The sequence below is a fragment of the Arcticibacter pallidicorallinus genome (assembly GCF_003002875.1).
Lineage (GTDB): Bacteria > Bacteroidota > Bacteroidia > Sphingobacteriales > Sphingobacteriaceae > Arcticibacter > Arcticibacter pallidicorallinus.
The window spans coordinates 115,344-536,544 of sequence record NZ_PVTH01000002.1 but is presented as its reverse complement, the minus strand read 5'-3'; the positions used below and the strand labels follow the sequence as shown (position 1 = coordinate 536,544).

Below are 421,201 nucleotides of genomic sequence, written 5' to 3'. Positions count from 1 at the left end.
CTCATCGGGATGGACTTCAATATGAAGAGCCGGCTGAGCGAAGTACTGCAGGTCAGTCAGCGGGTAGAGCGGGATGAAGAGGGTCGCCTAAGCGTTTTCATGGGAGCTTTGAACGCCAAAACCGACCTGAGGGTACCGCTAAGCATCAGTAAACCGGTGAGTAAGTACAAGATCCGTTTCAGCCTGATCGGCTTCAATTTCAGGAAGGAGTACTATGAATATCTGGAAGTGAAAGATGTGGAGTTTCGCTGGCAGGCTCAGCTGGAGGCCCGGGAGATCCGCTTTGAAGCCCTGCCGGAACCCGATCAATTGCTGATGCTCAGCGTATCCTTGCTGGCTTATAGCGAAACCCGGATGGAAGAAGGCTATGTATTGCTAAACAGCAAGGAGTTCAGTCCATGTTCGATCATTGCCGCGTTTCATGCTGAAGAACCGGGAGAATACCCTACGGGTCCGGTGAATATGAAACTCAATGAGGCGCAGCAAACACGGGGAGCGTCTATTAATAACATGTGTTACGAAGGCAACAGACTGCTGCGGGAGCAGGAACGAAGGAACGAGAAAATTACAAAGACGACGGCAATAACTACGAAGCAACGAGCAAAAGAGCTTGGAGAAAAACTGCCATTTCCGGTAGGAACACGGGTGTCGTTCTCTCCCAAACCTTAAACTATCCTATTAAAGAAAAAGAGGCTGCTCATTTTCATGATACAGCCCCTTGGAATAGATAGATGAATTAGAAATTTTAGTTATGAGAGATCACTCTTGCGTTTACTTCAGTGCTTCCGTAGATCAATATAGTGTAAATCTTACCTGCATCCAGATTTTGAATACTTAAAGACTTAATAGCATTCAAATCCGTGCTTCCAGCTGTTAAAACACCGATGGCTTTTAAACCGGCATCAATCTGTTGAAATCTGGATACATCGCCTCGCTCTATGCCTGCGGCTATCTTGTTATTTCCGCTGTAAATGTCTACTTTTTCAGGAACATCACTCTTGCTGCTTACGTGTACAAAGCGGACCTTAACTTTACCTGATGCTGGTGCAGTCAAATCATCTTCCGTAACCTCAATATCGGCTGAAGAACCCGTTCCGGTTAAAAAGAATGTGTAATTCCTGTTCGACTTAAGATCCTCTTTTTCTGTAGCGAATATATCTGCAGAGCCTGAGGTACGAGATTCGATCTTCCTGTCATTGCCTGAGTTGGTAGTGGTAATATATCCGGTATAATCCAGATACCCCAGGGCTGAACTGTTAACCTTCACATCCTCAATAAATACATCTTGCGCCGAAGACGACTCAGCTGCGTTTACAATTTTCACATTTACTGATTCTCCTGTTGAGATATCATCATCTGAACATGAGCTTAAACCCAATGTAACTCCTGCTGCTGCGAATAATAAGAATTTGCCTAGTGTGTTTTGTTTTTTCATAGTTGTACATTTTGTGCTCAGGAACTTCTGTGCGTCTTGACTTTCCCGCCATATAGTTCCTTTGCAGGTTATCAATTACTGCGCAACCTCCAATTATCAGACCACAACACCTAAGCGCTCAGATAGGCGGAGGCTATTAACACTGATAATCAGAACCATAAAAAAAACGGAAATAGTTGCCTATTTCCGTTCTCTATATTAAAACGCTTTGTTATTCAACAATTTCCGTTGATAATCTCAACAACCGTCAGCAGTTGTCCTTGGCAGTTTGACTCAGCGCAACTGAATGTCTAAAAAACTAGGCATAAGTGTTCAGCATTACAGGCATCACCAGCATCAAAACGTTCTCATTCTCGTCATTTGTCTGCGGAACAAGCAGTCCGGCACGGTTAGGCGTGCTCATTTCAAGCGTTACTTCTTCTCCGCTCAAATTATTCAGCATCTCAATCAGGAAACGCGCATTGAAGCCAATTTCCAGGTCCTCACCCTCATACTGACAGCTCAAACGCTCGTGTGCCTCGTTTGAGAAGTCGATATCCTCAGAAGAAATATTCAGCTCACTTCCGGTAATCTTCAGTCGCACCTGGTGGGTAGTCTTGTTCGCAAAGATCACAACGCGACGCAGAGAGCTCAGGAACAGAGCCCGGTCGATGGTCATACGGTTGTTATTGCTCTGTGGGATAACCGCTTCGTAATCCGGATAGCGTTCGTCTATTAACCGGCAGATCAGGTTAATATTTCCAAAACGGAAGAAAGCACTGGTATTGTTGTATTCTATTGACACTGCGACATCTTCAGTCGGCAAAGAAGACTTTAACAAAGTAAGTGCCTTCTTCGGTAAAATAAAGGATGCAGCCTGCTCTGCTTTTGCATCGAAACGGCGGTATCTTACCAGTTTATGTGCGTCAGTAGAAACAAATGTGAAGTTGGTCGAGGTCAGTTGGCAATACACACCAGTCATAGCCGGACGTAATTCGTCGTTGCTCACCGCGAAGATGGTTTTATTAATTGCTTCTGACAGAACCGAAGCCGAAAGGCTCACTGCAGAGGCGTTTTCCACGCTCGGTATTTTCGGGAAATCATCACCGTTTTCACCGCTAAGCTTGTATTTTCCGTCGCCTGCGTTAATTTCAATAGCGAAGGTAGAGTCGTCAATATTAAAAGCGATAGGCTGATCTGGTAAAGTCTTGAGTGTTTCCAACAAAATCTTTGAAGGAATGGCAATTTTGCCTTCCTCTTTTGACTCCACGGAAAGAGAAGTGGTCATACTCGTTTGCAGATCAGTCGCGGAGATTGTTAAAATTCCGTCTTTTATCTCAAAAAGAAAATTCTCCAGAATCGGAAGAACAGTACTGCTGCTTGACGCGCCGTTGACTGCCTGTAATTGCTTTAATAAGGTCGAAGTCGAAACTATAAATCTCATATATAAATTGGATATTTTTAATTTTTATAGCCGGACAATCGGGTACAAAGAAGCCACGCCAGCATTCATCAAAAATAGGAAAGAATTTCCATGAAACAAGAAATTAAACCTTAAACCGCACCTTCGGATCAGGAATATTTTCGTTTGCGATAGATGTGCACGATTAGTCCCGTACCGGCCAGCAGCATCAGCGGCAATCCAACATTTAAAGCCTGCCATTTACTCTTTTCAGACTTCACTTTCGCCCGATCCAAAAGATAGCTTTTCAGCTCTCTGCTTCGGAGGGCGATAATGGCAGGATCATCTGTAAGGTAATCAACCATATTCATTAAAAAGGTCTTGTTCCCAAACTGTTGCTGAGTAAAACGATCAAAACCCAGCGGGAACGGCGACTGATCTTGAGCGCTAATCTGATTTTTAAGGATATCTCCGTCGGAGAGCACGATCATCTTTGCGGCCAAAGCTTTATCCGCAGATATTTTTCCCGTAACTCCCTCCGGCATCGCCCTGTTTTCGAACACCCTCGGAAATACGCCTTCCATAGCGACACCCGTGATCAGTGGCTGACCCCTGAACTGCTCAGGATCAGGCTCCTGCTCCACCTGCTGCAGTGATATCAGCGCGGGTACCTGTAGCACCTTGCTGAACGGAGAGGAGCTTAACAATACCTCTTTTTTCACGCCCCGAAGAGCTAAAGTGTCAATCGTACCGGCAAATTCAGATCGCACAGCCTCTATATTCTTCACCACCGGATGCTGACTAACAGCAACAAACAAGGGATAATAGGTCCAGGGCACCATTTGCATCTGCGCCTGTCCCCTGCTGTCGCCGCCGACCTTCAGGGGAATCTGCGCACAGTTCATATCGGCCAGCAAATCATAATTCAATTTCAGTCCATACCGGAAAAGCATGTCATCAAGGTTCAGCGACTTGACAAACGCCAGCTGGGTCCCCTGCCCCCTCAGACTGTCAAGCTCCGCGTTTACCTGGTCTATTGCCCATAAGACACTTCCGCCGCGACCAACGAAATAATCGATCTTAAACTTCTCAGCCTCCGTAAAGGCAGTTTGAGGCTTGGGGATGATCAACAGCGAAAGCTTCTCGATCCCCTGCAAACTGATATCCCGGAGGTCTACCCGTCCAACCTGATAGGCATTTTGCAGTGTGCCCATCGCATCTGCCAACTGCAGATCACTTAGTTCGCCATGACCTTCGGTAAAACCAATATTTTGCTGTCCGCCCTTTTTTAACTTTCGAATAGCGCTGGTGAAGGCGTACTCGAGATTCTGTATGGAATTATTTAGCACCTCTTCGGGCGATGCGCCCATGCGGGACTGCAGAAAATTAACAGCTATCTCTCTTCCCTTGTAACGTATCAGGGCGGAGGGAAAGATAATCTTTTGCGAAAACCCCTCTTCTGTCTTCACACTCAGATTGGTAGCCATTAAACCACGGGCGCTCAAATCCTGCATCAGACTAGCCTGCTGCTCCTCTCCTCCTTCCGCGGGGTTAATGAACGCATAGTTCAGTTTCATACCTGAAAACGAACGATAATCGATCATCAGATCGCTGACCGCATTCCGTAGCCGCTTAAAGCCACCGGGAAAATCGCCCTCCAGATAAACAAACACCTGCATTTGATCATCAAGTTGAACAAGTTCCTGTTTAGTAATATCGGAAAGAGTAAAACGCTTGTCGGAGGTAAGATCCAGCCGCAGAAAATATCGAGAGGAAATAACCGATAAAATCAGGATGACAGCGATCAGTCCCAGGAGATTACGTATATCTTTTTGACGTTTCTTCACCATTTTCTGCCCCCCAAAACCGTTTTGGTAAGCGTCAGAAAGAGGGCGCTAAAAGACAAGAAATAGAGCACATCCCTCGAATCGATCACTCCCCTGCCTAAAGACTGGTAATGCTCAGAGATTCCCAGCGAGCTTACGAAGGCATCCACCGCCTGCAGTGAAATTAACGTACTGAGCGAATCAAAGCCGCTGAAAGAAAAGAAACAAAGAAAGACGGCCAGGGAAAAAGAAACTATCTGATTTTTGCTGACCGACGATGCAAAAATCCCGATTGATATGAACGATGCTCCCAGAAGGACAAGCCCGATATAGGAACCCGCAATAGCTCCCGAATCGACCTCTCCCGAGGGCACGCTGAGCGTCCTCACCGTAAAATAATAAATGATTGTAAGCATGAGCGTAAAGACAATAACACTCAGACAAGCCACAAATTTTCCTCCTATAATTTGAAAATCGCTTAATGGCCGGGTGGCCAATAGCTCAAAGGTTCCATCCTTTCTTTCCTCTGCAAGCGAACGCATGGTAATGGCAGGAATCAAAAACATAAAAAGATAAGGAACAACGGCAAAAAGACTGTCCAGCGTTGCATAGCCGTTATCCAGAATAGAAGACTCGGGGAAAACCCAGAGGAATAAACCCGTCATTACAAGAAAAACACCTATAGCGATATAGGCAACCAAAGAACTGAAAAAAGAGGAAAATTCCTTGATAAATACAGCGAGCATCGGTTAGAACTGGTAGCCAACTTTGAGAGCCAGCTGCTCAATATTTCCTCCGTCACGAGACCACGATTCATACCTCAGTCCCAAATTAACAGAGCTCCGCTCCGTAACCGGGTAGGATATTCCGGCCCCGGGTGCAAAAACAAATGCAGTTCCCGCGCCCTGTTGTATACCGACGCTCGTACCAATTTCAGCCTGAGCGTAAATCATCCTTGAAAAGTAGTACTTAGCGCCGACCTTCATCGGGACGTACGTCCGCGTTTCAGAATCCTTTCTATAGAAAGATGTAACCCCGGCGGTACCAGTAGCATACAGAGCCCTGGTTACAGGGATATCAAGTCCGCCAGCTCCTCCGAAACCTACATCGAACAGATCACCATAATCCCCGCGCGGAAAAGATACTTCCAGATCAAGATTAAGGCGCGGCCTGACAGGATAAGGAGTATTCGAAGTTTGCTGGGCATTGGAAGCCTGAGCTATAAATCCAAACAACAAGCCAATGATTATTCTTTTCATATCTGTAGTACAAAGTAAATCAATCTTATCTGAAACGCCGATAAAATTTAAAATTGACACCGCGGCGATTAGTCCGCATCTCATAACTTCCACAATGCGCTGCCGGATCAAAGCAGTGATGGCAAACGTGATCCGTGACAAGCACAGCATGATGCGAGATGTTACAGATTCAGATAAATCGCAATCAAAATAAAAATGGACTTTGAAAATTTCCAAGAGTCCATTTTTAGTAAATCTTCTTTCACATGAAAATCAATGATGAAAACTGGCTTTCATGAAAGATTAATCATGGCGATTATCGCCCTTGTCCGGGAAGGTAAATATTAAAACCAAGCGTTAAGCCAAGTCCAGACATTCCCGAATCAGCGCCTACGTCTGACTTGTTATACGTATAACCCAGAGCAGCTTCTAATGCAACTGTACGGCTCACAAAATGTGCATACCCACCGCTAATACCTACAAGCAGCGAAACCGGCTCATCGGCATTACTGTCTTTCATATGGCTGCCACCGATACCTACGGTACCTTCAGCGAACCATCTGCTTGTTGGCGTTGCGCCTTCAGGGAAATAATACCTTATCAATGGTGCCACACCATACTCAAAGGTTGAACCACCATCATAAGCCGTTAGACCCAATTTAACCTGAGCACCGACTGCTACATTATCGGAAATGAAATAGGCTGCCCTTGGACTGACCTGAATATTAAAAGTCTCCGTATCAAAGTTGTAATTAGTGGATCCGAGACCGGCACCTATCATCCAGTTTCCTTGAGAAATTGCCGCTTCCTGAGAAGCTGATGATGTTTGAGGTGCTGTGATTTGTGCGGTTGCCAAACTGGTAACCAATGCTAAGGTGATAGATAGAAATAGAATTTTCATAGTTTAGCTGTTTAAGTGAATATATAGATGTCTCACTAGTAACACAACTACTACTGATTTGTTGGCTCTTTTAAACGCCTGATGAAATCAGTTTTAAAAACACCTCTTCTAATCTGAGTCCGGGATGGTCCGTCAATAAATCAGAAAGGACGGAATCACAAACGATCTTACCCTCATGGATGATCACCGCACGGTCACATAAAACCTCCGCTTCCTGCATGATATGGGTCGAAAAAATGATCGTTTTCGTTTTTCCGAGCTCACGTATCAAAGCGCGCAGCCCGACAAGTTGCGCAGGATCCAAGCCAGATGTAGGCTCATCCAATATCAGTACCGCAGGGTCATGAATTAAAGCCTGTGCAATCCCTAAGCGCTGGCGATAACCTTTAGAGAGCTGTCCGACTTTCTTATTCTGCTCACGGCCCAGTCCAACCATCTCAATAATCTCCGCAATACGGCTCTGCTTGCGTTCAACCTTATGAATGTCGGCAATAAAGCCCAGCGACTCCTTAACATACATATCAAGATAGAGCGGATTATGTTCGGGAAGGTAGCCCAGATGACGACGTACCTCCATGGGCTGGCTAGCGACATTAAACCCGTTAACTTCCGCAACACCGGAGGTCTGCGGAATAAAGCAGGAAAGTATCTTCATAGTAGTAGACTTACCCGCTCCATTAGGTCCCAGAAAGCCCAGAATCTCTCCTTTATTAGCCGAGAATGAAATGCTATCTATGGCCTTCTGCTCGCCGTAAACTTTCGTGAGGTCCTTAACTATAATACTCATATATATAGGAAAATCATATACCGTCGATCCGAGATCTACCGATAATCGCGCTAAATTAGTAAACCCGGCGGGTTTTACGACTAAACAAACATTTGTCTCCGTATACGATAATCGTATAAATAAATTAAGTTTGTAGCATCATGAGTAAAAATAACGACGAGATCTTTAAAAATGTGATCTCCCATGCCAAAGAATATGGCTTCGTATTTCAATCCAGCGAAATTTATGATGGCTTAAGTGCTGTTTACGATTATGGGCAACTGGGCGCTGAGTTAAAAAACAATATCAAAACCTACTGGTGGAAAGCCATGGTGCAAATGCACGAGAACATTGTGGGCATTGACTCCGCAATATTCATGCATCCGAAGGTATGGAAGGCTAGCGGACACGTGGATGGCTTTAACGATCCGATGATCGATAACAAAGATTCCAAAAAGCGTTACCGTGCCGATCAGCTATTAGAAGACAAAATTGCCCGTTACGAAAAAGACGGCAAACAAGATAAGGCCGATCAGCTGCAGGCTGATATGGACACCGCGCTGAAATCAGAAAATCTGAGCGAGCTGCGCGACCTGATCATCAATCATGAGATCGCTTGTCCGGTTTCAGGAACCCGCAACTGGACTGAAGTACGCCAGTTCAACCTGATGTTCAGCACTCAGTTTGGTGCTATGGCAGAAGGAAGTGAAGAAGTTTACCTTCGTCCGGAAACGGCTCAGGGGATATTTGTGAACTTCCTGAACGTGCAGAAATCAGGCCGTATGAAAATCCCTTTTGGCATCGCACAGATAGGAAAAGCATTCCGTAACGAGGTAATCGCCCGCCAGTTCATCATGCGTATGCGTGAATTTGAACAAATGGAAATGCAATTCTTCGTACGTCCGGGAGAAGACAAAAAATGGTTTGAATACTGGAAAACAGCGAGACTGAAATGGCACCAGGCACTGGGCACTTCAGCCGAGAAATACCGTTTCCACGACCATACCAAGCTGGCACATTATGCCAACGCTGCTACCGACATTGAATTCGAATTCCCTTTTGGATTCAAAGAAGTGGAAGGTATCCATAGCCGTACTGATTTCGATCTTAGCCAGCACCAGGAGTTCTCGGGTAAGAAGATGCAGTACTTTGATAATGATCTGAACGAAGAGGGCAAACCTTATGGAAACTACGTTCCTTATGTAATTGAAACCTCCATTGGTCTTGACCGTATGTTCTTACTAACGATGATCAATGCGTTTGAAGAACAGGATATCAGCACGGAAGACAAAAAAGACAGCCGTACGCTTCTAAGACTGCACCCTGCCCTTGCGCCGGTTAAAGCCGCTATATTCCCTCTTACGAAGAAAGACGGATTGCCTGAGAAAGCCCGGGAAATTATGAACCTGCTTAAGCTGGAGCATAACGTGACCTACGAAGAAAAGGACGCTATCGGAAAACGCTACCGCCGTCAGGATGCCATCGGTACTCCTTTCTGTATCACCGTTGATCACCAATCTCTCGAGGATAACACGGTAACCATCCGTCACCGCGACTCTATGGAGCAGGAACGGGTTCCTGCGGATCAACTCGAAAGAATCATTGCAGAGCGCGTTAGCTGGAAGAATCTACTTTCCTGATTAAGCTAAATGATACTTTAACAAGGCCTGGATCTTATGATTCGGGCCTTTTTCGTGAGCAATAATGTAAGTTTGTGCATTATCAGGAAAGAAAACGCATAAACTTGCATTGCTTACTGCATTTTTGTAGCTTAGATAAACAAAATCAGTCGCTTCACTAATAAAACACCTCCCAGATGGCAAAATTCATTTTATTCCTACTCTCTTTCGGCCTTCTCTTCAATTTTAGTCCGGCGTTGCTTGCGCAAACAAAAGCTATTGCAAAGAAAGAAACCACGAATATCATTACCGGCGCAGACCAAACTGAAAAGTACCTCTCATACCTAAAAGGTAAAAGAATAGCGATGGTTGCCAATCAAACTTCCATCATCGGTGACAAGCTCAGTGTCGACAGCCTTTTGAGCCTGGGCATCAAAATCGTTAAAGTCTTTGGGCCAGAACACGGCTTCAGGGGAAACGCCAGCAATGGAGATCATGTTGATGACGAAGTAGACGCAAAAACCGGCATCCCCATCTTTTCGCTATACGGAAAAGCGAGGAAACCCTCCAAAGAGCAATTAAAAGATGTCGACCTGGTCATCTTCGACATTCAGGACGTAGGCTGCAGATTCTATACCAACCTCAATACATTAGAAGACGTCATGGAAGCCTGTGCGGAGAACGGCAAAGAACTGATGATCTTTGACCGACCGAATCCAAACGGTTACTTTATCGATGGTCCTATTCTCGAGGACAAATTCAAATCAGGCATTGGGCAACATAAGATCCCAATCACTCATGCCATGACTATCGGAGAGTTCGCGCTGATGCTAAACGGTGAAGGATATATGGACAAGCACCCCAAGTGCAAGCTGAATATCATCAAGGTAGCAAACTATAATCATAGCATGCCTTACGATCTTCCGGTTAACCCTTCACCTAATCTTAACACACAGCAATCCATTCTCCTTTATCCCTCTCTTTGCCTCTTTGAAGGCACAATGATTAACTACGGAAGAGGAACACACATGCCGTTCACGGTTCTGGGCGCACCGGAGCTAAAAGGTAGATATACTTTCTCATTTAAACCCGTTGGCATAAAAGGCATGAGCGAAAATCCACTGTACAAGGATAGTGTCTGCTACGGAATAGATCTTAGAACCTACGATACCAACATCCTGCGGAAGACCGGGCAAATCAATTTGTCCTGGCTGATCGAAATGTACAATGCCTTTCCTGATAAAGAAAAATTCTTCGATCACACCCTCCATCCGGCCGTTGGGAGTTTCGACTTCAGATCTGGCAACGCCAGCCTGAGAGAAGACATTATTGCCGGCAAATCAGAAAAGGAGATTCGTAAAAGATGGGAACCAGGTCTGAAAGCATTCAAACAGATGAGAAAAAAATACCTGCTCTACGCAGACAAGTAATGAGCAAATGATCTGAAGATCCTGCTGTTTACACTCACAAAGCCAAAAAGGGCTGACATCAAATGTCAGCCCTTTTTTATGATAGCTGTTAAAGCTTTGTGTTCTCACGTGTATTACGGCCTTGACACGATTTTGCTTTCCGGAGCACCCATATACGATGGTTTCAATCCTCCAAGATCCAGCATTATTTTTTGAAATACTATTCCCGGCTCCAGAGGGCGGATCCGAATAGTATGTAAGCCAGCGCGTTCAATCTCATGAGTGGTACTCGATTCGATGATTCTCCTTGCCTGCCAGACACCCAGCTCTCCCTTGTAATGACCGTTGATATTAATGATCTGTTCCTTGCCTCCGTTAACCGAAACCGCGTAACGCAAGCCCCTGTTTGCATTGAAATTCAAGGTCGGCGATGTTAGAACTACCAACTTAGCCTTTCCGACCGTCTTAAGATCCATTTCGTATTCCACGTACACACTGTTATCAGGCACTTCGGTCACAGGCATCGTGGTTAATCCCGAAAGGGTTTTTCCCAGATCCGGTATTACCGTCCACGTTACCTTTTTACTATTGCTTGAATTTTTAAAGTTCTCCGCTTCGATAGATACGACACCGTCTTCTTCGGCGAATATTTTCTTAGCGGGAGCCTTAGGCGACACATACTCAACTTTCGGCATGATACTCTTCCGCGGGTCATTCCAGCTTCGGTAGCCTATACGAACCTGATCCATCATATGAGGCCATTTTCCGTTAGAAATATCCTGGTTATAGTGATCGGTCAAAACGGAGTCCTGAAGGAAGTGCTCCTTTGCTTTATCCGCCCAATAGTTTGCTTGCTCGTCCCCTTTTGCAGCATAAAGCTTATTTTTTGCTACAGCATAGTACATTTCATATACATTGGAACAAGCGTTGATTGGGAAAACCACCAGCTGATCAAAAGCATCTTTGTACTGGTTCGGGATGAGATAGTATAAACGCATCGCATCAATCACCAGTTTACGATAGTCGTTCACCACTGTTTCAAACTCGTTATAGTTTTCGAGACTGAAGGTCCTATCGTTCAGCAATTCAGGTGTGACGCGGTGATTATACTTCGTATACATATTAATCAGTCTTGCTGCTTCCTTCGCATATTTATCACCGAATTGCTGGGCACTCCATTCTTCGGTATGCTGCAGAAGATTGTTGGCATTAAAACGGTTTGGATTCCAGGCCATATCCAGGAAAAAGGATATCGGGTATTCCATAGGTTTCAGATCTCCGACATTAACTACCCAGATACGGTCAACTCCATATTGATAGGTCAGGTTCATCTGCTCCCACACGCGTTGTACCTGACTGACGTTTATCCATTTCGAATTTCTCGGCGCCCCAACGTAATCGAAATGGTAATACATTCCATAGCCGCCCTTCCGCTTCTTAGCATTCAACTCAGGCAACTTCCTGACGTTACCCCAATTATCATCACAAAATAGAAGGGTTACATCATCCGGAACGCGCATACCTGAGTCGTAGTAATCCTGTACCTCCTTGTATAGGGCCCATACCTGAGGAGTCATTTCCGCTTTCTTTCCGGTCACTTCTTCTATAACCTGACGCTGGTCTCTGACAATCTTTTCCAACAAGTCTTTGTTTTGATCCTCGCTCATCGGTTCATCTCCGTCGCCTCTCATGGCAATAGTGATCAGGCTTTCCCAGTTCTTTGCGCGTTCCATTCCGCCTTTCCAGAATTCCCTCAGTCCGGCTGAGTTACTGCTGTAGTCCCAGGCTCCTCCGTTTCCATGTCGCTTCCATTCCTGCTGAGCCCTGGCCATCGGCTCATGATGAGAGGTACCCATTACGATTCCAAGATCGTCGGCAAGCTGGCCGTTCAGCGGATCATCATCATAAAAAGCGTTCCCCCACATAGCCGGCCAAAGGAAATTTCCCTTAAGCCTTAAGATGAGTTCGAATACTTTCTCATAAAATTTGCTATTGTAACCTCCAAATGTAGCCTTACTCCAGCCGCTTAAGGCTGGTGCTTCATCATTAAGAAATATCCCTCTGTATTTCACAGCCGGTTCCCCCTGTGTGTACTTCCCTGGCTTAACGTAAAGCTCGGTATGTTTCTTAACAGGTACGTCCGCCCAATAATACCATGGAGAAACGCCGATCTGAGTGGAAAGCTCATAAGTTCCATATATCGTTCCTCTTTTATCGCTACCTGCAATAACCAAAGCAGCCTCAACGCCAGGTAGAGGATTTTTAACTACTTCGATGACGAACTTTTCATTTTTTCCGATCAGATCCTTCCCGGCGATTTTTTTCTCTTTGATCAGCCGGTCTATGGTACCTGACTTACCGACAGTACCAATGATTATCCGATATTTTCCACCTGTTTGCTCAGGAGCACTTCCGGTAACCTGTTGAAAGTCATTCTTTAGGTTGCCCACAGCATGATGAACCCCTTTGAAGTCCTGATCATCAACCATTACAGGTATGGGCACGCCCCCTCTTGTCAGAGAAAAATAATTTCCCTGATCCTGAAAATAAACGAAAGTAGAATTTTCTTTATCAGCTCCTGCAGCAACAAGCTGAGCTAAAATAAAAAGAAACGAGAGTAGAAATTTGTACTTCAAAACGTATAGATTTTAAATGGTCAAAAATGGTTATTGAGTTCCTTTAAGATAACTACAGACAAGCTCTCTTGCCGGCAATATATCCGAGTTAGTTTTCAACACGCAAAAACGTCATTAGAGAAGATTTCTTTGGCCTGTTAAAGTTATAATCGTGGAACAAATGTTAAACGTAGCCAGAATTTTGTATTTTACAAGGTGTTTCCACCTACATAGCGGCTCTTCAATTTTAAAACGCAGTTCTAACTACTCCGCAAACCGCCGATCAAAGCAATTCGACTTTATAAACATTTATATCACCTTAGCCCCCAAAATTAGCCTGAGATCACCAACCGCTTATCTAAATTTGTTCGTGATATAACTGCAAGAATCTCAATTATAAACCCCAGAACTAAGTACACAAAAAACCAGGATATGAATATGCAAAACACAAAGCTTGGAATAATAATAGGCGCTCTCCTACTGACAAACTTTTCCGTATCGATGGCGCAAAATCCTATCATACAGACACTGTTCACAGCCGATCCTGCTCCCATTGTTCTAAATGACACCCTCTTTCTGTATACCGGTCATGACGAAGACGAAGCACCTGCTAAAAGCTATCTCATGCGGGAATATCGCCTTTTCACCACGACAGATATGGTTAACTGGACAGACCATGGTGCTCCGTTGAAAATAAGCCAGATAAGTTGGTCTGTAAATGACGCGAGTGCCGCCCAGGTTATCGAAAGAAACGGCAAATACTATTGGTACTTCTCCACCCTGAACAAAGATTCCCCTGGAGTATCTGTCGGGGTTGCGGTTGCCGACTCACCATACGGGCCATTTAAAGACGCATTAGGCAAAGCACTAATTACCAATAATATGACCCGGTATGCCCCACATTCATGGGATGACCTCGATCCAACTGTGTTTATTGATGATGACGGACAGGCCTACCTTTTCTGGGGGAACGGCGCGTGTTACTGGGTAAAACTAAATAACGACATGATTTCCCTCAAGGGAACTATCCAACATCTGGATATAAAAGACAAAAAGGCCTTTTCAGGAAAATTTACCGAAGCACCGTGGGTGTACAAACGGAATGGCTTGTATTACCTCATCTATGCGGCCGAGTTCCCTGAAAACATCAGTTACTCAACTGCCAAAAAGATAACGGGCCCCTGGAAAGCACAAGGGATCCTTATGCCGACGGAGAAAACCAGCAATACAAATCATCCCGGAATCATCGACTACAAAGGAAACTCCTACTTCTTTTATCACAACGATGCCTTACCGGGCGGACACAGTTACGACCGCTCAGTTGCGGTTGAGCAATTCAAATACAAAGCTGACGGTACCATCCCCCAATTACATATGACAGACACAGGGATCCTAAAAGGGGTGGGAACTTTAAACCCCTACAAAAGAACAGAAGCAGAAACCATTGCCTTTTCGAAAGGGGTAAAAGCGCTGGAAGACAAAGACCGGGGTGTAGTCATCACCTCTATTCATCACGGAGACTATATTAAGGTTCGGGATGTGAATTTCGGCAGTACAGGCCCGTCCTCATTTAAGGCCAGTGCATCCAGTCGGTACGACGGAGGAACTATCGAGATCCGCATTGACGGCTTAGAAGGACGACTTATAGGAACCTTGAATATTGCTTATACCGGGGAGTGGGAGAACTGGAAAGAATTCACTACCCAGACAGAGAATGTAAAAGATGTACACGATGTATACTTCGTTTTCAAAGGAAAGGAACCGCACGCATTGTTCAATTTTGATTATTGGCAGTTCAGGTAAGAAAGAGACAGTTTAGCGCTACTCGAAGAATCTAGGTAATGTAATAAAGGCTTTATTTTAGAGTCTTTATTACATTACCATGCATGCTAGTGATGACCGTCCGATGACCATAACTATTTGACATCCAATTTTATTTCCTTACATTTGTACTATTAACCGCTACACACACAACCTAATTCAACTGCTTATAGAAAGAAACCTTACTTTTAAAAACAACGGGGGGAATTTATGAAGAACAGGATTTTAAGAGGGGCAACTTACATCATTCTAGCACTAAGCATTCCGGCAATCGGGTGGGGATTAAAGTCAGACAATGACATCAGCAATCATCCCGAAATCAAGAAAGAAATCAGTCAATCTACCGTAAAAGAGGAAAAAGTAATCTCTGCTGCCAGTCTATTCGACCAGTACATTTCTGGAATTTATACTGCTGCTGGTCTTGCTGACGCATCTCTGGACTACGCTGTGTTCGCGAAGGCGATCACGGGATATTATAATCTGAAAGATGCAGGCCGCTTATCTAAGGAAAAACAGATACTTTCCATCGTAGATTTCAACAAGCCCAGTTCCGAAAAAAGAATGTGGATCATTGACCTGGATGCCAAAAAGCTACTTTTCAATACACTAGTGGCTCATGGCAGGGGAAGCGGCGATAATTACGCGACCAAATTTTCTAATATTCCCGAGTCAAATCAAAGCAGTCTGGGTTTCTACGTAACGGCTAATACTTACCACGGCAAACATGGTTTGTCTCTTAAGATAAACGGGATGGATCAGTCTTACAATTCAAACGCGTTAAACCGTGCGGTAGTTATACACGGAGCGTCTTATGTAAGTGATGACTTTGTTAAACAGAACGGCCGTTTAGGACGTAGCTTAGGTTGTCCGGCTTTACCCGAGGAACTAACACCTCAAATCATTAGCACGATCAAGAACCAGACGACCTTATTTATCCATGGCCCGGTGAAGGTTGAATACGCGTCAGACTACCTGAACCTTGAATCAGCACTGAACAAATTTATATCCTCCGACCAGCAGATACTGGCTGCAGGAGCTTAAGATCCTATCACGGTCTTTTAGCTCTTTCATATTGCAGGGGCCACTTTATATCCACGCCAAGCTGCTGCGCAGCGTGCATAGGAAAGTAAGGGTCCCTTAACATCTCACGGGCAAGCAAGACAAAATCTGCTTGCCCGTTTTGTAATATATCTTCTGCTTGCTGGGCACTTGTTATTATACCTACAGCACCGGTCATCATACCGGATTCCCGCTTTACGTTTTCAGCGAATGGCACCTGATAATTAGGGCCTGCCGGAATCTCCGCATTGGGGACGTTACCTCCCGTAGAGCAGTCGATCACATCTACCCCCTTCTCCTTCAAGACAGATGCCAGCCGAACGGAGTCTTCAGAAGTCCAGCCCCCTTCAACCCAGTCGGTTGCCGAGATGCGCACGAATAGCGGAAGCTCGTCCGGCCATACCTTGCGCACAGCTTCAATAACTTCTACCAGCAAGCGTATGCGGTTTTCAAATGAACCGCCATACTCATCTGAGCGAAAATTAGACAAGGGTGAAAGAAATTCATGAAGCAGATAGCCATGCGCTGCATGTATCTCCAGGACTTTGAACCCAGCCTCCAGCGCTCGCTTGGCGGCGGCATGGAAGTCAATAATGACATTTTCCAAACCTTCTGGCGTTAGCGAATGAGGCAGCGAGTCGCCCGCAGCAAATGGAATTGCTGAAGGACCTACGGTCTTCCATCCCCCTTCATGCTCGGAAAGGAATGCCCCGCCGTTCCAAGGTGCGTCATGACTGGCTTTCCTGCCCGCGTGTGCGATCTGAATGCCTGCCACGGAACCTTGTTCGTGTATAAATGTTGCAATCCTGCTCAGGGCAGGAATATGATCATCAAGCCAGATTCCAAGATCACCGGGAGAAATCCTGCCTTCCGGAGACACCGCTGTTGCTTCAGCTATGACTAGCCCTGCACCACCCACTGCCCTGCTTCCCAGATGTACCATATGCCAATCATTTGCGAAGCCTTCTTCTGCTGAATATTGACACATTGGAGATACGACAATACGGTTTCTGAACTCGATGCTTCTTACCCGGATAGGTTCAAATAAAATCGCCATGAGTGTTTCTTCTATCAACAGCGCGGCAGTATATCTGTTTTTAGATGCTGAACTTTGTCCAGCACTCGCCTTCATATCCGAACGCAAATTGCTTCGGGTTAAGGATCTCGGCGACCATCTCAATCGTATCCACAATGCTCTCCGGCGAGTCATTAAAATGCGTATCGCCGTTAGCCAGATAGATCCGGCCATTCTTCACTGCATCCAAAGATTCCCATCCGGGCAAAGCCATCAGGATATCTACCTGACTCATAGCCGTACTGATGGGAGAGCCTTCGAGCGCAACGATTATATATTGTGGATCCAATAAGGCAAGATCATCACCCTCAACCGGGGTTCCGCCGGCTAACCTGATTATCTCCGGGACCAGCCCTGCGGCCAACTTGAGTGGTGAGAGGCTGCTTATACAAGCGACAGTCGGAATAAGCTCAACAAACTTCAGCTTATGTCTGACAAGTTCAACCCTTTCCTGAAGCTGCTCCAACTCATCTGCGTTTTCCCCTGGTAGATATGATAAAATGCTTAGCTCAGACATGAAAATTAATTTTGCGCGAAGTTACGAAAAATCAATTCGCCATTCCACCCTGGCCAGTCTGTCCGCCGTCCTGCTTCAGGTCATCATTGGTAACTCCCCTTTTCTTGCGTGGCTGCGGATTGAAGTTCGTTTTACCAAATGAATAGCTGAAGTTAATGCCAACAGAACGGAAAGGAATACCGAAATCCTGTACTTGTACCAGCTCCGGACTATTGATATTTGTTTTGAAATGCTTCGTTTCGTTGAACGGATCGATCACGTTTACACCGATTTTCGCTTTCTTATTCAAGATTTGCTTACTGAAGGATACTTGCCACATGCTGAAAGACGGGCTTTCCCCCTGAAAGGTTCTTCTCGGAGAATTCAATATGTAGAACGTTTCTGCAATCAAATCTTTCGGCAAGGTAACCGAACCACTTATATACGCTTTGTACAATGCGTAGGTTTTGGACTCTCCGGCAAGCCCAGAAAAAGAGCGATTGGTACTTGGCTTATACGAGTAAATATCAAAGTTCCCTCTGAAGGTAGTTCCTTTAACCGGACTTACAGACCCGAAAAAGCTGGCTCCCACCGAGTTGTTGCTTCCGATATTGTCGTAAGAAGTTAAGTTAACAGTACGACCTTCATATACCTCCGGACGAATGATACTTTCGATAATGTCTGCAGTGTGTCTGAAATATACGGAGGTATTGATCATCGATGTCTTGATCATCTTGGAGAAACCCAGTTCTATCGTCTGTGACACTTCAGGCGAGAGAGCCGGATTACCTTGCCGCTGAAATTGGTCGTTGCTAATATCGCGGAAAGGATTCAGGTATTGCAAACTTGGACGCTGAATTCGCTTGCTGTAGCTTAAGCGAAGTGTCTGCAGATTGCTAAAAGTCTTGGAAATGGCAAAACTAGGGATGAAGTTCGTATAGCTATTTGAAACGGAAAGTTGAGTCGAATTTCCACCATCCGACTGTCCCTCGATCTTGGTATTTTCCACACGTCCACCCACCTGGATTCCTACACTCTTACTCGCTTGTACGCTCAATACCGAATATCCAGAAACAACGTCCTGATTATAATCATAAATATTAGAAAGAAGAGGATTGTACTGAAACGTTCCGCCATTCACCGCCGTGTTGAATAACGAGTTACTGGTAATCTCGCGAATAATGGTCTTTCCCCCTAACTCAAGCTTAAAGACTTTATTTAGTGGAAGACTGTAATCTGCCTGAATAGTGTATTCATCATTTGAAGCATCATTATTACCCACTTGATCAGGACGGGATAATATCGAATAAAGCGATGAAAAATCCGTCTCATTCTTGCTATGACTCCATTGTCCGGCGATGCTAAATTCATGACCCTGCGTCTTAAATTTATGTGTATAGTCTGCATTCCAATCGAAGCCACTGAAAGTTGTTTCGTTCTTATTTGCAAAGTCATACTCCTCTCCGAGCATTACACCTTCTTGCAAGAAAGTTCTGCTGTTAAAGGATGATCCATCCGTTTTAAAACGCCCCTTATTTACACGAATGCCGGTGGAAACACTATTATTGTCATCGAAATCGTAGCTTACATTACCCGATCCCATACCCCCAAAACGGTTCGTTTCACTTTCCCCCTGCTGCATGGATCTTGTATCAGTTATGGGTGAAAAGCTGTTATTCATGGTACGGGTTGTCTGCGGCCATGATGCGTTTCCTCCAAAGTTTGCGGTTATGCTTAACCGGTTCTTATTGATATTCAGGTTGGCGTTACCATTGTTCTGACGGGTTCCCACACCACCACTGATCGATCCGCTGACTCCTGATATTTCTCTTTTTTTGGTGATGATATTAATGATACCTCCTGTACCTTCAGCATCATATTTAGCAGAAGGACTGGTGATTACCTCTACATTCTTGATCTGATCTGCAGGCAGCATCCGCATGGCGTCAGCCGTGCTTGCAGCAACAGCACCCGAAGGCTTTCCGTTGATCAGTATCCGCACGTTCTGGCTACCCCGCAACGATACGTTACCGTCCTGATCGACCGATAACATCGGCACCTTACGAAGCACATCTCCGGCGTTTCCACCAGAAACAGTCGCATCCTTTTCGGCGTTATACACCACCTTGTCCACACGATTTTCAATCATCGGCACTTCACCGGTGACCGCAACCTCCTTCAACAGATTGGCTGAAGGCGCCAAAATAATCCTCCCGACGTTCTTATCCGGCTTGGCTCCCGTGATAACAACGTCGTTTACTTCTTGAAGCTTGTAACCCATGAAGCTCACGCTGACCTTGTAATTCCCCGGAGCAACCTTGTCCATTACGAAGGCTCCTTTTGCGTCGGTAAGCGCACCGTTGACGCTCTTTGTACCCCCAACAGCAGTCAATGCTACAGATGCGTATTCGACCGGCTTCTTTGTTAAAGAATCGATGACCGTACCGGAAATCCGACCTTGCCCCGCCGGCACCTGCGGCATTTGGCTAAAGACATTTACAGAAATGAGGAATGCACATAGGAGAGGTAAGAGTTTCATTTGATTGCGTTAAGTTTTTTGTAATTAGTAGCAGAAAAGGCCATTTTGTTACAAAAAAGATAACGTTATCATCTCTTCGCAAGCCGAGGCCCTTTTCAGCCGGGCGCAAACTTACACTTTTCTAGAAACTAATATGCATCCCTTTTATAATGAGAGGATCATCTTTTCGATTCTTCAGATACTTAAAGAGGACAAAAATCATTTCACATATTCCAGAACGTTAACAGCAGTTAACAAACTGCTTGCTAATTGCAGGTTAACAAGGTGTAACGACGGAAACAATTTGGATATATCAGGAAAACATTCTAGTCATTTACCTGCGAAAACAGCAATAAACCACAAGCAAGACGGGGTCCAGGTTCAATTGGCAAACGGGAACTCAGAATGGGTGAACATCTATTGGTCGGGAAAAATAACGGCAGGAGGCCGATTTTAAAAAGCCGCCTGTCTGATGCGAAGGCGGCAGGGTTAAAGCCAGAGTTTCCCTACTAAGACGCGTAGGTATTCATCTTACGGATCTGCTGCAGGTGTTCGCTGAGCATTTTGTACATAGAGGCATCTGTGGTGAGCGCATTTTTCAATGCATCCTCATAGAGCGTGACGGTCGTATCAGCTGCTTGTCCCGTTATGCGGGCTATCGCATCATAGTCAGATCGCTCAAGAGCTGCTTTTAGCTCCTTCCAGGAGTGCCCATTCTGTTTCGTCAGTCCCTCTGATACTTTTTTCAGACACAAACCTCTCGAACGGAGGTAAAATTTGATACTCATTGCATGCTGTTCCCTCAGAAACGAGTACCTGGCGAATGTCGAGCGGAACTTTCCGCTGGTTTTATCCTCGGCAAGCTTATCGAAAATGCTTACTTCCTCAAGAGAATAAGAAAGTAACTTTTCAATTGCTGAGAGTTCTTTCGAGGTTTCATCATTGTTCATTTGTAGAATCATATAGGAGGAACACTTTTGAAGCGAAAAGGTTGGTCTAAACACCGAAATCAGGTAGTATGAAAGCATTTTTGGGGATATCCACCTGTATGTCAAGGAAATTTTCTGGAAGGTTTTGCGTGTACTACCCGCTCAAACAATGCCGTATTTTATTTGTCGGTACTACTTACATACACCGGATCAAAATGTATAAATCTCTATACCTGCTGCTCTTTTTCTTTATTCAAAGTTCGGCCCTGGCGCAGTTCAGCGACTCTACGCAAAATCATGCGCTATTCAACTCAACAGGGTCGGTCAACCACGCAAAAGACGGAAGTTCATACCTGCTGAATAACCAGCTACGTTTTGAAATAAAAAAGAAGAACATACTTCTTAATTTTGGGAACACCTGGACTTACGGTAAATCGAACAGCACGCTTACCAATAACGACTTCTCATCATCACTCGACTTTAATCTTTACGGAAAAAGCCGCAACTTCTATTATTGGGGCCTCGCTACCTATAACACCAGTTATTCATTGCGGATCAACAACCAGCTGCTTGCGGGGGCGGGCGTGGCGTACAGCATTATTGACCGCCCGAACGCTTACTTAAATATCAGCGACGGAATTCTCTATGACCTGAGTGATCTGCATCTTAATGATACCACGCAGGTGAACTATCATACTTACCGGAACTCGCTCCGGCTTCAATTTAGATTTATTTTCAAAGAGTTGATTACGTTTGATGGGGGAACATTCTGGCAGCCGTCGCTTACCCGAAAGCATGACTACAACATCCGGTCAACCTTCGGTCTCGGTTTCAAACTTAATTCCTGGCTTAGCTTAAGCAGTTCTCTGGCTTACAATAAGATTGCGGTGACCGACAGTGAAAACTTGTTATTAACCTATGGACTTAAGCTTGAAAAGTGGTTCTGAGTTTGCGTTTGCTGAAACTGGCATAATATGTGGATTTATCTAAAAAACACTGATATGAACGTCTTCAAAACAATATTGTCTGGAATTGTCGCCACCTCGGCGATGACACTATACAGCTATGCTGTCTCCAGAAAAAAAGGTGAAAATTTCAGGGAACCGGAGTTGCTTGCCGAACTTGCCGATGATTTTTTGCCAGCTTCAACCCAACATTTGGCTATCCCGGTGGGTTGGATAGCTCACTATAAGGTGGGTATCGGACTCGCGCTTGCTTTGGAAGCATACTGGAAGAAAAAAGGAAGGAAGCGGTCTATTGGGAATGACATCCTTGCCGGCACTGTGGCTGGACTGGGAGGAATCATGGTTTGGGAGCTAACGTTCAGGTTACACCCACGCGAGCCTGTGATTCCGTATAAAAGGTTTTATGGACAGCTGCTGCTGGCGCACATCATATTTGCTGTGACGCAGGCAAAAATGCAAAAAACGCTGGAAGCCTGATTGAGCTTCCAGCGTTTTAAAGGAATTAATATTTTGGATGCTGTTGACCCTGAAGTCCCGAGTTTACATCGATTATCGATATAGCTAAAGGAAGAAGCTCTACCTTATTCTTTTCAAGACCGCGGAACAAATTGGTCACTAACGCAGCGTTAGGTGTAAGTGCGCCCTGTGATCCAAGAGGCGAAACTCCGTGCATCCGTAGTACAACTTTCCCATCCTTCACTAGTTGAGTGGAGTCAGCGCTGCTGATCTGTTTGTATCCTGTGTACGGAATTGCAACTACCGGATCCTGGAAAGAAGTAGCCACAGACTTTTGGTATACGCGATATCCGTCTATATCTGCGAACTCAGCAGACCTTCCTGCCATCTTGATAAGTTTCTGCTTTGTCTCAACAAGGGTTTCATAAAGAATGCCCCAGCGAGCCAGGTCCGTTCTCCTCCAGGATTCAAATCCCAGCTCAAGCTTACGCTCATGGATAATCGCCTTTTTAAAACCTTCATAATCAACGGGGGTTTCACCAATCGCAGCGGCATTTCCTGCGTATCCGCGGGTACGTACCTTTTCAAATGCAGATATAGCTTCAGCAGTAGGCCCGTTATTGTATTCATTAAGAGCTTCCGCATACATCAACAGTACATCAGAATAGCGCAAGACAGGCCAGTTAATGTCACGTTTGTTAATGGCGGTACCTACCTGGCTTGCCCAGTTCACCCTGAATTTTCCGATCGTATTGCTGGTATAGGAATTCATCTGACGGCTGTTGTCACCTCCAATTCCATAGTTGCAAATGGTAACATCGCGGCGGGTATCTCCTGCACCGAAGTCAAACCAATAGGTAGGTGTAACAGCCATAGCGGGCTGACTCTTACCAAACATAGCAGTCGTATGCGAAAAAATACCGTTTGTATATCCCGCTGAGGATCCGTTAACGTCTGCACCGTACTGTCCATATTCAAGGATGGATTCTGAGTTATACCGACCATTGATAAGATCCCTAAAGACAGCCTCGTAACTTGGAACAAGAGCATTTTCTCCCCGGTCGATGACTGCCTTGGCAGCGTCTGCAGCGATCTTAAAAAGCTCCTTAACACGTGCCGCATCTGAGCGTCTGGCAATAGTTACAGAGCCGGGCGCGTAGCTGTTCAGATCCCAGCGCAGGGAGTATCCTGCAGCATAAAGTGCTACCCTCGAGAGCATACCATAAGCAGCGTTTTTAGTGAACCGCTCAGGGGTGGATACTGCTCCCTCGCTCTTCCATGGTAATAACTCCACAGCTTTTTGCAAGTCGGCCACACAGCCATCATAGATCGTATCACGACTTACCCGTGAAGAGGTAAAAATACCGCTCTCGGCGACAGGCTCAGTAGAATATGGCGCGTCACCGAAGAAACGAACGACATTGAGGTAATTCATTGCACGAATAGCATAAACCTCACCAAGCAACATGTTGACCTTCCGCTTTTCCGCATCGGAGGAGACGTTCATCTCCTGAAGGCCTTTGATGGCCACGTTTGCATATTCAATGCCGGTATACATGGATGTATAGGTTGATGTCGGTGCATTCGATGTAGTGTAAACATAGTTTGCCACCTGATTTTTGCTATTTGTTTCACCTTCGGTAGAGAAGCATTCATCTGTGCCCATACCAAGCTGGTAATAAAACTCACGATTAAAAGTCTGCGAATAAGCTCCGACAACAACCATTTCTGCTCTATCTACAGATTCAAAAATAGTTTCACTATCGAATTTCGTTTCTGAAGGCATCTCAAGAAAATCCTTACAAGATGACAATAGGAATGCCGCAGCGGCTATGCAGGTAATATTAAATATCTTTTTCATAATCGGCGTGATTAAAATGTTAAGTTGAGACCAAATACAACACTTTTCGCACGTGGGAAAGCTGAATTATCAACTCCCGCTGTAAGCGGATTTGATGTTGCAGAAACTTCAGGATCATAACCACTATAGTTCGTAAAAGTATGTAGGTTGTTTACTGTACAGTAAACCCTTGCGTTCTTAATTTGCACCTTTTTGAGAGCCAGTTTCGGCAAGGTGTAACCAAGAGTTAATGTACTGATCCGCAAGAAAGAGCCATCTTCGACGTAGTAGTCCAGCGCATCGGTGATAGCGATCTTATTACTGGAATTCAGACTCCACATCGCGTCTGCATCATACTGCTGAGGGTTTATCGCCGCCAGTCTAGCCAGATCTTTTGTCTCACGTCCGGTTTGAGGGTCGATCAGTGTGAATCTGTTGTTCATTACTTCCAGGGTATTCTGATTTGGAAGATATGGACCGATAAAGCGCTGAGAGCTCATATTGAAAATGTCGTTACCTACAGTAAAGTTCATGAACACTGTCATGTCGAAGCCTTTGTAAGCGAAGGTATTGGACATCCCGCCCTGAAACTTCGGCTGGGCATTACCAATGATGGTACGATCGTCTGTAGACCATATTGGGTTTCCGTCAGGGCCAATGGTAGATGTTTTATATTTTACATCCCCTGGTTTAATATTGGCAACGTTTCCACCCTTCAATCGGGCTACTCCATCTTTTAGCGTATACGTTCCATTTGCATTCTGAATAAAGTCATCTGTGGTGTAGACTCCGTCATACTTATAGCCAAACATCTGTCCTAGTGGCTTTCCGGCCTCAAGCTTGAAGTCGATGCGGCTATCATAGTTTTGATAGAAATAATCGTTTTCTTCTTTACCATAAATAGAAAGGACTTTTGAACGGTTCATACCTATGTTGAAATTGGTATTCCATTTAAAGTTTTTCGACCGAACGTTTGCAGTATTTAATACTATTTCAAGACCACGGTTCCTTACGGCACCTATATTTTGGAACTGATAACGATAACCCGTTGATGTAGGGATACTATTTTTGATCAGCAGGTCGTTTGACTCATTGTTATAAACGTCAATCCCCATACTGATACGACTTTTAAACAAATCGATATCCAGACCTAAGTTGGTGGAAACTGTCTTTTCCCAAACCAACTTTGGATTTCCCACTATTTCACCCGGAACGAGAGTTGGAAACCGGCTATTGCCGACCGCATAAGAACCAGATCCATAGTCTGTAGCGTACATATTATTATTGATCGAGTTATTTCCTGACGTACCGAAACCTACACGAAGTTTCAAGTTATTGATTACGGTTTTTCCGGCCATGAAATCTTCGTCAGAGATACGCCAAGCGGCAGAGGCTGATGGGAAGTAGCCCCATTTATTGCCTGTTAAAAATTTGGAGGATCCGTCGGCCCGAAGCGTAAAATTCGCTATGTATTTTCCTTTATAACTGTATGAACCGCGACCAAAGAATGACAAGAGACCATCGGAGCTAAGTCCAGATCCATACGCATTTTTGTTTTTGGTTGCCATACCCACATCATTTAAGCCAAAGTTGTTCAGCGGAAATTCATAGTAGGTATTGTCCAGATTCATACCTTCATTATAATAGGTTTCCTGACCCACTAGCGCATTAACCTGATGGCCATTAAAATCATGTCCCCAGTTTAATGTATTGGTGATCTGCCAGGTAAATCGCTCACTGTTATCTCTTGAACCATACGGACCACCGTTATTCTGAGCGCTTCTGGTTCTTCCGTCGTCCCATACGTCACCTCGCACCTGTCTCCAAAGATAACTACCCGCTGTGCGGAAGGTAAGATCCTTCGCCAGGTCGAATTCAAGTCCCGCATTACCAGTGAACTGCCGGTTCTTGTTAATATTTGTCACCGCATCATTCGTAATGATCGGATTGTAAACATCATATTGGGAATCATAGCTAAGCATATCCTCACTGATATCAGTTCCTATCAGCTGTTCATTGGTATACATGCTTCCGCCGGTGGCCGGTTGCAGAATGGTCATCTTGAGGGCACCGCCTAACGAGCCGCCGCCATCAATACGTGTATCCTGGAAGTTCAGACTGAAATCTGACCTCACCCCTTTGAAAAGTTCGTGATTCAGCTTAAGGCGCACACCATTTTTGTTATAACCATATTTCTTCATAATACCATCCTGACCGGTATTATTATAGCTCAACATAAACCTTGTTTTTTCATTTCCACCGTTTATGTTAATATTGTGATTCTGGTTCATTGCAGAGCCCCCAAACACAACATCTTGCCAATCTATACCCTCTCTCGTGCCATACTCGCCGGCTATACGGCTATAGGCGCCCGTATAAAAGTCTGGAGAAGCAAGATCTCCACCAAAGTAACTCGCCCAGCTTGACTCTCTTCCGGCCAGAGACTGAAATTCATACTGATACTTTGCATAATCTTCTGGCTGCAAAACGTTGAGCTTCTTGCCCAGCTTTTCAACACCCATGTACGCGTTATAATTAACCTCACTTTTGCCTGACTTTCCGGATTTCGTGGTAATTAATACAACACCGTTTGATCCTCTCGCCCCGTAAATAGCGGTTGACGATGCATCTTTCATGACATCGATACTTTCAATATCATTGATATCGACGTTACGTAGCGCGTTGTCCATCTGGAAGCCATCTACGATGTACAATGGCTCAGTGCTCTGAGTAATGGAAGTACCACCTCGGATGGTAATGTTGATATCAGCACCGGGTGCACCGCTTTGTGTAACGACGTTCACGCCTGCTGCTTTTCCGGTGAGCGCCTGAGCTGCAGTGGTCACCGGGGCAATAGTAAGTTCGTCGGCTCCTACTGAAACTGAAGCGCCAGTGAGATCTTTACGCTTAACGTTGGCGTAGCCGATCACGACAACCTGCTCCAGGCTGCTTATATCTTCTTCAAGAGTAACGTTTATGGCCTGTGGAGAGGCAACAGATCTTTCGATGGTTTTGAATCCAAGCGAGCTGAATACAAGGGTTACGGGAAACTGGCCGGCTACCGGGATTCTGTATCTGCCCTGTACATCAGTCTGACTTCCTTGTTTGGTGCCCTTAATCATGACGGTTACACCCACCATGGGCATCCCGTTACTTTTTTCTTTTACAACTCCGGTTACCTCCTTGACTTGAGCAATCGAGGAGTTGAGCAAACAAAAAAGCAGACAACAGATTAGTAAATTAATTTTTACCATAATGAAATTTGTTAGTTAATAATTGCATAGTCGGAAGCAAAGTTGCTCCGGGTTTGACCCCTTGTTCCGGGAACTTAATCATTGCCCCAGGAGTCTGATTAGCGATCATAATTGGGGAGTATTCCAAAATATGACAGGTGGTTTATAACAGCAGCTTAGCGCTACGATAGCGTTCTTCTAGTATTTTTTCTCTCCATTGAAAATTGTTTAAATAATTGGGTTTATTATGCACAAATGTATCTGTAGGGAGTGCCTCTGCATTTCCAATAATTGACGGAAATGTTCTAAAAATTAGCGCCAGTGTACATTAAGGGCTATTTGATAGTTTTTAGAAGATTGATTTCGCTGCCGTTGTGCATACGCAGCTGTCTAATCAATAGATCCGCCCTTCACACTCTTCATATAGGCTGAGGGAGATTGCTTATATCTCTCCTTGAAGCAGGTGCTGAAGTATCCGGCACTTTTGAAGCCAGTCATATAGGCGACCTCAGATATGGTATATCCCCCTGTGTCCAGAAGTTGTTTACATCGTTTTAATCTCATTTCACGAACAAATTCGACCGGCGCCAGTCCGGTCAAACTCTTAATCTTTTTATAGAAGGTGGTCCTTCCAAAACCAACAGACTCTGCAATCAGTTCAATATTGAACTCACTATCTTCCATGGATGATTCCACTATGCTAATAACCTGTTTCACGAACTCTTCATCCCGGGAGGTGATCAGGATCTCATCCGGTTTCAAAGCGACTATCTTCATATCATCATCCTGCAGCAATTCTACTTGTTTCGACCTGCGCCTTAAGAAATTTTCAAGCAGGGCCGTCAGGTACTGCATATTAAAAGGTTTCGTGATATAAAAATCGGCACCATACCTCAGCCCTTCAATCTGATTCTCTACTGAAGATTTAGCTGTCAGAAGAATTATAGGAATATGGCTTGTCGATTCGTTGTTTTTTAGCTGATCAAGCATTTGGATCCCATCCATTTCAGGCATCATGACATCACTAATAATGAGCTCAGGCATACATTGCTGGGCCTTCCGAAGCCCTTCACTGCCGTCTCCCGCCTCTTCTACGCGATAGAAAGACGAAAGCTGCCCAGCCATGAACTTTCTAAGTTCAGCATTGTCCTCTACCAGCAATACCAACGGCATTTCTACATCATGATTGGAATTAGTTAAGGTATTTTCCGTGTCGGTGTTGTAGACGGGGTGATCCGTCTCGATATACGTATCGGTTGATGATATGAAGTTGACTTCATCTTCGGCGAAATGACTTCTTCCACTCTTCAGCCTTAAGGTAAAGCACATTCCACCTTTCGGATTATTTTCCGCGAATATTTGACCCTTGTGCGCACGGATGAGCTCGTAAGACAGTGCCAGTCCGATCCCCGTGCCTTTAAGCTTATTGTTTGATTGCTCAGCTTCATAGTAAAGATCGAATATCTCACGAAGCTGCTCATCAGGAACACCCGGTCCTTGATCGATTATCAGGATATCGAAACTCTCATCCTCAGGCATGCTGATGAGCTGAACGTTAATCGTTGCGTCACTGGGACTAAACTTGAAAGCATTAGACAAGAGGTTGTATATGACGATGTCAATCTTTTCGGGATCAACCCAGGCAGGCAACTCGTTCACATTGGATTCAATCTTAAGACCGATCCGCTTCTCTTCTGCTACTGCGTCGAAATATCCGGCCGCATGTCTTATTAAACCAAGAATTTCCGTTTCAGAAACATTCAGAGTCATTTTACCACTTTGCAGCTTTCTGAAGTCCAGTAACTGGTTAACGAAACGGACCATCCGCTTAGCGTTTCTGCTGACGGTATGAAGGTGTCTTTTACCAAGTTCTGAAAGAGGCTCGGTTCTGCTCAGTTCATCGAGCGGACTGACGATAAGAGTAAGCGGTGTTCTGAGCTCATGAGAAATATTGGTAAAAAACTGGAGTTTTAGCTCCGTTAGTTTTTGTTCGATAGTAACCTTGTTACGCAGCTTCATCATTGTAACAACAATCCTCCGTACGATCGCCAGCAGCGCTGCGAATAACAAAAAGTAACCCAGGTATGCCCACCAGCTAAGCCAGGGTGGTGGGAGTATGGTTATTTTAACACCTTTCTCAGGTGTATTACTGAAGATTTCTTTGTTCAGGCTACGAACGATAAATTCATACTCCCCCGGCGGCAGCTTGGTGTAAGTCGCCTTTCTCTGATTGCGGACGTAATGCCAGCTCTTATCATATCCCTTAAGGATGTAGGCATAATTTACTTTCTGACCGGCCCGGTAGTCGAGGACTGTATAGTCAATACTGATCACGTTTTGATCATGATCCAGTACCAGATGCGAGGTATTGTTAAGCGAGGTTGTTAGAGGAGAGCCTGGTAGACCCGGGATGATGTCATTGTTGTAAAGCTGGATATTGGTCAGGGCCATATTCGCAGATATCTTCCGGTTCTTGATCTTAGAAGGGTCAAAAGAGATAAAGCCTTCCATACATCCAAAGTACATATCGCCGTTATAGGACCTAAAAACGGTAGCCTCGGAGAATTGTGCCCGGGTAAGGCCATCAAAGGCATCGTAGTTTCTGAACTGTGCAGTCTTGGTATCAAACCTCGCGAGCCCCTTCCCTGTAGCGATCCAGAGATGTCCCGCATGATCTTCTGCCAGGCTCAGAATAATGTCGTTCGGAAGGCCATTCTGCTGAGTGTAGGCGCGAAACTTCTTGTTATCGGATCTGACATCTGACACCAGCCTGTTCAATCCACCACCGAATGTGCCGAGCCACATGCCGTTTTTCCTGTCTTTGTAGATAAACTGAACTTCATTGTTACCCAGGCTCGAAGAGTCGCCGGGGATCTTTTGGAATAGTCTGAATGTAACGGATCTGCCTTCGGCCTTATCCGGGTCTGCAATGATAAGTCCGTTGGTGGTTGCAATCCATATTTTGCCTGAAGGATCCTCACACAGATGCCTGATATAGCTGGATGCAGGAGGATAAGCCCTGAACGCACTTTTATGATTAGTAAAATAGATTTCCGATGCTTTTACAACGGCCTGGTTTAAGCCACCGCCAAACGTACCTATCCATATACGGCCCTTCTTATCCTGGAGAATGGAATATACTGTATTGTGACTGAGACTATTCGAATTAGCGGGGTCGTGAAGATAGCGTTTCAGCTTATATCGTGTACGGGAAGCGTCGAGTGGGGTGGCAGTCAATAGTCCCGAGCCCTTGGTGCCCAACCAGACTACGCCTTGTCTGTCTTCCATAATGGCATATACCATTCCGATCTCCGATTCTTTGATACCATCAAAAAGATTTTCCTGTTTTTTGCCGTCTTTAAAGACGGTAAGTTCACCGGCCTTTGTTCCCACCCAAAGCCGCTGCCGGCTATCTTCGAATAAAAGCCGTACTTCGTTCTGAGATTTGGTAACAGGACGGCTTACCATCAGCTTCTGGGCGAAGTTATTGCCGGGAAAAGTAATTTTATTGATCCCTCCATCTATAGTTGCCAACCAAAGGATACCCGTTTTGTCGGGATAGAGGGCAGTGACGATATTAGAAAGCCGATGCTCTGCAGAACCAGGCTCATTATAGAAGTAATCCAGCTTATCTCCCGCGCTGTTATAGTAACCGAAGCCGCCCCCCTTTAACCGCGTCCATACTCTTCCGTTGGGATCTTCAAAGACAAGAAAATTACTGCCGGGACTGGTCGCATGAGAGTCTTTTTTCTGCCTGAATAACTTCAAGCTACCTGTATTCGGCTCGTATTTGGCAACCCCGTCACCTTTGGGTTCCATCCAAAGACGCCCTCCTCTGTCTTCGTAAATAGAGTGGAAGGTGTCTAATCCCTCTAAATGGTGCACAACGGACGTTTGACCTGCTAAAGGCAGGCTTATGAGGCCTTCTCCTGTTGTTGCTGCATATAGTGTGCGTTTTTTAGAGATATGCAGCGCATTTATCCTCGTTCCTTTACAAAGATCGAGGCTAGAGAACCTGCCGGATCTGATATTAAACAATACCAGTTTACCCTGACTGGTTCCAAAATAAATACTGTCTCCGGTTTGTACTGCGCTCGTAAATGAAAGTGTCGGTGCGAATGCTTTATTTTTCAACCCCACAGAGCCAGCCTTTCCCTTTTGTTCCGGGTCTATTCTAACTAGGCCAGCTGATGTACCTACCCAAACAACCTTTCGGCTATCTTCAAAAAAGAGCTTTACTGAGTCCGAAGGGAGCTTATAGCCTTCTTTCGAAGCACGCGCATAACGGTGAATAAGGGGCTGGTTTGAAGACTCCGCGAATTTGACATGGAGCAGGCCCTCGCCCGCGGTCGTGAGCCATGTGCTACCGTCAGCTAAAGGAAAGATGCGATCTATTCTTACATTCCTTTTACCGCTCCGATGATTGATCGCCAGAAATTTGCCGGTGTTCTTGTCAAAACGATAAACATTATGATCATAGGTCTTAACCCAAAGATAGCCGTGTTTGTCTTCGATAATGTTCCTGAACTTATTACTTGTGAGACTGGAACTATCGCCGGGAAAGCTTTTGTAGACACTAAAGGTATGACCGTCAAATTTGTTAAGGCCGTCCCAGGTGCCGAACCACATGAAGCCGTCCCTGTCGCGGGTGATACATAATACGCCGTCATGCGACAAGCCCTGCCCGGTGGAGTAGTGTTTAAAGATTTCGCGCATCTGGGACGAAGCGGGCAAACCAAACAGTAACAGAATGAAGGTGAAGAGCCTAAGTATCCTGTCTCTACTACGGGGATTAAAAGTGGCAAACAGTACGCAGCAGGTAATCACACAGGTGATTGGTATAATCATGTTCAGACGGACTTTCGAAAGCCCAGACTCCAACTTGCCCGGTTAAGATCTGGCCTCGCTAATGGGTTATTAGGCGCAAAATTACGAAATTTGGCCGGTAATAAGAACCGGGGGACCAGAATCATTCCCCCGATAATGCCTTTAAAACCTAGAAATGTCCCCGTATGATCGGACGGATCTCTGTTTGATACAGTTCCCTTAGCTGTTGGTGAGTTGCCTGAGGCAGGCTCTCCATGTCGGAGGCCAACACGTTAGCCTGAACCTGCTCTGGCGAGGAAGCTCCCGGAATAACAGTGGATATTTCAGGATGATCGAGGATCCAGCGTATGGCCCATTGAGCCGTACGATCATCAGGAAGCAAGCCTGCAATTTGCTTTGCAAGATCTACGCCCTTATTAAATTCAATACCCGAAAATGTCTCTCCTGCATTAAATGACTCCCCATTTGCATTATAGTGGCGATGATCACCGGGAAGGAAATGAGTATCTTTTTTGTATTTACCGCTAAGAAGTCCGCTAGCCAGAGGAACACGTGCTATGAGCGCCACTTCCTTCTCCCCCGCCTCAGCAAAAAACTCCTCCGAATAATGCTGCCTGAAGATGTTGAAGATAATTTGAAGGGACGCGATTCCCTCTTGCTGAAGACAGATCTTAGCTTCTTCGGCCGTCTCAACGCTTACTCCCCAATGACGAATCAAACCGTCCTGCTGAAGTCTGCGAAGATGGTCAAACACCTTTCCTGCCTGAAGCTCATCCGTGGGGATACAGTGCAGCTGCTCCAGGAAGAGCGAGTCGAGCTGCAGGTGCTGAAGGGAGCTTTCGACGTGGCTTCGCATCTTTTCATAAGTGAAATTTTGCGGCCAGGCATTATCACCGTCATGTCGCCTGCCCAGTTTTGAAGCAACCAGAAAGCTCTTCCGAGAGGATCTAAGGAACTTACCGATCACTTTTTCGCTGACACCCATACCATAAACATCAGCAGTGTCAATAAAGTTACCGCCAGCGTCGGCAAATGCTGTCAGAACATCCATCGCATGCTCTTCGTTTAGAGGCCCCCAGTCTGAGCCACCCAGCTGCCAGGTTCCCAGACCAATTTCAGATACCTGTTGGTCTTTAAATTTTCTATATTTCATTCCTTATTGTTCTAGTACTTTGCGCTAATCTATCGAAAAGGATGATTGGGATGCTCGTTTCCGGGTTATCATGATCTTATCAATACGCTGACCATCCATATCTACCACTTCCAATTCAAAATCAAGCCATTCTGTTTTCTCTCCTTCGACAGGTATAGAGCGAAGCCGATGTAAGATTAACCCGCCTACTGTTGTAAAGTTTACTTCAGTATCATCCTCAATGTTCAGAAACTCAAGCAGCTCGTAGTAGGGATACTGACCATCGACCAGCCAGGAATTTTCGTCGCGGACGATGATCTTTAATTCGTCGTCCTGATATTCCGTCTGGTCTCCTACGAGTTCATCAACGATATCATCCATGGTCACCATTCCTTCAACCGAACCGTACTCATCCACTACAATGGCGTGGTGAATTCTAGAACTCTTAAACTGCTCCAGTACCTGATAAGCCGGCAGCTTCTCGTGCACAAAAAGAGGCTTGCGCAGGTAATTTGTCAGGTCGAACGGTTTGCCGTCGAGATCTCGCGGAAAAAGCTCCTTAACGTAGAGCACGCCTACGATCTTATCCAGGCCTTTATTTGCTACGGGATATGCCGAGTGTACCTCCGGCTGCATTTTGCGGCGTATGGTTTCAAGGTCCTCATTCACATCAAACCATACGAGGTCGCTTTTATGGGTCATAAGCTCAGAAACTTTACGGTTTCCGAGAGCGAAAACTCTTTTCACTATGTCTTGCTCAATCTGCTCTATCTCTCCATATAAGGTACTTTCATGTATAATAGAAGCGATCTCCTCCTCAGAAGCAGGCCCTTCTCTTTTTTCCGTGATACCCAGAATTTTAAGGCATGCGTCGTTCGACTTCGCCAACAGCCAGATAAAGGGCTTCGTTATCTGAGATACCAAATGCATGGGTGCTGCAACGAAAGAAGCGACGCGCTCTGGAAAGGCCAAGCCGATCCTTTTGGGTAGCAACTCGCCGAATACGATGGAAAAGTAGGTCAATATAACGACCACGAGGCCAACGGAAATCGTATTGGAATAGGGTGCCATAAAACTAACCTGACTAACAAACCTGTCCAGGTCATCGGTTATCTTATCCCCACTATAGATACCTGTCAGAATTCCGATAAGCGTAATACCAATTTGAACGGTAGACAAGAATGTATTGGGACTTTCAGCAAGTGCCAAAGCTTTTCTGGCTCCGCTATGCCCTTTCTTGGCAGTTCTTGCCAGCTTAAATTTACTCGATGATATCAAGGCGATCTCGCTCATAGAGAATACTCCGTTTAGCAAAATCAGGATACCAATTATCAATATTTCCATTATTCGTTCTCAGTATTTAACTGCTGTAAAGCTAAGCAAACGAAGTGTTCATTCTTTTATTTCGTGCATTTAGGTATCTTTAGGCGTTTCTCCAGATAATAACACCAACTGTTTTACACAGGCCCCTGTTAGGAAATTCACATCAAACGCCCCTATAAATTTCCGTATCCGGAAACACTGCCGCCGGGAAGTGATACCCAACTTAAATGCGCTTATCCAGGCCTGAGCAAACGCATTCAGGATAATAGCGGTGCTATTCGTCCGTTTATTAATATTTTTGTTGGTAAAGATGATATTCTAACCCTATGTTTTCAAAAGAAGAACTCTTACGATATAACCGCCATATCATCATGCCGGACTTCGGCATCGCTGCGCAAGAAAAGCTGAAGAAGGCGCGGGTGCTGGTTATCGGCGCAGGTGGCCTGGGCAGTCCGCTACTGCTTTATCTGGCTGCGGCGGGTGTTGGACATATCGGGATAGTAGACGGGGATGTTGTGGAAGATAGCAATCTACACAGGCAGGTGTTGTTTGGGGTGGATGAAATGGGTACGCCGAAGGTAGAAGCCGCCCGAAAACGGCTGCTTTCACTGAATCCCTATATCGAAATAGTCGTCCATCAGACCTTTTTTACGTCGGCTAACGCGATGGACCTCGCAAGAGATTATGATGTAGTGGCTGATGGGACAGACAACTTTCCGACCAGGTACCTGGTAAATGACGTATGTGTACTGCTCGACAAACCGAATGTGTATGCTTCTATTTATCAATTTGAAGGACATGTATCTGTTTTCAACTACGTGAACGAACATGGTGAGCGGGGCCCCAATTACCGGGATCTTTATCCGACTCCGCCCGAAGCTGGTGCCGTTCCCAATTGTGCGGAAGCGGGTGTACTTGGTGTTCTGCCCGGAATAATCGGCAGCTTACAAGCACTGGAGGTCATTAAGGTGCTTACCCAGATAGGGGAGCCGTTGAGCGGCAGGTTTTATACATTTGATGCGCTTAGTTTTGAGTCGCGGACGTTTAAACTGAAGCGAGATCCTGCTAATCCGCTTAATGGAGACAATCCGTCGATCAGCAAACTGATTGACTACGAACAGTTCTGCGGTATGAAAAAAGCTTCAGCACAAATAAAAGAGATCACGGCAGACGAATTTCAGGAATGGCAGGAAGAGGGCACGGACATGCAGCTCATCGACGTAAGAGAACCTTCAGAGTTTGAGCTGGTGAATATCGGTGGTAGTCTGATTCCGTTATCGCAAATTCCAGACAATAATGATAAAATAGACCGGCACCGCAAGGTTGTATTTATTTGCAAATCGGGCGTACGAAGCCATAGAGCGATCGAGATACTGGAAGAAAAGTATGGTTTTGACAACCTTTACAATCTTAAAGGGGGCCTGATCAATCTAATACTGGAGGCTGATCTGGATCTACCGACTTATTAGATCTTTTCTGTGCCTGTGTGTAGTTGATGTATAACTGAATACATTCGGCCAGACCAACGCAGGCAATTCCTCCCCAGGCCGCGCTGATAATATCCTTGTATAATGCCGGGTCGCCATCGTTATGCTTCAGAATAATACCATAAAATGCCCATATAACTACCGGTCCAAAAAACACATTCTTTTTCAGAATGATGACTGCCGTGGAAACAAGGGCTGCGCCGGCGATCAGGATAATGGTCCAATAATTTGCGGAAACTCCACCCCCATCCCATCCAAGGCCTACCAGAGCAGAACTGATATTCGCAATGGTAGCAATGCAGATCCAAGCGAAGTAGATACCCAGGGGAAAGTGAGTAAAGATTTTAGAGTAAACCGAGCGATGAGGATTAAAGATCTTCAACCGGACGTTGATGACAATCAGTGTGACCAGCTGGGTGAGCATAAGGAGTACCGATAGAATAAACTGTTCGTTTACCCAGGCGAAGACCCAGGCGGCTGTGGCGATATTGTTCACAATAAATAAAACCCCCATCCGGCTAATATCCTTATTCGCTTCTGAGAGCACATCTTCCCGAAATGCCCGGTATATATGATATATTGAAAATGCAAAAAGCGCAATGTAAATCACCCCCCAGATAGAGAAGGTAACACCTGCAGGAGTGAACAGGGTATCGTATTTATCGGAGACGTCTCCTATATTCTTGCTACTAATTGCGTCCACCTGGCTTAGCGTTGATACTGCGAAGGCGATCAGAAAGCATACAGCATTTAAGATGGCAAGAGATTTGATCCGGTTCATGATAATTTTTCTTTGTTAACAGCCAAATGCCCGCTTTGTTGACATCGATGTGGCTCAAGTCATAAAATCGATGCTCCCCTTATTTTTATGCACTGGAACATACCGGAGCCTGAGCTTCGAAATCCGCTATATTTGGCTTATACCGTTTTTGTATGAAGCGCTAAACAACTCGACTTACACCCGTAATAAGTCCGACTTTAAGCTCCTCAGGTCGGACTTATCACGGGAGAATAAGGGTCTGTTATCGGCTGCATATAACAGCGTTCTTAGATAAGACTAAGAGATGTACAACAGCGAGAGCTGATAACACCGTTCTATTAAACGCCTGTTATAAACTTAAAAAATCAGAAATAGCCTAAACGAAAAAGAGGCTGATCATTTCTTCAATGATACAGCCTCTGCTTAATTTTTGTTATCGTTTAGACTACGATGTTAACAATACGTCCTTTAACAACAATTACTTTTTTCGGCGTCTTGCCATCCAGATACTTCTGAACGTCGGGATTCTCGAGAACTACCTTTTCCACATCCGCAGGCTCAAGTGACAAAGAAACAGTGAGGTTCATTCTCATCTTACCGTTTATGGATATCGGATATGCGAATTCATCTTCGACCAGATATTCGGGCACAAACGTTGGAAACTGAGCATAGCTCAATGATCCTTCAGCATGTCCGAGTAACTGCCACAACTCTTCGGTGATATGGGGGGCGTAAGGGGCCAGAACGACAACCAGTTCCTCCAGGATAGCGCGCTTATTACATTTAAGATCAGTCAGCTCGTTCACACAAATCATAAAGCTGGAAACGGAGGTATTGAAAGAGAATCGCTCAATATCTTCCTCCACCTTGCGGATAATTTTGTGCAGGGATTTCAACTCGGCCTTTGTTGGCTCTGCATCTGTTACGCGGAAATTGAACTGATCATCGTGGAACAGTTTCCAGAACTTTCTTAAGAACTTAAATACCCCTTCGATTCCGTTGGTATTCCAGGGCTTACTTTGTTCAAGCGGCCCAAGGAACATTTCATAGAGACGAAGCGTATCTGCTCCGTAGCGTTCCACAATATCATCAGGATTGACGACGTTGAATTTGGATTTCGACATCTTCTCCACTTCAACTCCGCAAAGGTATTTTCCGCTTTCGAGGATAAACTCAGCGTTTGCGAATTCAGGTCTGAAGCTTTTAAACTTCTCCAGATCAAGAACTTCGTTTTCGACAATGTTTACATCTACGTGTAATGCGGTGGTTTTATACTCGTCTTTTAGTCCATGAGAAACAAAGGTATTGGTTCCCCTTCCCTCTTCATCTGAGATACGATAGACGAAGTTGGATCTTCCCTGGATCATTCCCTGGTTGATGAGCTTTTTGAAAGGCTCTTCTTCGTTAACATGACCGAGGTCTTTCAGGAATTTATTCCAGAAGCGGCTGTATAGTAAATGTCCGGTTGCATGTTCAGAGCCGCCGATATACAGATCAACATCTTTCCAGTAATCAATCGCTTGCTTTGGAGCGAATACATCTTCTTTACGCTCATCCGGCGAAGCCATATAACGATACCAATACCAGCTTGAACCTGCCCATCCTGGCATTGTACTCAGCTCATAGGCATATTCGCCTTTATATTTCCAGCCGAGAGCACGGCCAAGTGGCGGGTCTCCTGCTTCTGTTGGCAGATATTTGTCCACTTCAGGCAGCAGCAACGGAAGTTCGCTTTCATCTATAAGATAAGGCAAGCCGTCTTTGAAATAAACAGGAACAGGTTCGCCCCAGTATCTCTGGCGACCGAAGATGGCATCGCGCATGCGGTACTGCACTTTCGCCTTGCCTGCACCAAGCTCTTCAAGCTTCTGGATCAGGACAGGGAGAGCCTCATCATACGCTAAACCGTTGATGATTCCGGAGTTGATATATTTCCCCTCTTTCGTTGCATCAGCAGTTTCTTCTATATCTTTCTGAGCATCCAGGATCTGGATAACCGGAAGATTGAACTGTTTTGCGAAAAGCCAGTCGCGCTGATCACCCGAAGGCACTGCCATAACTGCTCCGGTTCCGTATCCGGCAAGCACATAGTCTGCTATCCAAACAGGAATTTTCTCACCATTCAGCGGATTCAGGGCGTAGGTACCGGTGAACGCTCCCGATACCGTCTTGGTATCAGCCATCCGGTCAAGTTCAGACTTCTTCTTAGTCTTGATTATATAGTCCTCAATCTCGTTCTTCTGCTCCGCAGTGGTGAGTGAAGTAACAAATTCATGCTCAGGAGCGATAACGAGGAAACTTACCCCGTAGATGGTATCTACACGAGTGGTGAAAACTTCGATTATCTTATCGCTGTTCTCCACCTGGAATTTAACAGATGCTCCGATGCTCTTACCGATCCAGTTCCGCTGCATCTCTTTGAGAGGCTCTGGCCAATCTATGGTGTCAAGACCTTTCAGCAGACGATCTGCATAGGCGGTGATGCGCATGCTCCACTGCCACATTTTCTTTTGCTCGACAGGGTGACCGCCACGCTCGGAGAAGCCTTCTTTGACTTCGTCATTTGCCAGTACCGTTCCTAATGCGGCACACCAGTTGACCGTGCTCTCCTTCAGAAAGGTCAGTCGGTATTTCAGAAGCTCTTCCTGCTGATCTGGCTCAGACATCGCATTCCACTCCTCTGCGGTGAAGGATTGGGTATCTTCGTCAGATACGGCGCTGATACCCGTGCTGCCATTTGTCTGGAAATGAGAAACAAGCAGATCAATAGGTTGCGCCTTATCGGCTTCCATATCGTACCAGGAGTTGAAGAGCTGCATAAAAATCCACTGCGTCCATTTGTAATATTCCGGATCGCTGGTGCGTACTTCGCGACCCCAGTCAAAGGAAAACCCTAATTGATCAAGCTGACGACGGTAAGTTGCGATATTGTCAACGGTGGTTATAGCAGGATGCTGTCCGGTTTGGATAGCATATTGCTCTGCAGGCAGACCGAAGGAGTCATATCCCATGGGATGAAGCACATTGAAGCCGCGCAGTCTTTTAAACCTTGCAAAGATATCAGATGCAATATAGCCAAGAGGATGCCCTACGTGGAGTCCTGCTCCCGACGGATAGGGGAACATATCCAATACGTAATACTTAGGCTTTTCTGATGTATTGTCTACTTTGTACGTTTGCTTTTCGGCCCAGAACTGCTGCCACTTGTTTTCAATGTCTCTAAACTGGTAATCCATGTGATTCAAATTCGTTGGATTGCGAAAATAGTAAAATTGATTTAGAGTGGCGGGAGCCAACTTCCATACTTCCAAACTATTTCCTATTTTCGCATATCTTAAAAAAGCACTATGGAAGAATTCGAGAGGAGCGCTTACTCAAAAAAGACCAAGCCGGTTTATATATCAACAGTAATCAGTATTGCGCTGGTTTTGTTAATGATAGGCCTTCTGGGACTTATCCTTGTTCATGCCCGGAATTTATCTAACTATGTAAAGGAGAACATCGTTCTTAACATCATCGTTAGCGACGGCGCGAAAGAGGTTGACGTACTTGCTCTTCAGAAGCAGCTGGACACAAACCCTTACATTCTTCAGACTCAGTATGTAAGTAAAGAACTGGCTGCAAGAAACTTACAAAAAGATCTGGGGGAAGAGTTTGTCGAGTTTCTTGGTTACAATCCGCTTCTATCGTCCATTGACGTTTACATGAAGGCCGATTATGCCAATAATGCGAGTATTGAGAAATTAAGCGGACAGCTTACTAAAAATCCTTTGGTAAAAGAGGTGATCTATCAAAAATCACTGATTGATATGGTAAACCAGAACCTCAAAATCATAGGCCTGGTTATATTGGCATTTGCCGGTATCCTGATGATTATCGCTGTTGCACTGATCAATAATACTATACGTCTGGCTATCTATTCGCAGCGATTCCTGATCAAAAGCATGCAGCTCGTCGGCGCTACCAAAGGTTTTATTCGCGCACCTTTCATCGGATATGGCATATTGCATGGCTTCCTGGGCGGACTAATAGCCATCATTCTTTTGTTGCTGACACTTTATCTCGCGCAGCAACAGATTCCGGAACTGGTGATCCTGAGGAACTGGTTTGAATTTGGTGTGGTGTTCCTTATCGTTCTTGGAACTGGTATTCTGATCTCCACCATGAGCACCTGGTTCGCAGTGAGCAAATATTTACGTTTAAAAATTTACGATCTCTATAAATAATGGCAAAGAAACCCCTTCTGGAGACTACTGAGCAAAAGCAAGCTCAGTTTGTTTTCGACAAAAGCAATTACCGTCTTTTTCTCCTGAGCATAGCCGTGGTCATGATTGGTTTTTTTCTCATGAGCGGCTCGACAGACATTTACGAATTCCGTAAAATTGTACTGGCTCCTATCGTCGTCGTTATTGGCTTCACCATCGGCTTTTTCGCCATTTTGAAAAAGCGTAAATAAGAAGCATGAATTTTATTGAAGCAATTATCCTGGCCATCATTGAAGGCCTGACTGAGTTTTTGCCTGTTTCCTCCACGGGACACATGATCATTGGTTCCTCTCTAATGGGTATAGAAAACGATGAGTTCGTTAAGCTATTCACCATTGTTATACAGCTGGGAACTATTCTTTCTGTTGTAGTACTATACTTCAAGCGTTTCTTTCAAAGCTTTGACTTCTACTTCAAATTGTTGGTAGCATTTATTCCTGCTGCCGTTTTTGGGTTGTTGCTAAGCGATATGATCGACCAGTTGTTGGAAAGCCCGCTTGCGGTTGCTATTTCTCTTGTTGTGGGTGGTGTAATTCTTCTATTCGCTGATAAATGGTTCAACAAACCAACTATCGACTCTACGGATGAAATCAGTTATCCAACGGCGTTTAAAATTGGCTTGATGCAATGCCTGGCAATGATTCCCGGGGTCTCCCGATCAGGAGCCACTATTGTTGGGGGAATGTCTCAAAAACTGTCACGTAAGGCAGCGGCTGAGTTTTCGTTCTTCCTGGCTGTACCAACGATGTTTGGTGCGACAAGCAAGAAGCTGTACGATTTTTACAAAGGCGGCTATGAGCTGAGTGGTGAGCAAATAAACCTGTTATTAATAGGAAATGTTGTTGGTTTTGTTGTGGCAATCATTGCCATCAAGAGCTTTATTGGCTTTGTAACCAAGTATGGATTCAGGGCGTTTGGCTGGTATCGGATTGTTGTTGGTGGGATTATTGTAATTTTGCTCCTGGCAGGCATTGACCTGCAGGTTATGTGATGGATATAGAAGAAAAGAAGACTGAGTTTCCGGCATTCAACTTTGTTGATGGCGAGCTCCTGTTAGTAAATAAGCCTTACCGCTGGACCAGCTTTGATGTGGTAAGCAAAATAAGAAATGCCTTTAAACCCTTAAAGCTGAAAGTTGGCCATGCAGGCACACTTGATCCTTTAGCTACAGGTTTGTTAATTATTTGCACCGGTAAGCTCACCAAGAAAATCGATGAGTACCAGGCTCAGGAGAAAGAGTATACAGGCACCATGATACTTGGAGCCACTACCCCTTCTTATGATATGGAGACGGAAGTGGATGAAACTTATCCCATAGACACCCTTACGGAGGCTTCAATACGGTCCGCCTGTGATGCTTTTGTAGGTGAAATAACACAATTCCCTCCCGCCTTTTCAGCACTTAAAATTAATGGAGAAAGGGTCTACGAAAAAGCAAGAAGAGGAGAAGCTGTGGAAATGAAGTCGCGGCAGGTGACCATTTCCGCATTTGAAATAACGCGGATCGAGCTTCCTGAAGTCGATTTCCGCGTGGTATGCAGCAAAGGAACTTACATCAGGTCGTTGGTGTTTGACTTCGGCAGAATCCTCGGAAACGGAGCCTACCTATCCAAGCTGAGAAGAACAAGAAGCGGTGATTTTCGACTTGAAAAGGCGTTTGAAGTGATGGAGCTTTCCGGACATATTAAAAGTCTGAAAGAAAATGAAAGTCTATAAGCATATTGACGAGTTTCAAAAGCTGGAAACTGCTGTCGTAACGATAGGCACATTTGACGGCGTACATCTGGGTCATCGCAAGATTATCAGCAGGCTCGTAGAAGAAGCCAGGCGCGTAAACGGTGAGAGCGTGATCCTGACGTTCTTCCCTCACCCCAGAATGATTCTTCATCCCGAGGACCAGAGTCTGAAACTGATTTCTACCATTGAAGAAAAGCGTGAGTTAATCGAACAGTTAGGTGTAGACCATCTTATCGTCACTCCTTTTACGAGGGATTTTTCGAACTTATCTCCTGATAATTATATCAAGCAGATTTTGGTTGACAAAATCGGCACTAAGAAGATTATTATCGGCTACGATCATCACTTTGGAAAGGACAGAGCGGGTGATTTCGCCAAACTGCAGGAATGCGCTCCCTTATTCGGCTTTAGCGTCGAAGAAATTACGGAGGAAGACATACATGATGTAGCGGTGAGCTCGACGAAAGTTCGGCAAGCGCTGACGATGGGCGATGTGACTACTGCCCAGGATTTTCTGGGATATCCGTTTCATCTGACAGGTCTGGTGATCAGGGGTGACCAAATAGGAAGAACCATAGGTTTTCCGACAGCGAACTTGTTTTTGGAGGAAACCTATAAACTGATTCCCGCTGATGGAATTTACGCCGTTATGGTGGAAGAATATCCGGTAAGCAAAGGTTTGCTGAAGGGAATGGGATATATTGGCACCAGGCCAACGCTGAATGGAATGAGCCGCAATATCGAAATCAATATTTTTGACTTCGATAAAGACATCTACGGCCAAAACATACGGGTACACTTTTTGTATTTCTTAAGAGGCGACATGAAATTCCATTCGCTGCAAAAATTAACAGATCAGATTAGTCAGGATAAATTAGCCGTAATGGATTTGCTACGCTGATTTTGATTATCCCATGAAAAACCTAAACATCGATAAGCCCGAGGCTGAGTTTCTTGACACGACGATCAAATACTGGGAGGAGGAAGGATTGATTGATGCTTCTAAAGCCGAGCAGCTGCGTGCTTCTTATGCAGTAAAGCAATTCGACTGGCGTAGATTAGCGCAATACTCTTTCTGGATTGCCCTGGCATGTGGCTTAATCGCCGTGGCTTCTCTGGTCATCAATGATGCCATCATTAATTTACTGCAAAGTCTGTATAACACTCCAGACATTCTGATCAGCGTGGTTGCTGCGGGTATTGCTGCCTGGATGTATTATTACGGACAGCGACAGAAACGCAAGTTTCCCGAACGGCAGTTCAGTAATGAAGCAACGCTCTTCTCGGGAGTGTTGTTTACCGCAATCAGTATAGCTTTTTTAGGCAAGGCCCTTGATAACGGCTCAGGGCATTATTCCACACTTTTCTTGCTTTCTGTTTTCATTTACGGCGCACTTGCTTTGAAGTTCCAGTCTAAGCTAATCTGGGCCTTTGCGCTTATCTCCTTAGGAAGCTGGTTTGGCACGGAGACGGGCTATCAAACGAACTGGGGTAATTATTTTTTCGGATTAAACTACCCCCTGCGATTTGTGGTCTTTGGTGCTTTGCTTACTGCTGCCGGGCTGGTTCTTGAGCATTACAGGAAGCTGCCCGGATTCAATACCCTCACCTACATCATAGGCTTGTTCTATTTCTTCATATCCCTGTGGATTCTATCCATATTTGGTAACCTGGCAACCATTGAAGACTGGCTGAAGACGGATCAGGTGGAATTAGTGTCCTGGGGGATTATATCCTCGGTCGCATCACTGGCCGTGATGCTTTATGGATTGAAGCAGAAAGATGAAATCGCCCGCGAGTTTGGAATCACCTTTCTGCTGATAAATATCTATACACGATATTTTGAGTATATGTGGGACAGAACCGATAAAGCCATATTTTTTGGCATACTGGCTGTATCCTTCTGGCTCATCGGCCGTAAGGCTGAAAAGATCTGGAATCTTAAATAGCCGGTTCTATAGTGATGGTGTAATCGATGTTTACTCCTCCTGCCGCCAGCATATCGTGCACTGAACAGTATTTTTTTACCGCAAGCTCCGCAGCTTTTTCTGCCTTTGCCTGGTCGATATTGCCTTGCAGTTTAAAGTTCATTCTGATGTTCGTAAACACAGCGGGAACGGCGTCTGCCCTGTCTGCTTCTACAGATACGGAAATATCCTGTATTTCCTGGCGCTGCTTTTTCAAGATGGATATGAGATCGAAAGAACTGCATGAGCCAAGAGCCATCAGTACTAGCTCCATTGGTCTTACGCCCAGTCCCTCGCCTCCGATCTCCGGAGAGCCATCAATATGAACTTTTACAGTGGATGACGGAGCTGCTGCCTCGAGGTGTACAGCATCGTTTAACCGGTTTAACTCTATTTTCATCTGATATAATTTAATTCGTTAACAGCAACGAAGCTATCATGATCATTCCACCCTGCTTAGGCGTTTAACTCATGATAGCATCATTCTTGCTTTATTTAGACCGTTCTATTGCTTGTTTAACATCGTTGATAATGTCTTCTGGGTCTTCAAGACCTACAGAAACGCGTATTGAACCTGGATAAATACCGATAGCTTGCCTTTCTTCCTCCGTTAGCTTGGAATGTGTGGTGGATGCAGGATGCGTTCCGATACTACGGGAGTCTCCGAGGTTTGAGGTAATCAAGACCATCTCCAGTGCGTCAAGGAACTTCTTCGCGCGGTCAAATCCTCCTTTTACGATGAAAGTTACGATACCACCGCCCTGCTTCATTTGCTTTTTCGCAAGATCGTACTGAGGGTGAGAGGGCAGATGAGGATATCTGACCACTTCGATTTCCGGATGCTCGTCCAGCATCTGTGCGAGCTTAAGCGCTGAGCTACAGTGTCTGTCCATCCGCACAGGCAAAGTTTCCAGACTCTTTGAAAATATCCAGGCATTGAAAGCGGACATTGCCGGACCGGTATGCCTGATAAAGAACATCAGTTCTTTAATCAAATCGGCTCTTCCGGCAATAAGGCCTCCGAGTACTCTCCCCTGACCATCCATGTACTTCGTGGCGGAGTGAGAAACGAGGTCTATACCGTATTGTAGGGGTTTTTGCAGATAGGGCGTTGCGAAACAGTTGTCAACGTTCAGAATGATATGAGGGTATTTCTTCTTCAAAGAGCCCAGCCATTCTAAATCCACGAGCTCTAAGCCAGGGTTGGATGGCGTTTCTAAGAAGATCATCTTCGTTTCAGGACGTATAGCTGCTTCCCAGGTCTCTGGTGCAAGCGCATCTACGTAGGAACTGGTGATACCCCATCTCGGTAAAAGCTGCGTTAACAGCTGATGCGTAGACCCAAAGATAGACCTGCAGGCGAGTACATGATCGCCACTCTTAAGGAGTCCGGCCAGCGACGCAAAAACAGCCGCCATGCCTGATGAAAACGCCAGCCCGGCTTCTGCACCTTCCAGCATACATACCTTATCGATTAGTTCAGTGGTGTTGGGATTGGAGTATCGGGAGTAGATAATACCCGGCTCTTCATCAGCAAATACTGCTCTGCCTTGCTCCGCATCATCGAAAACAAAGCTTGAAGTGAGATACAGAGGCACAGAGTGTTCGCGGTTCGGACTTCGTTCTGCCTGTATACGAATTAGCTTGGATTGTTCGTTCATTTTGAGTTATTGCATCTAAAAAGGGACTTGATCATAGAAACAATCAGGATCCCTGAATCATTTGAGGATAGCCAATATACTAATAATCCTGCTCCCTGAGGGCAGATTTTGATAAATGGCTATCCTCCCCTTATGTGTTATTTCAAGACACCTTTAAGAAAGGCACCGGTATAGGAGTCTTTAACCTTAGCCAGATCTTCAGGTACACCTTCAAACACCAGATTTCCTCCGCGATCGCCTCCTTCAGGACCTATGTCGATGACCCAGTCGGCACATTTGATCACGTCGACGTTATGCTCGATGACCAGAATAGTATTCCCCTGATCGAGAAGAGCATTTAGCGACTTTAGTAATTTCTTGATATCGTGAAAATGCAGACCCGTTGTAGGTTCGTCAAAGATGAAAAGCGTCTTGCTTCGGTTGTTCCCCTTGATCAAAAAGGATGCGAGCTTAATTCTTTGAGCCTCTCCACCCGACAGGGTATTTGAAGATTGCCCGAGATGTACATATCCCAGGCCTACGTCAAGCAAAGGTTGTATTTTGCTGATGATCTTGGGTTCATCTTTGAAAAAGCTTAATGCTTCTTCAATAGTCATGTCCAGTACTGCAGAAATATTTTTCTCTTTATACTCAACGTCGAGAACGTGCTGCTTGAAACGCTGCCCCCGGCAAGCCTCGCATGGCAAGAAAAGGTCAGCCATGAACTGCATCTCTATTTTCACTTCGCCTTCTCCCTGGCAGACATCACAGCGCCCCCCTTCCACATTGAAAGAGAATGCAGCCGGCTTCAGTCCGGCAGCCTTCGCAGATGCCTGTGAAGCAAAAAGATTCCGGATATCATCATAGGCTTTTACATAAGTGACCGGATTTGAGCGGGACGAGCGACCAATGGGATTCTGGTCTACAAGCTCAACATGATCGATCTCTCCGAAGCTGCCTTCCAGACTATCGTAAGCTCCGGTCTGCTCGCCTGAATAGTTACCGATAACCTTCTGCAAGGCTGGCTGTAATATCCTTTTAACGAGAGACGTCTTTCCGGAACCGGAAACACCTGTAACGCAGGTAAAAACATTTAGCGGAAACTTGACGTCGATACTTTTAAGGTTATTCTCCCGGGCACCTTTCAGTTCGATAAAGTCGGACCAGCTGCGTCGCCTGACGGGCACCTCGATCTTTTCCCTTCCACTAAGATAGTTTCCGGTCAGGCTCCCTTCGTCCTTTAAAATCTGCTCATAGTTACCAGAAAAGACCAGGTTTCCACCGTTAGTACCAGCTTCGGGGCCGATATCTATCAGGTGATCTGCCGCTTTCATCATTTCTTCTTCATGCTCAACAACCAACACGGTGTTACCCACATCGCGAAGTGATTTGAGCACGCCTATCAATCTATGGGTATCCCGGGGATGAAGACCGATACTCGGCTCGTCGAGCACATAGACTGAACCGACCAGCGAGCTGCCGAGCGAGGTTGCCAGATTGATACGTTGTGACTCACCGCCTGAAAGGCTATTTGAAAGCCGATTCAGCGTCAGGTATCCCAAACCCACGTCATTAAGGAAACTAATGCGACTGGTTATTTCGGCCAATAAGCGCTTTGCTATCTTCGTTTCATTAGATGTTAAGTCCAGCGAATTAAAGAAGCTAATAGACGAATCCAAAGGCATGAGCACAAGGTCTGTGATGGACCTTCCGGCTATCTTCACATAGGAGGCATCCTTCCTCAGGCGACTGCCTTTGCAATCCGGACAATTCGTTTTACCGCGATATCGCGATAACATCACCCGGTATTGAATTTTATAGGTTTGCGCTTCCAGCTCTGAAAAGAACTCGTTCAATCCGCGGAAGTACTTGTTACCGTCCCAGAGAAGCTGGCGCTGATCGTCTGTCAACTGGTTAAAGGAGCGATGAACAGGGAAATTAAACTTCAGGGCGTTCTTCAGAAACTCCTGTAGCCATACGCCCATTTTTTCGCCTCTCCAAGGTGCTATCGCGCCATCATAGACGGATTTGCTCTTGTCAGGAACCACCAAATCTTCGTCGATGCCAATCACCCTTCCGAATCCTTCACACCGCTTACAAGCTCCGTACGGATTATTAAAGCTGAAGAAATTTGGAGTAGGTTCTTCGAAACGCATGCCATCCAGTTCAAAACGATCGCAGAAGAATTTCATTTCACCGTTATACTCTACGAAACAATCACCTTTCCCTTCAAAAAATGCAGTTTGAATGGAATCGCCCATGCGACTTATAGTATCATCGTCTGAACTGATAGTGATGCGGTCAATTACAATCTTTACAATATCGCTTGCTATTAGCTTTTCATTTTTTACTTTCTCATCCTCAAGCAATTCCTCGATCCTAACCATTTTACCTGCATGGTAAACGCGCACGAACCCTTTCTGAAGTAATACTGCAAGTTCTTCCTTCAGACTGCGATTGTTATGAGGATGCAAAGGGCACAGAATGGTAACAGCGTCACCGTCGGGCAATGACGTGATATAGTTCGTAACAGTGGTTACAGAATCACGCATTACCTCTTGTCCGGAGACTGGCGAGATCGTTTTCCCGATACGGGAGAACAGGAGTTTAAGATAATCATAGATCTCGGTAGAGGTTCCCACCGTCGAACGGGGATTACTCGTGATCACCTTTTGTTCGATGGCTATCGCAGGAGCAATCCCTTTGATATAATCAACGTCTGGCTTATTCATTCGACCCATGAACTGCCTGGCGTAAGAAGATAGGCTTTCAACGTAACGACGCTGCCCTTCGGCGTACAAAGTATCAAACGCCAGGGAAGATTTGCCAGATCCGGACAAGCCAGTGATTACTACGAGCTTATTTTTCGGTATATTGACATCTATGTTTTTGAGATTATGGACGCGAGCCCCTTTTATTAATATGGTATTTTTTGGATCTTGTTCTGATTCAATATTCATGCAATGATATCGTTTAATGCAAAGGTAAGGGTTAATCTAGCAACCGGAGGTCAAGACTTTAACATATCTTAACACTTTTTGGCGAACCATACGTTACCTTTTTCGTAGATTTATAAACCTGGGGATTATATTATGGATTACCGCTTAATGTAATATAAACCAAGGTGTAACAAAAATATTGTACCGTAGTAGGTTATATTTTTATTATATTTGATATATAATCTCCACACACACAACTTATAGCTTAAATCGACAATTTGGATAAAACTCTACTCTATACTTTTTAGTAATTATTTTAAGCAAAAACAAAGAGAGGAGTCCTATGAAACTTCAAGGGAAAAGCGACCAGGAGCTTATACATATTTATATAGCTGGTCAGGAGACGGGTTTGGAAGAGTTGGTCAGCAGACACAAATCCAAAATATATACATCGATTTATATGCTGGTTAAAGATCAATATCTGGCAGAAGACATTTTTCAGGATACCTTCATCAAGGTCATCAATACGCTAAAAACCGGTAAATACAACGAGGAAGGCAAGTTTCTTCCATGGGTATTGCGAATTGCGCACAACCTGGTAATTGATTATTTCCGGAAAGAAAAGCGTACTCCTGTAATCACGAGCGGCGATGGTTTCGACATATTCGATGTCTTAGGGTTCTGCGATGAGAGTATTGAGGAGCAAATGGTTAGAAACCAAACTCATCAAGACCTCAGAAAGATGATTCAATTACTACCGGATGAACAGAAGGAGGTTTTGATTATGAGGCACTACGGAGAGATGAGCTTCAAAGAGATCGCCGACATCACCAACGTGAGCATTAATACAGCTCTGGGGCGAATGAGATACGCTCTGAACAACCTCCGCAAAATGTTCGATGCTAAGGAGCTGAGTATCAAATTAATTTAACAATAACATTATTTTAAATTTCTTAAAATATTCACCAAGCAAAGCCGTTAGTTAGATATAACAACGGCTTTGCTTATGATACAATTTTCTACACTCTCCTCCGGCCTCTATCCGGCTGACGACTTTCCAAGTGAAACACTTGAAACATTGGGTGCCAACGACCTGTCATTTTACACGAAGCTCAAAGAATATCTGGATAAGGAACTGAAAGATCCATCACCCGAATCAATAAATTTCATAAAAGCATATTCGCTATCTAAAAAATCATAGCCGGTATTCGTTACTTTGCTTATGCAAAAAAAAGATCGGGTAAAAGCTTTTGTGGAGTACTTTTCTACGCATCAGCCAGACGCCCAGACAGAGCTTAATTATTCCAATTCTTACGAATTGCTTGTAGCGGTTATCCTTTCAGCGCAATGTACCGACAAACGGATTAACCAGATAACTCCGGCCTTATTTGACAAATTTCCAGATGCCTATTCACTTGCGGCCTCAAGTCCCGAAGAAGTTTTTACATACATACGGTCTGTAAGCTATCCAAATAATAAAGCGAAGCATCTGGTCGGAATGGCCAGATTACTAATTTCCGATTTCCAGGGTGTTATTCCTTCGAGCATCGACGATTTACAAAAGCTGCCAGGTGTAGGCAGGAAGACCGCTAACGTGATCGCATCTGTCATCTATGACGCCCCCGCGATTGCTGTTGACACCCATGTATTCAGGGTCGCCAACAGATTAGGACTTACGACTCGTGCTACTACTCCATTCGCCGTCGAAAAACAGCTTGTAAAGTACTTGCCCAAAGAAACTTTGGGAGTAGCTCACCATTGGCTTATTCTACATGGAAGGTATATATGTGTCGCCAGAAGCCCCAAATGCAACATATGTCCGATTACATCCTTTTGCAAGTATTTTGAAAAGCAAGTCGTTCCAAGCCTGAAAATCATAAATGTTCCTTAGCTATTTGTTTTTCTTTTTCCTTTGCAGATACTTGTAATTAAATATATCTCCCTCCAATATAAAATAATGTTAAATAATTTAGCATTAGAAAATATTATTTATATTTGACACTTATAATACTAAATATATGAGCAACGTGGATAAATTGAAGGCCCTGCAATTGACCTTAGATAAATTAGAGAAGTCTTACGGTAAGGGGACAATAATGAAGCTAGGAGATAAAGCTGTAGAAGCTGTAGAAGCCATATCGACAGGTTCTATTGGTCTGGATATCGCTTTAGGCATTGGAGGATTACCTAAAGGGCGTATAATCGAGATTTACGGCCCTGAGTCTTCAGGTAAAACAACTCTGGCCATACACGCAATTGCCGAAAGCCAAAAGAAGGGTGGAATAGCAGCCTTCATAGATGCTGAACATGCATTTGACAAGTTTTACGCTCAAAAACTCGGAGTAGATGTTGAAAATTTGTTAATCTCACAGCCAGACAATGGTGAGCAAGCACTTGAGATTGCTGATAATCTTATCCGGTCAGGCGCTATAGACATCATCGTAATAGACTCTGTAGCCGCTTTGGTACCAAAGGGAGAAATAGAAGGGGAAATGGGTGAGTCCAAGATGGGATTACAAGCAAGGTTAATGTCTCAAGCCTTGCGAAAGTTGACAGGAACCATTTCTAAAACAGGATGCTGCTGTATATTTATCAATCAGCTTCGCGAAAAGATAGGTGTTATGTTCGGAAACCCGGAAACTACCACTGGGGGTAATGCATTAAAGTTTTATTCATCAATCAGACTGGATGTGCGCCGTACATCACAAATCAAAGATTCTGATGAAGTTTCCGGTAATCGCACCAAAGTGAAGATTGTAAAAAACAAGGTGGCTCCACCATTCCGGATTGCAGAGTTCGACATCATGTTTGGGCAGGGAATATCTAAAGTTGGTGAGATAATTGATCTGGGAGTTGAGTACGAAGTTGTTAAAAAGTCGGGATCTTGGTTTAGCTATAATGAAACCAAATTAGGCCAGGGACGTGACGCTGTTAAGCAACTGCTAATGGACAATGTTGAGCTTGCTGACGAACTTGAGTCAAAAATCCGTGCAGCAGTAGCGGGCACAGAGGATATTTAAAAAACTCGAGGGACATCTTGCGCGATGTCCCTCAAGTTTTTTTAAAAACGAACAACGATAGTATCTAACCAAGCACTATTATAACCTATTGTGAAGCCTGCTGATGCAAATTCTGATAACTTTCCCTCTGCGGAAACCCAATGACCTCGGATATTGGTAATCGCTGGTAATCGCTTCGCCACTATCAGCTTATTTGAAGCGTCCAAAAACCTTAAGTTCGCTATGATCGGAATTTGATTATTGATCAGTAACAAGCCTAAATCAAATGAATCACGGTTGGAAGCTGTTACGATCTCAGCTACTAACCTTTCTTCTTTTGTAATCAGATCAACTTCAGCTGTATTTATATTAAAATAAGGCGTCTCATTTTCAACCTGCAGCTCTACCTTTTTGATATTATCAGTAATCCTATCTTCTATTTTGACCACTACGCAACCCGTCATCCTGTCTAAAAACAATGATTCTTTAACACCTTGAGAAGTTACATTAATTGATATTTTCTTATAGAAAATATCGCCTGAAGCAGCTAAGGACGATATCTTGGTAACTGCCAGGGTAGTAAGATTTGTTCCGACAGAAATTTCTCCCGTTGAAGCTAACAGCACGACTGTATATTGTCCGACCTTAAGTTCATCGGAAATCTCGCCGAACGGTTTATCTTCTTTAACTTGCTTTTTGTGGCGCACAAACTTTCCTGTTGCGTCGAAAACCAGGAAGTTTATTACACCAAATTTGTTCAGCAGAGAGTCGACCGAATTGAAAGTTAAAGCGCTTTTTGACCCTGGCAATATGCCGCTTAAGTTTTTGACAGATATTACGACAGGATAGGTGGCTTCTATCACATCCTCAGATGAATCCTTACACGAGAACAATAGCAGGATCAAGAATAAAAAGACAGAATACTTTTTCATTTTGGTTAATTTTTTATCAAATTTTACAACATATTGTGAGAATAAGTGTGAAAACGCCAGAATGTGACGAGAATCATTTTTTTTGAAAGTCACTACTCGACGTATTAACCTGTACCAGCAGGCTAGATTAGAATATTTCGGTTGCCCGGTCTGGGAAGAGTATAGCAGCTGATAAAATAAAAAACGTCAGAGCCAACCGCGTTCCAAAACCTGATTTACATCCAACCAAAATACAAACTGATAGAAAGCTGGTCGCTGTAGCCAATTTCGCCATATCGGTATCAATGTCACATGATCTACTAACATGCCCCGGGGCGACCCGAGGAAGACATAAAACTTTAGGAAACTTTTAAAAGGTCATCAAACGAAAAAGAGGGTGATCATATTTCTATGATACACCCTCTTTCTAATAAATATTCCTTGCGGAATATTATGGAATCTTTATTGTCCGATCTCTGCACACGCTTCAGTAAGCATCTGCAAATTATTTTCAGGAGCTACTTCTCCCAGGATATAACCTGGTCCTACAGTCCCTTCGTTATTGGCAACAATTGCTCTATTACCTACAGTCTTAATTTTGTCGTTCCAAACGCCCCTGAAGTCATATCTCTTGGTTACATCTAAACTCGTAGTCGAAATAAAACCATTCACAACTTCTCCCAAAGGTAAGAAAGAGGCATTTGATCCGGCCAGTCTATAGTATAATTGGAATGTCGGCAGTGCTTCCACGTTGGCAGTCTTACCCGGACATCTAACAAATAACTGCATAGTCACAACAGGTTGTTGAGGAATATTAGCCAAAGTCACACTGACAGCACTTCCACAGTTGATGTCTATTGCACCATCAAAATATACCTGGCCTGTAGAAGGATGCGTGATAACCAATCTTGATCCTGATGGAATAGCAGGAACCGCAAGAGGCGCATTGTTAGTAGACACGGAGATTACTTGCTCCAAAATTGTCTGTTGTGCACTGTTAACGAACTTAATATTTAGTGGGTAAGTTACACCTTCGGTCATCCAATCAGCAACTAAGGTTAGATTCGCCTGAGGACAAGCACCTTCCAGATATCCAGCAATATAGATCGTCAAGTGATCAATAGGATAAGACACCGATAATTTGCCCGATTGAACAACCACCTCGGCAGTTCTCTCGTACTTAAATGTACCAGTTTCAACTTCGTAGCTATAGATTTCAAGTAAGTCGCCAGCTTTAACCAATGCATTTGTGTTTGGATTGATGTAAGTTGGATCGATGTTTTGATAAACTGTAACTGGCTTGTTGAAAGACTTTACACCTTGATCGTTTACAAAGAACTCAATGCTTGTGACAGCAGCAGGATTGAAGGCTCCTTCAATAGTCTGACCCGCGGCATTCACAATTGAGCTGCTTGATAACGACCCACCCGGGAATAAAGCAATACCAGCCGACGTTCTTGGATCCAGATTAACAAGTATAGTAGACAGATTGGTACCTGATAAAACTTGTCCTGCGGCATTTAGGAACTGCGTACCAGCCTCTAACTCTAACCGAGTAATTAAGGATGCAGCTGTATTAGTCGATATAATCTGGTCCTGAGCAGCTAATGTAGCCAGAGTAACGCTAGGCTTTGAAACCGCAGCACCAACCGGTGGGTTGTTCAGGTTCAAAATTTTGATAGGTTTCATTTGGAAACTTTGTCCAGAAACCACTTCAAAAGGAATATTCACGTCCAAAATCGCATCACCACTAACCTTTACATTAAATTCTATCGAATTGTTAAATGTCGGATCTCTATGGGGATCAACGTTCGTGTAAATATACCCGTCCTGAACTTTGAAGTCTTTTGTACCAGACGGGGTGTAAATAGCATCTGCATCTGGACCTGAGATTTCAACTTTCAATCCATTAGGTAACGCATTCCCAGCAACGTCATCCACCTTAATGGCAGTAGAATAATTAAATGGATTCGGTTCGATGATAATCGTGATATCATCTGTAGGATTTTTACAAGCAGCGAAGATGCTTATAAAAGTTATAAGTGAGAGGTAAAATATCTTTTTCATAACCGTTCAGGTGTTAGTAGTTGTAAGCAAACTTAATTTCAAACTTAGGTAGCCATTTGTAATCCTTAAGGTTTCTTCTAAGGATTGGCTCATTAACTGCAGGATTTGATGACAACCAGTTAGTAGCAGTCATATTGATATCCGGTGAACCTAAGTAGTAAGCACCCAGGTTTAGACCCAGATTGAAGTTATCAGCGATGGTGATGTTATGCCATCCCAGACCTGCATAAGGCGCCCAGCCCTTCCAATCAACTACTGTGTTAATTTCTCCAACTTCTTCAGGAGTGAACGGAATGTCACCGTAGTAGTAGTCATCCTTCAGCATAACTTTCGCACTTCCACCAGCTTTGTAGAAATATGCACCTCCGGCAGTAAGAGCGAACTTACGGAAGAAAGATCCTGCAGTCGGAAAAGGCTGCCAATCTAGAAACGCACTAAGATTCATGAATTCCACCTTAAAATCGGTGTTGTAATCGAAAGTGCTATTGAATTTTTTCACCACGTCTCCTTCATAAGGAAGCAAACTGGTAGCAAGGCGTAGGTTGAACCTTGTTGAGAGAGGAATGCCGACTTCAGCGCCGATTCCTTGAGTTCCGACAGTAATACCTACTGAGTTTTTAAATGCCGGCTGTCCAACGGCACCATCCGGTAGCCATTCCTGTTGAGCGAACGTAAGAGTGCTGACCAGCATGCAGCATCCTGTCATAAGCATTAAGAGCGATGATTTCATATTTATTTGTTTACAGTTTGAGCGATGTACATATAGATTGTTGTCTATAAGATATTATTTTAAGTTTGGTGCAAAGATATTATATTAATAACAAAAACAATAAATTGTTTTTCAATACGTTACAAAAAAATGGAGATATAATATGAAAGTCGCAATCTAGAAGGCGTTATCCTCGCCCTTAAAAATATTAATGACAGTCATGAAAATGATCTTCACATCTAGCATGGCACTCCAGTTTTCCATGTACCAAATGTCGTGTTCAACACGTTTTTCCATCAGCTTCGGATCTTCAGTTTCGCCTCTATAACCATTGACCTGCGCCCAGCCGCTTATGCCGGGTTTTAGAAATTGTCTTACCATATAGCGGTCTATTATCGCACTATACTGTTCAGTATGTTTTAACATATGAGGACGGGGACCAATGATACTCATATTACCTTTCAGAACATTAAAGAACTGGGGAAACTCATCAAGGCTACTCTTCCTCAAAAAACGTCCGATAGGCGTTATCCTATTATCGCCCCTCCTTGCTTGCCTGTGATCGCTGTCATTGTTCATTCTCATGCTTCTGAACTTATAACACCAAAACGGCTCATTATTGCGGCCACTTCGCAGCTGCTTAAAAAATATAGGTCCCCGACTTTGGGCTTTAATAATAATACCTATAACAGGAACCAGCCAACTCATAATAAACACAATTACCAATGAACTAACGACGACATCGAAAACACGTTTTTTAAACCTGTTCTGCATATTTTCGAGAGGTTCGTGTCGCATACTTATTACAGGAAACTCTCCCAAATAACTCACAGTAAATGGAGCAGCAAGCGATCCACTCAGGTCGGGTACGAACTTCAGTCTGACACATTGCTTCTCCGCTTCCTCGAGAAGATACTTTGCATCAACCATTCTATCGGGTGTCAAAGACACATACACGTCCTTGATCCCTCGTCTTGCCGCATCGGCAATATGCTCACAAGTAGAAGGCATTAAAGATCCATCTTCCTGCACAAATAAGGTATCTTCCTCATTATGAAGAAAACCCTCGAACTTGAAGTTTTGGCTTTTTTCAAGGTATCCAGCCAAGCGAAGACCTGTATGGTTTTTACCTAATACTGCGACGGGCCTGCTGACCTTGAAATGTCTATATAAAACAAACTCGAAAAAAGTACCTGCAAAACGGCTGAATAAGAAGCCAATACCCATGGCAACGTATAGGGAAATTATGAAAGGCTTTGAGATGGTGTAATTATCAGAGAAGGTCAGATAAAAAACGAAAATCACCGCGTGCAGGGCTACCGCTCTCCAGGTTGCACGATAAATACTCACGATCTGACTCAGAGATTCGTTGCGGTACAGTCCGCATAAATTGGAGGTAAAAAACCAGATAAGATTGCAAACGAGCAGATAATTCTTATAAGAACCATCGAGAGGCGACGCATTTACACCGAAGATCGCATAGAAGGAAAAAAAGAAGGAAACATTTATTAGAATGATATCTGTCGCCAGAAGCACGAAACGCAGTAAGTATAAGTATCGTGTTTGCATATTCATAGATTAATATGGATCAAAGATAACGGTTTTTTACAAATTTCAATGAAGGAAGAAATACATTGAAAATAATCGATCATTAATGGGCTTTTTTTACAAAAAAGTTAATAACTACACACATATTTCGCAATAGATCCCAGAATTGCGTGCTCTGGATGATAGTCTCTTGCCGCGCATTGCCATTTTACTAAAAATTCACATTCCCTTGCTTCAAGAAACATCTGTTACGACATTTACATAAAAGTTAAACGCCATGGTTAAAATATTTTCGTCCGATAAGAAATGCCCCAAATGTAAATCCTCAGATGTTGTCCGTATCAAAAGGTCATTTGCAGGCAAACTTTTGTGTATGGGACAAGATATTAGGAAGTATAAATGCGAAAAATGCTTCCATACATTCCACTTTCGTCAACCTCAGACGTAGAAGTATATCCTCCATTAATTCTTTAGTGTGCAAACTCGTACGGAATGACCAATCATCAAAGCTCCTCCTTTTACACGAAACGTTTCATATAGTAGATACTAGATTAGAAAACTATACTTTTACGGAAAAATGGAAATTTAACTTAATACTCATACACCAATGAATCAAGAACTCAATTCCAATTACTATGCGGTGATCATGGCCGGCGGAATAGGAAGCAGATTTTGGCCAGTTAGCCGCACGGCGATGCCTAAGCAGTTTATAGATATTGCTGGTACAGGCATGAGCTTGATCCAAGCTACCTATGAACGTTTCAAGTCGATCGTTCCGGCGCAGAACATCTATATCCTTACCAATGACAAGTACAAAGACCTCGTTGGGGAGCAGTTAAAAGGAATTCAGGAACACCAGATTTTGTGTGAGCCGGTTATGCGTAACACGGCCCCCTGCATAGCTTATGCTTGTCACAAAATCAGCGAGTTGAATCCCAGCGCTTCGATAGTGGTAGCTCCTTCCGACCATCTGATACTCAACTCTGTTCAGTTTAGCAAAGATGTTACTAATGCACTGCAAACCGCGGAGACGAATCCATGCCTTATCACCCTTGGCATCCAACCTTCCAGACCTGACACAGGATACGGATACATCCGATTTAATGAGCAAAATCTTGGAGAAGGCTTTAAGAAAGTGGCACAATTCACAGAAAAGCCCGATAAAGAAAGAGCTCAAAGCTTCATCAACAGCGGAGACTACTTGTGGAACGCAGGCATCTTTATCTGGAGCGCCGCCGAAGTGCTCAAAGCATTTGAATCGCAATTGCCTGAAATGAACGAACTGTTTCTTCAGGGAAGAAATGTCTATAACACAGATGGAGAAGCTGCTTTTCTTAAAGACAATTATCCAAATTGTGAAAACATCTCCATCGACTACGGAATCATGGAAAAGGCGCAAAACGTTTATGTGTTGCCAGTAGAGTTCGGGTGGTCTGATCTGGGTACCTGGGCATCCCTGTATTCACTTGCGTCTAAAGATGAAGATCAGAATGTCGTTATCCCCTCCGGTGGTACCATTCTGACAGAAACTACAGGCTGCATGATCAACATTCCGGAAGGAAAAAAACTGATTGTTAAGGGATTAAATGACTACATTATTGCTGAGTCAAACGACACCATCATGATCATTCCAAGAGAAAGCGAGCAAGAGGTAAAGCAGATCGTCGCCGAGGTGAAGACAAAATTCGGAGACAAGTATATTTAGCCTCCGTTTGGATCTTCGAGATTAATCATCTACTTTTATAAAACTTTAGGGGTGCCTGTAGGCTGAGATAAAACCCTTTGAACCTGATGCAGCTAGTACTGCCGAAGGGAAAAGTTTAATGACATACGTATACAAGATTCCCTTGTATATGTTCCTATAGTCATTCCTAAAGTCTAATCTATTTAGGAATGAAAATCACTATCAATCAACAAGTTTTCGAGGTTTCCGAGCGGATCAGCCTCCAGAGTATTATTTCCGAAAAGCTGGGCGGAAATACAAAAGGCAAGGCTATTGCAGTCAATGACAGCGTGATAGCAAAAGAAGCACACCAAAGCTATCTTCTCCAGCCTAACGATTCTATTATCATTATTCAAGCAACGCAAGGAGGATAAGAATATGATCAAAGAATCACTACCAGGCTCACGTAAAGTCTATGTCCCGGGTACCCTCCATCCTATTCGAGTTGCAATGAGAGAAATTACGCTTTCGCCAACCTTTCTTAGCAACGGCGAGAAAGAGGAAAATCCGCCCCTCACCGTTTATGACGCTAGCGGCCCGTTTACTGATGAGAATATTGATGTTGACATCCGAAAAGGAATTCCAAGACTTAGAGAAGCATGGATACTGGGCCGAAACGATGTGCGGCAATTGCCAGGAGTCAGTTCTTCTTACGGGAAGTTAAGGCACTCGGATACGACCCTTGATCCACTGCGTTTTGAACACATCCGGCCGCCTTTATGTGCTAAGGAGGGGGCAATCGTAACTCAACTACATTACGCAAAAAAGGGCATTATTACCGCTGAAATGGAATATGTGGCCATCAGAGAGAACCAACGTTTTCAGGAAGCCGGCACGCAAGCATTCCATGCAAACAGTGCATTAAATCATCAACACCCCGGAGCGAGCTTTGGTGCCAATACACCCAAAGGCATAATTACCCCCGAGTTTGTCAGGGACGAAATTGCCGCCGGGCGTGCCATCATACCCAACAACATTAATCATCCGGAAAGTGAACCAATGATCATTGGTCGGAATTTCCTTGTTAAGATTAATGCCAATATCGGCAATAGCGCGGTCACCTCGAGCATAGATGAGGAAGTGGAGAAAGCAGTGTGGGCGTGCCGATGGGGGGCAGATACGATAATGGACCTTTCAACAGGTAAAAACATTCACGAAACCCGGGAGTGGATTATCCGTAATTCGCCTGTTCCCATTGGCACCGTCCCCATTTACCAGGCCCTGGAAAAAGTTAATGGAAAAGCGGAAGACCTTACCTGGGAGCTGTTCAGAGACACCCTTATCGAACAAGCAGAGCAAGGTGTATCGTACTTCACTATCCATGCCGGCGTGCTGCTCAGGTACATCCCTTTAACAGCAAAAAGGCTGACAGGCATTGTATCCCGGGGTGGTAGCATCATGGCCAAATGGTGTCTGGCCCATCACAAAGAAAATTTCCTTTATACTCATTTCGAGGATATTTGTGGAATTATGAAACGTTACGATGTCGCCTTTTCATTAGGAGACGGACTACGACCCGGATCAATTGCCGATGCCAATGATGAAGCACAGTTCGCTGAACTGGAGACACTTGGAGAACTCACAAAGATCGCATGGAAGCACGATGTGCAGACCATGATCGAAGGGCCCGGACACGTCCCCATGCACCTTATCAAAGAGAACATGGATAAGCAACTACGGGAATGCCATGAAGCCCCATTTTACACCCTCGGCCCCCTCACTACGGATATAGCCCCCGGATATGACCACATTACTTCGGCCATTGGAGCGGCAATGATCGGGTGGTTTGGAACGGCGATGCTATGCTATGTAACCCCCAAGGAGCACCTCGGATTGCCTAACAAAAAAGACGTAAAGGATGGTGTGATCACATATAAGCTTGCCGCTCACGCTGCAGATCTGGCTAAGGGGCATCCCGGAGCTCAGTATCGCGACAATGCACTAAGCAAGGCCCGATTCGAATTCCGTTGGGAAGATCAGTTCAATCTGTCCCTTGACCCCGACACTGCCCGTGAATTTCATGACGAAACACTGCCAGCGGAGGGGGCAAAAATCGCACATTTCTGTTCTATGTGCGGACCGAAATTCTGTTCCATGAAGATTACACATGAAATCAGAGAATCGGCAGCCAACGGGATGTTTGAAAAATCCGAAGAATTCAAAACCAAAGGAAGCTCAATTTATTCCTAATGTTGATTTTAATATCTAACCCAACTTCCTTAGCTGAAGAAACCGCCCTCATCAAACAACTTTTTGATGAGGGCTTGGACCTCTTTCATATTCGAAGACCGCAAGACAGCGAGCAAGATGTGATGAAATTGATAGAAGCGCTCGACAGCAGATATTACCCTAAAATCAGCCTTCACCAGCATCACCACCTGGCGGATCGATATGGAATCAGACGATTACATTTCGGCGAACCCCACCGGCGGAGGCAAGGGTATAATATGCCGCAACTACTAAGAAACAAGGGCTATCAACTATCCACATCAGTACATAACACTGAAGACTTCGAGCGACTTAACCCCTCATTTGGTTACTCTTTTCTAGGACCTGTCTTCGACAGTATCTCCAAACCTGGTTATACCGCATCTCTTGAGGGTGCGATACCAAGCTTGAGAAAAAGCACCAGAGCTATTGCTATAGGGGGCATAGAGGCGTCAAACGTCCATCTGTTAAGAGGACATTTCGACGGAGTTGCGCTGCTGGGAACCATCTGGTGCTCGCACACACCGCTGAGAAACTTTCTTCAGATAAAAAAAATATGGAATACACAAGGGCCATAACACTTAGCATTGCCGGCTTAGACCCATGTGGTGGGGCGGGGCTCCTGGCAGATGTCAAGACATTTGAACAGCATAAATGCCTTGGCTTTGGCGTCACCACCGCTATTACCTGCCAAACGGAGGATCGGTTTGACAGTGTAAGATGGATCGACGACGACGAAATCATTTGTCAGATCAAACCATTACTGCACCGATATAAGATTGCGGCAGTCAAGATAGGCCTGGTTCCGAGCGCCCAGAGCCTTGACCGGATTCTGGACATACTGATCGCTAGCGGTATTCCAAACATCGTCTGGGATCCTGTACTAACGGCATCGTCAGGTTTCGACTTCAATAACTTTAGCGACACCTCCAGCCTTCAGAAGCTGCTGGGAAAAATCACATTGATCACTCCTAACCTGCGGGAGGCTGTCGATCTCTCAAAAAAAAGCGATCCGGTTACTGCAGCCCGTACACTTTCGCATCATACAAATGTGCTCCTGAAAGGAGGACATCATCCAACAGCGTTAGGCACTGACCAGCTTTTCATTCGTTCGCAACAGATCAGCCTCGCTCCGGTCACCCAACAACTCCTTCCCAAGCATGGGTCGGGCTGTATTCTTTCCTCCTCAATTACTGCTTTTCTTGCAAAGCGAGAAAGCCTTGAAAACGCCTGCACAAACGCAAAACGTTATATCGAGAAGGCGTTGGGAAGCAATTCAAATCTCTTAGCATATCATCATGTATAGCAAACTCCAATACATATCACAAGGCCTGAACTCAGAAGAGCAGTTGGCAAACATCGAAAGGGTACTCGATAATGGGTGTACCTGGATACAACTTAGATTTAAAAACCAACCCCATGAACAAGTTTTGACCTTAGCTGAACAGGTTAGAACCCTTACAGAAAAATACCGCTCTACCCTCATCATTAACGATTCAATCGATATAGCAAAGCATGTTGACGCTGAGGGGGTACATTTGGGACTACAGGACGCAGATATTCTGCTTGCCCGATCTGTCATGGGAAGCAACAAAATAATTGGTGGAACCGCCAATACAATTCAGCACGTCCAGCAGCGGCTAACTCAAAAGTGCGATTACATCGGGCTAGGTCCATTCAGATACACGGAAACTAAACAGAATTTAAGTCCCATTCTCGGCTTACCTGGCTATAAGAGCATTCTGGATCAAATTAGCAAAGAAGAGATTACTATCCCTATTTACGCAATTGGAGGAATTCAGTTAAACGATATTGACGCCATACTCAATACTGGCATATACGGAGTCGCCATTTCTGGAGCCTTAACCCATTCTAGTCAGTCTGATATCATTCAAAAAATCTTAGTTCAAAGTGATGAAAAATTTAATTATAGCAGGTCAGGAGTTTAAATCCCGTCTTTTTCTTGGCACAGGAAAATTCGGCAGCCCGGATCTTATGAGTAAAGCCGTTTTGGCGTCATCCACCAACATGGTTACGGTTGCGCTGAAGCGAATAGACTTTCATACCGACACCGACTCCCTTATCAGTCATTTACAATTCCCGGAAGTGCAACTCTTGCCGAATACATCCGGTGCCCGTAACGCTAAGGAAGCGATCTTTGCAGCTCAGTTAGCCCGCGAAGCACTCGAAACCGATTGGTTAAAATTAGAGATTCATCCTGACCCCAGATATCTCATGCCGGATGCTATTGAAACGCTCAAAGCAACTGAGGAACTGGCAAAGCTGGGCTTCATTATTCTTCCTTATATACATGCGGACCCCGTCCTCTGTAAACAGCTGGAAAATGCGGGCACATCTGCCGTGATGCCCCTGGGAGCACCTATCGGCACCAACAAAGGCCTTCGCACGATAGACTTCCTCGAAATAATCATCGAACAAAGCAACGTGCCGGTAGTAGTAGATGCAGGTCTGGGGGCGCCATCAGATGCTGCTAAAGCAATGGAGATTGGTGCGGATGCTATCTTGGTCAACACCGCTATAGCGATCTCCGACGACCCTCAAAACATGGCTCTTGCATTCAAACTAGCAACGGAAGCGGGTAGACTGGCATTTGAATCCAAACTCGCCGGCGTCAGACACTTTGCCGAAGCAAGCAGTCCCTTAACCTCATTCTTAAACACCTAGACCATGTTCAAAGAGATCTTCGAAAACTACCACTGGGATCAGGAGAAAGCAAGCATTCTTAATAAGACGGCGTCAGACGTGGAGCGGGTCCTGAGCAAAGACAAATTAAATCTTGATGATTTCAAAACGCTTATCTCACCAGCAGCACTGCCGTTTCTGGAACGTATGGCTAAAAAGAGCCAGCTACAGACTCAAAAACGGTTCGGCAAAACCATTCAGATGTATATCCCACTGTATCTGAGCAATGAGTGTCAAAATATCTGCACCTATTGCGCCTTTAGTCTCGACAATAAGATTAAACGTAAAACCCTAAGTCCCGCTGAGATACTGCATGAGGCCAGCATAATCAAGAGTATGGGATATGATCACATCCTCCTCGTAACAGGAGAGGCCAACCAGACGGTCGGTGTCCCCTATCTGAGGAGTACTCTCCGATTATTAAAGCCGTTTTTCGCCAGTATCTCTATGGAAGTACAGCCGCTTGACGAAGCCGACTACAGCGAGCTCATCAGGGAAGGCCTGAACACCGTCCTGGTTTATCAGGAAACCTATCACCGGGAACGCTACAAAGTACATCACCCCAAGGGCAAAAAGTCAAACTTCGATTACAGACTGGATACTCCCGACAGGCTCGGAAGGGCGGAAATACATAAAATAGGTTTAGGAACGCTTATCGGTCTGGAAGATTGGCGAACAGATTGTTTCTTTACGGCCCTGCATCTGCAGTATCTCGAAAGAACCTATTGGAAAACGAAGTACTCTGTGTCTTTTCCAAGACTGAGGCCTATCCAAACGCACCATGAAGATCAGCCAACAGCAATAAGTTCGGTCGAGTACATGAGCGACAAAGAGCTGGTTCAACTCATCTGCGCCTGGCGGCTTTTTAATGAAAACCTGGAGATTTCCATTTCAACCCGCGAAGAACCTGCCTTTCGCGACAATGTTATCGGCCTTGGCATTACAAGCCTCAGTGCAGGTTCAAAGACCAACCCCGGCGGTTACTCTTCGGCTCCCGGCTCTCTGGAACAATTCGAAATATCAGACGAACGAAGCGCCAACGAAATTTCCCAAGTCATCAGACAACGGGGATACGAACCCGTATGGAAAGATTGGGACAAAAGTTATAGTTAGTTTTTTTACATTTAAACATGAACGCAAATATGTCATGGCAGGTACTTGAAGAGAAAGATGTCTCGCCGAGCAGATGGTTTCCGATATTGCAACACAAAGTAAAACTACCCGACGGCACTGTCATCGATGACTACTTCTTCTCACCGATTGGAAATGTGGCCATGGTATTACCTCTCACCGCAGATGGAAATTTTATACTCGTTAAGCAATATAAACATGGTCTCCAGGACGTCTTTGTTGAGCTTCCCGGCGGGATGCAACAAAAAGGAAAGAGTATTGAGGCATCGGCAATCGCAGAACTTGAAGAAGAAACCGGAATCAAGGTTACATTAGACAAACTAATTCCCTTGGGGCAAATAGCCAATAACCCAACAAAGACCAACCAAATCACCTTCGGCTTTCTGGTGAAAGATGCTGAATTCAATTCAATTCAGCGTCTTGATGCAACCGAGCAGATTGAAGTGATAAACGTTTCGCCTTTAGAAACCCTCGAATTGATAAGAACCGGCAACATACGAACCTCTGACACTGTCGCCCTCATTTTTAAAGCTTATCTCGATCATCCTGAGATCTTCGTACAGAGCTCCCGGCGGAGCGGGCGGTAACAAAAACCCAGTTCTTCTGTAAGGTATAGTTAAACCCTAAGGAAACAACAATATCCGTCAGTATTCTGCTCAGACGATAGTCCATGCCCAGCGATTCCGTCAGTACGAATGTCCCTGCTGACTTAAGCAAAATACTGCCAGCCACCACGATACAAAAGCGGAGGAGCTGCGTGTCAATAGGGCCGTTGTTCGGACTCTTCGACCTAAACGTCCAGCTTCTGTTGATTGAGAAATTCACTAAAGCTCCTATAATTCCTCCAAAAGCGATAGAAAGGGTATAATGGATCCCAACCACTTCAGTAAAGAAGATCATCGCGAGGATATCGACTATGCCCCCCGTAAACGCCGAGAACTGGGCTTTAAGAAAAGTCACCACGCCTTTCTTACCCGTCATTTTGAATTTAACAGAGCAGCCTTCTCTGCCAAATCCCGTTTATCGCCCAACTTTAATAAAGCACGGGTATCAATTAAATTAATGACGAAAAGAGCCGCACACATCACCACGCCAAACCACTTCATTGATCCAACAAAAAGCACTTCTGAGATTAGCACCGCACAAATGATGAATCTTACTTCGGTAGGTCCAAACAATCCGGAGTCGATGGTATATTTATCAGTAATCTTATATCGAACTTGAGATATAATCATTGCCCAGCCATAAAAAGCAACGAAGAGAAACGCAACGATCTCAAACTCGTTTTTGATGTAGACCAAAAAGCCAAATCCCATCAGAATGGTGCTTATCCAATCCATTATGATGTCGAGTGAAAAACCATACCATTTCCTGGGGATATTTCGGTAATAGGCAATTCTGCCGTCGAGAGAATCTCCAAACCAATTGATGAAGAGACCGGCGATACCTACAAGAAGATAGGTCACATTAACGTAGGTCGCCATTAAAAATCCGCCCAGTACGAGCAGGCTCCCCACTAATCCAACTCCAGTCAAAATATCGGGCGTAACAAATTTCGGCATTCTTGCAACAAGCCAGCTGATCGCTTTCTGTTCAGCGCTTTTTAAAATATTTGTTCTTTTTCTGTCCTTAAATGTTCTTTTTCTATCCTCACTCTGCTTATCCAACGTCGCCATGGATAGTTGTTTTTCGTTCATAATGTAACCTTATATAATAAAAGGTGTGCAAAAGTAATAATAATAGACTCAATCTCAAGACATAGAGTAACTGATTAACCGAATGTCTGACTGAGAGCGAAGCCATGCGGTTTACAAAAGCATTTTTCCACACAGAGTGCTAGTTAAAGGCAAATAAAAATTCAGTAAACAATTTCATCAAGGGAGGGTTAATTAAGAACATTTAAATAACCTAATAAAAAAACATAAATCATGGCAACTACCTCTAAGTCAAAGAAAAAAAAACCAACAGGCGTAACAGGAAAAATGAAAGACTCTGAATTTCACAAATTCTTTATTGACGGTCTGAAGGATATTTACTGGGCAGAAAAACATCTTGTGAAAGCTCTTCCCAAAATGCAAAAAGCATCGACAAGCCCTGAACTGGCAGCAGCATTTGAAAAACACACTGCAGAAACAGAAGAGCATATTACCAAGGTAGAAGAAGTATTCGCTCTTCTTGAAGAAAAAGCATCTGCTAAAAAGTGTGATGCTATGGAAGGTCTTCTCGAAGAAGCGACCAGCATGATCGAAGATACCGAGGAAGGAACAATGGTGAGAGACGCCGGGTTAATCCTTGCAGCTCAAAAAGTTGAGCATTATGAAATTGCGACTTACGGCTCATTGAGAACCTTTGCAGAAAACATGGGACATACCGATGTTGTTAATTTGCTTTCAGAAATTCTTGAAAACGAAAAAGCTACTGACGTTGCTCTCACAGAGGTCGCAGAAGGATTCGTTAACGAGCAGGCAGCCGAAGAGTAATAAAAAAAACTACCACATATAACAAACGGGATATTTAATCCTGTTTGTTATATAATATAATCATTCAGAATCCTTTTTGCACTGTCCCCCCACCGTTTAACCAAGTCATTTAGACGTACCATCAGATCTTTATTATTCATCTGCTTCCCTTTTACCGGAGCCTTCAACGAATTTTTATCTACAATCTTGTCTGATACCAGCGTAGCAAACCAAGTCACATTCTCGTAAGGCAGAGCCACTCCCAGTATCATTCCAGGAAGCCCGCTAAATGATTCGGGTCCTCCGGAAACCGTAATCTCATCCGTATAAAACGCTACCACATAAATAGAATCAAGCATCAACCCATTAGCTCTGCGACATTGATAACCGGCAATCTCACGCGTTTCACCTGTTAATTTCCAGGTAATGGGTCTAATACTATCCCTTATCAGGAAGGTCTCCTCAAATACCTGCTTTTGAACAGCAGAGAATCCTGTTTTGAAATCAGTGAAAACCACATTAGGCTGGTTAGCGTTCGGGTCCCCATACATACTGTTTTGCGATGTAACCGTAATCGGGATTGGCGTATACAAGCTTCTATCAGCCGCAAAGATAAGATTACTCTTAACCGTCAGGAACTGCGGCTGAGTCTTCACGAACTGCTCGTAGTACTTAGACATATATGACTCATTCTCTTTGTCGATGCTTTTTTTGACCTTGGCATGCATGTTTATTTTTTTCTCGAACTCAATAACACCCTCACCAACAAACCTTGCATGTTGAGCTATACCAGAGACACAAGGCGCAAGAAACAGTACCAGTATTAAAATAAACCTATTCATCATTTCTTTACCCCTCCTCCCATTTTGTTAAAATCCCAGATAGCTGATATCATAAAATTGCGTTTAATGGTGTTAAACCTGTTTTCAATTACCATATTGTTGTTTGCGCTCCTATCAATCCCTTGATTTTGATTCAGCAGATCATTCCCGCGGAAGGCAAGGCGTAAAGCTTCCGATTTAAAGAACTTTTTCTCAATCCTCGCATCGATAATCATTCGCTCGAAGTCTTCGTTAAAAGATTGCGTTTTTTCTCTGAATTCATATCGTGAGCTGGAGCTTATCTGGAACTTCCCGGGAAGATATACGGCAAAGTCTGCAAACGAATTGAAGAGAAATCCGTTGTTGTCAACATCTGGCTGAAGCGACGATTCGTTCGTACTGTAGCCTGGCCTGAAAGACAACGAAAACTCATATTTCTTTTGCTTAAAGTGAGAGATGCGTAGGCCTCCCGAATAGTTATATGATTTCGTTTTATTTAAAATCGCGTTTACGTAATTGTAATACGTATTTCCAGAAACCCCAAGCTCTAAGCCAACATTCACATTCCCGATAACTTTCTGACCGTAATATGCACTTAGATTCATATTCGAAGGCTGCTTATCACTTAGATTGACCGCCTGATACACACTCTTTCCGGCAGAGTCTGTCGTGGTGTTTTGCACAATCTGGTTTGAAGTGAAAGAATAAGAGCTATAAAGATAAATGTACTGCTCGCTCATCACCTTATAGGAATTGTATGACAAATCAAACCTGCTCCGGTACGAAGGTTTTAAGTTGGGGTTTCCCACCACAATATTCAGGGGATCGTCATTCACTCGTATCGGCTGTATCTGACTAAGCGAAGGCTGTGAAGTGTTTCCGGAATAATTAAGCCTTAATGACCGCTGCTGAGAAAAACGATATTGATAAGTCGCCTGAGGGTTCCAGTTGATAAAGTTACGCGAATAGGTTTGTCCATCATAGATATCTTTCTGTCTAAAATCCACGGTACTTACTTTTGACCCGAAATTAAAAGTGGCTTTATCCTTTTTATAGTTAAGAATCGCCCCTCCCTGATGGTGTGTTTCGTCGACCTCAAAGTTGTTGCTGAAAACCGTATCAAGAAGATTGTATTGTCCTCCTGCAGACATATTATAGGATCTTCGGTCAGCTGAGCTAGCGCTTAAGGTGAGGCCATAATTCATTACCAGCGAAAAGACGGTACTGAGTGGCTCGGTGTAGGTTAGATTCGTCCGAAAAGACGAGTTCTTGCTATCATTCTGTTTAAGCTGATCAATGTTCTGGACGCTATCCTGACTCCCGTTCCTGTTAAAAAACTCATTCACCGAATTAAGGTATCCCGATGTTTCATTTTGGCGCAGATTCTGACTGGCAAGAACGGAAATAGTACGCCCTGCTTTCTTTAACTTTTTGGTATAAAGCGCACTGGCGAAAAACTGCTCTTCTTTACCCTCATTACTATTGCGCCGCACTCCCGTGTTCAGCAACGTATCAACTCCCCGATAACTTTCCGTTACATTAGCCTCCCGATTCTCCATCTCAGAAACTCCTCCATCCACAATCAATTTCAACGTGGTAGACGAATCAAGCTTAACCTCATAAGTGGCATCCACCTTCTGCCGGAAAGTGACGTTGGTGTAATCCCTCGCCGCGTTACTATTAATTATACCCGTTGGAAGGTTATTCTGCGTAATCGTACTTGAATTACCATCCACTTCAAGATGAGATATTTTGTAATTAGTATTAACCGAATGCTTGTCGCTGTTCCATTTGGTATCGTAATGCAGTCCCCCGTTCCTCGAAATAGGTATTCCCTGACCATTATAGTCTGACCTCTCACCCGATATATATATCCCACCATCTGCGCTCACCTGTGTACCGCTTCCATACTTACTGGCATCCTCCCAGCCCAAACTAACAGTCCCGTCGTTTCCTCCCAGACCGTAGGCAGCAAACTTTTTCTTTCCCTTAAATACGTTGATCATTGCCTGGCCACGATAGAAGTCGTCGTTGCCGCCCCCAGTCTCCACCTTTCCGAAATAGCCGCTTTTCTTATCCTCTTTCAATTTGATGTTGAGAGTTTTCGTCTTCTCACCATCATCTATACCCGTAAAAGTTGCCTGGTCGCTCTTCTTATCATACAGCTGTACTTTGTCGACCATGTCCGCACGGATATTTTTGGTAACCAGCGTCGGGTCATCTCCAAAGAACTCTTCTCCATCAACGAGCACTTTGTTAACCGTTTCACCTTGTGCTGTAATTTTCCCATCCTTATCAACCTGAATTCCGGGAAACTGCTTAAGCAAATCTTCCACCCGCGAATTAGGTTGAATCTCAAAGCTCCCTGCGTTAAATTCAGTGGTATCGCCTTTTATCTTTACCGCAGCCGCTTTCGCCTTTACGATCACCTCGGCCAGTAAATTAGCTTTTAAGATCATTTTCAAGGAACCTAAATCCTTCATCTCTTTTAGCGAATCGATCTGGATCTGCTCTACATAATCGGCATATCCCGGGTAAGTCAACAACAGAATAGCCTTCCCCGGTTTCAGTTTGTTCAGCTGAAACTCCCCACTGGCATTCGTACGACCGAAATCGATAAGAATAGAGTCCCTGGCAGCTATGACGCTTACCGAAACATTAACCATTTTGACATTAGAGGCGGTATCAATCACTGAGCCTTTCAGTGTGTGCCGCTGCTGACCGAAGAGAGATGTCGAAACAAATACACAAAAGATGATAAGGTAGGTTAATTTCATATAGGTTTAAAAGGTTAACAATGATAAAAATAAATATTGGTGTTCTTACACCATCTATTGTTAAATTTTGTTAACCTATAACCTACATTCTAACTTGATATCGAAAGACTTGGCGGAAAATATTCCACAAAACAATCAGCTAAAATGATCATCTATCTTGATTCCAATTTCATCAGCTAAAGCTTGTTCAACTTTACCTTCTTCCCAGATCCACCGCTTGATGGTATGCCGTTTGAGCTTACCAAGATCTTTCCCATCGAGGGAGACACTGAAAGAAGCTTCTGTATGCATTTTATGGTATACAGGGCTGATGAGATAGCGGCGTACCTCATCAGCCCTGATAATCTGTACCTCAAATGGTTCGTCAAAGTGCGAAATCATATCTTTATTCCTTAATATCAAGTTTTTGCAAGTCCTTTCTTGGAGGACCTGTCAGTACCTTGCCGTCTATATCAAAACGTCCGCCGTGGCAGGGGCAGTCCCAGCTTTTCTCCGTACCGTTCCATTTTACAATACAACCGGCATGCGTACACACCGGATCTAAAGCATGTATTCCCCCCCCACTGTCCTTGTAAACGGCGACCTTCTTGTCTTCATATTTTACAACCGTTCCTGAATCGGAAGCCAGCGAACTGACGGAGTCCAGCTTGGAAATCTTGACACGGTCGGCAATATAGCGATAGGCAACATCAGCGTTCTCTCTCACAAACTCCTTGAAACCGGCCACCGGCTTCAGCCGTGCAGGAGCAAACAAGTTACTGAAGGGGCTGTCGTTTTCCAGCAGGATATCTTTCAACAATAAACCTGAAAAGCTCCCCCAGGTAATGCCATTGCCACTAAAACCGGTCGCCGTATAAATGCCTTTGTCCGCAGAAGGCAATTCTCCAATATAGGGCAGTCCATCCGCAGATTCATAAAACTGGGCAGACCATCGATAATCTATAGATCTTACCCGGAAGTGTTTCTGGAGATACTGCTCCAACGCCGCAAATGATTCCGCCGGCTCGGAGTGTCCGGTTTTATGGTCTTCCCCTCCAAGGATAAGATATTTCTTCCCGCCCATCTCATGAGATCTGAAATAATGATAGGGGTCTTTCATGTCGTAAACCAGCTCGTCGGGGCAACCTTCTTCCAACTGGACAGCGAGCACATAACTCCGATAAGGAGCGCACCTCAGATGCAGGATGTTTATTCCGGGTGGGATATGAGTGGCATACACGATTTTCCTGGCACGTAAATTCAATCGTGTACATCGAAGCGTGTGGACCCCATCCTCAAGCTTAGTCTCTTCAACTTTATTATTCGCAATAAACAAACCTCCAGCAGCAATGAACGCATTGAAAAGACCATTAATATATTTTATCGGATCTATCTGAGCCTGATTCTTAAAAACAATGACAGACTGGTAACTCAAGGGTATTGGCAAATGATCTGCTTCCTCCACATCAACTCCGACGCGCTTCGAGGCGGCAAAAATTTCCTTCAAGCTCTGCGCTTCTGCCTCATCCTCCGCAAAAAGATATCCATCCCGGAAACTGAAATCGCAGTCTATCTTGTATTTCTTTACATTGTTATAGATCAATGCTATAGACTCCATTGTCGCTGCAGCGACAAGCCTGGCATTATCCAAACCAAAGTCCCTTTCGATAATATCATATGACGTATCCAGCATCGTATTTATATGCGATGTCGTGCCTCCTGTTGCACCGAATCCCGGATTCTTCGCCTCCGTAATAACGCAACGTAAACCAGCTTCCTGCAACAGCAGGGCGGTTGTCAATCCGGTGATACCTGCGCCTACAACAACGACATCAAAGAGTTCTGAGGTAACGCTTTCTTCTGAACTGGCAGTCGCTATGCGCTGAGCATTTTCCTGCCATAGGCTCCTTGTTTTAGCATCCCGCTGGTTGCTATTTTCTGGTGTCTTGTCTGATGTTATCATATCAATAGGGTTGTTTTCTATAAACACATAAGCCTCAATAAGTTTTTGAACAAATTACATCTTGTCCATCACTGCTTCGCAAAACGCTGCTCACTATAAACAAAGCGGCAGGTTCGTTTGTCTGTAGTCTACCTATAAACCACTTAATGAATAACATCAGACCTAAGATTTTTACCTGGCACATTCATGGCAGCTATCTTTTTTACCTCTCTCAGGGGAACTATGACATCTATATTCCTGTCAAGGAGGGAAAAACAGAAGGATATTATGGAAGAGGCGAAACGTTCCCCTTCGGAAACAATGTCCACGAAGTACACGTCGACGATATTCCTAAACTGGCCTTCGACTGTATTATCTTTCAGACCAATAAAAACTATCTCGAAGATCAGTACGAAGTCCTGACGCCTGAGCAGCGTGCGCTTCCGAAAATATACATTGAACACGACCCTCCCCGGCAGCATCCTACCGACACCAGGCACGTCGTCAACGATCCGGATATCCTGCTCGTGCATGTTACGCACTTCAATCGCCTGATGTGGGACAATAACAATACGAGAACCCGGGTGATTGAACATGGAGTAACCGTTCCCGACATTCCCTACACCGGAGAAATTAACAAAGGAATCGTTGTTATAAACAACTTGCCAAGCAGGGGTCGTCTCCTTGGACTCGATATTTTCCTTGAAGTCCGCAAGCATGTTCCTCTTGACCTGATCGGGATGAACACAGGGGAACTGGGTCTGGGCGAAGTACTTCACCCCCAATTACCCGAATTCATCAGCAGATACAGATTCTTCTTCAATCCGATACGCTACACCAGCCACGGTCTGGCGGTCTGCGAAGCCATGATGCTGGGCCTTCCGATAGTTGGCATGGCGACTACTGAACTCCCGACTGTAATCACCAATAACGTCAACGGCTTTATTCACACCGATATTGACAAATTGGTCGAGAAGATGCAGCAGCTCCTTCAGAATAGAGAACACGCTGCAAGTCTTGGCGTTGAAGGTAGAAAAACGGCCCTGAGCCGCTATAATATCGAAAGGTTCACACAAGATTGGGAGCAAACGATACGGGATGTTATACAAACGAAAACGGTATAACCGACATGCGAAATAAGGCTGTATTTATGGATAAAGACGGCACCCTCATTGTCGACGTGCCATTCAATGTTAATCCGGATCTCATTCGTCTCCAGGATCACGCTATAGAGGGTCTGAAGCGAATGAAGCAACTTGGCTACGAGCTGATCCTGATATCCAATCAATCCGGTGTTGCCCGCGGGTATTTTGAAGAATCAGCCCTCAGACAAGTGGAGCAAAAGATCAGGGAACTTTTAGCCGAACATGATTTTACGCTAGACGCATTCTACTATTGCCCGCATCACCCCCAGGGTAGTGTAGAGCGCTATGCAATAGACTGCCCTTCAAGAAAGCCACAGCCGGGAATGATCTTAAAGGCTGCTCAAGACCGTGAAATAGATCTCGCCAAATCGTGGATGATCGGTGATATCCTGCACGACATTGAGGCCGGGAACCGTGCGGGCTGTCGCACCATTTTAATTGATAATGGAAACGAAACCGAATGGATGATGAATGACTTTAACCATGCCGATTTTACCGTCAGAACGATCAATGATGCCGCAACTAAAATATAACAACATACTCTGTATTCGCCCCGATAACCTTGGCGATCTGCTGATGAGCTCTCCCGCTATCAGGGCGCTTAAAGAAACCTTCCAGGCAAAGATCACAGTATTAACCTCCTCAATGGCCGCTGGAGCTGCTCATTTGATCCCGGAAATAGACGATGTTATGGTGTGCGACTTTCCCTGGGTGAAAACCAGCACCCCGGATGAGAGTGGCTTCCTGAACCTCATTCCCCTTCTCCGGGAACGCAATTTCGATCTCGCTGTAGTATTCACGGTCTATAGTCAAAACCCTCTTCCGGCAGTAATGCTCGCCTACCTTTCAGGCATCCCCGCGAGGCTGGCCTACTGCAGGGAAAATCCCTATGAGTTACTTACGCACTGGGTGCCCGACGAGGAACCTTATACCCGCATAAAGCACCAGGTCAGGCGAGATCTCGATCTGGTTGCTGAACTAGGAGCATCTTCCGAAAATGAACTGCTCACTATCAGGGAAGACCAGTACGCTCAAAAAGAAGCGCTAAAAAAGACACATCAGGCAGGGGTTGATACAAAGCGACCCTGGCTAATATTGCATGCAGGTGTGAGCGAGCAAAAAAGAGCTTATCCCCATAACTTATGGATAGAGACTGCAAAAACCCTTATCAACAAGCTGAACTATCAGGTCCTTTTTACTGGAAGTGCCGGTGAGAAAGCGCTGACAGATCAGCTGGCAGCCGAGACCGGCAAAAGTTCTTTTTCCCTGGGCGGATGCTTCACTCTCAACGAGTTCGGCGAACTGATACGGAAGTCCCGCCTGGTAATATCTGTAAATACAGGTACCGTTCACCTTGCAGCAGCAGCAAACACCCCCGTGATTGTACTTTATGCCTTGACTAACCCTCAGCATGCTCCCTGGAAAGCCCTGGGACAAATCCTGCCGTTTAGTCCGCCCGCTAATCTCGAAAGCAAAAATGAGATAGTAAAATATGTTTGTTCGGAATTACTTCCCAGGAACAAGATCGTTTCACCTGCTGACATTATTGAAGTCACTGAACTTATTCTGAACGGAGGTGCTCAGATTATCAAAGAAATTCCCGATCAACTGATCCTCTAACCCCCCGAACGATTCGATCGGAGAATACCACTAGAAGTCCGTATCCTGACGAATAGCTTTCTTTAAAAACTTCTTCAAATAAAACTGTGCGAGACCAAAATCCGGGTTTGCTGTCCAATCAATCACATAGTGGATTTCTCTGTTCAGAGGAGCCCAACGGTCCGGTTCACCGTCCATGCTAATAACTATACTTGGAGTTTTCATAGCCGATGCTATATGCGAAACGCCGGTACAGTTCGATATCAGCAAATAGGTTTCCCTGATTAGCAGCGCTACAGCCCCCAGGCTAGTTTTACCCGCAGCAATAAGAGGCGTATACTTCATTTGTCGCCTTACGTCTTCCACGATCTCAAGCTCGTCTTTCGTACCTGTAAGCACCACATCAAGGCCCTGCTCCGCACAATAATCAGCCATTTCCGCGAAATAGGCAGTCGGCCATTGTCGCCATGATCCGCGTGATCCGGGATGAATGCACACATAAGTTCCCGGCTCCAGATCACCCAGACCTGCCGCAAGCAGGTCCTCGCCGTCCTTTGGCCTTAACGGAAATTCCAGATCCGTTCCTTTGGAAGGTATCCCAAGATATTCCATCAAAGCGATATGCCTTTCAATCTCCGAGCCGAAGTTAGGGTATGGTAAAAACAGACCGTTATCCGGATAATAATGACCATCCATATAAAAGCCGGCTGTATACTTCGCGTTAAAAAGCTCGACCATGGGATTGACTACAGAGCCATTGCCCTGCATCTGAAGGGCAAGATCGAAGTTGGCAGACTGTACAGTGCTCAGAAAAGCAGTGAAGGCCTCCGCGTCAAGCCCTTGCTCAGGCAATCCGTGGTATCCCGGAAAGTGAATAAAATCATCAAAATACTGAGGGAAGCGATCTACCAGAGAAGCCGCCCATGGCAAACCGGCGAGGGTGATTTCAGCATCGGGGTAGGCAGACCTCAATGCCCTGATCGCAGGTATCGCACACAGCATATCCCCTAACTGCAGGGCCCTGAATACAATGATCTTCTTAATATCTTCTGTTGGTTTAAACATATCTATATAAATAATACCCGATATTTCCAGGCGCCGTAGAGCTGCCAATAAACAGAAAGAAATGGGATAAGTGCTGAAGTTGCCAGCATCTCGCTGACGTGTTTTAAGGAGCGCGAGGTATTTCGAAGCCGACGGACGCTAAACTCAGCTACGAGCAGCAGCCAGCAACCAAAGCCAGCGGCTACCGAAAAGGCACTTCCTGCAAGCAGCCCATAAATTCCCGCAATAAAGAAAAGTATCATCGCATAATAATTCCATGGCGCCCGCGACCCTATCCGTTTGTCATAAAAATCAGGGAACTTCTTATACAATAAAGCGTCGTACATTCCCTTACGTTGCTCATATATGCTGACACCCCACTGCGCGGACCTGACGGGATGCACAACTATGGCGGTATCCAACTTCCGCAAAGGAATCGCCTCCCGAATCACCCGGAACTGGAAATCGCTGTCCTCCCTCCAGGCCTGAGCAAAACGTTCGTCAAAGCCGCCTGTCTGCAACAAAACAGCCCTGCTGCAGGCACAGTTCGCCGTTATAAACTCTGCTGTCTCCAAATGAGAAGTGTTAAGCTCGAAATCTGTAGGAACCTCCGGTAAAGGAACAATTACCTTACCGCTTAGTACCAATTGATCTTCGTATCTGTATGCCTCAGCAAAAGATTCAAGCCAACGGGCATCAGGAATACAATCGTCGTCAGTAAAGGCTATCAGCCTTCCCTTCGCATGTTGCCATCCTCTGTTTCTAGCCGCCGCCGGGCCTTTCCTTTCTTCAAGATGATGGAACGATACGTTCTGTCCCGAGGTTTCTTTCCAGATTTGCACGGCCTCCCGGGTTTTCATGTCCGGACCGTCGCTCACTACGATGACTTCATAGTTCGCCTCTTCGAGTGTCTGATCGGTCAACGCTTGCAGACACCTCATCAGTAACTCAGTCCGCTTATAGGTCGGAATCACAACAGAGATGTCAGGTTTCATTTCTTTTCAATTAAATATGACCCAATAATCAATGCATCGAATGGAGAAGTCCAGAAACACTCCACAGCATCCCTTGGGGATGAAACGATCGGTTTCCCCAATGTATTGAAGGAAGTATTTACCAGTATCGGCACGCCGGTCTTCCTTTTAAAGGCCTTTAGAAGCCTATAGTATTCCGGATGTTGCTCCGCATTGATCGTCTGTATCCTTGCAGTACCGTCGGTATGACGGACCGCGGGAATTTTGTCTGCCTTATCTGCCTTAACATCATAGATGAACAGCATAAACGGAGAATATTCAGCGCCTTCGAACCATTCTCCTGCATCTTCCTCCAGCACGACCGGTGCAACGGGACGGAAATCTTCCCGGTCCTTGACTTCATTGAGGCGCGACTGCATAGTTGGGCTGATTGGTGAAGCTAGGATCGAACGACTACCCAAAGCACGCGGACCAAATTCCATTCTTCCCTGATACCATCCGATGATCTTATCCTGCGCAAGTATCTCCGCGGTTTCTTCAGCGATATCGGCCATCTTCCGGTAAGGCACCTTTGCCCATTTAAGAAAATGCTCAATTTCCGCATCCGAATAACCGGGGCCCCAATACACATGGTTCATTACAAAATCTTTTTGCTGGCTGTTTCGCTCTCTCACGTCAACCCATTCCGCAGCGCCTAAGGCCGTTCCAGAATCGCCGGCTGCCGGTTGCACCCAGACATTTCTGAAGGGACCTTTATCCCGAATTCTGGCGTTTAATACGCAATTTAGGGCAACTCCACCCGCCAGGCAAAGGTTCTCTTCTTTCGTTTCACGATACAACCAATCCGTTAGTTCGAGTACGGTCTCTTCCAATACATACTGGAGTGAGTGGGCTATATTGAAATGATGAGAAGTGAATTCTTCGTGTCTTAATCGTGTCGGACCAAAGCGCTCCTCCAGACGCTCGTTCTGTATGATATACTGTCCTCCATCACTTATACTGATCATTTCCCTGAAGTCCTTTACAAATTCAGGCTTCCCATAAGAGGCAAGTGCCATCACTTTGTACTCGTCGGATGAATGTAAGAAGCCCAGATAAGTAGTAAGCCGCTCATAAAGAAGGCCAAGGGAGTGCGGCATCTTCACCTCGCCAATGCGATGTATACGATTGCCGGCACCTATATTATAGGTTGTAGTCGCAAGCTCTCCTCTGCCATCGAGTGTCATGACCGCAGCATTGGTAAATGGCGAAGGCAGAAAGGCACTTGCAGCATGCGACACGTGATGCTCCACAAAATGCCACTTAAAATCATTTAATGTCGTCCCTTTAAACCTTTTCTGCAGATGATGCGGATAACCATCTATCAGCTGGGAGGGTGCATTCAAAATCGACGTGATAAGCAAGGGATCCCATGGATTCAGCCAATCAGAATGATATTGCACCGCCGGATCAAAAGGAATTTCTATAGTAGGTTTTTTTGCATAGTGTTCAGGTACCAATAGATTTGGATCAAAGGAGTAAGCAATATGGTCGACCTCACTCAAATGAATATCTGCTACCTTCAAACAGTAATCAATGGCATGGAAAGGAAGTTCCCAGGTTGAAAACGGCACCGGTCTCTTACCATGTTTAATATGTGTGAAACGCTCATCTTCTGCCGCAGCCAACAACTGGCCATCTTTGATAATGCAGGCCGCGGAGTCGTGAAATACGGCGTTAATACCTAATACATACATAGATTTATAAAAGCAAAGCGTTGGTTTGATGCACGAATGCAAGGAGGATGATAAGGCTTAAACAAGCCGGAGCCTGTCAATGACTAACAGGCTCTGGCTAATTACAATTAGTCGTGTCCTTCAGTCTTTACAATCTTGTTGTAAATTCCCAATAAGAGAAAAGGCGCAGCCCATTGGCCTACAAATAATGCTGTATGCTTCTTGTTCAAGCATTTTAGTGTCAGGGATACTCCCATAGAAGCAAGGGCAGCCCACAAAAACACGTCTGACGGAATCTTCGCTGTCTGTTCCTCGATTACCCTAGCTACGGGTCCTTCTTTGTGTGTTGGATTTACGTTTTCTAACATGGCATGTTTTATTTAGATGTAAAGAACTAACAGTAGATCAGACCTTTTGTTGAAATTTTATTTACTTTCCTGTTTCGCTATGCGGAGCATCTACAGGCTTCGACTCCGGGGAACCCTTCTGCCGCAGATATATGGTAAATATCACGATCGACGCCACAGATAAAAACTCACTCTGCCAGTTCTGAAAGGTCTCGAACCAAAAAACAGGTTCCGAGAGATACGAAATCATGTCAATTTTTTCCCTGCCATCCAGGGCTTGTTCAACATTGAATTCCTGCCAGCTACCATAAAAGTGTAAAGCCCAGCTTACAAAAAACAAAGCAGAGAAAGTGATCGATAATGAATTACTGTAAAGCTTTAATATCCAGCCTCCTCTTCTTACGGGCCAGGGGGCATCAGCAGATGGCATGGGTTCCCTGTCGACCTCTTCCTTTCCTTCTAGCCGCTTTGACTCTGCAGAGCCCTGCTGCCGCAAACCTACTGTCAGGACAACGTAGAGCGCCATCTGCAGAAACTCACTTTGAAAGTTTTCAAAGGTTGCCGAAAAAAAGTGCCCCGATCTGACGTACGCGGATAGCAAGATCGTCCTGGCACCCGCGTTCGCGAGATCTTCGTTGTGCTGGTTCCAGCCTGTCCAGATCTGTGCTAGCCAGGTAACAACAAACAACGACAGGAAAACTATCGATAAGCTGTTCCTGTATAGGAAAGTGGTTTGTTCCATAGCAAACTTCTATTGCAGCAAGTACCTAAAAGATATAATCGGGGTTCTCCCGGGAGAACTTAAGAACGCTAATTCCTAAAGGAGGTACCGAGATAGATAGTGAATGCGTAAACCCACTTACTGACACCGGAAACGCTTCCAGCTCACCCTCATTAAGCACATCACTGCCCCCATATTTCAGATTGTCTGAATTCAATATCTCTTCATAAAATCCAGGAACATGCACCCCCAGCCTATAATTATGACGCACCTCCGGAGTGAAATTGGCAACAAACAAAAGCTCATCACCAGCCCTCTCCCCTTTTCGTATCCAGCTCAGAATGCTGCGGTCTGCATCACAACAGTCGATCCAGCAAAAACCGTCCGAACTAAAATCCAACTGATGCATCGCCGGGGTTTTATACAGTTCGTTAAGATCTTTAAGCAAAAGCTGGATCCCCCTATTCAGGGGTTGATGATTTTCATGCCAGTCCAGGCTGTAATCATGCTGCCACTCATGCGCCTGCGCGAACTCGCCTCCCATGAAGATCAGCTTCGCGCCCGGATGTCCGTACATATAAGCATATAACAGCCGGAGATTAGCCGCCTTCTGCCAGGCATCCCCTGGCATCTTATTGATCAACGAAGCTTTACCATGAACTACCTCATCGTGAGACAGGGGTAAACAAAACTTTTCAGAAAAGGCATACACCAGGCTAAAAGTCAGCTGGCCATGATGGTATCGGCGATAAACCGGCTCCTTCTGAAAATAATTCAAAGAATCGTGCATCCAGCCCATCATCCACTTCATGTCGAAACCCAAACCGCCTTGCTGTACCGGCTGAGTCACCCCCGGCCAGGAGGTAGACTCTTCAGCAATGGTAAGCACGTCAGGAAAGAAACTATGCACAGCCTCATTAAACTCCTGAAGGAAACTAATCGCCTCCAGGTTCTCTCTTCCCCCGTAAATATTGGGTATCCATTCCCCCTCATTCCTGGAATAGTCAAGATACAGCATAGAGGCCACAGCATCCACACGCAGTCCGTCAATATGAAACTTATCCAGCCAGTAGAAGGCGTTGGATATTAAAAATTCCCTTACTTCATTGCGCTCCAGATTGAATATATTACTCTTCCAATCCGGATGGAAGCCTTTTCGCGGATCAGCATATTCATACAGAGGCGTTCCGTCAAAGTACCCCAGACCGTGTTCATCCACCGGAAAGTGAGACGGTACCCAATCCAGGATTACACCGATACCCGCAAGATGCAATTGATCAACCAGATACATGAAGTCTTCCGGCGTCCCGAACCGGCTTGAGGGGGCAAAATAACCCGTAAGCTGGTATCCCCAGGAGCCAAAGAAGGGATGTTCCATCACGGGCATAAACTCGACGTGAGTGAAACCCATATATACGCAATACTCGGGAAGCTGCCCGGCAATTTCCCGGTAGGTAAGAAAGCTTCCATCCTCCCCGTTCTTTCTCCAGGAACCTATATGCAACTCATACACCGAGATTGGCTTCTTCAAAGGATTCTCCCGTTGTCTCGATTGCATCCATTCAGTATCATTCCAGCTATATTTACAATCCCAAACCACAGAAGCAGTCTGAGGTGGTGTTTCCCAATGAAAGGCATACGGATCGCCCTTTTCTACACTATAGCCGTTAGGTCCTTCTATGTAATACTTGAAATATTCGGCATGTCCCACATCAGGAATAAACACCTCCCAAATGCCTGATTCATCCCATCGCACCTGCATAGGATGATCCCCGCTGTTCCAGGAATTAAAGTTTCCTACTACTGAAACATAACGCGCATTAGGCGCCCACACAGCGAAATATGCCCCCCATCTCCCCTGATGATTCACACGGTGTGCTCCAAGCTTATTGTACAGATGGTAGTGCTTACCTGCCTTGAAGAGCGCTATATCGAAATCGGTAAACAAAGAAAATTCTTGGTTCGCGAGATTACCTGACATGTTCATTCTGATTAATTTTAGGTTGGTGAGCACGGTAACTATTCATAATTGACTTTATAGCGCGCATCGGTACCAGCACCCACTCCGGCCGGTTATTTAGTTCGTAATTCAGTTCATAAATGGCTTTTTGCAGAAGGAAGGTTTGCAATAGTATCCCCAGATCCTCTTTTTCCTTAGGAATAAACCGGGCACCTTTCACGCGCTCCAGGTAAGCCTGCATAAAGAAGCCGCTCATATAATGATACCATTGCTCGGCATAAGGAAGCAGTTTATTGATATCTTCCTCCCTGATCAGATTGTCCAGGAACAAACTTCCATAAGCGGCGTAGCGAAGTGACTCGATCATGCCCGCAACATCTCTGAGCGGTGAGTATTTCAGCCGACGTTCACTGTAGCTTTTTGCAGGTTCGCCTTCAAAGTCGAGAATGATAAAGTCCTTGCCGGTGAACAGCACCTGGCCCAGGTGGTAATCGCCGTGGATTCTGATCTTGGTCACGTCAATCTTCCTGCTGTATATCAGTTTAAGAACCGAAAGGATTTCTTCTTTCATTCCAAGCAGCTCAGAAGCCTCCTGCCTGTATTTCTCAGGCAGTTTTTTCAAGTTCTTCTGCAAGCTCTGGAAGGTTACTCTCACCAGCGATTGCAGCGACGAGAAGAGCGACCGCTGGTAATGCAGTGAATAGTCCTCGGACTTAAAGGCCTCCAGTTTTTCGCCTGACGCAAGCGAAAGGTGCATTTCAGCCGTACGAATGCCTAGCAAACGTACGTTATCAGATACAAGTCCATCTAATAACGCTTTGATATCCTCAGGAACCTCTTCGTAGACCGCCGGATTCAGTAAATTACCTTTTACTTCTTTGGTAAGGGTTCCAAGATTCTGGTTAGACAGAATATTGTCATTAAAGTCGTTTAGTCTGTCAAGCATATAAGCCCATCCATCACTGTTGCTTTGTACCATTTCCTGCATCATGGCCAAAACCATATTACCTTTTTTGAACTTCCATTCTACCGAACCGATAAAGGCAGGAATATGCTTGAATTTGGCATGTTTGGTGAGATAGTGCGTCACCTCCATATCGGCATTTATGGCCAGGTCCACCTTTCGGTAAAACTTCAGGAAATAACAATTGTCGTATGTCAGTGAGGTGTTACTTTGTTCCGCCGATAACACTCGGGGCTTTATTTTATCGTGTTCTGATACGTACTTCTTCAAATCGCGGTTGCTGCTAAAAGTAAGTTCTCCATTTTTGAGCGTAACGTCCTGATTGTTAGCCATGCGCCTGATCAGGGCATCCTGAAGATCGAAACCGTACAATGCATCGTACAAAACGGCATCTTCAGCACCTACACGAATAGCGGAAATCACCGACTGAGGACAGCTTTCCTGGATCTTGTAAGAGAACTGTCCCTTACCTAAAGTAACCGGCAGTTGGTACAAATCCGGCAGACCGTTCTGATAAGAAACTTCTATGAGCAGGAAAATCGCCGAGTTCTCCGCCAGCGGAACTGTCGCATGGTCGATGATCTCGATCCGCTCAACTCCCCGACCCTTGCCCCCGAACCAACGCATGCGCATCATATAGTCGGGCAAAACCTTCGACTCAAGAAACTCCAGGTTCTGCTGCTCTGTAAGCTCTTTCCACTTTCCAATTTGCAGCATTTCAGACGGCCTGGTATTGACTAACTCGACGCGCTCATCCTGTAAAACAAAGCATTGACAAGAATGCGGACTGAGCATAAAAACGTAAGGCTGTTCCAGCTTCACGACCGGAAAACGGTTGTGGCTAAACACTTCCATAGGCACATACCCTGCATAGTCATCGAGGTCAAGTTCGGCAGACTGGATAAAACGAGACAAGTTTGCCACCACCAGTATCTTCTGATCTTCGTAACAACGCGTGAAAGCCAGTACCTTCGAGTTTTCAGAATGGATGAACTTCATATCCCCCCGGCTCAGCGCTTTATACTTCTTTCGCATACTGATCACGCGCTTTGTCCACCATAACAGGGAGGATGTGTTGGTGCGCTGAAGCTCTACATTCACAGATGAATAGTGATATTGCGGATCCAGGATCATCGGCAGGTAAAGCTGCTGTGGATTAGCTTTGGAGAAGCCACCATTCCTGTCAGCATCCCATTGCATAGGAGTGCGCACACCGTCACGATCGCCCAGGTAAAAATTATCACCCATCCCGATCTCATCACCATAATACAGCACCGGTGTTCCTGGAAGCGTAAACAGCAGTGAATTTAGCAGCTCTATCTTGTTACGGTTATTCTCTAGCAAGGGTGCCAAACGATGCCGGATACCCAGGTTGATCCGTGCCTTTGGATCCTTAACATAGGTTTTATACATATAATCCCTTTCTTCATCCGTAACCATTTCCAGCGTGAGCTCATCGTGGTTTCTCAGAAAAATAGCCCATTGACACGTTTCCGGAATCTCGGGGGTCTGATCAAAAATATCCGTTATGGGGTAGCGGTCTTCCATCTGTACCGACATGAACATACGCGGCATTACAGGGAAGTGGTAGTTCATCTGACATTCATCGCCATCTCCGAAATAAGAGGCCGAATCCTCCGGCCACATATTCGCTTCCGCAAGCAACAGCGTACCCGGATAACGCTCATCCACGTAACTTCGCAGCTTCTTAAGAAAAACGTGGGTCTCGGGAAGATTTTCACAGTTCGTTCCGTCCCGCTCGAAAAGGTAAGGCACCGCATCTAGCCTGAAACCATCCACCCCCATTTTACACCAATAATCCATCATCTTGAACACCTCTTCCTGCACGGCCGGATTATCATAGTTTAGATCCGGCTGATGGAAGAAAAAGCGATGCCAGTAATATTGCTTTGCTACCGGATCCCATGACCAGTTGGAGGCCTCAAAATCCTGAAATATAATCCTGGCGTCTTTGTATTGGGTCGGATCGTCTGTCCACACATAATAGTCTCTGTGTGCAGAGCCTTTCGGAGCCTTACGAGCCCGCTTAAACCAGGGATGCTGGTCAGATGTATGATTGATAACCAATTCGGTTATCACTTTCAGATCACGCTTATGAGCCTCTTTCAAGAACAACTTGAACTCCTTTATCGTGCCGTAAGACGGATTAATATTATAATAATCAGCAATATCATAACCATCGTCACGGAGCGGCGATGGATAGAATGGCAGGAGCCAGATAGCGGTCACTCCGAGATCCTGAAGATAATCGAGCTTCTGCATTAGCCCCTGAAAATCTCCTATCCCGTCAGAATTGCCGTCGGCGAAAGCTTTAATGTGTAGTTCGTATATCACTGCGTCCTTGTACCAATGCAGCTTATCATCCAGTTTTGTTGTCTTGTCGGGCATGTTTTTAAGGTTAGATGTTAGGTTCGATAGTGAAGATGTGTGCAGGCATTTCAAAAGGATTCAGCTGAACATAGTTCCATTCATCCTGCCATATATAGGTACTTCCACTCAGGAGGTCTTTCAGTTTGTATGACTGACCTGGTTCTATTCCCAGCTCCCCCAGCGGCAAGCGGACGTGGGCACCCTGGAGATGATGAACGTCGAGGTTTACCACCACCGCGATCCGGTTGTTTGTATCCGGGTCATTCTTGACGTAACACAGGATCTGATCGCTGGTGGTTTCTGCAAAGGTGACATTCCAGGTAGTATGTAAAGCCTTGTTCTGTTGCCTGATTCTGTTAACCCGGACAATGATCTCTTTGATGCGGGTATATTTACTCCAATCCCAATGCTTCAGCTCGTACTTCTCATTGTTGGTATATTCTTCCTTTCCGGGATGCGGATCGTTGATGCCGAACTCATAAACCGGACCGTATATTCCATAACTGGAAGACAAGGTCGCCGCCAGTATAAGACGCATGATGTGCGCGTTTTCCCCTCCCGATGAGAGCGCCGGCGGAAGGATATCCGGAGTATTGGGCCAAAAATTCGGACGGAAGAAATAGCGCATGGGTGATCTTGTAAGCTCGTTCATGTATTCCTCAATCTCTGCCTTCGTGTTTCTCCACGTGAAATAGGTGTACGACTGGTTGAAACCAACCTTACCGAGCCGCTCCATCAGGCGCGGACGCGTAAAGGCTTCGGCGAGGAAGATGATCTCCGGATGCGCCAATCGAACCTCCCGGATCATCCATTCCCAGAACGGAAAGGCCTTGGTATGCGGATTGTCGATCCTGAAGATCGTAACACCCTTATCTATCCAGTAGTCGATAACGCTTTTCAACTCCAGCCACAGGTTCTCCCAATCTTCCGTTTCGAAATTAATCGGCAATATATCTTCGTACTTCTTAGGCGGGTTCTCCGCATATTGAACGGAACCATCAGGCCGCCATTTAAACCATTGAGGGTGCTCCTGGACGTAGGGGTGGTCGGGCGCACATTGGTAGGCGATATCCATAGCGATCTCAATGTTCTGGCCTTTCGCCTCCTGAATAAGTTCTTTGAAATCCTCCAGCGTACCCAGCTCCGGATGGATATCCTTATGTCCTCCGGTCCGGTTGCCTATCGCCCAGGGGGAACCCGGGTCTCCTTCAACAGGCGAGAGTGAATTGTTCTTCCCCTTACGGTTCTTCTCCCCAATAGGATGTATCGGCGGGAAATATAACACGTCGAATCCCATCCGGGCTACGCGCGGAAGCAGGCGCTTTACATCGCTGAATGTTCCGTGCGCATTTTCAGCCGTCGCTGCAGAACGCGGAAACAACTCATACCATGTGCTGTACGCTGCCCTCTTCCGCTCTGTTTCAATTATAAGCTCAGAAGATACAGTTATAAGATCCTTGTCTTTATACTGCCGTATCGTTTGATAGACGTCGTCCCGCAGGGCAAGCATAACCGCCTCCTCTGTATTGTCCGTTTTTTTAAGTGTCGAAATCCATGAGTTTAGAAGCTTTTTATGGCCTGATGTTGATTTACTCAGCGCCTGTGCCAGCAAATCTGCACCAATGAGAAGTTCGACTTTAAGGTCCTGACCGGCTTCGTACTTCTTTTTCAAGCCCTTTCGCCACGTAGCATAATGATCCACCCACCCCTGAACGACGAAACTGTATTTTCCGATCTTTTCAGTTTTTATCCGGTAACTCCAGCGATCATTAAAAGAAGGATCCATATCATGCTCCCGCCATTCTCCGGTATCCGGGTACTGAACGAGAACGCTAGCATCGATTTCATCATGCCCATCACTAAATACGTCAGCAGAGATTATCACAAATTCACCTTCTGCTGATTTCGCCGGGTAACGCCCCTCTTCAACCATCGGAGATACGTTACTGATGACAACCCTATTTCTACCATTCAAATCAATCATGCAATTTGTTGTTACGTTAAATCATTACAAAACAGTTTAATCTTGAGCAATGGAAAACGTCCCGAATGAAACTGAATCTTCGCAGTAACAGTTAAGAATATGTCTTCATTTAGGCGTGTTGACTACAACAACGTATTTAAATTGAATGTTTGACGTGAGTGGGAATTGTTCGGGGATTACAGGAGGTCTCAGAAGGGCGTGACCGATAATCCCAGGAGCATTACCGCTGGCCATCGGAATGGATAACTACACCTGCCTCAACAGCAAGTTAATTATTTATGAGTCAATTGCTAAGAAAACTGAAAAGTTCAATATGGCACAGTTTTAGATACAATTCTATCATCTACTCATGCTAAAATCTACTGCTATGAAACAATTTCTCGTTCCAATCTCAGCAATCGTATTCGTCGCACTCATTTCTTTGAGCGCTTCAGGAAGTCGCGTATTGGTTAGTCAATCCAATGTGGCTCTCGACACCATAGACACGATGGTCAATCCTGTCCCCACACCGGCTCCGCAACCCCTTCCAAGCGATTCGACACCGAGTCCGCAGCCGGCTCCAACTCCGTTAGACCCGAGACCGGCTGAACCGGTTCCGCAACCCAGTCCACCCGCAACTCCAAAAACCCCGGCTGATCCGAGACCGTAGCCTTAATAGCCTGATAACAGATCTGAATTAAGGTAAAATGCTGCTAGACAGCTGGTAGTTGACTTAACGTTTAGAAGAAAACAACACCCGCTTCCCTGGTTGGCAATGCACTTTACTTTCATCTTCTTTCGGCCGTTGCTTTGTGGTTATCTTCGTTGTCATTGTTATTTTCTCTTTCCTTCGTTCCTGATCCCGCAGCAGCCTGTTGCCTTCGTAACACATGTTATTAATGGACGATCCCCTTGTTTGCTGCGCCTCATTGAGTGCCATATTCACAGGACTCGCAGGGTATTCTCCCGGTTCTTCCGCGTGGAAAGCAGCAATGATAGCGCAGGGACTGAACTCCTTGCTATTCAGCAATACATAGCCCTCTTCCATCCGGGTTTCGCTATAGGCCATCAGCGATACGCTGAGCATCAGCAGCTGATCGGCTTCCGGCCGGGTTTCAAAGCGGATCTCCCGGGCTTCCAGCTTGGCCTGCCAGCGGAACTCCAGATCTTTCACTTCCAGATATTCATAGTACTCCTTCCGGAAATTAAAGCCAATCAGGCTGAAACGGAGCCTGTACTTAGTCGCTGGTTTGCTGATGCTGAGCGGCACCTTCAGGTCTTTTTTCGCATCCAATGCCCCCATGAACACGCTGAGGCGACCCTCTTCATCCCGCTCCACCCTCTGACTGACCTGCAGCACATCGCTCAGCCGGCTCTTCATATTGAAGTCCATCCCGATGAGGCTCTCCAGATCCGCATCATGCAGGTCGCGCTGACCGACGCTTCCTGTGAGGCTGCCCCGAATCCCCCGGTACACCAGCTGTGTGCTGCGGCTCACTGCCTCGCCGTCCCGGTGCACATAGGCCGGCTCGAAGGCCTGACGGATCACTGCCGCCGTGGTACTGGAAAGACCGAACTCGGTGGAGGCCCGGATGCTTGCACTGGTCTGCTCGAATTTGCGGGGTTTCCCCTGGATGATGTTCATATCGCGGTAACCGCGATATATAACGGAACCTGCTGTTCCGCGTATGATTCCTTTCTTGTCTACTTTTGCCATGACCTTATTTGATTTTTAGAACAAGGTAATCCGGCGGAAAGCAGGTGACGATTTTTTCGCCAAAATCGACAAAATTTTATGGATTTTTTAAAATAACGTACCTCAAAAGCAGTCAAGCCTCGCTTCTACGGAGCTTAGTACTTCTTTATATGGGAAGCTGGATATCAAGATAAAAAACAGTGATAAGTCCGACTTCGAGCTTCTCAGGTCGGACTTATCGCGGTACGATGAGTGCTGATTATCGGCTGCATATAACAGCGACTTTATAGGACCCGGAGAAGTGCTGTACCGAAGACTGACGACAGCACTCTATTAAAACGAAAAAGAGGCCAATCATTTCTTCAATGATGTAGCCTCTTTTTCGTTTTATAGAACCAGAACAAACGCTAGTTATATCCTGGATTTTGTCCGAACTCTGCTCCGTTCAGCAGTGTATTCAGCTCCTCTTGTCTGATTGGACGCAGGATATGGAAATTTTGGACCTGTGTGATATCCGGATTTTTAGCTTTGATATAAGCTGCAAACGCTGACCCATCAGTGCCGCTTCCAAGCATACGCTTTAAATCGAACCATCTGAGGTGTTCGCCACTCAACTCGCGAGCCCTTTCATCAAGGATAAACTCTTTGTTTATCTGTGATGCCGTTACCAGCATCTGACTGGTCATATCTGTCGGTGTTTTCTGTGCGGCACGTCTGCGAAGTACATTTATCATGTCTGCTGCCTCAGCGTTGCGACCCAACTGCATCTCAGCTTCAGCTGAAATTAAATACATTTCAGCCAAACGCATCACAATAACATCCTTGTAGCCGGGCTGCGCATTCGCATCTGTCCGGTCTGGGTCCATAAACTTCTTCATGTTTACATAAAACCTGCCATTTACGATTGTACCGTTTGCATTGTAAATGTCATTTCTATCGTATACAACATAAGGCTTCTGAGACTTGTTGGCGATCACGCTCTTCGTAGCGACCATGGCAGTATCGCCTATATTGATCTTTTTGCCAACCAGGCTTGGATCTTTTCCGTAAGTAGCCACATCGTTCGCTGTCCAGGTGTACGCTGTATTAGCAATCCACACTTCCTGGAATGTTGCGTTGTACCGCGCATCTTTGCTTGCGTCGAATAAATCTAACAGGTGCAAAGAAGACATTAAACGGCGGCTGCTTTCGTAACCGTTTGCAAGATCTCTCACCAGACCAGGTCTGCCGTTGTATGGCGCCTGAAATACCTGATAAAGACGGTTACCGTTGTTGTCATAATTCAGTCCGAAGTCGGTTGCATTGCTGATAATATAAAGCGCTTCCTTATTGTTTTTATTATTAGAAGGCTTCCAAAGGTCAGCGTAGCTGGACCATAAATCCACCCCAAATTCACCCTTTCTGCTAATTACTTCATTTGCTACATCACGCGCTTTGGTGAAGTACTGCTCGCGTTCTGCACCCTGAGCGTAGTAAGCTCTGGACAGGTACGCACGAGCCAGAAAGCCTAAGGCAGACTTTTTACTTGCACGGCTATACTCATTTCCCCATGCCTGTTGCAGCGGAAGGTTCTCAGCCGCAAACTGAAGATCAGATATAATAAGATCATAGAATTCTTCAACAGAACTACGGGTTGCTGTTAAAGACTCTTTGGGATCTGTAGTTTCTACCGTTTTCAACATCACTCCTCCCCAGGTTTCCACAACATGCCAATAATAGAAGGCACGCATAAATCTTAGCTCGGCGAGACGTTTGTTTTTTTCAGCCTCATTGGTAAATCCGGCCTGATCAATGCGGTTTATACCTGCATTACATTGGTTGATACCTTTCCAAAGACGTGTCCAGGCAGCTCTGTTTGGGTTACCGGTAGACGGACCCAGTCCGGAATAATAGGTAAGTTGATTGGCGTAGCTATCCTTATCTCTGTTATACCAAAGATCCGAACCGGCTTCCGACATAAAAATTCCGTCTTCTTTACCATACCAGGCGCGCTGCTCGGCATAGGCCGAATTAACAACAGTAACAAACCCTTCAGGAGTTGACCATACCGCTTCAGCCGTAGCTCCGGATGGATTATATTCTTCAAGATCGTTGCAGGAAAATAGTGTTACACTTACCAGCCCCGCTATCGCTATATTTCTCAGTTTCATATCTATCTTATAAATCTAGGTTAATACCAAAAACAAACTGTCTTCCCAGAGGATTGGATTCACTTCCGCCTCTTTCAGGATCATAATCTTTCACCATGTCACTCTTCGCTATAGTTAATACGTTAGAAGCTGTAGCATATACGCGTAGCTTATTCAGCATTAACCTTTTAGCTACGTTTGCTGGAAACGTGTAACCGAGAGTGACATTTCTCAATTTGAAATAAGACCCATCGATGAATGTAAGACTTTGGTAGCCTGCATAGTTGCTAAGAGTCGAACCTTTTTTCGGACGTGGGAAATCGTTTGTTGGATTTTCAGGTGTCCAGTAGTCGATAATGTCCGGTCCGTTTGCTGTTCCGGCAGGATTAAAGCGACCCAGGAATTGTGCGTCCATCATTTGGCCATATCTGGCAACCGCAAACACATTCAAATCAAAAGCTTTATAGCTGAACGTATTCTGTAAACCAGCAACCCATTTTGGCACGGTTGATCCGATGTACTCGCGGTCAGCATCAGCCGTGATTACTCCGTCTCCATTCAAATCAGCCAGTTTAATATCTCCAGGCTGGAAAGCGACATTATTGAACTTAAGCTTAGCAGCTTCTTCAGCTTCATCTGTTTGCCAGATGCCTAACTTCCTGTATGTGTAGAAAGATTTGATCGGTCTTCCTAATAAAAGTGAATTACGCTCAGGATCCCTCGCATCGATGATATCCTTACCGTCGATTAACTTGGAAATCTCTTCCTTGTTTTTGGAGAAGGTCAATGTCGAAGACCACCGGAAGTCGTTGGTTTTCACGTTTTGAGACGTAATCCCTAACTCAATACCTTTATTCATGGTTTCTCCGATATTTTCGTACACATCGGTAACTCCTGATGATAGAGGAAGTGTGCGCAGAAGTAGAATGTCAGACGTTACGGTTTTGTAGTAGTCAGCTGTTACTGAAACCCTACCATTCCATAAGCCCAGATCAAATCCTATATCTGTCGTTGCCGACTTCTCCCAACCTAAAGTGGTATTCCCTGCGGTCGCAGCAAAAGTATATATTGGAGCTCCTACGTTTCCAAAGCTCATTCGTGTACTTGGATCTACCACACTCTGCGTTCCATAAGGTTCAATAGAGTAATTTCCGGATACACCATAGCTTGCACGCAACTTCAAATTAGTGATAGCACGGACATCTTTCAAGAATGCTTCGTCACTGATATTCCAGCCCAAGGCTACAGAAGGGAAAAAATCCCATTGATTACCTTTAGTCAATCGTGAAGATCCGTCATAACGACCGGAAGCCGCTAACAAATATTTCCCTTTGTAACTGTAGTTTAACCTACCGGCGTAAGCCATATTCTTGCTACCGGTAAAAGGCGACCTGATGTTTCTTACAACGGATGTTGATGTTGAGTTCAGACCATAAAACAACTGAGAAGCCAATAACTGGCCAACACCATCTGCATAAGTGTATTCGGTATCATCCTGGATGTAACTGGTTATACCCGTTAAAGTAAAAGAATGATCGTTTACTTCCTTTGCATAAGTCACAATATTATCCCAGTTCAGGTAACGGCTTAAGCCAGTCTGTGATGATGCGAACGAGGTTCTGATATCAGCACGTTGAAGTGATTGAGCGTCATTATAAACTCCTATACGGGAAGAGGTAATATTGGTTCCCAGGTTCGTACGCAATGACAGACCCTTTATCGGAGTTAACTCCAAAAATCCATTGATCATGGTGTTCATCCGCAGCGTATTGTTACGTGCAATATGTTCGTTCTTTTCGTCTGCCAATGGGCTTATACGCGTTTGGTCGGAAATAATAGGGAAAGTAACTACATTTCCATTCTCATCAAAGGGAACACCAAGCGGACTGGTAGTCAGCGCACGGCCCATTGGGTCAACACGATTGTTCGTTTTGGAATAGGTAGCTTGTGTTAAGAAACCGGCTTTAGCCCAGTCGTTGATCTTCTGATCAATATTAAACCTGCCGCTATAACGGATATAATTGTCGTTCTTCAGCATTCCGTCTTCCTGGAAAATACTTCCCGAAGCAAAAACCTTGGTCTTATCCGTTCCTCCGTTAAGAGAAAGTGCGTGGCTTTGCTGATTACCTGTTTGCATAAGCAAATCGGTCCAGTTTACCCATTGACCTGCCTGAACAGCATCCCACTCTCCATTTTGCTCAGAAAAGATAAATGCATCGTCAGCCGGGCTGCTCCACTCTCCTGTGGTTCTGTAAGCTTCTCTCCTGAGCTTGATATAATCATCCTGAGTTCTGGCATTGGGGTACATATAGTTATTTACACCGTAGTAGCCATCGTAAGCTACTTTAGTTTTGCCCTCAACTCCTTTTTTGGTAGTAACGATGATAACACCATTTGCTCCCTGCGCTCCGTAAATCGCGGTTGAAGACGCATCCTTCAACACTTCGATCGATTCAATATCATTGGGGTTCAGATCAGAAATATTACCTCCCTGGTATCCATCAATAATCGTTAAGGGATTATTATTGGCACCTTTAATTGTTCTGGTACCACGGATAACGATATTGGTACCGCCACCTGCTGCTCCGGAACTCCGGGTAATGTCGGCTCCTGCAATTTTTCCCTGAATAGCTTCAGCTGCATTGTGAGTAGGAACGCGGGTGATATCTTCGGACTTAACTGAAGCCACAGAACCGGTCAAATCTCTCTTTTTAATCGTTCCGTAACCGATAACAACAACTTCGTCGAGCACAGAGTCATCACTATCAAGAGTGATCGTAATGTTCTTTTGTCCGCTGTTTACAACAACTTCCTTGGTTTTAAAACCGATGTATTTCACGACAAGAGTTGCAGATGCTCCGTCTGCGACGTTTATTGTGAATTTACCGTTGATATCTGTCGAAGCACCCTGAGTAGTACCTTTTATCAAGACGGAGGCACCCGGTAATGGCTCACCATCAGCGGCTATAACGGTTCCTGTCACAGGTGCTGCTGATAAAGACCTCAATTCGGTAGAAATAAATGAACGATCTACTGCACTTGCCTGAGTCGCCCCCGCGAACATCAGTACAGTGACCATCTTCAACGTCTTGAAGACGTTCCGACAAGTAAACCTGCCAGATACTACACTTTCGAATAAATAAATCATAAATGTGGTTAATATAGTACAACAAAGCCCACAAACCCCTGAATGCATATTGGTCTCTGCATTAGCAAAATGGTCAAAGTGCTATCTAATGAGATTGAAGGTATTATAATAGAGCAAAGATACAATGCTCTTAATAAATCCCATTGTAGGATCTATCCATAAGTATGTATCATTTTAGCTAAAAAACAAGGCAGATAGAAGAACTCCATCTGCCTTTTGCTGTGATTATTTGGAAGCCTGCACTTCCACGCTCATCCTATCAAAAACGACGTTACTGGAGGCGTCAATCCTGATTTCTGAGTCTTTAGCATTCACGCTAGTATTTTTTATGAGAATATTCTTAGCGTCATTGATGGTAATCAGCTTGTCTGAATTCACCGATATATTTTCGAGGGTTACGTTGCTTAGCGGCGATTCAGGAATACTATTGATCTTGATGAACTGAGAGGACCTTTCTACGATGATATCCTTGATTGAAATATTTCTGAATGCAGGAGTAAGCTCATTTACCTCCCTCAGGGGGAACCTGCTGGCCAGTTCTCCCATATGCATGGCGTTCCCGAGCATGTCCCAGTTGAAAGCAGTATGCTCGAGATTCATTCTTATTCGTTCATAGAATATATTTTCACCTCCGCCCCCACGATTTCGGCGTGTCTTAAACCGTATACCGACGCCGGTCTCGTCAAATACACAATCATGTACATACAGATTTCGTATCATTCCTGCGGTTTCGCTGCCGCAGGTTATTCCCCCATGTCCTTTTTGAGCCAGACTATATCGTATCACTACATTTTCTGTAGGCTTGTTAACACGAAGGCCGTCTTTACTTCTACCAGCCTTAATAGTAAAACAGTCGTCTCCGGAGGCCAGAGTACAGTACTCGATCAGCACGTTTCTGGAAGATTCTACGTCAATTCCGTCCCCTCTCGGAATACCTACCGAATTAACGATGACCCCACGAATGACCACCCCATCACAGTAGACAGGTACGATATTCCAGAACGCCGTATTTTCGAGAGAAACTCCTTCAATAAATACATCTTTACAATTGATTGGAGAGATAAACATCGGAAGAAAAATAAATTCTCCATTGTAACCTTCGTATACTCGTTCGGATACCGGCTTATCCCAGGGAACTACATTTTCGATCACATCAACTTCCATCACTTGCTTTCTTACGGAGCCTTGTCCCGGACCTACGAGTTTTCCTTTACCGGTAACGGCGATATTAGTCTGCCCGTTAGCATAAATGCAGGCCCCTAAGGACATCAGTTCAATTCCCTCGTTACGTGTAAAGACAGCAGGTCGGTAATCTTCGATCTCTGAACTAAAATGCAGCTCTGCGCCCTCCTCCAGGTGAAGGTTGACATTACTCTTCAAAGATATCCTTCCGGTTTTCCAAATTCCTTTAGGGACGATGGCCACACCGCCGCCTTTCTTATTAAGCTGGTCAATGGCAGACTGAATGGCCTTGGTCGACATCTTATTACGTTTTGCACCTGTACGGGTGATAGATAAAGTACGCGACGGAAAAACCGGCCTTTGGAATTGCCGCATCGGGAAAGGTGCCGTTACAGGGGCGATTTCGTGAGGCATATTTAACGCGCCGACCTGCGACTTATAAGGTATTGATGTTAACCTTTCCGGAATTGCTTGCGCAAAGGCGAAACAGCTGAACGCCGTTAGTAGAACTAAAAAAAAGTAACGCTTCATTAATAATCTTGTGTGGTTCGCTCCAAAAGTACCCATTCAATATAACATTCATCAAATGATTTGATGAATGTTACTTTCCCGGGAACTAAACAAGAAGAGCCGCCCGGTACTACCGAACGGCTCTTTCCTGAAAAACTACTAATTACTACTTGATTTGAATTTGTCTCGCAATTGGCTTAGCCTGCTCCTTCTTCGCTACGCGAATGGAAAGAACCCCCTGCGTATATTCTGCCTCAATCGCAGAATTGTCTGCACTTTCCGGTAACACAAACGCCCGTGAAAACGAATGGTAACTGAACTCGCGCTTGGTATAACGCCTACCTTCCGTTTTATCTTCCGGAGTACGAGCTACAGAAACAGTCAATATATTTTTGTCAAGCTGGATCTTAAAATCCTCTTTATTCAATCCAGGTGCGGCAAGGTCAATACTGTAATGACTTTTATCTTCACTGATATTTACCGCAGGAACTTTAGAGACTGAACGGTCTGAAATAAGCGAATCGTTTAACACTGATTCAAAAACGCCGTTAAATGCCGGTGATAAACGCTGGTTCCGAGTGTTGCTGAATGTTATTAGTGACATTTTATTTCTCCTTGTATTTGTTACTATGATATACAAGGGTTGATTCAAAGTAAATGCCAACTCAATATAGCGTTCCTCAAACCAATATAAACCGCCAAAATTGCAGCAAACCGAGAAAACACACGTCAAAACGGCACTAATATGCCTTTTCCTCTTTTTTAAAGGTATTTATGATAGTGAGCAAAACAAGCTTTACATCTAACGACAGGCGCCAGCTCTCCATATACATCAGATCATATTCTACACGCTTTCGCATCAGTTCCGGATCTTCTGTTTCCCCGCGGAAGCCATTTACCTGCGCAAGGCCACTAATACCGGGCTTTAAGAATTGTCGTACCATGTACTGGTCGATAATCGCGCTGTACTGTTCGGTATGCTTCAGCATATGCGGACGAGGGCCTATAACACTCATATTGCCGATTAACACATTAAAAAACTGTGGGAGCTCATCAACGCTTGTCCTCCTCATAAACCTGCCGATAGGTGTGATACGATCGTCGTTTTTTGTCGCCTGCCTTACATGGCTATCGTCGTTCATTCGCATGCTCCTGAATTTATAGCAATAAAAAGGCTCATTATTCCGTCCGCTTCTTAACTGCTTAAAAAACACGGGCCCTCTGCTCTGAACTTTGATGATAATTGCCAGTATAGGCACCAGCCAGCTTAATAAGAATACGATAACCAGACTGCTGAAGATGAGATCAAATACTCGCTTCTTAAACCGGTTTTGTATACTCTCCAGGGGCTCGTGCCGTAAACTGATGACAGTGAACTGACCCATGTGTTCTGTGCTGTAAGGCATGGACAAATCTCCAACAAGATCGGGCACAATATTCAAACGAACACAGGCACGTTCTGCTTCTTCATCCAGAGCCTGTCCGTATTTAAGGTTCTCATAATTAAGGATAACATAGATATCGTTTATCCCTTTATTTGAACACTCGTTGAATACTTTTGATACCTCAGGAACCAGGCGGCCGCTTGCGCGGTCGAACAAATCTGTATCACTCGTAAACTTAAAGCCTCGGAAATGATAGTTCTGGTTCATCTCCAGGTTAGACGCCAGGCGTAACCCCATGCTGTTCTGGGGGATGATCAAAACGGGACGCCTTACGTTAAGATAGCGGAATAACCCGAGCTCAATAAAGGCCGCAGCGATCCGGCTGATAAAGAACATCAGTCCCAGGCTCACATAATAAATAATAATGAAATCATCGGAAACAAAGGGCTTTAGGCCCGAGAAGAACAAATAAAAGCCCATCAGGATGATATGTCCGAAGTACGCTTTACCACAGGATTTAAAGACCGCACGAAGGGTTCCGAGTCTGTCTCTGCGATACATTCCGATAAAACTCGACAGAGAGAGCCACACCAGGTTGTTCACAAGGATGATATTCCGGGACGAGGATTGAAATGTAGGAGCCTCCATCCCAAAAACCAGATACCATGCAATAAAAAAAGCAAGATTGATAACAAGGAGGTCTGTTACAATCAGAATATAATGAAAAAGATACGAATAGCGAGTTTTCATTTAGCACTAGGGATGGAAAAAAACAAAAACAGCTTTTCCTAAGCCAAATATATCAATGTTAAGTTAAAATCTGGATAAAAACAGAGCGGCACAAGACAGAAACACCCTGCACTATCTTCAACGCTTATTGGTATTTTCAGGTAAGATGCACTTTCATTATCTGTCAGGGCTGGTTTTGATAAGATCGGGGCGGCAAGGACATATATAACCGCCCCAAATTTTTATTTGAATCAGCTCTTCAGATCAGCTGGGCTATCAAGCATTGCTTAATAAAAGTTCGGTATTCCGCATCATTGCGAAATATTCAGTTTGTTCGGTCCTTAGCTGATCGATCAGTCGTCCTTCGGGGAGAATAACATCGTCATAGGTAATGACCTGGTCCTTTGGTATGTTATTTTTAAGGACACACCCCTCAGCTACTCCCAATGGTAGCAGGTTGCCGTTTTCTGTTATATCTGCGTTCTCACACAAGCCATACGTCATATAATGTCCGATGCCGTCTATCACATCGCCAGCCTTAAGATCTATCTTAGCGGTAGCAACCACCTCAACACAGGGAGCACCTATTGGTGCGAGTGCCGCGTCATCGAATAAAACCGCACGAGCAACCGTCAACGGCACTTCAAAATGACACAAATGATAGGGTGTGTAAAAAAGATAAAGTGGTCCTTCACCCAGCTTGTACAGATTGAGATAATGTTGCTGTGCAGGATGATCATGAGTTCCTAACACAAAAACTCCGGGACCCGGCTCTGCGCCTACCACATAATCTACTATACCTGGTCCTTCCAACAGATCTTCGAGTGGGTAAGCGCTGAGCACCTCCTTCAACGGCGTTCCGGAAGGCAGGGCCGGACCGTGCATGCCTCTTTTAGCAACGCGCATACCTGTTCCGTTCGCTACGATAGCTTGTTCAAACGAGATTTTACTTCCATCGGCAAAAGACGCAACCATAGCGGGTTTTTGTCCCCACTTCTTTGCAAAACCCTCCTGGGTGGTTGGGTTTCTGTAGGGGTCATGAAGACCTTTGATATTTCCGCACAAAACCGGTTTAACTCCCAGCGACTTAACGAAGCGGTAAAGATTCATCTCCACCCCCGGTTGGTCGCCGTCAACGTTCGTAAAGACCACACCCTCCTGATCTGCATAAACTTTGAGGATCGGCCCCACCGTGCCGTCCACCTCAGCGTCCATAAGAATGATGTGTTTCTTATTTCTGATCGCTGTTAAAGCAACCTTAGCTCCGAACTCTACAGCTCCCGTCACCTCGATTACCGCGTCTATACCTTCTGCCTGGCAGATCAACATGGCATCATCCGTAATACTTACAACCGAGTTCCGGATATTGGCCTCCAGCTCTTCTCTTGTCGATACCGTATCTATATCAGATATTCCGGCTTCTACATACGCTCTCCGGGCGTTATCAACTGTTCTGTTTGCGATAGCTACAAGAACCATTCCCGGTACAAACTGCGAGATCTGAAGCGCTATCCCTCTGCCCATAAATCCCGCGCCTACCATACCAACCCTTACCGGTCTATTTTCATCCTGCCGTTTTGCCAGGGCTTTATCTACTATTATCATTGAGCTTAAATTTGAAAGTGAAGAAAAGATCTGAGCTCTTTTACGACATGTTTCCCGAAGGAATACTTGAGAAAGGCCACAGAATGGTTTAGCCGCAGGTAAACGTTCATGTTTTTGTTCGATGATCTTTTAAGTCCGAGCAGGCTATTAATGGAATAATGAAAAAGTGTATCCGAAGCGAAGTTCTCCTCCCAAATACGCCGGGATAGTTTAGCCTTAGCTTCCCATGAAGCTTCCTCTTTTTCGAGTATTGAGGGAATTTCATCCACCCTGTTTTCGGGTATGAAGACCGAAAAGTCTGACCATGGCAGACCGGGAGGACCTACCCACTCATCTGAGATGATCACAGGAACTCTTCCCGCCTTCATGGTTTCAAAAATCCGAATAGAAGAAGGGCCAAAGCCTTTAGGACAAAGGACGAATTTACTCTCGGAAAGCAGATTCGCATAATGCATTTTAGATGAAAGCGGGTGCCTTCCGAACGACTCTCCTTTACAATCATCCAGATATCCGCGGGAGTGAGTCAGACTCATGATCTTTTTCCTGATGCCGGAGCTAATGCTTCCCATAAAAGAAAACAGGTATTTAGGATCAACTTCATTGTCACAGCGGATAAAAGAGTTGGTCGTTTCAATATAGGGCGTTGCGGCCATCAGATTGCTGTTGTAAAGCCTACGTGGTACGCAGGCGTACAGTCCTTTAAGAATAAACCATGGCCTGTCGTGCGGATTGTACATATATACTTTATCGGGGTACATCCTTACGAGGTAATTCCTTTTCAGCGCTCTGAAAAAAGGATCAAAATGGTATCTTGAATTTTCTATAAATAAAATAATATCCGCCCTCTCCGGGTCATCAACTAGTGTATGCCTTTTGATCTTGTCTAGTTTCGCGATCTCCAGGAAAGAGGATATCGGCTCGGGGTCGTTATAAGCGGATGTTATAAAAACCTTAGCGGCCGGGTACTGACGAATGTGTGCATCGTAGCTCATGGTGGCAATTATGTTTTAAAGAACTCCAGCACCAGCATCCCTCAGGACGCCAGCACAGAGTTGAGTAATGAATGGCTTAGGTCTTTTTGAGACACCACCATAGGGTCGATCGGCCAAACAATGCCGATTTCAGGATCATCAAACCTGTATCCTCTTTCAGAGCCGGCTGTATAAAACTGAGTCACCTGATAAGTCACATCTGTATTATCCGCCAATGTGATAAAACCGTGGGCGAAGCCCTCCGGAACATACAGCATCCGATAACTGTCGGCGGTAAGTTCTACACCTATCCATTGCTTAAAGGTCTCAGACCCTTCACGCATGTCGACAATGACATCATAGATAGCACCCCTTGTGCAACGCACCAGTTTCGTTTCTTCGTAGGGGGCTACTTGCATATGCATACCCCGTAAGGTGCCTTTCTTTGCATTATAGCTTACGTTTGTCTGTACCATAGCCGTATTCAATCCGTATTGTTCGAACTCTTTCTGACAATAAGATCGTCCGAAGAAACCGCGCTCGTCTTCCAGTCTTTTAACATCGATAATGTATGCGCCTTTCAGCTTTGTCTCTGTAAAAATCATCTCTTTCTATTTTGCTGTTTCAAGTGAAGGCTGGGCCTCTGCTCTTAGGTTAGGCTTATGGTTCCATTCAAGTTCTTCATTTATATATTCGCGCTCTTGCAGGCTTGTCAATAGCTTCAGCCTCATAAGGAGGGAATCGCGAAACTCTACATTAGAGAACTTCATGGCTACCAAACTTTCATACAGCTCTGTAATGGTCTGATTTAAGGTATATACCGGCTGGTGATTGGGGGCAAGTTGCCTGAATAACTCGAAGTCAACCCTATAAGACCGCTTGTCGGGCACCGCCTCTGTATTTAAATGGACAGTCGTTCCCGGGATTACAGCAACAACCGCTTCGGCGAGATCTTTAACCTGGTAGTTCCATTCATCCGAACCTGCGTTGACAGAAACAAATTCACCACCGTTAGCAATGTCGCGCAGAACGCCCCATTCGATAGCCCTGGCCATATCTTTGACGTGAATCAAAGGCCTCCAGGGACTTCCGTCACTTAAAATACTGATGCGTCCGGAAACAACAGCTGCCGCAACAAAATCATTTAAAACAAGATCGAGCCGCAAACGATCGCTCATGCCGCAGGCTGTAGCGAACCGCAGGCAAGTAATTTTGAAGTCCGCATCTGCAAGATGCTCCAGATCAAGTTCTGTAAAGACCTTTGACTTCGCATACGCCGTTAATGGGTTCAAGGCTGAGCTTTCATTTTTTGCCTGATCTCCGGCTGCACCATATACACTGCAGCTGGAAGCGAAGATAAATGAGCCTACTCCCGCCGCTTTCGCCATCTTGGCGATGGCCACTGATGAACGGTAATTAACGTCCAGCGTTATCTGCTCATACTTGTTACCCATTGGGTCATTGGAAATTGCTGCCAGATGTACAACTGCCGTCACACCTTCAAGGACGTCTGCAGACATGTTCCTGACATCCCCAAACAACTGAACGTCTAGACTATGCTCGGGAAGCAAAGACGCATTGGTTAGGGAAGAAGCAAAGTACGCCATGTCGTAACCAACGAGCGTGGCCTCAGGGAAGGTTTTACGTAAGTGGCTTACAACACCTGGCCCTACGTAACCCATGTTACCGGTAATTAAAATTTTCATATTGAGCGTTTGTACTATTTAGTAACTTACTTGATTGCTGGAAACGATTTTGTTATACCAGGGTGCTTTACCTTTATTCCACATGTCTTCCAGAAGGGTTTTGTCCCTCAGTGTGTCCATTGGCTGCCAAAAACCATTATGGCGGTAGGCAGAAAGTTCCCCTTCCTTGGATAGCATTTCCAGAGGCTCCCGTTCCCAAACGGTTTCATTTGCTTCTATGTAGTCGAGCACCTCGGGTTCCAGCACAAAGAAGCCACCGTTTATCCAGGGCATTTCTTCTCCGTTAGGCTTCTCTTGAAACCTGCTTACTTTGGTATCATCTGATCCGAGGTTAAAAGCCCCGAAACGTCCGGGCTGTTGTACTGCTGTAAGAGTTGCCAGCGTACCCTGCAAACGGTGGAAGGATATTACTGCGCCTATATCCAGGTCACTCAATCCGTCGCCATATGTCATACAAAATGTCTCATTACCCAGATATTCCCTCACGCGCTTAAGGCGCCCGCCCGTCATAGTATTATATCCAGTGTTAACCAATGTTACTTTCCAGGGTTCTGAATGCACCTGATGGACTTCCATACTATTATTGGACATATCAAACGTTACATCAGAGTTATACAGAAAATAATTGGCGAAGTACTCTTTGATGATATGACCTTTATACCCGCAACAGATAACAAAATCATTGATGCCATAATGAGAATAAATTTTCATTATGTGCCAGAGAACCGGCCTGCCTCCGATTTCCACCATTGGCTTTGGCCTGATTCCGCTTTCTTCACTAATACGGGTACCGTAACCGCCTGCGAGTATAACTGCTTTCATATCTTATTTTCGTTAATGAGCCAGAGAATTTCGTCCTGATTTGAAGCTAAAGTAAAGTGACTTGAGCAGAAAAAAGCAACACAACATGGTTATGAGTACAATAATGTAAAGTTGTGTAAAGCAGCGGGAACCGCGTTCTGCCTCTCTCCCAGATAACAAGTTCATAATTAGCGTAACCGCACTTAAACTGAACTTCGAAATCTTGTCAGATCACTCCTAAATCTCTGCCGATCGCGAATAGATTCGATACGGTTCATCTTAAATGCAGGCTTGCGACAAGCTTATTTTAAACGGACAGTGATAATCTGAGCAAAAGGTGTTCACAGCCCGCCATTTATTTACTCATATTTTACAGAACGTTCTACAAACTAAGCACATCCCATTTTGAAACGTCATTTTCAGCTACTTTTGAGTTGTTTAACGCTAGTTCCAACTGAATCCTCATGATGATAACAGATCCATGTAACTGGAGTGGCGAAGCTATGCTACCTTAAAAAATTTCGAATATGTATAAACACCTATTTTTCTTGTCAGCTCTTTTAGTGTGCCTCCTTCCCGCCTGCAGCTACAAAGGCGTGCCTTATTTCCAGGATCTGAATCAAAACACTCCTTCCAAAGAAACTATCGCTAATTTCCGACCGGTTACCATACAGCCGGAAGATGTATTAGGAATAAATGTAAGCAGCCTTAACACCGAGGCTTCATCGGTCTTTAATTACAATCTGAATACGATAACTGGAACGACCCAAAACGCCAATAATCCGGTCGTCGGATATCTGGTTGATGAGAAGGGAAACATTCAGCTGCCCCTGGTAGGAAGCGTGAAAGTTTCAGGCCTTACCATTTCCGGAGTCAGAGAGAAAATACAACAGCAACTTACAGAATACCTGAAACAGCCCGTAGTCAACGTCAGGCTACTCAACTTTAAGGTATCCGTCATGGGCGACGTTCTCCGGCCAGGCGTCTATCCGGTACAGAATCAGCGTATAAGTATTGCAGAGGCAATAACAATGGCCGGTGACCTGAACATAACGGCGCTCCGTACAAACGTCATGCTCATACGGGAAAACGAAGGAGTAAGAGAGTACATCCCTATTGATCTTACATCCAAAAAACTCTTTAACTCTCCTTATTTCTACCTGAAGACCAATGACATTTTGTATATCCAACCAGGTAAGAACAAATTTGCAAGCGTAGACAACAGTTACAGGAACATCAGCATCCTGCTTTCAGCGCTGTCAATCGTGGTTATCTTATTAACCCGCTAACACAAGAAAACCCCACCCTATGAACACTGAAAACACTCCTCTAACGCGCTTTATAGAGAAAGACGAAGAGAATGGATCGAGTAACTTCGGAGAGACTCTTTCCCGATATCTTTATTATTGGCCCTTGTTTCTCGTTTGCATAATAAGCTCGCTGGCTGTCGCCTACGTGTACCTTCACTATGCTAAGCCTGAGTACATCGTAAAAGCCAAATTGCTGATCAAGGCCGAAAAAAGCAGCACGAATTCTGAGTCTTCCCTCAACGAAATAATCAAACCTTACCAGACAGGGAAGAGTGTGGAAGACGAAATCGAAATCTTAAAGTCGAGATCCGTTATCCAGCAAGTCGTAAAAGACCTGGAACTGTGGGCACATTACGAAGAAAAAGGGAGTATAATAAGTGAAGATCTATATGGCCAATCCCCACTTAGGTTCAGGATCATTAAAAAAGATCAGGACTTCGAGTCGAAGGATTTCCTTATCACGATACTGGACGCCGAAACTTTCTCTCTGGAAGATGCAGATGGGAACGTTAAGCAATTCCGCTTTTCAGACAGACTTCGAAATAATTTCGGGTCCTGGAAGCTGGAGAAGACCGCAAATTTTGACAACTTCATAGGAAAATCGATAAACATCAAAGTAAAGGATCCGGAGCTCGCCACAGACCAGTTGCTCGGACGGATAGAAGCGACAGAAGTAAATAAGAATGCATCTGTAGTTGAACTCAGTATTCAGGAAAATGTACTTAAACGCGGAAAGGATATACTGAATCAGCTCATCGTTCAATATAACATCGCTTCTGAGAGGGAAAAAGAAAGAGTTGCGGGTACTGCCCTGAAATTTATTGACGAGCGTCTCTCTTCTCTAACCGGCGAACTCAACTCGGTTGAAAAGGACGTCGAGGGCTTCAGAAGCAGCCGCGGACTAACAGATATCTCCTCAGAATCCAAAGTCTACCTGGATAACGTAAGAGTAAATGATGCACACCTGAACGAAGTCGATGTCCAGCTAAACGTCATCAGGGGAATTGAGCGTTACGTAAACTCGCCTGATAATACCTCCACATCTGCGCCCTCGACTATCGGAATTGATGACCCTGCACTCACATCATGGGTAAGCAAACTCATCGATCTGCAGCTTCAATATCAACAGCTAATGGGTACACTTCCCGAGAAGAACCCGGCGTTTGACCCCATCAGACAACAGATTTCCAGCACAAAAAACGCGATCAAACAGAACATCGGTAACATCAAAAACTCCCTGGTTTCCACACGCCGGCAGCTGGAATCTTTTAATTCCAACTTTCAGGGCTCGATCAGAAATCTGCCAAGTGATGAAAGGCAGTTGGTTAGCATTAAGCGTCAGCAAAGTATTAAGGAAAACCTGTACCTCTATCTCTTGCAAAAGAGAGAAGAAGCGGCTTTAAGCCATGCCTCGACCCTGGCATTTAGCCAAACGGTTGACAGTGCGTACCTCGATACCTATAAGAAGCCACTAACGTACTCGCTAGCTTTATTCATCGGAATTCTCCTCCCCGCTACAATACTTTTCGGCAGACAGCTTTTTAACAATAAGATCCAGTCTACCGAACAAATTGAACGCACGGGAGTACCTGTAACTGCAGAGCTGGTTTACGAGTATTCGAAATCTCCGATTGTTGTTCACAATAAAAGCCGCTTCGCCATCGGAGAACAGTTTCGTTCTCTGCGTACCAACCTCCTGTACCTGCATGAAAAGAAAAAAAGCGGTCGCGTCACCCTCGTTACCTCCAGTATTGCGGGCGAAGGCAAAAGCTTTGTTGCGAGTAACCTGGGTGTAGCATTGGCGGCATCGGGAAGAAGAACGATTATTCTGGAACTGGACCTCCGCAAACCCAAGATCGCATCCAATTTTAATATCAGCAAGGAAGGGCTGGGATTGAGTGACTTTCTGTATGGCCGGGCTTCTGTCGATCAAATCACTAAAACCTCTGCATTGCACCCTAATCTTTCCATTATCGGAACGGGCGCGCTCCCGGAGAATCCATCGGAATTATTGGAACATATCGAAATCGATGATCTCATCCAACTGTTGCGATCCGAATATGATGACATTATACTCGATACGCCACCGATATTCCTGGTAACAGATGCCATGATCATATCGCGTGTGGCAGATGCCTCACTGTATGTTGTACGGCAGAACTTCTCGTATCGTAAACATCTCGGCTTTATTAAAAAAATCTTCAGGGAACATAAATTACCCAAAATGCAAGTCGTCTTTAATGCAATACAGAAACGCGGGGAATACAAGTATGGTTATGAATACTATACCGCCATCAATACGCAGAAAAAACACTCCCTGCATTCTTTTGTGAGAGAGGTATCAAATCGCCTTTTATTAAGTAATTCCTAACGTTGGACACGAACAAACAGCTCAGCTCCGGAAAAAAGCTGGTTAGAAATTTCTTTTCTTTAAGTCTCGTTCAGTTTGCCAACAACGTTTTACCGTTGCTGACAGTACCTGTTATCGTCAGGATTATAGGTCCTGATAAATTTGGTGCTATTAATTTCGCGGCAGCCATAGTTACCTATTTTTCACTGCTTATCAACTATGGTTTCGACTTAACAGCAACGCGGGCAATCGCCCGGGCACCCCATGACAAGGAGGAACGAAACAGGGTGTTCAGCAATATCTTGTTCGCTAAGATCTTGCTGCTTTCACTATCCCTGCTCGTCTTCGTTCCGTCACTATTCCTGGTGCCCGCGATGGCGGCAGACAAAGACTTGTTCATTTTTACCTACATTGCCTGCTTTTCTCTGGTTATCACACCGAATTGGCTTTATCAGGGCTTGCAGGAGCTGCATCAGGTTGCTATTTTTAATTTCATAGCAAAGCTGCTGTTCACCATCTCTATTTTATTCATTGTCAGAAAAGAGGAGGATTATGCGCTTCAACCTTTGATCCTCAGCTTGTCGCAAATAGCAGTTGGACTATGCTCCTTTGTATGGGCGGTCAGAAAATACAATATCACCATTATACCTGTTGGTGTAAAAAATATATTTACGTTGCTGTGGACCGAGAAGATGATCTTCTTCTCCATGATTGTAGTAACACTTTATACCACGACAAACACCATTATTCTAGGAGTTGTGCAAACAAATAAAGATGTGGCTTTCTACACCGCAGGCTGGAAACTCATCATGATTATGCAAACATTTGTTTCACTACCCTTGCGGCTATCCCTCTTTCCTTTTATTGGCGAGAGCTTTGGAAGAAGCAAAGCAGATGGGATCGCCAAGGTCAGTCAGCTGATACCCTTCATCACCATATTCACCGCGGTATCAGGCGCTGTTATTTGGGTACTTGCTCCCTGGATGATTCAAATGTTCTACGGAAGCCAGTTCGGAGAAGCTGTAACGGTATTACGAATCTTATGTTTCGTCCCCCTTATACTGGCCCTGGGCGATCTGTTCGGTATCCAAACGATGATCAATCTGAAGATGGATAAGCAGTTCTTCAATATCACGTTGCTCGGAGCCGGCGTTGGGTTAATACTAAATTATTTTCTCTCCAAACAGTCCGGTGCTGCAGGCACCGCATGGGCCTGGCTCCTGACAGAGGTATTCATCACTTCCTCCATGTGGATCTTCCTCTGCTCCAGAAAAATTCAGCTTTTAAAAATAAGCTACTTCCGGCTTAGCCACCTGTCGCAGCTGGTAAGACCCTTCGTTTTCACACTTAAAAAAAAGGTTTATAAAAATATCTGATGAATACATACGCAGCAGTAGTCGTTACCTTCAACAGGCTTGCCCTCCTCCAAAAATGTATCGATTCTTTGAGGAATCAGACAAAGCCTCTGGACGCAATCATTGTCATTAACAACAGCAGTACAGACGGTACGCAGCAATGGCTTGATACACAGGCTGACCTTATCGTGTTCCATCAGGAAAATGGCGGCGGAGCAGCCGGCTTTTACAGGGGAATGAAAGAAGCCTATGTAAGAAATTATGACTGGATATGGATGATGGACGATGACGTCGACCCTCTGCTGAACTGCCTCGAAGAGATGATCTCATCAAACGCCTATTACCAAAATCAGTTTGATGTATTGCAACCCGACAGAAAGTTCTTCAATTCCGAATCAGAATGGCAATACGGGTCTAAATTCAACTTCAGGAACCCCTTTATGCCTGAAGCCACTACTCCCGTTAAGTCTTCGGATTTTCAGGACAAGGAGAAAATCAAAACCATCGTCTCCTTTCCTTTTGAAGGACCCATGTTTTCCCGGAAAGTTATAGAAAAAGTGGGTTGGGTGGACAAGCGCTATTTCATCTTTTATGATGATACTGATTATTCGGCCAGAGTCTTTAACGCCGGGTTCAAAGTTGGCCTCGTTCGCGACGCCATCATGACGAAGATGATTAACCCTCCTGTGAATGGGATCTCTGTCGATTGGAAGCTCTATTACCGTATCAGAAACCAGATCATCATCGACAGAAAGTTTGGAAATCCTTATATAGCGGTCAGCCGTGCAGCTTACACAAACATACATCGTGTCCTGGCGATCGGTAAACTTTCGCTTCGGAAGAAAACGTTCTCTGCTTTCCCTGAACACGTTTCAACAGTTGCCAGGGCAATGCGGGATGGCTTTACCTTCAAGTTGGTTGAGTAGTTGAGACGGTCTATGAAGAAGAGTACGATTCAATGCTTAAAGTTGGCCAGAAAGATCTATATGAAGGCGTTTCTAGACCGGGAACATCTTTATGGGTCGCATCCTGTCGTCAGAAATCAGCAAGCAAACCAATTGATCGCCAATGCGATCAATACGCATGCACCTGTTATGGTTGCCAGATTGGGAGCAGTAGAGGCATCCTGCATCGGGATTTATAAGAGCATACATAGCTCGGGAAACCAGACACTAAACTACATTCGCGGAAAGGCTGAAGCGTTTTGGTGGGAAGAAAACTCCATGTCCCTCATGGCGAACAATGCGGGATTCTTTCCCGCAGAACCTGCCATGCTGGAAAGGTTTTCGTCGCTGATGCTGGAAGATATGGCGGAGGTGGATATTCTCGGTTCCTGGCTGTGGCAGGAAAAACTCTTTGCAGGGGAACTGCACAATGCAACCCGAATTGGCCTCACTGACCTGGAACCCTACAACCATGACGATCCCTGGTCTCTTTCGCTTGAGGGCAAACGGGTGCTGGTCATTCACCCTTTTACTGAAAGTATCAGTCAGCAGTATTCAAAGCGGCATTTAATTTTCAAAGATTCACCGGTATTACCCGAGTTTGATCTCGTCACTTTAAGGGCGGTGCAATCCATCGCGAATACTCAGACGGGGTACAGGAATTGGTTCGACGCTCTGGAGCATATGAAAGACCAAATAGCTTCCATCGATTTTGACGTCGCTATCATAGGTTGCGGAGCTTACGGATTCCCATTAGCTGCCCACGTCAAAAGAATTGAAAAAAAAGGAATTCATCTGGGAGGCGCCACACAGACTCTTTTTGGCATCAAGGGAAAGCGATGGGAAACAAAAAAAATACACGGCCGCGTGGCTGATATGATGAACGAACATTGGGTGAGGCCACAGGTAAGTGAAACTCCTCAGGGAATAAAAAGCATAGAGGATGGATGTTACTGGTAAACGATGATAGCTTCAGTTAAACTTTTCAACTACCGGATCTATTTGCCGGAGCTGCTTATAATTCTATTCTGCTACCTGATCGTGGAAAAGTGCTTTGCATGGTTTTTCACGCAAAACGCTTATATCAACGTCGTTGCCGTCAAGGCTTTAAGCCTTTTGATTTACGGCTATATCCTGGTGGATTTCAACAGCCTTAAATTAAAGGAAAAGATATATGTAGGCCTTTTCTCCGTCTTCATTGTCAAGCTGATTTTGCAGTCATTGATTGAGTATCAGGTTCCTTTCCGCAATTTCGAGATCTACACCGTTCTTTTCCCCATCATCTATACCGTTTTTATTAAATCGGTTATGAGGAAAATGAATGCAGATCTCCTGGGCTTTATTGCAGGCTTTTATCTCGTAACCTATCTGGCCTTTATGGCTCTTTTCGGACACCAGTTTTCCTTCAGTCTCGAACACATAGAACCCAACAGCGGCCCTTTTTCCGGAGATACGAGGATCATACATGCACATTCAATATTCATGATGATCATCCCGTTCTTATGGTATCTCAACAAGTTTATCACCAGGCAGACGTTACAATCGTTTTTGCTTTTTGCGCTGTGTTTCACCATCATTCTGATACATCAGCACCGGTCTGTATGGAGTAGTGCGATATTCGCCACGCTCATCTATTTTGTGATGGTCTTACGAACCAACAGGAAGGCACTCACGGGTATCGCCAGTTTTACAGTGACGAGCTTCCTCGTCTGCATCATCGCTTTGTATTATGTATCGAGTATATCTCCGGGACTACTTGACTTCTTCTCTGACCGTTTTGCTGAAATACTGAACCCCTCCACAGAGAGCGGCACCGGGGGATTCCGCATCCAGCAACGGGAGATGTATATGAATTTCATCAGAGAGAAACCCTTGCTAGGCTGGTCATTTGAAGGATATAGCCTTCCAAACCCCCTGGTAGACTGGTGGGATGCGGGAACAGGTCACCATTTCCATGAGGGCTTTATTGAGATACTGTTTTATCACGGCATCGTGGGCTTCCTTTTCAAATTCTCTTTTCTCGTCTATATCGTATACAAAGCTTTTAGCTCTAAGATTTCAAACAGGGCTGTAGTCCTGATTCCCTTTTGTCTGAGTGGTCTTATTTTTTCTCTGAGCTACGTCGCCCCGCTCATCTATTGGGGACATGTAGGCATGTGTCTTTATTATCTCGAAACGAATAAAAATTTTAAAGAATAACTATGAACCATATCTGTACTTGGCTATGTGCTGACGAAAAAGGAGAGGAAAGCGACTTTCCTCAGTCCGGAATGAAGTCTTCCAGCCAGAGCCATCAGAACATTTACTGGAGATGTCTTATTGTGTTTTTCGTCAGCAGCACCCGATTTAACAAGGAAGAGAAACACCTGCTGTTTACTAACCTCAAAACGCTTCCGGTAGTAGATGACAAGTCCGTTTCAGACATTTTGAAAGACCTTGGTGTCGAAGTAATACATGTAGATTTCAAGTATAAAACGCCTAAAGGCTACTTCGGATCCTTTCAGAATCAGTTCTTTGAGTTTTCCATACTTGAATATATCGCACAGAATAAGCATAATGACCACGACCTGTATCTGATCGCAGACTCTGATTGCATCTTTATTAAACCGGCCAAACGACTTTTCAGAGAAGCAGCTCCCAATGGATTTATATCTTTCGAGATAGACAGTCCCGTACATCACAAAATTAACGGCTTAAGCAGGCTGGATATGCAAGTGCTTTTTGCCGAAATGCTAAATAAAGAAGTCAAGGAAATACCTTCGTATCACCTGGGTGAATTTCTGCTCTGCAGTAATGCTCATATTAAAAAACTTTACGCAGACTTCCTCGAGCTCTGGCCTGTGTTACTCGAACGTAATGACAAGGGACTTGAAAAGCTCAACGAAGAGGCTCATACCCTGAGCTTTCTGTACTATAAAAACGGTTGGGAAGCTGCTAAGCAGAATCTATTCATGAAGAGGATCTGGACCAATCCTGTTTTTTACAGGAATGTTGCACCTTCAGACTTGAAGCTCACGTTATGGCATCTTCCAGCAGAAAAAACCTTTGGTATCGCGCGTCTATACGACTATCTGATCTTTCGCCTGGACGAATATGGAAGAAATATATCTGACAGAAGCTTCCTTGGTCTGGTCAGAAAGGCTACAGGAATCCCCCGGTTAAAAACCTCCCGAAAGATCGGATACTATTCAATCAGCTATTATAAAGCAATCGCGAAAAGGGTCCGCAAGTATGCGGGCGCGCACTGATAACTTCTCTAGTGAACAAAGCGATCACGACCATTTGATCGCATCCCGCTCAAGGCGGTACATCCTTGAAATAAATATTTTCTGATGAAAATTGCCATTCTATTGACCACATTCAACAGGAAACAGAAAACCCTGTCGTGCTTACGCAACCTCAACAGACAAAAGCTTGCTCAGGATACTCAGACTGATATTTTCATTACCGATGATAATTCATCCGACGGTACCGCCGAAGCTGTTGCTTTTCATTTTCCTGAAGTCCATTTATTAAAAGGTACAGGCTCGCTGTTCTGGGCGGGAGGTATGCGTAGCTCCTGGAATGCAGCGCTTTCCGGAGACTACGATTATTACCTGCTATTAAACGACGACACGCTACTAAAAGATGATGCTCTCAATACGATGCTTCAATACAATATGCGTGCGATCGCAGACGACCGCTTACCTGCAATCTGCATCGGAAGTACCTGTGATCATGAGGGCAATATAACCTACGGAGGAAAGGCACTGACATCCAAGTATTCTCTTCAAGGCAAGTTTATTTTCAGCGAAGAAGAATTTATGCCTTGTGATCTTGGAAATGCAAATATAATGCTGGTACCCGCTATTGCAGTAAAACGCATCGGTATCCTGTCGAGCGCCTTTACTCACGGGATCGCCGATTACGATTACACACTAAAGGCTAAAAAGGCCGGCATTGATGTATTGGTAGCTCCGGGTTTTCTCGGTACATGTATTCATGATCATGACAAGAATTGGAAAAGCACTAAAGTTCGTTTAAAGGAGCGAATAGCCTTTCTTAAAAGCCCCAAAGGGCTGGCATATTCTGAATACCTTAGTTTTATTCGTTATCATTTTCCGTTCTCGTATCCCGCAGCTTTTTCCAAGCTCTGGCTCAAGACGCTCTTCCCTGTTCTTTGGGACACATTCAAAAAGTAATCAATATGCCAAGTCCCGTAATTATATTCTGTTATAACAGACTTGATAATCTTAGACGCACGGTCGAGAATCTTCAGAAGAACATCCAGGCCGGACTTACCGATCTATATATATTCTCTGATGGACCCTCAAAAGAATCAGATGAAGATAAGGTAGCCGCCATCCGCGAGTATCTTCCGACGATAACCGGGTTCAGAGAGCTTAACATTATCAACTCGCAGGATAATAAAGGTCTCGCTACATCCATCATAGAAGGAGTGACAGAAGTTTTGAAAAAGCACGAAACCGTTATCGTACTGGAGGATGACCTGCTCACGAGCATAAACTTCCTGAGCTATATGAACGAAAGTCTCGAATTCTATAAGGATAACAGAAAGGTACTTTCGATCTCAGGATACAGTTTTCAACTCGCCTTTCCGCAAGTCTACGTATACGACAATTACTTTACTAAGCGTAGTTCCTCATGGGGATGGGGAACCTGGCGCAACAGGTGGAACGCGGTAGACTGGGAAGTTAGAGATTATGACAGTTTCGCCCGCAATCCTGCCGCACGGAGAAAATTCAACCTGATGGGAAGTGATATGGCCGGCATGCTTGATAAACAAATGAAAGGTAAGATTAGCTCCTGGGCCATCCGGTGGTGTTACCATCAGTTTAAAACAGATACCTACACGGCATTCCCTTCATTGTCCAAGGTCCAGAACGTTGGCTTTGGAGATGCGGCAACTCATACATCATCCATTCAACGGTCCAGATTTGCTACATCACTCGATACGACAGGTACACACGTATTTAAGCTAAATCCTTTCGTGAGTTTGAACAACTTGCTGATAAGGCAATTCGTAAAAAAATACAGCATCGTAACGAGGCTTAAGTATAAAGCGCTTTCGCTCATCCCGATATAGCGCGTCCACAACACTCTGCCCATTCCTGCTTAGTCCCGGTATGATTAAGAGCAACATGCTCCTGATGATTCATACCTATGAAAAACAAACTTACATCCTAATGAAAAAAATTGCAGTCATAGCTCTGTGGTTTGGTCCCTTGCATGACTATTTCCGACTATGGACGCGTTCGCTACGTGCAAACGAGGATTATGATTTCCTCCTTTTTACCGATCAGGATATTGACCGATCGGAAATTCCGGACAATCTCAAAGTAACAACGCTGACTTTGGAAGATTTAAAAGATCTCATCAGACAACGTCTTCACATCAAGCCGACCTTTGAGTTCTCTTATAAACTGTGCGATTTCAGACCGGCATTTGGAGAACTTTTCGCTCCTCTTCTTACTAATTACGATTTCTGGGGGTACTGTGATATGGATCTGATGTTCGGTAAAGTGTCACACTTCCTTACTGATGATATCTTGTCCTCCTACAAGAAAATCTTCAACAGGGGGCACCTCACATTATATAAGAATGAGGAGTATATAAATACGCTTTACCGCTCCTCAAAGTCGATCGACGCACAGGCCATAATGGAATCAAATGCCTGTTTCATCTTTGACGAATGGCACGGCATCCATCAGATATTCAAGGAATTCAACATCCCTCAATACCATGATGAGTGCATAGCGGATATTAACCCGAACAAGGCAAGATACACATGCAGCAATATTCAAAATTATAAAAAGCAACTCTTCGTGTGGGAAAACGGACTCGTGAAGCAGTACTTCTTACACGAAGGTAGCATGCAGCATCGGGAGCTTGCCTATATCCATTTTCAAAAGAGGAAGATTTGTATCAACGATGTAAGCGTATATAGCAGCTCATCTATTGCGCTAACCTCCTTGTCCTTCATTCCATTAAATCAAAAAGTCAGCCCAGGTCTGATTAGCAAATACGATCAGCCTAACTACCTACATTTTCTGCAGCGACATTCAAAGAGGCTACTTAATGCTCTTTCTAACTATACTAAAAAGTCGACACCTATCGACAAGTCTTTGATCAGCAAAACAATAGAAGCTTAATCCATTAAAATATCAACCTGTGAAAATATTACTCATCCATACATTTTATGGGCAAAGTGGCGGCGAAGACCAAGTGTTTAGAAATGAATGTGATCTTCTTTCCGGTGCTGCCGAAGCCAGACAGCTGTGTTTCGATAATGGAGGAAAAAAGATACAAGTTCTATTTAAGTTTATACTAGGGCCCTTCAACCTCTTTTCTTTGTCGAAATTCAGGTCCGCAATCAAGGCAGACAGACCAGATGTGATACATATTCATAACTGGCATTTCGCCGCCTCGCCGATATTGATAAGAGCTGCAAAAAAACTGCAGATCCCGGTTGTCGTAACTTTGCATAACTACCGTTTGTTATGCCCCTCAGCCACTTTGTTTCATAATGGCAAGCTTTTTACCGAAAGCCTTAGGGAACCATTTCCCTGGAAGGCCATCATGAGCAAAGTTTACCGGAATTCACGGATTCAGACCTTTTGGCTTGCAGCCATCACGCACTGGCATAAAAGACTTAAAACCTGGCAGGGAGTAGATCGTTACATCGCCCTCAATGAATTCTCAAAAGACCTCTTCCTGAAGTCTGACTTGAATCTCAGCGAAAATCAGATTGATGTGAAGGCAAATTTCGTAACCGACGGTGGATGGAGTGTTAAGGGCCAAGAAAAATATTACCTCTTTGTAGGCAGGCTAAGTCCTGAAAAGGGAATACCCACTCTCCTGGCGGCCTTTTCAAACACGGAATATGAACTTCGGATTGTCGGTGACGGTCCTCTCCGAAAAGATGTTGAGCGGTTTGCTGATGAATACAAGAACATAAGCTACCTGGGATCACGCTCCAATGAAGAAATAAGAAGCCTCATGAAAAGTTCTATGGCGCTTGTCTTTCCTTCGATATGGTATGAGGGTATGCCCATGACAATCCTCGAGGCATTTTCTACAGGAACCTGCGTTATCGGCAGCAGGCTGGGTGCTATGGAAAGCCTCATCACGCATGACCATAATGGCTACCTGTTCACGCCCGGTGATATTAGGGGCCTGCGTTCCAGTATAGCGGAGTGGGAAGCACTGGATCAGCTCAGCAGAACAATAAGAAGCATCAACGCAAGAAAAACTTACGAAACGCACTATACCCCGGAAGAGAATCTGGATAAATTGTTAAGCATCTACCGTTCAGCCATTGGTACGCAAGCCAGCCCCGTTGCGGAGAAAGGCGCGAGCCTGAAAACTATAGTAATGGATTTTCCGGTTTTTAATGCGGCCCTGGACAAGATGCAGCTAAACCAGAAAACAGTCATCAACACGATCAACCAGTATTCTTATGTAATGACTACCAAGGATCCCGTATTTAAAGAAGCGCTTATGTCATCCGATGTTCTGCTACCCGACGGTGTTGGGATAACCATTGCGTCAAGTTTACTCAACGGGATAAAGATGAATAAGATTGCGGGCGCAGAACTTCACGAATTCCTTCTGACAAAGCTTCAGAAGGAAGGGGGCAGCTGCTTTTATCTTGGATCATCCGAAACTACCCTCCTCAAGATCCGGCTACATGTCAATCAGGAGTTCCCGTCCATAACCGTTCATACGTTCTCTCCACCCTTTAAAAAGGAGTTTTCCGAGGAAGACAACCGCTTGATGATCGAGGAAATTAACAGAGTAAGACCCGATGTATTGTTTATAGGAATGACCGCTCCCAAACAGGAAAAATGGGCCTATCAACATTATAAAAGTGTGGATGCGAGAGTAATATGCGCCATCGGTGCTGTATTCGACTTTTATGCCGGAACAGTTAGCAGACCTTCGCAATTCTGGATAGATATGCGGATGGAGTGGCTCGTCAGATTGGTAAATGAGCCAGGACGTATGTGGAAACGATATCTTTATTACGGCCCCTATTTTGTTTACATCCTTATTAGTAAAAAATTAAAGAAAAGTTTAATAGTTCAACCCGATCTCGTCAAACAAACTAAGTCAATCGAGGTTTCCAATTACACGCTCAACTCTAAGAAAGCACGCGTGCACTAGACAAACCCGGGTTTTTGTAGCACTACATCTTACATACTTAACTAACGAATGAAAGAATACGATTATCTGATTATAGGAGCAGGTTTATACGGAGCCATATTTGCTCATGAAGCGAAGAAAAAAGGGAAGAAATGCCTGGTTATTGACAAGAGGCCGCACATTGGCGGTAACATTTATTGCGAAGACGTTAATGGAATAAACGTACACAAGTACGGAGCACATATCTTCCATACCAGCAACAAGAAAATCTGGGATTATGTCAATTCTTTCGTAGAGTTCAACCGCTATACAAACAGTCCGGTAGCTAACCATAACGGTAATCTCTACAACCTACCTTTTAACATGAACACCTTCTATCAGCTTTGGAAGGTCAAGACCCCTGCTGAGGCAAAGGCGATCATCGATAAGCAGGTTAAAGAGGCAGGAGTTGAAGACCCTCAGAATCTGGAAGAGCAGGCTCTCTCTCTCGTGGGTGCAGATATTTATAATACACTTATTAAGGAGTACACGGAAAAGCAATGGGGAAGAAAAGCAACCGAGCTTCCCGCATTTATTATCAAGCGCCTGCCAGTAAGATTTACGTTCGACAATAACTATTTTAACGACTTATATCAGGGAATTCCTATTGGGGGATATACCAAACTCATCGACGCATTACTTGAAGGAACGGAAGTTAGACTGGGTATTAACTACTTCGATTCACGTCAGGAAATGGACGAACTGGCGGAGACGAAAGTTTACACCGGTATGATCGACGAATACTTCGACTATCAGCATGGTGTCCTCGAATACCGAAGCCTCCGGTTTGAGCACGAAAAGCTGGATATACCCAACTACCAGGGAAATGCGGTGGTTAATTACATCAACTCGGAAATTCCTTACACCCGTATCATCGAACATAAACACTTTGAGTTCGGCGAACAGGAGCACACAGTGATTACGAAAGAATATCCGATGGAATGGACAAAAAAAGACGAGCCTTACTATCCCGTTAACGACGAAAAGAACAACGAGATGTTCAAGAAATATAAGGAAATGGCCCGTCAGGAAGAGAACACGATCTTCGGAGGAAGGCTCGCAGACTACAAATATTATGATATGCATCACGTTGTAGGACTGGCACTTAAAAAAACTGAAGAAACTTTTATTGATTAGTAACTAAAATTAGTGGATTTCGTATGCGTAGGAAATCCACTAATATGAAAAACCAATTTATGATCTTAATTCTCCTTCTTGCAACGCTCAGTTTCGCCTGCAAAAAGGAGTCGTCTGACGTAATTATTCCGGACAAAGCTGTTATTCAGGATAACGCAATTTCAAAAAAGTCCGGCAACACACTCATCATTTCTAACGGAAAAGATCAGCGTAAGGAACTTCAGGATCTGATCAATACCTGGGCTGCCAAGAAAGAAAAACTTATTCTTCCAGCAGGGAAGTTTACGATTTCAGATGAACTCATTCTTCCTTCAAACGCATCCATCGAAGGTGCAGGCAATTCCACCGAGATCAAGCTTACTCCCGGAAGCAGAAAAGGACGCAATGTCTTTAAGATTCCGACCCGCACGTCCAACATCCGTTTGAAAAACATCCGGATCGATGCCAATCAGGCTGCCAATACCGGTGCAGATCTGGTGGCATTGTATGTAACCGACAACGTCAGCGACCTCCACTTTGAAAACGTAAATTTTGCAGGAGGAAGAGACCGCGGCGCTGTTCAGATCAAAGGACTCAACGACTATCAGGTAAAGAATGTTACATTTCTGAACTGCAATTTTTCCGAGGCAGGGCGCACGAGCCTGGAGATGAGAGGAACACGCGACGTATCCATAACAAACTGCGTGTTTGCCAACTGGGGATCGCAAAACCCTAACTCCCCGGCCATCCAGCTGCAAAGCCAGCATAACTACAACACCAGGATTACAAAAAACACGTTTAACAACACTTTCGGGAAACAATTCGCAATAGAGTGTGCGGCTGCCTATGTGATCGACGCTGTAATTACAGATAATAAGCTTAATGACCCTAAACACCTGGGAGGGAACGGAATATCCGGGTACTACAAAAACACCCTGATTTCCAAAAACGTATTTAGTGGTGGAAACGGAAACCACAGGAGCGGTCTGGAGATATTCGGACAAAAAAACACGTTGAGCTATAACACCATTCCTGCAGGAAGCATAGCAATCGCACCTGGCTTAAAGGAGGACGGTTTTGGAATCATGATCAATAACAACACGGTTAAAACCAAGGGTGACAATGTTGGCGGCATCCAGATGGGTAATGGTGGAAACAACCTCAGCGATATTACTGTAAAAAATAACATCGTCGACACTCGTCTATCCAAAGGCAACTCTTCCGGTATAGTGGTAGGAACTTACGGTATACCAAGAGTGGTTAGCAAAATTACTGTAGAAGGAAATACGATTTACACAAATGCACACTGTATCCGTCTGCAGGCGCTTCCAGGAAGCAGAGACATCTCTCTCATCCGAAACATTTGTCAGCAGGGATACAGCTGGCTTGGTGTGATAACCAATACTTTTGCTAATGTAAAGGCTGTCGGCAACGTAAAGAATCTGGCAAATAAGGCAATCAGTTACGCCGTAATCATGCCTCCTATCATCGAACAATAAATAGTTTTTACATAAAAAAGCTGCTTATCTGCAATCATGCAGATAAGCAGCTTTTTTTGTTTAAAAGTGTCGCATATACACCTCTGCGACGCTGTCTAGTCGCTCTTTCTTCTCCCTGTTCCATCCCGGCTGTAGACATGCCTCCACAACATCACCCTCACATGTCACCCGGTAAGCTCCAAAAGCGGCCTGGAGATTATGCCCCTTATCGGTTGGGTCTTCTCCGGATACCAGGATCGGGATCCCCCGTTCAATCCATGCTGCAGCTCCGCCACTTTTGTTTATTCCGTCAACGGGCGTAGTGACTACTCCAAAATCAACCAGATCCATTGCGCGGTTAATGATACCCGCCGACTGCATGCCAAGCTCAAAAACCCGCATAGGCAAGCTGCAGCCTGAGAGTCTTGCCAGATCCTCTTTAGAACTATTGCCTATCAAAACAACGCAGCATTCGCGGCCGAGCACACCTGCAGCTTCATAAGCATTTTTTATTAACGCCTTAAAACCAGCGATGGGATAGATACTTCCGAAAAAGCCAAGTACCAGCCTATTTTCACTACCTCTTAACAAAGGCTGCAGGCCAGATTTCGCGATTACTGCGTCCCAGGATTCCTCTGAAACCCGCGAGGCCAGAGGAATGTTGCTAAATACCGGAACGAGCAGAGGTTGCACTCCCAGCTGCTGAAGACGGTCCTGGTACCGCTCAATATTGGTGAACACCTCCCGGGGCTTGAGCGAAGCGAGCATTAGCCTCAGAAACCAATATTGCAGTTTTCCAAGGACGACTTCCTTTGGAGGTGCAGACGCTGACATGCCACACCACAGCTCATGAAACATAATATGCAGATATCGGCTATCCGAGAGCTTCTTCACCAGAGAGATCATGCCTAGCGGCAAGCCATAGCGATGATAAGCAAAACCCACAAACTGCAGACTTATCCATACCGGATCGACCTCCTTAATTAAATCAGCTGACAGGGTACCCCGTCTTTTCCAGGACAGACGCGTTGACAACCTCAACGTCCTAAAAGATGAATCGCCTTCTTCTTCCCAGAGCTTAGTGTCCAAATGCTTGTCATGCAATGCAATAATTCCTACAGAATAGCCGTTTTCGACTAGTTTCTTACCCAGTCGTCTGGTGTAATCCCCCACCCCATCTTTGCCGTCCTCCAAAGAACCACAGATAAAAATAATCTTCATAACAACAATCCTGATTAACTAACAAACTGAAATGAGGCTATGCTACTTAGTGCTGAAATTACAAAGATTACTCCGCAGCTAAGAAAAAGTCTGGAAAGTGTACTTCATTCACATTATTTCTCGGATCTGTGTTTTACGGGGCGACTGGAAAAAATCATCGAAGCTATATCTTATATTTGATAGTAAACGAACCCGGTGCAAACAATTAAAACCATAACCCTCTTGATTTCGCTTATGCTTTTAACAAGCGGTGGCAGAGCGGCACCCTACTACTTCAGCCGCTACCAAGTGGAAAGCGGACTGTCGAACAATACGGTAATCTGCAGTATGCAGGACCAAAAAGGGTTTCTATGGTTCGGTACCAAGGACGGCTTAAACCGCTTCGATGGTTATACCTTCAAGATCTTTAGAGAAGATGCTCTCAATTCAAACAGCCTCAAAAGCAACTTCATTCATGCCCTTGCCGAAGATAAAAAAGGCCGTATGTGGGTAGGAACAGACAGAGGGCTTTTTATATACAGTCCGCTAACCGAAAGTTTCACCCCCCTCAGCGGTTGTCCGACAGAAGACGTCAGGGAAATTCAGATCGATAAGAAAGGCAATATCTGGTTCGTTGCAGGCTTTACTCTTTTTACATACAACGAAAGCAGGAAGAAGCTCACTGAGTTTACCCCCTCAAACTATTTCGAAGCAACCTCCATCAGTATTCTGAAAGATGGACAGATATGGGTATCCTCCCGATACGGAACTCTCGAACATTACCAGGCTTCCAGTCAGACTTTCAACAGTTATGAGGTGTCATCAGCCTTACAACCCGAATCGTCCAAATGGATAGAAAAAATTTCAGACACCGGAAAGGGTTCTCTGTTTATCGGAACCTCAAATCAAGGTGTCAAGCTATTCGACATCAAGACCAGGACATACAAAAACATCCTTACCAGAAATCCTGATAACACAGAAATTTTTGCACGCAATTTTTTGTATGAATCAGGAGACCAGTATTGGATCGCTACCGAATCAGGAATATTTCTTTATAACATCCGCACGGGAGCTGCTACTAATATTAAAAAACAATATAACAACCCTTACTCCTTATCAGACAACGCTGTCTACACGCTTTGCAAGGACTGGGAAGGCGGTATCTGGGCTGGCACCTATTTTGGCGGGCTGAACTACTATCCAAAGCAGTACAATTCTTTTGAAAAGTTTTTTCCTATGGTAGGGGAAAACTCACTCGGGGGAAATGTCGTGAGAGAAATCGTTCAGGACAAATACTCGAATCTCTGGATCGGTACGGAAGATGCGGGCCTCAACAAGCTCGAAGCAGGAACAATGAGGTTTGAGCATTTCAAGCCTTCGGGCAAGCAACAGGATATTGCCTCCACAAACATCCACGGTCTGCTTCTCGAGGGCGACTCACTTTGGATCGGGACATTCGAAAACGGACTGGATCTTATGAATATCAGGACCGGAAAGATCATTAAACACTACTCGGCAGGAGCGGACAAAAACTCCCTAAAAAGCAATTTCATTTATAGTATTCACCGAAGCCGCTCGGGAGAGCTCTTCTTCTGCACATCCGGGGGCTTTTTTAAGTATAATCGAAAAGACGATAATTTTATTCACATTACCGGAGTGCCCGAGCGGATGTTCTACAGCACCATGCTGCAGGATAGTAAGGGCATATTCTGGCTCGGCTCATACAGGGAGGGATTATATTATTACAACCCTCAAACCGGAAAGCGGGGTTCGTACACGTATCAGAGTAATGACCCGCATAGCCTGAGCAACAACCGTATAAACCGGATATTTGAAGACCGAAAAGGGTACATATGGGTTGCTACCGAGGGAGGATTGTGCAAGATGAACCCGCAGACCGGTAAATTCAAGCGCTTCACCGTAGCAAATGGTCTACCAAGCAACTTGATATTATCGATACTGGAAGACGAAGAAAGTCAGCTCTGGGTTAGCACTTCTCGTGGATTAGCTGTCATTAACCCTCAAACCGGAAAAATAAAAACCTATACAAAAGCCCATGGGCTATTGAGCGACCAGCTGAATTACAATTCCGCGTTTAAGGACGAGTCCGGACAAATGTATTTCGGAAGCGTTAACGGCCTGGTACGGTTTCGACCCTCCTCATTTACCAGAAACACCTATAAACCACCAGTCTACATCACCGGTTTCCAAATATTTGGTCAGGAGATAAACGTCCAGAATACAAATTCGCCTCTCAGGAAGTCTATAACGTTCACTAAAAAAATAAGGCTGAGTCATGAGCAGTCTTCTTTCAGTATCGACTTTTCAGCTTTAAGTTATACTTCGTTGAATACCACCGAATACGCCTACAAAATGGAGGGACTTGACAACGACTGGACGTATCTCAAAACAAACCGTAAGGCGTACTTCACCTCCCTCCCACCGGGAAATTACACCTTCAAAGTAAAAGCAGCCAACAACAGCGGCGTATGGAACAACGAGGAAACACATCTTCAAATTGAAATCGTACCCCCTCTCTGGAAAAGCAGGTGGGCGTTGATCTTCTACGTCTTGCTCTCATGTGCCCTCGTTTATCTCGCTGTCCGGAATTACCACCAGCGCATAAAGACAAAAAACAAGCGAAGGCTTGAAATATTCGAACACAAGAAGGAGAAGGAAGTCTATCAGGCAAAAATTGAATTCTTCACGAATGTGGCTCATGAAATACGCACCCCGCTCACCCTGATCAAAGGGCCTATGGAAAAGATCATCAAACGTGCTGAAGAGGTACCTCAGATTAAGAACAATCTGCTGATTATGCAGAAGAACACAGAGCGTCTGCTTAACCTTACGAACCAGCTGCTTGACTTCAGAAAGACAGAAACCAGAGAATTCAGCCTTAATTTCGTCAAAGCCGATATCTGCGAACTGGTCAGAGATAACTATATCCGTTTTAAGCCAGCGGCCGAACAAAAAAACATACGTTTTACTCTGGAGCTGCCTGCCAGTAAATTCTTCGCCTATATCGATGTCGGAGCATTTGACAAAATCATGAGTAATCTGATCAACAACGCTATTAAATATGGTGCCCAGACCGCCACAATCCAAATACTACCCGTCTTTGAAGGCGACCTTACGTTTACCATTCTAATCAAGAACGACGGCTATATCATTCCCTGGAATATGAAGGAAAAAATCTTCGACACATTCTATCGGATGAAGCTCACAGAAAATCAACCGGGCAGCGGACTCGGTCTTTCCATTTCACGCTCTCTCACAGAATTACATAAAGGCAATCTGGAGTTGAGAGAGGTGCAAGCCAACTGCAACGTTTTTGCGGTTACACTTCCGCTGCATCAACAAATTGAATTTAACCCCATAATGAGCAAATAGCCCCTAACGCTAATCTAATGAAAGAAGAAATAGCAAACCGGCCAACTATATTGTTGGTAGACGATAATGAAGAAATTCTGGACTTTATCTCAGATGACCTGAGCGAAAGATACTCCGTCATTACCGCCCGAAACGGCAGGGAGGCACTCGACTCACTAAACGTTCACTCCGTTCAGCTCGTTATCAGCGATATCATGATGCCCGAAATTGACGGCTTCGAACTTTGTCGCCGAATCAAGTCAGATTTTGAGTACAGCCACATTCCGGTAGTTTTATTGACGGCTAAGAACACGCTGCAATCGAAGATCGAGGGACTCGAACTGGGCGCAGATGCGTATATCGAAAAACCCTTTTCCCCCGAACATCTTCAGGTCCAGATCGCGAATCTCCTTCTGAACAGAAGCAAGATTAAAGACTACTTCGCCAATTCGCCCCTGGTGCATATCAAGACGATGGCCTATTCCAAGGCTGATGAGAACTTTCTCGAAAAGCTCAATGAAGCCGTGAACCGGAATATTGCAAACATCGACCTCGACGTAGAACACCTCGCCGACTCCATGAATATGAGCAAACCCACCCTGTACCGGAAAATAAAAGCCATTTCTAATCTGACACCTCATGAACTGATCAACATCGCCCGACTGAAAAAAGCTGCCCAGCTTCTTGCCGAGAACGAATTCAAAATCTACGAGATTGCGGAAATGGTAGGATATAGCTCTCAAACGCACTTCGGCCGCTGCTTCGCCAAGCAATTTGGAATGCCCCCGACAGAATACATGCAAATAAAAATGGCTGAAAGGAAAACGAGTAACAGTGCTATCTAACTGTATACGATTCCTTTCAGCTCCATTTACCTATTTAGTTTGATAAAGAGGCTCATGCAAACTTTTGAGTTTCGCTGCGGGAACCTTAATAACCTTTCGATCATAGGTCATCAAGCCGTTCGTTTCAATTTCCACGTCGGTCGTCTGCGTATAAACTGCAGCAGACAGGCCATTGCGGATAAGGTTCTGCATGGTTACCATAAAGGACGAGTAGCGCTTTATCAAATCATCCGCGGTCTTGAAGCTCTGATACCCCCAGTTATCCTTCTGCTGCCATACATGTCCGTTAACCGGCAAACCCAAACCGCCAAACTCACCTAAAACCAGCGCCTGCTTAGCCCCGAAGAGGTCGGGACGCGGCATTACGGGATCAGGGTAGTTGTGCAGATCAATGATATGCCCAACCGGGAAAAAGTTACCTCCACTCGCGCTGTTAACCAAACGCGAAGGGTCTTTCTGCATGGTCCAGTTTGTTATTTCAGTGGTTTTAAACTGTCCCCATGCCTCGTTAAAAGGCACCCATACCACAATCGATGGGAAGTTATGAAGAGCATCCATAATAGCATTCCATTCTTTGCGGTAATACCCCTCCGACTCCTTGGAGCGCTCCTTCTCGGTACCCTTTCCGGCGACACCCGGCCGAGATTCCCATTGATTTCCGAGGTCTCCGCTCGGCATATCCTGCCATACCAACAGACCAATGGAATCACAGTAGTAGTACCACCGCGCCGGCTCCACTTTAATATGTTTTCTGATCATATTGAAGCCCATTTCTTTGGTCTTCTCGATATCGAACTTCAAAGCCTCATCAGTAGGTGCAGTATACAGCCCGTCGGGCCACCATCCCTGATCCAACGGACCGTACTGAAAAACAAACTTATTGTTGAGCAACATCCGCTGGATGCCTTTGCTATCTGCCGCCATGGAAGATTTACGCATAGCAAAATAGCTCTTCGCTTCATCGATTGCTTTCCCGCCCCTGACAACGGAGATCTGCATCTTATATAAGAAAGGGTTTTCCGGCGACCAAAGTTTGGCATTTGGAATAGTCAAATTGACAGCAGTGCCGTTGCTTACCTCCTGTTCTGCCACTTTAACTACTCCATCCCAGGCAGATACCCTCAGCCGGTCGCCCGAACGAAGATTTTTAACCTGAGCGCTTACCATCACCAAACCCTTGTCAATATCAGGTGTCTGCCTGGTTGTCTGAATATATGTTTCAGGTACAGCCTCCAGCCAAACCGTTTGCCAGATACCCGTTACGGGTGTGTACCATATTCCCTCTGGCTTGCGTACCTGCTTTCCGCGTGGCTGAGGACCTTCGTCTGTTGGATCCCAGACGCGTATGGATAAATCCTGTTCCCCCCCGCCTTTAAGCAATGATGTAATATCAAAAGAAAAAGGATCATTTCCTCCCTGGTGTACGCCGGCCTCCTTACCGTTTACAGAAACTCTTGCCTCCCAGTCTACACCCCCAAGATGCAGAATCATCCGCTTACCTTTCATGGAGGACGGAACGGAAAAACGTGTATGGTACCAAAGTACGCTGTCTTTCCCTACATTTCGGCCCACACCCGAAAGCGAAGATTCTACGGCAAAGGGAACAAGTATCCTTCCTTCGTAAGACTTTGGCTTACTCTCCGCTTTGGGTCTGATAGCATAATTCCATAGCCCATTTAAGCTCTTCCAGTCAGCGCGCACCAGCTGCGGCCGGGGATATTGGGGATGCGGGTTGGATACGTCTATTTTTTCTGCCCATGGCGTCTGAATTTTGCCCGGAACGGATTTCCATCCCGAGTCCTGCCCGGAACTGGTAACTGCAAAAGCAAACGTGAATAAGAATACAGCGCAAAGAGTTTTCATAAAGGTAACTGGTTAGTTAGTATACGTTTGGAGTCTGCTTCCAAGCACTGAGCAAAGCCGCGTACGGCGTATCAAGCTGATCTAAGAACACTTAGCTTGAAATGACTCTTTTTTTACTCTTCTCAAAGGACTGATTTTTTCTTTACACTTACCAGTAAAATACTTTCAAAGTTTATACAAATCGTATCATTCAATGAGGGACTAAACTCCGATCTGACAGGCCACCGCCAGCTACCTCGTTCGGCATTCGTTCTGATTCAGCGCATCAAGAATCCCTGTTGAGTCCATGTTAAGTCCCACTTTCCAGGGTTAAAGTCGGACTTAACATGGACTCAACAGGGGTTTAATAGGGATGCATTCAGACTCAGGTATCTATCAGGCCCAGGTAAGACCCCAAACAAACCACAGGAAATAACTCAGGAGAAAATCCTCTATAAAAACAAACGGCGCACAGAAGGTTGTTCCTGCACGCCGCCTGCAACAAAAGAAAACTAAACTAAAATCTAAGACCTTCGTCGAATTTAAAAAGAGGATAATCCGGACCCTCAAGGTATCCAGGTACGTCAGAACGTTGCTTTAGTACTGCCTCTTCGGAAATAGGTGTGGTAAACGGCATTTTTCCCGAAGGGTTGAACTTTCCTGTTAAGACGTCGAGTAAAGCATCTGTTGAGGTGCCAAAAGTAGCCACAACACCCTTTATGTTTTTCTTGTTCTTATCGTCGTATATTTCATCAATGACCCATGGATTGGTGTAATTCATGACCAGAATGGTCGGCTTTTTTGCCGTTAATTTGTTCACATAATCCACATCTACCGCATTTTTGGATAAAGAAAGATGCAGTGCAGAGCCGTCTGAATCAAACAGGGTCTTAGAACCAGGTGTTATCCATAAAACGATTTGATCAGCCTCTTCCGGAGTGTTTACGAACTCAATGTCGTAGTTATGATTCGTGCTTGTATAGACATTGCTGGGAGATGGTGTGCCTTTTTTCTGAAAGTACGATTCGAAATAAACCTTGGTTTTCTTTTTCAAGGGAAGCGCCGAGGATTCGTTTCGTAGCAATACGATGGATTTGCGGTAAGCAAGATCAGCTTTGTCCTGGAACGCCTTGCTGCCGACGATCTTTTCTGCATAAGCGACATCGACATACGGGTTTTCAAAAAGACCAAGCTCGAATTTCTCCAGTAATAGTCTGTGTACCGAATTATCGACCAGTTTCATATCTACCATTCCGCTTTTAACTGTTTCCAGTAATTTTGTCGGATCTGCAGAGCCTGAATAAAGGTTGATTCCGGCTTCCATTGTTTTCTTGTAGCGTTCAGTGAGACTCAAGTGCTCAGCACCCCAGGGCATCATGTAGATCGGGCCTGTATCCGAGTTGATTATCCCCTTGAATCCCAGCTGGTCGCGGAGGAGATCCTGCAATACGCCCTTGTTATAGGCGAATGCCACTTTTTCGTATTTAGTATCTAAAGGAATGGAGTAGTAAGGCATGATTGCAGAAGTTCCGGCGTCAATTGCGGCCTTAAATGGCTTCAGATGAAACTCCAGCATTCCACCGGGGTAATGCTGGTTCTTTCCCCAATCAAAGTGTGGATCCTGTCCGTCGACTACTGGTCCGCCGCCAGGAAAGTGCTTCGTGGTAACAGCGACTGAACCCGCTCCGAGCTTCTGTCCCTGAAAACCCAGCGTAACCGCTTTGATCATTTCTGATGCAAGGTCGGCGTCTTCACCGAAGGTACCTTCAATGCGCTGCCATCTGGGTTCTGTGGCCAGATCGGCCATGTACATATATCCCTTTCTTATACCTACTGCAGCCCACTCCTGCCGGGCGATGTCGGCAAATTCGCTGACAAGTTTGACGTCGCGCATGGCGGCCAGGCCAAGCTCTCCCGGCCAGGTTGAAAAGCCTGTTTTACCGACACTGAGTCCGATAGAAGCATCTTTGGTGATATGGTTACGCGGATTGGATGCCACGATTGCCGGAATTCCGAGGCCGTTGCTTTCGCAAAGTGCCTGTAGATTGTTTGACCATTCTGCAATGATCTTATTGGTGGTATTCGCCCGGATGATGAAGTGCCTGAGGTGAAACTGGGTTACCCCCTTTGTAGTTCCTGCCGCATAGATCATCGGGTAATCCAGCGGTTTATGTGTAAACATATTGATCTTGCGTACGATATCTACTTCATTGAAACCACTGCCGATGACATCCTTTCTGGGATTCTCATCGAACGACCAGTCGCCCTGTAAACGCGTGGTGCTGATGAGCATAAATCCGACTTTTTCTTCTACAGACATCTTCGAAACCAGATCATTCGCTCTTACGTCGTTAGGCAATCTCCAGTCTTCGTATTTATCGAGTTTACCGTTCTTATTCAAATCCTTGAATTCCAGCGCGCCAACTTTAAGAATCTTTGCTGATCGGTGTCCGAGCACAGGTTGTCTGGTTGCTTTGCTGCGGGAGTTCTGAGCCTGAACAGGAGTGTCCATCCCTGCCAGCATAATCGATGCAACAAACAGCGCGAGGCCGGCATGTTTCATTCCCTTTCTAAGGGTAGAGTTCCCCTGGAGGGGAGCTGCGTTTTGAATTTCTACTTTCATTTAATTTTAGTTTATTTTTCAATGGTGACGAAGCCGTTCGAGGAGCGTGTACCGCTGACTTTAAGCGGTATGCTCATGATGGCCCTCATCTATCTGACATTTTAATTGGGTGTATCTTTTGGATTTGTCTAGAACTTAATTCCCACGCTCAACTCGGTTGTGAATGGGCGGATGTAACTTCCGGCCATCAGATAATCCTGGTAGTTGGAAGCGTCGGTTATTAGCTCCGCGCCCGAAATCGTACCCCGTGCACCGGTCTGGTTCAGGAAGTTGACCACTGTAAGGCCCAAGTTAAATTTCTTATTCACGTTCCAGTTAAGGCCCCCGAAAGTTTCCCAACGACCGTTGAAATAGAGTGCGTTACTTAGGTTGGCTGTTTGCTTACCGAAGTAGCGGAAGCTCGACCATATCCTCAGATCTTTGGTAAAATTGTAGGAAGGGTCGATTTCCATCAGGATCTTGGATTGGCTGGTTACAATCTTGTCGTTAAAGCTGTAGTCGCTTCCGAAAGCGCTTACATTGAAGTTTTTATACTTCGGCTCCTGGTAGGTGAACAGGAAGTGAAGATTGAAATTTTTGAAAGGTTTCGCCACGATATCGGTGGTCCAGCCCATGGTCTGCACGTCATACGCATTACCAATGGTCTGTACCTGACCGCTTCCGCTTGGATCTGTCAGGTTAAAGCGCGTAAAGTAATTCGTCTTTTTGATGACAGAAAAAGCAGATACCAGGCTGAAGTTATCGCTCGTGTAGTAGACACCGACGCGGCCAAGAGGCACCACGCTGTTTTTGGTAATGGGCACCTGAGAACCTGCGTAGTTTACCAGGGTAGGGTTTTGAACATTGTAAGTAAACTCTGCTGTGATACCATATTTCTTCGCCAGCTTATAGACCAGGGCAGCGGTTCCTATAGGATTAATGCGAGTGGTCTTATAATTTTCGATGCTGGACACCTCCCCTGTGTTCGGGTTTGTTGCGCCGACGGATACACCGTCAAAACGAGCGTGCGGCATGTAGTCGACGTTCAGGTTCATCAATTCAACACGGGCACCATAGTATAGGTTCAGGCGATCTGTGATATCCCAATCGTCTGTGAAGAACAGTGCGGTTTTACTTTCTGAACCTTTATAATATTCACCGTTGGTGTTAAAATTACGGAAAGGAACGCCGTCTCTGTCGAGACGCTGAGGGTCTGCTTTCACTTCCTGGCTATATTGAAGGCTGTTAGCATGATGATCTACATGCGAATACATTTCGTTTATACCCAGGCGCCAGTTATGGTTGCCTGATCTTTTGCTTACCTGAGCAATCATAAACGCGTCGTTGATATTGGCTCGGTTAAGGATCATCAAACGGTTGAGGACGTTGCCTGTGTAGGCCTGATCAGTACCGGTAATGGTATATCGGTTAGCTGAATTTTGAATTGTTGCTGAAGGGATGATTCCGGTAGGGCTGGCTACGATAAAACCAGCATCCGAATTGGAATACATCGCGTTTACCTTTAGATTCAATCCGCTGTCATATTTATAACTATACAGAAACATGGCCTGGTTGACCTTCGTTTTAGCGGCATCTTTCAGGCTGGTATTTTTCTCTTCTCCGGTAAGGATATCGCGGTAGGTCAAGTTTCCATCTATCGGAAATGCGTTTGTAGTACCAAGCGGCATACCCTCAAGTTCGGTAATGCTTCCGTCGCCGTTATAGATAAACGGTGAGTTACCCACGACATTGGTTAGACTATGGGCATCTGCATATCTGTACATCAGGCTGACTTCACCTTTCCTGTTATTGAAATATTTCGTCAGCATTCCCTGGTAGATGGACGTTCTGTCGACATAGTCGGCGTAGGGTACGTCGAAACTTCCCGGGTCGAACATGTGGTAGGTTCCTGCTGAATAGTACAAGTCTTTACCGAGTTTCCCTGAGAGGTTCATATCGTAACGCTGCATTCCGAAATGGTTCATGCCCGTATTTAGGATACCGGTGAAATTATCATCCCCTTTGCGGGTATAGGAATTTACGCCATATCCAACGCGTCCGGTGGTTATAGCTACTTCGGAGATTTTGAGTACGCCGATATTTGACAGGCCCGATCCGGCACGCCAGAAGGTGTTTGGGTTACGCGGAAAGAAGTAGTAGACCGCCGGCATGTCATTCTCCAGAATGGTGGGCACGTCAACCGCTGATCCCGTAGGAATACCGATCTGAATAAAGCGGGGACCAGCGTTGTTCTCGGCGTTAAGCATGACGTTTCTGTTCGCTTCTTCTTTTTTTGAGGCGGGAGCCTGCTTCAGCAGCAATGAGTCTTTGGGACTTAGCTTCTGAGAATCAACAACCTGAGCGTATGCTGGCGACATAAATAATGTCAAGATGATTATGTAGCTCGCTACCGAGAGCTTGCAAATCGGGTTCCTTTTGTTTTTCATCAAACTTAGATTATTATATTATTGGTTCTATTGCTTTACTCAATGCTCGCCTAAGACTGTGGCAGAAAATTATATTTTTTTATAACCTATCTAAAAAACAGTCAATTATGATTATGTTAACGTACACACAAACATATGAAACAGGTAGTTAAAAGAGCTATACCCGTTGGAAGCAAATTCGTACGGCTTGTGTTAACGTACACATAATGATCAAATGTAGGATTATGCCTTAATTTTTCCAAAAAAACTTTCATCTATTTTAAAAATATACTTCGGATCCAGAGAGGATCGTCCTTCTGGCTGCTGTAAAGCCTTAATCCAAAAACTAAATCTATTGAATGCTGGAGACAGCCGTATTCTAAAATTCTGCCATTATCACTGAATAACAATATGTTATAAATATTTAATTAAAACTTTGGCTCTTCATTCTAGGATCACTTAACAACAAAATTTTAAGTGTGTTATCGAACACACTATTTTTATTTATATTTGAATACTGAATAAGCAGCATGGATTCTAAAAAGGACATACGAATAGTAGATATAGCCAGAATGGCCGGGGTTTCCATTGGCACGGTAGACCGGGTAATACATAAACGGGGCCGCGTTTCTGAAGAAAGCCTGAAGAAAGTAAACGCTGTGTTAAGCATGGTGAACTACAGTCCGAATATCTTCGCCAGATCTCTTGTATCGAAAAAGAATTATAAAGTTGTGGCTCTGATTCCTCAGCACTCGACAGATGATTATTGGATGTATATCTCGGAGGGGCTCGAAAGAGCATCAGAAGAAGCTAAGTCATCTGGTATTGCATTTGAACGGTTATACTTCAATCAATATGATCGGGCGAGTTTCGAGAAATCGATCGAAAGGCTTCTCACCCTCGATGTCGACGGCGTGATTATCGCTAATTTTTTCAGTAGTGAGGTTGTTCGAATATCGAAAGCGCTTGATGTCCGTAATATTCCCTATGTGTATATCGACGCCAATATCGAGGATCAGAATCCCCTCGCCTACTTCGGCACGCATTCTTACGATAGTGGCGCAGTAGCCGCCCGTATTATCAGCGGAAGGATTGGGCAAAAGGAAGATATTCTTATTGCGAAGATGTTCCACAATAGCAAAGAGCTCTCTAATCAGGTATTAAGCCGTCAGAAGGGATTCCTGGATTATATAGAGCGATCGGCTTTTGCCGGAAAGATTTATTATGCTGATCTGAAAATCGATGCGCACATTAGAAACTTTGAAGCACTTGATAAGATTTTTGATGAGCAAACAGGTCATTCTATACGAGCCGCTATTACTTTCAACTCGACCTGCCACGTTCTGGCGAATTACCTCAAAGTGAGGGACAGGAAACTAACCTATTTGGTGGGTTATGATTTGATCGAGAAGAACAAAGTATTACTGAAAGAAGGATATATCGATTTGCTGATCGGACAGCGTCCGGAATTGCAGGGGTACAGGGCATTGAAGGTAATCACTGACAAGCTGCTGCTAAACCTGCAGTCAGAGAAGATCAATTATATGCCTATTGATCTGTTGATCAAGGAGAATATAGACTATTATCAGAATCTGTAAAATCAAGGAGGGTCCGGATGATAGACCCTCCTGTCTTATAAACAGATAACCTACTAATTTATTTAATCTTATTTTTGCAGGAGCCCGTCTAAGGTAATGGCCACATAATATAATCCACCAAGGGTCGGGCCACCGGCATATTGCACATAATTATTATTAAAGATGTTGGTGCCGCCGACTTTAAACGTGGCTTTATGTCGCGGTATTTTATAGGTAGCCTGAGCATCAAATGTCCCGAAAGAAGGAACTGTACCGTTTACAAGCGGACTCTCCCATAAAAATTCCTGCTGCCAGCGGTAAACAATATTGAAACCGATATTTTTTACAATTTCGCGGTTTCCGAAAGACACGTTGGTTGACCATTTCGGAGTATTGAAGCCGGTAACAAACACATCGGGCTGTGTATTCTCCGAAATATTATTGTAGTTGGCATTACCTGATATGGTGTATTTCTGGTAGAAGTTATAGGTTAGTCCCAATGCAGCACCGTAATTATTATACTTATTCTTAGCATTGGTGTACACCCTGTAGCGCGTTTGCTGTGCGTCTCTGTTCGCTCTGAGCATCGCGAAAATTGCGTCATCACTTCCGACAGGTGCCTGTTCAACGAAATTAGCACCAGGGGTTAGCGATCTCTTATATGGCACGGAAACTTCTACCTGCCCCAGGAAACCGTCGTATTGATTGATGTATGCGTCTACATCAACAACCAACTTATTCTCCAGCAGTACGCTTTTGTATCCCACTTCAAAAGAGTTGATACGTTCGGGACGAGTGGGCGACAAGGAGGTTGCTGCCAGTAGTGCTTTATTTTTAAGCGCAGCGTCATTTGCAGACAATCCCGCAGCCACATCTGCATTTACAGCCGCATTGAAGACGTCACTTGATGCAAGAGTATAAGAGTTATCCAGATAATTGAGTCCCTCGTTGATATAAGAAAGACCACCTACACGTCGGATATTGCCGTTATTAACAAAGGAAATCGCTTCAAAAAGAGCAGGGAAACGGTATCCGTTCTGAAGTGATGCTCTGAAGTTGTGCTTCTCGGCCAGGGTGTATACAGCCGCAACTCTCGGGTTGAACTTCGCGTCAAACTCAGGATTGTAGTCAAGCCTCAAGGATCCGAAGAGCTTCAGTTTCTCTTCAAACAACGTTTTCGTTATCTGGGCAAAACCGCCAAACTTCTTGTAGTAAACGTTGTCGCCGAAGCTTCCGTCCGAAAGCGGATTATTCCTTTCTGCGAGAGGGCGGGTAAAGTCCACGAAGTTATTACCGTCGGGTACGACTTCGTAAATGCGGAGATCACCACCTACCAGCAAGTCAAAAACTTTAACCTTTTCGGACAGATCCCACTGTGCGTCAGTATGATAGGTGCGGCTCTTCTGGTTGAGCCAGGCACCGCCCGTTGCGGGGGCATCACCGCCTACGACTTCCTGGTGATCCCAGTTATTAATGCCGACGATGGTATTTTTCAAGTCGTTAAACTGGGCAGTTCCCGGTTCTGCGCGGCCGGCATCGGCAGCAGCACGTCCTAGCTTTAGAGCCTCGGCCAAGGACGTTCCTGCATTCAGTGCGTTCTGGAGCGCGGTCTTATATTTAGCTTGCCAAACGGAGTTCTTACCTCCGCTGGTGATATCGAGATTATCTACCAGTGGCTTGATGTTATAAGAGTCGCCGGTATTTTCGATAGATATGTATGACTTAACGAAGTAGCTAGAGCCTTTGAGTTCCAGTTTGTGGTTCTGGACGGTTACATTATCCATCTGGATCTTGTTTCCTCTCTGGAAAAGTCCGTCAAGCTTACCGAAACGATAACCGTAAGATAGCTCTGCGTTATCCGACAAACGGTAGTGTAGGGCAGCATCGAATTTGAGGTTATCCACAATTGGATTAACTACGTCTTTCTCCCAGTATCCCGTACGGCGTACTACAATACTCTGAGCCCCCGTTTGTCCGGGAATAGTAAGTCCGCTGATCGTTACCGCATTACTCCCATTATCGTCACCGTACTTATTCCAGGCATCATAAGCCGGATTATCAGCATCGGCATTCAGCTCCGAAAAGCGCGGATTGGCGGTATTGAGCGTATTAGGGTTTTGGTTGGTGCGGGTATCCGACAGCCAGTCCTTTCCCCTCATATAACTTACATTTACTTTAAAAGCGAATTTATTGTTGAAAGCCTGTGCGTACCGCAACGCGCTTTCAGTAAGAATACCGGCATCGCGACCTGTACCACCCACGTGATTGACTCCGTTGCGCGTGTAAAGGCTCAAGCCCTGGTATAGGAAAGGACTCTTGGTGATGAGGTTGGCCATACCGTTGATGGCACTCATACCGTAAAGAGCTGAGGCGGCACCGGGGGTGATCTCCACACTGGCGATGTCCAGCTCGGTTGGTCCGATAGCATTACCCAGTGGAACGCCAAGCGTACCAGCCTGCATATCGACGCCGTCTACCAGCTGTACGAAACGAAAGTTATTTGGGATGTTAAATCCTCTGGTGTTGGGAACTTTGAACGTTAAGCTCGAGGTGGTCATCTGAACACCTTTTACATTTTCCAATGCGTCGTAGAATCCGGGAGCCGGACTCTCTCTTATAGCACGTATGTCGAGCTTTTCAATAGCCACAGGAGATTTAAGTATGCTCTCTTCCACTCTTGAAGCGGTGACCACCACCTCTTTACCCAAAACGGTTTGGGTGAGGAGCTCGATGTTCAGCTTTGATTCCGGGCTTGTTATTTCAAATTCCTGAGTTTCAAAGCCAATACTCGAAAACACCAGGGTAAAAGGATATTTTGCGCGAGTTCGAAGGCTAAAATCGCCTTTCGAGTCTGTCAAGGTACCGGTTACCGTACCTTTAAGGAGTACGCTGACACCCTGAAGAGGAGTTTTTGTTTCTTGCTGTACGATAGTACCGCTTACGATGATAAAATTATTCCCTTGCGCAAAGATTGCGGCTGAGAAGATCGATAATAATAAGAATAAGGCAATATGGATAAGTTTCATTTGTTACGTCGTCGTTGAATAGGAATTTAGTTTTATAGCGGATCAATTTTCAGGACGACGACAACATGTTTTACTATTGCGCCAGAGTAGCGCGGGGAACCGAGATAGTAGATAAATACTCATAGTCTATAGTTTTGATAGACAAATATAGAAATAAATCAGAGCTGTCAAGCGTTGAGTAAAAATAATTGTAACAAACCTGTTCTTCAACGACTGGATGAGACTGAATTTTACGAAGGTCTCTACTCAGCGGCCCATCAGAAGAAAGCCATTTTTTCCGTTATCAACTCTCCATACGAAACATAATGTGGTGAATATTGGTAGTTTTACTATTTATCCGAACTAACGCATGAGAGCAAGCTTCCAAACCGGAACCATTTTCTTTATATTCTTTTCACTTATCAGCGTGCAGGTTCTCGGACAGAGAACAGGTTTAGTAACTGGCGCCATTGTTGACAGATATACTAATGAATCGATCCTGGGGGCGACAGTGACGGTGAAGGGTACCGGTGTTAGCACCGCGACGGACAGCACCGGAAGGTTCAGAATCAGTGTTCCTGTTGGAACTTACACCCTGAGTGCCGGATATGTAGGATACTTGGGTGAAGAAAAATTTAATGTGGTAGTATCAAGCGGGAATGCTCAGATTGTCAACTTCCGGCTTGAGCCCGCTGTAAATAGTTTAAACGAAGTGCAAGTGACCTTTAACAAAGGACAATCTGCGATTGCAACCGACATGGTTACCCCTCTCTCCGTTCAGCAACTCACAACTGAGGAAATCAAAAGCAATCCCGGAGGAAACTTTGATGTCTCTAAAGTTGTGCAGACGCTTCCCGGAGTCGGGATCAGCAATGGTGTAGGAGAGCGGAACGATATTATTGTACGCGGTGGCGCACCAAACGAAAACGTCTATTACCTGGATGGAATAGAGATTCCTGTCCTGAATCATTTTCAAACGCAGGGAAGTTCAGGTGGAGCCCAGGGAATTTTAAATGTTTCTTTTATTGAGAGTCTGAAGCTGTCTTCTTCCGCTTTTGACGCGCGTTATGACAACCCACTTGCCTCAACCTTCGTGATCACCCAGAGAGACGGAAACGCTGAGCGCCTATCAGGAAACGCCAGGATAAGCTTTACGGAATCGGTATTAACCCTAGAGGGACCGTTATCGGAAAAAACCACGTTCCTTGCATCAGCCAGGAAGTCTTACCTGAGCTTGTTGTTTAAGCTGATCGACCTTCCGATACGTCCGGATTTTGAAGACTTTCAGTACAAGGTAACGCATAAATTTAACGCAAAGACGACACTGACAGCAATCGGGTTAGGTGCAATGGATCATTTCAACTTTGCTCCGACAAGAGAATCGACACCCGAAAACACGTATATCCTCCGATCAACCCCCTATATCAACCAATGGAATTATACCATTGGTTTCAACTTAAACCATAAGATCAGAAACGGCTATATGAACGTGTCGCTTAGCCGCAACATGTTCGAAAATAATCTGGACAAGTTTGAGGATGAGCAAAAAATTGAGTCTACAAGAACCCTCCTGGTTGAATCGCAGGAAATGGAAAACAAACTGCGGTTTGATATTAACAAATTCGTTAACGGATGGAAGCTTTCGGGCGGTCTGATGACGCAGTATGTAGGATATAACGGAGACATTTTTAACAAACTGTCGAACACGGTAAGTGACGAACAGGGTAACATCATTTCGCCCGGACGGGTGCTGATCTTTGATAATGCGATTAATTTCTGGAAATACGGGCTTTTCGCACAAGCGTCGAAGAATATATTTAATGATAAACTTTTAGTCTCGGGGGGTATACGCACGGATATGAATACGTTTACCGATAACGGTACCAATCCACTCAAGACACTATCGCCAAGACTTTCGTTTGCCTATCATCTTGATTCGCGCTGGGACATCAACGCTTCAGTGGGTACATACTTCAAGATCCCCCCTTATACCGCTCTCGGATATGCGAATAACAGTGGTGTAAATGCAAACAAGGACCTTGATTACATACAGTCTACCCATTATGTTTTAGGGACCCAGTTCCTGCCAAAGAACTCTTTGCGATTTACCTTCGAAACATTTTTTAAGAGATACAACGATTACCCCGTTTCAGAAGCGACAGGAATATCACTAGCTAATCAAGGTTCTGAATACACATCTGTTGGAAGTGAAAAGCTGTTGAGTATTGGCAAGGGAGAGACATATGGATTCGAAGTCTACGCGCAGCAGAAGCTGGAGAACAAGATTTTTTATGTCGCCAGTTACACTTATGTACGAAGTAAATTTTCTGGTCTGAATAGGAGACTGCTGCCATCTTCATGGGACAACGAACATCTTTTCTCTGCTACCCTGGGTTACAAGTTCAAGAATAACTGGGATTTGGGTCTTAAATACCGCTTTGCAGGCGGATCTCCTTATACACCATTCGACATGCTTCGCTCTCAATTGAATTATCTGGCTATTGGCACCGGAACATTTGATTATAGCCGCCTTAATTCGGAAAGACTCCGTTCGTTTAGTCAAACGGATCTTCGTGTAGATAAACGAGTAAACTTGAAAAAAACGTCGTTAAACTTCTACATCGACATTCAAAACATCCTTAAAACGCAGAATGCTTCTTTCCCGAAGTACACATTTAAGCGAAGTGATGATAACAGCAGTTTTGTTACCAGTGACGGAGCGCCGCTGCAGCCGAACGGAAGTAATGGAATTCCGGTCATTCTGAATGATTCATCAGGGAACCTCATCCCCTCTTTAGGGATAAACTATGAATTTTAGCACGCAGGGAAGTGGATCGGGTGGAAATAAAAAAGCCTTCCGGTTTGATACCGGAAGGCTTTTGCTCCTGAGGCTGGGCTCGAACCAGCGACCCTCTGATTAACAGTCAGATGCTCTAACCGGCTGAGCTACTCAGGAGTACTAAACCCGGTTAATGTTTGCTCCACTTTCTAAGAAAGCTTCGCTGTGTTTGGGATTGCAATATTCGGGATTTAAATCTGATTTTAAAAGTGTGTTTGCATAAAAACCGTGCTTTAAACTGCTAAAGCTTCATAATAAGGACATTAATTTTCTCAGAAGGGAAGTAAGGAAAGAGCACTTTGGGATCTTGAGATGTTGTGGGGCTGCGATTAACGAAAACCAGAAAGTCAGGATTGTGTTAAAAAAGAAAAGGGTAAGCAAATTTACCTTGCTTACCCTTTTGCTCCTGAGGCTGGGCTCGAACCAGCGACCCTCTGATTAACAGTCAGATGCTCTAACCGGCTGAGCTACTCAGGAGTATTAAACGCGGTTATTTGTGCTTTGCTGCCTATAATAGCGGACAGCACTGCTGTGTTTTGGGACTGCAATATTCGGGATTTAAATTTATTTATGCAAATTTGCCTAAAGTTTTTTAAAAATAATTTATGAGCTTAGTTATTATAGGAACGGTGGCCTTCGATGCCATCGAAACCCCTTTTGGAAAGACAGACAAAATCGTCGGAGGAGCAGCAACATACGCTAGTCTCGCCGCATCATATTTTTATGATAAAGTAAAGATTGTTGGGGTGGTTGGTGACGACTTTCACAAAGAAGATATTGACACTTTTTCCACTCATGGGATTGACGTAGAGGGCTTGCAGGTGAAGGAAGGCGAAAAATCTTTCTTCTGGGCTGGAAAGTATCATAACGACATGAACAGTCGCGATACACTTGCTACAGAGCTGAACGTACTGGCCGACTTCGACCCTATCATTCCGGAATCATACCAAACTTGTGAGTACCTTCTATTGGGTAACCTTACCCCTCAAATACAAAAGGCCACTATTGAAAGGCTACGGAACCGTCCGAAGCTGATCGTTCTTGACACGATGAACTTCTGGATGGATGTGGCGCTGGAAGACTTAAAGGAAACACTAAAGCTGGTCGATGTGCTGACTATTAACGATGCGGAGGCTCGCCAGCTATCGGGAGAGTACTCGCTGGTAAAAGCTGCCAGAAAGATCATCGCGATGGGACCGCGATACCTGATTATTAAGAAAGGCGAGCATGGCGCACTTCTGTTTGATTCAGAGCGGGTATTTTCTGCTCCAGCCCTCCCTTTAGCTGAGGTTTTTGATCCAACAGGTGCGGGGGATACTTTCGCGGGCGGATTTATAGGCTATCTGGCTAAAGTTGGCACTATTAACTTCAACAATATGAAAAACGCGGTCATCTACGGATCGGCTTTGGCGTCTTTCTGTGTGGAAAAATTCGGAACAGAAAGGATTAAAGATCTTACTCAGCAAGAGGTTGAGAGCCGCATAAAGGAGTTTGTTACGCTCAGCAGCTTTGTTATAGAACCATAATATTTGAAGTGATAGTCCCCTGGTGGGACTATCGCTTAATCTTCCCCACCTTTTCGAACCGAGCGAATACGCTCTTTGAATGAGGGGCATCTTCCAGCTCATCGCTTAAATCCTGCCCTGCCCAGTGCTCATAATGCTTACCATCTCGCCAAAGCCGACTCTCCGTGACGTCGTAGATGACGCCATCTACTGCAACCCAGATCTGCGGCTTGTCTTGCCCATTTCGGAGGGCTAATTGAGCGATCGTATATTGCGGCAGTTCGCTATTCATCATACGCGTTTACCCCTTCTGCGGAAGTATTCGAATAGCAGGATATTAATGAGCAGCATCGAAAGGGAGTAAAAATGATCTTCAAAGGGCACTGTTGATATCCTGACACCCATGTTCTGAGCATCATTATACATTACGATCGGCAATGAGGTCAATATTCCGTTCACGATATAGAACGGGAACATGGACACCAAAAATGCGAGGTAAAAACGACCCATATTGTCCGGTTTCCTCAGATACACATAGACGCAGTTCGCCAGAAGCAAACCAAACGTAATCAGGGTATAGACGCGGTCGTGGTAAAACACAAGAAGAATGACCGAAAGCGCTGTCAATCCGTGCGTGATCGGCAGACTGGCTTTCGCCAAAACATCTTTCCTGACATAAAAGTTCAGGCATTCATAGATAAATATACAAGAGAAAGGTACCGTGACGAAGAACAGGATTTCTTCAATGGGTAGATTGAGAAAATAGATCCCTGTTACATACCGGCTATTGAAAGACCATACATCATATAAAGTGAAGATATAATCCCAAAGCAGAAAGCACAAACCGCTGATTACCTGCGCAGGAAAGATGTATTTCCAGTTCTTATAAAAATGCACATTTTTATCAAAGGACAACAGAACCGGAAATATTACCGTGAGGAAATTGATTAACAGGTAAGTATATTTTTCGTTCATTTCATAAATTGGTTTAAGATATCCAGCTCTTCCCCCTTTGCTCTGCCGCTTTTGATAACAAAGGTGACCATGTCTTTTAGAACAGCCTTAGGGAGCGATCCGAACTGGCGCTTTTGAACCAGGCTGACAATCTTTTTCCGATCTTCATCAAGATGCTTGCTCATGCCTAGAAATCCAGGCAGATAGTGTTCAATACTGAACCTTAGAAATCGGATTTCAAGATTCTCGGGAACTTTCTTCGAAGCGGTAGAGAGCACCTCCATACCACTTTTAAGATATGTGAGCTTCTGGTAAGGATTCCAGGCATGCTTCCCCATTAGTGTTTGGGCGGAACCATAATAGGCTAGATGAACCGGACTGATTCCCTGCTCAAGCTTCATACGCTCAAAGAATTTGCCTGCAACTTCCTTATTCTCAACAGCCTGATAGAACTGCACCCGGACTTTATCGAGCTCTGTTGAAGAGACCGACAGGGGAAACAGCAGAAACAATAAAAAAAACTTGATCATAAACCTATTATCTTCTCTTTAAACAGAGCCTGTCCGAGCAACCATATTTTCCTCTTGTCGGACACCCGGATTCGCTCGGCTGCCAGAGTACCGGCCGACTTTGATTTTATCTTATAGAAAAGCTCCAGATAGTAAAGATAGGCAACATAGACACCTGCACGAGATTTCCGGGGCAGCTTACGTATTCCGGCAAGGCCTTCATCAAAGTCTATCCGAATGTCTTCCTCGATAAGCTTTTTGTCGGCCTCACTGAACCTTAGAAAGTCAACATCCGGAAAGTACACCCTTCCCCGCTCCTCATAATCGGCTTGTATATCCCTGAGGAAATTAATCTTCTGGAATGCAGAACCCAGTCGTCTGGCCGAGGGCAAAAGCGTTGCATACAGACCTTCCTGACCGTGGCAGAAAACCTTCAGACACATAAGTCCTACTACTTCGGCTGAACCATAAATGTATTCTTTGAACAGCTCGTCGGTATAAGCAACTTTTTGCAGATCCATCTCCATGGAGTGCAGAAAGGCTTGAATGAGTTGCTTGTCTATCTGATATTGGTTTACGACCAGCTGAAACGACTGCAGCACCGGATTGATGCTGACCCCCCTTTCAATAGCCTGATAGGTATCCAGGCCAAACTGGCGGATCATTTCCACTTTATCGTATTCATGAAAGGTATCCACTATCTCATCTGCGTACCTGACGAATCCGTAGATGGCGTAAATTGGGTTACGGAGATCTTTGTGAAAGGTGCGAATACCAAGACTAAAAGAGGTACTGTAGGTTTTTGTGATGAGCTTACTGCACTCAAAACACGAGTAATTATACAAATCCATCATAAAATGTAGTGCCTCATTTACCAATAATACGAAATTTTGCTTTAAAAGTTTTTGAGGTTACATTTACCGTTATATGAATACATCTTCAGTAGCTATTATTGGTTCCGGCTTTGCGGGCCTGTCAGCAGCGTCTATTCTCGCTAAAGCGGGGTATGATGTAACTGTTTATGAGAAAAATGACCAGGCTGGTGGCAGAGCAAGAGTATGGTCGAAAGATGGTTTCCGCTTCGACATGGGGCCAAGCTGGTACTGGATGCCTGATGTATTTGAGAACTTCTTCCACTTATTCGGCAAGAAAAGTTCAGACTTTTATGAGCTGAAAAGGCTTGACCCCTCGTATCGTGTTTACTGGGGGGCGAATGACTTTACCGACGTTCCCGCCCATATGTCAAAGCTGAAGCAACTGTTTGAAGAGCTTGAGCCTGGTGCTTCTGAGGGCTTGGATAACTTTCTTAAGCAGGCCGAATACAAGTACCAAACAGGCATGGGTGATTTTGTATTTCGACCATCTCACTCCATAACAGAGTATATCGATCTTAAGCTCATCAGTGCAAGCTTCCGCCTGCAGCTCTTTACGAGTCTGCGGAACCATGCCAGATCGTATTTCAAGCACCCCAAAATCATCGAGATCCTCGAATTTCCGGTGCTATTTCTGGGAGGGACTGCCGCGACCACTCCGGCACTCTACAGCCTTATGAATTATGCAGATCTGGCACTCGGAACATGGTATCCGATGGGCGGAATGAATGAAATTGTGAAGGCTATGGTTTCGATTGCCCATGAACAGGGGGTGAAGTTCCGCCTGAACACGGAGGTTAGGAAGATTAGGGTATCGAATGGAATAGCCAGTGGACTGGAAACAGATTCTGGTTTTATCCCTGCTGATCTAATCATCTCCAACGCTGACTATCATCATACCGATCAGGTTTTGCTTGAAAGCCAATATCGCGGTTATAGCTCTGCCTACTGGAACACTCGAACACTCTCCCCCTCTTCGTTATTGTTTTACATCGGAATCAATAAGAAACTGAAAGACATTCCACATCACAGTCTTTTCTTTGACGAGGATTTCAATAAACACTCCGATGAGATCTATAACAGACCTCAATGGCCTGAAAAACCCCTCTTTTACGTATGCTGTGCATCGAAAACAGATCCCTCGGTTGCTCCTGAAGGCGGAGAGAACCTGTTCTTCCTGATTCCGGTAGCTCCCGGACTGGAAGACACAGAGGAAATCAGAGAGCGCTATTTTAAACTTCTTGTCGACAGGTTTGAAACGGTGACCGGCGAAACAATCAAAGACGCGGTCGTTGTGAAGAGAAGCTATGCTATAAAGGACTTCGTCGAGGACTATCATTCTTTTAAAGGCAATGCCTACGGACTGGCAAACACGCTCTTGCAGACGGCTTTTCTTAAGCCGAAGCTACGCTCCAGAAAGGTTAAGAACTTGTTTTACGCCGGCCAGCTAACTATCCCCGGACCGGGCGTCCCTCCAGCCATTATATCGGGGCAAGTAGCTGCAGAGGAAGCAATGAAGGTTTTGCGATTATAGGAATAATCTATTTAGCGCAATTTCAACAACCAAACAACCAAACTGTATCCCAGTAAAAAAGAATCGTTAGAATGTAACAAAGAAGTATACCTGCCGATCTAAACCATGGTTAACCATTGTCTCTCATGCCAATAAGTAATAATTATAAAGAGAACGTTAGAGTTGCGCTTCAGTCTGTAAAAAGCAACAAGTTGCGGACACTGCTGACTGCAGCCATAATTGCCATTGGACTGATGGCTTTGGTTGGCATTCTTACGTCTATAGACGCCATTAAGAGCTCATTAAACAGCACTTTCTCAAGGATGGGAGCCAACTCCTTCACCATAAGGAACCGAGGCGGTGGTATCCGGTTTGGAGGTCCCGGCGAACAGCCTAAGAGACATCCCTCCATCACGTTCAGGGAAGCCGTTGCTTTTAAAGAGCGGTTTGATTATCCTGCAATAGTGTCGGTAAACACGTTTGCGTCTCAGGGAGCCACAGCAAAATACGCAAGTGAAAAAACGAATCCCAACATCAATATACTCGGCGGTGACCGCGAATACATTACTACCGGAGGATATTCACTGTCGGACGGAAGGAACTTCTCCAAATCGGAAGTTGACTATGGTGCCAATGTCGTCATCATTGGAGAAGAGATTAAGACGCGGTTGTTCGCTAACCTGAATCCTATCGACAAGTTTATCCTTTTGGGGAACAACAAATACAAGATTATCGGCATATTCGAGAAGAAAGGATCAGGCGCAAGCTTTGGAGGGGATAAAATTTGCGTAGTGCCTCTGCTCAAAGCACGGCAAATCTCTACGAGTGCACGACCTAGTTATACCATCACCGTAATGAGTCTTGACTCCAGGCAAACTGAATCGACTATTGGGGAGGCGACGGCGCTTTTTAGAAACATACGGGGACTAAGCGCAGGAAAGGACGACAACTTTGAGATCACGAAGAGTGATGCTATCGTACAAACGCTTCTCCAAAACATCAAATGGGTAACAATAGGAGCTATAGTAATCGCCTTTGTGACTCTTGTCGGAGCCTCGATAGGGCTGATGAATATCATGCTCGTCTCTGTGACCGAGCGGACCAGAGAGATCGGCATACGCAAAGCGATTGGCGCAAATCCTACGTTGATCAGGCAGCAATTCCTCTATGAAGCAATCGTTATCTGTCTGATTGGTGGTGTAGCAGGCATTGTCCTGGGAATACTGATCGGAAATGTGGTGGCAATGGCTCTTGAAGCAAGCTTCATCATCCCCTGGCTCTGGATGGCTGTGGGAGTGGTTCTTTGTATTGTTGTGGGGATTATTTCGGGTATATACCCAGCTTCCAAGGCTTCCAGGCTCGACCCTGTTGAAGCGTTAAGGTATGAATAAAAAAAGGGGCCGCCCGCGGCAGCCCCTTTCTGGCATTTAATATATTCTGGCAGGCTGCTATTTTAAAAGAATTTAGCCGGGCCTCCGGAATTATTGAATTGGATTTTCTTTAATGTAGTTCTCCCAGGCCCATGCGGACCTCATCATTTCTTCCAGATTCAGTTCAGCTGACCAGTTCAGCTCGCTCTCTGCCTTGCTAACATCGCCCCAAACCTTCTCGATATCGCCTTCACGTCTTGGACCTATTTGGTAATTAAGCTTTACGCCGGTACTCTTCTCGAAAGCATCGATAACCTGAAGCACAGAACTTCCTTTGCCCGTGCCAACATTATAAACTTCATAGTCTGCACCCATTCTCTTCTCTTCCTGTCTTTTCAGTGCGGCAATATGCGCCTTGGCAAGGTCTACGACATGGATATAGTCTCTGATGCAGCTGCCATCTTCAGTATCGTAGTCATCGCCGTATACGGTTATCGGACCACGCTTTCCTATGGCACTCTGGGTTATGAAAGGAACAAGGTTTTGAGGAACGCCTATCGGAAGTTCTCCAATAAGGGCAGTTTCATGAGCACCAACGGGGTTGAAATACCGAAGGGAGATCATGTGATAATTGGTATTAACTTTAGCAATATCTAAAAGGATCTCCTCAGCTATCTGCTTGGTATTTCCATAAGGAGATTCGGCTTTTTTCACTGGCGCATCTTCTGTAACAGGGAGAATATCAGGCTGCCCGTACACAGTACAAGATGAAGAAAAAACGAAGTTTACTTCTCTTCCTTCGAAAGCTTTCAACAAGTTGATAAGTGACGAAAAGTTATTCCTGTAATACTTCAAAGGTTGAGCTACCGATTCGCCAACAGCTTTATGAGCAGCGAAATGAATAACCCCCGTGATATCCTGGTTTGCTGATATGAACTCGATGACTTTCTTCTCTTCGCAGAGATCCAGATTATGAAACTCCGGTTTTATACCCGTGATTTGGGTAATCTGATCGAGAATACCAATGCTTGAGTTGTCTAGATTATCAACTATTACCACTTCATAACCGGCTTCCTGAAGCGTGACCACAGTATGGGAACCGATATATCCGGTTCCCCCTGTTACTAATATTTTACCCATGGCTATTTATTATAATTAGCAAAGTCTTTATGTTCAATTTTTTCTATAATATCCTTTGGAAGAGATTTGAAGTATTCATATGTAATCTTCAGACCTTCTGCACGGGACACCTTGGGCTCCCAACCGAGGATTTCCCTAGCTTTAGTGATATCCGGACGACGTTGCTTCGGATCATCTGTAGGCAGAGGTCTCGTTACGAGCTTCTGATCGGTTCCGGTCAGCTTAATGATCTCCTCTCCAAACTCCAGAATGGTGATTTCGTCGGGATTCCCGATATTAACAGGGTAAGGGTAATCGGAAAACAAAAGGCGGTAAATTCCTTCAATCAGATCGTCGACGTAGCAAAACGAGCGCGTCTGAGATCCATCTCCGAATACGGTGAGATCCTCACCTCTAATCGCCTGACCAATGAATGCCGGCAGTACACGACCATCATTCAGCCGCATACGCGGTCCATATGTATTGAAAATCCGAACAATTCTTGTTTCTACCCCATGGAAGGTATGGTATGCCATCGTTATAGCCTCCTGGAAGCGCTTTGCCTCATCGTAGACGCCACGCGGACCCACAGGATTTACGTTGCCCCAGTACTCTTCCGGTTGTGGGTTACAATTCGGATCACCATAGACTTCCGACGTAGAAGCGATAAGCATCCGCGCATGCTTCGCACGCGCTAAACCGAGAAGATTATGAGTCCCCAAAGAACCAACTTTCAGTGTCTGGATGGGGATCTTCAGGTAATCAATAGGGCTGGCGGGTGATGCAAAATGCAGGATATAGTCAAGCTCTCCCGGCACATGGACGAAAGTAGATACATCATGATTGTAGAACTCAAAGTTCTCCAGCTTAAACAGGTGTTCAATATTCCGAAGATCTCCGGTGATCAGGTTATCCATAGCGATGACATGAAAGTCCTCACTAATAAACCTGTCGCATAAATGTGACCCAAGGAAGCCGGCAGCTCCCGTAATTAAAATTCTTTTTCTTGCCATTATGACTGTACTGATTATCTGTATTCTTTATGCGGCAATGTCCGCGGTTTATCTATTTGGGTCCTGAGCTTTAGGCCTTCCAAATTTAGCTTTTAACTCAGGCACTTCGCTATTTTTTAAACGCACCTTAAAAACAATTCATGCGTGTGAGAATAGATCTGCTCAAGTTTTGGTACACATTCAATGTGAATCAGCAAGTCTAACTACAGCAATTTCCATGTAATGAACAAATTAATTTATTATTTAACAGTATTTTCGATCCATATTAATCATAGAAATATAAATGTTATTTATCTATAATCTTGGGATTCAATTCTATTGGATAATAATTACAATATCCCAGGCATTCAATATAAAAGCTAAAACCTGGCTTAAAGGTAGAAAAAACCTGTTCCAAAAAATAAAACAGGATGTAAATTCTGAAAAGGAACACATCTGGTTTCACTTTGCGTCTTTAGGTGAGTTTGAGCAGGGCCGGCCCGTAATTGAAAAAATAAAGAGTGACTATCCGGATTATCCTGTTGTGATCACCTTTTTCTCACCCTCAGGGTATGAACTCAGAAAGAACTATTCCCTTGCTGATCATGTATTCTACCTCCCACTAGACACAAAACGAAATGCGAGGCAGTTTGTGGAGATCATCAATCCTAAGCTGGCCATTTTTACGAAATACGAATATTGGTACCACTTTTTTACTGAACTCGACCGACGCAATATACCCCTGATCGTCATATCAGCCATTTTCAGGAAGGAACAGCTATTTTTTAAATGGTATGGAAGTTTGCACCGTTCTATGCTTAGAAAAGTAAGCAGGCTATTTGTGCAGGATGCTGCGAGCATTTCAATGCTCGAAAATATTGGCATTATGCACGCAACTATTGGTGGAGATACTCGCTTTGACCGCGTTGCCGCAAATGCTGAGCAGCCGAAAGATTTTCAGTTGGTACGGAGTTTTTGCGATTCGGCAAATATATTTGTTGGCGGAAGCACATGGCCCGACGACGAAAACCTGATTTCGAAAGTTATTGCCCAATTTGAGAACTGGAAGTTTATCATTGCTCCACATGAAATAAAACCTGACAAACTAAAAGCATTTGAAAGCCTTCTTCCCGACAAAAGCTATGTGAGATATTCTGATTTAAAGAACGACGGATTATCTTCAGCTAACAAAATGCTTAGGGTTTTAATAATCGACAATATCGGCATGCTCTCCTCACTATACCAGTATGGTCAGATCGCTTATATTGGAGGTGGTTTCGGAGTAGGTATTCACAATACACTTGAAGCTGCTGCATTCGGACTTCCGGTAATATTCGGACCCAATTACAAGCGCTTCCTGGAAGCAAAAATGCTTATATCCGAAAAGGCAGCCTTCAGCATTAAAAATGAGGAAGAACTGCTGGAAGTAATGACGAAGCTTCAAGACAGCGAATTTCGTAAGGGAAGGGGCAGCGCAGCTAAACGGCTGGTTTCAGAAAATACAGGTGCTACCGAAGCTATCTTTACCTATCTCAACGAGCGCGTGTTCAATTAATTTGATGGGTTTTAAACCGTCTGCGTCGCCAGCTTTTCAAGAACTCCGATCCAAACAGGATGAGTATTCAAACTCTCGACAAGCTGAACTTTCTCTCCACCAAGCTCCTTAAATTCAAGGTCATATTCTTCTGCAATCTCGTAGATGGTTTCCAGACAGTCTGCTACAAACGCCGGACTGAAGACCAATAGACGCTTGGTCCCATTTTTGGCAAGATTATGAACAACTTCACTAGTGTAAGGTTGCGCCCAAGGCTCCTTGCCTAACCGCGACTGGAAAGTCACCGTGTACTTATCTCTGGGGATGTTTAGACTCTCAGCTATAAGGCGTGCAGTATCATGACACTGTGCTGAGTAACAAAATTTATTTGTATCGGTAAGAACTGAACAGCAATCGGAAGACTGCAAACAGTGTTTTTTGGAGTCATCACCTTTAATCAGCTGGCGTTGTGGTAAACCGTGAAAACTGAAAAGGTAATGATCATATGTTTCCAGATCATGTTTCCTGCCATTTTCAGCAAAAACACTGATCATATCCGGATCGTTATGAAAGGAATTAATAAATGAGATATCAGGAATCGCCTGCCACTTACTTACGATCTCCATCACTTTTTGGTGAACGGAGCCCGTGGTTGCTGAGGCATACTGAGGAAACAATGCGATTACCCGAATATTTTTTACCCCGCCTTCTTTAAGCTTATTAAGAGCCGACTCAATAGAAGGGTTTTGATAGCGCATGCCGAGCTCCACCTGATAACCGCCACCAAGTCGGTTCTGCAGTTCGTCTCGCATGATTTCACTGTAATACATCAGTGGCGATCCTTTATCTGTCCATATCTTTTGATACGTCTTAGCTGATTTAGGTCCCCTGAATGGCACGATTATTCCTTTAACTAACAGTGTCCGTCCAAGCTGACTGATATCAATCACCCGTTCATCCATCAGAAATTCGTCCAGATACCGTCTCACATCCTTAACAGAGGGACTGTCCGGCGTCCCGAGGTTTACTAATAAAACACCTTGCTTGCTCATAAATTGATTGCAAATATAGCCGATTTAGCTTAGCTATTTCATTCGCCAGAGCTTCCACCAGGGAGTCCCCGGAAACTCATGATGCTCATAATGATATCCAAAGAAATAGCATGAAAAGAATCCAACAAGATGATTTTTCTTCAGACTTCGTGAGTGATGAACATTCTGATGCTCTCCGTGGTGGGGAAGCCATGTACCAAAAAAGAAGAGCTGAAGGGTGCTGAGCAAAGCAGGAACGACCCAAAACAGCAGAATATTGCCTTCTGAAAACCAAAGGGTTAACACGTTAAACAATACTGCCATCAGCACTAACTGAAGGACAGACATATACTCCTTCATAAAGTGAAAATACCAGACTATAAAAGGACCTTCATGATAATCCGGATCAAGATCTGAGTGTACATGCCGATGATGTTGATGGTGTTTGACCATCAGCTTTTTGAAAGAAAAAGCGGCATACAGGGCCGTGCAAACTTGCCCTATTATGAGATTAAATTTACTTGAGGAAGACACAGTACCGTGCATAGCATCATGCGCCGTAATAAAAAGACCTGTATATAGATGCGTCTGCACCAGAATCATAATATACACGAGGGGGTTGTTCCACTGGAAATCCCAACGAAGCAGCCAGACAAGACTGAATGCCCAGCAAGAGATGACAACTAAAGCAACCAGTATACCGATATTAGATGCCTTTCTCATGGAAATTGACAATTAGAAATTTTCGAGCACAGCTTTGACCTTTTCCATTAGCCACATCGGCGTAGAGGTAGCACCACAGATTCCGACCCGGTCATTCGGACTAAAAAGGTTAATATCAAGCTCATCTGCCTGAGATATAAAATAGGTATTGGGGTTGTATTTCTTACAAACTTCGTAGAGAACTTTGCCGTTTGACGATTTTCTACCAGAAACGAAAACGATCTTGTCAAAGTTCGTAACAAAGCTTTCGAGATCCTCATTCCTGTTAGAGACCTGCCGGCATATAGTATCGTTGGCCTTTACCTCGTAACCCCGTTGAATCAGTTCATCTTTAATTTGATAAAACTTCTCAGTGCTTTTTGTCGTCTGGCTATAGAGTGTAAACTTCGAGGGAAGATCGACATGATCAAGTTCGCTAAGGTCCTGAAAAACCAGGGCCTCATTATTGGTCTGGCCCTGAAGACCGATGACTTCCGCATGCCCGTGCTTACCAAAAATAAGGATAGGTTCTTCGTCTTCATGAGACACTTTAATTCTATTCTGAAGCTTGAGAACGACAGGACATGAAGCATCTATCAGGGTAATGTTGTTTTTTAAGGCAATTCGATAAGTTTCAGGGGCCTCTCCATGTGCCCGTATGAGCACTTTCTCACCATGAAGATCCGGAAGCTCGTCGTGGCTGATAATCCTTAAGCCACGTGCTTTTAAGCGCTCAACCTCTTCATCATTATGCACTATATCTCCAAGGCAGTACAGATATCCGTCCTCCTCCAATATTTCCTCCGCCATATCAATGGCGTAAACCACTCCAAAGCAGAACCCCGAATTTCCGTCTATTGTCACCTGTAGATTGTAGCTCATAATAACTTAACGCAAAAATAGCAAAATGTTTCCGTTTGAAACTGCATAATTATCAGCTCCTAAACAGACAGCTATACATTCAAATAAAGAATAAGGAAGAACAAAAACTGTACGACGAACAAAACCGCAGCAGAACTACTGATTTTGGGGAAATAAGATTTATAAAATACCAACAGCAACAGCGCAGAAAAAATGAACCATACGACATAGTTCTGCACGGGTACTACCCCACCTGCCCAGTCCCAATAGTCAAATTTCATAGCGACAGGCTCAATAAAAAAATCCAGTAAGGTAACAGATGATGCACCCAAAAGAATAAATGCGTAGACATTCTCCACCTTCAGTTCTGACAAGGCCATCCCAACAGAATAGATAACCAGGAACCAGTTTACTCCTATCATAAGCGGCGTATTGAAAATCTTATAACCAAGAGTTTCTCCATAAAAATAGCTCCCAAAGACCATTCCGGTTTGTGTACCCACCATTTCAATCAGGAAGCCAGCCACATAAGCTACGCCAAGGAACAACCAGAATGACTGATTTCTGACGTGCTGATTGGCTATCAGCAAACCGGTCATCAGCAAGAGGTGAAACGGCACGAGCTGCTTAAATAAGGGCACCGCAGGTGGATACAAAAAGCCAAGCAGCCCAACACTGTAGAAAAGCACAATAAGCGAAGAACAAGTTTTATATCTTATGATCATGATTTTATAGCACGCCCTTTCCACGTGGTCTTTTGAGTTAAATGTCTGACTATTGAAACAACTGAAATTAAAGCTAAAGTGACCATTTGAACGGGATGCAAAATAAGATTCCAAATAACGTTTTGTCCGCTCATCAGAGATATCATCACTCTGCTTAAAAGAATCAGGGTCAGTGCAAACATCATCAAAGGAATGCTCAGGTAATAGGCTATAAATAACGGCCCGATCATTACCAGCAGTAAGTAGCAGATCAAGCCGGCAACGTTCATATTGAAGCCCGCTAGTATGTTCTTACTAAAGCCGTTTACAGCTTCATCAAACCCACTGTACATACGACACTTGATAAACCCGTTTGCCAGCAATGTCTCCATCGGCAATTGGTACGTTTTTATCAGCTTTGCGATCTCCATATCGTCGAGCACCTTATCTCTTATCTGCGCATGCCAGTGATAGATCTGATACATTGGTCCATCGAACATCATAAACTGACCACTCGCAGCGGAAAACGAGGGATTTCGCGACAATCTCACCAGCCTCAACGGCAACAGGTTAAGAAGAACAAAATGCATCAGAGGAACAACCACCCTTTCGCCTATGGTTTGCATAATTTGAGTGGCGAACAGGCTTAACAAGACCAGCTTGCCCCGTTTAACCCTATACACAGCACTATCAAACAATCCTTCCTCTACCCTCGTATCAGCGTCGATAAAAACGAAATAACGGCCTTTCGCTATCTGTCCCAGCTGGTGACAAGCGAAGTTCTTGCCAAGCCATCCATCTGGCAACTCCTTTCCGCTTATCACCTGTATCCGTTTATCTTGATTGGCGTATGAATTGCAAACTTGGAGAGTCTCGTCTGTGGACTGATCATCGAGGATCAGGATCTCCAGGTTTTGATACGACTGTCCCATCACAGATTCAAGCAATGCCCCAATTCTACCTGCCTCGTTTCGCGCGGGAATTAAAACGGACACCAGATCAGTATACGTCCGGGGTGAACCAGGAAGCTTAGGATTAGAAATGAAGTTAAAAAGACTAATCGCAAACCTCAGTATGAGAAAAAAGAAAACTACATAAAAGACAAGCATTTATTATATAATTCTTTGGCACTGTTGCTGCCGTGAATGTTCATAGTGTTTATTATAGGCACTCTTAATTAACTGTAAACTCGCAAACTCAGCACCCTCCCAGCTTCGCAGATAGGTTACAACAGCAGGCTTACGTGTTTCAAAATAGTCAACGAAGGAAGCAGAGAAAACGTACTGAAAATGCTTAGCTGAGGAGTTAATGAGGTTTATTAGCCCTTTTTCAAAGGCGATCTCTTTGATATGATTAGAATGCAATTTACCCTGTGGAAAGATAAGCACCAGGTTCCGCGAATCATCCAGCAGACGGCCGGCATGTTCCAGCGACCACATCATCTTCTTAGGCTGCCGGCTAACTGGAAATGCCCCCAGATACCTTAGAAACCAAACCTTATTGTAGTTTTCTTCGGTAACCATCACATGAAATTCCTTTTTGAAATGAAGGCGGTTGATCCAAAAGATCATAAAACCATCCCACCAGGAAAAATGATTGGCCAGCAACAGTATGGATCGCTGCTCATCAAAAGGTATCTTATTGAAAGAAAATTTAGAAAAGTCCTTTCTTAAAATAAACCCGATATACCAGGTAAAAAAAGATTTTACTGCCGACTTGTACATCCAATCAAGTTAGAGGCGTAATATAGTGGTTTCGCAGGCTTTATCCTAACAATCAGATCAGGTGTTCGAACTTTTCCCAGAAGCCATCGTGAGGCAAAGGGGCAACAATATCAACCGGTTCGTTTTTTACCGGATGCACAAACTGCAGCCGTCGCGCATGAAGAGCAATCGTCTTCTTCAGACTGCCACGGGGATATCCATATTTATTATCGCCAACGATAGGACAATCTAATGTCGACAACTGTACTCTGATCTGATGAGGCCTCCCCGTAATTGGGTCTACCTCGATTAGATAATATCCACCAAGTTCGGCAATGAGCTTATAGTTAAGTTCAGAACGCAGACTTCCCGGTACTTCCTGATCATGCGCCTTGGTTACATTCTTCTGGGGATTCTTTACCAGCCAGTGCACAAGATTACCTGATTCAGGAACTGGCCGGTTTCTCACCACCGCCAGATAGGTTTTATGCATCTGCCTGGACTTGAAAAGTTTGTTGACCCGATCTAGCGACTTACTTGTACGGGCAAATAGGATTACCCCACTTACCGGCCGGTCCAGCCTGTGTACTACGCCTAAAAATGCGCCATTCGGCTTATTGTATTTTTTGGCAATATATTTTTTAACTTTCTCATCCAAAGATTCATCGCCGGTATCATCAACCTGGACGATATCCCCGCCACGCTTATTAACTGCGATAAGATGGTTATCTTCAAATAAGACATCTTTCTCTGTTACATCGAAGCTTATATATTCCCTGTCTATCTTAGCCATTAGAATTAATACTGTTCCTTTTCATTTGGAAAGTCGCTTGATTTCACATCATTGACATACGACTTTACCGCTTCGTTCATCATTCCATACATATCCAGATACTGACGCAGAAACCGGGGTTTGAAGCCTTTATTCAAGCCAATCATGTCGTGTACAACCAGCACCTGCCCGTCGCAATGACGACCTGCACCGATTCCAATTGTAGGTATCTTCAAACTGGCAGTTGCCTCCCTGGCGAGTTCCGCGGGGATTTTTTCAAGCACTACAGCAAAACAACCGGCCTCCTGTAAAACAAGCACATCCTGCTTCAGCTTGCTTGCTTCCGCTTCTTCCTTAGCCCTTACTGTGTAAGTACCAAACTTATGAATAGATTGAGGCGTCAAACCGAGATGACCCATCACAGGGATCCCCGCAGTAATTATCCTCTCAACAGACTCACGAATCTCCTCGCCTCCTTCCAGCTTTACCGCATGAGCACCAGACTCTTTCATAATCCGGATAGCACTGTGCAGTGCTTCCTTAGAATTACCTTGGTAAGTTCCGAACGGAAGGTCAACAACCACTAAACAACGTGCCGCCGCCCTCACCACTGATGCTGCGTGGTAGATCATTTGATCTAGCGTAATGGGTAATGTGGTCTCATGTCCGGCCATCACATTTGACGCGGAGTCGCCTACCAAAATAACATCTATCCCTGCATCGTCAACAACCCTGGCCATTGAATAATCATAGGCCGTTAACATAGCGATCTTTTCACCTCTCGCTTTCATATCATGAAGAGTGTTGGTGGTGATACGTTTGATCTGTGTATTTACTGACATATCTCGTCTCGATTGGTATTCGGGCAAATGTAGAAAAACTATACTCATCCGATTCTATAATTCACAATAATTTTATACCTTTGTCCCCTGTGAAAATTGAAGTGAACTGCTTCAGTATGTTGTACTCTGAATCCGGAAAATCTTTCGGGAACTTTAACCTGTTTCATTTATTTACAAACATCAAAAATAAGGGATACGCTGAGAATGAATTCATTCTGGCTTATGGCCCCGGTGCAGAATACCTGTACTATGAATGGATAAATGAGACATTAAACGAACACAAGAATTCAAATCTATACGACATAAACTGAAATGATTAATTATATCAAACTACCTGCTGTGCTCCTTCTTGAGGACGGAACTGTGTACCACGGAAAGGCTGCCGGAAAGATTGGCACTACAACCGGGGAAATTTGCTTTAATACCGGAATGACCGGTTACCAGGAAATCTTTACCGATCCGTCATATTTTGGACAGATCATGGTTACCACCAATGCCCACATCGGCAATTATGGCGTTAATTCAGAGGAGATCGAATCATCTGATATTAAAATTGCTGGCCTCGTCTGTAAAAACTTTAACATCGCCTACAGCCGTAAGCAATCTGACAAATCTATCCAGGACTATTTCCAGGAAGAAAATGTCGTAGGCATTTCAGATGTTGACACCCGCTCGCTCGTCCGCCATATTCGCGACAAGGGCGCTATGAACGCTATTATTTCATCGGAGGTACTCGACATTGAAGAGTTGAAAAAGATGCTGGCTGCAGTTCCTTCAATGGACGGGCTGGAACTCTCTTCACAGGTTAGTACAAAAGAGCCTTATTACTACGGAAACGAGAACGCTAAACATCGCGTGGCAGTCCTGGATCTCGGAGTGAAGAAAAACATCCTTCGTAACTTTGATCACAGAGATGTATTTGCTAAAGTATTCCCGGCAAAAACTCCTTTCGAAGAAATGGAGAAATGGGGCGCCGACGGATACTTTATCTCCAATGGTCCTGGCGATCCAGCTTCTATGCCTTATGCATTAGAAACTGTTAAGAAAGCTTTAGCTGTCGACAAGCCTTTATTCGGAATTTGCCTGGGACATCAACTACTTGCCCTGGCGAACGACATCAGGACTATGAAAATGAAGAATGGTCACCGCGGATTGAATCATCCCGTTAAAAACATCATTTTAGACCATTGTGAGGTTACCTCTCAAAACCATGGCTTCGGCGTCGTTTCAGAAGATGTTCGCAGTTCGGACAAAGTGGAGATCACCCATCTTAACCTTAATGACAACTCTATTGAAGGAATTCGTGTAAAGGGAAAGAAAGCATTCTCGGTACAATATCACCCTGAATCTTCTCCCGGACCTCATGATTCTCGTTATTTATTCGACCAGTTTGTCGACATGATGATCCCTGAAACAACAAATTAGAAATACCACCCCGTTAATAGTTTACATTAACGGGTTTTTTGTTTCTAATCATAAATAATTGTAAGATAAGTTATTTTTCATGGTCTAAAAAACACTACTTTTGGCCTAATCCTGCATAGTTTTTTAGCTGTAGAAGAAGAAAGTAACCCAATAAGATAATAAACTAATACAAAACAAATGAGCTTAATTTTAGACGTACATGCCCGCCAAATCCTTGACTCAAGGGGCAATCCTACTGTTGAAGTAGACGTAGTAACGGAGAACGGAACCCTTGGGCGCGCTGCGGTACCATCAGGAGCATCTACCGGTCAGTTCGAAGCGGTTGAACTGCGTGATAACGATAAAAGCAAATACATGGGTAAAGGCGTTCTTAACGCTGTTAACAATGTAAATGAGAAATTAGCTAAAGAACTTCAGGGTATCGATGTGTTCGATCAGAATACTATCGACAAACTGATGAACGATATTGACGGAACACATAATAAAGGTTCTATCGGAGCAAACGCAATCCTGGGTGTATCTCTGGCAGTAGCAAAAGCTGCAGCACAGGAAAGCCGTCAGCCATTATACCGTTATATTGGTGGTGTTAATGCAAACACACTTCCTATTCCAATGATGAACATCATGAACGGTGGTGCTCATGCTGATAACAAGATCGATTTTCAGGAATTCATGATCATGCCTGTAGGCGCTGATACTTTCTCTGAAGCTTTGAGAATGGGTACGGAGATCTTCCACACCCTAAAATCAGTTCTAAAGAAAAAAGGATATTCTACTAACGTAGGAGACGAAGGCGGATTTGCTCCAGAGATCCAGAGCAACGAAGAAGCTATCGAGACAGTACTTCAGGCAATTGAGGCTGCTGGTTACAAACCAGGTCAGGACATCTACATCGCAATGGATGCTGCCAGCTCTGAGATGTATAACGAAGAAACCAAGACTTACAGCTTTTACAAATCAAACCCTGGTAAGACCTTCAGCAGTGATGATATGGTTGCATATTGGGCTGAATGGGCTGCTAAATATCCAATTCTTTCTATCGAAGATGGTCTTGCTGAAACTGACTGGGACGGTTGGAAAAAACTGACTGACGTTTTAGGTAAGAAAATCCAGCTTGTAGGTGACGATTTGTTCGTTACTAACGTGAAGTTCCTTCAAAGAGGAATCGAAACAGGAGTTGCAAACTCTATCCTTGTAAAGGTTAACCAGATCGGTTCATTATCTGAAACAATCAATGCAGTAACTCTTGCTCAAAACAATGGTTATACCTCAGTGATGAGCCATCGTTCAGGCGAAACAGAAGATTACACTATCGCTGACCTTGCTGTAGCGCTTAACTGTGGACAAATCAAGACAGGTTCTGCATCTCGTTCAGACAGGATCGCTAAATACAATCAACTGATCCGTATCGAAGAAGAGCTTGGTGCTTCTGCCCGCTTCATCGGAAGAGACTTCAAATTTTTGAAGTAGTCACACCGGCAGCTTTCGTAAAATACCGGTATTAAAGTTTAAATACCTATAATGCACATCCCGTATGAAAACCATACGGGATGTTTTATATTTGTACCACTATGAAACGCATTATCAACCTATTCAGCAATAAGTACTTCCTTTCCGCTTCGATCTTTCTAGCATGGATGTTGTTCTTTGACAGGAATGATCTGATGTCTCAATATGACTACCGGACAGAGTTGAAAAAACTCCAGGAAGAGAAAGATTTCTACACAAAAGAAACGGAATTGGTAAAAAAAACGCTCAGCGAGCTAACTACCGACCAAACCAAACTTGAAAAGTTTGCCAGAGAAAAATACCTCATGAAGAAGGAAAATGAGGATGTATATGTAATAATTCCGGAGAAAGAGATAGAGAAATAAAAGAATTATAACCTGTCGAAATTGAACCTATTGACAAAAATATTTTCTTCCCTGCTAGTTACCCTGATCATCCCGGGAGTTTCGCTGGCAGTGGCTCAGCAACCTGAGCCTCAGAGAGAGGTAATTGTTCTTGACAAAAACACACCCCTAAAACGAATCACCACCCTTACCTATATCGGTGAGATTAAAGGTCGATCTTATATCAAAATCGTACTGGAGCCTGTTCAAACGACTGCCGGTTCGGAAACAACGTCCGTCCGGGGAACCTGCTATGAAGCAGCAACGGGCAAGACCCTCCCTGTCGCAGGCACTATTGACCGCGAAACAGGCAGTTGGAATCTCAGATGCCTCAATAATAAAAAACAAACGATCTATACCTTCAAAGGACGTGAAAACTTCGAAGGAACCATCGAAGGGGATTGGAAAAGCAAACATGCAGGTTTGTCTTTCTATCTTTTTAAGAAAGAAGACCAGCTACCGGGGCTATAAATCACCACCTCTTTTCCGCAAAAACCATTCACAAAACATTAATCCGCATATAAAACCCAAAATCCATTTCATGCTCATCAGGTCGCTCATAGTCGTATTTTCATAAGATACGGTTCTCAGGGTTTCATTCATGCCGATGGAGTTTGCCATATCATCAAGCTGACGGGGATAAAACAACTCTCCACCGCTCTGCCTGGCGAGCTGATAAAGCAGCTGATGGTTTGCTCTCACTTCCTGGTATTCAAGCTGGTCTGCACTTATCAGAAGCTTCCCTTCTGCCTTATAGCTCGTATTTCCCAGCTTTGTAGATGCTTTGTAAGTGTATTCCCCTGCTGTTAGCGCACCAAGGTTCATGATATAAGAATTGTTCATTCTCGAGAATTGATAGGAAAAAATGCTGCCCGCCGCGCTATGCAAGGTCAACGATACGTCCGGTTTATTCACCAGCTCAAGCGACTCATCATACAATTCCGCATTGAATATAACCGGCTCACTACTTGTATAAATTTGCTGGGAGGAATAAACCCTGAACCTCCGTTTATCTGCATCTGCTAACAGAAATTGCACTGCCTTATTCAAAAGCTGATCAACCAAATGGTGACTTCCTGAAGTCTGGAAAGCCTGAAGGCGCCATCGCCAAATACCTTCACCGCCCAGGAAGCCGAACCTTGGTTCTGCATCTGCGGAAAAACTAAAAAGCGGCTTTCCTGTATTAAATTGTCCTACTTTCTGATGAAGAAGATCGTAATGATTTCCTTTGTAATGAACATCTGCGAAAGGTACCAGCAAAGGACCGTAGCCTGATATTGCAGCACTCAGGCTGTCGGGAAGAGAAAATGCCTGAAAAGAGGGGTTTATCGTTGCCGAAGATTCAAGCCCTGAGGGTGAGGCTTTGAGATCGAGCATGCTCTGCATGGAAGAAAATGCAGGAAGATCACTCTGGGCGCCGAGAACATACCATACAGGCTTAGACTTTATCGAGCTTAAAAAGCCCCCCAGAGAAGTCCTCTGAGATGGCAACTGATACAAGATGAGCAAATCCGCATTGGTGACATCGACCGGTTTAAGATCCTGCACGTACAAAAACCTCACTTCGTAACTACCCGCGGTTTGAAGTGACTGCCGGATAGCGCTTATATCCGGATGGGGAGCATCGGAAACGATCAGGATATTTTTCTTCAAATCCTGGGCCTGCAAGTAAAAGTCGCGAATATTATTTTCAAAAGATCTCTCATTCGGTAGCGTGTCTACCCGAACAGTGTATCGCGATGTTCCGGCGCGTTGCGCAGGCAAAACTATGGGTAGATTATAGCGAAAATCATCCGTATGAATGTTCAGGATCTTAGAGAACAACAGCTCCTTTCCTCTGTAAACTCTGATCCTCGGTTGATTGCCTTTACTCTGGTATGCCTCAATCTGCAGGCTTATTTCGAAATCATTCCCAGCCTGAATGAGCTCATTATAATGGATATTGGAGATCCGGAGATCCTTGCTTTCATTGGAATCTCCAAGCGCAACAGAATAAACCGGAGCCCTTAGAGACAGAGCCGCTGCGAGGGGATCACCTCCCCGATTATACAGTCCGTCGGATGCTAAAATTATTGCCCCTACATTTCTCCCAGCATATAGACTTCTTATCTTCTGAAAAAGCGAGTTGATATTAGTGCTTCTATCTTTCAGGTCCATCCGGAATCCCGCGCGCACACTATCGCCAAGTAGAAGTGTGTCTACCTGGTATTTCCTGGAAAGTGCTTCATATAATTTTTTAACAGATGCAGAATATCGTGTTCTTTCCGAGGAATCGGACGAACCAATGATCAAAGAGGCTGAGTTATCCTGAGCCAGAATAATGACCGGCTTTTCAAGCGTCTTCTCCACAGACCTGATGTGTGGAGCAAATAGAAGAAAAGTTATTGAGGCAACAGCGAGAAGCCTCAGTGCAAATAACACAAAATGTGGCATGCCCCTTCCCCGTATTCCCGGGGAGTACAGGAATAACGCATAACCCACTCCAAGAAGAAGGCTGAATGCTAACCAAAAAAAATGACTTATCTGAAATTCCAAGGCAAAAAAATTGGCATACTACCAAATGTAAATATGCCAATTTTCATCAAAATATGCTTGAATATTCTCCTACAACATACCGCCATCCACGGCAACAACTTGTCCGGTCACATACGCACTCAAGTCCGATGCAAGGAACACACAAACATTAGCCACATCGTCTGTCTCACCTGCACGCTTCATCGGGATGCTTTGCTCCCAACCAGCTACAACCTTTGGGTCAAGCACTTCCGTCATCTCAGTCTTGATAAATCCCGGAGCAACCACATTCGTACGAATATTCCTTGAACCAAGCTCCTTTGCCATCGATTTGGAGAAACCAATGATACCTGCCTTAGAAGCAGCGTAGTTTCCTTGTCCGGCATTTCCCTGAACGCCGACTACAGAGCTCATATTGATAAAAACACCCTTACGGTTCTTCATCATGATCTTAGATGCAGCTTTAGTAACATTAAAGATCGACTTTAAGTTCACTTCGAGCACATCATCCCACTGCTGCTCCGTCATGCGCATCAACAGTCCGTCTTTGGTTATACCAGCGTTATTAACTACAATGTCCAATGCACCAAAATCAGCAACAACATCAGTGATCAGCTGTTCAGCCTGATCAAACTTGGAAGCATCAGAGCGATATCCCTTAACCTTTGTTCCTGCCTGTTGCAATTCCTGCTCCAGAGCCAGGCCCTTCTCTACGGAAGACAAATAAGTAAACGCAACATTCGCACCATGTTCGGCAAACTTTTCAGCGATCTTACGGCCAATTCCTTTTGAAGCGCCAGTAATCAGCGCAGTTTTTCCTTCGAGTAACTTCATAATACTAAATTATCGGCTGTGAAGTTAGAGATTTTTTTGAATCTACTTGGAATCCGCGATAAAATCCATGGACACAGAATTTACACAATGACGTGTATTCTTCGCCGTGAAACCCTCGTTCAGAAACACATGCCCCAAATGTCCGTCGCAGTTCGCACAGACGATCTCCGTACGCTGACCATCCAGATCCGGCACTCTCTTCACCGCGCCTTTTATCTCATCGTCAAAGCTCGGCCATCCACAGTGCGAATCAAACTTGGAATCAGAACGATAAAGCGGTGCATTACACCTGCGGCAGACATAAGTCCCCTTTTCTGTGTTATGCAGAAACTTCCCTGTACCCGGGTATTCGGTTCCTTTATGCACAATGATGCGTTCCTCTTCAGCGGTTAATCTATTATAATCCATATTATTTGTCATTATTTTCCTCATAGTCGTATCCCGCGCTCCCTCTTCGTGCGATGAAACTTTGTCCTGGGCGCAGGCGCTAAGACCAACAATTAAAAAACAGTACATTACAAAGATAGTTTTCATGGTAGTATAGTAACGACTAAATCCTACGGCTGATATATAGTGACCAAGCCACTTCCATTTATGATGAAAGAATGACTTTATCAAATTTCATTACTTTTGACCGGAAACGAAAAATAGCCATTATACGCTGATGAAAATAACTTTTTTGGTATTAGGTAAAACCGACGACAAATACATAATTGAAGGGATCACAAAATACCTTGGCCGACTCAAGCATTACATCAAATTCGACCTGATAGAAATACCCGACCTGAAAAACACCAAGAACCTCAGGGAAGATCAGCAAAAAGCAAAAGAAGCAGAGCTCCTGCAAAAAGCTTTGAACCCTACCGATCATATCATCCTGCTCGATGAAAAAGGAACCGAATTTACTTCCCGGCAGTTTTCGGAGTTCTTAAACAAGAAAATGGTCAGCGGAATCCAGAACCTCGTTTTCATCGTGGGCGGACCCTATGGTTTCGATGAAAGCATTTATAAGTTAGCCCAGGGCAAAATATCTCTCTCTAAATTGACGTTCTCTCATCAGATGGTTAGACTGTTCTTTATTGAGCAGGTCTACCGCGGATTTACTATCTTGAAAGGCGAACCATACCACCATGACTAACAGTAACAAAAAATAAGATGCAGTTTAAACCAAGAAAATATCGCTATAAGGGGGCAGATCCCGACAAGGAGCAGAAGAATTTCTGGATCCTTATACTAGTCGGCATCGCAATCAGCGCTGCCATCATGTATTTCTTTTAGATAGAGAAACAAAAAAACCCGGAGTAAATCCGGGTTCTCATTTATTTTTCTTCTGTAGATTCCTCCGCTTCTGCTGAGGCTGGAAGTGCTGCGGGCTCCTCGTCAAACAGAGGAAGCTCTTTAATAATGGAATACCACACCAAAATTTTCTTCATATCTGAGGCATAAACCTTTTCCTCATCATGATCCGGAGCAACTTCTCTAAAATAGGCTCTTAAGGTCTTACCGTCTGATTTTGCATCAGGAACCGACTCACTTGCTTTTATCTTCTCAAAGATATCAATGAGCTTCAGATCGCCATTCTCACCGAATACAGTGATGTCTTCCAATGAAGCTAACTTCGACGTGGAAATATTCACTACAAGCTTCACCTTTTGCTCATCCAGACTTTCAAGAACGAATCCCGACTTATTCTGACCAATAACTTTGTATAGTCCCGGCTTTCCCGAAACAGATACCAGACCTCTTAAATTCATGCGCTTAGTTTTCTTCGATTACTTCAACACTTAAAATCTTATCGCCCGCACGGATCGCGTCAACCACGTCAACATTTTCCACAACCTTACCGAAGCAAGTATGGTTTCTGTCCAGATGCGCTGTGTTATTACGACTATGGCAGATAAAGAACTGAGAGCTTCCTGTATCACGTCCTGCGTGGGCCATAGACAACACGCCACGATCGTGATATTGATTTTCGCCGGTAAGTTCACACTTGATACGTGTACCTGATCCACCCGCGCCTGTGCCCGTAGGATCGCCACCCTGAATAACAAAATCAGGAATAACACGGTGGAAAGTAACACCATTGTAGAATCCTTCTTTAGATAACTTCAAGAAGTTAGCCACGGTATTAGGAGCGTCTTTATCGTAGAACTCTACGGTCATATCGCCTTTTTCTGTCTTTATTATTGCTTTACTCATGATTTGCTGATTTAAACCTCAAAGTTAATTATTTCATTTAGATTTAAGGGACTAAAGGTTTTTCCAGTAATCTATTTACACCATGCCAAGAATTCTGATGATCGTTTTCTTTCTCCTGTTCTCTTTCGGAGCAAGAGCCGCATCCCTTCTGGTCGCGATGGATGAAGATCAGAAAAACCACCTTAAAGCATACGGATTGACATTCTGGGCATTAAAAAACGGTGTCGAAGCCAACTGGTTGCTCAACTACAGAGGCGGAAGCTTTCTCTTCGCCTATTCCGAAACGGTTGAAAAAGAATGCAAAATAAGAAATGTATCCTATCAGGTTATTACCGAGGCCGCCACCAATAATATCCTGAGTACCATAGCCGACAACCAGGTAAATATGGATATTATTAAACTGGAGAAAGCACCTACAATAGCTGTTTATTCGCCAAAAAACAAGCTTCCCTGGGACGATGCCGTAACCTTAGTGCTAACTTATGCAGAAATACCCTACGACATTGTTTATGACGAAGAAGTGTTAAAAGGCGGTCTCAGCAACTACGACTGGCTGCACCTCCACCATGAAGACTTCACAGGCCAATACGGTCGCTTCTGGTCCACCTTTCGCCTAGCTGAGTGGTATACCGAAGATGTGAAGCTCCAGGAAATAACCGCAAAGAAACTGGGCTATAAAAAGGTATCGCAAATGAAGCTCGACGTCGCACTGGCTATTCGAAACTTCTGTGCCGGTGGCGGCTTCCTCTTTGCCATGTGCTCAGGCACGGAAAGCTTTGATATCGCTCTAGCCGCCGAAGGTATCGACATCTGCGAAACCATGTTTGACGGCGACCCGGCAGATAGTGACGCTCAAAAGAAGCTGGACTACACCAAAACCTTCGCTTTCCAGAATTTCAAGCTGGATATGAACCCCTACAATTACGAATTTTCTGACATTGATGCCACCGCAACCCGGAATGTAGAGCGTACAGACGATTTTTTCACTCTATTTGACTTTTCCGCCAAATGGGATGTAATCCCCACCATGCTCACACAAAACCACGACCAGGTTATCAAAGGCTTTATGGGGCAGACCACGGCCTTTCGTAAAGCGCTTCTGAAACCTAACGTACTCGTTTTAGGCGAGTCGAAGGCTGCAGATGAAGCACGCTACATTCACGGAGAGTTCGGAAAAGGTCAGTGGACCTTCTATGGCGGGCATGACCCCGAAGATTATCAGCACGCGATCGGCGACCCGCCTACCGATCTGCATCTGCATCCCAATTCAACCGGGTACAGACTCATACTCAACAACGTGCTGTTCCCCGCTGCAAAAAAGAAAAAGCAAAAAACCTGAGCGTTCAAGGCAGAGAGACCCAATCGAAGAAATCCGGTTAGCCCCCTAAAATCCCTAACCAGGAATTCTACTAGTCGTAAAAACTCCAGCTCACGCCAAACTTAAAAAGTGCGCTCGGCATCGGGTACCGGTTTACGGTATAATACCCCTTTGAAAACAGCCCCTGGTTGGCGTAATCATAGCGCACAAAAAGATTTGCTCTCCGCAATGCAAAACGCGCCCAGAGATCCACAATTGGATAAGATGAATACTTCACCGCATACCCGTTATAGAACTGGCTTACGTTTATTGCATAAGATGAGGCCGTGTACGGCGTATTCAGGCGCACGTCAAAACCGATATCTGCGAACAGCGCCTTTTTAAAATAGCTATTCGAAAAATAAACACTGTTATACGTATAAAACTCCGGAATCCGCAATAGATCCTGATAATCCGTTTTCTGATAAACCAGGAAGTTCTCCATATTAAACTTCCCCACCTTAAACCTTTTACTCAAAGTCACCTTCAGCAAGTTGATGCTACTTCCTTCCTGGGCCGGCTCAATCTCGTTTACAAAGGGAGTCTCCCTCAAATACAGATAATTATCAACGAGGAAATACTCTGCCTTAGCCAGTATGTTGAACTTCGGATTAACATACGCAAAAGACAGGTTATTGATCTTGGTATTGTCAAAATTCCTGTTCCAGTTATGGTAGGTGTACGCCAGATTTTCATAGATCATTTCCGGCGCCTTGTTTTGCGTATATGCGCCCAAAACAATACGTCCCACAGACCTGCTCAACATAACCTGGGCTTTCGCATCATAAAGATAGTCTCCCGCATTTCTTCCCTGCACGATCTGCTGCAGATCTGCATTCAGATTCACCCGGTCACTGAAACGATATCCCGCATTCGCCTTTAAAGTAATATTCTGAAACGATGTATTGTAATCCATCTGATCGTACCAGTACAGATCGTGGCGCATCCCCACATCCAGCTTGATCTCGTTCTTCAAGAAGCTCACCGAGCGACCCCTCAGGTAAAAACTATACATGAATTCGTTTCGCAGGTTTTTGATATGTGTGGAGTCTACAACGAGCTTACCCGCTCCGGCAACGTCCGGAAATACATTATTCAGATCATCATCATTCTTATAAAACCGGTAGGCCTCATTCGAGTACAGCAATGAATGCGAAACCCGCTGAGTAGGCAATATACTCGAAGCACCTTCAGCACCCGCGGTATCAATCCGCCCCAGATAGTAAAATTGCTTCAGAAAAAAAGACTTCGACTTGTATGACTGACGCGTTGGGTCACGTGTATCGTTCAAATTCACCGATTCCTCCTGGGCGCCTAAGGTATTCGTAGAATTAAAGATGTCGTTATTCACCACCGACCCGTTTTCTTCCGTCTTCAGCGTATTGAACAGCCCGTTAACAAGCAAATTATAACGCTTCGTCGGCGATTCATACCAGCTGAATACGGCTGCGTTCAGGTGGTCAGAGTTCTGATTTCTGTAAATCCCCCTCGCTCCCACACGAAAATAATTTCCGCCAACATTCCAGTTTGGCTTAACATTCTGCGAATGCGTCACCCGGAAAACCTGCTCGGTTCTGCTGCCGTTTACATAGTAAAGTGACGTATATGGAGTACGTGCCCTGTAATACTTAATAGAATCCTGGGTCAGCTTGAAACGATCCATCGAATGAAATCCTGCATCGAAGCCAATAGATTTTGTCGGAGTAAAAAGAAGATCCCGGTAAGGCAGCCCCAGGTTACCCAAATTAGCACTTGGATTTTCCGGCGTAATCAACGGGTTATAGTTCTGAAAACGATGAAGAGTGGTATCCAAAGGTTCTGTCTGCGTACTGTCTTTAAGCAAACTCAAATTGGTATAACGGATATACGTTGAATTAAATATCACCGTATCTCGTCCCTCCTCCTCCAGCTTACGCAAAGAATCCAGCTCCGCACCCGCCGACCTCACCTCAGGTGTTCCCTGGATCTGTGCAGCAAGCGGATTAAGACCCGCAAAAAAAACGGCTAACAGGGCAACAAAAAAATATCTCATCAACATTCAAACGTTAAAAAGAGCCAAGCAACTCTTTCAATACCAAAGTCATTTTAGGCTCTGCCTCCTGAGCTACACGTACAATCTCATCCAGAGAAACGGGTTCCAATGCATCCAGAAAGCCTTCATCCGTGATCACAGAAACGGCAAACACAGGCAAACCCATGTGTTTAGCCACAATCACCTCCGGCACCGTGCTCATCCCCACTGCATCGCCTCCTATAATCCTTAAGTAATTATACTCCGCCTTGGTTTCCAGATTAGGGCCTGGTACCGACACGTAAACGCCCTTATGGCAGCTGATGTTATGTGCAGCTGCAATTTCCATCCCCTTCGCAACCATTTCGCGGTCGTAAGGCTCATTCATATCCGGAAAACGCGGACCCAGATCATCCCAGTTTCTTCCACGAAGAGGATTATCAGGAAGCAGGTTGATATGGTCTTCAATGATCATGATGTCACCTTTCTTAATATCTTTATTCAGAGAGCCACTCGCGTTTGATACAAACAGACGCTTAATACCAAGCATTCTCATCACCCTCACCGGGAACGTAATTTGCTTCATATCATAACCCTCATAATAATGCAGCCTGCCCTGCATCGCCACAACCTTCTTTCCATTCAGCATTCCAAATATCAGCCGGCCTGAATGAAATTCAACCGTGGAGATCGGAAAATCCGGAATATTGGAATACATCAGCTTATGAAGCACCTCAATTTCGCTCACAAGGCCACCAAGACCAGTCCCGAGAATAATCCCTATTTCCGGTTCAAAATCGCCGATACGTTTTTTAATATATTCAGTGGTATTATAGATATTAGCTAACATAGTTTTTAATTAACAGGTCAAACCTCTCTTTATCAGACTCATGAAATTCTGCCTCGACAGGCAGATAAAAAACAGGCAAATCTTCCAGGATAACGCGAAGAGCCTCTGTCGTCAAACGCTGGGTGTCCTTTTCGGTAGTAATAATGATTTTATTCAGCGCCTCATCCTGTCTGAAATCTTCCGCAAGTTTACTAATATTTTTTGGGCTGAAAGGATGATGGTCGGGGTAATCATAGTGCTTTACGGCAAAGCCCGACGAACTGATTTTCCGATACAGAGGTTTGGGATTAGCGATTCCACTGAGCAGGTAAACTTTCGTGCCCGATATCAAATCGGCCAGCGCAACAGTTTCTTCAGCAAACAGCGCACGCAGTTTTCCGTATTTGAGGTAAGAGAAAAACACCTGTTGTCCGGCAAGCGGCTTCACCCGCGCTATCGCCGATTCCCGCTCCCTGTGGCTAAGCTCTTCATCCGTCTTGGTTAAGATAATAGCATCCGCCCTGGCCCGTCCAGAAAACGGTTCGCGCAGATTGCCCGCCGGCAAAACCAGAAGCGGTTCGTTCAGGCGCGTATAATCAAACAGCAAAAGCTGAAGACCTGCCTCTACCGCCCGGTGTTGATAAGCATCATCCAATATCACCAGATCATGCTCCTTTTGCAACCTTTCAATCCCCACTGCCCTTTTCTCACAAACAGCCACACTGAGTCCAGGAAACTTCTTTTTAAACTGAAGGGGCTCATCTCCACTCTCGGCAGACGAGTCGTCGGTTCTCACCATCCTGAATCCCTTGGTCTGCCTGCCATAGCCTCTGCTTAGAACGGCAACTCCGGAGTCTCCGCTTAACAGCCGGATCAGGTATTCTGCCATGGGACTCTTACCCGCTCCCCCGAGGGCCAGGTTGCCGATGCAGATCACAGGAATATCAAATTTCCGCGACTTGAACACCCCCGCGGAGTATAAGTAATTGCGTAACCACAAGACAGAGCCGTACAAGAGAGAAAACGGATATAAAATCAGACGTAGATAGATCATGTCCTTACTTTAGAAAACAAACATCAGTTGTCCAGGATCCTGCGTGCCGCTTCCCTGCCCGAAATAAGAGCAGCCTCAACCGTCCCTCCATGAGGCCCGTTATATATCGCTTCACCGGCAAAATAAATCGTATCCTGCACACCGGAACGAAGCAGCTCCACCGCTTCCCTTCCTTCCAGCGTCATAAAGGTATATCCTCCTTTAGAAAACGGGTTCGTATTCCAGTTAAAAAGGGAGAAATCCTCGATTTGTCCATATAAAAAATTTTCCGATAAACCGAAGGTCAGCGCCAACGACCTGACGGCTTTTTGCATTATCTGTTTATCCGTGAAAGAGTCCATCCTCGCAGACCGGGGACCAGCAATCCAACCATATAAGATGGGCAGAGTGTTAGTAGAATGCAGCCACCACGTCGGTATCTCCCCGTTTGAAAGCAAAAAAGTGACATCCTTACTTACAGTATCAACCCAGAAAGCAGACTTGAACACGATGACTATTTTAATGACAGCGCCGAAGCCGATCTCGCCAAAAGCACGCGTTTGTTCAGGCAACGCAGGCTCAAACGAAAGTGACCCCGCATTCCCTGATGGGATACGAAGGACTCCAGGGGGCACCGTCACAATCAGTTTATCAGCAGTAAACGATTCTCCGTTTGACGTTAGAATCTCCACAAATCCTTCCCGCCAGCAGATACGCGTCACCACTTTATGAAGATGAATATTACACCCCACCCTCTGACACTTATCAACAAGAAAATCGATAAGACGCCCGTAACCCTCATCTACCCGATACTGCAGGCCCTGATAAGACCATTCATCACGCAGCGAAAATACGCTTACCCTATCGGGATCCGCCGCATCATAACCCTCTGCAAAACGCAAAACATCCGCCCGCAATACAGCGTAGCGGTCATCATTAAAAAACGAAAAAAGAAAGTCGCTTAACGTCGTATCTGCCTCTAAGGTGTTTAAACGATCCATAAATTCTTTCCACTGCCCGCTCCTCTCTTCCGAAACTTCCTTACCCGCCTCCATTCTGACTCCCTTTTGATCCACAAGAGTATATGTCAGACCTGCCTCGTTCAAAAGATCAAAACTGAGCTGAAGGTCACCATGTATAAACTCAGCACCGAGCGCAACAGGGAACGGACATCCGGGATTTTCGATATCCAGCACCCGTCCACCCGTACGGGCACCTCCCTCCAATACCACTACCTTTCGTCCCGACGCCGAAAGTTCACGTGCAGCGAGAAGACCGGCTGCGCCTGCTCCTATAATAAGAATTTGGGAATGAGACATAAAATTTCTTAAAGTTACAGAAAGTTTCATCTTCCATAAAAAACTTCAGAAAGAACTTACGTTTTTATAGCATAAATATCCAGCGATTATTTTGGAGATAGTTTGCATCCAGGCCGATCGTCGTCGGAAATCCATCCTCTGCAAATGGGAAACCGACGACTGTTAAAGTAGATTTTTGTAAATATGCGCCAGAACGGTTCCTACATCAGCTATTTTCTCCTTGGGGATGTCTTTACTCAATGCTTCATAAAACTCGTTAAAGATTGGTTGAAAGCGTTGCTGATACGCTACTCCCTTTGATGTCAGCGAAATTATCTTGTTTCGCCTGTCAGACGGATCTTCAGATCGGACAGCAAGCCCTCTTTTCTCCAGGTTATCCAGAAGCGACGTCAGGCTCGCCTTATTTTTCTGAATATTGTCGGCGATATCCTGCTGATTCATCTTACCCTTTCTCCATAACACAGCCAATACCTGCAACATTTCATAAGTCAGGTCTATTCCATGCTCCCTTATCTTACGCTGAATAAACTGCTTCATCCCTAACCTTACGTTTAGGATAGAGTCAATTAACGTTTTGATTTCCGGTGAAGATTTTACCTTGTCCATAGATAACACTAAAAAGCCAGTACCTCTTAGTTAAATATTAAACTGTCTAATCGCTACATTGTTTACTGCCAGTAAACGTTTGGCTGTATTTTTGCAGCTACATATTAATTATTCCATATTTGGGCTAATTACAGTTGATTTGACATGAAATATATTGCTATTATATTACTATTCCTCTTTTCCAAACCTGCTATCAGTCAGACTCCAGAAGACCAATACTACGATTTTAGTCTCCATCTTTCGGAAGGTAATGCGGAGAAGGCAATGAGTATTGCAGAAAAACTGATTCCCTCTGCAAGCGTACTTAAAAAGAAACAGCAGGCCATATTCTATTTTAAACTCGCAAGGCTCTACGAGGACAGTAAAAATGGACAGAAAGCGATTATCTACTACCAAAAATCGTTAACGCTTGAGCCCGATTACTATGTGCCACACCTTGCCCTCGGTTATCTCTACCTGGGTAATGCTAATGCCGTAGCCACTAAGGCCAAAGCCGAAAAAAATAACGCAAGTGTTCGCCAGCGGTACATGACCGAGTATAAAGGAATCCTTAGGCAGGCAGTCCCCCACCTCGAAAAGGCAATGGCTTGTGACCCGAACGACCAGGTGCTCACATCTATTAAGAACATTTATCTTGGTCTGGAAGATCCAGCTGGCTTTAGATCCCTCGACTCAAGGATCGATGAGTTGAATAAAAACTGCGTCACTGTGCTGACGGAAGACTTTTAGCGCGCCAACCACTCTCGGCTTTACCTAATTCCTTTTCTTCCTTCCTGACTTCTCAGCAGTCTGTTACGACCTTGTACTCAACTTGTAACTCCTCTATATGAAGGCGTATTCATCTCGACATAAACCCGTGTTGAGTCCGACCTAAGGAGCTTAACGTCGGACTCAACACGGGAGAACAAGGGCATATTATGGGCTGCATAGAAACGCAGGCCAAGCTGAAATTAATGACCGTTGAAAAACCAATAAAGCCCTACCATGACAACGGTAAGTGAACCCCATGCGATCCAGACTTTGAAGCTCGGCTTTTCAACCTTTACTCCCGAAGTCAGATCCTTTTCATACACATGCGGATTGCTTTCAAACAAAGAGATTGCTACTGCCATAACCGCTAAACCTGCAAATGTGTAAAATGACACCATGAGATAGTGCGGCCAAAACGCATACTGATCAGAAGGGAAAATCCATAGATAGGCGATTCCAACTCCAAGACTAAGTACAGAACCTACAGACAGCGTAAAGTTTACTGCGGTGCGGGTAGTGCGCTTCCAGAAAACGGTCAGCAAGAATACAACAGACAGTGGCGGAGCGATAAAACCAAGAATAGACTGAAAGACGTCAAAAAGGTTCAGACCTTTAATATTGTCAATTGCCAGCACCACGATCACGGCTAGTACGCATCCTGCAACAACAGAGATTCTGCCCATCCGTACAATCTCCCGGTTAGTTGCTCCGGGATTAATCTTTTTCACATAGACATCCATGGTAAAAACGGTGCTCAGTGAATTCAGTGAAGAACCAATGGTGCCCACTAAAACGGCGACGAGTACAACAATCACCAGTCCGTTCATCCCGGGAGGGAAGAGATTGGTTACCATCGTCATGTAAGCCTCGTTCGGATCACTCAATCCCGGATAGAGCACATAGCAAAGTACGCCTGTCAGGATAAAAAGAGGAAGCGACAGAATCTTGAGCCAGGCGATAAAGTTGACACCTAACTGTCCCTGTTCCAAATTCTTAGCACCGAGAACCGACTGAACCATGGCCTGGTCAGTACAGAAGAATGCGATAGCGGCGACAGGATATCCTAACAGAATAGCGTACCAGGGATATTTTGGATCGCTGGCCGGCTGGATCAGGTTCCAGAAATGAGGCGGCGTTTGTTCGTAGAGGGCACTGATTCCACCAACCTTTTGCAAACCGAGCACGGTTAGAACCACCGATACGAATATCAGCAGGAGCATTTGAAAAACGTTCACCCTGGCTATCGCTTTAAGCCCTCCGGCAAAAGTAAAAAGGCCTGCGAAAGCAACGAGAACAGTAACCGACTGCCACATAGGAATCCCCAGGATCTGCCTGACGAGGAAGCCTCCGGCAAAAAGCCCGAGAGACAGCCAGGATATCAATATTTTAATCAGGGCGTACCAGGCCAGAATATTTTGTGTCGAGTCGCCATACCGCTTACCCATGAACTCGGGCATGGTACTGACTTTTGCCGCGAGATATTTGGGCGCGAAGACGATGGCCAGCAGGAAGAGGAACACGAAAGCATACCAGTCAAAATTGACAGCTACTATACCGGTGCTGTAGCCGATGCTGGCAAAGGCCAGCAGCATAGAGGGTCCTACGTTGGTACCCCACATATTGAAGCCAATGCTTGGCCAGCCAAGTGACTTATTGGCAAGGAACAGACTTTCGTCTGCCCCTGTTTTCTTCGAAAAGCTGGCTCTGTAACCAATGACCATTAAGATTACCAGATAGGCAACAACAATGGCATAGTCGAGAATCGTTAAACGATCTACGATATTTCCCATGAATAGATGTATAAGTGGTTAGCGCCCCAGTTTATCCGGCAGACGAGAGATCTTCTTTGGATATTTGATATTCTTCCAGTATGGCATCGATCTTAACAGGCAAGCCTGTCGATAAAGACCTGTCCATTGCCTGCAGCAATGCTATGGTACCTATACCTTCTTTCAGGTCAGGATAGGCCACAGTCCCCTCATTGATGCTGTCAGCGAAATATTCCAGGTAATTCTGATACTCACCGGCATGGTGGCTCTTCCCTTCGAAACGGAAATAATGTTTCAGTTTATGCTCCCAGGTGATCATCTGTTCTTCACCTGTATTGGTGGTTACAGCATAGCGCAGGTCCATATAATCGGCCTGACTACATCCCTCGGTACCTCTCAATATGCAGCTCATCTCGCTATCACGCGTAACCGGTTGCACCGGACCGGTATAGGCTCCGCTAACTCTCGCGATCCTGCCGTCTGTAGCTTTAAAAATGAAGTGCATCGTGTCCTGATTCTTCAATCCTGCCTTCGCACCGTTCGCGCTAAGCATGCCGTAACCCATCACCTCTTCAATGTTAGGAAGGTACCAGCGGATAAAATCTGTAGGGTGACTAAGTCCTCCGTAGAGCCATTTGAAAGATTGCTTAAGCGACCAGCCCTTTTCCAGGAACCAGCGGTGGTCGGCGTGGTAATAACCTTCAATAGTGATCAGGTCGCCTATCAGGCCGGCTTCAAAGTCTTTGCGCTGCCGTTTGACGGGTTCGAAAAAGCGGGAGCTCTGGCCAACAAATACTTTCTTGCCTGATTGCTTGCTGATCTGCAAGAGCTCGTTGGCTTTGGAAAGATCGTCGATAAAGGGTTTTGTGCATACCACGTGCTTTCCATGTTGCAAAGCGAGCTTAACATGCTCGGCATGAAGATGGTCGGGGGTGTAGATCGCGATGACGTCTATTTCCGGATCATCCAGCATATCCTGATACTTTGTGGTGTACTGGTGAAAGTCAAACTCCTTTGCTCTCTGGCGGCACATGTCTTCGTTTGCGTCGCATATCGTTTTCAACGTGTACTTGCTGCTGGCTAGCGCAGCGGAAATGGTACTGCGTCCTTCCCCAAGGCCTAAAATTCCTAACTTTAACATTATAGATGATATTAATTGTTATTTCACTTGCTTAAACAGCGACCAGGTTTCGCCGGGCTTTGTGCCACTTAAACCTTCCTGGTATTTTTTCATGATGTTATTCCACTGATCTACTTTCGGGTTGTTCTCTACCGTCTTAGGATTCAGCTCATCGAGCGTCTTTCCTTTCGGAATGCTGATGATGAGCATAAGCTGACGCTCATCCCTAAACATGGTGAGGCTCTGGAATTCCGCGTTACAGAATCCTTTAGATACTTCGGGCCATTTCTCAAACTGGGTAGCGTGATAGTCAAGGTATTCCTTCTGCAGCGCAGGGCTCTTGACGAGGTTTGCTGTCAAGATTATATGCTCCTGATCTTTGACCTGCTCTTCTGAGCAATGCTTCTCTCTGTTGAAATTGTAAAAATTGTCTGTGTAGAGCTTTACACTAGCATACGGAAAGTTAGCAGCTAAATTCGCTTTCAGACTGCGAGGATCTTTGAGTTTAGCATAAATGACCGCATGATTATTCCATTGATATACGGAGCCCTCGGGCAGCTTGAACTCTGCAGCAATCTTTCTCAGCAGATCCATATCCGGTGTTTCACCATTCGATGAGATAATCTCCATAAGGGAGTGCTTATCATCCTCCGGAACGTAGGTATTGATAGAACGGTAGGATACAGCCGGACTGCGATCCTTCAGTAGGTAGTGATATCTTGGCTGTATTCCGGCTTTAGCTTTTATGCTATCGGCTACAGAAGGATTGTTATTTTCCCACGTATTACCCGGACCGTTGGCATTCTGAAGGAACTTTTCTGCGGGAACCCAGTTGTCGCGCACAGTAAAGAAAGAAGATCCTTCGTCGGTGTAGAGGTAGAACCAATGGTGAGGGTCATGCGCATAAGGCGCTTTGTAAATGCTGTCGATAACATTCTCAGCGATAACCGAACCAGGCTGGGCAGAAAGCGTGTATACCGCTGCGACATCATAAAGATGCATGCCGTAATGATGGATCTTATTGGCACGAATCGTATTGTTCCGCATGGCGTTGATGGTGCGTGTCCAGCCCCAACCCATACTAATTCCCGAATAGGAAACGTTGGATATCTCATTATTCAGGATATTGATACCCCTGACATGTCCGGCGCCAATTCCTACACAGCCCCAGTCTTCATTGGTCACATCCGTGATCAGGTTATTTGCGATGGTTTCATTCGTGCTGATTTCACGTGCATCTGCAGGATTATATGGCAGGTGCGCTTCTATGGCTTCGTCTGAAAATGTTCCAACCAGGATACCTGTGCCTCCTATGTCTTTAAAGAGGTTTCCGATGATTTGATTATTGCTGGTTCCCTTCCTATAGTCCAATCCTGTTGAAGCATGATGCTCAAAACGGCATGCTTCAAAGCCCGTGTGATGAGCATAAGTGACCTCAACGGCCGCCGCAGGACGCCCTACCCAAGCCTGGTTTTCTAATCCTCTTTTATCCGGGGTACCGGGAATCTGTAGTTTATACGCGTCAAGCATGTACATGCCCGCCTGATGAGGCACATGACCATGTTTTGATGGCCTGAGCCAGGAAGCATGCTGAAAAGAGATCCCCTTGAAATAAACATGTGAAACGGGGTTATCGATGGTTCCCTCCATCTTAACAAGCGTCTCGAGATAAGGCGCTACAACAGAGGCAGCGCGCATATTTTCTGAGGGCAGTGGCCAGTAATAGACCTTACCCGCCTTCTTATCGAGGTACCATTCTCCCGGCTGGTCAAGAAACTGCTTGGAGTTGGTCAGGTAAAAAGCAGAATTTCCTGTTTCCTTCGAAATCCAGGGAGCGGGCCAGGGGTGCTCAGACTGCACCCGACTTTCCGGCTCGAAAAAGCTCAGACGAGCACTGTCACCCATGACTTTCACATCCTTTATTCTGAGGTTAGCTATGGCCCACCATTGCAGGATCACCATTTCTGCACCGACCAGCTGCTCCGACTTCCACTTGCGGGGGAAGGGAATCATACAGGTTTGTGAAACATGGTCCCATGACAGGATCCTGCCCATCTTATTGTCATTATAATCACGAGCCCGGGTAGCTTTTCTATTGTTTACCCAAAGCTGTCTGAAGTCTAAGATATCGGCCCCTACCTCCGGAGCATCCGCTTGCCAAATGTTACCTTTTTTTACCCATCCTTTGATCGTCTTGCCGCCGCTTAAGATGGAGCTGCCGGTTGTAGCCGAGCGGATAACGGTGGGGCTTTGCTGAGTTCCGGAGTCTTCAGGGCGAATGCGTACCGGTTCGTCGAGCACATACGTACCCTCCTGAACGATGATGTGGATCCCATCTTTAATAGCAGGATCAGCCAAACGGCGCATTTCTCTGGCCTGGCGCAAGGCCATATCGAGTGAGCGGAAGGGACTTTTCGCAGTACCATCAGCGATATTGCTTCCCTTCGACGAAACCCATATCTCCGCAGGACTCCCTGCCAAAAGAGTGGTCCCGATTACGAATAAAACCAGTGTTAAAAATATTCTCACAAGCTGCGTCAATCTTCCTTTCATATACGTAACATTTTAGCTCGTCCCATCCTTCCATGAAAAAGCTATTATAATTGGGCGGCAAAATAACACCTTTTATTTACTGGTGAAAACCTTATTTACGACAAGGCGTTTAGTTATACAAATGTTACGCTTCTTTAGAGTCTGGTTCCGGAGTCATCCATAGCGCTAAACAGCAGTAATCAACTGACTTTCAGGATTTTTTTAATAATACACAATATTTTGCCGCTTATTTCATTATTAGATAGAATATTCGCGCTACATCCACTCGTAAAAAACATACATGATATCTCATAAAGTTGGGCAGGCATCTCCTACCCTGTTGCTTCTGGTTCTTTTTAGCCTGTTCCTATCTTGTAAAAAAGACGTTCAGGAGCCAAGTCCTGAGCCAGCTTCAAGTCGTACTGAGTTAACGGCCGACTCTATTTTCTATTTCGCAAAAGAAGTGTATTTATGGAACGAATCGTTGCCCAACTACAACACATTCAAGCCGAGGCAGTATGCAGAGGCTGATGAAGAAAGCGGCTTTGAACGAGAGCTGTTTGCTATTTCCAGATATGCCATCAATCCGGTGACGGGAAAACCCTATGAATATTCTGCCAGTGAAGAGAACGGAACCAAATACAGCTATATTTCAAACACAAAAGACGCGAACCCTGTCGCTGTGCTTGCATCCAGAAGAAGTGCCGTAGACCTGGAGGGGAACGGTTATGATTTGGGCTTGAGCGTCGGTTTCTATGGGTCGGACGATAACTACAAGATTTACGTACTGGAAGTCAGCCCGAATTCTCCGGCGGCCAAAAAAGGTATGAGCCGGGGCGATCTTATTAAGACCGTCAACGGTCGAAGTCTAGGTACAAATTTCGACAGCGAATACACGATCCTGGATGATACCTTCTTCTCCAGCACGGTTAGTCGGGCGGTATTAACCGGCGCTAAGAACGATGGAACGCCGCTTAACATAACGCTTGAACGGAGCTCTTACAGAAGTTCTCCGGTGAATATGGATACAGTCTATACGGTTGGCGCGAAAAAAATCGGATACTTTGTTTTTTCAGAATTCTCGACGAAGTCCAATTCTGAAGCAGCGCTTAACGATGTCTTCAGCGACTTTGCATCAGCAGGGGTTACAGATCTGATCGTCGACCTCCGTTATAACGGCGGAGGATATGTTTCGACTGCAGAGCATCTTACGAATCTGATTGCTCCGTCGTCTGTGGGTACAGGAACCATGTTTACCGAGCGCTTCAATACCTTGATGCAAAACGGAAAAGCAGAGATCTTGAAAAAATTGCCTCTTCTGGACGACAATGACAAGATTCAATACTCCAACGGAAAGATGTTAACCTATGCGGACGCAGACTATTCGTTAAACGGCAATACCTACAAATTTGCTAAAAAAGGTCCTTTAAGAAACCTGAGCAACGTCGTTTTCATCACCACGGACGGTACTGCCTCTGCCAGCGAACTGGTAATTAACAACCTGAAGCCTCATATGAATGTGAAGACGGTTGGTGAAAAGAGTTACGGTAAACCTGTAGGCTTTTTTCCCTTGAGGATAGATAAGTACGATGTGTATATGAGCATGTTTGAATCACGCAACTCAGAGGGAAAAGGAGAGTACTATGAGGGAATTGACCCGAATGCTGAGGCTTTTGATGATCCGCGTTATGCTTTTGGAGACCTTAGGGAGGAATGCCTCTCAGTGGCCTATTCCTATCTCACTCAGGGTTCGTTTTCTGCCAGGTCCAATACCATTGCGGCAAGCTCCGCATCCCGGGGTGCGAAGCTGCGCGCACTTCAAAGCTCCAGGAAGACCCTTTCAAGAAGCTTTAAAGGCATGATTGAAGACAGGATCAGGTAAGAATCCTTCCTGATCTTCTTCTTTAATTCTTCACTCTGCCTGCCTCTGAGTCAAGACCTGTTGATCTTTTACGGCTTTCTTTTAGCTCATTATTGCCAAATTTATATGACAGAGTCAGGCGGACTGCCCTGCTATCAAATCTTTGGTTCACTTTATAGTCGAGCCCCGGGTAAGCGCTGCTTATTTTACCGCGGCGGGTTTTGAATATATCACTGACTGCCAGCTTTAGATTGACCTTTTTAGCCATTAGTGACTTATTCATCCCGAAGTCAACAGCATATTGCGGTTGCACTAGAAATGTACCATAAATCAGTTTAGATTGATAGTTCCCACTGAGTTCCACAGATGTAGAGCTGTTCAGAGTAAAGTTTTCACTATGATGAACCTGAAAAGCGGTTTGCTTATTGTCGAGAACCTGACCGTTTAAATCCGGAGATGTGAAATGGTTGTTGAAAACTGTAAGATTGGTATTGCTGTTCCACCATTTGGTAAAGGTAACAGGCGCACTTACATTGAGTGCGTAAGACAGTTGCTCGGCCAGATTAGCATTTGTCTGGTATAAGGCACTCTTTTCCGGATCAGGCAGCAGGACTTGCGTCATCACATCGGTAGTTTTGGTATAGCTCAGTGACGCATTGTACTTTTTGAGAAGTGTGTAAGACAATTCAAACGTATTGGTGTATTCAGGATTCAAAAAAGGATTCCCCTGGTTATAGGTATAGCGGTCCAGAAAATACTCAAAGGGATTCAGATCACTGTAAGCTGGACGGGTGATGCGTCGGCTGTAGGTAATACCGATGGAATTATTATCATTCAGGGTATGATTGATCGCCGCACTTGGAAAGAAATCGAGGTAATCGCGCTCCACAACCTGACCAGTTGTGATTAGGTTACCCTTTGATTTTGTGTGCTCTGTACGCACTCCTATCTGAATATTGGTATTTTTGAACTCCTTTCTTACATTCACATAGCCTGCCCTGACGCTTTCGTTATAAACAAAATGATTACTCCTCAGCGGATCATTCTCCCAGAGCTGATTCTCAAAGCGGTTGGCTTGATAGTCGTTATCTGTCTTTACCCAGCTTAATTTGAATCCTGCTTCCAGCTTGAAAGACTTAGCGAGCGGATGTGTATAATCGGCTTTCATGGCGTAAATGTCAATCTCAGAGGGTGTAAGGTTTCTTAATACCTCCGTTACACTTTGACCACCGGATGAGTAGGCGTAAACATTGTCATACAACATCTTGCTTTTACTGTTGTTATTTGCATGATCCAGGTCGATGGTTAATTCCCTACCGGCAGTGTCAAGCACCGATTTAAAGTTGAAATTATAGCTCAGGTTATTGTAGTTAGACCTGGAATCGTTCTTTGAAAGCAGGGAAGAATCAAGACTCCCTTGCATGGAGCGAATAAGTGTACCGTTACTTTGCGCCTCGCTCCATTGATTGATATAGCCAGTCATCAGCGCGCCTATCGTATTATTTTTATTTAAGAATACGTCTGCGCCGACCTTAAAGTTGTTATTATACCATGAGCGCTCTGAATTAGCGGTCTGGTTGAAGATGGCACTTGACGCTTGACCCGCGTTAACCCGGTCAATAGTCATATTATGCTCACCCCTGTTATTGTTGTAGTTGTAATTTCCAAAAACGTTCAACTTCTCGTTCCTGTTGTTCATCGTGATACCGGTATTTGATTTCCTTTTGCTGGAATACCCCGAACCCAGTGTAAAAGTGCCGTTTGTGCCGTAATTTTTGTTTTTCTTCAGCTTAATATTGATGATACCGGATTTGCCTTCAGCTTCATATCTGGCTGAGGGGTTATTAATTATTTCGATGGATTCGATTTCATTGCTCTGCATATTACGAAGCATATTAGCCAGATCGGCGCTACTTAAATAAGTAGGCTTGCCATCAATCATAATCAATACGCCCTGTCGGCCTTTAAGAGCGACATTGTCATCCTTATCGAGGCTTACACCCGGAGCTCTTTGCAAGACCTCAAGAGCTGTCGATCCGGCGGAAACACTGCTATTCTCGACATTCAGAATCAGCTTATCACCTTTGCGCTCAATAGCAGGCTTCTGAACAGTTACGTTAACCTGTTTCAGCTGCTTACTATCGGGAGATAGCGTTACAGACCTGAGCTGCTGCACAGGCACCTTTTCGTCGATCTTTAATTTTTCACTTAGATATTTGCTATGACCAATCTGGTTTACCGACACCTGGTATTCTGAACCAGGGATATTCTTAAAGCTAAATTTGCCGTTTTCGTCGGTCATCATCGTTTTTACCGCGACAGAGTCGGCTACACGAATAAGCGAGACAGTAGCATAATCTACGGGTTTCTGATTTCCGTCTTTCACTGATCCGTTGATTTCACTTCCCGGGATGGAAGTTTGCGCGGCCAAAATTCCGGATACGGCTAATAAGAAGGCGGAGAGGAGTGATTTGAGAGGTTTCATGGGGGTCTTCTTTGTTCTAAACTTTAGTCAAAACTATCCCACGAAACGCTCCTGGCAAAGAGCCAATAGGTGTGTAAAAGAAACTATTCGGTAAAGGGCCGATTTTTGTCGGTGAAAGGCTCTATTCTACTTAATCTGGTGGCAACCAGATAACACAAATAGGTCAGCGGCGGAGCAAAAACCACGTCAACAGTATAATGGACATGCTGCACCATAACCAACAGACCCATAAGGATAGTTGAAATAAGGGCAAGCGCTTTGTCTGATTTCTTTTTAAGAAAAAGAAAGAAAAGGAACTGGGTTGCCGTATGTCCAGAGTAGAACAGGTCTTTCGTCACATAGGTTTCACCGTAAAACATATCTGTTATGGGATCCCAAATATCGATCAGGCCTGCTGGAGGATCAAGGGGAACAAGGGATATCGATATGAATCTGGATATATTCAAAACGATGATGCCATATAACAAGCTCAAGAAGATCCCGGGCACTTTGATTACTCTGGAAAGCGTAAACAACGCCATTCCCCAAGTAATCATAAAAATAGGAATAGAGACATCGATGGAAGGAATAATCTGAAGCAGAATATCGTCATAGACCTGACCCTCCCTCTTTTCGATATATTGATAAAATAACGGAAAGATGGGTGTGAGACAGAGCAAGATGCCAATCGCTACCAACAGCCGCTGTCTGAACAGCGCACTTTGCCATGCTAATGCCCATTGGCCTGACAAAGTTAGGGTTTCTTCTTTTACGTCGTGACGGATCATTATCGGGATAAAGTTCTCGTGGTGAAAGGGGGCGAATTTACGATAATGAAGCGGGATGTATTAAAACCTCGTATAAACTGCCAGTTGAACAGCGTTATTTATAACGCTTCTATGTCTGCCTTTGCTTCCTTGATTTAGATAACCAGCTTCGAGGTCAACAGCCGGGCTGAATCTGTAACCCGCTGCAACATACGCACGGTTCTGGTCAAATAGATATCCGTTAAGTTTATCCCTATTTTGTAAATGAAGGAATACTTCGTTCTGCAACGCTACGAACGCTCCCCTGGAGAACGGAGCGTTGTCGGTATTTTTCAGAGGAATCTGCGCTCTTAAGAAATATCTAAGACGCTGTGAGAAGATATCCTCGCTGAGCTGGCCTATAAATCGCTGCTCGAGTCGGAAGCGGTGCGTAAGGCTTGCACGGCTTACTTTCTGATGGTATATAAACTGCTGCCATATACGGTGCTCGGTCAGGTCTGCATCTGAAATGCCGTCCAATTTCTGGTAAGTCCGGATAAGGGCATAGCCGGCCGTAGCATTCTTTGTATCATCAAAGAACCAGGTGACGCCGGGTCTGATCAGGACGTTTTTAATGGATTCAAAATCATCAGAGGTTCTTAACTGGCCGTCAAAATGGATACCCACTTTATCAGACACCCTGTAACTATTGAACCAGGCAGCCCAGCCTGAGTTCTCCTGCATTTGGGCAATCGAAATCAGGGGAATCATCAAAAAAGTCAGAGCGAGCGTAATGAGTTTGAAATTCATGCCGTGAAATTAGATATTTCATATTTTATACTCTATTTTCGGCAAGCTATTGAAAGTAAAAATAATGTTAATATGGATGAACCTTTTTTAATCCCTGTCTCTTATCTGGGTAAGGATCTTGAGTATGAAGGTCGACTGCACATTATGGGATACCTCCATAAGATAGAAATTAACATTGATGGTATACCAGTTATTTTTGAACCTGATGAGGAACGCAACTACAGGGCACTTGTAAGCCATGAACAGATAAACAAGAGCAAACAGCTGAGCGCCGGCCTTCTGCAAGCAATAGCCATGCGACTAAATTCTCTGCTAGGTCATTAAGCGTATCAGTGGGCTTGCACGAAGCCCCTCAGTTCACTGGTTTCTGTTTCAACTTCGGGAATATTGAACAGCGATTTATAAAAGCTCTTCAGGAAGATAAGGGGAACATTAGTAGCTTTAAACTCCTCACTTTTTAAGATGTGCGAATCGAGTTGAAAAAACTCTTGCAACCTACGGTCTTTATCAAGATCCAGTATTTCAAAACCCAGGCTCCACGCTCTGAACTCGCGTCTTTTGATAGCCTGTTCCTTCAATACAACAATCTGGTGATGCCTGCAATCTTCTTTTATCTTTGAGAACACCCTCTGAACCATAAATCGAGAGCCTTCCAGAATCTGCATAAACCGTCCTTCAGTATACTTGACGGATCGTCCTTCGACATAAACCAGCATTCCGGTGAGATCGTTTTCCGTATTGAACCTGGCCGATTGCTTTGACAGCAGCTTCAGATCCTCTGGTCTCATGAGACTGGTACATGTACTGAAATAAATGAGTGAGTATAGCATAAACGGCAGTATTTCGACGAAATAAAACTAAGCGTATTTATCTAAGATGGCTTTCACAATTTAAGTCCAAATAAATAGCCGATTTGTAAAGTTTTATTTCACTGGCAGAAATGCTGTTTTAATGTACCGGGATACGCTATTTCAGGTTTATCGAAATGTCTCTTACCGATTGTCCGTTAATAACTACATCGTTTATCACTGCCTTTCCGTCCCGGACATAGATCTCCGCAAAAACATTACTTCGAGGGCTCCGTAGCGATTCAAGAAACATCTTTTCAGCCTTCATAGCCTTGGTTTCCTCCATGTAGAAACGGTTGAACGGATAAGTTATATGCAGCGTATTTTTATCCTCTAGGTTCATTACGGTGACGAAAGCTTCCACGTAGTCTAACTGATCATCAGGCCGGCTGGCCGATATGCCCCTTACGAAAGCGTAGCCCTGTAAATCAGTATCAAGCAAAGCATATATCTTTGAATTTCTCACCCATTCATTCACATTTTTGACTTTTACACTATCTGCTTCGTATCGAAGTGTGATATATTTTCCGCGAAACGGGTCGTTTGGATCAAGAGGCGCAACTTTAAAGCGAAAAGCCTTTCCTTTTAACACTACCGCTTCACGATCAGCCACCATCTTTATCGGAAGAACGAGTTGAGCCAGACAAAGCAGGATAAAGGCCGGAATAACCCACTTCTTTATATTCTTTTTTTGAGCATCCATGTATTTAAAATAAATATTGCTGCACCAACTACTATAAAAAGCATTCCCCTGATAACAAAACTGAGGTCTGTATCGAAGAATCTGCATAAGGTAAGCGCGGCGATGATTAACACGCCATAATTAAGTATGCCCAAATGATCGGAACGGACGCCCTCCCAGATCGTCATCATACCAATGAGCAAGAGTATGATATTGATAAGGATCATGGATATCATGGAGTATGCCCCTATCATAAACACCACAATGAAGACCAAAAAGATACCATCGAGAGGCTTGATGCGCTGTATTTTTAGCCTGTTGGACTGGTACAAAAACAGGAGAGCCACGCACGAAAGAACCAGTGCGAATAAGAACTCCTGGCTAATCAATAAGGAAGATAAATCAAAATCTTTGGCAGGTAGCTTTTTCCAAAACCATTCAAAGCTGAGCGATAAGAGCAACGATACCGTGCCGAGGGCTCCCAATATGAGGTAGCCGTTATTTCGTCGCTTAGAGGAAGAGAAAAATGACGATTGTCCGCCAAGATAAAACACCCCAAAAAGGCTCATATAAGCGACGTACATCAGCTCGGGAAAGGAAGCAGACAAAGTTCCTAAAACAGCTGTGACAGAAAGCGGAACCACCCAGTTGTGGTAAATAGTAAAATTGCTTTCTGGGTGTTTATGGAGCAAAAGGTAATAATGAGGAATAGCGAGTATTAGTAATAGCCAATACCATAGTGCAGATCCTGAAGTACTGGACCAATAGCCGGTTTCGGCAGCGTACCAGGTAATGCCGGCAAGGTACAATATCGACAAAACCGAAGAATTCATGATATAAATCGCGGGGAGACAAAAGATCATCCACGTAAAAACAAACTCTGCCAGATCGCCCGGAATATGGTAGATCTGACTGATCAAGGCCATGCAGGCACCAAGGGAAAAGAAGAGAAAGGTGGCGCTACCTTCTTTCCAGGCAATACTGTCACGGTTTCGAATTAAAGTATAGAGACACAAGGACTGGGCAGTCAGGAGGGGTACGAAAGCGAATACGATCTTCAGTAATTTGGGTAGTTCATCCCAGTTATGGGCGATGATCAGAATAATGCCCATGCTGACGAATACGGAAGCAAAGATGGCAAAAACAGCCGATAGGGTAAATCTTGATTGCCTTTTATTGTCGCGGTAGTATTCTCTGATCCTTTCAGCGGTATCCTCCGTGATAATATTGGCCTGCAAGAGGCGTTTGAGTTCATTATTGTTCATACCTGTTTTTTTCTCCCGCTACATTTGATTGCTATGGGAAGGGTTTTTAATTCTCACTATAGCTGCTTTTATGCACTCCCAAGATAGTCAATTCAGGAAACTTATTCCTGAACGTATGCACTCGCCCAACAGACGATGCGATTCCATGGGTAGAGAATATCAGAGATCTGGCGGGATCCGAGGAGGGATTCTGATTCTTATGTTTTGATTTGGCGGGTAAACAGAACCTTAATATCTTTGCTGTTTCAATGATGATGGCTCGGCTTTACTACCCTGGTTATTATTCCACTCGTTAACTATTCTCTAAGGATGAAGCCTTATCTACGTCTCTTCGACTTTTCACAAAAGGTTGATTATAAGATTGAAATTCTTGCCGGACTAACTGTTGCGATGACTATGATTCCAGAATCACTGTCTTTTGCGATCCTTGCCGGCTTTCCACCCTTAAGCGGTTTGTATGCTGCCTTTATCATGGGATTGGTGGCCTCTGTATTGGGGGGGCGTCCGGGTCTGATTTCGGGAGGAGCCGGAGCGACAGTAATCGTGCTCATTGCACTGATGCAATCGCATGGCATTGAATATGTATTCGCTGCAGTTGCACTGGCGGGGGTACTGCAAATACTGGTCGGACTTTTTAAGCTGGGAAAATTTATACGGTTGGTACCCCAGCCGGTGATGTTCGGGTTCGTAAATGGACTTGCCGTTGTTATATTCATGGCGCAGCTGGAGCAATTTCAGACCGTTACAAACGGAGAGGCAGCATGGCTAAGCGGCAATCCCCTTTATATCATGGCCGGCCTCGTAGCTCTAACGATAGGGATAGTTTTTCTTTGGCCCAGACTTTCTAAAACGATCCCTCCTTCTCTGGTGGCGATCGTCATTGTATCCCTGTTTGTCTTCATGCTGAATATTGACACAAAGACAGTGAAGGATATTGCTTCGGTTAGCGGGGGATTTCCTCCTTTTCATATTCCTAACATCCCTGTTTCCTGGGATGCCTTACAGGTCGTATTTCCCTATGCGCTGATTATGGCCGGGGTCGGCCTGACAGAAGGGTTACTTACTTTGAATCTCGTTGATGAGATTACGGGCACCAAAGGGAGTGGAAACAGGGAGTGTATAGCTCAGGGAGGCGCCAATATATTGAACGGATTTTTTACGGGGATGGGGGGCTGTCCAATGATTGCACAGACGTTGGTTAACCTGTCTGCAGGAGCACGTGCGAGACTTTCGGGCATTATTGCTGCGTTTACTATTCTGATCATTATTCTGGTGGGAGCACCGGTTATAGAGCGGGTGCCGATGGCGGCTCTTACAGGTGTAATGATTATGGTAGCAATAGGTACCTTTGAGTGGACCAGCTTTAAAATCCTTAACAAAATGCCCAGGCAGGATGTGTTGGTAATGGCCCTGGTAGCGATTATTACTGTCTGGCTTCATAATCTTGCACTTGCTGTATTGATTGGAGTTATCATATCAGCACTCGTTTTCGCCTGGGACAGCGCGATCCGTATCAGGGCGAGGAAATATATTGACGAAAAAGGTGTCAAACATTATGAAATATATGGCCCCCTTTTCTTTGGATCGGCGACAACTTTCACTGAAAAATTTGACGTTTTGAACGACCCCTCTGAAGTCGTTATTGATTTTAGAGACAGCCGGGTCGCTGATATGTCGGGAATCGAAGCGCTTAATAAGTTAACGGAACGTTATCAGAAAGTAAATAAAAAACTCCATCTCAGGCATCTTAGTGAGGATTGCCGTCTACTCCTCAAGAATGCTGAAGGTGTAATCGTGGTTAATATTTTGGAAGACCCGACGTATCATGTAGCGTCGGACAAGTAGACCCTCATACTAACCTTCATGCCTCCGCTTATTCGGCGGCGGCATGAAGGTTAGTATGAGGGGTTCTCGGTACATTAAGATATTGGGCGAGATTGACCTTGTTGGCAAAAAACCTGGCGCCGGAACGTGTGAAGTGACGGGTGTCCTGACTTATAAACTCGCAATTTTGAGTGAATACAGGCACTTTATTGGCTGTGTCTACGACATAAGACAGCAAGTCTATATAGCGGTCTCCCCACTCTTCTATGAGCTCCCGGTTTTCATTAAGTGCATAGTCGCTTACATTTGCTCTTAGGTCGCAATTACCTTGACTCCTCTTCTGGTTATATAAAAGCCCGTTATTGGGGCCGAAATTCTTTGTTCCTACTATCCACAGCTTTTTCTCATCTATCTTAAATTTCGTGGCGACCGGGATATATTCGGCTTTATAAAAAGGGGAGAAAAAGATGACATCCGCCATATCGAGGTTATGCTGCAAATTTTTCGTTTCAAAAGGAAATTCACTGTAAAAGATGTTGATCTGATCCCTAAACTCTGATTCCAGCAATACATTTGCCCAGTCACGAGCAAAGCTGTTGCCTATTAGAAGCACATTAATTTTTTCCGATGCAGTAAAGTCGCCCGTCAGTTCCCTGATTTTCGAGTTGTATTTTGCGTGCATCCCTCTTTCAACGTGTGCAGCGGAAATTTTCAGTTCCGGAACATCTCTTATTACTCCAGCTTTAAAGTAGATATAAAAAGAGGCCGCATTTAGACCCAGGAACAAGAATGAACATATCATAAGAAGCTTCTTTGTAGATATATTCTGAGGTCTTCGAAAATAGTCTTCGATGAAATGATAAGATAGAATCGCCACAGCAAGCATAGTTAGACCTAGCAGTAATGAGGTGTACAGACTGAATTCCTGCGATATCGCATAACGGTAAAATGCGAGTATCACCTGATGCCACATATAGAGACTGAAGCTAATTGTTCCGATGTATACGGCGATGCGGTTCTCCAGCAACTGATTTATCTTGAAGCTTGATTTGTTAGTTGCGATGAGCAGCACGGTAGCGATAACAGCGATGATTGTTTCCAGTTCGCCCGTTAATCCAAAATCAAAGAAGAGGAGCACTATCAAAACCAGAAATGAAATGCCCGACAGGTAGGCATTACTCTTGATCTCGCGTATTTTTAATGCGGCGAGTCCCCCTATTGAGATCTCGAAAAATCGCATAGGAAGCATATAAAATTTGACGGACTCGTCATTGTAGAAAATGTAGGTCAGCGCGGAGGCTAACGTGGCGATCATAATGATTGCAAAAATCTTATTGTTTTTCTTATTTGAAAATAGAAACAGGAAAGGGATGACTATATAAAACTGTTCTTCAACTCCCAGGCTCCATGTATGCATCAGTGGTTTATATTCATTCATGACATCCCAATAATTTCGCACAGTTATGAGCTGGAGAACATTGTTACTGAAGAAGTTAGTTGCAATTATAGACTGACTTAGGTTTTCGAGGTCGTCCGGAAGCATAAAATAGCTGCCCAGGACCAATGCCACGAGAGCTGTTATTAAAACCAGCGGGATAATTCGCCTGAATCTCCTGACATAAAAATCTTTGATAGAATAAGTATCGTTAATGAAGTCCTTGTTGATAATCCCTATAATCAGAAAACCACTGATAACAAAAAATACATCGACGCCGAGATATCCATTGGGCAGAAATCCGAGATGAAAGATAATTACGACGATGACAGCTAATGCACGAAGGCCCTGGATATCTTTTCTGAAGTGCATGGGGTTGTTCATAATTAGAGTGATTTTAAGGTGAAGTAGGGATTATTCCAGGCGACATCAAATAGGTTTTATAATACATAGCCCGGCAGGGATACTAAATAGTATCTGCTTAAATGCTAAAAGAAGATGATTATTGGATAGATCGCGGTAAGAGATCTTATATGATGATAAAACGCCGGATCAGACTGTATCCAGCGTTTTCGTTAGTGTCTATATTTTACTCAGAAAATCCTGGTAAGCAAGTTTTATGCCTTCAGGCAGCTCGATGGTGTGTTTCCATCCGTAACCATGAAGCTTGGATACATCCATCAGCTTACGGGGCGTACCATCAGGTTTGCTGGTATCAAAAGAGATTGCTCCCTGATAACCCACCGTTTCTTTCACCAGTTCTGCCAGTTCTTTGATGGTGACATCTTCTCCGGTGCCGATGTTGACCAGTCCCGGTTCATTATAATGCTGCATCAGGTAATAGCAGGCTTCTGCCAGATCATCTGCATACAGGAACTCCCGCATGGGTGTTCCTGTTCCCCAGATCACGACTTCTTCAAGGCCATTTTGCTTGGCTTCATGGAAGCGGCGGATCAGGGCTGGCAGTACGTGTGAGTTCTGCGGGTGGTAGTTGTCATTCAACCCGTACAGGTTGGTTGGCATCACCGAGATGTAGTTGCAGCCGTACTGCGCCCGGTAGGCATCACACATCTTGATACCGGCGATCTTGGCAATGGCGTAGGGCTCGTTGGTTTCTTCAAGTAAACCGGTCAGCAGATATTCTTCCTTCAGTGGCTGAGGCGCCATCTTGGGGTAAATGCAGGACGATCCCAGGAACATCAGCTTCTTTACTCCATGCAGATACGATTGGTGGATCACGTTGTTCTGGATGCAAAGATTCTCGTAGATAAAGTCTGCCCGGTAGGTGTTGTTGGCCACAATGCCGCCCACTTTGGCAGCAGCAAGGAAAACGTATTCAGGCTTTTCAGCCTCAAAGAAGGCAGCTACTGCTGCCAGGTCGCGCAGGTCCAGCTCGGCGGAGCTTCGGGTGACGATATGCTCATAACCTTCTGCCTGCAGCTTGCGCAGGATGGCAGAGCCGACCATTCCTTTATGGCCGGCTACATATATTTTGTTTGTCTTTTCCAATATGGGGTATTATTCGAATTGATTTTTAACCGCATAGCCCAGTTCCTTCAGCGTCTTTTCTTTACGGAATAGCTCTACGTCTGCACTCATCATGTCTTTTACCAAAGCCGGCAAGTCGTACTTAGGTGTCCAGCCTAGCTTGGTCTTGGACTTGGTAGGATCGCCGATCAACAGCTCCACTTCGGTAGGGCGGAAATAACGCGGATCTACAGCCACTACCTGTGTGCCTGCCGGCACCTGGTGGTCTGCATGGGCGCAGGATACCACATATGCTTTTTCATCTACACCTTCGCCCTTAAACTCGATGGTGATGCCTACTTCAGAGAAGGCCATCCGGATGAAATCACGAACGGTAGTGGTTACTCCGGTAGCAATAACGAAATCTTCTGCTTTCTCCTGTTGCAGGATCAGCCACATCGCCTCAACGTAGTCTTTGGCATGTCCCCAGTCGCGTTTGGCATCCAGGTTACCCAGGTACAGGCAGCTTTGCATACCCAGGGCAATCTTGGAAACACCACGGGTGATCTTACGGGTTACGAAGGTCTCTCCGCGCAGCGGGCTCTCATGGTTGAACAGGATACCGTTGCAGGCATACATACCATAAGCTTCACGGTAATTGACCGTGATCCAGTAAGCGTACATCTTGGCTACCGCATACGGTGAACGGGGATAGAAAGGAGTGGTTTCGGACTGCGGAACAGCCTGTACCAATCCGTACAGCTCGGAGGTAGATGCCTGATAGATACGGGTCTTCTCCGTTAATCCCAGGATGCGGATCGCTTCCAGCAAACGCAGGGTTCCGATACCATCGGCATTGGCGGTATACTCGGGTGTGTCAAAACTTACTTTCACGTGGCTCATGGCCCCCAGGTTGTAGATCTCGTCGGGCTGCACCTGCTGAATGATGCGGATCAGGTTGGTTGAATCGGAAAGATCGCCGTAATGCATGATGAAACGAACGTCTTCTTCATGCGGATCCTGGTACAGGTGATCGATACGATCGGTATTGAACAGGGAACTTCTGCGTTTGATACCGTGTACTTCATATCCTTTGGATAATAATAATTCTGCCAGATATGCACCATCCTGACCAGTGATGCCTGTTACGAGAGCCTTTTTCTTCATTATGATTGTATAATTATATTAAATTACGTTTCTGACTTTACGTCCAAATTTACATAGATTTTGCACATTGCAAGATCACGCTGCGATTATGTATAAAGTTCTGAGAAAGATTATATAAAACTGCGCGAATATTTGCCATTTTTTTGGATTATTTGCAGTAAATCAGCTGGTTTTATATCATTTTCAACAAATACTGCCCGTACCCACTTTTTACAAGCGGTTCAGCAACAGCTTTAAGCTCTTCCTTGTTGATGAAGCCCATTCGGTAGGCTACTTCCTCAATACAACCGATCTTCAGTCCCTGGCGTTCTTCAATCACCTGTACAAACTGCCCAGCCTGCATCAGGGAGTTGAAGGTTCCGGTGTCCAGCCAGGCCGTGCCACGGCTTAACACGCCTACCTTCAGTTTACCTTGTTCTAGGTACACTTTGTTTACGTCCGTGATCTCATACTCTCCTCTTGGGGAGGGCTTGATGTTCCTGGCAATTTCAATCACCGAGTTATCATAGAAATACAGTCCCGGTACCGCATAGTTGGATTTAGGCGCCGCAGGCTTCTCTTCAATGGAGATGGCTTTCTTGTTGGCGTCAAACTCCACTACACCATAGCGCTCCGGATCGGATACCTGGTAGGCAAATACAACGCCACCCTGTGGCTCATTGAGCTCCTGCAGCAGGCTCGACAGGCCGTCTCCGTAGAAGATGTTGTCGCCCAGGATCAGCGCCACGCTGTCGCTGCCTACGAATTCCTCGCCGATCACAAAAGCCTGAGCCAGTCCGTTGGGTTCTTCCTGTACGGCATAGGAAAACTTACAGCCTAATTTGGAACCGTCGCCCAGCAGCTTCTCAAAGCCCGGAAGGTCATGCGGCGTGGAGATGATCAGGATCTCCCTGATCCCGGCCAGCATCAGTATCGACAGGGGGTAATAGATCATCGGTTTGTCGTAAACCGGCATCATCTGCTTGCTGGTAGCCAGCGTCAGGGGATGCAAGCGGGTGCCGGAGCCTCCGGCCAATATAATTCCTTTCATGATTATGCTTTTAATACATTCATACACCGCACCAGGCTGTCTCTCCAGTAGGGGATTTCCAGCGCAAAGGTGTTTCTTATTTTGCTCTTGTTCATCGCCGAGAAAGCCGGCCGCATCGCTTTGGTGGGGTACTGGGCCGTGGTAATGGGCTGTACCTTTACCAGCGTGCCGCTGATATCGAAGATCGCCCGGGCGAAGTCGTACCAGGATATTGTTCCTTCGTTGCTGTAATGGTAGATACCGTACGCGCTTTTGCCTGATTCGATAATGCTCAGGATGGCATCTGCCAGGTCGATGGCATACGTGGGTGCCCCTACCTGATCGGCAATGATACTGAGCTCATCGCGCTCGGCTCCCAGCTTCAGCATGGTCTTGACAAAGTTGTTGCCGTACTCGGAGTACAGCCAGCTGGTACGCAGGATGTAATGGGCTTCCAGCTCATCCGTGATGGCCTGCTCGCCTTCGAGCTTGGTCAGTCCGTATACGCTGATGGGCAGGGCCTCATCTTCTTCGGTAAGCAGCTTTGGGGTATCGCCCTGAAAGACGAAGTCGGTGGAGATATGCACCAGCACTGCTCCATGGCTCTTGCACAGGCGGGCCAGGTTCTCTGCCCCGTCGCGGTTTACCCGGCGGGCCAGGGCCAGCTCTTCTTCGGCCTTGTCTACTGCGGTATAGGCCGCGCAGTTGATCACATATTGTGGAGCGTGCTCATTGAACAGGATTTCCAGTGCGGCTTCGTCCAGGATATTCCCCTGCTCTTCGGAGGGAAACGCGATATCCTGGATGCCCCGGCGGGTGGATACCATCTTCAGACAGGTGCCCAGCTGGCCTGAGGCGCCCAGTACGATTATTTTGCTCATAGCTTGTCCAGATTGGGCAGTACCTGGTCTTTCTCGCTCACCAGGAGCTGATCGGCGGGTACCTGCCAGTCAATATTCAGTGCCGGATCTGCATAATGCAGCCCTCCTTCGGAGGCTTTGTTATAGTAGTTGTCGCATTTGTAGAAGAACTCGGCGGTTTCACTCAGTACGACAAAGCCGTGGGCGAAGCCCCGAGGCACGAAGAACTGCAGTTTGTTTGCGGCGCTCAGCAGCACGCTGTAGTGTTGCCCGTAGGTGGCCGAGCCTGCCCGCAGGTCGACGGCTACGTCCAGCACTTCTCCGCTGATGACCCGTACCAGCTTGGCCTGAGCATGCTCACCCTGCTGATAGTGCAGGCCGCGCAACACGCCATAGCCGGAGGCCGACTGGTTGTCTTGTACGAAGTGTACCTTCAGGCCTGTCTGTTCGTTAAAGCGCTCCTCATTGAAGCTTTCAAAAAAGTATCCCCTGGCGTCGGGAAACACGGCTGGCTTGATGATCAGGCAGCCTTCCAGTGGGGTGGTAATGATTTCCATGTATGGATTTATCGTTGATGTATATCTTTTGCTCTTATCTGTCGCTGTATTGTCCCTGATAATAAGACTGGTAGTTGCCCGAGGTGACGTTTTCCAGCCACTCCTGGTTCTCCAGGTACCAGTCGACGGTCTTCTCCAGTCCTTCTTCAAACTGAAGGCTTGGCGTCCAGCCCAGCTCCCTTTGCAGTTTGCTCGAGTCGATCGCGTAACGCAGGTCATGACCGGCACGGTCGGTTACAAAGGTGATCAGCTTAGCCGACTCCCCTTCTGCCCTGCCCAGCTTGCGGTCCATTACCGCGCAGAGCGTACGGATCAGATCGATGTTCGTCCATTCGTTATGGCCCCCGATGTTGTAGGTCTGGCCGCTCGCGGACTGATGGAAGATCACATCGATGGCACGGGCATGGTCTTCTACCCACAGCCAGTCGCGGATGTTCTCCCCCTTACCGTAGACCGGTACGGGTTTGTTATTCTTGATATTATTGATGGCCAGAGGGATTAGCTTTTCCGGAAAATGGAAAGAACCGTAGTTATTGGAGCAGTTGGAGATGACCGTATCCATACCGTAGGTATCGGCGTAGGCACGAACGAAATGGTCGGAGCTGGCCTTGGATGCCGAATATGGGCTATGCGGATCATAGGCTGTCTCTTCGGTGAAGAGGCCCGTTTCTCCCAGGGTTCCGTAGACTTCATCGGTAGAGACATGGTAGAAACGGCGGCTGCTATAGTCATCCTTCCAGCACTGGCGGGCAGCGTTCAGCAGGTTGACCGTACCTACTACATTGGTCAGTACGAAATCCAGCGGACTGCTGATCGAGCGGTCTACATGACTCTCGGCTGCCAGGTGGATCACGGCGTCAAAACTTTCCGCCTCAAACAGGGACTGTATGAAAGCTCCCTCCACAATATCGCCCTTTACAAAGCGGTAGTTGGGCTTATTCTCTATATCCCGAAGATTTTCCAGATTCCCGGCATAAGTCAGCTTATCCAGGTTGACAATTTGATAATCAGGGTAGGTGTTTACAAAGCGTCTGACTACGTGGGAGCCGATGAAACCGGCGCCGCCAGTGATGAGTATTTTTTTCATATTAACTCTGCATTATTCTTAAAGTCCGCAAGATATTTCAATTTTTTATTTTTCGCGTTTATAACCCGAAATAAACAGACAATAATCTTTGCGGGGAAAAGCGGAAGCATTGAGAATTGGCGGAGGAAACCCATTTAAGAGATATTGTAGTGAATACAAACAGCGTCGGCTTACCCGTAACCAAGGACATTATTCAGACTAAGCACCGGAAAAAGTACATAATCCGCAGCTATGTGAAAAAACGAGAAGCCTTTTATACGGTATGGATATTGAACTTTTTGTATAGGAAAGAGATGTGGAGATAGGATTAAGAAATATGACGGCGATCATTTCTGAGAAAAAAGGAGCAGCAACGCCTATTATTTGTGTAATTAAATCCCCATGTGTAGATTTTAATACACGAAGTACATATAGACAAGGTGTATAATTAAGCGACATATCATCACATAAAGCAACAATATCAAATTAACAAAACTCTCAATTATGCAACATCACGGACAAATCATCGAAAAAGTAGTAAGAAGGAATGGACACTCAATTAGCGACGTAGCCCGCCTGACAAATGTCAACCGCAGATCCGTTTACAATTGGTTTAATCAACAACAACTAAAACCTGAAATCATTTTCAGGATCGGCTGTGTCATCAACCATGATTTTTCTGTCGAGCTTCCGCAGCTATTTACATCAGAAGATTTTGAAAGGGGATTTAAGAAAAGATCGTTTTTAGGAAACGAATTGACCGAACCTGATGACCTTTATAACAAGTATTACTGGAAAGACAAATACATCGACTTACTTGAACGCTACAATACCTTGCTCTCAAACAAGGTATCTGTAGCGATTTAACCAGCATTAGTCAGATCAAGATACTTCAGTGTATTTTGATCAACGGTGCTCGGTTCAGTTACATAAGACATCACATTACTTAAAATTTGATGTTTATTAAGATACTTTTCGGCATACCAGCGACCCTTCAGGGTTTCGTTGGTATAGTCGGAGATACAACAGTCCAGGATAGCATCTCTTAGTGCAGCATCATCTTCACTAGGTATTACCACGCCCATTTCGTGGTCAACTACAGCTTTGTAAAGGGAGGTCCCAGGGTCTGCCGTCACCAGAGCCAGCCCCCCAGATGATAATATTCCGGTAAGTTTTGAAGGCAGCATCAGATCAGCTGCATTCTTTTTTTGCAGGACAAGATGGACATCAGCCAGGTTCAGCAAGTTATTAAACTGATCCAGTGGCTGTAAAGGAAGAAAAGTCATATTGCTTAGATTTGCATCTGAGGCAAGCTTCATAAGCTGCTCTTTATAAGGTCCTATTCCGCAGATTACAAACTTAATGAAATGATGTTTTTCCATGCTTTTTGCAATGGGAATAAGGCTTTGCAAACCTTGTTTTTCTCCAATACTTCCTGAATAAAGGATGATCTTATCATCTTCGTTATATCCCCAGGTTTGTTTCAAGCCTTTTCTATTATTCAGCGGAAACAACTTCTGAGTATCCACCCAATTAGGGAACATGATGATATCCCGCTTAACCTTCTTCTGGACCTTCGCTTTCATCCCCCCGGAAATAGTACTTACATAGTCTACACGGTTTAATATATACTTTTCAAACTTCAGAAGGACTTTAAATGCGATATCAGCCTTAATTACCTTCAATTGTCTTGCCGCCTCAATTTGCATGTCGTGGATATGATAATCGATCTTTCCTCCTTTGAAAAAACGGTAAAACAATCCTAAGAAGCCGAGATGAAATGGAGGTGCCATTATAAAAATTTGCTGATGCCCTCTTTTAAACAGCAAATAAAAAATGACAAAAAACGAGCTTAGCAGGAAAGTCAGCTCCTGCAACACTCTTTTTGCTCCCGAGGGAACAGCAGGGACATACATAGGACATCTGTAAATACGAAGCTTAGCATCTTTTTCAGTTTCCATTTTATATGTCTTTCCAGAATACGGCTTTTGTACGCTCCAGTTTGGATAATATGGAAATGACGTTACCATGGTGACATCATAGTCTTTTTCGACCAGCCAGTCGACCATTTCGCCTGTATATTTGCCTATCCCGGTGAGTTCAGGAGCAAAATTAATTCCTAATATGAGTACTTTCTTTTTAGCGGTGATGTCTTTTTTCATGAGAGCAAGATTGTAACGTGTATGGGGAGGGTTAGATGAAGAGCGTTTTTTCTCCAGTGGATGAATAGGACTGCGTAACGCTTTCCTGGATTTCGGGACTGCCCGCTTCTAAAAAATTATGTCGCAACCGAATCGCCCTGGCCGGATTTCCAGCGTACACAGTCCATGCCTCCAGCTTCTTGCTGCTTAAGGAACCTGCGCCGAGAACACTTCCCTCCCGGCAATAGGCCCCCGGTAACAAGGTAGCTTTTGCACAAATCCATACATACGGTTCTAACCTGAGCTCCTTGGTGATATAGGTGAAGTCCTGAGAGTTGTAATCGTGAGTCGCTCCGCAGATATAGGCTGACTGAGAGATCGTCACGTGATGCGAAAGATATACACCACCTGGATTATAAATCTCAGCTCCCGGTCCGATGCGCACGACGTCTTCGGTCTGCAATAACCATGGAGCCCATATCGTCACATTCGGATAGATCGCATTTGCGCGTCCAATCCTGGCTCCGAACATACGCAGGACCAAAGCTCTCCACGCATGCAGAGGTCTTGGCGTCCATCTGCACAGCAAGGCCCAGGACACGATCCACAGCAAGCGCCTGAGACGGTTCGCAAGAGTGAATGTTGGTTGTAAATAAGGATCAACATCTTGATTACGCTGTAACAGGTCCATGTTCTTTATTTTTTAATTTCAATGCTTTGACTATTCGCTGCATAGCAGGCTCAACGGCGAAATGCTTTTCATATACACACCTCGCATTTTCTGCCATGCCCTCTTTCGCTTCAGCAGACATTTCAATCCAGTGTTTCAGTAACTTATAAGTACCTTGAGGAGTGTCATCTGCAACCACTGCAGCCTGCCCCCCGGAAATTTCTTTATAGATATTCACCTGGTTTGAGATCAGCACGGGTTTGCTGCAGGCAAGAGCTTCAGCGACCGCGATTCCAAAATTTTCCTGGTGGCTGGGAAGGATAAATGCTTCGGCACCGTGATAAGCAGCCCACTTCATGTTGCCCGACAGCATACCCGGGAATATGACGCGCTCTTTCAAGCCGGGATAACTATCCACCTGCTTGAGTATTTGCCTCCCATAAGGGGTTTCGATGCCGGGACCGGCAACCAAAAGCCTGGGCATCTCAGTTCGCGGATCAGTCTCCTTCAACCGGGTTAGCATTTCCCGATAACTATCCACCAGCATATCAACTCCCTTTTTTTCATGTATTCTACTGAGGAATAGAATATACGTCCTGTCACGAAGCTCAGGGTAGCAGGCATAAAAAAGGTCCATCATCTCGAGGCTCTTTCGAGGTGGTTCCTCCACGCCCAATCCTACCACCATTTCACTCTTTGGCTTGTAAGGACCGAAAGGCTCATATGCAAGCCTCTTCTCTTCTTCGCAAGTAAACATCAAGCCATTGGCAGAATTGACTACATGTCTTTCAAGCAATCTCCAGTATATTCTATTGCGAAGAGCCTTCCAACGGCGGCCCTTTGCCCTTTGAAAATAGGGATCAAGCATTCCGTGAGGCATCACATAATATTCAACTTTCACTTTTTTGATGGCTTTTAACAACGCAAACCCCGGATATTGCCATAGACCATGAACAATCACCTTATCATAACTTGACAAATTGTTAACGAGCCAGGGGTATAAGGCTTTATTGTAGCACCATGGTCCGGATCCCTTACCTAACGCGTGTATTATCATCGCGCTTTCTTTTATGTAAGCAGCGGCTGGCTCATCAAGGGTAACTATTTCATTATAAACCCCCTGCGGTTGCAGACCGGCGACTAATGTCCTTACCGCTTGTGACATTCCACCGAACCTCGGATCAAGTGATGGTATTACATGTAAAACTTTCATGTTTGAAATCGATTAGGTTAGGAAATATGTTTCAATGAGCTTGCAAGCTGGTTTCGTTAGAGCGAGTCTCGAGACTCTCCGGACTGCATAGTTCGACTCTTTTTAAAATTCTCCACAACGTTTTTTGCGGTTTCAAAGCGGCCAGGGTTAAACCTGCCATAAGCACATTAAATCCAAGGTTTGTCGGTTGTGCCCACTGCCCTTGTACTATTCCGACGAAGCTCGATGTAAACAACATCCAAGGGAGAATATCACCTTTAGAAACTTTTTTTATACTTTGTAAACCGATTTTTACAGCTAATGTCGTACGGATCAATATGGCTGTAATGCCGAAGAGGAGCCCCATTTCACCTATTAACCTACCCCATTCACCTTCAGATATTAAAAAGTCGGTCGAGTCACCGGTTAACAGCTGGGTACCGGCATTAGTACCCATTCCAATCCCCTGTCCAAAGAACGGAGCATTTGGAGACGCTAGCACCGCGTCATACATACCACCAAGAAACCTATCGATAAATGTTCCTTGCATCCCCCCCTCAACCTCTGAAGCTGAAGTAAATCTGGCCAGAAAGGCATCAATGGCCGGACCGAGTAATTCGGTTTTGCTCAACAATAGGACAAGTAGGGTCAATGAAGCCCCTGTTATCAGCATTTTCTTGACATATCTGGGATTCTGCCAGACTGCGACGAAAGCTGCCAATACCGTAAGACCCAGCATAAATGTCAAGGTTCTGCTAATGGAAAAAGGAATGGCTATTAAAACTCCAACAGAAGCCATTATCAGAAGCAGTTTGTTAATCTTCTCTGTCTTCAACCAATGATAGATACAAAAGATCCCGGCAAAGCCGAAGAAGTGAGCGGTACCATTAGTAAATGAGAAAGTTGCAGGCGGCCTCATAAAACCGTTCGCTCCCGAAAATCCCGCACCCTCTTCGCTTCCTCCAACACCCCAGTTCACGAATGCGGATTGCGGACTATAGAACTGGAATACTATCAAGATAGCCATAGGCAAAGTAATCCACAGCGTTACCTCCCCGATTTCAAGCACATCTTCGCGCCTAAAAATTGTCCCTATGACGAAAATGAGGGGGAAATGAAGAAGGAATATTCGTGCTCCATATACTGCGACAGTTAAATTTCCGTGACCTAAAGTCAGGCCGGCAACTGTAGCTGCAACAGTTAGCGCCATCATACCATACATCATCAAGCTGTTTGGTAAAACCCCCTTGTACCAGGAATATCCAATTAGAAAAATGGCTATTGGATCACGAACGACCAAAAGTGGGTCGGCGAGTTGTGGAAGTACCCATTTTCTTAATGCGCCTTCAAACAAAATAAGTAAAAAGTACACCCATATTGCCTGTTTTAGGACCTTAGGGGGGTCATTAGCAGTTTTATACATGATTGTAAAGCATTGGTGTTTGTTTTTCGCTAATCTGTTTAACGATAGTTGAACCGTAGTTTTCCCAGGTGTAGTTAGCTGCATGTTGTATCGCTAAATTACCCATCGATGGTATCGCTGACCGGTTGGCGAGGAACCAGCTGATCCTCTCTGCTATCGCTTCCGGCGAGCGGATCGGCACAAGAAAGCCTGTACAACCTTCCCTCACAAGGTCAGCACCGCCCGTATTTTCTGTAATAATAATCGGCAACCCCTGACTCATAGCCTCCTGCATCACCAATGCCCGTCCCTCGACTATCGACGGCAGGCAGAACACGTCACATGATCTCATCAATTCCAGGACCTGCTGATGCGGTCTGGCCGGCTCATATGTAAATGCCGCTAATTGCCGCCTATAGAATTCCATTGAAGTAAGCGGGAGCCCGAGAATTACCAGTTCGACTTCATCCGGACTAAACATTTTCATAGCATTAAATAGATCGCCGAGTCCTTTTCGCTGCCCCATGCTCCCAACAAAAAGCACACGCAAGGGCCGATCTGCATTTTTTTTCACCTTTAAGGGGCTTATCACCGCCTCGGGTGATCCAAAAGGAGACATGATTATTTTCTTATCGGCACACCACTCAGGCAGGGATTTTTTCACAAAGCTTCCCGGGCCAACAACGATGTCTGCCAGTTCCAGTTCTTTGGTCTTTCTTATCAGCTTCTCAGGCGAATCTTCAATGCCTCCCCCAAGAGTCACCGACCACGCCGGAAGTCTCTCAGACTCCTCGAGCAATAAACGCCTGCTAGTTTCCCAGTACGCAATAGGAAGATCGTAGATACATTTCAACCCCAGGTGTTTTGCCATCTTGAACGTTTCATACGCTCCATCCTCATAGGCGTATACCGCTTCAAAAGCTTGTGATTGTAATATGTCGGGAAGGCTGCTGGCGAAATTCCGGTCAAGATCTCTATAGACAGCATCAATGCTAGCTAAGCCATACTCTTTTCTTGTGAAAGCAGCAAGACCAAACTTAGGCAATAACAGCCTGGAAAGTTCCAGAAATGGCCTGGTCTTAACTCTTGCAGATAATCCAGGGTAGGACCTGCGTAACCATTCTTGCCTCAGACTCTTCGGTAGAAATTTCAACCAGGAAGAATCAGCAGTAGCAGCAACAGTTGTATTGAACCCTGCTAGCATTCCGACCTTGTCGAGAGTTTCAAGAACCGCCCTAACATTACGATTACCTGTGGGATGTGATAGAAAAATTTTCATCTACTTGATAGGTTTATTTTAGCCCTCTTTCAGCCAACTTTTCATATTAAGCTCAACTATCTTCCAGTTCCGCGTTCTCCAGAACCAATGATGCAGCTGCTTTTTACGTTTCTCATATTCTGGTGATCTTAATATCTCTGGCTTATTCATTAATTCTGCAGGTTTAAACAGAGCCTTCGCCGGGGGATCTGACAAGTTCGATGGCACGTCACAAATTACTGGAACTGCATGTGCGGCCAGAGCCGCAAACAATCCGGACTTTTTCAAAGCTTCCGGACTAGACGCAATCAGCGCAACTTCCGCTCGAAGCAATTCCTCCGAAACCTGCTCTGCTGGCAGGGCTCCTAGCTGGATCAATACATTTTCGCCCAAGTGATCTTTAGCAAACTGATATTCCTGATTGGAATAACTGTTATTAACCGGGCCAATTGCCAGAATACGCTTCAGGAGCCCCCTTGACTTCATTGTTTTTATAAAGAGTATATAGGTCTTTAAAGTCCAAAGACGTGTATGGGCGAGTCCGAATATTATCCAGTCTCCCTGCTGCCGTTCGCTTCTAATTCCATCAAATTCATGGGCCGGCAGTATATTGGCGCCAACGCGGCGTTTATGAACGTCTTTATTCATCGTGCTGTAAGTGTATATTTTAATAAATAGTTACCGTGTATGCGGCATTTTAATAATCAACCAACAAGTCAGCCCTCAAAACTCAGGGGAAGATGTCGGAAGTACATCGCTCAATGCTTCCGAAGTATCTTTTCTGCATTTTAAAACTCTGACTTACGTCCTTGCTGTCCTCCAGTTCCTATGAAGGCAATAAGCAGGACAAAGCTTAAAGCAACATCCTGTGGGCTTTAGTTGTAGGGTACGGATAGTCGCTCACTAGCATACATACAACCACGGCTTCAAGAATATTAAACCGACCTGTCAGTTGACTTTATCTTCTGCTAAGCAAAGCTTAGCTCCCAATCTTTTTAATTCTAAAAACACAATATCCGCCGTGCATAATAGCCTCAGAGCTCACGATAAAAAGCTGGAGGTTTATCATGCCCCTGATTGTGGAGATATCAATAAGTAATACTCCGAGGCCTATAGTGCATAGGCTTAACGTTATTAGCAAAGCGGGATTTATTGTCCAACCTCTGTTTGAATAGAGATTAAAAGCACTGCCCGCAATCAACCCAATACAGCTGGCTAGAACACTGAGGATCACCTCATCATTGAGGTTCGCGTACTGGGGGCCTAACACCCATAATATCTGAACTGAGAACGCCCAGGCGCCAACCATAATGACAACACATAGTACGAAGAGCAATAACACCACCTGAAAAAAGCGCCTTAGTAGCATATCCCTCTGTAAAGGCAGTCTCGCAAAGCGAGGCATTATAAGCGCTCCGAACAACACTGAAAAGAGATTAAATAGCATGGCTATCCTTCCAAGAGCTCCGAGTTGAGCTACTACCGATGTTGAGCCGTATACTGAACTAAGCCAAATAGTAATTTGACCAGACAAACAATAGTAAATTGAAGCCGGCATTATCCGATAGACAATCTTCAAAATGGAGGCTTTTATCTGTTTGTCGGCTTTAGTACTAAAGTCGGCATGTCGAGAGGCAAGAAGCCTCAGTTTAAAATTCATCCAAATCTGTGGGATCCCAGACACCAGAATAGCTATAAAAGCCCAAGGCATAGCAAAAAGACAAACACACAGCAATGCTAACCTGCCCACGTTATTCTGTACCTGCAACTTCTGCAATGGCGCTATTTCCTGACTCAGCTTCGGTACAATCTCTAGTAAAGACCCTGAAATTGTCGCCAGGAAAGCTGGAATTAGCGATAGGGAAATTAGGCAACACAACATCCAACTTGCATCGTGACTCCTCAACATATAAAAGAGAATAGGAAGCACGACGATTAAACTAGCAATTGCGAATTTCTTGCGAAGTAGAAGCGATGTATTGAGAACGCTTCCTAACCTCCCTTTATCTGGCCAGGATTTTGCACCTTCAGACATTGCTCCAGTTGTCACACCTCCATCATTCAGAACAGCCATTGTGCCTAGTACAGCGTTAGCGATGGTATACAAAGCATACTCCTGAGTAGACAGCATTCTTATAACCAGAATACCACAGGCGAAACTAGTAGCCTGAACAATTAGTTGAGCCGATCCCGCCAGGGAGATTACTCTAACCCAGTGCTTGAGCCTTGAAGTCTTTCCGTTTAAATAGAGCTGTTGAGTCGACACTTGTATATTAAAATCTGCTGGCTAAATCTTTTAAAAGCTTACGGGAGTTGAGAGACCTCGATTTTGAGTAGTTATAATAACTATAGTCGTAATTATAACCATAACCTGTACGATTTCTTTGTATCCCATTAAATACCATATGCATTGCAGGTATCATCTTTTCTTTCTTGAGCTGTTTGATAAACTGCACTTCGGCTTTACTTGTAACACCCTGACGTACCATGTAAACTGTCAGGTCACTTACCCTTCCGAGAATCATTGCATCAGTTACAAGATGCAATGGGGGAGTATCTAATAAGATATCATCATAGCGCTCTCTAAGCACTGCGATCAACTCAACCAACTTTTCCGATTCCAAAAGTTCTGCTGGATCGTCGACAAAAGGTCCTGCTGCTATGATAGAAAGATTTGACCTGACTTGAGATGGCTGAATAATCTGGTCAATCGTTGCGTCCCCCCGCAGATAATCCGTGATCCCGGGATTCTCTTTATCGAACTTAAAATACTTGGCCATCTGCGGTCTTCTTAAGTCAAGTTCAAGAATCACAGTACGTTTTCCTGACGCCGCAATCGACACAGCAAGATTATTCGAGATAAAGCTCTTTCCCTCGCCCGATATACTAGAGGTGAAGAGTGTTACCCGACTCTCTTCCCTCTTTCCATATACATGAAACAGGTTACTCCGGAGAGAGCGGAATTGCTCGGCAAGGGCGAATGTATTCCGATCCAATACAACTATGGATGAATCACCCTCTTCTTGAATCAATTCTGCCAGGACAGGTACCTCTGTCAACTTGAGTTCTTCTGTATCGTATATCTTGTTTTTCCATGTCTCCCGAAAGCTTATCAGTCCGACCGGTAACAAAAAGCCAAACATTATAGCGATCGACAAGGGAACTTCTTTTTGAGACTTCGGTCCTTCGTAATACGCCGACTCAATAGTGTTTATATCACTTATGGTTGATGCATACTGCAAACCTATTTCTTCTCGTTTTTGTAACAGGTACACATAGAGGTTCTCCTTGATGGCTTGTTGGCGCTTGATACTTAAATACTGCCTCTCCTGACCTGGAATGTTCTTAATTGATGACTCTGCTTTGAAACTAAATCCCTGCAGCTGCTTGCGGGTTGCCAGTAACGATGCTTTTATCGCTCCGATGTTTCCTTTAATAGCATTTTTAGTACTTTGAATTTGACTATTGAGAGGAGCAAATAGCGGATTGTCTTCGGGTGTAGTCGCTAACAACTTATTGCGTTCGAGATTAAGAATTGCCAACTGACTGACTAGATTGTTTAAGCCCGGATCCTCAATCCCCAGTGTAGCTGGTGCGTTTCCATTACTTCCAGCTGAGTTGATATAGTTTTCGATACCATCTATTACGTTTAGCTGAACGTTTACCTTATTCAATTCACTGTCGCTTTCCTGAACGCTTTGTAAGTATGCTTGTGACTGAGAGGAGATATCGGTAAGTCCCTGGCTACTTTTATAGCCCTCTACATCTTTCTCTACACTCGTCAATTCTCCCGTTACATCTTTCAAACGATCGTCAATAAAACTCAAAGTACTTTCAGTGACCTTGTTCTTTTCTTCGATATCGAGCATCTTGTAACTCTTTATGAGATGATTTACTACCATGACTCCGCGTTCCGGATCTGTATCTATTACATCGATATCAACTATCGGAGCTGATTTATTGAGTGCAACATTTAATTTTTCAATCCAGGCGTTCGTAGCCTCTTCAGGGCTACTTAGTCTTACAATCACATTTTTACCAACATAATCGACAAGGTGAGCCGTTGTATCGAGCTTCCAGGTACCGAAAGCATTATTACTAGTACTATTAAAGGGAATTCGTATTTCGTTTCCGCCGGGTTGAGTGAGTATATAATAGTCCAAACTCTCGATATAAATATTGAAGTCGCGTTCGACAATTGGTCGCTTCTGACTTAACAATTTAAAACGTACAGGAGACGTGGTATTCACTTCTTCTTCGCCATATGTACTTTCGACATAATAGGTAGACCAAAGTTGAAGTTCTTCTACGACTCTACCGACCAATGCACGGGTTTTAAGTTTCTGAACTTCACTTTCCATTGCTTTAGGAGATTGGATTACTGTAATTTCCTGAAGGGCGGTCTTCATGTCACCAGCTTTGGTATCGTCTTTAATAGTAACTTTTGCCCGAATGCTATAAGATGGAGGTTGCGAGGCAACATACCACAATGCCAGACCAACGCAAAGGGCCGTTATTAGCAGGAAAAGCGGCCAATGATAGAGATATTTTCCAAATATTGATCGTAGGTCCTTTGTAGATCTCCGCTTGTCCTCTTCCTCAGTTACGGGAGCCAGATATATTTGTTCGGTTTTCATAAATCTTATAAAATTTGAGTAGCGATAAGGGTAAGTATTGAAATTGCAGAAAGAACAAAGCCAATATTACGTGCTGACTGATCCACCGCAGCGGCTTTATTTTTATCGGGAGTAACGTATATGATATCGTTATTTCTGAGATAATAATATTCCGATTGAAATAGACCTGCGCTGGTTAAATCGACAGGTATGTACTTACGAACTCCGTCCTGCTCCCGGATCAAAAGAATATTTTGGCGCATACCTGTGATCTGAAGGTCCCCAGCAAGACTTAGGGCTTCTGTAATTGTTACCTGTTCACTTGGTATTGGATAAACGTTCGGACGGTTAACATCTCCTAAAACGGAAATTTTAAAGTTCAGGACTGACAAATTCACCGCCGGTGATTTTAAATACTTCGTCAGTCGTGACTCGATCAGTTCTCGCGCCTGGGCTGTAGTAAGGTTTCCAACTTTTACTAAGCCGATAAGCGGAAGACTAATATTGCCAGCTTCGTCAACTTTATATCCCAAAGCAGTTTCACCATTTTTATTACCATCGGTCCAGGCATCGGGATTCAAACTGCCCACGACTATTCCGAGGATATCTCCAGACTGGATCTTAAGCGGAGAGTTATTCTTGATCTCTTGCTGAGTTATCTTCGTTTTGTCAAGATCCTGGAAATACGGAATAGTTTTGTAGGTCGAACATGATGATAGCATGATAACCGAAAGAAAGAAGAGAGTGTGAAAGTAGGATTTGCTCATAGGTACTTTTTTTTATGTTTGATAAAGCCTCGCCAGCTCAGTTACATACTGATAATTCGACTTGACTGTATTTTTGAATGGGTTAAAAACATTGAGGCATGGATAATAAAGCCGCTGTTTTTTTTCATAAAAGTAAGCCTGTTCTTCACAATTTTGAAATAATTCTCCATTATGTACCAAGTCTTGGGAACTTTTGAGAAACTCTGTATCTCAAGGCCTTAACGAAGAAAAAATGTGAGCTTGTGGCATTTTTTGTTTGTCACAGCCGCTTTTTTCGGAGTTTTTCTCATAACTCCACAATGTGTTATACATGGTGAGAAGGGCCCTATCTGAAGGACGTATTTTAGCTAATTTCGTAACAACTCCTCTCTGGGCGAGAATACAAATACTCTATAAATAAAATCATGGTTAATCCGTTCCTTAGCAAAAAAAAAGAAGCGTCTCAAAAGGCGTGGATGGTAATTTACACTCGCTCCAAATGGGAGAAGAAGGTAGACCGTCTGCTTAAAGAGAAGGGAGTGGACAGCTTTTGTCCACTAGTGAAAACGAACCGAAGATGGGCAGACAGAAATATGCTAGTTGAACTACCTTTATTTACGTCTTATCTATTTGTCTATATCTCTCCGTCTGAACAATCCATAGTAAGGGAAACAATGGGTGTTATTAACTTCATTTACTATAGTGGTAAGCCGGCGATAGTGGACAAGGACGACATCGAGAGAATCAAGGCTATCGTTGGAAAATATAAAGATGTTGAAACTATCAGCATCAGAGAATTAAGTACTGGAGATCGTATCAAGATCACGCAAGGAGCGTTAGCGAATCTAGAAGGAGAGGTAATTGAAGTAAAAGGCAAATCTGTATTGATCAGTATCCGACAGCTCGACTGCATATTAATTGCCAAGGTCGCTGTTAACCAAAATATCATAATTACAAATCCAGGTATTGGAGCTGCTTTGGCCGTTCGGGCATAAACTTAAATGAGATGAATGAAAACTTTAAAGATCAGCACTATGGTCAGATTATCGAAAAAGTTATTCGAAGAAATGGCTATAGCATCAGCGAACTCGCACGTTTGACTGACGTAAATCGGAGATCTGTGTATAATTGGTTTAACCAAAAGTATCTAAAGCCGGCAATCATTCACAAGATTGGAATGGCACTGAAACACGATTTTTCGAACGAATTTCCTGAACTATTTATGAAAGCAGAGCAACGGGGAGTAGCTCATTTGCCAGACGACGCGGTTTATGCCGAAGAGGAAGCTGATGGCCGCGCAAGGACAGAACAGTATTGGAAGGACAAATACATAGACTTACTTGAAAAACACAATCAACTTCTTCTGGCTTACGTTGAAAAAAGTTCTCTTTATTCGTAGCACATGACTCTATAAGGAAGCACGAACCTAGCTCGTGCCAGTGATTTTACTGGCGCTAGTTTTCCTCTACCCGAGTTAGCAAACTTTTAAGTAAAAATCCTACTTCGCGCAGAAAAAGCAATTGTGGTCTGATTTGGTCCATTGTTACATCTCCTTTGGAGAATTCAACTAATGAATCAGATATCTCTTGAGTCATCAGCTCAAAGTCGCTATTACTATTTAGTGACATAAAACTTTTGCAATGGCTTATGAAAGCCTCAACTTCTTCAATGTTGACAGCATATTTGGTGTCGTCAATTGTTAGCACTGCTTGTTCGACGTTTTCCTCAAGCCTTTCTAATTCCATCTCTCTGCGATTCATTCTTATAATCTTAATATTTAGCATTTTACGCAAAAAACGAAAAAGAGTTCTATAATCCTACATTTTATTTTAAATATGTTGAGATTATTGAGAACACAGATACTTTGTTAAAGAACCTATCGGCAATTGCCCCTAGCGTTTACAGTCTCGCATCTACGATCTCACGCTCCAGGCATGCCTTGGTATCGAAAACAACTCCGTTTTCAGCCTTTAAACAGCTATAATCGAGTTCTAAGAATTCGTCATGAGCGACCGCAACGATTATGGCATTGTATTTTGTATCCGGCGACAGCTGGTTCTGGATTGTTAACCCATACTCCTTCTTGACTTCCTCTGCATCGGCCCATGGATCAAAGACATCAACGGCGACACCGAAGTCGACCAGCTCATGATAGATATCTACCACGCGGGTGTTCCGAACATCAGGACAGTTTTCTTTGAAAGTTATCCCTAATATAAGCGCCTTTGAGCCTTTAATCCGCTGATCTTTATGAATCATTAACTTTACAACTTTATCAGCAACGAATGCCCCCATAGCGTCATTGACTCTCCTTCCCGATAATATCACTTGAGGGTGGTATCCAAGGGATTGAGCCTTATGTGCCAAATAATACGGATCAACGCCAATACAGTGCCCTCCGACTAAGCCGGGTTTATATTTCAGAAAATTCCATTTCGTGCCCGCTGCCTCAATTACGTCGTTTGTATCTATTCCAATTTTGTCGAAAATAAGTGAAAGTTCGTTTACAAAAGAAATGTTAACATCCCGTTGAGCGTTTTCGATAGCCTTGGACGCTTCAGCGACTTTTATACTTGGAGCTTTATGAGTTCCGGCAGTAATAATTGACCGATACAATCTGTCAACCTCATCCGCTATTTCCGGTGTCGAGCCGCTTGTTACTTTCCTTATTTTAGTCAATGTATTAACTTTATCACCCGGATTTATTCGTTCAGGCGAGTAACCGGCAAAAAAATCTTTGTTAAAACACAGACCTGACGCCCGTTCCAAAACAGGAATACAGTCTTCCTCTGTACATCCGGGATAAACGGTTGATTCATATATGACAACATCTCCTGTCTTTAGGATGGTTCCAAGCATATGAGACGCCTTCAAAAGAGGGCGAAGATCTGGTGACTTAAATTCATCAATCGGAGTAGGTACAGTTACTATAAATGTATTATAAGACCGTAGATCTTCCTTGTCCCAGGAAAATTGCAGGCTATTATCGCTAATAACTTTAACAAGGCTATCAATATCCGCTTCTTGAGTCCGATCTGTTGCTTTGGCGAGCTCCATTACTCGCTCTTGATTGATATCAAACCCAAGTACCTGATACTTCTTTGCGAATTCAATGGCTAAAGGGAGGCCTACATACCCCAAACCGATTACAGCGATGCGTGCATTATCGGCACGATATGTGAGTACAGTAGAATCCATCGGGTAAAGTTAATATATTTGTCAAATAATGACAATCACTTACCTCCTGGAACTTTTGGGTTGTGTGTCTTTTGCTATATCCGGCGCCTTTGCGGGAATTCAGAAAAGATTAGATGTTTTTGGAGTGCTAACTATTGCGTTCGTTACTTCTATTGGAGGAGGGACCGTCCGGGATATCCTGATTGGAGAGTTACCTGTCAGCTGGATGATGGATAAATACTATTCGGCCGTAATTTTCTTTTCCACTATAGCGACAATGCTATTCTGGAAGCAATTGAAGTCATTTAAACTGCCATTATTTATATTTGACACTATCGGTCTCGGATTATTCACCATAGTAGGCGTTCAAAAAGCCTTAGCTGCCGGCTTGAAACCCGAGATATGCGTTGCTTTAGGAACAATTACTGGCTGTTTCGGTGGCATCACCAGAGACATCTTGCTTAATAATATACCACTTATTTTTAGAAAAGAGATATACGCTACTGCCTGCATTGCAGGAGGTCTTGTCTATATCACATCGCTTCAAATGGGTGTAGATATAAATATCACCAGACTCTGCGCAGTATCGACTATTTGTTTTATACGCATCGTAGCAGTCAGATACAAACTTACGCTTCCTCGTATGTATTAACTATGATTAAATTACTCAAAATTATTTCTATTCTGGCATGCATAGCGCTGTTGCTCTCTATACTCGGTGCCTATGTTGATCCAAGAAGTTTCTGGCCATTGGCGTTCATGAGCTTGGCCTATGTCCCTCTTCTGGCAGGTAATCTCTTATTATTGACGTATTGGCTAATCAAATGGTCACGTTTTGCGCTAATACCCCTTTGCTGCATTTTATTGAGCTGGCCGATTTTGGCCGGTTCATTTAGCTTGAGCAAGAGAGCCTCTCTCTCGTCAAAACAAGAAGCAAATGATTCGCTAATACGGATTATGACATATAATGTGCATGCCTTTGATGAAGCGTTCCGGGAGACTTCGCAGAGCAAAAAAGTTCTTGATCTAATTGAACGAATCCAACCAGACATCGCCTGTTTACAAGAATATCATGGCGTGCCAGATCATTTTAACCCAACAGATTCTTTGAAGAGAATTCTCAACACACCACATTTCCATCATGCAAAGTTCAACGGCGGCGGACTGGGCCTCGCAATATTTTCAAAATATCCTATCGTGGGCACAGGGCTTATCAAGTTCTCAGAGGATGGTGATGGTAATCACGGAGTTTATATTGACGTGATAAAAAACGATAAAACTTTTCGAATCTACACTGTTCATTTGGAATCGATCCGGTTGAGGCAAGATCAACTTAACTATATGAGCCAAGTTATAAAGGGAAAGACGAAGCAGTTACGTCCATCTAAAAAAATTGGAGGCCAGTTGAGGAGGGCCTTTTTTGAGCGTGCCGGCCAAGTTGATATTGTAAAACAGCATATCGCCACGTGTCCATATCCATATATCGTTTGCGGCGATTTTAATGATCCGCCTTCCTCGTACGCTTTTAATGAAATGGCCGAAGGAATGCAAAGTACTTATAGAAAAAAGGGAAGCGGCTTATATGCAGTGACTTTACATAAAGGCTTTCTTCGATATCAAATTGATCACATACTTGTATCTAAGAACTTTGATGTCTATTCCCATGTAATCATTCCCGAGCAAGCATCTGATCACTATCCTGTATATGCAGACTTAGCGCTGAAATAATCTAAGCGTATTCAAATATATTCTTGATGAAACAAAAAAGTTAACTTTGCCGTAATCAACTATTATGTCCGAAAAAAAGATAACCATTCTCTACGTGGACGACGAAGAGAACAACTTATACTCGTTCAAGGCTACTTTCCGCATGAAATACAAAGTACTTATCGCCCTTAGTGGTGATGAAGCGCTCGAAATCATGAAGTCGAAGCCTGTCCACATTATCATTACGGATCAGAGAATGCCAAATATGACGGGAGTGGAATTTCTTGAGAAAGTGATTGAAAAATTTCCTGATCCAATCCGTATACTTTTGACGGGTTATGCCGACATGGGTGCAGTTGTCGACGCCGTTAATAAAGGAAAGATATTCCATTATCTGGCCAAGCCCTGGAACGAGGAGGAGCTTGATATGACGATAACACGCGCATTTGCAAAGTATGAAGAAAAGGCAGAGATAACATCTATGAACGCCAAGCTGGCGACTTCCAATGACCAGCTTGAATTCCTATTAAGACAGAAACTGCTTGATTAAGATTTATTTTCCTGGAATTATTACCCTGAATGTAGTTCCTTGATGCAATACAGAGCTTACTTCGATATGCCCATTAAGCTTGAGAATAGCACTTTTTACATTGTAAAGTCCAAATCCTGAGCCTGATGACTGAGACGTCGCCCGATAGAAAAGATTAAAAATCTCGTTAATGTGATTTCGGAGAATTCCGATGCCGTTATCACTGATCTCAAATGTCGCCGACCCGTTTTTTACCTCTATTTTTAACTTAACTATTTTATCTGCATTTCCTTCCTCCTGATATTTGAAAGCATTCGAGATTAGGTTATTCAAGACCAGCATTATTGGAGCTTCATCGTTAAAAAAAGGTTCATTCTGATCTATATCAACTTGAAAAGAGATATTATTAACTTCAGCTGTCATTCCGAAGATATCCTTCAGCGTGTCCGCGATAGTCATGAAATCAATCTTTTTAATCTTCAGCTCGCCTCGTTGAAGACTGTAATATTCATGCATATTCACGATATACATATCGAGCGTTTTTAAAGATTTCTTCATCATCGACAGGACTTCTTTCATCTCTACCGGATCATCAGTATCCTGAGCAAGGTTGATAGCCCCCATTATTCCAGATAAAGGTCCTCGAATATCATGACTGACGCTATAAGCAAATTTGTCAAGCTCGCTATAGGCTCTTTGTAATTCATGATGCTTTACGGCCAACATAGAGTTGCTAATATGGAATTTATTTGCTTCCTCAATCGCGGAGATTATGTCGATTTCCGTCCATGGTTTTTTGACGAATCTAAATATATGCCCCCTGTTGATCGCATCAATTACTGCTTCCACGTCGGTGTACGCTGTAAGAAGTATCCTAACTGCCGATGGATATAAGGATCGAACTTCATCAAAAAATTCAACACCTGTTTGCTTGGGCATTCGTTGATCACAGAATATAATCCGCATGTCGGGATGCTTCTCCAGATGAGCATAAGCGGCCGGGACATCCTGTGCAATGAAAATTTGATAATCGAACCGAAAGGACGCCTTGAACCCTACCAGATTATCAGCTTCATCATCAATATACAGAATCTTAAGTTTTTCTGTCATAGGATTAATTGGTACCAAATTGATTTTCGGAAAGGATATCAGTCATTGCTAAAAGATATTGGAATGCGTAAGTTGAATACAGAACCCTCACCTGGTGAAGAATAAACACTTATATCCCCCTTATGTTTTTTGATTGTATTATAGGCTATTGACATTCCTAATCCCGTTCCCTCGCCAACATCCTTTGTAGTAAAAAATGGCTCAAAAATTTTCCTTTGAGTGTCTACGCTCATTCCTATGCCGTTATCTTTAATGGACAAATATACATTTTCTTGATCAGCATAAGTTTTGATATTAAGCTCTCCACCGGGCTTTTCGCCGAATTTCTCATTAATTGCGTGGATGCCGTTACTTATGATATTGAGAAATACCTGATTTAGCTTGCCAGCGTAGCACTCCACCTTCGGCAGCGAGCCCTGGCTCATAACCACGCGAATATTATTATTCAATAGATTATTCGCTATTATCATCGTAGAATTAAGTCCTTCATTTATATCTGCCTTCTTCAGGTCATCCTCATCAACTCTAGAAAAGATTCTTAATCCCTTGACTATTTCTGCAGTACGGGAGGCACCCTCATTTATCCCTTTCATAAGTTGATCAATCTCAATCTTCAGGTAGTCAAAATCCAAATCTTCTTTATAATCCTCAATAAGCTGCTTCTTTTCATGAACAGGACGATCTGATAAGCCAACATTTTCTATCTCGTCTAAAGCTTCAAGCAACATATCGACATCCCTTTTAAGCGGATTGATATTGGATGTTACAAAGTTGATCGGATTGTTGATTTCATGTGCGATACCGGCAGTTAATTGACCAAGTGATGCCATCTTTTCCGATTCTACCAATTGACTCTGTGTTTGCTTAAGGTCTTCTAATGTGTTATTTAACTCCGCGGTGCGCTCCGTTACTCTCGCCTCAAGGACAACATTCTGCTCTTTTATAATACGCTCATTCTCACGTAAAACCTGCATAGTCTCCATTTGCGACTGTTCCTTTTCGGATTTAAGTATATTGATTTTATCAGCCAAGGCAAACGATAGTAACACAGCTTCGAAAGCGGAGCCGATAAGTAGCGCAAAGTTCGTAATGTTGTTGTATGGGAATATGATGTTCAGATCTTTTAGAACATAGACCACCACACATAAAATAAAGCCACCCCACGCAATTAGAAAGAATTTCGCTGACCGCAGACCCTTGATTTGAATAACCACCGCCATGTACAACACATAGATTGCACTAAACATAGCCAGCATTAGCATCAAGGTATAACTCGAATTGAAATACCCCAGTAGGGCCAACAAAATCTGGACTCCATACAGGGTGTAGAATACATATGAAAAACGGTGAAGTTTCGGGGTATAACTTTTAGTTGAAAGAAAATGCTTTGAAAATTCAATTGCAGCGATCCCAATTAATGCAGTGCTGAAATATATGAACATGTCAGCAATCTCAGGATGTCCAGGTAGGATCAGGCGAAAGACGTAACCTTGCATTGATGCCTGCGTCAGTAAAACCACAACCAGATAGATCACATAATACAGGTAGTTTCGATCCCTGACTGTGCTATACACGAATAGATTATATAGGATCATTACCATGATGATCCCCACATATACACCGAATAGCATATCAATAACGAGACTGTTCTCGAGAACCCTTTCGATGGTACCTACATATACCGGGAGAATCAGTTGCTTTCCACTTTGAACCTTCAAATAAATGGTGCGTATTTCTCCCGCCTGAAAAGGTATTTGATAAATAAATGTCTGATTCTTTAAGTATCGATTGCCGAATGGCCGTTTATGTCCTGTGAAATTCACGCGCTTGACAGTATCGCCATGGAGCTCGTAGAAATCCAAATAGTCCATCATTGCCTGGGTTAACTGAATTCCGGCCGTTTTGCCATCAGTTGCGTTCTTTAAGGAGAAGCGCACCCAATAAGAATACGGTTTAGTTCCAAGATTAGGAAAATCTTCGGTTGACTTCCTGTAGCCGGCAGACTTCATCGCTTTCTCGAGCGAAATATTGGAGTTTGAGTCGGTAAGGATTTCCAGCTTGTCCCCTATAGGTCCAAAACCACCATCAAATGGGATGACCTGTTGAGTAAACGCCTTCTCTGCTACTAAGCAGATTAAAAGGAAAAGAACCTGTCTGATATAATACATATTTCTTTCGTGCAGACCTTAATCGCGATCAAACAATTCAGCTTTATGCTTTCTCAAAGATCTACTTCCTGCATCGGGAGCAATACTAACCTTCATGACAAACACTTCATACTCTTTCGTCCCATCATATCCCCGGCTGGCCGACATAATTTTGAGAAAGCGCTGTCTTAGTAGACTCAGCTTGTCGGCCACATGTTGAGGAAGATCTTCGGCTTTACCATGAGTCAAACGGCTAAAGAAAAAAGCCGTTGATAGCAGCGGATGCACAGCCACCTGTTGTTGGTTTGCAAATATCCAGGCTCGCTCAGCTGCCTTTCCAGCTTGTATTAAAGTAGAGTGATTAAACACCGGTATCGTAAGAATGACTATTCCGGATGCGCACCTGATTCCATCCAGCGACATTTTCTTAAACGCATCTCCTTTATCCCACTGAGCAAGTAACTTCACAGCCTTCCAGTCCTGAGCTACCTTGAAGCCTGCCTTCTCGCTGGCAGTTATATCTACAGCATCCAGCTCCACGCCATTTCTGGTTTTATCCGCTTCTGCTTTATTCCATCGAATTTCATGGTAAAATTCCTCATGTCCCATTTCATTGAGTAGTCTGACCTTGTCACATTCAGCGATGATATCGGCTAGTTCGTCGAGTTCCGCTTCATCCTGCGTGTAATAAAGCTTCACTGGGTCGAAAAGGCTGACAATGCGGCTCATTTCATTATAGAATGACTCATCCAAGGAAACTCTCTTTGCCAACTTACGATTTGTATTACGCAAGAAAATATATTTGGCCATGTCAAGCGTCGACTCTTGCACGGGTTCAGCATTCGGAAAAAATCGCACTGCGGCTATCATTGCCGGATTATATTCAAGCGGAAAAATATTCTCTTCGATGGAGAGGCCAAGAGCATTGGCCTGCATACGTACATTTTCAAGTGCCGAACCGAGGGATATATGAGATCCCATTTCGTAATAGTCACCCCAGGACCAAGACTGAATTTTATCATGAAATAAGAATAAAACTCCATTACGATAGTACCATTTCCAGGGTTGATTGTTGCCCGCCGAAGGTGCGGAAATACCAGCATCTATAATCGCATCAAGCTGATGATCAGTGATTTTACTCCCAACATCCTGATACTTCTCAAAAAATACATCTGCAGCACTCCTGACATCCGACCACTCCAGTGGCGAATATGGATTTACTAACTGTTGTGTCGGAACCGGTGATAACTCTGCCTTGCCATCCCTATCGCCTACTAACTCTTCCAAATCAACATAATACCTTCCTGACTCATGATACTGGTCCAACAATATTCGTCTGCAAACATCAGTAGTTAGAGCTCCACCCAAAGTCACAGACGAAGCTAACTGCGGCCAGGTATTGATTGACTGCTCCACTTCAAGCATAGAGGCTTTCATTCGTGTTGAAATAGTATCCGCGCCAATCAGTCGCAATACATATGGCACTTTTTCTTCGTTTGTCAAGCCTTTAACGCTACTGGGATCCAGCCCGTTAGCAAGACCATGGAGAATATCTCTATCTGGCTCAAGATCAAAACGCTCCACATCAAGCATCCCCCGATCATTAGTATCCATGATAACAGGTATCTGAAGCTCGCGCGCTTTGTAACGACTCTCAATCTTGATATCCAACCCGTCACAGACCTCAACAAAAAGATCAAGCTTTCCATCAAAAGCAAAGAAGTGATCCATGTTTTCCTGGTTAAGGCCATTAGTGTAAATTCGAATTTTGATGAATGGATCGATTTCAAGGATCTCCCTGGCCGCTATCAAAGTCTTAGCTAATCCAAGATTATGCACCCCCGTTCTAATCCTGTTCAAGTTGCTCAGTTCCGCTGTATCAAAATCAGCTAGTCGAAGTTCACCGCAAGTGCGTTCCATCGCTAAGGTCAGGGCGATCGACTGGCCCACAGATAAACCCACAATTCCTATTTTCTTCCGACGAAGACTATTTTGCTCTTCTCGTGTAATTTTATACCGATTACGGTTTGTCCTGACTTCAATAAACTCATCCTCATCCAATAAGTGAACTAGTCGCTTACTCCAAGGATAGTATACCCAGACACCATACTCTTTAATACTCAGGTCTCCCAACCGTTGGCTTATCAATATTGAATAATCCTCAGGTGTCAATTTTACTGAAGGATGTTCTGATTTAACAAGCTCCTGTAATTGACCGTATATTTCGTCGTGTATAAACCACGCTTCGTTGTCTGCTATCAGTTGATCGAACACATTTTTGTCCGCTTCGCGATAAATCCTTAAGAATTGAAGGTTTAAATTGTAGTTGGTATCCATCCGCTTTCTTTAAAAAAAATTTAGGTCATTCTCATTCAACTGACCTCTCAAAAAGTTCAGCTTCGCGTTAGAGATTATGGTCTCCAGATCCCATTTGTCGAGATTAGGAATTTGAGTTTCATAATGAATTTTGATAGTCTTTCGTCTTAGTTCTTCCATTCTGATGACGTTTAGAGACTGCCGGATTTTGAAGATCGCATCTTGATCTTCCTGATCGGCTTTGGAAAGCGTAGGAACATCTTTCAACAACATAGTCGTTGCAAGTAAATCTAACTTAGGATAATAGAAAGTCCCGTTATTTCCAATGCTTTCCTCTCGTTCCATGCCAACGCACTCACATGGTTTTATAGTGTAAGGTGCGCACAGAGCAAAAAGCGACTCCAATCCGATTTGCGTCGAAATCGCTACTGCTGCACGGATAAGAAAAATACATCCTATACCGTACCCGGATATCTCTCTTGAATTCCAAAGACCACAAAGCTCCCCGGTACCTTTTCGCGAATATTCCCACACTAGCTTAAATATCTGCGAATCCATCGCTCCTGTAGCCTGCTCGATTGGAAGGGGCTCAGAACCACCCGCAACATGAACCCGCGCCCCTCCGTAGACCTTTTTCTTGTCGAGAGACTCGACTACGATAACAAATGCGCCTGGATTTTCTCTCCACTCATTCTTGGAGGATGTTACCTTGGTCACGCCAATACTCGTCAAAACGTGTGTGTGTCCTTCTACAAATAGTTCGCACGTTTCTGGCTCATCGATCGCCCTGAAAGCTCTGAGCCTTACTTCCGGATTATCTTTGTTTAAGGTGCCCTCCATCGTTTAGTCAAATTTCACATCAAATCTACAACATCAATTATACATTTCGCATCGTACGGAGATTATGTTTAACATCAAACATCATTTTTCGACATAATAATACACAATATGTGATGTCACTCGAATACAATAGCATTATTCGCATGAATATCCGCACTTAAAATTATTTCTTTTGTGACTCTTATTTAGATATTATTGTAGGTCAAGATTACAATTATGGAAAAAACCTATCTGAGTGACGCGGGGCCGAAAGTATCATCGGCTGTTTACGGATTTTATCGTTGGAATGATGAGGCAAGCACCGTCTCCGCAAATATGGAACGCGTAGTCAACTTGTGTCTGGAATTAGGAATCAACACTTTTGATCATGGTGATTCGTACGGATCTTACCAGTGTGAGGAGTTATTTGGAAATGTTATCAGTCAAAAATCTTTTAGAAGAGAAGATCTAGTAATTTTTACGAAATGCGGTCTGAGAATACCTCACAGCAGCCAACCTGGCGTACGTATGAAGCATTATGATACATCCAGTAAACATATTATTGAATCTGTCGAAAACTCCCTACGAAAACTACGCACCGATTATATAGATATCTTCCTGCTTAACCACCTCGACCCTATCTCCAACATCGAAGAAACTGCTTTGACGCTTATGCAGCTTAAAAAATCAGGAAAAGTCAAGAATATTGGTATCACGAATTTTTCTGTATTCCAGCATCAGCTACTTGCCTCATTTCTCAGCACGCCTATCGTAACAAATCATATCGAGCTTAATCTGCTTAATACATCAGCTCTCGACAACGGTCAAATTGACTATATCAAACAGCGTTACATGAAACCCCTTGCATCAGCCCCACTAGCTGACGGCCGTATTGCACACGGAAAGGATGATCTCGCTATCAAGGTCAGAAATAAACTTCAGAAGATCGCGATTAAGTATGATATGGAAATCGAATCTGTTGCGGTTGCGTGGCTAATTAAGCTAGGTGCTCTTCCACTTATTGGAACCAGAGAAGAACAGAGAATCAGAAACATCGTTAAAGCCTTCGATATCGACCTGGATCATCAGGATTGGTACGATCTATACGCAACATCAAGAGAAGATGTTTATTTAAAATAAAGGTTCGGACAGGGGGTCCGAACCAATTCCTTTCAATAATAGTTTATACACAAAAATAAGCTTAGCAGGGGGATCAAAAAATGACTTGGATCATCCTTCAGATTTTTTTCTTAAAATGATTAGTTTAAAAAAACAATTTCGCTTTAAAAACACTTATTGATCATTAAAGTCTAATACATATCCTATGACAACGAAAAAAACAAAAGAGGAATCAGAAGGCATCACCGCTTATTCTGTCAAGACAAAAACCAAGAACGTTCCAATGGTAGATCCCGTTATCGATATCAAGTCGGGGAGGTATATAGCAACTGGAAAAGATAAAGATGGGAATAAAATGGCAGCCATACTTGGAAAAGCAAAAGCTGAAGAACATGTAAAAGCGGGAAATGCCAAAAAAGGATCTGGTTGGGAATAAGACCCACCCCTCAATTTTACAAGCGACACATCCTGGGTTACACGATAAACGAATTTATTACTAAGCGACTACTTAAAAGAGATCAATATCCTCTTTGAGTAGTCGCTACATTTCTTTAGCCAGAATATACAAAACTAGTGGAGCGACAAAGGCAACCAATGCCACAGCATTACCAATAATAAACGCCATTATCGTTATTTTTCGCGATTCTTCAGGCCCTTGAAATATCTCGTTTGCTTTCATAATTTCAATCTGATTTATATGTAAATAAACGAGAAATTTTGGTACTAGTTCACTGTTATGAAACTTTTAAGAATTTGTTAAGATTTAAGAAACTTCATTGAATAATCATTCAAAAGCCGATGGGTTTATAACTATTATCATCAACTTTTACGGGACATAAAGCCGATTAAGGACACTCAGGGCTGTTTTAATGTCTCAACATTGCATGTAAAAAGTGCAAAACGCAAACGAAATAAAATATCAGATCAACGAAATAGTTCGTTATTTCTCACAGGATAATCCGCTAATAGCTTTGCAGCATTCCCACTCTTGACGAATTTGGTAATATACTCGAGATGTTTTATATGGTGCAAGTCGGTTCCGACAACATCTATTAACTTCTCTTTTAGAAGGCGTAACCCGACTTGTTTTACCGCCTTACCATAATAACCTGCAAGAGACAAAAGATTGACTTGAAGAATACATCCATGCTCCTTCAGTTTCCGATATTGTTCAAAGTTACTATGATAATAAATATACCTCTCAGGATGTGCCAGAACAGGTTGATATCCTTTAATGTTTAGATCAAAGATAAATTGGTCGACGTTTCGTGTTTCAACCTGATAGGACATTTCTACAAGAACGTGCTTACCATGCAAAGGAAGTATTTCGTCATTTTTCAGAAGCTCCATAAAATCCAAATCCATCATATACTCAGCCGCTGCTTCTACCTGCACGTCAATCCCTTGACGTGTAAGCTCAGCTCGAAGCTGTTCAAGCACAGGAAAGATTGTTTGTCTGCTATTCGGGTAAACTTCCGTAAATATATGTGGGGTACAGATGAACTTTTCAACACCCAGATCGCTTAAGCCTTTGATAAAACCGACCGAGCTAGCGAGATCCCGGGAGCCATCATCAATTCCAGGCAGGATGTGAGAATGCATGTCTACACCCATCCATTCGAGTGTTACTTTTTTTGGCCGCTTAAAAAAGAAATTTAGTGACGAGAACATAGATTACAAATCTAATGAAAATAAGAAGAGGGAAAGCCTGTAGCTTATCCCTCTCTAACAACACTAAACCAACATTAATCTTTATTGTTTGGTAGCAATTTTTCTTATAATAGTAAATTAAATAAATAAAAAACCGGGTCACCGGGATGCGTTAGAAAGCAAACACGGCTGCCAGTGAGAATTGAGAAGCATTTTTTGTGAAGTCACCACTCTTTTTGAAGAAAGTATCTGCTTCCGAAGTTTTATCGAATCGTACTTCAGGAATAAAAGTCAGTCCACCAGCTTTCAAGTTGGCTGATAGTGTCAATGCAGTTATCGAGCCTCCCTCTACCCCATCCACATCTTTCGATTTAAAATACTCCCCTCGCAGACCTACGAGGAAATTTTCTGAAACTGCGTATTGCGGATATAGAGCAATGCCGCTGTAACCAAATCCGCCTGCGTTGTTGTTGGGCATCGAGTAATCAGCTGCGTTCAGACCAAGCTTGAAAGCTTCGCTGATCTGATACGATGTAGTAAGATCTACAATGGTACCCGATCCGAGTTGCTCCGCTCCAGGGTAGGTGGTAACGTCGCCAGATCCCTCATCCGTCTCAGTCACGTTCGCAGACCGGCCGGTCAATACATTCAGATATGCAGTCCATCCCTCAACCGGAGACAAGGATAATTGCGCACCGAAATGTGACACTCCATTAAAGTCGCGATATGTGTTCCAGTCGTTGAATACCCCGATCATCAGGCCTACTTTATCACTAACGGCGTAGTTTGCCCGGATGCCCGCGTTTTGGAACGGACCTGCGCCGAACAGGTAAGATGTGGAATAATGGAAATTGGCAGAGGGAGATATCACTTCATACCCGACAAAGGTACCCATGAAGCCTCCTGTTAACGAAAACTTGTCGGTGAATGCGTAAGACATATACAGATTCTGAATATGAAAGCTATTACCATCTGAACCGTCGCCATTTAATATTGACTGGTATTGACCGCGCGGACCGAAAGACAACTCACCTACGAAACTTGCCTTACCTGTCGTTTTCTTCAGCATAACATCAATCATTCCCAGAGATACAGAATTATTATCGCTGTTGAAATATGTCGGAATGTTTCCCGCACCCCCTTTCATACCAGCGAAATCGTATTTATAATACGCATCCACCGAACCGGAAATTTCCAGAGGAGATACACTGGAGCTGTCTTGAGCAAGGGCAGTACCTGCCACCGCTGCTAGAATCATAGCAGCTAATAGATTTTTTAGCATGTTAATAGTTAATTAAATGGTTTAAGCTTAAAGAGGTATTCCGCAGGACTAAGAGGCCTCGTTAGCCCTGCGAATAGATAAGATTTAGAATATTTTATTAAATATGGTTACACAACCTCTTCTGGTAAATCCTCGTCTGTAAGAACACCGTTCTTATTTACAAGCAAAGTACCCTGCATATATTTTTCGTTATGTTGTGTTGAATCAAGCCCAAGCTCCTCTTCTTCACTCGTTACACGCATAGGTTGTATAAGATTGATCAATTTAAAAATGAGATAAGAAACCGTAAAGCTATACACTACAGCTATTGTCATTGCCTTAAGCTGGGTGAAGAAAAATTCAGGGTTACCATAGAACCATCCATCAGCCCCGCCCCCATTTACCGCAGTGGTTGCAAATAAGCCTGTCAAAAGCATTCCTACCATTCCACCGACACCATGGCAAGCGAAAACGTCCAGCGTGTCATCAATCCGCGAGTTGTTAATTTTATGAGCGACAACGTTTGAGACAATTGAAGCGGCAAATCCGATGAAGATACTCTGGGGAATAGCTACAAATCCTGCTCCGGGAGTTATCGCCACGAGTCCTACAACAGCACCAATACAGAACCCAAGGACTGATGGTTTCTTTCCTCTTAAAACATCGAAAAACATCCAAGCCAAGCCCGCAGAACCTGCTGCAACATTCGTGGTAGCAAATGCAGATACAGCCAGTGCATTCGCTCCCAGAGCAGATCCTGCATTGAATCCAAACCAGCCAAACCAAAGCAGACCTGTACCAATTAACACATAAGGAATGTTAGCAGGCGGCACTTCTTTCTTCTCGATATGTGCCTTACGTCTCTTCAAGACCAACGCTCCAGCCAAAGCGGCACAGCCGGCAGAGATATGAACAACCGTACCTCCCGCGAAATCCAGGGCTCCCAGTTGGAAAAGAAACCCTTCAGGGTGCCAGCTCCAATGGGCAAGCGGAGCGTAGACAAACAGCATAAACAAAGCGATAAAGCTGATATAAGAAATAAACCGGATCCTTCCAGCAACTGCGCCTACAACTAAACCTGGGGTTATTATGGCAAACATTAGCTGAAAGACAGAGAATAATGTCAATGGAATTGTCGGACCGCCCGCCCAGGGAGCTCCCGAATTTACCCCTTTAAAAAAGAGAAAAGTTGAAGGATTTCCGATTATACCGTTAATCGAATCTCCAAAACATAGACTGAATCCTACAATAACCCATAATACAGATACAATCCCTGCCGACACTACACTCTTGATCATTGTTGATAGTACGTTCTTGCGATGAACCATTCCCCCATAAAACAGCGCCAGGCCGGGGGTCATAAGAAATACCAGTGCAGTGGCTGTTAATACCCATGCGATATCAGCTCCGTTGTAGATTTTTCCGCCATCATCGAAGTTAGCTAGTGATGGGATAAAGACAGAACCTATTGCTGCTAATAGCAACAACATGAAAGGAATAGTTTGTTTAACGACACTTTTGCTCATTTTGTTGGTTTTGAGGTTAAAAATTCGGTTTTTTTTAATAAATCAAAATAGATTGTATGTTTATGTGTTGATTTTAAAATAAAAATAGGAAAAATAAATACATATCGTAATATTTTTAAGATTTTTCTCACATAAAACCTAAAATTAACCCAAAAACCAACCTTAAATAACAGCAAATAGGTTTTATAATACCATAAAATCGATAAGTAAGTGGAAAATGACAGAAAAGACAACCGTAATTATATTTTTTCAGCCATAAACTCATAAAAATAACTCATAAACTATTTTCAACGCTAGCTGTTAGTAAGGAATGAGAGTCTATACACTTACCTTTAGACAAAACCTTCCAATATCGATGGAGAAAGCATGGGGCTTTTTCTCCTCTCCCCGAAATCTGGCAACTATAACACCAGCTATGGGATTTCATATAACAAGTGAGTTGAGCGATAAGGATAAAATGTATCCCGGAATATTGATAGGTTATAAAATCACGCCCCTGATGGGCATTCGAATGAATTGGTTAACAGAGATTACCTATATAGATCCCCACAAATACTTTGTAGATGAACAACGCGCTGGCCCTTTTGCTTTTTGGCACCATCAGCACCACTTCCGAACCATAGGCGCGGGAGTTGAGATGACTGACATCCTCAACTATGCTGTTCCTTTCGGTCCTATCGGCAGAATCGCAAACGCTTTAATCGTTAAAAAACGTATACTGGAAATATTCAGGTTCAGACAAATGAAAATAAACCAGATCTTTGGCGAATGCTAAATGGAGGGAGAATACAAGGCTCCTTGTTCAACCTTTTTGCTTTCCAGATGCTTATCAATGAAAGTCTGAATTCCCGATTTCTTCAATCCCCAGTTCGGGGCTATAAGCAACTCGAGGTCGGATATACCAAATAATCGTTGAATCACGATATCAGGCCGAAGCAAAGGAATAAATTCAGAAAGAAAATCCGCATACTCTTCAAGTGAAAACAGCTTAAACGGCTCTCTTTTATACTGGACGCCCATAATAGACCCTTCCACTACATATAATTGATGCAACTTAACAAACTTGATCTGCGGAAAACGATTAATTTCATCCGCATACCGAAGCATCATTTCTTTTGTTTCCCAGGGGAACCCGAAAACGGTATGAACACAAATGTCAAGAGGAGAATCTTTCACCAGATCAAGCGCTTTCTCCAGTTCCTCGTGCGTACACCCCCGGTTGATTCTACTTAGCGTGGAATTATAAATGGATTCCATCCCCATTTCAAGATCAACATGTAAACCTCGATCAACGTAACTCTCCAATAGAGCAACTTTTTCAGCGTCTATGCAATCCGGTCGGGTCCCTATTGAAAGCCCCACAACTTTGTCAGGGGGACAAGCATCCAGAGCCTCATCATACATCATCTTAAGATAATGGGCAGGCGCGTAGGTATTCGTGTTAGGTTGGAAGTAAACGATGAATTTATCGGCTTTGTACCCGGTTATGGCTCTCTCAATATTATTCTCTATCTGCTGCCTTATCCCCGGTGACTTCCTCGTAGTCTCAGGAGTAAAGGAATCGACATTGCAATAGGAGCAGCCACCGTAGCCTTTACTTCCATCCCTGTTCGGACAAGTAAACCCACCATCAACTATAATCTTAACCACTTTCTCACCTGCATATTTTCTTTTAAGATATGCTCCGTATGAGTTGTAATTCTTATATCCGTAATCTACCGACTTCAGCTTGTCCATCGACACAAAGATAATGAATATGATATTGTAACTTTGACCATGCTGCGTATCTACTACAAAAAAGACAAAAGACTGGTAAAAGAGACAGATTTGGAGGATCTAAGAGACATCTCAATGAATAGCATGGTCTGGGTCGACCTCCAAAACCCCACGATTGAAGAAAAAGTAACAGTTGAAACCTATTTCGACATAAAATATTCATCAGAAGAAGAATCCCAGGAAATTGAAAGCTCATCCAGATTTAGTGAGGTACAGGATGAACTGGTCATCAACAGTAACTTTCTCTCCATAAAACCAACAGGATACGAATACTGTCCCGTCTCTATAATTGTGGAAAAAGGCATTCTATTTACCTACCGATATGACGACCTTAAAGCCTTCGGTGATTCTGTAAAGAAAATCAAAAGCAGCCCAGTGCCATTCACAAATGGGTATCAGGTCCTTTTAACTCTTCTTGAATCTTCTATAGATCATGATGCTGATCTTATCGAAGGACTTGCCCGCCAAATCGCCAATCTTAATCAACAGATGATATTGAGACAAAAGAAGTCAGATGAAGAAGTCTTGATTCAAATTTCTTCTTTTCAAAATGAGTCGATGTCATTAAGGGAGAATATCATCGACAAACAGCGTCTCACGTCTGCTCTGTTAAAAAGCAGCACATTTCCGGAGGAATACATGGCAGTACTCCGCATCATGATTAAGGATATCAGCTCCATTTTGGAGCATAACAAATTTGCTTTCGAAAGACTTGAATATCTGCAAGACACATTTATGGGTTTTGTAAATATTGAACAAAACCGAATTATCAAAATATTCACCGTTGCTACCGTAGCTTTCATGCCTCCGACACTAATTGCCAGCATTTATGGAATGAACTTCCAGTTTATGCCCGAACTTGAATGGCGCTGGGGCTACGCGATTGCTATTCTACTCATGGTTGCCTCGTCCTTGTTCACTTTGATCTATTTTAAAAAGAAAAACTGGTTATAATTTCGTCGGATTACATAACAATTTCTTTGAACCAACGTTGCTATCATCAATAACCTTAACACCTTATCGTGAAAGAAATAATTTTAATTGACGACGAACCGTTAATAAACAGAATTCATACTGTGCTCATCCGCTCGGCAAAGCCAGATCAGCTGCTTACGGCTTTCACAGATCCGACTCTGGGTTTTGAATATGTGAGAGATTATATCGGGAACAGACTCGTTCTTTTGGATATCAATATGCCGACTATGAATGCCTGGGATTTTCTAAACGCATTGGCCGAAAACGGTGTCACCGTTGACGTAATCATTCTTTCCTCATCTATCAACCCAGAAGATAAAATAAAAGCTATTTCTTATAAAAACGTAAAGGCGTTTCTAAACAAACCGCTTTCTAAAGAAAATATCAAAAAACTTATTGATGCGGACCAAACCCCTATTGAGTGGCCTTCAATAGAGCTTGAATGAATCGCTGAACGGTCTTAAATTTTAATAAAAGAGCGAATAGCGCTATGCCGGCTATCGCACACGCGATTCCAGCAAGGACATCAAGAAGATAGTGATGTCCTGAATATACAGCGGCGAACCATATGCCAACCATTATAGATCCAAATAAAATATTTAGGGCACCCAGCTTGTTTTTCAGTCCGTAAAATAGCACTAGAACCGGGTAAGACGAATGCAGTGATGGCATCGCAGCAAACACATTTGAGCTCTTCGCATAAATCGACTTAAATATTTCCACACCAAAATAGCTATCAAAACGCGCTAATCCTGCAGTGTTCCCCAGGGTTACCGGATTGAAATCAAAGCCGAATTGCTGGACGTACCACGGCGGTGCAGCAGGATGAATATAATAAACAATAAAACCAAGGATATTGATAAAGAGGAAAGTCAAGGAAAAATGCAAAAATTGCTCTCTATTATTAAAAAAAAGATAAAGGGCAAAAAGCAGTGGAACTGGCACCCAGGTTAAATAAAATATTCCGGAAAGAATATCCAGTGAAGTCCTTCTCTCTACATAAAAAAATTCATTAGGACTTAGAAGACTTCCGTTATAATTCAAGCCGAAAAGCTTTCTTTCCAAATGATATATACCCGCTATATCTACATCATTAAAGAGATAGTTCGGAAACGCCTTCATATAATCAAACAAAATCCAATAGACAATGAAAATCGAAAATCCAAGGATGATCCGTCTGCTGATAACAGACAAGTAGAACATCAGATTGAAAAGCACTACCAGAAATACTTGTTCAGATTTAAACCCTATAAGAAAGTAAGAAAGGACAAGGTACGATACTGACAAGCCCGAAACCGTCAGATTATGTTTTCTCAAATCAGTCATTATACCTTAATGCGCTCTGTCAACTGTTCGCCCGTATCAGGGTCAGTCGCCTTAAACTCAACATAAACAACATTCGGCACCCAAAAAGAACCTCCATCTATATGCACATAAACACTGTTCAAAATTGCTTGCCGGTTCGCAACCTTTGAAAATACGTGGTATTTCTTATCCTTCCCTTTCATAAGATACATAGGATACTTACCGTAGGAGACGAATTTTAATTCATGCTTATCAACGTCGATCTGCTTAGTTGTGATTCCATACGCGAACTTTCGCTGAATGAAGTTGAGCTCTGAGCGCTTACCTCCTTCTGTATAACGAATCCAAAAAACGTTGACAGGATTTTTTTGATTCGGCTTGCCATCGGTATCTAAATTAAGCTGACATATGATCGTATTCGCGTTTGGATCTCGTTGCAGATAGAACAGTTGATTGCTAACTTTCGGTACCGGAAACTTTTGCATTTCAACGTTCACCTTTTGAGCCGACTCAACCATCGGTAATCTGTCTGCTGATAATACTGTGGACGGAACTGCAATTGATGCAAATAGAACCATTAAAATCCCCGTCGCTGATTTATCCTTTCCCCCAGATTTCGCACGAGCATCCATCAGATCAAGGGCTTTCTTGGAGTCGACTAATCTTCTGAAAGCAGTGAGATTAGTCATAACAGCCATTACGGTGATGGGAATAGTAAAGATCGAAATGGTTTCAAAAACCTGCAAAGGCACACCCGGAACATAAAGCTTATAGTCGCCCCCAATAAATACGGAACTGACGCCACAAACGATCGCACTCACTCCTATCAACACAACACGTTCGGGTCGCTGCATCACCCCACCCTTGCACTCCACGCCTAAACCTTCTGCCCTCGCACGGGTATAGCTAACCATCATGGAGCCAATCATTGCAATAAACGCGAAAAGAGAGCTCAAAAAGTAATGGTGAGATATCAGATAATAACAAATACCCAGAAAAAGAATCAGCTCGCTGTAACGGTCCAGAACCGAGTCATACATCGCTCCAAACGTCGACTTCATGTTTCCTATCCGCGCAACTTGTCCGTCCAGCATATCAAAAACACCGGCAAACAAAACTAGCGCACCGGCCCAGCCTACAAACTGTAAATCTCCGCGGTTGCCCTTCTCTGCTCCCAGAATAAAAATCACAGCTACGCCAATGTTAAGGATTAAACCGATCGTGGTTACAGCATTGGGAGTCAATCCCATCTTGATCAGAAACCTGACAAAAGGATTAATCACTTTATAAATCCCCATTTGGAGGCTCGTCCTCACAGACTCAAAAGACATACTTCATATATTTAGTACCGCAAATGTAAGCTTAGAAATCCAATTTAAAGCGTGTTCGTATACCCCATTCTGAAACATCCGGATGATCCAGATAATTGAAACGCTTCACAAGATCAATCCTAAGAACCTTAAAAATATTTGACAAACCGATGCTTCCTTCAATGTAAGGCTGCTTTTCAAGTGTATAAGTAGTTCTTACTGCATTCTCTGTAGTTGGAAAAGCCATTAATGTCTGATTAATGTAGGGATCATTCTCCTCTCTTAAACCACCATAAAGACCTTTAAAACTTACTACCTCTCGTAACTTGAGCTTTCTTATAAGCGGAATTTTATTTAAGAAAAAGCCGTTGAAGTTATGATCAATATTCACACTCGCATAATGGTCACTTACAAACTCCAGAAAGTTCATCAAATTGTAAGAGTTTAACTGATAAGCGTAAGTCTGATTCGCTCTGTGGATAGCCAATAATGGAAAAGGAACCTGCCCAAAGATATAACCACCTTCCAACGTCACATCTGAATAACCTAGTTGTGACAGATAGAATCGCTTAGATACATTTCCAAGCAGATTATGGTAGTTGTATTGGCCTTTAAAGAGTCCTTTAATCCCGGCTGTATAACGTGCTGTAAAAACAGGCTCGGGACCCGGAACCGGCACCCTGTACAGCTTTCCCTGATAAAATTTCTCGTTCGGAGCCCAACGAAGTTCCAACATCAGCTCACTGGTGTTAAGATCTTCCAACGGACGCAGCGTCCCGTTTTCAAAAGTGTCGAAACGCAGCGCACCGGCAGGCTTCTGATTCCATTTCCGAAAGCCGACAGTATAAGATAAGTGATTTTCAAACTCCTTTACATAGTCGAGCTTGAAAATATCATTATATAACCACTTGTCATTTTCCCCACGCTTGAAAGACAACAAAAAATTATCTTCCTGAACGAACTGTAATTCCTGACCGGGAATCTTTGTATCGCGCTGAAAACTCGCTCTTACGTAATTCTGAGGGAACTGATATATCGATTTATTATTAAGAGAATACGTGGCACTCAGAAAATACTTCCACTTTTCGTCCTTGAAACCATATGCCCCATAGCCCTCGAAATAATAGCGCTTGCTCAGCTCCGTCGTAGTCCTCCCGCCAAGCCTTAGCCTAAATCCCTCGACCGGATTAAAACTGTAAAAGGTATTGGCCGGCCCAATTTCAACTGGCCCCAAAGACTTGTAACCTGCAAGCAGTAACGTGGCTATTTCTGCAGTCCTTTTAAAAGACTTCATGTTCTGCAAACTGTCAATATTGCGATATATTCCTTGTTCACTTTCAGCCAGCTGCTCATGGCGCTTGTCTTGCCAGAACTGTTCAGAATTGCTCGGACTCTCCTGCACTACCTCTTCCATTGACCCTTCAAACACGCTATCAGGAATGGGGGTATTTAGCACATAATCCTTAAAAGAGACGGTCCGCTCGCCGAATACACCCGTACCCTTATTCTTTGAAATACCGAAATTTATCTTTAAATTAGTCTTGCTCAAGTAGTAACGACCCTGTGGGTCGACGTCAAAGTCAAGATTAGACTCAAAATCACGGATAAAATTCAGATTGATGTTTCTATGCACGCTTATTAACGCATTCTTAACAGCATACTTCCCATCCTGCGTAATATATAACTTACCCTGAAAAAGCATATCTCCCTTATTTCGCGGAGCAAAACTTAATTCAATCAGCTTCTGATTATCTCTGTCTACAGTATCTGTTATAAAGTAGAGATAAAAAGACGGCGCGCTCGGAGCAATCGGACTCAAGAACTGGTTACTTACAACAAAGATGTTATTGTCGTATATGTCTATGTCCTGATACATGCGGTTCATGTAAGCGCTTACACCCTGAGCATCTATATATTTCGGATCAAAATCAACCTTTTTAGTTGCTAGTACTTTCGTCTTCGATCTGGAGGGATTCTTCTTATAGTAGTTTTTTGACAGCTTCTCTTCCATATACAAAGGCAGGATGCTTTCTCCCCCGATAGCTGTAGAATCCTGCTGCTGAAATAGAAACTGGTAATTCTTAAAAAACTTGCGCTCTTTAAATTTGTCAGAGAGATCACTAAGAGCAAATGTCAGCTTTTCATACTTTTCATACTCCGCAAAATCATAGCCTTCTACACGGTTCTTATCCTTATTTGCAATGACCTTTTCTATCAGTTCAACAGCCGGATTGTCCCTGTTCCTATATTTTTGTCGTCTGCCAGATTTAACAACTACCTCAGATAATACATTGGCATCTGCCTTTAACAGCACCTTCACGGTCTGAGGAACACCCGGAGTGATGGCTTTAGTCTGGGATATATAGCCTACATAAGTAACTGCTATCCGCTGAAAGTTTCCATTTAACTTTATAGAGAAGTTACCATCAACATCTGTTGTGGTTCCCATTTTCGTACCCGGAACGGTTATGCTGACAAAAGGTAACGTCTCTTTTGTTTTGGCGTCTATTACGGTGCCTTTTACTTCTGTCAACTGAGCAAAGGATACCTGTCCCAGAAGAACAAGCACTAAAATCAAAAAGCTAATTTGGAATGACCTGATGTTTAAATTCACGATTATTTGAAGACAAAATATTTTTGTAAAAAATAGTTCCAGCCTATGCCTACTACTACTGATACAATAACTTTGCTATATATGTACGATAGGCTCATATAATGAGTCAAAGCATATACCCCGGAGGTATTCAGTGCTATGTTACCTATCCAAACTATTATATATTTAAAAGCTTGTAAATGTACCTTTTCACCACGGGCCTGAAACACCCATATCCTACCCAGCGTGAAATTCGCTATTCCTCCAAACACATTTCCAGCAATATTTGCCGTTACGTACCAGAGGTTAAAAATTTCAACACTGACTATTGTGGTTAAAAAGTCAATTGCTGTGCCAGTAAATGAGGCAACCTGCGCTTTTATTAATTTGAGCATTGGATTTTACAGAAGACTTACAAATATAGCAAGTTGGAGGCTGATATTAGCGTAAATACCTGCCAGAACGTCATCCATCATCACACCAACTCCTCCTGGCAGTTTTTCCAACTTTCTAATATAAAAAGGTTTTGAGATGTCAAAAAGGCGAAAAAGAATAAAGCCGGCAACTAATGTCGTAACGGTTACTGGTACAAACATCATGGTGATGTACATACCTGCTATTTCATCAATAACAACCTTGTAGCTATCTTTTCCCCAATGTCGTTCAACTTTTCCGGCAGAGTATACTCCAATACCAAAAATAGCAAGCGCTACCAATATGGATATCCAGGGAGAATTAATTCCACAAGCCTGTGTATAATATAAGCATACACAACAGAATGCAGACGCTATAGTGCCGCCACCCTTTATGTACCCTATACCCAGACTTGTGGAAATTAATTTGTGCATTTTATTGAATAGAATCCACCAGCTCCTGATAATAATCAAGACCAAGATGTGTAATGAGATCCTCTCCCATCATGTGGCGAAGTGTATTCTGTAACTTGATTAACTGCTTAAAAATATCATGCTCTGCACGCAGGCCTTCAGCAGTCTGAGGTGACTTCAAGTAGAATGACAACCATTCCTGAATTCCTGTCATACCTGCACGTTTGGAAAGGTCCATGAACAACGCAAGGTCAAGCACGATCGGAGCCGCCAGGATTGAATCTCTGCACAGGAAATTAATCTTGATCTGCATAGGATATCCTAACCATCCGAAAATGTCAATATTGTCCCAGCTTTCTTTATTGTCTCCGTGCGGAGGATAATAATTAATACGAACCTTGTGGTACATATCAGCGTACAGCTCGGGGTTACTTTCCGGTCTGAAGATCTCATCCAACACGCTCAGTTTCGAAACCTCTTTAGTTTTAAAATTATCCGGATCATCCAGTACAAGACCATCTCTGTTACCTAAAATATTGGTCGAGAACCAGCCACGTACACCAAGCGCTCTTGCGCTTAATCCTGGAGCTACAATGGTCTTCATCAAGGTTTGTCCGGTTTTGAAATCCTTTCCGGCAATAGGAGTTTCAGTCAACGCTGCAAGCTCCAGCAAAGCGGGGGTATCAACAGTCAGATTTGGAGCTCCGTTAGCATAAGGAACGCCTTCTTTCAAAGCTGCATATGCGTAGATCATGCTCGGAGAGATATCGGGATGGTTCTCAGTAAGACCCGCCTCAAAAGCTTCAAGACTCTGATGTACGTCCGTAACTTCCTGGAAGATCTCCGTAGATCCGCACCAAACCATTACCAGGCGCTCGCAGTTGTTTTCAGCCTTGAAATTACGGATATCCTCAATAACCTGTTGAGCAAGATCTGCCTTCGTAGTGAAAGATTTTATGTGAGTTCCGTCAAGATTTTTAACAAAACGCTTGTCAAAAGCTGCTTTCATAGGAATCAGGGCTTCAAGCTCTGGCTTGATCGCATTTAACAATTCGGCGTCAAGAACCTTAGCCTTAGACGCTGCTACATATACGTTATCCTCGTATACATCCCAGCCCCCAAAAGCGATATCATTTAGATCCGCCAATGGAACGAAATCCTTGATTTTGGGATTTTTGTTCTCCGTTCTTTTTCCTATGCGAATATTGCCCATCTGCGTGAGCGATCCGATAGGTTGTGCGATGCCTTTTTTTACCGCCTCAACACCAGCAATAAAAGTAGTCGCTACTGCTCCTAAGCCTGGAATCAGAATTCCAAGCTTTCCATTTGCAGGTTTTACTTGTTCTTTCATTTTTTGTGATTTATTTATTGTAAAAGTAGATTCATGTTAAGCCAACCACCTGTTTTCCTTGTACCAGTGTATTGTTTCCTCTAATCCTCGTCTGAGCGGATAATCGGCTATGAATCCAAAATCTTGTTCCAATTCCCTTATTGAGCAAGCCCAATTTTCAGCATTGAGCTCGTTGATTTTCTCTTTGTTCAGAGCCGGACTGTCAGTCCGGAAAGAGTAGATCAACTCCATTACTGATGCGATCGCCCCAACCAGCGGTATTGGGATATGAAATTTATAAGTCTTTTTCCCCGTGATATCTTTCATGACTTCGGCAAGTTCGTACTTGGAATACACCTGCCCATCGGAAACGTTGTATGAACGGCCTGTCGAAACTTCCTGATGAAGCACAGATAAAAGCACCTTCACCAGATCCTTAACGTATATAAAACTGAGCTTCTGTGCCGTTCTGCCAATATAGGGTTCAAGTCCGGAGTTGATAGTCTTCAGAATAATAAAAATATCTTTCTCGCGTGGGCCATATACAGCGGTCGGTCGGACAATCACCAATGGAAGACCCGGAATTTCTTTAAGATATCGCTCCCCCAGGAGTTTACTCTTGCCATAGGCCGTCACTGGCACCGCCGAATGGTCTGCTTTAATGTATTGAGGATCGTCATATGCGATAGGTCCCAGTGCCGCAAGGCTACTTACAAAAACAAATTTCTCAAGAGGTATTCCCGCATTCACAGCAGCTACAGCCAAATTTCTGGATAACTCGGCATTTACATAATTGTAATCGCTTTCCGCTTTGGCTTTGGTTGATCCTGCGCAATGGATAATATAGTCATATTGTTGTTCTGCAAGCTCGGCCTCGAGCTGTTTTACATCCGACATGCTCAGCGTAACCCATGTTACCGGCAAAGATGTCAAATGCTTGATATTACTCGAAGACCTGATGGCTGCAAAAACGTCAAAACCTTCTCTTACTGCAGCTTCAACAAGGTGAGAACCAACAAAGCCCGACGCTCCCGTAATTAGGACCTTCTTTTTCATATCGTTTTTTCAAAGAGCCGGAATTTTTTTGAGACAGTGCCGTTAATTGCTTCTATCGCATTATTCATCAAATAATTATCCTCAAGCATCCAGGAGCATTCTGCTCCCTTTATATTGTTGGCAACTGAATTTCTTATGATAAGTCCATATAGGCAAGCTTCAATGCCCAGCTTTCTGTAATCGCTGATCACACCGAGCGTTAGCACCCGAAGCCAGTCAATCTTCTTTAAGCCAAATAGAATTTTAAATATTCCAAAAGGCAACAAACGCCCTCTCTTAACTTTCCTAAGCACTTGGTTTAAGTCTGGCAAGCCCAGTACAAAACCAACAAATCTGTCTCCCTGCTCGGCAACAAGACAGAACTCCGGGTTAAGAACGAGCTTTAAATCCTTTGCCATATGATCAAACTCTTGCTCTGTCATAGGGACAAAACCAAGGTTCTGATCCCAGGCTGCGTTATACACCTCGCGAAGCTTAGCAGCCTCTTTTTTGAAATCTTTGATGTTAATCTTCCTGATGGTAATATTACTCCGCTGTAGTCTTGCCTGTAAGGTATCAAGAAGCCTGACAGATCGGTCGTTGTGCGTAGCGTAGGGGACGTCATAAGCTAAAAGATCGACCTTTTTGCGATATCCTGCCCGATCAATCAGATCCAGATAGTAAGGAAAATTATAGGGCATCATCACTACCGGCGGTGAATCAAACCCTGAAATCAGAAGTCCGCAGGTCTCGTTTGTCGAAAAATTGACCGGACCAATTGCGGTGGTCGCGCCTTGATCCTTCAACCATTTCTCGGCTGCGGCAAACAGGGAGTTAGCCACACCCTGCTCATTCACACAATCGAAGAAGCCAAAGAAACCGTCAGTGGCTTGATTATATGCATTATGATTGTTATTTAAAATGGCCGCAATCCTTCCACATACCTTATTATTATCATCATAAGCCAGAAATAGCTGAACTTTTGAATGGTCATGAAAAGGATGCTTGCCTGGCGTGAGCATGTCACGTTGAGCTATGTAAAGTTCAGGGACGTAATTAGAGTCCTCCCTATAAAGGTCATGTGGAAAATCGATAAAGCTTCCTAGGTTCTTCTGACCTTCCAGGGCGAGCACTCTCATTCCGTATCCTAGCTTTTTAAGTCCGCAAAAATCTCTCTCTTCTTGAAAGCGCGAGTTAACTTTTCTACAGCCTCATCGATCTGATCAAACGTATGGGAAGACATAAGCGAAAATCTTAATAGAGACGAATCTGAAGGAACAGCCGGAGATACAACAGGATTAACGAAGACACCATCCTGCAAAAGATCATTCGTTACCTGGAACGTCTTGTCATTATCCCGAACGAAGATTGGAAGAATAGGACTTTCCGTAGGCCCCAAATCAAACCCTGCATCCAATAATAATTTTTTTGCGTAATGCGTATTATCCCACAACTTATCGATAATCTGTGGCTCACTCTCGATGATATCAAGTGCAGCAATTACACTAGCAACAGAAGCCGGAGTCATACTTGCACTGAACAAAAGTGAACGTGCACGATGCTTTATATAGTCAATGGTGTCTTCATCTGCCGCGATAAATCCACCCAGAGAAGCTAAAGACTTACTGAAAGTACCCATGATCAGGTCAACCTCGTTAGTCAGATTGAAGTGCGAGGCCGTACCCGCCCCGTTTACACCGATAACGCCAAGGCTATGTGCATCATCAACGAAAATGTTGGCACCGAACTCATTTGCAAGATCGACAATCTCAGGTAGCTTTACGATATCACCTTCCATACTGAAAATGCCATCTACCGCGATGACCTTTGCCGCTTCTTCGGGCAGCAAGCTCAGCTTGGCACGCAGGTCGTTCATATCGTTATGAGCATACTTTATCGTCCTGGAAAAAGACAACCTGCTTCCATCGATAATAGAGGCATGATCGTACTCGTCCAAAATCAAATAATCATTCCGATTGGTCACACACGACAAGACTCCTAAGTTTACCTGAAAACCTGTACTGAAAATCACCGCAGACTCTTTCCCTACGTAGGATGCCAAACGACGCTCCAATTCAAGATGGATATCAAGTGTTCCATTCAGAAAGCGGGAACCGGCACAACCTGTACCATATTTATCAATCGCATCCTTTGCGGCCTCTTTAATTTTAGGATGATTTGTCAGGCCCAGATATGAGTTGGACCCAAACATAAGAACTTCCCTACCATCTATAGTCACTATTGTATCCTGGCCGGATTCAATAGGCCTGAAGTATGGATACAACCCCTTTCTTTTAATCTCTAATGCTTCTGTAAAAGAAAGAACCCGATCATGTAATTTTTTACGCATTAAGGTGAAGTTAATTTTTTGTAAAAGTAAAATTCATTTATGTGATTACTCTATTTTATTTCGTATTTTTTGTCATTCTTGACTATATACATTAAAAGGTCAAATTTACGTTAAATCGGCTGATTAATTATAGTTTGGAGGAAAATCGTTCGGCTAGCCCCGACAAAGCAGGGCAAATTACCCATTTTATCACCAAATTAACGTATATTATATTGAAAATCAACTACATACCAAATATCATACCGAAGTAAAATATATTACCCCGATAATAAGACAACTAACCTGCAACTTTATTACGTTTGATAAGATAATTTTCGAGTACAGAATTAAATCCGGCATTACAATCTGCTTCTACCAGATCAATCGAATATTGAGCGCACTTCAGTCTCAGTTCTCTCTGGCCCTCCTTGATAGAATCCCTGTACATATCTCTCACCTGCGAAGGATTTAACTTAAGCGATTCTCCCGACTCGATATCTATGAACTCATAAGGCCGTTCATCATATCGAAAATCCAGCTCTGTAGACTGATCAAGTATATGATATAAAATGATCTCATGCTTATTATGCTTCAAATGATGCAGGGCGGAAAACAACTCGGTGTAGTTTCCTGGTTCAGCGTGAGCTTCAAACAGATCACTAAAGATGATGACCAATGATCGTTTATGCAGTTTTTCGGCCAGTTCATGAAGAGTTGAGGCAAGTGACGTACCTTTCTCTGGATTTTCATCCATAATAAGTTTTTGTAACTCAGCAAGTAAAAAGCTCCGATGGGCAGAGGTAGAACCTGCGATTGATGAAAATTCCAGATTGTCAGCGAAGTAACTTAAGCCAAAAGCATCCCGCTGTTTCTTAAAAAGTTCCATGAGTATGGCCGCAGAACAAGCTGAGAACGTCAGTTTATTCATACCGCCTGCTGGCAAATACATCGAGGACGATTTATCAACCACTAGTTGACAGCGAAGGTTAGTCTCCTCTTCGAATCGCTTTACGAAAAGTCTGTCAGTTCTCCCATAGAGTTTCCAGTCGATATTCTTAATAGAATCACCTCTATTATATAATCGGTGCTCCGCAAATTCGACGGAAAAACCATGAAAGGGGCTTTTGTGAAGTCCGGTGATAAACCCCTCCACAACCTGGCGGGCAAGAAGGTGAAGATTAACAAAACCTTCCGAACTGACCTCGTTAAGCTTAAGTGACATCTTTTCTGCTCTTTCCATAAAAAAACCGGCCATGTAAGGCCGGTTATATTTATGCATTATTTAATAATCTCGACTAAGCTAATTGCTTAACCAGCTTCTCTGCCAATACAGACTTAGGAACTGCACCGATTTGCTTATCAACAATTTCACCATTCTTAAAGAACAATAAAGCAGGAATGTTACGTATACCAAACTTGGTAGAAATCGCCGGATTGTTGTCAACGTTTACCTTACCAATCACTGCCTGCCCTTCGTATTCCTTCGCCAGTTCTTCCACTACTGGCCCCACCATACGGCAAGGACCACACCACTCTGCCCAAAAGTCAACCAATACTGGTTTATCAGATTTCAGAACTACTTCATCAAAGTTTGCGTCTGTTATTTCTATAGCCATTATATATTTATTTACAGGTTCTATTATCAAATTTACTTATACAATAATCTTACCACAAATTTAAAAAGACATTGTGACATGCAAATGTTTATCAGTTGAGGCGATACGATATCTTCCGGTCAGCAAGGGCCTCCAAAAATTCATTGCTCGGGAATATTCTGAAATTTTTTGATGGCATCTCGATCGATATTGCCTGCTCTTCTGCATCGTAGACCGCGAATTTTAACAAACAGTTCCGGTTAGGGTTGTGCTCCATGTTCAAGTGAAGTAGCTCGTCCATCTGCTCAATAAAGCTTGAAGAAAGCTCATGTAGCGGCAACTGAATAGTAAGACACTTCGACATCTTATCTCTCAGGTCTGATAATAAAGAGATCTGGGTGATCTTAAATTCCCAGTTATCCTTCTGCCTGAAGCGCTCAGAAACAGAACCTTTAACCTGAAGAAAATAACCATCACTGAAAAACATCTTCTGCTTAACATACTCCTCTCCAAAAAGCACAATTTCGGCAGATTCGCTGTAATCTTCCAACATCATCGAACCGAAAGGTTTTCCATTCTTCGTATAACGATGTTGTGCATTGGAAACCAGCCCTCCTATGCAAATCTCCCGATTCTTTATTTTGTTAAACTCGTCGGTATCCGCCTCATTCATCTCACCACTTCTCGCCTTAACGATCAGGTTCAGGTGTTTAACCTGATGCGTGCAGAAATGATCCATCTCGAGTTTATAATTATCCAGAGGATGACCTGTAAGATAAATACCGATCATATCCTTTTCATACTTCAGGCGCTCAATCAGTCCCCATTCCGGACATTCAACCATCACAGGAACAGCAATATTTGCGTCAGAAGTTCCACCAAACAGAGAAGCCTGCGAAGTACTCAAGCTGTTCTGATAATCACTATTGTATTTAATCAGTCTTTCGATTCCGTTATAAGAGCTTCCTTCCGGCTTAAAGAAAAACTGAGCTCTGCTGAAACCGAAGCAATCGAAGGCTCCGCTATAAACAAGATTTTCATAAACCCTCTTATTTACAGTCCGTGAGTTTATCCGCTTGGCAAAATCGTAAATACTAACATACGGGCCGTTCTTGTCACGCTCTTCAATAATACTTTCTACCGCCTTGTCACCAACCCCTTTTATACCCGACATTCCGAAGCGGATCTCCTTCTTCTTATTTACACCGAAACTCAGGTTTGACTCATTGATATCAGGACCAAGTACTGCCAAACCCATACGCCGGCACTCTTCCATGAAGAGGGAGATCTTCTCAATGTTGTTTTGGTTATTCAAGACCGCCGCCATATATTCCGACGGATAATGTGCTTTCAGGTAGGCCGTCTGATAAGCCACAAACGCATAGCATGTAGAATGCGATTTATTAAAGGCATAAGATGCAAAAGCTTCCCAGTCGGTCCAGATCTTTTCCAGCTGCTTCTTGTCATGACCCTTTTTCTGCGCATTCTCAACAAACTGAGGCTTCAGCTTATCCAGCATTTTCCTGTCCTTCTTACCCATTGCCTTCCGCAACACGTCAGCATCACCTTTGGTAAAATCAGCCAGCTTCTGTGAAAGAAGCATCACCTGCTCCTGGTAAACCGTGATACCGTAAGTATCAGCAAGGTACTCTTCCATATCCGGAAGGTCATAGCTTACCTGCTCCCTGCCGTGCTTTCGAGCGATGAAGGATGGGATGTATTCGATAGGGCCCGGACGGTAAAGGGCATTCATCGCAATTAAATCTTCGAACTTATCCGGCTTCAGCTCCCGGAGGTACATCTGCATACCATCACTTTCAAACTGGAATGTCCCGTTCGTATCTCCCCGTTGATAAAGCTCGAATGTTAGTTGATCATTAAGCGGAATGTAATCAATATCGATAGAGATTCCATAATTCTGCTTGATGAGCCGAAGAGCATCCTTTATGATAGTAAGGGTCTTCAAACCCAAGAAGTCCATCTTAATAACCCCGGCATCTTCGATCACGCGGCCATCAAACTGAGTCACCAACAAGGGTGAATCTTTCATGATCGCTACCGGGATAATATTGGTCAGATCTTCAGGCGCAATGATGATACCGGCAGCATGTATACCGGTATTCCGGATCGAGCCCTCCAGCTTTTCAGCTTCACGCAACACCTGCGCACGCAAATCATTGCCTTTTAAAATAGCATCAAGCTCAGGCACCTGTGCAAAGGCTTCTTTCAACGTCACCCCTAGCGTATCCGGCACCAGCTTCTTCATCGCTGCAACGTCAGACAGAGGCACATCAAGCACCCTGGCCACGTCCTGGATGCTGGTACGCGCTGCCATAGAACCATAAGTAATAATCTGCGCTACCTGATTCTTACCGTACTTATCGACAACATAATCAATAACTTTCTGCCTTCCCTCGTCGTCAAAGTCCGTATCAATATCGGGCATTGACTTACGGTCAGGGTTTAAGAAACGCTCAAACAGGAGATTGTACTTTATTGGATCTATATTCGTGATTCCGGTACAATAGGCAACAACAGATCCCGCAGCAGAACCACGGCCTGGTCCTATGAAAACCCCCAGATCTCTTCCCGCCTTAATAAAATCAGATACGATCAGAAAGTAGCCCGCGAAGCCCATGATGCGGATAGTATTCAATTCAAAGTCTAGACGTTCCTGCACTTCGGGCGTAATGTCGCGGTATCTTTCCCGTGCTCCCCGCATGGTCATATCCCGTAGAAACTCCCACTGGTTCATCACATCGTCCGCATGAATCTTAAACTCCTGCGGAATAGGGAAGTTCGGAAGCATGATATCACGCTTCAGCTTCAAATGATCAACCTTATCAATAATTTCATTGGTGTTATCCAAAGATTCAGGCACATCATGAAATAGCTTCGCCATCTCCGCCTGCGTTTTAAAATAAAACTGATCGTTCGGGAACCCAAACCGGTATCCCTTCCCCCCCTCATCATCTGTCGCAATCGGAGTCTTTTGCATATCTCCGGTATTGACGCAAAGCAGGATGTCATGAGCATTAGCGTCCTGCTGATCCACATAATGTGAGTCATTTGAACAAATAACCTTGACGTTATGCTTTTTGGCAAACTTCAGCAAGGTTTCATTAATGATAACCTGCTCGGGAATATCATGACGCTGCAGTTCGATATAAAAATCCTCTCCAAAAAGATCGAGCCACCATTTTAGTTCTGTCTCCGCCTCTTGCTCACCCTTCTTCAAAATAGCCTGAGGGATAGACGCGCCAATGCAGCAGCTGGTGGCGATCAATCCTTCATGATATTGAAGGATGAGTTCCTTATCTATTCGCGGCCATTTACTGTACAGGCCTTCCATATAACCCAGGGAACAAAGCTTCGTTAAATTTTTATAGCCCTGGGCATTCTTTGCCAGAAAAAGCTGATGGAACCGAACGTCCCGGTTCTCTTTCGTAAATTGTTTCTTGTGTCGGTCATCTACGACATAGAACTCACAGCCAACGATAGGCTTTACATTATGCTTACCTGCCTCTGCCACGAATTTGAACACGCCAAACATATTCCCATGGTCCGTTATAGCCAGAGCCTTCATACCATCAGCAGCAGCTTTCTTATATAATTTAGAAATGTCTGCAGCTCCGTCGAGCAATGAAAATTGTGTATGTACGTGTAAATGAGAAAATTCCGGCATCGCTGATCGTTCTATCTAAGAAACCCGAAATTACTAAAAATTTCAAGCCCCGAATGACATAGAACCTTAAAATTTATCGTCTATAATCTTCGCAGAAAGCAAAGCCAACGGAATTCCCCCTCCTGGATGAACGCTTCCACCGACGAAATATAATCCCTTAACCGAGCCGATAAAGTTCGGATGCCTTAGGAAAGCTGCAAAACGTCCGTTCGAGCTCGTACCATAAAGCGAACCTTGATAGGAGGAGGTCTTAGCCTCTATTTCCCGCGGGTCCAACACCTTCTCTACCTGAATGAAGGACCCGATATCCTGGTTCAGAACCCGGCTGAGCTTTTTGATAATATTTGCTCGCGCCGCGGCGATAAGGCCGTCCCAATCCTGCCCGATATTCGCGGGGACATTGATCATCACAAACCAGTTCTCAGAACCTTCTGGCGCATCAGCCTGACAGTATTTAGAGCTGATATTCAGGTATACCGTGGGATCGTCGTCTATGGTCTTGCCTTTCCATATAGCACTGAACTCCTTTTCATAATCCTCACTAAAAAAGATATTATGCAGATCCAACTCCTTGAAGCTTGCCCCTATGCCCCAATAAAATATCAGTGCAGAGCTGCTCCGCTCCTGACTCAAAGTCCTACCCGGCAGTTTAATTCCTTTCAGGAGCTTCCTGTAAGTAAACCAAACGTCCATGTTCGAGATCACATCACAGGCGAAAAAACACTTATCGCCCACACGTACTCCTGCGACCTGCCCCTGTTGATGAAGAATTTCATCGACTAATGAATTGTAGTAAAATCTTACCCCCAAATCTTCCGCAAGCCTCACAAGCGACTCGGTAATAGCATGCATTCCTCCTTCCGGAAAGTAGGCTCCAAAGTGCTGTTCCAGATGCGGAATAATATTTAAAGTAGCTGGTGCCTGGTAAGGATCGGATCCATTGTAAGTCGCATACCTGTTGAAGAAGCGGCGCGTCTTATCGTCATGAAAATACTTTTCATTCGCCTCATTCATCGTTTTGAACGCATCAATTTCTCCGAAGCGGAAAACAGACTTTAGCGTTTCCTTATTTAAATATGAATCCAGCCTGTGTAGCGATTTCTCCAGGAACACATGATGAGTGATATCGTAAATATCCCGGCTCTTCCTCAGAAAGCGTTTCACCGACTCACGTGTATCTCTGGTCTTCAGAGCAATCTCGTCAGCAAGCTTATCGGAATCTGACCAAGCAGTCAGCCTGGTGCCATCTTCGTAGAAATAACGACATATAGCTTCCAGCTTTTGATAACGGAAGTAGTCAGTTGGATTTTTTCCTGCCAGCGTAAACAACTCGTCCACATACTGAGGCATCGTAAACAAGCTAGGCCCGGCATCAAACCGAAAACCGGAACTCTCAAATTCGGTGAGCTTACCACCCGGATAAGAATTAGCCTCAAAAACGGAGACTTTATAGCCCTTTACAGCAAGCCGTATAGCCGCCGCGATACCGGCTATACCAGCGCCAATGACTATCGTAGATTTTTCTTGAGAAATATCGGCCATAAGCAGGCCTCTAATGTAAAGAAATTGCTTTAGATTCCTTTGTCTTTATTGACCTGATAGGCCACTAAAATGGCGAAGACGCATAAGGCGATCAATACTGCAATCCCGAGCTTACGTTTCTGTTTATCTTTCCAGATCAGATAGAATATAAACCCGATTAAAGGAACCGCAAATAAAAGGGCAAAGATCAACGAAGTGGTTATCATCTGAGTATTATTAAAAGTTCATACGGGCTAAGGGAGAGATATCCTGTCCGGTAAAATCTCCGCGAAGGTATTTATAATATCCCGCAATGGCGATCATAGCGGCGTTGTCGGTGCAATACTGGAAGGCGGGTATATAGACTTGCCAATTCTCCTCTGCTGCCATATCCTGCAAGTACTGCCGCAAACCGGAGTTCGCAGATACACCACCTGCTATAGCGACATGCGAAACATGATACTGCCTTGCAGCCTGTTTTAGCTTTTTTAGCAGGATCGTCACTATCCGATGTTGAACAGATGCGCAGATGTCTGTCATATTGTTTTTAAGGAAATCAGGATCCGCTTTCTTCTTATCCCTAACGAAATAGAGGATAGAAGTCTTCAAACCACTAAAGCTAAAATTGAGACCTGGAATCTGCGGCTCCGGGAAGCTAAAGGCAGAAGCGTTTCCTTCCCTCGCCAACTTGTCAACAAGTGGCCCGCCTGGATAAGGGAGTCCCAGAATCTTAGCCGTCTTATCAAAAGCCTCCCCCGCAGCATCATCGTTTGTCTCACCAACGATTTCCATATCAAAATAGTCTCGCACCAGAACAATCTGGGTATGCCCCCCTGATACCGTCAAACAGAGAAAAGGAAACTCCGGCCTGGGGTCATCGATAAAATGCGCAAGAATATGCGCATGCATATGATTGACCTCTATCAGCGGAAGATTCCGTGCCAGTGCAAACCCTTTCGCAAACGATGTTCCCACAAGTAATGAACCCAATAAACCCGGTCCTCTGGTAAAAGCAACGGCTTGAATGTCTTTTTTGTTTATTTTAGCGGTCGAAATTGCATCTTCTACCACTGGGATAACATTTTGCTGATGAGCTCGGGAGGCAAGCTCAGGAACGACACCTCCATATTTGTGATGAACTGCCTGAGTTGCAATTATGTTAGATAGGATTTCACCATCTTTACATATAGATGCAGAGGTTTCATCGCAGGACGATTCGATAGCGAGTATAGTAGCCAAACTGGATAAAGATTTTATTGTTGTTGTGATTTAAAGTACAAAATTATTAAAAAACTACTTAAAATAACGTTATGGATTTTATCTGCAGTCATTCTGTTGGCTGCGTCTCTGATTTTTGCGTTACAGTTCAAATCGGTCCAGACTTATGCAGCGAAACGGGCGGCAGCCTACTTATCCGGCGAACTTAATACCACAATCGATATTAGGAGCCTGTACATTAAGCCCTTCAAGCTTATCGTGCTGGAAGGTTTTTACATCCAGGACATGGAGAAGGACACGCTGCTTTTTGCCCCGAAGTTTTCAGTCGACCTCAATCTTCTTTCCCTTAGAAAGAGATTGGTAGATGTTCAAACCGCAGAGCTTAACGGCGGATCATTTTATCTCAAAAAATACAAAGACAACACCACCAACCTGCAGTTCATCATCAATTATTTCGACTCTGGTGAGCCAAAAACAAAAAAGAAACCCTCTTCAAGACCGTATACCGTTACCTTCGAAAAAATAGCTATCCATAACACCTCTTTCCGGTACCGGAATTTCAATGACAGCACGCTAACGCGACAGGTCAATTTCAATGATATCGGATTGAGCAAACTAAATGCTGTAATAACCGACCTGGATACTAAGAATTTCTTATTCAAAGCGAAAGTTCGCGAACTAAGCTTCCGCGAGAAAAGCGGCTTCTTTGTCAAAAACCTGGATACTGACGCTACCATTGATACCGTCAGCATGGAGTTTGCCAATCTGAAGCTGGAAACCAACAGAAGCTTCCTTAGCAACTATCTCTCTTTCAAATACCGCACTTTCAGCGACTTCTCTGACTTCATCAACAAAGTCTACGTCAAGGCATCCTTACAGAACAGCACGCTGCACTCAAAAGACATCTCCTACTTCACATCCGCACTCAAAAACATGAATGTCGACGTCCGCCTGAACGGTGACGTCAACGGTCGGGTCAACAATATTATTGCAAAAAATATTACCCTTACAGCTGGTCAGGCCACCTACATCAAAGGTAATTTCGGAATAAAGGGCCTCCCTGACATAAACCGCACGGTACTTGACCTCCAGATCGAACGTCTTTTCACCAATAAGAAAGATGCAGATAAGCTCATCAAACAAGCTACCGGGCTAACAGGGAAGATTCCCGAAATCGCGGCAAAATTCGGCAATGTGAGCTTTCAGGGTAGTTTTACCGGACTGGTCAGGAATTTTCAGGCAAAAGGTGAAATCAAGACGAGCCTTGGCCGGATTCAGCCCAATGTCAAGATGAACTTGATTGGAACTCCTACCTACTCCGGAACAATCCAGGCGGTGGACTTTAACCTCGGTGAGCTTCTGGCTCAAAAAAGTCTCGGGCGGACAAGCCTAATGGCCAGGATCGACGGCCGTGGTTTCGACTTGCATCAGTTACGGGATAAGATAGATATCGACGCCCGCTACTTTGACTTTAATGGATATCGCTATAGCAATATCGATATGCGCGGCGACATTATCAATAAGCTCTTCCGTGGGAACATACGTATAGACGATAGAAACATCAACCTCAGCTTCGACGGAGACATCAACCTCAATACACACCTTCCTGCCTTCAAGTTTAACGCATCGATTACCCGTGCTAACCTTCACAAGCTTCATTTCACCAAAGACACACTTCAATTAAATGTAAATGTTAATACTGCCTTTTCCGGAAATAATTTAAACAACATAGAGGGTGATCTAAGACTGACCGCTCTCAGGCTCACCAGCAAAGACAGTTCACTTCTTGTAGATGAGATCGGCGTGCGGGCAGAAGGGATGGGCAGCTCACGATTGCTGGCGATCAATTCAGACATTCTGGAAGCAAATATTCGCGGAAAATATGACCTTAACACGCTCCCTTCATACTTTAAGTCGGTAGTTAAACGCTATATCCCCTCCCTGAAAGCTAAGATCCGCGAAGTCGGTGACCAGGACTTCAACTTCTACCTGAATATCAAAGATTTCGCTCCCGTTGCGATGTTGATACTTCCTGATTTACAAATACCCAGGGGCGCAGTATTTTACGGCCGCTTCAATAGTTTAGATAGCATTGCAGCACTCAACGGCTCTAGCGAGCTCATACAATACAAAAAGATAAAGGTTCACAACTTTATTATTGACGAGTCGGCAGCTCGGCGGGCGTTAAACCTTTTCATGACGGCCGACCGTATTGATATCACAGACAGTTTGTACATTAAGAACATCAACCTTGCAAATATCCTGTACAATGACAGTCTGTCGCTCAACGTTAAGCTATCAGATAAAGATGCTACGAATCAGCTCGATCTCAACGGATTGATTGAATTTGGAACAGATACGCTTGCCAAACTAAGCCTTCTACCCTCAGATTTCATTATCAACCGGGAAGTCTGGCGTGTTCCTGAACAAGTAAAGTTGCAGTTCGACAACAATAAGATCTTTGTTCAAGGCTTCGAGCTTTTACGCAATGAGCAGCTTCTTACGATCGACGGCATTATATCCGATCAGTCCGAAGACAAGCTGAACGTAGACTTCAAAAATTTCACTCTTGTCACATTTAACGCGCTGACCAGGGCAGCAGGGGTAGTACTGGGCGGACAACTCAACGGAAACGTGTCACTCACTTCTGTACTCAAACAGCCCAAGATAGAAGCACAGCTAAAGATCGATACGCTGGTGATGAACAATACCAGGGTGGGCGATCTGAATCTCGCCGCTGGCCTTGATAACGTGACCAAACTAGTGAACGTCAATATGGACATCCTCAAGGATGGCAAGGAGACCATGAACGTTGTAGGCACCTATAATGCCAGCGCAGAAGTCAATACATTGGATCTTGACCTCACAATGGAAGATAATGAGTTGGTGATTTTCACTCCCGCTATCAAGAGCCTTGTGTCCGATGTACAGGGACAGGTCTCAGCCAAAGTCAACGTCAGCGGCAACATTCTTGACCCTCGCATCAACGGAACTTTAGGATTGAAAGATGCACACTTAACAGTAAATTATCTCAGAACTCCTTATCGCATTACTGATGAAGTATCCGTCGAAAACAGTGTAATTAAGCTAGAAAATCTGGAATTAAGGGATATTAACAACAACCTCGCGGTTGCTACAGGTACGGTAGACCTGACCGATCTGAAAAATCCCCTCCTGGATATCTCCATCAGGGCAAACAAGTTCATGTCTTTGAATACCACAGTCAAAGACAATCCCGTCTATTACGGAACAGCCTTCGCCACAGGAATATTCAAGTTTAAAGGGCCAACCAATAACATGAGTATTGATATTAATGCAAAAACAGAGGAGGGCACTGTTTTCAATATTCCATTAAACGGATCAGAGACCATTTCCAATAACGATTATATTACGTTCGTTGCCAAAGATTCTACCTTCACTCCTCTTGCGCCTTCATTGTTCAGAGGCATCGCGATGAACTTTGACCTCGTGGTAGACGAAAATAGCGAAGTGAACATCATCACCAATCTGGGCAAGTTGAACGGCCGCGGAAATGCAACACTTAACCTTAAAATCACCAGTCAGGGCGACTTCGAAATGTATGGAGATTACCTGATCTCTAGTGGTAAATTCCAATTCACGGCACAAGATTTCATTAATAAAATTTTCGACCTGAGCCAGGGAGGTTCCATCAGATGGACTGGTGATCCTGCCGACGCTTTAATCAATCTGAAAGCCGCCTACAGTGTCCGGACAGATATACGCCCATTATACCTCGCTGCAGGAAGGGCGGCAGAAGAAGGACGGGTGCTCGCTGAGGCCATTATGAACCTGAACGGAAATCTGACTCAACCGGATATATCTTTTGATATCAACTTCCCTACTGATACAAAAGTGAAGGATGAGTTACAAAGCTATTTCAATGACGTAAACAATAAGAACACGCAGGCGCTGAGTCTGATTGTCAGGAGATCTTTTTCTCCAAATACAGGCTCTGTGAACGTTCAGGCTGTGAACTCAACCCTCTTCAGTGCAGGGACGGAGTTATTCTTCAATCAGCTGAACAACATCCTCGCGCAATCGCTTAATCTGAACTTTGTCGACCTAAACATTCGGTCACTTAATGAAGCCAGTGCATCCCTTCGCCTGCTCGAAGATCGACTGGTTATTACAGGTGGGGTTACCGATAGAAGAACCGAGCTAAATGATCTGAATTTCATAGGTAGTTCAGTAGCCAGGGATGTCGAATTATTATATCTGTTACGAAAGGACGGAAGTCTGAATGCCAGGGCGTCAAACCGGCCCAATAACAGAAACTTCCTTAACCCTGACAATGAATACATTAGTGCGCTGGGACTTGTTTACCGTCAGGATTTTGAAAATTTAAGAGAATTCCTAAGAGCCCTCATCGGAAAACGAAGAAGGGATGAAAGAAGGCAACTGCCTACTCCCACCCCTTCACCAAATCAGCAGAAACCCGTCGGACCATCTGCTGCTATTTTACCAGGCGGCAGCGACTCACAACGGAAATCCAGATAATTATTATACTATTTTATTCAAGATAGAATGCCCCATTCTATCCCTTTTAGTTAAAAGGTATTGTTCGTTATGTTGGTTCGAGGCAATTTCGATCGGAATATTCTCAACAATCTCAATCCCATAACCGATTAGGCCTGCCCGCTTGCTCGGGTTATTAGACAATAACCTCATCTTCGTAATACCAAGGCTTCTTAGTATCTGCGCTCCAACACCATAATCCCTTTGATCCATCTTAAAGCCAAGCTGTAGATTGGCATCAACAGTATCGAATCCGTTCTCCTGAAGATTGTAAGCATGAAGCTTGTTGATGAGACCAATACCCCGGCCCTCCTGATTCATATAAATGATCGCGCCCTTTCCTTCAGCTTCAATCATCTCCATAGCCTTATGCAACTGAGGCCCACAATCACAGCGGCATGATCCGAAAATATCACCTGTAACACAAGAGCTGTGGACCCTAACCAGTACGGGCTCGTCTTCATTCCATTCGCCCTTTACCAGAGCCAGGTGATGTTCCTGCGTATCTGTCTGCGTATAAGCCACCATTTGAAATGTTCCCCATTGAGTAGGCAGTGTTACCGAAACCTCCTTAGCGATCAAAGATTCGGTCTTCAACCGGTAATTAATCAGATCTTTAATGGAAACGATCTTCAGATCAAATCTTTCAGCAATAAGCATCAGATCAGGCAGGCGCGCCATTTCGCCGTCCTCTTTCATGATCTCAACCAGCACACCTGCCGGCTCCATACCAGCAAGACTGGCAAAGTCAATTACCGCCTCCGTATGACCTGCCCGACGAAGAACCCCACCATCTTTGGCGCGAAGGGGAAACACATGTCCCGGACGACCAAGGTCTTCCGGACGGGTAGAAGGATCAATCAGCGCCTGAATAGTCTTGGAGCGGTCTGACGCCGAAATACCGGTTGTACAACCATTTCCTATCAAGTCAACAGACACCGTAAAATTCGTTTCATGAAGTGCTGTATTGGTTCCTACCATCAGATTCAGTCCCAATTCGTCACAGCGGCTTTCCGTCAGCGGCGCACAGATAAGACCCCGACCCTGCGAAGCCATAAAATTTATAATCTCAGGAGTAATATTACGGGCCGTAGTAACAAAATCACCCTCGTTCTCCCTGTCTTCATCGTCCACTACAATGATCACCTTGCCGGCCTTCAGGTCGTCAATGGCTTCTTCAATTGTATTAAGTTTAATATCCATTTGCTTACAAAATTAAGCTAAACACCTAACAAAACTATAATGGACGTGTAAGATTTGTAGACAGCCTGAACCCTTAACCTTTGTTCTTCTTGAAGCGCTTGAAAAACTTTATAAAAGCCTGCTTATACGACTCAATATCAAATAAAGCCGAATCACTGGTTGACTTATAGGTCAGAAATATACCTAAGGGCGTTAAAACTGCTATCGCGATCCACATACCGACAATCGGAGACATGGTCCCTTCCCTTGCTGACTTCTCACCGATAGTAGATATAATATGATAGATCAAAAAGAAAATGATCGACATCACCACGGGCAGACCCAACCCTCCTTTACGAATGATGGCACCCAGCGGAGCACCTATAGAGAAAAGGAGTAAACAGGATACCGACAAAGTAAACTTGCGATTATACTCGATAATATACCGGCGAATGGTTTTCTGGATAGACAGGTATTCTTCACTTCTCCCCGTGAGTGTCTCTGTTACAGAACGCGCTTCATTAAGGGCCGCGCTAACAGCAGCTGACTTCTCAGTATTATGAAAGATTTCCGAAATATTCCCTTTATAATCGGGTACAGATTTTATAGGTTCTGTGGGCGGCTGAACATAGCTAAATAAACGGTATGAAGGTGCAATAAACGGCATGATTGCCTTCGCAACGCTATCAGCCTGCCTGCTTGTAGAATCCCTGTATAGCTTCAATTGCCGAAGGTTCAGCATGGCATAATTTGACTTAAAAAGATTTTCATCGGTACGCTTCATTTCGAAGTCGTCCAGTGGGAACTTCTGTTCCGTCGCCTTGAAGCGATAGCGCGTAAAACGCTCCCTCGGGTTATATCCTTTATCGCCCGAAGTTTCCTCGTAACGAACCCCGTCCTTCAGTTCCAGAACAAGCGTCCTGTCCTTGTTAGTCTTATACATAATACCCTCTTTCGCCAATGTAGTGGAAGGATTTCCATTGGGTCCCGTCTGATCATAGATCATCACGTTTTTTAACGTACGTCCATCCTTTCCTTTTTCCTGAACACGAATGGCATAGCCTTCTATGGTATTATTAAATATCCCCTCCTCAATCAGAAAAGAAGCTTTCTGGTTCCTGACGTCGTACAAAAGCGAGCCCATCTTCAGGTTCGCAACCGGAAGCATATAGTCCGAAAATAAAAAGGCAGATATACTAAGGGCGGTTACCAGCACGAAAAGCGGTCGCATAGCCTTCTGAAGAGAGACGCCAATAGACTTTATAGCCACCAGCTCGTAACTTTCTCCAAGGTTTCCGAAGGTCATGATAGACGAAAGCAACATGGCGAGAGGCAAAGCCATGGCCACATTGGTAGCCGAAGCGTACCATAGCAAGCGCACAATGACATGCCATTCAAATCCTTTACCAATGAGGTCATCGATGTATTTAAACAAAAACAACATCAATAACACGAACATCACAATGAAAAAGGTGACAATGAAAGGCTTGATAAAGGCCTTAATTATCAACAGATAGACTTTCTTCACTATGCAAAATTAGTGATTAGTTGCTTATGCACCTAATACACTGATCAAATACTGAATCTGGTTGTCCCATATCAGCCTGCGCTCTTCCAAAGCCTCGGGAGGAGCAAAATCAGTGATGGCCAGGGCCACGTCATTAGTTAACTCATCCTGTAAAATCTCCATTTCGAAATAGCATTGAGGTTCATCATCCAGCCATTTGAAACGCACTAACTTATTTTCCTTTATGCTGGTGAGCTTCGCCCTATGCTCCTCTCCATCCCACTGAAAAGAGTAAACCTGCTCCTTATATTTGACGTCATCGGCAAACCATTGAGCCAGTCCATTAGGTTCATTTAGGAAAGAAAACAGTATTTTGGGAGAAGAATGAACTTCGTACTCTAACGTAAACTTCTTTTTTTCAGACATTTTCTCGGTTCAAAAATCAATTGCAAGCAATTTTTAGATTTATTTTCTAAAGAAAAGTATTTTAAACTATATTTGCAACTCCAATTTCGGGAGGCAGCAATGCCCATAACGATAAGCAAAACCATAGTTTATCAGAAATAGGAAAACGGCGGGGTAGCTCAGATGGTTAGAGCGCAGGATTCATAACCCTGAGGTCGGCAGTTCGATCCTGCTCCCCGCTACCCAGATACAGACAAAAAGCTCCTTTCTCAGGAGCTTTTTTCGTTTTAGTTCAACTCATGCGGGGACGCACCTGCAAAATGCTATCAAGCCCCTTCCCAATTAAAAACCGCTTACGCAACCATTCCCTTACCGGGATGTCATAAAACTTCATCGTTCCATAAGCTATAGCCACCGATCCGACAAATGTTAAAGAACCATATAACAAACATTGCTCCAGAGTACGGTCACCATTCGCAGCCCAGGCAGTGTAGGCATATATCAGAGGGTAGTGCGTAATGTAGATCGGATAGGATATGTCTCCAAGAAATTTACAGAACCTCTTTGATCTTTCTCCTTCCACATTCCCTCCGGCCCCGAGCCATATGATCACAGGAAACAAGATCAGAATACACACCGCATCATACAAGCCGTTCTGCCAGGGCTCTTCCTTCAACCCTACCCGCGGCAACGCCAGTAGTATCGTTAAGAAGATCGCGGTAATCGGAAATGCATGATTGATGTATCTCAACTTCACAAGACGGGCAAGAAGCAAACCCGCAAGAAATGGATAGGCTAGCCGGGTAAATCCGATCTTCAACTGCAAAGGATCGTCAATCGTCCAACCACCAATCATATCACCATTGGGATGTGTCAGCAAATGCTGCAGAGTAAAGCCGGCAGCCACGATCGCCAAAACGAACAGAATCACGTTCGAAAGATGACGCAACACCAAGGCGTACGTGATATTGGCGATGTACTCAAAAAACAAAGACCATGCTGGTCCGTTCAGAGGATGCATCTCATTCCAACCTCTCACATCCAAACCTTTACCCACCGGAATCAACGTAAAACCAATCAGCATGACGATCAGCATCCTGCCCAGCGGAACCTCACTGACGTTCATTCCCAGAGCCTCCGAGTCTTGAAAATAAAACAAGAGGGCACCAATCAACGAGCCTACTATGATCATCGGATGAAGACGAATGATTCGCCTGAGAAAGAAATCCTTAAAAGACATTTTACTCCATCGGTCATCATAGGCGTAGCTGATCACAAAGCCCGACAGCAAAAAGAAAAAATCAACAGCAAGATAACCATGATTAATAATTTGCTCCGTACGCTTCCCGAATGCATGCGCCTCGAATATATGGAACAGCACAACGATCAAAGCCGCTACGCCACGCAGGCCGTCAAGTATTTGGTAATGAGGTTTAGATTCAGCCAGGTTTATTGGGGAGTTCATCCAGGCAAAATACTAAAAGAAATCCCAAAACAAAAAAACCGAAACAACTACCAGTACACAACTGATAATTGCTTCGGTCTCACAGAACAACTAACAAAACTTAAGGCAATAAAACTTGATCGATCACATGAATCACACCGTTGGTTGTCACCATATTGGCCGGAGAAATTACTGAAGCGGTAGTATTCTTATTACCCTTTACTTTTGCTCCTCCTGCTAAGGTGATACTAACAGTGCCTCCATTTACAGTAGCAGGCTTAGCTCCTTCAGTCAGATCACTTGAAAAAACGCGAGCTGCCACTACATGGTAAGTCAGTATGCTGGTCAACACTGCAGGATCTGCAGCCTGAATAGCGGCAACATTAGCAAAGCCGGCATTCATAAAGGCCTGATTAGTCGGAGCAAATACAGTTAACGGACCTTGACCGGATAATACCTGTGCGACATTAGTACTTCCCTGGCTGGCTCTTAACACTGCTGCTACCAGCATGCTGAAGTTAGGGTTAGCCTGAGCGGTCTGAACAATATTTCCCATCGGTGGCATTAAAACAGTATTGATAACATGTATTATTCCGTTACTTGCCATTACATCTGCTTGAACTACGGAAGCACCGTTAACAAATACCCCGGAAGCATTTTTCGTAATAAATACATCCAGTTCTGCTGCCGTCCTCACAGGTGTGTTAGCCGCGCTGGCTATTCCTGAGGCGGGTACTCGCTGACCTAAAACGTGATAAAGCAATATCTTCTTTAAAGTCTCTACCGGAACTGCCTTTATTTTAGCCTCCGTGTCCAAACCTGCTGCTGCAAACGCCTGGTTGTTAGGAGCGAATACAGTAAACGGACCTTTCCCACTTAGAACGTCGGCGAGTCCGGCATGTACTACGGCTGTTTCAAGCAAGGAAAAATTATTGTTGCTAACTACAATCTGGGTGATGGTCTGATTTGCTGCCATCTCCTCGTCATCGTCTTTGCTACACGCACTGAATAGCACTGTGGAGCTAACCGCCAGCATCAGAACTGACTTTTTCAATAGGTTGAATTTTAAACTTTTCATAATTAGTATTTTTTTATACTTACAGATAGTCAAATTCCATGCCTTAAGTGTTACAACATCTATTTATTCCCACAAAACTGTCCAAACAAAACCTAAAAAAGTACATTATTACACTAAAAAAGCTTATTTTCGTTTAAACGATATTATTAGATTATGTACTACGATTTGGTCACAGAGTTGATTGGCTTAGTAAAACTGTACGAAAAAGAGTCCCCTAATAATGGTCAGGATGTCTATATATTCGGACAGTGGCTGAACGAACATCTTCAGAAAAATGGGGCTCGAACCTTGGAGGAGCCAGAATGGGAAGGAAAATCTAAAGGGCGCTCTGCAGACAGCGTAATCAACACGTCTTTAGTTCATTTATTTAGGTATGCAAAACTTCAGGCAAAATCTGCGATTATAGATACTGAGTTTTCAACACCTGATGATTTTATCTACCTCATCACACTGATGTCGTTCGGAAGCATGAGTAAAACGGCCTTGATTAAAATGAACGTTCATGAAAAGTCTGCCGGCATACAAATAGTAAATAGATTAATCAAAAGCGGGTTAGTCGAACAAACAGGACACAGCGGCGATAAGAGAAACAAAATTATCCATATCACGCCCAAGGGAACTGAGTTGCTAAATCAGAATATGCAAAATATCCGGATCGCTACAAGAAACGTTACCGAACCACTAACCTACCAGGAAAAAATGGATCTCATCCGTCTGCTCTCTAAGCTCGAAGACTTCCACGAATCAAAAGCTCTCGTGTAGAGACTCAGGCTAAACCGCCTTTATATAAAAGCGTATTCAACGCCACGTACACCCGTAATTAGTCCGACTTTATACCTGTTAAGTCGGACTCATCACGCCTGTATGACGATATATTATGGGCTGCATATAAATACGATTTTTATCGGTTGCTAACAGACGGCCCTTCATAATATGGTCTATAGCCATGTGAAAAGCATCCGGTTTACTTAAATCCAGGCACTGTGCAGTTTTAAATAATTGAAAACAAACGCCCCCAAAAAACTATTCTATCTCTAAATCTAAAAAACACTACCTATGTTTTACCATGTTCAAAACCTAATCAATCCCATAGTGGATGATCAACCGGATCCATCGGCGGCTAATGCTCTACAAGAGGGGCTCGGTGGACAGTTTGGAGAGATGCGTACGATGATGCAGTTTCTCTTTCAAAGTTTCAATTTCCGTGGTGACGGAATTCCCTATCTCGACCTGATACAAGGTATAGGTATTGAGGAGATCAGCCACGTAGAATTGATCACGAAAACCATATCCAGGCTATTGGATGGCGCGCCGGAATATCACGGAGACAAGTTTGAGACTCCCGGAAAGGGCGGAAAAGCTACTTTGGAAGTGGGCAAAGAAGCCCAGAACCCGCACCACTTCATCATGGGAGCCCAGGGAGCACTTCCCGTAGACGCGGCGGGAAATCCGTGGAGCGGATCATACGTTCACAATCACGGCAACCTGGTACTGGATCTTATGGACAACCTGGTGCTTGAAGCTACAGGCCGGCTCCAGAAATGCCGTATCTATCAGATGTCGGACAACAAAACTTTACGTGCAACGGTCTCATTCCTGATAGCGCGTGATGAAGCGCATCAGATGGCCTTTGCCAAGGCCCTGGAAACGCTGGGCGTTGACTGGAACAAAGCCCTGCCTGTGCCTAAGTTTGACGCTTCCAAGTTCCCTGAAGTGAAGAAGCTGATGGATGCAGGTATCCATCGTGAACAGTATCACTTCCGTTTGGATAGTTCTCAGATGGAGAAGATCTTCAGCGGAAAATCTCCGATTGATGATGGCACTGAGCTGGTCACTTTAAAAGAGCCGAGAGAATCCTACCCTAACCCGATCGCTCCCGAGCGTCCGGAAGAGTTCGCTCCGGGATTAGACCCAGAAATGCAGGCGATGGCTGATGCTCTTAGCGAGTTCAAGGAAAAAACGCTGAAGGACATGACGAGGAAAGCAGGCTCGGATCCTTCAAAACGAAAAGAGTAAATCTCGATAATACAAGTATCAAAAGCATCGCCGGGTTAAACCAGCGATGCTTTTGATTTTTCTAACCATTAGAAACTCGACAACTTCAGCCCCAGACTGAACCACCTGGAAGGGAGTGGAATGGCACCCACCTCAAAATAGGTGGTATCGAAGATATTCTGAGCATCCAGATAAACCGTAAGCTTATTTATCGATTGACTTACTCTCAGGTCGTTTATAAAATAGGACGGACCGGATATTCTCTCGTTGAAACGAGTCGCGAATAACAGAGAGAAGTTTGCATATTTTATATCGACAGCATTTGTTATTTGATGCTTCAATGAGGATAACAAATACTTCGAATTTAGATCCGGATTACCGTTTTTAAAATCAGAGTCGAGGAACGAATAACCTAAACTGAAGTTCAGCCTGGCCTTCGCAGAGAGACCCCGGGCATAAACCGAGCGAATGTTAAACCCCTTTGTCACCAGCTCTCCCAGGTTATTACTCTGCCATGGATCGGTGGCGACCGCCCTCGTCCAATCTATAAAGTTGCTGATCTTCCTGTGAAAATAGTAGGAGTTGACCGACAAATTTCCCTTGGTAAGCTTAAATCCGAGCTCTCCCTGAAAGGCGCGTTCGGGATCAAGATCAGGATTGCCGATGTTACCCGGTCGTTGGTTCAGGAAGAGGTCGGTAAATGAAGGTATACGCTGACTTGTTCCAATGTTGCCGACAAGCTTAAAGGCTGTTGAAACCTCATAACTGGCATCCACTCCGGGATAGATCTGCCACTTGTAATCCGAGTTATAATTAAGGTATGTCCCGACATTGACATTCAGCTTTTCTAACAGGTAAGTTCTGTACTGCGCGAAAACTCCGAAGTTCTCCCGGCGATGATCACCGATGTTGGACGAACTGATATCCTCACTCCGGGCTTCTGCTCCAAAGCCAATTTCTCCCCTGTTAGTTTTATAAGAGGAATTCACCTCTGCGGCTATAGAACTGGTGTAATGCTGACTCCTGCCGGTATTCAGGTTAGATGAACCGAAGTAACGGTAATCATCGTAATTATACCTGTAACTTAATCTGGGCATTAATGTCCACTTATCCGATAATTGATGTTTAGACTGAACGGAAGCCAAGGTAGTCTGCACGACTTCGAAGGAGTTCCTGTCTCCTGGTGAGGCGTAAAACCCATTTGCGCCGAAGCCATTGTCGATGTATCCAAATGATGCGGTAATTTCATTTGATTCTCCTAACTGGAAGTCACCCAGATAAAGCAGCTTGTTATTTTCAAATCCGGTATTGTACCGGTACCCGTTGCTTTTGTCATGTGAGCCGAAGAGTGAATGCTGATGCTTTTCTTTAGTCAACAAACCCCCGACCTGAATACCCCGTCCATAGAAGCTGTTACCGCTTGCCTCCGAATCTTTTTCGAAGTTTGTACCGGCATAAGTATCGACTAAAATTCCCGACCCGGTTGGTTTTTTCGTGATGATGTTGATCGCTCCGGTCAGACTATTCACCCCGTAAATGCGCGCGGCAGGTCCGCGGATTATTTCAATTCTTTCAATAGCTTCAACCGGAATGGGCAGGTTGAACATGTTATGAGCGGTTTGCATATCAATTACCTTCGTCCCATTTAAAAGAACTACCGTTTGCTCAAAGCTTCCACCATCGATGCTGATGTCGGCCTGACTCCCAAAAGGCCCCCTCTGCCTCAGGTCGACTCCATTGGCATATTGTAATATTTCCTGTATGCTCCTTGCGGGCAGTTTAGCGATAGTTGCCTGATCAATCACATATACGTTCCTGTTTTGTTTTGAGATGGGCGTGCTGAACCTGTTTTCATTGATCACCACTTCGTCAATGGAGATGACGGTATCCCGCTTGCTCTGGGCGTATAAATCACCGCAAATAAGTACGAATAAAGCCAGGTAAATTTTTTCCATATCTTTTGATTTTGGGCAAAAGTAGTACCTTGCCGTACCATTGAGGTGTACCAGTTTCAAGAAAATGAGTAGTCCGGTTTCCATTCCCTTTCAAAGTTACATTCGGCTAAATGCAGATGATAAGACCCCGATCTACCTCCAGATAGTCTTTGAATTTATCAAAGCCATACAAACTGGTTTGCTTCCCGAAGGCACCAGACTCCCCGGTACCCGTTTATTATGTAAACTGCTGTCTGTTAACCGCAATACGCTTATCAAAGCATTCACAGATCTGGAATTACAGGGCTTCATCGAAACGCTGCCCAATAAAGGGACCTTTATATTATCCGATCAGAAACAGAAACCAAAAACCAGGAGGACGGCGCCGACGGAACAATCTTCAGAAACCAGGACAAGCATCACTTTCAGGCAATCCTCTGTACTGGAGAACCCTATCGAGGTCAGCAGCTTAGCCTATCAATTCAACGATGGCTGGCCCGATTTGAGACTTGTACATACGGATGTGCTGGCCAGGCTCTACGTATCAAAACTAAAAAGACAGAAAAACACCGGAGCCTGGCAGCGGATGCAAACACAATCGCACAAGGACTTCAAGAGGCACTTTTCCAATTTCTTAAATCTGACCCGCGGTTTACGCATATCTACATCAAACCTACTTACTACCAGCAGTCATGAGATTAGCTTGTACCTGGTGATTAAATTACTTATCTCAGCGGGCGATAAAGTGGTGGTGGCCTCGCCGGGATACTATCTGTCCAATATGACCTTATCAGATAGTGCTGCACAGATTATTACGATCCCGACTGATCATGAGGGAATAAATACCGATCACCTCCGACGAGTCTGCGAGGAACAAAAAATCAGGGTATTGTATTTAACATCCAATTACCATTATCCTACTACCGTTTCGCTCAGCGCTAAGAGAAGGATGGAAGTTCTTGAGTTAGCCGAACGATATGACTTTGTGATTGTCGAAGACGACTATGATTTCGATTTCCACTACGATAACAATCCCATTTTGCCTTTAGCTGCCTTTGACACCCATAAGAGAGTCGTTTATCTGGGGTCCTTTGCCAGGTCTTTGCCATCAGGTTTTGGTTATGGTTTCGTCACTGCACCCGACGGTTTCATTAAGGAGCTGGAAAAACATCAAAATATTCTGGAGCCTGGAGTAGATATCATCAAAGAACAGGTGCTTACCGAGTGGATACAGGAGGGCGAAGTTCACCGCCTGTCGAAAAAGAACAGAAAGATATATAAAGAGCGCAGAGATCACTTCGTCTCGTTGTTAAAAGAAAATCTTGGACAACGAATTAAGTTCGAAGTACCCTCCCGTGGCCTGGCTATCTGGGTAGAATGGCTTGATAAGTTCAGTTTGGTGAGGTTACAGAAAGAATGTGCAGCAAGGGGTTTGTTCCTCCCCAACACCATCTTATACCAAACCAGAGCCCTTACCGCTACACGTCTGGGATTTGGGCACCTGAACAAAGAAGAGATGGAAACTGCGGTAACGATTTTACGAACGTCTCTACAAGCTATTCGATGAAAGGCAATCGCTTCTTAGCTCGTTAGAGCCAGTTTGAAGCGGTGATCTGGAAGGGATGATGGGACTATTTACAACTTCAAAACGGAATACGGGTAATCTGTACAATAGGCGTTGACACCCAGATTCAGGATCCGGTCGATATCTGCCTTATCATTATTATTTCCGCAGATCAGCTTAAGACCTAATTTCTTGCATTTAGCTACCAGCGCGGCATCAATAAGCGCGGGTGCGGCTGCGTAATAGTCAGGTTGAAAAGTAAAACGGGCCAAATTTTCCTCAAGGGTCCCCTTGTTTACATTGATCATGGTCTGAACGTCAGGAAAATCACGGTTTACGATTTCGAGCGTCCTCTCGTCAAACGATTGAATGATTATACGATCCTCTATTCCCTTCGAAACAATAACCGCCATTAGAAGCTTCACGAACTCTTCGGGCGCCGGCTGTGCGATATTATCTCTGCTTTTGCTTGTCTTTGTTTCGATACTATACCATGGCTTTTTAAGACTGCGCGACTCCACATGTCTTTCTACCGAGTCGATCAAGTCTGCCAATCGCGGAATATATGTCTTAAGGTTTCGCTGATGAGGGAAATCCCTGTGCTGCTTTGAGCCTGCGTCATATTTCCGTATCTCCTCATAAGCCATTTCATAGAAAGGCATCCCCTTGCCGGGCGCAACCTCTTTTCCGGCGGGGTCTAAGGTAATGAGATAGTCGACCCAGGGATCGTGGGAAACAATCGCCTGCTTGTCTGAGCTAAAAGCGATATCCATTTCCAGTATATCTGCACCCTGATGCAATGCATTGATCATTGCCGGAATGGTATTCTCGGGCATCAAACCCCGAAAACCACGATGTGCATAAATGATGGTGTCTTGTTGAGCAAAAGTTGCCAGAGACACAAGCATACCCGAAAATAACAATATTAGACGCTTCATTCTTGATGTTTTAAACTTCGTAAAAGCTTCTTCAGAAATACTTCAAAAGACTGCTAACAGACCAAACTTATTAAAGATTAAGCAGGATAAAACGTCTTTACTGGTTGTGAAATATAATATAATATTGACTGAACATTAACTTAACATCCGGCTTCTTTCATTCTGAAACGCTTTATATCACATTCTCTCAAGCAAAAGCGTGAGGTATCTGTTGAATAGTCCTATACAACAAACACCTTAAAAAACATCATCGCAATATGTGGATATTCTGGGCGCTAGGGGCTGCTATAGCCGCGGCTTTAGTTATCGTGTTAACGAAAGCCGGTTTAAAAAACGTTGATTCGAGTCTGGCTTTCGCCATTCAGTCGGTATTTATCTTCTTGATATGCTGGGGTGTTATTCTGGTGCAAGGAAATTTCGGCGACTTGAAGCAAATTGATAATAAGGCATGGATTATGCTAATCGCGGCAGGGGTAGCCACTACACTTTCTACCCTGTTTTCTTTCAAGGCACTATCTATGGGTCCCGCGTCATACGTGGTGACGATCGAACGCCTGTCGCTCGTTTTTGCAATCATACTTTCGATCATTTTTCTGAAGGAAAAGGTGACTTGGCAGCTCCTGACAGGCGCCGCAATAATGGTTGCAGGGGCCGTGCTGGTAGCTTTGTCGGAATCTAAAGACTAAGATCGCCAAACAACAATCTATCCATGCACGTTAGCCTTCCTTTTCTGGAAGCTGTAAATCAGATAAAAGAGTGCCGGAAGGATAAAAATACTTCCTATCAGCAGAGCCCAGCCCAGAGTCTCGATAGACTTATCGTGACCTCTGTGTTCCAATAGCGAAAGATAGCCGCCGTTCTTCAGGATAACGATGTTGGGGAAGTGCCTGTAGGTAGTGGTGAAAAGAATCATGGTTACCTGAAATCCAGCCAGGATACGGATACCCTTACTTTCGCCTTTATAAAGCATATACCAAAGGAGGATAAGGGAAAGTGTCGCCGCAATGATCGCCAGGGTGCCATAGATATTTCCGAAGACCCAGTCCAAGAGCGGTATCTGCTCGTAAGTAGCGGCCAGGAACACCAGGGCTCCGCATACAACGGCGGCAATATTGAGTTTGAGGGCCTTGCTTACAAACATTCTCTTTTCCTCTTTGCTGTCAGTCTCGCCAATCAAATATATCGCTGCGAGGAAACCGCAGATGGTGACGGTGAACAAACCTACGGAGACAGAGAACCAGTCGAGCCAGCTATAGATGTAAGCTGAAAGGAAGTCGGTCGCCTCAGGGTCTATTCTCCCCGATACGGCGCTTCCGGCAATAATACCCAGGAAAAGCGGAGTTATGAAGCTCGAATAAGCGAAGATGCGGTTATAGACATGCTGCATATCGTCGACCACCGCATCATAATGGCGAAAAGTGAAGGCCGTTCCGCGGGCGATGATTCCCAGCAACATGACGGTCAATGGGATATGCATATTAACAGACATGGTAGAGTAGATCTCAGGAAAGCCGACGAAAAGAATTACAATGGCTATGATCAGCCACATATGATTGGCTTCCCATACCGGACCGATGGCTCTGTAAAGCGTTATGCGGGTGCGTTCTTTATTGCTTTTTGACGTAAACAGTTCAATAATGCCAGCGCCATAATCTGCGCCACCCAATAAAAGGTACAACCAAATTGCTGCCCAAAGAAAGGCTATTACGACGTATATCATGGCTGATTATCATAAAGTTTGTCGACCATCTTAATCTGGCGATACAGCATAAAGATGACAATAATGGAGAGGGACACGTATATCGCCGTGTACATATAAAACGAATAGATGATGCCTGGCATTGGCGTCACAGCGTCGGCTGTTCTCATTACGCCGTGGATGATCCAGGGTTGACGACCTACCTCTGTGACCGTCCAGCCAGCTTCTACAGCAATATAACCCATAGGCGTTGCCGCAACAAAGAGCTTCAGCAACCACCTGCTCGTAAGCCATTCCGGTTTCTTCCACAGGGCGACGAAATAAATAATGGAGATCAGGAGCATGATCATCCCCAGTCCCACCATAATCTGGAAAGCATAATGAGTAACCGCTATAGGTGGCTGTTCATCTTCGGGGATCTGGTCCAGGCCCGTCACAGGTGTCTTGAAATCACCATGAGCGAGGAAGCTCAGCATCCCGGGAAGCTTGATGGCATATTTTACTTCTTTCTTTTCTTCATCCACTATGCCACCCAATATCAGCGGTGCAGCTTCTTCTGTGTGGAAATGAGCTTCCATTGCGGCCAGCTTAGCAGGTTGGCGCTGTGCGACATCTTTGGCAGATATATCTCCACTGAGGGGTTGTAAAACGGCCGCAACCGTGGCAAAAATGGCTGCAATCTTAAAAGCCTTGTTGTGAAAGCGTATATTCTTTCCTTTAAGAATCATTAGTGCATGCAGGCCGGCCACTGCGAATCCGGTGGCGACAAAGGCGGCGATGCACATATGGAGCGCCTGCGAGAACCATGCATCGTTGAACATGGCTGCAACAGGGTCAATGTTGATATATTCTCCGTTTACATAGTCAAAACCTGCGGGACTGTTCATCCAGGCATTCGCTGCAACGACAAGAATGCCAGATGCAAGTCCACTGACCCCTACAATCACCCCGGTGAACCAGTGAAACCAGGGATTAAAGCGGTCCCAGCCGTAAAGGAAGAAACCCAGGGCAATGGCTTCGATAAAGAAGGCAGTACCTTCAAGGGAGAAGGGCATACCAAAAATTGGCCCTGCGTGCTTCATAAACTCCGGCCACAGGAGTCCCAGCTCAAACGATAATACGGTGCCCGATACGGCGCCGGTGGCGAAAAGTATCGCTACGCCTTTGCTCCAGGCTTTCGTAAGATTTTTGTAGATCTCATCTTTTGTGCGCAGCCAATAAAAGTGAGATACCGCCATAAAAAAAGGCATTACCATACCGATACAGGCGAAGATGATATGAAATCCGAGCGATAGCGCCATCTGAGACCGGGCGGCCATAAAGTCATCCATAATTGCAAGAAATATGCGGCCAAATTACCAAATTAATACTATAAAGAAACGCATTCTGGCGTTTATGTTACCTTAAAACGCAGTTGCTTTAGAACTCCCTGAGAGAAAGGAATTATTGAATACGGCGTTGAGCCGGGAGAGTGTCGTGCGTATATGCGTATATTTTTATAATTTTGTATCCATTAAGGTTTCAGCACGCTTTTTCAGCATGAAAGCCCTAATTTCAGACATAAATATTACTATATTTCAAAAATGCAGGCACAGATCACCCAATATACTTCCGAAATACTCGCTTTCGAACCTAAGTCGGCTGAAGAACTTGAAGCATTCAGAATAAAATTTCTGGGCACTAAAGGTATCATCAAGGACTTGTTTGACCAGTTTAAAGCTGTTTCTCCCGAGGAAAAGCGTTTACTTGGTAAAGTCTTGAATGAATTCAAGAAAGTTGCTGAAGAAAGACATCAGCAGTTTAAGGATGAGTTGGAAGCTGGTTCGGGCGCAGATGAGGCCATTGCAGACCTTACTCTGCCGGGAGAGGGCTACGAAAATGGTTCCCGTCATCCGCTGAACCTCGTACGTTCGGAGATCATCGAGATTTTCAAGAAGCTTGGCTTTACGGTGGCTGAAGGTCCGGAGATTGAAGATGACTGGCATAACTTCTCTGCATTGAACTTTCCTCAGGAGCACCCTGCGCGGGATATGCAGGATACGTTCTTTATTAACAAGGATGCGGTGAACGGTGATATTGCTCTTCGTACGCATACTTCATCCGTACAGGTTCGTATGATGGAAAACGGTCAGCCGCCTTTCCGTTCGATTATGCCGGGGCGGGTTTACCGTAACGAAGCGATCTCCGCGCGTGCACATTGCTTCTTCCATCAGGTAGAGGGATTGTATATCGATGAGAATGTTTCTTTCGCCGACTTGAAACAGACCTTGTTTTATTTTGTTCAGGAGATGTTTGGAGAAGGAACGAAGGTTCGTTTCCGCCCTTCGTATTTCCCATTTACGGAGCCTTCTGCAGAAATGGATATCTCATGCACCATTTGTGCAGGAAAAGGATGTCCTCTTTGCAAGGGTAGCGGCTGGGTAGAGATCCTGGGTTGCGGCATGGTGGATCCTAACGTTTTGGAAAACTGCGGAATTGACAGCAAAAAATATACAGGTTACGCCTTCGGTATGGGTATTGAAAGAATTACGAACCTTAAATATCAAATAAAGGACTTGCGCCTGTTCTCTGAAAATGATGTTCGCTTTTTGAAGCAGTTCCAAAGCGAAATCGTATAATGATGGGAAGGGTACTTTTGTTAGGAATATGGCTACTTCTTGCTTCCTGTGGCAAGGATCCTTCAGGAGTACCTGACGTTCCGGTTAACTTCCGGGCATCTTTGGGCAACCCGGCATATTCAGGATTGAACTATGCGGGTAATCATGTAGAAGTTTCGGGGTATGGGGTCGCCGGATTGATCTTATACCGCTCGGCATTTGGCGGACTGATGGCTTACGATCGTTGCAGCACCGTCAATCCGGAGAAAAAATGTGCTATCAATGTGGATGATACAGGAATAACAGCTACTGATCCGTGCAGTGGTGGCATCTTCTCGCTGGAAGACGGCATTCCACAAAAGGACCCAGCGAAAAAGCCGCTTAAGACGTATTATGTTAGTGAAAACAATGGAATAATCTCCGTAAGCAATTAATGGAAATGGAAGTTGACAAAGTAAAGGAGAATATAATTGAAGCCTCACATGAGTTGTTCCGCAGATACGGCTACCATAAGACGAGTGTAAACGAAATTGCTAAGAAGGCGAAGATTGCCAAAGCCACCATATACAAGTATTTTGACAGCAAAGAGGTTTTGCTTCACTACATCCTCATGGACGAACTGAAGCAGAGCGTTGACGAAATGATCGACTCGGAATACAATGTTAACGATATTGAGGCCTATCTTTCCAAACTTATCTTTAAAACCTGCAGACTTACCTACACCATTTGCAATGAATTTATTGGCTGGGACTTCATCAGAGAGTCGGCTAATTCACAAGGATTTCTTAAGCTTTTATCCGATGACCTGGAGAAGCTGTTGATCAGATCTTTTCAGGAAACAATGCCGGTTAAAAAGAACGAAAGCCATGCTGCGGGAATCCGCTTCCTTATTAAAGCGAGCAAAAGCATTGTATTTTCTTATGCGTTTACGTCGGTCAGCGACGCTGATGTACGTAAAAACTTTGTGAATTTCCAGAAAGAGATTCTCCCCTACCTCGTAAAAGCGGCGATTAGATAAACATCTAAGTATCAAATTACGTTATACTAAATACCAGATCGGTATTCGTTTGCGTTTTCATGTTACAGATATAAGGAGGGTTGTCATGAGTAAAGAGATTACAGATTTTTCAAACAGCATTGACGAGCAGTTCGATTTCAGAGAGCCATTTAAAAGCTTTGCGGGATTGCTGTTAAGGTTATTTTTCTGACATCAGGTGTCGAAGTGATTCGTTTCCATAGGGATTATTGTGCCCTTGTCCTTCTATTTATCCTTTAAAAATTCCCCACTCCAAAAATTACTTTAATTTTGCGCTTCACCGGGTCGTCGGTCTGACAATCTGCGGTGTGTATATTATATAATTTTACATGAGAAGAAAGCCTGCTGAGAAGAAGCGCATAGAAAATGTCCTGGTTACCGATATAGCCGAAGAAGGAAAAGGTCTCGGAAAAGCCGAAGAACTGGTCATCTTTATTGAAAAAGCTATACCCGGCGACGTGGTCGACATTGAGCTCTTCCGGAAGAAGAAGAACTTTGGAGAAGCAAAGGTGACACGGATAGTAAGTCCTTCAGAATACCGCACTCAGCCATTCTGCGAACATTTTGGTGTTTGCGGGGGCTGCAAGTGGCAGCACATGACCTATGATGCTCAGCTGAAGTTCAAACAGAAATCGGTAAATGACGCACTTGAACGCCTGGCTAAGATCGATACCACACCGACTGAAACTATATTGCCTTCATTTGAAACGCGCTATTACCGCAATAAGCTAGAATATACATTCTCTGACAAGCGCTGGCTGACCGACGAGGATGTTGCCAGCGATGAAGAGCATAACATGAATGCCCTTGGGTTCCACGTGCCACTTCGGTTCGACAAGATTCTGAATATCGAGACTTGCTATCTTCAGGGCAGTCCTTCCAATGAGATCAGGAACAGCATCCGCAAGTTTGCGCTCGACAATGCCATATCGTTCTACAACCTGCGTAATCATGAAGGAGCCTTGAGAAATCTGATCATCCGTACATCCACTACCGGTGAGATCATGGTGATCGTGGTATTTGCTTATGCAGATCAGGACGAGATACAGAAGATGATGGAGCATGTGCAGGCAACATTCCCGCAACTGACGTCTCTTCTTTATATCATCAATCATAAGAAAAATGACACGATTTTCGACCAGGACATTCATGTGTTTGCGGGTCGGGATTACATCTTTGAAGAAATGGAAGGGCTGACCTTTAAGATCGGTCCGAAGAGTTTCTATCAAACGAACTCTCTCCAGGCTTATGAGCTTTACGCCTTAACAAGGCAGTTTGCAGGATTTAAAGGTGATGAACTGGTTTATGACCTTTACACCGGCGCGGGCACGATTGCTAACTTTGTAGCGAGACACGTAAAAGAGGTTATCGGCATTGAATACGTACCGACAGCAATTGAGGATGCCAAAGTAAATTCTTCCTTAAACGGCATTACCAACACCAAATTCTATGCCGGAGACATGAAGGATGTATTAACCCCGCAGTTTGCCGAACAACATGGTAACCCTGACGTTATTATAACCGATCCACCGAGAGCGGGAATGCATGCTGATGTGGTACAGCGTTTACTGGAGATGGAGGCACCGAAGATTGTTTATGTGAGCTGTAATGCTGCGACGCAGGCAAGGGACATCGCGCTGTTAAAGGAGAAATACGACACCACACGCATCAGGCCGGTAGATATGTTCCCGCATACGCAACACGTGGAGAACGTGGTGTTACTGGAATTACGTAAGGCTGTTGATGCGGTAAATTAAGATCGGATAAATATGGAATTAAAAGATTTGATCAACCAGTCGGACTCTGAAGGAGGCAATAATCCGGAAAAGGAAAGCCCTTTAAAGAGCCTGGAGAAAGACCTTAAGTTTTATAGTGAGTCTATCAGAGAGGTTTCTATGGAGATTATTAACGAGGGACTTTCCGAATACCCCATTTTTGCGGCCCATCAGCATGAGCTGAACCTGGGCGAACTGATATTGGACAGGACTGATCTTGGCACAAGCTGGTCCATTCAGGCTTCCACCCTGGATGAATTCATTCAAAAGGGAATTATTCACCGGGAAAAAAAAGACCGCTTTATCAAGACCTATAAGAATCCTGAAGATTTTATCTGCCTGTTCGTAGTTGTTCCGGAAGGAGCTAATTTTGTATTCTACCCTTATCATTAATCTGTATAAATCATGACGAACGAAGTAATCATTCTGAACCAAAAACAAATCGAACAGAAGATCACCCGGATTGCTTACCAGCTATGGGAAGACAACCTGGACGAAAAAGAACTGGTTATTGCCGGCATCGTTGATTATGGGTATATCCTTGCAGAACGAATCAAAAATAAGCTGGAGGAGATCAGCGGTATAAAAATTACTTTGATGAAGATCATCATGGATAAGAGCAGCACATTCTTACAGGCACAGACTGGTTTGCCTGTGGAGGAGTGCGCAGACAAGGTTGTGATCCTGGTAGACGACGTGGTTAACCGCGGTAGAACGATGGCGTATGGCATCGGTATATTCCTGGATATTCCGGTGAAGAAACTGCGTACCGTTGCTTTGGTTGACAGAAGCCACAGAGTGTTTCCGGTTTCGCCGGACTATACCGGTTTGGAGCTATCAACCGTTATTAAGGAACATGTTGACGTGGTAATTTCTAATCAGCCGGATACCGAAGATGTAGTTTATTTGCGTTGATCGGAGATTGTCGTCCAGAGTTTATCTGCGGTCAGACCTAAGCCTGAGGCTATGATTTGTGCCTTGCCGTAAAAGGGCTCTCGTTCATCAAGCTTCCCGGCAATAAAACTGATTAGTGCTTCTCCCTTATGATCTTTCAGTACCGGCCTCACCTCTTCCGCCTTTTCAAGGCGGCTGGCAAGAGCCGCAGGAGGCAGAGAAATATAAACGGTCAGCCCTTCTTTGTTCATCCATTCCATATTATCAAAATAGCAGGGGGCACCTCCGCCTGTGGCGATGATAGAATTTTCGGGAAACTTCGTTGACTGCAGTACATCGCGTTCCAATTCGCGGAATGCCGCTTCTCCATGCCTGGCGAAGTATTCGGGGATAGTTTTCCCGGCCGCTTGCTCGATAACTTTGTCGAGATCTATAAATGTAAACCCGGTTTTAGATGCTAACTTTTTGCCAAGGGTTGTTTTACCGCAGCCCATGAATCCTATTAGAAATATTGCCATTCTGCTGTTACTTAAGCTGCCTTAGATACCGTGATTCAAGCTCGTTATATGTCGGGAGCGTGTGGAAGTGCCACTTGTTAATGACTACGCCATTTTTAAGAAGAAGCAGTCCGGGATTAGAACGCACTATACTCTTAAGCGGCACTGCATCGGCATTGAAGACCTCCATCATCAGCTTATGTTTCTTACTATATAATTCTGCGGCCTCCGAAGTAGTGGAGGTTAGCAATACGGTGCGGACGTTGTAATTTTCGGCAGCATTGATGGCTATTGCGTTAATATCGCCCATACCCTTTTCATCGGCTTTGTTCAGATTATAGGCTACTACGACCAGGTTGTAATAGGGATTTTCAATAATTTCGGAGGTATAGTCGGTACCCTGACTGTCGGCAATGATCAGATCACGAATCTTGGGTTCATAGCCTTTTTTCAGAAGCTGATTCTGAGGTTCGCCTACAATTTGCCAATTCGCATCTTTCCAGATCTCCGTTTTGAGGTATTCCTTATCGGTCATCTTCTGTGTTTCGCCGCTTTTCTTGTGCTTCAGCGAATAGGTGATAACATACTCGTCTTTGGGGGCACCTGGTGGAATGCGCATGTTTTCAGGAAGATTAGCACCCACATGGTACGGGAGGAAGTCGACAAATGGAAGGTAATTATAGGTATAGATTCCTACACCGAAAGAAAAAACAACCGCAATAGCCATAAGCGCATTCATGAGTCCTTTGGAGGAAAAGAGTGGCTGTATGTATTTTCGTTTTATAAAGATGAATGCAATGAGTGCTAAAAGGACGAGATCCTTCAGAAAAGACTGCCATGGTGTAAGGGGAATGGCGTCTCCGAAGCATCCGCAGGATTTAACAACGTCAAAAGCGGCGGACCAGAATGTAAGGAAGGTAAAGAAGACAATCAGCAATAGCAATCCCCAACTCACCTTTTGAGCTTTGTAGCCCAATAGCAATGCAATACCAAGAATAATTTCCAGTGCGCAGACCGTGATGGATATGGCGGCAGCATAGTCGTTCAGGAAGGTAGTATGAAAGACCTCGAAATATTCCTGTAATTTGTACCCAAAACCCAGGGGGTCGTTGGCCTTAACCAGACCCGAAAAAATAAACAGTAAGCCTACAAACAGGCGGCAAAACCACAACAGATATTGCGGACGGGAATTTAGTTTCGTTGAGGCGTTCATCATACTTCCTTTATTTATTCATCACTACTGCTTTCGGTACCCATTCTGATGAGGGCAAAAACAGCGTAGTTCAGCATATCCTGGTAATTGGCTTTCACTCCTTCGGAGGCGAGCGTTTGTCCCTCATTATCCTCAATCTGCTTTACGCGCAGGATTTTCATCAGGATCAGATCGGTCAGAGAGCTGATACGCATGTCTCTCCAGGCCTCTCCATAGTCATGGTTCTTCGCGAACATCAGATTTTTGGTTTCATTTACCAAGCGGCTGTACTTCTCTTGCACCTCAGTTACTTCAAGTTCCATGGACGCGTCGTCGCTCAGCTCCAGCTGCATCATAGCGATCACACAGTAGTTGATGATACCGACGTATTCTGAATGGATGCTCTCTCCTACTTTGGAGACTTTCTTTTCCTCGAGCGTGCGGATTCGCTGTGCTTTGATGAAAATCTGGTCTGTTAGTGAGCTGACGCGTAATATTCGCCACGCCGTACCATAGTCTTTTGTTTTTTTCAGAAATAGGTTACTGCAATATTGGATGACTGAATCGTACTCAAGGGAGGTATTGTGTGCCAAAATATTTGTTTATTTGATTAAAAGGTGAATTAACCTGTATTTTGTATTCTTAATAATGAACGATAAAAGTACGTCTTTTCAGCAAAAGAAAACCATTAATGCCGGTGGGAGTCTCATAGATTTTACAATACCGCGTGTTATGGGGATTCTTAATATCACACCGGATTCTTTTTACCAGGGAAGCAGGACGCCGGCAACGGATGAGGCGCTGAGGCGTGCTGAAAAGCTTTTGTCGGAAGGCGCTACGATGCTGGACATTGGAGCGTACTCTACCCGGCCGGGGGCAACCGAAGTTTCGGAAGCGGAAGAGGTGGAGCGCATTGTGCCCGTCATTCAGGCTCTAACCAGGAAATTCCCTCAAGCTATCCTGTCTGTAGATACTTTCAGGGCCTCGGTAGCGAAGGCTTCTATCGACGCGGGTGCTCACATGATCAATGATATTTCTGGAGGAGACCTGGATCCGCTGATGTTTGAAACCGTAGCACGACTGAAGGTTCCCTATATTTTGATGCATATGCGAGGCACCCCCCAAACGATGACCGGCCTAACCGGGTACCAGGATATTTTTGCGGAGGTTTTGTCGTACTTTTCTGAGCGGATAGCCCGTTTAAAGGCCCTGCATGTACACGATATCATTCTGGATCCGGGTTTTGGATTTGCCAAGGATGCCGAAGAAAACTTCTTATTATTGAATCAGATGGAGAAATTCTCGATATGCGGACTTCCGGTACTGGCGGGATTATCGCGTAAGAGAACGATCTGGAAGACTCTGGGTATTACCAGCGAGGAAGCGCTGAACGGCACGACGGTGCTGAATACGGTGGCTTTGCTAAAGAACGCCGCTATTCTGCGGGTGCATGACGTGAAGGAAGCAATGGAGGCGGTAAAGCTTGTGCAGTGCCTGCGAGGGCAGAAATTTTGATTTATCTAAAGCTATTTATTATCTTCGGACGATACACAACACACCCTAAAACACCCTGTTCCGGGCGCCTAAAGTTTACATAGATGGACCGTTTTGATCTCAGTTTTCTTCAATTGCGCTTTCTTGATATCATCGATATCATCCTGGTGGCCGTTATCATTTATTATGTGTATAACCTCATCCGCGGCACTATTGCGGTAAACATTGTACTCGGTCTGATCATTATTTATTTGGTTTATATCGTCACTGAACAGTTGAAGATGCAACTGCTGAGCCATATTTTGGGAGGCTTTGTCAGCGTCGGTTTCCTGGCACTGATCATTGTCTTTCAGCAGGAGATCAGACGGTTTCTACTATTAATCGGAAAAAACGCTGCGCTGCATAGGAATAAGCTCTGGAAGACTTTCCTCCCGGGAAATAAGGAGCAGGAGAACATTAATGAGCCAGCTATCAAGCATATCATTGATGCCTGCAAAACGATGCAACATAGCCGTACCGGCGCGCTGATTGTCTTCGCGAAGTTCTTCGACGACCAATATTACCAGAATACGGGCGAGCCCATAGATGCATATATTTCTAAACGTCTTATCGAAACGATATTTAAGAAGAACAGTCCGCTTCACGACGGCGCCATGGTCATTTCGGAAGGCAAGATCAAATGTGCGAGTTGTATTCTGCCGGTAAGCGATAACATCAAGCTTCCTGCCCAGTTTGGATTGCGGCATAGAGCCGGAATTGGGATAACGGAGATGAGCGATGCGGTGGCGATAATTGTTTCGGAAGAGACGGGGCAGCTGGCTTATGCGAAGCAGGGCCGGGTTCGTATGGATGTGAACTACAACGATCTGGAAGAGATGCTGACAAGGGATATCTAGATTCAAAATACAGGATCCGGAGGTACCGGACCCTGATTATGATGTTTAGTAGTATTCAGTACTTTATCAGCAACAGAGGCTAGGCAACGCTTTTCTTTGCTGTACTGTTCTTGTTTGTATGGCAGTACTGGTTTCTTAGCAATATTGCTCGAATGCGCTAACCAGATTGTCGGCGATCATTTGAGCCGGACGGCCTTCTATTTGATGACGCTCAATCATATGTACTAACTTTCCGTCTTTAAAAAGTGCCATTGCTGGTGATGACGGAGGGTAAGGCGCCATATAAGATCTGGCTTTATCCACCGCTTCTTTCTCCACACCTGCAAAAACAGTAATTAATTTAGCGGGGTGCTTCTCATTTCCGGCAGCCATCTTCGCTGCAGGGCGTGCATTAGCAGCAGCACATCCGCACACGGAGTTAACTACAACAAACACAGTACCTTCAGACTCGATTGCCGCACTTACTTCTTCAGCAGACTTCAAATCCTGAAATCCGGCTCCTACAAGATCTTCCCTCATTGGGGCAGTTAAATATTCTGGATACATAATTTTTATTTACAGTTTAAGAATACAAAAATAAGGGTTCCTGAGAAAAGCGAATCAAATCTTTGTCACATTTAGGGATAAAGATTTGATTCGGATATTTCAAGCAGGTATTCAGACCAGCTGAATGTACTTATAGTTTAGCTTTTGCCAGGGAAGTCACTTTATCAGGCCGGCGTATGGCATAATGGGCAGCGTGCTGGGCGATATTTGCCTGTTCCCTTGTAATCGTTTCAGGGATGTAGGTATTACCGACAGGGCTCTTTCCGGTTAGTGCTTCCAACCAGGTGCATGCGGCGGTGTACCGTCCGTAAGTTAGCTGCAGATGATAGCCGTCTCTTGTCAGACTATCACCGATGACACTGGTTCTCGCGTTCTGGATGGCCGTACCTGCGGGAATGAGGATCTTGAGCCTCTGAACCTTTTCCGTCACTTCATTCGTCGCTTTTACTATTGCCTTGAACATCTGGTCCTGATCGTTCTGATAATTTGCAAAACCTTTGTGGGGAGAATTCTTAGCATAAGCCCAGGTGCGGTGAAATATGTATTTCACTTTGGGATTGAGGGCATGTGCAGCGACATAGTCCATCAGGTTAGGCAGATGTGGAAAATAGGATTGTGCCAGACCTGAGTAAGGGCTTGCTTGCTGGAAGCTGATATAATCCCAGGGCTCATCTTTGATACCGTAGGATAGGGTTTGTCCGGGCGTTACTGTCTTTTTGCCGCCTACTATTTTTCTGTATGAATAATTTGCTGCGTTGGAAGCAGCGTTCGCACTGTGGGTCTCCAGCGAGCAACCACCGATGTAGAGGTTGCCAATCACGAGGCTGTCGCCGGCCGCCTTAGCAAGGTCATAGAGATAGTTCTCCACTGCATCTTCGGAGAAGCTGTTTCCTATGGTCAATATCCTGATTACGTCCCTGGCGTCAGCGCCCAGGCCGCAGAAAATGAACAGAATGATTAGCAGGAGATACTTGTTGAGGTATTTTTTCACAATCGAATGATTTAGGCGAAAGATAAGGAAAAGTAAGAAATGAATGGCGAATTGTAAAAGCGGAGTTGGTGCGGGCGGGAAATGTCAGGCCAAAATCCTTAATTACAGGAGTTCCCGGCGTCTTTGATATTGGCTAAACTATTGCGTAATTTTGTGGCAAACAATAACATTATAATCTATGTCATCAGTAGAGACAACTTACGTTCCTTACAAAGTTAAGGACATTACCCTGGCAGACTGGGGTCGCAAAGAAATCGGTTTAGCAGAGTCTGAAATGCCTGGACTAATGGCTCTTCGCGCTGAATTCGGCCCTTCTAAGCCATTGAAAGGCGCCCGTATCGCGGGATGTCTTCATATGACGATTCAGACTGCCGTATTGATTGAAACATTGGTTGAACTGGGTGCTGACGTTACCTGGTCTTCTTGCAATATCTTCTCCACTCAGGATCATGCTGCTGCTGCAATCGCTGCTGCAGGCATTTCTGTTTATGCATGGAAAGGACTTACTGAGGAAGAATTTAACTGGTGTATTGAGCAGACTCTTTATTTCGGCGAGGATCGCAAACCTTTGAACATGATCCTGGATGATGGTGGTGATTTAACCAATATGGTGTTTGATCAGTTCCCTGAACTGATCCCCGGTATTAAAGGTCTTTCTGAAGAAACTACAACAGGTGTTCACAGACTTTATGACCGCATGAAGAACGGAACGCTTCATTTGCCTGCTATTAACGTGAACGACTCGGTTACTAAATCGAAGTTTGATAATAAGTACGGCTGTCGCGAATCATTAGTTGACGCGATTCGTCGTGCTACTGACGTAATGATGGCTGGTAAAGTAGCTGTTGTTGCAGGCTATGGCGACGTTGGCAAGGGTTCTGCAGAATCGTTGCGCAGTTCTGGCGTTCGTGTTATTGTAACAGAGATCGACCCTATCTGTGCGCTTCAGGCGGCAATGGAAGGCTTTGAGGTGAAAAAATTGAGCACGGCTATCGCTGAGGCTGACATCGTTGTTACTTGTACCGGTAACTGCAATATCGTTCGCGGCGAGCATTTCAAAGCGCTGAAAGATAAAGCGATCGTTTGTAATATCGGTCACTTCGACAATGAGATTGACATGGCGTGGCTGAACGGCAACTATGGCGATACCAAAGTAGAAATCAAACCACAGGTAGATAAGTACACGATTGACGGGAAAGACGTAATTATTCTTGCTGAAGGCCGCCTGGTTAACCTGGGATGTGCAACTGGCCACCCTTCTTTTGTTATGTCTAATTCATTTACGAATCAGACGCTTGCGCAGCTCGAGCTGTGGATGAATACAGACCAGTATGAGAACCGTGTTTACACGCTACCTAAGCACCTTGATGAAAAGGTAGCAAGACTTCACCTGGCAAAGATCGGCGTAGAGCTGGATGTGCTGGATCAGGAGCAGGCTGATTATATCGGTGTTGCTGTTGACGGCCCTTACAAGCCCGAAGCCTACAGATACTAATACGCTGTTCAGATATTTAATTTATAGAAAGATGCTTACCTTTGGTGGCATCTTTTTTTTTATCCATGGATCAACATTCTCAGACTAAGCTTTCCGTTAATATCAACAAAATTGCTACCCTTCGTAACTCCCGTGGTGGCAACAATCCGGATCTTGTTAAAACGGCACTCGACTGTGAATCTTTTGGTGCGCAGGGAATTACGGTTCATCCCCGTCCCGACGAGCGGCATATCCGCTATCAGGATGTTTTTGATCTTAAGGCGGCGATCTCCACGGAGTTTAATATTGAGGGAAACTGCCAGGAGGAGTCTTTTGTGCAGCTTGTACTGGCGAACAAGCCGGCTCAGGTTACGCTTGTTCCGGATGCCCTGGGACAAATTACATCTAACCATGGCTGGGATACCATCAAGCATGGTCAGTACCTCAAAGAGATTATTGCGGTATTTAAGGACGCCGGTATCCGGGTTTCCATATTCGTTGATCCGGATCCTCGAATGGTTGAAGCGGCTGCGCTTACGGGGACCGACCGCATTGAGCTTTATACGGAGGCGTATGCGAAGAACTATTTTGTAAATAAGGAGCTTGCCATAGCGCCTTACATACAGGCTGCGCGGACTGCCCAGCAAGTTTCTCTGGGCCTTAATGCCGGCCATGATCTAGACCTGCATAACCTCCGTTACTTTGCTCAGAATATTCCGGGACTACTAGAAGTAAGTATTGGACACGCTTTGATTTGCGACTCATTATACTTTGGACTGGAAGCCACTATTGGTCGTTATCTTGATCAATTAAGAGGATAAGTTTCTGTTATATTCCCCATACCGGACGACTTTAAGCAGCAGAGCTCGCCTTTTCGTGCAACTTCGATCAGAGAAAGCTTGTTCTAACTCCTTTTGTTTAAAAAAGACACTCCAAAGAATTAAGTGTTTTCACCTTTATTAACAGTCAATTGTTTTTCTTTTCGGAATTCTTGGATAATTATATAAGGAATTTGAAGGCTCATGAAATTTTCAGGATTTTCCCGCTTAAGTAATTGTACTTAAAAGAATTATACGAATTAAAAAAAACGGTCGTTCTGGCTTAATCCAGCGCATTTTCATACCTTTGCAGTATCCCAATATCATTCCGTTTCATGAATTTAAATATTGATTTCAAAGAAAAATTTGAATCGCGTCACATAGCTCCTGATCAGGAAGCAACTACACAGATGCTTTCACAAATAGGAGTCGACTCACTTGATGAGCTCATTCAACAAACTGTGCCTGCACAGATCAGATTGAAAGAACCATTAAATCTTCCTGCTGCAAAAAGCGAATTTGACTACTTAAATGACTTGAGGCAAGCTGCTTCAAAAAATAAAGTTTTCAAGTCTTTTATCGGAAAAGGATATTATGATAATATCACCCCTCCCGTTATCCTAAGAAATATCTTCGAAAACCCAGGATGGTATACGCAATATACGCCTTACCAGGCTGAGATATCGCAAGGCCGTTTACAGGCATTGCTGAATTTCCAGACAATGGTTATTGACCTGACCGGGATGGAGATCGCAAACGCTTCGTTGCTTGACGAGGGCACTGCTGCTGCTGAGGCCATGTTTATGCAGTACAGCCTCCGCAAAAATCAGAAGGCGAATGTATTCTTTGTTTCAGAAGACATTTTCCCTCAAACTATAGATATTCTGAGAACACGTTCTGCTCCTTATGGAATTGAGCTGCTTGTTGGAAGCCATGAAACGGTGGAACTTGATGATCGCATGTTTGGTGCGATAGTGCAGTACCCTTCAGGAAAAGGTATTGTCTACAACTATAGCGACTTCGCTTCGAAGGCGCATGCTTTGAATATCAAACTGACAGTTGTCGCTGATATCCTAAGCCTGACCGTATTAACTCCTCCGGGAGAATGGGGTGCAGACATTGTTGTCGGTTCTACCCAACGTTTTGGAATTCCAATGGGATTTGGCGGACCACATGCAGCATTCTTCGCTACTAAGGACGAATATAAACGCAGTATGCCCGGAAGAATTATCGGCGTGACGGTTGACTCTTCGGGGAATTATGCATTGCGTATGGCCTTGCAGACCAGGGAGCAGCATATTCGTAGGGACAAGGCGACATCGAATATATGCACGGCTCAGGCATTGCTGGCCATTATGGCCGGGATGTATGCAGCTTATCACGGACCTAAGGGGCTTGGCAATATTGCAGGCCGGATTCATGGTCTGGCATCCCTGCTTGCCTCTTCGCTGGAAGAGCTGGAATACAAACAACTGAATTTGACTTTCTTTGATACCATACGCTTTGATCTGGGCAATCTGACTGGCCCTATTCATGCTGAAGCCATCAACAACCTTTGTAACTTCGACTTCAATGGCTCTGAGGTATGCATCTCTCTTGATGAGACGACTTCAATCGAGGACGTTAAGACCATCGTTCGCTTCTTCGCAAAGGTGAAGGGAAGAAACCTGAATGAGCTTAACTTCGAGGACTTGATCCTGGGAGTTTCTTCCAGAATTCCTGCGGAGCTGGAAAGAAGCAGTACATTCCTCACGCATCCTGTATTTAACGACCATCATTCTGAGCATGAAATGCTCCGCTATATCAAATCTTTGGAGGCCAAGGACCTTTCATTGTGCCATTCTATGATTCCATTGGGATCTTGCACAATGAAGCTGAACGCTACAACAGAAATGATTCCTGTTACCTGGGCTGAATTTAGCAAGATTCATCCATTTGCTCCTACCGATCAGGTGGGTGGATATATGCAGATCTTATCTGAGCTTAACGACTGGCTTAGCGAGATTACCGGCTTCGCAGCAATGAGCCTCCAACCTAACTCAGGTGCACAGGGCGAGTATGCGGGCTTAATGGTGATCAGAGCGTATCACGCTGACCGCAATGACCACCATAGAAATATCGTGCTTATTCCCTCTTCAGCACATGGAACAAACCCTGCATCCGCAGCTATGGCTGGTATGAAGGTAGTGGTGGTTAAATGTGATGAGAATGGAAATATTGATGTGGAAGACCTGAAAACCAAGGCTGTTCAGCATAAAGATGACCTTTCTTGCCTGATGGTAACCTATCCTTCCACTCATGGGGTTTTCGAAGAGTCCATTATCGAAATATGCGAAGTCATTCATGAGAATGGCGGACAAGTATATATGGACGGCGCGAACATGAATGCTCAGGTTGGACTCACCAGTCCTGCATCTATCGGTGCTGACGTTTGCCACCTGAACCTGCATAAGACCTTCTGTATCCCTCACGGAGGTGGCGGACCAGGCATGGGCCCTATAGGTGTAGCTAAACACCTGGTTCCTTTCCTACCGGGTCATACCGTAGTCGACATTAACAATGACCATTCTATACCAGCTGTATCTGCAGCACCATGGGGATCAGCCTCTATATTGCTGATTTCTCACGCGTATATCGCCATGATGGGTGCTGAAGGATTAACGAATGCTACTAAGTACGCTATTCTGAACGCGAACTATATAAAATCCAGGCTAGAGGACCACTATCCGGTACTTTATTCAGGAAGCATGGGAAGGTGTGCACACGAGATGATCCTTGATTGCCGCTCATTTAAGAGTGCGGGTGTAGAAGTAACAGACATTGCGAAGAGACTTATGGACTATGGCTTCCATGCTCCAACAGTATCTTTCCCTGTAGCTGGAACACTCATGGTTGAACCTACTGAATCAGAACCTAAGCATGAATTAGATCGCTTTTGCGATGCCATGATAGCAATCCGGGCGGAGATAGAGGAAGTTTTAACAGGATCAGCCGACAAGCACAACAACATCCTGAAGAATGCACCTCACACATCAGCTGTTGTAACAGCAGACAACTGGGATAAAGAATATAGCCGCCAAAGGGCTGCATTTCCCCTGCCATACATTGCTGAACGCAAGTTTTGGCCGTCAATTGGCCGTGTTAATGAGACCCACGGCGACCGTACACTGATCTGCTCTTGCCCTCCTATCGAGGCTTATTCAGAGCTCGAGGCATAAACCTCATATAGCTAAAACGCAATAAGGCCCGTTGCAACAGCAACGGGCCTTATTGCGTTTTAGCTATATATTTTAATGTGCTTGTGGCACCTGATTTTTAGCAAGATCAAATACTTTGCCCAAATTTCCAGAAGTGCTGCAGCTTACGTGCATATCCTTTACTCTTCCGGTACTAATATCGACAACCCACCCATGAATCTGAAGGTCAATTCGCTCTTCCCATGCGTTCTGAATGATAGTAGTTTTACACAAGTTAAATACCTGTTCGATAACATTAAGTTCGACAAGGCGCTTGGCGCGGGCTTTATCGTCAGTGATCAGGTCCAGCTCATGTGAATGAAGCCGGTAAACGTCTTTAATATGTCTCAACCAGTTGTCGATTAAGCCAAATTGCCTGTTGCTCATAGCCGCTTCAACACCTCCGCAACCATAATGCCCGGCTACGATTACATGTTTAACTTTCAATACATTGACTGCGTAGTCAAGCACACTCAACATATTCATGTCAGAGTGCACGCAGACGTTTGCGATATTCCGGTGTACAAATACTTCCCCTGGCTTGGTATTGGTAACCTGGTTGGCTGGAACACGGCTATCTGAACAGCCAATCCATAGAACATCGGGTCTTTGACCTGATGCAAGCTTCTTAAAATACTCAGGATCCTGTTCCAGTTCTCTCTCAACGAAGAGCTTGTTTCCTTCTAATAATTGCTCATACGTGCGGATCTGAGTATCTTGTAGCTCTTTGACCGTAGATGTTGATATATTTTCTTTAGACATTCTCGTGTACTTTTTCAGGTTTGTAAATCATTTCTTTTAGTTGAGGGACATCGTACCGGTGCTTGATATTTTCCAGCTTCACGATGATCGCCCTCGAGTAGGCATTATGCTTGAAGTTATGTATTACCTCGAGCACATCAGGGTCGATGTATTTTGAATTGGTTCCATCGATTATTACATCCGACTCAGGCGGTAGATTGTTAAGGGTGTATGAAATAGCTGCCTTGTTGAGGAACGATACCTCTTCAGACAATGTAATCCGGATCACATCCTTATTTCCTTTGCTGCTAATGGTATAGAAGTAAGGATTACGCATGTTATTGCGAAGAATAAAGAATACACCGATCACCATTCCGATAGCAACACCTTTCAGCAGATCTGTAAATACAACCGCTAAAATCGTCACGATAAATGGAATAAACTGACCTTTCCCTTCACGCCACATCTTCTTGAACAGTGCAAGTTTGGCAAGCTTAGAACCTGTGAATATCAATACCGCAGCGAGACAAGACAGTGGAATACTATTGATCAATCCAGGGATTAGCAATAACGAGGCTAAAAGCCACAAACCGTGAAGCATGCTACTTGCCTTCGTTTTACCGCCTGAATTAACGTTGGCTGACGACCGTACAATTACCGCTGTTAGTGGCAATCCACCAACTAGACCACAGATCAAGTTACCTGTTCCTTGTGCTACCAATTCGCGGTTTGTCGGAGAAACTCTTTTATAGGGGTCTATCTTGTCTACTGCTTCTAAACTGAGCAGGGATTCGAGACTGGCGACAATAGCAATTGTAAATGCTACAGTCCATACTGTTGGGTTGGATATCTGACTAAAATCAGGTGTCATAAACAGACCCGTGAATTCGCTGAAGGAATTTACAACAGGTACTTGCACCAGGTGAATAGCGGCAATCTCGAAAGAAGTCCCTTTAAATGCGAAGTTTAAAGCAATCCCGATAATCACCACAACGAGGGGTGCAGGAACTACATTAACCTTCTTTATTTTGCTCCAGTATATTAAAACAAGTAGCGAAAGAACACTGATGATTATGGCCCCTGGGCTGATCATACTCAGGGCGTCTGAAATTCCCGAAATGGTATTTGATCCGCCAGACTGGAAGCTTTCACTCCCTTCGAAGTCCGCATTATATCCTAACGCGTAGGGTATCTGCTTCATGATTAGAATGATACCAATTGCTGCTAGCATTCCCTCTATTACCGATGAAGGGAAAAAGTTGGCTATCGTACCAGCCTTCATAAAGCCTAATGCGACCTGAAGAATACCCGCTATCACCAATGCGAGTAAGAATATTTCGTATCCTCCGAGCTGAGCGATTGAAGTAAAAACTATTACGGTAAGGCCGGCGGCAGGTCCGCTGACACTTAATTGAGAGCCGCTTATTGCGGCAACCACTATACCTCCGATGATTCCGGTTAACAAACCGGCAAATAATGGGGCTCCAGAAGCAAGAGCGATTCCCAGGCATAATGGTAATGCAACCAGGAAGACGACAAGACTTGCAGGGAGGTCCTTCTTTAAATTTTGAGCTGAGAAATATTTCCCAAGGCCTTTTGATGCAGGCATAAATAATCTGCTATTAAGTAGAACAATCCTATTAATTAATAATGACGATATCAGCAAGCTGATAATAAATTAAAAAAAGGATTATGCGTTCGGAGGCGGCGTAGGCACGGAGGGATAAAACACGCGTCGGTGCTTGGTATGATCATCTACAAAGACACGCATGAGAACAAGAACCGGACTTATGGATCCTATCTTGATCGTATTGAGGTTGAGAAATTCCTTTATTGCAGAATCTTTGACATCTGCTGACTTTGGGTGCTCTATCTCCAGTTGCATGATCACTGCGTTCATACTTTTGGAGTCAATATGAGCTATTACCAAAGGCGCTACAGAAATAACCATCTTGCTCATGAAGATGGACAAGAAAATAATGCTGAATACCTTTTTAGCAATGAATCTTCTCATTTAATTCTGTGGTCTCAAACAAATCTAACAAAATAGATCGCCGGTTGTTATTAAAACGCAACCTTTAATAAAAATATTACAGAAAAACAGAATTAAATTCCCAATTCTACCTGAAACAAAGCTCCCCAGTAGTTATTCTTGTTTTGCAAATTCATCTTTCCATCCTCAGTATTATAGTTCAGGTTAAACTGAGCTTTGATCCGATGACTCCTTAGATATTTCGACACACCAAGCTCGAGAACTTCGGTCTTTCGTTCGTAATTAACAGTTTCATCCTCAGGCTGTAGAAGAGAATAACGAAAGGCCGTTTCAAGGTTGTTTCTAAAAAGATAAGAAACCTGATTATTTATTCCCCAGCCATTATAAATATATCTCACATCGCCATCGTCGCTGAAAGTTAGCGGATCGTCCGAATCCCGGCTCATGTATTCAGATTGAAACGCCCAGCCGTTAAACTTGAAAATCAAGTCAAGCATTGCCGTCCCCATATCTCTTGCTGCATAAAGCTCCTTACCAAGTTGCCCGCCTGTACGGTTTGTACGCACGTTATAGCTATAACCAGCCCCTATTGCCAGCTTGGGTGTCTCTTCTCGTTCCAGATCTCCTTCAGAATAGTCACCTTCATTCTTAAACAGTCCCAGAGGAAGTATTTCAGCCCTTCCTGTATAGGCGAGACCATTATCTGAATTGTTCACGCTTCTTCCCTCACCGGTAGATATCGCACCTTTTAACCGATAAGGAACCGAGCCTAGTTGGTTATTATAATACGCCTTTAAACCAAAGTCACGGTCGACTGTGAATGTACCGTTCACGATTGAGCGTTCAGCGAATTGAAGCTGGCCTGATGAGTTAACCCGCTGGCGGTTTCCGGGAAGCTTATTCTGGCCGAAAGCGATATAAAAGTTGTCTGTAAAGTGGTAAAAAACGACAGCATCGCGTACGATATTGGCAATCCCAGTGTTGTCAAAATCCTGATCACTGCGCGTGAAAGCCAGTTGGATGCTATAACCCAGCTTAGGGCTTAGTACATAACCGTCTGCTCTCAAACGCAGGCGCCTCACACGAGCATCAAATTCCGATATTCCAAGGTCGCTTCCTCCGTTCGTATATGCTCCTATCCGGTTTTGCATCCTGAAACGAAAGTTCGCATAAAATGACGAGTCTTTAGTTGCAACTTCCAAACCCTTCATCTTGAAGATCATGGCACGCTCATCAATCTCCCCCTGCGCAAAGGCAAAGCTGCAAGAGAGGAGAGATAGTATTAAAATGAATGGGTATCTTAATTCTGACATGGCTGATGTTTGTTGTGCCGCGAAATTATCAAAGATTAATTTATTAATAGGCTGCCCGATGCATTTTTTACACAACTTGTGCATCCAACGCAAATCAGACTTGTGTGACAGAAGGGGTAAGAAAATTGTGTAATTTCGCGTTCCAATAAGTATCTGATGGCCAAAAAAGCAGGAAAAGCATACGATATCAATTTGTTGAAGCGGATTTATACTTATATAAAGCCCTACAAAAAACAATTCATCTGGTGTGTTATTCTGACCGTATTACTGGCAGCCCTTGCTCCTCTCAGGCCCTTCCTTATTCAGTACGCACTCGACGAGTACGTGTTTGAAAACGACGCACCAGGACTTGGCTTCATGACAATCGTACTGATTCTGCTGCTCGTCTTGCAGACTGTTGTTCAATATTTCCATACATATCTCACTAATAAACTAGGGCAATCAACGATCAGAGACTTGCGAACAAACGTGTTCAACCACATCACGAAACTTAAGCTTCGGTTTTTTGACCGGACGCCTATTGGCCAGCTCATAACAAGAACTGTTTCGGATCTGGAGACGATAGCCGACATCTTTTCAGAAGGGCTGATCGTCATTATAGGCGATATCCTTCAGCTGGTGGCTATCTTGGGAGTAATGCTGTATATCGACTGGAAACTAACGCTGGTAGTATTAATACCGATGCCCTTGCTGATGCTTGCAACCTACATCTTCAAAGAAGCGATCAAATCAGCTTTTCAGGAGGTAAGAACTCAGGTTAGCCATTTAAACACTTTCCTGCAAGAGCACATATCCGGCATGGGCATCATACAGTACTTCGCACGGGAACAACAGGAAATTCACAAGTTCAAAAACATCAATGCGAAACACCGCGATGCACATATCCGCTCAAATTGGTACTATTCTATATTTTTCCCTGTGGTTGAAATCATATCATCGCTTTCCCTGGGACTTCTGGTATGGTACGGCTCCAAATCCATTCTCGAGCACAACGTCTCCCCGGGAGTGATCGTTTCATTCATCATGTTCATCAATCTTATGTACCGCCCTATCCGGGAGCTGGCCGACAAATTCAACACCCTTCAGATGGGCATGGTAGGCGCGGAAAGGGTATTCTCGTTGCTTGACAGCAAAGAGTACGAAGAGGATACAGGAACACTTAGGCAAGGAATAACCACCGGCAAAATTGTCTTCAAAGACGTCTGGTTTTCCTACACAGAGGAAAAGTGGGTTCTAAAAAACATCAATTTTGAGATCAAGCCCGGACAAACGCTGGCCATTGTAGGCGCTACCGGTGCCGGCAAATCCTCAGTTATCAATATCCTCAATCGCTTTTACTCCATTGGTAAGGGTTCGATTGAAATAGACGAGAAGGACATACGGGAATACACTGTCCCTTACCTTCGCTCACAGATTGCAACAGTAATCCAGGATGTATTTCTCTTCTCAGACACCATCGAAAAAAATATCACTTTGGGTAATCCCGACATACCGAGATCTCTCGTTATCCAGGCAGCCAAAGAAGCCGGAGCTCACGATTTTATAGAGAGATTACCAGGCGGATACGACTACAATGTCATGGAACGGGGAGCTACACTGTCTGCGGGACAGGCACAGTTGATCTCCTTTATCCGGGCTTTAATATATAACCCAAAAATCTTGGTCCTTGATGAAGCTACGTCCTCCGTTGATACAGAAACAGAGTTACTGATTCAGTCTACACTCGAAAAGCTCATGAAAGGAAGAACCTCGATCGTGATCGCCCACAGATTGTCGACCGTGCAAAAGGCCGATAAGATCATCGTACTCGACCAGGGCGAGATCCGGGAGATCGGATCACATCAGGAACTACTGAAATTAAATGGACTTTACAAAAGACTGTTTGATCTCCAGTTTAATTCCCTGGGAATCGAAAAAACTACTGTAACCTGACAAAAAGGTTTGGCTTTTAGGCCTATTGTCTTAGTTTTGCATAACTTAAAATCCGACCAATGAGTGTATTAGTTAATAAGAATTCCAAAGTTATCGTCCAGGGCTTCACCGGCAACGAAGGTACGTATCATGCAAGTCAAATGATTGAGTACGGAACCCAGGTTGTAGGTGGTGTTACTCCCGGAAAAGGAGGACAAACACACCTTGACCGACCTGTATTCAACACTGTAAAAGAGGCAGTTGATCAGGCTGGAGCAGACGTATCAATTATCTTTGTACCTCCTGCATTCGCTGCTGACGCAATTCTGGAAGCAGCAGAAGCTGGCATAAAAGTTATTGTTTGTATCACAGAGGGTATCCCTACTAAAGATATGATTCTTGTAAAGGAATATATTGAAGGTAAAGATTGCCGTCTTATCGGCCCGAACTGTCCAGGTATCATTACAGCTGACGAGGCCAAGATTGGCATCATGCCAGGCTTTATATTCAAGAAAGGCTCTATCGGTGTAGTTTCTAAATCAGGAACCTTAACCTATGAAGCGGTTGACCAGGTTGTTAAGGCAGGTCTCGGTATTACAACAGCAATCGGTATCGGAGGCGACCCTATCATTGGAACTCCTACGGTTGAGGCTGTGAAGCTTCTTATGGAAGATCCTGAAACCAAAGGCATCATCATGATCGGTGAGATCGGCGGTGGTATGGAAGCAGAAGCTGCAAGATGGATCAAAGAAAACGGCACTAAGCCCGTCGTTGGCTTCATCGCTGGTCAAACTGCTCCTGCAGGACGCCGTATGGGTCATGCCGGTGCTATTGTTGGTGGCGATGATGATACAGCAGCTGCAAAAATGCGTATCATGACAGAGTGTGGCATTCGCGTAGTCGAGTCACCTGCTGAAATTGGTGCTGCAATGGCAGAAGAATTGGCTAAACTGGGCTAACTCATTGCCCTAACTCACCCCTAAAAAGAAAGTCCCGCTTGAATCATCAATGCGGGACTTTCTTTTTTTGTGCCGGTAAGTAAACCGGCAAGTATAAAAAAAACCTGCTCGGCATAGCCGGCAGGTTTTTTTATATCGATTTCTAAAATTAAATCTTGTTCATGCGAATCAGGTTTAAAGCTGCACCAGCCTTGAACCACTCGATCTGCTGCTCATTATAGGTATGATTCACGGCAAACGACTCTGTTTTGCCATCCTCATGATGAAGAACAACTTTAAGCTGTTTTCCTGGAGCGAAAGAAGTTAAACCTTCAATGTCGATCACGTCATTCTCCTGAATTTTACTGTAATCTGCAGGATCAGCAAAGGTTATACCCAACATCCCCTGTTTCTTTAAATTCGTTTCGTGGATACGAGCGAAAGACTTCACCAAAATCACACGAACACCCAGGTGACGTGGTTCCATAGCAGCATGCTCACGTGATGACCCTTCACCATAGTTCTCATCACCGACAACGATAGTACCGATGTTCGCTGCCTTATAAGCTCTCTGAGTAGCAGGAACCGGACCATATTCGCCGGTCAACTGATTCTTAACAGAATCTGTTTGCTCTGTAAAGTAATTTACAGCACCGATAAGCATGTTGTTAGAAATATTGTCAATATGACCTCTGAACTTCAACCATGGACCAGCCATAGAAATATGGTCAGTAGTACACTTACCTTTTGCTTTGATCAGAAGGCGAAGACCTTTAAGATCTGTTCCTTCCCAAGCCGGGAATGGAGCCAGTAACTGAAGTCTGCTTGACGCTTCGTCAACAATAACGTTAACCGCGCTACCGTCTTCTGCCGGAGCCTGATAACCAGCATCTTCTACTGCATAACCTTTGATAGGCATTTCCAGTCCCTGTGGCTCGTCCAAACGAACCGACTCACCCTTTTGATTAACAAGCGTATCAGTCAGCGGGTTGAAAGTCAGGTCACCTGCTATGGCCAATGCCGTTACAATCTCCGGCGATGCTACGAAAGCATGCGTATTGGGGTTACCGTCATTACGCTTCGCGAAGTTTCTGTTGAAGGACGTAATGATGGAGTTTCTGCGGGCAGGATCATCTGTGTGACGAGCCCACTGACCGATACACGGACCACAAGCATTCGCCAGTACAACACCACCAATCTTCTCGAAAGTGTCCAGGTAACCATCGCGTTCAACCGTATATCTTACCAGCTCAGAACCTGGAGTAACCGTGTACTCAGCTTTTGTTAAAAGATCTTTATCAACAGCCTGTTGAGCAAGAGACGCAGCTCTCGTAATATCTTCGTAAGAAGAGTTTGTACAAGAACCGATCAAACCAACTTCCAGTTTCGCAGGCCAGTTATGTTCTTTAACAGCAGCAGCAAATTTAGAAATAGGCCATGCCAGGTCTGGAGTAAATGGACCGTTAATATGTGGCTCAAGCTCAGAAAGATTAATTTCGATTACCTGATCGAAGTATTGCTCAGGATTAGCATAAACCTCATCATCACCAGTCAGATGAGCTTTTACCTGGTTTGCAAGGTCAGCGATATCACCTCTTGATGTACCACGCAGGTAATCTTCAGCTTTCTCATCATATCCGAAGATAGACGTAGTAGCACCGATTTCTGCACCCATATTACAGATGGTAGCTTTACCTGTTGCAGATAATGAGCGAGCGCCCTCTCCAAAGTATTCAACGATACATCCGGTTCCACCTTTAACGGTAAGAACACCGGCAACTTTTAGGATAACGTCTTTAGCTGAAGTCCAACCAGACATCTTTCCGGTCAACTTTACACCGATCAGCTTAGGGAACTTCAACTCCCATGCAAAACCAGCCATCACGTCGCAAGCGTCAGCACCACCAACACCAATCGCGATCATACCCAGGCCACCTGCATTGGGTGTATGAGAGTCGGTACCGATCATCATTCCACCAGGGAAAGCGTAATTCTCCAGAACTACCTGGTGAATAATACCTGCTCCCGGCTTCCAGAAACCAAGGCCGTATTTATTACAAACAGAAGAAAGGAAATCATAAACTTCCTTGTTAGTATTATTAGCAATAGCCAAATCCTCGGTAGCACCAATCTTAGCCTGGATCAAGTGATCACAATGTACTGTTGAAGGCACAGCAACCTGAGGTCTGCCTGCCTGCATGAATTGCAAAAGAGCCATCTGCGCTGTCGCATCCTGCATCGCTACGCGGTCAGGTGCAAAATCAACATAAGATGTCCCACGGGTATATACCTCCTCCGGATTACCGTTCCACAAATGAGAGTAAAGGATTTTTTCGGTTAGGGTAAGGGGTTTTCCAACAACTTTCTTGGCAGCTTCAATACGGCTTTCCAAATTGCTGTAAACCTTCTGGATCATTTCTATATCAAATGCCATTATGATTTTTGTATTAAGGGGTTTACATATAAAGAACTAACCTACTTAGGTTAAATTCATGCGAATTTACAAAAAATGAATGAGAGCCTGACCTGTATCATATTACAATTATTATTTGGAAAAGTTCTAATTAAGGTTACAACAAGTATTTACAACGGGCATTAAACCAGAACTCACAACTTTTCAAAAACATATCCTTTATCCTTCCAAATCTTCAAGGCCCTGGGCAGCACATATTCGAGGCGATCAAAGGCTTTCAAACTATCGTGAAAAACAATTATCGCACCCGGCCGCGTATGCTTAATCACATTTTCAAGACACTTTTCCGGACTAAGCTGCTGATCAAAATCACCCGAAAGCACGTCCCACATAATAATCTGCATATTTGGAAATGCCTCCTTCAAGCGGCCGATCTGCGATTTCCGGATCCGGCCATAAGGTGGACGCAGTAAATCAGACCTAACCAGCGCAGCGCAGTCCCTGATATTATCCAGATAAACGTCATCGTCAGTATCCCAACCCTTTAAATGATTGAACGTATGATTACCTATACGGTGCCCCGCTTCCTTCAAGCGCTGAAAAACCTCGGGATGTTTTCTTATATTATCCCCGATACAAAAGAAAGTAGCTGGAGCCTCATACATTTTCAATGTATTAATGACGAAGTCTGTAACAATTGGAATAGGACCATCGTCAAAGGTGATGTAAATCTTGTTCAAATCGTTTAACTTCCTCCATACAAGAGAAGGGTAGATAAGTCGCAGCCAAAAAGGAGTTTTTACGAGATACATATTATAGAGAATGTGCAATACTACAAATTATTAGCCTGAAATGACCCTCAGAAGATCCCCCTTTAAAACCGGCATAGCGGCATTTGCATTTGCCTTTTGCACGCTTGCATCAGGCACCGCTCTTGCACAGGAAAGCATCACGCTGGAACAGGCCGTCGCTTTAACCTTGCAGAATAATCTGCAAATCAAGCAGGCCCAACTGAGTGAAGCCCTTTCAGACGAAAACTTGAAAGAATCGAAGCTATTCTTCTACCCCACCCTGAACGCAGGAGGGAATCTCAACTTCAACTTCGGACGGAACGTAGACCCCTTAACCTATGAGTTCGTCAATCAGCAAACCACTTCGTCTAACGGAAACATCAGCACCTCCGTGCCCATCTTCCAGGGATTCAGACTCTGGCACCAGGTGTCGCAGTACAAATACCAGCTGGAAGCTGATAAAAGCAATACCCGCAAGATTCAGAATGACCTCTCGCTTACCGTTGTAACGACGTATCTACAGGTTCTCAGCAATGAAGACCTGCTGCTCGCCTCGCAACAGCAACTTCAGCTCGCCAAACTTCAGTTGGACAGGGAGCAAAAACAGTTTGATGTGGGAAGCAAAACGCTTGCTGACCTTTCCCAGGCAAAGGCGCAATTCGCAACCGCAGAACTAAATGTTACCAATTCGTTAAATCAGCTGGAGATCAGTAAACTGAATCTCGCACAACTTATGGAACGCGACCCCGCAGCTCAGTTCAGCGTGGTTAAGCCGGTAATCAATGAAATCGGAGAGATCAATTCCAAATACGCGGCGGCAGAGATATATGCTAAGGCAGCGGACAATTATCCGGATGTCAGGCTTGCACAAAACAGGTCACTGGCGGCACTGAAGGCAGTAGACGTCGCAAAATCATCCCTATATCCGCGCCTGTCTTTCAGCGGAAGCATAGGATCCGGTTATTCCAATAACAGACAGCACCTGGTTAGTCGCGAGTTAACGGGGCAGAATACTGTTATAGGCTTCCTGGAGGGTACAAATCAACGTGTGCTAACACCCGAGTTTGCCAGCACTTTTGAAAAAACAAATTTCAAAGATCAGCTCGACGAAAACTTCAATCAAACGATCGGTCTGACGCTGAGCATTCCCATATTCAACAGCTACTCCGCCCGCATAGGAGTAAGACGTGCCAAGATAAGCTATCAGAACGCCAAGGTCACCGAACAACTGGCCCGCAATAATTTCAATAAAGTCATCTATCAGGCCGTGACGGACCTCAGAGCGGCGCAAAGTCGTTTCCTCTCTGCTTCCAGTGCCTTCGAATCATCAAAGACCGCATTTGACGCCATCAGCAAACGATACGACGTCGGTCTCGTTAATTCACTGGACTTCAACCAGGCGCAAACGGACCTCAATCAAAAGCAGTTTGATGTTATACAGGCCCGGTATGACCTCATTTTCAGAAATAAAATTATCGACTTTTATCTCGGTAATCCCTTAACATTTTAATATAAAGCCCACCAAATGGAACCCAAAAAGAGAAAAAAACGCACCATCAGATACGTCATTATCGGAGTTGTATGTATAGTTGTCTTACTCGCTATTGCATCCAAAATGGGTTGGATAGGCTCAGGTGATAAGGTCCTGGTAGCTACCGAAAAGGCCGAAAAAAGAACCATCATTGAAACCGTATCCGCAAGCGGAAAGATACAGGCAGAAGTGGAGGTCAAGCTCAGCTCTGAGGTTTCCGGCGAAATAGTAAAACTGGATGTGAAAGAAGGCGATGTAGTAAAGAAAGGCCAGCTGCTATGCAAGATCAGACCTGATATCCTGCAATCAGGATATGACCGGGCAGTTGCTTCCCTCAATACCCAGAGAGCTTCCCTGGCCTCCGCACGTCAACAACTGAAACAAGCCGAAGCAACTTTCAAAAACACCCAGGCCAGCTACAAGCGCAGCACCGAGTTGTTCAAGCAGAAAGTCCTTTCCGCCGCCGAATACGACGCAGCTCAGGCCGAATATCAAAGTGCAAGAGCTAACCTGGAGGCACTGCGTCAGAATATCATTGGTTCAGGCTACGGCGTTCAACAATCACAGGCTCTTGTAAAGGAAGCCGCAGATAACCTCGATCGTACAACGATCTATGCACCTGTTGATGGTGTCGTATCCAAACTAGCGGTAGAACTCGGAGAACGGGTGGTTGGTACCGCCCAGATGGCCGGAACCGAAATTATGCGTATTTCTAACCTCAATTCCATGGAGGTAAATGTCAATGTAAACGAGAACGACATCAACCGCGTATCTGTGGGAGATCTTGCAGATATCGAAGTCGACGCCTTTCAGGAAAAGAAATTTCAGGGCAAGGTCACCGAAATAGCAAGTTCTGCCAACATCGTTGGCGAAAGCACCGATCAGGTGACCAACTTCAGCGTCAAAATCCGGATTCTACCTGAGTCCTACGCCGCCTACATGAAAGACAGGGAACAGGCAAAGTCTCCCTTTCTTCCCGGCCTCTCCGCGACTGTCGACATTCAAACGGAAAAAGCCACAGCTATCTCAGTTCCTATTCAGTCAGTAACCACCCGCGAAGAAATGAACGCCACCGCACAGAAGAAAGATAGCAAAGAAAAGGCCAAGGTAAAAGAATACGTCTTCACCTATGCGAATGGCCTGGTCAGACAAATTCCGGTAACAACAGGCATCCAGAACGACACCTATATTCAAATTAAGGGCGGACTTAAAGGCAACGAAGAGATCGTCGCTGCACCCTTCAGCGCAATTTCCAAAACACTTAAGGATAGCATCGCTGTTGAAAAAGTAAGTCGCGATAAACTGTTTGAAGGCGAACCTAAGAAGTAGAAGCCGGTCATGCAAACCACTTCCTGCTTCTTAGACTCCTAATGTTAGCCTCACATCCTTTTGGTAAAACCAAATGGGCAGAAGATTTGCATTTAAATTCGTAAACTTGCGGTTTTCAGTTATGGATACGAGCACAAAAATAGCAGTTATAGGGGGAGGAAGCTGGGCTACAGCTAACATCAAGATGTTGACTGATAACAGAAATCCGAAGGAGATCTTCTGGTGGATGCGCGACGAAGAAAATATAGAGCACATAAAAAAATACAAGCATAACGGAAGCTATCTCAGCTCCATTGAGATAAAAGTACCCGCAACCAATATCACGAGCAACCTCGCTGAGGTCGTTGAGAAATGCGATATGATCCTGCTCAATATCCCGGCAGCCTTTTTAAAGGAAGTGCTATCGACGTTAAATCCTGATAGTTTCAAAGGAAAAAAAGTCATCTCTGCTATTAAGGGATTTATCCCGGAAGACAACATGATCATCGGCGAGTTCATGAACAAAAGCTTTCAGATTCCTTTTGAAGACATCGTTGTACTCAGCGGACCTTGTCATGCAGAAGAAGTAGCTTTAGAGAAGCTTTCCTATCTTACCATCGCTTCTCCCGATCAGGCGCTAGCTACGGAGTTCGCCAATCTCGTCAATACCCGCTATATCAAAACCAATGTATCCGATGACATTTACGGTACAGAGTATGCCGCCGTGCTTAAGAATATCTATGCAGTGGCGAGCGGTATCTGCCATGGCGTAGGTTATGGCGACAATTTCCAATCGGTTCTCATATCCAATGCTATTCAGGAGATCAGCCGCTTCGTAAACGCGGTTCACCCTATTGATCGGGACATTAAGGAATCGGCCTACCTCGGCGACCTTCTGGTGACTGCCTATTCCCAGTTCAGTCGCAACCGGACTTTCGGAAATATGATCGGTAAGGGATACAATGTTCGCTCTGCACAATTAGAAATGAACATGGTGGCCGAAGGCTACTACGCCTCGAAGTCGTTACACCACATTAACAAACAATACAAAGTTAACATGCCGATATGCAGAGCTGTTTATGCTATTCTCTATGAGAAGCACTCTCCTTCCATCGAAATGAAACTCCTTGCAGATCAACTTTCCTGATTTTGATCAAACTTTCCTCATGGTAATACTGTTTAATCTGTAAACCTATATAACCATGAAAAATGTGATCATCTGGAGTGTAATAGCAGGAGCTGCCTCCGCAGCAATAATCGCCCTTATGTATAAAAGAGAAGAGGCCGATCAACTTCTGCATTCAGCAAAAGGACTAGGCAACCGTCTCGTACAATATGGCAACAAACTGAAAGACCGCTTTCTTCACCATGTCAAAGGTCCGAACGGAGAAGATGTCTATATAGATATGTACGACAGGCAATTCTACGAAAACGAAGAAGGAAAAAGAGTTTATCTTGCAGATTAATCAAAAAATAAAGAGTCCCTCAAATAAACAACATAAAAAAGCGGCCACTGATAAACTCAATGGCCGCTTTTTTATGTATGCTTAGAAACGTTTCCGTCGCTCGCGATCTCCACCTGAAGACCTGCTGCTGCTTCCTCCACGATCATCTCTGCGTTTCCCTGAGAAATCACGGTAACCACCGCTACGCTCACGACTGCCGCTGCTACCGCTGCTACGACGCTCGCGACTGCCGCCACCGCCTTCGCGGCCACCACCGTCACGATCACCTGCAAGTTCGATACGAACATCGCGGCCCTTGAAATCAACAGATTTAAAGTTCTGCTGAACAGTTTCTGCAACCGAGTTTTCTACTTCGAAAAATGTATAAACACCTTTCAAATCGATCTTACCGATAGCTTTTCCACTGATCTTCGCATTATTACAAATGAAGCCCAGCATATCACCGCGTGTAAAATCATCTACAGATCCCAGATTGATAAACAACCTGGTGTAGTCGCTATTTGCAGCGCGTCCAGCTCTTGGAACACGCTCACCACGCTCACTAAAGCGATCGTCTTGTTGCGGTGCATTCAGATCCGGAGCATTCTTGTAATAATCAAGAAAACGGTTGAACTCAAGAGAAGCAAAACGCTTGATCACTTCCTCTTTTGTCAGCTCAGCGAAATCAGCCATAATCCTTGGGATATAGGATTCAATCTGCGCTTCGTTTACCTCAACATTATGCACACGGTGTATTAAAGCAAAAAGCTGTTTCTCACAAACATCAAATCCGCTTGGGACCTCGATCTTGGTGAACTTCTTACCAATAACACGCTCAATCTGTCTGATCTTTCCAACCTCTTTCGAGTTGATGATCGCGATAGAAACACCAGACTTACCAGCACGCGCCGTACGGCCACTTCGGTGAGTATAGTTCTCAATCTCATCAGGAAGAGAGTAATTGATTACGTGAGTAACATCATTTACGTCAATTCCACGAGCCGCTACGTCAGTCGCGATCAGCAACTGAAGGCTTCTTTCGCGGTAACGTTTCATTACCTTATCACGTTGTTGCTGAGAAAGGTCTCCATGTAAAGAGTCGGCGTTATAGCCGTCTTTAATCAAGGACTCAGCAATCTCCTGCGTCTCGATCTTGGTACGACAAAATACGATACCGAAGATCTCAGGGTTGAAATCCACAATCCTTTTGAACGCAGCGTATTTATCACGGGCACGTACAATGAAGTACTCATGATCAATATTAGCATTACCTGTATTTTGTTTACCCATGGTTAATTCATGCGGATCAGTCATGTATTTCTTAGCGATCCGACGAACCTCTGCAGGCATAGTTGCAGAGAACAACCAGGTTTTCTTGTCGTTAGGAGTGGTAGAAAGAATCACGTCGATATCTTCCTGGAATCCCATATTGAGCATCTCATCCGCTTCGTCCAAAACAACATAGCGAACCTTAGAAAAATCAATAGCCTTACGATTGATGATATCAAGCATACGACCCGGGGTAGCAACAACGATTTGTACGCCGCGCTTAATCTGCCGAAGCTGATCAGTAATACTTGCGCCACCGTAAACAGCGACAACATTTACATTACTTAAATTTTTTGAATAATTCTTTATGTCATTGGTAATCTGTAGACACAACTCACGGGTCGGACACAAAATAAGCGCCTGTGGGTAATTCTGTTCAAAGTCTACTAGTTCTAACAAGGGAAGGCCGAAGGCCGCAGTTTTCCCTGTGCCGGTTTGGGCTAATCCGACAAAATCGTTGCTGCCTGAAAGTAAAACCGGGATCGATTGTTCCTGGATTGGCGTGGGATTTTCAAATCCCAGATCAGTTATGGCATTAACAATATCATGACGGATACCCAGGGTACTAAATGGGTTCATGATAACAATAAAAAACCGACTGTATTGCCGGTATTCTACAAAGATAATAAAAAATTTAAAAAAAACAGGCTCTCAACACGTATTTCGCGTGTTATCTTAGGCGATCGGCAGATTTCAATAGCTTGATATCACTTCGTATTCCTCTCAAAGCCAATATTATAAATAAAATGGACAATGGAATAAAGATGATACCCAGGCCGTAGTTTTGAAACTGCAGCTGCACATCACCCAAAGATGCGGTAGCTGTAGTGGCCAGCCAGAAACTGTAAGCGAGAATCGACAGAATTGCGACATATCCGGTCACGATCTGACGCTTTCTATCCTTATACATAAAAACCATGACCAGAGGTACCAAAGCCAGTAACACCGTCACAATAGTGATCAACGTGAAATCTTCCGTTTTCACAATCTGTCCGCCAATATTTTCATAGATCCCGGTAACCTTAATTACCTTGGGAGTTCCCATAGCGTTGAAGATCTGCAAATACGGGAATAAAAAAAGAAGGAGAATCATGGTGGTCGATAAGAACAACCACAGGGTTTGGATACGTTGTAGCATAATTTAATCGTGTCTGCTAAAATACATATTATGTTGAAAGGATGGACTCAGGCCAAGAACAAAAATAGTCTCTAATTAGTTTTGTATGATTATTTTTGACCGATATGCGGTATTTTGCTGAACTCGCCTATGACGGCACTTCTTTTCACGGATGGCAGATCCAGCCCAACGCTTATACCGTTCAGGAAGCTCTGGACAAGGCACTATCGACCATCCTACGGCAAAAAATTGAAACGCTCGGATGCGGCAGAACCGATACGGGCGTCCATGCCAGCGAATTCTTCGCGCACTTCAATGCCGAGTCCAGGCCCCATCAGCATGATCTCCTTAGCAGGAAGTTCTTAAACAGCCTGAACTCGTTACTACCCTATCAGGTTGCGGTCAAGCGGATAATTCAGACCGACCCCGAAGCCCATGCCCGCTTTGATGCCACGCTTCGTTCCTACCAGTATCACATCCACCGGCGTAAAGATCCGTTTAAATATAACCGCTCCTGGCTGCTGCAAGACAAACTTGATATCTCCAAAATGAATCAGGCGGCTCAGTACATGATGGCCTACACAGACTTCAGCGCCTTCAGCAAATCAAACACACAGGTTTTCACCAATAACTGTAAGATCACCCGGGCCGTTTGGATCGAAGAGGGCGATAATCTGGTCTTCCACATTTCCGCAGATCGCTTCCTTAGAAATATGGTCAGAGCCATTGTTGGCACCCTTGTCCTGATCGGCAAAGGAATCACCCCCCCTGAAAGCATTCACGATATCATAGAGAGCAAAAACCGTTCAAACGCCGGAAGTTCTGTTCCTGCCTGCGGTCTCTACCTTACTGAAGTGAAATACCCTTACATTTCCTGAGTTCAGAGAAGCTTCGATCAGCACTAATGGTGTTTGACATAGATAAAAGACACGATCATTCACTGATTATTCCCAGCCTTTGTAATCACAGCGTTGTTTTTAAGACAAACCTTCGCAGGCAAATTTCAATTAGCTAATTTTGACAATCAGATAATTACGATTTATGGCTAACGACAATAAAAAAGAACACGTTCAGGTCGTGACCGACAAGTCACTTCAATTTTTAGAAACATATATCAACAACCCCTCACCTACCGGATTTGAGTGGGAAGGACAGCGCCTTTGGTTAGATTATATCAAACCCTACGCAGATTCTCACTTTGTAGACAACTACGGCACAGCGGTAGCAGTGATCAATCCTGAAGCCGAATTCAAGGTGGTGATCGAAGCACACTCCGATGAAATTTCCTGGTTTGTCAACTACATCAGCAAAGACGGTTTGATCTATGTTATCCGCAATGGCGGTTCTGACCATCAGATCGCACCTTCCAAGCGCGTGAATATTCATACCGACAAAGGAACTGTTAAAGCCGTATTCGGATGGCCAGCCATTCATACCCGCAGTGGAGAAAAAGAAGAAGCACCAACGTTAAAAAATATTTTCCTTGATTGCGGCTGTACATCACAGGAAGAAGTCGAGGCCCTGGGTATTCACGTGGGCTGCGTAATCACCTACGAAGATGAATTCATGGTGTTGAATAACCGCTATTATCTTGGCAGAGCCCTGGACAACCGTGTCGGTGGCTTCATGATTGCCGAAGTAGCACGACTGCTTAAAGAAAACAACAAAAAACTACCTTTCGGCCTTTATATCGTCAATGCTGTACAAGAGGAAGTTGGACTTCGCGGTGCGGAAATGATCGCCAACCGAATCAAACCCAACCTGGCTATCGTGACAGACGTAACACACGACACCCAGACACCGATGATCAACAAAGTCACTCAGGGTGACCTTTCATGCGGAAAAGGCCCGGTATTATCTTACGCACCTTCCGTTCAGATCAATTTCAATAAGCTGTTGGTGAAAACTGCCGAAGAGAACCAGATCCCTTTCCAAAGACAGGCATCATCGCGTTGGACAGGAACAGACACCGACGCCTTCGCCTATTCAAACAACGGCGTGGTATCCGCACTGATCTCTCTTCCCCTGCGCTACATGCACACCACAGTGGAGATGGTTCACAAGGAAGATGTAGACAATGTCATCAGCCTGATCTATCATACGTTGCTGAACATTGATCCCGAACATGATTTTCGTTCGATAAAATAAACCGGCTAAGGAGTCGTTATAATAATTCATAGGACAACAAAAAGGGCAGCGAATTCTTGATTTGCTGCCCTTTTAATATTTACAAGACGATTATACCTTGAGGGTCTTAACGTCCAACCTTGGTTACCTTAACCTCAAAATCAAGCGGCGCAAAAGCCGGAATTGATACCTGTCCTACTGAACTGGCCGGCGATCCGGCTAATCCATAAGAAAAAGATGACGGTGCTATGAAGCGTATTGATCCGCCTTCCTTGATAAGAGGAACTGCCTTTTGCCAGGATGGGATGTAGCCCGAAAGAACAGTAGACACGCCTTCATTCGTTTCGAATACGGTACCATTCAGCAATCTCCCAGTATAATTGAACGTAATCGTAGAGTCCGGTTCTATCGTTTTAGACCCGGCGCCCGGCTCGGTGATCTTATACCAGATGTTATCGGCAGATTTGCTAAACCCGGTAAGCGAGTTTTTGCTCAGATAATTCTGAATTACCGCATCCTCATACTCCGCCAGTTTGGCTTTCTCCAAAACCTTAACCGTATAATCCAGGCTTGCATTTCCCGGAATCTGTCCACTTCCATTTCTACCATAAGCTTTGCGCGAAGGCACGAGTACACGAATCGTTCCTCCTTCCTTCTTCAAATTAGCCTTTATCGTTTCTCTCAGCACATCTGGAGTATAATAACCGAATCGACCCGCGTAATGGTTAACGAAAGTATCCTGAGAGGTATACTTACCGTCCAGGGACTTTACCGTATAAATCAATGGAAGCTGTTGGGTATAATCCAAATCAGGTCCCTTACCCTCACTTACAACAGAATAGTATGCACCCGTAGTATCAAACTTCTGCATAGACAGGTTATTCGCACTTATATACGCCTGTATGTTTGTGTCATCTTCTTCCGAGATGGAAGCATATTCTTTTGTACAAGCGCTAATTACAGCAACAAAAGCAAGGGCTATTAAAAAAGAATATCTATTAATCAAATTCATCAATTATAATTTACTGAGGGTTAGTCACATCTAAAAGTTCAACATCAAAATCCAGCACAGCGTTTGCAGGAATACTACCTTGGCCTCTATTTTGATACGCAAACGGCGAAGGTATCAGCAAGCGGATCTTTCCGCCTTTCTGTATCAGCTGGATTCCTATCTGCCAACCGGGAATAACATCTCCAAGAGCAAATGTAAACTCATCCTTATCTCCTTTCTTACTCGAGTCGAATACCTTGCCATTTAGCAAGCGCCCCTCATATTTCGCTTTAATAGTAGTAGAGCGGGTATATTTGACATCTCCCGATCCTGGCTCTTCGATGATATAATACACCCCGTTATCAGTTCTCTTCACGTTAGCAAGATTCTTTTCTGCAATAAAATCCTTAATCACTTTCTCATCAATTGCCATCTGCTTTTCCATGTCATAACTTTCTATCTTACTACACGAAGATCCAATCACAGCAAATAGCAACGCAACAAATACTAGTTTTCTCATATTCAAAATATCCGTCGCTCCGCGCGACATAACGATCACAAATTTATCTTTTTAAAGTTCAAATTCCATTATTTCTACTGAAATACGAATTTATATTCATTTTTATCCCGTGGCGTGTAACTACTTACGGTCTTAGTTCGTCTGTGACTAACAATACTAATACGTCAGTTCATTAAAAACTGATACTTTTGCCCCAAAATAATTAACCTGTCGACTCAAAACAATAAGGCGACAGATTTGTAGTTTATCAAATCATTTTAATGAGTTTATGAAAAATTTTCTATTATTATTTTTAGTTGGTGGGTTCTTATTAGTTGCAGGGAACACCGCGCAGGCGCAGTACAAACACGCGCTAGGTGTACGCGTGGGAAATGCTTACGGTCTGACATACAAGACGTTTATCCAGCAAGACAGAGCCTTAGACTTCATCCTGAATTTTAAAGACAGGAACAACTACTCGTCATTTCGTCTGACAGGTTTATATGAAGTTCATAATCCGATCAACGACCTGCCAGGTCTGCAGTGGTTTTATGGAGGTGGTGCTACTATCGGTAGCCAAACGTATAAGCCAATAGACAAGAGCGATCTGGTATTCAGTGTTGACGGAGTACTTGGTCTTGACTTCAAGTTCACCGATGCTCCTATCAACTTATCTCTAGACTGGAAGCCCGCAATCGAGTTTACTCCGAATACAGAATTTGACCCCGAAGGATTCGGTCTGTCTGTTAGAATAACATTCTAAGCATAGAAATCTTATTTCATGCAAAAAGCGGCACATTAACAAATGATGCCGCTTTTTTACGTTAATAAAATCCCAGGAAATACCTTAGCACGACATCTTTCCTACCCGCACAGCATGCCTGCCACCTTCAAAAGCGGTAGCGATAAACTTTTCGGTAATAGCCTTTGCTGCATCCGTAGAAACAAACCTTGCCGGAATACAAAGCACATTCGCATTATTATGCAAACGGGCAAGTTCAGCGATCTCCTGAGTCCAGCATATTGCAGCACGTATTCCCTGATGCTTATTTGCCGTAATCGCAACACCGTTTGCGCTGCCGCATACCAGGATACCCAAAGTAAACCCGCCATCTTCTACCGCCGAAGCTACAGGATGTGCAAAATCAGGGTAGTCAGCAGATTCTGCGCTATAGGTTCCAAAGTCTTTAACCTCATAGGCCGACAAAAACTCTCTCAGAAGTTCCTTGTACTCAAACCCTGCATGGTCAGAGCCTATTGCTATACTTATCTTATCACTCATGATGTATATTTAATATCGTAAACCAATCTCTTTTTTTCTTTTCCTGTCTATACGAGCCGAGATCATAATACTGATCTCATAAAGCAGGAACAACGGTAAGCTCACTGTGATCATTGTCAAAATATCCGGCGTAGGTGTTACAATTGCCGCTATGATCAGAATGATAACTACAGCATAACGTCTTGTAGATCGCATAAACTCTGGGGTCATGATTCCAAGCTTAGACAATATAAAGATAACCATTGGCAATTCAAATGTAATCCCCGCCCCTAGTGTCAATGTCGCCACAGACGACAGATAGGAATCGATCGTAATCTGATTTTGTATAATGTCGCTGACGGTATAATTCGCCAGGAAATTAATGGACAAGGGCGCGATAATGTAATAGCCAAAAAGAATCCCGATAATAAACAACAAACTTGCCCAGAAAACAAAGCCGCTGGCCGAATTCTTCTCATTCGGATTCAGTCCCGGTTTAACAAACCGCCATATTTCAAAAAGAAGATAAGGAAAGCCTAGGATCAGACCAATCAAAAGAGACGAATTCAGCTGAAGCGTAAACTGCCCCGCCATGTCGGTATTGATAATATTAAAAGGAATGTCGGTGATACAAAAATCCGGACCGAGATTAAACCGCTCAGACAACGAGCACATCATCCTGTAAGTCCAGAATTGCGGATTCTTCGGACCCATAATAACCTGGTCGAAGATGAAGTCATAGTACGAAAAAGCGAGACCCGTAAATACAACGATAGCTACCGCAGATCGGATCAGGTGCCATCTCAACACTTCCAGATGGTCGAAAAAAGACATCTCTGCCTCCATCGACTTACCTTTATCCTTTATCGACTCTATTAAGCTTTTACCTCTGTTTTCGCTCATTATCTTGTAAACAAGAATACCATTCATTTTGTAATGAATGGTATCTAAATAGTATTAAATAGCTTCTTCTATATACTCAAAGCTTTCCATAAACTTGGTGGTAAAGTTACCTGCCCGGAAGTTCGGATCACGCATCAGCTGGCAGTGGAACGGAATCGTTGTTTTGATTCCCTCAATCACAAACTCGCTCAGCGCACGCTCCATCGTCGAAAGAGCTTCTTCTCTCGTTTGCCCGGTACAGATCAGCTTGGCAATCATTGAATCGTAATTCGGAGGTATCTGGTAACCTGCATATACGTGAGTATCCACACGTACACCATGTCCGCCCGGTGAATGGAAAATAGTGATCCTTCCCGGAGATGGCCGGAAGTTATTCGCCGGATCTTCCGCATTGATACGACATTCAATGGCATGCATCTTAGGGAAGTAATTTCTCCCTGAGATCGGTACGCCAGCCGCAACGCGGATCTGCTCCTTAATAAGATCGTAGTTAACCACCTCTTCCGTAACCGGATGTTCCACCTGGATACGCGTATTCATCTCCATGAAGTAAAAGTTGCGATGTTTATCGACCAAAAATTCTATGGTTCCCGCTCCTTCATATTTCACAGCCTTAGCTCCCTTAACCGCAGCTTCACCCATTCTTTCGCGCAAAGAATCCGTCATAAACGGAGAAGGCGACTCCTCAACCAGCTTCTGGTGACGACGCTGAATGGAACAGTCGCGTTCAGACAAATGCGATACCGTACCATACTGGTCCCCTATAATTTGGATCTCAATATGTCTTGGATCTTCCACGAACTTTTCCAGGTACAGACCGTCGTTTCCGAAGGCAGCACCCGATTCCATACGTGCCGAATCCCAGGCCGCTTCAAACTCTTCGTCCTTCCACACGATCCGCATACCGCGACCGCCGCCGCCTGCCGTAGCCTTAAGAATTACAGGATAACCGATCTCGCCGGCAATCCGGATACCTTCCTTCACATCGCTCAACAAACCTTCAGAACCCGGAATGGTAGGCACGCCCGCCACCTTCATCGTTTCTTTAGCGGAAGCCTTATCACCCATAGCATTGATCTGCTCAGGAGTAGCACCGATAAATTTTATATGATAATCGCGGCAGATAGCCGAGAACTTTGCATTTTCAGAAAGAAATCCATAACCAGGATGGATTGCATCAGCATTTGTTAGCTCCGCTGCTGATATAATATTGGGAATATTCAGATAAGAATCCTTACTCGCCGGGGGGCCTATACACACAGCCTCATCTGCAAAACGCACATGCAAACTCTCCCTGTCAGCTGTAGAATATACAGCCACAGTCTTAATACCCATCTCTTTACATGTACGAATGATACGTAAAGCTATTTCACCGCGATTGGCAATTAAAATCTTTTTAAACATAATCTACTTAAATGTGCAAATATGACAATGTGCACACCCACAGAAGTATTAAACGTCTGTATGTGTGCACATCGTATAATATATACTAAGCTGGCTCAACCAGAAACAAAGGTTGGTCATACTCAACCGGACTGGAATTGTCCACAAGTACTTTCACAATCCTTCCGGACACCTCTGACTCGATTTCGTTAAATAGCTTCATCGCTTCGATGATACATACCACCTGACCGGCTTTTATCTCATCACCGACATTCGCAAAAGTTGGCTTATCAGGACCTGCGGAACGATAGAACGTACCGATCATCGGCGACTTGATAGTGATATAATTAGCCAGTTCCTGAGCCGTTGCAGCAGCTTTAGCATCAGCAGCTGACAGTACCGGTGCAGCAGGAGCAGCGGGAGCAGCAGGCACTGGGGCTGCAGGAGCAGCTGCCGGCGGCAGCGCTGCAGTTACATATGTAGGCTGCTGATTAGTTTTTATAGTGATCTTAAATTCTTTCTCTTCGATCGAAACTTCGTTAACACCTGATTTTGCAACAAATCTGATGAGTTCCTGAACCTGTTTAATATCCATTTTTACCGGTTAAATTTTATATTGTTCGCGTTTGATATCTACGAAGCTATACTTAATAAGCCCATTTGATGTACAGCGCACCCCAGGTGAATCCGCCACCAAATGCAGCCACTACCAGGTTATCGCCTTTCTTAAGCTTACTTTCCCAATCCCACAAACATAGCGGAATGGTTCCGTTCGTTGTATTGCCGTATCTGTCGATGTTGATCATCACTTTTTCCGGAGGGACACCCGCACGGTTAGCTGTAGCGTCAATTATTCGTTTGTTTGCCTGATGCGGAACAAGCCAGGCTATATCCTCAGGCTTCAAATTATTGCGTTCCACGATTTCCCCTGCCACATCAGCCATACTGCGTACAGCAGATTTAAAAACGGTTTGCCCTTCCTGATAAACATAATGCCTGGAATCAGCAATTGTTTCAGCAGAAGCCGGATATAAAGATCCGCCACCCTGGAGGTGAAGTGACTGACTTCCCGCACCATCACTTTTCAGTACAGAATCCAAAATGCCGTAACCTTCACTATTAGGCTCCAGAAGAGCAGCGCCGCATCCGTCACCAAACAAAATACAGGTAGCCCTGTCTGCATAATTTACAATAGACGACATTTTATCTCCGCCAACAACCAACACCTTTTTGTGTTTGCCCGACTCAATGAACTGGGCACCCGTGGTTAAGCCGAATACAAAACCCGAACATGCAGCCTGAAGATCATATCCCCATGCGTTAACTGCACCAATTTTATGAGCCAGAATGTTTGCTGTTGCCGGAATAGGCATATCAGGTGTAGATGTACAAAAGATGATCAGGTCAATCTCTTCTGCGCCTATTCCGCGTTTCTCTAAAAGGCCGAGAACGGCAGGAACGGCTAAATCGGACGTTGCAAGACCTTCGCCCTTCAATATCCTTCTTTCTTTGATCCCTGTGCGGGTGGTAATCCACTCGTCATTGGTATCAACCATGGTTTCCAATTCATGGTTTGTCAGTACATAATCAGGTACGTACCCGTGAACCGCTGTAATTGCAGCGTTTATTTTTTGCATAATCCTCTATGAATTATTTAAAAGCAGCTTTGATCTTATCAATAAGCTTGGTCGTGATCATACTTCTGGAGAGCAAAACCATATTTTTTATAGCCTCAGGAGTGGAAATTCCATGACCTATAATAACTGGTGCGTTCACCCCGAGGATCGGACTTCCACCATATTGTTCGTAGTTAAAACGCGCGAAAAATTCATCTTCGAAACCTTTTTGCTTGGTCAGAACATAAAACGTTTCCGCTAACTTTAACATTACATTACCTGTGAACCCATCACACACAATAACATCTGCCTTATCGTTGAATAAGTCTCTTCCCTCTACATTACCGACGAAGTTGAACATGTTCGTGTCCTTCATCAGCGTATGCGTTGCAAGAGCTAACATATTGCCCTTTTCCTCTTCTTCTCCGATATTGATCAGACCCACTTTAGGGTTATGAACTCCATGGATATTTTCCGCAAAAAGACTACCCAGTACACCAAATTGAAGTAGTGTATCAGGCTTACAATCAGCATTGGCACCTACATCCAGCATAATACCATAGCCCTTTTTCAATTTCGGAACTATAGTCGATATGGCAGGACGTATCACGCCTGGTATTGTTTTAACGCTAAACATAGCACCAACGAGCATAGCACCCGTATTGCCGGCAGAAGAGAAAGAATCTAAACTCCCCTCTTTAAGCATACGAAATCCGATCCCGATACTGGAATTGGGCTTCTGTGTAATTGCCTTTGTTGGATGCTCACCCATACCAATTACCTCGGTCGTGTGGATGATCTCTATAAGATCGGGGTTAAATCCCTGCTCAGCAAAAATAGGCTGCGCAAGATCCTTATTCCCGATAAGTACGAGTTTTTGTTGCTGTGGTTCTAAGGCTTTATAAGCTGCAATTGCTCCCAGCACAGTAGCGCCAGGAGCAAAATCTCCGCCCATTATATCTAAGCCAATTTTCATTTTCAGAAAACTACCTTAAGCAATAGAGGTATTCTCGATAACTAATTTACCATTGTAATACAGGTTACCATCTACATTGTATGCATGGTGAGGCAAATGAACCGCTCCTGTAGTTTTGCAGGTAAACAAGGTAGGCGCCTCAGCTTTGTAGTGAGTTCTTCTTTTATCTCTTCTTGACTTAGAAATTTTCCGTTTTGGATGTGCCATCGTCCTGGTTTTTTTATTTTATATGTTATTTAATCTTCTTTAAAGCTTCCCACCGCGGGTCAGCCACACTATTTTGTTCTGTTTCTTCAGCTGAAGAACCTGAGAGCTTCTCAAGTTTATCCAGCATTTCTTTATCACACCACTCTGTCATACCTGGCTCGTCACATCGATTAAAATAAGGAACAGCCAAATTAATGTATTCATAAATGAGCGGCGCGACATTAATCTCATGCTCGTTTTTACTTAACACGATAACCTCATCGGTATTATCCTCCAGATTCTCGTCTTCTGTAAACTTGACAATCTGCCTTTCATCAATATTGATTACTGACGGAAACTCTGATACACACCTGTCGCAAGTAAGGTAAATAGAGCCCTTGCCCGTGAATTGCAGTATAAGCATCGTCTCTTGCTTGGTCAGTTCCATATCTATGGAAACTTCTCCGGTTTTAACAAGAGAATACTCGAACTCGTCAAAGAACCGCGAATCAATTTTATAATTAAATTGATGCGTCCCTAACTTCAATCCCACAAACGGTATCCTATATTCCTGTAACAAATTCAAAGCACGGCAATTGAGCCTGCAAAGCTACTGAATTTAATGACTTGGAAAAAGTTTTTTTTTATTATGCCCGTATCCTACCGCTTTCCCTGCCCTTTTAGTCGCGATCCTTTGAAAGTTTACTAATCTTTAATGGATTAGCAGTCAGCTCAGCCATCTCCTTCCTTCGCCTCACGATATTCAAAGCCGAAAACATTGCCTCCCTGAAAGAGCTCTCTGATGCTTCGTTCTTACCTGCAATGTCATATCCTGTCCCATGGTCAGGAGAAGTTCGAACAACCGGCAGGCCGGCCGTAAAGTTGATCCCGTTGTGGAATGCTATGTATTTAAAAGGGATCAAACCCTGGTCGTGGTACATAGCCAGCACACCGTCAAACTTCAGGTGTGCGCCGCTTGCGAAAAACCCATCCGCCGGATAGGGGCCAAATGCGAATACGCCCTTTTCTTTAGCCTCTTCTATTGCCGGCATAATAATTTCCAGCTCTTCCTTTCCGATCAGGCCGTTATCACCTGCATGCGGATTAAGTCCCAGCACGGCAATCTTCGGTTTTTGAATCCAGAAATCCTTCTTCAGACTTTCTTTCATCAGCTGTAGCTTAGACAGGATGCTTTCTTTCGTTATCTTCTGTGCAACTTCCGATACCGGCACATGTCCGGTTACTACACCAACCTTTAAGTCTTCTCCGATCAGAAACATCAGCGAATCACTGGCATTCGCTTTTGCCTGAATATATTCGGTATGCCCCGGAAATTTAAACTCCTCGTTCTGTATATTATGCTTGTTTATAGGGGCTGTAACCAGCGCGGCAATATTCCCGGCTATCAGATCTGCTACCGCACGGTCAAGAGAAATAAATGCATACTTGCCTCCTGTCTCATTCGCCACTCCGGGTTCTATCTTTACGTCCTCGTCCCAGCAATTGATCATGTTCGCCCTTTTAGGATTCGCCTGTTCCGCATCGGATATCACATTAAAATTGAAATCACCCAGAGAAAGTGTTTTGCGATAAAACGACGCCACTTTGGTAGTCCCGTAAACAATGGGAGTGAAATAGTCGTAAATAGACGGGTCTACTAACGTTTTCAAAATAATTTCCAGCCCTATTCCGTTTACATCACCTATTGAAATTCCTATTTTAATTTTCTCACTCATATCAAAATTCAAGTACTTCCCCTACAAAACGTAAGTTTACAAATTAAACACTTTACAGACAAATCTCGAAGATTATCGTTCTTAAAATTGAACGTGGTCTTATCCGGACTCTATCTCCATTAATATTATCGATTGAGGTTCATCACTAATCTGCGTTCAATAAGGGGGTCGACAACAGCTTTATCCGGGAAAGCTTAGCGTTTATATGCTAGCGTATTTAAGGAGTCTTAAAGGCGTGATGAGTCCGACTTACAATGTTGTAAGTCGGACTCATCACGCCACAATCTCTGCCGCTCATGGCCATCATATAAAAGAGGTTGTGCGAAAATCTCTGGAATGTAGAGGCCTACCCGGATCGCCACGAGAAGATACAGGAAATGGGGTATGATGGAAACAGGCTACTGAGGGAGCTGGAAAACCGGATTGGGAAAATAGTAAGCAAGCATGCCAGGCCTTCTGGCTTCAAAGAAGAACCCACGAAAATTAGGCTCCGGCAGAAAATTTCATTTTAACTTGATGGGATTGTGATAAGTTGATCCCGCATAAGTGCGACGCAATTCTTCCATCTGTCTTTAAATTGCTTATTTTGTTGTCTGACGATGTTCTGCGGTATCTACGCCAAGGGACCCCATTCGTCTTTCCAATAATTTGCAAAATGAGCTCAGTACGCGCGAAAAAACATCTCGGTCAGCATTTCCTTACCGATAAGAATATAGCACTTAAAATTGTTGGCAGCTTAAACCCTGCCGGGCGCTTCTCCCAGGTATTGGAAGTAGGTCCCGGCATGGGGATTCTTTCCGACTTCCTGCTCCAGAACAGTGAGTATGAAACTTATATGATTGACCTGGACGGAGAGTCGGTTGAGTTTCTGCACAAGAAGTACCCGCAACTGGGAGAACGGCTGATCAAGGGTGATTTTCTGGCCCTCGACTTTAAGAAAACCTTTCCGGGGAAGGTGGCCGTCATCGGAAATTTCCCCTATAATATATCATCGCAGATTCTATTCAAGATTCTCGAGCACCGGGATCAGGTGCCCGAAATGGTGGGTATGTTTCAGAAAGAGGTAGCAGAGCGTTGTACTTCCGCGCCCGGGACGAAAGAATATGGCATTTTGAGCGTTTTTGTACAGGCCTATTATAAGGTGGAATACCTGTTTACGGTTAAAGCGGGAGTTTTTAATCCTCCGCCAAAAGTATTATCGGCGGTGATCCGGCTTACCAGAAACGATGTCCTGGAGTTGGACTGCGACGAAAAGCTTTTTTGGAAGGTGGTAAAGGCCGGCTTTAATCAGCGACGCAAAACGCTCAGAAACGCACTGTCATCCGTGATTCCGAAAGACAAAATGCCCGCTGACCCGGTCTTCGAACTTCGCGCCGAAAGGTTAAGTGTTGACGACTTTGTACGCTTAACCAATATGTTAACAGCTGCCGTTTAAAGAACATTACCATGAAAATACTGATCGCCGATAAGCTTCATCCTGTTTTTAAGATCGAGGCGGAGAGACTGGGTTACGAAGTAGATGATCTGCCAGACATCAGCCGTGAAGAGACGCTGAAGATAATTGATCGCTATTCGGGTATCGCAATTCGTACCAAGTTTAAAATTGATGAAGAACTTGTCCTGGCAGGCACCAATCTACGTTTTATAGCGCGGGCGGGCGCCGGTATGGATAATATCGATCTGGCGGTTGCGGCCTCACAAAATATCACCTGCATCAATGCTCCCGAAGGGAATCGCGACGCCGTTGCTGAACATGCCATAGGTATGCTGCTTTCCATCATGAACAATTTGCGAAAAGCGGATATGGAGGTACGCGAAGGGATCTGGGACCGGGAAGGTAATCGCGGCATCGAACTTCGCGACCGCACGGTAGCGATTATTGGTTATGGGTTCATGGGGCAAAGTTTTGCCCGCAAGCTCACTGGATTTAGCGTCGATGTCATCGCATATGATAAATATAAGACCGGCTTCAGTGACGAGTTTGCCCGTGAAGTCAGCATGGAGCAGGTCGTAAAGCAAGCCGATGTGCTAAGCTTCCACATTCCTTTAACCCGGGAAACCCGGCAGATGGTAGATGACGAATACCTGTTTCACTTCCGCAAACCGATCATTCTGCTTAACACTGCCAGGGGCGAGATCATCCATACAGCAGCTGTACTCAACGCAATTAAATCCGGTAAGATCATTGGAGCAGGGCTTGACGTCCTGGAAGTCGAAAAATTCCCCGGTCTGGAAGACCTGGAGTGGTTCAGGGAGCTCCGAAATAACGATAAAGTCCTTCTCTCTCCGCATGTTGCAGGCTGGAGTGTAGAATCTTACAGGCGTATTTCGGAAGTTCTTGCGGAAAAGTTGAAGACAATCAAGTAGTGAGGAGGGATTATCAGGCGGGCATGGATTTATTTAAAGCATTCCATGCCCGCCTGACTGATCAATTGGTAACGAAATTCGGATTGTACATTTCGAATTCTTCATACGCACACCAGAGATCCGTAACCGAATTCACTTCGATATCAACGCCCCAGGGCGTCCAGCTAATGAACTTCTTTTTCTGACCCGAAGTGCTTTTCGAAGGAGTGATTTCTTCGTACACGCCAAAATTGCCTAAGGTGTAATAGCGAATCTTCTTCTTGCGATTATCCAGACTATGCGATTTAGTTAACCGGAACCCCATGGTCTTAATCCAGTTCTCAATGGATAAAGCTCTGTTTTGCGTCATAATGGTAGAAATTAGATCAAAAATTATTCGTTCATTGGGTAATCAACACAAAATTTCTCATTATGTTCCTGTTAATCAATTACTTTTATGAAATAATGTGGATAACTTATGTGAATAACTTCCCTCTATATTAATTTTTCTTATCTTGCCAACCTAGACCACTGAATGCCCGGGACCAGATTCTGGCACCATCTACATAAGGCATTTCAGATATCCTCCGATAGCTCCTTTAGCTCGATTCTGGTATCAGGAATGGCCCTTTTTTGAAAAAAATCAAACACAAACGGCATTTCAGTCTTAATTAATAAAGGGAAAATAATTCATGAAGACGATTATAGTATCAAACAGGCTACCAGTCAAAATCACAGAGTCCGATGATAAAATTGAGTTGAAGCAAAGTGAAGGCGGCCTTGCAACAGGTCTTGGCTCCATCTATCGTCAGGGTAATAATATGTGGCTCGGATGGTCGGGTATTGAAGTAGAATCAGAAAGCAAACAAGAAGAGATAAAAGACAGGCTACAGGAGATTAACCTGTTTCCGGTCTTTCTTACACAGGAAGAGATCAACTTATACTACGAAGGATTCTCGAATGAAACACTCTGGCCGGTTTTTCACTATCATCCTACGTACGCACATTATGAGCAGAGTTACTGGGACAGTTATCTGGCCGTAAATCATAAATTCAAGGAGGCTGTGCTGGAAATCGCCGAACCCGGTGATATCATTTGGATCCATGACTACCAACTCCTGTTACTGGCGGGGCTCATCCGCGCAGAACAACCCGATATTACGATCGGCTTTTTTCTGCATATACCCTTTCCATCGTATGAACTTTTCCGCCTTATCCCCTGGAGGGCTGAATTGTTGGAGAATATGCTTGGAGCTGACCTGATCGGGTTTCATACCTTTGATGACGCACGACACTTTATAAGTTCCATCACACGTCTGCTTCCGCTGCATGCTTCGGCAAACCAGATCAATTACAATGACCGTCAGGTTATCGTAGAGGCATTCCCCATGGGAATTGACGAAAAGAAATACGAGTCGCTTACACATGACCGTCTGGTGCTTGAGAATGTGTCTAAGCTGAAAGAAAACTTTCAGGATCTCAAAATGATCTTGTCGATTGACCGGCTTGACTACAGTAAGGGCATATTGCAGCGCCTGCAGGCATACGATATTTTGTTGCAAAAGAACCCGGAGTACCATGAACGGGTGGTGTTGTATATGATTGTAGTACCTTCCAGGGACACCGTTCCTCAATACAAAGAGTTGCGGGACGAAATTGACAAGCTGGTAGGTAATATCAACTCGAGATATCGCACGCTGGACTGGAACCCGATTCATTACTATTACCGCTCATTCGAGACGGAGATGCTCTCGGCCCTTTACAATATGGCTGAGATATGTCTGGTTACCCCTATGCGCGACGGGATGAACCTGGTAAGTAAGGAGTACGTAGCGAGCAGAACCGATAACACAGGCGTTCTGATTTTAAGCGAGATGGCCGGCGCCGCCAAAGAACTTATTGACGCTATCATTGTTAACCCGAACAACGTAGGCGAGCTCTACCGCGCGATGATTGAGGCTATTAATATGCCTCTGGAAGAACAGCTCAGACGAATGGTACCGATGCGGGAAGTCGTCGCTAAATTCAATGTAAGACACTGGGTAAAAATATATATGGACAGATTAGATGAGGTGAAACAACTGCAAGCTTCGATGCAGGCAAAGCATGTAGGAGCGGCGACAATGACGTATATCGAAGATGAATACCGTCAGGCCAAAAAGAGACTTATCTTTTTGGATTATGACGGCACATTGGTTGGGTTTAAATCCAACATTAACCAGGCGTTCCCGGATGATGATCTATACGAGATACTGGATGAGCTCATCAGTGAGCCGATGAACGATGTGGTCATTGTGAGCGGCCGCAACCACGAAACACTGGAAGACTGGTTTGGACACCTCAAGATTGATATTATCGCGGAGCATGGCGCATGGCAGAAACATACCGATGGAGAGTGGACCAGGTTACCGGGCCTGAACGACCATTGGAAACAAGATCTGATGCCTATGCTGGAAATGTATGTAGACCGCACCCCCGGCTCATTCATTGAAGAGAAGAGCTATTCGCTGGTTTGGCATTACCGGAAAGTGGAAGATGGGCTGGGCGAACTCAGGGCGAATGAGCTGATGACCAATATGCGATTCCTTACCGACGATAAAAGCCTGCAAATGATGGGCGGAAATAAAGTCATTGAGATTAAGAATTTCGAAGTAAACAAGGGCAAGGTCGCTTCATGGCTGGACAAAGACAACTATGATTACGTTCTGGCTCTGGGCGACGACCATACGGATGAGGATATGTTTAAGGCACTGCCTGCCGACGCATACACGATCAAGATAGGCAGCAATATATCTGCAGCCCGCTTCTACATGCGTGATTACCGGGAAGTTCGAAAATTACTGAGAACACTGGCAGCAAAAGAAGAAGTATAAAAAAGGAATATCAAAAAAAGCCGCTCCGAATATCGTTCAGAGCGGCTTTTTTTGTGTTTGATGTTTATTTATAGAAATATAGGCTTGTCAAGCTTCATGGCAATACGGTAAGCCGCGTTCATCAGTCCTACGTGACTATAAGCCTGTGGAAAATTACCCCATTGACTGCCCGTCTCTTCATCGACGTCTTCGCTAAAGAGCATCAGATGATTGGAATACTTCATCAGCTTTTCGAATTCGGTGACAGCTTCGTCAATTCTTCCTACGCAAGCCAGCGCTTCCACGTACCAGAAGGCGCAAATGAGGAAGGTTGTTTTAGGCTTTCCAAAATCATCTGCATGCAGATAGCGGTAGATGAGACCGTTCTCCGTCTTCAGCTCTGCCTCCAGAGCCTTTAGGTGGTCTTTTGCCCTATCCGACGTGGGGTCAAGATAACCCATCATAATAAGCTGAAGCGTGCTGGCGTCTAGGTGTTCGCTGCCTACCGCGTTCGTGTAAACCTTACGAACCGGGTCATAGCAGCTTTCGATATGTTCTGCAGCTCTGGCCTGTAGCCTTCGGGCTTTCGCTTCCAGATCTTTATCGCCAATCGTGCTGGCTGTCTTCGCGGCGGCGGCACAACCTGCCCACTGGAAGAGGTTACTGTAACAATGCGTATTGGCAAAGTTGCGGAACTCCCAGATTCCAGCATCCTTTTCATCGATAGTAGATTCAATTCTATCCAGGATGGAAGAAATCCATTTACGGGAATCCTTTCTTTCGCGAAAGATAAAACGATGGTCTGTATACAATGGCATGATGGAGATCATGACCTGACCGTAGATATCATTCTGAATATGTTCGTTTGCCTGGTTGCCGATACGTACCGGCTTATTTCCTTTGTATCCGTCCAGGTATTCGAGAATCGACTCATCCAGCTCCTTGCTGCCGTCAATGCGGTATAGCGGCTGGTAACGGGACTCTTCGGATACCGAAATGTCTGCTACATAGTTGAAATATTTTTCCATTTCCTGGAAATGGCCTATGTGGTTAAGGGAATTCAACACGTAATGAGTATCGCGCAGCCAGCAATACCGGTAATCCCAGTTCCTGCCACTGCCGTCGTACTCCGGAAGGCTGGTGGTACTTGCAGCGATAATTGCGCCCGTATCTTCGTACTGGTGTATTTTGAGCGCCAGAGCAGAACGGATGACGTATTCCTGGAAGAATCCTGCTATCGATGAGAACTTGATCCAGGTTCTCCAATACTTTACCGTTTCCCTGAGGAACGTTTCGCAGGTGCTCACCAGAGGTGCTTCCAGGGGGTGACCGTAAGTCAATACCAGATATTTCGCTTCGCTTAACACAAAGTAGCGCTCGTCATAGATATAGGTAATGGGAATATCGGTAGTTAACCGCATGATATCCTCGCCTTCGTAGTATTCAATATGGTTACTGCCACGCTGAGCCCGGAGCTTCCTTTTGCCGTATTCGGTAACAGGCTCGCATTTAACCTTGATGCGTGGTGTCCCCGATATTGGCTCTATCTTTCTGATCAGCATAAGCGGTTTAAAATACCGGTCATATTGAAAGAAGCGGGGAGCGAGATCGGTAATCTGATATTCGCCATCATCGCAGGTAACTTTCGTTACCAGCACATTGGTATTTTCCAGATAAGACTGCTCAGAGGTAAACTCACTGGCGGGCCTGATGCTGAACTCGCCACCCTTTTGTTCATCGAGCAAAGACCCAAAGACGAAAGTACTGTCGAAACGAGGCCAGCAGAGCCAGGAGATATCTGTGTTTTTATGTACATGTGCGAGAAATGCACAGTTTCCTATTAAACCTGTTTGATATGTGTGTTTAACCATTGATAAAAATACAAATGCGTGATAAAGAAGTTTTCAATTTTTATAATGAAGAACGTAAAGTCAGAGAAAACGGTACTTCTATATGCTTGTTTGAATTCTCCAGGATCATCTTTGCGGCGACTGTTCCCATCTGATGAAAATCGGTAGAAATGGTCGTTATTCCATTTAGAATCACCCTTTTAAGCGGCGTTTCGTTATAAGATATTACGCCGATCTGCTTTCCGATTTTCAAATCAAGATTTAAAAGTCTCTCTACCAATGTTACAAGATCACTTTCCATCAGATTAATATAAACCTCACCTTCCTGAATGGGTTCGGTGGATATATCGTTTACAATCCTGTGGTTGAAAGCATATTGCTGGCAGAAGCGGAGATACCCTTTTTTGATCTCACGCGGGTAGTAGCTTTTATCGGGAAATATAAGCTTGATGGTATGGTATTTACTTAAGGCCTTGCGGGCTTTCTCCAGCGAGTTGTAAATATCCTTTTCAAAGTCTTCGTAAACTGCTGCATATTCACCCGTTATACCCGGTATTTTTTTGTCGAGGATAATCAACTTTTCCTTGGGAATAGAATTAATCATCTGGTAGGCACTCTCCTCTCCCTCTATAAAATGAGGGATGATAACATAATGTGAATAGCCTTCCATCTTATTGCTAAGGAGCTTTTTGAAGAGCATGTAATCGCTGTTATAGATATAGAAATCTACGGCGATCTGCTCACCCAGGGTAGCAATAAAGGCGTCATAAATAATTTTCTTATGACTGCTGAGCTTGTTAAAGAAAAGGCAGATCCGAAGCGTCTGACGAAATTCAGTACTGGCTATATAATATCCTTTTCCGGGTATAGAAGCCAGGACACCGATCTTCTTGAGGTATTTATATCCTTTCTCCGCGGTGTCACGCGATATTTCCAGCTCATAACTGAGTTCGTTTATCGACGGAAGCATATCATTTTTGCTGATCTTCCCCGCTTCGATAGCTATCAGTATGGAATTGGTAAGCTGAAGATACTTTGGAGTCGCCGAATATTCATCGATCCGGATATGTTCAAAAAAACGGATGGGTTTCATCGTGAATTGGTGTGGATACCGGGCTAAGATACCAAATTGAGGACTATAACGGAGAAATCCGATCTTTTTTGGCATTTTAAAATTGTGATATTGTACATAAATGACCTGCGTCAGTTTTTCAGGCACGTAGAGACGCTAAATTTGGACAACAATTTCTCCAAAATGAATTCGAAGAATAAATGGCTAATGGCCTTATCCGGAATGACATTGCAGTTGTCTATCGGATCAATTTACGCATATAGCGTATGGATTAAACCTCTGGAATCAATGAACGGCTGGGATGCACATCAGCTTAAGCTGGCTTTTAGTCTGGCTATTTGCTTTCTGGGGCTTACCGCCGCCTTTATGGGAAACTTTGTAAACAGGATCGGCCCTAAAAAGGCAGGACTGTTTGGCGCTGCTTTTTTTGGAGCAGGACTCGCCGGAGCTGGATTAGCCAGCAGTATCGGGTCTTTGCCACTGTTCTATCTGACGTATGGCGTAATTAGTGGGATCGGACTGGGCTTTGGCTATATTACACCCGTTTCTGTGGTGGTAAAGTGGTTTCCGGACAAGCCGGGCTTTGCGTCCGGACTGGTCATCATGTCGTTTGCTGCGGGGTCTGTACTGGCGTCACAAATCATTTCGCCAATTGCGGCAATGGCTGGGGTATCAAATACCTTCTATTTGCTAGCAGCCTGCTATTTTACTTTGATGGTTGTTGCCTCACTCTATCTGGCGGTTCCGGCATCAGGATCTTCGGTAGCAGTTGACGATGGGCACAGCGGAGGATCTTCGGTTCCGGCTTCAGCCTTACTTTCAGATACACGCTTCTATGGCCTTTGGCTGATGCTTTTTTTCAATACAACATGTGGTATTGCTTTGATTGCCGTAGCTGCTCCGATGGCGAAGGACATCATCCATATCAGTGATGCTGCTGCTATCGTGTTTGTTGGCATCATCGGATTGTTTAACGGGGTGGGAAGACTGATCTGGTCCAGCGTTTCCGATAAAATCGGGCGCTGGAATACGTTTATGTGTTTCTTTATTGTTGGCAGTGCCTGCTTCTTTATCCTTAGCCTCACGCCGGCTGCATGGTTGTTTTACGTTGCCGTGCTTGTCATCATCAGTTGCTACGGAGGTGCCTTTGCTACGATGCCCGCCTTCATCAAGGATATTTATGGGGCGGATAAGATGGGATCGGTACTGGGCTATGTGCTGATTGCCTGGTCTGCAGCCGCGTTTGCCGGTCCATGGCTCATTACTTTGACAGACGATTACACGCCCATCTTCACAGGCTTCGCGGGGATTTTGTTCGCTACGGCAGTGATGGCATATGTTTTGAAAGGAAAGTTAAAAATAGATGCTGTAAAACCTGCTGCAAAAACGAAAATATTAACAGAAGAGGTAATTTCTTAATAATTCCTTAATTTTATTGAGGTTTCATTAATGATCCTTAAATCACCAGAATAGATGACGCCAGTCACATTTAATGAGCGTTAATCTGCGTAGATTTGATGTATTCTAATATGAACGAAGAGTAATTTTTTAGATTATGAAAACAGATGTCACAGCAATTCCATTTGAACAAGGAGAATGGAACACAACATTAAACGTATATGATTTCGTTGTAAAAAACATCAAACCTTATACCGGAGATTCATCATTCCTATCTGGACCTTCTGCTAAAACCACGAATCTGTGGAATGCGGCTAAGGAAGCGCTTCTACAGGAAAGAGCGAACAATGGGTGCCTTGCAATAGACACTGAGACTATTTCAAACATGACGGCCTTCAGGCCCGGATATATCAAACAGGACGATGAGGTAATCGTTGGTCTTCAGACAGATCAGGTTCTGAAAAGAGCGATGAAACCTTTTGGTGGCATCAAGCTGGTAGAGTCTGCAGTAAGAGAACGTGGTTTGGAAGTTTCTGACCGTGTAAAAGACGTATTTAATTATGCAAGGAATCACAACGAAGGTGTTTTTGCGGCTTACGATCCTGAGATCAGAAAATACCGTTCAAAGCACGTTCTTACAGGACTTCCTGATAACTATGCACGTGGCCGTATCATCGGTGACTTCCGTCGCCTTGCCCTATACGGAGCAGATGCGCTGATCAATTTCAAAAAGGCTGATCTGGCAAAGGTTGGCGGAGAGATGACAGAGCACAAAGTTCGTCTTCGTGAAGAGATCAACGCTCAGATCGCTGCTTTGAAAGACATGATCACCATGGCTGCCGAGTATGGCTTTGATGTATCAAAACCTGCAGTGAATTCACACCAGGCAGTTCAGTGGGTGTATTTTGCCTACTTAGCTGCGGTAAAAGAGCAGGACGGCGCGGCAATGTCGCTCGGTAACGTTTCTTCTTTCCTTGACATTTATTTTGAAAGAGACCTGGCAGCAGGAACTCTGACAGAAGAGGAAGCACAGGAACTGGTTGATCAGTTTGTAATGAAACTGAGACTGGTACGTCACCTGCGTCCCGGATCTTATGATGAGATTTTTGGTGGTGACCCTACATGGGTAACAGAATCTATCGGTGGTCAGCTGAATGACGGACGTACGAAGGTGACTAAAACTTCATTCCGTTTCCTTCAAACTTTATACAACTTAGGTGCTTCACCTGAGCCAAACCTGACTGTACTATGGTCTGAACACCTTCCTGAAGGGTTCAAGAACTTCTGTGCTCAGGTATCGATTGATACTTCTTCCATTCAATATGAGAATGATGACCTGATGCGTCCTAACCGTGGTTCTGATGACTATGGTATCGCATGCTGCGTTTCTTATCAGGAGATTGGAAAATCAATTCAGCACTTTGGTGCACGTGCAAACCTGCCTAAGGCCCTTTTGATTGCTCTGAACGGCGGCCGTGAAGAACACGAAGGCACTGAAATCATCAAGGGAATCCCTGAATTACCAGAAGGTCCTCTTGATTATGATCTGGTAATGGATGTATTCAAACGCACGCTGAGTGACCTTGCAAGGGTATATGCCAAAGCAATGTTCATCATCCACTACATGCACGACAAGTATTACTATGAGAGAGCTCAGATGGCTCTGATCGATTCAGATCCTCATATTGATATCGCATACGGAGCTGCAGGTATTTCCATCATTGCTGACTCGCTTTCTGCAATCAAATACGCAAAGGTGACTCCTATCAGAAATGAAAAAGGTCTTACTGTTGACTTCAAAATCGAAGGAGAATATCCTCAGTTTGGTAATGATGATGACCGTCCGGATTCAATCGCTCAGGAAATCACACATTACTTTGTTAATGAGTTGAGAAAGCACGCTACATACAAAAACTCCACTCCTACATTGTCATTGCTGACCATTACGTCTAACGTAATGTATGGCACCAACACAGGTGCAACACCTGACGGGCGTAAGGCTGGAGAGTCTTTTGCTCCGGGAGCAAATCCGATGCATGGACGTGATAACAGTGGAGCTATTGCTTCATTAAACTCTGTGGCAAAGCTGAAATATAGTGATGCGCAGGATGGTATCTCCAATACCTTTTCTATGATCCCTAAATCGTTAGGAGATACTCGTGAAGAGCAGATCACCAACCTGGTAAACACCATGGAAGGCTACTTTAAGCACATGGCTCATCACCTGAACGTAAACGTACTAAACAGAGAGACTTTGATGGATGCTTATAACCATCCTGAAGAATACCCGCAGTTAACCATCCGTGTTTCGGGGTATGCTGTGAACTTTGTTCGCCTGTCACGTGCACATCAGCTGGAGGTAATCGCGAGAACCTTCCACGAAAACATGTAACCGATTTTTATATATATTAATAGTTAGAGGTCAGGTATAAACCTGACCTCTTTTTTTTGGATTATTTTTTACATCTTACAGCATGTATTTTCCATTACAGGATATTGAAGCGGCTAAATTGAATTTTGATGATCCGGAACATCTGCGGATTCATTCACTCGAAACATTTGGAACCCATGACGGGCCGGGGATCAGGATGGTGATCTTTGTTCAGGGATGCCAGTTCCGGTGCTTATATTGTCAGAACCCGGATACTCTTGATGTACGGGGCGGCACCTTAGTTTCTATTGACGAACTCGTACAAAGGGCTGTTCGCCAGAAATCTTACTTCGGCAAATTCGGAGGTGTAACGGTTTCAGGAGGTGAGCCTCTTCTGCAGAGAAGCAAGTTGAGCACCTTTTTTAAACGCCTTCATGCGGAGGGTATTAACACCTGTCTCGACACGAATGGTCGCTTAAATAATGATCAGGTCCATGAGCTTCTGGAGCATACAGACTTGCTGCTACTGGACGTGAAGCATATTAACGACGAGATTCATCATAAGCTTACCGGCCTGACGAACAAGGCCACGCTGGCATTGGCGGATTACCGGGAGTCGACCGGAAAACGAATGTGGCTGAGGTATGTGCTCGTACCGGGATGGACGGATCAGGAAGAGTATCTCGAAGAATGGGGACAGCGTTTCGCAGACTTCAAGACCGTTGACCGGGTTGAAATTATTCCTTTCCATCAGTTGGGTCTGCACAAATGGGAATTGATGAAAATGAATTATCCCTTAAAGGACACGGAGAGCCCTAGTGAAGAGTGCAAGCAAAAGGCATTGACGATATTTCAGAAGTATTTCTCCAATGTGGTGCTTAAATAAGCTTTGAAAAAACGTTAAAGTTACTGGTACCCTACCTGGTACCGGAGAGATAAAAAAAAACGGGCTGTCTTTATCAGACAGCCCGTTTTATGTTTAGACTATTAGGGCATCTTTTTGAAGCCTTCGGAACGTACCTTCCATTTTCCATTTTTAGGAAAGCCGGGATTAACACCCTGACTTCCGTCCCATCCGCCGGCCATCATGGCTACGGTAGTCAGAACTCCTCCATTTCCGGGCAGGTATATACGTAACCTTCCATCCTGGTAGTTGTGTCCGTTTTTTAAATAGGTGTTCGTCTGTATCTTCATAAAGAGTGCGTCCATAGCACGCTCAGGTTTGCCTAGACGGGCAGCGTTCATTGCCGTCATCGGGAAGTCCCATCCCCAGGTAGCATCCCATGACCATACCTTCCATACCAGGTCTAAAGTACGCTGCATGGTTGGCATATCGAGCTTTTTAGACTGAGGCACCATACCTAAAGCTCCCAGAACAGCCGGGTGATCCGTCTTCCAGCGATCGGTGGTATACGAATCGGGAGTGCTTTCTGTAGCCAGATAGACCCCTTCAGATACCGGAAGCGGTGCGAGCTTGTTGATTACGTTATCCCACTCAGCATTGCGGCTCATACCCAGGCGCTCTTTCCAGGTTTGTGCGACTCTAAGCGCCCAATCCCAATAGGCAAGCTCATAGGTGGGATTGAAGGTTTCTTCAGCCTTAAATACCTCCTGCGCAGGAATAAGCCCTTTGCCCAGATTGTACTGGTCTTTTGCTTTATCATACGTCGGGAAAGAGGCCATGAATTCGGCTGTAGCGAATACCAGGTCTTTGTATTTCTCAAGGATTGCTATGTCCTGCTTATCGCGATAAGCGAGTTCGGCCATATAGATCAGGTGGGGCTGCTGCCAGATCAGGAAAGCTGCGACAGAAGAAGGAGCTTCATCTCCGTTATGATCGGTCATTTTTTGCCAACGCGCACCCTTAAAGCCCTGCCGTTTAGCAAGTGCTTCGGCTTTTTCCTGTACCTGCGCATAGAAGCCAAGGCTCTTCTCCATGAGGTCTACGCGGTTCCATAAAGCGAAGTGCACTGCATGCCACCAATGCATCTCCAGATGTGGTTTTCCGAACCAGCTGTTGAAAGTAAGGCCGGTTTCCTGTGGAGGGAAAGACCCTGCGCACTGCAGCTTGGTGAGGTATTGTGACAAGACCGTTCTTCTTTCCAGCTCTTTGGCTCTCGGATCAGTACTTCCAGCGAAGTCGATCGCTGCGCCGCTGTTCCAGAAGGCGGCCCACTGGGCTTTACTGCTGTTCTCGCTCTCCTGGTATGCTGGTACGGCTGCTGCTGTTGTCTGTGCGGGACTAAAAAGGCAGCTCAGCTCAAGAATATCTGATCCTTTGGCAGGAATGATATGGAAGGAATGAGGGGTGGTTGCTGCTTTGACGCTGCCCCCGTTCCATTTCAGGTTTGAGAAATAGGTTATACCCTCGAGCTTATGCTCGATTACAGCTCCATCAGTTGATGACGAGAGGATGGAAGACTGGTGTTTTTGAGCATCCGCCCAATTAGCGCCTTCATCAAGGAACTCCGCTGTTGGATAAGGGAAGCGGAGGCCGATTTTCAGTCTTCCGCTTGTAACAAGTTTAGACTTCACGCGAACGGAAACGACATCCTGATCCTGATGAACCGTTGTGGTTACTTCTACAGGGATGTTGTCTACGGTGAAAGTACTTTTGAGTATCCCTGTCCAGAGGTCAAGCTCCTGCCTGATGTTTTTAACATCGGTTTTACTGATCATCGCACCGTTCTGCTTCTGAATTTCAAAGCCAAGATGCCCCAAATGGATGCGGTGAGGATTCTTTCTAAACCAGTCTGCTACCTGCCGTTTTCTTAAGGGCTCGGACCATTGCACGGCATAGGAGATCATTCTGCCGTTTAAATTATAGTTCCGGAGGATTTCGGAGAAGTCGTACCCTATTGTATCTTTAAAGCTATTCCAACCCCATTCGGACTGGGTTCCGAGACTTACGCCTTTCTTGTATGCCTCCGGGAAAGTCTGCAGACCGGTAACGTCTGCTGTGAAAGCGAACTTTCCATTTCCGAGGGAGAGCGAAGTAAGGGAATCAATTTTGGTGTTAACAACATTATGGCGGCTTACCACCGCCTGGCGATTTATCGGCTGTGCGTTTACGAACAGCACTTGTGATAGAGCTATTCCCAGACCGCATAAAATCTTTTTCACTTTCATATACTTGGTTTTGTCGGTTATACTATTTTTTAGATCTTTTGTAAGGTTACACTCATCAATCCGATGACGACATCATTGGCCAGGGTCTTTACAGAGATTTCCTTTAGCTCCTTCTTAGGATCGAGTGCAAGATCAAGAACTGTTGCGGCCCCTCCATCTATTCCCCGTTCAGTAAATCCTTTAATAGAGATAAAGTCCTTAAAGTCGCGACTCACCTGACCACTTTTCAAGTACACTCGATACGGCTTGGGACTGTCTGTATTGAAAGCGTAACCGTCGTTGATATAATCCTGCTCTATTGGCCACCAGTTTGAGGGGTTAACCAAGGGAAGACGATCAATAGTACCGTCTGTATACACCACCTGAACCACTCCATTCTCAATTCTGCTTTGCATAGGATTGGTAGAGCCGGCCATAAGCAGGTAGGCATGTGAGGCTGAACCCGACAGCGGTACGACGATGGAATCGGGATAGTTATCCCACTGTGAAGTGAAGGCGATATTGTTGGCATCAACAAGTCCTGATGTTGCCATCGGTATTCCGTTTGGAAGGACTATCTGGTTCTTTTCGCCGGCCTTTTCCCTTAATCCACTGTCATCTATATTAGCCGTGGTGAGCGGGTAACACCAGTTTCCTATTCCCTGCGTGGGCAGCTGGAGGGTTGGAGACACGGGGCGCGGACTCAGGTATCTGTTTTTGAAAATGTTGGTTACTTTATCATTAAAGACAGCGGAGAGGTCTACCGACTCCCAGATTGAGCCTTGGTTTGGCAAAGCGTTCCAATTGATGATTTCCTTTTCGGCATAAACGCCCGGTCTGTATTCCACCCGCATGAGGTTGGTTCCCGCGGACACGTATTCCTTTGGTACTACAATTTCTTCTGAACCGCCGGCAGGCAGCTCCACGATCTTGGATACGATCCGGCTTCCGCCCTTCAGCATAAGTTCGCCTCTTACTGCAGGACCATTGTTTTTTACCGTAAATGTGAGGCTTTCCTCATTTTGTTCAGCTGGTGCCATGAGCTCAACGGTCTTCATCACCTCGATATCTACGGGCATCCACCAGACGAAATTCCCCTGACTCATCTTCAGGAAAAAAGTCTTGTGTCCGTTCTCAGAATCGATGAGGGCTTCCAGTTTGTTGTTTTTGAACACCGCATCCTGAAGGATCTGTTGAGGATCGTAGACATTGGTGATCTTTGCGTTCTTAAACTCCGCTTTGAACAATTCCTTGTATAAAGCAGGGCTGACAGACGGCTGTTCGAACGAATCGCCATCCCAGGCTACCTCGATGGTGTATTTTGCAGCTTTACCCGCAAATATCTCCAGGGATGGTGTGCCCAGGGATCTTTCTGAGACTTTCCAATTCACAGCCACGCCGTTCACACGAACATTCTTAACGCGGTCAGACTTAGCCTTAATCTCCAGTTTGAGATTCATCGGGTTGGTTCGGTATGCTTCGATGACATACCGGTCTGCAAGCTCGGCTCGTTTGAAATCGAAAGATAGGTCTGGTGTTTTCAGCGAAGCGTAGCCCCATGCGGATGGTAATCCCGGACGAATGGTTAAGGTATCAGCGAGTGCATTCGGTTCTATGCCGAAGAGGCCTTCTACCAGCGTACGTCCGGCCACACCAATGGGATCAGCAAAGTCTCTGTACAGCTCACCGCGCACTGCGTCGTAGAAGGATAATTGTTGAAATCCTCCGGGACTGGAGCTTAAATACATGGATTCCAGAATATTGCTTTTCCAAAGCTTAAATGCCTCATCTGGTCTCCCTGCCTGCCAATAAGCAAGCGAAGTATGAAGTACTTCAGCCAAGGCTACATTGTTAACAGACCAGGTATAGGGCTGCCAGTTGGTGGTAGGGATCGTATAGAGATCTTTGTCATCCAGGCCGTTCGCTAGAATTGGAATTCTCGGAATCTGGGTGTCTACGTAACGAAGTGACTGGTATGCTTTAAACATATCGGGCACCTTTGAGTCGATGGCGTGGTAGATAGTCCATAATCCCGGTACCGGATGCAGCTTTTTAAGTCCGAGAAGATCTTGATATTCGGCATACCATCCCTTGCGGGGCATCCATAATGTACTGTTGATGGCGTTATGGATTTTCTCAGCTTCCAGCTCATAGGGTTTGCTATCCTCGCCAATCAGACGGGCTATTTGTGCGGCAATTTTATTTGCTCTGTAATTATAAGAAGAGGTATGTGTAACCCCGCCCCCGCTATACTGCAGGGCATCACTCGCCCAGATAGCGCAGTAGGCATCATACAGTCCGTCGCCATCGGTATCGAAGTTCCGTTTCTCCCAATCCAGATGGCGCTTGATTACCGGCCACATTTCTTTAGCAACCGTCAGATCGCCTGTCCACTGAAAATGGCTCATCATCTGATCAAAGAATACGAGGTTCATATCGTAATGGTGTGGAACGGTGTTATTGTCAGGATTGCGGGAGATATATCCGCTGCTGAACATGGAATTTCCCATTTTCTCTTCCTGGCGTGCCAGGTTCAATGCGGTGTCGGCTACTACCGGTCCCCTTTCCGGTTCAAGCACCTGAGATTTGGCGTAGCTGCGGAAATGCTCCAGCGCGCGATCATGCCATCCGAGCGGATCAGCAACAGAGGCACCACGCCATGCATTGAGCCTCATCCGCCAGGCCACTGCCCCATGAAGGAAAGTGGGGCTTTCCCATATTCCGTCTGCAGCAACAGAAAGGGCTCCACCAATCGTATTGATATACGGATCGGGAGTGTTTACTTGAATACGTTGCGCCAGTGTCGTTCTAGCCTGCTCGGCCTGCGCAAACTTCAAAGCTAAATCCGACGGTTTTATCTTTCCTTTATCTGCCGGTCTTTGGATCAGGATATAGGTATCCTCAGCGTTCTTCATTTTGACCGTGCCTGAAACGACCGGAAACTCTCCGGCTGCAGACTTTATGAGCGAAGACGGAGATTCAAGAGCACTAGCGTCTGCCAAACGAATATCACCGTTATCAGAAAGCACACCGGTAAGCTGCTGAGAGGACGCGTAAGTCAGCTGAAAGCTCTTGCCCGATAGCTTATAGTTGTTGTTCTGACAGTTTTCAGGCTTTAAGTAAAACGAAGATTCTGGGTCGGCACCAATATCGCCGCTGCGACTGAACTTCTTACCGGAAGCGCCACCAAAAGCCCATATCAGGCTAACATTTTCAGGCACACCTGAAAATGCTGCCTTTATTATCATACCCTCGGCATCCGCAAGGGCCAATACGCTGACATGCAACGTACCTGAACCCAGCACAGGGTCTTTGATCTCATAGAGCATCGATCCGGGGCGATAGATACTTTTAATATCTTTCGCCTGAATGATCCATTTACTGTTTGTTCCGGACACCAAACCCAGCTGAAGATTGCCCCCCATGCCCGGCATATACATAGAAAACTCAGGCAGATCGCCCGCTTCGACGCGGAAAGCTGTATTGGTGCCGTAAAGGGCACGGTTGAAACGCTTCGTTCCATTGACCAAAACGAAGTCCTTACCATCGGGACGGTAATGGATTGATCGTTCTTTCTGATGCCAGAGTTGTTTGGAAGCAAGCGGCGACTGAGCATTTATATTCGCATTCCCGCAGAACAGAAGTCCTGCGAGGATCAAAAGAGTACTTTTATACATGGGAAATGATTTGCACCTATTAACTATTTGGAGCTTAAGCTATCGGGAAGAACGGTGACTTCTCCATTGATTTTTACATTATCAAACTTTAGATTTTCAACGTAGTCAACCTTAAAAGGAATTTGGACACCGTTGATTGTGCAATTGACCATTCTCAGATTTTCGACAGGCGACTCTTTGTAGGCGTTTACCAGCAATCCGTAGGTGCCACCTTTTTCTACGTGCATGTTTTCCACCCAGACATTGCGGATAGTAGGTATAAAGTCTCCCGGAGCCTCGTAGAACATATTACATCTTACGGCAGCTTCGCGGTAGGTACCCACTTTGATATCTTTCATAAAGATATTTTCAATGACACCACCGCGACTTGAGCTGGTTTTTATGCGGAGAACCCTGTCCAGATCAGGACTGTCCATAACACAATTGACAGCGAAGATATTACGTGCGCCACCGGATATCTCACTTCCAATTACCACTCCACCGTGACCTTCTTTCATTTCGCAGCCTTCGATGATGTGGTTTTCTGCCGGCTTGTTGATGGAACGTCCATCCTCATCTCTTCCCGATTTAATAGCGATACAATCATCACCAGTGTCGAAGAAACAGTCTTTAATCAATACATTCTTACATGATTCGGGATCTGCACCGTCGTTATTTGGTCCGTGAGATATGATCTTAACGCGTTCAATGGTCACGTTCTCACACAACACCGGATTAAGGTTCCACATGGGTGAGTTGATCATCTTGATGTCCGAAATCAGGATGTTATTGCATTTGTAGGGTTGGATGAAATTTGGTCTCAGGTAATGACCCTTTCCGAAAATACGGGTTTTAGGGTCGGTCTTTTGATGGTTTAGTGCATGAAGCGAATCGCGAGCGGGACCCTGGTGTCCCTTACTTTCATCCCATCCATGCTCCTTTTTTCCCTTCCAATACCACCAGTTGTCGTCATCAGCATTTCCGTCTAAGGTGCCGTTTCCGGTGATAGCGATGTTTTCTTCGCCATAGGCATAGATGAACGGAGAATAGTTCATCAATTCCATACCTTCCCAGCGGGTAAACACAATCGGATAGTGTTCGGGGTCTCTGCTGAACAATATGGTTGTGCTGTCTGCCAGGTGCAGGTTGACATTGCTTTTTAAAGTAATCGCTCCTGTAAGGAACTTGCCATACGGTACGATCACCCGGCCACCTCCGTTTTTATTACAATCTTCGATTGCTCTGCGGAATGCCTCTGTATTTAGTGTCACTCCATCTCCCACAGCACCGTAAGCAGTAATATCATAGTCTTTATCTTTAAAAACAGGAGCTTTGATCAGGGCTCTGATACGCTCCATTTCTTTCAGGGGCTGTTCTGTAGAAGTCCAGACTGTTTTCTCACGTGTTGCGCATGCCGAAATAAATAGCAGCATCCCAATTGCCAGCACTAAGCCTGATAGTCTTTTCGTGTTCATTGTGTATGTGTTAAAAATTAGGTGATTTTCAGTACGAAAGAGGATGCAGTTTCATATTTCCCTCCCTGGCAAGCGGCGAAAAGATAGGCCGGTTTATCCTTTACGAATAACAGCTGAGGGCGCTCAAGTCGCCCATATCGCTTAAGGTGCGCAGGAGCCGGGGGTAATTCCACATAGTCTTTAAGCGCTTTGTAAGCGATCTCGGGACGATTCCAATGTACGCCATCTGAAGAATCGAGATATAACCCGACCTCATGGTTGAAAACGCCCATATCTCTCGCGAGCATCTTAAACTTGCCTTTATCCATCCAGACGAAGGCGTCTTCAAACTGATTGTTGTTACCGGTCGAGGAGAAGTCGACAATTGGATTATAGAGGTATCTCTTGTAGGGCCCCTCAAGCCGGTCGGATACAGCCAGGCCATATTTCCGATTTCCGCGAATCGAAGGATCTTTGGAATTATAATAGTCGTTGGAGTTCCAGGATTTGTAATAAAGCATGTACTGTCCGTTGGGATGCTTGACGAAAGCAGGGTTGGTTGTACAATGGTCATCCCATGCTCCCGCTTCTCCCGGCTGCAGTAAAGGCTCATCGGGACGAGTCCAGGGTCCGTACAACGATTTCGATGTGGCGAGACCGATGCGTTTGGTGTCGGTCTTCCCATTGGAGTTACCCATGTAAAAGAGGCAGTAAAGGCCGTCGATGAATTGAATATGAGGATTATGACAAGTGGTAGCGTCCCAGAAGCCAGGCCCTCTCGGTGGCAGAACAGTACCAATCACCTTGAATTCTGCCTCTGGATGATCAGCTACAGCATGTGCAATTTCACAACCGTTTAGCCATCCACCCATTTTTTTCGCTGATGACCAGCGCGAAAAGAAGAGGTGGACTTTATTATCCGGACCGAGGATAGGGCTATTACACCAGACATAATATCCTTCCAGTTCCAGGCAGCGCCCCACGGGCTTCAACTTATAGGGGAAGCCTCCGTTTGAAAGTTCTGAAAGCCAATTGGATTTTACACTTCCCGGCAAAGCGGCAAGGGCCGATAAAATCGACATCTGATATAAAAAAGAACTTCTTTTCATAGAAAACAGGAATTGGATGCTACTTTATGAATTGGTGATCCTTTCAATGGGTCAAATAAAAGTGTGATTCTATTTGGTACCTTCATGAGTGTTAGGTAAAAATGGTTATAGCCGAAATTGTTAGGTTTTCAGCTGAAGTATCTAAAATACTCCCTTTTTACACAATACCTGTCCTGTAGCGTCCTGTTTCATTCCTATACCAGCATTTGAAACAGGTTTGTTACCAGAGAAGGGCTAAAACAATGGCGCCCTATAGAAGTTATCCGTAGATAAACACCGTCAGGCTCCTTGGCCCATGTGCGCCAAGTACCAACGATTGTTCAATATCAGCAGTCTTCGAGGGGCCGGCTATAAAAGCTCCGAAGCCCGTATTACTATTACCAAGGATTTCGTAAGCCTCGTGCATATTAGCAATAAGATCCTTTCTGTTGACTACCAGTGCGAGGTGCTGGCAAATAAAAGGGACAACTCTTTGTATCATGTTTGCCTCCGGAACCCATAGTGATCCGTTCTCGGCAACCCCCAGCTGTGCCTTTAGCACTGCAAGTTCAATATTTTCAAGAAGGTGCGGATTTACATCAGCTATGTCGGTCTCGGCAATATCATTAAGCTCCGGGAATGAAGATACTATTCTGGCAGGAGGAATAAATTGCTGAACGATTACTTCTCTTATCTGGTCAAAGTTGTTTACTTCGAATATCCTGCCGCCGATCGTCACGACAGTCGTTTTAAACTTCTCCTCGATTGCCTCCGCTGAGACGGGTTCGGCTAGGGGGACTTCCAATGCGGGCAGTGGAAGGAGATCTGGCTGATTCGCTTTTAGCGCAGTTAAAATTTTGTTTTTGCTTGACATCCTGTTGTTCAGTAATCTTATGCTTTCTTTCTGTTTTTTGAATACCATTCGCGGAAAGACTCTTTTGGCGGTTCGGGCATCTCTCTTTCCTTATACCATGGGTTGAATTTATTGCTGACGAGAGCCGGAAAATTCTTCATGAACCACCGGCCTGATTTACCGGCAACTTCGAAAACAGATGGGTTCGCAAAGGTATAAGCCATTGCCTTCATACCAGCTGCTTTAGCGGAATTCACATGCCCTTCCTTGACCAATACCTGCCGCCACTTATATAGCTGATCATGGATATCGATCTTTACAGGACAGACATTGGAGCATGATCCGCAAAGGGTTGATGCAAACGGAAGATCTGCGTGATCTTTCATATCCAGATTAGGAGCAAGTATAGCTCCTATTGGTCCGGCTATTGTTGTATGGTAGCTATGACCTCCGCTTCTGCGGTACACAGGACATGTGTTCATACATGATCCACAACGGATACATTTAAGAGAGTTGCGAAAGTCAGCTCGCCCCAGTTGACGACTTCTACCGTTGTCTACCAATACAATATGCATCTCCTGCCCTTCACGAGGCTTCATAAAATGGCTGGAGTAGGTTGTGATAGGCTGTCCCGTTGCACTTCTGGTAAGCAGGCGCAGAAATACGCTCAGGTGTTTACGTTCGGGGATAATTTTCTCGATCCCCATACAGGCGATATGAACGTCAGACAAATGGGCTCCCATATCCGCGTTACCTTCGTTCGTACAAACAACAAATTCACCTGTCTCCGCAACCGCAAAATTGACACCCGTTAGTGCTACCTTCCTGGTAAGGAAAGTGTCCCGAAGATGCTGGCGAGCTGCCTCAGTCAAGACCTGGGGATCTGCCTCCCCTGCGGCCGTTCCAAGATGCTCATGAAAGAGGTCTCCAATTTCTTCTTTCTTCTTATGGATACAGGGTAATACAATGTGACTGGGTGGTTCTTCAGCGAGTTGAACAATACGCTCTCCCAGATCGGAGTCAATTACCTCAATCCCGTTTTTGGCAAGAAAGTCATTCAGGTGGCATTCTTCTGTCAGCATGGACTTACTCTTAACCATACGGTCGGCCTGATGCCTCTTCATGATGGAGAGAACAATTTCGTTATGTTCCTTTGCATCGGCAGCCCAGTGCACCTGAACACCGTTTCTCAAGGCATTGGCCTCGAACTGCTCCAGATAAGCACTCAGATTTGAAAGTACGTTGTTTTTAATTTGAGAACCGGTTTCGCGTAGCCATTCCCACTCCGGAATGGAGTGAACAGCCCGGTCTCTCTTTTGCCTGATAAACCAAAGTGTTTCATCATGCCAGTCCACTCTGGCCTCATCTTTATTAAACTCTTCAGATAACGCTGCGTGATCTCTCATATTCCGTTTAAAATCTCTGCGATGTGCACAACTTTAACATTACTTTTCTGCCTGCGCAGAATACCCTCCATATGCATCAAACAAGAGAGATCTGCGCCAGTGATATATTCTGCACCATGCTTGATATGGTCGGCAACGCGGTCCTTACCCATTTTAGCTGACACGGCTTCTTCTGCCACACAGAACGTTCCGCCAAAACCACAACACTCATCCTGTCTGTCGAGCTCTACCAGCTCCAGTCCACTAACCATACTCAGCAGCTTACCCGGTTTTGAGAACGGGGGGGCCACAAGCTCTGTCATCTGTGAAAGGTGAAGTCCGCGTAATCCATGGCAACTTTGATGCAGGCCTACCTTATACGGGAAGTTGGCTTCAAGGTTTTCTACCTTCAGGACATCCGTTAAAAATTCGACCAGCTCATAGACCTTCGCCCTCAGCGCTTTTGACTCACCAGGTTGCTTTTTTGAATGAAGGTGATCCTTGATATGAAGTGCGCAGCTTCCGGAGGGAACGACCACATATTCAAAGTCGGCAAATATTTCAGTAAACAGCTCGTCACACCCTCCCGTAAGATGGGAGAAACCAGAATTGGCCATAGGTTGGCCGCAGCAGGTTTGCTTTTTGGGGTAGACGACGTCAACTCCCAGTTTTTCCAACAGCTGCAACGTGGCGATGCCGGCATTAGGATAAAACTGATCTACATAACAAGGTATAAATAACCCAACGGTCATAGTGCTAATTCTGAAGCTGAATAAAATTTTAAGTCAATGATGTTCGTCGGCAATGCCTGACTGTTCCAGTGTTTATGAATGGCCAGAGCTGCTCCGATAGACGTAGCCTGAGCAACAGATGCCGCAAACACCTCCATATCCGGAAAAGCAGAAGCCAGCAGTTGCATATAAATAGGATTCTTACTGAATCCTCCATCGACGAAGATACGTTTAACATCTGTATTTTTCAGCACAAGCATGCTTACCTGTGTCTGCAATCTGACAAGGTCGATTATCAACTGATGATAGGCCTCTTCCGCAGAAAGGAATCCGGATAAATCTCTTAATTCAAAACCCGAAGCGACTAAATCTCCGGACTGTGTTGTTGTATTTACAGCTCCGTGCTTCTGCCGTAAATGACTGATAACATCAGCATTATACCTGAGGTGCTTATAAAAGTCGATCTGTTCGTTGAAGTGATCTGCAATTCTTTTTGCCTGGTGACCGTGTTCACTGCCTGCAAAGAGGCGGGAAGCTTTTACAGGTCTGCCCTTATAACTAATGTATGAGAGACAATCTTTCTTTAGCTCCATTTCCGATAGCGGGGAATCGTTAAACGGATTGAGGCTCACACACCATGTACCTGTTGATAGCAGCATGAAAGGCTCATGAAAGCTTGTGAGAAAAGGTATAAGAGCCGAAGAGCTATCGTGTAACCCTATTCCGGCTACGCAGGGTTTCCCTTTCAGATCTACTTCAAAAGCAGCATCTGAGGGGTAAATAGGGGCAAGCTTTTCTTCTATCCCTTCTTCACGAACCCAGCGATGATAAGCGTTTTTTTGAAAATCCCACAAGCCTGTATGACATCCTATACTGGTAATATCGGTATAAAGCTTTCCTGATATAAGGTAGCTAAGATATTGCGGAAAATGCAGAGAAACTTTTACCTGCTGAAAGATTTCAGGCTGTTCATACTTAAGCCTGTATAGCTGCATTCCCGAGTTTAAGTTGCCCAGGATTGGAGATGCAGTCTCTTTGGAAAATTGAAGTCCATCTCCGTACGTATCGTTAAACTGTTTCTGAAGATGCTCCGGATAGGGCTTAAGGTAATTATAAATGGGTGTAAGAGGATTTCCTTCTTCGTCAAGATGCACAAAGGTGGCACCATAAGCTGAGAAATTAATTCCCTTTATCTCATATCGTTCAAGAGCGGTGATCTCCGCTATCGTATTTTTAATCCAGGTTGTGAGCAAATGAATGTCCTCGCATGGATCACCGTCTTCGTCAACTGTTTCGTTAAACTGAGCTGTACGTTCGAGAACGATCTTGTATTGCTCATCAAAAAAGAAAATCTTCTTGTTGGTTTTACCAACGTCAAAAACGGCTATTACAGGAATCGGCATTGTTATAAATTAAAAAGTTCATAAATAAGCAAAGAGCTAAGAGCATTGCCCTTAGCTCTATACAGAAACTATTTCATTATAAGCCGGTCGCGACTGTTTTATATCCTCTCTCTCCGATGAGCTTCTCTCTTACCTGAAGTTCTCTGAATAATCCTACCGGATTTAATGCAGCGTTGGCACGAAGTCTGGCTTCTGCAACGAGCGGGCGAACATCCGTACGGAAAGCATTTTGTAAGATTTCCTGGCAACGCACTACATCATTTTGCAGACGCGCTTCTTCTAAGCCCTGCTTGTCAACCAACAATGCCTGAGCATAAGCCATCATGATCGCCTCCACTGATTGTAGCAAGTCTTCCAAAGGATCCTTTACATTGTGAGAAGCATCGATCATCCAGCCAAGTCCGCTTGCATGATCCATTCCCTTAGCATCCATTCCGGCTACTAGCTCATTGAAAATGAGGAACAGCTGGTATGGCTTTACGCTGCCTGCGGTAAGATCATCATCACCGTATTTGGAATCGTTGAAGTGGAATCCGCCCAGTTTGCCTTCCATTAATAGCAATGATACAATCTGCTCGATGTTTGCGTTTGGCAAATGGTGTCCAAGATCCACAAGTGTATAAGCTTTAGGGCCCAGTTTATTTGCGTAAAGCAAAGACTGTCCCCAATCTCCAACTGTAGTTGAGTAGAAGTTTGGTTCGAAGGCCTTGTATTCAACAAAGACTTTCCAGTCTTCAGGCAATGCTGCATAAATTTCCTGAAGGCTTTCTAGTGTATTTTCAAATGCCCGGCGGAAATTAAGCTGACCTGGAAAAGAAGATCCATCGGCTAGCCATACCGTCAGCGAGTCTGAACCTAAAGCTACACCCTGTTTGATTACCTCGATGTTGTGATCAACAGCCTGCTTGCGCACTGCTTTGTCGACATGCTGCATAGAGCCAAATTTATAGCTTTGTTCCTGACCTGGCTGATCCTGGAAGGTATTTGAGTTCATCGCATCGAAGCGCAAACCGTATTGTGCAGCCAGAGCTTTGATGTCTTGTATGTTCTGGGGGATATCCCAGGGAATATGAAGAGAGATAGCACCGCTGGATTGATTTAGTTGATGAAGCAGGCCAATATCACCCATCTTTTCTTCCAGACTGCGTGGCTCCCCGCCTCCTGAGAACCGACCGAAACGTGTTCCTCCGGTACCAAGTGCCCAGCTTGGGATAGCAATCTGAAACTTCATCAGTTTCTGCACGATATCCTCTGTACCCTGAATATCCTGAGTTAAAAATTCAAACTTCCTTTGATGCGATTGAGCTAATTTACTGTTGTGTTCCTCAATCTGATACCTCTCAATTTTCATATACTATGGTTTTAAATAGAGCTTCAGCAAACATTCACATGAATGAACCAACTGAAGCTCCTGATTTGGTTTCTATCTCACAAATGCCATCGCCACACCACCATCAACGTTCAATACGTTGCCGGTAGACTTATCCATCAAACCACCTACCAGAACAAAACACGCGTTAGCGATGTCTTCAGGAAGGATGATCTTGTTGAGTAAGGTACGCTTGGCATAATAGGCAGGCAACTCAGGCACCGTGATGCCATATGCTTTTGCACGACCTTCAGCCCATCCGCTTTCCCAGATCTTACTGTCGGAAATTACAGCATCTGGATTAACAACGTTAACACGGATACCGTCACCACCCAGTTCAGCAGCATTCAATCTGCTTAAATGTAACTGAGCAGCTTTCGCTGATCCATAACCAGCATTATTTGGTCCTGAAACAAGCGCATTTTTACTGACAATATTCAAAACGTCACCACCAAGAGCCTGCTTACGCATAACCTCTATACCTTTTTGGGTAACGAGGAACTGACCCTTAACCAGTACGTCATATAAAATATCCCAGTCTTTTTCTGTATGATCCTGAACTGGCTTAGAAATGGACAAACCTGCACAATTCACAATGATATCAACACCGCCGAACGCCAGTGCCGCTTCATCATATGCATTCGCTATTTTAGCCGAATCGGTCACATCCAGTAACACGGCAGCAAACGCGTCTTTGCCATACTGAGCGTTAAATTCAGATCTGGCAGATTCCAGACGACCCGAATCATTGTCATTAATAACGACAACTCCACCCTCATCTATAAAGCGCTTTGCAATTGCCTTACCTATACCACCTGCACTGCCTGTAATCAATGCGATACGACCTGATAAAGGTTTTGGCTTAGGCATACGAGAAAGCTTGGCTTCCTCTAATAACCAATATTCAATATCGAATGCCTCCTGACGTGGCAAAGAGGTATATTCAGATACCGCTTCAGCCCCCTTCATTACATTGATGGCATTGGTGTAAAATTCTGCAGCTACGCGTGCTGTCTGTTTGTCTTTTGAAAACGTAAACATTCCAACACCCGGATACAAAATAACGACAGGGTTGGAATCACGTATAGCGGGGCTATTCGCGTGTTTACAAGTTTCATAGTATTCCTTGTACATCTGGCGATATGCCTCAAATGCGGGAGTTAACTTCTCTTTCAGTTCGGCAACATTGGATAAGTCTGCGTTGGCATCCAATTCCAGTACTAGAGGACTGATCTTCGTGCGAAGGAAGTGGTCAGGGCAGCTTGTTCCAAGTGGCGCCAACCTGTCCAGATCGTTGGAGTTAATAAACTCTAAAACGCGGGCGTCGTCGGTAAAATGACCTACCATGTGGCGTTCGCTGGAGCAGAAGCCTCTTAATATTGGAGCGATTGCGGATGCTTGTTTTTTGCGAGCTTCGGGGGCAATGCTCTCTATCTTTTGACCACCAAATACCGGGCCCTTTTTTCCATAATTCTGCTCTAAATACTCCGCGGAAGCTTCAATTACTTCCAGACTGTTAACGTAGCATTCATACGCTGTATCGCCCCAGGTAAACAAGCCATGAGAACCCAGCATAATACCTCTGATTCCCGGGTTTTCCGCAAGGCAACGCTTTAACTGAAGACCCAGATCAAAGCCCGGTCTCTGCCAGTCAACCCAGCCGATAGTCCCTTTAAAAAGTTCTTCAGTTATTTTCTTTCCATCTTTTGCCGCTGCAATAGCAATCGCAGCATCAGGATGTAAGTGATCAATATGTTTGAACGGAAGGAAGCCGTGCAATGGCGTGTCGATTGACGGAGCTTTCGATTTCAGGTCATATATACAATGGTTGAAGAGCTCAACCATTTCATCTTCTTGCTCGATTCCCTTGTAAACGTTTTCGAGATTTCTCAAACGGTCCACATAAAGGCCGGCTAATCCGCTGCGAGTTAAAGTTCCGATATCTCCTCCTGAGCCTTTAATCCACATTACTTCGGTATCAGCACCTGTTAATGGATCTTTTTCAATTGTTTTACAAGATGTATTTCCACCGCCGTAGTTGGTTAGGCGCAAGTCCGCTCCAAGCAGGTTGGACCGGTAAATTAATAAAGCTACCTCATCACCTTCCAGCTTTGCGGCAGCAGTATTATCCCATAGATAGTTAACGTGTTTGAAATCTGTTACGATAGACATATGTTTGATTTGTTTTATTTCAGTGAGTTCCCGTATCCAACGACCAATACGGATACCACAATAGTTACAATCCCCATAATTATTGTAGTATATGTTTTACGGCTTACACCCTTCCATTCATTTAGTATTATACCCCAAACGTTTGCGATTAAGATGATGAAAGCCATGTGCAGTATCCAGGAACTTGGTCCGTTCCCCAGTCTGCTTTCCCCCATTCCATAGAAGAAAAACTGGAGGAACCATGTTATACCTGCAAGTGCAGAAAAGGCAATATTTTTAAGTATAGGGGTGTTTGAATCCGTGTAGTTCTTGAAGGTCTTGTTTTTGAAGTTGAGGATCATACACCAGATGAAATTGGTGGTTAATCCACCCCATAACACAACCACATAGGTTACGTTATTCTGAAATAAGAACTCTCCTCCACCCGGATTGGCGGCTTTCCAGATTGCATTCGCCTGCTCTGCCATTGGCTTTCCGGCCTCAAGACCGAAGTTGAAACAGGCACTAAGTACACCGGAGATAATAGATACTACCAGTCCGAGTCCTATCTTAAACTCGTTACTACTGGAGTTTTTCGTTTCCTGATCCTGCTCTTTCTCTTTCATGACCCCTGCCTTTCCACAAAGGACAATTCCCGCTGTACAGATCAAAAGACCCAGCAATACCATTTGTCCCCAGGTGTTGCTGATCAACATGGTAAACGTATCCTTCCCTTCAGCAGGAAAAAAGTCAAAGTAAATGGAAGGAAGTATTGATCCAAAGACCATACTGATTCCTAATATAATGGAGCTACCAAGCGAAACGCCCAAATATCTTACACCAAGACCATAGGTCAGTCCCCCGATTCCCCAGAGTGTGCCAAACAAATAGGTCAACCATAAGATTCCACCGTCAGTTGCACTGATGATATCGGTATAGTTAGGAATGGTCAAATAGGCAGCTAAAGGCGGCACGATGAGCCAGGAAAAGATCCCTCCAACTATCCAGTAACTTTCCCAGGCCCACCCCTTAACCTTCTTGTAGGGAATATAGAAGCTGCCCGAAGCAAACCCTCCAATAAAATGAAAAATGACTCCAAATAATGCTGACATTTATTTATGCTTAATAATTAGTTTGGCTAAAAATAAATAAGAGAGCATTAATATCCGTCATGCACTGTCATGCCGGCGAAGGCGGTACCTGTTACTTGATTTCCTCTTTCACACTACCGCAAGTCATCATCTCGTCTCCATAATAAGGGTTACGGATCGACTTCTCATTCGCAAGCCAGTAGCCCCCTTGGTCGCCATTGGCCATTGGGCAGTATTGCTTATAAACGCTTCCGCCTGAAATCTTAGCTGCCTTCAGTATCGCTTCCATTTCAGCGCTCAATGCGTTAAAGGGCTCTCTCTGAGCTTTCAAAGACGAAGCGCTAGCAATCTTAGCCGCCAAATCAGCCGCCTTCTTGTTGGAACTCTCAATCAAGGACGACTGCAAGGCACCAGCCGCAATCCCTGCATTCTTCTCATCTGACTCAACAAGCGCATCTTTAAGAGTAATGTAGTCCGCATAAACCTGACCCACTTTCTCGTCCTCAAATGAAGCTGCAGAGCTCTCTGCTGCTTCGGTATGCTGCACTTCATCTGTTTCAGAGCTTGCATGTTTCTTATCACCTGAAGAACAGGATACTAGTCCCATAAAAGATATAAATCCTAACGATAAAACTGCGTTTTTAAAATACTTCGATTTCATTGTAACTATTTTATATGATAAATAAATTGTTTGATTTAGTGATGATCCAAGGCTATGGGGTTCTTACCCTTTTTAAGGATAAACTCACTTGTTAATAAGTACGCCCCTGTCGTAACTACTTCGTTATCTGTGTCCAATCCTGAAAGGATGATAACCTGCGAGGCATCTTCAGTACCTGTGGTCACCTTTCTTGGCTCAAAGGTAGCCTTTCCTGTCTTAATCCAAACATGCGAGCCACCCTCCTCGCGAATGACCGCGTCTAAAGGAACGGAAACACCTTCCATATCTTTTGAGTCGGATAATAGAACGGTTGCATGCATACCGGGCTGTAAATTGCCTCGATTCCTGATCGTGCCCCTTATCTTTACGAGCTGACTGGCCGGATCGACCTGCGGCGCTATGAAATCAACCTTCACAGACTCGGCGCCGGCAGTAACTCCATCGACTGATACCATCATGACCATCCCTGTTTTTAAGGATCTAACTTCATTGGGATATACGTCTGCTTCAATCCATAGCTCTGAAAGGTTTTCCAGCTTGATAACAGGAGTACCCTCGCTCACATACTGTCCTTCCACTATATTAATCTCGTTGATGATTCCTGATTGTGTAGCATTAACGGTAACCAGTGCAGAGGTCTTCGCTTGATTTAGCAAATTACGTAGCTGGGCCTGGGAATAACCGAACAGTTTAAGTCTGTTGCCGGCGGCGTCAAAAAGAGTTCGGTAGATCTTCTCATCAGGAAACGCAGCCATTTGCCTGGCTTGCAGCAGGTAGTCCTGTTGCAAAGTCTCCATCTCCTCGCTGTATATCTGAAAAAGGGGTTGGCCTTTACTCACGGGTCGACCCGTTTCCTTAACGAAAAGCTTTTCTACACGTCCCGCATAGCGGGATGAAATCGATTCCGCCAAATCCGCATTTGCAATAATACGTCCGTTTAATACCTTGGAAGTTTTAAATCGATCAGTTCTAATATGCTTGGTATGAATATTTGCAAGCTGTATCTGACTGGCACTTAACATGATTTCGTTACCCTCCCCCGAAGCAGACACTGGTACAAGATCCATTGCACAGACCGGACATGTACCTGGCTCCGCACTAACCACCTGCGGATGCATGGGACATGTATACGTCGTAGTTGAACCGCCTGATTCGCTCTTTGTTTTATCTGAACTGCAAGCAGATAAAGCCACTACAGCAACCACTAGTATATAATACATCAGATTCTTCATCATCTTACTTTTTATCTATTCCTAACCTGTACAAAACTCTCACTGTCCATGAGGAACCAGGCATTAAGGGCAACTTTTCTATTTCCTATACTCTCGCCAATATCCACCCAGCCGCCCGCGTAGCCTTGGACCTTTACCTCTACCGGCACAAAGACATCATCTTCTTTAACAAAAGAAACAGAACGCCCACCCAGTCCTAAAACCGCAGTGCGCGGTAGCCAGACACCATCCTTTTTCACTTCCTCTTTGCTCACTTGAACCAACTCTCCGATTCTCCAATTTTTCCGTGAGTTTTGCAGAATAGCTCTCACCAGGGGGTAGCTTTCGCCGGATGAATAAAAGGGTCGAACGATGCTTACGGAAGCGTCGGCAGACTTCTCTTCTTCATTAGCTGAGGTTATGGAAATTTTAGCCCCTCTTTTGAAAATTTCAAGCTGTTCTGGCTGTACATAAAATTCAGCCCAAACCTCATTGGAGTTGATAACTTTGAACAAAGTCTGCCCTTGCGAAATATACTGCCCTTCTCTCAACTGCAGTGGAGACGACTCCGGAAGGGCTGGTAATTCAGGAGCTGGCGCCGCAGATGAACCCATACCATCCATCCCATCCGACGACCCGGTGGCGGACGGCGAGGAGGTGATCACCGTACTTCCCGAAGCGTTGCTCATTCCTGGGTTGCTGGAAAGATTCTCAACTATATATCCGGATATCGTACTGTATACACTGAACGTGTAACTTACCTTACCGGTGTTAAGCAAATGGCTTATTTGTTGGTTAGTAACTCCCAGTAACAACAGCTTTCTCTTTGCCATTTCAGCGAGTTCCTGCTCATGATTTTCATGAAGGAACAAAAGCTCCTGCTGTGCGTTCACAATATCCGGACTGTATATATCCATGAGCTTTTGCCCTTTGGAAATCGGCTGGTAATTGTATTTAACGTAAAGACGCTCGATTCTACCGCTCACCCTGGCAGACTGGCTGCTTACGTTATTCTCATTGTAGCCTATTCTACCTTGTGCAGAAACGTTGGCAAAGCGGCTTCCTTTCTGTGGCTTAATGGTTTCCATACTGGCAATTACCACTTCGTCCGTAGGTTTTACGAGATGAGAGAGACTATCATGTACCGCATCGTGATCCATCATGGTCTGCTCATGATTCTTTTTTCCGCCAACTCCGCCGCAGCCAAAGAGACTGAATAACACCAGTAAAGCAACAGCTATCCTACTATCTTTCAATATTCTTCTCATAGTCAACAATCATTTTGTAAAACAGCTGCATTTGCTCTATATACGTCATCTGTGCCATATTTATCGCTTCCCATCCGTCGATTACCGTATTTAAGTCTCCTTTATTTTCCTGGTAAGACAACATGGAAACCTGAAGATTTTTCCTTAATGCCGGCAATATTTTCTCCTTATAGTTTCTAAGCTGTCTTTCCATATTCATCAGGCTATTCTCCATACCCTTCGTCATACCGAACATCTCCGTAAGCATTGACTCCCGCTCTTTTTTCATAGCTTCCTGTTCAAAACTCATCGCTTTAACCTCGGATTTGTACATACCTGAAGACCATGGAGCAATCGGAATGGAGAGCATGCCCATCATGGAATACTGATTGGGCATCATCTGCGATCGAGGCAACATATGTTCAAAACGAATTCTGAAATCAGGTTTAGCCTCCTTCCTCATTTGGTTGATATTATACTCCATTGCCAGGATGGATCGGTCCATTTGCTTGAGGTCGCTTCTGTTGCCAGACAAATAGGCGGTGTCCAGGTTAGCCAGGGGCTTAAACCTTATCTCTAAGGTCGTATCAATTTGAAAGTCAGTCTGGAGAGGTCTATTCATCAGTGCATTGAGTGCAGTTTTGTTTGACTGAATCTCAGCTTCTGTCATCAATAACATATTCTCCGTTTCGTACAAGCGACCTTCTGCTTTAAAAACTTGTCCTAATGCACCCTGATTATAAGGATATCGAATCTCAGCGAGTTTCTTCATGTTCTGCATAATCATGTTATTTTCGGACTGATACCCCAATTTCTTATGCAACACAACTATACCATAGTAAAGATCCCTGGCTCTGGCTTTAAGCTGATTGAGGCGCATGTCCTGCTCTGCAAGATTAATAGCAGATTGAGAAGCGAAGTACTTTTTTTTCGCTCTTATCTTCGAAGGATTGGGGATCTCTTGCTCTGCCGAAAACATCCAGGAGCCCTTTTCTGAGTCGGTCATAAGTTCTGCCCCTGGATAAGGAGTCATAAAGGTGCCGGCTCCAACCATCGGTGCCATCCAGGCTCCTGCCCCCTCAACTTTTGCTTCACTGCTTTTAATCCTACTGTCGAGGGCCCGAATAGCAGGATTATTCTGAGAAACCTCCTGTAGCACCTGATCGATCGTCAGAATTTCTTGCCCGACCACCAGGGCAGGCGTGACAAACAGCCAGGCGAAAAACACAATTTTAATGCTGTACATCGTATACCTCCAGCTTTCCAAATTTCTTTAATTCATATTCTTTAGTCATCAAAAAGATGAGCGGCGTAACCAGTAAAATGTGTGTGGACGACGTGAGCACCCCTCCAATCATTGGCAAAACGATGGGTTGCATCATATCACTACCAACTCCGGTAGACCATAAGACGGGAATAAGACCGAACAGGGCCACACAAACCGTCATGATCTTTGGCCTCAACCGCTTGGCCGCTCCGTGAATCACATACTCTCTCAAATCTTCCTTGGTAATCGTTTCACTGGAATTGCCTTTCAAGGCTACTAACTGACGCATAGCATCATTGAGATATATCACCATTACCACACCCGTCTCCACAGCTATTCCGAAAAGAGCGATAAAGCCTACAGCCACGGCGACTGATAGATTAACCCCCCAGAAGAAAACAAGGTATGCACCTCCAATCAATGCAAATGGTATGGTTACGAGGCTCAAAAACGCCTCACGAATCGATCTGAAAGCCAGATATAGGGACACCAGGATAATTACCAGTACTATCGGCACAATATAAATGAGTGTCTGCTGTCCTCTCATCAGATTTTCGTACTGTCCGCTCCACTCGATAAAGTAACCATCAGGCAGTTTCAGCTCATTGTTCAGCTTATCAACGGCCTCCTGAACCGTAGCTCCCAGATCCCTGTCTCGTACATTGAACATGACGGCTCCCCGCAGTATCGCATTATCAGATGTAATCATAGGAGGACCGTCAACGAACCGAATGTCTGCTACTGCCGATAGCGGTATGGTTCCGGCATCGGGAGAATTCAACGGGATCCGTTTCAGTCGGTCGATGCTGTTACGATATTCCTGACCGAGCCTCAGATGGATACCAAATCTGCGCCGCCCTTCGATGGTGTTAGCAAAGGGCGCTCCCCCAATCGTAGTTTCAACAAGTGCATTGACATCATCAACAGTTAATCCATACCGTGCAAGTTGATCACGTTTAACATCGATCTCCAGGTATTTTCCACCCGTAACAGGCTCGACATATAGGTCCTTCACACCCTCCACATGCTGAAGCAAAGTCTGCACCTCCCGTGAAACTGATGCAATCTTGTTTAAGTCCTGGCCATGAACTTTCACGCCGACGTCGGTCCGTATGCCTGTTGAGAGCATATTTATACGATTGATGATCGGTTGCGTCCAGCCATTTACAACACCGGGGATCTGAAGCTTCGAGTCAAGCTCATTAATAATATCTTGCTTCGTTATTCCTTCACGCCATTCATTTTTCGGCTTTAGAGATATTATCGTTTCGATCATCGACATCGGTGAATTGTCGGTTGCTGTGTTCGCTCTTCCCGCCTTCCCCAGTACTTTATCTACTTCGGGAACAGACTTGATAATTTTATCCTGTACCTGAAGAATTCGTTTCGCCTCGGCGTTCGACACATCGGGTAGAGTAACTGGCATAAATAAGATAGATTGCTCATCCAGAGGGGGCATAAATTCACGTCCCAAACTCATCAACAGTGGAATACTTACAAGCAAAGCCAGGATATTCACTCCTATCGTCGTTTTTCGATGACGCATACAGGCCCTAATTAACGGCTCATAAATCTTCTCTAACCTCCGGTTGATGGGGTTTTCATTCTCTGAGCGAAATCTTCCTTTCAGGAAAAAGGATATAAGTACAGGGGCAAGCGTAACAACCAGTAAAGCATCAATCACCAGAATAAACGTCTTCGTATATGCCAGCGGATGAAACAATTTACCCTCTTGCCCGGTTAGTAGAAACACCGGTAAAAAAGACGTTATGATGATCACAGTTGAGTAAAACACGCCCCTGGAAACCTGCTTGCAAGCCCTCTCAATGATAGTCAATCTCTCCTCATCAGATAGGCGTACGTAGTCTGCCTTTGCCTTCTTCTTTCTGAAATATTTACTTATTTTACTCCACATGTGTATCTCCTTTCTTCCTTAACTCACCAAGTTCTGCTTGCCGAACGGCAAGATGCTTATAAGCATTCTCCGACATAATTATCCCATTATCAACGATCACCCCGATCGCCAGGGCAATACCGGTAAGTGACATGATGTTAGACGAGATATCGAACGCATTCAGAATAATAAAGCTCGCAGCGATGGTTATGGGAATCTGTATTACAATACTTACAGCACTGCGCCAATGAAAGAGAAAAACGATTACAATAATCGTTACCACAATCATTTCCTCGATGAGCGTAGTGGTAATTGAAGAGATCGATTCTTCTATAAGCTCACCCCGATCATATACAATATTGAACTTCACTCCTTCCGGCAAACCCTTTGATACTTCGATCATCTTAGCTTTCACGTTCTTTATCACCTCGTCAGCATTCTCTCCATATCGCAGCACCACTATACCTCCTACGGCTTCTCCCTCTCCGTTATAATCAAAGATTCCAAGCCTGCTTTCTCCGGACATCTGAACTGTAGCTACATCTCTGATCCTCACAGGAATAGAATTCTGGGTCTTCACCGCAAGGCTTCCAATCTCCTCCATCGATTTCAGATATCCCGTCGTCTTGATGATATAGCCTACGTCGCTCATCTCAAATTTTCTCCCCCCGGCTTCATTGTTATTAGCGTTTACAGTACGCATCACGTCTTGAACGGACAGTTTATAATAACTGAGCTTATTTGGATCTATCGTAATTTGATATTGCTTCTGAAAACCACCAAATGAGGCGATCTCACTCACGCCTGCGACATTTTGCAAGGCAAATTTAATATACCAGTCCTGGACAGCACGCTGTTCGCCGAGATCCATTCCTGGAGCATCAAGCGTATACCACAAAATGTGGCCTACTCCCGTCCCATCCGGTCCCATTGCAGGCACCACCCCCTCAGGAAGTGAATTTCCTATTGAACTGAGCCGCTCGAGCACGCGGGTACGAGCCCAGTAAACGTCAACATCGTCATCGAATATGACATAAACAAAGCTCATTCCGAACATGGAGTTCGCACGAACGTACTTTACCCTTGGCAAACCCTGAAGGTTGGTAACCAAGGGATATGTTACCTGATCTTCTATTATTTGAGGGCTTCTGCCCATCCACTCGGTAAGTACAATTACCTGATTTTCGGATAGGTCCGGTATTGCGTCAATCTTACTGGTTTTTACAGAATAAATGCCGTAAGCGAATACTCCTGCAGCGAATAGCAGTACCAGAAACCTATTTCGCATCGAGAATGCGATTAGCTTTTCTACCATGAATTAAATATTGTATTAATGATCGTTGATCTGCGATATCGCAGACGTCATGCATCAGGTGAGATCCACCTGGGAAAGAAGGGAAGAAATTCTATATCCGGAAACTACAAACTCGCAAGTAGGTAGCTGCACTTGCCGTGCGGGGAGGTGAATTCGAAAGCGGATATGACTCAGTTACCCGAGAATAAGAGGGTATGTTATAGAATGAAGATCCTGGTCTTAGCTCGGTTGCAGGGATCGCAAAGTGAAAATAGTTTTCGGCAGCTTTTTGAACTTTGTCAACCTTTGCCTCTTTACTCTGATGTTTGCAGCAATCATTATCAGAGTCTGTTCCCATCCCACACTTATTACATTTGGAGGAGTCTTCAGTCTTTGTCGAGGATAAGCCCCACTCGACCAGTTGTCCCATGCAATAATGAAAGTGCACAGTAGCGCCCGATGAAACACCGAGGTAAAATACTGCTAATATGGTCACTAAGAACTTTTTCATTATTGTCCAGCAAAGATATAGAATTTTTGAGCGCTGCAGTTATATAATTATCGGTTCGATTTACATTTTAAGCGGCTGCTATCTCCTATAGAACCTGCGTTTCAAGCTGTTTATACTCAAAAGCGAGTTAATACTTTAATTTATTACTTTTGGGGAACCAACGTATGTTTTGCGAATGAATGATGCAACCCTTTTACATGCCATTATTGACAATGCGATCGATGGGATCATAACGATTGACAGAAGAGGACTGATAGAATCCATTAATCCTTCCGCATGTAAGCTATTTGGCTTTTCTCCCCACGAAGTAATTGGCAGAAACATCTCCATGCTGATGCCCGAGCCTGATCACTCCCGTCACGATCAATACCTCCAACGGTATCAGGCAACCGGAGAGCGGCACATAATAGGGATAGGAAGGGAAGTTCGGGGTCTCAAGAAGGACGGAAGTCAATTTCCCTTCAGGCTGGCTGTTAGTGAAGTTATCCTTACTGATAGAACCATTTACGCTGGATTCATCAATGACCTGACCAGAGAAAAGGAAGCCGAAGACCGGATTAAAAACCATGCGGCCCAGCTTGAGGAGCTGGTCGAAGAGCGAACAGCCTCTTTGCGCAAAACCGTCCAAGCCCTTCAGGAAGCAAAGGAAGAAGTGAGCCTGTCGCTGGAAAAAGAGAAAGAACTCAATCAGTTGAAAAGCAGATTCGTTTCAATGGCATCACACGAGTTCCGCACACCTTTGAGCTCTGTACAGCTTTCTGCTTCCTTAATCGAAAAATATTCGGCCCAGGAGGATTCAGCAAACATTTCAAAACATGTAAACAAGATCAAGAATGCCGTTGGAAATCTCACGACGATTCTAAACGACTTTTTATCTTTGGAGCGATTGGAAGCAGGGCGAGTAGAACCTACCTTTACCCGCTTTGATCTGGTGAAGCTTGCGGAAGAGATAACCGAAGAGATGCAGTTAATTACCAAACAGAATCAAAACATCATCTATGAGCACACCGGCCTAAGCAGTATCGTTGTTTTGGATCAGAACCTGCTAAAAAATTGCATAATCAACTTGATCGCCAATGCCATAAAATACTCCGGCGAGAATACATTTATTGAATTCAATTCAGAAGTTACTGAAAGTCAATACATAATTACTATCAGTGATAACGGGATAGGTATACCGGAAGCCGATCAGAAACACTTATTTCAACCCTTTTTCCGCGCCCACAATACAGGTAATATTCCGGGTACCGGCCTCGGACTAAATATCGTCAGGCGATATGCCGGGCTGATGAACGGTTACGTTCAATTTGAAAGCATTATTAATAAAGGAACAAAATTCACCATATCTTTTTCTTCAAACGATGAAAAAAACGTCCATTCTAATTATTGAGGATAACGATGATATCCGCGAGAGTACCACGGAAATACTTGAACTCGCAAACTATCAGGTATTCCACGCTGACAATGGCAAAACAGGCGTTGAACTAGCTATTAAGCATCTTCCAGACATTATTCTATGTGACATCATGATGCCTGAACTGGATGGCTACGGCGTATTGTTCATGCTGGGCAAAACACCAGAAACTTCAGCCATTCCTTTTATTTTCCTTACAGCTAAAGCTGAGCGTGTAGACATGCGTAAAGGAATGGAGATGGGAGCAGACGATTACCTGACTAAGCCTTTTGATGACGTCGAACTGTTAAATGCTATTGAAAGTCGTCTGCAGAAAAAGGAAAAGCAGGAGGCATTCTACAATAAATCGCTCGAGAAGATTGATAGCCTTGTGAATCGTGGCGACGGACTTGCAGAACTGCAAAAACTGGTAGCCGACAGAAAAATAAGAACCATAAAAAAGAAGCAGATTATATTTTACGAAGGCGATAGTCCTAACGGCTTATACCTCTTGCTGAGTGGCAAAGTGAAAACCTATAAGATCAGCAACGACGACCGGGAATTACTCACATCCTTGTACGGACCAGATGAATACATCGGTGTAAACGCCCTGCTATCAAATGACATTTACCACGAAACTGCCGAAGCAGTTGAAGATTCTTCCATCTGCATGCTTCCAAAAGAAATGGTAGATCAGCTTGTTAATCATTATCCAGAGGTAGGAAAAGCGTTTATCAAAATAATAGCCAACAATCTGAAAGAGAAGGAAGACCAGCTTTTACAGCTTGCTTACCATTCGGTCAGAAAACGAATGTCTCAGGTTCTGCTTCGCCTGGCAGGAAATGATCCTGAAAACGCCGTTCTGAGAATCTCCAGAGACGATCTCGCATCTATGGCCGGAATGGCTACCGAAACGGTAAGCCGAACGTTAAGCGACTTTAAAACGGAAGGGCTGATCGAAAAGAAAGGTAGCCAGATAATCATTTTAAATGCAAAAAAACTGACAAATATGAAAAACTGATCAATATCACGTTTTCGTCTGACTCAACTCATGCGAGGGGCAAACTCGCCTGCTTATCTTTGAAAATACATTATCTATTTAAAAATGAGAGCAGTAGCCTACAGTATTCGTTCCTTCGAAAAGGAACCTTTGGCAATAGCCAATCGAAAAAAGCACGAAATTACTCTGATATCAAACGGGCTGTGCTTAGAGACAGCGGAATATGCTACTGGTAAACAAGCAGTTATCATATCAGATAGAGACCAAATAACTCCAGAGGTCATAAGTCGCCTGGCTCAACTTGGTGTGAAATTTATCGCGGTTCGCTCATCTGAAATTCATCAGGTTGACAAACAGGCTACCAGCCAACATAATATGAAACTTGCCGTTGTATCTCCATTTGTTAAAAAGGATGGTTCAACGTCAAGTTTGAACGCCTATTACACGCAATGCGCCAACGAGACCATTCAGAATCTCGACACATGGCAGAACGAAAGATGTGAAGGTGACAGTTGCTCCGTCGCTAAAGATTGTGGAAGTCATATTATCAGTAACGAACTGCGTACTCGCCTTAACGCCTAACTAATGAATCTCGAAGAGCTTATTGCCAAGTACCACGTACCGGCACCAAGATACACCAGTTATCCGACGGTTCCTTATTGGGACAGTACATTTAAAGGCGTGGACGCATGGAGGGATGCAGTCAGGTTTTCATACAACGAAAGCAATAGTAAAGACGGAATAAGCCTGTATGTACATCTGCCCTTCTGTGAGAGCCTCTGCACCTATTGTGGTTGCAACACAAGAATTACACGTAATCACAAAGTTGAAGAACCCTATATCCAGACCGTTCTGAAGGAATGGGATTTGTATAAATCGATATTCGAAGAAAAGCCGGTCATAAAAGAAATTCACCTTGGTGGGGGTACTCCTACTTTCTTTAGCCCTTCTAATCTCGAAACCCTGATAGAAGGTCTTCTCGCTAATGCCACAATTCATCCTGAAGCAGAGTTCTCATTTGAAGCACACCCAGCGAATACAACCGAAGATCATCTTATTTCACTATACAAGTTAGGATTTAGAAGATTGAGCTTGGGAATTCAAGACTTTGACCCTCTTGTCCAGCTGATAATCAACAGAATGCAATCTTATGAAGAGGTTAAGGCTGTAACGGATAAGGCTAGGGAAATTGGCTATACCTCTATCAACTTCGATCTCATATATGGGTTGCCAGTGCAGACCTTAGAGGGTCTGGAGAAGACCATATCCCAAACGCTGAGTCTTAATCCAGATAGAATTGCTTTCTATAGCTATGCACACGTTCCATGGATAAAACCCGGACAAAGACGATACACAGAAAAAGATCTGCCGTCTATTGAACTCAAGCAAAAATTGTATGAGCTCGGTCGCGAAATGCTAACCCAAGGCGGATATGTAGAGATAGGTATGGACCACTTTGCGCTTACCGGCGACTCGCTTTATAAAGCTCAGATTGAAGGCAGCCTTCACCGCAATTTCATGGGATACACTCATCAGTACACCCAATTAATGATCGGCCTTGGAGTATCTTCGATTAGCGATACAGGATACGCTTTTGCGCAAAATGAGAAAAAAGTTGAAGATTATACTGCCCGCGTCGAGCAAGGAATAATTCCTGTCTTCAAAGGTCATCATCTAACACCGGATGATCGGCTCTTCAAAAGCCACATTCTTAACATTATGTGCAAGGGGAAGACCAACTGGGAGGACTCCACCCTACAAAACGGAGCTTTTCAATCCGGCCTGGACAGACTGCAAGTATTGGAGGCGGATAATCTGATAATCCTCGAGCCGTACAAGCTTACCGTACTTCCAAACGGACAAAGGTTTCTGCGCAATATATGTATGGCCTTAGACGCCAGACTTTGGGCCAACCAGCCGACCTCTGTCATGTTCAGTATGGCCGGCTAAATAATATTAGTTACAGACTTCTGTTTGGGGAGCGACTTTAGGACTGAGATAAGGAAGATCCAAAGACGCTCCCCTTAAAATGAACCAAAGCCCGAGGCATACCATCAGATAAGGTACTGCCTGATTAATTTTCCTTCTGAATATCGGCCCAACCATTCCAAATCCAAATGTAGCCACCAGCATCAGAGGTAACGTACCTAAACCAAATAAAGCCATATAATTCATTGCACCGACAGGACTTCCCACTGTCACGGCGCCTGCGAGTGCTAAGTACACAAATCCACAAGGCAATAAGCCATTCAACATTCCGGTAATGAGGTGATTGGCTTTATGCTTCAGAGCGTATGTAAAAGCACGGTTGAAAATCCCAATCCCATTCTCCGTACCAATAGAGGTTCGGAATTTAAGGATCCTTGACGCCCCCGCCACCAAAATCAACAAGCCGCTTACAACACTGACAAATTGCTGCAACCCGGACATCCACAGCTGCTGTCCTACAAACCCTATAAGTATACCCAGAAGACTGTACGAAATTATTCTTCCAAATTGATAAGAAAGCTTGTCGAAGAGCACCATCCACCACCCCGAATGCCTTGATGGAACTGCAAAAGCCAGCGGACCGCACATTCCCAGGCAATGAACACTCCCAAAGAAGCCTGTAAAAAACGCCAGATACCAGATACTCATCGCAGGTAAACTTTCTTTTTGTAGATATAAGAGCTGGTATCACTCTTCCAATCGAGCTCCAGATGCCAGTAACCACTAGTCAGCTCGTCCAACTTCAGCTTGACCACCTTTCCCGTATCACTGCTAATTTCAAACGCCTTATCGTAGTCACGGTTACTGGAATGCGCCAGCTTCGCGACACCTTTCGACGGCTTTTTAAACTGTATATCCAACTGTTTATCCAGCCCGATCGAGATTATAGGCTCAGCCCCATCCTTTTGTGTCTTCTGAACTTTCGCGTATTCAGCATCGTAGTTCAATCCCTTTTGGTAGTAATCTTTTTCCACGAGGTCATCCTTTTCACTAAAAATCATTCTCATACTCAAAACAATGATAAATGACATGAATAATCCCAGCGCGATAACCAATTTTGTTCCCCAGTTCATCTTTTTTCTAGTTAGCAGGTCCTATGAAGGTTGTTTCAATATTTTCCAGCACCTCACCTTCGGAAAGCACCTGTAATTTAATATCCGACTTATAGGCATTGACCGACTTACGTGGCCTCATTACGAAAAAAGTAATTTTCATACTGGAGTTTTTTTCTAGCACTGTGGGTTTAATAACGTACTGGATACTAACACCTTTCTCTGCCGGAACAAGCTCGAATTTTACTGGTCGGTTTGTTTTGTTAAAAAATTCTGCATTATACAGATTACTTATCTGACCATCGTCTCGCAGCTGGTAGAGTGTGCCCGACGCGCGTAAGATGGTAGTTTCAATATCCGTCCGTTTCACAATCAAATACCCCAGCACGGTGGACATAACAAGCAGAATGGCCATATACGAATAGATTCTCTTGCCAATAACGAAAGGCTTCCTGGATTCCATCTGCTCGTCAGACATAAATCCTATCAATCGTTTTGGACGGTTAATCTTCTCCATCACCATATCGCAAGCGTCGATGCATAAAGTACAGTTTATGCATTCCATTTGTGTTCCCTTTCGTATGTCAATGCCAGTGGGGCAGACATCCACACAGAGACCACAGTCCACACAGTCACCTTTGTTGGTATCTTCAACTCCCCGCTTCCGTTTACCTCTTGGCTCTCCTCTGATAAAATCATAGGCGACGATCATCGAATTCTTGTCAAGCAAAACACCCTGCAAGCGCCCGTACGGACATACAACCGTACAGACGAGTTCTCTGACATGCGAAAACACAACATAGAAAACAAGCGTGAACGCACAGATTGCAACGAAGCCCCCAATATGCGAACTAAGAGGATCTCTGATAATCTGTATCAACTGATCAGAGCCAATGATATAGGCCAGAAAGATATTAGAAATAAAAAATGATATAAACAGAAAGAGACTATGCTTGACAGTCTTCTTCAATCCTTTCTCAAAAGTGAGCGGACTTGCATCCAGTTTCTTTCGTTGAACCGCATCTCCCTCAATCCAACGCTCAATTCTTCTAAAAACCATCTCCATAAAGATTGTCTGTGGGCATGCCCAACCGCAAAACACCCTTCCAAAAACGGCAGTGAAAAGAACGATGAAGATAATAAAGATGAGCGAACCCAAGACGAACAGGTAGAAATCCTGAGGCGTGATGAGTATTCCAAAAAAAGCAAATTTACGCTCCAAAACATTCAGCAAGATCAGCTGCTCACCGTTCAACTTAATAAAGGGGGCAGCAAAGAGGAAGATCAGCAAGAAGGCACCGAAAATGTTCCGAAGCTTATAAAGCTCTCCTTTTATAAGCTTCGGATATAACCATTTTCGCTTCTTATCATTTCCAGTGATAGCCTTCGCCTCATCCCTGAACGTCGTTCCCATAATCTTCCCCCCTATATTTCTAGATGTAGTGTGATCTTAACCTTCTTTTTCCCCTTGTGGCTCCTTGGCCCCCGCCGGATTTGTACCTTTTAGTGATAAAATGTAGTTGGAAACCTCGGAAATTTGTTTAGGCGTCATTTGCTTCTCCCAAGAGATCATACCCTTTTCCGGAATGCCATATTTGATCGTCTTAAAAACATCATTCACACTGCCTCCATGCAGCCAGTATTCGTCAGTAAGGTTCGGACCAACCGTTCCTTGCCCTTTATCGCCATGACAGGCAACGCAGTTCGTATTGTAGAGAGCCATACCAGCAGATATCACAGCAGGTTCTGTATTAACCGTAACCGATTTTTCATCGATAAGGTTGGCTGCAGTTGCCAGGTACTCCGCCTTAGCTGCCTCCGCCTCCTGAACTTCTACGACGTATTCTTCGTCCTGCAACATACCCCACTCGAACACATGATAATTTAAGAAATAAGCAACTCCAAAAGCGATCGTCCCGTAGAATAACCACATAAACCAGGGCGGTGTCGGGTTGTCAAGCTCTGCAATTCCGTCGAACTTATGTTCCATTATCAAGTCCTTCTCCTCTTCGATAGGTCTCAGACTAAGCAACTTGTTGATAATCGAAGGTTTTTTCCGTTCTGCAGCTAACCAATCCTCATAGTCCAACGAAACCACAGGTTCCGAGGCTACGAATGGACGAGGGTTACTAAGCTCTTTTGCAAGAATATTGAATGTCCTCAATAACACGAAGGCTACAACAAGTAAGATCAAGGCAGCCACAATAAAGACTACAATGACGGTGTTTATTAAAAACGACCCTGAACTCTTGGGCGCTTCCGCAATAACTTCAGCGGCCTGCTCCTGAGCAGTAACGGGTAAGCTAACTGCGAGAAGTAATAATAAATTAAAAACAAGTCTCATTTATGTGTTTCTATAGTCTGTATTACTATTTATTGTCTCTCAATGGCATTTCGCTCATTTGTTGTATGTGATCTTTTTTCATCAGGAAAAGCATAACAGCTACAACGATGAAAAACACTAAGAATATTCCGAGAGAAGTAATCAGATAAATCTGGCTTCCGTCTACTGAACTGATAAATTGTCTGAACATGATTCCTGTCTTTTGATTGTCTACTTTCTACTTAGTTAGCTGCAGTTTTATTTGCTTTGATATCTACTCCCAGACGTTGCAGATATGCAATTAAAGCAACTATCTCCTTATTGCTGGCCACCTGGATATTATCCTTTGCCAGATTTGCTGAGATTTGAGAAGCTTGTTTATTTAAGTCGTCCACGGCCCTGTCCTCATAACCTTCAGGATAAGGCACTCCCAGGGTTTTCATCGCCTTGATCTTAGCAGGAGTCGTCGAAATATCAAGATCCTGCTCGACTAACCATGGATAAGGTGGCATGATACTGCCGGGCGACATAGTAGTCGGATCGAACATATGGTTAAAATGCCATGCGTCCGAATACTTTCCACCGACGCGATGCAGATCCGGACCTGTACGTTTGGAACCCCATAAGAACGGATGGTCATACACGTATTCACCTGCTTTGCTATACTCTCCGTATCGCTCCGTTTCCGATCTGAACGGACGCACTGTCTGAGTATGACAGTTTACACAACCTTCTTTGATATAAATATCCCGACCCTGAAGTTCCAGAGGAGAATAAGGCTTCACAGATGCGATTGTAGGCACGTTAGACGAAACCATAAACGTTGGCATCATTTCCACCATACCACCAATCAGAATCACGATCAGCGAAATAACCAGGAACTGCATCGGCCTACGCTCTAAACGTCTGTGCCAACCTTTTTCAGATCCGTGAGGTACGAACACGGGTGTCAGAGGTAATGATTCTGCAGGTTCATCAGCCAGCAGTTTTCCTTGAGCCATGGTCTTATAAATATTCCATGTCATCACGATAACTCCTGCCAGATACAGTGCACCACCCACTGCACGAAGAACGTGCATAGGAATAATAGCCAGAGTGGTCTCCAGGAAGTTTGGATATTTCAACATTCCTTCAGGAGTAAATTCCTTCCACATCAGTCCTTGAGTAAATCCAGACCAATACATTGGAATGGCATAGAATAAAATTCCAAGCGTGCCTATCCAGAAATGGAAGCTTGCAGCCTTCTTAGAGTAAAGAGTGGTTTGATATATTCTCGGGATCAACCAGTATAAGATAGCAAAGGTTAAAAACCCGTTCCAGCCTAAAGCACCCACGTGTACGTGCGATACGATCCAGTCAGTAAAGTGGGCTATCCCATTTATCTGTTTTAATGACAGCATCGGTCCCTCAAAAGTTGCCATACCGTAGGCGGTAAGACCTACTACCATAAACTTAAGTGTGGCATCATCACGAACCTTGTCCCATGCCCCTCTCAATGTAAGAAGGCCATTGATCATCCCTCCCCAGCTTGGAGCAATCAACATGATTGAGAATGCAACACCGAGTGATTGTGCCCATGATGGGAGCGAAGTGTATAATAAGTGGTGAGGACCTGCCCAGATATAAATGAAGATCAGCGACCAGAAATGGAGTATACTTAACTTATAAGAATAAACCGGCCTGTTTGCCATCTTAGGAAGAAAATAATACATCATTCCCAGATAAGGAGTAGTCAGGAAGAACGCCACAGCATTGTGCCCATACCACCACTGAACGAGGGCATCCTGTACACCAGCGTACAGATAGTAGCTCTTAAATAAAGAAACAGGTAATTGAAAAGAGTTAACAATATGCAGCACAGCTACAGTAACAAATGTTGCTATGTAGAACCAGATAGCTACATACATATGCCGCTCCCGACGTTTTATGATGGTACCAAACATATTGATACCGAATACAACCCATATCAGCGTAAGAAAAATATCAATCGGCCACTCCAGTTCAGCGTATTCATGCGAAGTCGTTATTCCAAGTGGCAGCGTTATCACAGCCGAAACAATCAGAAGTTGCCATCCCCAAAAATGGATCTTGCTCAAAGCGTCACTATACATCCTGGCCTTCAGCAGCCTCTGTAACGAATAGTAAACACCCATGAATATCCCGTTGCCAACAAATGCGAAAATTACTGCGTTCGTATGTAATGGCCTTATACGTCCGAACGTCGTATATTGCGATGACATATTTAGTGATGGCTGGAATAGTTGGGACGCAATCAGCAAACCCACCGTCATACCTACGATTCCCCATATAATCGTGGCAATTCCAAAGTTTCGGACAATTTTGTTGTCGTAATTAAATTTTTCAAGCTGCATAATAACAATAGGATATGTATTCCGAAGCCAAAATTAGTTTGTTGCAACTTACATTAAGATGACAAGGGTTTCATAAATAAGTGATTTTCATCACACTTTTCCTTAGTGACCGAAACATTTGCTAATTTCGATAAGAGACAAATTTTAAAAAAACATGAAATCTTCACTATTTAGAAGCAATGCCATTTCCCTTGACCTCGGACTACTGCTATTGAGAATATCGGCTGGCTGTGCCATGTTAACTCATGGCTGGCCCAAGCTTCAAAAAGCCCTTGAAGGATCAATCCAATTCGCAGATCCAATTGGAGTTGGGCCCGAACTAACACTCTATCTCGCTATCTTTGCAGAGTTGGTTTGTGCCATCCTGGTTATTTTAGGCTTCGCTACCCGGGTGGCAGTCATTCCCCTGATTGCAACTATGCTTGTTGCGTTTTTTATCGTGCACGGTGCCGACCCCTTTGGTACCAAAGAAGCGTCATTTATATTCTTGGGGATTTTTGCCTGCCTCTTCTTAACCGGACCGGGCAAGTACTCACTGGACCATAAAATAAAATAGCTGTTTAAGGAGGAGGCCTTATTCGGTCTCCTCAGGCTTATCATCATCGAAAAGAATTCTCACTGCCGGCGTATGCACGTCGTCGTGTTGCCCATCTTTCAATGCCCAAAAGAAAGCCCCAAGGAAGAAAAGCGCCATGACAACGCTGCATCCTATTAAAAAATAAAGTATGTTCATCGCAACTTATTTTTTCCTGCAAAGTATCGATTTGCCAGGTTCGTGGTAGTAATAATAGTGATCGTACTCATTGGCATAAGAATAGCGGCTGTCAACGGCGAAAGACTGCCCTGAACAGCAAAGTAAACACCGATCAGGTTGTAAATAGACGCAATCACGAAGCTAAACTTAATGATCTTTATCGCCATCTTCGCCTGATGTATGAACTGAGGCATCTTTCCCATAACTGATCCCTTGAGTATCGCATCACTACCGGGAGTGAAATTATTGATATTATCGGTCACTGCAACCCCCAGATCACTCTGACGAAGAGCCCCTGCATCGTTTAAGCCATCGCCCAGCATCATCACAATGTTCTGATCTTCCTGAAGCTTCTTAATATACAAAAGCTTATCGTGAGGGCTTTGCTTGAATAACATAGGAACATACTCAGGAAATATAGAAGACAGCGATTTTCTCTCTGCGGCATGATCACCCGAGATTAGATGCATCCTGTATCGGGTTTTCAACACAGTGATCAACTGTTTCAGGTTATCTCTCCATCTTTGATTAATCTTGAAAAAGCCCTTATATTCTTCACCGATGCGAACGTGGACAACAGAAGAAGCACTAACGACATCCACATCAGGGGCAACAAAGGCGCGGCTACCCATTATGATTTCATGTCCGTCAACAAACGCCGAAACTCCTTTTCCTGCAACCTCTGAATAGCCTTCAACTTTAAATTCCGCGGATTTTCCCAACCATTTCACAATCTCGCGACTTAGCGGATGTGATGAATTTCTCGCCAGGCTTCCGATCAACGACTCCTCGTACATACTTAAGGTTCCCGAGAAACTTAAATCTACTGCCTCGGGACAGCTTATTGTACCAGTCTTATCAAATACAAGCGAATCAACTCTGGCTAACTGCTCCACAACATCCGTATTTTTAAGATAAAATCCGTTTTTATCGAACATTCCCAGAACCGTCGAAAGCGTAAGCGGGGTACTCAAAGCCAGTACACATGGGCATGCCACAATCAATACCGCTGAAAACGCATCCCATGCTCTGTTGGTTTCGCCATGGTAGTACCAGTAACTTAATGAACCAATAGCAATCACAATAACTACAGCACTAAAGTACTGCGCAATCGTATCGTTGAAATTCTTTATCTTACTATCGTCACGTTTGAACGCTTCATTGTTCCAAAGCCTCGTAAGATAACTCTGCGACACAGGCTTCACTACTTCCAGCTCCACCGCCTTTCCGATCTGTCTGCCTCCGGCGTAAATCACTTCTCCCAATACCTTGGTTTTGGGATCAGACTCCCCCGTAACGAAACTAAAATCAAAACAACCATCGCCTTTCATTAATATAGCGTCAGCTGGAACAATCTCGTTATTGCGCACCAGGATTCGCGAGCCAACTTCAAGATCGTCGATCGGAACGGGCTTTTCCTGTCCGTTCTCATCCAACAATGTAACGGCAACAGGGAAGTAAGAGCGATAATCCCTGTTAAAAGAAATGTGATTGTAGGTACGCTGTTTCACCCAGCGCCCCATTAAGAGCAAAAATACCAAACCGGTAAGCGTGTCTGAAAAGCCGGGACCCGTACCACTAATAATCTCAAAGGCGGAACGAACAAATAAAACCGCAACGATCAGTGCGAGTGGTGTGTCCAGGTTGATAACTTTATTTTTCAAACTGCCCCAGGCTGAGGTGAAAAAGTCCTGACTGCAATAGAAGGTCACAACAGCACCCATCGCCAGGTTTAGCCAGCCGAACAAAAACTGAAACTGTGCTTCCAGAGAAGATATTCCCAGATACTCTGGAAAACTGAAAAGCATCACGTTGCCAAGGCAGAACCCTGACACCGCAATTTTCCGAATCAGATCCCTGTTCACCGAGTTCTTCTTCTCCTTAACGATATCCTGCAAGCTGATCAGCGGCTCATAACCAATAGACACCAATATCTCAACCAGTTCCTTCAACGGTACCCGGTTGTGGTCAAAGGTGATTTCAGCTTGTTTTTTCAAAAAGTCAACCCTCGACTGGACTATGCCTGGATTGATTTTATGCAAATGCTCCAGCAACCACAGGCATGAGCTGCAATGTATCGCTGGTATAAAGAAGGTTATCAGCGTTATCTTCTCATCCGTATAATCAACGAGCTTTGAAAAAATCGAAGGTTCATTTAGAAAGTCAAAATGCTGTTCAACATACTGCTTCGTCTGTCCTGGAGCCTTGTTATATGCGTAGTAATTACAAAGATTATTTTGAGAAAGAACCTGATACACACCTTTGCAGCCGGCGCAGCAGAACTGCTTATCCTCAACAGTGAATAATTCAGTAGCGATATCATCCCCACAATGATAGCATAATGTATTAGTAGATATTTCAGAAGTTTTCATGATGTATGTGAATTCAAATATCTCATATATAAAATAAGATCTTCATGATGATAATCAGCCGGATATGTGACAATGGTCACTCTTGAAAGGCATACGGATAGCTTAATTTGTAAACAGCCATTTAACCCTTAGCTCCACCAAAGCTTTTAAACCATGCAAAAAGATGTATTCAGCTCTCTTATAGCCAAGCAGTCCAGATACCTAAAACCTCATGCTATGAAGTATACCGGGGACGAAGACGATGCAAAAGACCTGATTCAAGACACTCTTCTCAGAGCCCTTTTAAATTATGACAAATTTCGGGAGGACACGAACATTCGCGGCTGGCTCTTCATTATTATGCGAAATCTGTTCGTAAATAACTACCGGAAGAATAAGATGAAGATGCTGTCTCTTGACACTGAAGAGGCTATCCAGTTACCTTCCTACATAACTGCAGACTCTCATCTGAATATCACTCAAATTTATGCGATGATTAGCGAGCTCCCCTGCCAGCACCAAAAACCGCTATTAATGCATATGGAAGGTTTTAAATACGAGGAGATTAACCTTCAGCTGTATAGCCCCATCGGCACAGTCAAGAACAGAATCCATCTCGCGAGAAAACGTCTTAAAAATCGCCTGGTATAATTTCGGTATTCAGTACGCCATTGTCCAGTTTATAATGCACCCTGATTCTCATGACCAGCGTGTATTCTGATCTTTTTGAAGCTAAACCAAGAATCTTTCGTCCACCAGGTCCCAATGGCTCAGATATTGCTTCATACTATCTGAACAATATTTAAGTCACTATGGTTAAGTCTTATAACGAAAAAACTTTTAAGTCGAAGCTCAGCGATGCGGAAAGAAGAAACTCTGATCTCATCATTTATCTCTTCCTTACCGCTGTTGTTCTGATTGCGTCAATTATTACCGCTCTTTAGACTCAGGCTTCGCTTGCCTCTCTTACCCGAATACTTTGAAGCTGTGCTTCAATAGCCAAAAGCTCATCTGAAAAGCGCTTCAGATATTGCTCTGTTTGGTTATTAAAATTAGCCGTCAGGTTTTTGTAATAGTCAACCCCTAGCAATAATTGCTCTTTAAACTTTTCCAGTTGCTTGATTTTCTTTGCATCAAGGCGATCGATATGAGCCTGGATATCCTTCTTTAGATATTCAACATATAAGTTAAGCTCATTGATAAACAGAGAGGAGCGACTTACACCTTGAAGGAGATTGATCTTTCCGTAAATATGTTTCACCATCTCGTCCAAAGACATGACCTTAGAGAAATACGCAAGGTTTGGTCCCGGACATATTGCTACAGCTGTATTTTCTTTCCTTTCCAGAATGTCATTCTTGATATATACAGACGTAACCAGTCCTTCACATAAGCAAAGTTTTTGCGTAACCTTCTCGAACTCACTTTGATACTCCTCCTCCGGTAGTGCCATAGCTTTCAGCTGCTTGATCTTCAGATTCTGGTATTCACGAGAAGCGGTACAGATCGGTTGCTCTGTAAATTCTGTATTGGATACCAGATATTTCTTTCTGCAAGGGCTACCCGGGCGGCCTTTATCTATGCGTTCTTGTCTCTGAATTTCAGCTGTGCTCAAACGGTAGTTGTTAAACGGAACACCGAGCGGAGATGCAGCGCTAACATAAAAATCGTCAGCAGAAGACTGTGTTAGATTCGTAAGTGTAGCCTCGTCCACATTCGTCGCCTCCGGAACCAGCAAAAAGGGACTACCCCATCCTGTGCCATCCAGATTGTAATGGTTTACCAAAAAAGTATCTTCCTCTGATGTACCTATCCCCCCCTGAACTGTTACCCGCAAAGACGGTACGCCTGGTACCTCAATGTTCTTCGCGACTAAGGCCTGCTGGTAAATCCCGAACAGCTCTGTAATCATCTCCTGCCTCTTGTTCTTGAATTCTTCAAGAATAGGACCGATAAGATATCCCTCAGTTGCAAAAGCATGACCTCCGCAGTTTAATCCCGACTCTATACGGAACTCAGAAATCCATATTCCTTTTTTAGCAAGGAACTTCGCTTGTATAAATGCTGAACGGAAATCGCTCACTTTCAGAATGATTCTCTTTTTTAAAACGCCCTCCTCGTCCGGATAAAAGTCTGGAAAATGCTCCAGATAGCTGTAAAGACGTGGATTCATACCCGCCGACAGTACGACAGAAGACCGAAGGTCACTCATAGCAAAGCCTTTAAGACCAGCAAGGGCGTCAGAATTGTCATCTCCGGCCAACTCGCCGTTTAATGTATAATTCATCTTGTCAACCTTCGCCATGATATTGACATCGATAGATCCTTTTTGCATTCCCTCACGAAGCTCAAGCTCAAGTCGGGCTTTCTCTTCCTCAGACGTTGCGCTTAGCATCTGATTATATTTTATCTTCAAGGCCGATCCTTCAGGTAACAGGTTAAAGTACCTGGTGATATCCGAATCGGGCACAAATGCTTGTTGTCTAAGATGCTCAAACTGCTCGTTCACTTTGCGATTGATCATATTCAGATAATCACAAACACGCTTGGCTCTGTGATCCTCATCTTTCATGTCTATCGGAACGTAGTCCTCATCATGCTTTTTGGCATAAAACTTCCTCATCCGCTCTATCAGCATGTCATCGACTATCGAAAGAACAGATGAAATTCCATAACGCGCCACTTTTAGCGGTGTATCTATCGTAAACCCCAGGCCTAATACAGGTATATGAAATGTATGACTCATTAATTTGGTATATATATGTATGAATACAAAAGAGGAAATATTTCCAATATTAAAACATGATGTCGATCACATAATGAGATAATTCTCCCGCGTATTTCTCATTTTCTGCGTATTACCATTTTTTTCCAAACATTTATTACCTATCCACCTTTTTAGTCCTATGAACTTAAACGTATACCCCGGATCTCCGTATCCTCTGGGCGCAACCTGGGACGGCAACGGAGTTAATTTCGCACTGTACGCAGAAAATGCTGAAGGAGTTGAACTGTGCCTGTTTAAATCAAATGATAATCAGGCTGAAGATATAAGGATAGAAGTCAGGGAACGCTCACATCATGTATGGCACGTTTATGTGCCCGATCTCAAACCCGGCCAGCTTTACGGCTACCGTGTCCACGGCCCTTATGATCCTGAAAATGGACATCGCTTCAATCCTAACAAGCTTCTGATCGACCCCTATGCTAAAGCTGTCGCCGGCGCTATTCAATGGCACGACGCACTTTTCGGATATGAACTCGGTCATCCTGACGCTGACCTGAGCTTCAGTACTCTCGACAGCGCGCCGTATATCCCCAAATCTGTCGTCATCGACCCAAGTTTTGACTGGGAAGGCGACAGGCGGCCAGGCACACCCTATCACAAAACGGTTATTTACGAAGCACATGTCAAAGGTTTCACCAAACTGCATCCCGATATACCCGAAGAGATCCGCGGTACCTATGCAGCCATCGGCCACCCGGTAGCCATTCAGTACCTTCATGACTTAGGCATTACCGCCATAGAACTCATGCCTGTACACCACTTTGTTATGGATTCCTACCTCGTTGATAAGGGCCTAAGTAACTACTGGGGATACAACTCCATAGGTTTTTTCGCGCCCGACGTCAGGTACAGCGGCTCAGGTGTTAACGGCGAGCAGGTAACAGAATTCAAGCAAATGGTCAAGAACCTCCATCAGGCAGGTATCGAGGTCATCCTCGATGTGGTCTACAATCATACTGCAGAGGGTAACCAGCTTGGTCCTACCCTTTCCTTTAAGGGAATCGACAATGCCTCATATTACCGACTATCTGAAGAAAACAACCGTTACTATAAAGACTACACCGGAACCGGCAATACCCTGAATGCAAGGCTCCCAGGCGTGCTGAGACTGATCATGGACAGTCTTCGCTACTGGATAACCGAAATGCGTGTCGACGGATTCCGTTTTGACCTTGCTTCAACCCTCGCCCGGGAGCTTCACGAGGTCGACCGTCTCGGATCCTTTTTCGATATCATCCATCAGGATCCAATTATTTCACAAGTAAAATTAATAGCTGAACCATGGGATATCGGCGAAGGCGGATACCAGGTAGGAAAGTTTCCTCCGGGATGGGCGGAATGGAACGGTAAATATCGCGACTGCCTGCGCGACTACTGGAGAGGCGCAGACAGTATGCTGGGTGAATTTGCCGAAAGGTTTACCGGCAGTTCCGACCTTTACAAGGATGACTACAGGCGACCAACCGCCAGTATCAACTTCATTACAGCACACGATGGCTTTACGCTCAACGACCTTGTTTCTTACAACGAGAAACATAATGAAGATAACGGAGAAGACAACAATGATGGAGATAGCCATAACAGATCGTGGAATTGTGGAGTCGAAGGACCTACGTCCGACGAAACAATAAATAGCTTACGGGAGAAGCAAAAACGTAACTTCCTTACCTCGTTGTTCCTTTCACAAGGCGTACCTATGCTCGTGGCGGGAGACGAAATCAGCCGGACTCAGGGAGGAAATAACAATGCGTATTGCCAGGACAACGAGGTATCATGGTTAAATTGGCCCGAAGCTGACCTGGATCTCCTCAACTTTACCCGTAAAGTCATTCACCTTAGAAAGAAACATCCGGTGTTTCGCCGCAGACGCTGGTTTACAGGCCAACCAATAAAAGGCATCGGCCTGGAGGATATCGCCTGGTTCGTGCCGGAAGGACAAGAAATGCCTGACGAGAACTGGAATCACGATTTTGCCAAGTCGCTGGGAGTGTTCCTGAACGGAAATGCAATCCGCTCCAAAGGTCCCAAAGGAGAACAAATCATTGACGACAGCTTCTACATCATCTTCAATGCCCACTACGAACCGCTCAATTTTGTGCTGCCGGGAGAACGCTATGGGAAGGAATGGGTAAAAATGCTTGACACTCACGAAAATTTCGTAGAAGAAAAAGGTGAACACTTTGCAGCTGCTCAGTCCATTGTTGTAGAAAGCCGAAGTATTGTATTGTTAAAAAAAACGAAGAACTAACGAATAGAGAATGAAGCTATTTGAAAAGAGACCAGGACTTAGACTTAACGAAGACGGATTGGCTGAATTTACAGTGTGGGCTCCAAAAGCTAAATTTGCAGAAATCAACATACCGGAGAAAAACCTGAGGCTGCCTCTAACACAGGATGACTTCGGACACTGGACTATTCAAACCAACCAGTTAAAAAAAGGAGACCGCTATCAGGTTGTTCTGGATAAAGAAACGGAACGGCCAGACCCCGCGTCCCTCTCTCAACCGGAAGGCGTACATGGTATATCAGAAGCCATCGATCTGAATAGTTTCAAATGGACAGACCAGGACTGGAAAACTCCGGTGCTCGACGACTATATCATATATGAGCTCCACACCGGAACATTTTCACCTGAAGGGACATTTGAAGGAATAGCGAAGAAGCTGGATCACCTCATTGATCTGGGCATCACCGCAATAGAAATCATGCCTGTAGCCCAATTCCCAGGCGAGCGAAACTGGGGTTACGATGGCGTGAGCCCCTATGCTGTCCAAAATTCCTACGGAGGGCCACATGGCTTGCAGCAATTAGTGGACGCTTGCCACGGAAAAGGCATCGCCGTCATTCTGGATGTCGTGTACAACCACACGGGGCCTGAAGGTAATTACCTCAATGATTTCGGCCACTACTTCACCGGCAAATACAGCACTCCCTGGGGAGACGCTCTGAATTTTGATGATGCACATTCCGATGCAGTCAGAACGTATTTTATTCAGAATGCCCTGATGTGGTTTAAAGACTTCCATATCGATGCCCTCCGTCTTGACGCTGTACATGCCATAAAAGACCTTAGTCCGGTTCATCTTCTGAGACAAATAAAGATAGAAACCGACCGTCTGTCAACACAGACAGGCAAACAGCACTATCTCATTGCCGAAGTAGATCTTAACGATCCGAAGTTCATCAACCCCTTGGCGAAACAAGGTTTCGGCATGGATGCACAATGGATAGACGAGTTTCACCACGCGCTTCGTACCACAGCAGGTGAGCCCGCAACCGGATATTATTCAGACTTCAAAGGAATCTCCCACCTTGCCAAGTCCTATCAGGACGCCTATGTTTATGACGGCCAGTACTCCCCACACCGGAAGAAATTCTTTGGATTAAAAGCAGAAGATAATCCCGGCAATCAGTTCATCGTCTTTTCTCAGAATCACGACCAGACAGGAAACCGGATGCTGGGAGAAAGGACGAGTCAGATTCACAATTTTGAAATGCAAAAACTCTTGGCAGGGGCCGTCCTCACAGCACCCTATATTCCTATGTTGTTCATGGGAGAAGAGTGGAGTGAGACCAACCCTTTCCTTTATTTTGTAAGCCATACCGATCCACAATTAGCAGATGCCGTGCGAAAAGGACGCAAAGCCGAGTTCGCAGACTTCCATGCAGAGGGGGAAGCCCCCGACCCTATGTCTACCGACACGTTCGAAAATTCCCGTCTGCAATGGAACCTGCTGAACGACGCTGAGCATCAAACCATGTTTCGGTATTATAAGGCCCTAATAGCGCTGAGAAAACAGCACCCTGTTCTAAAACGGTTAGATAGAGGAAACCTGAGTGTGAAGTTCCATGAGGAACAAAACACGCTAACCATTCATCGCTGGCAGGATGACAAACACCTGGTCTGTCTGATGAACTTTTCAGCCGTCAGCCGTCTAACCAGCTTACCAAACCTGGAGAAATCATGGAAAACCCTGCTCTTCTCCGGCGACAAACAGTGGAACGGAAAAGCTGAAGTACCTGGAAACTTCGCTACGGAAGCCGAAATTTCACTTCCCGCTCAATCCATCCTGATCATCGACTAAACTTTGAAAGCATCTATGAACCCTATATCTACCTATCGCATCCAGTTTCAAAAGGAGTTTAGCTTTGAACAATTCGAGCAAATTATTCCCTACCTGAAGAAACTTGGAGTCAATACCATTTATGCCTCCCCCGTGTTCGAGTCAACACCCGGGAGCACACATGGGTATGACGGATTAAACCCACATCTCATTAACCCTGAAATCGGGACAGAAGAAGATCTGCGCAGAATCACCGCTGAGCTTCGCGAAAGTAATATCCAGTGGTTGCAGGATATCGTACCAAACCACATGGCTTTCGACCATCGTAATCCCTGGCTGATGGATCTTTTGGAGAAAGGGACGGACTCAGAATACGCTGCTTTTTTTGACTCAAGCTTTAGCAGCGATTTTTATAAGGGTAAAATAATGGTCCCCTTTCTGGGTGCGCCAATCTCCAAAGTCCTCGAGAACCGGGAGATCGCCCTGGAATATAGGGATGAGAAATTTGTTCTGAATTATTACGACGCCATTTACCCGGTCAATTCGGCCTCCTACTCTTTAATTTTCAATGGTGAGAACGTCACCGACGCCGAAGATGATTCCATTCATGCAAGAGTAGAACACATCAACAATAACTCCGAGCTCTTGCAAAACATCATAGACCAGCAATACTATGAACTTTGCGACTGGCGGGAAACGGATAACCGGATCAACTTCCGGAGGTTTTTTACCGTTAACGGACTCATTTGCCTCAATATCCAGGATGAAGCCGTCTTCAATAAATACCACGAATACATCAGCAAGCTATGTCAGGAAAAGATCTTTCAAGGACTGCGTATTGACCATATAGATGGCTTGTTCGATCCTGGAACCTACATAGAGCGCTTAAGAAAACTTACCGGACCGGAAACCTATATCGTCGCCGAGAAAATTCTCGAAGAAGGCGAAGCCATTCCCGCAGACTGGTCCTTGCAGGGTAACTCCGGGTACGACTTTCTGGGGCTGTTGAATAACGTCTTCACTCAGTCTCAGAATGAAAAGAAATTCGATGCCTTTTATCAGAAAATTAGTGTTCACTCCGAGCCGGTAGCAGATCAGGTACATGAAAAAAAGGCGGCTATTCTTTTCCAGCACATGGCAGGCGAGCTTGAAAATCTTTACCGGCTATTTATCAACTCGGAACTTCTGCCTTCAAACGAGATAGATAAACACGATTTTAAATCCGCCATCGCCTACTTTCTCATATATACCCCTGTATACCGCTACTATGGGAACACCATGCCACTAATGGAAGCAGAGGTAAAGGAGTTGAAAAGTGTTCTCAAGACGATCCGGCACAAAAAACCACAGTTAGCTGATGCTGCCTCGGTGCTGGAAAAGATCTTCTGCAGCGAGATAACACAGGATCAGGAATATAATGAACGCGCCCTTTACTTCTATCAGCGCTGCATGCAATTTACAGGGCCTCTTATGGCAAAAGGAGTAGAAGACACGCTAATGTATACCTATAACCGATTTATCGGACATAATGAAGTAGGTGATTATCCCGGCGCTTTCGGCATCCCGACAGAAGATTTCCACAAGGCAATGCGCGAGCGACAATCGCAATGGCCCCTCTCTATAAACGGCAGCTCGACGCATGACACCAAGAGAGGTGAAGACGTAAGGGCGCGATTAAACGTCCTGACGGATATTCCCGACCGTTGGATCAAGAAGGTCGACAAATGGATGAAAATAAATGATGCTCTTAAAGTAACATCAAGGCCTGAAACAAACGATGAATACCTGATATATCAGACGATTCTGGGTGCCTATCCTATGCCCGGACAGGATCCGGACAATTTTCCAAACCGACTTCAGGAGTATCTCAGCAAAGCACTTCGGGAAGCAAAAGTGCAAACGAGCTGGTCTGAACCGAACGAACAATATGAAGAAGCCACTCGCTCCTTCGCACTTGCCCTGCTGGATCAGAATGGTGAGTTCTGGAAAAGCTTTAAGAAGTTCCATACCGAAGTAGCGGACCTTGGAATCATCAACTCACTGTCACAGCTAATTCTGAAGTTTACTTGTCCCGGCGTACCTGATATCTATCAGGGTTGCGAGCTTTGGGATCTGAGCCTGGTTGATCCCGACAACCGTCGGCCAGTTGATTTCAGCAGAAGAGCCGATATCCTGGAAGAGATTTCAAAAATCGGAACTGAAAAAATCGGAGAATTATGGAATAAACGTTATTCTGCGGAGATTAAGCTTTGGTTAACACATGAATTATTGCAGCTTAGAACCGGCAGTCAGGAGCTATTTGAGAAAGGAGCCTACATACCTCTGACTGTTAAAGGCAAATACAAGAATAATATTCTTGCCTTTGCCCGCAGACATAAAGACGAATGGGTTATCACAGCCGTACCCCTGCACATCGCAGAAGTTTGTGAAGAGCAGGCATGCGAAGCAGTCAATATAGACTGGCGTAAAACCCGCCTACTCCTGCCTCCCTCTGCTCCTGCCGAATGGCAAGACCCGTTCCGCAATACCAGTGGTCTAACCAAGGGAGAGGTCATGATCAGCGATATATTTCAAACGGTACCATTGGCGGTCATCAAACTCATTAAAAAAGCGAATCCGAGGTCTGCCGGAGTTTTACTACACATCAGTTCTCTGCCTTCCAGCTACGGGATAGGTGATTTTGGAGGAGAAGCTTACAAATTCGCCAATCTTCTGGCCGATGCGAAGCAGAAGTATTGGCAAATTCTACCCCTGAATCCTACTGAAGAAGCCAGTATGCATTCACCATACAGCTCCTGCTCCAGCATGGCAGGAAATCCGCTTCTTATTAGTCCCGATCTCCTGGCGAAAGAAGGATTGCTGGACGATGATGATCTCCAGTCCAAAGGGCTTAAGAGTAAAAACAAAGTAGATTTTCCGGCCGTTCAAAAACTGAAAAAGAGTCTTCTGCACAAGGCATTTATTCGCTTTACACATGAGGGACTAAATACAGCCGACTTCGATTCATTCTGCGAGAAGGAAGAAGAATGGCTCCATGACTTTGCCTTATACACAACGCTTAAAAAAGAGTTCGAAAACCTTCCCTGGTATAAATGGCCGGAAGAATACAGACTGCGCGACGATACAACATTAAGGAACTTCGCTGAATCAAGAGAAGCTAGCTTACAAGAGGTAAAGTGGGTCCAATTTATCTTCAGCAAGCAATGGCATTCATTGAAGGCCTATTGCAACGAGCTGAACATCAGACTTTTCGGCGATATGCCTTTCTATATCAGCTATGACTCAGCAGACGTCTGGGCGCAACGCGACATATTTTCGCTGGATGAATCCGGAGAAATGACCGGTGTAGCCGGTGTTCCTCCAGACTACTTCAATGCAGATGGACAGTTGTGGGGAATGCCTGTCTTCCGTTGGGAAGAACTAAAGAAACAAGAATACAAGTGGTGGATCGATCGAATCCGTAAAAACATCGAGCTATTTGATATAGTCAGATTTGACCACTTCAGAGCGTTTGCGTCCTATTGGGAAGTTCCGGCAAATGAAGAAACTGCGCGAAACGGCGAGTGGAAACCAGGACCCGGTAAACACTTCTTCGAAACAGTCGAACGCATTTTAGGGAAACAACGCTTTGTTGCAGAAGATCTCGGAGACATCGACCAACCGGTGTATGATCTCAGAGATACTTTTGACCTGCCGGGCATGAAAGTTCTGCAGTTTGCGTTCGGTGATGATATGCCCGAATCGCTTAATATCCCTCACTTATACGAGAAAAACTTCTTTGTCTATACAGGAACGCACGACAATAACACCACAACAGGCTGGTTCAACGATGATGCTGATGACGCAACTAAAAAAAATCTGAAGGGATATCTTGGAAGAAAGGTCACATCCAAAAATGTACACCAGGAGTTGGCGCGCTTAGCGTTTTCCAGCGTAGCACAAACAGTCATCTTACCCGTTCAGGATATTATAGGTTTGGATTCTGAAGCGAGAATGAATAAACCAGCCACCGTCGAAGGAAACTGGAACTGGCGATTGTTACCGGGCGAACTAAGCAGTTCGCATATCGATAAGCTGAAAAAATGGACGATAAAATTTGGAAGGGCCTAGCCCTTCCTTTTAAGCTCTTTTTACCGCCTGACGTGCGATCATTACCCATTTTCCGCCAGTTTTCTGCCAAACCGTAAGGATATGTATGTTGACATTTCCGGGTACACCTTTGTCGTTCGTCTTGCCCGTAAGCGTATGACGAACAATCGCTGTCTTTCCGGAAACCTGAATCGTCTGGTCCTTCAGATCTATTGATACAAAGTCCGATTTACCGCTGGCAATCGCTTCTACAAATTCCGCTTTATTCTCAACTTTACCACCCGAATGGCCGTATGATAGTTTCTCTCCCGCTATCGCTTCGAGTGATTCTCTTGAACCATCTATCATCGCTTTCTTTAAAAACTCCACAGCAGCAGCTACTTGCTTTTCGCTCTTTGATTGTGCATACACCGTGATGTTCGCAAACATCAGGATCGCAAGAAAATAAATAATTCTCTTCATTCTGAATAATAATAGGTCGTTGCTAAACTAAGGATTAAACGCAAAAAAGCAGCTAATTATTTGCTTTCATGATCAATGAACAGCTCTGAAGCGATATGATCGCTAAAAAGCTTGCCGGCATCTGTCAGCACTACCGTATCCCCGTCCTTTTTCTCCAGCCAGCCCTTGTCAAAAAACTCCGCCGCATTTTTTTCAATCTCGGCACTGTATCCCGATCCGAACTCCCGATCGACCCGCGTCATATCCATTCCCCACATCGTACGCAAGGAGGTCATGATATATTCATTTACCCTGTCTTCGGGAGTCAAAACTTCAATCTCTGCGGGAACTCTGTCCACCAACAACGCTTCCAGGTACTTTGCATTATTTGCAATATTCCATTTCCTCGTTTCTCCATTAAAGGAATGTGCTGAAGGTCCAATCCCGAGATAAGATACCCCTTTCCAGTAATTGGTATTGTGCCGCGAATAATGTCCGGGTTTTGCAAAGTTAGACGTCTCGTAGTGTTCATATCCCCATTCCCTAAGCTGTCCGATCATATAAGTGAACTGATCCGCACTTTGAGAATCGTTCATCTCCGGCTGCTTCCCTTTCGCTATAAAATGAGCCAAAGCCGTCCTTGTTTCCACAGTCATGGAATACGCCGAAACATGCGGAATGTTCAGTTCGTGGATCTTCGCCAGGTTGGTCTTCCATTTCTCATCACTAAGCAGCGGGTAGCCGTAGATCAAATCAGCGGTAATATTCTCAAAGCCGGCATCCTGCACACGCTTGATAGCCGCATCGGCTTCCTGGGCATTATGAGCCCTGTTCATCCAACGCAGATCCTCCTCAAAAAAGGACTGAATGCCAACACTGAAACGGTTGATATTGGTCTGCCGGAGCTCCTTAACCCGTTGCGGACTCAAGTCATCCGGGTTAGCTTCCAGCGTTACCTCGGCATCAGTAGAAACATGATGCTGCTTAGCCACCTGATCGATAAACCGCTGTATCTCTGAAGGATCGATAACAGAAGGTGTTCCCCCACCGAAATAGATGGTTTCTATCGTCTCTGTTCCAAGGTAATCCTTTTGCAGCTCCAGCTCTTTCAGCATAGATTGCAGGATCTCGTCTTTGTATTTCGCAGACGTGGAAAAATGAAAGTCGCAGTAATGGCAAGCTTGCTTACAGAAAGGGATGTGAAAATAAATGCCGGCCATAATGCTTTTCTAAAAAAATTGGTGGTCACGACTACACCGTCTATGGGTTGTGCGCTTCCTTCTCAAATGTTTAACAAATGTCTAAAAGTTCGTCTAAAAATGTCTACTATTTTTTGTTCAGACATTTTCCAAACCTTTCCTAAAGGACCTAAAACAACTTTAAACCCAATGAACACGACACGATAATACATCAAAAAAATGGACATATTTCGCCACGTGTCCATTTTACGGCCAAAAATGGACATAAGACTTCTTCACCGACCCATTTGTTTAGAATTAATTTAAATAATACATTTGCAAACTCAGGTACTTACTCAATGCCTGGAGGCCCCGAGCACACAACCTCTGATAGCAATCAACATGAAAGCAAATACAATAAAGTCTTGGTTCTATGTCCACAAATGGACCAGCCTCATCTGTACCGCTTTCTTATTGCTGCTCTGTCTTACCGGCCTGCCCCTGATATTTACTGATGAAATCCATCACTGGATGGGCGACGATGCTGATGCTCCCGCTCTGCCAGCCAATGCCCCAAAAGCACCTATAGACAACGTCATTAATAATGCAAAAAATCATCTTCCCGGAAAAGAGATGAAGTATATTTATTGGGATGAAGATAAAGAGCCCGGAAAAATGTTCTTTACTCTTGCCGATTCATCCAGTGCTCCTGAAGCTTCGAACAGCTATCTGACGATGGACAGCCGCACGGCTAAAGTCCTCCAAACCCCGGCAAATGAAATGGATTTTATGGACATCATGTATCATCTGCATGTTGACCTCATGGCCGGTCTGCCGGGGATGTTATTTTTGGGATTTATGGGTATTCTGTTCATAGCCTCCCTCATTTCGGGGGTAGTACTCTATGGACCTATAATGAAACGCTACGACTTCGGCATGATCAGAACCGAGAAATCAAGCCGGCTACGGTGGCTCGATCTGCACAACGTAGTTGGAATTGTGTCTCTGGCATGGGCATTTGTCGTGTGCATCACCGGAATAATCAATACCCTGGCAGATCCGGCTGTGGAGGTGTGGAGAGCCGGACAGCTGGCTGAGATGGTCTCAGAATATAAAGACAAGCCCCGCGTAAAAGAAGCAGAGCTTGGACCTCTGCAAATAGCCATCGACAAAACCCGCGAAGCTGAGCCGGATATGGAAGTAAATTTCATTGCTTTTCCCGGAACGCTTTATTCGAGTAATTATCACTATGCGGTTTATGTAAAAGGAAACACGCCACTCACCTCGAGAATTATCAAACCGGCACTGATAGACGCACAAACAAATGAACTCACCGACATACGCGATTTACCCTGGTACTTGAAAACGGTCTACATCTCCCAGCCTTTTCACTTCGGTGACTATGGCGGCATGCCCATGAAGGTATTATGGGCCTTGTTTGATCTGGCCACAATCATTGTGCTTATCTCCGGCCTTTATCTCTGGGTTGCAAGGCGGAAATCGAAAGAACAGCAACTTAACAGAATCTTAACAAACCTCGAAGCTGCCAACCTGATAAAATAGATATGCCAGACGAAACAAAGAATGTAGCGCTTAAACTGTGGGGAATGCCGGTCCTGATCGCCTTCACAACCTTAGCAGGTCTAATAGCGGCTATTCTGGGAACCGGAATATGGCATTATATCTCCTGGATCAGCCTTAGCTACCCGCTCTACACCATGATAAAGCATGGCGTAAAGTTCTTTAGGTAAGTCCCGCCTTTTTTCTTGATTTCTTCTTCTTCCCGAGCCAAACGATCAAGCCGGTAATGGGCAAGCTTGCAGAAATCACGCAAACTAAAAACGCAATTATCTTCGTAGTCAATCCTCCGATTGATCCCACATGGAGATCGTAGTTGATACGGCGAAGCTGCTCTCCCCCATTCGCTTCTGAGTAAGGAACCTCCTTGTCCAATAACTTCAGCGAATGTTGCTCGAATTGATCTCTCGTTTCCAGATATCGCGTTCCCGGCTTAGGATTTACGCTTACGCTCCATGTCCCCGCTTTCCCGAAGGGATAGCCGATCGTTATGTGTTCGTAATCAAGATCGACACCGGTTTTCTTCAATCTCGAAAACAAGACATCATCCTCTGCATGATCACTCACCTGTGTCAATGTCGTATCAGACATCACACGCGTGTATTCAAACTTCTTTCCACCTGAAGCGGTCCAATAGACGGCATCACTAAACCATTCCATGCCATACACCATTCCTGTCAGAGCAAGAATCAATGCTACTAACAGCGAGTAAAAGCCAAGCACATTATGAAGGTCGTAATTCAGCCTTTTAAAAGAAGACCTTACCCGTATCAGGAAGCTCTGATCCCGACTCCGTTTGGTCCATTTCTTGGGCCACCACAGTACCATTCCCGTGATCAGCGTGATAACAAAGATCAGAGTCGAATAGGCTACAACTGGTTTTCCGATCTTTCTGGGTAACCAGAGCTGATAATGCCCGATGATCATGATCCTGTAGAAATCGTCATCCAGCTTCTGACTGTGTACAGGCTTTCCGGTGTAAGGATCAACAAAGTTTACCAAAAGGTATTTTCTGTCGCCATACCAGGGAACAACCGCCGTTCTGCCTTCCCCACGATAGATCACCGCCGACACGCCCGGAACCTGAAATTCTTTCTTAACAGACTCTGCAAGAACTGATGGGGGTAAAAAATCTCGTCCCTGCGACTCAGCGTGCTGATACGGCTGAAACAGGTATCTCAGCTCCTCTTCAAAAGTCAGGATAGCACCTGTGATGCTGACTATTATCACTACGATACCCGTCACCAGTCCCAGCCACAGATGCAGCCATGCTGAGATCCTGTAAAACAATGACCTTTTCTTTTTCAGCAGCTTTGAAGACGTTATTCTTACCATAGTCAAAAGGATAGGCACGAAAAAGTCCAATACGCCGCAGCTGCATTGGACTTCTCTCGTTCGTTTAATTATTTCAACCTGGCGATACCACCCATGAATGTTCCTTCAATCACGGCACCTTTTTTAGCTGTAGCTGTTGCGATGTCGGTCTCATAGATGTTCACTACACCATTTACACCGATCGCCGAATAAACTTTTCCATTATCAAGCAGAGCGGCAAAGCTTCTGCCGCCATCTCCTTTGTATACCGGAGCATTCGCTACACGAGTGATGGTTTTAGCTGATAGATCTACAATAGCAAGCGTCAGATTAGCATCACTCCACTTTTCGGCTGCAACCACAGGTTTAGATGGAGGAACCGTTGTAATGGCAGCAAATAATTTATTTCCACCGATATAGATGGCATGCGCAATTTTTCCACCGTTGGGAGCAGCATCGGTATTAAAGAAATAGTTCGCATCAAATTCACTTGTTCCATTTGCAATCTTCAGGATACCGGCAGGCTTGGTTGCCTGACTATAGCCATTATATATGCTGGAGGTTGATACGGCATATAAATCACCTGATTCTGTTTTGAAGAGACCAGACATGGTATTAAACGCGCCAGAGGGACCAGTCCGGGGATCAGTAATCACCTTCTGAAGCTCAAAACCCGGATAGCTGTAGACAGCCAGGTAGTTCTTATCCGTATTCTTTGTGTTATAGGTTCCGTAATCTACCGGATAAAAGGTCTGAAATAGTTGTGAACCCACCACCTGCATTCCAGTATGAAACAGCCAGTCCTCAGCACTCGGATGAATACTGTTCATAGGCACATCTTTTTTATTTGCTACAGTATTGGAGGCAATATCCAACGTGTAGAACTTCGCATTCAATCCCTCAGTGGGTGAAGCAGGCAAGGATACACCTACCAGTGTTTTACCTTTTCCGTCGACATCTACCAACTGGCTGTTTGGTAATTCAAGTGTCAAACCCTTCTTCGCGGTCAGCTTGCTCTCCGCATCAAGGGTAATAGCATCAACGTTTACTACGCCTAGCCCACCGATACTATAGAAAACACCTCCTGCAAAAGCATAATCACGATATCCTTCCTGTAAAAGTCCGTTACCAAGTGGCGAAATCTTTCCATTCATCAAATCGCTTGTCTGCACGACATAGTTCGTCGTTTCGGATCCAACCGTAACGCCTATGCCAATAGCATATACCTTATCACCCACATCAGGATTGTTATCCGTATCTCCATCCTTGCTACATGATACCGCCGCAAATGCCACAACAGCAAGAAGGCATGCTTTAAATATTTGTCTGACTAACATATTTTTATTAATTATTTGAATGATTGTTTGATGACTTATTTCGATGAACTATTTTGAAATAAAATATCTGAGCTTTAAGAAAACTGACCTCCCCGGTTTCTGCAATTTGTAATTATCAAATAGATCATTATCTGCCAGATTCCGGCACTCAAGGGATATATTATACTTCCCATTATTAAGCACGTAATTCGCCGCTACGTTATGAGCGAACTGAGCCGGTATGACATCCTGATTATTGTTACCAAGCTGACTCGGAGTGAAATGGTACTTCTCAACAAAATTGAGTGAATAATTCAGACTTAATGAATTTCCAACTGCTCCAACTTTATCAAAAATGTAACCGATATCTGCATTTCCGAATAGGTATGGAATGTTAGGAATTCGGTATCCGTATCCTAAATTTGGGGATGTAGTCGTTCCTGTCAGATTGGTACTGGTTAAAAACTCCTCCTTATCTACGATATCCTGATAAGTAAGATTAACACTGGCCCTTAACCTATCCTTCCAATTATAACGAAGCTCTCCCTCCACTCCATGAGTCACAACATCCCCCATATTGATATATTGTCTATCCACAGGCTGGGCTTGTCTCTGATCAATACGAATATAGTCCTTCGCGTTTCTGAACAAATAGTTCAACTCCAGCCCAAAACCATGGTTTTCAGTTGCATCAAACGAGTACAAAGCGCCGACATTAATATTATCACTGCTTTCTGGTTTCAAAGCCGAATTTCTCCTGACGTATAAACCATCTCCCAGCAATTCCACCGCTTCAGGCAACCGGTAGGTGTGCTCATACGAGGCCTTCGCCTGCAACTGTGGCAAAATGAAATAAGCGGCTGCAGCACCATATCCTACATTACTAGTCTTCATAGAAGTTGGGGCATACGTTGGTAGGGCTGTTCCGTTTTGCACTTGCTCAAACGACTCGGCATTCAGCAAATACAGCTTAGAAAACAGGCTCGCGCTAAATAAATTAGACTTGTGCTGCCAGGCCAGACCCATCACATGTTTATTCAACTTCTGCGGGTACTTAAAAGTAACATTGTCCGGATTCTCTACATCAGACGACTTTCTTCTGAAATCAGTCAGTACATAGTTAAATGCCAGCGCATTCAGGTTTGAAAGTCTGTACGCCAGGTTAGCCGTCACCAAGCCTTCATTGTCTTTGTTCTTTAGCTGGGTCCTGTTCAGCTCTGCGGTGCTTGTCGGGACCATCTCCTGTAGCCAGTTATATTTCAACCGGGTTGTATCGATGAACCGATTCGTAGACATATTATAGGCCGTGTACAGACTTAGATCAAGGCCTTTAGCAAATAAATCTGACTTCTTATATTTCAACGTCGGGATCAGAGCCGAAGAATTGGAAGTCCGCGCACCGAAAACCTGATCCATGATGACACCGGTTTGGATATCTTTATCATTGCCCGAAGCGATTAATCCCACAAGAAGCCTGTCGGCATATTTCTTACCCGTTACCCCGCCTTCAAACTGAATAGTAGCCGATTCATAGCCGTCATGAAAACGTTCCACCTCCTGCTTAGGCAGTCGTTGCCCGGCATTGTCTCCAGACAAAGCAATCGGCTCTACCTTTACCTTGTAGTTATTGTCTGAAAAATTGTAAAAAACGTTAGTCTTCAGCGTAAGTCCGCTTTTTGGGTTGGTGTAAGCATGGTTCACCGATGCCTTATGCGTATTGAAAGATCCGAAACCATAAGACGCGTCCAGATAGTTTGGATTGCTGCGAGTGATCAGATTGACCGCTCCCCCAAGTGCATCAGCACCAAGCTCCACAGGCAGCACTCCCTTATAAATCTCGATCCTCTCGGCCATGTTAACCGGGAAATTATTAAGGGTCAGCGAAGAGCCAAAGTTATCCATGGGGATACCATCCAGGAAGAACTTCACCTGCCGACCAGAGAATCCGTTTAGGGAAAACGTGAAGTTCGAACCCAATCCGCCATCTTCCCGAACCCTGACGCCTGAAGTTCTGGTCAGAACCTGGTTCAGATCTCCGGATGTGTTATACAACTCCTTCAAATCGATTACATTCACATTAAAAGCTTGCTCTTTCCGAAGCCTGTTTTCGGTTTTGCCTCTAACCTCAACCTCTTTCAGATCACTCAGACTGGCTAATTTCAAGGTGTTTAACACCAGATGCTGATCTTGATCGACCTTAACCTGAACTGTCTGCTCTAAAAAACCAACCCTGGAAACAATAAGCGAATAAGTGCCTGCCGGCACATTGACTTTGAAACGCCCCGCATCGTCGGAACTTCCGGCATAAGGTGTACCTCTTAGAATAATACTGGCCTGATTAACAGCTTGTCCGCTTTTATCATGAACAAGTCCGGATATAGAGGAAGATATGCTTTGAGCATTAATAGAATGAATGCTCAAAGTTAAAATAACGACTAAAAAAAGCCTTATTACATAAATTTTTGCGTCTCCTGCTGACATTAGATCGATTTGAGAACGCAAAGTTATTATTTTTATTTAGAATCAATCTAAAATGATAAACATTGTAAAAGTTTTGTGTCACACATACACAGACCGGCCAAAAGCATGTTCTAGGGCCTGGAAGAAAACGAGACACGCTTCCCTGGCTGGAAATGCGCTTTAGCGCCTTTCCTATTCGCTTGTTGCTTGCTGGCCGAATTTGCCGAAATTGGTGTGGCCGTTTTCATAGTCGTCTTCGGCGCCGTTGTTTCGACCCGCGTTGTTTGGACGCTCGTCTTCTCCGGCAATCTTCCTTTCCTTCGTTCCTGATCCCGCAGCAGCCGGTTACCCTCGTAACACATGTTATTAATGGATGCTCCTCTTACTTGCTGTGCCTCATTGAGTTTCATATTTACAGGACCCGCTGGGTATTCTCCCGGTTCTTCCGCGTGGAAAGCAGCGATTATCGAACAGGGACTGAACTCCTTGCTGTTGAGCAATACATAGCCTTCTTCCATCCGGGTTTCGCTATAGGCCAGCAACGATACGCTGAGCATCAGCAGCTGATCGGGTTCCGGCAGGGTTTCAAAGCGGATCTCCCGGGCTTCCAGCTTGGCCTGCCAGCGGAACTCCACATCTTTCACTTCCAGATATTCATAGTACTCCTTCCTGAAATTGAAGCCGATCAGGCTGAAACGGAGGCGGTACTTGCTCACTGGTTTACTGATGCTTAGCGGCACCTTCAGGTCGGTTTTGGCGTTCAAAGCTCCCATGAAAACGCTTAGGCGACCCTCTTCATCCCGCTCTACCCGCTGACTGACCTGCAATACTTCGCTCATCCGGCTTTTGATATTGAAGTCCATCCCGATGAGGCTTCCCAGGTCCGCATCATGCAAGTCGCGCTGACCAACGCTTCCGCGTAAGCTATTGCGAAGACCCCGGTAAACCAGCTGTGTGCTGCGGCTTACCGCCTCGCCGTCCCGGTGCACGTAAGCCGGCTCGAAGGCCTGCCTGATTACCGCCGCCGTAGTACTGGAGAGACCGAACTCCGTGGAGGCCCGGATGCTGGCACTAGTCTGTTCGAATTTGCGGGGTTTCCCCTGGATGATGTTCATTTCGCGGTAGCCGCGATATACTACGGAACCTGCTGTTCCGCGTACGATTCCTTTCTTGTCTACTTTTGCCATGACGTTGTTTGTTTTGGAGGGCAAGGTAGTGCGGCAGAGAATCCGCGACGATTTTTTAGCCAAAATCGACAAAATTTTATGCTATTTTTAAAATAAGGTACCTCAAAAGCAGTCAAGCGGAGAAGAGGCTGAGCTTAATCCTCTCTTATATGGACGTGCATATAACCAGCTTAAAGCCCGTAAATAGTCCCACCTAAGCTCATCAGGTCGGACTTATCAGGGGAGAATGAGTGCTTATTATCGCCTGCATATAAAACCGTTCTTTGGCGATACAAAGGAAGGTGCCTTAGGATATGCCTGTTTTCTAACCTCGCTAACAGGAGTACATCAGGACTCAGCTCAGAGCCGGCCGTATCTTTTTCTACAGAATTATAGCCTACCTTTATATTATGAAAGCGGCTATAATCAATCGGTTTGGCTCTCCCGAAGAGCTGGAAATCGCAGAACTAGAAACACCGACCGCCGGTCCTGACCAAGCTGTCATTAGCATTAAAGCTGCCGGAATCAACCCCGTAGATACCAAAATCAGATCAGGCAAGCACATTAGCTGTAAAGACCTGAACCTTCCTGCAGTATTGGGTAAAGATTTCAGCGGAACGATAGAACAGGTTGGAGAAAACGTAAGTGGATTCGAAGTCGGTGATGCGGTTTTTGGTTGCAGTTTCGGAGCTGGAACCTATGCCGAGTATATGGCAGCCGAAAGTTCTTACTTTGTCAAGAAACCAGCGAACCTCTCTTTCGAGGAAGCTGCGGCTGTTCCTCTTGCGGCACTCACCGCTTATCAATCCATACATGAGCATCTGAAGCTCCAAACCGGACAGCGAATATTAATTCACGCAGCGGCAGGTGGAGTAGGACACCTGGCTGTTCAATTTGCCAAGCTGACTGGCGCCTATGTGTATGGAACAGCATCTGAAACCAATGCCGGTTTTCTTAAGGAACTCGGCGCTGATGAAGCTATTGATTACAAAAATGAAAAGTTTGAAGAACGGGCTTCCGGTTTAGATGCCGTGATAGATGCTATGGGTGGCGATGTATTATACCGCTCGATATCTTGTGTGAAGTCTGGCGGTACAGTTGTATGCTTGCCTTCCTCGACAAAGAATGACCCGAAAGCGCTTGCTCTTGCACGGGAGAAAGATGTAAACTTAATATGGCCGATGATGCACCCCGCTAAGGATCAGCTGGAGAGCTTCGCCGAACTGCTCCAGGATGGAAAACTGAGGGTTCGGGTTGACAAGGTATATTCTCTGGACGATATAAACCGGGCCCATAGCGACATGGAGTCGCATAAGACCCGGGGAAAGCTGGTTGTGGTTATCTAAAGCTATAGCAGATTATTTGCCCTGTTTAATCCGATCTTCGATCAGGCGCCAGTCGTAATAATGAAATACCTTACCGTTGCTCATCGCGACAAATACTCCCTTTGGAAAGCGTGTACCCAGATTGACAGAGGTCACGTCTGACCCATCACTCTCCAGGGTGGAGAACGGAATGGAGGCGATCCGAACATGCTGATGGGGGTTGCCGGCACTTCCGCTACGGTTGTAGATGGAAAAGCGGTTGGCTTGCTGGTCCGACACCAGTATATACCCTTCTTTATCGTTCGTTTTATAGATGGAGATCCCTTCGACGTCTGATTTGAAGTCTTTAGTACCGAAGAAGGCAAGCTCCCGGTTTCCCCTGTTCACATCGGCGTAATATTTATGTACTCCGGCTCCTTCGTCTGAATAATAGATATATCCGTTTTCGTTATCTACAACGATGCTTTCTATTTCTTTTTTACCGCTGAAGGCACCGAACTTCCTGACAACAGTCCCTCCTACAACGCCGTTACCCTGATCTTTGAGGTGATATTGCCATAAGTAACTCCCGGAAGGGCCTATTTTACGACCTACGATTGCGAAAATAGCATTATCACCAGGCCGCGTGTAGAGGGCCACTCCCATCGGATCGCGCTGAGTTTCTCCAGTAAACACCTCTATGCCTCCGTTGTCAAGTGGTTTAAGATCCGGCATAGAGAAAATCCGGATTTTGTTCGTTTCACGTTCAGTGAATACAGCTACATCGGTCGGTTTACCGCCTACCATAAGTCGATAAGCGATATCTATGTTATTAGGGCGCTGCAAGCCGGTAACCTTGTTGACGATCTTTCCTTCGAGATCGAAAACATAAATGCCGCCGTTAGTCTCTTTGTCTGTTCCAACGATCAGACTTTGAGAGGCATCCGCAGGATTGATCCAAATGGCAGGGTCGTCGGTATCGAATTCTACCTGTTGAGTGATAACGGTAGGTCTGATGGCGTCAGGAGCTATAGAGCGGGTCGAGCTGCATGAGCTGAATATGGAAAGGGCGATAAAAGGGAGAATTCTGTATGTCATGATATGGATGAGGGCAGCGCCTCGTTTTTTTAAAACGTCGATAAAAGATTTTTATAGGTCAACCTTAACCCCGAAATTATACCGTGGTCTGTAAAACTCCGCCTGCATGGTACGGCTCTTTATGCCCTGATAGAAGCGAAGCGGCTGATTAGTCAGATTATTCGCTTCGCCGAATAGTCGCAGCTTACTCGTTATCTTGTAGGATGCGTTTGCATCGAGGAAGAACTGGCTGTCGTAATAGCTGTCTTCGAAGTTGTCGCCGCCTAATTCAAACACATAGGAGTCTGCGTAGTTTGCAGAGAGCCGGGAACTAAACCGCTTGGTTTCATATGAAAGCGAGAAGTTGAACAGGTTAGGAGAAGTTCCGGGGAACTTGACACCTGTACGTTCCTCCCCATCTTCGTTGAAGATACCGTCTGTACTGGAACGTGTAAAGGTATAATTGGCGTAAACACCGAAGCCTCTCCAGAATCCTGGCAGGAAATCAAGCTGCCGTTGAATGGCTACCTCAAAGCCGTATATATTTACTGATTCACCGTTTCGCGGTTGAATTAACGAAAATTCCTTTCCGGCAGGAATTGGATTTCCCTGTTCCGGGAAGTCGGCTGCAAACTTCTCCGCCGTATAAGACCCGTCCCTGAAACGATAGATAAAGTCCTGAATGTTTTTATAAAAAGCGCCTCCTGATACAAGTCCTACAGAGCGGAAGTAGTTTTCGACCATGAAATCAAAGTTCCAGGCATAGGCTGCTTTAAGACTTTCATTTCCGATAAGCAGTTCCTCATCTCCGATTCGGTTGTCGAAATAAGGCACAAGATCGAAATAATTAGGCCGGGCGATAGAAGTTGTTGCCGCTAGGCGAAAGATCAGATTTTCGCTTGCATTGTATTTCAACGTTGCCGAAGGCATCACATTCAGATAGCTATTTTTATTGGTAACCTGTCCCACAACGTCTTCTTCGTCTTCTACCACATTTCCGGTATAGCGAAGGGAGGTATGCTCCAGCCTTGCTCCGAGGATCATCGACAGGCGGGTATTAAAATCCTGATCCCATCGTAAATATCCGGCAGTAATGGTCTCACGGGCATCGTAGTTTCCGGCAGCGTACTCCTTAGGTTTATCTTCTTGCTCAAACAGAGAGCTATTGCTCAGATCCAGGCCGCCCAGATAATCAGCATGGATAAGCGGTCCGGCTACATACTGCCCTCCCGGCTGAAAATTGCTTCCGCTGAAGTTGCGGGAAGGAAGCTGACCAAAGTTATCGAAAACATCCTCATTGGATCCCAGTGGTGAGTATTCAAAAAAGTTATTTTGACGCTCCTTGTTTTTGAGACGAAGTCTTCCTCCGAAACGAAGTCTACCCTTCTGACCGTCAACGATACTGAATGGGACCCGCATATTGATTTTAGCGCCTGTTTCGCGCTCTTTCGTAAAATTCCGGTTTTCAGTAATTTCATTAAGGCCGAAATCTGATAATGTAGTAGCACTCGATGCGAAAGGACGTTCAGGATTGCCAAGATCAAGGCCAATAACCTGATCTTCTGCATCAAACATGATATAGCGTTCGTTTGGACGCAGTTCGCGGGCATCAGAATAAGACAGTGTCCAATCGAGATCCAGGGCTGAGCTGATCAGGTGCTCGCCTTTGAAGGAGAGGTTCTTTACGCGCTGATCTTCGAGGCGACCACTCTTGTTGCGGCTGTTATCGATACCTCCTTTTGTTTCGCGCTCAACGGTACCTGTGTAACCGTCTCCATCCGGCTCGATGTCGGTGAAGCGCAGTCGGTAACGGTTTTCCCGGTCATCTCTCCAGTTATACATCCCGTTGAAGCTCAACCGGTTTCGGTCGTCTATTTTAAAATCAGAGGCGAGTGCAACGCTTCGTCTGATACGTTGTACGAAATAGTGACGAATCTCCTGCTCTTCAAGGAATACTTTTCCGTCTTCTTCTTTCCATTTTGCTTCTACATCGTCAGATCCGTAGTTGTTATCATTATAAGAACCGCTTAATACCACGCCGAGCCTTCCGTCGGCAAAGCGATTTCCGGCAACAAATGAACCGGTATAAAGGGCTTTCTCCCGAATAGGATTATAGCCTGATGATAAGGTTCCGGAGAGACGCAGACCATTTGGTGCGGCTCTGGTGATGAGGTTTACTGATCCTCCGATAGCATCGGCGTCCATATCCGGGGTAAGGGTTTTGTTGACTTCGATCGTCTGAATCATATCAGACGGAATAAGGTCCATCTGAATGCGGCGGTTGTCTCCTTCCGCAGAGGGTATACGGTCGCCATTTAACGACACGGAGTTCAGTTCAGGCGCTAGACCGCGGATGATAATATCCCTCGCTTCGCCCTGATCGTTTTGCATGGTTACCCCCGGTACGCGTTTGATTGCATCGCCTATATTAGCATCCGGAAAACGACCCATTTGATCAGCGGATACGATGTTCGTAATATTGGAGTTGTTTTTCTGCTGGTTAAGTGCTTTGGCCTGCCCTCTCAGCCTGTCGCCCATAATGACAACTTCTGAGGCAACGATGACGCCATCTTCCATCTTTATTAGCGTATTCACTGCCCGGCCAGCCGCTACTGTTACTTCTACAGTGCCCGTTTTATAACCGAGGTAAGTTACGCTGACGGTGTAAGTCCCTACCGGAACGTTTAGAAATTCGAAATTCCCCTGATCGTTCGATATGGTATAGCGGTTGCCACCGCTCAGCTTTAGGGTTGCCCCCGGGAGGGAAAGGTTCTGGTCTGCATCCGTGACCTTTCCGGTAATTAAACCCGATTGCGCTATAGCCAGATCAGGCAGGCACAGAGAAAGGGCTACAAAAACTGAGAAACGTACAAAAATCTTCATAAATTATATTTGTGCACAAGATTAGGACGCTTGTGTTAGTATAAAATGAAGATGTTATTAAGTTTGGCTACTGCTCTTGCCTGTTAGCGCAACTTCTATGGTTCCTAAACAATATTGATCTGATACCGGGCAAGAAGACCGGCTAGGCCATGCTGCGAGAAGCTGGCTTTCTTGATAACGTTCAATTCAGGATCTATGGCAAAGCCGTAGGCCGAAACCAGATTAGCGTTGCTCAGATTGGTTGCTTCGAAAAGTGCTCCTGAAAGATCCGTCTGATCAAACAGCGAGCCGGAAAGGTTAGTCTTGTTGAAATTGACCTCCTTCATGCTGGTCCTAATAAACTTCGTTTTCAGCATTTTCTTTCCCTGGAAAGAGCTGTAGTCGAGAATACAGGAATCGAACATGACACTGAACAGAAAATCCTGGCACTCACTGAAGTTTACTCCCAAAATTTTTGAATTGCTGAATTTGACGTTGTTCAAGGTAGATTCACTTAACTTCATCATAGACAGGTTGCAGCCCTCGAATGTGCAGTCCATGAATTTACTGTAGTAAAACTCGCTGTTCGAGAAGTCGCAGTTGATAAAGGAGCAGCTTTGGAACTCACGCCCCTTTACTACCTTTTCTGCATAGACGACCTTTTCAAAGGTTTTATCCTCGTGTACTATTCGTTCCATTTCTACCCTTTAGTGTTCAGTCAAAAGTAAAATAATTAGCCGCAAAGAGTAGAAATCAAAACCATGTTCTTCACATCGTGTTGATAACGTGTGTAGAAAGATGCACATAACGAATTAAATCTGATGAAAAACGTGAACATTTTTAAATCTGGAGGAATTTTAACTGCTCTCCTGATCTCTGGTGGGCTTATGGCTCAGGAACCACAGTCGGGAACTGACTATGTAAAACCATTTCAACCGGAGGCTTTCCGCACATGGTCAATAGGTGTGAATGGCGGTGCGATGTATTTAGGCTCTTTTTTTGGACAAGATGACTATAAAGGACGGAAAACTGAGTTCGGTTACGGGGCATATGTAAAAAAGCAAATTCTCCCTTCTTTTGGATTACAGGCAGACTATTTCAGGGGGAAGCTTTCCGCTAACACGAGTCACCTGAACGGCCAGGACCAGGCCGGGCCTAATGCATCCTTCTCAACAGACCTCCATTGGGCGGCCAGTATCAGTGGTAATTTCACATTTGCGAATATTAATTTCAGACAAAGACAAAGCGTGATTCAACCTTATGCTACCGTTGGTGCAGGTATGGCCGAGTACAGACCTACTTATACCAGCACTGCTGGCGCAACTACCGTGTCTCACAACATCCCTGAACTGATCATACCAGTTGGTGCCGGAGTGAAATTCAGAGTCACCGACGGGGTAAACCTGGATCTGGGGTATAAGGTGACATTTGTTAATTCAGACAACATTGATGGTTATACCAGGGGTGTAAACGATAAATATTCTTATGCGCATGCCGGTCTGGAGTTTGCTCTTGGCGACAATCGTAAGCCGCAACTGGCCTCTCATAATATCGTTTCAGACATAGAGCGTGATTACTCGGGTCGCTATGATCAGCTGAAAAGTGAGCTTGATGAGCAGAAACAAAAAAATCAGCAGTTGGAAGACAAGTTCAACAAAACACTTGTTGACACGGATAAGGATGGCGTAGTAGACTTGTTCGATAAATGTCCGGGTACCCCGGCAGGAACAGCAGTAGACGGTTCAGGCTGTCCGCTGCCAGAGCGCAAGCCTGATGTAAAAGTGTACATCACGGAAGAGGATAAGAAAGTCGTTGCCGAGGCTATCAAGAATTTGGAGTTCGACTTTGCGAAGGCTACTATTCGCGAGAGCTCATTTGCGAGCTTAACCCGTGTAGCCGACTTGCTAAAAAGCAAGAACTTCAGTTTGAAGCTTGCCGGCCATACCGATGATGTAGGTAGCGCAGCGAGCAATACCAAACTTTCGAAGGCGAGAGCAGAATCTGTTAAGCAATTCCTGGTAAGCCGCGGAGCGAATGCGTCGCGTATTGAAGCTACCGGTTACGGCGAAGATCAGCCTATTGCTTCCAATAAAACGGAAGAGGGAAGACAGCAGAACCGCCGTGTAGAGTTTACATTATTTTAAGACAACGTAATATGTTTAGTTGGAAGGGCGTCTCCGGTGGGGGATGCCCTTCTTTATTTACATGCAAACATTTAGTTTTATAACTTATTCTATCTATATGCTAAAAGCTGTTTGTTTCGGTGAAATCCTTTGGGATAAGTTTAAAGATCAGAGGCGTGCGGGCGGTGCACCCATGAATGTTGCGTTGCATCTGCATAAGCAGGGTATTAATTGTGGCTTGATCAGCAGCGTAGGAGATGATAACGCCGGGCGTGAACTGCTGGAGGTAATGGCTAACCAAGGTTTTGCAACGGATCTTGTTCAAAAGCATCCTGCCTTACCGACGGGTATTGTCGAAGTGGAACTTGATGAAAAGCAACAAGCTACTTATACGATTGTAGAGCCTGTAGCATGGGATGATATAGCAGCAACAAAGGATGGTAAAAAAGCGACGGCTGAGGCTGAAGTTCTCATTTACGGCAGCCTTGCCTGCAGAAACACGGCAAGCCGTTCTGCACTTTTGACCTTGCTCCCTTTAGCGAAAAAGCGTATACTGGACCTTAACTTGAGGGCTCCGCATTACTCAGCTACCGTACTGCGGGAGCTCATCGAATCTGCCGATGTGTTGAAGATTAATGAAGACGAATTGACTTATCTGGCGAACTTATACCCTATTTCGGCTCCGGATATCGAGGGACAGGTTTATCAGTTGAGCGCTGAGACGGACACCCCGCTGATTTGTGTAACCCTTGGTGACAAGGGTGCTATGGTCTTGCATGATGGTGCTATATACCGGCATGAGGGCTTTAAGGTGGAGGTAGCCGACACGGTTGGTGCGGGCGATTCTTTCCTGGCTACTTTTATCAACGGTCTTCTGAAAAAGCTGCCGATCGACAAGATCTTGCATAACGCTTGCGCTGTAGGTGCATTTGTTGCTTCAAAGCACGGGGCGAATCCCGAATACTCGCTGGAAGGCATTGAAGGAGTGGATTTTTACACTAGATAAACATCTTAGCGGCACGAAAATTTTAACTTAGATTTTGCGTTTACCATTTAAGCAAAGGCGATTATGCGGGGATATAATTTTTCTAAGTTCATTCCGGAAAAACTTCAGAACAGTGGCTTTGATGGTTTGCTGAATATTTTTACTCAGCTGCTTAATTATACGGCCGGCGATGCCAATGAGGCACTGGCATGGATGAATGAGCTGGATAAGCAACATCACTTTACGTCCAACGACTATGGCATGGGCGATTTTATCGATGATCTGAAGAATAAAGGCTTCATTAGTCAGGATGATCCTCAGGGTAATTTCTCTATTACTGCGAAGACGGAGCAAACTATACGTAAATCGGCTTTAGAGGAAATTTTCGGCAAGTTGAAGAAGTCGGGAAAAGGAAGTCACAGCACGAACACCTCCGGACTGGGAGAAGAGAAGAATGCGGACAGGCGGGAGTATGAATTCGGCGACAGCCTGGATCAGATAGATATGACAGCCTCTATCCATAATGCTCAATTGAACCACGGGATCAACGATTTCCATATGACGGAAAGGGATCTGGAGGTGGAGGAAAAAGATTTCAAAACACTTACTTCTACCGTGTTGATGATCGACATTTCGCATTCGATGATCCTATATGGAGAAGATCGGATTACACCTGCTAAAAAGGTGGCAATGGCTCTGGCGGAGCTGATCAGGACAAAGTATCCGAAAGATACGCTGGATATTGTTGTTTTTGGTAATGATGCCTGGCCGATAACAGTGAAAGACCTGCCCTATCTGCAGGTTGGACCTTACCATACGAACACTTATGCCGGACTGGAACTGGCTACGGATATATTAAGAAGACGGAAAACATCAAACAAGCAAATTTTTATGATCACCGATGGAAAGCCGACTTGCTTGAAAGAGGGTAACCGGTATTATAAAAACAGTATCGGCCTGGATCGTAAAGTGATCAACAAGACCTTAAATATGGCGGCGCAGTGCAAGCGGCTCCACATTCCGATAACGACCTTTATGATTGCCAAGGATCCCTATCTGCAGCAATTTGTGAGACAGTTCACCGAGGTAAACGGCGGAAAGGCTTTTTACAGTTCACTGAAGGGGCTCGGCGAATATATTTTTGAAGACTACATTAAAAACAGGAGAAAGACGGTTCGTTAGAACGGGCTGTCTGAATGAAAACATGAGCGATTTGTTAAACATAACAACTTTCGGAGAGCTGAAGGCCTCCGGTTATACATCACGGTCTCTCAAGCAAGAGCTGAGAGAGAACCTCATCGTCCAGCTAAAAAATAAGGCAGAAGGCTTTGAAGGTATTATTGGATATGAAGACACGGTTATACCCGATCTTCAGACGGCGATCCTTTCTCAACATAATATTTTATTACTCGGGTTGCGCGGTCAAGCGAAGACAAGAATTGCGCGACTGATGGTTAATCTGTTGGACGAGTATGTACCTTATATAGAAGGATCGGAGTTATTTGACGATCCTTTTAATCCTATATCATGGGTAGGTCATCAGAAGATTGAGCAATTGGGCGACAAGACGCCTATCGCGTGGCTTCACCGTTCAGACCGGTACACCGAGAAGCTGGCAACTCCTGATGTTACCGTATCAGATCTTATAGGCGACGTGGATCCTATCAAAGCGGCAACATTGAAGCTGACGTATTCGGATGAGCGGGTGATTCATTTTGGGCTAATCCCACGTGCGCACCGTGGTATCTTCGTCATTAATGAACTGCCGGATTTGCAGGCACGTATTCAGGTGGCACTCTTTAACATTTTGCAGGAGAGGGATATTCAAATCCGTGGATTCAAACTCAGGCTTCCGCTGGACGTGCAGTTTGTGTTTACCGCTAACCCGGAAGACTATACCAACAGGGGATCCATCGTAACACCGCTTAAGGACAGGATAGAGAGTCAGATTCTTACCCACTACCCGCGAAGCATTGAGATTTCGAGAAAGATCACCCAGCAGGAGGCCTTGATCACTCCAGAGCAGCGGCTTAGGATTGAGGCAGACGGGCTGGTTAAGGATCTTATCGAACAGATTGCTTTCGAGGCGCGAAATTCGGAGTATGTAGATAAGAAGTCAGGGGTGTCGGCGCGACTCACCATCTCTGCTTATGAAAATCTGATCAGTACGGCTGAAAGGCGGATGTTAATCAATGGCGAGGACAGTACCTTTGTGCGAATGTCTGATTTCGCCGGCGTAATTCCCGCGATCACAGGAAAGATTGAACTGGTCTACGAAGGCGAACAGGAAGGATCTGCGAAAGTGGCAAACATTCTGCTCGGAAAAGCGATCAAATCGCTTATGGCTACGTACTTCCCAGACCCGGAGAAGCTGAAGCGGGGGAAAGGAACGAACCCCTATGCGCCTGTCATCAACTGGTTTGATAGCGGCAATACGATCAACATTCTGGATGAATACCTGCTTGAAGACTACCGGCGCACGCTGGAACAGGTTCCTGAGCTGAGGGATGTGATTAAGAAATTCCACCCGACGCTTAGCAAGAACCAGCAATTACTTTTGATGGAGTTCTTGTTACATGGACTTTCTGAATTCTCCCAGGTAAGTAAATCGAACCTGGACAACGGTTATACGTTTAAAGATATGTTGGGCAGTCTTTTCAACAATGAGTTTGATGATGAAGAGGATGACTACAACGAGGATAACCGCTATTAATTTTTATTATTTAAATAATGTCCAACCGTATTTTGCCATTACTTTTTCTTTGTTTCCTACTTCTTGTCTTAGACCTTTACATTTTCAGAGCGATAAAGTCTGTCAGCCATAATGCATCGGCACGACGATTTAAAATATTCAGCTACTTATGGTGGGGATATAGCGGGTTGTTGATTGCAGGCGTTTTCACTGCCATATTTTTCAATATTTTTCTGTCGGCAAGGGCGGTTATCTTGGTGGCGTTCTTCCTGACGTTCGTAACGAAGTTTTGCTTTATACTTTTTCTGCTTGCTGATGATGTGCGCAGAGGCCTTATCTGGCTGAAACGGCGGGTGCTAAGAAAGGGTCGATCGGGGCAGCCTGTAAGCCCTGCAGAGCCGATAACCCGTTCGGAGTTTTTAGTAAAAGCAGGCATCGCCGTAGCTGCTGTTCCTTTTGCTTCCCTCTCTTGGGGTATCATAAAAGGTGGCTACGACTATCAGGTACGGAGACAGACGCTGTACCTTCCGAACTTACCCAAAGCATTTGATGGAATAACCTTCGCACAGATATCTGATGTGCATTCGGGCAGTTTTTACAACCAGCGGGCTGTATTAGGTGGTGTGGAAATGCTGATGGCTGAGAAGCCGGATTTTGCATTTTTCACAGGCGACCTGGTCAATAATGTGGCGTCTGAGATGAAGGATTATCAGGATATCTTTAGTAAGATCAAGGCGCCCCTGGGAGTCTTTTCAGTTCTGGGTAATCACGACTATGGCGACTATTATTACGGCAAAGAGGATTCACCGCAGAAAAGAAAGAACTTTGCAGATATTAAGAAGGTGCATGAGCTGATGGGCTGGAACCTGTTGCTGAATGAGAACCGCCGTCTGAAGGTTGACGGAGAGGAAATAGCCATTTTGGGAATTGAGAACTGGGGCGCGGGCAGGTTTGTGCGCCATGGCAGACTGGATCTGACGATGCAGGGTACCGAAGATGCTCCCGTAAAGCTGCTCTTGTCTCATGACCCCTCTCACTGGAGGGCACAGGTGCTTGGCCAGACGGATATTGACGCGATGTTCAGCGGACATACGCATGGGATGCAGTTTGGGGTAAGGACCAAGGAGTTTCAGTGGAGCCCCGTGGAGTTTATCTATAAAGAGTGGGCGGGGTTATACCAGGAACAGCAGCAGCAACTGTATGTGAATGTGGGTTACGGCTTCCTGGGCTATCCTGGTCGTGTTGGTATTTTACCTGAAATTACGATATTTGAGTTAAAGAAATCTTAACGACCTAACTTTTAACTAATTATATGTCGTCTGACTCCAAGCCTCCGTCGATAAAGAAAAGCCTCAGGCATATTGCTGATTTTCTACTCTTCAGCAATTTGTTTATCGCCATCTGCGCCGTTGCTCAGGGACTGGTTACGTATCATCTGCTTGAGATCAAGCCGGATAAGCATGTGCTGGCGTTACTATTCTGCTCTACTTTGGCGCTTTACAATTTCAGTATGCTGATGTCAAAGCCGGCGGAGCCAAGGCGATCGCCTTTCAGAAGGGTGCGCTGGATTTTCAGCCATTACCGGCTGACCATTAGTCTGACTATTATCGCGATTGTTTCGGTGACTGTGCTGATCTTCTTCCTGAAGATTCCTTCCATTATCCTTTTGAGTTTTTTGGGATTAATTTCTATCGCCTACAACATCCCCCTGTTCACTTTGAATGAGCGCAAGTTTGGTTTGAGGAATATACCTGGATTAAAGCTTTTTCTTATTGCTATTGTATGGTCCTTCAGCTGTGTCCTGCTCCCTATCGTGGAAGGCTCGGCGAGGCATTTGGTAGATATTAAAGTGGCCGATACAGTGTTGCTGGTTGGGAAGCGTTTCTTGTTCATTGCGGCCATTACGGTTCCCTTTGATATCAGAGACTTGTTTCATGATAAGCACTTCAACTTGAAGACTATACCCGTTATGCTGGGGGAGCGGAAAGCGTATCTGTTCTGTCAGCTTCTGCTGGTAATCTATGCATCGCTCCTGCTGATGTTCACAAGGGACTTTAACGCAGATTTCTGGGCTTTGACAGTAACTGCAGCTGTGGCAGGATGGCTTATATTAAAATCCGAAATAAAGAAGGATGAGTTCTATTATTTCGGATTTATTGATGGAACCATGATCTTACAGTTCCTGATGATTTTGCTGTTTAATCTATTTTAGAAAGCTTTATTCGGCTACGAAACGGTATCCGATTCCGCGCACGGTTTGAAGGTAATGAGGTGTATCAGGGTTATCTTCTATTTTCTTGCGCAGACGGACGATATGCATATCGAGTGTACGCGTGTTAACGTCTGAATTATATCCCCAGACGACCATCATCAGTTCTTCCCTCTTGATAACCTTATTGACGTTTTGCAAGAAATAAAGCAGGATACGGTTCTCCAGAATGGTGAGCTCGATCTTCTTGCCGTCTTTTACCAGTGAGTGGATATTTGGTATATGCTCCATATCGCCGAACTTGTTAACATCCGTTTTATTGCTGCTAACGATGAAGTTCACTTTATTCTCCAGCAGTGCTACCAAAACATCCATATTGAAAGGCTTGGTAACGTAATCGGATACGCCGAACTGATAGGCGTCGATCTTGTCAACGTCCTGCGCTTTGGCAGTCATCATGATGATGATCTTCTCAAATCCTTTCTCGCGAAGGCTGGTGCATATTTCAGAACCCTGCTTACCGGGCAGCATCCAGTCAAGTAAAACGATATCGGGTTGTTCGTTTAGAATAAGTGCTTCGGCCTCTTCACCGTTACCGCATTCAATAACCTGATAACCCTCGCCACTTAAACGGTGAGCAACCAAAAATCTTAAGTTTTCATCATCTTCAATGATCGCAATCTTTATTTCTTTACTCATATCTATAATTCAAATGGTAATACGACTGTAAACTCTGAACCCTCTCCTACTTTACTTTTAACGGAGATGGTTCCGTTCATTAAATTGATCAGCTCTTTGCAGAAGGCCAAACCGAGGCCTACGCTGCCTTGCTGATTATACTGGCTCTGGATCCTGTAAAACTTTTTGAATACATTCTCCGTTTCATTGCCGGGAATACCGATACCCCGATCCCTAAATTTAAACACAATATTTCCCTTTTCTGTAAAAACGAGAATATTCAGCGACTTTTGACCGGGCAATGAATATTTGTTGGCATTGTCCATGAGATTTTGAAAGATGCTGGAGAGCAGGACCGGATCTGTGCGAAAGGTTGTTACGCCCCTGGTGCTGTATTCAATCTTGAAATCGGGTAATTTGATCTGGTAGGAATCTACCAGGTTCTGGATAAACTGCGGGATGTTGATTCTTTCTTTCTTGATGTGAATAGACTGATTCTCGATCTGTGTGAAGGAGAGCAGCTTGTTCATCAGATCGTTGAGCTTGTCGGCCTCCTCATCAAGGATTTTACCGTAATGAAAGCGCTCTCTGTCTGACAGCTCCTTCGCGCTTTTGATATTGTTTCCTGCGATCTTAATAACACTGACAGGCGTTTTAAACTCATGAGTCAGGTTATTAATAAAGTCGTACTGCAGGCTGTACATCTTTTTATTAATATTCAGATTCCGGTAGATGAGGTAGGCGATAAACAGCAGGACGGTATAGATCATCACGATAGCAAGGGCAACAGGAACAAGCCTGTGGTATATCTCGCGGATGATGTGGTTTCTGGAGGAGCTGAAATGTAGCTTATAATCAGCAAAGGCACCCGTTAAAGGTAGCTCGGTATTGAGGAGATCCGGGTCTGTATTGAGCGATTCGTAGACGATCGGGGTAATGTGAATGTATTGATAAAGTTCCCTGTGGGTGTTGCGGATATTCAGCTTCTCGGGGTCGAGAATGAAGGAAACGATGTCCTGCTGAAATACGGGCGACTTCTCCTGTTCTTTCAGCATCAGATCTTTATAGGTATGCATGTCTTCCTCCCGCGGGATGTTCATAAAGGTGATCCGGTTGTGGGTAACATGGTAGAAGATGCTGATAAAGTCTGCCGACTGAAGTGGTTTTCCTTCCTCTATAGACTGAACGTAGAGACTGAATTTAGCTGCCATGTTATTGAATTCATCCATATTCCAGAACGAACCTGAGCTATTGGGCTTACGTTTGTTGTAAACGATGGAGTCTGCTGTCGGGCTCCTCGTATAATCGTATATGGCCTGTGGAGCCATCGAAAAATGATTTATCCGAAATGCACCGGCGACGCGGTGATTACTTACCTCAGTATCATAAAATTCGATCTTTTTCACAAAGGGGTATTTGCGAAATACGGTATCTACGTACTTAATTGCTGAGGAGCTGTCGAGGTATCCCTGATAGAAGGATATCTCCGGAACGCGGTTTTGAAAGAATTCGGTATAAGGCTTAAGGGTCTCTTCGAGGACGTCAATCTTTCTTAATTCGAATTCATTCTCCACATACTTTTCGGTTAAACGGTGAGCAAGAAACATGGCTACGACAAAAGAAACCCCTATCAGAAGTAGAAAAATAACATTCAATGCGCTGTTATGGCGATACTGAAATCTTGCCTTACGCATGAGTCGCTATTTTTTTAAGTTGTCGGAGAAGAATGTTTCGAGCTGACTGTAAAATTCCATCTGCTCATCTTGGGTACGTTGATCATGCTGCCTTACCACGTAAGTGATGGGAACCTTTCTGTTCTTTAACTCTTTTACGAACTGATTTGTTTCGCTGAGATTAGCCCTGGGGTTTTTCAAATCCTGAGATATGAAGACGGGGTCCGATATTTTGTCGGTATGAAAAACAGGTGATACAGCTCTGAGATAGTCAATCTGCTCCTCGGGATTGCCCACCATTTCGTAATACATTCTCAACACGGGCTTGTAATAGGGAGGAACTGCCTTGATGTAGGTAAACAGGTTGACGAAGCCCGACTGTGATGCCCCACAGCGATAAAGTTCAGGCTCAAAGCAAAGACCGTTCATAGCACAATAACCACCAAATCCTGTCCCGTAAATAGCGATCCTCTTCTTGTCTGCGATCCCTTCCTGAATAAGCCATTGCACGCCGGCCGTTATATCGCGCTGAATATCCGTTCCCCATTTCTGAAATCCGGCAATCCAGAATTCCTTCCCATACCCTTTTGATCCACGGAAGTTGGGTTGAAAAACAGCATATCCGCGGTTAGCGAAAAACTGTACTTCTGAATTGAAGCCCCATGATGCGCGCGAGGACGGCCCTCCATGAGGAAGTACGATTACGGGCAAATTTTTGGCTTCTACTCCCTTTGGTATGGTGAGATAGCCGTTAATGGTGAGACTGTCAAAGGTCTTGTATGAAATGTGTCTCATCTCGGACATCTGGTTCTCTGGTAATGAGGAGTTAACCTTACTTAATTCTGTTAGCTTTTTTGCATGCAGATCGTAGAGGTAATAGGCACCCGATGAGACATCCGTAAAGGTTTTAACGATACATTTCTGCTCAGTAAGATCCGTACTGGTGATTTGAATTTGCGTCTGAGGAAGAAGTCTTTCAAGATGCTCGAACACTCTACGTGTGGAGTCGTTCAGGAAGTGCTTTTTTTTACGCGAAGTTTCGTAACCTGCAAATAAAAGCTGGTGAGTTAAGGGTGAGTATCCTGCTTCGGAAACGTCGACTGAGTCATGAGTAAAAATTACTTGTTTCTCTTTTCCAGATATGCAATCTATTTCCACGAGAGCCATCTTGTCTCTCTTGTAGTTCGACAAGGCATAAATGGTATGATCTTTACGATTTGAAAAGCCGATAGGAGCAATCTTAGATTTGAAACTGTAGGAGACAACGGGCTTAAATGCTAATGATTCGCGTTCGCGGTACAGGAGGGTTTCGGTATTGCCGTCGCTGGCTATAGCCAGCTTTAGCTTTCCATCCTCATCGGCAATCCACTGGCTGATATTTCCGGGATTCTTTTCAGCAAGCTGCAGGTTACCAGACGCTATGTCCAGCCTATAAGCATCGAAAAAGGTAGAATCTCTCTTGTTTAAAGCGAGGAGTACCTGGTTATCTATGACCCGGGATGGGTTAATGAACTTCAGACGAAGTTGTCCTTCAGAAAATACCTGTCGGAACTTTTCCCCTTCTTTGTTAACAACATAAAGGAATGGACCCTTGTCAGGGTCATTCTTCATGTATATAATTTCGTCATTGTTTCCCCAGCAGTGATAGGATATATTATAATTTGTCTCTGAACTGATACGGGTTACTTTACCTCCTTCGACATGTTGCACATAGACGTTCATGTGGTTTTTATAAGGTTGCAGAAAGGAGACGTATTTCCCATCAGGAGAGAGCTGAAATGCAGACTTTTTGGGATTCTTGAAGAAATTTTCCAGGGGGATCCTGTCTGCCCGCTGTTTTTGGGCACATGATGCAAATAGAAACAACCACACTAATCCATAAACTAACTTAAATTTTATTCGCATATCAATTATTACATCCTGAACATCGGTTTCCAGTACTAAATTATGACTTTAAAAGACCCAATTTAGTAACAAATAGAATACAGCTGAAGCAGCAAAATCAACATTAAAAGGATGAACATGGTTTTTAATAGCTTTATCTTAGCTAAAAGGATCGAACCAAGAGGATGAGAAGATTATGTTTATGCCTTACGTTGCTTATTTTGAGCTTATCTGCCATATCTCAGCAAGAAGCAGATGAACGCAGGGCGAGAGACTTTTCTGCGAATGGCGCCTATGATAAGGCACTTGAAATCTATCAAAAGCTTTACAACAAGGGAGCGAATCCGGAGTACTATGATCCCTATATTTCTCTTCTTCTTCAGGCGAAAAAATTTAACGAAGCCAGGGAACTCACGTCTGCATTGATGGCGACCGATCCTGAATCACCTGTTTATCCTGTCGATTTGGGACGGGTTTATCAGCAGCAGGGATTCAGTGAAAGAACTGATTCACTATATAAATCGTTGTTTCGCAAGCTTCCAAAAGATGAATTTAGAATACGGGAGGTTGCAGCAGCTTTCTATAGGGCAAACGCTTATGATTATGCAGTGACCACGTTTACGTATGGCCGCAAAATCTTAGGCAATGACCAAGCCTTTGCTTTTGATCTTTTAGCGCTATACCGGTATAAGAAGGATCGGCTGATGTTGATCTCCGAGTACATCCATGTGCTGACATTCAACGCTGATGAGACGATCCGGCGTCAGGCCGAGAATAGCTTTTTTGCCCTGTTCGAATCTGATGAGCATTATGGGCTATTGGAGGAGGCCTTGCGAAAAGCTATCAAGAAACGGGCTCTGCAGCCAGAACTGACAAAGTTGTTGGCATGGACTTGCTTGCAGCAGGGCAAATATGAAGATGCTCTTAACTTGCTGATCGGCCTTGATAAGAAAACAGGCTCTGATGCTAAGTCGATTTTCACTATAGGGACTACGGCTTTTGAAAGGAATGCATTCAAAGAGGCCCTTCCTGCTTTCGAATATATTGCAGCGAAGGGTAGCTCCGCCCCATTGTATGATGCTGCTAAAGCTCGCATCCTGTTCTGTAAAACGGAAATACTTAGCTTGGCGAACTCGACGCAGGAGGAGAGTGACAGACTCACTCAAGAGTATCGTGACTTTATAAACGTAACTGAGGATGTTGAAATTAAGGCGGTTTCGTTAAGCAAGCTTGCAAGCTTCCATGCTTACAAACTGCGAGGTTCTACAGAGGCTGAAAAAATACTCCAGCAGGCCCTTGCCTTGCCCGGGCTCAGTCTTGAGATGAAGAATAACATAAAGCTCCAGCTGGGGGACTTTTCTGTTCTTACGGGCGATATATGGGAGGCTACGCTTATCTATTCGCAGGTGGAGAAGGATACGGAAGAGGCATCCGTTAAACAAGAGGCGCGCTTTCGAAATGCGAGACTTTCTTATTTCAGAGGTGATTTTATCTGGGCTCAGGCGCAATTGAATGACCTGAAAGTGGCAACAGATCAGATGTTGGCGAATGATGCGCTCAACTTGAGCCTGTTAATCTCGGAGCATACACAAAGCAAGATGGATACCCTCGCGCTTCAGGCATATGCCAGAGCAGATATGATGGTGTTGACAAAACGCTTTGAACGGGCATTTGCAATTCTTGATAGTGCTGAATCTGCGGGAATAGGGGGTTCTCTGGCGGACGACATGCTCATGCTACGCGCCAGAATACATCTTGGCATGGCTGACTACGCCAGGGCAGCGGAGGTTCTGGAAAGAATTACGGAGAGATATCCATTGGGTATATGGGCAGACGATGCGTTATTTCTATTGGGCTATACCTATGAGACACTTAAAGACATTCACAAAGCGAGGGCTTGTTATGAAAAAATCATCATCAACTATCCGGGGAGTCTGTTTATATCTGAAGCAAGGATACGATTTAGATCTTTAAGGGGCGACCCGCTTGGATAGCTCACTATTGGAATGTAACTTCGCGGCATGGTTTTATACAACTTGACGATCATAGTAGATGAGACGGTAAATGAGGAGTGGCAGAGCTGGGTAAAGACTGCCTTTATCCCCAAGATTTCTGAAACGAACTTATTTATTTCGCACCGCCTGCTGAAAGTTCTTAACTCTCCTAACGAAGGAATAACCTATTGTCTTCAATTTGTGGCCGATAACCCAGGCAAATATGAGACCTTCGCTTCTGACCATGCACCTGCGATAATGGATTTACATACTCAGAAGTTCGGCAATAAATGTTTATCCTTTAGCTCTTTAATGGAATACATGGAGTGATTGAATTTGGACTCTCCCCGGTAAAAGCGTCTACAAAGGTTTTAAGTGCGCTCTCGTTGAGAGCAATTACATCACGCTCCTCTTTCTGGGGATTAAAGATTATCCTTTCGAGGATGTTAAGCTTATTATAAATCAGATCCCCTTCAAATGCTGCAGCTGCACTACAATGAGCTCTTAAGACCAGTGGAAAGGCGCGCTCAAATTGGTCAGAATTTCGCGCGGTAAGAAGGCAACAAACGAATAGTCCTAATCTCTTCTTAAGCAGCTCAGGCAGATTTCTTTTATAAAATAATTGAATTTCTTTCTGTATGCTTCCATAATGGATAGACCCCCCTATGATAACGCCGTCAAAATCTTTGATATCAGGATGCGTATCCTGAGCAAGATTAAAGACTTGAATGTCCCCTCCAAAAGAGGTTGCTAAATGCCGTGCAAGCTTCTCGGTGCTGCCGTGTCTCGACATGTATATAAGTGCTAATTTCATTATCTCGTATTACTAGGAAACGCGGTCTGAAGGCAAAAAGTTATCAGATCATAAAAAAAGCCGCAATGAGCGGCTTTTTTCTCTTTAACTATTTTATAAGTTCGTATAATTCATCAAGCTTCGGTGACAAAACAATTTCGATACGGCGATTTTTGCTACGCGCTTCCGCGGTATTCATATCTTCGATCGGCTGATATTGCCCCTTACCAGTAGCAGTAATTCGGGTATTCTCTATTCCCTGCACTTCGGTTAAGAAACGAACTACAGAGGTTGCCCGCAGTACGCTAAGGTCCCAATTATCTTTAATCTGTCCAAGATTGTAAACTCGCTGGTTGTCGGTATGACCCTCCACTGAAATATTGATCTCTGGCTGTGTGTTTAGCACAGTTGCTAGCCCAGCCAAAGCCTGCTTACCTTTTTCATCGATAATTATGCTACCCGAGTTGAAGAGAAGCTTATCGGTAAGGGATACGTACACTTTACCATTCCGAATCTCAACGGATAGTCCGCTTTGCTGGAATCCCAGAAGAGCTTTCTGTAACTTATCCTTGAGGGCATTAGTTGCTTCATCCCGCTTACGAAGTATGGACTCTACTTCCTGCAAGCGTGCCTCGCGCTTTTTCAAATCATCTGTAAGTTTACTTGAGGAAGCTCTCAAACTAGCATTGTTCTCATTCAATCCCCCGATCTTCGATGTAAGATCACTTATTTCGCTACGAAGATTGGAAATTTCACGATTTAATTTCGAAACTTCATCATCGAGGCTTTCAATCCTGGCATTGGCACTGTTTAGGGTGGTGGCAAGGGAGTCTCTTTCAGCCACTAAGGCTTTATATTTCTTTGGCGATAGAACCATACAAGAACTAAGGAAGAGTAGCGACAGCGAGAAATAAAGAATTTTGTTCATATTGATATGTTAAGAATTAGCACTCCGCAAGAAGTTCATAAATGGATACAACTTTCTGGCGGTCCTCGTAAGCGAATCTATAGCGGTCTCAGCACTGAGCTGTTTATTGCTGAGTTGTTTGCTTACTACGAAGCTTTTGAGCTTCAAATATTCTATACCAGGGTGATCTGAGGGATATCCTTTGGGAGATGTTTTGAGCTTATCTTCCGTATCTAAAGCCTCAAACTCAGTTTTAAAGTCGTCATTCTCAATAATAGAAAGCCAGTCAGAGAAGTTATAGTCAATCTCCTGACGGATATCTTTGAGTTCATCTGCAGCAGGGTGCCAGCTACCACCACCAACAAATGAGGCGTTTGGCGCTATGTGAATATAATAGCCTGGTCCGGGGAAATTCTTGCCTGCTGCAGAAATTCCTATTCCAAAGTTCGTCTTGTACGGTAGCTTATTGAGGCTAAATCTGACATCTCTATAAATCCGCATGACACAGGTTTTTGGATCAAGAGCGGAGGGAACAGTCGGATCGAAAGAAGCTATCCCTTTTATGAGCTCCTGTGTAAATGCAAGTATATTTTCTCGTGAAGCTTCGTAGTCGCTCTTATGATTCTGGAACCATTCACGATTGTTGTTCTTGGCCAGGGAACTAAGGAACGTAAACGTGGACTGTTCTATTTTCATCGTGGACTATAACAACAGAACTTAGTGGTTTATGGCTTCACTCCTGAGATCTGGGCTCTCTGCTTTCTTACGGTAATTCCTATACCAAATATAGCCCACGCATGCAACTGCCAGATAGGGTGCGGCGAGAAGGTAAAGTATACCATCATTCAGACCGTCTCCCTCTGTGTTCCCGTTTGCAACCGAGTTCTCAGCGGTTGCAGAACACATTGAACATTGAGCATATAATCCATCACTAAGAAGCAATAATGCGCTCAGGCAAAGTGTGAAAGATAAATACCGAAAAAACTTCATCTTCTCTTAATTAAAAGTATAATAAGGGGAAATCATGACGTAAACGATCACCCCGGTTATTGTTACATAAAGCCATATTGGGTAGCTCCACCTTACCAACTTACGATGTCGCGCTACCTTCATACTAAGGCCACTGTAGAAGCTAAACAATACTAACGGCAAAACTACCGCTGCAAGTATAATATGTGTTATTAGAATGAAATAATAGAAGTATCTGATCGCTCCCTGCCCACCGTATGATGTTTGTATACCTGTCGCATGAAAGATGATATAACTCACCAGAAAGAGAGAAGACAGGACGAAGGCGGTTAAATTCAACCTTTTGTGGACTAAAACATTTCCTTTTTTGATCTGATAAAATGAAATAATCAGTAGGACGGTACAAGTACCATTTATAATAGCGTTTAACCTGGGGAGAAAAAAGACCCAGGATGGAATGACCGTAACGTCAGGGAAAAGTGTAAATACCTTAGCCTGCAGGACACAGACGACTACGAAAACAACAACAGAAACAACGGTAATTAAGCGGAAAGCAAATTTATCATTCATTATATATAGCATTAACGATCGGTAACCATGCGAAGCTCTTCTGCAATAAGTACCTTGATTTCATCGTTCAATTTATTCATTTGGTCTTTATTTCCTGAGTCATAGAAGCCCCTTATTCGTTTATGAGGGTCAACTAAAACGAAAAGCGGACTGTGGACAATTCCCTCCGGCGTCGGCTCAGAGGAATAGGCATCGAGAAGAAAGTCCTTCCTGGCAATATCATGGATCAACATCTTATCTCCTGTAAGAAAGTACCATGTTCCTGGAACCGCATTAAATTGCGACGAATACGCCTTTAGGACCTCCGGACTGTCATGCTCCGGATCCACCGATATCGACGCAAATTTTATCATCCGGTTCCCTTCATATTCCTCTGTAAGAAACTGCATTCTGGCATTCATTTCCGAACAGGAGTTAGGGCAGCGGGTAAAGAAGAAATTAAACACGACGATCTTAGTACTGTCTAAAGGGAAGACGAAATCCTCTCCGGACTGATCTGAAAGCTTGAAGTCCCGTATCTGATGATAGAGCGTATCAGGAATCTGCTTTCCACGCTTAGTATGAAAAGTACCGCTAAGCTCCTTCGGTCCATAGATACTAAGAGGCCTGTAACGGTTCTTCCCTTTATCCTGGAGCAAATAATACAAAAATCCTGGTACCATTAAAATGATGACCAGGATTAGGATTTTTTTTAACGAAGATGTGTTCCCCATTAGTTCATATGAACGTGTAAATAAGAACCTTCCGTAAGCATTAATACGATAAAGTATACAATAAAGATGAAACCTACAGTAAGTGATGTCACAAACGCCATCTTTTCAAACTTAAGGTGCATAAAATAAGCTATGATATAATAAGCCTTAAGTAGCGTAAGGACGATATATATAAAATTTCCAAGGCCATGATTCATGCCCCTAGGCATCAGCACCAAAGCGATAAAAAATTCCAGAGCTGTGATTCCAAGCAAATAGAAAAACACCTGCCAGATCTTCTTTTTCGTCATTCCTGCATGATCTGCATGCCCGTGTTCTTGTGTATGTTCAGTTGCCATTTTTTATACTTTTATAATTTAAACCAGGTAGAAAAATGTAAATACGAAAACCCAAACCAGGTCCACAAAGTGCCAGTACAGTCCAACTTTCTCGACCATAATATAGGTACCTCTCTTTTCAAACACATTAGCCATGGTCATGAACAAGATAATGACATTTAACATAACGCCGCTGAAAACGTGGAATCCGTGAAACCCTGTGATTGTAAAAAACAAGTTCGAAAACTGCAAAGCTCCAACAGTATCTTTACCTGTATAGGATTCTGGGATGTGTCCCCATCCATAGCCCTGGTGAAAAAGGTGACTCCACTCAAGAGCCTGACAACCGAGGAACGTAGCCCCCCCAATGATAGTCCAGATCATCCAGGTTATAACCTCCTTCTTGGCTCCGCGGTGACCAGCTTCAACAGCAAGCACCATAGTTACAGAGCTCACAATCAGAATAAAAGTCATTATACCTACAAACACGAGAGGATAACCTTGATCCGCCAATCCAGGAATTGATTGAAAAACGACATCGGGATCAGGCCAGGTAAGCTGAGTAAACCGCTGCGCGCCGTAATAGATAAGCAAAGCCGAGAATGTAAACGCATCCGAAAGAAGGAAAAACCACATCATTATTTTCCCGTACTCCGCCTCGAAAGGGGATCTTCCTCCGCTCCATGGACCGGTTCTAATTTTGTCTAGTTGTGAAACAGTAGTACTCATTTTTTAGCTTATTGATTCAAAAGTAAGAAAACATATAAATAAATCCATAGTATATCCAGAAAATGCCAGAACAGCGCGGTAACGTCCATATGAAACATATTTCTGGCCTGCGTGATCTTTGAACCCTGTCTGATCATAGTATAAATGATCATACAAATTCCGGCAAATATGTGGATCACATGGAATGCGGAAAACACGTAGATGAAAGATTCAGACGCATTAGAATTAACAAACGGAGCACCAGCTTCAAACAGTGCGTTCCACGCACTATACTGAGAGTAAAAAAATGCAAGCCCCAGGATAGCAGTAACTGCCAAAAAAACGCGCTGCTTAGCACCGTCCATGCTCTGCGCTGCTTTGAAAGCCAAATGCATGGTGATGCTGCTTATGACAATCAGAACTGTACTATATATAAACTCTACGGGAAGCTTCACCTTGATACCGCGAGATGGATCTCCCCCTGTGTACACGATGTAGGCACTGGTTAGCGCAGCAAACAGCATACATGATGTGATGATAAAAAGCCACATAAGAAACTTTTTGGGCTTATAATTTTCTGTGTCCTGTCTTAAAGGGACTTGTGCCATATACAACATATTATGCAATAAAGTCAAACAACATGATCAATTGTACCACGGGAAGATAGAAAAAAGAGCAAAACATGACCTTTCTCGCCATTGCAATATCTAACGTTTTGAACAATTGAATACTTAAATATAAAAAATATAGTCCTGCAAGTAATGAAACTCCTCCGATAACATAACCGCCAAAGCCCATAAATGTTGGGATAAGACTTACCGGAATCAAGATCAGAGCCGACACGACAATAAATCCTGCGCTCACCCGATCACGCTTCTTTGTTGGTAGCAATCTAAATCCAGCCTTCTTATAATCGTCATCCAAAACCCAGGCAATAGACCAAAAGTGGGGAAACTGCCAAACGAATTGAATCAGAAACAATATTATAGGAATCCATGATATTCCAGGTTTGTCAAATGCAGCGAAATAACCAATAAGCGGAGGTAATGCTCCTGGAAACGCGCCTATAAACACAGCAATCGGCGACTTTCTTTTCGAAGGCGTATACACCATAGCGTATAGCAAAATCGAAAAAACAGAAAGCACACCTGTAATCATGTTCAATCGAAGAAGAATAAGTGTCCCCGCGATCGCCATGAACAAACTAAGTACCAAAGCCTGTCCGGTTGTCATCCTTCCAGAAGGGATGGGCCTATCGCTAGTACGCGACATTAGCTTGTCCAAATCCTTCTCGATTATTTCATTAAAACCGTTTGCCGCACCTGCGACTAAAAATCCACCTAATGTTAAAATCGCCCAGTTTATCCAATTAATTGATTCTTGCTCTTTGCTACCTATTAAAAACGATACAGATGCAGAGAAAACAACAAGAAGGGTAAGCCTAAGCTTGATTAACTTTTTAAAGTCTGATATAAAAGATTCCTCACTCACTCAAATATTCCAAAAAAACAGAGCTCACGCACTGATGATGAATCAATATGAAAAGGGGTACCTGTAAGTAATACTTAGTGCAGATACCCCTCTTTATATTGAGATGACTAAGCTTTATTAGCAGCTAGTCGTTCTGCTTCCTGATTCTTTTGCCATTCTAGCTGAATACGCTCCGCCTCCGGATTTCCCTCAAAGTCATGCGGGAAGTTCGAGCTCATCGTCTCAGAGAATGGTATAGTCTGAAGAATAAAATCTTCGTGATGACCAGGCTTACTATAATCATATGGCCAACGGTAAACAGTCGGAATCTCACCAGGCCAGTTGCCATGTAAATGCTCTACCGGAGTAGTCCACTCAAGCGTGTTGGATTGCCAAGGGTTTTGCGTAGCCTTCTTGCCGTACCAGATTGAGTAAAAGAAGTTCCATAAAAAGGCAACCTGACCAAGAGCGGCAATAATAGCAGCCCAAGACACAAAAGTGTTAACAGTTAACCACTCTTTCATGAATTCGAACTCCGTGAACGCATAATATCTTCTTGGAACGCCGTCGAGACCCATAAAGTGCATTGGGAAGAATACCAGATAAGCCCCTATAAAGGTGAACCAGAAGTGTAAGTATCCTAGTTTATCATCCATCATGCGTCCAAACATCTTTGGATACCAATGGTAAACTCCGCAAAGCATACCGCAGATCGCTGCAGATCCCATTACAAGGTGGAAGTGAGCAACAACAAAGTAAGTATCATGTAGGTTGATATCTAAAGCTGCATTCCCAAGGAAGATACCGGTAAGACCACCAGAGATGAAAAAGGACACCAAACCGATAGCAAAAAGCATAGCTGGTGTGAAACGGATATTTCCTCTCCACAAAGTTGCCAGGTAGTTGAATGTCTTAACCGCTGATGGAACCGCAATAATTAGTGTGGTGATCATAAATACACCCCCTAAAAACGGACTCATACCCGTCACAAACATGTGGTGTCCCCAAACGATGAAAGACAATACCGTGATACCGATCAGAGAGTAAACCATCGCATGGTAACCAAAGATAGGTTTACGCGCGTTCGTTGCGATTACCTCAGATGTAATACCCAGAGCAGGCATAATAACGATGTAAACCTCCGGGTGTCCAAGGAACCAGAATAAGTGCTGGAACAAGATTGGACTACCACCTTGCTGCGGTAAAACCTGTCCCTGAACAACCAGATCAGATAAATAGAAACTGGTGCCCACACTACGGTCAAATATCAATAACACAACCCCTGCTACAAGCACAGGAAATGATAATGTTCCCAAAATCGCGGTTAGAAATAATGCCCAAATGGTAAGAGGCATTTTCCACAAATCCATACCCTTAGTACGCATATTTAAGATGGTAGTGATATAGTTTAGTGCACCGATCAAAGACGAAGCAATGAAAAACACCATACTTATCAACCATAAAGTCATACCTGTTCCAGAACCTGAAATAGCTGTAGGCAATGCGGATAAAGGAGGATAAATCGTCCAACCAGCACTAGCAGGTCCACTTTCTACAAAGAATGACGCCATCATTATCACACAAGCGATAAAGAAGAACCAGAACGAAATCATATTCGCTATGGGAGAGGCCATATCTCTTGCCCCAATTTGCAGAGGGATCAACAGGTTACTGAAGGTTCCGCTCAAACCTGCCGTCAACACAAAGAATACCATGATGGTACCGTGAATTGTGACGAGTGACAGGTAGAAATCGGGTTTGATTCTTCCTCCTTCTGCCCATTTTCCCAGGAACGTTTCCATTAACGGAAAACTCTGATCCGGCCAGCCCAACTGGATACGGAACAGAATAGAAAGAAGCATTCCTATAACGGCCATAATGATACCGGTAATAAGGAATTGTTTTGCGATCATTTTATGATCCTGGCTGAAAACATACTTAGTCAGGAAAGATTGCTCATGGTGACCGTGGTCATCATGTGAATGCCCTGAATGTTCTAATGTATGATTAATCGCTGTGCTTGACATATTATCGATCTATCTGATTTACTAATTATTTAAAGCTAATTTGTTGTCCACCGCAGCTTCTTTTACTGAAGACGCCACTTTTTGTTGCATTTCTTTCTTCATATCATCGTTGAAGAAAAGAGGTTGCTTAACGATCCATTCGTTATATTCTTGCTCGCTAACTACCTTAACCTTGTACTGCATGTTATAGTGACCAGATCCACAGATCTTCGCGCACAACAAAACGTAGTCGAATGCTGGATTACCCTTCTTCTCACGCATCTCTTCAGTCGTCAACTTAGGCGTAAACTGAAAGTAGGTCGGCATACCCGGAACAGCGTTCATTTGTACTCTGAACTCAGGCATGTAGAAACTGTGAAGAACGTCTTTAGAGTGAATAGTGACACGTACAGGCTTGTTTACCGGTAACACAATCTCAGGACCTAACCGATCGTCCCAGCTCTTTTTGTCGGCATAATCAATACCCAGAGTGTTCGTTGGGGTCGTCAATTTATAATTACGAACACCTAACTCGTTATCCGCTCCAGCGTAACGAACATTCCACTTAAATTGCTCACCAGTTACCTCTACAGATAATGCAGCCTTCTGATCAGCCTCCGGTGGGTTAGTGATACTCCTCCAGGTGAAAAAACCAAAAACAACAAGAATCGTAAGAACAAATGCAGGAACGATAGTCCAGAGGCGCTCGATGGCGTTATTATGCGGATAGTAGTAAGCTTTTCTAGCTGTACTTCCGCGGTACTTGAAAATGAACCAGAATAACAGGATTTGTGTAATAACGAACACCAAAGTAGTAATTGCTACTGTCGTAAGCATCATACTGTCAATTCTATCGCCATGGACCGACGCTGACTCGTTTGTTACCACATATCCCCAGACGTCATAGCTCCAATAAGTTCCATAAAGACCAAGAATCAGGAACGCGATGAAGATTCCTCCCTGAATAGTATTCCAGTTAAGAGCGCCTTCCTTTCCTTGAATTTCACGCGTAAGCTCGTAGACCCTTAGAATTTTTCCGATAATCGCAAGGAAAATACAAACCAGCAAAAACAGGATTGTATAATAGCTAGCTGTTTTATACAGCGTACTGTTATCTACTACCTCGTCAGCCGCTGCCAAGGTACTGGCATCATCAGACGTAGCCGACTCACTCACTTTCACTAGCTCACTAGCAAATGCGTCCATATCGGCCGCATCTGTTGCCGAAGCCGCTACCGGAGATGCTGCAGATGTTTCCGTTGTGCTTGTGACAGCGGTAGAATCCTGTGCGGAAACCGATACAGCGGTAGCCATAAAGCCGATGGCAAGTACAGCAATTAAGTTTCTGATCTTAAATAATTTATTAAAACGCATTTTTTATACAATTCTAATGTGAATCCTTGTTCTTGTCTACTTATACAGAATGATGTAAACTTTCTTCAAGGAATGGATGATTTTTTGCAACCAACGGTTTCTTTGCTAACTGAGACAGCATTAAAAAGCTGAATAACCCAGCAAAACCGATCGCTGTTCCAATTTCAGTAATTCCGAAGTCCCTGTGGCTTTCAACCGTTCCGGGCATTATCATCAAATAATAATCTAACCAATGTCCGCAAAGTAAAACGATACATACCACGAGTAGTGTATTGGTACGTCTCTTTGAATCGCGGGTCATCAAGATCAATACTGGAGCAAGGAAGTTGATTACAATATTTAACCAAAACCATGGCTTATACTCAGGCTCCCACCTCTTAAAGAAGTAAACGGTTTCCTCAGGCATATTCGCATACCATATCAATAAGAATTGTGCGAACCATACATATGTCCAGAATATAGAGAAAGCAAATATAAATTTACCCAGATCATGCAAATGGTTGTGGTTCACCCAGCTTAAATAACCAGCCTTCTTCAACAAAATAATGGTGATGGTAATCGCGCAAAGGCCACTAACCCACATGGCTGCAAAATTATACCAACCAAACATGGTTGAAAACCAATGAGCCTCTAATGACATGATCGTATCGAAAGACCAGATAGGGGTCGTGAAACCGAAAATCACCAAAAATATAGCCGACGTTTTGAAACTCTTCTTATAGTTCCCAAGGCCTCCAACCGTATCCTCATTGTTTGAATACTTCGTTAGCATCAAGGCAAAAGCAGAATAAATAGCCAGAAATATAACCAGTCGGATCAAAAAGAAGGGAGCGTTAAGATACGCGACTTTCTTGGCGATGATCGGATCATAATTAGCGTGCCCAACTTCGGCGATACCTTCATGATACCAATGATGGTATAAATTGTGAGAGAATAAACCCGCTGCACAAATGATGATCAAAATAATTGATGCAACAGGCAGCACATTTGCAAATGCCTGAGGTATGCGGATTAAGCCAGCTGACCATCCCGACTGTGTAACTAGCTGCAATGCGACGAAGAACGCCCCTGCTGCACATACACAAGTAAAGTAGTAGCCCATCAAAAGAAGATTGGCAAATGTACGTTCAGTATGATGTTCTGACGGATCCAGCAAAAAGCCATATGCTAATGCAACAACGCCGATCAGAATCGCAACCAAACTCCAGGTTTTTGCTTTACCGGAGAATTCGTATTGCTGTGTAAAATTATGTGTGTGATGATTGTGAGTTCCCATTTCGCTTAAAACATTAACTTATTGAAGTTTTTGCAATTCTTTAACGTACATAACAATTTTCCACCTCTCGGTAGGATCAAGCTGTGCACGGTGAGGTCCCATAAGGTTTAAACCGTATGTGATCGTGTGAAAAATCTTTCCGTCAGTTAAGTCTTTCATAGCACCGCCTCTGGAAGAATTACCTTTTGAATAAGACGGTGGAGGAGGAAACTTCTCCAACGCGACGATCGTTCCGTCGCCATTTCCCTGAGGGCCGTGACATTGTGAACACATATGCAGATAAAGGTTCTTACCCTCAGTCAAATTTTGCTTGTTTCTAGTCAGCGGATTAACAAGATTATTGCTGGCAGCAAGATATCCTTCATTTGTATTCGGATACTCGTCAACTTTATCATAACCCACAGGCGTAGTTCCTGATGGTGGCAACTGCGCAGTCTGACCGTTTGCAAAGTTCTTATTGGGCTGATCCGGATTGTATGCAATCGGATCGTACATATTACGGGCGAATTCGAGTCCCGGATTCTGTTTATCACCACCACATGAAGACACCACAGCCGATCCTGCCACGGCTATCAATGCAGCGCTAAATATCCTGAGCTTATTCATAACTAACATACTTCCTTTCGTTGTGCATAACTTCAACAGCGCCTGCATCTTTTAACAAGTTTTCAATTTTATCCGGATATGGATTGGTCTTTGCATCAATAGCAATTACAAAGCGATCGTCCGTAGCCCGCAAGTCCATCACCCGAGGCGCACGGCCAGGGAAGAAGTGATTTGCGTAAAAGAAGGTAAACATCATGCCATATGCAGCAAATAAAATAGTAAGCTCAAACATGATAGGAATAAAGTCGGGCATCGCAAACGCGGGCTTCCCTCCTATATTCATAGGCCAGTCATAAACCAGCATATAATATATCATGGAAAATCCCAGAACTGTACCTGTAATTCCAAAGCAGAATGCGGCAATCGGAAGTCTGGAACGCTTGTAGCCTAGCTTATCTTCTATCCCGTGAATCGGCATCGGAGTATACACATCATAAATACCGATATTATTCTCCTGTAGTTTGTCGATCCCGTGCATCATCTCATCAGGATCTTCAAAATGACCTAATATATATTTTACGTTGCTCATTGTTTAGCTTTTAGCGTAATCACTTTTTGAAACACTATCATATTTTTCCAAAGACTCCTGGTAGTATTCGCCATGAGACTTTTCAACTTTACCCTCTCTGATCAGCTTTTGCTTCACCTGATCACTTGAGCTCTTCAGGATGAGTTTTACCTCTGCCATTGCAATACCAGGAAGTACCCGAAGGAACAGAAGGAACAGAGTAAAGAATACACCGATGGAACCTACGAATAGCAAGATATCGATCGTTGTAGGGTAGAACATAGCCCAGCTTGATGGAAGATAATCGCGGTGAAGAGAGGTAACGATAATAACGAAACGCTCAAACCACATACCGATGTTCACAACAATAGAAAGAACCCATGATGCCCATATACTAGTACGGATCTTCTTGAACCAGAACAGCTGCGGAGATATAACGTTACACGTCATCATACACCAGTAAGCCCACCAGTATGGACCGCTGATACGGTTCAAAAATGCATATTGTTCGTACTCAACTCCTGAATACCATGCAATAAATAACTCAGTCAGGTAAGCTACACCCACTATTGAACCAGTAACGATAATAATAACGTTCATCGATTCAATATGGAACATGGTAATGTAGTTCTCCCATTTCATCACCTTACGGGCAATCAACAACAGCGTCTGCACCATTGCGAAACCTGAGAAAATAGCTCCGGCAACGAAGTATGGAGGGAAAATAGTAGTGTGCCATCCTGGCTCCAGTGAGGTTGCAAAGTCGAAGGATACAATAGTGTGTACCGACAATACAAGTGGAGTAGAAATACCTGCCAGAATCAGAGATACTGACTCAAAACGCTGCCAGTTTTTTACAGATCCTGCCCATCCAAAAGAAAGGATAGAATATATTCTGCGTCTGAGACCGGTCGCTCTGTCACGAATAGTTGCAATATCCGGAAGCAAACCTGTGTACCAGAAAACTAGCGATACAGAAAAATAAGTAGAAATCGCAAATACGTCCCAGATCAGCGGCGAGTTAAAGTTAACCCATAATGACCCGAATTGATTCGGCAATGGAAACACCCAGTAAGCTAACCACGGGCGACCCATGTGGGCGATGATATAGGTGGCGGCACAAATAACCGCGAAAATGGTCATGGCTTCTGCAGACCGGTTAATCGAGTTTCTCCAGTTCTGTCTGAAGAGAAGGAGTACCGCCGAAATAAGTGTTCCCGCGTGACCAATACCTACCCACCAAACGAAGCCGGTGATATCCCATGCCCAACCAACAGTCTTGTTCAGTCCCCAGGTACCTAATCCAACCCAGAAAGTATAGCTGATGGTGACAACCCAGGTAAGTGCTAAAATTACGGCAATACCAAAGCCGATCCACCATGCCTTATTGGGCTTGTTCTCAACAGGAACCAGAACATCCTCAGTAATCTTAGAATAGGTTATATTCTTTCCGGTGATTAATGGTTCTCTTAATATTGATTCGTTATGTGCTGACATAATCTTTTTAAAATTCTATTCTGAAATCAATTACGCTTCTACTATGTTTCTAACCTTTGTCTGGTAGCCGATACCTGGCATAGTATTGATCTCCTCCAGCACATAGTATGTACGCTCATTACGCAGAGCTTTACTTACTGCTGATTCAGGATCGTTCATATCTCCGAAGATAATCGCGTTTGCTGAACAAGCTTGCTGACAAGCCATCTGTATTTCACCATCTACGAGAGCACGCTTCTCTAACTTAGCCGCTAATCTGCCGCCCTGGATACGCTGAATACACATAGAGCATTTCTCCATAACCCCTCTTGAACGTGTAGTCACATCCGGGTTCAGTAAAAGCTGAGTGAATTCATTGTTCAGGTAATTATCAAAACGTGAATCATTCCAGTAGTTAAACCAGTTGAAACGACGAACTTTATAAGGACAGTTGTTCGCACAGTAACGAGTACCCACGCAACGGTTATAAGCCATATGGTTCAATCCGTCAGATGAGTGCATGGTAGCAATAACCGGACATACTGTTTCGCATGGCGCGTGATCACAGTGCTGACAAAGCATCGGCTGGTGAACTACGGATATATTATCCATATTTTCCAACTCGCTTATCTCGTCTTCCTTCGTTACAGATTTGCCACCATCGTTGAAGCTGTAGTAACGGTCAATCCTGATCCAGTGCATATCACGACGGTTTCTAACCTCGTCACGACCCACTACCGGGATATTGTTTTCAACGTTACAAGCAACGATACATGAACCACAACCTGTACAAGCATTCAGATCGATAGCCATAACCCAGTTATGACCGATCTTTTTATGCTCAGGCCATAGATCATAATTATGGTGTGCCGCTCCATGCGCCGTAGTTCCTGCGTGAGGATCTTTCTTGTAATCCGCAAATGTTGTTTCGCGAACGATATTTCTACCTTCGTACGAGTGGTGAGTCTGCGTTTGAGCAAGCTCATACTTTCCACCAGTCTTGCTGATCGCAGCGGTAGTATGGAACTGTACAGAACCATTAGCCACTTTAGCTAACGGATAGGCGTTCTCTCCAACCTTACCAATCTGACCAGCCTTCGTGCGACCGTATCCAACAGCAATGGAAACAGTACCTCGCGCTTGTCCAGGCTGAAGAAGCAATGGCAACACAATGGTGTAACCATTTTCGCCTTTGATTTCAACCAGGTCAAATTCGCTCCATCCCTGCTCTTCAGCAAACTTTGGAGCAACAGCAGCGTAATTATCCCAGGTTACTTTCGAAACAGCGTCAGGTAACTCCTGAAGGAACGCGTTATTCGCATAACGACCATCCTTCATTGCACCGTTTTGGTATAAGTGTACTTCTATATCCTTAGCAAGAGCTTTACTTTGTGAAACAATAGTTTGAGCAACACCCGTCAGATCACCTGCAAAAGCGTAGCTACCGGCAGGCTTAGCTCCTGTGTATACAAAACCTGCCTGTAACAGATCTTTCCAGGATTTACCTGCGCCTGGCAGGATATTTTTCTCCCAGTATGACTTCACATACTGGTAATAGTTTTTCTGTGGGTTTTCAGACCATGCCAAGAGACTTTGCTCAGCTTGTCTTGTATTGAAAACAGGGTTGATAGTCGGCTGGACAATCGTAAAATATCCTTCTACCGCGCTTTCGTCACCCCATGATTCCAGAAAGCATGACGTTGGTGCTAGAACAGTACATAAGCTTGCAGTCTCATCTTCTCTGTCTGAGAAAGAAACACGCAAAGGTACTTTTGCAAGTGCGTCAGTGAAAAGCTTAGGATCTGAATAATCGTAAGCTGGATTGCTGCCCATGAAGAATACGGCACCAACTTCACCATTGTTCATCTCTTTAACAAAAGACGAGAATGCGGCGTCATTGCCGGCGTAATTATTTATCTGGTTATCCAGATCGATTGTAGTACCGTAACTGCCTAATGCCGAGTTGATAGCATTAACAACGGTTTGTATGGACACATCATTTGATCCCGAAACAACCAGCGCACGCCCTCTTGCCTGAAGTAATTCTTTTGCAGCAAGCTTAATAGCAGTGTTAGCGGCTGTGTTTGAAGCCAGCGCCTGAGCACCTGGAAGCTGACCACCGGTCACTTCGTTGTATAATGCAATGATTGCAGGTCCCTCTTCAGAAGGCTTAACCGGAATACGTGAATCAGCATTCGTTCCTGTCAGGCTCATACCCGTTTCAAACTGGATATGTCTGGACATCTTTCCTTTCTTCAAAGAGGCAGAGTTACGGTTACCTACATATTGTTTAGTAAACTCCTCACCCGAGATCCATGTACCTAAAAAGTCGGCTGAAATACTTACGATAACGTCTGCCCTGTCAAAGCGGTAACTTGGTATAACTGCCTTTCCGAAGCTGTTTGCATTTGCCTGAAGGATACCGCTATAAGAAACGGCATCAACCTGAACATGAACAGTATTCGGATATTGCGTGATAAACTCTGCAATAACACTCTTCGCTGAAGGACTTGAAATACTGGAAGACACGATGCGGATCTTCTTGCCTGATGCCTGAAGCTTATTTAATTCACCTTTGACGAAAGAATCAATTTTATCCCAGCTAGTGTCTGCACCATCTAGTTTTGGACCTTTTAGCTTGGAAACATCATACAGGTCCAGAATAGCTGCCTGAGTAGCTGCATCTGTTCCGGTATTACCAAACAAGCTTTTCTCATTTGGCTCGATTTTGATGGGACGACCTTCCCTGGTCTTAACCAAAATGCTTTGACCATTATAACTGGAAACATAATAATTCGCCACACCAGGTGTTACGTCTTCAGGTTTTACCAGATAAGGAATAGACTTATGTATTGGAGCAGTCTGGCATGCAGCCAAAGAAACAGCACCTAAACCAAATCCCAGCGCCTTTAAGAAATCACGTCTCGGCGCAACCGTGTTCAAACCTCCTTCGCTTAAAACATCCTCCAAAGGAATCTGCTCAGCGAATTCATTTTTATTTTTCTCTACAAATTC

At 44.5% G+C, this 421,201-nt stretch carries 350 protein-coding genes, 3 tRNA genes, 1 pseudogene and 1 riboswitch (1 of these 355 running past the window's edge); of the genes and pseudogenes, 129 read left to right on the top strand and 225 right to left on the bottom strand.

The window, feature by feature from the left end; genetic code table 11:
* A pseudogene (locus B0I27_RS17455) lies at positions 1–669 on the top strand (hypothetical protein); the annotation flags it as partial.
* Between the two features lie 76 nt (positions 670–745).
* Here the strand turns inward: B0I27_RS17455 and B0I27_RS05030 are convergent.
* The 7 genes from B0I27_RS05030 to B0I27_RS05000 all read right to left on the bottom strand — a co-directional run bounded on the left by B0I27_RS05030 (position 746) and on the right by B0I27_RS05000 (position 7,568).
* Entirely contained in the window at positions 746–1,435 is a 690-nt protein-coding gene (locus B0I27_RS05030; protein WP_106292053.1) for a DUF4397 domain-containing protein, read from the bottom strand.
* Between the two features lie 298 nt (positions 1,436–1,733).
* Positions 1,734–2,858 carry a DNA polymerase III subunit beta gene (gene dnaN, locus B0I27_RS05025; RefSeq protein WP_106292051.1) on the bottom strand — a complete coding sequence of 375 codons (1,125 nt, stop codon included), beginning with the start codon at positions 2,856–2,858 and terminating at the stop codon, positions 1,734–1,736.
* Positions 2,859–2,986: 128 nt separating this feature from the next.
* Positions 2,987–4,666: a gliding motility-associated ABC transporter substrate-binding protein GldG gene (gene gldG / locus B0I27_RS05020; RefSeq protein ID WP_106292049.1), complete on the bottom strand. Its 1,680-nt coding sequence runs from the start codon at positions 4,664–4,666 to the stop codon at positions 2,987–2,989.
* The gene (gene gldF, locus B0I27_RS05015) at positions 4,660–5,388 is read right to left on the bottom strand and encodes a gliding motility-associated ABC transporter permease subunit GldF (RefSeq protein ID WP_106292047.1); all 729 of its coding nucleotides are present in this window, start codon (positions 5,386–5,388) and stop codon (positions 4,660–4,662) included. Before gldF ends, gldG begins: the two co-directional genes overlap by 7 nt.
* Positions 5,389–5,391: 3 nt before the next feature.
* Positions 5,392–5,901, bottom strand: coding sequence for an outer membrane beta-barrel protein (locus B0I27_RS05010; protein ID WP_146133089.1), 510 nt, complete (start codon positions 5,899–5,901; stop codon positions 5,392–5,394).
* Between the two features lie 295 nt (positions 5,902–6,196).
* Complete coding sequence (locus B0I27_RS05005) at positions 6,197–6,781, bottom strand: hypothetical protein (protein ID WP_106292043.1); 585 nt, start codon at positions 6,779–6,781, stop codon at positions 6,197–6,199.
* Positions 6,782–6,851: 70 nt separating this feature from the next.
* The gene (locus B0I27_RS05000) at positions 6,852–7,568 is read right to left on the bottom strand and encodes an ATP-binding cassette domain-containing protein (RefSeq protein WP_106292041.1); all 717 of its coding nucleotides are present in this window, start codon (positions 7,566–7,568) and stop codon (positions 6,852–6,854) included.
* A gap of 140 nt (positions 7,569–7,708) precedes the next feature.
* On the opposite strand from B0I27_RS05000, the gene B0I27_RS04995 reads away from it, so the two are divergent.
* Positions 7,709–9,187 carry a glycine--tRNA ligase gene (locus B0I27_RS04995; protein WP_106292039.1) on the top strand — a complete coding sequence of 493 codons (1,479 nt, stop codon included), beginning with the start codon at positions 7,709–7,711 and terminating at the stop codon, positions 9,185–9,187.
* 176 nt (positions 9,188–9,363) lie between these two features.
* Positions 9,364–10,596 (top strand): exo-beta-N-acetylmuramidase NamZ family protein, encoded by a 1,233-nt coding sequence (locus B0I27_RS04990; protein ID WP_106292037.1) that lies wholly within the window; start codon positions 9,364–9,366, stop codon positions 10,594–10,596.
* A 113-nt stretch (positions 10,597–10,709) separates the two neighbouring features.
* Here the strand turns inward: B0I27_RS04990 and B0I27_RS04985 are convergent, their stop codons facing one another.
* Positions 10,710–13,211, bottom strand: a complete 2,502-nt coding sequence (locus B0I27_RS04985; RefSeq protein ID WP_106292035.1) for a glycosyl hydrolase 115 family protein — start codon at positions 13,209–13,211, stop codon at positions 10,710–10,712.
* A 411-nt stretch (positions 13,212–13,622) separates the two neighbouring features.
* Here B0I27_RS04985 and B0I27_RS04980 point away from each other — a divergent pair, with 411 nt between their 5' ends.
* Positions 13,623–14,993, top strand: coding sequence for a glycoside hydrolase family 43 protein (locus tag B0I27_RS04980; RefSeq protein WP_245925436.1), 1,371 nt, complete (start codon positions 13,623–13,625; stop codon positions 14,991–14,993).
* Between the two features lie 228 nt (positions 14,994–15,221).
* Positions 15,222–16,052, top strand: a complete 831-nt coding sequence (locus B0I27_RS04975; RefSeq protein ID WP_106292031.1) for a murein L,D-transpeptidase catalytic domain family protein — start codon at positions 15,222–15,224, stop codon at positions 16,050–16,052.
* 7 nt (positions 16,053–16,059) lie between these two features.
* Here B0I27_RS04975 and namA read toward each other — a convergent pair whose 3' ends face one another.
* From namA to B0I27_RS04950, 4 genes are all read right to left on the bottom strand, one after another.
* A complete protein-coding gene (namA, locus tag B0I27_RS04970) occupies positions 16,060–17,202 on the bottom strand; it encodes an NADPH dehydrogenase NamA (RefSeq protein WP_245925435.1) in 1,143 nt (380 codons plus the stop codon).
* On the bottom strand, positions 17,168–17,662 hold the full coding sequence (locus tag B0I27_RS04965) for an ABC transporter substrate-binding protein (RefSeq protein WP_106292029.1): 495 nt from the start codon (positions 17,660–17,662) through the stop codon (positions 17,168–17,170). The genes namA and B0I27_RS04965 overlap by 35 nt, the downstream gene beginning before the upstream one ends.
* 31 nt (positions 17,663–17,693) lie before the next feature.
* Positions 17,694–20,180 (bottom strand): TonB-dependent receptor, encoded by a 2,487-nt coding sequence (locus B0I27_RS04960; RefSeq protein WP_106292027.1) that lies wholly within the window; start codon positions 20,178–20,180, stop codon positions 17,694–17,696.
* A gap of 488 nt (positions 20,181–20,668) precedes the next feature.
* Positions 20,669–21,109, bottom strand: coding sequence for a hypothetical protein (locus B0I27_RS04950; RefSeq protein ID WP_106292023.1), 441 nt, complete (start codon positions 21,107–21,109; stop codon positions 20,669–20,671).
* A gap of 194 nt (positions 21,110–21,303) precedes the next feature.
* On the opposite strand from B0I27_RS04950, the gene B0I27_RS04945 reads away from it, so the two are divergent.
* Together B0I27_RS04945 and B0I27_RS04940 are read left to right on the top strand one after the other, a co-directional pair.
* Complete coding sequence (locus B0I27_RS04945) at positions 21,304–22,035, top strand: DUF481 domain-containing protein (protein ID WP_106292021.1); 732 nt, start codon at positions 21,304–21,306, stop codon at positions 22,033–22,035.
* Positions 22,036–22,089: 54 nt separating this feature from the next.
* Positions 22,090–22,530, top strand: coding sequence for a hypothetical protein (locus tag B0I27_RS04940; protein WP_146133088.1), 441 nt, complete (start codon positions 22,090–22,092; stop codon positions 22,528–22,530).
* A gap of 25 nt (positions 22,531–22,555) precedes the next feature.
* Here the strand turns inward: B0I27_RS04940 and B0I27_RS04935 are convergent, their stop codons facing one another.
* The 3 genes from B0I27_RS04935 to B0I27_RS04925 all read right to left on the bottom strand — a co-directional run bounded on the left by B0I27_RS04935 (position 22,556) and on the right by B0I27_RS04925 (position 32,298).
* Positions 22,556–24,370, bottom strand: a complete 1,815-nt coding sequence (locus tag B0I27_RS04935) for a RagB/SusD family nutrient uptake outer membrane protein (protein WP_106292017.1) — start codon at positions 24,368–24,370, stop codon at positions 22,556–22,558.
* Positions 24,371–24,381: 11 nt separating this feature from the next.
* Positions 24,382–27,603 carry a SusC/RagA family TonB-linked outer membrane protein gene (locus tag B0I27_RS04930; RefSeq protein ID WP_106292015.1) on the bottom strand — a complete coding sequence of 1,074 codons (3,222 nt, stop codon included), beginning with the start codon at positions 27,601–27,603 and terminating at the stop codon, positions 24,382–24,384.
* Positions 27,604–27,972: 369 nt separating this feature from the next.
* Positions 27,973–32,298, bottom strand: a complete 4,326-nt coding sequence (locus B0I27_RS04925; protein WP_181276681.1) for a two-component regulator propeller domain-containing protein — start codon at positions 32,296–32,298, stop codon at positions 27,973–27,975.
* 34 nt (positions 32,299–32,332) lie between these two features.
* Here B0I27_RS04925 and B0I27_RS17450 point away from each other — a divergent pair, with 34 nt between their 5' ends.
* Positions 32,333–32,476, top strand: coding sequence for a hypothetical protein (locus B0I27_RS17450; RefSeq protein WP_181276680.1), 144 nt, complete (start codon positions 32,333–32,335; stop codon positions 32,474–32,476).
* Between the two features lie 102 nt (positions 32,477–32,578).
* Here the strand turns inward: B0I27_RS17450 and B0I27_RS04920 are convergent, their stop codons facing one another.
* A complete protein-coding gene (locus B0I27_RS04920; RefSeq protein WP_106292011.1) occupies positions 32,579–33,562 on the bottom strand; it encodes an aldo/keto reductase in 984 nt (327 codons plus the stop codon).
* 24 nt (positions 33,563–33,586) lie between these two features.
* Positions 33,587–34,885: a hemolysin family protein gene (locus B0I27_RS04915; RefSeq protein ID WP_106292009.1), complete on the bottom strand. Its 1,299-nt coding sequence runs from the start codon at positions 34,883–34,885 to the stop codon at positions 33,587–33,589.
* A 305-nt stretch (positions 34,886–35,190) separates the two neighbouring features.
* Here B0I27_RS04915 and moeB point away from each other — a divergent pair, with 305 nt between their 5' ends.
* Complete coding sequence (gene moeB, locus B0I27_RS04910) at positions 35,191–36,333, top strand: molybdopterin-synthase adenylyltransferase MoeB (RefSeq protein WP_106292007.1); 1,143 nt, start codon at positions 35,191–35,193, stop codon at positions 36,331–36,333.
* On the opposite strand, the gene B0I27_RS04905 is transcribed toward moeB, so the two are convergent.
* Both B0I27_RS04905 and leuS read right to left on the bottom strand, forming a co-directional pair.
* Entirely contained in the window at positions 36,290–37,132 is an 843-nt protein-coding gene (locus tag B0I27_RS04905; protein ID WP_106292005.1) for a tryptophan-rich sensory protein, read from the bottom strand. The genes moeB and B0I27_RS04905 overlap by 44 nt on opposite strands.
* 419 nt (positions 37,133–37,551) lie before the next feature.
* Complete coding sequence (gene leuS / locus B0I27_RS04900; protein ID WP_106292003.1) at positions 37,552–40,347, bottom strand: leucine--tRNA ligase; 2,796 nt, start codon at positions 40,345–40,347, stop codon at positions 37,552–37,554.
* Positions 40,348–40,458: 111 nt separating this feature from the next.
* On the opposite strand from leuS, the gene B0I27_RS04895 reads away from it, so the two are divergent.
* Genes B0I27_RS04895 through B0I27_RS04870 form a run of 6 tightly spaced genes read left to right on the top strand, consistent with a single transcriptional unit; the run spans position 40,459 to position 45,062 of the window.
* The gene (locus B0I27_RS04895; protein WP_106292001.1) at positions 40,459–41,337 is read left to right on the top strand and encodes a cell division protein FtsX; all 879 of its coding nucleotides are present in this window, start codon (positions 40,459–40,461) and stop codon (positions 41,335–41,337) included.
* Positions 41,337–41,567, top strand: coding sequence for a DUF3098 domain-containing protein (locus tag B0I27_RS04890; protein ID WP_106291999.1), 231 nt, complete (start codon positions 41,337–41,339; stop codon positions 41,565–41,567). The genes B0I27_RS04895 and B0I27_RS04890 overlap by 1 nt, the downstream gene beginning before the upstream one ends.
* Positions 41,568–41,572: 5 nt before the next feature.
* Positions 41,573–42,367, top strand: coding sequence for an undecaprenyl-diphosphate phosphatase (locus tag B0I27_RS04885; protein ID WP_106291997.1), 795 nt, complete (start codon positions 41,573–41,575; stop codon positions 42,365–42,367).
* Positions 42,367–43,092, top strand: a complete 726-nt coding sequence (gene truB / locus B0I27_RS04880) for a tRNA pseudouridine(55) synthase TruB (protein WP_106291995.1) — start codon at positions 42,367–42,369, stop codon at positions 43,090–43,092. The genes B0I27_RS04885 and truB overlap by 1 nt, the downstream gene beginning before the upstream one ends.
* Complete coding sequence (locus tag B0I27_RS04875) at positions 43,079–44,014, top strand: bifunctional riboflavin kinase/FAD synthetase (protein WP_106291993.1); 936 nt, start codon at positions 43,079–43,081, stop codon at positions 44,012–44,014. Before truB ends, B0I27_RS04875 begins: the two co-directional genes overlap by 14 nt.
* A 13-nt stretch (positions 44,015–44,027) precedes the next feature.
* Entirely contained in the window at positions 44,028–45,062 is a 1,035-nt protein-coding gene (locus B0I27_RS04870) for a DUF2157 domain-containing protein (RefSeq protein ID WP_106291991.1), read from the top strand.
* Here the strand turns inward: B0I27_RS04870 and B0I27_RS04865 are convergent.
* From B0I27_RS04865 to uvrA, 3 genes are all read right to left on the bottom strand, one after another.
* Positions 45,055–45,480, bottom strand: coding sequence for an OsmC family protein (locus B0I27_RS04865; protein ID WP_106291989.1), 426 nt, complete (start codon positions 45,478–45,480; stop codon positions 45,055–45,057). The two genes, B0I27_RS04870 and B0I27_RS04865, sit on opposite strands and share 8 nt — an antisense overlap.
* A 91-nt stretch (positions 45,481–45,571) precedes the next feature.
* Positions 45,572–46,741 carry a trans-sulfuration enzyme family protein gene (locus B0I27_RS04860; RefSeq protein ID WP_106291987.1) on the bottom strand — a complete coding sequence of 390 codons (1,170 nt, stop codon included), beginning with the start codon at positions 46,739–46,741 and terminating at the stop codon, positions 45,572–45,574.
* 137 nt (positions 46,742–46,878) lie between these two features.
* Positions 46,879–49,680, bottom strand: coding sequence for an excinuclease ABC subunit UvrA (gene uvrA / locus B0I27_RS04855; RefSeq protein WP_106291985.1), 2,802 nt, complete (start codon positions 49,678–49,680; stop codon positions 46,879–46,881).
* A 322-nt stretch (positions 49,681–50,002) separates the two neighbouring features.
* Between uvrA and B0I27_RS04850 the strand changes: the two genes are divergently transcribed.
* The 4 genes from B0I27_RS04850 to recA all read left to right on the top strand — a co-directional run bounded on the left by B0I27_RS04850 (position 50,003) and on the right by recA (position 52,679).
* Positions 50,003–50,590 carry an RNA polymerase sigma factor gene (locus tag B0I27_RS04850; RefSeq protein WP_106291983.1) on the top strand — a complete coding sequence of 196 codons (588 nt, stop codon included), beginning with the start codon at positions 50,003–50,005 and terminating at the stop codon, positions 50,588–50,590.
* Between the two features lie 75 nt (positions 50,591–50,665).
* Positions 50,666–50,860, top strand: a complete 195-nt coding sequence (locus tag B0I27_RS04845; protein WP_106291981.1) for a hypothetical protein — start codon at positions 50,666–50,668, stop codon at positions 50,858–50,860.
* Positions 50,861–50,881: 21 nt separating this feature from the next.
* The gene (gene nth / locus B0I27_RS04840; RefSeq protein WP_106291979.1) at positions 50,882–51,550 is read left to right on the top strand and encodes an endonuclease III; all 669 of its coding nucleotides are present in this window, start codon (positions 50,882–50,884) and stop codon (positions 51,548–51,550) included.
* 127 nt (positions 51,551–51,677) lie between these two features.
* Positions 51,678–52,679, top strand: coding sequence for a recombinase RecA (gene recA, locus B0I27_RS04835; RefSeq protein WP_106291977.1), 1,002 nt, complete (start codon positions 51,678–51,680; stop codon positions 52,677–52,679).
* 41 nt (positions 52,680–52,720) lie between these two features.
* Here recA and B0I27_RS04830 read toward each other — a convergent pair whose 3' ends face one another.
* From B0I27_RS04830 to B0I27_RS04815, 4 genes are all read right to left on the bottom strand, one after another.
* On the bottom strand, positions 52,721–53,683 hold the full coding sequence (locus B0I27_RS04830) for a FimB/Mfa2 family fimbrial subunit (protein WP_146133087.1): 963 nt from the start codon (positions 53,681–53,683) through the stop codon (positions 52,721–52,723).
* Positions 53,684–54,031: 348 nt separating this feature from the next.
* On the bottom strand, positions 54,032–55,636 hold the full coding sequence (locus B0I27_RS04825; RefSeq protein ID WP_106291973.1) for a hypothetical protein: 1,605 nt from the start codon (positions 55,634–55,636) through the stop codon (positions 54,032–54,034).
* A 13-nt stretch (positions 55,637–55,649) separates the two neighbouring features.
* A complete protein-coding gene (locus B0I27_RS04820; RefSeq protein WP_245925434.1) occupies positions 55,650–56,366 on the bottom strand; it encodes a hypothetical protein in 717 nt (238 codons plus the stop codon).
* Positions 56,367–56,522: 156 nt separating this feature from the next.
* Positions 56,523–57,914 (bottom strand): undecaprenyl-phosphate glucose phosphotransferase, encoded by a 1,392-nt coding sequence (locus B0I27_RS04815; protein WP_106292126.1) that lies wholly within the window; start codon positions 57,912–57,914, stop codon positions 56,523–56,525.
* A gap of 586 nt (positions 57,915–58,500) precedes the next feature.
* Between B0I27_RS04815 and B0I27_RS04810 the strand changes: the two genes are divergently transcribed.
* The 9 genes from B0I27_RS04810 to B0I27_RS04770 all read left to right on the top strand — a co-directional run bounded on the left by B0I27_RS04810 (position 58,501) and on the right by B0I27_RS04770 (position 66,245).
* Entirely contained in the window at positions 58,501–59,598 is a 1,098-nt protein-coding gene (locus B0I27_RS04810) for a mannose-1-phosphate guanylyltransferase (protein WP_106291969.1), read from the top strand.
* Positions 59,599–59,635: 37 nt separating this feature from the next.
* A riboswitch (TPP riboswitch) is annotated at positions 59,636–59,725 on the top strand.
* 61 nt (positions 59,726–59,786) lie between these two features.
* The gene (gene thiS / locus B0I27_RS04805) at positions 59,787–59,990 is read left to right on the top strand and encodes a sulfur carrier protein ThiS (RefSeq protein ID WP_106291967.1); all 204 of its coding nucleotides are present in this window, start codon (positions 59,787–59,789) and stop codon (positions 59,988–59,990) included.
* Positions 59,991–59,994: 4 nt separating this feature from the next.
* On the top strand, positions 59,995–61,806 hold the full coding sequence (gene thiC / locus B0I27_RS04800) for a phosphomethylpyrimidine synthase ThiC (protein ID WP_106291965.1): 1,812 nt from the start codon (positions 59,995–59,997) through the stop codon (positions 61,804–61,806).
* The gene (locus B0I27_RS04795) at positions 61,806–62,402 is read left to right on the top strand and encodes a thiamine phosphate synthase (protein ID WP_106291963.1); all 597 of its coding nucleotides are present in this window, start codon (positions 61,806–61,808) and stop codon (positions 62,400–62,402) included. The genes thiC and B0I27_RS04795 overlap by 1 nt, the downstream gene beginning before the upstream one ends.
* The gene (locus tag B0I27_RS04790; protein ID WP_106291961.1) at positions 62,381–63,130 is read left to right on the top strand and encodes a hydroxymethylpyrimidine/phosphomethylpyrimidine kinase; all 750 of its coding nucleotides are present in this window, start codon (positions 62,381–62,383) and stop codon (positions 63,128–63,130) included. The genes B0I27_RS04795 and B0I27_RS04790 overlap by 22 nt, the downstream gene beginning before the upstream one ends.
* Positions 63,123–63,773 (top strand): thiamine phosphate synthase, encoded by a 651-nt coding sequence (gene thiE, locus B0I27_RS04785; protein WP_106291959.1) that lies wholly within the window; start codon positions 63,123–63,125, stop codon positions 63,771–63,773. Before B0I27_RS04790 ends, thiE begins: the two co-directional genes overlap by 8 nt.
* Positions 63,739–64,509 carry a thiazole synthase gene (locus B0I27_RS04780; protein WP_106291957.1) on the top strand — a complete coding sequence of 257 codons (771 nt, stop codon included), beginning with the start codon at positions 63,739–63,741 and terminating at the stop codon, positions 64,507–64,509. Before thiE ends, B0I27_RS04780 begins: the two co-directional genes overlap by 35 nt.
* A gap of 3 nt (positions 64,510–64,512) precedes the next feature.
* A complete protein-coding gene (thiH, locus tag B0I27_RS04775; RefSeq protein WP_106291955.1) occupies positions 64,513–65,640 on the top strand; it encodes a 2-iminoacetate synthase ThiH in 1,128 nt (375 codons plus the stop codon).
* Between the two features lie 17 nt (positions 65,641–65,657).
* Complete coding sequence (locus tag B0I27_RS04770) at positions 65,658–66,245, top strand: NUDIX hydrolase (protein WP_106291953.1); 588 nt, start codon at positions 65,658–65,660, stop codon at positions 66,243–66,245.
* On the opposite strand, the gene B0I27_RS04765 is transcribed toward B0I27_RS04770, so the two are convergent.
* Both B0I27_RS04765 and B0I27_RS04760 read right to left on the bottom strand, forming a co-directional pair.
* Positions 66,184–66,639: a GtrA family protein gene (locus tag B0I27_RS04765; RefSeq protein ID WP_106291951.1), complete on the bottom strand. Its 456-nt coding sequence runs from the start codon at positions 66,637–66,639 to the stop codon at positions 66,184–66,186. The genes B0I27_RS04770 and B0I27_RS04765 overlap by 62 nt on opposite strands.
* Positions 66,636–67,355 (bottom strand): CDP-alcohol phosphatidyltransferase family protein, encoded by a 720-nt coding sequence (locus tag B0I27_RS04760; RefSeq protein WP_106291949.1) that lies wholly within the window; start codon positions 67,353–67,355, stop codon positions 66,636–66,638. Before B0I27_RS04760 ends, B0I27_RS04765 begins: the two co-directional genes overlap by 4 nt.
* Before the next feature lie 231 nt (positions 67,356–67,586).
* On the opposite strand from B0I27_RS04760, the gene B0I27_RS04755 reads away from it, so the two are divergent.
* Positions 67,587–68,138: a YciE/YciF ferroxidase family protein gene (locus B0I27_RS04755; RefSeq protein WP_106291947.1), complete on the top strand. Its 552-nt coding sequence runs from the start codon at positions 67,587–67,589 to the stop codon at positions 68,136–68,138.
* Between the two features lie 47 nt (positions 68,139–68,185).
* Here B0I27_RS04755 and B0I27_RS04750 read toward each other — a convergent pair whose 3' ends face one another.
* From B0I27_RS04750 to B0I27_RS04735, 4 genes are all read right to left on the bottom strand, one after another.
* Positions 68,186–68,962: a GLPGLI family protein gene (locus tag B0I27_RS04750; protein ID WP_245925433.1), complete on the bottom strand. Its 777-nt coding sequence runs from the start codon at positions 68,960–68,962 to the stop codon at positions 68,186–68,188.
* Positions 68,959–71,715, bottom strand: coding sequence for an outer membrane beta-barrel protein (locus tag B0I27_RS04745; RefSeq protein WP_106291945.1), 2,757 nt, complete (start codon positions 71,713–71,715; stop codon positions 68,959–68,961). Before B0I27_RS04745 ends, B0I27_RS04750 begins: the two co-directional genes overlap by 4 nt.
* Before the next feature lie 135 nt (positions 71,716–71,850).
* Positions 71,851–72,096 (bottom strand): hypothetical protein, encoded by a 246-nt coding sequence (locus B0I27_RS04740; RefSeq protein WP_106291943.1) that lies wholly within the window; start codon positions 72,094–72,096, stop codon positions 71,851–71,853.
* Between the two features lie 4 nt (positions 72,097–72,100).
* Positions 72,101–73,657, bottom strand: coding sequence for an FAD-dependent oxidoreductase (locus tag B0I27_RS04735; RefSeq protein ID WP_146133086.1), 1,557 nt, complete (start codon positions 73,655–73,657; stop codon positions 72,101–72,103).
* A gap of 146 nt (positions 73,658–73,803) precedes the next feature.
* Here B0I27_RS04735 and B0I27_RS04730 point away from each other — a divergent pair, with 146 nt between their 5' ends.
* From B0I27_RS04730 to B0I27_RS04720, 3 genes are read left to right on the top strand one after another with little or no spacing between them, the layout of a single operon-like run.
* Positions 73,804–74,760 carry a glycosyltransferase family 4 protein gene (locus B0I27_RS04730; protein ID WP_181276679.1) on the top strand — a complete coding sequence of 319 codons (957 nt, stop codon included), beginning with the start codon at positions 73,804–73,806 and terminating at the stop codon, positions 74,758–74,760.
* Positions 74,761–74,765: 5 nt separating this feature from the next.
* On the top strand, positions 74,766–75,314 hold the full coding sequence (locus B0I27_RS04725) for a D-glycero-alpha-D-manno-heptose-1,7-bisphosphate 7-phosphatase (RefSeq protein ID WP_106291939.1): 549 nt from the start codon (positions 74,766–74,768) through the stop codon (positions 75,312–75,314).
* Complete coding sequence (locus tag B0I27_RS04720; RefSeq protein ID WP_106291937.1) at positions 75,292–76,401, top strand: glycosyltransferase family 9 protein; 1,110 nt, start codon at positions 75,292–75,294, stop codon at positions 76,399–76,401. Before B0I27_RS04725 ends, B0I27_RS04720 begins: the two co-directional genes overlap by 23 nt.
* Before the next feature lie 30 nt (positions 76,402–76,431).
* Here the strand turns inward: B0I27_RS04720 and B0I27_RS04715 are convergent, their stop codons facing one another.
* The 8 genes from B0I27_RS04715 to B0I27_RS04680 all read right to left on the bottom strand — a co-directional run bounded on the left by B0I27_RS04715 (position 76,432) and on the right by B0I27_RS04680 (position 88,480).
* Complete coding sequence (locus B0I27_RS04715) at positions 76,432–77,445, bottom strand: glycosyltransferase family 9 protein (RefSeq protein WP_106291935.1); 1,014 nt, start codon at positions 77,443–77,445, stop codon at positions 76,432–76,434.
* Between the two features lie 2 nt (positions 77,446–77,447).
* A complete protein-coding gene (locus B0I27_RS04710) occupies positions 77,448–78,419 on the bottom strand; it encodes a glycosyltransferase family 2 protein (RefSeq protein WP_106291933.1) in 972 nt (323 codons plus the stop codon).
* Positions 78,416–80,134: a carbamoyltransferase family protein gene (locus B0I27_RS04705; RefSeq protein ID WP_106291931.1), complete on the bottom strand. Its 1,719-nt coding sequence runs from the start codon at positions 80,132–80,134 to the stop codon at positions 78,416–78,418. The genes B0I27_RS04710 and B0I27_RS04705 overlap by 4 nt, the downstream gene beginning before the upstream one ends.
* Before the next feature lie 107 nt (positions 80,135–80,241).
* A complete protein-coding gene (locus B0I27_RS04700) occupies positions 80,242–80,481 on the bottom strand; it encodes a hypothetical protein (RefSeq protein ID WP_106291929.1) in 240 nt (79 codons plus the stop codon).
* A 61-nt stretch (positions 80,482–80,542) separates the two neighbouring features.
* On the bottom strand, positions 80,543–81,202 hold the full coding sequence (locus tag B0I27_RS04695; protein ID WP_106291927.1) for a DUF6766 family protein: 660 nt from the start codon (positions 81,200–81,202) through the stop codon (positions 80,543–80,545).
* A 25-nt stretch (positions 81,203–81,227) separates the two neighbouring features.
* Positions 81,228–83,162, bottom strand: a complete 1,935-nt coding sequence (gene glgB / locus B0I27_RS04690; RefSeq protein WP_342751869.1) for a 1,4-alpha-glucan branching protein GlgB — start codon at positions 83,160–83,162, stop codon at positions 81,228–81,230.
* Positions 83,152–86,514 (bottom strand): maltose alpha-D-glucosyltransferase, encoded by a 3,363-nt coding sequence (gene treS / locus B0I27_RS04685; RefSeq protein ID WP_106291923.1) that lies wholly within the window; start codon positions 86,512–86,514, stop codon positions 83,152–83,154. The genes glgB and treS overlap by 11 nt, the downstream gene beginning before the upstream one ends.
* Before the next feature lie 10 nt (positions 86,515–86,524).
* Positions 86,525–88,480, bottom strand: coding sequence for an alpha-1,4-glucan--maltose-1-phosphate maltosyltransferase (locus B0I27_RS04680; protein ID WP_106291921.1), 1,956 nt, complete (start codon positions 88,478–88,480; stop codon positions 86,525–86,527).
* A gap of 367 nt (positions 88,481–88,847) precedes the next feature.
* On the opposite strand from B0I27_RS04680, the gene B0I27_RS17790 reads away from it, so the two are divergent.
* Positions 88,848–89,129, top strand: coding sequence for a hypothetical protein (locus B0I27_RS17790; protein ID WP_146133085.1), 282 nt, complete (start codon positions 88,848–88,850; stop codon positions 89,127–89,129).
* 63 nt (positions 89,130–89,192) lie between these two features.
* Here the strand turns inward: B0I27_RS17790 and B0I27_RS04675 are convergent, their stop codons facing one another.
* The 11 genes from B0I27_RS04675 to rfbF all read right to left on the bottom strand — a co-directional run bounded on the left by B0I27_RS04675 (position 89,193) and on the right by rfbF (position 104,342).
* Positions 89,193–90,176, bottom strand: a complete 984-nt coding sequence (locus B0I27_RS04675) for a hypothetical protein (protein ID WP_106291919.1) — start codon at positions 90,174–90,176, stop codon at positions 89,193–89,195.
* A gap of 386 nt (positions 90,177–90,562) precedes the next feature.
* Positions 90,563–92,305, bottom strand: a complete 1,743-nt coding sequence (locus tag B0I27_RS04670; RefSeq protein WP_106291917.1) for a RagB/SusD family nutrient uptake outer membrane protein — start codon at positions 92,303–92,305, stop codon at positions 90,563–90,565.
* Positions 92,306–92,312: 7 nt separating this feature from the next.
* Complete coding sequence (locus B0I27_RS04665) at positions 92,313–95,432, bottom strand: SusC/RagA family TonB-linked outer membrane protein (protein WP_219904986.1); 3,120 nt, start codon at positions 95,430–95,432, stop codon at positions 92,313–92,315.
* 225 nt (positions 95,433–95,657) lie between these two features.
* Positions 95,658–97,028 (bottom strand): glycoside hydrolase family 28 protein, encoded by a 1,371-nt coding sequence (locus B0I27_RS04660; RefSeq protein ID WP_245925432.1) that lies wholly within the window; start codon positions 97,026–97,028, stop codon positions 95,658–95,660.
* A gap of 262 nt (positions 97,029–97,290) precedes the next feature.
* Entirely contained in the window at positions 97,291–97,728 is a 438-nt protein-coding gene (locus tag B0I27_RS04655; RefSeq protein WP_106291915.1) for an Hsp20/alpha crystallin family protein, read from the bottom strand.
* 136 nt (positions 97,729–97,864) lie between these two features.
* On the bottom strand, positions 97,865–99,259 hold the full coding sequence (locus B0I27_RS04650) for an exopolysaccharide biosynthesis polyprenyl glycosylphosphotransferase (RefSeq protein WP_106291913.1): 1,395 nt from the start codon (positions 99,257–99,259) through the stop codon (positions 97,865–97,867).
* A gap of 255 nt (positions 99,260–99,514) precedes the next feature.
* Entirely contained in the window at positions 99,515–100,843 is a 1,329-nt protein-coding gene (locus tag B0I27_RS04645; protein WP_106291911.1) for an NAD(P)H-dependent oxidoreductase, read from the bottom strand.
* A gap of 5 nt (positions 100,844–100,848) precedes the next feature.
* Positions 100,849–101,835, bottom strand: coding sequence for an exostosin domain-containing protein (locus B0I27_RS04640; protein WP_106291909.1), 987 nt, complete (start codon positions 101,833–101,835; stop codon positions 100,849–100,851).
* A gap of 41 nt (positions 101,836–101,876) precedes the next feature.
* Positions 101,877–102,419, bottom strand: a complete 543-nt coding sequence (gene rfbC, locus B0I27_RS04635) for a dTDP-4-dehydrorhamnose 3,5-epimerase (RefSeq protein WP_106291907.1) — start codon at positions 102,417–102,419, stop codon at positions 101,877–101,879.
* Between the two features lie 6 nt (positions 102,420–102,425).
* Positions 102,426–103,520, bottom strand: a complete 1,095-nt coding sequence (locus B0I27_RS04630) for an NAD-dependent epimerase/dehydratase family protein (RefSeq protein ID WP_106291905.1) — start codon at positions 103,518–103,520, stop codon at positions 102,426–102,428.
* A gap of 18 nt (positions 103,521–103,538) precedes the next feature.
* The gene (gene rfbF / locus B0I27_RS04625) at positions 103,539–104,342 is read right to left on the bottom strand and encodes a glucose-1-phosphate cytidylyltransferase (RefSeq protein WP_106291903.1); all 804 of its coding nucleotides are present in this window, start codon (positions 104,340–104,342) and stop codon (positions 103,539–103,541) included.
* Positions 104,343–104,848: 506 nt separating this feature from the next.
* Between rfbF and B0I27_RS04620 the strand changes: the two genes are divergently transcribed.
* From B0I27_RS04620 to B0I27_RS04560, 13 genes are all read left to right on the top strand, one after another.
* Positions 104,849–105,610, top strand: coding sequence for a polysaccharide biosynthesis/export family protein (locus tag B0I27_RS04620; protein WP_106291901.1), 762 nt, complete (start codon positions 104,849–104,851; stop codon positions 105,608–105,610).
* Positions 105,611–105,629: 19 nt separating this feature from the next.
* The gene (locus tag B0I27_RS04615) at positions 105,630–108,002 is read left to right on the top strand and encodes a GumC family protein (protein ID WP_106291899.1); all 2,373 of its coding nucleotides are present in this window, start codon (positions 105,630–105,632) and stop codon (positions 108,000–108,002) included.
* A 2-nt stretch (positions 108,003–108,004) separates the two neighbouring features.
* Positions 108,005–109,357, top strand: a complete 1,353-nt coding sequence (locus tag B0I27_RS04610) for a flippase (RefSeq protein ID WP_106291897.1) — start codon at positions 108,005–108,007, stop codon at positions 109,355–109,357.
* Positions 109,357–110,262: a glycosyltransferase family 2 protein gene (locus B0I27_RS04605; protein ID WP_106291895.1), complete on the top strand. Its 906-nt coding sequence runs from the start codon at positions 109,357–109,359 to the stop codon at positions 110,260–110,262. The genes B0I27_RS04610 and B0I27_RS04605 overlap by 1 nt, the downstream gene beginning before the upstream one ends.
* A gap of 60 nt (positions 110,263–110,322) precedes the next feature.
* Positions 110,323–111,240 (top strand): hypothetical protein, encoded by a 918-nt coding sequence (locus B0I27_RS04600; RefSeq protein ID WP_219904985.1) that lies wholly within the window; start codon positions 110,323–110,325, stop codon positions 111,238–111,240.
* Between the two features lie 3 nt (positions 111,241–111,243).
* On the top strand, positions 111,244–112,479 hold the full coding sequence (locus B0I27_RS04595; RefSeq protein WP_106291891.1) for an O-antigen ligase family protein: 1,236 nt from the start codon (positions 111,244–111,246) through the stop codon (positions 112,477–112,479).
* 2 nt (positions 112,480–112,481) lie between these two features.
* Complete coding sequence (locus B0I27_RS04590; RefSeq protein WP_106291889.1) at positions 112,482–113,528, top strand: hypothetical protein; 1,047 nt, start codon at positions 112,482–112,484, stop codon at positions 113,526–113,528.
* Between the two features lie 84 nt (positions 113,529–113,612).
* Complete coding sequence (locus tag B0I27_RS04585; protein ID WP_106291887.1) at positions 113,613–114,461, top strand: glycosyltransferase family 2 protein; 849 nt, start codon at positions 113,613–113,615, stop codon at positions 114,459–114,461.
* Between the two features lie 5 nt (positions 114,462–114,466).
* Entirely contained in the window at positions 114,467–115,366 is a 900-nt protein-coding gene (locus B0I27_RS04580) for a glycosyltransferase (protein WP_106291885.1), read from the top strand.
* Between the two features lie 100 nt (positions 115,367–115,466).
* Positions 115,467–116,432 (top strand): DUF6625 family protein, encoded by a 966-nt coding sequence (locus tag B0I27_RS04575; protein WP_146133084.1) that lies wholly within the window; start codon positions 115,467–115,469, stop codon positions 116,430–116,432.
* Between the two features lie 19 nt (positions 116,433–116,451).
* Positions 116,452–118,446: a WecB/TagA/CpsF family glycosyltransferase gene (locus B0I27_RS04570; RefSeq protein ID WP_106291881.1), complete on the top strand. Its 1,995-nt coding sequence runs from the start codon at positions 116,452–116,454 to the stop codon at positions 118,444–118,446.
* Positions 118,447–118,494: 48 nt separating this feature from the next.
* On the top strand, positions 118,495–119,601 hold the full coding sequence (gene glf, locus B0I27_RS04565; RefSeq protein ID WP_106291879.1) for a UDP-galactopyranose mutase: 1,107 nt from the start codon (positions 118,495–118,497) through the stop codon (positions 119,599–119,601).
* Between the two features lie 59 nt (positions 119,602–119,660).
* Entirely contained in the window at positions 119,661–121,079 is a 1,419-nt protein-coding gene (locus B0I27_RS04560; RefSeq protein ID WP_146133083.1) for a right-handed parallel beta-helix repeat-containing protein, read from the top strand.
* A gap of 60 nt (positions 121,080–121,139) precedes the next feature.
* Here the strand turns inward: B0I27_RS04560 and B0I27_RS04555 are convergent, their stop codons facing one another.
* Positions 121,140–122,279 (bottom strand): glycosyltransferase family protein, encoded by a 1,140-nt coding sequence (locus B0I27_RS04555; RefSeq protein WP_106291875.1) that lies wholly within the window; start codon positions 122,277–122,279, stop codon positions 121,140–121,142.
* A gap of 234 nt (positions 122,280–122,513) precedes the next feature.
* Here B0I27_RS04555 and B0I27_RS04550 point away from each other — a divergent pair, with 234 nt between their 5' ends.
* Together B0I27_RS04550 and B0I27_RS04545 are read left to right on the top strand one after the other, a co-directional pair.
* Positions 122,514–125,651, top strand: a complete 3,138-nt coding sequence (locus tag B0I27_RS04550) for a ligand-binding sensor domain-containing protein (protein ID WP_106291873.1) — start codon at positions 122,514–122,516, stop codon at positions 125,649–125,651.
* A 17-nt stretch (positions 125,652–125,668) separates the two neighbouring features.
* Positions 125,669–126,475, top strand: coding sequence for a response regulator transcription factor (locus tag B0I27_RS04545; RefSeq protein WP_106291871.1), 807 nt, complete (start codon positions 125,669–125,671; stop codon positions 126,473–126,475).
* 30 nt (positions 126,476–126,505) lie between these two features.
* Here the strand turns inward: B0I27_RS04545 and B0I27_RS04540 are convergent, their stop codons facing one another.
* From B0I27_RS04540 to B0I27_RS04530, 3 genes are all read right to left on the bottom strand, one after another.
* The gene (locus tag B0I27_RS04540) at positions 126,506–128,338 is read right to left on the bottom strand and encodes a glycoside hydrolase family 2 protein (protein WP_106291869.1); all 1,833 of its coding nucleotides are present in this window, start codon (positions 128,336–128,338) and stop codon (positions 126,506–126,508) included.
* Between the two features lie 496 nt (positions 128,339–128,834).
* Complete coding sequence (locus tag B0I27_RS04535) at positions 128,835–130,940, bottom strand: glycoside hydrolase family 3 protein (protein ID WP_219904984.1); 2,106 nt, start codon at positions 130,938–130,940, stop codon at positions 128,835–128,837.
* Between the two features lie 128 nt (positions 130,941–131,068).
* Entirely contained in the window at positions 131,069–133,297 is a 2,229-nt protein-coding gene (locus B0I27_RS04530) for a TonB-dependent receptor (RefSeq protein WP_106291867.1), read from the bottom strand.
* Between the two features lie 578 nt (positions 133,298–133,875).
* Here B0I27_RS04530 and B0I27_RS04525 point away from each other — a divergent pair.
* Positions 133,876–134,943, top strand: a complete 1,068-nt coding sequence (locus B0I27_RS04525; RefSeq protein WP_106291865.1) for a substrate-binding domain-containing protein — start codon at positions 133,876–133,878, stop codon at positions 134,941–134,943.
* A 68-nt stretch (positions 134,944–135,011) separates the two neighbouring features.
* Here the strand turns inward: B0I27_RS04525 and B0I27_RS04520 are convergent, their stop codons facing one another.
* The gene (locus B0I27_RS04520; protein ID WP_106291863.1) at positions 135,012–137,948 is read right to left on the bottom strand and encodes a TonB-dependent receptor; all 2,937 of its coding nucleotides are present in this window, start codon (positions 137,946–137,948) and stop codon (positions 135,012–135,014) included.
* Between the two features lie 349 nt (positions 137,949–138,297).
* On the opposite strand from B0I27_RS04520, the gene B0I27_RS04515 reads away from it, so the two are divergent.
* Positions 138,298–140,745 (top strand): TonB-dependent receptor, encoded by a 2,448-nt coding sequence (locus tag B0I27_RS04515; RefSeq protein ID WP_106291861.1) that lies wholly within the window; start codon positions 138,298–138,300, stop codon positions 140,743–140,745.
* Between the two features lie 64 nt (positions 140,746–140,809).
* Here B0I27_RS04515 and B0I27_RS04510 read toward each other — a convergent pair.
* Together B0I27_RS04510 and B0I27_RS04505 are read right to left on the bottom strand one after the other, a co-directional pair.
* Positions 140,810–140,883: transfer RNA gene (locus B0I27_RS04510), tRNA-Asn, on the bottom strand.
* 286 nt (positions 140,884–141,169) lie between these two features.
* Positions 141,170–141,243, bottom strand: a tRNA-Asn gene (locus B0I27_RS04505).
* A 128-nt stretch (positions 141,244–141,371) separates the two neighbouring features.
* Here B0I27_RS04505 and B0I27_RS04500 point away from each other — a divergent pair.
* Positions 141,372–142,292 (top strand): PfkB family carbohydrate kinase, encoded by a 921-nt coding sequence (locus B0I27_RS04500; RefSeq protein WP_106291859.1) that lies wholly within the window; start codon positions 141,372–141,374, stop codon positions 142,290–142,292.
* A 28-nt stretch (positions 142,293–142,320) separates the two neighbouring features.
* On the opposite strand, the gene B0I27_RS04495 is transcribed toward B0I27_RS04500, so the two are convergent.
* The 4 genes from B0I27_RS04495 to B0I27_RS04480 are packed head-to-tail and all read right to left on the bottom strand — an operon-like array spanning position 142,321 to position 144,588.
* On the bottom strand, positions 142,321–142,563 hold the full coding sequence (locus B0I27_RS04495; protein WP_106292114.1) for a cytochrome b5 domain-containing protein: 243 nt from the start codon (positions 142,561–142,563) through the stop codon (positions 142,321–142,323).
* Positions 142,563–143,246, bottom strand: coding sequence for a lycopene cyclase domain-containing protein (locus tag B0I27_RS04490; RefSeq protein WP_106291857.1), 684 nt, complete (start codon positions 143,244–143,246; stop codon positions 142,563–142,565). The genes B0I27_RS04495 and B0I27_RS04490 overlap by 1 nt, the downstream gene beginning before the upstream one ends.
* Positions 143,243–143,755, bottom strand: coding sequence for a hypothetical protein (locus B0I27_RS04485; protein ID WP_106291855.1), 513 nt, complete (start codon positions 143,753–143,755; stop codon positions 143,243–143,245). Before B0I27_RS04485 ends, B0I27_RS04490 begins: the two co-directional genes overlap by 4 nt.
* Positions 143,752–144,588, bottom strand: coding sequence for a phytoene/squalene synthase family protein (locus B0I27_RS04480; protein WP_219904983.1), 837 nt, complete (start codon positions 144,586–144,588; stop codon positions 143,752–143,754). The genes B0I27_RS04485 and B0I27_RS04480 overlap by 4 nt, the downstream gene beginning before the upstream one ends.
* 73 nt (positions 144,589–144,661) lie before the next feature.
* Between B0I27_RS04480 and B0I27_RS04475 the strand changes: the two genes are divergently transcribed.
* Positions 144,662–146,140, top strand: a complete 1,479-nt coding sequence (locus B0I27_RS04475) for a phytoene desaturase family protein (RefSeq protein WP_106291851.1) — start codon at positions 144,662–144,664, stop codon at positions 146,138–146,140.
* Positions 146,141–146,265: 125 nt separating this feature from the next.
* Complete coding sequence (locus tag B0I27_RS04470; protein ID WP_106291849.1) at positions 146,266–147,510, top strand: ABC transporter permease; 1,245 nt, start codon at positions 146,266–146,268, stop codon at positions 147,508–147,510.
* 90 nt (positions 147,511–147,600) lie between these two features.
* Here the strand turns inward: B0I27_RS04470 and galE are convergent, their stop codons facing one another.
* Both galE and B0I27_RS04460 read right to left on the bottom strand, forming a co-directional pair.
* The gene (gene galE, locus B0I27_RS04465; protein ID WP_106291847.1) at positions 147,601–148,629 is read right to left on the bottom strand and encodes a UDP-glucose 4-epimerase GalE; all 1,029 of its coding nucleotides are present in this window, start codon (positions 148,627–148,629) and stop codon (positions 147,601–147,603) included.
* A 2-nt stretch (positions 148,630–148,631) separates the two neighbouring features.
* Positions 148,632–149,621: a UDP-glucuronic acid decarboxylase family protein gene (locus tag B0I27_RS04460; protein ID WP_106291845.1), complete on the bottom strand. Its 990-nt coding sequence runs from the start codon at positions 149,619–149,621 to the stop codon at positions 148,632–148,634.
* Between the two features lie 283 nt (positions 149,622–149,904).
* Here B0I27_RS04460 and B0I27_RS04455 point away from each other — a divergent pair, with 283 nt between their 5' ends.
* Positions 149,905–151,155, top strand: coding sequence for a 3-deoxy-D-manno-octulosonic acid transferase (locus tag B0I27_RS04455; protein ID WP_106291843.1), 1,251 nt, complete (start codon positions 149,905–149,907; stop codon positions 151,153–151,155).
* A gap of 11 nt (positions 151,156–151,166) precedes the next feature.
* On the opposite strand, the gene hemH is transcribed toward B0I27_RS04455, so the two are convergent.
* The 8 genes from hemH to panB form a co-directional block, all read right to left on the bottom strand.
* A complete protein-coding gene (gene hemH / locus B0I27_RS04450; protein WP_106291841.1) occupies positions 151,167–152,186 on the bottom strand; it encodes a ferrochelatase in 1,020 nt (339 codons plus the stop codon).
* Between the two features lie 33 nt (positions 152,187–152,219).
* Positions 152,220–152,888, bottom strand: a complete 669-nt coding sequence (locus B0I27_RS04445; RefSeq protein ID WP_106291839.1) for a fatty acid desaturase — start codon at positions 152,886–152,888, stop codon at positions 152,220–152,222.
* Between the two features lie 12 nt (positions 152,889–152,900).
* Positions 152,901–153,749, bottom strand: coding sequence for a 4-hydroxy-3-methylbut-2-enyl diphosphate reductase (locus B0I27_RS04440; RefSeq protein WP_106291837.1), 849 nt, complete (start codon positions 153,747–153,749; stop codon positions 152,901–152,903).
* Positions 153,750–153,820: 71 nt separating this feature from the next.
* Positions 153,821–154,453, bottom strand: coding sequence for a carotenoid biosynthesis protein (locus B0I27_RS04435; protein WP_245925431.1), 633 nt, complete (start codon positions 154,451–154,453; stop codon positions 153,821–153,823).
* Positions 154,450–155,427 (bottom strand): glycosyltransferase family 2 protein, encoded by a 978-nt coding sequence (locus tag B0I27_RS04430; RefSeq protein WP_245925430.1) that lies wholly within the window; start codon positions 155,425–155,427, stop codon positions 154,450–154,452. The genes B0I27_RS04435 and B0I27_RS04430 overlap by 4 nt, the downstream gene beginning before the upstream one ends.
* A gap of 117 nt (positions 155,428–155,544) precedes the next feature.
* Positions 155,545–156,156, bottom strand: a complete 612-nt coding sequence (locus B0I27_RS04425; protein WP_106291835.1) for a 1-acyl-sn-glycerol-3-phosphate acyltransferase — start codon at positions 156,154–156,156, stop codon at positions 155,545–155,547.
* Between the two features lie 52 nt (positions 156,157–156,208).
* The gene (locus tag B0I27_RS04420) at positions 156,209–156,928 is read right to left on the bottom strand and encodes an RluA family pseudouridine synthase (protein ID WP_106291833.1); all 720 of its coding nucleotides are present in this window, start codon (positions 156,926–156,928) and stop codon (positions 156,209–156,211) included.
* A gap of 5 nt (positions 156,929–156,933) precedes the next feature.
* Positions 156,934–157,749, bottom strand: a complete 816-nt coding sequence (panB, locus tag B0I27_RS04415) for a 3-methyl-2-oxobutanoate hydroxymethyltransferase (protein ID WP_106291831.1) — start codon at positions 157,747–157,749, stop codon at positions 156,934–156,936.
* Between the two features lie 312 nt (positions 157,750–158,061).
* On the opposite strand from panB, the gene carA reads away from it, so the two are divergent.
* From carA to B0I27_RS04390, 4 genes are all read left to right on the top strand, one after another.
* Entirely contained in the window at positions 158,062–159,174 is a 1,113-nt protein-coding gene (gene carA, locus B0I27_RS04405) for a glutamine-hydrolyzing carbamoyl-phosphate synthase small subunit (RefSeq protein ID WP_106291827.1), read from the top strand.
* 177 nt (positions 159,175–159,351) lie between these two features.
* Positions 159,352–160,644: a phosphopyruvate hydratase gene (eno, locus tag B0I27_RS04400; RefSeq protein ID WP_106291825.1), complete on the top strand. Its 1,293-nt coding sequence runs from the start codon at positions 159,352–159,354 to the stop codon at positions 160,642–160,644.
* A gap of 101 nt (positions 160,645–160,745) precedes the next feature.
* Positions 160,746–161,048, top strand: coding sequence for an FtsB family cell division protein (locus B0I27_RS04395; RefSeq protein WP_106291823.1), 303 nt, complete (start codon positions 160,746–160,748; stop codon positions 161,046–161,048).
* Positions 161,049–161,078: 30 nt separating this feature from the next.
* On the top strand, positions 161,079–161,537 hold the full coding sequence (locus B0I27_RS04390) for a hypothetical protein (protein ID WP_106291821.1): 459 nt from the start codon (positions 161,079–161,081) through the stop codon (positions 161,535–161,537).
* Here B0I27_RS04390 and B0I27_RS04385 read toward each other — a convergent pair.
* From B0I27_RS04385 to B0I27_RS04375, 3 genes are all read right to left on the bottom strand, one after another.
* Positions 161,532–163,601: a hypothetical protein gene (locus tag B0I27_RS04385; RefSeq protein WP_106291819.1), complete on the bottom strand. Its 2,070-nt coding sequence runs from the start codon at positions 163,599–163,601 to the stop codon at positions 161,532–161,534. The genes B0I27_RS04390 and B0I27_RS04385 overlap by 6 nt on opposite strands.
* Before the next feature lie 69 nt (positions 163,602–163,670).
* Entirely contained in the window at positions 163,671–164,414 is a 744-nt protein-coding gene (fabG, locus tag B0I27_RS04380; protein WP_106291817.1) for a 3-oxoacyl-[acyl-carrier-protein] reductase, read from the bottom strand.
* 42 nt (positions 164,415–164,456) lie between these two features.
* Complete coding sequence (locus B0I27_RS04375) at positions 164,457–164,948, bottom strand: methionine-R-sulfoxide reductase (RefSeq protein ID WP_106291815.1); 492 nt, start codon at positions 164,946–164,948, stop codon at positions 164,457–164,459.
* A 130-nt stretch (positions 164,949–165,078) separates the two neighbouring features.
* Between B0I27_RS04375 and rlmH the strand changes: the two genes are divergently transcribed.
* The gene (gene rlmH, locus B0I27_RS04370; RefSeq protein WP_106291813.1) at positions 165,079–165,552 is read left to right on the top strand and encodes a 23S rRNA (pseudouridine(1915)-N(3))-methyltransferase RlmH; all 474 of its coding nucleotides are present in this window, start codon (positions 165,079–165,081) and stop codon (positions 165,550–165,552) included.
* A gap of 17 nt (positions 165,553–165,569) precedes the next feature.
* Entirely contained in the window at positions 165,570–165,692 is a 123-nt protein-coding gene (locus tag B0I27_RS17785) for a hypothetical protein (protein ID WP_281260332.1), read from the top strand.
* A gap of 41 nt (positions 165,693–165,733) precedes the next feature.
* Here B0I27_RS17785 and B0I27_RS04365 read toward each other — a convergent pair whose 3' ends face one another.
* Positions 165,734–166,168, bottom strand: a complete 435-nt coding sequence (locus B0I27_RS04365) for a DUF5606 family protein (RefSeq protein ID WP_106291811.1) — start codon at positions 166,166–166,168, stop codon at positions 165,734–165,736.
* Between the two features lie 4 nt (positions 166,169–166,172).
* The gene (locus tag B0I27_RS04360; protein WP_106291809.1) at positions 166,173–166,613 is read right to left on the bottom strand and encodes a peptidylprolyl isomerase; all 441 of its coding nucleotides are present in this window, start codon (positions 166,611–166,613) and stop codon (positions 166,173–166,175) included.
* 82 nt (positions 166,614–166,695) lie between these two features.
* On the opposite strand from B0I27_RS04360, the gene B0I27_RS04355 reads away from it, so the two are divergent.
* Entirely contained in the window at positions 166,696–167,952 is a 1,257-nt protein-coding gene (locus B0I27_RS04355) for an asparagine synthetase B (protein ID WP_425428114.1), read from the top strand.
* 70 nt (positions 167,953–168,022) lie between these two features.
* On the opposite strand, the gene B0I27_RS04350 is transcribed toward B0I27_RS04355, so the two are convergent.
* The 5 genes from B0I27_RS04350 to B0I27_RS04330 form a co-directional block, all read right to left on the bottom strand.
* Positions 168,023–170,002 carry a putative porin gene (locus B0I27_RS04350; RefSeq protein WP_106291807.1) on the bottom strand — a complete coding sequence of 660 codons (1,980 nt, stop codon included), beginning with the start codon at positions 170,000–170,002 and terminating at the stop codon, positions 168,023–168,025.
* Between the two features lie 13 nt (positions 170,003–170,015).
* Positions 170,016–170,831 (bottom strand): purine-nucleoside phosphorylase, encoded by an 816-nt coding sequence (locus B0I27_RS04345; RefSeq protein WP_106291804.1) that lies wholly within the window; start codon positions 170,829–170,831, stop codon positions 170,016–170,018.
* Complete coding sequence (lpxK, locus tag B0I27_RS04340; protein ID WP_106291802.1) at positions 170,821–171,864, bottom strand: tetraacyldisaccharide 4'-kinase; 1,044 nt, start codon at positions 171,862–171,864, stop codon at positions 170,821–170,823. The genes B0I27_RS04345 and lpxK overlap by 11 nt, the downstream gene beginning before the upstream one ends.
* A 23-nt stretch (positions 171,865–171,887) precedes the next feature.
* A complete protein-coding gene (locus B0I27_RS04335; protein WP_181276677.1) occupies positions 171,888–173,162 on the bottom strand; it encodes a flavin monoamine oxidase family protein in 1,275 nt (424 codons plus the stop codon).
* A 162-nt stretch (positions 173,163–173,324) separates the two neighbouring features.
* Positions 173,325–173,768, bottom strand: coding sequence for a MarR family winged helix-turn-helix transcriptional regulator (locus tag B0I27_RS04330; protein ID WP_106291797.1), 444 nt, complete (start codon positions 173,766–173,768; stop codon positions 173,325–173,327).
* Between the two features lie 144 nt (positions 173,769–173,912).
* Between B0I27_RS04330 and B0I27_RS04325 the strand changes: the two genes are divergently transcribed.
* A complete protein-coding gene (locus B0I27_RS04325) occupies positions 173,913–174,497 on the top strand; it encodes a tetratricopeptide repeat protein (RefSeq protein ID WP_106291795.1) in 585 nt (194 codons plus the stop codon).
* Positions 174,498–174,718: 221 nt separating this feature from the next.
* Here B0I27_RS04325 and B0I27_RS04320 read toward each other — a convergent pair whose 3' ends face one another.
* From B0I27_RS04320 to B0I27_RS04310, 3 genes are read right to left on the bottom strand one after another with little or no spacing between them, the layout of a single operon-like run.
* Positions 174,719–176,308, bottom strand: coding sequence for a sodium:solute symporter family transporter (locus B0I27_RS04320; protein WP_106291793.1), 1,590 nt, complete (start codon positions 176,306–176,308; stop codon positions 174,719–174,721).
* A 31-nt stretch (positions 176,309–176,339) separates the two neighbouring features.
* Positions 176,340–177,428 (bottom strand): Gfo/Idh/MocA family protein, encoded by a 1,089-nt coding sequence (locus tag B0I27_RS04315; RefSeq protein ID WP_106291791.1) that lies wholly within the window; start codon positions 177,426–177,428, stop codon positions 176,340–176,342.
* A gap of 18 nt (positions 177,429–177,446) precedes the next feature.
* Complete coding sequence (locus B0I27_RS04310; RefSeq protein ID WP_106291789.1) at positions 177,447–179,960, bottom strand: L-rhamnose mutarotase; 2,514 nt, start codon at positions 179,958–179,960, stop codon at positions 177,447–177,449.
* A 280-nt stretch (positions 179,961–180,240) separates the two neighbouring features.
* On the opposite strand from B0I27_RS04310, the gene B0I27_RS04305 reads away from it, so the two are divergent.
* On the top strand, positions 180,241–181,821 hold the full coding sequence (locus tag B0I27_RS04305; protein WP_146133082.1) for a S41 family peptidase: 1,581 nt from the start codon (positions 180,241–180,243) through the stop codon (positions 181,819–181,821).
* 22 nt (positions 181,822–181,843) lie between these two features.
* Here B0I27_RS04305 and B0I27_RS04300 read toward each other — a convergent pair whose 3' ends face one another.
* From B0I27_RS04300 to B0I27_RS04290, 3 genes are all read right to left on the bottom strand, one after another.
* Positions 181,844–184,285, bottom strand: coding sequence for a TonB-dependent receptor (locus B0I27_RS04300; RefSeq protein WP_106291787.1), 2,442 nt, complete (start codon positions 184,283–184,285; stop codon positions 181,844–181,846).
* 83 nt (positions 184,286–184,368) lie between these two features.
* Complete coding sequence (locus B0I27_RS04295) at positions 184,369–185,052, bottom strand: phosphatase PAP2-related protein (protein WP_106291785.1); 684 nt, start codon at positions 185,050–185,052, stop codon at positions 184,369–184,371.
* 60 nt (positions 185,053–185,112) lie between these two features.
* Positions 185,113–185,820, bottom strand: a complete 708-nt coding sequence (locus B0I27_RS04290; protein WP_245925429.1) for a DUF2490 domain-containing protein — start codon at positions 185,818–185,820, stop codon at positions 185,113–185,115.
* Positions 185,821–185,892: 72 nt separating this feature from the next.
* On the opposite strand from B0I27_RS04290, the gene B0I27_RS04285 reads away from it, so the two are divergent.
* Complete coding sequence (locus B0I27_RS04285) at positions 185,893–186,144, top strand: hypothetical protein (protein WP_106291783.1); 252 nt, start codon at positions 185,893–185,895, stop codon at positions 186,142–186,144.
* Between the two features lie 5 nt (positions 186,145–186,149).
* On the opposite strand, the gene B0I27_RS04280 is transcribed toward B0I27_RS04285, so the two are convergent.
* From B0I27_RS04280 to B0I27_RS04270, 3 genes are all read right to left on the bottom strand, one after another.
* Complete coding sequence (locus B0I27_RS04280) at positions 186,150–186,650, bottom strand: BLUF domain-containing protein (protein WP_106291781.1); 501 nt, start codon at positions 186,648–186,650, stop codon at positions 186,150–186,152.
* Positions 186,651–186,786: 136 nt separating this feature from the next.
* On the bottom strand, positions 186,787–187,371 hold the full coding sequence (locus tag B0I27_RS04275) for a GDYXXLXY domain-containing protein (protein WP_181276675.1): 585 nt from the start codon (positions 187,369–187,371) through the stop codon (positions 186,787–186,789).
* Entirely contained in the window at positions 187,347–188,615 is a 1,269-nt protein-coding gene (locus B0I27_RS04270; protein WP_106291777.1) for a DUF2157 domain-containing protein, read from the bottom strand. The genes B0I27_RS04275 and B0I27_RS04270 overlap by 25 nt, the downstream gene beginning before the upstream one ends.
* A gap of 309 nt (positions 188,616–188,924) precedes the next feature.
* On the opposite strand from B0I27_RS04270, the gene B0I27_RS04265 reads away from it, so the two are divergent.
* Positions 188,925–190,460, top strand: a complete 1,536-nt coding sequence (locus B0I27_RS04265) for a SulP family inorganic anion transporter (protein WP_106291775.1) — start codon at positions 188,925–188,927, stop codon at positions 190,458–190,460.
* Positions 190,461–190,488: 28 nt separating this feature from the next.
* Here B0I27_RS04265 and B0I27_RS04260 read toward each other — a convergent pair whose 3' ends face one another.
* The 7 genes from B0I27_RS04260 to rfbB all read right to left on the bottom strand — a co-directional run bounded on the left by B0I27_RS04260 (position 190,489) and on the right by rfbB (position 198,021).
* Complete coding sequence (locus tag B0I27_RS04260) at positions 190,489–192,258, bottom strand: acyltransferase family protein (RefSeq protein WP_106291773.1); 1,770 nt, start codon at positions 192,256–192,258, stop codon at positions 190,489–190,491.
* Between the two features lie 198 nt (positions 192,259–192,456).
* Positions 192,457–193,383 carry a GDP-L-fucose synthase gene (gene fcl / locus B0I27_RS04255; protein WP_106291771.1) on the bottom strand — a complete coding sequence of 309 codons (927 nt, stop codon included), beginning with the start codon at positions 193,381–193,383 and terminating at the stop codon, positions 192,457–192,459.
* 9 nt (positions 193,384–193,392) lie between these two features.
* Positions 193,393–194,508 carry a GDP-mannose 4,6-dehydratase gene (gene gmd / locus B0I27_RS04250; protein ID WP_106291769.1) on the bottom strand — a complete coding sequence of 372 codons (1,116 nt, stop codon included), beginning with the start codon at positions 194,506–194,508 and terminating at the stop codon, positions 193,393–193,395.
* Positions 194,509–194,680: 172 nt separating this feature from the next.
* Positions 194,681–195,538, bottom strand: a complete 858-nt coding sequence (rfbA, locus tag B0I27_RS04245; protein ID WP_106291767.1) for a glucose-1-phosphate thymidylyltransferase RfbA — start codon at positions 195,536–195,538, stop codon at positions 194,681–194,683.
* Between the two features lie 2 nt (positions 195,539–195,540).
* Entirely contained in the window at positions 195,541–196,398 is an 858-nt protein-coding gene (gene rfbD / locus B0I27_RS04240; RefSeq protein ID WP_106291765.1) for a dTDP-4-dehydrorhamnose reductase, read from the bottom strand.
* The gene (gene rfbC, locus B0I27_RS04235; protein ID WP_425428112.1) at positions 196,395–197,084 is read right to left on the bottom strand and encodes a dTDP-4-dehydrorhamnose 3,5-epimerase; all 690 of its coding nucleotides are present in this window, start codon (positions 197,082–197,084) and stop codon (positions 196,395–196,397) included. The genes rfbD and rfbC (B0I27_RS04235) overlap by 4 nt, the downstream gene beginning before the upstream one ends.
* Positions 196,969–198,021, bottom strand: coding sequence for a dTDP-glucose 4,6-dehydratase (rfbB, locus tag B0I27_RS04230; protein WP_106291761.1), 1,053 nt, complete (start codon positions 198,019–198,021; stop codon positions 196,969–196,971). Before rfbB ends, rfbC (B0I27_RS04235) begins: the two co-directional genes overlap by 116 nt.
* Positions 198,022–198,501: 480 nt before the next feature.
* On the opposite strand from rfbB, the gene B0I27_RS04225 reads away from it, so the two are divergent.
* Positions 198,502–198,867, top strand: a complete 366-nt coding sequence (locus B0I27_RS04225; RefSeq protein WP_106291759.1) for a helix-turn-helix domain-containing protein — start codon at positions 198,502–198,504, stop codon at positions 198,865–198,867.
* Here the strand turns inward: B0I27_RS04225 and B0I27_RS04220 are convergent.
* The 9 genes from B0I27_RS04220 to B0I27_RS04180 form a co-directional block, all read right to left on the bottom strand.
* Positions 198,864–200,162 carry a WcaI family glycosyltransferase gene (locus B0I27_RS04220; RefSeq protein WP_106291757.1) on the bottom strand — a complete coding sequence of 433 codons (1,299 nt, stop codon included), beginning with the start codon at positions 200,160–200,162 and terminating at the stop codon, positions 198,864–198,866. The genes B0I27_RS04225 and B0I27_RS04220 overlap by 4 nt on opposite strands.
* A 31-nt stretch (positions 200,163–200,193) precedes the next feature.
* Complete coding sequence (locus B0I27_RS04215; protein WP_181276674.1) at positions 200,194–200,832, bottom strand: LbetaH domain-containing protein; 639 nt, start codon at positions 200,830–200,832, stop codon at positions 200,194–200,196.
* Entirely contained in the window at positions 200,813–202,024 is a 1,212-nt protein-coding gene (locus tag B0I27_RS04210; protein ID WP_106291755.1) for a glycosyltransferase, read from the bottom strand. Before B0I27_RS04210 ends, B0I27_RS04215 begins: the two co-directional genes overlap by 20 nt.
* Before the next feature lie 31 nt (positions 202,025–202,055).
* Entirely contained in the window at positions 202,056–203,426 is a 1,371-nt protein-coding gene (locus B0I27_RS04205; RefSeq protein ID WP_181276673.1) for a hypothetical protein, read from the bottom strand.
* Entirely contained in the window at positions 203,419–204,684 is a 1,266-nt protein-coding gene (locus B0I27_RS04200) for a glycosyltransferase family 4 protein (RefSeq protein WP_106291753.1), read from the bottom strand. Before B0I27_RS04200 ends, B0I27_RS04205 begins: the two co-directional genes overlap by 8 nt.
* A gap of 18 nt (positions 204,685–204,702) precedes the next feature.
* A complete protein-coding gene (locus B0I27_RS04195) occupies positions 204,703–205,311 on the bottom strand; it encodes a glycosyltransferase (protein WP_106291751.1) in 609 nt (202 codons plus the stop codon).
* Positions 205,312–205,642: 331 nt separating this feature from the next.
* Positions 205,643–206,929: a lipopolysaccharide biosynthesis protein gene (locus tag B0I27_RS04190; protein ID WP_106291749.1), complete on the bottom strand. Its 1,287-nt coding sequence runs from the start codon at positions 206,927–206,929 to the stop codon at positions 205,643–205,645.
* Positions 206,930–206,936: 7 nt separating this feature from the next.
* Positions 206,937–209,300 carry a GumC family protein gene (locus B0I27_RS04185; RefSeq protein ID WP_106291747.1) on the bottom strand — a complete coding sequence of 788 codons (2,364 nt, stop codon included), beginning with the start codon at positions 209,298–209,300 and terminating at the stop codon, positions 206,937–206,939.
* 5 nt (positions 209,301–209,305) lie between these two features.
* The gene (locus tag B0I27_RS04180; protein ID WP_106291745.1) at positions 209,306–210,046 is read right to left on the bottom strand and encodes a polysaccharide biosynthesis/export family protein; all 741 of its coding nucleotides are present in this window, start codon (positions 210,044–210,046) and stop codon (positions 209,306–209,308) included.
* A 404-nt stretch (positions 210,047–210,450) separates the two neighbouring features.
* Here B0I27_RS04180 and B0I27_RS04175 point away from each other — a divergent pair, with 404 nt between their 5' ends.
* Together B0I27_RS04175 and B0I27_RS04170 are read left to right on the top strand one after the other, a co-directional pair.
* Positions 210,451–211,020, top strand: coding sequence for a UpxY family transcription antiterminator (locus B0I27_RS04175; RefSeq protein ID WP_106291743.1), 570 nt, complete (start codon positions 210,451–210,453; stop codon positions 211,018–211,020).
* Between the two features lie 11 nt (positions 211,021–211,031).
* A complete protein-coding gene (locus tag B0I27_RS04170) occupies positions 211,032–211,424 on the top strand; it encodes a helix-turn-helix domain-containing protein (RefSeq protein ID WP_106291741.1) in 393 nt (130 codons plus the stop codon).
* Between the two features lie 55 nt (positions 211,425–211,479).
* On the opposite strand, the gene B0I27_RS04165 is transcribed toward B0I27_RS04170, so the two are convergent.
* Both B0I27_RS04165 and B0I27_RS04160 read right to left on the bottom strand, forming a co-directional pair.
* Positions 211,480–211,785, bottom strand: a complete 306-nt coding sequence (locus B0I27_RS04165) for a hypothetical protein (RefSeq protein WP_146133081.1) — start codon at positions 211,783–211,785, stop codon at positions 211,480–211,482.
* A gap of 139 nt (positions 211,786–211,924) precedes the next feature.
* Positions 211,925–213,223 carry a nucleotide sugar dehydrogenase gene (locus tag B0I27_RS04160; protein WP_106291737.1) on the bottom strand — a complete coding sequence of 433 codons (1,299 nt, stop codon included), beginning with the start codon at positions 213,221–213,223 and terminating at the stop codon, positions 211,925–211,927.
* Positions 213,224–213,251: 28 nt separating this feature from the next.
* Here B0I27_RS04160 and B0I27_RS04155 point away from each other — a divergent pair, with 28 nt between their 5' ends.
* From B0I27_RS04155 to B0I27_RS04145, 3 genes are all read left to right on the top strand, one after another.
* Positions 213,252–213,854 carry a trimeric intracellular cation channel family protein gene (locus B0I27_RS04155; protein ID WP_106291735.1) on the top strand — a complete coding sequence of 201 codons (603 nt, stop codon included), beginning with the start codon at positions 213,252–213,254 and terminating at the stop codon, positions 213,852–213,854.
* Between the two features lie 2 nt (positions 213,855–213,856).
* Complete coding sequence (locus B0I27_RS04150) at positions 213,857–214,930, top strand: endonuclease/exonuclease/phosphatase family protein (RefSeq protein ID WP_106291733.1); 1,074 nt, start codon at positions 213,857–213,859, stop codon at positions 214,928–214,930.
* A gap of 64 nt (positions 214,931–214,994) precedes the next feature.
* Positions 214,995–215,459 (top strand): response regulator, encoded by a 465-nt coding sequence (locus B0I27_RS04145; protein WP_106291731.1) that lies wholly within the window; start codon positions 214,995–214,997, stop codon positions 215,457–215,459.
* 3 nt (positions 215,460–215,462) lie between these two features.
* Here the strand turns inward: B0I27_RS04145 and B0I27_RS04140 are convergent, their stop codons facing one another.
* Genes B0I27_RS04140 through B0I27_RS04125 form a run of 4 tightly spaced genes read right to left on the bottom strand, consistent with a single transcriptional unit; the run spans position 215,463 to position 221,851 of the window.
* Complete coding sequence (locus B0I27_RS04140; protein WP_106291729.1) at positions 215,463–216,548, bottom strand: hybrid sensor histidine kinase/response regulator; 1,086 nt, start codon at positions 216,546–216,548, stop codon at positions 215,463–215,465.
* Between the two features lie 38 nt (positions 216,549–216,586).
* Entirely contained in the window at positions 216,587–218,716 is a 2,130-nt protein-coding gene (locus B0I27_RS04135; protein WP_106291727.1) for a sensor histidine kinase, read from the bottom strand.
* A gap of 18 nt (positions 218,717–218,734) precedes the next feature.
* Positions 218,735–221,032 carry an Rv1355c family protein gene (locus B0I27_RS04130; RefSeq protein WP_106291725.1) on the bottom strand — a complete coding sequence of 766 codons (2,298 nt, stop codon included), beginning with the start codon at positions 221,030–221,032 and terminating at the stop codon, positions 218,735–218,737.
* A gap of 9 nt (positions 221,033–221,041) precedes the next feature.
* Positions 221,042–221,851, bottom strand: coding sequence for a hypothetical protein (locus tag B0I27_RS04125; RefSeq protein ID WP_106291723.1), 810 nt, complete (start codon positions 221,849–221,851; stop codon positions 221,042–221,044).
* Positions 221,852–222,067: 216 nt separating this feature from the next.
* Here B0I27_RS04125 and B0I27_RS04120 point away from each other — a divergent pair, with 216 nt between their 5' ends.
* The gene (locus B0I27_RS04120; protein ID WP_106291721.1) at positions 222,068–222,970 is read left to right on the top strand and encodes an aldo/keto reductase; all 903 of its coding nucleotides are present in this window, start codon (positions 222,068–222,070) and stop codon (positions 222,968–222,970) included.
* 184 nt (positions 222,971–223,154) lie between these two features.
* The gene (locus tag B0I27_RS04115; protein ID WP_106291719.1) at positions 223,155–223,385 is read left to right on the top strand and encodes a hypothetical protein; all 231 of its coding nucleotides are present in this window, start codon (positions 223,155–223,157) and stop codon (positions 223,383–223,385) included.
* A 105-nt stretch (positions 223,386–223,490) separates the two neighbouring features.
* Here B0I27_RS04115 and B0I27_RS17445 read toward each other — a convergent pair whose 3' ends face one another.
* From B0I27_RS17445 to B0I27_RS04100, 4 genes are all read right to left on the bottom strand, one after another.
* The gene (locus B0I27_RS17445; RefSeq protein ID WP_181276672.1) at positions 223,491–223,628 is read right to left on the bottom strand and encodes a hypothetical protein; all 138 of its coding nucleotides are present in this window, start codon (positions 223,626–223,628) and stop codon (positions 223,491–223,493) included.
* Between the two features lie 245 nt (positions 223,629–223,873).
* Entirely contained in the window at positions 223,874–224,620 is a 747-nt protein-coding gene (locus tag B0I27_RS04110; protein ID WP_106291717.1) for a tyrosine-protein phosphatase, read from the bottom strand.
* 151 nt (positions 224,621–224,771) lie between these two features.
* The gene (locus tag B0I27_RS04105) at positions 224,772–225,881 is read right to left on the bottom strand and encodes a porin (protein WP_106291715.1); all 1,110 of its coding nucleotides are present in this window, start codon (positions 225,879–225,881) and stop codon (positions 224,772–224,774) included.
* Positions 225,882–225,988: 107 nt separating this feature from the next.
* Positions 225,989–227,386: an ammonium transporter gene (locus tag B0I27_RS04100; protein ID WP_106291713.1), complete on the bottom strand. Its 1,398-nt coding sequence runs from the start codon at positions 227,384–227,386 to the stop codon at positions 225,989–225,991.
* Positions 227,387–227,696: 310 nt separating this feature from the next.
* On the opposite strand from B0I27_RS04100, the gene B0I27_RS04095 reads away from it, so the two are divergent.
* Positions 227,697–228,161, top strand: coding sequence for an SRPBCC family protein (locus tag B0I27_RS04095; RefSeq protein ID WP_106291711.1), 465 nt, complete (start codon positions 227,697–227,699; stop codon positions 228,159–228,161).
* Here the strand turns inward: B0I27_RS04095 and mnmL are convergent.
* Positions 228,158–229,123, bottom strand: coding sequence for a tRNA modification radical SAM protein MnmL/YtqA (mnmL, locus tag B0I27_RS04090; RefSeq protein WP_106291709.1), 966 nt, complete (start codon positions 229,121–229,123; stop codon positions 228,158–228,160). The two genes, B0I27_RS04095 and mnmL, sit on opposite strands and share 4 nt — an antisense overlap.
* Positions 229,124–229,162: 39 nt before the next feature.
* On the opposite strand from mnmL, the gene corA reads away from it, so the two are divergent.
* On the top strand, positions 229,163–230,116 hold the full coding sequence (corA, locus tag B0I27_RS04085) for a magnesium/cobalt transporter CorA (RefSeq protein ID WP_106291707.1): 954 nt from the start codon (positions 229,163–229,165) through the stop codon (positions 230,114–230,116).
* 68 nt (positions 230,117–230,184) lie between these two features.
* Positions 230,185–230,583: a response regulator gene (locus B0I27_RS04080; protein WP_181276671.1), complete on the top strand. Its 399-nt coding sequence runs from the start codon at positions 230,185–230,187 to the stop codon at positions 230,581–230,583.
* Here B0I27_RS04080 and B0I27_RS04075 read toward each other — a convergent pair.
* From B0I27_RS04075 to tsaD, 15 genes are all read right to left on the bottom strand, one after another.
* Positions 230,552–231,454, bottom strand: a complete 903-nt coding sequence (locus B0I27_RS04075) for a phosphatase PAP2 family protein (protein ID WP_425428110.1) — start codon at positions 231,452–231,454, stop codon at positions 230,552–230,554. The genes B0I27_RS04080 and B0I27_RS04075 overlap by 32 nt on opposite strands.
* 8 nt (positions 231,455–231,462) lie before the next feature.
* Positions 231,463–232,773 (bottom strand): DUF4833 domain-containing protein, encoded by a 1,311-nt coding sequence (locus tag B0I27_RS04070; protein WP_106291701.1) that lies wholly within the window; start codon positions 232,771–232,773, stop codon positions 231,463–231,465.
* A 31-nt stretch (positions 232,774–232,804) separates the two neighbouring features.
* Positions 232,805–235,330, bottom strand: a complete 2,526-nt coding sequence (locus B0I27_RS04065) for a DUF5686 and carboxypeptidase-like regulatory domain-containing protein (protein WP_245925428.1) — start codon at positions 235,328–235,330, stop codon at positions 232,805–232,807.
* Positions 235,331–235,368: 38 nt separating this feature from the next.
* A complete protein-coding gene (locus B0I27_RS04060) occupies positions 235,369–235,740 on the bottom strand; it encodes a GtrA family protein (protein ID WP_106291696.1) in 372 nt (123 codons plus the stop codon).
* A gap of 6 nt (positions 235,741–235,746) precedes the next feature.
* Positions 235,747–236,193 (bottom strand): phosphatidylglycerophosphatase A family protein, encoded by a 447-nt coding sequence (locus B0I27_RS04055; RefSeq protein ID WP_106291694.1) that lies wholly within the window; start codon positions 236,191–236,193, stop codon positions 235,747–235,749.
* A gap of 1 nt (position 236,194) precedes the next feature.
* The gene (locus tag B0I27_RS04050) at positions 236,195–237,523 is read right to left on the bottom strand and encodes an inositol-3-phosphate synthase (protein WP_106291692.1); all 1,329 of its coding nucleotides are present in this window, start codon (positions 237,521–237,523) and stop codon (positions 236,195–236,197) included.
* A gap of 36 nt (positions 237,524–237,559) precedes the next feature.
* Positions 237,560–238,558, bottom strand: a complete 999-nt coding sequence (locus B0I27_RS04045; RefSeq protein WP_106291690.1) for an NAD-dependent epimerase/dehydratase family protein — start codon at positions 238,556–238,558, stop codon at positions 237,560–237,562.
* Positions 238,555–239,676, bottom strand: coding sequence for a GNAT family N-acetyltransferase (locus tag B0I27_RS04040; protein WP_106291688.1), 1,122 nt, complete (start codon positions 239,674–239,676; stop codon positions 238,555–238,557). The genes B0I27_RS04045 and B0I27_RS04040 overlap by 4 nt, the downstream gene beginning before the upstream one ends.
* 8 nt (positions 239,677–239,684) lie before the next feature.
* A complete protein-coding gene (gene spt / locus B0I27_RS04035) occupies positions 239,685–240,887 on the bottom strand; it encodes a serine palmitoyltransferase (protein ID WP_106291686.1) in 1,203 nt (400 codons plus the stop codon).
* A 277-nt stretch (positions 240,888–241,164) separates the two neighbouring features.
* Entirely contained in the window at positions 241,165–242,121 is a 957-nt protein-coding gene (locus B0I27_RS04030; protein ID WP_245925427.1) for a DUF58 domain-containing protein, read from the bottom strand.
* A 40-nt stretch (positions 242,122–242,161) separates the two neighbouring features.
* Entirely contained in the window at positions 242,162–242,482 is a 321-nt protein-coding gene (trxA, locus tag B0I27_RS04025; protein WP_106291684.1) for a thioredoxin, read from the bottom strand.
* Between the two features lie 91 nt (positions 242,483–242,573).
* Positions 242,574–246,146 (bottom strand): DNA polymerase III subunit alpha, encoded by a 3,573-nt coding sequence (gene dnaE, locus B0I27_RS04020; RefSeq protein ID WP_106291682.1) that lies wholly within the window; start codon positions 246,144–246,146, stop codon positions 242,574–242,576.
* 66 nt (positions 246,147–246,212) lie between these two features.
* Positions 246,213–247,688 (bottom strand): 1-hydroxycarotenoid 3,4-desaturase CrtD, encoded by a 1,476-nt coding sequence (crtD, locus tag B0I27_RS04015; RefSeq protein ID WP_106291680.1) that lies wholly within the window; start codon positions 247,686–247,688, stop codon positions 246,213–246,215.
* 29 nt (positions 247,689–247,717) lie between these two features.
* Complete coding sequence (locus B0I27_RS17440) at positions 247,718–247,894, bottom strand: hypothetical protein (protein WP_181276670.1); 177 nt, start codon at positions 247,892–247,894, stop codon at positions 247,718–247,720.
* A 10-nt stretch (positions 247,895–247,904) separates the two neighbouring features.
* Entirely contained in the window at positions 247,905–248,906 is a 1,002-nt protein-coding gene (tsaD, locus tag B0I27_RS04010; RefSeq protein WP_106291678.1) for a tRNA (adenosine(37)-N6)-threonylcarbamoyltransferase complex transferase subunit TsaD, read from the bottom strand.
* 96 nt (positions 248,907–249,002) lie between these two features.
* Here tsaD and B0I27_RS04005 point away from each other — a divergent pair, with 96 nt between their 5' ends.
* On the top strand, positions 249,003–253,403 hold the full coding sequence (locus B0I27_RS04005) for a translocation/assembly module TamB domain-containing protein (protein ID WP_106291676.1): 4,401 nt from the start codon (positions 249,003–249,005) through the stop codon (positions 253,401–253,403).
* Between the two features lie 3 nt (positions 253,404–253,406).
* On the opposite strand, the gene B0I27_RS04000 is transcribed toward B0I27_RS04005, so the two are convergent.
* The 3 genes from B0I27_RS04000 to B0I27_RS03990 all read right to left on the bottom strand — a co-directional run bounded on the left by B0I27_RS04000 (position 253,407) and on the right by B0I27_RS03990 (position 256,536).
* Entirely contained in the window at positions 253,407–254,624 is a 1,218-nt protein-coding gene (locus B0I27_RS04000; protein ID WP_106291674.1) for a bifunctional 3,4-dihydroxy-2-butanone-4-phosphate synthase/GTP cyclohydrolase II, read from the bottom strand.
* 73 nt (positions 254,625–254,697) lie between these two features.
* Positions 254,698–256,131, bottom strand: coding sequence for an LptF/LptG family permease (locus B0I27_RS03995; protein WP_106291672.1), 1,434 nt, complete (start codon positions 256,129–256,131; stop codon positions 254,698–254,700).
* A gap of 24 nt (positions 256,132–256,155) precedes the next feature.
* Entirely contained in the window at positions 256,156–256,536 is a 381-nt protein-coding gene (locus B0I27_RS03990; protein ID WP_106291670.1) for an START-like domain-containing protein, read from the bottom strand.
* 147 nt (positions 256,537–256,683) lie between these two features.
* Between B0I27_RS03990 and B0I27_RS03985 the strand changes: the two genes are divergently transcribed.
* A tRNA-Met gene (locus B0I27_RS03985) sits at positions 256,684–256,757 on the top strand.
* 50 nt (positions 256,758–256,807) lie between these two features.
* Here the strand turns inward: B0I27_RS03985 and B0I27_RS03980 are convergent.
* Together B0I27_RS03980 and B0I27_RS03975 are read right to left on the bottom strand one after the other, a co-directional pair.
* On the bottom strand, positions 256,808–257,980 hold the full coding sequence (locus tag B0I27_RS03980; RefSeq protein WP_106291668.1) for an acyltransferase family protein: 1,173 nt from the start codon (positions 257,978–257,980) through the stop codon (positions 256,808–256,810).
* 100 nt (positions 257,981–258,080) lie between these two features.
* Positions 258,081–259,037 (bottom strand): fasciclin domain-containing protein, encoded by a 957-nt coding sequence (locus B0I27_RS03975; RefSeq protein WP_106291666.1) that lies wholly within the window; start codon positions 259,035–259,037, stop codon positions 258,081–258,083.
* A 153-nt stretch (positions 259,038–259,190) separates the two neighbouring features.
* On the opposite strand from B0I27_RS03975, the gene B0I27_RS03970 reads away from it, so the two are divergent.
* On the top strand, positions 259,191–259,799 hold the full coding sequence (locus B0I27_RS03970) for a MarR family winged helix-turn-helix transcriptional regulator (RefSeq protein WP_106291664.1): 609 nt from the start codon (positions 259,191–259,193) through the stop codon (positions 259,797–259,799).
* Between the two features lie 294 nt (positions 259,800–260,093).
* A complete protein-coding gene (locus B0I27_RS03965) occupies positions 260,094–261,053 on the top strand; it encodes a manganese catalase family protein (protein WP_106291661.1) in 960 nt (319 codons plus the stop codon).
* A 68-nt stretch (positions 261,054–261,121) separates the two neighbouring features.
* On the opposite strand, the gene B0I27_RS03960 is transcribed toward B0I27_RS03965, so the two are convergent.
* The gene (locus B0I27_RS03960) at positions 261,122–262,987 is read right to left on the bottom strand and encodes a TonB-dependent receptor plug domain-containing protein (RefSeq protein ID WP_106291659.1); all 1,866 of its coding nucleotides are present in this window, start codon (positions 262,985–262,987) and stop codon (positions 261,122–261,124) included.
* A 64-nt stretch (positions 262,988–263,051) separates the two neighbouring features.
* Between B0I27_RS03960 and B0I27_RS03955 the strand changes: the two genes are divergently transcribed.
* Positions 263,052–264,533: an aminotransferase-like domain-containing protein gene (locus B0I27_RS03955; RefSeq protein WP_106291657.1), complete on the top strand. Its 1,482-nt coding sequence runs from the start codon at positions 263,052–263,054 to the stop codon at positions 264,531–264,533.
* A gap of 68 nt (positions 264,534–264,601) precedes the next feature.
* On the opposite strand, the gene B0I27_RS03950 is transcribed toward B0I27_RS03955, so the two are convergent.
* The gene (locus B0I27_RS03950; RefSeq protein WP_106291655.1) at positions 264,602–265,468 is read right to left on the bottom strand and encodes a glycerophosphodiester phosphodiesterase family protein; all 867 of its coding nucleotides are present in this window, start codon (positions 265,466–265,468) and stop codon (positions 264,602–264,604) included.
* Between the two features lie 257 nt (positions 265,469–265,725).
* Here B0I27_RS03950 and B0I27_RS03945 point away from each other — a divergent pair, with 257 nt between their 5' ends.
* Positions 265,726–266,154 (top strand): EamA family transporter, encoded by a 429-nt coding sequence (locus B0I27_RS03945; protein WP_106291653.1) that lies wholly within the window; start codon positions 265,726–265,728, stop codon positions 266,152–266,154.
* A 17-nt stretch (positions 266,155–266,171) separates the two neighbouring features.
* Here B0I27_RS03945 and B0I27_RS03940 read toward each other — a convergent pair whose 3' ends face one another.
* On the bottom strand, positions 266,172–267,188 hold the full coding sequence (locus tag B0I27_RS03940; protein WP_106291651.1) for a cytochrome d ubiquinol oxidase subunit II: 1,017 nt from the start codon (positions 267,186–267,188) through the stop codon (positions 266,172–266,174).
* Positions 267,185–268,498 carry a cytochrome ubiquinol oxidase subunit I gene (locus tag B0I27_RS03935; RefSeq protein WP_106291649.1) on the bottom strand — a complete coding sequence of 438 codons (1,314 nt, stop codon included), beginning with the start codon at positions 268,496–268,498 and terminating at the stop codon, positions 267,185–267,187. Before B0I27_RS03935 ends, B0I27_RS03940 begins: the two co-directional genes overlap by 4 nt.
* Before the next feature lie 252 nt (positions 268,499–268,750).
* Here B0I27_RS03935 and pheS point away from each other — a divergent pair, with 252 nt between their 5' ends.
* The 6 genes from pheS to B0I27_RS03905 all read left to right on the top strand — a co-directional run bounded on the left by pheS (position 268,751) and on the right by B0I27_RS03905 (position 273,490).
* A complete protein-coding gene (gene pheS, locus B0I27_RS03930; RefSeq protein ID WP_106291647.1) occupies positions 268,751–269,785 on the top strand; it encodes a phenylalanine--tRNA ligase subunit alpha in 1,035 nt (344 codons plus the stop codon).
* Positions 269,785–270,198: a Rieske (2Fe-2S) protein gene (locus B0I27_RS03925; RefSeq protein WP_106291645.1), complete on the top strand. Its 414-nt coding sequence runs from the start codon at positions 269,785–269,787 to the stop codon at positions 270,196–270,198. The genes pheS and B0I27_RS03925 overlap by 1 nt, the downstream gene beginning before the upstream one ends.
* Positions 270,199–270,203: 5 nt before the next feature.
* Positions 270,204–270,782 carry a TetR/AcrR family transcriptional regulator gene (locus tag B0I27_RS03920; RefSeq protein WP_106292099.1) on the top strand — a complete coding sequence of 193 codons (579 nt, stop codon included), beginning with the start codon at positions 270,204–270,206 and terminating at the stop codon, positions 270,780–270,782.
* 347 nt (positions 270,783–271,129) lie between these two features.
* Positions 271,130–272,557: a 23S rRNA (uracil(1939)-C(5))-methyltransferase RlmD gene (gene rlmD, locus B0I27_RS03915; protein WP_106291643.1), complete on the top strand. Its 1,428-nt coding sequence runs from the start codon at positions 271,130–271,132 to the stop codon at positions 272,555–272,557.
* A 12-nt stretch (positions 272,558–272,569) separates the two neighbouring features.
* Entirely contained in the window at positions 272,570–272,968 is a 399-nt protein-coding gene (locus B0I27_RS03910; RefSeq protein WP_106291641.1) for a hypothetical protein, read from the top strand.
* Between the two features lie 12 nt (positions 272,969–272,980).
* Positions 272,981–273,490, top strand: a complete 510-nt coding sequence (locus tag B0I27_RS03905; RefSeq protein ID WP_181276669.1) for a phosphoribosyltransferase family protein — start codon at positions 272,981–272,983, stop codon at positions 273,488–273,490.
* Here the strand turns inward: B0I27_RS03905 and B0I27_RS03900 are convergent.
* Genes B0I27_RS03900 through B0I27_RS03890 form a run of 3 tightly spaced genes read right to left on the bottom strand, consistent with a single transcriptional unit; the run spans position 273,478 to position 275,751 of the window.
* Positions 273,478–273,987: a shikimate kinase gene (locus B0I27_RS03900; protein WP_106291637.1), complete on the bottom strand. Its 510-nt coding sequence runs from the start codon at positions 273,985–273,987 to the stop codon at positions 273,478–273,480. The genes B0I27_RS03905 and B0I27_RS03900 overlap by 13 nt on opposite strands.
* A 7-nt stretch (positions 273,988–273,994) precedes the next feature.
* Positions 273,995–275,179, bottom strand: coding sequence for a BT_3928 family protein (locus B0I27_RS03895; protein WP_106292097.1), 1,185 nt, complete (start codon positions 275,177–275,179; stop codon positions 273,995–273,997).
* A 14-nt stretch (positions 275,180–275,193) separates the two neighbouring features.
* Positions 275,194–275,751, bottom strand: a complete 558-nt coding sequence (locus tag B0I27_RS03890) for a DUF1599 domain-containing protein (protein WP_106291635.1) — start codon at positions 275,749–275,751, stop codon at positions 275,194–275,196.
* A gap of 55 nt (positions 275,752–275,806) precedes the next feature.
* On the opposite strand from B0I27_RS03890, the gene folP reads away from it, so the two are divergent.
* On the top strand, positions 275,807–276,673 hold the full coding sequence (gene folP / locus B0I27_RS03885) for a dihydropteroate synthase (protein WP_106291633.1): 867 nt from the start codon (positions 275,807–275,809) through the stop codon (positions 276,671–276,673).
* Positions 276,674–276,756: 83 nt separating this feature from the next.
* Positions 276,757–277,548 (top strand): diadenylate cyclase CdaA, encoded by a 792-nt coding sequence (gene cdaA / locus B0I27_RS03880; RefSeq protein WP_106291631.1) that lies wholly within the window; start codon positions 276,757–276,759, stop codon positions 277,546–277,548.
* A 135-nt stretch (positions 277,549–277,683) separates the two neighbouring features.
* Here cdaA and B0I27_RS03875 read toward each other — a convergent pair whose 3' ends face one another.
* Both B0I27_RS03875 and B0I27_RS03870 read right to left on the bottom strand, forming a co-directional pair.
* Complete coding sequence (locus B0I27_RS03875; RefSeq protein WP_106291629.1) at positions 277,684–278,094, bottom strand: BrxA/BrxB family bacilliredoxin; 411 nt, start codon at positions 278,092–278,094, stop codon at positions 277,684–277,686.
* 130 nt (positions 278,095–278,224) lie between these two features.
* Positions 278,225–279,085, bottom strand: coding sequence for a DUF4886 domain-containing protein (locus B0I27_RS03870; RefSeq protein WP_106291627.1), 861 nt, complete (start codon positions 279,083–279,085; stop codon positions 278,225–278,227).
* 178 nt (positions 279,086–279,263) lie between these two features.
* Here B0I27_RS03870 and ahcY point away from each other — a divergent pair, with 178 nt between their 5' ends.
* From ahcY to gcvP, 3 genes are all read left to right on the top strand, one after another.
* On the top strand, positions 279,264–280,580 hold the full coding sequence (gene ahcY / locus B0I27_RS03865) for an adenosylhomocysteinase (protein WP_106291625.1): 1,317 nt from the start codon (positions 279,264–279,266) through the stop codon (positions 280,578–280,580).
* A 65-nt stretch (positions 280,581–280,645) separates the two neighbouring features.
* A complete protein-coding gene (locus B0I27_RS03860; RefSeq protein WP_106291623.1) occupies positions 280,646–281,380 on the top strand; it encodes a pyridoxine 5'-phosphate synthase in 735 nt (244 codons plus the stop codon).
* A gap of 332 nt (positions 281,381–281,712) precedes the next feature.
* Positions 281,713–284,595 carry an aminomethyl-transferring glycine dehydrogenase gene (gene gcvP, locus B0I27_RS03855; RefSeq protein WP_106291621.1) on the top strand — a complete coding sequence of 961 codons (2,883 nt, stop codon included), beginning with the start codon at positions 281,713–281,715 and terminating at the stop codon, positions 284,593–284,595.
* Positions 284,596–284,667: 72 nt separating this feature from the next.
* Here gcvP and B0I27_RS03850 read toward each other — a convergent pair whose 3' ends face one another.
* The 4 genes from B0I27_RS03850 to B0I27_RS03835 form a co-directional block, all read right to left on the bottom strand.
* A complete protein-coding gene (locus B0I27_RS03850; RefSeq protein WP_106291619.1) occupies positions 284,668–285,375 on the bottom strand; it encodes a carbonic anhydrase in 708 nt (235 codons plus the stop codon).
* Positions 285,368–286,963, bottom strand: a complete 1,596-nt coding sequence (locus tag B0I27_RS03845; RefSeq protein ID WP_106291617.1) for a SulP family inorganic anion transporter — start codon at positions 286,961–286,963, stop codon at positions 285,368–285,370. The genes B0I27_RS03850 and B0I27_RS03845 overlap by 8 nt, the downstream gene beginning before the upstream one ends.
* A gap of 81 nt (positions 286,964–287,044) precedes the next feature.
* On the bottom strand, positions 287,045–287,368 hold the full coding sequence (locus tag B0I27_RS03840; RefSeq protein ID WP_106291615.1) for a hypothetical protein: 324 nt from the start codon (positions 287,366–287,368) through the stop codon (positions 287,045–287,047).
* 92 nt (positions 287,369–287,460) lie between these two features.
* Positions 287,461–288,660 carry a porin gene (locus tag B0I27_RS03835; protein ID WP_106292095.1) on the bottom strand — a complete coding sequence of 400 codons (1,200 nt, stop codon included), beginning with the start codon at positions 288,658–288,660 and terminating at the stop codon, positions 287,461–287,463.
* A 156-nt stretch (positions 288,661–288,816) separates the two neighbouring features.
* Here B0I27_RS03835 and B0I27_RS03830 point away from each other — a divergent pair, with 156 nt between their 5' ends.
* Together B0I27_RS03830 and sucD are read left to right on the top strand one after the other, a co-directional pair.
* The gene (locus B0I27_RS03830) at positions 288,817–290,592 is read left to right on the top strand and encodes an ABC transporter ATP-binding protein (RefSeq protein WP_106291613.1); all 1,776 of its coding nucleotides are present in this window, start codon (positions 288,817–288,819) and stop codon (positions 290,590–290,592) included.
* Between the two features lie 59 nt (positions 290,593–290,651).
* Positions 290,652–291,530 (top strand): succinate--CoA ligase subunit alpha, encoded by an 879-nt coding sequence (sucD, locus tag B0I27_RS03825; protein ID WP_106291611.1) that lies wholly within the window; start codon positions 290,652–290,654, stop codon positions 291,528–291,530.
* 148 nt (positions 291,531–291,678) lie between these two features.
* Here sucD and B0I27_RS03820 read toward each other — a convergent pair whose 3' ends face one another.
* Both B0I27_RS03820 and B0I27_RS03815 read right to left on the bottom strand, forming a co-directional pair.
* Entirely contained in the window at positions 291,679–293,943 is a 2,265-nt protein-coding gene (locus B0I27_RS03820; RefSeq protein WP_106291609.1) for an aconitate hydratase, read from the bottom strand.
* A 173-nt stretch (positions 293,944–294,116) separates the two neighbouring features.
* Positions 294,117–294,734 (bottom strand): polysaccharide deacetylase family protein, encoded by a 618-nt coding sequence (locus B0I27_RS03815; protein ID WP_106291607.1) that lies wholly within the window; start codon positions 294,732–294,734, stop codon positions 294,117–294,119.
* 40 nt (positions 294,735–294,774) lie between these two features.
* Here B0I27_RS03815 and B0I27_RS03810 point away from each other — a divergent pair, with 40 nt between their 5' ends.
* The 4 genes from B0I27_RS03810 to B0I27_RS03795 all read left to right on the top strand — a co-directional run bounded on the left by B0I27_RS03810 (position 294,775) and on the right by B0I27_RS03795 (position 299,018).
* Entirely contained in the window at positions 294,775–296,223 is a 1,449-nt protein-coding gene (locus B0I27_RS03810; RefSeq protein ID WP_106291605.1) for a TolC family protein, read from the top strand.
* Positions 296,224–296,238: 15 nt separating this feature from the next.
* Positions 296,239–297,573: an efflux RND transporter periplasmic adaptor subunit gene (locus B0I27_RS03805; protein ID WP_106291603.1), complete on the top strand. Its 1,335-nt coding sequence runs from the start codon at positions 296,239–296,241 to the stop codon at positions 297,571–297,573.
* A 121-nt stretch (positions 297,574–297,694) separates the two neighbouring features.
* Complete coding sequence (locus tag B0I27_RS03800; RefSeq protein WP_106291601.1) at positions 297,695–298,699, top strand: NAD(P)H-dependent glycerol-3-phosphate dehydrogenase; 1,005 nt, start codon at positions 297,695–297,697, stop codon at positions 298,697–298,699.
* Positions 298,700–298,754: 55 nt separating this feature from the next.
* Positions 298,755–299,018 (top strand): hypothetical protein, encoded by a 264-nt coding sequence (locus B0I27_RS03795; protein ID WP_106291599.1) that lies wholly within the window; start codon positions 298,755–298,757, stop codon positions 299,016–299,018.
* An 81-nt stretch (positions 299,019–299,099) separates the two neighbouring features.
* On the opposite strand, the gene B0I27_RS03790 is transcribed toward B0I27_RS03795, so the two are convergent.
* Both B0I27_RS03790 and B0I27_RS03785 read right to left on the bottom strand, forming a co-directional pair.
* The gene (locus B0I27_RS03790; protein ID WP_106291597.1) at positions 299,100–300,905 is read right to left on the bottom strand and encodes a DEAD/DEAH box helicase; all 1,806 of its coding nucleotides are present in this window, start codon (positions 300,903–300,905) and stop codon (positions 299,100–299,102) included.
* 91 nt (positions 300,906–300,996) lie between these two features.
* Positions 300,997–301,464, bottom strand: a complete 468-nt coding sequence (locus tag B0I27_RS03785) for a DUF4293 domain-containing protein (protein ID WP_106291595.1) — start codon at positions 301,462–301,464, stop codon at positions 300,997–300,999.
* Between the two features lie 104 nt (positions 301,465–301,568).
* Between B0I27_RS03785 and truA the strand changes: the two genes are divergently transcribed.
* Both truA and B0I27_RS03775 read left to right on the top strand, forming a co-directional pair.
* A complete protein-coding gene (truA, locus tag B0I27_RS03780; protein ID WP_106291593.1) occupies positions 301,569–302,321 on the top strand; it encodes a tRNA pseudouridine(38-40) synthase TruA in 753 nt (250 codons plus the stop codon).
* Positions 302,322–302,484: 163 nt separating this feature from the next.
* On the top strand, positions 302,485–303,591 hold the full coding sequence (locus tag B0I27_RS03775; protein WP_106291591.1) for a M42 family metallopeptidase: 1,107 nt from the start codon (positions 302,485–302,487) through the stop codon (positions 303,589–303,591).
* Positions 303,592–303,697: 106 nt separating this feature from the next.
* Here B0I27_RS03775 and B0I27_RS03770 read toward each other — a convergent pair whose 3' ends face one another.
* Together B0I27_RS03770 and B0I27_RS03765 are read right to left on the bottom strand one after the other, a co-directional pair.
* Positions 303,698–304,582 carry an FKBP-type peptidyl-prolyl cis-trans isomerase gene (locus B0I27_RS03770; RefSeq protein ID WP_106291589.1) on the bottom strand — a complete coding sequence of 295 codons (885 nt, stop codon included), beginning with the start codon at positions 304,580–304,582 and terminating at the stop codon, positions 303,698–303,700.
* Positions 304,583–304,592: 10 nt separating this feature from the next.
* Complete coding sequence (locus B0I27_RS03765; protein ID WP_245925426.1) at positions 304,593–305,081, bottom strand: FKBP-type peptidyl-prolyl cis-trans isomerase; 489 nt, start codon at positions 305,079–305,081, stop codon at positions 304,593–304,595.
* 268 nt (positions 305,082–305,349) lie between these two features.
* On the opposite strand from B0I27_RS03765, the gene B0I27_RS03760 reads away from it, so the two are divergent.
* Positions 305,350–305,823, top strand: a complete 474-nt coding sequence (locus tag B0I27_RS03760) for a hypothetical protein (protein WP_106291585.1) — start codon at positions 305,350–305,352, stop codon at positions 305,821–305,823.
* 84 nt (positions 305,824–305,907) lie between these two features.
* On the opposite strand, the gene rpiB is transcribed toward B0I27_RS03760, so the two are convergent.
* The 9 genes from rpiB to pdxA all read right to left on the bottom strand — a co-directional run bounded on the left by rpiB (position 305,908) and on the right by pdxA (position 313,121).
* Positions 305,908–306,342 (bottom strand): ribose 5-phosphate isomerase B, encoded by a 435-nt coding sequence (gene rpiB, locus B0I27_RS03755; RefSeq protein WP_106291583.1) that lies wholly within the window; start codon positions 306,340–306,342, stop codon positions 305,908–305,910.
* Between the two features lie 9 nt (positions 306,343–306,351).
* Positions 306,352–307,224 carry a twin-arginine translocase subunit TatC gene (gene tatC, locus B0I27_RS03750; protein ID WP_106292093.1) on the bottom strand — a complete coding sequence of 291 codons (873 nt, stop codon included), beginning with the start codon at positions 307,222–307,224 and terminating at the stop codon, positions 306,352–306,354.
* 54 nt (positions 307,225–307,278) lie between these two features.
* Positions 307,279–308,628 carry an acetyl-CoA carboxylase biotin carboxylase subunit gene (gene accC, locus B0I27_RS03745; RefSeq protein WP_106291581.1) on the bottom strand — a complete coding sequence of 450 codons (1,350 nt, stop codon included), beginning with the start codon at positions 308,626–308,628 and terminating at the stop codon, positions 307,279–307,281.
* A gap of 85 nt (positions 308,629–308,713) precedes the next feature.
* On the bottom strand, positions 308,714–309,202 hold the full coding sequence (gene accB, locus B0I27_RS03740; RefSeq protein WP_106291579.1) for an acetyl-CoA carboxylase biotin carboxyl carrier protein: 489 nt from the start codon (positions 309,200–309,202) through the stop codon (positions 308,714–308,716).
* A 52-nt stretch (positions 309,203–309,254) separates the two neighbouring features.
* A complete protein-coding gene (locus B0I27_RS03735) occupies positions 309,255–310,244 on the bottom strand; it encodes a beta-ketoacyl-ACP synthase III (RefSeq protein ID WP_106291577.1) in 990 nt (329 codons plus the stop codon).
* 13 nt (positions 310,245–310,257) lie between these two features.
* A complete protein-coding gene (gene plsX, locus B0I27_RS03730) occupies positions 310,258–311,199 on the bottom strand; it encodes a phosphate acyltransferase PlsX (RefSeq protein ID WP_106291575.1) in 942 nt (313 codons plus the stop codon).
* Between the two features lie 15 nt (positions 311,200–311,214).
* Positions 311,215–311,406 (bottom strand): 50S ribosomal protein L32, encoded by a 192-nt coding sequence (gene rpmF / locus B0I27_RS03725; RefSeq protein ID WP_106291573.1) that lies wholly within the window; start codon positions 311,404–311,406, stop codon positions 311,215–311,217.
* Positions 311,407–311,431: 25 nt separating this feature from the next.
* Positions 311,432–311,971, bottom strand: a complete 540-nt coding sequence (locus B0I27_RS03720) for a YceD family protein (RefSeq protein ID WP_106291571.1) — start codon at positions 311,969–311,971, stop codon at positions 311,432–311,434.
* Positions 311,972–312,065: 94 nt separating this feature from the next.
* Entirely contained in the window at positions 312,066–313,121 is a 1,056-nt protein-coding gene (gene pdxA / locus B0I27_RS03715) for a 4-hydroxythreonine-4-phosphate dehydrogenase PdxA (RefSeq protein ID WP_106291569.1), read from the bottom strand.
* 655 nt (positions 313,122–313,776) lie between these two features.
* On the opposite strand from pdxA, the gene rsmA reads away from it, so the two are divergent.
* Complete coding sequence (gene rsmA, locus B0I27_RS03710; RefSeq protein WP_106291567.1) at positions 313,777–314,556, top strand: 16S rRNA (adenine(1518)-N(6)/adenine(1519)-N(6))-dimethyltransferase RsmA; 780 nt, start codon at positions 313,777–313,779, stop codon at positions 314,554–314,556.
* A gap of 11 nt (positions 314,557–314,567) precedes the next feature.
* Positions 314,568–315,488: an NAD(P)-dependent oxidoreductase gene (locus B0I27_RS03705; protein WP_106291565.1), complete on the top strand. Its 921-nt coding sequence runs from the start codon at positions 314,568–314,570 to the stop codon at positions 315,486–315,488.
* A 61-nt stretch (positions 315,489–315,549) separates the two neighbouring features.
* Here B0I27_RS03705 and B0I27_RS03700 read toward each other — a convergent pair whose 3' ends face one another.
* Positions 315,550–315,837, bottom strand: a complete 288-nt coding sequence (locus B0I27_RS03700) for a hypothetical protein (protein WP_106291563.1) — start codon at positions 315,835–315,837, stop codon at positions 315,550–315,552.
* 322 nt (positions 315,838–316,159) lie between these two features.
* Between B0I27_RS03700 and B0I27_RS03695 the strand changes: the two genes are divergently transcribed.
* Positions 316,160–318,340 carry a bifunctional alpha,alpha-trehalose-phosphate synthase (UDP-forming)/trehalose-phosphatase gene (locus tag B0I27_RS03695; protein WP_106291561.1) on the top strand — a complete coding sequence of 727 codons (2,181 nt, stop codon included), beginning with the start codon at positions 316,160–316,162 and terminating at the stop codon, positions 318,338–318,340.
* A 68-nt stretch (positions 318,341–318,408) separates the two neighbouring features.
* Here the strand turns inward: B0I27_RS03695 and B0I27_RS03690 are convergent, their stop codons facing one another.
* Entirely contained in the window at positions 318,409–320,190 is a 1,782-nt protein-coding gene (locus B0I27_RS03690; protein ID WP_106291559.1) for a glycoside hydrolase family 15 protein, read from the bottom strand.
* Between the two features lie 40 nt (positions 320,191–320,230).
* Positions 320,231–321,262 carry a GntR family transcriptional regulator gene (locus B0I27_RS03685; RefSeq protein WP_106292090.1) on the bottom strand — a complete coding sequence of 344 codons (1,032 nt, stop codon included), beginning with the start codon at positions 321,260–321,262 and terminating at the stop codon, positions 320,231–320,233.
* Between the two features lie 162 nt (positions 321,263–321,424).
* Here B0I27_RS03685 and B0I27_RS03680 point away from each other — a divergent pair, with 162 nt between their 5' ends.
* From B0I27_RS03680 to pflA, 3 genes are all read left to right on the top strand, one after another.
* Entirely contained in the window at positions 321,425–322,660 is a 1,236-nt protein-coding gene (locus B0I27_RS03680) for an L-lactate MFS transporter (RefSeq protein WP_106292088.1), read from the top strand.
* A gap of 136 nt (positions 322,661–322,796) precedes the next feature.
* Positions 322,797–325,031, top strand: a complete 2,235-nt coding sequence (gene pflB, locus B0I27_RS03675) for a formate C-acetyltransferase (RefSeq protein ID WP_106291557.1) — start codon at positions 322,797–322,799, stop codon at positions 325,029–325,031.
* Between the two features lie 82 nt (positions 325,032–325,113).
* On the top strand, positions 325,114–325,896 hold the full coding sequence (gene pflA, locus B0I27_RS03670) for a pyruvate formate-lyase-activating protein (RefSeq protein ID WP_106291555.1): 783 nt from the start codon (positions 325,114–325,116) through the stop codon (positions 325,894–325,896).
* Between the two features lie 101 nt (positions 325,897–325,997).
* Here pflA and B0I27_RS03665 read toward each other — a convergent pair whose 3' ends face one another.
* The 18 genes from B0I27_RS03665 to B0I27_RS17375 all read right to left on the bottom strand — a co-directional run bounded on the left by B0I27_RS03665 (position 325,998) and on the right by B0I27_RS17375 (position 351,384).
* On the bottom strand, positions 325,998–328,139 hold the full coding sequence (locus B0I27_RS03665) for a hypothetical protein (protein ID WP_106291553.1): 2,142 nt from the start codon (positions 328,137–328,139) through the stop codon (positions 325,998–326,000).
* Positions 328,140–328,168: 29 nt separating this feature from the next.
* Positions 328,169–331,795: a DUF4450 domain-containing protein gene (locus tag B0I27_RS03660; protein ID WP_106291551.1), complete on the bottom strand. Its 3,627-nt coding sequence runs from the start codon at positions 331,793–331,795 to the stop codon at positions 328,169–328,171.
* Positions 331,796–331,818: 23 nt separating this feature from the next.
* Positions 331,819–333,249: a glycoside hydrolase family 28 protein gene (locus tag B0I27_RS03655; protein ID WP_106291549.1), complete on the bottom strand. Its 1,431-nt coding sequence runs from the start codon at positions 333,247–333,249 to the stop codon at positions 331,819–331,821.
* Between the two features lie 17 nt (positions 333,250–333,266).
* A complete protein-coding gene (locus B0I27_RS03650) occupies positions 333,267–334,337 on the bottom strand; it encodes a glycoside hydrolase family protein (RefSeq protein ID WP_106291547.1) in 1,071 nt (356 codons plus the stop codon).
* A 259-nt stretch (positions 334,338–334,596) separates the two neighbouring features.
* Positions 334,597–335,190 carry a LutC/YkgG family protein gene (locus B0I27_RS03645; protein WP_106292086.1) on the bottom strand — a complete coding sequence of 198 codons (594 nt, stop codon included), beginning with the start codon at positions 335,188–335,190 and terminating at the stop codon, positions 334,597–334,599.
* Between the two features lie 17 nt (positions 335,191–335,207).
* Complete coding sequence (locus tag B0I27_RS03640) at positions 335,208–336,575, bottom strand: lactate utilization protein B (protein WP_106291545.1); 1,368 nt, start codon at positions 336,573–336,575, stop codon at positions 335,208–335,210.
* Complete coding sequence (locus B0I27_RS03635) at positions 336,572–337,306, bottom strand: (Fe-S)-binding protein (RefSeq protein WP_106291543.1); 735 nt, start codon at positions 337,304–337,306, stop codon at positions 336,572–336,574. Before B0I27_RS03635 ends, B0I27_RS03640 begins: the two co-directional genes overlap by 4 nt.
* Positions 337,303–338,688, bottom strand: coding sequence for an FGGY-family carbohydrate kinase (locus B0I27_RS03630; RefSeq protein WP_106291541.1), 1,386 nt, complete (start codon positions 338,686–338,688; stop codon positions 337,303–337,305). The genes B0I27_RS03635 and B0I27_RS03630 overlap by 4 nt, the downstream gene beginning before the upstream one ends.
* Positions 338,689–338,764: 76 nt before the next feature.
* Complete coding sequence (locus B0I27_RS03625; protein ID WP_106291539.1) at positions 338,765–340,039, bottom strand: sugar isomerase; 1,275 nt, start codon at positions 340,037–340,039, stop codon at positions 338,765–338,767.
* A 72-nt stretch (positions 340,040–340,111) separates the two neighbouring features.
* Entirely contained in the window at positions 340,112–342,229 is a 2,118-nt protein-coding gene (locus B0I27_RS03620) for a bifunctional aldolase/short-chain dehydrogenase (protein WP_106291537.1), read from the bottom strand.
* Positions 342,230–342,243: 14 nt separating this feature from the next.
* Positions 342,244–343,320 carry an L-rhamnose/proton symporter RhaT gene (rhaT, locus tag B0I27_RS03615; protein ID WP_106291535.1) on the bottom strand — a complete coding sequence of 359 codons (1,077 nt, stop codon included), beginning with the start codon at positions 343,318–343,320 and terminating at the stop codon, positions 342,244–342,246.
* A 91-nt stretch (positions 343,321–343,411) separates the two neighbouring features.
* On the bottom strand, positions 343,412–343,960 hold the full coding sequence (locus tag B0I27_RS03610; RefSeq protein WP_106291533.1) for a DUF3347 domain-containing protein: 549 nt from the start codon (positions 343,958–343,960) through the stop codon (positions 343,412–343,414).
* Between the two features lie 35 nt (positions 343,961–343,995).
* Positions 343,996–345,195: an efflux RND transporter periplasmic adaptor subunit gene (locus B0I27_RS03605; protein ID WP_106291531.1), complete on the bottom strand. Its 1,200-nt coding sequence runs from the start codon at positions 345,193–345,195 to the stop codon at positions 343,996–343,998.
* Between the two features lie 8 nt (positions 345,196–345,203).
* Positions 345,204–346,439: an efflux RND transporter periplasmic adaptor subunit gene (locus B0I27_RS03600; protein ID WP_106291529.1), complete on the bottom strand. Its 1,236-nt coding sequence runs from the start codon at positions 346,437–346,439 to the stop codon at positions 345,204–345,206.
* Positions 346,417–347,664 (bottom strand): TolC family protein, encoded by a 1,248-nt coding sequence (locus B0I27_RS03595; RefSeq protein ID WP_245925425.1) that lies wholly within the window; start codon positions 347,662–347,664, stop codon positions 346,417–346,419. Before B0I27_RS03595 ends, B0I27_RS03600 begins: the two co-directional genes overlap by 23 nt.
* Entirely contained in the window at positions 347,651–349,600 is a 1,950-nt protein-coding gene (locus B0I27_RS17780) for an efflux RND transporter permease subunit (RefSeq protein WP_106291527.1), read from the bottom strand. Before B0I27_RS17780 ends, B0I27_RS03595 begins: the two co-directional genes overlap by 14 nt.
* Entirely contained in the window at positions 349,590–350,867 is a 1,278-nt protein-coding gene (locus B0I27_RS17775) for an efflux RND transporter permease subunit (RefSeq protein WP_425428119.1), read from the bottom strand. Before B0I27_RS17775 ends, B0I27_RS17780 begins: the two co-directional genes overlap by 11 nt.
* A 118-nt stretch (positions 350,868–350,985) precedes the next feature.
* Positions 350,986–351,384: an HYC_CC_PP family protein gene (locus tag B0I27_RS17375; RefSeq protein ID WP_146133080.1), complete on the bottom strand. Its 399-nt coding sequence runs from the start codon at positions 351,382–351,384 to the stop codon at positions 350,986–350,988.
* 175 nt (positions 351,385–351,559) lie between these two features.
* Between B0I27_RS17375 and B0I27_RS03580 the strand changes: the two genes are divergently transcribed.
* The 4 genes from B0I27_RS03580 (at position 351,560) to hemN (ending at position 355,727) form a co-directional block, all read left to right on the top strand.
* The gene (locus B0I27_RS03580; RefSeq protein ID WP_106291523.1) at positions 351,560–352,774 is read left to right on the top strand and encodes a PAS domain-containing sensor histidine kinase; all 1,215 of its coding nucleotides are present in this window, start codon (positions 351,560–351,562) and stop codon (positions 352,772–352,774) included.
* On the top strand, positions 352,746–353,798 hold the full coding sequence (locus B0I27_RS03575) for a response regulator (RefSeq protein WP_106291521.1): 1,053 nt from the start codon (positions 352,746–352,748) through the stop codon (positions 353,796–353,798). Before B0I27_RS03580 ends, B0I27_RS03575 begins: the two co-directional genes overlap by 29 nt.
* A gap of 84 nt (positions 353,799–353,882) precedes the next feature.
* Positions 353,883–354,359 carry a Rossmann-fold NAD(P)-binding domain-containing protein gene (locus B0I27_RS03570; protein WP_106291519.1) on the top strand — a complete coding sequence of 159 codons (477 nt, stop codon included), beginning with the start codon at positions 353,883–353,885 and terminating at the stop codon, positions 354,357–354,359.
* A 3-nt stretch (positions 354,360–354,362) separates the two neighbouring features.
* Positions 354,363–355,727, top strand: coding sequence for an oxygen-independent coproporphyrinogen III oxidase (hemN, locus tag B0I27_RS03565; RefSeq protein WP_106291517.1), 1,365 nt, complete (start codon positions 354,363–354,365; stop codon positions 355,725–355,727).
* Between the two features lie 6 nt (positions 355,728–355,733).
* Here the strand turns inward: hemN and B0I27_RS03560 are convergent, their stop codons facing one another.
* Genes B0I27_RS03560 through ccoN form a run of 6 tightly spaced genes read right to left on the bottom strand, consistent with a single transcriptional unit; the run spans position 355,734 to position 361,513 of the window.
* Positions 355,734–356,414 carry a sulfite exporter TauE/SafE family protein gene (locus B0I27_RS03560; RefSeq protein WP_106291515.1) on the bottom strand — a complete coding sequence of 227 codons (681 nt, stop codon included), beginning with the start codon at positions 356,412–356,414 and terminating at the stop codon, positions 355,734–355,736.
* Complete coding sequence (locus B0I27_RS03555) at positions 356,411–356,839, bottom strand: FixH family protein (protein WP_106291513.1); 429 nt, start codon at positions 356,837–356,839, stop codon at positions 356,411–356,413. The genes B0I27_RS03560 and B0I27_RS03555 overlap by 4 nt, the downstream gene beginning before the upstream one ends.
* A gap of 7 nt (positions 356,840–356,846) precedes the next feature.
* Complete coding sequence (gene ccoG, locus B0I27_RS03550) at positions 356,847–358,232, bottom strand: cytochrome c oxidase accessory protein CcoG (RefSeq protein ID WP_106291511.1); 1,386 nt, start codon at positions 358,230–358,232, stop codon at positions 356,847–356,849.
* Positions 358,233–358,268: 36 nt separating this feature from the next.
* Entirely contained in the window at positions 358,269–359,162 is an 894-nt protein-coding gene (locus B0I27_RS03545; RefSeq protein WP_106291509.1) for a cbb3-type cytochrome c oxidase N-terminal domain-containing protein, read from the bottom strand.
* Positions 359,163–359,187: 25 nt separating this feature from the next.
* Complete coding sequence (locus B0I27_RS17435; RefSeq protein WP_181276668.1) at positions 359,188–359,352, bottom strand: tumor necrosis factor receptor family protein; 165 nt, start codon at positions 359,350–359,352, stop codon at positions 359,188–359,190.
* Between the two features lie 31 nt (positions 359,353–359,383).
* Positions 359,384–361,513: a cytochrome-c oxidase, cbb3-type subunit I gene (ccoN, locus tag B0I27_RS03540; protein WP_106291507.1), complete on the bottom strand. Its 2,130-nt coding sequence runs from the start codon at positions 361,511–361,513 to the stop codon at positions 359,384–359,386.
* 154 nt (positions 361,514–361,667) lie between these two features.
* Between ccoN and B0I27_RS03535 the strand changes: the two genes are divergently transcribed.
* On the top strand, positions 361,668–362,069 hold the full coding sequence (locus B0I27_RS03535) for a DoxX family protein (RefSeq protein ID WP_106291505.1): 402 nt from the start codon (positions 361,668–361,670) through the stop codon (positions 362,067–362,069).
* An 18-nt stretch (positions 362,070–362,087) separates the two neighbouring features.
* On the opposite strand, the gene ccoS is transcribed toward B0I27_RS03535, so the two are convergent.
* Both ccoS and B0I27_RS03525 read right to left on the bottom strand, forming a co-directional pair.
* Positions 362,088–362,246, bottom strand: coding sequence for a cbb3-type cytochrome oxidase assembly protein CcoS (gene ccoS, locus B0I27_RS03530; RefSeq protein WP_106291503.1), 159 nt, complete (start codon positions 362,244–362,246; stop codon positions 362,088–362,090).
* Positions 362,243–364,639 (bottom strand): heavy metal translocating P-type ATPase, encoded by a 2,397-nt coding sequence (locus tag B0I27_RS03525; protein WP_106291501.1) that lies wholly within the window; start codon positions 364,637–364,639, stop codon positions 362,243–362,245. Before B0I27_RS03525 ends, ccoS begins: the two co-directional genes overlap by 4 nt.
* Positions 364,640–364,792: 153 nt before the next feature.
* Here B0I27_RS03525 and B0I27_RS03520 point away from each other — a divergent pair, with 153 nt between their 5' ends.
* Together B0I27_RS03520 and B0I27_RS17770 are read left to right on the top strand one after the other, a co-directional pair.
* Entirely contained in the window at positions 364,793–365,269 is a 477-nt protein-coding gene (locus tag B0I27_RS03520; RefSeq protein WP_106291499.1) for an RNA polymerase sigma factor, read from the top strand.
* 161 nt (positions 365,270–365,430) lie between these two features.
* Positions 365,431–365,562: a hypothetical protein gene (locus B0I27_RS17770; protein ID WP_281260331.1), complete on the top strand. Its 132-nt coding sequence runs from the start codon at positions 365,431–365,433 to the stop codon at positions 365,560–365,562.
* 2 nt (positions 365,563–365,564) lie between these two features.
* On the opposite strand, the gene B0I27_RS03515 is transcribed toward B0I27_RS17770, so the two are convergent.
* Positions 365,565–367,364, bottom strand: a complete 1,800-nt coding sequence (locus tag B0I27_RS03515; RefSeq protein WP_106291497.1) for a hypothetical protein — start codon at positions 367,362–367,364, stop codon at positions 365,565–365,567.
* A gap of 160 nt (positions 367,365–367,524) precedes the next feature.
* On the opposite strand from B0I27_RS03515, the gene glgX reads away from it, so the two are divergent.
* The 3 genes from glgX to treY are packed head-to-tail and all read left to right on the top strand — an operon-like array spanning position 367,525 to position 375,580.
* Complete coding sequence (gene glgX, locus B0I27_RS03510) at positions 367,525–369,654, top strand: glycogen debranching protein GlgX (protein WP_106291495.1); 2,130 nt, start codon at positions 367,525–367,527, stop codon at positions 369,652–369,654.
* A gap of 10 nt (positions 369,655–369,664) precedes the next feature.
* Positions 369,665–371,491: a malto-oligosyltrehalose trehalohydrolase gene (treZ, locus tag B0I27_RS03505; RefSeq protein WP_106291493.1), complete on the top strand. Its 1,827-nt coding sequence runs from the start codon at positions 369,665–369,667 to the stop codon at positions 371,489–371,491.
* Between the two features lie 15 nt (positions 371,492–371,506).
* Entirely contained in the window at positions 371,507–375,580 is a 4,074-nt protein-coding gene (treY, locus tag B0I27_RS03500) for a malto-oligosyltrehalose synthase (RefSeq protein ID WP_106291491.1), read from the top strand.
* 9 nt (positions 375,581–375,589) lie between these two features.
* On the opposite strand, the gene B0I27_RS03495 is transcribed toward treY, so the two are convergent.
* Together B0I27_RS03495 and hemW are read right to left on the bottom strand one after the other, a co-directional pair.
* Positions 375,590–376,021 (bottom strand): nuclear transport factor 2 family protein, encoded by a 432-nt coding sequence (locus B0I27_RS03495; RefSeq protein WP_106291489.1) that lies wholly within the window; start codon positions 376,019–376,021, stop codon positions 375,590–375,592.
* Positions 376,022–376,077: 56 nt separating this feature from the next.
* Positions 376,078–377,220: a radical SAM family heme chaperone HemW gene (hemW, locus tag B0I27_RS03490; RefSeq protein WP_106291487.1), complete on the bottom strand. Its 1,143-nt coding sequence runs from the start codon at positions 377,218–377,220 to the stop codon at positions 376,078–376,080.
* Between the two features lie 360 nt (positions 377,221–377,580).
* On the opposite strand from hemW, the gene B0I27_RS03485 reads away from it, so the two are divergent.
* Both B0I27_RS03485 and B0I27_RS03480 read left to right on the top strand, forming a co-directional pair.
* Positions 377,581–378,741: a PepSY-associated TM helix domain-containing protein gene (locus B0I27_RS03485; protein ID WP_106292082.1), complete on the top strand. Its 1,161-nt coding sequence runs from the start codon at positions 377,581–377,583 to the stop codon at positions 378,739–378,741.
* 2 nt (positions 378,742–378,743) lie between these two features.
* Positions 378,744–378,929, top strand: coding sequence for a hypothetical protein (locus B0I27_RS03480; RefSeq protein ID WP_106291485.1), 186 nt, complete (start codon positions 378,744–378,746; stop codon positions 378,927–378,929).
* Here the strand turns inward: B0I27_RS03480 and B0I27_RS03475 are convergent.
* From B0I27_RS03475 to B0I27_RS03460, 4 genes are all read right to left on the bottom strand, one after another.
* Positions 378,922–380,091 carry a PepSY-associated TM helix domain-containing protein gene (locus B0I27_RS03475; protein ID WP_219904982.1) on the bottom strand — a complete coding sequence of 390 codons (1,170 nt, stop codon included), beginning with the start codon at positions 380,089–380,091 and terminating at the stop codon, positions 378,922–378,924. The two genes, B0I27_RS03480 and B0I27_RS03475, sit on opposite strands and share 8 nt — an antisense overlap.
* A 68-nt stretch (positions 380,092–380,159) precedes the next feature.
* Complete coding sequence (locus B0I27_RS03470; RefSeq protein ID WP_106291483.1) at positions 380,160–381,407, bottom strand: DUF4374 domain-containing protein; 1,248 nt, start codon at positions 381,405–381,407, stop codon at positions 380,160–380,162.
* Between the two features lie 48 nt (positions 381,408–381,455).
* The gene (locus B0I27_RS03465; protein ID WP_181276667.1) at positions 381,456–383,807 is read right to left on the bottom strand and encodes a TonB-dependent receptor; all 2,352 of its coding nucleotides are present in this window, start codon (positions 383,805–383,807) and stop codon (positions 381,456–381,458) included.
* 170 nt (positions 383,808–383,977) lie between these two features.
* Positions 383,978–385,033, bottom strand: coding sequence for a hypothetical protein (locus B0I27_RS03460; protein ID WP_106291479.1), 1,056 nt, complete (start codon positions 385,031–385,033; stop codon positions 383,978–383,980).
* Between the two features lie 389 nt (positions 385,034–385,422).
* Between B0I27_RS03460 and B0I27_RS03455 the strand changes: the two genes are divergently transcribed.
* Complete coding sequence (locus tag B0I27_RS03455) at positions 385,423–386,358, top strand: NADP-dependent oxidoreductase (RefSeq protein ID WP_106291476.1); 936 nt, start codon at positions 385,423–385,425, stop codon at positions 386,356–386,358.
* 12 nt (positions 386,359–386,370) lie between these two features.
* Here the strand turns inward: B0I27_RS03455 and B0I27_RS03450 are convergent, their stop codons facing one another.
* The 3 genes from B0I27_RS03450 to B0I27_RS03440 all read right to left on the bottom strand — a co-directional run bounded on the left by B0I27_RS03450 (position 386,371) and on the right by B0I27_RS03440 (position 390,953).
* Positions 386,371–387,414, bottom strand: a complete 1,044-nt coding sequence (locus B0I27_RS03450) for a phytase (protein ID WP_106291474.1) — start codon at positions 387,412–387,414, stop codon at positions 386,371–386,373.
* A 51-nt stretch (positions 387,415–387,465) separates the two neighbouring features.
* Positions 387,466–390,276 carry a TonB-dependent receptor gene (locus B0I27_RS03445; RefSeq protein ID WP_106291472.1) on the bottom strand — a complete coding sequence of 937 codons (2,811 nt, stop codon included), beginning with the start codon at positions 390,274–390,276 and terminating at the stop codon, positions 387,466–387,468.
* A 104-nt stretch (positions 390,277–390,380) separates the two neighbouring features.
* On the bottom strand, positions 390,381–390,953 hold the full coding sequence (locus tag B0I27_RS03440; RefSeq protein WP_106291470.1) for a pentapeptide repeat-containing protein: 573 nt from the start codon (positions 390,951–390,953) through the stop codon (positions 390,381–390,383).
* A 123-nt stretch (positions 390,954–391,076) separates the two neighbouring features.
* On the opposite strand from B0I27_RS03440, the gene B0I27_RS03435 reads away from it, so the two are divergent.
* From B0I27_RS03435 to B0I27_RS03410, 6 genes are all read left to right on the top strand, one after another.
* Positions 391,077–392,399: an OmpA family protein gene (locus B0I27_RS03435; RefSeq protein WP_106291468.1), complete on the top strand. Its 1,323-nt coding sequence runs from the start codon at positions 391,077–391,079 to the stop codon at positions 392,397–392,399.
* 97 nt (positions 392,400–392,496) lie between these two features.
* Positions 392,497–393,384, top strand: coding sequence for a carbohydrate kinase family protein (locus B0I27_RS03430; protein ID WP_181276666.1), 888 nt, complete (start codon positions 392,497–392,499; stop codon positions 393,382–393,384).
* Positions 393,385–393,447: 63 nt separating this feature from the next.
* A complete protein-coding gene (locus B0I27_RS03425; RefSeq protein ID WP_106291464.1) occupies positions 393,448–394,545 on the top strand; it encodes a vWA domain-containing protein in 1,098 nt (365 codons plus the stop codon).
* A gap of 22 nt (positions 394,546–394,567) precedes the next feature.
* Positions 394,568–396,076 carry an AAA family ATPase gene (locus B0I27_RS03420; RefSeq protein ID WP_106292078.1) on the top strand — a complete coding sequence of 503 codons (1,509 nt, stop codon included), beginning with the start codon at positions 394,568–394,570 and terminating at the stop codon, positions 396,074–396,076.
* Positions 396,077–396,093: 17 nt separating this feature from the next.
* A complete protein-coding gene (locus B0I27_RS03415; RefSeq protein WP_106291462.1) occupies positions 396,094–397,344 on the top strand; it encodes a metallophosphoesterase in 1,251 nt (416 codons plus the stop codon).
* A gap of 23 nt (positions 397,345–397,367) precedes the next feature.
* Positions 397,368–398,267 carry a UbiA prenyltransferase family protein gene (locus B0I27_RS03410; RefSeq protein WP_106291460.1) on the top strand — a complete coding sequence of 300 codons (900 nt, stop codon included), beginning with the start codon at positions 397,368–397,370 and terminating at the stop codon, positions 398,265–398,267.
* 6 nt (positions 398,268–398,273) lie between these two features.
* Here the strand turns inward: B0I27_RS03410 and B0I27_RS03405 are convergent, their stop codons facing one another.
* Genes B0I27_RS03405 through B0I27_RS03395 form a run of 3 tightly spaced genes read right to left on the bottom strand, consistent with a single transcriptional unit; the run spans position 398,274 to position 402,520 of the window.
* Positions 398,274–398,963 (bottom strand): response regulator transcription factor, encoded by a 690-nt coding sequence (locus tag B0I27_RS03405; RefSeq protein ID WP_106291458.1) that lies wholly within the window; start codon positions 398,961–398,963, stop codon positions 398,274–398,276.
* 2 nt (positions 398,964–398,965) lie between these two features.
* On the bottom strand, positions 398,966–400,636 hold the full coding sequence (locus tag B0I27_RS03400) for a sensor histidine kinase (RefSeq protein ID WP_106291456.1): 1,671 nt from the start codon (positions 400,634–400,636) through the stop codon (positions 398,966–398,968).
* A 6-nt stretch (positions 400,637–400,642) separates the two neighbouring features.
* Positions 400,643–402,520, bottom strand: a complete 1,878-nt coding sequence (locus tag B0I27_RS03395; protein ID WP_106291454.1) for a S9 family peptidase — start codon at positions 402,518–402,520, stop codon at positions 400,643–400,645.
* 164 nt (positions 402,521–402,684) lie between these two features.
* On the opposite strand from B0I27_RS03395, the gene B0I27_RS03390 reads away from it, so the two are divergent.
* Both B0I27_RS03390 and B0I27_RS03385 read left to right on the top strand, forming a co-directional pair.
* Positions 402,685–404,493: a tetratricopeptide repeat protein gene (locus B0I27_RS03390; protein ID WP_106291452.1), complete on the top strand. Its 1,809-nt coding sequence runs from the start codon at positions 402,685–402,687 to the stop codon at positions 404,491–404,493.
* A 27-nt stretch (positions 404,494–404,520) separates the two neighbouring features.
* Entirely contained in the window at positions 404,521–404,823 is a 303-nt protein-coding gene (locus B0I27_RS03385) for a DUF4286 family protein (RefSeq protein WP_106291450.1), read from the top strand.
* On the opposite strand, the gene B0I27_RS03380 is transcribed toward B0I27_RS03385, so the two are convergent.
* From B0I27_RS03380 to B0I27_RS03300, 17 genes are all read right to left on the bottom strand, one after another.
* Positions 404,795–405,307, bottom strand: a complete 513-nt coding sequence (locus B0I27_RS03380) for a flavodoxin domain-containing protein (RefSeq protein ID WP_106291448.1) — start codon at positions 405,305–405,307, stop codon at positions 404,795–404,797. The genes B0I27_RS03385 and B0I27_RS03380 overlap by 29 nt on opposite strands.
* Positions 405,308–405,395: 88 nt before the next feature.
* Positions 405,396–406,214 (bottom strand): OmpA/MotB family protein, encoded by an 819-nt coding sequence (locus B0I27_RS03375; protein WP_245925423.1) that lies wholly within the window; start codon positions 406,212–406,214, stop codon positions 405,396–405,398.
* A gap of 9 nt (positions 406,215–406,223) precedes the next feature.
* The gene (locus B0I27_RS03370; RefSeq protein ID WP_106291443.1) at positions 406,224–406,889 is read right to left on the bottom strand and encodes a DUF2461 domain-containing protein; all 666 of its coding nucleotides are present in this window, start codon (positions 406,887–406,889) and stop codon (positions 406,224–406,226) included.
* 21 nt (positions 406,890–406,910) lie between these two features.
* Positions 406,911–407,183 (bottom strand): hypothetical protein, encoded by a 273-nt coding sequence (locus tag B0I27_RS03365; protein WP_106291441.1) that lies wholly within the window; start codon positions 407,181–407,183, stop codon positions 406,911–406,913.
* A gap of 6 nt (positions 407,184–407,189) precedes the next feature.
* Complete coding sequence (locus B0I27_RS03360; RefSeq protein ID WP_106292076.1) at positions 407,190–407,732, bottom strand: DUF420 domain-containing protein; 543 nt, start codon at positions 407,730–407,732, stop codon at positions 407,190–407,192.
* Positions 407,733–407,743: 11 nt separating this feature from the next.
* A complete protein-coding gene (locus B0I27_RS03355; protein ID WP_245925422.1) occupies positions 407,744–408,394 on the bottom strand; it encodes an SCO family protein in 651 nt (216 codons plus the stop codon).
* A 50-nt stretch (positions 408,395–408,444) separates the two neighbouring features.
* The gene (locus B0I27_RS03350; RefSeq protein ID WP_106291437.1) at positions 408,445–408,783 is read right to left on the bottom strand and encodes a cytochrome C oxidase subunit IV family protein; all 339 of its coding nucleotides are present in this window, start codon (positions 408,781–408,783) and stop codon (positions 408,445–408,447) included.
* Positions 408,784–408,801: 18 nt separating this feature from the next.
* Positions 408,802–409,491: a cytochrome c oxidase subunit 3 gene (locus B0I27_RS03345; protein ID WP_106291435.1), complete on the bottom strand. Its 690-nt coding sequence runs from the start codon at positions 409,489–409,491 to the stop codon at positions 408,802–408,804.
* An 8-nt stretch (positions 409,492–409,499) separates the two neighbouring features.
* Complete coding sequence (locus B0I27_RS03340; protein WP_245925421.1) at positions 409,500–410,021, bottom strand: cytochrome c oxidase subunit 3; 522 nt, start codon at positions 410,019–410,021, stop codon at positions 409,500–409,502.
* 67 nt (positions 410,022–410,088) lie between these two features.
* Complete coding sequence (gene cyoE / locus B0I27_RS03335; RefSeq protein WP_106291431.1) at positions 410,089–410,961, bottom strand: heme o synthase; 873 nt, start codon at positions 410,959–410,961, stop codon at positions 410,089–410,091.
* Positions 410,962–411,068: 107 nt separating this feature from the next.
* Positions 411,069–412,967, bottom strand: coding sequence for a cytochrome c oxidase subunit I (locus B0I27_RS03330; protein WP_181276665.1), 1,899 nt, complete (start codon positions 412,965–412,967; stop codon positions 411,069–411,071).
* A 21-nt stretch (positions 412,968–412,988) separates the two neighbouring features.
* Entirely contained in the window at positions 412,989–414,320 is a 1,332-nt protein-coding gene (locus B0I27_RS03325) for a cytochrome c oxidase subunit II (RefSeq protein WP_106291429.1), read from the bottom strand.
* 40 nt (positions 414,321–414,360) lie between these two features.
* Positions 414,361–415,596, bottom strand: coding sequence for a quinol:cytochrome C oxidoreductase (locus B0I27_RS03320; protein ID WP_106291427.1), 1,236 nt, complete (start codon positions 415,594–415,596; stop codon positions 414,361–414,363).
* A gap of 18 nt (positions 415,597–415,614) precedes the next feature.
* Positions 415,615–416,202 (bottom strand): c-type cytochrome, encoded by a 588-nt coding sequence (locus tag B0I27_RS03315; RefSeq protein ID WP_342751868.1) that lies wholly within the window; start codon positions 416,200–416,202, stop codon positions 415,615–415,617.
* Complete coding sequence (locus B0I27_RS03310) at positions 416,195–416,731, bottom strand: DUF3341 domain-containing protein (RefSeq protein ID WP_106291423.1); 537 nt, start codon at positions 416,729–416,731, stop codon at positions 416,195–416,197. The genes B0I27_RS03315 and B0I27_RS03310 overlap by 8 nt, the downstream gene beginning before the upstream one ends.
* A gap of 3 nt (positions 416,732–416,734) precedes the next feature.
* Positions 416,735–418,207, bottom strand: coding sequence for an NrfD/PsrC family molybdoenzyme membrane anchor subunit (gene nrfD / locus B0I27_RS03305; RefSeq protein ID WP_106291421.1), 1,473 nt, complete (start codon positions 418,205–418,207; stop codon positions 416,735–416,737).
* Between the two features lie 30 nt (positions 418,208–418,237).
* Positions 418,238–421,201, bottom strand: the 3' portion of a protein-coding gene (locus B0I27_RS03300; RefSeq protein ID WP_106291419.1) for a TAT-variant-translocated molybdopterin oxidoreductase. It continues 54 nt past the right edge of the window; 2,964 of the gene's 3,018 nt are visible here — the last part of the coding sequence; its start codon lies beyond the right edge, outside the window; its stop codon occupies positions 418,238–418,240.

Coding starts and splice junctions, on each gene's coding strand:
- B0I27_RS05030 (WP_106292053.1), bottom strand. CDS start 1,435: ATGAAAAAACAAAACACACTAGGCAAATTCTTATTATTCGCAGCAGCA.
- dnaN (WP_106292051.1), bottom strand. CDS start 2,858: ATGAGATTTATAGTTTCGACTTCGACCTTATTAAAGCAATTACAGGCA.
- gldG (WP_106292049.1), bottom strand. CDS start 4,666: ATGGTGAAGAAACGTCAAAAAGATATACGTAATCTCCTGGGACTGATC.
- gldF (WP_106292047.1), bottom strand. CDS start 5,388: ATGCTCGCTGTATTTATCAAGGAATTTTCCTCTTTTTTCAGTTCTTTG.
- B0I27_RS05010 (WP_146133089.1), bottom strand. CDS start 5,901: ATGAAAAGAATAATCATTGGCTTGTTGTTTGGATTTATAGCTCAGGCT.
- B0I27_RS05005 (WP_106292043.1), bottom strand. CDS start 6,781: ATGAAAATTCTATTTCTATCTATCACCTTAGCATTGGTTACCAGTTTG.
- B0I27_RS05000 (WP_106292041.1), bottom strand. CDS start 7,568: ATGAGTATTATAGTTAAGGACCTCACGAAAGTTTACGGCGAGCAGAAG.
- B0I27_RS04995 (WP_106292039.1), top strand. CDS start 7,709: ATGAGTAAAAATAACGACGAGATCTTTAAAAATGTGATCTCCCATGCC.
- B0I27_RS04990 (WP_106292037.1), top strand. CDS start 9,364: ATGGCAAAATTCATTTTATTCCTACTCTCTTTCGGCCTTCTCTTCAAT.
- B0I27_RS04980 (WP_245925436.1), top strand. CDS start 13,623: ATGAATATGCAAAACACAAAGCTTGGAATAATAATAGGCGCTCTCCTA.
- B0I27_RS04975 (WP_106292031.1), top strand. CDS start 15,222: ATGAAGAACAGGATTTTAAGAGGGGCAACTTACATCATTCTAGCACTA.
- namA (WP_245925435.1), bottom strand. CDS start 17,202: ATGAAGGCGAGTGCTGGACAAAGTTCAGCATCTAAAAACAGATATACT.
- B0I27_RS04965 (WP_106292029.1), bottom strand. CDS start 17,662: ATGTCTGAGCTAAGCATTTTATCATATCTACCAGGGGAAAACGCAGAT.
- B0I27_RS04960 (WP_106292027.1), bottom strand. CDS start 20,180: ATGAAACTCTTACCTCTCCTATGTGCATTCCTCATTTCTGTAAATGTC.
- B0I27_RS04950 (WP_106292023.1), bottom strand. CDS start 21,109: ATGAACAATGATGAAACCTCGAAAGAACTCTCAGCAATTGAAAAGTTA.
- B0I27_RS04945 (WP_106292021.1), top strand. CDS start 21,304: ATGTATAAATCTCTATACCTGCTGCTCTTTTTCTTTATTCAAAGTTCG.
- B0I27_RS04940 (WP_146133088.1), top strand. CDS start 22,090: ATGAACGTCTTCAAAACAATATTGTCTGGAATTGTCGCCACCTCGGCG.
- B0I27_RS04935 (WP_106292017.1), bottom strand. CDS start 24,370: ATGAAAAAGATATTTAATATTACCTGCATAGCCGCTGCGGCATTCCTA.
- B0I27_RS04930 (WP_106292015.1), bottom strand. CDS start 27,603: ATGGTAAAAATTAATTTACTAATCTGTTGTCTGCTTTTTTGTTTGCTC.
- B0I27_RS04925 (WP_181276681.1), bottom strand. CDS start 32,298: ATGCGCGAAATCTTTAAACACTACTCCACCGGGCAGGGCTTGTCGCAT.
- B0I27_RS17450 (WP_181276680.1), top strand. CDS start 32,333: ATGAAGGTGAAGAGCCTAAGTATCCTGTCTCTACTACGGGGATTAAAA.
- B0I27_RS04920 (WP_106292011.1), bottom strand. CDS start 33,562: ATGAAATATAGAAAATTTAAAGACCAACAGGTATCTGAAATTGGTCTG.
- B0I27_RS04915 (WP_106292009.1), bottom strand. CDS start 34,885: ATGGAAATATTGATAATTGGTATCCTGATTTTGCTAAACGGAGTATTC.
- moeB (WP_106292007.1), top strand. CDS start 35,191: ATGTTTTCAAAAGAAGAACTCTTACGATATAACCGCCATATCATCATG.
- B0I27_RS04905 (WP_106292005.1), bottom strand. CDS start 37,132: ATGAACCGGATCAAATCTCTTGCCATCTTAAATGCTGTATGCTTTCTG.
- leuS (WP_106292003.1), bottom strand. CDS start 40,347: ATGGATTACCAGTTTAGAGACATTGAAAACAAGTGGCAGCAGTTCTGG.
- B0I27_RS04895 (WP_106292001.1), top strand. CDS start 40,459: ATGGAAGAATTCGAGAGGAGCGCTTACTCAAAAAAGACCAAGCCGGTT.
- B0I27_RS04890 (WP_106291999.1), top strand. CDS start 41,337: ATGGCAAAGAAACCCCTTCTGGAGACTACTGAGCAAAAGCAAGCTCAG.
- B0I27_RS04885 (WP_106291997.1), top strand. CDS start 41,573: ATGAATTTTATTGAAGCAATTATCCTGGCCATCATTGAAGGCCTGACT.
- truB (WP_106291995.1), top strand. CDS start 42,367: ATGGATATAGAAGAAAAGAAGACTGAGTTTCCGGCATTCAACTTTGTT.
- B0I27_RS04875 (WP_106291993.1), top strand. CDS start 43,079: ATGAAAGTCTATAAGCATATTGACGAGTTTCAAAAGCTGGAAACTGCT.
- B0I27_RS04870 (WP_106291991.1), top strand. CDS start 44,028: ATGAAAAACCTAAACATCGATAAGCCCGAGGCTGAGTTTCTTGACACG.
- B0I27_RS04865 (WP_106291989.1), bottom strand. CDS start 45,480: ATGAAAATAGAGTTAAACCGGTTAAACGATGCTGTACACCTCGAGGCA.
- B0I27_RS04860 (WP_106291987.1), bottom strand. CDS start 46,741: ATGAACGAACAATCCAAGCTAATTCGTATACAGGCAGAACGAAGTCCG.
- uvrA (WP_106291985.1), bottom strand. CDS start 49,680: ATGAATATTGAATCAGAACAAGATCCAAAAAATACCATATTAATAAAA.
- B0I27_RS04850 (WP_106291983.1), top strand. CDS start 50,003: ATGAAACTTCAAGGGAAAAGCGACCAGGAGCTTATACATATTTATATA.
- B0I27_RS04845 (WP_106291981.1), top strand. CDS start 50,666: ATGATACAATTTTCTACACTCTCCTCCGGCCTCTATCCGGCTGACGAC.
- nth (WP_106291979.1), top strand. CDS start 50,882: ATGCAAAAAAAAGATCGGGTAAAAGCTTTTGTGGAGTACTTTTCTACG.
- recA (WP_106291977.1), top strand. CDS start 51,678: ATGAGCAACGTGGATAAATTGAAGGCCCTGCAATTGACCTTAGATAAA.
- B0I27_RS04825 (WP_106291973.1), bottom strand. CDS start 55,636: ATGAAAAAGATATTTTACCTCTCACTTATAACTTTTATAAGCATCTTC.
- B0I27_RS04820 (WP_245925434.1), bottom strand. CDS start 56,366: ATGAAATCATCGCTCTTAATGCTTATGACAGGATGCTGCATGCTGGTC.
- B0I27_RS04815 (WP_106292126.1), bottom strand. CDS start 57,914: ATGCAAACACGATACTTATACTTACTGCGTTTCGTGCTTCTGGCGACA.
- B0I27_RS04810 (WP_106291969.1), top strand. CDS start 58,501: ATGAATCAAGAACTCAATTCCAATTACTATGCGGTGATCATGGCCGGC.
- thiS (WP_106291967.1), top strand. CDS start 59,787: ATGAAAATCACTATCAATCAACAAGTTTTCGAGGTTTCCGAGCGGATC.
- thiC (WP_106291965.1), top strand. CDS start 59,995: ATGATCAAAGAATCACTACCAGGCTCACGTAAAGTCTATGTCCCGGGT.
- B0I27_RS04795 (WP_106291963.1), top strand. CDS start 61,806: ATGTTGATTTTAATATCTAACCCAACTTCCTTAGCTGAAGAAACCGCC.
- B0I27_RS04790 (WP_106291961.1), top strand. CDS start 62,381: ATGGAATACACAAGGGCCATAACACTTAGCATTGCCGGCTTAGACCCA.
- thiE (WP_106291959.1), top strand. CDS start 63,123: ATGTATAGCAAACTCCAATACATATCACAAGGCCTGAACTCAGAAGAG.
- B0I27_RS04780 (WP_106291957.1), top strand. CDS start 63,739: ATGAAAAATTTAATTATAGCAGGTCAGGAGTTTAAATCCCGTCTTTTT.
- thiH (WP_106291955.1), top strand. CDS start 64,513: ATGTTCAAAGAGATCTTCGAAAACTACCACTGGGATCAGGAGAAAGCA.
- B0I27_RS04770 (WP_106291953.1), top strand. CDS start 65,658: ATGAACGCAAATATGTCATGGCAGGTACTTGAAGAGAAAGATGTCTCG.
- B0I27_RS04765 (WP_106291951.1), bottom strand. CDS start 66,639: ATGACGGGTAAGAAAGGCGTGGTGACTTTTCTTAAAGCCCAGTTCTCG.
- B0I27_RS04760 (WP_106291949.1), bottom strand. CDS start 67,355: ATGAACGAAAAACAACTATCCATGGCGACGTTGGATAAGCAGAGTGAG.
- B0I27_RS04755 (WP_106291947.1), top strand. CDS start 67,587: ATGGCAACTACCTCTAAGTCAAAGAAAAAAAAACCAACAGGCGTAACA.
- B0I27_RS04750 (WP_245925433.1), bottom strand. CDS start 68,962: ATGATGAATAGGTTTATTTTAATACTGGTACTGTTTCTTGCGCCTTGT.
- B0I27_RS04745 (WP_106291945.1), bottom strand. CDS start 71,715: ATGAAATTAACCTACCTTATCATCTTTTGTGTATTTGTTTCGACATCT.
- B0I27_RS04740 (WP_106291943.1), bottom strand. CDS start 72,096: ATGATTTCGCACTTTGACGAACCATTTGAGGTACAGATTATCAGGGCT.
- B0I27_RS04735 (WP_146133086.1), bottom strand. CDS start 73,657: ATGATAACATCAGACAAGACACCAGAAAATAGCAACCAGCGGGATGCT.
- B0I27_RS04730 (WP_181276679.1), top strand. CDS start 73,804: ATGAATAACATCAGACCTAAGATTTTTACCTGGCACATTCATGGCAGC.
- B0I27_RS04725 (WP_106291939.1), top strand. CDS start 74,766: ATGCGAAATAAGGCTGTATTTATGGATAAAGACGGCACCCTCATTGTC.
- B0I27_RS04720 (WP_106291937.1), top strand. CDS start 75,292: ATGATGCCGCAACTAAAATATAACAACATACTCTGTATTCGCCCCGAT.
- B0I27_RS04715 (WP_106291935.1), bottom strand. CDS start 77,445: ATGTTTAAACCAACAGAAGATATTAAGAAGATCATTGTATTCAGGGCC.
- B0I27_RS04710 (WP_106291933.1), bottom strand. CDS start 78,419: ATGAAACCTGACATCTCTGTTGTGATTCCGACCTATAAGCGGACTGAG.
- B0I27_RS04705 (WP_106291931.1), bottom strand. CDS start 80,134: ATGTATGTATTAGGTATTAACGCCGTATTTCACGACTCCGCGGCCTGC.
- B0I27_RS04700 (WP_106291929.1), bottom strand. CDS start 80,481: ATGTTAGAAAACGTAAATCCAACACACAAAGAAGGACCCGTAGCTAGG.
- B0I27_RS04695 (WP_106291927.1), bottom strand. CDS start 81,202: ATGGAACAAACCACTTTCCTATACAGGAACAGCTTATCGATAGTTTTC.
- glgB (WP_342751869.1), bottom strand. CDS start 83,162: ATGTCAGGTAATCTCGCGAACCAAGAATTTTCTTTGTTTACCGATTTC.
- treS (WP_106291923.1), bottom strand. CDS start 86,514: ATGCCCGACAAGACAACAAAACTGGATGATAAGCTGCATTGGTACAAG.
- B0I27_RS04680 (WP_106291921.1), bottom strand. CDS start 88,480: ATGATTGATTTGAATGGTAGAAATAGGGTTGTCATCAGTAACGTATCT.
- B0I27_RS17790 (WP_146133085.1), top strand. CDS start 88,848: ATGAAACAATTTCTCGTTCCAATCTCAGCAATCGTATTCGTCGCACTC.
- B0I27_RS04675 (WP_106291919.1), bottom strand. CDS start 90,176: ATGGCAAAAGTAGACAAGAAAGGAATCATACGCGGAACAGCAGGTTCC.
- B0I27_RS04670 (WP_106291917.1), bottom strand. CDS start 92,305: ATGAAACTGAGAAATATAGCGATAGCGGGGCTGGTAAGTGTAACACTA.
- B0I27_RS04665 (WP_219904986.1), bottom strand. CDS start 95,432: ATGATTTATTTATTCGAAAGTGTAGTATCTGGCAGGTTTACTTGTCGG.
- B0I27_RS04660 (WP_245925432.1), bottom strand. CDS start 97,028: ATGCCTCACGAAATCGCCCCTGTAACGGCACCTTTCCCGATGCGGCAA.
- B0I27_RS04655 (WP_106291915.1), bottom strand. CDS start 97,728: ATGTCACTAATAACATTCAGCAACACTCGGAACCAGCGTTTATCACCG.
- B0I27_RS04650 (WP_106291913.1), bottom strand. CDS start 99,259: ATGAAAACTCGCTATTCGTATCTTTTTCATTATATTCTGATTGTAACA.
- B0I27_RS04645 (WP_106291911.1), bottom strand. CDS start 100,843: ATGATAATAGTAGATAAAGCCCTGGCAAAACGGCAGGATGAAAATAGA.
- B0I27_RS04640 (WP_106291909.1), bottom strand. CDS start 101,835: ATGAGCTACGATGCACACATTCGTCAGTACCCGGCCGCTAAGGTTTTT.
- rfbC (WP_106291907.1), bottom strand. CDS start 102,419: ATGATTTTTACAGAGACAAAGCTGAAAGGCGCATACATTATCGATGTT.
- B0I27_RS04630 (WP_106291905.1), bottom strand. CDS start 103,520: ATGAAAATTTTAATTACCGGTAACATGGGTTACGTAGGGCCAGGTGTT.
- rfbF (WP_106291903.1), bottom strand. CDS start 104,342: ATGAAAGCAGTTATACTCGCAGGCGGTTACGGTACCCGTATTAGTGAA.
- B0I27_RS04620 (WP_106291901.1), top strand. CDS start 104,849: ATGTATAAACACCTATTTTTCTTGTCAGCTCTTTTAGTGTGCCTCCTT.
- B0I27_RS04615 (WP_106291899.1), top strand. CDS start 105,630: ATGAACACTGAAAACACTCCTCTAACGCGCTTTATAGAGAAAGACGAA.
- B0I27_RS04605 (WP_106291895.1), top strand. CDS start 109,357: ATGAATACATACGCAGCAGTAGTCGTTACCTTCAACAGGCTTGCCCTC.
- B0I27_RS04600 (WP_219904985.1), top strand. CDS start 110,323: ATGAAGGCGTTTCTAGACCGGGAACATCTTTATGGGTCGCATCCTGTC.
- B0I27_RS04595 (WP_106291891.1), top strand. CDS start 111,244: ATGATAGCTTCAGTTAAACTTTTCAACTACCGGATCTATTTGCCGGAG.
- B0I27_RS04590 (WP_106291889.1), top strand. CDS start 112,482: ATGAACCATATCTGTACTTGGCTATGTGCTGACGAAAAAGGAGAGGAA.
- B0I27_RS04585 (WP_106291887.1), top strand. CDS start 113,613: ATGAAAATTGCCATTCTATTGACCACATTCAACAGGAAACAGAAAACC.
- B0I27_RS04580 (WP_106291885.1), top strand. CDS start 114,467: ATGCCAAGTCCCGTAATTATATTCTGTTATAACAGACTTGATAATCTT.
- B0I27_RS04575 (WP_146133084.1), top strand. CDS start 115,467: ATGAAAAAAATTGCAGTCATAGCTCTGTGGTTTGGTCCCTTGCATGAC.
- glf (WP_106291879.1), top strand. CDS start 118,495: ATGAAAGAATACGATTATCTGATTATAGGAGCAGGTTTATACGGAGCC.
- B0I27_RS04560 (WP_146133083.1), top strand. CDS start 119,661: ATGATCTTAATTCTCCTTCTTGCAACGCTCAGTTTCGCCTGCAAAAAG.
- B0I27_RS04555 (WP_106291875.1), bottom strand. CDS start 122,279: ATGAAGATTATTTTTATCTGTGGTTCTTTGGAGGACGGCAAAGATGGG.
- B0I27_RS04550 (WP_106291873.1), top strand. CDS start 122,514: ATGCTTTTAACAAGCGGTGGCAGAGCGGCACCCTACTACTTCAGCCGC.
- B0I27_RS04545 (WP_106291871.1), top strand. CDS start 125,669: ATGAAAGAAGAAATAGCAAACCGGCCAACTATATTGTTGGTAGACGAT.
- B0I27_RS04540 (WP_106291869.1), bottom strand. CDS start 128,338: ATGAAAACTCTTTGCGCTGTATTCTTATTCACGTTTGCTTTTGCAGTT.
- B0I27_RS04535 (WP_219904984.1), bottom strand. CDS start 130,940: ATGAAAGTAGAAATTCAAAACGCAGCTCCCCTCCAGGGGAACTCTACC.
- B0I27_RS04530 (WP_106291867.1), bottom strand. CDS start 133,297: ATGTCGCCAGCATACGCTCAGGTTGTTGATTCTCAGAAGCTAAGTCCC.
- B0I27_RS04525 (WP_106291865.1), top strand. CDS start 133,876: ATGGATTCTAAAAAGGACATACGAATAGTAGATATAGCCAGAATGGCC.
- B0I27_RS04520 (WP_106291863.1), bottom strand. CDS start 137,948: ATGAAACTTATCCATATTGCCTTATTCTTATTATTATCGATCTTCTCA.
- B0I27_RS04515 (WP_106291861.1), top strand. CDS start 138,298: ATGAGAGCAAGCTTCCAAACCGGAACCATTTTCTTTATATTCTTTTCA.
- B0I27_RS04500 (WP_106291859.1), top strand. CDS start 141,372: ATGAGCTTAGTTATTATAGGAACGGTGGCCTTCGATGCCATCGAAACC.
- B0I27_RS04495 (WP_106292114.1), bottom strand. CDS start 142,563: ATGAATAGCGAACTGCCGCAATATACGATCGCTCAATTAGCCCTCCGA.
- B0I27_RS04490 (WP_106291857.1), bottom strand. CDS start 143,246: ATGAACGAAAAATATACTTACCTGTTAATCAATTTCCTCACGGTAATA.
- B0I27_RS04485 (WP_106291855.1), bottom strand. CDS start 143,755: ATGATCAAGTTTTTTTTATTGTTTCTGCTGTTTCCCCTGTCGGTCTCT.
- B0I27_RS04480 (WP_219904983.1), bottom strand. CDS start 144,588: ATGATGGATTTGTATAATTACTCGTGTTTTGAGTGCAGTAAGCTCATC.
- B0I27_RS04475 (WP_106291851.1), top strand. CDS start 144,662: ATGAATACATCTTCAGTAGCTATTATTGGTTCCGGCTTTGCGGGCCTG.
- B0I27_RS04470 (WP_106291849.1), top strand. CDS start 146,266: ATGCCAATAAGTAATAATTATAAAGAGAACGTTAGAGTTGCGCTTCAG.
- galE (WP_106291847.1), bottom strand. CDS start 148,629: ATGGGTAAAATATTAGTAACAGGGGGAACCGGATATATCGGTTCCCAT.
- B0I27_RS04460 (WP_106291845.1), bottom strand. CDS start 149,621: ATGGCAAGAAAAAGAATTTTAATTACGGGAGCTGCCGGCTTCCTTGGG.
- B0I27_RS04455 (WP_106291843.1), top strand. CDS start 149,905: ATGTTATTTATCTATAATCTTGGGATTCAATTCTATTGGATAATAATT.
- hemH (WP_106291841.1), bottom strand. CDS start 152,186: ATGAGCAAGCAAGGTGTTTTATTAGTAAACCTCGGGACGCCGGACAGT.
- B0I27_RS04445 (WP_106291839.1), bottom strand. CDS start 152,888: ATGAGAAAGGCATCTAATATCGGTATACTGGTTGCTTTAGTTGTCATC.
- B0I27_RS04440 (WP_106291837.1), bottom strand. CDS start 153,749: ATGAGCTACAATCTACAGGTGACAATAGACGGAAATTCGGGGTTCTGC.
- B0I27_RS04435 (WP_245925431.1), bottom strand. CDS start 154,453: ATGATCATAAGATATAAAACTTGTTCTTCGCTTATTGTGCTTTTCTAC.
- B0I27_RS04425 (WP_106291835.1), bottom strand. CDS start 156,156: ATGTACAAGTCGGCAGTAAAATCTTTTTTTACCTGGTATATCGGGTTT.
- B0I27_RS04420 (WP_106291833.1), bottom strand. CDS start 156,928: ATGGCTAAGATAGACAGGGAATATATAAGCTTCGATGTAACAGAGAAA.
- panB (WP_106291831.1), bottom strand. CDS start 157,749: ATGTCAGTAAATACACAGATCAAACGTATCACCACCAACACTCTTCAT.
- carA (WP_106291827.1), top strand. CDS start 158,062: ATGATTAATTATATCAAACTACCTGCTGTGCTCCTTCTTGAGGACGGA.
- eno (WP_106291825.1), top strand. CDS start 159,352: ATGAGCTTAATTTTAGACGTACATGCCCGCCAAATCCTTGACTCAAGG.
- B0I27_RS04395 (WP_106291823.1), top strand. CDS start 160,746: ATGAAACGCATTATCAACCTATTCAGCAATAAGTACTTCCTTTCCGCT.
- fabG (WP_106291817.1), bottom strand. CDS start 164,414: ATGAAGTTACTCGAAGGAAAAACTGCGCTGATTACTGGCGCTTCAAAA.
- B0I27_RS04375 (WP_106291815.1), bottom strand. CDS start 164,948: ATGAAAACTATCTTTGTAATGTACTGTTTTTTAATTGTTGGTCTTAGC.
- rlmH (WP_106291813.1), top strand. CDS start 165,079: ATGAAAATAACTTTTTTGGTATTAGGTAAAACCGACGACAAATACATA.
- B0I27_RS17785 (WP_281260332.1), top strand. CDS start 165,570: ATGCAGTTTAAACCAAGAAAATATCGCTATAAGGGGGCAGATCCCGAC.
- B0I27_RS04365 (WP_106291811.1), bottom strand. CDS start 166,168: ATGAATTTAAGAGGTCTGGTATCTGTTTCGGGAAAGCCGGGACTATAC.
- B0I27_RS04360 (WP_106291809.1), bottom strand. CDS start 166,613: ATGAGTAAAGCAATAATAAAGACAGAAAAAGGCGATATGACCGTAGAG.
- B0I27_RS04355 (WP_425428114.1), top strand. CDS start 166,696: ATGCCAAGAATTCTGATGATCGTTTTCTTTCTCCTGTTCTCTTTCGGA.
- B0I27_RS04350 (WP_106291807.1), bottom strand. CDS start 170,002: ATGAGATATTTTTTTGTTGCCCTGTTAGCCGTTTTTTTTGCGGGTCTT.
- B0I27_RS04345 (WP_106291804.1), bottom strand. CDS start 170,831: ATGTTAGCTAATATCTATAATACCACTGAATATATTAAAAAACGTATC.
- lpxK (WP_106291802.1), bottom strand. CDS start 171,864: ATGATCTATCTACGTCTGATTTTATATCCGTTTTCTCTCTTGTACGGC.
- B0I27_RS04335 (WP_181276677.1), bottom strand. CDS start 173,162: ATGTCTCATTCCCAAATTCTTATTATAGGAGCAGGCGCAGCCGGTCTT.
- B0I27_RS04330 (WP_106291797.1), bottom strand. CDS start 173,768: ATGGACAAGGTAAAATCTTCACCGGAAATCAAAACGTTAATTGACTCT.
- B0I27_RS04325 (WP_106291795.1), top strand. CDS start 173,913: ATGAAATATATTGCTATTATATTACTATTCCTCTTTTCCAAACCTGCT.
- B0I27_RS04320 (WP_106291793.1), bottom strand. CDS start 176,308: ATGGGAAATATCGTAGATCGTTTAACGATTCTCGACTATGCCATTGTT.
- B0I27_RS04315 (WP_106291791.1), bottom strand. CDS start 177,428: ATGTTAAAGTTAGGAATTTTAGGCCTTGGGGAAGGACGCAGTACCATT.
- B0I27_RS04310 (WP_106291789.1), bottom strand. CDS start 179,960: ATGAAAGGAAGATTGACGCAGCTTGTGAGAATATTTTTAACACTGGTT.
- B0I27_RS04305 (WP_146133082.1), top strand. CDS start 180,241: ATGATATCTCATAAAGTTGGGCAGGCATCTCCTACCCTGTTGCTTCTG.
- B0I27_RS04300 (WP_106291787.1), bottom strand. CDS start 184,285: ATGAAACCTCTCAAATCACTCCTCTCCGCCTTCTTATTAGCCGTATCC.
- B0I27_RS04295 (WP_106291785.1), bottom strand. CDS start 185,052: ATGATCCGTCACGACGTAAAAGAAGAAACCCTAACTTTGTCAGGCCAA.
- B0I27_RS04290 (WP_245925429.1), bottom strand. CDS start 185,820: ATGAATTTCAAACTCATTACGCTCGCTCTGACTTTTTTGATGATTCCC.
- B0I27_RS04285 (WP_106291783.1), top strand. CDS start 185,893: ATGGATGAACCTTTTTTAATCCCTGTCTCTTATCTGGGTAAGGATCTT.
- B0I27_RS04280 (WP_106291781.1), bottom strand. CDS start 186,650: ATGCTATACTCACTCATTTATTTCAGTACATGTACCAGTCTCATGAGA.
- B0I27_RS04275 (WP_181276675.1), bottom strand. CDS start 187,371: ATGGATGCTCAAAAAAAGAATATAAAGAAGTGGGTTATTCCGGCCTTT.
- B0I27_RS04270 (WP_106291777.1), bottom strand. CDS start 188,615: ATGAACAATAATGAACTCAAACGCCTCTTGCAGGCCAATATTATCACG.
- B0I27_RS04265 (WP_106291775.1), top strand. CDS start 188,925: ATGAAGCCTTATCTACGTCTCTTCGACTTTTCACAAAAGGTTGATTAT.
- B0I27_RS04260 (WP_106291773.1), bottom strand. CDS start 192,258: ATGAACAACCCCATGCACTTCAGAAAAGATATCCAGGGCCTTCGTGCA.
- gmd (WP_106291769.1), bottom strand. CDS start 194,508: ATGAAGAAAAAGGCTCTCGTAACAGGCATCACTGGTCAGGATGGTGCA.
- rfbA (WP_106291767.1), bottom strand. CDS start 195,538: ATGAAAGGAATTATATTGGCCGGAGGCTCCGGCACCCGCTTGCATCCC.
- rfbD (WP_106291765.1), bottom strand. CDS start 196,398: ATGAGCAAAATAATCGTACTGGGCGCCTCAGGCCAGCTGGGCACCTGT.
- rfbB (WP_106291761.1), bottom strand. CDS start 198,021: ATGAAAAAAATACTCATCACTGGCGGCGCCGGTTTCATCGGCTCCCAC.
- B0I27_RS04220 (WP_106291757.1), bottom strand. CDS start 200,162: ATGAAAAAAGACATCACCGCTAAAAAGAAAGTACTCATATTAGGAATT.
- B0I27_RS04215 (WP_181276674.1), bottom strand. CDS start 200,832: ATGGACCTGTTACAGCGTAATCAAGATGTTGATCCTTATTTACAACCA.
- B0I27_RS04210 (WP_106291755.1), bottom strand. CDS start 202,024: ATGAAAGTTTTACATGTAATACCATCACTTGATCCGAGGTTCGGTGGA.
- B0I27_RS04205 (WP_181276673.1), bottom strand. CDS start 203,426: ATGTATAAAACTGCTAATGACCCCCCTAAGGTCCTAAAACAGGCAATA.
- B0I27_RS04200 (WP_106291753.1), bottom strand. CDS start 204,684: ATGAAAATTTTTCTATCACATCCCACAGGTAATCGTAATGTTAGGGCG.
- B0I27_RS04195 (WP_106291751.1), bottom strand. CDS start 205,311: ATGAATAAAGACGTTCATAAACGCCGCGTTGGCGCCAATATACTGCCG.
- B0I27_RS04185 (WP_106291747.1), bottom strand. CDS start 209,300: ATGAAAACCGAACAAATATATCTGGCTCCCGTAACTGAGGAAGAGGAC.
- B0I27_RS04180 (WP_106291745.1), bottom strand. CDS start 210,046: ATGAGCAAATCCTACTTTCACACTCTCTTCTTTCTTTCGGTTATCATG.
- B0I27_RS04175 (WP_106291743.1), top strand. CDS start 210,451: ATGGTTAATCCGTTCCTTAGCAAAAAAAAAGAAGCGTCTCAAAAGGCG.
- B0I27_RS04170 (WP_106291741.1), top strand. CDS start 211,032: ATGAATGAAAACTTTAAAGATCAGCACTATGGTCAGATTATCGAAAAA.
- B0I27_RS04165 (WP_146133081.1), bottom strand. CDS start 211,785: ATGAATCGCAGAGAGATGGAATTAGAAAGGCTTGAGGAAAACGTCGAA.
- B0I27_RS04160 (WP_106291737.1), bottom strand. CDS start 213,223: ATGGATTCTACTGTACTCACATATCGTGCCGATAATGCACGCATCGCT.
- B0I27_RS04155 (WP_106291735.1), top strand. CDS start 213,252: ATGACAATCACTTACCTCCTGGAACTTTTGGGTTGTGTGTCTTTTGCT.
- B0I27_RS04150 (WP_106291733.1), top strand. CDS start 213,857: ATGATTAAATTACTCAAAATTATTTCTATTCTGGCATGCATAGCGCTG.
- B0I27_RS04145 (WP_106291731.1), top strand. CDS start 214,995: ATGTCCGAAAAAAAGATAACCATTCTCTACGTGGACGACGAAGAGAAC.
- B0I27_RS04140 (WP_106291729.1), bottom strand. CDS start 216,548: ATGACAGAAAAACTTAAGATTCTGTATATTGATGATGAAGCTGATAAT.
- B0I27_RS04135 (WP_106291727.1), bottom strand. CDS start 218,716: ATGTATTATATCAGACAGGTTCTTTTCCTTTTAATCTGCTTAGTAGCA.
- B0I27_RS04130 (WP_106291725.1), bottom strand. CDS start 221,032: ATGGATACCAACTACAATTTAAACCTTCAATTCTTAAGGATTTATCGC.
- B0I27_RS04125 (WP_106291723.1), bottom strand. CDS start 221,851: ATGGAGGGCACCTTAAACAAAGATAATCCGGAAGTAAGGCTCAGAGCT.
- B0I27_RS04120 (WP_106291721.1), top strand. CDS start 222,068: ATGGAAAAAACCTATCTGAGTGACGCGGGGCCGAAAGTATCATCGGCT.
- B0I27_RS04115 (WP_106291719.1), top strand. CDS start 223,155: ATGACAACGAAAAAAACAAAAGAGGAATCAGAAGGCATCACCGCTTAT.
- B0I27_RS17445 (WP_181276672.1), bottom strand. CDS start 223,628: ATGAAAGCAAACGAGATATTTCAAGGGCCTGAAGAATCGCGAAAAATA.
- B0I27_RS04110 (WP_106291717.1), bottom strand. CDS start 224,620: ATGTTCTCGTCACTAAATTTCTTTTTTAAGCGGCCAAAAAAAGTAACA.
- B0I27_RS04105 (WP_106291715.1), bottom strand. CDS start 225,881: ATGCTAAAAAATCTATTAGCTGCTATGATTCTAGCAGCGGTGGCAGGT.
- B0I27_RS04100 (WP_106291713.1), bottom strand. CDS start 227,386: ATGAGCAAAAGTGTCGTTAAACAAACTATTCCTTTCATGTTGTTGCTA.
- B0I27_RS04095 (WP_106291711.1), top strand. CDS start 227,697: ATGAGAGTCTATACACTTACCTTTAGACAAAACCTTCCAATATCGATG.
- mnmL (WP_106291709.1), bottom strand. CDS start 229,123: ATGGACAAGCTGAAGTCGGTAGATTACGGATATAAGAATTACAACTCA.
- corA (WP_106291707.1), top strand. CDS start 229,163: ATGCTGCGTATCTACTACAAAAAAGACAAAAGACTGGTAAAAGAGACA.
- B0I27_RS04070 (WP_106291701.1), bottom strand. CDS start 232,773: ATGTCTTTTGAGTCTGTGAGGACGAGCCTCCAAATGGGGATTTATAAA.
- B0I27_RS04060 (WP_106291696.1), bottom strand. CDS start 235,740: ATGCTCAAATTAATAAAAGCGCAGGTTGCCTCATTTACTGGCACAGCA.
- B0I27_RS04055 (WP_106291694.1), bottom strand. CDS start 236,193: ATGCACAAATTAATTTCCACAAGTCTGGGTATAGGGTACATAAAGGGT.
- B0I27_RS04050 (WP_106291692.1), bottom strand. CDS start 237,523: ATGAAAGAACAAGTAAAACCTGCAAATGGAAAGCTTGGAATTCTGATT.
- B0I27_RS04045 (WP_106291690.1), bottom strand. CDS start 238,558: ATGAAAAAGAAGGTCCTAATTACGGGAGCGTCGGGCTTTGTTGGTTCT.
- B0I27_RS04040 (WP_106291688.1), bottom strand. CDS start 239,676: ATGAGAGTGCTCGCCCTGGAAGGTCAGAAGAACCTAGGAAGCTTTATC.
- spt (WP_106291686.1), bottom strand. CDS start 240,887: ATGCGTAAAAAATTACATGATCGGGTTCTTTCTTTTACAGAAGCATTA.
- B0I27_RS04030 (WP_245925427.1), bottom strand. CDS start 242,121: ATGGCCGGTTTTTTTATGGAAAGAGCAGAAAAGATGTCACTTAAGCTT.
- trxA (WP_106291684.1), bottom strand. CDS start 242,482: ATGGCTATAGAAATAACAGACGCAAACTTTGATGAAGTAGTTCTGAAA.
- dnaE (WP_106291682.1), bottom strand. CDS start 246,146: ATGCCGGAATTTTCTCATTTACACGTACATACACAATTTTCATTGCTC.
- crtD (WP_106291680.1), bottom strand. CDS start 247,688: ATGGCCGATATTTCTCAAGAAAAATCTACGATAGTCATTGGCGCTGGT.
- B0I27_RS17440 (WP_181276670.1), bottom strand. CDS start 247,894: ATGATAACCACTTCGTTGATCTTTGCCCTTTTATTTGCGGTTCCTTTA.
- B0I27_RS04000 (WP_106291674.1), bottom strand. CDS start 254,624: ATGGATATTAAACTTAATACAATTGAAGAAGCCATTGACGACCTGAAG.
- B0I27_RS03990 (WP_106291670.1), bottom strand. CDS start 256,536: ATGTCTGAAAAAAAGAAGTTTACGTTAGAGTACGAAGTTCATTCTTCT.
- B0I27_RS03980 (WP_106291668.1), bottom strand. CDS start 257,980: ATGAACTCCCCAATAAACCTGGCTGAATCTAAACCTCATTACCAAATA.
- B0I27_RS03975 (WP_106291666.1), bottom strand. CDS start 259,037: ATGAAAAGTTTAAAATTCAACCTATTGAAAAAGTCAGTTCTGATGCTG.
- B0I27_RS03970 (WP_106291664.1), top strand. CDS start 259,191: ATGTACTACGATTTGGTCACAGAGTTGATTGGCTTAGTAAAACTGTAC.
- B0I27_RS03965 (WP_106291661.1), top strand. CDS start 260,094: ATGTTTTACCATGTTCAAAACCTAATCAATCCCATAGTGGATGATCAA.
- B0I27_RS03960 (WP_106291659.1), bottom strand. CDS start 262,987: ATGGAAAAAATTTACCTGGCTTTATTCGTACTTATTTGCGGTGATTTA.
- B0I27_RS03955 (WP_106291657.1), top strand. CDS start 263,052: ATGAGTAGTCCGGTTTCCATTCCCTTTCAAAGTTACATTCGGCTAAAT.
- B0I27_RS03950 (WP_106291655.1), bottom strand. CDS start 265,468: ATGAAGCGTCTAATATTGTTATTTTCGGGTATGCTTGTGTCTCTGGCA.
- B0I27_RS03945 (WP_106291653.1), top strand. CDS start 265,726: ATGTGGATATTCTGGGCGCTAGGGGCTGCTATAGCCGCGGCTTTAGTT.
- B0I27_RS03940 (WP_106291651.1), bottom strand. CDS start 267,188: ATGATATACGTCGTAATAGCCTTTCTTTGGGCAGCAATTTGGTTGTAC.
- B0I27_RS03935 (WP_106291649.1), bottom strand. CDS start 268,498: ATGGATGACTTTATGGCCGCCCGGTCTCAGATGGCGCTATCGCTCGGA.
- pheS (WP_106291647.1), top strand. CDS start 268,751: ATGCAGGCACAGATCACCCAATATACTTCCGAAATACTCGCTTTCGAA.
- B0I27_RS03925 (WP_106291645.1), top strand. CDS start 269,785: ATGATGGGAAGGGTACTTTTGTTAGGAATATGGCTACTTCTTGCTTCC.
- B0I27_RS03920 (WP_106292099.1), top strand. CDS start 270,204: ATGGAAGTTGACAAAGTAAAGGAGAATATAATTGAAGCCTCACATGAG.
- rlmD (WP_106291643.1), top strand. CDS start 271,130: ATGAGAAGAAAGCCTGCTGAGAAGAAGCGCATAGAAAATGTCCTGGTT.
- B0I27_RS03910 (WP_106291641.1), top strand. CDS start 272,570: ATGGAATTAAAAGATTTGATCAACCAGTCGGACTCTGAAGGAGGCAAT.
- B0I27_RS03905 (WP_181276669.1), top strand. CDS start 272,981: ATGACGAACGAAGTAATCATTCTGAACCAAAAACAAATCGAACAGAAG.
- B0I27_RS03900 (WP_106291637.1), bottom strand. CDS start 273,987: ATGGCAATATTTCTAATAGGATTCATGGGCTGCGGTAAAACAACCCTT.
- B0I27_RS03895 (WP_106292097.1), bottom strand. CDS start 275,179: ATGAACGCCTCAACGAAACTAAATTCCCGTCCGCAATATCTGTTGTGG.
- folP (WP_106291633.1), top strand. CDS start 275,807: ATGAACGATAAAAGTACGTCTTTTCAGCAAAAGAAAACCATTAATGCC.
- cdaA (WP_106291631.1), top strand. CDS start 276,757: ATGGACCGTTTTGATCTCAGTTTTCTTCAATTGCGCTTTCTTGATATC.
- B0I27_RS03875 (WP_106291629.1), bottom strand. CDS start 278,094: ATGTATCCAGAATATTTAACTGCCCCAATGAGGGAAGATCTTGTAGGA.
- ahcY (WP_106291625.1), top strand. CDS start 279,264: ATGTCATCAGTAGAGACAACTTACGTTCCTTACAAAGTTAAGGACATT.
- B0I27_RS03860 (WP_106291623.1), top strand. CDS start 280,646: ATGGATCAACATTCTCAGACTAAGCTTTCCGTTAATATCAACAAAATT.
- gcvP (WP_106291621.1), top strand. CDS start 281,713: ATGAATTTAAATATTGATTTCAAAGAAAAATTTGAATCGCGTCACATA.
- B0I27_RS03850 (WP_106291619.1), bottom strand. CDS start 285,375: ATGTCTAAAGAAAATATATCAACATCTACGGTCAAAGAGCTACAAGAT.
- B0I27_RS03845 (WP_106291617.1), bottom strand. CDS start 286,963: ATGCCTGCATCAAAAGGCCTTGGGAAATATTTCTCAGCTCAAAATTTA.
- B0I27_RS03840 (WP_106291615.1), bottom strand. CDS start 287,368: ATGAGAAGATTCATTGCTAAAAAGGTATTCAGCATTATTTTCTTGTCC.
- B0I27_RS03835 (WP_106292095.1), bottom strand. CDS start 288,660: ATGTCAGAATTAAGATACCCATTCATTTTAATACTATCTCTCCTCTCT.
- B0I27_RS03830 (WP_106291613.1), top strand. CDS start 288,817: ATGGCCAAAAAAGCAGGAAAAGCATACGATATCAATTTGTTGAAGCGG.
- sucD (WP_106291611.1), top strand. CDS start 290,652: ATGAGTGTATTAGTTAATAAGAATTCCAAAGTTATCGTCCAGGGCTTC.
- B0I27_RS03820 (WP_106291609.1), bottom strand. CDS start 293,943: ATGGCATTTGATATAGAAATGATCCAGAAGGTTTACAGCAATTTGGAA.
- B0I27_RS03815 (WP_106291607.1), bottom strand. CDS start 294,734: ATGTATCTCGTAAAAACTCCTTTTTGGCTGCGACTTATCTACCCTTCT.
- B0I27_RS03810 (WP_106291605.1), top strand. CDS start 294,775: ATGACCCTCAGAAGATCCCCCTTTAAAACCGGCATAGCGGCATTTGCA.
- B0I27_RS03805 (WP_106291603.1), top strand. CDS start 296,239: ATGGAACCCAAAAAGAGAAAAAAACGCACCATCAGATACGTCATTATC.
- B0I27_RS03800 (WP_106291601.1), top strand. CDS start 297,695: ATGGATACGAGCACAAAAATAGCAGTTATAGGGGGAGGAAGCTGGGCT.
- B0I27_RS03795 (WP_106291599.1), top strand. CDS start 298,755: ATGAAAAATGTGATCATCTGGAGTGTAATAGCAGGAGCTGCCTCCGCA.
- B0I27_RS03790 (WP_106291597.1), bottom strand. CDS start 300,905: ATGAACCCATTTAGTACCCTGGGTATCCGTCATGATATTGTTAATGCC.
- B0I27_RS03785 (WP_106291595.1), bottom strand. CDS start 301,464: ATGCTACAACGTATCCAAACCCTGTGGTTGTTCTTATCGACCACCATG.
- truA (WP_106291593.1), top strand. CDS start 301,569: ATGCGGTATTTTGCTGAACTCGCCTATGACGGCACTTCTTTTCACGGA.
- B0I27_RS03775 (WP_106291591.1), top strand. CDS start 302,485: ATGGCTAACGACAATAAAAAAGAACACGTTCAGGTCGTGACCGACAAG.
- B0I27_RS03770 (WP_106291589.1), bottom strand. CDS start 304,582: ATGAATTTGATTAATAGATATTCTTTTTTAATAGCCCTTGCTTTTGTT.
- B0I27_RS03765 (WP_245925426.1), bottom strand. CDS start 305,081: ATGAGAAAACTAGTATTTGTTGCGTTGCTATTTGCTGTGATTGGATCT.
- B0I27_RS03760 (WP_106291585.1), top strand. CDS start 305,350: ATGAAAAATTTTCTATTATTATTTTTAGTTGGTGGGTTCTTATTAGTT.
- rpiB (WP_106291583.1), bottom strand. CDS start 306,342: ATGAGTGATAAGATAAGTATAGCAATAGGCTCTGACCATGCAGGGTTT.
- tatC (WP_106292093.1), bottom strand. CDS start 307,224: ATGAGCGAAAACAGAGGTAAAAGCTTAATAGAGTCGATAAAGGATAAA.
- accC (WP_106291581.1), bottom strand. CDS start 308,628: ATGTTTAAAAAGATTTTAATTGCCAATCGCGGTGAAATAGCTTTACGT.
- accB (WP_106291579.1), bottom strand. CDS start 309,202: ATGGATATTAAACAGGTTCAGGAACTCATCAGATTTGTTGCAAAATCA.
- B0I27_RS03735 (WP_106291577.1), bottom strand. CDS start 310,244: ATGCAAAAAATAAACGCTGCAATTACAGCGGTTCACGGGTACGTACCT.
- plsX (WP_106291575.1), bottom strand. CDS start 311,199: ATGAAAATTGGCTTAGATATAATGGGCGGAGATTTTGCTCCTGGCGCT.
- rpmF (WP_106291573.1), bottom strand. CDS start 311,406: ATGGCACATCCAAAACGGAAAATTTCTAAGTCAAGAAGAGATAAAAGA.
- pdxA (WP_106291569.1), bottom strand. CDS start 313,121: ATGAGTGAGAAAATTAAAATAGGAATTTCAATAGGTGATGTAAACGGA.
- rsmA (WP_106291567.1), top strand. CDS start 313,777: ATGAGCTCAGTACGCGCGAAAAAACATCTCGGTCAGCATTTCCTTACC.
- B0I27_RS03705 (WP_106291565.1), top strand. CDS start 314,568: ATGAAAATACTGATCGCCGATAAGCTTCATCCTGTTTTTAAGATCGAG.
- B0I27_RS03700 (WP_106291563.1), bottom strand. CDS start 315,837: ATGACGCAAAACAGAGCTTTATCCATTGAGAACTGGATTAAGACCATG.
- B0I27_RS03695 (WP_106291561.1), top strand. CDS start 316,160: ATGAAGACGATTATAGTATCAAACAGGCTACCAGTCAAAATCACAGAG.
- B0I27_RS03690 (WP_106291559.1), bottom strand. CDS start 320,190: ATGGTTAAACACACATATCAAACAGGTTTAATAGGAAACTGTGCATTT.
- B0I27_RS03685 (WP_106292090.1), bottom strand. CDS start 321,262: ATGAAACCCATCCGTTTTTTTGAACATATCCGGATCGATGAATATTCG.
- B0I27_RS03680 (WP_106292088.1), top strand. CDS start 321,425: ATGAATTCGAAGAATAAATGGCTAATGGCCTTATCCGGAATGACATTG.
- pflB (WP_106291557.1), top strand. CDS start 322,797: ATGAAAACAGATGTCACAGCAATTCCATTTGAACAAGGAGAATGGAAC.
- pflA (WP_106291555.1), top strand. CDS start 325,114: ATGTATTTTCCATTACAGGATATTGAAGCGGCTAAATTGAATTTTGAT.
- B0I27_RS03665 (WP_106291553.1), bottom strand. CDS start 328,139: ATGAAAGTGAAAAAGATTTTATGCGGTCTGGGAATAGCTCTATCACAA.
- B0I27_RS03660 (WP_106291551.1), bottom strand. CDS start 331,795: ATGTATAAAAGTACTCTTTTGATCCTCGCAGGACTTCTGTTCTGCGGG.
- B0I27_RS03655 (WP_106291549.1), bottom strand. CDS start 333,249: ATGAACACGAAAAGACTATCAGGCTTAGTGCTGGCAATTGGGATGCTG.
- B0I27_RS03650 (WP_106291547.1), bottom strand. CDS start 334,337: ATGAAAAGAAGTTCTTTTTTATATCAGATGTCGATTTTATCGGCCCTT.
- B0I27_RS03645 (WP_106292086.1), bottom strand. CDS start 335,190: ATGTCAAGCAAAAACAAAATTTTAACTGCGCTAAAAGCGAATCAGCCA.
- B0I27_RS03640 (WP_106291545.1), bottom strand. CDS start 336,575: ATGAGAGATCACGCAGCGTTATCTGAAGAGTTTAATAAAGATGAGGCC.
- B0I27_RS03635 (WP_106291543.1), bottom strand. CDS start 337,306: ATGACCGTTGGGTTATTTATACCTTGTTATGTAGATCAGTTTTATCCT.
- B0I27_RS03630 (WP_106291541.1), bottom strand. CDS start 338,688: ATGCCGATTCCTGTAATAGCCGTTTTTGACGTTGGTAAAACCAACAAG.
- B0I27_RS03625 (WP_106291539.1), bottom strand. CDS start 340,039: ATGAAAATTGAGAGGTATCAGATTGAGGAACACAACAGTAAATTAGCT.
- B0I27_RS03620 (WP_106291537.1), bottom strand. CDS start 342,229: ATGTCTATCGTAACAGATTTCAAACACGTTAACTATCTATGGGATAAT.
- rhaT (WP_106291535.1), bottom strand. CDS start 343,320: ATGTCAGCATTATTTGGAGTCATTTTTCATTTTATTGGAGGGTTTGCT.
- B0I27_RS03610 (WP_106291533.1), bottom strand. CDS start 343,960: ATGAAATCGAAGTATTTTAAAAACGCAGTTTTATCGTTAGGATTTATA.
- B0I27_RS03605 (WP_106291531.1), bottom strand. CDS start 345,195: ATGATGAAGAATCTGATGTATTATATACTAGTGGTTGCTGTAGTGGCT.
- B0I27_RS03600 (WP_106291529.1), bottom strand. CDS start 346,439: ATGAGAAGAATATTGAAAGATAGTAGGATAGCTGTTGCTTTACTGGTG.
- B0I27_RS03595 (WP_245925425.1), bottom strand. CDS start 347,664: ATGTACAGCATTAAAATTGTGTTTTTCGCCTGGCTGTTTGTCACGCCT.
- B0I27_RS17780 (WP_106291527.1), bottom strand. CDS start 349,600: ATGTGGAGTAAAATAAGTAAATATTTCAGAAAGAAGAAGGCAAAGGCA.
- B0I27_RS17775 (WP_425428119.1), bottom strand. CDS start 350,867: ATGCGAAATAGGTTTCTGGTACTGCTATTCGCTGCAGGAGTATTCGCT.
- B0I27_RS17375 (WP_146133080.1), bottom strand. CDS start 351,384: ATGAAAAAGTTCTTAGTGACCATATTAGCAGTATTTTACCTCGGTGTT.
- B0I27_RS03580 (WP_106291523.1), top strand. CDS start 351,560: ATGAATGATGCAACCCTTTTACATGCCATTATTGACAATGCGATCGAT.
- B0I27_RS03575 (WP_106291521.1), top strand. CDS start 352,746: ATGAAAAAAACGTCCATTCTAATTATTGAGGATAACGATGATATCCGC.
- B0I27_RS03570 (WP_106291519.1), top strand. CDS start 353,883: ATGAGAGCAGTAGCCTACAGTATTCGTTCCTTCGAAAAGGAACCTTTG.
- hemN (WP_106291517.1), top strand. CDS start 354,363: ATGAATCTCGAAGAGCTTATTGCCAAGTACCACGTACCGGCACCAAGA.
- B0I27_RS03560 (WP_106291515.1), bottom strand. CDS start 356,414: ATGAGTATCTGGTATCTGGCGTTTTTTACAGGCTTCTTTGGGAGTGTT.
- B0I27_RS03555 (WP_106291513.1), bottom strand. CDS start 356,839: ATGAACTGGGGAACAAAATTGGTTATCGCGCTGGGATTATTCATGTCA.
- ccoG (WP_106291511.1), bottom strand. CDS start 358,232: ATGGGAACGACGTTCAGGGATGAGGCGAAGGCTATCACTGGAAATGAT.
- B0I27_RS03545 (WP_106291509.1), bottom strand. CDS start 359,162: ATGAGACTTGTTTTTAATTTATTATTACTTCTCGCAGTTAGCTTACCC.
- B0I27_RS17435 (WP_181276668.1), bottom strand. CDS start 359,352: ATGTTCAGACAATTTATCAGTTCAGTAGACGGAAGCCAGATTTATCTG.
- ccoN (WP_106291507.1), bottom strand. CDS start 361,513: ATGCAGCTTGAAAAATTTAATTACGACAACAAAATTGTCCGAAACTTT.
- B0I27_RS03535 (WP_106291505.1), top strand. CDS start 361,668: ATGAAATCTTCACTATTTAGAAGCAATGCCATTTCCCTTGACCTCGGA.
- ccoS (WP_106291503.1), bottom strand. CDS start 362,246: ATGAACATACTTTATTTTTTAATAGGATGCAGCGTTGTCATGGCGCTT.
- B0I27_RS03525 (WP_106291501.1), bottom strand. CDS start 364,639: ATGAAAACTTCTGAAATATCTACTAATACATTATGCTATCATTGTGGG.
- B0I27_RS03520 (WP_106291499.1), top strand. CDS start 364,793: ATGCAAAAAGATGTATTCAGCTCTCTTATAGCCAAGCAGTCCAGATAC.
- B0I27_RS17770 (WP_281260331.1), top strand. CDS start 365,431: ATGGTTAAGTCTTATAACGAAAAAACTTTTAAGTCGAAGCTCAGCGAT.
- B0I27_RS03515 (WP_106291497.1), bottom strand. CDS start 367,364: ATGAGTCATACATTTCATATACCTGTATTAGGCCTGGGGTTTACGATA.
- glgX (WP_106291495.1), top strand. CDS start 367,525: ATGAACTTAAACGTATACCCCGGATCTCCGTATCCTCTGGGCGCAACC.
- treZ (WP_106291493.1), top strand. CDS start 369,665: ATGAAGCTATTTGAAAAGAGACCAGGACTTAGACTTAACGAAGACGGA.
- treY (WP_106291491.1), top strand. CDS start 371,507: ATGAACCCTATATCTACCTATCGCATCCAGTTTCAAAAGGAGTTTAGC.
- B0I27_RS03495 (WP_106291489.1), bottom strand. CDS start 376,021: ATGAAGAGAATTATTTATTTTCTTGCGATCCTGATGTTTGCGAACATC.
- hemW (WP_106291487.1), bottom strand. CDS start 377,220: ATGGCCGGCATTTATTTTCACATCCCTTTCTGTAAGCAAGCTTGCCAT.
- B0I27_RS03485 (WP_106292082.1), top strand. CDS start 377,581: ATGAAAGCAAATACAATAAAGTCTTGGTTCTATGTCCACAAATGGACC.
- B0I27_RS03480 (WP_106291485.1), top strand. CDS start 378,744: ATGCCAGACGAAACAAAGAATGTAGCGCTTAAACTGTGGGGAATGCCG.
- B0I27_RS03475 (WP_219904982.1), bottom strand. CDS start 380,091: ATGGTAAGAATAACGTCTTCAAAGCTGCTGAAAAAGAAAAGGTCATTG.
- B0I27_RS03470 (WP_106291483.1), bottom strand. CDS start 381,407: ATGTTAGTCAGACAAATATTTAAAGCATGCCTTCTTGCTGTTGTGGCA.
- B0I27_RS03460 (WP_106291479.1), bottom strand. CDS start 385,033: ATGGCAAAAGTAGACAAGAAAGGAATCGTACGCGGAACAGCAGGTTCC.
- B0I27_RS03455 (WP_106291476.1), top strand. CDS start 385,423: ATGAAAGCGGCTATAATCAATCGGTTTGGCTCTCCCGAAGAGCTGGAA.
- B0I27_RS03450 (WP_106291474.1), bottom strand. CDS start 387,414: ATGACATACAGAATTCTCCCTTTTATCGCCCTTTCCATATTCAGCTCA.
- B0I27_RS03445 (WP_106291472.1), bottom strand. CDS start 390,276: ATGAAGATTTTTGTACGTTTCTCAGTTTTTGTAGCCCTTTCTCTGTGC.
- B0I27_RS03440 (WP_106291470.1), bottom strand. CDS start 390,953: ATGGAACGAATAGTACACGAGGATAAAACCTTTGAAAAGGTCGTCTAT.
- B0I27_RS03435 (WP_106291468.1), top strand. CDS start 391,077: ATGAAAAACGTGAACATTTTTAAATCTGGAGGAATTTTAACTGCTCTC.
- B0I27_RS03430 (WP_181276666.1), top strand. CDS start 392,497: ATGCTAAAAGCTGTTTGTTTCGGTGAAATCCTTTGGGATAAGTTTAAA.
- B0I27_RS03425 (WP_106291464.1), top strand. CDS start 393,448: ATGCGGGGATATAATTTTTCTAAGTTCATTCCGGAAAAACTTCAGAAC.
- B0I27_RS03420 (WP_106292078.1), top strand. CDS start 394,568: ATGAGCGATTTGTTAAACATAACAACTTTCGGAGAGCTGAAGGCCTCC.
- B0I27_RS03415 (WP_106291462.1), top strand. CDS start 396,094: ATGTCCAACCGTATTTTGCCATTACTTTTTCTTTGTTTCCTACTTCTT.
- B0I27_RS03410 (WP_106291460.1), top strand. CDS start 397,368: ATGTCGTCTGACTCCAAGCCTCCGTCGATAAAGAAAAGCCTCAGGCAT.
- B0I27_RS03405 (WP_106291458.1), bottom strand. CDS start 398,963: ATGAGTAAAGAAATAAAGATTGCGATCATTGAAGATGATGAAAACTTA.
- B0I27_RS03400 (WP_106291456.1), bottom strand. CDS start 400,636: ATGCGTAAGGCAAGATTTCAGTATCGCCATAACAGCGCATTGAATGTT.
- B0I27_RS03395 (WP_106291454.1), bottom strand. CDS start 402,520: ATGCGAATAAAATTTAAGTTAGTTTATGGATTAGTGTGGTTGTTTCTA.
- B0I27_RS03390 (WP_106291452.1), top strand. CDS start 402,685: ATGAGAAGATTATGTTTATGCCTTACGTTGCTTATTTTGAGCTTATCT.
- B0I27_RS03385 (WP_106291450.1), top strand. CDS start 404,521: ATGGTTTTATACAACTTGACGATCATAGTAGATGAGACGGTAAATGAG.
- B0I27_RS03380 (WP_106291448.1), bottom strand. CDS start 405,307: ATGAAATTAGCACTTATATACATGTCGAGACACGGCAGCACCGAGAAG.
- B0I27_RS03375 (WP_245925423.1), bottom strand. CDS start 406,214: ATGAACAAAATTCTTTATTTCTCGCTGTCGCTACTCTTCCTTAGTTCT.
- B0I27_RS03370 (WP_106291443.1), bottom strand. CDS start 406,889: ATGAAAATAGAACAGTCCACGTTTACGTTCCTTAGTTCCCTGGCCAAG.
- B0I27_RS03365 (WP_106291441.1), bottom strand. CDS start 407,183: ATGAAGTTTTTTCGGTATTTATCTTTCACACTTTGCCTGAGCGCATTA.
- B0I27_RS03360 (WP_106292076.1), bottom strand. CDS start 407,732: ATGAATGATAAATTTGCTTTCCGCTTAATTACCGTTGTTTCTGTTGTT.
- B0I27_RS03355 (WP_245925422.1), bottom strand. CDS start 408,394: ATGGTACCAGGATTTTTGTATTATTTGCTCCAGGATAAAGGGAAGAAC.
- B0I27_RS03350 (WP_106291437.1), bottom strand. CDS start 408,783: ATGGCAACTGAACATACACAAGAACACGGGCATGCAGATCATGCAGGA.
- B0I27_RS03345 (WP_106291435.1), bottom strand. CDS start 409,491: ATGAGTACTACTGTTTCACAACTAGACAAAATTAGAACCGGTCCATGG.
- B0I27_RS03340 (WP_245925421.1), bottom strand. CDS start 410,021: ATGTGGCTTTTTATCATCACATCATGTATGCTGTTTGCTGCGCTAACC.
- B0I27_RS03330 (WP_181276665.1), bottom strand. CDS start 412,967: ATGTCAAGCACAGCGATTAATCATACATTAGAACATTCAGGGCATTCA.
- B0I27_RS03325 (WP_106291429.1), bottom strand. CDS start 414,320: ATGCGTTTTAATAAATTATTTAAGATCAGAAACTTAATTGCTGTACTT.
- B0I27_RS03320 (WP_106291427.1), bottom strand. CDS start 415,596: ATGGGAACTCACAATCATCACACACATAATTTTACACAGCAATACGAA.
- B0I27_RS03315 (WP_342751868.1), bottom strand. CDS start 416,202: ATGAATAAGCTCAGGATATTTAGCGCTGCATTGATAGCCGTGGCAGGA.
- B0I27_RS03310 (WP_106291423.1), bottom strand. CDS start 416,731: ATGAGCAACGTAAAATATATATTAGGTCATTTTGAAGATCCTGATGAG.
- nrfD (WP_106291421.1), bottom strand. CDS start 418,207: ATGTCAGCACATAACGAATCAATATTAAGAGAACCATTAATCACCGGA.